This is a genomic window from Methylobacterium planeticum (assembly GCF_008806345.1).
Classification (GTDB): domain Bacteria; phylum Pseudomonadota; class Alphaproteobacteria; order Rhizobiales; family Beijerinckiaceae; genus Methylobacterium; species Methylobacterium planeticum.
In genome coordinates this window covers 1-378,581 of the sequence record NZ_VZZJ01000004.1, presented here as the reverse complement: position 1 = coordinate 378,581, position 378,581 = coordinate 1, and the positions used below count along the sequence as shown (strand labels likewise).

At 71.0% G+C, this 378,581-nt stretch carries 356 protein-coding genes, 2 tRNA genes and 2 pseudogenes; 166 read left to right on the top strand and 194 right to left on the bottom strand.

Annotated elements, in window-relative coordinates; translation table 11 throughout:
• Window positions 1-137: 137 nt before the first annotated feature.
• The gene (locus tag F6X51_RS07340) at window positions 138-2,006 is read right to left on the bottom strand and encodes a chloride channel protein (protein WP_150962592.1); all 1,869 of its coding nucleotides are present in this window, start codon (window positions 2,004-2,006) and stop codon (window positions 138-140) included.
• A gap of 189 nt (window positions 2,007-2,195) precedes the next feature.
• Here F6X51_RS07340 and F6X51_RS07335 point away from each other — a divergent pair.
• From F6X51_RS07335 to F6X51_RS07300, 8 genes are all read left to right on the top strand, one after another.
• Window positions 2,196-2,272, top strand: a tRNA-His gene (locus F6X51_RS07335).
• Window positions 2,273-2,443: 171 nt separating this feature from the next.
• Complete coding sequence (locus tag F6X51_RS07330; RefSeq protein WP_150962558.1) at window positions 2,444-3,496, top strand: hypothetical protein; 1,053 nt, start codon at window positions 2,444-2,446, stop codon at window positions 3,494-3,496.
• 249 nt (window positions 3,497-3,745) lie between these two features.
• The gene (locus F6X51_RS07325; RefSeq protein ID WP_150962557.1) at window positions 3,746-3,952 is read left to right on the top strand and encodes a hypothetical protein; all 207 of its coding nucleotides are present in this window, start codon (window positions 3,746-3,748) and stop codon (window positions 3,950-3,952) included.
• Window positions 3,953-4,242: 290 nt separating this feature from the next.
• On the top strand, window positions 4,243-5,385 hold the full coding sequence (locus tag F6X51_RS07320; protein WP_150962556.1) for a transglycosylase SLT domain-containing protein: 1,143 nt from the start codon (window positions 4,243-4,245) through the stop codon (window positions 5,383-5,385).
• A gap of 307 nt (window positions 5,386-5,692) precedes the next feature.
• A complete protein-coding gene (locus tag F6X51_RS07315; protein ID WP_150962591.1) occupies window positions 5,693-6,235 on the top strand; it encodes a response regulator in 543 nt (180 codons plus the stop codon).
• 268 nt (window positions 6,236-6,503) lie between these two features.
• Window positions 6,504-7,424 carry a transglutaminase family protein gene (locus F6X51_RS07310; protein WP_150962555.1) on the top strand — a complete coding sequence of 307 codons (921 nt, stop codon included), beginning with the start codon at window positions 6,504-6,506 and terminating at the stop codon, window positions 7,422-7,424.
• Between the two features lie 145 nt (window positions 7,425-7,569).
• Complete coding sequence (locus F6X51_RS07305) at window positions 7,570-8,388, top strand: transglutaminase-like domain-containing protein (protein WP_150962554.1); 819 nt, start codon at window positions 7,570-7,572, stop codon at window positions 8,386-8,388.
• A gap of 210 nt (window positions 8,389-8,598) precedes the next feature.
• The gene (locus F6X51_RS07300; RefSeq protein ID WP_150962553.1) at window positions 8,599-9,264 is read left to right on the top strand and encodes a L,D-transpeptidase; all 666 of its coding nucleotides are present in this window, start codon (window positions 8,599-8,601) and stop codon (window positions 9,262-9,264) included.
• A gap of 112 nt (window positions 9,265-9,376) precedes the next feature.
• Here F6X51_RS07300 and F6X51_RS07295 read toward each other — a convergent pair whose 3' ends face one another.
• Both F6X51_RS07295 and F6X51_RS07290 read right to left on the bottom strand, forming a co-directional pair.
• The gene (locus F6X51_RS07295; RefSeq protein ID WP_150962552.1) at window positions 9,377-9,694 is read right to left on the bottom strand and encodes a hypothetical protein; all 318 of its coding nucleotides are present in this window, start codon (window positions 9,692-9,694) and stop codon (window positions 9,377-9,379) included.
• A 159-nt stretch (window positions 9,695-9,853) separates the two neighbouring features.
• On the bottom strand, window positions 9,854-10,342 hold the full coding sequence (locus tag F6X51_RS07290; protein WP_150962551.1) for a phasin: 489 nt from the start codon (window positions 10,340-10,342) through the stop codon (window positions 9,854-9,856).
• Window positions 10,343-10,548: 206 nt separating this feature from the next.
• Here F6X51_RS07290 and F6X51_RS07285 point away from each other — a divergent pair, with 206 nt between their 5' ends.
• From F6X51_RS07285 to F6X51_RS07265, 5 genes are all read left to right on the top strand, one after another.
• Window positions 10,549-13,413, top strand: a complete 2,865-nt coding sequence (locus F6X51_RS07285) for an ATP-binding protein (protein WP_191970032.1) — start codon at window positions 10,549-10,551, stop codon at window positions 13,411-13,413.
• A 610-nt stretch (window positions 13,414-14,023) separates the two neighbouring features.
• A complete protein-coding gene (gene acs, locus F6X51_RS07280) occupies window positions 14,024-15,970 on the top strand; it encodes an acetate--CoA ligase (RefSeq protein ID WP_150962549.1) in 1,947 nt (648 codons plus the stop codon).
• A gap of 128 nt (window positions 15,971-16,098) precedes the next feature.
• Window positions 16,099-16,491 carry a DUF485 domain-containing protein gene (locus F6X51_RS07275; RefSeq protein WP_150962548.1) on the top strand — a complete coding sequence of 131 codons (393 nt, stop codon included), beginning with the start codon at window positions 16,099-16,101 and terminating at the stop codon, window positions 16,489-16,491.
• The gene (locus tag F6X51_RS07270; RefSeq protein ID WP_150962547.1) at window positions 16,488-18,182 is read left to right on the top strand and encodes a cation acetate symporter; all 1,695 of its coding nucleotides are present in this window, start codon (window positions 16,488-16,490) and stop codon (window positions 18,180-18,182) included. The genes F6X51_RS07275 and F6X51_RS07270 overlap by 4 nt, the downstream gene beginning before the upstream one ends.
• Before the next feature lie 540 nt (window positions 18,183-18,722).
• The gene (locus F6X51_RS07265; protein ID WP_150962546.1) at window positions 18,723-20,477 is read left to right on the top strand and encodes an MFS transporter; all 1,755 of its coding nucleotides are present in this window, start codon (window positions 18,723-18,725) and stop codon (window positions 20,475-20,477) included.
• Window positions 20,478-20,567: 90 nt separating this feature from the next.
• On the opposite strand, the gene purH is transcribed toward F6X51_RS07265, so the two are convergent.
• Window positions 20,568-22,166 carry a bifunctional phosphoribosylaminoimidazolecarboxamide formyltransferase/IMP cyclohydrolase gene (purH, locus tag F6X51_RS07260; RefSeq protein WP_150962545.1) on the bottom strand — a complete coding sequence of 533 codons (1,599 nt, stop codon included), beginning with the start codon at window positions 22,164-22,166 and terminating at the stop codon, window positions 20,568-20,570.
• A gap of 125 nt (window positions 22,167-22,291) precedes the next feature.
• Window positions 22,292-24,070: a heparinase II/III family protein gene (locus tag F6X51_RS07255; protein ID WP_407658464.1), complete on the bottom strand. Its 1,779-nt coding sequence runs from the start codon at window positions 24,068-24,070 to the stop codon at window positions 22,292-22,294.
• Between the two features lie 281 nt (window positions 24,071-24,351).
• Between F6X51_RS07255 and F6X51_RS07250 the strand changes: the two genes are divergently transcribed.
• Window positions 24,352-24,579, top strand: coding sequence for a hypothetical protein (locus tag F6X51_RS07250; RefSeq protein ID WP_150962543.1), 228 nt, complete (start codon window positions 24,352-24,354; stop codon window positions 24,577-24,579).
• On the opposite strand, the gene F6X51_RS07245 is transcribed toward F6X51_RS07250, so the two are convergent.
• Window positions 24,576-25,949, bottom strand: coding sequence for an RsmB/NOP family class I SAM-dependent RNA methyltransferase (locus F6X51_RS07245; RefSeq protein ID WP_150962542.1), 1,374 nt, complete (start codon window positions 25,947-25,949; stop codon window positions 24,576-24,578). The two genes, F6X51_RS07250 and F6X51_RS07245, sit on opposite strands and share 4 nt — an antisense overlap.
• A gap of 72 nt (window positions 25,950-26,021) precedes the next feature.
• Here F6X51_RS07245 and F6X51_RS07240 point away from each other — a divergent pair, with 72 nt between their 5' ends.
• Both F6X51_RS07240 and F6X51_RS07235 read left to right on the top strand, forming a co-directional pair.
• Window positions 26,022-26,252, top strand: a complete 231-nt coding sequence (locus F6X51_RS07240; RefSeq protein WP_150962541.1) for a DUF1674 domain-containing protein — start codon at window positions 26,022-26,024, stop codon at window positions 26,250-26,252.
• An 84-nt stretch (window positions 26,253-26,336) separates the two neighbouring features.
• On the top strand, window positions 26,337-26,645 hold the full coding sequence (locus F6X51_RS07235) for a cupin domain-containing protein (protein ID WP_150962540.1): 309 nt from the start codon (window positions 26,337-26,339) through the stop codon (window positions 26,643-26,645).
• A gap of 93 nt (window positions 26,646-26,738) precedes the next feature.
• Here the strand turns inward: F6X51_RS07235 and F6X51_RS07230 are convergent, their stop codons facing one another.
• Both F6X51_RS07230 and bluB read right to left on the bottom strand, forming a co-directional pair.
• Complete coding sequence (locus F6X51_RS07230; RefSeq protein ID WP_150962539.1) at window positions 26,739-27,272, bottom strand: L,D-transpeptidase; 534 nt, start codon at window positions 27,270-27,272, stop codon at window positions 26,739-26,741.
• Between the two features lie 185 nt (window positions 27,273-27,457).
• Window positions 27,458-28,090, bottom strand: a complete 633-nt coding sequence (bluB, locus tag F6X51_RS07225; RefSeq protein WP_246696660.1) for a 5,6-dimethylbenzimidazole synthase — start codon at window positions 28,088-28,090, stop codon at window positions 27,458-27,460.
• Between the two features lie 369 nt (window positions 28,091-28,459).
• Between bluB and F6X51_RS07220 the strand changes: the two genes are divergently transcribed.
• Window positions 28,460-28,834 carry a DUF2794 domain-containing protein gene (locus F6X51_RS07220; RefSeq protein ID WP_150962537.1) on the top strand — a complete coding sequence of 125 codons (375 nt, stop codon included), beginning with the start codon at window positions 28,460-28,462 and terminating at the stop codon, window positions 28,832-28,834.
• Window positions 28,835-28,962: 128 nt separating this feature from the next.
• Here F6X51_RS07220 and F6X51_RS07215 read toward each other — a convergent pair whose 3' ends face one another.
• The 3 genes from F6X51_RS07215 to F6X51_RS07205 all read right to left on the bottom strand — a co-directional run bounded on the left by F6X51_RS07215 (window position 28,963) and on the right by F6X51_RS07205 (window position 33,333).
• On the bottom strand, window positions 28,963-29,730 hold the full coding sequence (locus F6X51_RS07215; RefSeq protein WP_150962536.1) for a Bax inhibitor-1/YccA family protein: 768 nt from the start codon (window positions 29,728-29,730) through the stop codon (window positions 28,963-28,965).
• Window positions 29,731-30,016: 286 nt separating this feature from the next.
• Window positions 30,017-32,608: an ABC transporter permease gene (locus F6X51_RS07210; protein ID WP_150962535.1), complete on the bottom strand. Its 2,592-nt coding sequence runs from the start codon at window positions 32,606-32,608 to the stop codon at window positions 30,017-30,019.
• Window positions 32,609-32,649: 41 nt separating this feature from the next.
• Window positions 32,650-33,333, bottom strand: a complete 684-nt coding sequence (locus F6X51_RS07205) for an ABC transporter ATP-binding protein (RefSeq protein WP_150962534.1) — start codon at window positions 33,331-33,333, stop codon at window positions 32,650-32,652.
• A gap of 127 nt (window positions 33,334-33,460) precedes the next feature.
• On the opposite strand from F6X51_RS07205, the gene F6X51_RS07200 reads away from it, so the two are divergent.
• Together F6X51_RS07200 and thpR are read left to right on the top strand one after the other, a co-directional pair.
• The gene (locus F6X51_RS07200; RefSeq protein WP_246696659.1) at window positions 33,461-34,144 is read left to right on the top strand and encodes an arylesterase; all 684 of its coding nucleotides are present in this window, start codon (window positions 33,461-33,463) and stop codon (window positions 34,142-34,144) included.
• Between the two features lie 23 nt (window positions 34,145-34,167).
• The gene (thpR, locus tag F6X51_RS07195; protein WP_150962533.1) at window positions 34,168-34,707 is read left to right on the top strand and encodes an RNA 2',3'-cyclic phosphodiesterase; all 540 of its coding nucleotides are present in this window, start codon (window positions 34,168-34,170) and stop codon (window positions 34,705-34,707) included.
• Window positions 34,708-34,710: 3 nt separating this feature from the next.
• Here thpR and coaA read toward each other — a convergent pair whose 3' ends face one another.
• The 13 genes from coaA to F6X51_RS07130 all read right to left on the bottom strand — a co-directional run bounded on the left by coaA (window position 34,711) and on the right by F6X51_RS07130 (window position 47,271).
• Window positions 34,711-35,667, bottom strand: a complete 957-nt coding sequence (gene coaA, locus F6X51_RS07190; RefSeq protein WP_150962589.1) for a type I pantothenate kinase — start codon at window positions 35,665-35,667, stop codon at window positions 34,711-34,713.
• Window positions 35,668-35,729: 62 nt separating this feature from the next.
• Window positions 35,730-36,053, bottom strand: coding sequence for a phosphoribosyl-ATP diphosphatase (locus F6X51_RS07185; protein WP_150962532.1), 324 nt, complete (start codon window positions 36,051-36,053; stop codon window positions 35,730-35,732).
• Between the two features lie 178 nt (window positions 36,054-36,231).
• Entirely contained in the window at window positions 36,232-37,008 is a 777-nt protein-coding gene (hisF, locus tag F6X51_RS07180) for an imidazole glycerol phosphate synthase subunit HisF (protein WP_150962531.1), read from the bottom strand.
• Window positions 37,009-37,031: 23 nt separating this feature from the next.
• A complete protein-coding gene (hisA, locus tag F6X51_RS07175; RefSeq protein WP_150962530.1) occupies window positions 37,032-37,775 on the bottom strand; it encodes a 1-(5-phosphoribosyl)-5-[(5-phosphoribosylamino)methylideneamino]imidazole-4-carboxamide isomerase in 744 nt (247 codons plus the stop codon).
• A 42-nt stretch (window positions 37,776-37,817) separates the two neighbouring features.
• Entirely contained in the window at window positions 37,818-38,480 is a 663-nt protein-coding gene (gene hisH / locus F6X51_RS07170; RefSeq protein ID WP_150962529.1) for an imidazole glycerol phosphate synthase subunit HisH, read from the bottom strand.
• Between the two features lie 46 nt (window positions 38,481-38,526).
• Window positions 38,527-39,015, bottom strand: a complete 489-nt coding sequence (locus tag F6X51_RS07165) for a DUF2628 domain-containing protein (protein WP_150962528.1) — start codon at window positions 39,013-39,015, stop codon at window positions 38,527-38,529.
• Window positions 39,016-39,118: 103 nt separating this feature from the next.
• Window positions 39,119-39,706, bottom strand: a complete 588-nt coding sequence (gene hisB / locus F6X51_RS07160) for an imidazoleglycerol-phosphate dehydratase HisB (RefSeq protein WP_150962527.1) — start codon at window positions 39,704-39,706, stop codon at window positions 39,119-39,121.
• Window positions 39,707-39,826: 120 nt separating this feature from the next.
• Window positions 39,827-40,702 carry an S-methyl-5'-thioadenosine phosphorylase gene (locus tag F6X51_RS07155; RefSeq protein ID WP_150962526.1) on the bottom strand — a complete coding sequence of 292 codons (876 nt, stop codon included), beginning with the start codon at window positions 40,700-40,702 and terminating at the stop codon, window positions 39,827-39,829.
• 147 nt (window positions 40,703-40,849) lie between these two features.
• Window positions 40,850-41,749, bottom strand: coding sequence for a cytochrome c1 (locus F6X51_RS07150; RefSeq protein WP_150962525.1), 900 nt, complete (start codon window positions 41,747-41,749; stop codon window positions 40,850-40,852).
• A 20-nt stretch (window positions 41,750-41,769) separates the two neighbouring features.
• Window positions 41,770-43,056 carry a cytochrome b gene (locus tag F6X51_RS07145; RefSeq protein WP_150962524.1) on the bottom strand — a complete coding sequence of 429 codons (1,287 nt, stop codon included), beginning with the start codon at window positions 43,054-43,056 and terminating at the stop codon, window positions 41,770-41,772.
• A 25-nt stretch (window positions 43,057-43,081) separates the two neighbouring features.
• A complete protein-coding gene (gene petA / locus F6X51_RS07140) occupies window positions 43,082-43,657 on the bottom strand; it encodes a ubiquinol-cytochrome c reductase iron-sulfur subunit (protein WP_150962523.1) in 576 nt (191 codons plus the stop codon).
• 208 nt (window positions 43,658-43,865) lie between these two features.
• Window positions 43,866-45,281 (bottom strand): MATE family efflux transporter, encoded by a 1,416-nt coding sequence (locus F6X51_RS07135; protein WP_150962522.1) that lies wholly within the window; start codon window positions 45,279-45,281, stop codon window positions 43,866-43,868.
• A 106-nt stretch (window positions 45,282-45,387) separates the two neighbouring features.
• Window positions 45,388-47,271, bottom strand: a complete 1,884-nt coding sequence (locus F6X51_RS07130; protein ID WP_150962521.1) for an ABC transporter ATP-binding protein — start codon at window positions 47,269-47,271, stop codon at window positions 45,388-45,390.
• 151 nt (window positions 47,272-47,422) lie between these two features.
• Between F6X51_RS07130 and F6X51_RS07125 the strand changes: the two genes are divergently transcribed.
• The 6 genes from F6X51_RS07125 (at window position 47,423) to hslU (ending at window position 53,995) form a co-directional block, all read left to right on the top strand.
• Window positions 47,423-47,896, top strand: a complete 474-nt coding sequence (locus F6X51_RS07125; RefSeq protein ID WP_150962520.1) for a tRNA (cytidine(34)-2'-O)-methyltransferase — start codon at window positions 47,423-47,425, stop codon at window positions 47,894-47,896.
• An 82-nt stretch (window positions 47,897-47,978) separates the two neighbouring features.
• The gene (gene hemF, locus F6X51_RS07120) at window positions 47,979-48,902 is read left to right on the top strand and encodes an oxygen-dependent coproporphyrinogen oxidase (protein WP_150962519.1); all 924 of its coding nucleotides are present in this window, start codon (window positions 47,979-47,981) and stop codon (window positions 48,900-48,902) included.
• Complete coding sequence (locus F6X51_RS07115; RefSeq protein WP_150962518.1) at window positions 48,899-50,017, top strand: ATP-dependent DNA helicase; 1,119 nt, start codon at window positions 48,899-48,901, stop codon at window positions 50,015-50,017. Before hemF ends, F6X51_RS07115 begins: the two co-directional genes overlap by 4 nt.
• Window positions 50,018-50,111: 94 nt before the next feature.
• On the top strand, window positions 50,112-50,654 hold the full coding sequence (hslV, locus tag F6X51_RS07110; protein WP_150962588.1) for an ATP-dependent protease subunit HslV: 543 nt from the start codon (window positions 50,112-50,114) through the stop codon (window positions 50,652-50,654).
• 72 nt (window positions 50,655-50,726) lie between these two features.
• Window positions 50,727-52,397: a methyl-accepting chemotaxis protein gene (locus tag F6X51_RS07105; RefSeq protein ID WP_150962517.1), complete on the top strand. Its 1,671-nt coding sequence runs from the start codon at window positions 50,727-50,729 to the stop codon at window positions 52,395-52,397.
• 284 nt (window positions 52,398-52,681) lie between these two features.
• Window positions 52,682-53,995, top strand: coding sequence for an ATP-dependent protease ATPase subunit HslU (gene hslU / locus F6X51_RS07100; protein ID WP_150962516.1), 1,314 nt, complete (start codon window positions 52,682-52,684; stop codon window positions 53,993-53,995).
• Window positions 53,996-54,181: 186 nt separating this feature from the next.
• Here the strand turns inward: hslU and F6X51_RS07095 are convergent, their stop codons facing one another.
• The gene (locus F6X51_RS07095) at window positions 54,182-55,453 is read right to left on the bottom strand and encodes an FAD-dependent monooxygenase (protein ID WP_246696658.1); all 1,272 of its coding nucleotides are present in this window, start codon (window positions 55,451-55,453) and stop codon (window positions 54,182-54,184) included.
• Window positions 55,454-55,660: 207 nt separating this feature from the next.
• Here F6X51_RS07095 and tesB point away from each other — a divergent pair, with 207 nt between their 5' ends.
• From tesB to F6X51_RS07065, 6 genes are all read left to right on the top strand, one after another.
• Window positions 55,661-56,530 carry an acyl-CoA thioesterase II gene (tesB, locus tag F6X51_RS07090; protein ID WP_150962514.1) on the top strand — a complete coding sequence of 290 codons (870 nt, stop codon included), beginning with the start codon at window positions 55,661-55,663 and terminating at the stop codon, window positions 56,528-56,530.
• Between the two features lie 346 nt (window positions 56,531-56,876).
• Window positions 56,877-57,215: a P-II family nitrogen regulator gene (locus F6X51_RS07085; RefSeq protein WP_150962513.1), complete on the top strand. Its 339-nt coding sequence runs from the start codon at window positions 56,877-56,879 to the stop codon at window positions 57,213-57,215.
• Between the two features lie 89 nt (window positions 57,216-57,304).
• On the top strand, window positions 57,305-58,807 hold the full coding sequence (locus tag F6X51_RS07080; protein WP_150962512.1) for an ammonium transporter: 1,503 nt from the start codon (window positions 57,305-57,307) through the stop codon (window positions 58,805-58,807).
• A 315-nt stretch (window positions 58,808-59,122) separates the two neighbouring features.
• Complete coding sequence (locus F6X51_RS07075) at window positions 59,123-60,103, top strand: TorF family putative porin (RefSeq protein WP_246696657.1); 981 nt, start codon at window positions 59,123-59,125, stop codon at window positions 60,101-60,103.
• 548 nt (window positions 60,104-60,651) lie between these two features.
• A complete protein-coding gene (locus F6X51_RS07070) occupies window positions 60,652-60,912 on the top strand; it encodes a DUF6894 family protein (RefSeq protein WP_150962511.1) in 261 nt (86 codons plus the stop codon).
• A 2,175-nt stretch (window positions 60,913-63,087) separates the two neighbouring features.
• Window positions 63,088-63,852: a formyl transferase gene (locus tag F6X51_RS07065; protein WP_150962510.1), complete on the top strand. Its 765-nt coding sequence runs from the start codon at window positions 63,088-63,090 to the stop codon at window positions 63,850-63,852.
• A 34-nt stretch (window positions 63,853-63,886) separates the two neighbouring features.
• Here the strand turns inward: F6X51_RS07065 and F6X51_RS28505 are convergent.
• From F6X51_RS28505 to trmD, 4 genes and pseudogenes are all read right to left on the bottom strand, one after another.
• Window positions 63,887-64,084, bottom strand: a pseudogene (locus F6X51_RS28505) (IS5/IS1182 family transposase); the annotation flags it as partial.
• Between the two features lie 196 nt (window positions 64,085-64,280).
• Window positions 64,281-65,873: a phosphoglycerate dehydrogenase gene (serA, locus tag F6X51_RS07060; protein WP_150962509.1), complete on the bottom strand. Its 1,593-nt coding sequence runs from the start codon at window positions 65,871-65,873 to the stop codon at window positions 64,281-64,283.
• 252 nt (window positions 65,874-66,125) lie between these two features.
• The gene (locus tag F6X51_RS07055) at window positions 66,126-67,295 is read right to left on the bottom strand and encodes a phosphoserine transaminase (protein WP_150962508.1); all 1,170 of its coding nucleotides are present in this window, start codon (window positions 67,293-67,295) and stop codon (window positions 66,126-66,128) included.
• 163 nt (window positions 67,296-67,458) lie between these two features.
• Window positions 67,459-68,184, bottom strand: a complete 726-nt coding sequence (gene trmD / locus F6X51_RS07050; RefSeq protein WP_150962507.1) for a tRNA (guanosine(37)-N1)-methyltransferase TrmD — start codon at window positions 68,182-68,184, stop codon at window positions 67,459-67,461.
• 91 nt (window positions 68,185-68,275) lie between these two features.
• Between trmD and F6X51_RS07045 the strand changes: the two genes are divergently transcribed.
• On the top strand, window positions 68,276-69,025 hold the full coding sequence (locus F6X51_RS07045) for a class I SAM-dependent methyltransferase (RefSeq protein WP_150962586.1): 750 nt from the start codon (window positions 68,276-68,278) through the stop codon (window positions 69,023-69,025).
• Window positions 69,026-69,033: 8 nt separating this feature from the next.
• Here F6X51_RS07045 and rimM read toward each other — a convergent pair whose 3' ends face one another.
• Genes rimM through F6X51_RS07025 form a run of 4 tightly spaced genes read right to left on the bottom strand, consistent with a single transcriptional unit; the run spans window position 69,034 to window position 72,024 of the window.
• Entirely contained in the window at window positions 69,034-69,729 is a 696-nt protein-coding gene (gene rimM, locus F6X51_RS07040; RefSeq protein WP_150962506.1) for a ribosome maturation factor RimM, read from the bottom strand.
• Window positions 69,730-69,741: 12 nt separating this feature from the next.
• Window positions 69,742-70,104: a 30S ribosomal protein S16 gene (gene rpsP, locus F6X51_RS07035; protein WP_150962505.1), complete on the bottom strand. Its 363-nt coding sequence runs from the start codon at window positions 70,102-70,104 to the stop codon at window positions 69,742-69,744.
• A gap of 56 nt (window positions 70,105-70,160) precedes the next feature.
• Window positions 70,161-71,744 (bottom strand): signal recognition particle protein, encoded by a 1,584-nt coding sequence (gene ffh, locus F6X51_RS07030; RefSeq protein WP_150962504.1) that lies wholly within the window; start codon window positions 71,742-71,744, stop codon window positions 70,161-70,163.
• A gap of 22 nt (window positions 71,745-71,766) precedes the next feature.
• Window positions 71,767-72,024, bottom strand: a complete 258-nt coding sequence (locus tag F6X51_RS07025) for a glutathione S-transferase (protein WP_150962503.1) — start codon at window positions 72,022-72,024, stop codon at window positions 71,767-71,769.
• A gap of 491 nt (window positions 72,025-72,515) precedes the next feature.
• Here F6X51_RS07025 and F6X51_RS07020 point away from each other — a divergent pair, with 491 nt between their 5' ends.
• From F6X51_RS07020 to F6X51_RS07005, 4 genes are all read left to right on the top strand, one after another.
• The gene (locus tag F6X51_RS07020; protein WP_150962502.1) at window positions 72,516-72,959 is read left to right on the top strand and encodes a hypothetical protein; all 444 of its coding nucleotides are present in this window, start codon (window positions 72,516-72,518) and stop codon (window positions 72,957-72,959) included.
• 732 nt (window positions 72,960-73,691) lie between these two features.
• Window positions 73,692-74,744 carry an aromatic ring-hydroxylating oxygenase subunit alpha gene (locus tag F6X51_RS07015; protein WP_246696671.1) on the top strand — a complete coding sequence of 351 codons (1,053 nt, stop codon included), beginning with the start codon at window positions 73,692-73,694 and terminating at the stop codon, window positions 74,742-74,744.
• 70 nt (window positions 74,745-74,814) lie between these two features.
• Window positions 74,815-75,876 carry an MBL fold metallo-hydrolase gene (locus tag F6X51_RS07010; protein WP_150962500.1) on the top strand — a complete coding sequence of 354 codons (1,062 nt, stop codon included), beginning with the start codon at window positions 74,815-74,817 and terminating at the stop codon, window positions 75,874-75,876.
• A gap of 105 nt (window positions 75,877-75,981) precedes the next feature.
• Entirely contained in the window at window positions 75,982-77,682 is a 1,701-nt protein-coding gene (locus F6X51_RS07005) for a methyl-accepting chemotaxis protein (RefSeq protein ID WP_150962499.1), read from the top strand.
• 100 nt (window positions 77,683-77,782) lie between these two features.
• Here the strand turns inward: F6X51_RS07005 and ppa are convergent, their stop codons facing one another.
• The gene (gene ppa / locus F6X51_RS07000) at window positions 77,783-78,319 is read right to left on the bottom strand and encodes an inorganic diphosphatase (RefSeq protein ID WP_150962498.1); all 537 of its coding nucleotides are present in this window, start codon (window positions 78,317-78,319) and stop codon (window positions 77,783-77,785) included.
• Window positions 78,320-78,441: 122 nt separating this feature from the next.
• Window positions 78,442-78,951 (bottom strand): GNAT family N-acetyltransferase, encoded by a 510-nt coding sequence (locus F6X51_RS06995; protein WP_150962497.1) that lies wholly within the window; start codon window positions 78,949-78,951, stop codon window positions 78,442-78,444.
• Window positions 78,952-79,166: 215 nt separating this feature from the next.
• Between F6X51_RS06995 and F6X51_RS06990 the strand changes: the two genes are divergently transcribed.
• Window positions 79,167-79,892 carry a tyrosine-protein phosphatase gene (locus F6X51_RS06990; protein ID WP_150962496.1) on the top strand — a complete coding sequence of 242 codons (726 nt, stop codon included), beginning with the start codon at window positions 79,167-79,169 and terminating at the stop codon, window positions 79,890-79,892.
• 240 nt (window positions 79,893-80,132) lie between these two features.
• Here F6X51_RS06990 and F6X51_RS06985 read toward each other — a convergent pair whose 3' ends face one another.
• Entirely contained in the window at window positions 80,133-80,990 is an 858-nt protein-coding gene (locus F6X51_RS06985) for a prephenate dehydratase (protein WP_150962495.1), read from the bottom strand.
• 25 nt (window positions 80,991-81,015) lie between these two features.
• Window positions 81,016-81,759 carry a 3-deoxy-manno-octulosonate cytidylyltransferase gene (locus F6X51_RS06980; RefSeq protein ID WP_150962585.1) on the bottom strand — a complete coding sequence of 248 codons (744 nt, stop codon included), beginning with the start codon at window positions 81,757-81,759 and terminating at the stop codon, window positions 81,016-81,018.
• Window positions 81,760-82,098: 339 nt separating this feature from the next.
• Here F6X51_RS06980 and F6X51_RS06975 point away from each other — a divergent pair, with 339 nt between their 5' ends.
• From F6X51_RS06975 to F6X51_RS06945, 7 genes are all read left to right on the top strand, one after another.
• On the top strand, window positions 82,099-83,076 hold the full coding sequence (locus F6X51_RS06975; protein ID WP_150962494.1) for a c-type cytochrome: 978 nt from the start codon (window positions 82,099-82,101) through the stop codon (window positions 83,074-83,076).
• A gap of 156 nt (window positions 83,077-83,232) precedes the next feature.
• Window positions 83,233-83,424, top strand: a complete 192-nt coding sequence (locus F6X51_RS06970) for a hypothetical protein (RefSeq protein WP_150962493.1) — start codon at window positions 83,233-83,235, stop codon at window positions 83,422-83,424.
• Window positions 83,425-83,595: 171 nt separating this feature from the next.
• Window positions 83,596-85,512 carry an extracellular solute-binding protein gene (locus tag F6X51_RS06965; protein WP_150962492.1) on the top strand — a complete coding sequence of 639 codons (1,917 nt, stop codon included), beginning with the start codon at window positions 83,596-83,598 and terminating at the stop codon, window positions 85,510-85,512.
• Window positions 85,509-87,386, top strand: a complete 1,878-nt coding sequence (locus F6X51_RS06960; protein WP_150962491.1) for an extracellular solute-binding protein — start codon at window positions 85,509-85,511, stop codon at window positions 87,384-87,386. The genes F6X51_RS06965 and F6X51_RS06960 overlap by 4 nt, the downstream gene beginning before the upstream one ends.
• A 9-nt stretch (window positions 87,387-87,395) precedes the next feature.
• Window positions 87,396-88,502 carry a microcin C ABC transporter permease YejB gene (locus F6X51_RS06955; RefSeq protein WP_150962490.1) on the top strand — a complete coding sequence of 369 codons (1,107 nt, stop codon included), beginning with the start codon at window positions 87,396-87,398 and terminating at the stop codon, window positions 88,500-88,502.
• A gap of 122 nt (window positions 88,503-88,624) precedes the next feature.
• Window positions 88,625-89,131 (top strand): GNAT family N-acetyltransferase, encoded by a 507-nt coding sequence (locus F6X51_RS06950; RefSeq protein WP_150962489.1) that lies wholly within the window; start codon window positions 88,625-88,627, stop codon window positions 89,129-89,131.
• 33 nt (window positions 89,132-89,164) lie between these two features.
• Entirely contained in the window at window positions 89,165-90,064 is a 900-nt protein-coding gene (locus F6X51_RS06945) for an alpha/beta fold hydrolase (RefSeq protein WP_150962488.1), read from the top strand.
• Window positions 90,065-90,120: 56 nt separating this feature from the next.
• Here the strand turns inward: F6X51_RS06945 and F6X51_RS06940 are convergent, their stop codons facing one another.
• From F6X51_RS06940 to F6X51_RS06925, 4 genes are read right to left on the bottom strand one after another with little or no spacing between them, the layout of a single operon-like run.
• Entirely contained in the window at window positions 90,121-92,202 is a 2,082-nt protein-coding gene (locus F6X51_RS06940; RefSeq protein WP_150962487.1) for a hypothetical protein, read from the bottom strand.
• A gap of 31 nt (window positions 92,203-92,233) precedes the next feature.
• A complete protein-coding gene (locus tag F6X51_RS06935; RefSeq protein ID WP_150962486.1) occupies window positions 92,234-95,077 on the bottom strand; it encodes a DUF4159 domain-containing protein in 2,844 nt (947 codons plus the stop codon).
• Window positions 95,078-95,086: 9 nt separating this feature from the next.
• Window positions 95,087-96,001 (bottom strand): DUF58 domain-containing protein, encoded by a 915-nt coding sequence (locus F6X51_RS06930; RefSeq protein ID WP_150962485.1) that lies wholly within the window; start codon window positions 95,999-96,001, stop codon window positions 95,087-95,089.
• A gap of 3 nt (window positions 96,002-96,004) precedes the next feature.
• On the bottom strand, window positions 96,005-97,009 hold the full coding sequence (locus tag F6X51_RS06925; protein ID WP_150962484.1) for an AAA family ATPase: 1,005 nt from the start codon (window positions 97,007-97,009) through the stop codon (window positions 96,005-96,007).
• A gap of 217 nt (window positions 97,010-97,226) precedes the next feature.
• On the opposite strand from F6X51_RS06925, the gene F6X51_RS06920 reads away from it, so the two are divergent.
• Genes F6X51_RS06920 through F6X51_RS06900 form a run of 5 tightly spaced genes read left to right on the top strand, consistent with a single transcriptional unit; the run spans window position 97,227 to window position 100,599 of the window.
• Entirely contained in the window at window positions 97,227-97,688 is a 462-nt protein-coding gene (locus F6X51_RS06920; protein WP_150962483.1) for a PaaI family thioesterase, read from the top strand.
• A 58-nt stretch (window positions 97,689-97,746) separates the two neighbouring features.
• On the top strand, window positions 97,747-98,331 hold the full coding sequence (locus F6X51_RS06915; RefSeq protein ID WP_150962482.1) for a DUF1285 domain-containing protein: 585 nt from the start codon (window positions 97,747-97,749) through the stop codon (window positions 98,329-98,331).
• Window positions 98,332-98,345: 14 nt separating this feature from the next.
• Window positions 98,346-99,014, top strand: coding sequence for a CoA pyrophosphatase (locus F6X51_RS06910; RefSeq protein ID WP_150962584.1), 669 nt, complete (start codon window positions 98,346-98,348; stop codon window positions 99,012-99,014).
• 38 nt (window positions 99,015-99,052) lie between these two features.
• A complete protein-coding gene (locus tag F6X51_RS06905; RefSeq protein ID WP_150962481.1) occupies window positions 99,053-99,310 on the top strand; it encodes a DUF6111 family protein in 258 nt (85 codons plus the stop codon).
• Window positions 99,307-100,599: a CCA tRNA nucleotidyltransferase gene (locus F6X51_RS06900; protein ID WP_191970030.1), complete on the top strand. Its 1,293-nt coding sequence runs from the start codon at window positions 99,307-99,309 to the stop codon at window positions 100,597-100,599. Before F6X51_RS06905 ends, F6X51_RS06900 begins: the two co-directional genes overlap by 4 nt.
• 56 nt (window positions 100,600-100,655) lie before the next feature.
• On the opposite strand, the gene F6X51_RS06895 is transcribed toward F6X51_RS06900, so the two are convergent.
• The 7 genes from F6X51_RS06895 to F6X51_RS06865 all read right to left on the bottom strand — a co-directional run bounded on the left by F6X51_RS06895 (window position 100,656) and on the right by F6X51_RS06865 (window position 107,565).
• Entirely contained in the window at window positions 100,656-101,057 is a 402-nt protein-coding gene (locus F6X51_RS06895; RefSeq protein WP_150962480.1) for a F0F1 ATP synthase subunit epsilon, read from the bottom strand.
• A 160-nt stretch (window positions 101,058-101,217) separates the two neighbouring features.
• Window positions 101,218-102,678, bottom strand: coding sequence for a F0F1 ATP synthase subunit beta (gene atpD / locus F6X51_RS06890; RefSeq protein WP_150962479.1), 1,461 nt, complete (start codon window positions 102,676-102,678; stop codon window positions 101,218-101,220).
• A gap of 45 nt (window positions 102,679-102,723) precedes the next feature.
• The gene (locus F6X51_RS06885; RefSeq protein WP_150962478.1) at window positions 102,724-103,611 is read right to left on the bottom strand and encodes a F0F1 ATP synthase subunit gamma; all 888 of its coding nucleotides are present in this window, start codon (window positions 103,609-103,611) and stop codon (window positions 102,724-102,726) included.
• Window positions 103,612-103,706: 95 nt separating this feature from the next.
• The gene (atpA, locus tag F6X51_RS06880) at window positions 103,707-105,236 is read right to left on the bottom strand and encodes a F0F1 ATP synthase subunit alpha (RefSeq protein ID WP_150962477.1); all 1,530 of its coding nucleotides are present in this window, start codon (window positions 105,234-105,236) and stop codon (window positions 103,707-103,709) included.
• Between the two features lie 65 nt (window positions 105,237-105,301).
• Window positions 105,302-105,874: a F0F1 ATP synthase subunit delta gene (locus tag F6X51_RS06875; protein WP_150962476.1), complete on the bottom strand. Its 573-nt coding sequence runs from the start codon at window positions 105,872-105,874 to the stop codon at window positions 105,302-105,304.
• A 277-nt stretch (window positions 105,875-106,151) separates the two neighbouring features.
• A complete protein-coding gene (locus F6X51_RS06870; protein ID WP_150962475.1) occupies window positions 106,152-106,847 on the bottom strand; it encodes a DsbA family protein in 696 nt (231 codons plus the stop codon).
• A gap of 91 nt (window positions 106,848-106,938) precedes the next feature.
• Entirely contained in the window at window positions 106,939-107,565 is a 627-nt protein-coding gene (locus F6X51_RS06865) for a 2-hydroxychromene-2-carboxylate isomerase (protein WP_150962474.1), read from the bottom strand.
• A 166-nt stretch (window positions 107,566-107,731) separates the two neighbouring features.
• On the opposite strand from F6X51_RS06865, the gene F6X51_RS06860 reads away from it, so the two are divergent.
• A complete protein-coding gene (locus tag F6X51_RS06860; protein WP_150962473.1) occupies window positions 107,732-108,973 on the top strand; it encodes an argininosuccinate synthase in 1,242 nt (413 codons plus the stop codon).
• Between the two features lie 15 nt (window positions 108,974-108,988).
• On the opposite strand, the gene F6X51_RS06855 is transcribed toward F6X51_RS06860, so the two are convergent.
• A complete protein-coding gene (locus F6X51_RS06855; protein WP_150962472.1) occupies window positions 108,989-109,585 on the bottom strand; it encodes a hypothetical protein in 597 nt (198 codons plus the stop codon).
• A 121-nt stretch (window positions 109,586-109,706) separates the two neighbouring features.
• The gene (gene mtgA / locus F6X51_RS06850) at window positions 109,707-110,405 is read right to left on the bottom strand and encodes a monofunctional biosynthetic peptidoglycan transglycosylase (protein WP_407658469.1); all 699 of its coding nucleotides are present in this window, start codon (window positions 110,403-110,405) and stop codon (window positions 109,707-109,709) included.
• Between the two features lie 120 nt (window positions 110,406-110,525).
• Between mtgA and F6X51_RS06845 the strand changes: the two genes are divergently transcribed.
• The gene (locus tag F6X51_RS06845; protein ID WP_150962470.1) at window positions 110,526-111,488 is read left to right on the top strand and encodes a polyprenyl synthetase family protein; all 963 of its coding nucleotides are present in this window, start codon (window positions 110,526-110,528) and stop codon (window positions 111,486-111,488) included.
• Window positions 111,489-111,568: 80 nt separating this feature from the next.
• Window positions 111,569-112,678, top strand: a complete 1,110-nt coding sequence (gene leuB / locus F6X51_RS06840) for a 3-isopropylmalate dehydrogenase (RefSeq protein WP_150962469.1) — start codon at window positions 111,569-111,571, stop codon at window positions 112,676-112,678.
• A gap of 56 nt (window positions 112,679-112,734) precedes the next feature.
• Here the strand turns inward: leuB and F6X51_RS06835 are convergent, their stop codons facing one another.
• Together F6X51_RS06835 and F6X51_RS06830 are read right to left on the bottom strand one after the other, a co-directional pair.
• Window positions 112,735-113,151: a hypothetical protein gene (locus F6X51_RS06835; RefSeq protein WP_150962468.1), complete on the bottom strand. Its 417-nt coding sequence runs from the start codon at window positions 113,149-113,151 to the stop codon at window positions 112,735-112,737.
• 146 nt (window positions 113,152-113,297) lie between these two features.
• Entirely contained in the window at window positions 113,298-114,185 is an 888-nt protein-coding gene (locus F6X51_RS06830; RefSeq protein WP_150962467.1) for a hypothetical protein, read from the bottom strand.
• A 400-nt stretch (window positions 114,186-114,585) separates the two neighbouring features.
• Here F6X51_RS06830 and F6X51_RS06825 point away from each other — a divergent pair, with 400 nt between their 5' ends.
• From F6X51_RS06825 to truB, 8 genes are all read left to right on the top strand, one after another.
• A complete protein-coding gene (locus tag F6X51_RS06825) occupies window positions 114,586-115,620 on the top strand; it encodes an aspartate-semialdehyde dehydrogenase (RefSeq protein WP_150962466.1) in 1,035 nt (344 codons plus the stop codon).
• A 429-nt stretch (window positions 115,621-116,049) separates the two neighbouring features.
• Complete coding sequence (locus tag F6X51_RS06815; protein WP_150962464.1) at window positions 116,050-116,232, top strand: hypothetical protein; 183 nt, start codon at window positions 116,050-116,052, stop codon at window positions 116,230-116,232.
• A 219-nt stretch (window positions 116,233-116,451) separates the two neighbouring features.
• Window positions 116,452-117,291: a ribosome maturation factor RimP gene (gene rimP, locus F6X51_RS06810; protein ID WP_150962463.1), complete on the top strand. Its 840-nt coding sequence runs from the start codon at window positions 116,452-116,454 to the stop codon at window positions 117,289-117,291.
• 110 nt (window positions 117,292-117,401) lie between these two features.
• Window positions 117,402-119,024 carry a transcription termination factor NusA gene (gene nusA, locus F6X51_RS06805; protein ID WP_150962462.1) on the top strand — a complete coding sequence of 541 codons (1,623 nt, stop codon included), beginning with the start codon at window positions 117,402-117,404 and terminating at the stop codon, window positions 119,022-119,024.
• Between the two features lie 20 nt (window positions 119,025-119,044).
• Window positions 119,045-119,854, top strand: a complete 810-nt coding sequence (locus F6X51_RS06800) for an RNA-binding protein (protein WP_150962461.1) — start codon at window positions 119,045-119,047, stop codon at window positions 119,852-119,854.
• Window positions 119,855-122,857 carry a translation initiation factor IF-2 gene (gene infB, locus F6X51_RS06795; protein WP_150962460.1) on the top strand — a complete coding sequence of 1,001 codons (3,003 nt, stop codon included), beginning with the start codon at window positions 119,855-119,857 and terminating at the stop codon, window positions 122,855-122,857. It abuts the gene before it with no gap.
• A 162-nt stretch (window positions 122,858-123,019) separates the two neighbouring features.
• Window positions 123,020-123,445: a 30S ribosome-binding factor RbfA gene (gene rbfA, locus F6X51_RS06790; protein WP_150962459.1), complete on the top strand. Its 426-nt coding sequence runs from the start codon at window positions 123,020-123,022 to the stop codon at window positions 123,443-123,445.
• 110 nt (window positions 123,446-123,555) lie between these two features.
• Entirely contained in the window at window positions 123,556-124,584 is a 1,029-nt protein-coding gene (gene truB / locus F6X51_RS06785; RefSeq protein ID WP_150962458.1) for a tRNA pseudouridine(55) synthase TruB, read from the top strand.
• Here truB and F6X51_RS27735 read toward each other — a convergent pair.
• The 21 genes from F6X51_RS27735 to bchF all read right to left on the bottom strand — a co-directional run bounded on the left by F6X51_RS27735 (window position 124,575) and on the right by bchF (window position 147,153).
• Entirely contained in the window at window positions 124,575-124,715 is a 141-nt protein-coding gene (locus F6X51_RS27735; RefSeq protein ID WP_191970029.1) for a hypothetical protein, read from the bottom strand. The genes truB and F6X51_RS27735 overlap by 10 nt on opposite strands.
• On the bottom strand, window positions 124,712-124,864 hold the full coding sequence (locus tag F6X51_RS27730; protein ID WP_191970028.1) for a hypothetical protein: 153 nt from the start codon (window positions 124,862-124,864) through the stop codon (window positions 124,712-124,714). Before F6X51_RS27730 ends, F6X51_RS27735 begins: the two co-directional genes overlap by 4 nt.
• Window positions 124,861-125,940, bottom strand: a complete 1,080-nt coding sequence (locus F6X51_RS06780; protein WP_246696667.1) for a phytoene/squalene synthase family protein — start codon at window positions 125,938-125,940, stop codon at window positions 124,861-124,863. Before F6X51_RS06780 ends, F6X51_RS27730 begins: the two co-directional genes overlap by 4 nt.
• 25 nt (window positions 125,941-125,965) lie before the next feature.
• The gene (locus F6X51_RS06775; protein WP_150962456.1) at window positions 125,966-127,504 is read right to left on the bottom strand and encodes a phytoene desaturase; all 1,539 of its coding nucleotides are present in this window, start codon (window positions 127,502-127,504) and stop codon (window positions 125,966-125,968) included.
• A 61-nt stretch (window positions 127,505-127,565) separates the two neighbouring features.
• Entirely contained in the window at window positions 127,566-128,483 is a 918-nt protein-coding gene (gene bchO, locus F6X51_RS06770) for an alpha/beta fold hydrolase BchO (RefSeq protein WP_150962455.1), read from the bottom strand.
• Window positions 128,484-128,496: 13 nt separating this feature from the next.
• Complete coding sequence (locus F6X51_RS06765; RefSeq protein WP_150962454.1) at window positions 128,497-130,326, bottom strand: magnesium chelatase subunit D; 1,830 nt, start codon at window positions 130,324-130,326, stop codon at window positions 128,497-128,499.
• Window positions 130,323-131,447, bottom strand: coding sequence for a magnesium chelatase ATPase subunit I (gene bchI, locus F6X51_RS06760; RefSeq protein WP_150962453.1), 1,125 nt, complete (start codon window positions 131,445-131,447; stop codon window positions 130,323-130,325). The genes F6X51_RS06765 and bchI overlap by 4 nt, the downstream gene beginning before the upstream one ends.
• Before the next feature lie 5 nt (window positions 131,448-131,452).
• Window positions 131,453-132,670 carry a 5-aminolevulinate synthase gene (gene hemA, locus F6X51_RS06755; RefSeq protein WP_150962452.1) on the bottom strand — a complete coding sequence of 406 codons (1,218 nt, stop codon included), beginning with the start codon at window positions 132,668-132,670 and terminating at the stop codon, window positions 131,453-131,455.
• A 51-nt stretch (window positions 132,671-132,721) separates the two neighbouring features.
• On the bottom strand, window positions 132,722-133,549 hold the full coding sequence (puhE, locus tag F6X51_RS06750; RefSeq protein ID WP_150962451.1) for a putative photosynthetic complex assembly protein PuhE: 828 nt from the start codon (window positions 133,547-133,549) through the stop codon (window positions 132,722-132,724).
• Window positions 133,550-133,558: 9 nt separating this feature from the next.
• Window positions 133,559-134,647 (bottom strand): magnesium-protoporphyrin IX monomethyl ester (oxidative) cyclase, encoded by a 1,089-nt coding sequence (acsF, locus tag F6X51_RS06745; protein ID WP_150962450.1) that lies wholly within the window; start codon window positions 134,645-134,647, stop codon window positions 133,559-133,561.
• A complete protein-coding gene (locus F6X51_RS06740) occupies window positions 134,644-134,949 on the bottom strand; it encodes a hypothetical protein (RefSeq protein ID WP_150962449.1) in 306 nt (101 codons plus the stop codon). The genes acsF and F6X51_RS06740 overlap by 4 nt, the downstream gene beginning before the upstream one ends.
• Window positions 134,946-135,431, bottom strand: coding sequence for a photosynthetic complex assembly protein PuhC (gene puhC / locus F6X51_RS06735; protein WP_150962448.1), 486 nt, complete (start codon window positions 135,429-135,431; stop codon window positions 134,946-134,948). The genes F6X51_RS06740 and puhC overlap by 4 nt, the downstream gene beginning before the upstream one ends.
• 16 nt (window positions 135,432-135,447) lie before the next feature.
• Entirely contained in the window at window positions 135,448-136,161 is a 714-nt protein-coding gene (gene puhB, locus F6X51_RS06730) for a photosynthetic complex putative assembly protein PuhB (protein ID WP_150962447.1), read from the bottom strand.
• Entirely contained in the window at window positions 136,158-136,931 is a 774-nt protein-coding gene (gene puhA / locus F6X51_RS06725) for a photosynthetic reaction center subunit H (protein ID WP_150962446.1), read from the bottom strand. Before puhA ends, puhB begins: the two co-directional genes overlap by 4 nt.
• A gap of 17 nt (window positions 136,932-136,948) precedes the next feature.
• Window positions 136,949-138,415: a BCD family MFS transporter gene (locus tag F6X51_RS06720; RefSeq protein ID WP_150962445.1), complete on the bottom strand. Its 1,467-nt coding sequence runs from the start codon at window positions 138,413-138,415 to the stop codon at window positions 136,949-136,951.
• Window positions 138,412-139,149 carry a magnesium protoporphyrin IX methyltransferase gene (bchM, locus tag F6X51_RS06715; protein ID WP_150962582.1) on the bottom strand — a complete coding sequence of 246 codons (738 nt, stop codon included), beginning with the start codon at window positions 139,147-139,149 and terminating at the stop codon, window positions 138,412-138,414. The genes F6X51_RS06720 and bchM overlap by 4 nt, the downstream gene beginning before the upstream one ends.
• A gap of 53 nt (window positions 139,150-139,202) precedes the next feature.
• On the bottom strand, window positions 139,203-140,096 hold the full coding sequence (gene bchL, locus F6X51_RS06710) for a ferredoxin:protochlorophyllide reductase (ATP-dependent) iron-sulfur ATP-binding protein (RefSeq protein ID WP_150962444.1): 894 nt from the start codon (window positions 140,094-140,096) through the stop codon (window positions 139,203-139,205).
• A complete protein-coding gene (locus F6X51_RS06705; protein WP_150962443.1) occupies window positions 140,093-143,803 on the bottom strand; it encodes a magnesium chelatase subunit H in 3,711 nt (1,236 codons plus the stop codon). The genes bchL and F6X51_RS06705 overlap by 4 nt, the downstream gene beginning before the upstream one ends.
• Window positions 143,778-145,349, bottom strand: a complete 1,572-nt coding sequence (gene bchB, locus F6X51_RS06700; protein WP_150962442.1) for a ferredoxin:protochlorophyllide reductase (ATP-dependent) subunit B — start codon at window positions 145,347-145,349, stop codon at window positions 143,778-143,780. The genes F6X51_RS06705 and bchB overlap by 26 nt, the downstream gene beginning before the upstream one ends.
• Before the next feature lie 2 nt (window positions 145,350-145,351).
• Window positions 145,352-146,650 carry a ferredoxin:protochlorophyllide reductase (ATP-dependent) subunit N gene (locus tag F6X51_RS06695; RefSeq protein WP_150962441.1) on the bottom strand — a complete coding sequence of 433 codons (1,299 nt, stop codon included), beginning with the start codon at window positions 146,648-146,650 and terminating at the stop codon, window positions 145,352-145,354.
• Window positions 146,647-147,153 (bottom strand): 2-vinyl bacteriochlorophyllide hydratase, encoded by a 507-nt coding sequence (bchF, locus tag F6X51_RS06690; protein WP_150962440.1) that lies wholly within the window; start codon window positions 147,151-147,153, stop codon window positions 146,647-146,649. The genes F6X51_RS06695 and bchF overlap by 4 nt, the downstream gene beginning before the upstream one ends.
• A gap of 275 nt (window positions 147,154-147,428) precedes the next feature.
• On the opposite strand from bchF, the gene F6X51_RS06685 reads away from it, so the two are divergent.
• The 12 genes from F6X51_RS06685 (at window position 147,429) to F6X51_RS06630 (ending at window position 161,595) form a co-directional block, all read left to right on the top strand.
• A complete protein-coding gene (locus F6X51_RS06685) occupies window positions 147,429-148,319 on the top strand; it encodes a cobalamin B12-binding domain-containing protein (RefSeq protein WP_150962439.1) in 891 nt (296 codons plus the stop codon).
• Between the two features lie 35 nt (window positions 148,320-148,354).
• The gene (ppsR, locus tag F6X51_RS06680; protein ID WP_150962438.1) at window positions 148,355-149,797 is read left to right on the top strand and encodes a transcriptional regulator PpsR; all 1,443 of its coding nucleotides are present in this window, start codon (window positions 148,355-148,357) and stop codon (window positions 149,795-149,797) included.
• Between the two features lie 160 nt (window positions 149,798-149,957).
• Window positions 149,958-150,842, top strand: coding sequence for a chlorophyll synthase ChlG (gene chlG, locus F6X51_RS06675; protein WP_150962437.1), 885 nt, complete (start codon window positions 149,958-149,960; stop codon window positions 150,840-150,842).
• Window positions 150,842-152,182 carry a BCD family MFS transporter gene (locus tag F6X51_RS06670; protein ID WP_150962436.1) on the top strand — a complete coding sequence of 447 codons (1,341 nt, stop codon included), beginning with the start codon at window positions 150,842-150,844 and terminating at the stop codon, window positions 152,180-152,182. The genes chlG and F6X51_RS06670 overlap by 1 nt, the downstream gene beginning before the upstream one ends.
• 5 nt (window positions 152,183-152,187) lie before the next feature.
• Complete coding sequence (locus F6X51_RS06665) at window positions 152,188-153,378, top strand: geranylgeranyl diphosphate reductase (RefSeq protein ID WP_150962435.1); 1,191 nt, start codon at window positions 152,188-152,190, stop codon at window positions 153,376-153,378.
• A complete protein-coding gene (locus F6X51_RS06660; RefSeq protein ID WP_150962434.1) occupies window positions 153,375-153,869 on the top strand; it encodes a TspO/MBR family protein in 495 nt (164 codons plus the stop codon). The genes F6X51_RS06665 and F6X51_RS06660 overlap by 4 nt, the downstream gene beginning before the upstream one ends.
• Before the next feature lie 3 nt (window positions 153,870-153,872).
• On the top strand, window positions 153,873-154,178 hold the full coding sequence (locus tag F6X51_RS06655; protein ID WP_150962433.1) for a hypothetical protein: 306 nt from the start codon (window positions 153,873-153,875) through the stop codon (window positions 154,176-154,178).
• A 93-nt stretch (window positions 154,179-154,271) separates the two neighbouring features.
• Window positions 154,272-155,855: a c-type cytochrome gene (locus F6X51_RS06650; protein ID WP_150962432.1), complete on the top strand. Its 1,584-nt coding sequence runs from the start codon at window positions 154,272-154,274 to the stop codon at window positions 155,853-155,855.
• 217 nt (window positions 155,856-156,072) lie between these two features.
• On the top strand, window positions 156,073-156,879 hold the full coding sequence (locus tag F6X51_RS06645; RefSeq protein ID WP_150962431.1) for an SDR family NAD(P)-dependent oxidoreductase: 807 nt from the start codon (window positions 156,073-156,075) through the stop codon (window positions 156,877-156,879).
• Window positions 156,880-156,913: 34 nt separating this feature from the next.
• Window positions 156,914-158,311, top strand: coding sequence for a dihydrolipoyl dehydrogenase (locus F6X51_RS06640; protein ID WP_150962430.1), 1,398 nt, complete (start codon window positions 156,914-156,916; stop codon window positions 158,309-158,311).
• Between the two features lie 123 nt (window positions 158,312-158,434).
• Window positions 158,435-161,026 (top strand): histidine kinase dimerization/phosphoacceptor domain -containing protein, encoded by a 2,592-nt coding sequence (locus F6X51_RS06635; protein ID WP_246696656.1) that lies wholly within the window; start codon window positions 158,435-158,437, stop codon window positions 161,024-161,026.
• Complete coding sequence (locus F6X51_RS06630) at window positions 161,023-161,595, top strand: biliverdin-producing heme oxygenase (RefSeq protein ID WP_150962428.1); 573 nt, start codon at window positions 161,023-161,025, stop codon at window positions 161,593-161,595. The genes F6X51_RS06635 and F6X51_RS06630 overlap by 4 nt, the downstream gene beginning before the upstream one ends.
• A gap of 20 nt (window positions 161,596-161,615) precedes the next feature.
• Here the strand turns inward: F6X51_RS06630 and gmk are convergent, their stop codons facing one another.
• The 4 genes from gmk to mutM form a co-directional block, all read right to left on the bottom strand.
• Window positions 161,616-162,287: a guanylate kinase gene (gene gmk, locus F6X51_RS06625; RefSeq protein WP_150962427.1), complete on the bottom strand. Its 672-nt coding sequence runs from the start codon at window positions 162,285-162,287 to the stop codon at window positions 161,616-161,618.
• A gap of 63 nt (window positions 162,288-162,350) precedes the next feature.
• Window positions 162,351-163,214 (bottom strand): YicC/YloC family endoribonuclease, encoded by an 864-nt coding sequence (locus F6X51_RS06620; protein ID WP_246696655.1) that lies wholly within the window; start codon window positions 163,212-163,214, stop codon window positions 162,351-162,353.
• An 82-nt stretch (window positions 163,215-163,296) separates the two neighbouring features.
• Window positions 163,297-164,670, bottom strand: coding sequence for an endolytic transglycosylase MltG (gene mltG, locus F6X51_RS06615; protein ID WP_150962425.1), 1,374 nt, complete (start codon window positions 164,668-164,670; stop codon window positions 163,297-163,299).
• Between the two features lie 181 nt (window positions 164,671-164,851).
• Window positions 164,852-165,763, bottom strand: a complete 912-nt coding sequence (mutM, locus tag F6X51_RS06610; protein WP_150962424.1) for a bifunctional DNA-formamidopyrimidine glycosylase/DNA-(apurinic or apyrimidinic site) lyase — start codon at window positions 165,761-165,763, stop codon at window positions 164,852-164,854.
• Window positions 165,764-165,966: 203 nt separating this feature from the next.
• On the opposite strand from mutM, the gene ubiE reads away from it, so the two are divergent.
• From ubiE to F6X51_RS06595, 3 genes are read left to right on the top strand one after another with little or no spacing between them, the layout of a single operon-like run.
• Window positions 165,967-166,740, top strand: a complete 774-nt coding sequence (ubiE, locus tag F6X51_RS06605) for a bifunctional demethylmenaquinone methyltransferase/2-methoxy-6-polyprenyl-1,4-benzoquinol methylase UbiE (RefSeq protein WP_150962581.1) — start codon at window positions 165,967-165,969, stop codon at window positions 166,738-166,740.
• A 27-nt stretch (window positions 166,741-166,767) separates the two neighbouring features.
• On the top strand, window positions 166,768-168,324 hold the full coding sequence (ubiB, locus tag F6X51_RS06600; protein ID WP_150962423.1) for a 2-polyprenylphenol 6-hydroxylase: 1,557 nt from the start codon (window positions 166,768-166,770) through the stop codon (window positions 168,322-168,324).
• A gap of 28 nt (window positions 168,325-168,352) precedes the next feature.
• Window positions 168,353-169,624, top strand: a complete 1,272-nt coding sequence (locus F6X51_RS06595; RefSeq protein ID WP_150962422.1) for a bifunctional phosphopantothenoylcysteine decarboxylase/phosphopantothenate synthase — start codon at window positions 168,353-168,355, stop codon at window positions 169,622-169,624.
• 21 nt (window positions 169,625-169,645) lie between these two features.
• On the opposite strand, the gene F6X51_RS06590 is transcribed toward F6X51_RS06595, so the two are convergent.
• Window positions 169,646-170,284, bottom strand: coding sequence for a glutathione S-transferase family protein (locus F6X51_RS06590; RefSeq protein WP_150962421.1), 639 nt, complete (start codon window positions 170,282-170,284; stop codon window positions 169,646-169,648).
• A 64-nt stretch (window positions 170,285-170,348) separates the two neighbouring features.
• A complete protein-coding gene (speB, locus tag F6X51_RS06585; protein WP_246696664.1) occupies window positions 170,349-171,287 on the bottom strand; it encodes an agmatinase in 939 nt (312 codons plus the stop codon).
• A 315-nt stretch (window positions 171,288-171,602) separates the two neighbouring features.
• Here speB and rpsT point away from each other — a divergent pair, with 315 nt between their 5' ends.
• The 12 genes from rpsT to F6X51_RS06525 all read left to right on the top strand — a co-directional run bounded on the left by rpsT (window position 171,603) and on the right by F6X51_RS06525 (window position 185,793).
• Entirely contained in the window at window positions 171,603-171,878 is a 276-nt protein-coding gene (rpsT, locus tag F6X51_RS06580) for a 30S ribosomal protein S20 (RefSeq protein WP_150962420.1), read from the top strand.
• Window positions 171,879-172,480: 602 nt separating this feature from the next.
• On the top strand, window positions 172,481-173,974 hold the full coding sequence (gene dnaA / locus F6X51_RS06575) for a chromosomal replication initiator protein DnaA (RefSeq protein ID WP_150962419.1): 1,494 nt from the start codon (window positions 172,481-172,483) through the stop codon (window positions 173,972-173,974).
• A gap of 217 nt (window positions 173,975-174,191) precedes the next feature.
• Window positions 174,192-175,313 (top strand): DNA polymerase III subunit beta, encoded by a 1,122-nt coding sequence (gene dnaN, locus F6X51_RS06570; protein ID WP_150962418.1) that lies wholly within the window; start codon window positions 174,192-174,194, stop codon window positions 175,311-175,313.
• A gap of 20 nt (window positions 175,314-175,333) precedes the next feature.
• The gene (recF, locus tag F6X51_RS06565) at window positions 175,334-176,512 is read left to right on the top strand and encodes a DNA replication/repair protein RecF (RefSeq protein ID WP_150962579.1); all 1,179 of its coding nucleotides are present in this window, start codon (window positions 175,334-175,336) and stop codon (window positions 176,510-176,512) included.
• A 279-nt stretch (window positions 176,513-176,791) separates the two neighbouring features.
• A complete protein-coding gene (gene recQ / locus F6X51_RS06560; RefSeq protein WP_150962417.1) occupies window positions 176,792-178,651 on the top strand; it encodes a DNA helicase RecQ in 1,860 nt (619 codons plus the stop codon).
• A 142-nt stretch (window positions 178,652-178,793) separates the two neighbouring features.
• The gene (locus F6X51_RS06555) at window positions 178,794-179,963 is read left to right on the top strand and encodes a hydrolase (RefSeq protein WP_150962416.1); all 1,170 of its coding nucleotides are present in this window, start codon (window positions 178,794-178,796) and stop codon (window positions 179,961-179,963) included.
• Between the two features lie 174 nt (window positions 179,964-180,137).
• The gene (purL, locus tag F6X51_RS06550) at window positions 180,138-182,363 is read left to right on the top strand and encodes a phosphoribosylformylglycinamidine synthase subunit PurL (RefSeq protein WP_150962415.1); all 2,226 of its coding nucleotides are present in this window, start codon (window positions 180,138-180,140) and stop codon (window positions 182,361-182,363) included.
• 37 nt (window positions 182,364-182,400) lie between these two features.
• Window positions 182,401-182,637 carry a BolA family protein gene (locus tag F6X51_RS06545; RefSeq protein ID WP_150962414.1) on the top strand — a complete coding sequence of 79 codons (237 nt, stop codon included), beginning with the start codon at window positions 182,401-182,403 and terminating at the stop codon, window positions 182,635-182,637.
• A gap of 298 nt (window positions 182,638-182,935) precedes the next feature.
• Window positions 182,936-183,274 carry a Grx4 family monothiol glutaredoxin gene (gene grxD, locus F6X51_RS06540; protein ID WP_150962413.1) on the top strand — a complete coding sequence of 113 codons (339 nt, stop codon included), beginning with the start codon at window positions 182,936-182,938 and terminating at the stop codon, window positions 183,272-183,274.
• Between the two features lie 121 nt (window positions 183,275-183,395).
• Window positions 183,396-184,301: an NAD(P)/FAD-dependent oxidoreductase gene (locus tag F6X51_RS06535; RefSeq protein ID WP_150962412.1), complete on the top strand. Its 906-nt coding sequence runs from the start codon at window positions 183,396-183,398 to the stop codon at window positions 184,299-184,301.
• Between the two features lie 118 nt (window positions 184,302-184,419).
• Window positions 184,420-185,328 (top strand): SMP-30/gluconolactonase/LRE family protein, encoded by a 909-nt coding sequence (locus F6X51_RS06530; protein WP_150962411.1) that lies wholly within the window; start codon window positions 184,420-184,422, stop codon window positions 185,326-185,328.
• Window positions 185,329-185,574: 246 nt separating this feature from the next.
• On the top strand, window positions 185,575-185,793 hold the full coding sequence (locus F6X51_RS06525; RefSeq protein WP_150962410.1) for a hypothetical protein: 219 nt from the start codon (window positions 185,575-185,577) through the stop codon (window positions 185,791-185,793).
• A gap of 27 nt (window positions 185,794-185,820) precedes the next feature.
• Here F6X51_RS06525 and F6X51_RS06520 read toward each other — a convergent pair whose 3' ends face one another.
• The 3 genes from F6X51_RS06520 to F6X51_RS06510 all read right to left on the bottom strand — a co-directional run bounded on the left by F6X51_RS06520 (window position 185,821) and on the right by F6X51_RS06510 (window position 189,249).
• Entirely contained in the window at window positions 185,821-186,696 is an 876-nt protein-coding gene (locus F6X51_RS06520) for a hypothetical protein (RefSeq protein WP_150962409.1), read from the bottom strand.
• Window positions 186,697-186,820: 124 nt separating this feature from the next.
• On the bottom strand, window positions 186,821-188,902 hold the full coding sequence (locus F6X51_RS06515) for a M3 family metallopeptidase (RefSeq protein ID WP_150962408.1): 2,082 nt from the start codon (window positions 188,900-188,902) through the stop codon (window positions 186,821-186,823).
• 80 nt (window positions 188,903-188,982) lie between these two features.
• Complete coding sequence (locus F6X51_RS06510; protein ID WP_150962407.1) at window positions 188,983-189,249, bottom strand: hypothetical protein; 267 nt, start codon at window positions 189,247-189,249, stop codon at window positions 188,983-188,985.
• Here F6X51_RS06510 and F6X51_RS06505 point away from each other — a divergent pair.
• From F6X51_RS06505 to F6X51_RS06495, 3 genes are all read left to right on the top strand, one after another.
• Window positions 189,248-190,192 (top strand): extensin family protein, encoded by a 945-nt coding sequence (locus F6X51_RS06505; RefSeq protein ID WP_150962406.1) that lies wholly within the window; start codon window positions 189,248-189,250, stop codon window positions 190,190-190,192. The genes F6X51_RS06510 and F6X51_RS06505 overlap by 2 nt on opposite strands.
• An 85-nt stretch (window positions 190,193-190,277) precedes the next feature.
• Entirely contained in the window at window positions 190,278-191,414 is a 1,137-nt protein-coding gene (locus F6X51_RS06500; protein WP_407658468.1) for a L,D-transpeptidase family protein, read from the top strand.
• Window positions 191,415-191,525: 111 nt separating this feature from the next.
• Window positions 191,526-191,780, top strand: coding sequence for a DUF6894 family protein (locus F6X51_RS06495; RefSeq protein ID WP_150962405.1), 255 nt, complete (start codon window positions 191,526-191,528; stop codon window positions 191,778-191,780).
• Here F6X51_RS06495 and F6X51_RS28500 read toward each other — a convergent pair.
• The 3 genes from F6X51_RS28500 to F6X51_RS06485 form a co-directional block, all read right to left on the bottom strand.
• The gene (locus F6X51_RS28500; protein ID WP_246696652.1) at window positions 191,767-192,489 is read right to left on the bottom strand and encodes an ABC transporter permease subunit; all 723 of its coding nucleotides are present in this window, start codon (window positions 192,487-192,489) and stop codon (window positions 191,767-191,769) included. The two genes, F6X51_RS06495 and F6X51_RS28500, sit on opposite strands and share 14 nt — an antisense overlap.
• Window positions 192,486-193,673 (bottom strand): ABC transporter permease subunit, encoded by a 1,188-nt coding sequence (locus F6X51_RS28495; protein WP_246696651.1) that lies wholly within the window; start codon window positions 193,671-193,673, stop codon window positions 192,486-192,488. The genes F6X51_RS28500 and F6X51_RS28495 overlap by 4 nt, the downstream gene beginning before the upstream one ends.
• 255 nt (window positions 193,674-193,928) lie before the next feature.
• The gene (locus F6X51_RS06485) at window positions 193,929-194,861 is read right to left on the bottom strand and encodes a glycine betaine ABC transporter substrate-binding protein (RefSeq protein WP_150962404.1); all 933 of its coding nucleotides are present in this window, start codon (window positions 194,859-194,861) and stop codon (window positions 193,929-193,931) included.
• Window positions 194,862-195,164: 303 nt separating this feature from the next.
• Here F6X51_RS06485 and F6X51_RS06480 point away from each other — a divergent pair, with 303 nt between their 5' ends.
• The gene (locus F6X51_RS06480; protein ID WP_150962403.1) at window positions 195,165-195,554 is read left to right on the top strand and encodes a response regulator; all 390 of its coding nucleotides are present in this window, start codon (window positions 195,165-195,167) and stop codon (window positions 195,552-195,554) included.
• A gap of 5 nt (window positions 195,555-195,559) precedes the next feature.
• Here F6X51_RS06480 and F6X51_RS06475 read toward each other — a convergent pair whose 3' ends face one another.
• Window positions 195,560-195,952 (bottom strand): YraN family protein, encoded by a 393-nt coding sequence (locus F6X51_RS06475; RefSeq protein ID WP_246696650.1) that lies wholly within the window; start codon window positions 195,950-195,952, stop codon window positions 195,560-195,562.
• Window positions 195,939-196,901, bottom strand: a complete 963-nt coding sequence (gene rsmI, locus F6X51_RS06470) for a 16S rRNA (cytidine(1402)-2'-O)-methyltransferase (RefSeq protein ID WP_150962401.1) — start codon at window positions 196,899-196,901, stop codon at window positions 195,939-195,941. The genes F6X51_RS06475 and rsmI overlap by 14 nt, the downstream gene beginning before the upstream one ends.
• 143 nt (window positions 196,902-197,044) lie before the next feature.
• Here rsmI and F6X51_RS06465 point away from each other — a divergent pair, with 143 nt between their 5' ends.
• The gene (locus F6X51_RS06465; protein ID WP_246696649.1) at window positions 197,045-198,274 is read left to right on the top strand and encodes a penicillin-binding protein activator; all 1,230 of its coding nucleotides are present in this window, start codon (window positions 197,045-197,047) and stop codon (window positions 198,272-198,274) included.
• 21 nt (window positions 198,275-198,295) lie between these two features.
• On the opposite strand, the gene hemW is transcribed toward F6X51_RS06465, so the two are convergent.
• The 4 genes from hemW to F6X51_RS06445 all read right to left on the bottom strand — a co-directional run bounded on the left by hemW (window position 198,296) and on the right by F6X51_RS06445 (window position 201,284).
• The gene (hemW, locus tag F6X51_RS06460) at window positions 198,296-199,474 is read right to left on the bottom strand and encodes a radical SAM family heme chaperone HemW (protein WP_150962400.1); all 1,179 of its coding nucleotides are present in this window, start codon (window positions 199,472-199,474) and stop codon (window positions 198,296-198,298) included.
• A 65-nt stretch (window positions 199,475-199,539) separates the two neighbouring features.
• On the bottom strand, window positions 199,540-200,172 hold the full coding sequence (gene rdgB / locus F6X51_RS06455) for an RdgB/HAM1 family non-canonical purine NTP pyrophosphatase (RefSeq protein ID WP_150962399.1): 633 nt from the start codon (window positions 200,170-200,172) through the stop codon (window positions 199,540-199,542).
• Complete coding sequence (rph, locus tag F6X51_RS06450; protein ID WP_150962398.1) at window positions 200,169-200,882, bottom strand: ribonuclease PH; 714 nt, start codon at window positions 200,880-200,882, stop codon at window positions 200,169-200,171. Before rph ends, rdgB begins: the two co-directional genes overlap by 4 nt.
• A gap of 126 nt (window positions 200,883-201,008) precedes the next feature.
• Window positions 201,009-201,284, bottom strand: coding sequence for a hypothetical protein (locus tag F6X51_RS06445; protein ID WP_150962397.1), 276 nt, complete (start codon window positions 201,282-201,284; stop codon window positions 201,009-201,011).
• 296 nt (window positions 201,285-201,580) lie between these two features.
• Between F6X51_RS06445 and hrcA the strand changes: the two genes are divergently transcribed.
• Window positions 201,581-202,678, top strand: coding sequence for a heat-inducible transcriptional repressor HrcA (gene hrcA, locus F6X51_RS06440; protein ID WP_150962396.1), 1,098 nt, complete (start codon window positions 201,581-201,583; stop codon window positions 202,676-202,678).
• A 58-nt stretch (window positions 202,679-202,736) separates the two neighbouring features.
• On the opposite strand, the gene F6X51_RS28490 is transcribed toward hrcA, so the two are convergent.
• Window positions 202,737-202,949, bottom strand: a complete 213-nt coding sequence (locus F6X51_RS28490) for a DUF1236 domain-containing protein (RefSeq protein ID WP_246696648.1) — start codon at window positions 202,947-202,949, stop codon at window positions 202,737-202,739.
• Complete coding sequence (locus F6X51_RS28485; protein WP_246696647.1) at window positions 202,946-203,509, bottom strand: hypothetical protein; 564 nt, start codon at window positions 203,507-203,509, stop codon at window positions 202,946-202,948. Before F6X51_RS28485 ends, F6X51_RS28490 begins: the two co-directional genes overlap by 4 nt.
• Before the next feature lie 324 nt (window positions 203,510-203,833).
• Between F6X51_RS28485 and F6X51_RS06430 the strand changes: the two genes are divergently transcribed.
• Window positions 203,834-204,724, top strand: coding sequence for an alpha/beta fold hydrolase (locus F6X51_RS06430; RefSeq protein WP_150962394.1), 891 nt, complete (start codon window positions 203,834-203,836; stop codon window positions 204,722-204,724).
• Window positions 204,725-204,846: 122 nt separating this feature from the next.
• A complete protein-coding gene (locus tag F6X51_RS06425) occupies window positions 204,847-206,202 on the top strand; it encodes an MFS family transporter (protein WP_150962393.1) in 1,356 nt (451 codons plus the stop codon).
• A gap of 104 nt (window positions 206,203-206,306) precedes the next feature.
• On the opposite strand, the gene F6X51_RS06420 is transcribed toward F6X51_RS06425, so the two are convergent.
• The gene (locus tag F6X51_RS06420) at window positions 206,307-206,855 is read right to left on the bottom strand and encodes a superoxide dismutase family protein (protein ID WP_150962392.1); all 549 of its coding nucleotides are present in this window, start codon (window positions 206,853-206,855) and stop codon (window positions 206,307-206,309) included.
• Window positions 206,856-206,967: 112 nt separating this feature from the next.
• On the opposite strand from F6X51_RS06420, the gene F6X51_RS06415 reads away from it, so the two are divergent.
• The 3 genes from F6X51_RS06415 (at window position 206,968) to F6X51_RS06405 (ending at window position 209,326) form a co-directional block, all read left to right on the top strand.
• The gene (locus F6X51_RS06415; RefSeq protein ID WP_150962391.1) at window positions 206,968-207,738 is read left to right on the top strand and encodes a TlyA family RNA methyltransferase; all 771 of its coding nucleotides are present in this window, start codon (window positions 206,968-206,970) and stop codon (window positions 207,736-207,738) included.
• Entirely contained in the window at window positions 207,731-208,978 is a 1,248-nt protein-coding gene (locus F6X51_RS06410; protein ID WP_150962390.1) for a class I SAM-dependent RNA methyltransferase, read from the top strand. Before F6X51_RS06415 ends, F6X51_RS06410 begins: the two co-directional genes overlap by 8 nt.
• 72 nt (window positions 208,979-209,050) lie before the next feature.
• The gene (locus F6X51_RS06405; RefSeq protein ID WP_150962389.1) at window positions 209,051-209,326 is read left to right on the top strand and encodes a hypothetical protein; all 276 of its coding nucleotides are present in this window, start codon (window positions 209,051-209,053) and stop codon (window positions 209,324-209,326) included.
• Window positions 209,327-209,331: 5 nt separating this feature from the next.
• Here F6X51_RS06405 and F6X51_RS06400 read toward each other — a convergent pair whose 3' ends face one another.
• From F6X51_RS06400 to F6X51_RS06365, 8 genes are all read right to left on the bottom strand, one after another.
• A complete protein-coding gene (locus F6X51_RS06400; protein ID WP_150962388.1) occupies window positions 209,332-210,093 on the bottom strand; it encodes an SOS response-associated peptidase in 762 nt (253 codons plus the stop codon).
• Window positions 210,094-210,123: 30 nt separating this feature from the next.
• Window positions 210,124-211,212 (bottom strand): HWE histidine kinase domain-containing protein, encoded by a 1,089-nt coding sequence (locus F6X51_RS06395; protein WP_150962387.1) that lies wholly within the window; start codon window positions 211,210-211,212, stop codon window positions 210,124-210,126.
• Window positions 211,209-212,720 (bottom strand): ATPase domain-containing protein, encoded by a 1,512-nt coding sequence (locus tag F6X51_RS06390; RefSeq protein ID WP_150962386.1) that lies wholly within the window; start codon window positions 212,718-212,720, stop codon window positions 211,209-211,211. Before F6X51_RS06390 ends, F6X51_RS06395 begins: the two co-directional genes overlap by 4 nt.
• A gap of 182 nt (window positions 212,721-212,902) precedes the next feature.
• Complete coding sequence (locus F6X51_RS06385) at window positions 212,903-213,907, bottom strand: magnesium transporter CorA family protein (RefSeq protein ID WP_150962385.1); 1,005 nt, start codon at window positions 213,905-213,907, stop codon at window positions 212,903-212,905.
• A 10-nt stretch (window positions 213,908-213,917) separates the two neighbouring features.
• The gene (locus F6X51_RS06380; protein WP_150962384.1) at window positions 213,918-214,778 is read right to left on the bottom strand and encodes an SDR family oxidoreductase; all 861 of its coding nucleotides are present in this window, start codon (window positions 214,776-214,778) and stop codon (window positions 213,918-213,920) included.
• A gap of 10 nt (window positions 214,779-214,788) precedes the next feature.
• Window positions 214,789-215,598, bottom strand: coding sequence for an SDR family NAD(P)-dependent oxidoreductase (locus tag F6X51_RS06375; RefSeq protein WP_150962575.1), 810 nt, complete (start codon window positions 215,596-215,598; stop codon window positions 214,789-214,791).
• A gap of 35 nt (window positions 215,599-215,633) precedes the next feature.
• Window positions 215,634-216,407, bottom strand: a complete 774-nt coding sequence (locus F6X51_RS06370; protein WP_150962383.1) for an enoyl-CoA hydratase-related protein — start codon at window positions 216,405-216,407, stop codon at window positions 215,634-215,636.
• Window positions 216,408-216,450: 43 nt separating this feature from the next.
• Window positions 216,451-218,217 carry an acyl-CoA dehydrogenase gene (locus tag F6X51_RS06365; protein ID WP_150962382.1) on the bottom strand — a complete coding sequence of 589 codons (1,767 nt, stop codon included), beginning with the start codon at window positions 218,215-218,217 and terminating at the stop codon, window positions 216,451-216,453.
• Window positions 218,218-218,388: 171 nt separating this feature from the next.
• Between F6X51_RS06365 and F6X51_RS06360 the strand changes: the two genes are divergently transcribed.
• The gene (locus F6X51_RS06360) at window positions 218,389-219,393 is read left to right on the top strand and encodes an L-threonylcarbamoyladenylate synthase (protein ID WP_150962574.1); all 1,005 of its coding nucleotides are present in this window, start codon (window positions 218,389-218,391) and stop codon (window positions 219,391-219,393) included.
• 130 nt (window positions 219,394-219,523) lie between these two features.
• Here the strand turns inward: F6X51_RS06360 and wrbA are convergent, their stop codons facing one another.
• A complete protein-coding gene (wrbA, locus tag F6X51_RS06355; protein WP_150962381.1) occupies window positions 219,524-220,123 on the bottom strand; it encodes an NAD(P)H:quinone oxidoreductase in 600 nt (199 codons plus the stop codon).
• Window positions 220,124-220,273: 150 nt separating this feature from the next.
• On the opposite strand from wrbA, the gene F6X51_RS06350 reads away from it, so the two are divergent.
• A complete protein-coding gene (locus F6X51_RS06350; RefSeq protein WP_150962380.1) occupies window positions 220,274-221,161 on the top strand; it encodes a LysR family transcriptional regulator in 888 nt (295 codons plus the stop codon).
• On the opposite strand, the gene greA is transcribed toward F6X51_RS06350, so the two are convergent.
• The 5 genes from greA to F6X51_RS06325 all read right to left on the bottom strand — a co-directional run bounded on the left by greA (window position 221,154) and on the right by F6X51_RS06325 (window position 225,633).
• Window positions 221,154-221,615 (bottom strand): transcription elongation factor GreA, encoded by a 462-nt coding sequence (gene greA / locus F6X51_RS06345; RefSeq protein ID WP_150962379.1) that lies wholly within the window; start codon window positions 221,613-221,615, stop codon window positions 221,154-221,156. The two genes, F6X51_RS06350 and greA, sit on opposite strands and share 8 nt — an antisense overlap.
• 50 nt (window positions 221,616-221,665) lie before the next feature.
• Window positions 221,666-222,652 (bottom strand): acrylyl-CoA reductase (NADPH), encoded by a 987-nt coding sequence (acuI, locus tag F6X51_RS06340; RefSeq protein ID WP_150962378.1) that lies wholly within the window; start codon window positions 222,650-222,652, stop codon window positions 221,666-221,668.
• Between the two features lie 95 nt (window positions 222,653-222,747).
• A complete protein-coding gene (locus tag F6X51_RS06335) occupies window positions 222,748-223,341 on the bottom strand; it encodes a hypothetical protein (RefSeq protein WP_150962377.1) in 594 nt (197 codons plus the stop codon).
• A 358-nt stretch (window positions 223,342-223,699) separates the two neighbouring features.
• Complete coding sequence (locus tag F6X51_RS06330) at window positions 223,700-224,866, bottom strand: cell wall hydrolase (protein WP_246696663.1); 1,167 nt, start codon at window positions 224,864-224,866, stop codon at window positions 223,700-223,702.
• A gap of 230 nt (window positions 224,867-225,096) precedes the next feature.
• Window positions 225,097-225,633 carry a hypothetical protein gene (locus F6X51_RS06325; protein ID WP_150962572.1) on the bottom strand — a complete coding sequence of 179 codons (537 nt, stop codon included), beginning with the start codon at window positions 225,631-225,633 and terminating at the stop codon, window positions 225,097-225,099.
• A gap of 124 nt (window positions 225,634-225,757) precedes the next feature.
• On the opposite strand from F6X51_RS06325, the gene F6X51_RS06320 reads away from it, so the two are divergent.
• The 5 genes from F6X51_RS06320 (at window position 225,758) to F6X51_RS06300 (ending at window position 229,759) form a co-directional block, all read left to right on the top strand.
• Window positions 225,758-227,155 carry an aminotransferase gene (locus F6X51_RS06320; protein WP_150962376.1) on the top strand — a complete coding sequence of 466 codons (1,398 nt, stop codon included), beginning with the start codon at window positions 225,758-225,760 and terminating at the stop codon, window positions 227,153-227,155.
• Window positions 227,156-227,401: 246 nt separating this feature from the next.
• The gene (locus F6X51_RS06315) at window positions 227,402-227,617 is read left to right on the top strand and encodes a hypothetical protein (protein WP_150962375.1); all 216 of its coding nucleotides are present in this window, start codon (window positions 227,402-227,404) and stop codon (window positions 227,615-227,617) included.
• Window positions 227,618-227,778: 161 nt separating this feature from the next.
• Complete coding sequence (locus F6X51_RS06310) at window positions 227,779-228,714, top strand: metallophosphoesterase (RefSeq protein ID WP_150962374.1); 936 nt, start codon at window positions 227,779-227,781, stop codon at window positions 228,712-228,714.
• A 71-nt stretch (window positions 228,715-228,785) separates the two neighbouring features.
• Window positions 228,786-229,226: an ABC transporter ATPase gene (locus tag F6X51_RS06305; RefSeq protein WP_150962373.1), complete on the top strand. Its 441-nt coding sequence runs from the start codon at window positions 228,786-228,788 to the stop codon at window positions 229,224-229,226.
• A gap of 209 nt (window positions 229,227-229,435) precedes the next feature.
• Entirely contained in the window at window positions 229,436-229,759 is a 324-nt protein-coding gene (locus F6X51_RS06300; RefSeq protein WP_150962372.1) for a hypothetical protein, read from the top strand.
• Window positions 229,760-229,829: 70 nt separating this feature from the next.
• On the opposite strand, the gene F6X51_RS06295 is transcribed toward F6X51_RS06300, so the two are convergent.
• The 7 genes from F6X51_RS06295 to F6X51_RS06265 form a co-directional block, all read right to left on the bottom strand.
• Window positions 229,830-231,362, bottom strand: a complete 1,533-nt coding sequence (locus tag F6X51_RS06295) for an acyl-CoA carboxylase subunit beta (protein ID WP_150962371.1) — start codon at window positions 231,360-231,362, stop codon at window positions 229,830-229,832.
• Window positions 231,363-231,492: 130 nt separating this feature from the next.
• Window positions 231,493-232,287, bottom strand: a complete 795-nt coding sequence (locus tag F6X51_RS06290) for an ATP12 family chaperone protein (RefSeq protein WP_150962571.1) — start codon at window positions 232,285-232,287, stop codon at window positions 231,493-231,495.
• Window positions 232,288-232,332: 45 nt separating this feature from the next.
• Entirely contained in the window at window positions 232,333-233,031 is a 699-nt protein-coding gene (locus tag F6X51_RS06285; RefSeq protein ID WP_150962370.1) for an HAD-IA family hydrolase, read from the bottom strand.
• Window positions 233,032-233,053: 22 nt separating this feature from the next.
• Entirely contained in the window at window positions 233,054-233,503 is a 450-nt protein-coding gene (locus tag F6X51_RS06280; protein ID WP_246696645.1) for a hypothetical protein, read from the bottom strand.
• Window positions 233,504-233,622: 119 nt separating this feature from the next.
• Window positions 233,623-235,059, bottom strand: coding sequence for an RluA family pseudouridine synthase (locus F6X51_RS06275; protein ID WP_150962369.1), 1,437 nt, complete (start codon window positions 235,057-235,059; stop codon window positions 233,623-233,625).
• A gap of 72 nt (window positions 235,060-235,131) precedes the next feature.
• Complete coding sequence (locus tag F6X51_RS06270; RefSeq protein ID WP_150962368.1) at window positions 235,132-236,379, bottom strand: Hsp70 family protein; 1,248 nt, start codon at window positions 236,377-236,379, stop codon at window positions 235,132-235,134.
• A gap of 292 nt (window positions 236,380-236,671) precedes the next feature.
• Complete coding sequence (locus tag F6X51_RS06265; RefSeq protein ID WP_150962367.1) at window positions 236,672-237,985, bottom strand: replication-associated recombination protein A; 1,314 nt, start codon at window positions 237,983-237,985, stop codon at window positions 236,672-236,674.
• A gap of 138 nt (window positions 237,986-238,123) precedes the next feature.
• On the opposite strand from F6X51_RS06265, the gene htpX reads away from it, so the two are divergent.
• Window positions 238,124-239,032 carry a zinc metalloprotease HtpX gene (htpX, locus tag F6X51_RS06260; protein ID WP_150962366.1) on the top strand — a complete coding sequence of 303 codons (909 nt, stop codon included), beginning with the start codon at window positions 238,124-238,126 and terminating at the stop codon, window positions 239,030-239,032.
• A 10-nt stretch (window positions 239,033-239,042) separates the two neighbouring features.
• Here htpX and F6X51_RS06255 read toward each other — a convergent pair whose 3' ends face one another.
• From F6X51_RS06255 to F6X51_RS06240, 4 genes are all read right to left on the bottom strand, one after another.
• Window positions 239,043-240,506: a Do family serine endopeptidase gene (locus F6X51_RS06255; RefSeq protein ID WP_150962365.1), complete on the bottom strand. Its 1,464-nt coding sequence runs from the start codon at window positions 240,504-240,506 to the stop codon at window positions 239,043-239,045.
• Window positions 240,507-240,650: 144 nt separating this feature from the next.
• Entirely contained in the window at window positions 240,651-241,460 is an 810-nt protein-coding gene (locus tag F6X51_RS27725; RefSeq protein WP_191970027.1) for a phasin family protein, read from the bottom strand.
• Between the two features lie 181 nt (window positions 241,461-241,641).
• Window positions 241,642-241,995: a phasin gene (locus tag F6X51_RS06245; protein WP_150962364.1), complete on the bottom strand. Its 354-nt coding sequence runs from the start codon at window positions 241,993-241,995 to the stop codon at window positions 241,642-241,644.
• Between the two features lie 314 nt (window positions 241,996-242,309).
• Window positions 242,310-243,587, bottom strand: coding sequence for a glycosyltransferase family 4 protein (locus F6X51_RS06240; RefSeq protein WP_150962569.1), 1,278 nt, complete (start codon window positions 243,585-243,587; stop codon window positions 242,310-242,312).
• A gap of 140 nt (window positions 243,588-243,727) precedes the next feature.
• Between F6X51_RS06240 and F6X51_RS06235 the strand changes: the two genes are divergently transcribed.
• Both F6X51_RS06235 and F6X51_RS06230 read left to right on the top strand, forming a co-directional pair.
• On the top strand, window positions 243,728-244,999 hold the full coding sequence (locus F6X51_RS06235) for a glycosyltransferase family 4 protein (RefSeq protein WP_150962363.1): 1,272 nt from the start codon (window positions 243,728-243,730) through the stop codon (window positions 244,997-244,999).
• Between the two features lie 91 nt (window positions 245,000-245,090).
• Window positions 245,091-245,276 (top strand): hypothetical protein, encoded by a 186-nt coding sequence (locus F6X51_RS06230; protein ID WP_150962362.1) that lies wholly within the window; start codon window positions 245,091-245,093, stop codon window positions 245,274-245,276.
• Between the two features lie 49 nt (window positions 245,277-245,325).
• Here the strand turns inward: F6X51_RS06230 and F6X51_RS06225 are convergent, their stop codons facing one another.
• Together F6X51_RS06225 and F6X51_RS06220 are read right to left on the bottom strand one after the other, a co-directional pair.
• Complete coding sequence (locus F6X51_RS06225) at window positions 245,326-247,008, bottom strand: acyl-CoA dehydrogenase family protein (RefSeq protein ID WP_150962361.1); 1,683 nt, start codon at window positions 247,006-247,008, stop codon at window positions 245,326-245,328.
• Window positions 247,009-247,127: 119 nt separating this feature from the next.
• A complete protein-coding gene (locus tag F6X51_RS06220; RefSeq protein ID WP_150962360.1) occupies window positions 247,128-248,015 on the bottom strand; it encodes a DMT family transporter in 888 nt (295 codons plus the stop codon).
• Between the two features lie 207 nt (window positions 248,016-248,222).
• On the opposite strand from F6X51_RS06220, the gene F6X51_RS06215 reads away from it, so the two are divergent.
• Window positions 248,223-249,107 (top strand): YihY/virulence factor BrkB family protein, encoded by an 885-nt coding sequence (locus F6X51_RS06215; RefSeq protein ID WP_150962359.1) that lies wholly within the window; start codon window positions 248,223-248,225, stop codon window positions 249,105-249,107.
• A 160-nt stretch (window positions 249,108-249,267) separates the two neighbouring features.
• Here F6X51_RS06215 and F6X51_RS06210 read toward each other — a convergent pair whose 3' ends face one another.
• The gene (locus F6X51_RS06210) at window positions 249,268-251,040 is read right to left on the bottom strand and encodes a glucan ABC transporter ATP-binding protein/ permease (protein ID WP_150962358.1); all 1,773 of its coding nucleotides are present in this window, start codon (window positions 251,038-251,040) and stop codon (window positions 249,268-249,270) included.
• A 273-nt stretch (window positions 251,041-251,313) separates the two neighbouring features.
• Between F6X51_RS06210 and F6X51_RS06205 the strand changes: the two genes are divergently transcribed.
• Together F6X51_RS06205 and F6X51_RS06200 are read left to right on the top strand one after the other, a co-directional pair.
• A complete protein-coding gene (locus tag F6X51_RS06205) occupies window positions 251,314-252,087 on the top strand; it encodes a motility protein A (RefSeq protein WP_150962357.1) in 774 nt (257 codons plus the stop codon).
• Between the two features lie 25 nt (window positions 252,088-252,112).
• Window positions 252,113-252,943: an OmpA/MotB family protein gene (locus tag F6X51_RS06200; protein ID WP_150962356.1), complete on the top strand. Its 831-nt coding sequence runs from the start codon at window positions 252,113-252,115 to the stop codon at window positions 252,941-252,943.
• Window positions 252,944-252,945: 2 nt separating this feature from the next.
• On the opposite strand, the gene F6X51_RS06195 is transcribed toward F6X51_RS06200, so the two are convergent.
• Window positions 252,946-253,470 (bottom strand): CAP domain-containing protein, encoded by a 525-nt coding sequence (locus F6X51_RS06195; protein WP_407658458.1) that lies wholly within the window; start codon window positions 253,468-253,470, stop codon window positions 252,946-252,948.
• Window positions 253,471-253,504: 34 nt separating this feature from the next.
• Window positions 253,505-256,249 (bottom strand): DUF3772 domain-containing protein, encoded by a 2,745-nt coding sequence (locus tag F6X51_RS06190; RefSeq protein WP_407658457.1) that lies wholly within the window; start codon window positions 256,247-256,249, stop codon window positions 253,505-253,507.
• A gap of 693 nt (window positions 256,250-256,942) precedes the next feature.
• On the opposite strand from F6X51_RS06190, the gene F6X51_RS06185 reads away from it, so the two are divergent.
• On the top strand, window positions 256,943-257,491 hold the full coding sequence (locus F6X51_RS06185) for an HNH endonuclease (protein ID WP_150962355.1): 549 nt from the start codon (window positions 256,943-256,945) through the stop codon (window positions 257,489-257,491).
• A gap of 17 nt (window positions 257,492-257,508) precedes the next feature.
• Here F6X51_RS06185 and F6X51_RS06180 read toward each other — a convergent pair whose 3' ends face one another.
• The 4 genes from F6X51_RS06180 to F6X51_RS06165 form a co-directional block, all read right to left on the bottom strand.
• The gene (locus tag F6X51_RS06180; protein WP_150962354.1) at window positions 257,509-257,784 is read right to left on the bottom strand and encodes a hypothetical protein; all 276 of its coding nucleotides are present in this window, start codon (window positions 257,782-257,784) and stop codon (window positions 257,509-257,511) included.
• A 56-nt stretch (window positions 257,785-257,840) separates the two neighbouring features.
• Window positions 257,841-258,752, bottom strand: a complete 912-nt coding sequence (locus F6X51_RS06175) for an outer membrane protein (RefSeq protein ID WP_150962353.1) — start codon at window positions 258,750-258,752, stop codon at window positions 257,841-257,843.
• 236 nt (window positions 258,753-258,988) lie between these two features.
• Entirely contained in the window at window positions 258,989-259,837 is an 849-nt protein-coding gene (locus F6X51_RS06170) for an outer membrane protein (RefSeq protein ID WP_150962352.1), read from the bottom strand.
• A 183-nt stretch (window positions 259,838-260,020) separates the two neighbouring features.
• The gene (locus tag F6X51_RS06165; protein ID WP_150962351.1) at window positions 260,021-260,968 is read right to left on the bottom strand and encodes an outer membrane protein; all 948 of its coding nucleotides are present in this window, start codon (window positions 260,966-260,968) and stop codon (window positions 260,021-260,023) included.
• A gap of 265 nt (window positions 260,969-261,233) precedes the next feature.
• Here F6X51_RS06165 and F6X51_RS06160 point away from each other — a divergent pair, with 265 nt between their 5' ends.
• The 4 genes from F6X51_RS06160 to F6X51_RS06145 all read left to right on the top strand — a co-directional run bounded on the left by F6X51_RS06160 (window position 261,234) and on the right by F6X51_RS06145 (window position 262,586).
• Window positions 261,234-261,476 carry a hypothetical protein gene (locus tag F6X51_RS06160; protein WP_150962350.1) on the top strand — a complete coding sequence of 81 codons (243 nt, stop codon included), beginning with the start codon at window positions 261,234-261,236 and terminating at the stop codon, window positions 261,474-261,476.
• An 11-nt stretch (window positions 261,477-261,487) separates the two neighbouring features.
• Entirely contained in the window at window positions 261,488-261,826 is a 339-nt protein-coding gene (locus F6X51_RS06155; protein ID WP_150962349.1) for an MmcQ/YjbR family DNA-binding protein, read from the top strand.
• Between the two features lie 111 nt (window positions 261,827-261,937).
• A complete protein-coding gene (locus F6X51_RS06150; RefSeq protein WP_150962348.1) occupies window positions 261,938-262,210 on the top strand; it encodes a hypothetical protein in 273 nt (90 codons plus the stop codon).
• A 52-nt stretch (window positions 262,211-262,262) separates the two neighbouring features.
• Window positions 262,263-262,586, top strand: a complete 324-nt coding sequence (locus tag F6X51_RS06145) for a YnfA family protein (protein WP_150962347.1) — start codon at window positions 262,263-262,265, stop codon at window positions 262,584-262,586.
• 14 nt (window positions 262,587-262,600) lie between these two features.
• Here F6X51_RS06145 and glmM read toward each other — a convergent pair whose 3' ends face one another.
• From glmM to F6X51_RS06115, 6 genes are all read right to left on the bottom strand, one after another.
• On the bottom strand, window positions 262,601-263,941 hold the full coding sequence (gene glmM, locus F6X51_RS06140) for a phosphoglucosamine mutase (RefSeq protein ID WP_150962346.1): 1,341 nt from the start codon (window positions 263,939-263,941) through the stop codon (window positions 262,601-262,603).
• Window positions 263,942-264,257: 316 nt separating this feature from the next.
• Window positions 264,258-266,180: an ATP-dependent zinc metalloprotease FtsH gene (ftsH, locus tag F6X51_RS06135; protein WP_150962345.1), complete on the bottom strand. Its 1,923-nt coding sequence runs from the start codon at window positions 266,178-266,180 to the stop codon at window positions 264,258-264,260.
• Window positions 266,177-267,388, bottom strand: coding sequence for a tRNA lysidine(34) synthetase TilS (gene tilS, locus F6X51_RS06130; RefSeq protein WP_407658456.1), 1,212 nt, complete (start codon window positions 267,386-267,388; stop codon window positions 266,177-266,179). The genes ftsH and tilS overlap by 4 nt, the downstream gene beginning before the upstream one ends.
• Entirely contained in the window at window positions 267,385-268,362 is a 978-nt protein-coding gene (gene ybgF, locus F6X51_RS06125; RefSeq protein WP_150962344.1) for a tol-pal system protein YbgF, read from the bottom strand. Before ybgF ends, tilS begins: the two co-directional genes overlap by 4 nt.
• A 128-nt stretch (window positions 268,363-268,490) precedes the next feature.
• Window positions 268,491-268,994: a peptidoglycan-associated lipoprotein Pal gene (gene pal, locus F6X51_RS06120; protein WP_150962343.1), complete on the bottom strand. Its 504-nt coding sequence runs from the start codon at window positions 268,992-268,994 to the stop codon at window positions 268,491-268,493.
• 317 nt (window positions 268,995-269,311) lie between these two features.
• The gene (locus F6X51_RS06115; RefSeq protein ID WP_150962342.1) at window positions 269,312-269,716 is read right to left on the bottom strand and encodes an Hpt domain-containing protein; all 405 of its coding nucleotides are present in this window, start codon (window positions 269,714-269,716) and stop codon (window positions 269,312-269,314) included.
• 72 nt (window positions 269,717-269,788) lie between these two features.
• Here F6X51_RS06115 and F6X51_RS06110 point away from each other — a divergent pair, with 72 nt between their 5' ends.
• A complete protein-coding gene (locus F6X51_RS06110; protein WP_150962341.1) occupies window positions 269,789-270,181 on the top strand; it encodes a response regulator in 393 nt (130 codons plus the stop codon).
• 29 nt (window positions 270,182-270,210) lie between these two features.
• Here F6X51_RS06110 and F6X51_RS06105 read toward each other — a convergent pair whose 3' ends face one another.
• Complete coding sequence (locus F6X51_RS06105) at window positions 270,211-271,275, bottom strand: WcbI family polysaccharide biosynthesis putative acetyltransferase (RefSeq protein WP_246696644.1); 1,065 nt, start codon at window positions 271,273-271,275, stop codon at window positions 270,211-270,213.
• Window positions 271,276-271,402: 127 nt separating this feature from the next.
• Here F6X51_RS06105 and F6X51_RS06100 point away from each other — a divergent pair, with 127 nt between their 5' ends.
• Complete coding sequence (locus tag F6X51_RS06100) at window positions 271,403-272,470, top strand: GSCFA domain-containing protein (RefSeq protein ID WP_150962340.1); 1,068 nt, start codon at window positions 271,403-271,405, stop codon at window positions 272,468-272,470.
• Between the two features lie 61 nt (window positions 272,471-272,531).
• Here F6X51_RS06100 and hemC read toward each other — a convergent pair whose 3' ends face one another.
• The 4 genes from hemC to F6X51_RS06080 form a co-directional block, all read right to left on the bottom strand.
• On the bottom strand, window positions 272,532-273,455 hold the full coding sequence (gene hemC, locus F6X51_RS06095; RefSeq protein WP_150962339.1) for a hydroxymethylbilane synthase: 924 nt from the start codon (window positions 273,453-273,455) through the stop codon (window positions 272,532-272,534).
• A 113-nt stretch (window positions 273,456-273,568) separates the two neighbouring features.
• The gene (locus tag F6X51_RS06090; protein WP_150962338.1) at window positions 273,569-273,949 is read right to left on the bottom strand and encodes a nuclear transport factor 2 family protein; all 381 of its coding nucleotides are present in this window, start codon (window positions 273,947-273,949) and stop codon (window positions 273,569-273,571) included.
• Between the two features lie 154 nt (window positions 273,950-274,103).
• Entirely contained in the window at window positions 274,104-274,403 is a 300-nt protein-coding gene (locus F6X51_RS06085; protein WP_150962337.1) for an antibiotic biosynthesis monooxygenase family protein, read from the bottom strand.
• Window positions 274,404-274,433: 30 nt separating this feature from the next.
• Window positions 274,434-275,300 carry a Kdo hydroxylase family protein gene (locus tag F6X51_RS06080; RefSeq protein ID WP_150962336.1) on the bottom strand — a complete coding sequence of 289 codons (867 nt, stop codon included), beginning with the start codon at window positions 275,298-275,300 and terminating at the stop codon, window positions 274,434-274,436.
• A 269-nt stretch (window positions 275,301-275,569) separates the two neighbouring features.
• On the opposite strand from F6X51_RS06080, the gene F6X51_RS06075 reads away from it, so the two are divergent.
• Both F6X51_RS06075 and F6X51_RS06070 read left to right on the top strand, forming a co-directional pair.
• Window positions 275,570-276,019 carry an RNA polymerase subunit sigma-70 gene (locus tag F6X51_RS06075; protein WP_150962335.1) on the top strand — a complete coding sequence of 150 codons (450 nt, stop codon included), beginning with the start codon at window positions 275,570-275,572 and terminating at the stop codon, window positions 276,017-276,019.
• 70 nt (window positions 276,020-276,089) lie between these two features.
• The gene (locus tag F6X51_RS06070; protein WP_150962334.1) at window positions 276,090-276,386 is read left to right on the top strand and encodes a hypothetical protein; all 297 of its coding nucleotides are present in this window, start codon (window positions 276,090-276,092) and stop codon (window positions 276,384-276,386) included.
• A 62-nt stretch (window positions 276,387-276,448) separates the two neighbouring features.
• On the opposite strand, the gene F6X51_RS06065 is transcribed toward F6X51_RS06070, so the two are convergent.
• A complete protein-coding gene (locus F6X51_RS06065; RefSeq protein ID WP_150962333.1) occupies window positions 276,449-276,922 on the bottom strand; it encodes an Hsp20 family protein in 474 nt (157 codons plus the stop codon).
• A 180-nt stretch (window positions 276,923-277,102) separates the two neighbouring features.
• Between F6X51_RS06065 and F6X51_RS06060 the strand changes: the two genes are divergently transcribed.
• A complete protein-coding gene (locus F6X51_RS06060; RefSeq protein WP_150962332.1) occupies window positions 277,103-278,095 on the top strand; it encodes an alpha/beta fold hydrolase in 993 nt (330 codons plus the stop codon).
• 4 nt (window positions 278,096-278,099) lie between these two features.
• Here the strand turns inward: F6X51_RS06060 and F6X51_RS06055 are convergent, their stop codons facing one another.
• The 4 genes from F6X51_RS06055 to F6X51_RS06040 form a co-directional block, all read right to left on the bottom strand.
• Complete coding sequence (locus F6X51_RS06055) at window positions 278,100-278,669, bottom strand: SixA phosphatase family protein (protein WP_150962331.1); 570 nt, start codon at window positions 278,667-278,669, stop codon at window positions 278,100-278,102.
• Window positions 278,670-278,738: 69 nt separating this feature from the next.
• Window positions 278,739-279,590: an AAA family ATPase gene (locus F6X51_RS06050; RefSeq protein WP_150962330.1), complete on the bottom strand. Its 852-nt coding sequence runs from the start codon at window positions 279,588-279,590 to the stop codon at window positions 278,739-278,741.
• Window positions 279,591-279,705: 115 nt separating this feature from the next.
• On the bottom strand, window positions 279,706-280,356 hold the full coding sequence (locus F6X51_RS06045) for a hypothetical protein (RefSeq protein ID WP_150962329.1): 651 nt from the start codon (window positions 280,354-280,356) through the stop codon (window positions 279,706-279,708).
• Window positions 280,353-281,555 carry an ATPase gene (locus tag F6X51_RS06040; RefSeq protein ID WP_150962328.1) on the bottom strand — a complete coding sequence of 401 codons (1,203 nt, stop codon included), beginning with the start codon at window positions 281,553-281,555 and terminating at the stop codon, window positions 280,353-280,355. The genes F6X51_RS06045 and F6X51_RS06040 overlap by 4 nt, the downstream gene beginning before the upstream one ends.
• Before the next feature lie 320 nt (window positions 281,556-281,875).
• On the opposite strand from F6X51_RS06040, the gene F6X51_RS06035 reads away from it, so the two are divergent.
• The gene (locus F6X51_RS06035) at window positions 281,876-283,720 is read left to right on the top strand and encodes a cation:proton antiporter domain-containing protein (protein WP_150962327.1); all 1,845 of its coding nucleotides are present in this window, start codon (window positions 281,876-281,878) and stop codon (window positions 283,718-283,720) included.
• 5 nt (window positions 283,721-283,725) lie between these two features.
• On the opposite strand, the gene F6X51_RS06030 is transcribed toward F6X51_RS06035, so the two are convergent.
• Window positions 283,726-284,157: a hypothetical protein gene (locus F6X51_RS06030; protein WP_150962326.1), complete on the bottom strand. Its 432-nt coding sequence runs from the start codon at window positions 284,155-284,157 to the stop codon at window positions 283,726-283,728.
• 310 nt (window positions 284,158-284,467) lie between these two features.
• On the opposite strand from F6X51_RS06030, the gene F6X51_RS06025 reads away from it, so the two are divergent.
• Window positions 284,468-285,643: a vWA domain-containing protein gene (locus tag F6X51_RS06025; protein WP_150962325.1), complete on the top strand. Its 1,176-nt coding sequence runs from the start codon at window positions 284,468-284,470 to the stop codon at window positions 285,641-285,643.
• A 3-nt stretch (window positions 285,644-285,646) separates the two neighbouring features.
• On the opposite strand, the gene F6X51_RS06020 is transcribed toward F6X51_RS06025, so the two are convergent.
• Together F6X51_RS06020 and F6X51_RS06015 are read right to left on the bottom strand one after the other, a co-directional pair.
• On the bottom strand, window positions 285,647-285,967 hold the full coding sequence (locus tag F6X51_RS06020) for a 2Fe-2S iron-sulfur cluster-binding protein (RefSeq protein WP_150962324.1): 321 nt from the start codon (window positions 285,965-285,967) through the stop codon (window positions 285,647-285,649).
• 267 nt (window positions 285,968-286,234) lie between these two features.
• Entirely contained in the window at window positions 286,235-286,555 is a 321-nt protein-coding gene (locus tag F6X51_RS06015) for an Hpt domain-containing protein (protein WP_150962323.1), read from the bottom strand.
• A gap of 267 nt (window positions 286,556-286,822) precedes the next feature.
• On the opposite strand from F6X51_RS06015, the gene F6X51_RS06010 reads away from it, so the two are divergent.
• Window positions 286,823-293,989, top strand: coding sequence for an apolipoprotein A-IV repeat region-like domain-containing protein (locus F6X51_RS06010; protein WP_150962322.1), 7,167 nt, complete (start codon window positions 286,823-286,825; stop codon window positions 293,987-293,989).
• Between the two features lie 35 nt (window positions 293,990-294,024).
• On the opposite strand, the gene F6X51_RS06005 is transcribed toward F6X51_RS06010, so the two are convergent.
• Together F6X51_RS06005 and F6X51_RS06000 are read right to left on the bottom strand one after the other, a co-directional pair.
• Entirely contained in the window at window positions 294,025-294,465 is a 441-nt protein-coding gene (locus tag F6X51_RS06005; protein ID WP_150962321.1) for a DUF1489 family protein, read from the bottom strand.
• Window positions 294,466-294,598: 133 nt separating this feature from the next.
• A complete protein-coding gene (locus F6X51_RS06000; RefSeq protein WP_150962320.1) occupies window positions 294,599-295,684 on the bottom strand; it encodes a hypothetical protein in 1,086 nt (361 codons plus the stop codon).
• A gap of 142 nt (window positions 295,685-295,826) precedes the next feature.
• On the opposite strand from F6X51_RS06000, the gene F6X51_RS05995 reads away from it, so the two are divergent.
• The 5 genes from F6X51_RS05995 to F6X51_RS05975 all read left to right on the top strand — a co-directional run bounded on the left by F6X51_RS05995 (window position 295,827) and on the right by F6X51_RS05975 (window position 300,905).
• On the top strand, window positions 295,827-297,011 hold the full coding sequence (locus F6X51_RS05995) for an MFS transporter (RefSeq protein WP_150962564.1): 1,185 nt from the start codon (window positions 295,827-295,829) through the stop codon (window positions 297,009-297,011).
• A gap of 117 nt (window positions 297,012-297,128) precedes the next feature.
• Window positions 297,129-298,205 carry an ABC transporter permease gene (locus F6X51_RS05990; protein WP_150962319.1) on the top strand — a complete coding sequence of 359 codons (1,077 nt, stop codon included), beginning with the start codon at window positions 297,129-297,131 and terminating at the stop codon, window positions 298,203-298,205.
• Window positions 298,206-298,210: 5 nt separating this feature from the next.
• On the top strand, window positions 298,211-299,023 hold the full coding sequence (locus F6X51_RS05985; RefSeq protein WP_246696643.1) for an ABC transporter ATP-binding protein: 813 nt from the start codon (window positions 298,211-298,213) through the stop codon (window positions 299,021-299,023).
• Window positions 299,024-299,124: 101 nt separating this feature from the next.
• Window positions 299,125-300,207, top strand: a complete 1,083-nt coding sequence (locus tag F6X51_RS05980; RefSeq protein ID WP_150962318.1) for an MlaD family protein — start codon at window positions 299,125-299,127, stop codon at window positions 300,205-300,207.
• A 110-nt stretch (window positions 300,208-300,317) separates the two neighbouring features.
• Window positions 300,318-300,905 carry an ABC-type transport auxiliary lipoprotein family protein gene (locus tag F6X51_RS05975; RefSeq protein WP_150962562.1) on the top strand — a complete coding sequence of 196 codons (588 nt, stop codon included), beginning with the start codon at window positions 300,318-300,320 and terminating at the stop codon, window positions 300,903-300,905.
• Between the two features lie 6 nt (window positions 300,906-300,911).
• Here F6X51_RS05975 and F6X51_RS05970 read toward each other — a convergent pair whose 3' ends face one another.
• The 3 genes from F6X51_RS05970 to thiE form a co-directional block, all read right to left on the bottom strand.
• Window positions 300,912-301,541, bottom strand: coding sequence for a helix-turn-helix domain-containing protein (locus tag F6X51_RS05970; RefSeq protein WP_150962317.1), 630 nt, complete (start codon window positions 301,539-301,541; stop codon window positions 300,912-300,914).
• Window positions 301,542-301,685: 144 nt separating this feature from the next.
• Complete coding sequence (gene thiD / locus F6X51_RS05965) at window positions 301,686-302,495, bottom strand: bifunctional hydroxymethylpyrimidine kinase/phosphomethylpyrimidine kinase (RefSeq protein ID WP_150962316.1); 810 nt, start codon at window positions 302,493-302,495, stop codon at window positions 301,686-301,688.
• On the bottom strand, window positions 302,492-303,202 hold the full coding sequence (thiE, locus tag F6X51_RS05960) for a thiamine phosphate synthase (protein WP_150962315.1): 711 nt from the start codon (window positions 303,200-303,202) through the stop codon (window positions 302,492-302,494). The genes thiD and thiE overlap by 4 nt, the downstream gene beginning before the upstream one ends.
• Before the next feature lie 353 nt (window positions 303,203-303,555).
• On the opposite strand from thiE, the gene F6X51_RS05955 reads away from it, so the two are divergent.
• Window positions 303,556-304,545, top strand: a complete 990-nt coding sequence (locus F6X51_RS05955; protein ID WP_150962314.1) for an NUDIX hydrolase — start codon at window positions 303,556-303,558, stop codon at window positions 304,543-304,545.
• 17 nt (window positions 304,546-304,562) lie between these two features.
• On the opposite strand, the gene F6X51_RS05950 is transcribed toward F6X51_RS05955, so the two are convergent.
• The 3 genes from F6X51_RS05950 to F6X51_RS05940 all read right to left on the bottom strand — a co-directional run bounded on the left by F6X51_RS05950 (window position 304,563) and on the right by F6X51_RS05940 (window position 307,581).
• On the bottom strand, window positions 304,563-306,779 hold the full coding sequence (locus tag F6X51_RS05950) for a sensor histidine kinase (protein WP_150962313.1): 2,217 nt from the start codon (window positions 306,777-306,779) through the stop codon (window positions 304,563-304,565).
• A 67-nt stretch (window positions 306,780-306,846) separates the two neighbouring features.
• The gene (locus F6X51_RS05945; protein WP_150962312.1) at window positions 306,847-307,149 is read right to left on the bottom strand and encodes a SelT/SelW/SelH family protein; all 303 of its coding nucleotides are present in this window, start codon (window positions 307,147-307,149) and stop codon (window positions 306,847-306,849) included.
• A gap of 81 nt (window positions 307,150-307,230) precedes the next feature.
• The gene (locus F6X51_RS05940) at window positions 307,231-307,581 is read right to left on the bottom strand and encodes a hypothetical protein (RefSeq protein WP_150962311.1); all 351 of its coding nucleotides are present in this window, start codon (window positions 307,579-307,581) and stop codon (window positions 307,231-307,233) included.
• 111 nt (window positions 307,582-307,692) lie between these two features.
• Here F6X51_RS05940 and F6X51_RS05935 point away from each other — a divergent pair, with 111 nt between their 5' ends.
• The 3 genes from F6X51_RS05935 to F6X51_RS05925 are packed head-to-tail and all read left to right on the top strand — an operon-like array spanning window position 307,693 to window position 309,751.
• On the top strand, window positions 307,693-308,328 hold the full coding sequence (locus tag F6X51_RS05935; RefSeq protein WP_150962310.1) for a LemA family protein: 636 nt from the start codon (window positions 307,693-307,695) through the stop codon (window positions 308,326-308,328).
• Between the two features lie 9 nt (window positions 308,329-308,337).
• Window positions 308,338-309,129 carry a TPM domain-containing protein gene (locus F6X51_RS05930; RefSeq protein ID WP_150962309.1) on the top strand — a complete coding sequence of 264 codons (792 nt, stop codon included), beginning with the start codon at window positions 308,338-308,340 and terminating at the stop codon, window positions 309,127-309,129.
• Window positions 309,119-309,751 carry a TPM domain-containing protein gene (locus tag F6X51_RS05925; protein WP_150962308.1) on the top strand — a complete coding sequence of 211 codons (633 nt, stop codon included), beginning with the start codon at window positions 309,119-309,121 and terminating at the stop codon, window positions 309,749-309,751. Before F6X51_RS05930 ends, F6X51_RS05925 begins: the two co-directional genes overlap by 11 nt.
• A 5-nt stretch (window positions 309,752-309,756) precedes the next feature.
• Here F6X51_RS05925 and moaA read toward each other — a convergent pair whose 3' ends face one another.
• Entirely contained in the window at window positions 309,757-310,794 is a 1,038-nt protein-coding gene (moaA, locus tag F6X51_RS05920) for a GTP 3',8-cyclase MoaA (RefSeq protein ID WP_150962307.1), read from the bottom strand.
• A gap of 179 nt (window positions 310,795-310,973) precedes the next feature.
• On the opposite strand from moaA, the gene F6X51_RS05915 reads away from it, so the two are divergent.
• Entirely contained in the window at window positions 310,974-311,399 is a 426-nt protein-coding gene (locus F6X51_RS05915) for a gamma-butyrobetaine hydroxylase-like domain-containing protein (RefSeq protein ID WP_150962306.1), read from the top strand.
• A 93-nt stretch (window positions 311,400-311,492) separates the two neighbouring features.
• Here F6X51_RS05915 and F6X51_RS05910 read toward each other — a convergent pair whose 3' ends face one another.
• The 5 genes from F6X51_RS05910 to F6X51_RS05890 form a co-directional block, all read right to left on the bottom strand.
• Entirely contained in the window at window positions 311,493-312,149 is a 657-nt protein-coding gene (locus F6X51_RS05910; RefSeq protein WP_150962305.1) for a L,D-transpeptidase, read from the bottom strand.
• Window positions 312,150-312,597: 448 nt separating this feature from the next.
• Window positions 312,598-313,500: a carboxylating nicotinate-nucleotide diphosphorylase gene (gene nadC / locus F6X51_RS05905; RefSeq protein WP_150962304.1), complete on the bottom strand. Its 903-nt coding sequence runs from the start codon at window positions 313,498-313,500 to the stop codon at window positions 312,598-312,600.
• Window positions 313,497-315,038, bottom strand: coding sequence for an L-aspartate oxidase (locus tag F6X51_RS05900; RefSeq protein WP_150962303.1), 1,542 nt, complete (start codon window positions 315,036-315,038; stop codon window positions 313,497-313,499). Before F6X51_RS05900 ends, nadC begins: the two co-directional genes overlap by 4 nt.
• Window positions 315,035-316,036, bottom strand: coding sequence for a quinolinate synthase NadA (gene nadA / locus F6X51_RS05895; protein ID WP_150962561.1), 1,002 nt, complete (start codon window positions 316,034-316,036; stop codon window positions 315,035-315,037). The genes F6X51_RS05900 and nadA overlap by 4 nt, the downstream gene beginning before the upstream one ends.
• An 835-nt stretch (window positions 316,037-316,871) precedes the next feature.
• Window positions 316,872-317,702, bottom strand: a complete 831-nt coding sequence (locus F6X51_RS05890; RefSeq protein ID WP_150962302.1) for an aldo/keto reductase — start codon at window positions 317,700-317,702, stop codon at window positions 316,872-316,874.
• A gap of 309 nt (window positions 317,703-318,011) precedes the next feature.
• On the opposite strand from F6X51_RS05890, the gene F6X51_RS05885 reads away from it, so the two are divergent.
• Together F6X51_RS05885 and F6X51_RS05880 are read left to right on the top strand one after the other, a co-directional pair.
• Window positions 318,012-318,758 (top strand): sigma-70 family RNA polymerase sigma factor, encoded by a 747-nt coding sequence (locus tag F6X51_RS05885; protein ID WP_150962301.1) that lies wholly within the window; start codon window positions 318,012-318,014, stop codon window positions 318,756-318,758.
• A 330-nt stretch (window positions 318,759-319,088) separates the two neighbouring features.
• Window positions 319,089-320,624, top strand: a complete 1,536-nt coding sequence (locus tag F6X51_RS05880) for an acyl-CoA synthetase (protein WP_150962300.1) — start codon at window positions 319,089-319,091, stop codon at window positions 320,622-320,624.
• Window positions 320,625-320,667: 43 nt separating this feature from the next.
• On the opposite strand, the gene F6X51_RS05875 is transcribed toward F6X51_RS05880, so the two are convergent.
• Window positions 320,668-321,927 (bottom strand): GGDEF domain-containing protein, encoded by a 1,260-nt coding sequence (locus F6X51_RS05875; protein ID WP_191970026.1) that lies wholly within the window; start codon window positions 321,925-321,927, stop codon window positions 320,668-320,670.
• Window positions 321,928-322,164: 237 nt separating this feature from the next.
• Between F6X51_RS05875 and F6X51_RS05870 the strand changes: the two genes are divergently transcribed.
• Window positions 322,165-322,998, top strand: coding sequence for a glycosyltransferase family 2 protein (locus tag F6X51_RS05870; protein WP_150962298.1), 834 nt, complete (start codon window positions 322,165-322,167; stop codon window positions 322,996-322,998).
• Window positions 322,999-323,010: 12 nt separating this feature from the next.
• A tRNA-Ser gene (locus F6X51_RS05865) sits at window positions 323,011-323,102 on the top strand.
• Window positions 323,103-323,485: 383 nt separating this feature from the next.
• On the opposite strand, the gene F6X51_RS05860 is transcribed toward F6X51_RS05865, so the two are convergent.
• Window positions 323,486-324,214 (bottom strand): transporter substrate-binding domain-containing protein, encoded by a 729-nt coding sequence (locus F6X51_RS05860; protein WP_150962297.1) that lies wholly within the window; start codon window positions 324,212-324,214, stop codon window positions 323,486-323,488.
• Window positions 324,215-324,739: 525 nt separating this feature from the next.
• On the opposite strand from F6X51_RS05860, the gene F6X51_RS05855 reads away from it, so the two are divergent.
• Window positions 324,740-326,014, top strand: coding sequence for an NAD(P)/FAD-dependent oxidoreductase (locus tag F6X51_RS05855; RefSeq protein ID WP_150962296.1), 1,275 nt, complete (start codon window positions 324,740-324,742; stop codon window positions 326,012-326,014).
• A gap of 90 nt (window positions 326,015-326,104) precedes the next feature.
• Complete coding sequence (locus tag F6X51_RS05850; protein ID WP_246696641.1) at window positions 326,105-326,653, top strand: transporter substrate-binding domain-containing protein; 549 nt, start codon at window positions 326,105-326,107, stop codon at window positions 326,651-326,653.
• Window positions 326,654-326,948: 295 nt separating this feature from the next.
• Here F6X51_RS05850 and F6X51_RS05845 read toward each other — a convergent pair whose 3' ends face one another.
• Window positions 326,949-328,082, bottom strand: coding sequence for a branched-chain amino acid ABC transporter substrate-binding protein (locus F6X51_RS05845; protein WP_150962294.1), 1,134 nt, complete (start codon window positions 328,080-328,082; stop codon window positions 326,949-326,951).
• Between the two features lie 369 nt (window positions 328,083-328,451).
• On the opposite strand from F6X51_RS05845, the gene F6X51_RS05840 reads away from it, so the two are divergent.
• From F6X51_RS05840 to F6X51_RS05800, 9 genes are all read left to right on the top strand, one after another.
• The gene (locus F6X51_RS05840) at window positions 328,452-329,369 is read left to right on the top strand and encodes a branched-chain amino acid ABC transporter permease (protein ID WP_150962293.1); all 918 of its coding nucleotides are present in this window, start codon (window positions 328,452-328,454) and stop codon (window positions 329,367-329,369) included.
• 4 nt (window positions 329,370-329,373) lie between these two features.
• Window positions 329,374-330,546 carry a branched-chain amino acid ABC transporter permease gene (locus F6X51_RS05835; protein ID WP_150962292.1) on the top strand — a complete coding sequence of 391 codons (1,173 nt, stop codon included), beginning with the start codon at window positions 329,374-329,376 and terminating at the stop codon, window positions 330,544-330,546.
• Window positions 330,547-330,548: 2 nt separating this feature from the next.
• Window positions 330,549-331,361 carry an ABC transporter ATP-binding protein gene (locus F6X51_RS05830; protein WP_150962291.1) on the top strand — a complete coding sequence of 271 codons (813 nt, stop codon included), beginning with the start codon at window positions 330,549-330,551 and terminating at the stop codon, window positions 331,359-331,361.
• Window positions 331,348-332,046 carry an ABC transporter ATP-binding protein gene (locus F6X51_RS05825; RefSeq protein ID WP_150962290.1) on the top strand — a complete coding sequence of 233 codons (699 nt, stop codon included), beginning with the start codon at window positions 331,348-331,350 and terminating at the stop codon, window positions 332,044-332,046. Before F6X51_RS05830 ends, F6X51_RS05825 begins: the two co-directional genes overlap by 14 nt.
• 38 nt (window positions 332,047-332,084) lie before the next feature.
• Window positions 332,085-333,248, top strand: coding sequence for an acetylornithine deacetylase (gene argE, locus F6X51_RS05820; protein ID WP_150962289.1), 1,164 nt, complete (start codon window positions 332,085-332,087; stop codon window positions 333,246-333,248).
• 154 nt (window positions 333,249-333,402) lie between these two features.
• Window positions 333,403-334,674: a flavin-containing monooxygenase gene (locus F6X51_RS05815; RefSeq protein ID WP_150962288.1), complete on the top strand. Its 1,272-nt coding sequence runs from the start codon at window positions 333,403-333,405 to the stop codon at window positions 334,672-334,674.
• Window positions 334,675-334,740: 66 nt separating this feature from the next.
• Window positions 334,741-335,166 carry a RidA family protein gene (locus F6X51_RS05810; protein WP_150962287.1) on the top strand — a complete coding sequence of 142 codons (426 nt, stop codon included), beginning with the start codon at window positions 334,741-334,743 and terminating at the stop codon, window positions 335,164-335,166.
• Complete coding sequence (locus tag F6X51_RS05805) at window positions 335,163-335,837, top strand: DUF1028 domain-containing protein (protein WP_150962286.1); 675 nt, start codon at window positions 335,163-335,165, stop codon at window positions 335,835-335,837. The genes F6X51_RS05810 and F6X51_RS05805 overlap by 4 nt, the downstream gene beginning before the upstream one ends.
• A 54-nt stretch (window positions 335,838-335,891) precedes the next feature.
• The gene (locus F6X51_RS05800; RefSeq protein ID WP_150962285.1) at window positions 335,892-336,842 is read left to right on the top strand and encodes a LysR family transcriptional regulator; all 951 of its coding nucleotides are present in this window, start codon (window positions 335,892-335,894) and stop codon (window positions 336,840-336,842) included.
• A 232-nt stretch (window positions 336,843-337,074) separates the two neighbouring features.
• On the opposite strand, the gene F6X51_RS05795 is transcribed toward F6X51_RS05800, so the two are convergent.
• The 4 genes from F6X51_RS05795 to F6X51_RS05780 all read right to left on the bottom strand — a co-directional run bounded on the left by F6X51_RS05795 (window position 337,075) and on the right by F6X51_RS05780 (window position 341,247).
• Window positions 337,075-338,880, bottom strand: a complete 1,806-nt coding sequence (locus F6X51_RS05795; RefSeq protein ID WP_150962284.1) for an IlvD/Edd family dehydratase — start codon at window positions 338,878-338,880, stop codon at window positions 337,075-337,077.
• A gap of 23 nt (window positions 338,881-338,903) precedes the next feature.
• Window positions 338,904-339,638, bottom strand: coding sequence for an SDR family oxidoreductase (locus tag F6X51_RS05790; protein WP_150962283.1), 735 nt, complete (start codon window positions 339,636-339,638; stop codon window positions 338,904-338,906).
• 125 nt (window positions 339,639-339,763) lie between these two features.
• A complete protein-coding gene (locus tag F6X51_RS05785; protein ID WP_150962282.1) occupies window positions 339,764-340,531 on the bottom strand; it encodes an SDR family oxidoreductase in 768 nt (255 codons plus the stop codon).
• Between the two features lie 14 nt (window positions 340,532-340,545).
• On the bottom strand, window positions 340,546-341,247 hold the full coding sequence (locus F6X51_RS05780; RefSeq protein WP_150962281.1) for a GntR family transcriptional regulator: 702 nt from the start codon (window positions 341,245-341,247) through the stop codon (window positions 340,546-340,548).
• A gap of 119 nt (window positions 341,248-341,366) precedes the next feature.
• Between F6X51_RS05780 and F6X51_RS05775 the strand changes: the two genes are divergently transcribed.
• The 5 genes from F6X51_RS05775 (at window position 341,367) to F6X51_RS05755 (ending at window position 348,071) form a co-directional block, all read left to right on the top strand.
• The gene (locus F6X51_RS05775; RefSeq protein ID WP_150962280.1) at window positions 341,367-342,626 is read left to right on the top strand and encodes an ABC transporter substrate-binding protein; all 1,260 of its coding nucleotides are present in this window, start codon (window positions 341,367-341,369) and stop codon (window positions 342,624-342,626) included.
• Between the two features lie 7 nt (window positions 342,627-342,633).
• Window positions 342,634-343,509, top strand: coding sequence for a branched-chain amino acid ABC transporter permease (locus F6X51_RS05770; protein ID WP_150962279.1), 876 nt, complete (start codon window positions 342,634-342,636; stop codon window positions 343,507-343,509).
• A 14-nt stretch (window positions 343,510-343,523) separates the two neighbouring features.
• The gene (locus F6X51_RS05765; protein ID WP_150962278.1) at window positions 343,524-346,082 is read left to right on the top strand and encodes a branched-chain amino acid ABC transporter ATP-binding protein/permease; all 2,559 of its coding nucleotides are present in this window, start codon (window positions 343,524-343,526) and stop codon (window positions 346,080-346,082) included.
• A 133-nt stretch (window positions 346,083-346,215) separates the two neighbouring features.
• Entirely contained in the window at window positions 346,216-347,139 is a 924-nt protein-coding gene (locus F6X51_RS05760) for a 3-hydroxyacyl-CoA dehydrogenase (RefSeq protein ID WP_150962277.1), read from the top strand.
• 2 nt (window positions 347,140-347,141) lie between these two features.
• On the top strand, window positions 347,142-348,071 hold the full coding sequence (locus F6X51_RS05755; RefSeq protein WP_150962276.1) for a BKACE family enzyme: 930 nt from the start codon (window positions 347,142-347,144) through the stop codon (window positions 348,069-348,071).
• Window positions 348,072-348,160: 89 nt separating this feature from the next.
• On the opposite strand, the gene F6X51_RS05750 is transcribed toward F6X51_RS05755, so the two are convergent.
• Window positions 348,161-349,546, bottom strand: a complete 1,386-nt coding sequence (locus F6X51_RS05750; RefSeq protein ID WP_150962275.1) for an FAD-binding oxidoreductase — start codon at window positions 349,544-349,546, stop codon at window positions 348,161-348,163.
• A gap of 10 nt (window positions 349,547-349,556) precedes the next feature.
• Window positions 349,557-350,483, bottom strand: coding sequence for a dihydrodipicolinate synthase family protein (locus F6X51_RS05745; RefSeq protein WP_150962274.1), 927 nt, complete (start codon window positions 350,481-350,483; stop codon window positions 349,557-349,559).
• 264 nt (window positions 350,484-350,747) lie between these two features.
• On the opposite strand from F6X51_RS05745, the gene F6X51_RS05740 reads away from it, so the two are divergent.
• From F6X51_RS05740 to F6X51_RS05720, 5 genes are all read left to right on the top strand, one after another.
• A complete protein-coding gene (locus F6X51_RS05740; RefSeq protein ID WP_150962273.1) occupies window positions 350,748-351,821 on the top strand; it encodes an ABC transporter ATP-binding protein in 1,074 nt (357 codons plus the stop codon).
• 73 nt (window positions 351,822-351,894) lie between these two features.
• The gene (locus tag F6X51_RS05735) at window positions 351,895-353,205 is read left to right on the top strand and encodes an ABC transporter substrate-binding protein (protein WP_150962272.1); all 1,311 of its coding nucleotides are present in this window, start codon (window positions 351,895-351,897) and stop codon (window positions 353,203-353,205) included.
• A gap of 62 nt (window positions 353,206-353,267) precedes the next feature.
• Window positions 353,268-354,224: a carbohydrate ABC transporter permease gene (locus tag F6X51_RS05730; RefSeq protein ID WP_150962271.1), complete on the top strand. Its 957-nt coding sequence runs from the start codon at window positions 353,268-353,270 to the stop codon at window positions 354,222-354,224.
• Entirely contained in the window at window positions 354,221-355,141 is a 921-nt protein-coding gene (locus tag F6X51_RS05725) for a carbohydrate ABC transporter permease (RefSeq protein ID WP_150962270.1), read from the top strand. The genes F6X51_RS05730 and F6X51_RS05725 overlap by 4 nt, the downstream gene beginning before the upstream one ends.
• A 155-nt stretch (window positions 355,142-355,296) precedes the next feature.
• Window positions 355,297-355,500, top strand: coding sequence for a hypothetical protein (locus tag F6X51_RS05720; RefSeq protein ID WP_150962269.1), 204 nt, complete (start codon window positions 355,297-355,299; stop codon window positions 355,498-355,500).
• Window positions 355,501-355,560: 60 nt separating this feature from the next.
• Here F6X51_RS05720 and F6X51_RS05715 read toward each other — a convergent pair whose 3' ends face one another.
• The 13 genes and pseudogenes from F6X51_RS05715 to F6X51_RS05675 all read right to left on the bottom strand — a co-directional run bounded on the left by F6X51_RS05715 (window position 355,561) and on the right by F6X51_RS05675 (window position 363,771).
• On the bottom strand, window positions 355,561-356,271 hold the full coding sequence (locus F6X51_RS05715; protein ID WP_150962268.1) for a class I SAM-dependent methyltransferase: 711 nt from the start codon (window positions 356,269-356,271) through the stop codon (window positions 355,561-355,563).
• A gap of 65 nt (window positions 356,272-356,336) precedes the next feature.
• Window positions 356,337-357,200, bottom strand: coding sequence for an FAS1-like dehydratase domain-containing protein (locus tag F6X51_RS05710; RefSeq protein WP_150962267.1), 864 nt, complete (start codon window positions 357,198-357,200; stop codon window positions 356,337-356,339).
• Between the two features lie 166 nt (window positions 357,201-357,366).
• Complete coding sequence (locus F6X51_RS05705) at window positions 357,367-358,482, bottom strand: CaiB/BaiF CoA transferase family protein (protein ID WP_150962266.1); 1,116 nt, start codon at window positions 358,480-358,482, stop codon at window positions 357,367-357,369.
• Window positions 358,482-359,600, bottom strand: coding sequence for an acyl-CoA dehydrogenase family protein (locus tag F6X51_RS05700; RefSeq protein WP_407658467.1), 1,119 nt, complete (start codon window positions 359,598-359,600; stop codon window positions 358,482-358,484). The genes F6X51_RS05705 and F6X51_RS05700 overlap by 1 nt, the downstream gene beginning before the upstream one ends.
• Window positions 359,510-359,698, bottom strand: a complete 189-nt coding sequence (locus F6X51_RS28480; RefSeq protein WP_246696640.1) for a hypothetical protein — start codon at window positions 359,696-359,698, stop codon at window positions 359,510-359,512. Before F6X51_RS28480 ends, F6X51_RS05700 begins: the two co-directional genes overlap by 91 nt.
• Before the next feature lie 19 nt (window positions 359,699-359,717).
• Window positions 359,718-360,314, bottom strand: coding sequence for a thiamine pyrophosphate-dependent enzyme (locus F6X51_RS05695; RefSeq protein ID WP_150962264.1), 597 nt, complete (start codon window positions 360,312-360,314; stop codon window positions 359,718-359,720).
• Entirely contained in the window at window positions 360,302-360,844 is a 543-nt protein-coding gene (locus tag F6X51_RS05690) for a thiamine pyrophosphate-binding protein (RefSeq protein ID WP_150962263.1), read from the bottom strand. Before F6X51_RS05690 ends, F6X51_RS05695 begins: the two co-directional genes overlap by 13 nt.
• A gap of 99 nt (window positions 360,845-360,943) precedes the next feature.
• Window positions 360,944-361,252, bottom strand: coding sequence for a hypothetical protein (locus F6X51_RS05685; RefSeq protein ID WP_150962262.1), 309 nt, complete (start codon window positions 361,250-361,252; stop codon window positions 360,944-360,946).
• Between the two features lie 18 nt (window positions 361,253-361,270).
• Window positions 361,271-361,606: a LysR substrate-binding domain-containing protein gene (locus F6X51_RS29020; protein ID WP_407658448.1), complete on the bottom strand. Its 336-nt coding sequence runs from the start codon at window positions 361,604-361,606 to the stop codon at window positions 361,271-361,273.
• A complete protein-coding gene (locus F6X51_RS29015; protein WP_407658465.1) occupies window positions 361,498-361,863 on the bottom strand; it encodes a LysR substrate-binding domain-containing protein in 366 nt (121 codons plus the stop codon). Before F6X51_RS29015 ends, F6X51_RS29020 begins: the two co-directional genes overlap by 109 nt.
• Window positions 361,842-362,150: pseudogene (locus F6X51_RS28475) on the bottom strand (LysR family transcriptional regulator). The gene F6X51_RS29015 and the pseudogene F6X51_RS28475 overlap by 22 nt, the downstream one beginning before the upstream one ends.
• A gap of 335 nt (window positions 362,151-362,485) precedes the next feature.
• Complete coding sequence (locus F6X51_RS27720; RefSeq protein ID WP_191970025.1) at window positions 362,486-362,662, bottom strand: hypothetical protein; 177 nt, start codon at window positions 362,660-362,662, stop codon at window positions 362,486-362,488.
• 80 nt (window positions 362,663-362,742) lie between these two features.
• Window positions 362,743-363,771 (bottom strand): HWE histidine kinase domain-containing protein, encoded by a 1,029-nt coding sequence (locus F6X51_RS05675; protein ID WP_246696639.1) that lies wholly within the window; start codon window positions 363,769-363,771, stop codon window positions 362,743-362,745.
• A 284-nt stretch (window positions 363,772-364,055) separates the two neighbouring features.
• Between F6X51_RS05675 and F6X51_RS05670 the strand changes: the two genes are divergently transcribed.
• Complete coding sequence (locus F6X51_RS05670; protein ID WP_150962261.1) at window positions 364,056-365,501, top strand: acetamidase/formamidase family protein; 1,446 nt, start codon at window positions 364,056-364,058, stop codon at window positions 365,499-365,501.
• A 1,114-nt stretch (window positions 365,502-366,615) separates the two neighbouring features.
• On the opposite strand, the gene F6X51_RS05660 is transcribed toward F6X51_RS05670, so the two are convergent.
• The 3 genes from F6X51_RS05660 to F6X51_RS05650 are packed head-to-tail and all read right to left on the bottom strand — an operon-like array spanning window position 366,616 to window position 367,919.
• On the bottom strand, window positions 366,616-366,873 hold the full coding sequence (locus F6X51_RS05660; protein WP_150962259.1) for a hypothetical protein: 258 nt from the start codon (window positions 366,871-366,873) through the stop codon (window positions 366,616-366,618).
• Between the two features lie 30 nt (window positions 366,874-366,903).
• Entirely contained in the window at window positions 366,904-367,575 is a 672-nt protein-coding gene (locus F6X51_RS05655; RefSeq protein ID WP_150962258.1) for a hypothetical protein, read from the bottom strand.
• A gap of 59 nt (window positions 367,576-367,634) precedes the next feature.
• A complete protein-coding gene (locus F6X51_RS05650) occupies window positions 367,635-367,919 on the bottom strand; it encodes a hypothetical protein (protein WP_150962257.1) in 285 nt (94 codons plus the stop codon).
• Window positions 367,920-368,256: 337 nt separating this feature from the next.
• Here F6X51_RS05650 and F6X51_RS05645 point away from each other — a divergent pair, with 337 nt between their 5' ends.
• From F6X51_RS05645 to F6X51_RS05635, 3 genes are all read left to right on the top strand, one after another.
• On the top strand, window positions 368,257-369,135 hold the full coding sequence (locus F6X51_RS05645) for a transporter (protein ID WP_150962256.1): 879 nt from the start codon (window positions 368,257-368,259) through the stop codon (window positions 369,133-369,135).
• Between the two features lie 446 nt (window positions 369,136-369,581).
• The gene (locus F6X51_RS05640; RefSeq protein WP_150962255.1) at window positions 369,582-369,815 is read left to right on the top strand and encodes a hypothetical protein; all 234 of its coding nucleotides are present in this window, start codon (window positions 369,582-369,584) and stop codon (window positions 369,813-369,815) included.
• A gap of 168 nt (window positions 369,816-369,983) precedes the next feature.
• Window positions 369,984-370,223, top strand: a complete 240-nt coding sequence (locus tag F6X51_RS05635; RefSeq protein ID WP_150962254.1) for a hypothetical protein — start codon at window positions 369,984-369,986, stop codon at window positions 370,221-370,223.
• Window positions 370,224-370,280: 57 nt separating this feature from the next.
• Here F6X51_RS05635 and pcaD read toward each other — a convergent pair whose 3' ends face one another.
• From pcaD to F6X51_RS05605, 6 genes are all read right to left on the bottom strand, one after another.
• Complete coding sequence (gene pcaD / locus F6X51_RS05630; protein ID WP_150962253.1) at window positions 370,281-371,063, bottom strand: 3-oxoadipate enol-lactonase; 783 nt, start codon at window positions 371,061-371,063, stop codon at window positions 370,281-370,283.
• Between the two features lie 92 nt (window positions 371,064-371,155).
• Window positions 371,156-372,004, bottom strand: coding sequence for a BKACE family enzyme (locus tag F6X51_RS05625; RefSeq protein WP_150962252.1), 849 nt, complete (start codon window positions 372,002-372,004; stop codon window positions 371,156-371,158).
• An 89-nt stretch (window positions 372,005-372,093) separates the two neighbouring features.
• Complete coding sequence (locus F6X51_RS05620) at window positions 372,094-372,522, bottom strand: peptidase associated/transthyretin-like domain-containing protein (RefSeq protein WP_150962251.1); 429 nt, start codon at window positions 372,520-372,522, stop codon at window positions 372,094-372,096.
• A gap of 184 nt (window positions 372,523-372,706) precedes the next feature.
• The gene (locus F6X51_RS05615) at window positions 372,707-372,949 is read right to left on the bottom strand and encodes a hypothetical protein (protein WP_407658447.1); all 243 of its coding nucleotides are present in this window, start codon (window positions 372,947-372,949) and stop codon (window positions 372,707-372,709) included.
• A gap of 106 nt (window positions 372,950-373,055) precedes the next feature.
• Window positions 373,056-373,892, bottom strand: coding sequence for an alpha/beta fold hydrolase (locus F6X51_RS05610; RefSeq protein ID WP_150962250.1), 837 nt, complete (start codon window positions 373,890-373,892; stop codon window positions 373,056-373,058).
• A 40-nt stretch (window positions 373,893-373,932) separates the two neighbouring features.
• A complete protein-coding gene (locus F6X51_RS05605) occupies window positions 373,933-374,571 on the bottom strand; it encodes a DUF1348 family protein (RefSeq protein ID WP_246696661.1) in 639 nt (212 codons plus the stop codon).
• Here F6X51_RS05605 and F6X51_RS05600 point away from each other — a divergent pair.
• The 3 genes from F6X51_RS05600 to F6X51_RS05590 all read left to right on the top strand — a co-directional run bounded on the left by F6X51_RS05600 (window position 374,552) and on the right by F6X51_RS05590 (window position 376,986).
• On the top strand, window positions 374,552-375,160 hold the full coding sequence (locus F6X51_RS05600; RefSeq protein ID WP_150962248.1) for a PRC-barrel domain-containing protein: 609 nt from the start codon (window positions 374,552-374,554) through the stop codon (window positions 375,158-375,160). The two genes, F6X51_RS05605 and F6X51_RS05600, sit on opposite strands and share 20 nt — an antisense overlap.
• A 240-nt stretch (window positions 375,161-375,400) precedes the next feature.
• A complete protein-coding gene (locus F6X51_RS05595; protein WP_150962247.1) occupies window positions 375,401-376,048 on the top strand; it encodes a DedA family protein in 648 nt (215 codons plus the stop codon).
• Between the two features lie 722 nt (window positions 376,049-376,770).
• Complete coding sequence (locus F6X51_RS05590; RefSeq protein ID WP_150962246.1) at window positions 376,771-376,986, top strand: hypothetical protein; 216 nt, start codon at window positions 376,771-376,773, stop codon at window positions 376,984-376,986.
• Window positions 376,987-377,115: 129 nt separating this feature from the next.
• Here F6X51_RS05590 and F6X51_RS05585 read toward each other — a convergent pair whose 3' ends face one another.
• A complete protein-coding gene (locus tag F6X51_RS05585) occupies window positions 377,116-377,328 on the bottom strand; it encodes a hypothetical protein (RefSeq protein WP_150962245.1) in 213 nt (70 codons plus the stop codon).
• A 413-nt stretch (window positions 377,329-377,741) separates the two neighbouring features.
• Complete coding sequence (locus F6X51_RS05580) at window positions 377,742-378,002, bottom strand: DUF6894 family protein (RefSeq protein WP_150962244.1); 261 nt, start codon at window positions 378,000-378,002, stop codon at window positions 377,742-377,744.
• Between the last annotated feature and the right edge of the window lie 579 nt (window positions 378,003-378,581).

The following is a 378,581-nucleotide window of genomic DNA, read 5'->3' as shown; positions in this document are numbered from 1 at the left end:
CGCCCAGGCCGGCCTCGACGCCCCCGCCATCGTCCGCCTCGTCCAGGACACCCTGCCCGGGCGTCAGGCGCGCGAGGTCAACGTCGTTAGCGTCGGGCGCCGCCCGCGCTGAAGGCCGGGCTCCCGGCAGGGTCGGCTCAGGCCGAATCTCCCAGCACGGACTGGCGCTGACGGTCGAGTTCCTCGCTGTAGCGCTTGAGCGTGTGGCTCTCGGTCAGGAGGCCGATGACGCGCCGCTCGCGTTCGCCGTCGACGACCGCGAGCGCCTCGCTCTCGGCCCGGTCGAAGGCGGCGGAGGCCTGCTTGGCGTTCATCCCGGCGGTGAGGAAGTCCCCGGGGTAGCGCAGGACGTCGGCGAGCGTCGGTTCCGCCCCGCTCGTCGCCTCCCGGGTCGCCGCGTGGGCCTCCGGCACCATCACGATGCCGGCGTAGCGGTCCTGCCCGTCGACGACGATCACCCGCGAGGGCGAGCCGAGGGGGTGGGCCCGCAGGAAGGTCGCCATCGGGGTGTCGAGGGGCACGGGCCGCACGTCCTTGCGCATCAGCCGGCCCACCGTGAGGTTGCGGATCCAGCCGACGTCGTGGGCGGAGCGGATGCTCTCCCCGCGCAGGTGGAAGCGCCAGGTCGCGAAGGAATAGCCGAAGGTCTTGCGCACGGTGAGCGAGGAGGCGATCACCGCGACGAGGACGAGCCCCGTCACCGGGAAGCTCCCGGTCAGCTCCAGCGCCAGGAACGTCATGGTGAGCGGGCCGCCGATGACCGCGACCGCGAGGGCGCTCATGCCGATCACCGCGTAGGCGAGCGGCGTCAGCCCGAACACCGCGATGCCGGGCACGATCTGCGGCGCGAGCGCGGCGAAGAGCTTGCCGGCGATCGCCCCGAGGAAGAGCGAGGCGAAGAACAGCCCGCCGCGGAAGCCCGATCCGATCGAGATCGCGGAGGCGGCGGCCTTGGCGGCGAACAGCACCGCCAGCGCCCCGGCCCCGAGGGGCGCCCCGTGCTCGGCGAAGAGGAGGTGCAGGGCGCCGTGCCCGCCCGAGAGGACCTGGGGCGAGGCCGCGAGCGCCAGCGCGCCGACGCAGAGCCCGCCGAGGGCCGGGCCCGCCACCCGCGGCAGCCCGCTCGCCGCCACGCCATGCTCCACCAGGGTGACGCCGCGCATGATCAGGATGCCGAGGCCGGCGCAGACGAGGCCGAGGACGAGGCTCGGCAGGGTATCGGCGCTCGTCAGCGTCGAGGTGGTGATGGCCCGGATCCCCTCGATCTCGACCAGGGGCGGCGTCGGCAGCAGGGCGCGGGCCACCACGCTGCCGCAGAGCGCCGCCGCCACCACGGGGGTCAGGGTGGCGATCGTGTAGGTGCCGATGATCAGCTCGAAGGCGTAGAAGGCCCCGGTCAGCGGGGCCCCGAAGGCCGCCGCGATGGCGGCGGCCGAGCCGCAGCCCACGAGGGTGCGCAGGTCGCCCCGCCGCATCTCGAAGGCGATGCCGAGGCGCGAGGCGATCCCGGCCGAGATCTGGGTGTAGCCGGCCTCCAGCCCCACCGAGGCGCCGCTGCCGTTCGAGATCACGTTCTGGACCGAGACGTAGACGGAATCGCGCAGCGACATGCGCCCGCCATGCAGCGCGTTCGCCTCGATCGGGTCGATCACCGGGCGCTTGCGGCGCCCGCGCCAGCGCCCGACCCCGAAGAACAGCAGCCCGAGCAGCACGCCCCCGAAGGCCGGCCCGACCAGGAGCGCCAGCGGCGCCACGGTCTCGGACGCGCTGAGGCGCGCGCCCGGGGGCAGGCGGTAGATCGCCTCGCGCAGGCTCTGGGTCAGGACGCCCATGCCGGCGACCGCGGCCCCGGCGATGCAGCCCGTGAGCGCGGCGAGCGCCACGAGGCCGCCCTCGCTCGCGCGCACCAGCGACCGGAGCCGGCCCGGCGCCTGGATCCAGGTCCTCCCGCGCACGAGGAACCGTCCCGCACGCGAGGAGCGCGGCCGCGCGGGGGGCGGCGTCATCGGCGACGTCATCGCGACGTCATCGGCGCGGCACCCGGCACGCGCGGGCCCGTGCGGGCGGACGGGACGGCGGAAACGCACTCACCCGCCCTCTTTACGGCCCCGCGCGCCGGGCCGTCCACAGCGCCGAGGCCGGTCGCGAGACGACGCTTGAAAAGCCCGCGGCCCCGCGATAAACCCCGCCCCAGTGCCGCCGTAGCTCAGTTGGTTAGAGCACCAGATTGTGGATCTGGGGGTCCCCCGTTCGAGCCGGGGCGGTGGTACCATCGAATTTCTCCGAACGGCACGAAGGGGTTGGCGGATCGCCGGCCCCTTTTTTCGTGCGCGCGGCCCCCGGGGCGATGCGGGCGCCGCGGCGGGGGCGCCCCCATTCGGCTTGCCTTCCGCGCGGCGCGCGGGGCGGCTATAGGCCTTGCGCGGCACATGGCGATCAGGACATGCGGTTCTTCATCAACTTCGATCATGGCGGCGCGATCGGCGGCTCGGTGATCCCCGACAACGCGCAGGCCCCCGGCCGCGTGGCCGTCTCGGTCGACGGGATTCGCATCGCCGAGGTCACGGCCCAGATCGTCGATGCCGGCTACGTCAGCGCCGGCTGGCACTCCACCGGGCAATGCACCTTCTGGGTGACCGAGGACCATATCCCGACGCTGGCGGAGATCCCGCGCCTCGAACTCTACGACGTCGACACCAACCTGCTGATCTACCGGCGCGTGCCCAAGGACGCCCTGGTCGAGAAGCGGGTGCTCCTCATCAACACGGGCATCCACCCCGAGAGCGCGGTCCAGGGCCACCTGTTCGGGCATTTCCGGCAGAGCTACTTCGGCATTCAGAAGCTCAGCGAGGAGATGATGCACTCCGTCTGCGGGCAGAATCACGAGATGCTGAACTCGTGCCTGTTCTCCGGGGCGCTGACGGTGCCGCGCTTCGAGCACTTCTTTCAGGGTGAGAACGACCTCACGGTCGCGCTCGTCCACGATCCGCATGTCGAGATGGCGACGCGGCTGCTCTGGCTGCGGGACCGGGCCGCGATGGCGGCCGATCCGGCCTGGAGCTGGCGCCTCGGCCCGCTGGCGGAGGCCGCGACCTTCGTGAGCGCCTGCGACCTCGGCGACCTGAAGGGCCTGAAGCGCTTGTTCCGGATGATGCCGCTGCCGGCCTACAACCTGCTCTACAATCCGCTGACCCGGCAGTTCGGCACCCGGATGCCCGACGACCGCGTCCACCCGGGCAACTCGATCGTGGCGATCGAGATCCTGGCCCGCGTCGGCATCGTCGGGCACCGGGCGTTCTTCGGCGCCTTCATGGACACGCTGCAGGACCGGCTCGGCCTCGACCTGCCGGTCCCCGTCCCCGCCCCGGTCCCCGAGGAGGCCCGCGACCTGGCGCAGCGCCTGCGCCAGGTGAAGGCCGTCGAGGACATGCTGGTCTTCGACGTGGCGATGTCCGACGCCGTGCGCTCGGCGGTCTCGAAGGGCTGGTCGGCCTGAGGAGCGGCCTCCCGCGAGGACATGCCGGTCTTCGCCGTGGCGATGTCCGACGCCGTGCGCCCGGCGGTCTCGAAGGGCTGGTCGGCCTGAGGAGCGGTCCCCCGCACCGGGCTCCGCGGCGGATCGTCCCCGCGCCGGAATGCCCGTCCGGGAGCGTGCGGTTTCGGCTTGTCGCATTGCGGGATCGAAATGCTGTGCTGCGGAGTTCAAGTGATGCCGGTTAACATGTCCGGCGCCGAGGACCGTCGCATGTCGGTGTCGCTTGAGATTTCGGTGATTGAGGTCGAGGCGATGGCACGGGCGGCGCGGGACGCGATCGACGCGCGCCTGGCCCGGCTGCCCGAGGGCCAGCGGCCGGACTTCTGGCGCATCGCCTCCATCATCTATGCCCGCGGGATCGAGTTCGTGGAGCCGAAGGCCGAGCCCCCCGAGCCGATCGTCGAACTCGCCGCCTGAGCGGCCCGTCGGGCCGGCGCGGACGCAGCTCTCGCGAGGGGGCCGGCGGTCCCCGGAGGCTCGGCGGCGACCGGCCCCCCCGGGCGTGCCGCGGCGCGATCCCGGCCGTCGCGCCACGCCGCGGCGACACCCGGACGCGACAGGTCGGGGGCGCCGGAGCGGGCGCCGCATTTTGCCCACAACCGTGATGCGGAGGCCACAACCTCGGCCGTGTTGTCGCCACATCTGTCAAGGTACAACGGGGTCGTCGGCGTCGTTAACGGCGCGTGAAGGGGCTTCGGGTCACACACATGCAGGGTCGCACCGTCGGGTCGCCTCGGAACGTTTCCCCCGCCGCGCGCTTCGGTGCTGGACCGGCGGTCCGCAACGACGCCATCACGGTGAGTCCGAAGGTCGGGCGCCAGCACGGCAGCCGGCCCGCCCTCACCCGCTCGATCCTGTCGATGTCGCTGCTCGCCGGCGGCCTCAGCGCGGTGCTGCTCGGATCGGGCGTCGAGCTCGGCAAGATCGGCCTCGAGCAGGCGGTGCCCTCGGCCCAGGCCGCCACCGAGCTGGTGATGCCGCGTCCCCGGGTCCAGACCAGCGCCGTGCCGATCCTCGACCCGCCGCCCGCCGTGCTCACCGCCTCCGCCGCCTTCGCGCCGGTCCACGACCTCGACACCGAGCTCGGCTCGAACGCGGTCGACCGGGTCTCCTACGACTTCCTCCTGTCCGAGAGCGCGGTCGGCGACCCGAACGACATCCTCGAATTCGGGCCGATGCGGATCCGCCGCCACCTCGTCCAGACCATCGTGCGGGCCGCCCAGGCGGTGCAGACCGACCCGGTGCTGCTGATGGCGGTGGCCGACAAGGAATCGAGCTTCATCACCGCCGTGCAGGCCAAGACCTCCTCGGCCACCGGCCTGTACCAGTTCATCGAGCGCACCTGGCTCGGCGTGGTGCGCGATTTCGGCCCCCGCTACGGCCTCGCCCAGGAGGCGGCCCTCATCGTCAACGACGCCAACGACAGGCCCTCGATCACCGACCAGACCGAGCGCGCCCGCATCCTGGAGCTGCGCCGCGACCCCTACCTGTCGGCCCTGATGGCCGGCGAGATGCTGAAGCGCGACGCCGCCCGCATCGCCCTGCGGATCGGCCGCGAGCTGTCCCTCGGCGAGGTCTACCTCGCCCACTTCCTCGGCCCGGACGATGCCGAGTCCTTCCTGGCCAAGGTCGTCGACAAGCCGAAGGCCGCCGCCGCGCAGCTGCTGCCCGGCCCGGCCCGGGCCAACCGCTCCATCTTCTTCGCCGCCGGCCGCAGCCGCCGCAAGGCCGCTAGCCTCTCGGTAGCCCAGGTCCACGAGAAGTTCGAGGCGATGATGAGCGCCCGCGGCGCGCGCTACCGCGACGTGCGGGCGGTGTCCGGCGTCATGGCCTACGCGGCGGCCGACTGAGCGGCCGCCTGGCCGCGCTTGGCGTAATGACCGAGCGGCCGCCTGGCCGCGCTTGGCGTAATGACCGAGCGGCCGCCTGGCCGCGATTGGCTAACTGGGCGGCCGCATCCGGGCCGGGAGCCGAAACGGCACCGTTTCTGCCCGACATCGCAACTGACGGCCGGTTGCCGACTTTTCTCCACGGGCGATCGCGCATCCGCGAATGGCCGGGTGATCAGTTCGGGGGCAGCTCTTGATGACCGCAAAGCATGACGGGTCCGGAACCGGCGGCCGCGGCAGGCGGGCGTCCGAGACGCTGTCGCCCGGCATCCCCCTCGACCAGATCGGCCAGACCCTGGCCTCCTTCTACGACACCCTGGTGGCCGAGGGCATTCCCGAGCACCTCGCCGTCCTCGTGCGTCAGGTCCGGCAATCGGAGAGCGACCACGCGGCCGGCGCCGCGGCGTCGGAGCCGGAGGCCGCGGCCGAGCGCGGCGAGCGCCTCGCCCTCGTGGTCGAGGACGATCCCGAGGTGCGGGCGCTGGCCGAGGCGCTCCTCGAGGAGACCGAGCTCGGCGTCATCGGCTGCGACAGCGCCGAGGCGGCCCTGAACGTCCTGCAGGCCCGCGGCGGCGAGGTCGCCCTCGTCTTCGCCGACGTGCGGCTCGCCGGGGAGATGGACGGGCTGCAGCTGGCCCGCGCCGTCGCGACCCTGTGGCCGCGGGCGCGCCTCGTCATCACCTCCGGGGGGACGGTGGCCCGGCCCGACGTGCCGGCCGAGGCCGTGTTCATCCCCAAGCCCTGGCGCGCCCTCGAGCTGCTCGTCGAGGCCGAGCGCGCCGCCTGCGAACCGAAGCCGCCGCTGGGGTGAGGCCGGGCCCGGACGGCGCCGACGGGACGTCCCGTCCGCGAACCGCCAAGCCCTTTCCTGCGACAGCCCTGCCTGCGACAGCCCTGCCTGGGACAGCCCTGTCCGGGAATCGCAAGATCCCGCCCGCGGATCGTCCGGGGCCGGCCGCGCGGGTCCGTTCGCTGACCCGGTCCGGCACGCCCGGGACCGGATCGTCGCCCCGGCGGGCGGGCCTGCCTCTTGCATCGCGGCTGGGATGCGGCGCTCGGCCGCGGCGGAGCCTTGCGCGTTGCCGATCCTCTCCGTCCGCCACGTCACGACCTACCGCTACCGGCAGCCCGTCGCCTTCGGCGAGCACCGCATCATGTTCCGGCCGCGCGACAGCTACGACCAGCGCCTGATCGACACCAGCCTCGAGATCGAGCCGGCGCCGAAATCCCTGCGCTGGCTCTTCGACGTCTTTGGCAATTGCGTCGCGGTGGCGACCTTCGGGGGCCGGGCCACCACCCTGCGCTTCACCTGCGGCATCACCCTCGACCACACGCCCGAGCACATCCCGGTCTTCCCCCTGGCGCCCCACGCCACGCATTACCCCTTCGGCTACGGCGCCGAGGACATGCCGGACCTCCTGCGCACCATTGAGCGCCAGTATCCGGACCCCCGCCACGAGGTCGATGCCTGGGCCCGCAGCTTCATCCCGGCCGCGGGGCGCATCCCGACCCAGGACCTCCTGGCGGCCATGACCCGCAGCGTGCGCCAGAACTTCACCTATCTGGCCCGCGGCGAGAAGGGCGTGCAGGACCCGGTCACCACCCTGCGGGTCAAGCGCGGCAGCTGCCGCGACTTCGCGGTGCTGATGATCGAGGGGGTGCGGGCGCTCGGCATGGCGGCCCGCTTCGTCTCCGGCTACCTCTACAACCCCCGCGGCGACCGCGAGCGACACGTGGGCGGCGGCTCGACCCATGCCTGGCTGCAGGTCTACCTGCCGGGGGCGGGCTGGATCGAGTTCGACCCCACCAACGGGATCGTGGGCAACCGCGACCTGATCCGTGTCGCCGTGGCGCGGGACCCGCGCCAGGCCGTGCCGCTGCACGGCTCCTTCTTCGGCTTCCCGGCCGACGACCTCGGCATGAGCGTCGAGGTCGAGGTGGTCGAGCTCGATCCGGCGGAGCCCCGGGCCCGGATGCCCGAGTTGCTGCCGACCCGTTGACGCGCCAGTCTGGGACGGGCGCCGGACCGGCCGCCGGGCTCGGGCCCCGAACCGGGCCCCGAAACCCCCTTCGTCAAACCCTGCCCCGAGGCCCCGGGCGATCCCCCGGCGGCCGGTCCTCCCGCCAGAAGAGGCGTTGCCCGCGATGAAGATCAGGACCGGATTCGATATCGCCTTCGAGGCGCCGCAGCCGACGCCGATGATCCTGGCGCTGAGCCTCCATCCCTCGCGCCTGCCGGACCTGCTCACGCCCCAGACGATCCGGTTCGACCCGCCGGTCGCGTGCGCCGAGTTCCGCGACGGCTTCGACAACATCTGCACCCGCATCGTCGCCCCGCCCGGGCTCCTGACGATCTCGGCCGATTTCGTGGTGCAGGACAGCGGCCTGCCCGACCCGGTGGTGCTGGATGCCCGCCAGATCCCCGTCCAGGCGCTGCCCGACGACGTGCTCGTCTTCCTCCTCGGCTCGCGCTACTGCGACACCGACAAGCTCTCCGAGACCGCCTGGTCCCTCTTCGGCACTACGCCCGAGGGCTGGGCCCGGGTCCAGGCCGTCGTGGACTACGTCCACGAGCGCATCCGCTTCGACTACCAGCGGGCCGATGCCACCCGCACCGCCTGGGACGGCTTCATGCAGCGCCACGGCGTCTGCCGTGACTTCGCGCATCTGGCGGTCACGTTCTGCCGTTGCATGAACATCCCGGCTCGCTACTGCACCGGGTATCTCGGCGATATCGGCATTCCGCCGGTGCCGGACCCGATGGATTTCTCGGCCTGGTTCGAGGTCTATCTCGACGGCCCGGACGGCCCGCGCTGGTACACGTTCGACGCCCGCCACAACAAACCCCGGATCGGCCGCATCGTGATGGCCCGCGGACGCGACGCGACCGACGTCGCGATCACCACGAATTTCGGGTTCACGAACCTCGCCCGGTTCGACGTGCACACCGACGAGGTCGCGTGAGCCGGATCCGCGGAATCGCTCATGATTTGTTCCATGCGCGGAGCCTGTCCGAGCGCGCTGCCCGGGCCGGGCGAGCGGTACGATTTCGCACTGCACCGCGGCGTTCGGCGCCGCATCCCGGCTCGTGATCCAAAATCGTCACGCGCCGTGGAACCGCCGGCCTATGCTTACGCTTGTATAGCAAAGGTTACTGCACAGGTAGGCTCCACCATGAAGACCCTTGCTAGCGCATTCGCGGGCATCCTCGGTGTCTGTGTTCTTGCTGCGTCCCCGGCGACGGCGGCCTCGTCCTACGATCCCTTCGGTGCCAGCAGCGCCGACGACTATTACGCCGGTGCCGACCCGTCCTACGGCTACCAGGGCGCGCCGAGCCAGGGTTACTATCCGCAGGGCTACGGGCAAGGTGTCCAGGCCGCGCCGCAAGCTCAGGTCCAGCCGATCCCGCGGGAGCTCGTGCGCTTCGAGGGGAACTACAGGCCCGGCACCGTGGTGGTTTCCACCGCCGAGCGCCGGCTCTACTTCGTGCTCCCGAACAACGAGGCTATCCGCTATGGCGTCGGCGTCGGCCGTCCCGGATTTACTTGGTCCGGCGTCAAGACCGTGACCGCCAAGCGCGAGTGGCCGTCCTGGACGCCCCCCGCCGCCATGATCGCCCGCCGCCCCGACCTGCCGCGCTACATGGCCGGCGGCATCGAGAACCCCCTCGGCGCCCGCGCCATGTATATCGGCAACACCGAGTACCGCATCCACGGCTCCAACGAGCCGGACACGATCGGTCAGGCGGTCTCCTCGGGCTGCATCCGGATGACCAACGACGACGTCACGGACCTCTACGAGCGCGTGAAGGTCGGCGCCAAGGTCGTTGTCCTGAACTGAGTTTCTGGGATCGAAGACTGACGGTCTTCGGTGTCTGCCTGACACGAAGAAGCCGCGCCATCGTGTTGATGGCGCGGCTTTTTCGTCGGTCGGGTGCCGGGACGGCCGCGGTTCAGGGCACGACCCGGCCGACCGCGGTCTGCGGCGTGCTGAACGAGGCGATCGGCATGTTGCAGAAGCAGCGCGCGCCGAGCGGCCGCGGCCCGGGCAGCGGGCAGGAATAGGGCTGCGGTCCGCTCAAACCCTGCTGAACCGCGTCGCAGTTGAGCCCGCTCGCGCGGCGGGGCGCCGGACGCCGCTCTTCGTAGGCACCCCGGCGCGGCGGCGGCCGGTCGTACCCCTCGTCGTAGTACTGCGCGCTCGCAATCTGCGATCCGAACGCGCCGGCGAGGATCGCGGCGGCAAAGCCGATTCGGTAGGCGGGTCGCATGGCGGTTCGTCCTCTCGGGTGCCTGTGTCCCGCTCCGGCGCGGGCCAAGCCCTGCCATTTCTCGCAATGCGGGCAAAAACGAGACGGCCCGCCCCGCGCTTGCGCGGGGCGGGCCGTCCGATCCGTCGCGTCCGGCCGGCGAGACGCCGGCGGTCCCTATCAGGAGTTGACGTTGCGGGCGGTCTGCTCGGCATCGTGCGCGGTCTGGCGCGCCGCGTCGGTGCCCTGGTCCATGGCCTTGCGGGCCTGGTCGGCGCTCTCCTGCATCACGGTCTTCGCCTTCTCGGCGCCCTGCTGGATCGCCGTCTGGGCGAGGCCGCCGAACTCCTTGGCCTGGGCCTGGATCGCCGCGAACTGGGTGCGGACGAACTCGGCCTGATGCTGCATCGCCTCCTGCACGTCGCGGGAGCGCACGAGCTTCTGGGCAAGATCGAAGGCGGCGTTCACGTTCTGCTCGGCGTACTCGAACCCGCGGGAGGAGATGTCCTGAGCGTTGGTACGGGCGACCTCGGCCGAACCCTGAACCGTATCGGCGGTGCGGCGCGCCGCACCGATGAAGCTGTCGAACGCCTTGCGGGCCTGATCGACGCTCTTCTCGGCGAAGTCCCGCATCTCGCCCGGCACTTCATAATTCGGGGTGTTGCTCATGATCGTCTCCTCTCGTTCTTCGGTGTTGATGCATCGTTGTGCGTTGCACAATAACACACCAGCCGCCCTATGCCACCCGGGGCGGGGGCATTAAGGTTGACATGACGTAAACGTGTGACGCGGCCTTGAAGTGTCCAGCGTCCCGAGGCAGTCCGCACTACATTATGGGCGCGGAGACGACGATTTTTCCAACCATACAGGTCCGAATGACCGACGGCGGGGCTGAGGCTGCAATTTTTCGGGAGGACGAGGCAGTTCATGCCGCATTGCGGTTGTGGGCGCGCGAGCCACGCCTGGAGTGTCTCGTGTCCGAGCCTCCTGCCGCCTACCTGATTCTCGACGCCGCCGGGAAGCGGTTGATCCATGCCGCGCCGGGCGCCCGGATCCTCGTTGACGCCCTCGCGCCCGACCCAACCCATCGTGCCCTGCCACCGTCGCTGACGGCACAGATCGAAGGGCTCGGCGAGATCGGATCGCTGCTCCGCCTCGCGCGCCTGCGCTTCGATCCCCGCCGGATCGGTGTCCCGACCACATGCCTGCTGGCGCGCCGCATGATCGGCGCGGACCGGGCGGTGCTGCTCGTGGTGCTGATGGAGAAGGCGCCGATTCTGCGCGCGCGTGTTCCTCAGGACGCTCCGCCCGCATCGGCACCCGAGGCGCTGCCCCGTGCTGGGACGAAGGACGACGCGTCCCCCTCCCCTCCGTTCGCGCAGCCGCCGGCGGCCGGGGCCACGGTCGGAGATCGGTTCATCTGGCGCACCGATGCCGCGGGTGTGTTCACGGACATCGTCGGTCAAAACGCCGAGGTTCTGCGGCCGGTCCTGTCCGGCCGAAGCTGGGATCAGCTCGTGGCGAGCGGACACCTCACGGGGGCCGAGCCGATCATCGCCGCGCTCGCCCGTGACGGCACCTTTCGGGCGATTTCCATCGTGCTCTCGACGGACGCGACGGCACGGCGGTTCGAACTCGACGTGTCGGGCGCGCCGCGCGCACGGGCGGGCCGGCCCTTCACCGGATATGCGGGCTTCGGCCTCGTCCGTTCAGTCTCCGTACCAAGCGAGACACGCGCATTGCCGGAGGGGCGCGCGCTCCTCATCTCTCCCGGCATGGCAACGCTCGACGAGCCGGCGCCCGCTGCGAGGGTGCCCGCCCCTCACCCTGTCGGCAACGATGCGCAGGCGCGGGTCGGGAGCCTCGCGCCGGCGGCGCTGACCCTCGCGGCCCTGTCCCTGGCGGCCCTCGTGCCCGCAGCCCGCTTCGGGTTGACCTGGACATCCGGAAGCCGAACTGCGTCGGCAACGCGTCGCCGCGCACCGGACGAGGCCCTGCCCGAGGAGGCGCCGGCCGGATCCGTCTCGCATCCCGCAACGCCCGGGAATGTGGTCGGGCGGCCTTCAGAGGGACAGACGGCGCTCAGCGTGAACGAGCATGCTGCCTTCCGGGAGATCGCGCGCGCACTCGGGGCGCGCTTCGAAGGGGACGAGCCTCTTCACGCCGATCAGGAGAGCGCGACCGTCCGAGGCGCAGGCGGATCGGTGACGCCCTTTCCTGGCACGCGGTCGGGTGACGCGCGGAGCCCCGAGCCGGACCAGACCGACGCCGTCGGCCTCCTCGCCGGCATACCCCTTGCGCTCCTGATCCATCGGGGTGACGCGGTTCTCTACGCCAATCGTCGGTTTCTCGACCTCGCGGGTTTCGACGACCTCGCTGCGCTGCAGGCGAGGGGCGGCATGGCCGATCTGTTCAGGGGAATGCCGCGCGCCCTGGACGAACAGCCTGCGCTGGAGACGCCGTCACGGTCGAACGGTCCTGTCGCGCTGATGACACGAGATGGAAGTCGCCGCGAGGCCGAGGTGACCCCATTCGCCGTGGCCTGGGACGATGCCCCGGCGCACGGGCTGATCCTGCGTGAGGGCCGCGGCAGCGGTCCGGACCGCTCTCCGTCCGAACGCACGGTCCGGAAGGCCGACCGAACCGACGCCGTGGCGGCTCGGACCGCGCTCGACGCGCTCGACGACGGCGTCGTGACCCTCGACGCGGCTGGGCATGTCTTGAGCCTCAACCGAGCCGCCGCCGCCTTCTTCGGCAGCGCGATTCCCGAGGTGGTCGGACGCAGCTTCGTCGGGTTGTTCGATCCGGTCAGCACCATCGCGGTGCGTTCCAGCCTTCAAACCGTCGCGGGGATGCCTCGGACGGTGACGGTGCCCGGTGCGGCCGGAGCTCTATCGCTCGTATTGCGCGTCCTGCCCGGCGACGGAGAGGGGCGCCGCGTCGCGATCCTCCGCGACACCGATGCCCCGGATCGCTGGAGCAGCACGAGCGACCAGGTCCATGCAACCGCCGACGCCGCGGCGGCGGCCCCGGGGACGTGGAAGACGGATTTCCTCGCCAAGGTCAGCCACGAGATCCGAACGCCGATGAACGCCATCCTGGGGTTCACCGACGTGATGCTGAAGGAGCAGTTCGGCGCGGTCGGCACTGATCGCTACCGAGATTATCTGCGCGATATCCGCACCTCGGGTGAGCACGTTCTCGGCCTCGTCAACGACCTCGTGGATCTTGCGCGGATCGAGGCAGGACGGTTCGATCTGGCCTTCGGCCCCGTCTCCCTGAACGATCTCGTCGCGAGCTGCGTGACGTTGCTCCAGCCGCAGGCTGCGCGCGACAGGATCGTGGTCCGGACAAGCTTCGCTGCCGACTCGACGAACCTGTTGGCGGACGAGCGATCGATGCGCCAGGCGGCCCTCAACATCATCGCAAACGCCATCAAGTACACCGAGGCCGGCGGTCAGGTGATCGTCTCCACGACGACCGCGGAGCGCGGCGAGATCGCGCTCCGGGTGCGCGACACGGGCATCGGCATGAGCACGGAGGAGATCGAGGCTGTCCTCCAGCCCTTCCGTCAGGTCTCCGCATCCGGGCCACGCAAGGGGGGCGGCACCGGCCTCGGACTGCCGCTGACGAAGGCCATCATCGAAGCGAATCACGGGCGATTCCGGATCACCAGCCGCAAGGATGAGGGCACGCTGGTCGAGATGCTGTTCCCGGCCCGGCAAGCGAAGATCGCCTAGCGTTCTGTCGGCCCCGGCGGTCGGGCCGGCCCTTCCTGCGCCGATACAACCGCCCCGAGCCACAGGAACACCGTTCGAGGGCGGCCGCGCCCCCCGGTCTATCGCCGATTTGAGACAAAGAACTGCCTTTGTCAGAGCGTCCTTCACCTGTCCGCGAGCAAAAAAGGGTTTCGTGGCCTCTGATCCATTCTGCAAGTCAAAGGCTGTCAATTGACAGAGCTCGGCTCCGGGCCATCATGTGCGGCTGCATCCGACCGCCGATTTCCGAAGTTTCGGCTATGTCGCAAGCACGGCAGCGGTCCTGTTGATTGAGACGCAATTCGAGCTTGTCCGGGATGGTCATTCGATCATGGTCCGGGAACGTTTTTTCGCGTCGCCAGTAGGCTGGCTCTGCCACCAAAGCCTTTGGCTGGAAGCGAAAAACCGGATCCCAACTTCTCTTGACATGGGCCGTGCCAGGCGCCTAGCACAGTTCCATTGCGCTCAACCTATGTCTGCATCGGACGAGCGCTTGCCGCCGGTCTCCGGCTGCGATTAAGAAAAGTCTCGGAAGTCTCGGCTGCGCGGACAAACCGCGATACGATCGGGCACCACTCAGGGAAGAAGCGTGATGGACGAGAAGGTAGTCGAGGTCCGTGATGCCTGGCGTCAAGGGGCACATGTCGACAATGCCCGATACCTTGAGATGTACAAGGCTTCGGTGGACGACCCGGCGGCGTTCTGGGCAGAGCACGGCAAGCGCATCGACTGGATGACGCCCTTCACGACGGTGAAGAATACGAGCTTCGAGCCTGGCAATATCTCGATCAAGTGGTTCGAGGACGGTCGGACCAACGTCGCCTACAATTGTGTCGATCGCCACCTCGAAACCCGCGGCGATCAGACCGCGATCATCTGGGAAGGCGACGACCCGAACGAATCCAAGCACATCACCTATCGCGAGTTGCACGCGCAGGTCTGCCGGATGGCGAACGTGCTGCGCAACCGCGGCGTCTCGAAGGGCGACCGGGTCACGATCTACCTTCCGATGATTCCGGAGGCGGCCTACGCGATGCTCGCCTGTGCGCGTCTCGGTGCGATCCACTCCATCGTGTTTGGCGGGTTTTCACCGGATTCCCTCGCCGGTCGTATCGAGGGTTGTGCTTCCAAGGTCGTGATCACATCCGACGAGGGCCTTCGCGGTGGCCGCAAGGTGCCGCTCAAGGCTAATGTCGATGCGGCGATCCAGCGTCTCGGCAAGGACGTCGTCGATCATGTCATCGTCGTCCGCCGCACCGGCTCGGACGTGGCCATGGAGGCCGGCCGCGACGTCTACTATCACGAGGCCGCCGAGCAGGTGACCGACGAATGCCCGGCGGAGGCGGTGGAGGCGGAGCACCCGCTCTTCATCCTCTACACGTCCGGCTCCACCGGACAGCCGAAGGGCGTCGTGCACACCACGGGCGGCTATCTCGTCTACGCGTCGATGACCCATCAATACGTCTTCGATTACCGCGAAGGCGAGGTCTACTGGTGCACGGCCGATGTCGGCTGGGTCACGGGGCACAGCTACATCGTGTACGGGCCGCTCGCGAACGGCGCCACGACCCTGATGTTCGAGGGCATCCCGACCTATCCGTCCAATTCGAGGTTCTGGGAGGTCGTCGACAAGCACAAGGTCAACATCTTCTACACGGCTCCGACGGCGATCCGCTCCCTCATGGGAGGCGGCGAGGGTCCGGTGGCGAAGACCTCGCGCGCCTCCCTGCGCGTGCTCGGCTCCGTCGGCGAGCCGATCAATCCCGAAGCCTGGGAATGGTACTTTAAGGTCGTCGGCGACCGGCGCTGCCCCATCGTCGATACTTGGTGGCAAACCGAGACCGGTGGCATCCTGATCACGCCATTGCCGGGAGCCACGAACCTGAAGCCCGGCTCCGCGACGCGGCCGTTCTTCGGTGTCCAGCCCATCGTCGTCGACGCCGAGGGCAAGACCCTCGAGGGGCCGTGCGAGGGCAACCTCTGCATCAAGGATTCCTGGCCCGGACAGATGCGCACGGTCTACGGTGATCATGAGCGCTTCGAGCAGACCTACTTCTCGACCTATGCGGGCAACTACTTCACCGGCGATGGGTGCCGCCGGGACGCGGACGGGTACTACTGGATCACCGGCCGCGTGGACGACGTGATCAACGTCTCGGGCCACCGAATGGGTACGGCGGAGGTCGAATCCTCTCTCGTCGCGCATCCGAAGGTCGCCGAGGCCGCGGTGGTCGGCTATCCGCACGATCTCAAGGGTCAGGGCATCTATGCCTACGTCACCCTGAACGAGGGCGAGGAAGGGTCCGACGCCCTGCGCAAGGAGCTCGTGTCCTGGGTCCGCAAGGACATCGGTCCGATCGCCTCGCCGGATCTGATCCAGTTCGCGCCGGGACTTCCCAAGACGCGGTCCGGCAAGATCATGCGCCGCATCCTGCGCAAGATCGCCGAGAACGAGTTCTCGTCGCTCGGGGACACCTCGACGCTTGCCGAGCCCGCGGTCGTCGACGACCTGATCGAGAACCGGCAGAACCGCCGCTGATCCGATCGGGTCCGAAGACCGGGCGCTCCGATCGGGCGCCCGGTCCTGCATCATCACAACGCGCGCTTGAACGGATTCTGGAAGCCGGCCTCGCCCAGCAAGGTCCGATTTCCGCGGAGGGCTTTGCCATGAGCGGATCACGATACGGAACACCGCCGAACGACCCGCGTCGTTCCCCTCCCGGCACCGGAGCTGCCACGGGGCCGGCCGCGACGGGCGAGCCTCCCTACCAGGCGATCGTCCGGAATCCCAACTTCCAGGCGCTCGTGCATGAGCGGACGCGCTTCGGCTGGATCCTGACGATCCTGATGCTGATCGTGTATTTCGGGTTCATCGGCCTCATCGCCTTCGACAAGGCGCTCCTTGCCGTGAAGGTCGGCGGCGGCACGGCCTCGCTCGGGCTCTTCCTCGGCGTCGGCGTGATCGTGTTCGCCTTCATCCTCACCGGCATCTACGTGGCGCGCGCCAATTCCCGCTTCGACGATCTCACGGCCGAGCTGAACCGGAGTGTCGGACGATGACCCGCCTAGCCCGGCTCCCGCTCGCCCTCGCCCTCACCACCGCGTCCCTCGTCCCGCCGGCCTTCGCGGCTGGCCCCGATCTCGGCGCCGTCCAGCAATCGTCGACGAACTGGCCGGCGATCGGAATGTTCTTCTTCTTCGTGCTGGCAACCCTCGGCATCACGATCCGGGCCGCCCGCTCGACCAAGTCCGCCGCCGACTTCTACGCTGCCGGCGGCGGCATCTCGGCCGGCACGAACTCGCTGGCGATCGCGGGCGACTACATGTCGGCCGCGTCGTTCCTCGGAATCTCGGGCCTCGTCTACACCTCGGGCTTCGACGGGCTGATCTACTCCACCGGCTTCCTCGTCGGCTGGCCGATCGTGCTCTTCCTGATTGCCGAGCGCCTGCGCAATCTCGGGAAATTCACCTTCGCGGACGTCGCCTCGTTCCGCCTCGACCAGACCTCGATCCGGATCATCTCGGCGACCGGGACCCTGGTGGTCGTGGCCTTCTACCTGATCGCCCAGATGGTCGGCGCGGGAAAGTTGATCCAGCTCCTGTTCGGCCTGCCCTACCTCTACGCCGTCATCATCGTGGGCGTGCTGATGATCGTCTACGTGGCGTTCGGAGGCATGAAGGCCACGACCTGGGTCCAGGTCATCAAGGCCTGCCTGCTCCTCGGCGGCGCGAGCTTCATGGCGGGTGCCGTGCTGTTCAAGTACGGCTTCAACCCGGAATCCCTGTTCGCCGCGGCGGTCCAGACCCATCCGAAGGGGGACGCGATCATGGCGCCCGGCGGCCTCGTGAACAATCCGATCGAGGCCATCTCCCTCGGCGTCGGCCTGATGTTCGGGACCGCCGGCCTGCCGCATATCCTGATGCGCTTCTTCACGGTGTCGGATGCGCAGGCCGCCCGGAAGTCGGTGTTCTACGCCACCGGGCTGATCGGCTACTTCTATATCCTCACCTTCATTATCGGGTTCGGCGGCATCGCCCTGCTGATGTCGGATCCGACCTACTTCAAGCTTGGCCCGGCCGGCGCCTTCGACAAGCTGAAGGACATGATCGGCGGCACCAACATGGTGGCGGTCAACCTCGCCAACGCCGTCGGCGGCCCGTATTTCCTGGGATTCATCTCGGCGGTCGCTTTCGCGACGATCCTCGCCGTGGTCGCAGGGCTGACGCTCGCGGGCGCCAGCGCCGTGAGCCACGACCTCTACGCCCAGGTCATCGCCCGCGGGCGCACGACCGAAGCGCACGAGGTGAACCTGTCGAAGATCGCGGCGGTCGTGATCGGCATCGTGGCGATCGTGCTCGGATACATCTTCGAGAACCAGAACGTCGCGTTCATGGTCGGGCTGGCGTTCTCGGTGGCGGCGAGCTGCAACTTCCCGGTGCTCGCGATGTCGATCCTCTGGCGCGATACGACGACCTGGGGGGCCTTGATCGGCGGTCTCGTGGGGCTCATCGCGGCGGTGATGATGGTGGTCCTGTCGAAGGCGGTCTGGGTTGCGACCCTCGGCAACCCGACGGCGATCTTCCCCTACGACAATCCCGCCCTGTTCTCGATGCCGCTCGCCTTCGCGACGATCGTCATCGTGTCGAAGCTGGATCGGTCGCAACGGGCACGGCGTGAGCGCGCGGCATTCGATGCCCAGTACGTCCGCTCGGAAACCGGGATTGGTGCATCGACTGCCCACGCACACTGACCAACCTGAGGGCGCGGCATCGGACCAGCCGCGCCCTTCGGCCGCGATCGGCGATCCTGGGCTTTCGCACACGCTTCGCGCTGCTCACCGCGGCTCGACGGACTGGTCGTCAGGGTTTCCAGTCGTAGCAGGTGAGCCGACCTTCAAACATAGACAGCATCGGCTCTGCTCGCGACGACGCTGAAATTTCAGCATTGCTGCATGCCTGCAGCGTCTCGCGTCCACCTGACGAGGCGTCGGAGCTGAAGTTCCCAAGACGTGTGAGGGCACCCGTCTTCAGGGACGAGCACTCGGTTACCGATCCGGAACACAAAGCTTGTTAATATTAACATCTACGTCGTTTTTGCTCCTTGGCGGCACTTGGGCGCAGGCCAGACTTGCGCTAGCGTCATATGTCCAACCGAGCTTGGCGACGACCCGCACGGTCGTTCCGGTTCGGCCGAGGAAGTGAACAAGAACGGGTCGGGCCGCATCCAAGCGCTGTCCGCAACCGGTGCCGGGATGCCCGGTGGCCGGTCATAATCGTGTGGAGGGACTGTTATGGCAGTGGGAACCGCGGTGCCGCGGGCGGATGAAGCGGCAAGACCGATGAGCTCCAGCGAGAAGCGGGTCATTCTCGCATCGTCGCTCGGCACCGTCTTCGAGTGGTATGATTTCTATCTCTACGGGTCTCTCGCTGCCATCATCGGCGCGCAATTCTTCTCGGCCTACCCGGAGGCGACGCGCAACATCTTCGCGCTTCTGGCGTTCGCGGCCGGCTTCCTCGTGCGGCCCTTCGGCGCCCTCGTGTTCGGCCGGCTCGGCGACATGGTCGGACGCAAGTACACCTTCCTGATCACGATCCTGATCATGGGCATCTCCACTTTCTGCGTCGGCCTGCTGCCTTCCTACACGACGCTCAATGCCTACGGGATCGGATGGGTCGCACCCGTGACGCTGCTCGGCCTGCGCATGCTGCAGGGCCTCGCACTCGGTGGCGAGTACGGCGGAGCCGCAGTCTACGTCGCCGAGCACGCGCCCCGCGGACGGCGTGGGTTCTACACCGCCTTCATCCAGACGACGGCGACGCTCGGGCTGCTGCTCTCGCTGATCATCATCCTCTCGACTCAAGGGTACGTGAACAGCGCCTACGCGCCGACCGTCGTGACGAATGCGGACGGCACCAGCACCACGCTCACGGCCTTCCAGGTCTGGGGCTGGAGGATCCCGTTCCTCGTCTCCGTCGCGCTCCTCGCCATCTCGGTCTGGATCCGCCTGCAGATGCATGAGAGCCCTGCCTTCCAGAAGATGAAGGCCGAGGGAACCCAATCGAAGGCCCCGCTCTCCGAGGCGTTCGGTCAGTGGCGCAATGCCAAGTGGGCCCTGCTCGCCCTGCTCGGCCTCACCGCGGGTCAGGCCGTCGTCTGGTACACGGGCCAGTTCTACGCCCTGTTCTTCCTCCAGAGCATTCTGAAGGTCGACCAGTTCACCGCCAACGTGATGATCGCCTGGTCGCTGATCCTCGGCACCGGAGGCTTCCTGTTCTTCGGCAGCCTCTCTGACCGGATCGGCCGCAAGCCGATCATCCTCGGCGGCTGCCTGATCGCCGCCCTGACCTACTTCCCGCTGTTCAACCTCCTGACCGCGAACGCCAATCCGGCGCTCCACGCGGCCCAGGCGAACGTCGCGGTCGTGGTGAAGACCAATCCGGCCGAATGCTCGTTCCAGTTCAATCCGGTCGGAACGGCCAAGTTCACCAAGGAGTGCGACATCGCCAAGGCGCTTCTCGCCCGCAGCGCCGTGTCCTATCGGACCGAGCCGCTTCCGGCGGGTTCGCCGACGGTGGTGAGCGTCGCCGGCAAGGACTTTCCGGTGGCCGACCCGACCTTCAGCAAGTCCGTGACCGGGGCGCTGACGGAGGCCGGGTACCCGGCGGCGAGCAATCCGTCCATCATCAAGGTCGCAAACCCCCTCGATGTCTTCACCGGCCAGAAGCTCGTGGTGATCGGCATCCTGACGATCCTCGTCATCTACGTGACGATGGTCTACGGCCCGATCGCGGCCGCGCTCGTGGAACTCTTCCCGACGCGGATCCGCTACACCTCGATGTCGCTGCCCTATCACATCGGCAATGGCTGGTTCGGCGGTCTGCTGCCGGCGACAGCCTTCGCGATGGTGGCCCAGACCGGCGATATCTACTTCGGCCTCTGGTACCCGATCGTGATCGCCCTGTTCACCTTCGTGGTCGGGCTGATCTTCATCCCGGAGACCAAGGATCGCGACATCTTCACCTTCGACGATCAGCCCACGCGCTGACCGTCACGGCCGTTGCGAGACGAGAGGGCCCCGCCGATCGGCGGGGCCTTTTTCGTCGGGGCATGCGGAACGGGTGCAGCCCGTCCGCCCTCAATGCCGGAAGTGGCGATGCCCGGTGAACACCATGGCGAGGCCCGCTTCGTCGGCGGCGCGGATCACCTCGTCGTCGCGCATCGAACCGCCCGGTTGGATCACGGCGGTGGCCCCCGCCTCGGCGGCTGCCAGAAGGCCGTCCGCGAAGGGGAAGAACGCGTCGGAGGCGACGACCGAGCCCTTGGCGAGGCTCTCCGCGAGGCCGAGGCGCTTGGCGCCCTCGGCGGCCTTCCAGGCTGCGATGCGCGCGGAGTCGACCCGCGACATCTGCCCGGCACCGATCCCCACGGTGGCACCGCCCCGGGCGTAGATGATCGCGTTCGACTTCACGTGCTTGGCGACCCGGTAGGCGAACCGGAGATCGGCGTATTCCAGCTCCGTCGGCGCACGCCGGGTGACGACGTTGAGCGGCATGTCGTCGACCACCGCATTGTCGCGGCCCTGCACCAGCAGGCCTCCCGAGAGGCTGCGGACGGTCTCACCCGGCGCGCGCGGGTCCGGCAAGCCGCCCGCGATGAGGAGGCGGAGATTCTTCTTCGCTCCGATGATGGCCCTCGCCTCCCCGGAGGCTTCGGGCGCGATGATGACCTCCGTGAAGATCTCGACGATCTTGCGAGCGGCATCGGCATCGAGGCTGCGATTGAGCGCGACTATCCCCCCGAAGGCCGAGGTCGGGTCGCAGGCGAGTGCCCGCTCATAGGCCTCGAGCAGGTCGTTGCCCTCCGCGACGCCGCAGGGGTTCGCGTGCTTGATGATCGCCACGGCCGCCGTGCGGGACGGGTCGAACTCCGCGACGCACTCGTAGGCCGCGTCCGTATCGTTGAAGTTATTGTAGGACAGCTCCTTGCCCTGAAGCTGACGGGCGCTCGCAACCCCCTTCCTTACGATGCCCGGGGACTTGTAGAAGGCCGCCGATTGATGCGGGTTCTCGCCGTAGCGCAGGCCCTGCGCGAGTTGACCCCCGAAGGCCCGGAAGGCCGGTGTGCCCTCCCCCCCGATCTCCCCGGCGAGCCAGTTCGCGATCGCGGCGTCGTAGGCGGCGGTACGGGCATAGGCCTTCTGGGCGAGGCGCCGCCGCGTCTCGCCGCAGAGCATTCCGGCGCCGCTCTCGAGTTCCGAGAGCAGGGCCGCGTAATCGGAGACATCCGTCACGACCGCGACGTCGGCGTGGTTCTTGGCGGCGGCGCGGATCATCGCGGGGCCGCCGACATCGATGTTCTCGATGCATTCCGCGTAGGGCTTGCCCGCCGCGATGGTCGCCTCGAACGGGTAGAGATTGACCACCAGGAGATCGATGGCACCGATCCCGTGCGCCGCGAGCGCGGCCTGATGCTCGGGGTTGTCCCGGACCGCGAGGAGGCCGCCATGCACCGCCGGATGCAGGGTCTTCACGCGACCGTCCATCATCTCGGGGAAGCCCGTCAGGTCCGCGACCTCGGTGACGGGCAGACCGGCCTCGCTGAGGGACCGGTGCGTGCCGCCGGTCGAGACGAGGTCGATGGCGCGGGCATTCAGGGCGCGAGCGAAGTCGACGAGGCCCGTCTTGTCCGAAACGGAAAGGAGCGCGCGGGTCACCCGCACTTGGTCGTGGGACATCGATCGTTCGTCCTGGCAGTCGCGAGGTTTCGCCGGCGCGGTAACACGAATCCGGGCGAGCGGGCCAGGGTAGGCCGGATGACGATGCGACCGCCGCCGCGGGCCGTTCGGGTCTGCGAAGCGGATCAGCCGGACGGGTTCATCCGGCGCGCGAAGGACCAGCTCACCTGCGTCGTGTCCTCGACGCGCAGGTGCAGGACGATCTGATCGGTGCGGCGTGCGCCCGAGAGGCCCGCGAAATACACGCTCTCCTCGATCGCGATCGCGATCGCCGCGCCCTCGGCCCGGAACGCCCAGACCTCGCCGAGCGGCGAGGACAGCGTCAGGTCATCGGTCGTCTCGCCGCAGACCACGATGGCGGGATGGAGATGGAAGCGGATCGCGACGTCCTGCGGCTTGTGACGCCCCTTGCCCGTGCGCACGAAGGCGTCCTGGCCATCGAGGCGTCCGGTGCTGCCGACGAGTTGCCATCTCCGCTCGTGCACGATGCCGAAATCCTCGGCGTAACCGTCATGGCGTGCGGCGACCACGAGGGCATCGGCCGTTTCGGTGCGCTCCGCCTTCACGTCGCTGGGGCCGCGCAGGACGACCGGGCCCAGGTGACGCGACAACCAATCCGCTGCGAGCCGCTCGCCCCACCAGCCCCCTCCCCCGAGGAGCCGGCAGGAGGAAGTGTTGGCGACCGTGGCCGTCGAGTGGGCTGCGGTGCTGCGGGCGAGGCGCCGCAACTCCGCGCCACTTGCCGGCAATCCGCAATTGACGACGATCCGCTGCGGACCGCTCGACATCTCGAACGAGAGGCAGCCGGCCCCGGCATTGCGGGAGAAGGGCAGTGGCGGCGGAGCGCCGACATCCGCGACGACGACGATCCGCCCGCTCTCCAGCCGCTCGTAGCCCGAGTTCGGCGCATGCGACATGGGCTGCGCCATGGCGCCGTCATAGATGAGGAGCGTCGCCAGGTGGTCGGCGGCGGTCGCGCCCATGCCGTTGAAGTGGCTCAATGAAGCGTCGGCGTGGCGCAGGAGCCGCAGGAGCGGCAGCATCCGGTCGATCGCGCGCAGCAGGGCTTCCGGCGGGTCGACGCTGCGGCTGAGATAGCTCTGCCGGAGGGGAAGCAGATCGAGCATCAGCTCCATGGCGAAGCGCGGATCGCGGCTGCGATGGCCGCCATCGGCCATGATCTGGCGATCGAGTTCGCGGGACAGGATCCGCGTCGCGCGCCGGAGGATCGGTTCGATCCCCTCGCAGCACAGGCCGGCATAGCAGAGGGCGACCGCCGCGCTGAGCCGCCACTGGGGCGGCAAGCCCCAGCGAAGGTCCCGCTCCAGCTCGCGCGCCGACTTTGCGAGGATCTTTAGGAACCCCTGGTAGAAGTTGCGATCGGCCCCTTCCAGCACCAGTGGCGATTGGCTGAGGAAGGAGATCAGGCGCCGCGCGGCCACCGGCGTCGGGCGCGCAAGGGTCGGATCGCCCCGGCCGGCCATGAAATCGGCCACGAAGGCACGCGCATTCGCGCGCGCCAAGGCGGTGTCGGCGGCGCGCAGGTGCCGGAGCCAGCCGAAGCCGTAGAGGACCTCGGCCCATTCCGGCGAGGGTGGCGTGTAGTCGAAGGGAGAGCGGCCGCTCACCGCCAGCGAGCGTCCGGCGAAGACGAACAGGCCGGAATAGATGTCGTCCGCGAAGGTCGCGTCGCTGGTGCGCAGGTCCTGAGGCGCGATCACGAGGCCCGTCACGCGAACCCGTGCCAGGATGTCGGGCGAGGATGTCAGTCGCGCCGATGCTCCGCGCATCGTCCGCGCGACCTCGCGCCCGACGAGCCGATACAAGCGCCAGCGATCAGGCCCCCAACGCACGCGATCTCCCCGCCGGGCGGATGCGCGAGAATGCGCCCGGCCCGTTCTCATGGCGAACGAAGCTAGAGTGGGCCTCTTAACCAGTGGTTAAGCATATGCCCAGTGCGCCGACCGGATTCGGGGCTCCGGTCGGGTGACCATCGTGGTGATTCGATGACCGGCGCCCTCGAGCCCCGGGCACCGTTCGCTTGTGGAGAACGGTGATTGCGGGGACAACGATCCCATACGGGCGCTTCGTAGCCGGCAATCTCTTGATCTTGCTAAGACATTTACCCGTCGAGACTTTTTCTCGGGTATCGTCTGACTGTCCGATACCAGGACACGGAACAGCCATGCGTTTCGACCTCACCGAAGACCCGACGGGCCTGTGGTTCTGGACCCTGTCCGATGATCGCTCCGGCGCGGTGGTCTGCTCACCGTCGCGCTTTCGCACGCAGGTCCAGGCTTTCGCGGACATCGCCGCCTTCAAGGCATCCGTCTCGATCGCGGGCGTCCTCATCGGCGACCGGCCCAAGCGGCGCGAGCGGGATGACGGCAGCGGCCAGCTCGGCCTGCTCTAAGCCGGACGCCGCTGAAGCCGGCTCGCGAAGAAGCCGTCGATTCCTCCACGCAGGGTTGTCCCGGTGCCGTCGAGATGGGCGGGGAGCGTGCGCAGATCTCCGTTCCGATCGATCAGGTCGCCAAGCCCTCCGACATCCTCGGGCGTGACCGGGACGCGCTCGTAGTCGCCGTTGCGGGCCAGGAAGGCCGCAACCTGCTGCTCACCCTCCTCCGGCTCGAGGGAGCAGGTGCAGAAGACGAGGCGCCCCCCCGAGTTCACGAGGGTCGCGGCCCGGTCGAGCAGCCGGGATTGCAGCGCCGCGAGCCGGCCGATATCGGCATCGCCCTTGATCCAGGCGACGTCCGGGTGGCGACGGATGGTGCCGGTGGCCGAGCAGGGGGCGTCGAGGAGGACGGCGTCGAACGTGCCCTCCTGCGGCAGGGTCAGCGCGTCCCCGACGCGGATCTCCGCGTTCAGCCCGAGCCGGGCGAGGTTCTGCCGCAGGCGTTCGAGCCGGGGAGCGGAGCGATCGACGGCCGTGACCAGCGCGCCGGCCGCTGCGAGCTGGGCGGTCTTGCCGCCAGGGGCGGCGCAGAGATCCGCGACCCTGGCGCCGGGCGCGACGCCGAGAAGGCGCGCCGGAATTGCCGCAGCGGCGTCCTGCACCCACCACTCCCCCTCGGCATAGCCAGGCAGGTCCGCGACCGGTGTCTTGGCGTCGCGCAAGCGCAGGGAGCCGAGAGGCAGCAGGTCCGCGTCGAGGCGTTCGGCCCAGGCCTGCGCCTCGCCCCGCACCGTCAGGTCGATGGCGGCCCCGTGGAGGTGCGCCCGCGCGATTGCCTGAGCCAGGTCCGGTCCATAGGCCGCGCGCCAGCGGGCCGCGAGCCACGGGGGCGTGTTGTGCTCGAGGGGATCGATCGCATCGGCCTGAATGGCCGCTCTCTCCCGCACGATCCGGCGCAGGACGGCGTTGACGAGGCCGGCAAGGTGCTGGGCCTGCGGGTCGGCCTTGGCGAGGCGCACCGAGAGGTCGACGGCGGCGTGATCGGGAACGTGCAGATCGAGGATCTGGGCCGCCCCCGTTGCCAGGAGCGCGAGAAGGCGCGGTTCGTTCTCGGGCAGCCCCTGCGCCATCCGTGCCGCCAGGGCCCGCTTCAGGAAGCCGAAACGGCGGAACGTCACGGTCGCGATCGCGCGCGCCAGCGCGGCGTCGGCCGGGTCGAGGCCGGCCGTCCGCCCGGCTTGCGCCAGGGCGTCCTCCAGGGCGAAGGCGCGGTCCTGCCCGATCAGGTCGGCGACCGCGTTGCGCGCCACGAGGCGGGCCCCGAGGCCTGCCACGTTCCCCTCGATGGCCGCACCCTGGCCGCCCACGTTGCGGCTTGTCGCCATCAAACTTACTTTCCTGTGATCGCCGGCGGACGCGCCGGATCCGATGCATGCCCTTTCACCTGAGCGTACGCGATGCAAGACCCGAAGAAGACCGCCCCCGCCGACGAGAGCGAGACCGGGCTGCCGACGCGCGTTCTCTCGCCCGCGGCGGAGCGGGCTCTGGCCGAAGCCGCCGAACGCCGTGCCGCCATCGACGCACATGCGGCCGGGATCGCCGCGCGTGGTGAGCGCCGCGGGCGCGGCGGGCTGGAGCCCGTGCGCTACGATGATTGGGAGGTCAAGGGGATCGCCGTCGACTTCTGATTGCGGACGCAGGCCTGCCGTCTGCGGAACGTCCGCCGACGATTGCTGTTGGGCCCTCAGTTGATCCGATGAGGGAGACACGCCATGGCGACGAAGATCTCGAGCAGAACCGCCTCCGCCGGCGCCCACGGCGAGGTCAGCCTCGCAGGCGGCGAGACGCTGGCCATGCGGATGTGGCGCGATGAGCCGCCGACCGACCAGAAGCCCAGTGCCAGCCGTCCCTACGAGACGGTCGGTTACGTGATTTCGGGCCGGGCCGAGCTGACGCTCAGTGGGGAGACCGTCACGCTGGAACCCGGTGATTCCTGGCTGGTGCCGGCCGGGGCCGAGCACAGCTACAGGATCCTGGAGACCTTCACGGCCGTCGAGGCGACCGCGCCGCCGGCCTCCTAGCGCGGTCGGCCCATTCGTCGTCGAGGCCGCCGGAGAACCGCCCTTCATTCGCAGACGGCGATTCTCGCTGCGCGGCGAGGCCGGGCCGACGGGTCAGCGAACCATGTAGACCTGTGTCCCGACCGAGACGCGGCCGTAGAGATCGACGATGTCCTGGTTGTACATGCGCACGCACCCGTAGGATGCGTAGGTGCCCACCGAGTTCGGTCGGTTGGTGCCGTGGATCGCATACTCGCCGCCCGCGAGCGTCATCGCCGCCACTCCCATGGGATTGCGCGGAGAGCCGCCGGCAATGAGGTTCGGCAGGCGCGGGTTGTCGCGCTTCACCTCACGCGGGGGCGCCCAGGCCGGCTGCACGTATTTCCCGTCGATCTGCGTGGCGCCGACCCACTGCTTCCCCGGTTTGCCCACCGCGACCGGATACCGGATCGCCGTCCCGTCGCCGTTGACGAGGTAGAGCCGTCGTTCGGAGATGCGGATCACGACCGATCCCGGCGAGATTGATCCCTCGTGGAACGGCACCATCTCGCGGGCGTGAGCGGGGCTTGCCGATCCCGACACTGCCGCTCCCAAGCCTGCCAGCACCGCACCGGCGGCCACCGCGCTGCATCCCTTCTGCCCGAACATCGGATCGTCCTCGAAAGCGTGACCTTACGCAGGACGACAATTCACCGCCAAGGTTGCTGTTCCGCGGGCGGAAAAACCTCCTGTGGACATTACGCACCGCGATCACTCGTCTCGGTAAAAACTGCGCAGAGCTTTCGGCGCAAAGTCACGCCTCGGCGGAAAGCAAGTCCTAACCTTGATGGCCGTCAGCGCTCGAGCAGGCGCTTGGCGTCATCGCTGCGCCCCTGCCAACCGTGCCGCTCGAGCTCGGGATCGAGATGCTCCTCGACCGGATAGCCGACGCAGAGATACGCGACGAGACGCCAGGCCTCCGGGACATCGAGGAGTTCCGTGACGACGCCTGGTTCCAGGATCGAGACCCACCCGACGCCGAGACCGTGGGCCCGCGCGGCGAGCCAGAAGCTCTGGATCGCCCCGACCACGGAGAAGCGCAGCATCTCCGGCATCGTCGCGCGCCCGAGACCGTGCCCGGCATCCGTCGCCTCGTCGCAGAAGACCGCGAGGTGAACCGGCGCCTCCCGCAGCCCTTCGAGCTTCAGGCGCCGGTAGAGGTCGCGCCGCGAATCCGGGTAGGCCGCGCCCGCGCTGACGTTGCAATGCTCGAAGCTCGCCAGCACACCGGCCCGCCTCTCCTGGCTCGAGACCCTCACGAAACGCCAGGGCTGGCTGTTGCCGACCGACGGGCTCAGGTTCGCGAGGTCCAGGCAGGTGCGCAGCGCCGCCTCATCGACCGCGTCCCGGTGGAAGCGGCGCACGTCCCGGCGCCACGCGAACAGGTCGCCGAGCGTCTCGCGGAACCGGTCGTCGAAGGTGGGCACGCGGACGGGATCCAGACACAGGGGCTCGTCTCATAGCCCGTTCCGACGGGCGGCGCGCAGAAAAAAGGCCGCTCCGAAGAGGCGGCCTGAAGTCCTTGGGTCTCGAAACCTCTGGAATGTCGGTCGGTGGATCCGGCTCGGCGCCCGAGGGCTGGGGAGCTCGGGTTTCGGGCGTGAGCCGGGCACAGGCCAACGAGGTTCGGGAAACGTTGTGCGGGCGCAACAAGGCTCGCGAAAGGCGCGAAAGCGGCAAAACCGTGATGCTTTGTTTCTGGAGCGTGGCCTTGACGCCCTAGACAGCGCCCTTGCGGGTCGAAGCGGCGGAGCCCATCATTCGGCTAACCGAAGCTGTCCGACGATGGAGTGACGATGAGCGAGAGGACGAGTGCCGAGCCCCGCCCGAACGAAACCGCGGCCCATGTGGTCCCATTCCCGGCCTCTTCGCCCGCCCCCCAGATCTCCTTCAATCGCGACGAACTCCGAACGATCTTCAACCTGTACGGACGGATGGTGTCGGACGGGGAATGGCGCGACTACGCCCTCGATTTCCGCCGGGACAAGGCCGTGTTCTCGATCTATCGCCGCGCGTCCGAGATGCCGCTCTACCGGATCGAGAAGGACCCGAAGCTCGCTCGGCGACAGGGAGCCTACGCGGTCGTCGCGGCAAGCGGCCTGATCCTGAAGCGGGGGGCCGATCTCGGACGCGTGCTCGCCGTCCTGGAGAAGCCGTTGCGCGTCGTCTGAGGATTTGGCGCGCTCCCGACCCTGGATCCGTCGCGACACCCGGGAGATGCCGCCCCGGGATACGCCACACAGAAAAAAGCCCCGGCGCCTGGCGCCGGGGCTTTCTCCGTTCCGGGGTTCGCCCCTGCCTAGCGACGGTCGCCCATCAGCGAGAGCATGAACTGGAACATGTTGATGAAGTCGAGATACAACGTCAGAGCGCCGTTCACCGACATCTTCGCCGCGACCTCGCCGTCGCCGCCGCCGTAGAGGTACATCTCCTTCAGCTTCTGCGTGTCATAGGCGGTCAGGCCCGCGAAGATGCCGACGCCCAGGAACGAGATCGCCCATTGCAGGCCGGAGGACTGCAGGAAGATGTTGACCAGGGACGCGATGATCAGGCCGATCAGGCCCATGATCAGGAACGAGCCCATGCCCGAGAGGCTGCGCTTGGTGGTGTAGCCGTAGAGGCTGAGTCCGCCGAACGTGGCCGCGGTGATGAAGAACACCCGTACGACGCTGGCGCCCGTGAACACGAGGAGCAGCGTCGACATCGAGGCACCCATGACCGCAGCGAAGGCGAAGAACGTCAGGCGTGCCGAGGCGGCCGACATCCGGTCCATCCGCATCGAGAAGACGAAGATGAACGCCAGCGGAGCGAGCATCAGCACCCACTTGATGGGGCTGTTGTAGAGCATCTGGCCGAAGGGCGTCAGCGCGAGCCGACCCGTCTCGGTCTGGGCGGTGGCGGCCATGTTCAGGCCGAGCGCCACGAGGCCCGAGATGCCGAGACCCACCACCATGTTGTTGTAGACGCCGAGCATGAAGGCTCGCAGCCCCTGGTCGACCTCGACCTGGGTGCCAGCGTAGCCGGGGGCTTGCGCGCCGTACCGGAAGGGAGAGTTGTCGAATGCCATGGGAGTTTCCTTTGGAAGCTCTCTCAGCGTGCTGTTGGGAACGAGGCTCACGCACAACCTCTGGCGCCCGCGCAGGCGCCTCGGTCCCAAATATGTTGCGTTGCGCGTCCAGGCACAAGAGGCCGGTCCAGCTTGTGAGAGCGGTTTTTCGAGCCGGATCTGCGGTATTTTTCTTCGATAAATCAGGGATTAAATTGGCATAACGCTACATTGCCGCCGGAATCGACTGCGCCATTACGGCCGCGCCACGCTTTCGTGCGGAACGGCACGGCCGCCCGCCTGCGCCCTAGAACTCCCGCAGATAGGGCGCCGGCTTCTGTCCGAGGATGCGCCAGGTTCCGGCCAAGCCCAGGATCACGGAGAGAACGACGGCGAGCCCGGCGGCCACGAGGGCACCCGAAAGGTCCAGGGTGAATTCCAGGCGCATCACCTTCGTGACGATCACCCAACCCGACAGGGTGCCGGCGAGAAGCCCGAACAGGGCGGTGGCGCACCCGAGTGACCCGTATTCGAGGCTGTAGGCCGCGAGCAGCCGGCCGCGGCTCGCGCCCAGAACCTTCAGCACGACGGCGTCGTAGAGGCGGGCCCGGTGTCCGGCCGCGACGGCGCCGGCGAGCACGAACAGGCTCGCGATCACGGCGATGCCGCTCGCGCCGCGAATCGCCAGGACGAGCTTGCCCACCAGGTCGTTCACCGCTTCGAGCGCATCCTTCACACGCACGCTCGTGACCGACGGGAAGCTGCGTGCCACGTCGCGCAGGATCGCATTCTCAGACTTCGCGTCGGTCCCGCCGGGGAGGGTCAGGGTCGCGAGGTCCGAGTGCGGTGCGCCCCGGAAGGTGCCGGGCGAGAACACCATCACGAAGTTGATGCCGAGGGATCGCCACTCGACCTTGCGCAGGTTGGCGATCTTCGCGGTGAGATTGCGCCCGAGAACGTTGACCGTGACCGTGCTCCCGACCGTGAGACCGAGGCTGCGTCCGAGCTCTGCGTCGAACGAGACGAGCGGCGTCCGGGCCTCCTCGGCGTTCCACCATTTGCCCGACACCAGGGTCGAGCCTTCCGGCACGTCCTCCGCGTAGGTGATGCCCCGGTCGCCGTCGAGCACCCAGGCCGCGTCCTCCGGCGGCTTGATCGACTCCGCCGGCACGCCGTTCAGCGCCACGATGCGACCGCGCATCATCGGCACGCGCTCGATCTTGCCGCCGGGCGCGGCCTTGCCGAGGAACGCGTGGAAGGCCTCCGCGTCGGCGACCGGGATGTCGAGGAAGAACAGGTTCGGCGCGTGGGCCGGAAGGGTGCTGGTGAGGGTTCGCCGCACGTTGGCGTCGATCAGGCTCAGCGTGACGAGGAGGGTCACGCCGAGGCCGAGGGAGAGGACGATCGCGGGGGTCAGCGCCCCCGGCCGGTGCAGGTTGGCCAGGGCCATCCGGGGTGCGGCGCGCTTCGGCCGCCGGATTCGGCGCGCTCCCGCCATGAGCCCGAGCCCGACGAGACGCAGGAGGCCGAAGGCGATCCCCGCCGCCGCCATGAAGACGAGCGCGACCCGCCGGTCGAAGGCGGTGGCGAGGCCGAGGCCGATGAGGGCCGCGAGGGCGCAGGCCAGAATGACCCGGTAGCGCAGGCGGACCCTCTCCCCGGAGGGGTCCACCGTGTCCCGGAACAGGCCCGAGACCGGGATATCGTGCGCGCGGCCGAGTGGCGTGATTGCGAAGGCAAGGGCCGTGAGAAGGCCGTAGGCCGCGGCCAGGGCGAGTTCGCCCGGGACGAGGGCGGGGTTGAGGGGCAGCGGCAGGTCGTTCCGGAACAAACCATCCAGGACGAAGGGCAGGCTCGCCCCGATGGCGAGCCCGATCGCGGTCCCCAGCCCCGCGATCAGCATCACCTGCGTCAGATAGAGGATCACCACCTGCGATCCCGGAGCGCCGACGCTCTTCAGCGTGGCGATCGCACCGCGCTTGCGCTCGACGAAGGCGTGGACCGCGTTCGCGACGCCGACCCCGCCGACGATGAGGGCGGTGAGGCCGACCAGCGTCAGAAACTGGGTGAAGCGCTCGATGCTCTTGGCGAAGCGGGGATCGGCGTTGGCGCGCGAGCGCATCTCCCAGCCCGCGTCGGGCGCGGCCTCGGAGACACGCTGCGCCATGGCGGTGAGGTCCGCATCGCTCGCCCCGGGCACCTGGAGCCGGTAGCTCCAGCGGTTGAGGCTGCCCGGCTGGATCAGCCCCGTCGCGCGCAACGCCTCCTGGGAGATGATCAGCCGCGGCCCGAAGCCGATGCCGTTGGCGATGCGGTCGGGCTCGGACACGAGGGTGGCGCGGATCGAGAAGCGCCTGCCCGCGATGGTGACCGGGTCGCCGACCTTCAGGTCGAGGCGGGTGAGGAGAGCGGGGTCGGCGACCGCCCCGTGAGCCCCGTCGTGCTCGGCCAGCAGCGTCGCGAGGGGCGCTTGCGGATCGGTGACGAGATCGCCCGCTGCCGGATACCGGCCGTCGACGGCCTTCAGCTCGACGAGGGCCGCTCCCTTGTCGCCCGCGAGCGCCATGGCCCGCAGGGTCGCGACCACGTCGACCCGGCCCTGAGCGTCGAGGGCGGATCGTTCGGCCGGGCTCGCCTCCCGGTTGATAAGGCTGTAGCTCAGATCGGCCCCGAGGATGCGTCGGCCCTCGCGCCCGAGCCCGTCCGAGAGGGAGCGCGAAATCGACGCGACGCCTGCGATCGCCGCGACGCCGAGGGCGATGCAGGCGAGGAAGACGGTGAAGCCCGAGAGGCCGCCGCGCAGGTCCCGCAGTGCGAGGCGCAACGTCAGCGGCAAGGCGGAGAAGGTCACCGGTGCGCGTCGCCCGGGCTCCGCAGCCTGTGGGAGCGTGCCGTGCATTCAGACACCCATCGTCAGCGGGAGCGCGGCAGGTCCTGTCGTCATGCGGGCACCGCCGTCTCGATGCGTCCAGAGCGCAGCCGGACGGTGCGGTCGCAGAGCTTGGCGAGGCCCGGATCGTGGGTCACGAGGACCAGGGTGACGCCGCGGTCCCGCTTCAGCGCGAACAGCAGATCGACGATCTGCCGGCCCGTCGCCTCGTCGAGATTGCCGGTCGGCTCGTCCGCCACGAGGATCGCGGGGTCCGGCGCCACGGCGCGCGCGATGGCGACGCGCTGCTGCTCGCCGCCGGAGAGCTGGGCCGGATAATGGTGGAGGCGATGGCCGAGGCCGACCGCACGCAACTCGGTTTCCGCGCGCACATGCGCGTCGGGCTTGTCGGCGAGCTCGAGCGGGAGCGCCACGTTCTCCAGCGCCGTCATGGTCGGCACGAGGTGAAAGGCCTGGAACACGATCCCGATGCGCCGGCCGCGGAACCGCGCGAGCGCATCCTCGTCCAGTTTCCCGAGATCCGTGCCCTCGACGGCAACCGCACCCGAATCCGGCCGCTCCAGCCCTGCCATCACCATGAGCAGCGTCGACTTGCCGGAGCCCGAGGGGCCGACGAGACCGACGGCCTCGCCGCCCTCGACCTCGAGGGAGATACCGCGCAGGACATGGACGCGGGCAGCCCCACGGCCGAGGCTGAGATCGACCTCGGAGAGCGCAATGGCCTTGCCGGACATCAAGGAGAAACCGATCTGTGCACAGAGACGGGCATCGAACGAGGGTCGGGGTTGGTGGCGAATGGTTCAGTGCGCATTGGCACCTTTCACGCGACGTGTCGCGCGCTCCGGCCATATGGTCGGCCGGATGCTGCAACGCCATGATGGCCGACGCGCGGCGCTCATCCTGGTGCTCTTTGCCGCACTCCTGATGCACGGAACTCCAGCCCGGGCGGCGCCGGCCGAGCGCGTGCTCAATCTCGTGGCCCTGGGCGACAGCCTCACGGCGGGGTACCGGCTGCCCGCCGATGCGGCGTTCCCGGCGGTTCTGGAGCGCGCCCTCAAGGCGAAGGGACATGCCGTCACGGTGGCCAATGCGGGGGTCTCCGGCGACACGACGACGGGAGGGCTCGACCGGCTCGACTGGTCGGTTCCGGACGGGACGGACGGCGTCATCCTGGAACTCGGTGCCAACGACATGCTGCGGGGCACCGACCCCGCCGTCACCAAGAAGGCCCTCGACACCATCGTGGCCCGCCTCAAGGCCCGCGGGATTCCGGTTCTGATGGCGGGGATGCGCGCGTCGCTCAACCTCGGCCCGGATTTCGTCAGCCGTTTCGACGCGATCTATCCGAGCCTCTCGGAGCAATACGGCCTCGTGCTGTATCCGTTCTTCCTCGAGGGCATCGCCGGGGACCGCGCCTTCAACCTCGATGATGGGTTGCACCCGAACCTCAAGGGCGTCGAGACGATCGTCGCCGGCATCCTGCCGACGGTCGAGACCTTCCTGAGTCGGCTCCAGGGCGCGCCGCGCTATGGCAGCATCCCCTGACGCCGAACCGTTTGCGGAGCGCCATGCCACGCCTTTTCACCGGATTGGACATTCCGCCCGAGATCGGCGCGGCGCTGGCGCGCTTCCGCGGAGGCATCCCGGGCGCCCGCTGGGTCGAGCCCGCCGACTACCACCTGACCTTGCGTTTCTTCGGCGACGTGCCGGACGATCTCGCTGCCGATCTCTGCCAAGCACTGGCGGAGATCCGGGCCCGCGAGCCGTTGCCGATCACCCTGGACGGTCTTGCGAGCTTCGGCGGGGACAGGCCGCGGGCGTTGCTGGCGAGGGTCGCCGGCAATCCGCTCCTCAACGATCTCCAGGCGGAGCAGGAGCGCATCTGCCGGCGCGTCGGCGCGGAGCCGGAACGGCGCAAGTTCACGCCGCACGTGACCCTCGCGCGCCTGCGCCGGGACGCGACCCCGGAGGCCGTCGCCATGTACCTGTCTCAGGCCGAGCGCTTCGAGCCGCTCCGCTTCATCGCCACGCGCGTCGCGCTGTTCTCCGCGCGCGTCTCGGTCGGCGGCGGTCCCTACGTCATGGAAGCCGCCTTCCCGTTCGCCTGAGTCCTAGAGCCGGCGCAGCGCCACGCTCTCGATGCGGTGGCTCGCGCCCTTGGCGAGGATCAGGCTCGCCCGCTGGCGGGTCGGCAGGATGTTCTCGCGCAGGTTCGGCAGGTTGATAGTCGTCCACAGGTGATCGGCGATCCTGAGGGCCTCCGCCTCCGGGACCTCGGCGTATTTCGCGAAGTAGGAGCGCGGATCGCGGAAGGCCGTCTGGCGCAGCTTCATGAAGCGCGTGACGTACCAGCGATGCAGGTCGTCCTCGTGACCGTCGAGGTAGATCGAGAAATCGAAGAAATCCGAGACGAAGGGGATCGCGGTGCCGTCCCGGGGAAGCCGGGCGGGCTGCAGGACGTTCAGCCCCTCCACGATGAGGATGTCGGGCGATTCCACCACCCGCTCCTCGCCCGCGACCCGGTCGTAGACGAGGTGGGAGTAGAGCGGGGCCGTCACGCGCTTCTGACCCGCCTTGATGTCGTGCAGGAACTGCAGGAGAGCTGCGGTGTCGTAGCTCTCCGGGAAGCCCTTGCGCTCCATCGCGCCGTGGCGCGCGAGTTCGGCGTTCGGCAGCAGGAAGCCGTCGGTGGTGACGAGATCGACCTTCGGCGTGTTCGGCCAGCGGGCGAGAAGGGCTTTGAGAACCCGCGCAGTCGTCGATTTGCCGACCGCGACCGACCCGGCGAGGCCGATGATGTACGGGACCTTGGTCTCGCGCTCCGCCATCAGGAACCGTTGCGTCGCCTTGAACAGGCCCTGCGTGGCGGCGACGTACAGCGACAGCAGGCGCGACAGCGGCAGATAGATCGCGACCACCTCCTCGACCGAGATCGGGTCGTTCAGGGATTGCAGCCGCTCGATGTCCTCGATGGTCAGCGTGAGGGGCGTGTCGGCGCGCAGCTGAGCCCATTCCTCGCGGCGGAAGAGCCGGTAGGGCGATAGGTTTACCGGCCCCTGCCCCGTCACGGGGTCCTGACCCGGACCGGGGTCGGGCTCGGGGAGCGGCGTCGGATTGCTCGTCGCGCCGTTCACGTCTCGCGCCTCGCGGCCTTCTCGGCGAGGCCGCTCTGGGATGTGCGGCGCGCCAGCTCCGCCATCACCTCATCGAGTTCGACGCCGCCGGCGCGAAGCAGAACCACGAGATGGTAGAGGACGTCGGCGGCCTCGGAGACCAGGCCGGCCCGGTCCCCCTGCACCGCCGCGATCGCGGCCTCGACCGCCTCCTCGCCGAGCTTCTTCGCAGGCTTGGCCGGACCGCCGGCGAGAAGCTTTGCCGTGTAGGATTGGTCGGGTGGCGCCTCGGCGCGGGCGGCGACCAGATCGACGAGGTCGCTGAGCGTGAAATCGATCATGCGGTTTCAGGACCCTTTCCGGCGAAACGGTCCCATCCTCCTGATTTATCGCCTCGTCCGAGCGCCGGCCGGGCGACGAGGCCCAAGACATTCCGCGACGCCCCACGCGCCTCTTCGACCGTGAAACTGCGTCAATGCCGACTAACGAGCAAGTCGGGCACCTGACAATCGCTGTCCTTTACACATCGAGCCGCATGGAAAGACCTGCGGCCGCCATGTGAGCCTTCGCCTCGGCGATACTGGCCTCTCCGAAATGGAAGATGGAGGCGGCGAGGACGGCGCTGGCGCGCCCCTGGGCGACCCCCGCCACGAGGTCGTCGAGACCACCGACACCGCCTGATGCGATCACCGGGACCGTCACGGCGTCCGTGATCGCGCGGGTAAGCGCGAGGTCGTAGCCGGAGCGCGTGCCGTCCCGGTCCATCGAGGTGACGAGGAGCTCGCCGGCCCCCTTGGCCGTCACCGCGCGGGCAAATGCGATCGCGTCGATCCCGGTCGGCGTGCGGCCCCCGTGCGTGAAGATCTGCCATTCGTCAGGCGCGCCGGGGGCAGAGGTGCGCTTGGCGTCGATCGCCACGACGATGCACTGGTTGCCGAACTTCTCGGCCGCGCGGGCCACGAAATCCGGGTCCTTCACGGCGGCGGTGTTGATCGAGACCTTGTCGGCGCCTGCAAGCAGGAGAGTCCGGATATCCTCGACGGTGCGGACGCCGCCGCCGACCGTCAGCGGCATGAAGCAGGCTTCGGCCGTGCGGCTCACGACGTCGAGCAAGGTGCCCCGGGCCTCGTGGCTCGCCGTGATGTCGAGGAAGCAAAGCTCGTCGGCGCCGGCCGCGTCGTAGGCCTTCGCCGATTCCACGGGATCGCCCGCGTCGCGCAGTTCGAGGAACTGCACGCCCTTGACAACGCGACCGTCCTTGACGTCGAGGCAGGGAATGATGCGGGTCTTGAGCAAGGACCGGTCCTTTCCGATCTGGATCAGGCCGTCGCCGGCCTGGCCTGACGGATCGCCGCGAGGGCCGCCGCCGGGTCGATCCGGCCGTCATACAGGGCGCGGCCGGTGATGGCGCCGGCGAGCAGCGCGCAGTCGGGCTGCAGGATCCGGTGCACGTCCTCGATCGAGGCGAGCCCGCCGGAGGCGATCACCGGGATGCTCACGGCCTTGGCCAGGGCCAGCGTCATCTCGATGTTGAGGCCCTTGAGGATGCCGTCGCGGGCGATATCCGTGTAGATGATGGCGGAGACGCCGGCATCTTCGAAGCGGCGACCGAGCTCCTCGGCGGTCATGCTGGAGGTCTGCGCCCAACCTTCGACGGCGACGCGCCCATCCTTGGCGTCGATCCCGACGGCGATCTTGCCGGGATGCAGGCGAGCCGCCTCGCGCACGAAGGCGGGATCCCGCACGGCGGCGGTGCCGATGATGACGCGGCTGACGCCCTTGGCGAGCCAGGCCTCCACGGTCTTCATCTCGCGGATGCCGCCGCCGAGCTGCACCGGAAGCTTGACCCGCGCGAGGATCGCGTCGACCGCGGCCGCGTTCATCGGTGCGCCCGCGAAGGCGCCGTCGAGATCGACCACGTGCAACCAGGAGAAGCCCTGCGCCGCGAAGGTCGCGGCTTGCGCGGCCGGATCGTCGTTGAACACGACGGCCTGCGCCATGTCCCCCTGTACGAGGCGGACGCAGCGTCCTTCCTTGAGATCGATGGCCGGAAACAGGATCACACGAAATGCTCGCTTGGAGGGACGGGAAGCCGAACCGACGGCTCAGGGGCGCCAGCGCAGGAAGTTCGCGAGCAGCGCCAGGCCGAGGCGCTGGCTCTTCTCCGGATGGAACTGCGTGCCCACGAGGTTGTCCCGCCCGACGATGGCCGTGACTGTTCCGCCGTAATCACTGTGCGCGACGACATCGGTCGGGTGATCCGCCTTGAGCGCGTAGCTGTGCACGAAATACGCATGCAGACCGTTCTCCCCCGTCGGGATTCCGTCAAGGAGAGCGTGCGGCTGGTCCGGTTCCAACGTGTTCCAGCCCATATGCGGAACCTTGAGGGCCGGATCCGCGGGATGGATCGGCCCGACATCGCCGGGAATCCAGTTGAGGCCCGCGGTCACCTCGTATTCGAGGCCGCGGCTCGCCATCAGCTGCATGCCGACGCAGATGCCCAGGAACGGGCGTCCACCCCCGTGAACCGCCATGGTCATGGCCTCGACCATGCCGGGCACCGCGTCGAGACCGCGCCGGCAATCCGCGTAGGCACCGACACCGGGCAGCACGACCCGATCCGCGCCCCGCACGGTGTCGGGGTCGCTCGTCACGAGGATCCGCGTACCGTCGAGTCCGGCTTCGCGGGCCGCCCGCTCGAAGGCCTTGGCCGCCGAGTGGAGGTTCCCGGAGCCGTAATCGATGATCGCGACCGTCTCGCCCGTCATGACCGACCTGCCTCATGCAACTGCACGCCGACCACTCCCGATAGCCTCACCGCCGGCCCTCGTTGAACGGAAACAATCCGATGACCGGCTCGCTCGGACGGTTCGCCACCGCAGCAAAGGGGGCGGCCGCCAGGGCGCGCGGGACCGATGCGGGGTCGAGCCAGCGCGTCATGGCCTTGGCCTCTGCCTCCGCGGCATCGCGGGCAACCAGCACATCGCGCACCGGGCGGCCGTTCCGGACGAGGGTCCATCGGCGAAGGCTCGAGGCTTCGAGGCCGATCAGGACGGAGAGCAGGAACGTCACGACGAAGCCCGCGACGGCCGAGAGGCCGAGGAGATGGCCGACGAAGGCCGTCGCCATCAGGCCGGTCAGCACGGCGAGGCCCGCGACCCAGAGGCGATGATAGAGAAACCACAGGACAGTGAAGGCGAACGCCGCCCAGGAAAATCCGTCCGGAACGAGCTGTGCCCGGTCGAGGTCATGCGACTCGCCCGCGCGGGCATCCCGCGGCAGATGGAGCGTGTAGCTTCGCATCCTGGTCACTCCCTAACCTAGGCCTCTGCGGCCGCTGATCGGATGACGCGGCCCGAACCCCGATCGGTGCCTCGACGGCCCGCGCGCCGGCTCGGTCCGCTTCTCAGAGCGAGCCCTTCGTCGAGGGCACCCGCCCATCCTCCCGCGGATCGATCGACACCGCCTTCCGCAAGGCACGGGCCAGGCCCTTGAAGCAGCTCTCCGCAATGTGGTGGGCATTGTCGCCGTACAAGGTCTCCACGTGCAGGGTGATGCCTGCATTCATCGCGAAGGCCTGAAACCACTCGCGCACGAGCTCGGTGTCGAACTGCCCGATCTTCTCGACGCGGAACGCGGTGCGGAAGACGAGAAACGGGCGCCCGGAAATATCGATGGCGATGCGCGTCAACGCTTCGTCCATGGGCAGGTGGAGATCGGCGTAGCGCCCGATGCCGCGCTTGTCGCCGAGCGCCTTCGCGACGGCTTGGCCGAGCGCGATGCCCGCATCCTCGGTGGTGTGGTGCTGATCGACGTGAAGGTCGCCGTCCACCTTCACCTCGAGGTCGAACAGGCCGTGGCGCGCGAACAGCTCGAGCATGTGATCGAGGAAGCCGACGCCCGTGGCGATCGTGGCCTTGCCGGTTCCGTCGAGATCGATCGAGACATGAACGTCGGTCTCTGCCGTCCGACGGCTGATACTGGCCGCGCGCATCGCTCTGCTCGCTTCTCATTCGGGCCAGAGGCGGCCGAAACCGCCTTCTAGTGCGGATTTCGCCGCCGGGGGAAGAGTTTCGGGCAAGAAAACGTGCCGAAGCCCCGGCCCCGGGGGCTATCAGCCGCGTAGGACGCGCCCGGCCACCGCATCGAGCTTGGCGATGAGGGCCGGATCGCGGTGCTGAGGCGCCGTCATGATGGCACCGTCCAGCGCCCGGTCCGATCCCGCCGGGCAGGCCTCGCGGTCGCGGGGGAAGTCGCGGGCGATGCGGGCGACGAGGCGCGCCGCCTTGTCGGCGTTCGCCCGGGCCACCGCCACGACGGCAGCGACGTCGACGGCATCGTGGCCCGGGTGCCAGCAATCGTAATCCGTCACCATGGCGATCGTCGCGTAGGTGATCTCGGCCTCGCGGGCGAGCTTGGCCTCCGGCATGTTCGTCATGCCGATCACGTCGTAGCCAAGGCCCCTGTAGGTCCGCGATTCGGCGAGCGTCGAGAATTGCGGCCCCTCCATGCAGACATAGGTCCCGCCGCGATGGACCGGGATGTCCTCGGCCTCCGCGGCCGCCGCGATCCGCCTCTGCAGCCCCGGGCCGACCGGATGGGCGAGCGATACGTGAGCGACGCAGCCATTCCCGAAGAACGAGGAGGGGCGCCCGTGTGTGCGGTCGACGAACTGGTCGACGAGGACGAAGAGGCCGGGATGCAACTCGTCGCGGAAGGAGCCGCAGGCGGAGAGCGAGATCAGATCGGTGACGCCCGCGCGCTTCAGCGCATCGATATTGGCGCGGTAGTCGATGCCGGAGGGCGACAGGCGATGGCCGCGGCCGTGGCGGGCCAGGAAGACGACCTTCGTCTCACCGATCCGGCCGATACGCAGCGCATCCGAAGGTTCCCCCCAGGGCGAGCCGATGCGTTCCTCGCGCACGTCCTCCAATCCCGGCAGGTCGTAGACGCCGGAACCGCCCATCACACCGAGCACGGCTGCCGCCATGGGACACTCCTTCGGTTTCAACGTTGAAGCCCCGCTTCACCCGGGGGCAGCGGTAGCACGATCGAGCCCGATCGTCGGCGGTTCGCAGACGAAAACGGGCCCCGCGAAAGGGGCCCGCTCACATCGCGACACCGGTGGGTCGCCGAGTCAGTAGGTCTTGTGGAGCTCCGGCTGGAGGCCGTGAACCTCGCCGCCGACATCCGCCCAGACGCGCTTCTTCACGTAGTAGAGCAGGCCGGAGAGCAGGATGAGGAACAGGATCACCCGGAAGCCCAGGGCCTTGCGCGCCTCGAGATGCGGCTCGGCAGCCCAGGCCATGAAGGCGCCGACGTCCTTGGAGTACTGGTCGATGGTCTCCGGGACGACGGGCTCGCCCTTGTCGTCCTTGGCATAGGTCACCTGGCCGTCGCTCAGGGGCTTCGGCATGGCGATGAGGTGGCCGGGATAAAAGGTGTTGTAGTAGGTCCCGGCCGGGATCTCCTTGCCGTCCGGCGCGTCCTCGTAGCCGTTCAGGAGCGCGTGGATGTAGTCCACGCCCTGCTCGGAATAGCCCATGAAGGGCAGCGCGTCGAAGACGAACCAGGGGAAGCCGCGCTCGAAGGTGCGCGCCTTGGCAAGCACCGAGAAGTCGGGCGGAGCCTTGCCGCCATTCGCGGCAGCCGCCGCCTGGTCGTTCGGGAAGGGCGGCGGGAAGGTGTCGGCCGGGCGGCCCGCACGCTCGAACATATCGCCCGCGTCGTTCGGGCCGTCCTTGACCTGATACGTCGCGGCGAGGGCCTTGACCTGTCCCGCCGAGTAGTCCGGCCCGCCGGGCTCGGCGAGGTTGCGGAAGCTGACGAGCTTCATACTGTGGCAGCTCGAGCAGACCTCCTTGTAGACCTGGAAGCCGCGCTGGAGCTGGGCCTGATCGAACTTGCCGAAAACGCCCGCGAAGCTCCACTTCACCCGCGGGGGCTGTGGACTGCCGTGGGCGTCCTCGGCGGAGGCCGCCGCGGTGCCGAGCAGGGCCGCGACGAGGGAGGCGGCGAGGAGTCGTGTGGCTTTCATGTTCCTAGAGACCCTTGCCCTCAGCCCTTGGTCGTCGGTGACGCGGCTGCGCCGGTCGGTAGCCCGGATCCGCTCACCTGCTTGCCCGGTCCGGTGACGCTCTCCAGGATCGAGCCCGGCAGCGCCTTCGGCGTCTCGAACAGCCCGACGAGGGGCATCACGATGAGGAAGTGGGCGAAGTAGTAGGCGGTGCAGATCCGGGCCGCGAGCACGTAGCCGCCTTCCGGAGGCTTGGCGCCGAGCCACCCGAGCACCACGCAGACGACCACAAACACCCAGAAGAACTGACGGTAGATCGGCCGGTAGTTGCAGGAGCGGACCCGCGAGGTGTCGAGCCAGGGGGCGAAGGCCAGGATCAGCACCGCGCCGAACATCAGCACGACGCCGCCGAGCTTGTCCGGCACCGCGCGCAGGATCGCGTAGAACGGCAGGAAGTACCATTCGGGCACGATGTGGGCCGGGGTCACGGCGGGGTTTGCCGGGACGTAGTTGTCGGCGTGGCCGAGGTAGTTCGGCTGATAGAAGATGAACCAGGCGAACAGGATCATGAACACGACCGTGGCGAACACGTCCTTGATGGTCGCATAGGGCGTGAACGGAACCGCATCCTTGCCGGACTTGATCGGGATGCCGGTCGGGTTGTTCTGGCCGGTGACGTGCAGCGCCCAGACGTGGAGCACGACGACGCCCGCGATCATGAACGGCAGCAGGTAATGCAGCGAGAAGAAGCGGTTGATGGTCGGGTTGCCGACCGAGTAGCCGCCCCAGAGCAGGCTCTGGATGGTATCGCCGACGATCGGGATCGCCGCCAGGATGTTGGTGATGACGGTGGCGCCCCAGAAGCTCATCTGCCCCCACGGCAGGGTGTAGCCCAGGAAGGCGGTGGCCATCATCAGGAGGTAGATGACGACGCCCAGGATGTAGAGCACCTCGCGTGGGGCCTTGTACGACCCGTAGTAGAGGTTGCGGAAGATATGGACATACACGGCCACGAAGAACATCGAGGCGCCGTTGGCGTGCGCGTAGCGCAGAAGCCAGCCGTAATTCACGTCGCGCATGATGTGCTCGACGGAGTTGAAGGCCTGGCTCGCCGAGGGCTCGTAATGCATCGCCAGCCAGACGCCGGTGATGATCTGGGAGGCCAGCATCGCGATCAGGATCGCGCCGAAGGTCCAGAAGTAGTTCAGGTTGCGCGGTACCGGGAAGGCGACGAACGACGAGTGGACGAGGCCGACGATCGGCAGGCGTGACTCGAACCACTTCGCGAGGCGGCTCTTCGGCACATAGGTCGTGGCGTGTGCGCTCATGGGGCTAAACCCGCTTCTCGAGTGATCAGGCCGCGGCCTTGCCGCCCTCTTCGCCGATCCGGATCTTGGTGTCCGACTGGAAGGCGTAAGGGGGAACGGGCAGGTTCGTCGGGGCGGGGCCGCGACGGACGCGACCGGAGGTGTCGTAGAGCGAGCCGTGGCAAGGGCAGGACCAGCCCTCGTACTGCCCCTGGTGGCCGATCGGCACGCAGCCGAGATGGGTGCAGTTGCCGTAGACGACGAGCCACTTGGCGTGGCCGTCCTTGACGCGGGCAGAATCCGGCTGGGGATCGATCAGCTCGGACAGCTTCACGTCCTGGGCTTCCTTGATCTCCTTCTCCGACCGGTTGCGGACGAAGATCAGCTTGCCGCGCCAGAACACGTTGATGATCTGGCCGTCCTGGATCGGGGCGAGATCGACCTCGATCGGCGCGCCGGCCGCGATCACGGCCGCGTCCGGTGCCATCGAGGCGACGAAAGGCCACGCCACGGCGCCGGCGCCGACCGCAAGGCCCGCGCCGGTGGCGAGGAACAGGAAATCGCGACGGGTGCCGTCAGCCCCATGTGGGGTGGCATCGCCGGTGGCCACGGTGTTCGCCAAGGCTCAAACTCCAAGCATGCGGACATCGGTCCCCATCGTGGCCGACGCTGGCCGAGGGACCTCAGGAGCTGTCGAGGGAATGCCAGCCCACGCAGGAGCGAAGCATTATCGTTCTAAGGTGTGCAATGCGACCGCGCGTCACCCGAAGTCAAGCTGAGCGCTGCAGCCGCATTGCACAAACCCGGTGATTGTCTCCCGGCCGCCCCGCTCAGCGGTGCACCGTCAACCCGCCCTCGACGAGGCGGCGCCAGCGCGCGACCAGCAGGACGGAAACCACGAACAGGCCGGCGCAGAAGCCGATCCAGATACCGTAGCCCTCGACCCCGAATCCCCAGGCGAGAGCGATGCCCGACGGCACCCCGATGCCCCAGTAGCCGAAGAGGGCGATCAGCATCGGCACCCGCGTGTCCTGGAGGCCGCGCAGCATGCCGAGGGCCACCGACTGGACGCCGTCCGCGATCGCGAAGAGCGCCGCGAGCCCGAGGAACCCGGTCGCGTAGGGAAGAACGCTGGCGTTCTGCGCATTCGAGAGATCGAGGAACAGTCCGATCAGGGTCTGCGGCACGCTCAGCTGGGTCACGGCGCAAAGGGCCATGAAGCCGAAGCCGAGGCCGAGCGCGACCTTGCCCGCGCGGCGCGAGGCTTCGCCGTCCCGCGCGCCGTAGGCGAGGCCGACCCGCACCGTGGCTGCCTGCGCGACCCCATTCGGGACCATGAAGCAGAACGCGGCGATCTGGATGACCACGGCGTGGGCGGCGAGCTGTGCCGTGCCGAACAGCCCCATGCCGAGCACGGCGGCCTCGAACAGGCCGGCCTCAGCGAGGCCCGTCGCAGCCATCGGGAGGCCGAGGCGGAAGAGGGAGGCGAGCCGGCCCGCGTCGAAATGCCAGAGGCGCGCGAACGCGCGATAGGGGCGGAGGTGCCGGTCACAGAGAACGATCGCCACCAGGGCGCCGAGGCTGAAGAGGGATGCGAGCGTCGTCGCGAGCCCGACGCCCACGGGACCGAGCCCGATCCGGCCCGGTCCTTCGAAGGCGAGCCACAAGGCGAGGCCGACATTGACCGGCAGCGTCGCAACGCTGACGAGGAGGGGCCAGACCGGCCGCTGAAGGGCCGAGAGGCTCGCACGCAACACCATGAACAGGAGCGCTGGCGCCATGGACCATTGCAACGCCCGCATATAGGTGCCCGCTGCCGAGGCGAGTTCGGCCGGCTCGCCGATCGCGGCGAGGATCCTGCCCGTGTGCCAGAGGAGCAGCATCAGGGGGGCAGTGACGAGGCCCACCGCCCAGACGCCTGAGCGCACGATGCGGCGAACCTCGTCCGTGGCGTTCCGGTCGCGGCCGAGCGCGCCCGCGATCAGGGGCGACACGGCCGCGGTGAGACCGATGCCGCAGATGAACAGCACGAAGTAGAGGCTCGTCGCGAGGGCCCCGGCCGCGACCTCCGGCGCCCCGAGGCGTCCGAGGAGGACGACGTCCGTCGCCATCAGGGCATGCTGGGCGAGGTTCGTCAGGACGAGGGGAGCGGCGAGTGACAGGGTGGCGCCGAGCTCACCCATCCATGGGCCGCCAAAGGGAGCCCGTCCCCGCGCGGCCGACGCCGCGAGGCCGAGTGCCGTCATGATGATCTGGATCCTGGTTGTGAGTGGCAGCAGCGGCCCGCGGCTCGGCGCTTATCGCTCCGATCCGTTGCTCGGACGCCGCCGGTGACCCCGATGCGGGCGCGGACTACCGGGCGAGCGTGTCGGAAATTCGGCTCAGGGAGTTATCCGGGCTCGCATCGCCGAGGAAGCCGCCCGATTGACGGGCCCAGAGCCGCGCGTAGAGGCCGCCCCTCCGTACCAGCTCGGCATGGGTGCCCTCCTCCACGATGCGGCCCTCGTCGATGACGATCAGCCGGTCGAGGGCGGCGATGGTCGAGAGGCGGTGCGCGATCGCCAGGACGGTCTTGCGCTGCATCAGCGTGTCGAGGGATTCCTGGATGGCCGCCTCGACCTGGCTGTCGAGGGCCGAGGTCGCCTCGTCGAGGATGAGGATCGGGGCATCCTTCAGGATCACCCGGGCGATCGCGACGCGCTGGCGCTGGCCGCCCGAGAGCTTGACGCCGCGCTCACCGACCTGCGCCTCGTAGCCGCGCCGGCCCTTGTGATCGACGAGATCGCGGATGAACCCGTCGGCATGCGCCAGTGTGGCGGCCCGCTCGATCTCGGCCTCGGTGGCATCGGGGCGGCCGTAGGCGATGTTGTCGCGGATCGAGCGGTGCAGCAGCGAGGTGTCCTGCGTCACCATCGCGACGGCGTTGCGCAGGGATTCCTGGGTGATGCGCGCGATGTCCTGCCCGTCGATCAGGATGCGCCCGCCCTCGAGGTCATGCAGGCGCAGCAGCAGGGCCGTGATCGTGGTCTTGCCGGCCCCGCTCACCCCGACGAGGCCGACCCGCTCGCCCGCCCGGATCGTCAGGTTCAGATCCTCGATGACGTTGGCGTCGCCGCGGCCGTAGTGGAAGCTGACATGCTCGAAGCGGATCTCTCCCCCGCGCACCGCCAGGGTGCCGGCATCAAGGGCATCCGTGATGGCGTGCGGCCGCGCAATCGTCTGCATGCTCTCCTGGATCACGCCGACATTCTCGAAGACGCCGCGGACCGTCTGCATGACCCAGCCCGACATCGCGATCAGGCGCAGCACCAGCGCGAGCCCGGCCGCCGCCTCGCCGGTGGTCATGCCGGCACGCTGCCACAGGAGGAAGCTGACGCCGCCCGTGGCGATCAGGAGCAGGCTGTTCATCACCCCGAGAACGGTCGTGGTGAGGGTGACCAGGCGGAACTGGTGCAGGTAGGCGCGGGTATGGACGTCGACCGCCTCGCGCACCGCGGCGCGCTCCTCGCGATCGCGGGCGAAGAGCTTGACGGTCAGGATGTTGGTGTAGCTGTCCACCACTCGGCCGATCAGGGTCGAGCGGGTATCGGCGGTTGCATGCGAACGCTTGCGGGCCCGCGGCACGAACCAGCGCGTGAGCAGGGTGTAAGCCGCGACCCAGACGACGACGGGCAGGGCCAGCCAGGGCGAGATCGAGCCGAACAGCGCGACCGCGGTGACCGCGTAGATCGCCACGTACAGGAGCGTGTCGATGAAGACCACGGCCAGTTCCCGCACCGCGGGGCCGACCTGGACCACGCGATTCGCGAGGCGCCCGGCGAAATCCGCCTGGAAGTACGAGAGCGAGTGACCGAGCGTGTAGAGATGCGTCCGCCAGCGGATCTGGTTCGTGGATTGCGGCACGACGAGCTGGTTGGAAAGAACCTCATGCAGCCAGATCGAGACCGGGCGGACGACGAGCACCAGGACGACGGCGAGCCCGATGGCGCCGGCGTGCTCCTGCAGCACGGTCGCGCGGTCGGCGGTGTTCATCAGGTCGATGAACCAGCGCATCAGAAGGTAGAGCGACGCCTCGATCGTGCCGGCGACGACAGAGATCAGAAGGAGAACGACGAGCGCGGCCCGGATCGGGCGCAGGTAGAAGTTGGCGAAGCCGAGGACCGTCTTCGGCGGCATCCTCCCCTCGTCGAAAGGCGCGAACGGATCGATGCGGCGCTCGAGCCAATCGAGGAACATGGGTCATTCCGAAAATCTGAGCAGGTCCGGGATGTAGGTGTCCCTGACGCGCCGCCAACCGGGGAGCGATGCCGCAGGCTCGATCCCGTTCCCGAAACTTGACCGCCCGAAACTTGACCGCCCGAAACTTGACCGCCCGAGACCAGACCGGATGCTCCGCCTCGCCCTCTACCAACCCGACATCCCGCAGAATACCGGGACCATGCTGCGCATGGCGGCCTGCCTCGGGGTCCCGGTCGAGATCGTCGAGCCGGCGGGCTTCGACGTCTCGGACCGCCACCTGCGGCGCTCGGGCCTCGATTACCTCGACCACGTGACGATCTCCCGCCACCGCTCGTGGGCCGCCTTCGAGGCGTGGCGGCGCGAGGCCGAGGCCCGCCTCGTCCTGGCGACGACCGCGGGCGCCCTCCCCTACACGGACTTCGCATTCCAGGCGGGCGATTGCATCCTGATGGGCCGGGAATCCGCGGGGGTGCCGGAGGTCGTGCACGCGGCGGCGGATGCCCGGGTGGTGGTGCCGATCCGGGCCGGGATGCGCTCGCTCAACGTGGCGATCGCCGCCGCCATGATCCTCGGCGAGGGCCTCCGGCAGGTCGGGTCCGGCGATACCGTCCGGGCCGGCTGACGGGCAGGCGGCCCGAGCCGGCGCCGGCTCGGGCCGCTTCGCGAATTGACGTCTCCGCCGCCCGGTGGGAAAGCCTTCGGGCATGACGAGCCCGAACCCCAGCCCCCTGCCCTCCGAGAGTGACCTCGCCGCGCTGAAGAGCGAGGCCGGCGCCTGGTTCGCGACCCTGCGCGACCGGATCGTCTCCGCGCTCGAAGCGATCGAGGACGCGGCGACGGGGCCGTTCCACCCGGATGCGCCGCGCGAGCCGGGCCGCTTCGAGAAGACGCCCTGGACCCGCACCGACCATACCGGGGGCCATGGCGGCGGCGGGACCATGGCGATGATCAAGGGGCGCGTGTTCGAGAAGGCGGGCGTCCACATCTCGACCGTGCACGGCGAATTCGCGCCGGAGTTCCGTGCCCAGATGCCGGGGGCCGCCGAGGACCCGCGCTTCTTCGCCACCGGCATCTCGCTGATCGCGCATCCCTGGAACCCGCACGCGCCCACCGTGCACATGAACACGCGCTTCGTCGTCACCACCAAGGCGTGGTTCGGTGGCGGCGCCGACCTGACCCCGGTGCTGGAGCGCCGGCGCACGCAGGACGATCCGGATTCACAGTCCTTCCACGCCGCATTGCGGAGAGCCTGCGAGGCGCACGCGCCAGCCGCCGACTACGCCCGCTACAAGGCCTGGTGCGACGAGTACTTCCACCTGAAGCACCGCAACGAGCCCCGCGGCATCGGCGGCATCTTCTACGATTATCACTGGACGGGAGACCCGCAGGCGGACCTCGCCTTCACCCGGGACGTCGGCGGGGCCTTCCTCGAGGCGTATCCGGCGATCGTGCGCGCCAATCTCGGGACGCCCTGGACGGAGGCGGACCGGCTGGAGCAGCAGGTCCGGCGCGGGCGCTACGTGGAGTTCAACCTGCTCTACGACCGCGGTACCATCTTCGGCCTGAAGACCGGCGGCAACGTCGCCTCGATCCTGTCGTCCCTGCCGCCGACCGTCCGCTGGCCGTGAGCGAGACGCTGCCGACCCGGTTCGCGCCGCAGCAGGACGCGGCGCTGAAGGCGATCAGCGCGTGGCGCAAGGGCGGTGGCGATCAGGTCTTCCGCCTGTTCGGCTATGCCGGCACGGGCAAGACCACCCTGGCGCGGCGCATCGCGGACGATGTCGACGGCGCGGTGGTGTTCGGCGCGTTCACCGGCAAGGCCGCCTCGGTGATGCGCCAGAAGGGCTGCCATGACGCGGCGACGATCCACAGCCTGATCTACCGCACCAAGGAGACGGAGGAAGGCGGCCCGGCCTTCACGCTCAACCGCTCGGGCGCCGCCGCGAAGGCGGAGCTGATCATCATCGACGAGTGCTCGATGGTGGACTCGGACCTCGGCAACGACCTCCTGTCCTTCGACAAGCCCGTCCTCGTGCTCGGGGATCCGGCCCAGCTCCCGCCCGTGCGGGGCGGCGGCTTCTTCACCGAGGCCGAGCCCGACGTGATGCTGACCGAGGTGCACCGGCAGGCCGCCGACGACCCCATCGTCCGCATGGCGATGACCATCCGTGAGGGTGGGCGCCTCGCCCTCGGCGCGTACGGGCAGAGCCGCGTCGTCCCGCGACGGGCCATCGACCCCGCGATGGTGCTCGAATCCGACCAGGTGCTCGTCGGCCTCAACAAGACCCGCCGGCTCTACAACAACCGCATCCGCGAACTCGCCGGCCAGACCGACCCGATGCCGGCGGTGGGCGAGAAGCTGGTCTGCCTGCGCAACGACCGCACCAAGGGCCTCCTCAACGGATCGACCTGGACCGTGCAGGCCCTGCGGGCGCCGCCGCGCCCCGACACGATCCGCCTCGACGTGGTGCCCGAGGACGACCCCGCCCTGCGGCGCCGGGCGACCGACATCAAGGTGTTGCGCGCGGTGATGGAGGGTTCGGAGGAGGAGATCCCGGCCTTCCTGCGCCGTGAGACGGACGAGTTCACCTACGGGTACGCGCTCACCGTCCACAAGGCGCAGGGCTCGCAATGGGACAAGGTCGTGCTCTTCGACGAGTCCTACGCCTTCCGCGAGCATCGGGCGCGCTGGCTCTATACCGGGCTGACCCGGGCCGCCCAGGCGATCACGGTGGTGGTGTAGCCGTGGCCGAGCCCCTACCTGAGGGCGAAGCGGGGTTTCTCGAGAGCGGCGGAGAGTATCGTTGGCCAAGGACGAAGCGGGCGGTTTGCCCTCGATGCACGCGACGACCATCCTGATGGTGCGCAAGGGCGGCCGGGTCGTGATCGGCGGCGACGGGCAGGTCAGCCTCGGCCAGACCATCGTGAAGGGCAATGCCCGCAAGGTGCGGCGCCTCGCCAAGGGCACGGTGATCGGCGGGTTCGCGGGCGCCACCGCGGACGCGTTCACGCTGTTCGAGCGCCTCGAGGCGAAGCTCGAGCAATATCCCGGGCAGCTCACGCGCGCCTGCGTCGAGCTGACCAAGGACTGGCGCACCGACCGCTACCTGCGCCGGCTCGAGGCGATGATGCTCGTCGCCGACAAGGAGGTCGGCCTGCTCCTGTCGGGAGCCGGCGACGTGCTGGAGCCCGAGGGCGGCGTCATGGCGATCGGCTCCGGCGGCAATTATGCGCTGGCGGCGGCGCGGGCCCTGGAGGACAGCGCGCACGACGCTGAGACGATCGTGCGCAAGGCGATGCGGATCGCGGCGGAGATCTGCGTCTACACGAACGAAAACCTCGTGATCGAATCCCTCGAAGCGACGCCTGAGCAAGTTTGATGCAGCCGTTAACCCCGTTTTGAGCAGAATCCTGCAATTTCGCCCGCGAACTTACCGACCGCAGGTTGCAAGATGCAGATCAGAACCAAGATCCTCGGCTTCATCGGGGCTTGCAGCCTCGTGACGCTCGTCGTGGCGGGCGTGAGTATCCGAACGCTGCACACCTTCAACGAGGCGATCAGCGAGGTGAAGCTCGCCTCGACCCGGGCGCTGAACGGGGCGAACCTCAACCGGCTCGTGACCGAGGTCGTGGTGGAATCCCGCGGGATCTACGCGGCGGCCGACACGGCGGATGCGAAGAAATATGCCGACGGGGTGATGAAGGGCCTCGCGGCGATGAACACCCTCCTGACCGATTGGGCGCCCGTGGTGGCGCCGGCCGAGCGCGCGACCTTCGCGCAAACGTTGAAGGATGCGCAGGCCTTCACGATTCTGCGGACCGAGCTCGCGCGGCGGGGTGTGGAGGTGTCGCCGAAGGCGGCCGCCGATCTCGGGTTCAACGAGGAGAACCGCACCAACCGCCGCGCCTTCCAGACCGGCATCGACGCGCTGGTTGCAGGCAGCCGGGCCGAAGTCGAGGTCATCGACCGGGCGACCGACGCCCTCTACGCCGAGCGGCTGGCGCTGCTCCTCGCCCTGGCGCTCGGCGGCGCGCTCGCCTGCGGGCTGATCGGCGGCCTCGTCGGGCACCGCCAGATCGCCCGGCCCCTCGGGGCGGTGTCGGGGGCGATCCGGCGGCTCGCCGAGGGGGACCACGACCTGCCGGCGGTGAAGCCGAGCCGCGACGAGATCGGGGCGATCTGGCAGAGCATGCGGGTCTTCGCGGCCTCGATGCGGGAAACCCAGGAGTTGCGCCGGAGCCAGGAGCAGGCCGGCCTCGCGGCGAGCGCCCGCAAGCGCGCCGAGATGGGGGAACTCGCCGACCGCTTCCAGGGCAGCGTCGGCGGCCTCGTGCAGGATCTCTCGGGGGCGGCGGCCGAGATGGAGCTGACCGCCCGCAGCATGGCGGCCAATGCCGAGCAGACGAACCAGCAATCGAGCGCCGTGATGGCGGCCGCGAACGAGACCGCGATGAACGTCCAGGCGGTCGCCGCCGCGACGGAGGAACTGGCCGCCACCGCCAACGAGATCGGCGCGCAGGTCTCCCAGACCTCGGCCGCGGCGGCCGGGGCCGTCGAGAGCGCGCGGCGCACCAACGCGCGCGTGCAGTTGCTCGCCCGCAGCGCCTCGAGCATCGGCGAGGTCGTGGCCCTGATCTCGAACATCGCGGGGCAGACGAACCTGCTGGCGCTCAACGCCACCATCGAGGCGGCCCGGGCCGGCGAGGCGGGGCGGGGCTTCGCCGTGGTGGCGAGCGAGGTGAAGGAGCTCGCCTCCCAGACCGCCCGGGCCACCGACGAGATCACCGCCCAGATCGCCACGATCCAGCAGGCGACGCGGGAGACGGTGGGCGCCATCGGGGAGATCAGCGACACCATCGGCACCGTCCACCAGATCGCCCTCGGGGTGGCGGCGGCGGTGGAGGAGCAGCAGGTCGCGACCCAGGAGATCGCCCGCAGCGTGAACGACGCGGCGCGGGGGACCCAGAGCGTCACCGAGACCATGGCGCAGGTCCAGCGCGCCGCCCTCCAGGCGGGGGCCGGCGCCTCGCAGGTGCTGGCGGCGGCGGGCGGCCTCGCCCGGCAATCGGCGAGCCTCGGCCACGAGGTCGAGGGCTTCCTCGGGGGCGTCCGGGCCGCCTGAGCCGGCGCGCGCCTGCAATCACGCGTTGAGAGCCCCGGCCCCCGCCGGGGCTTTTCGCGGCGCCGGAGCCTGGAAGAAATCATGAACGATCCGGCGGGTTCGGGTCCCCGGGCCGGCGTGGATATGTTCCGCGCCGCGATGGCCCGCCGGCCCCCGGATGCAATCCTGGATTGACTCCCGGAATCACCCCCGCGCGCCCCGCCGCGGCCCCGCCCCTTGCGTCCGGGCCCGCGCGACACCATTCCGAGCCTTCATCGGAATGCCAGAAGCCAGCCGGGAGCGCGATGACCACCTTTTCCCCCCGCGAGATCGTCTCCGAACTCGACCGCTTCATCGTGGGCCAGCACGAGGCCAAGCGCGCGGTCGCGATCGCGCTGCGCAATCGCTGGCGCCGCCAGCAGCTGACGGGGCCGCTCCGGGAGGAGGTGGCGCCGAAGAACATCCTGATGATCGGCCCGACCGGCTGCGGCAAGACCGAGATCGCCCGGCGCCTGGCGCGCCTCGCCGGCGCCCCCTTCCTCAAGGTCGAGGCCACGAAGTTCACCGAGGTCGGCTATGTCGGGCGCGACGTCGAGCAGATCGTGCGCGACCTCGTCGAGGTGGCGATCGGCCTGACCCGCGAGGAGAAGCGCCGTGCCGTGCGGGCCAGGGCCGAGGCCGCGGCCGAGAACCGCATCCTCGACGCCCTGGTGGGCCCGACCGCGAGCCCGGCGACCCGCGACAGCTTCCGCCGGAAGCTGCGGGCCAGCGAACTCGACGACAAGGAGGTCGAGATCGAGCTCGCGGGGGCGGCCTCCGGCGGCCTGCCGATGTTCGAGATCCCGGGCATGCCCGGCGCCGCCATGGGGGCGATCAACCTCGGCGACATGCTGGGCAAGGCCTTCGGCGGCCCCAAGGGCAAGCCGCGCCGCATCACCGTCAAGGACGCCTACGCGCCCCTGCTCGCCGAGGAATCCGACAAGCTCGTGGACGCCGACGCCCTGATCCAGGAGGCGATCCGCGAGGTCGAGGACAACGGCATCGTCTTCCTCGACGAGATCGACAAGATCTGCGCCAAGGAGGGCCGCTCCTCGGCCGACGTCTCCCGCGAGGGCGTGCAGCGCGACCTGCTGCCGCTGATCGAGGGCACCACGGTGGCGACGAAGCACGGGCCGGTGAAGACCGACCACGTGCTGTTCATCGCCTCCGGCGCCTTCCACGTCGCCAAGCCCGCCGACCTCCTGCCCGAATTGCAGGGCCGGCTGCCGATCCGGGTCGAGCTGAATCCCCTCACGGTGGAGGATTTCAAGCAGATCCTGACCGCGACCGAGGCGAGCCTCCTCAAGCAGACGGTCGCCCTGATGGAGACCGAGGGCGTCACCCTCGCGTTCACCCCGGACGCGGTCGACGCGCTGGCCCGCGTCGCCGTCGAGGTGAACGGCTCGGTGGAGAATATCGGCGCCCGCCGCCTCCAGACCGTGCTGGAGCGCGTCATCGACGAGATCTCCTTCACGGCCACCGACCGCTCCGGCGACACCGTGACGATCGACGCCGCCTACGTGCGCGACCGGGTGGAGAGTTTGGCGGCGAACGCGGACCTGAGCCGGTTCATTCTCTAGCACGCGTGCATCCGGCCGCGGGCTGAGTTTCATCGATCCGTCGATGTCTTTTCGATTTACGTATAAGGTGAGATTCGAAACTGTAATGATTCAAGCATCGCCTCGACACGAATAAATCAAGTCGATATTGGTCGATTATTATCGGATAATCTGGATCGCAACGTCAATCGGCATGGTTGTGCGGCTCTACAGCGCCTCGCCCCGCATCAGCCGCGGCGGCGTGCCCCGCAGGCCCGCCGCCTCGTCGATGAAGAAGCGCTTCAGGCCCGGCATCCGGTCGACGAGGCCGAGGCCGAGGTCGCGGGCGAGGCGCAGCGGGAGCGCGTCGTTCGAGAACAGGCGGTTGAGCCCGTCGGTGGCCGCCGCCATCGCCAGGGTGTCGAAGCGGCGGGCGCGCTCGTAGGCCCGCAGCACGTCGGGGCCGCCCGGGTCCAGGCCGAGGCGCAGGGCCTCGGTCACCGCCTCGGCGAGCGCCGCCGCGCTGGTGAGGCCGAGATTGAGGCCCTGGCCGGCCAGCGGGTGGATGACGTGGGCGGCATCCCCGAGGAGCGCCAGGCGCTCGGCCCGGAAGCTGCGGGCGATGCCGAAGGCGAGGGGGTGGGCGCTCGGGCCGGATTCGAGGGCGATCTCGCCGCGATTGGGGGTGAAGCGCCGCTCGATCTCGGCCAGCACCTCGCCGGGGCCGCCGCCCAGCAGCGCCGGCACGTCCGCCTCCCGCTCGGTCCAGACGATCGAGGCGCGGTGCCCGAGGGCGCCGCCGGGGGGCAGCGGCAGGATCGCGAAGGGGCCGCTCGGCAGGAAATGCTCGTAGGCGCGGCCGCCATGGTCGCGGGCATGCGCGATCGTCGCGACGATCCCCGCCTGCGGGTAGCGCCAGCCGACCCAGCCGATCCGGGCGGCCTCGCGCAGGCGAGAGGCCGCCCCGTCCGCCGCGACGACGAGGGAGGCCCGCAGCGCCCGTCCGTCGCCGAGATGGGCGCGGATCGCCCCCCGCTCCGGCTCGGCCCGCAGGAGGCCGGTGGGCGCGAGGCCGACGCCCGCCGCCCGGGCCGCCGTGATCAGCGCGTCGAGCAGGGGCTCGGCCTCGACCATGTGGGCGAAGGGCTCGGGGGCGTCCGCCTCCGGGTCGCCCGGGGCAGGCGCGAAGGTGAGGAAGACCGGGCGCACCGGGTCGGCGAGGCGGCTGTCGCTCACCACCATGTCGGTGATGGGCTGGCGCGCCGGCCCGATCCGGTCCCAGATCCCGAGCCGCTCGAACAGGTGCCGGCCCCCCGCCGCCACCGCGTAGGCGCGGCCGCGCTGGCGCGCCCCGCCCGCCGGCAGGCCGGGATCGCAGACCGTGACGCCGAGCGCCTCGCCATGCGCCCGCTTCAGGGCGAGCGCCAGGGCGAGGCCCGGGATGCCCCCGCCCGCCACCACGAGGCTGCGGGCGCCCGCGCGCGCTGTCGAACCCACCAAGCCTGCGCCTCCCGCCAACGTCCCGGCGCCCCGCCGGGCGCCGCCGCAGGATAGGGCGCCGCCCGCCCCGGCGCCAGGGTGGCGCAAGGACCTCGGGGCACGGGGATGGGGCGCGGCAGGCATGGCCGAGGCGGCGAAGCCTGCTATGTGCTGGCCCGCAGGCCGCCCTGGCGCCGGGCCGCGGCGCCTCGGAGCAAGCGTGAGCGCATGACCGGAATCGTCGCCGAACTCCTCGACATCCTCGACCTCGAGCGCCTCGAGGTCGACCTCTTCCGGGGGGTGAGCCCGAATCTCGGCTGGCCCCGGGTGTTCGGCGGGCAGGTGGTGGCGCAGGCCCTCGTCGCCGCGACCCGGACGGTGCCGAGCACCCGGCCGCCGCACTCGCTCCACGCCTACTTCCTGCTCGGCGGCGACCCCAAGGTGCCGATCGTCTACGAGGTCGAGCGCATCCGCGACGGGCGCAGCTTCACCACGCGGCGCGTCAAGGCGATCCAGCACGGGCGGGCGATCTTCGCCATGTCGATCTCCTACCAGGACCACGAGGGAGGCCACGCCCACCAGGCCTCGATGCCGGACGCCCCCGACCCCGACACCCTGCCGGACACCCGCGCCCTCCTGGCGGCGGGGGGCCCGGGCATCCCGGCGGCGGTGGCGGCCTACTTCGCCCGCGAGCGCCCGATCGAGCTGAAGCCCGCCTCGATCAAGCGCTACCTCGTGCGCGAGCCGCGGGAGCCCCGCTGCCAGGTCTGGCTGCGCGCCGCCTCGCCCCTGCCGGACGATCCGGCAATCCACCAGGCGGTGCTCGCCTACGCCTCCGACATGACGCTCCTCGACGCGACGCTCATCGCGCATGGCCGCACCGTGTTCGATCCCGAGATCCAGTCCGCGAGCCTCGACCACGCCCTCTGGTTCCACCGCCCCTTCCGGGCCGACGACTGGCTGCTCTACGCCCAGGACAGCCCGAACGCGGCGGGCGCCCGGGGCTTCGCCCGCGGCCAGATCTTCAACCGCGCCGGCGAGCTCGTCGCCTCCGTGGCCCAGGAGGGGCTGATTCGCCCCCGCTCCGGCGACGCCTGAGCCGCGCCGATTCCCGCGGCTCGGCTGCGGGCGAACCTGCGACGATCCGGCCGAAAACCCTGATTTTTGTCCGGATTGACTGGATTTTGCCGTTCATGGCGGCGCTTTGCGTATTATTTAGGCAATTTCTGGCCGGGTCCGGCCCGTTCCGGCGGCAAGGGCAGACCAATCCGTGGGCAGAAGCGCGAGGCGCCAAAAGGTTCCGGCCCCCCGGGGCCCTGGCATAGTCCTTGAATGAGGGCGGGCGAACGCGGGCCCATTCCGGGCCAGCGGACAACCCGGACCGAGACGTCGCGATCAAGACGGCTCCGGCACCCGGCTCTCATTCCACAAGGGGGCGCCGCCCATGAAAATCGTGATGGCCATCATCAAGCCGTTCAAGCTGGAAGAGGTGCGCGACGCCTTGACCGGGATCGGCGTGCACGGCCTGACCGTGACCGAGGTCAAGGGTTACGGCCGCCAGAAGGGCCACACCGAGATCTATCGTGGCGCCGAGTACGCCGTGAGCTTCCTGCCCAAGCTCAAGATCGAGGTCGCGGTCGCGGCGGACCTGACGAGCAGCGTCATCGACGCCATCGCGGGCGCCGCCCGCACCGGCCAGATCGGCGACGGCAAGATCTTCGTGATGCCCCTCGAGAAGGCGGTCCGCATCCGCACCGGCGAGACCGACGCCGACGCCCTCTGAGCGACCGGAGCGGGCCGCGCCGCCGCCCGGATCCCCAGCCGACCGATTTCCACAACCAGAATCGCATCGCGATCAGGAGTCTCGTGTCCATGAAACTTCGCAACGTCCTTGCGCTCGGCTTGGGAGGCGCAGTGCTCGCCCTCCTGCTCGCCGAGCCGTCCCTCGCGCAGTCGCCGACGCCTGAGGCCGCCGCCGTCCCCGCCGCCGCGCCGGTCCCGGCCAAGGGCGACACCGCCTGGATGCTCACAGCCAGCGCCCTGGTGCTGCTGATGACCGTGCCGGGCCTCGCCCTGTTCTACGGCGGCCTCGTGCGCACCAAGAACATGCTCTCGGTGCTGACCCAGGTCTTCGCCATCGCCTGCATCGTGTGCCTGATCTGGGTGTTCTACGGCTACAGCCTCGCCTTCACCAACGGCGGCGGCCTCAACGACTTCGTGGGCGGCTTCTCGAAGGCCTTCCTCAAGGGCGTCGACCCGAACTCGACGGCCGCGACTTTCTCGAACGGCGTCGTGATCCCCGAATACGTCTACATCTGCTTCCAGATGACGTTCGCGATGATCACCCCGGCCCTCATCGTCGGCGCCTTCGCGGAGCGGATGAAGTTCTCGGCCCTGATCGTGTTCACGATCCTCTGGGTCACGCTGATCTACTTCCCGATGGCCCACATGGTCTGGTACTGGGGCGGCCCGGACGTGGTCGGCAACGCCGCCAAGGCGCTCGCCGCGGCCACCGACGACGCCGCCAAGAAGGCCGCTCAGGACGCCCTCGACGCCGTCAACGCCGATGCGGGCCTGCTCTTCAAGATGGGCGCCCTCGACTTCGCGGGCGGCACCGTGGTGCACATCAACGCGGGCATCGCGGGCTTCGTCGGCTGCCTGATGATGGGCAAGCGCATCGGCTACGGCCGCGACCTCCTGGCCCCCCACTCCCTGACCATGACCGCCATCGGCGCCTCGCTCCTCTGGGTCGGCTGGTTCGGCTTCAACGCCGGCTCCAACCTCGAGGCCAACGGCACCACGGCGCTCGCCATGATCAACACCTTCGTGGCGACCGCCGCGGCGGCGGTGTCCTGGCTGTTCGTCGAGTGGGCCCTCAAGGGCAAGCCCTCGCTGCTCGGCATGCTCTCGGGCGCGGTCGCGGGCCTCGTGGCCGTCACCCCGGCCTCGGGCTTCGCGGGCCCGATGGGCTCGATCGTCCTCGGCCTCGTGGCCGGCGCGGTCTGCTTCATCATGTGCTCGACGGTGAAGAACGCTCTGGGCTACGACGACAGCCTCGACGTCTTCGGCGTCCACTGCATCGGCGGCATCCTGGGGGCGCTGGCCACCGGCATCCTGGTCAGCCCGGCGCTCGGCGGCGTCGGCATCCCCGACTACACCACGAAGCCGGGCGAGCTCGTGGTCGGCGCCTACGACATGACGGCCCAGCTCATCGTCCAGGCCAAGGCGGTCGGCGTCACCCTGCTCCTGTCGGGCATCGGCTCGGCCATCCTGTTCAAGCTCGTGGACCTGACGATCGGCCTGCGGGTGACCCAGGAGGAGGAGCGCGAGGGCCTCGACATCGCCGATCACGGCGAGCGCGCCTACAACTACTGATCGTAGTCGATCGCGGCGGGGCCTCCGGGCCCCGCCCCTCGGGGCCCCGGTTCAGCCGAACCGGGGCCCTTCTGATTCGGGCCGGTCCGATGGCGAGATCGCGGGGCGGCCCCCCGAAAGGCGGCGGCGGGGACGCCCCAAGGCCGCCTCGCTTCGGCACTGCGGCAACAATGTGGTGTCGATGCAACAACCCTGGGGCATCGCAACGGCCAAGCCTGAAATGCCTCAAAACTAGGCAAATGCCCGAAAGATGGTTTTGCGGTGACCGGGCATTTTCGGCACCTTCTTCCCATCAAGAAAAAGGGGCTGATCTCCATGATTTCGAAGCTGTTCAAGCAGGGCGCCGCGGCGTCTCTCGCCACGTTCCTCTGCCTCGGACAGGTCCAGGCTGCGGACATGCCGGCCCCGAAGACGATGCCGCCCGAGGCCAAGGCACCGGATCCGCTGATCGGCTTCGCGTTCTACTCGCAATACGCTTCCGACTACAACTTCCGCGGTGTCTCGCAGTCGAACCTGCAGGGCAGCTACCAGACCTTCTTCGAGGCGCAGTTCTTCAACAACTTCGCCTATGCGGGCCTCTACACCTGGCAGACCCGCCTGCCGACCCGGCCCGATTTCGAGTTCGATCTCGTCGCCGGTATCCGGCCGACCTTCGACAAGCTCTCCTTCGACCTCGGGGTGATCTACTACTACTACCCGAACGAGCAGCGCCTGCTGAATCCCTTCAACGGCGCCTTCCTGACGACGGCCAACACCGACTTCATCGAGTACGCCGGCAAGGCGCTCTATCAGGCGACCCCCGAGCTCGCGATCGGCGCCAACGTGTTCTACGCGCCGAACTATCTCGGCCAGCACACCAACGGCACCTACACCTCGGGCACCATCGCCTACACCCTGCCCGCGACCCTGTTCCCGTTCCTGCCGGAGGCCTATGCGGGCGGCTTCTCGATCTCGGGCGAGGGCGGCCACTACTTCCTCGGCGCGGCCAAGACCTCGGTCACCGGCTTCATCGGCGGCCCGAACAAGTTCGCCGCCTTCGACCTGCCGAGCTACAATTACGGCAACGTCGGCATCTCCTACACCTACAAGAACCTGCTCCTCGACTTCCGCTTCCACACCACCGATCTGACGCCGACCCAGTGCTTCGCGCTGACCGGCGACTTCCGCGGCAACATCAACGGCGGCACCTCGCGCTGGTGCGGCGACGCCTTCATCGGCTCGATCCGCTGGCAGGCCTCCACCGCCAGCCCCGGCGTCTACGCCGAGCCCGGCGGCTTCCTGAACCTCTTCAAGTAAGAGCCCAGGCCCCCGGCACCCGCCCTGCCCAGGAGCCCCGGATCCGTCCGGGGCTTCTTCCGTTTCGGGGGCCGCGCAGGAGGGCGGTTCACCATTCCGGCGAGGCCGCACCCCTCACCCCGGCCCACCCCCCGCACGGGAGGGGGTATCGTGATGGAGGCTGCGTGAGGCCCATCCCGACCGCGCCCAGGTGAGCAGGAGGTTGAGGCGTAAAGCCTCGCCGATGATCTCCGCGCCGGGATCGATCCTGGCTCAGACCCGACACGACCACGCCGTTCGAAGCCTCGGAGCGGAGCTCGCGCCGAGGGTTTAGCGGAGCTGATCGCGCCCGCGTGAGCGGATTTCTGGAGCCCGCCTTGCTGCGGCGCGCTTTTCGCATGGGTTCGCGCCGGGACAGGCGGACAGCTAACCCCTTTGCGCCGAACGGTCATCCGCAAGCTACCAAAGAACGCGTTTACAGCAGCGCCCACACGACTGCTTGATACGAGCAGCCAGGGGCGTCCGCCCTGCCCTTCCCATAGACCTGTAGATCACGGGATGGCCGGGTCATGCCGCTGCGCTTTCACTTCAGGCTGGTCAGCGCCAGGGAAGTGATCGAGGATCCCATCGGGGCCGGTGCCTCGGATCTTGAGGAAGCGCAGGCTGAGGTGATGGCGGCCATCGAGGAACTGCGCACGCAGGGTGAACTGTCAGAGGACGCCAGCGAGTGGCATCTCGAAATCCGAAGTCCGTCAGGAGTGTTGCTGCGATCAATCGAGCTTCCGCCGAGGGATCGTCCGCAGGATCTTTCGGACATGAGTGTGGATTGAGCGTTCCTCTCTCCCGGCGGATTCGTCCGGCGGTGCGCGTGCTGGCTCGATAGGAGGCCGACGGTCACGGCCCTGGTCGAAGTCCCGGTGCATCATCGCACTGACCTCCGCAAGATGTGCATCTTAAAAACTTATTAATTTCAAAATGAGTGGTGCGCAATCTGCATGCCGATGTTCCGGCCGTACTGATCACCCTAGGTCGGTGCGGTCCGTTGCTTCAGGAAACAATCTGCTCTGCCTGATGCGTGCGGCCGCCCGTCCAGCTTGAGTCTCCCCCGGCGAGACAGCGATACGAGGCCCTTTCCGCGTCTCGTCAGGACCGGTTTCGACCATCCGAGCCGCTCCACGCAGAGGGTCTGGGCCCGCACGACACATCCGGCGCGTTCAGGCGAGATGGGAACGGTTGGGCTCGTTCCGAGCGCCCAATGCATTGTACAGCCGAGGCCCTGCCCCGGCCGTCGCCCTGCGCACCCGCGGTCCGGGCAAGTCGGGATCCCGCTACCGTCCGCCTCCGAGAGGCGACCCGGCGCAGGTGCTGCAATGCCGAGCGAGCCCATGCTCGTATCCATCTGCCCCCGTGAGTTGACCGCGCCCGAATTGGTGGACACACCGAGATCACCGGCATGGCCGATCACACCGTTGGTGACGCGCAACTCAACCTCGTGTGGGGCGCAGGTGCCGTCCTCGGGGATGAACGTGACTGCCCGGCGCCCATCATAGAGGTGGGCCGTCTCAGCCGTCGCCGATCGGGGAGGTGAGATGAGAGCCAGACCCGGCAGGAGACACAGCATCAGCAACCGCGGTTCACGACCCATCATCGCATGCCTTCCCACTCCGCGAGCCTATCCGTACGGTCAGGCATGACCGAGAAACTGGGCGAACACGGATCGTCAGCTTCAGAGCCTGAATCGAGAGTTTATAATTGGTAGCAATATCTTACGAGCAGTCGTGACATCACCGCAGGACGCTCGTATCAGCTTTCGGGCGACGATCTGCGATCTGCGCAAGACCCCCTATCTCAATAACCGTGAAAACTGCAGCGTCAGTTCAAGACCGCCTCTCAAATCAGACACCCTAGATCGCCTCAGTCCTTTGCAAGAAAGTGTCAGCGAACCCAACCCTCGCAAATGCGTGAGTAAATACAGTACAAATTCCGCATAGAATGCACTTTTCTGGTGACTGCCATCTCCGAACTTGATAGGTGGTGATTTCGCGGCGATAGCGCGCTATTTTGTGCAGTGCGATAAGTCCTCGTTATCGAACTCATCTTTGTTCTCTGGCATCGATAGCCCTCTGCCTCTAACCCGACGCCGACAATGGAGACGGGTATGCTAAGAGATGCTTCTGCGTTCGTTGTTTTTATTGACTTCACGCTTATGTGAGGAGCGGGATCGCCTCATAGTGGAGCAGTATGTCAATAAAAATTTCGGAGCGAGACGAGCAAGTCTCAGAGTGCTGGGGCTGTTCGAAAGGTATAGGATTCGAGCAACCTGGACGACAGAGGGTCTCCTGTTTTGCGTGTCTAGAGAGGAAATGCTCGACACGCTGCTGATGTGCTGTCCTGAATATCTTGAATAGAGTCTCTCAAGCACTGCTTGCTGAGGCGGCGTCGGCAGAAATGGGAGAGTTGGCTTTTGTTGCCCGCATTATGCTTTTCAAAATGATAGGCAGTTATCCAGTGTCAGGAAGTCGCTTTGCGTCCATTCTCGCACTCTTGTTGCCTGGAATCCTGCCGGGAAATTGAAGAATTGCGCATCTGTCTTCATAGTGTGAACAGAGTATCACATATAAAAATTCCGCCAGTATCTCATCAGGCTTTGCTGATAAGGGGGGTCTACTGAGGAGGAGGCTCGCGTCGCGGACCAATTTCCTAATCTCGCGGGTAATCACGCGTGCTCTGCAGTTGAGCAACACGGAATTGTGCACGTATGTGCAAGCAGATGACGTCAGCCGTTGTCACATGCCCTGAAGCTTGACGACCAGCTGAGGCTTGCGAGGATGACGCGTGCGATGGACTTCGCCGCGAAGGAAAGGCGGAGACTTCACCGTTGGCGGCACCCTCGCTACTTGGGGTACAAACTCATGAGAGCATGTATTTTTGGGAGGTTATAATCCAGCACTTCGCGAGGCTCCGAGACGAAAGGGGGTTCAATCGCTTTCGATGGGAGACTTCACATGAACAAAGACATATTGCTTGTCGCGAGTGAAGGCTTGACGACCAACGTCGTATACCATCGACTGGTTTCGAAGTTCGGCACCTTTCGTGTGATCATAGAGGCACCTGTTCCCAAAAAACTGGCAATACGCAGAAAACTGAGAAATGTAGGACCGTTCAGAACGTCCTCGCAACTTGCTTTCCTTTCAATCGTCCGGCCTATGTTGAGCAGGCGGGGCCGCGCCCGGATCAGTGACATACTTGCTGAAGCAAATTTGGACTGTACGCCAGTACCGGAGAGTGTCATCGATCATGTTCCGTCGATCAATTCGCAAGCATCTGCGGAACTGGTAAAAGCCATCAAACCCAAGGTGGTCGTGGTAAATGGAACAAGTATAATTTCTCCCACGATCCTCGAATGTATGTCGTGCAGCGTTCTGAATACGCATACGGGAATTACGCCAAGATATCGCGGTTCTCACGGAGGCTACTGGGCCTTGCGAAATGGAGAGCCTCAGTACTTTGGCGCTACCGTGCATTTAGTGGATGCTGGCATAGATACCGGCCCGATCGTGGGGCAGACTACAAGCGCGCCAACAGAAAAGGACAACTTTGCGACCTACCCTCTTCTGCAAATCGCAGCCGCCATTCCTATACTTGAGCGAGCCGTCGAGGATGCGCTGAGTGGGAATCTGAAGCATCATCCGGCCTTAGGTACATCGCGGTTGTGGCACCATCCTGGTATTGTCGAGTATTTAACTGGATTAGCGTCAGGAATTATGTAGCTGCCATGGATCTTCGAGAGCCGGACTCGGCAGGTCATGCTGTATGGTAGTCCCTTGCGAGCCGCCGTGACATCATCTTTATGCTGGCGGCGAGCGCCCTGGCGGTGGAACTCGTGGTGGTCTTCTCCTGATCCTTGGCGAGACGCCCGCGGGGGCCAAGCCAGGAGAGAGTTCGTTCAACCACTCACCCGCGGGGGAGAAGCTCGAAGCCTTGGCCAGGGTCGGATCGCTTGCTGATCTCGAGGATGAGGGCTCGACCCGTCACGCCACATGCCGGGACCGAACACCGACATAACCGGCGATCTCCATGCCCGCCCCCGCACCGGAGGGGGCCGCGTCGCGCCTTCCCCCCGCGGATTGCGGAAAACAGGCCGGGGGCCGGTTCCGCGGAACCGGCCCCCGGGCCGTGTCGCCCCGGTCGGGGCGGGTCAGAAGCTCACGGCGCGGACGCGCTTGACCTGGGGGATCGCGGCGATCTGCTCGAGCACCGGTGCGGAGACCGGGCCGTCCACCGCCACGAACGCGATGGCGTTGCCGCCCTCGGTCTCGCGGCCGAGGTTGAACGTCGCCACGTTGACGCCGGCCTCGCCGAGGACCGAGCCGAAGCGGCCGATGAAGCCCGGCTTGTCGTGGTTGCGCACGTAGAGCATGTGCGGCGCGAAGGCCGCGTCGATCTCGATGCTGCGGATCTCGATCACCCGCGGCTTGCCGTCGTGGAAGACCGTGCCGGCGGCGTCGCGCGGCATGTCCTCGGCATCCACCGTGATGCGCACCACCGATTCGTAGTCGCTCTCGCCCCCCGCCCGCGTGATCTCGTCGATGACGATGCCGCGCTCGCGGGCGATGGCCGGGGCCGAGACCATGTTGATCTCGGCCAGGAAGGGCCGCAGCACGCCGGTGACGGCGGCCGAGGTCAGGGCCCGGGTGTTCATCCCCGCGACCGCGCCCTCGTAGGTGATGCGGATGCCCTTGATCGGCGCGTCGGTGAGCTGGCCGAGGAACGAGCCGAGCTTGTCGGCGAGCGCCACGAACGGCTTCAGGCGGGGCGCCTCCTCGGCCGAGATCGACGGGAAATTGATCGCGTTGGTGATGGCGCCGCTGAGGAGGTAGTCGGCCATCTGCTCGGCCACCTGCAGGGCGACGTTCTCCTGCGCCTCGTTGGTCGAGGCGCCGAGATGGGGCGTGCAGATCACGTTCGGATGGCCGAAGAGCGGGTTCCGCGTGGCGGGCTCCTCGACGAAGACGTCGAAGGCCGCCCCGGCGACGTGGCCGGTCTCGAGGGCCGCCCGGAGCGCCACCTCGTCCACGAGCCCGCCGCGGGCGCAGTTGATGATGCGCACGCCCGGCTTCGTCCGCGCCAGCGCCTCGGCCGACAGGATGTTGCGGGTCTTGTCCGTCATCGGCACGTGCAGGGTGATGATGTCGGCCCGCGCCAGCAGCTGGTCGAGCTCGACCTTCTCGACGCCGATCTCCCGGGCGCGCTCGGGCGACAGGAAGGGATCGTAGGCCGCGACCTTGAGCTTGAGGCCGATGGCCCGGTCGGCCACGATCGCCCCGATATTGCCGCAGCCGATGACGCCGAGGGTCTTGCCCGTCAGCTCGACCCCCATGAAGCGGTTCTTCTCCCACTTGCCGCCCTGCGTCGAGGCGTCGGCCTGGGGGATCTGGCGGGCCAGCGCGAACATCAGCGCGATGGCGTGCTCGGCGGTGGTGATCGAGTTGCCGAAGGGGGTGTTCATCACGATCACGCCCCTGGCGGTCGCGGCCGGCACGTCGACGTTGTCGACGCCGATGCCGGCCCGGCCGATCACCCGCAGGCGGCTGCCCTGGGCCAGGATCTTCGGGGTGACCTTGGTGGCGGAGCGGATGGCGAGGCCGTCATACCCGCCGATGATGGCGGCGAGGGCCTCCTTGTCCTTGCCGAGTTCGGGACGGAAATCGACGTCGATGCCGCGGTCGCGGAAGATCTGGACGGCGGCCTCCGAAAGGGCGTCGGAGATGAGAACCTTGGGAGCGGGCATGGGAGCCTCCGGCTCGTGAGGACGGGGATGGATGGGGGGCGACCGCGCGGGGGCGGTGCGGCACGCCGCGAGGTCGGCAGGTCTGGTCAGGCTCGGGTCGCACGCCGCGCCCCCCTGTCCCGTCCGGGAGAGGTTTGCCCGCGGAGCGGGCCGGGGTGAGGGATCCGCGCCGACCGGAGAGGTCGCACCCCTCACCCGGTCCGCTGTCGCGGCCTCGACCGCTCCCGAAGGCGAGAGGTGGGCCGTGCGGCCCTACGCGGCCTGGGCGAGCTTCGCCTTGGCCTCGGCGAAGGCCCAGTCCAGCCAGGGCGTCAGGGCCTCGAGGTCGGACCGCTCCACCGTGCCGCCGCACCAGATGCGCAGGCCCGCCGGGGCGTCCCGATAGGCGCCGATATCGAGGGCGACGTTCTCGCGCTCGAGCATCTCGACGATGTCCTTGGCCAAAGCCGCCACCGCGGCGTCGCCGCGGGCGAGCACGTCCGGGTCGGCGATGACGAGGCAGATGCCGGTGTTCGAGTAGGTGGCGGGGTCGACCGCGAGGTGGCCGATCCAGGGGGTGCGCGCCACCCAGTCGTGGATCACCCGGGCGTTGGCGTCGGCGCGCGCGTGGAGGGCGTCGAGCCCGCCGATGCCCTCGGCCCAGCGCAGGGTGTCGAGGTAATCCTCGACCGCGAGCATCGAGGGCGTGTTGATGGTGTCGCCCTTGAAGATGCCCTCGATCAGCTTGCCGCCCTTGGCGAGGCGGAACACCTTCGGGATCGGCCAGGCCGGCCTGTGGCTCTCGATCCGCGCCACCGCCCGGGGGGAGAGGATCAGCATGCCGTGCGCGGCCTCGCCGCCCATCACCTTCTGCCAGGAGAAGGTGACGACGTCGAGCTTGTCCCAGTCCATCGGCTGCGCGAAGGCGGCCGAGGTGGCGTCGCAGATGACGATGCCCTCGCGGTCGGCCGCGATCCAGTCGCCGTTCGGCACCTTCACGCCGGCGGCGGTGCCGTTCCAGGTGAAGATCACGTCGTTGTGCCGGGTGTCGATCGCCGAGAGGTCGGGCAGCACGCCATAGGGCGTCTGGTGCACGATCGGGCTGATCTTGAGTTCCTTGAGGGCGTCCGTGACCCATTCGGCCCCGAAGGCCTCCCAGGCCGCGACCTCGACGGTCTTCGGCCCGAGCATGGTCCACATCGCCATCTCGACGGCGCCGGTGTCGGAGGCCGGCACGATGCCGATGCGGTAATCGGCCGGCACGCGCAGGAGCGTGCGCGTCAGGTCGATCGCTTCCTTGAGCTTGCCCTTGCCGAGGGGGGAGCGGTGCGAGCGACCGAGGGCGGCGCCCGAGAGGGCATCGAGGCGCCAGCCGGGGCGCTTCGTGCAGGGGCCGGACGAGAAATAAGGCACGCGCGGGCGCGTGGTGGGCCGGTTCATCATCTGATCCATCCTTACAGATGGGCGCTCCTCGTTGGGGAGGAGTGTCCCGCCGCTGGGAATGCTCGCACGCGGCCGGGAAAGCAAGAGCCAAAACTGTCAAAGTCTTGGGTTTCTCTCGCCGGATCACACATCCCAAAGTTGTTATGTGTTGCAGATCACACGGTTACGGACTTGTCCTCGCGTCCGGTCCGAGAAGGTCCGGCCGCCGCTCGCGGGTCAGGCGCAGGGATTCGGCGGCGCGCCAGCGGGCGATGGCGGCGTGGTTGCCCCCGGTCAGCACCTCCGGGATGGCCTGCCCCTCCCACGCCCGGGGGCGGGTGTAGTGCGGGTATTCGAGGCGCCCGCCCTCGAAGCTCTCCTCGACGCCGGAGGCCTCCTTGCCCATCACGCCGGGCAGCAGGCGCACGCAGGCATCGACCAGCACCATCGCGGCGATCTCGCCCCCCGACAGCACGTAGTCGCCGATCGAGACCTCCTCGAGGTCCCGCCCCGCGATGACGCGCTCGTCCACCCCCTCGAACCGGCCGCAGACCACGAGGAGGCCGGGCCCCCGCGCCAGGGCGCGAACCCGCGCCTGGGTCAGCGGGCGGCCGCGCGGCGACATCAGCAGGCGCGGGCGCGGGTCGCCGGCGGGGGCGGCCGCGTCGATGGCCGCCCCCAGCACGTCGCAGCGCAGCACCATCCCGGCGCCGCCCCCCGCCGGGGTGTCGTCGACGCTGCGGTGGCGCCCGAGCCCGTGCTCGCGGATGTTGCGGGCCTCGAGTCCCCAGGCGCCCCGTGCCAGGGCTTCGCCCGACAGGGACAGGCCGAGGGGCCCGGGGAACATCTCGGGGTAGAGGGTGAGGATCGTGGCCCGCCAGGGCGCGCTCGCGGGGATGGCCGTCGTCATGGCGCTTGATGGCGCGCGCCGGGGGGCGGGGTCAATCGCCGGGGGCACCATCCCGGCCGGCACCATCCGGGCGGTCGCCCGTTGTCAGGCCATGCGCCGCACCGCCCTCGCCGTCCTCTCGGCTCTCCTCCTCGCCGCCCCGGCCCGCGCGGCGGGCCCGCTCGGGCCCCCCGGCGCGCGGGCCTCGGCCTTTCCGAAGCCCGACCGGCCGGTGGCCGAGATCGTGGCGGCGCAGTGGGCGCTGGAGAAGGACCGCGAGAAGGCCGACGAGTTCGGGCAGGTGGCGCGGCTGATGCGCTTCGCGCCGGGCGAGACCGTGGCGGATATCGGGGCGGGGAGCGGCTACTACGCCCTGCGCCTGTCGCGCAGCGTCGGGCCGCAGGGCCGGGTGCTCGCCGAGGACGTGACGCCCCGCTACCTCGCCGACCTCGAGGCGCGCGTCCGCCGGGCGGGGCTCGCCAACGTCACGGTGGTGCGGGGCGAGCCGCACGACCCGCGCCTCAAGCCGGCCTCGGTCGACGCCGCGATCCTGATCCACATGTACCACGAGATCAGCCAGCCCTACGGGCTGCTGCACAACCTCGCGGCGGCGATAAGGCCCGGGGGCCGGGTCGGGATCGTGGATGCCGACGACATCCCGTCGCGCCACGGCACGCCGCCGGCTCTGCTGCGCTGCGAGCTCTCCGCCGCGGGCTACCGCGAGACCGGGTTCAGCACCCTGGAGGGCGGGGTCGGCTACCTCGCCCTGTTCGAGGCGCCCGCCCCCGAGCGCCGGCCGGACCCGGCCGCGATCCGGCCCTGCCGCGACGAGGCCAGCCGGACCGCCCCCGCGGCGCGCTGAGCGGGGGGCTAGCCCGGCTCGTCGGGGGGCTTCGGGCCGGCGGGCGCGAACAGGTCGTCCGGCGGATCGACGACGACGCGGCCCCCGGCCACGTCGAGGACCGGCACGAAGGCCTTGGTGAAGGGCAGGAGCGCGGTCGGGCCGCCGGCCGCGGGCCGGATCTCCAGGAGATCGCCCCCGCCGTAATTCGGCACCGCCGCGATCGTGCCGAGGGACCGGCCGGCGCCGTCGACGACGCTCAAGCCGACGAGGTCGGCGGTGAAGAACTCGTCCTCCTCGGCGGCCTCGCCGAGGCGGGCGCGGGGGACGTAGAGCACGAGGCGGTTCAGGGCCTCGGCCCCGTCGCGGTTCTGGACGCCCCGCACCCGCACGACGAGGAGGTCGGGGGCGGAGCCCGGCGCCGGCCGCGCGTCGGTGATCTCGATGGAGCGGCCGTCGAGGGCGAGGAGCGGGCTGTAGCCCGCGATCCCGACGGGGTCGGCGGTGTAGGATTTCAGCCGGACCTCGCCGTTGAGCCCGTGCGCCCGCCCGAACTCGCCCATCAGGACGAGGTCGGGATCGGGCGAGGCCGGCCGCGGCTTCGGGCCGGGCGCGGGCTTCGGCTCGGGCCGCGGCGAGGTCTCGGCCGCCGGCGAGAGGCGGCCGGGCCGGGCGCGGCGCGCGCCGTCCTGGCGGGGCGGATGTCCTCCGGGACGGCGCGCCATGCTCGCTGATCCTCAGGCCGCGGCGTCCTCGGCCGGGGCGGCGGCCGCCTCGGCGCGCTTGGCGGCCCGCTCCTTGGCCTTCTCGCCGGGCTCGGCCTTCTGCGGGTTGTTGCGGGCCGGGCGCTTGGCGAGACCGGCGGCGTCGAGGAAGCGGAGCACCCGGTCGGTCGGCTGCGCGCCCTTGGCGAGCCAGGCGCTGATCTTGTCGGTCTCGAGCTGCACGCGGGCCGGGTCGTCCTTGGACTTCATCGGGTCGTAGACGCCGACCTTCTCGATGAAGCGGCCGTCGCGCGGGGCGCGGGCGTCGGCCACGACGATGCGGTAATAGGGGCGCTTCTTGGCGCCGCCGCGGGTCAGACGGATCTTGAGGGACATCGGTTTCTCCTGAGGCTGTCAGTGTGGTGTCGTCGGAGCGGCGCGCCGGGGCCCGCTCACTTCTTCTTCCCGAACGGGAACCCGCCGAGGCCGGGCAAGCCCGGGCCCTTCGGTCCGCCTAAGCCCGGAAGGCTCGGCATCTTTCCGCCGCCCGGCCCCCCGAGGCCCGGCGGCATCGGCGGCAGCTTGCCGCCGAATTGCTTCTCGATCTGCGCGATCTGCTCGGGCGTCGGCTCCGGCATCCCGGGCGGCAGGCCCGGCATCCCGCCGGGCATTCCCCCCATGCCCCCGCCTCCGCCGAGGCCGAACATCGAGCCGAGGGCCTGCCCGATCCCGCGCTTCCCCGAGCCCATCGCCTTCATCATGTCGGCCATGGTCCGGTGCATCTTGAGGAGCTTGTTGATCTCCTCGACCTTGACGCCGGCGCCCGCGGCGATGCGCTTCTTGCGGGAATTCTTGAGGAGGTCGGGGGTCCTGCGCTCCTGCGGCGTCATCGACGAGATGATGGCGCGCTGGCGCCGGAACATCTTCTCGTCGAGGTTGGCGCCCTCGACCTGCTTCTTGATCTGGCCCATGCCCGGCAGCATGCCCATCAGGCCGCCGATGCCGCCCATCTTCTCCATCTGGCCGAGCTGCATCGACAGGTCGTCGAGATCGAACTTGCCCTTGCGCATCTTCTCCGCGGTGCGGAGCGCCTGCTCGTGGTCGATGGTCTCGGCGGCCTTCTCCACGAGGGAGACGATGTCGCCCATGCCGAGGATGCGGTTGGCGACGCGGGCCGGGTGGAACTCCTCCAGCGCGTCGACCTTCTCGCCGGTGCCCACGAGCTTGATCGGCTTGCCGGTGACGGCGCGCATGGAGAGCGCCGCGCCGCCGCGGGAATCGCCGTCCATCCGGGTCAGCACGATGCCGGTGACGCCGAGGCGCTCGTCGAAGGCCCGCGCGGTGTTCACCGCGTCCTGGCCGGTCAGCGCGTCGGCGACGAGGAGGACCTCGTGGGGCTTCGTGGCCGCCTTGACCTCGGCGGCCTCCGCCATCAGGGCCTCGTCGAGGGTGGTGCGGCCGGCGGTGTCCAGCATCACCACGTCGAAGCCGCCGAGGCGGGCCGCGTCCATGGCGCGCTTGGCGATCTGCACCGCCGACTGGCCGGCGACGATCGGCAGGCTCTCGACCTCGACCTGGGCGGCCAGCACCGCGAGCTGCTCCATCGCGGCCGGACGGCGGGTGTCGAGGGAGGCCAGCAGCACGCGCCGCTTGTCGCGGCTCGACAGGCGTCGGGCGATCTTGGCGGTGGTGGTGGTCTTGCCCGAGCCCTGGAGCCCGACCATCAGGATGGCGACGGGGGCCGGCGCGTTCAGGTCGATGATCTCGGCCTCGGCGCCGAGCATCGCCACGAGCTCGTCGTTGACGACCTTGACGACCATCTGGCCGGGGGTGACCGACTTGAGGACGACGGCGCCGACCGCCTTCTCGCGCACCCGGTCGGTGAAGCCGCGCACCACCTCGAGGGCGACGTCGGCCTCGAGCAGCGCCCGGCGGACCTCCCGCATCGCGGCCGTGACGTCGGCCTCGGTCAGGGCGCCGCGGCGGGTCAGTCCCGAGAGAATGCCGGAGAGGCGGTCGGACAGGCCTTCGAACATGGTCAGGCGATCTCGCGCGTCGTCACTGGTGGAGCCCGGCCTTCTCGACGCGGCGGGCCTGGAGCGCGTTCTCGAAGGCCTGCACGGCGCGGGCGAACTTGTCCCGGCATTCCGGGTTGCAGAAGCCCACCACGGCGCCGTTGTAGAGCGTCAGCGCGTCGGCCGCGATCGGCTTGCCAGACCATGGGCAGGTGTCGTTGACCGCATCCTCGATGCGGAGCGCCGGTGTCCTGTGGCCCGGCCGGGTCTCGTCTGCAGACGTGGTGTCTGGCGGCGTCATGGCGTCTCTCAGCCGGTCGGACCGGTTCCGGGACGCGATGCCAACGCCGAGCACGCCCGAGGGCGCGAACGCGCTGTCGGGCGTTGACCTCCGGCCTCAGCGGGCCGGGCGGCTTCCAGGTTGACGTCATCGCGTCGGGTAGGGAGGGCGGGCCTTAGGCGCGCCCGCACCAAAAGTCAAATTCCCAGCGCCTTGGTCCCGGCGCCGCGCCCGCCACGGAACCACGCCTCACTCCGGACGACGGATCGCCCCACCTCTCCCGTCCGGGAGAGGTCGAGAGCGCGGCAGCGCACCGGGTGAGGGGTGCGACGCGTCCGGAGAGGTCGCCTCCCTCACCACAACCCTCTCCCGCACGGGAGAGGAGGCGCGTCGAGGCTCCAGCGCCCTCGGCGCGGGACGCCCCGCCGGCGCGGCAAAATCCGTTAAGATTTACGCTTCGTTAAGCCTAACCTGATCGGATCGGCCTTGAGATCGCAAGGACGCCCGCCGCCATGTCGGAACCCGCCCGTCATTACCCGCCGCAGGAGAGCGGCAGCCGCACGTCCCCGGGGCCGCTCCGGGACTGGCTCGCCGCCATGAAGGCGCATGCCCCCGTGGCGCCCGACGCCAAGGCGCCGCGCGCCGACGCCCCCCGCGCCGCCGATCCGGGCCAGGCCTGGGCGCCCCGCGTGGTGCAGGCCGCCGAGGCGGCCGTCGCCGGCGCCGAGGCCGAGGACGTGTCCGAGCTGATGGCCGAGAACCTGATGCTCAAGGCCAAGCTCCGCCAGGAGACCGACCGTTACGCCGAGCTCCAGGCGATCCTGGCCCAGGAGATCCGCGACCTGCGCAAGCACGTCCAGGACGAGATGAGCGACCTCCAGGCGATCCGCGAGGAGCGCGACCTCTGGCAGGCCCGCTGCGAGGCCCTGGCCCAGCCCCTGTTCCAGAAGCGCTGAGACGCCGCGTCACACGGGCGCCGGACGGCGAGGCGGGCGCCGCGATCCCTCGCCGTCCGGTCCCGGAACGACGAAGGGCCGCCCCGTGAGGGGCGGCCCTTCCATTGCCGAACCGCGGTCCGGCCGGACCTGTCTCGCGCGACCCGAGCGCTTAGACGAAAGCGCCGGAGGCGACGGTCCAGGTCCGGTGAGCCGACGACCGCGGCTGATGACAATGAGACACTGGATCACCTCCTTTCGTTTGTTGCTGGGACCCCGAAGGTAGGGAACCGGACGCGGGATGGAAAGGCCCCCGCCTGCGCCCTCTCGCCGCTGTCCGCACCCTATCGTCCTTCCGCGGCGCCGCATGCGATCCCTGAACCGGGCCTCACCGCGCGCTGCGCCGGCGCAGCGGGCCGCCATCGGGGCGAGCGTGCACCCGCGCCCTGCCGCGCCTGCCCGGATGATGTGCCCTGCGGGAAACGCCGCGGGAAAGCGCTCCGCCGTGGCGGCGCGGGCGCAGGCGGACGGGCGCAGGCGGACGGGCGCAGGCGGACGGGCGGAGGCGGACGGGCGGAGGCGGGCTGATGCGCCCGGGGGAGCCCCGTCTGGCCAGGGCCGGCGCGCGGGCGTATGGAGGGCGCCTGCCGCCTGCCCCGCTCCAGATCGCCGGTTCAGCCCGTGTCCCACGCCCCCCTGCCGACCCCGCGCGACCCGGCGCCCGCGGACGAGGACGTCCTCGACCCCGAGGCCATGCGCCAGCCGCTGGCCAATGCCTGGTACTGCGTCGGCCGGAGCGCGGCCTTCGCCGGCGGGAAGGCGGGCGCCCGGAAGGGCGGCGGGCTCGGGGCGATCGAGCTCAACGGCGAGCAGATCGTGGTGGGGCGCGACGCGGCCGGCGCGCTGTTCGCGCTGCGCGACCGCTGCCCGCACCGGGGCATGGCCCTGTCGAAGGGGCGCTTCGACGGCGAGGCCCTGACCTGCCCGTTCCACGGCTGGCGCTTCGGCACGGACGGGCGCTGCCGCGACGTGCCGACCCTGTCCTCCGCCGACGCGGCGGATTTCTCGCGCATCGCGGTCCAGCGCTTTCCCGTGCGCGAGAGCGCCGGCTTCGTCTGGGTGAACCCCTTCCTCGGCCCGCCCGGCCGCGCCGACGTGCCGGCCCTGCCCGCCCTCGACTTCGAGGCGGCGGGCGCCTGCGTGGTCGCGCTCGTGGTCGAGGCCTCCTTCGACCTGACGACGCTGAGCCTCGTCGATCCCGGCCACGTCGCCTTCGTGCACGATTCCTGGTGGTTCCGGCCCTCGAAGGAGCTGCGCGAGAAGGTCAAGCGCTTCGCCCCGACGCCGCACGGCTTCACCATGACGAGCCACGCCACGACGACGAGCGCGCCGGTCTACCGCCTGCTCGGCGGCGCGCCGGCGGTGGAGATCGAGTTCCGGCTGCCGGGCGTGCGGCTCGAGCGCATCGCCGCGGGGGCGAAGCGGGTCGCGAACTACACCTTCGCGACGCCGATGAGCCACAACCGCACCCTGCTGACGAACGCGCTCTACTGGAACATGCCGGCCCTCAACCTCCTGAAGCCGGTCGCCCGGCCGCTGATGCGCCAGTTCCTGACCCAGGACCAGCAGGTGCTGCAGCACGCCCAGAAGGGGCTCGACCGCAAGCCCACCATGGTGCTGTTCGGCCAGGGCGACCTGCCTTCCCAATGGTATTTCCGCCTCAAGCGCGAGGCGCTCCAGGCCGCGCGCGAGGCCCGCGCCTTCCGCAACCCGCTGCAGCCCCAGGAGTTGCGCTGGCGCTCGTGAGCGCCGCGCCCTCCTGCGGCACCGTGGCCGTGCGGCTTGACGGCAGGCCCGCACCCGCCATCTCAGCCGGATGAAACGGCGAAGCCTTCTCACGGCCGTCAGCGCGGCCACGGTGATGACGCTGGGCGGGGTCGGCTACGCCGCGCACCGGCGGGGCAGGAACCCCTATTACGCGGGGCCGAAGAGCGACCATTTCGACGGGGTCCGCTTCCACAGCCCCGAGCAGGCCGCCGACAAGGACCTGCGCGACGTCGTCCGCTGGCAGCTCTCCCGCAAGGGCGAGGCCTGGCCGAAGGCGTTCCCGAGCCCGTTCCCGGCCGACAAGCCGCCCGAGCGGGTCGCCGGCCTGCGGGTGGTGCTGATCGGGCATGCCAGCTACCTGATCCAGATCGCGGGCCGCAACATCCTGGTGGACCCCGTCTTCGCCAGCCGCGCCAGCCCGGTCCGCTTCGCCGGGCCCAAGCGCGTGAACCGCCCCGGCATCGCCTTCTCGGACCTGCCGCCGATCGACGCGGTGCTGATCACCCACAACCATTACGACCATCTCGACGGCCCGGCGCTGGCCCGGCTCTGGCAGGCGCACCAGCCCCTGATCGTCGCGCCCCTGGGCAACGACACGATCCTGCGCGGCTACGACGAGACCATGCATGTCGAGAGCCGCGACTGGGGCGAGGCGGTCGACCTCGGCGACGGGCTCACGATCCACCTCGTGCCGGCGAACCACTGGTCGGCGCGGGGGCTGAACGACCGGCGCATGGCGCTCTGGTGCGCCTACGTGATCACCTCGCCCGCCGGCGTGCACTACCATGTCGGCGATACCGGCCTCGGCGACGGGTCGATCTTCCGCGCCGTGCGCGAGCGCTTCGGGGTGCCCCGCCTCGCCACCCTGCCGATCGGCGCCTACGAGCCGCGCTGGTTCATGAAGCCGCAGCACATGAACCCGGAGGATGCCGTCGCGGCGCTCGGCCTCCTCGGCAACCCGCAGGCGCTCGGGCATCATTGGGGCACGTTCCGCCTCACGGACGAGGGCGTCGAGCGCCCGGCCGAGGCGCTCGCCGTCGCGCTCGCGGCCGCGGGCCGGCCGTCCGAGAGCTTCCTCGCCCTGCGGCCGGGCCAGGTCTGGGAGGGCTGAGGCGGCCGCGGATCGTTACCACCACCGCGTGCAATTAAAGGAAGCGTAAGGCATCCGGCGCCATTCTGGGGGGACGTTTCCCGAATTGTCCCAGTGGTTTGTCCTATGCAGCGGCTTCGCAGCCTAACAACCAAGACTATCCTCCTTGCCGGTGCAGCGATCGTCCTGACGGTCGCGATCCTTCTGGCGGCGACGAGCCGCGAGATCTGGTCGCAGATCGAGGCGAAGCAGCGTGCCGAGGCCGAGACCCATATCCGGACCCTCTCCCTCGTGTTCGCCGCCAAGGTACCCGGGGCGCGCCTCGACCTCGACGGCGGACGGGTCGCCCGCGTCGCGGCCCCCGACCTCGGCAGCCTCGGCGACCTCTCGCTGGTCGACGACGTGACCGCCTATATCGGAGGCAACGCCACGGTCTTCGCCTACGAGGCCGGCGGCGACCGCTTCCTGCGCCGCATCACCAACGTGCGGACGGAGACGGGCGCGCGGGCGGTCGGCACCGCGCTCGCCCCGGACAGCCCCGCCAACGCCGCGGTGCGCCGGGGCGAGGCCTTTTCGGGGGCCGTGACCCTGTTCGGGCGGCCGTTCTGGACCGTCTACCACCCGACCCTCGACGCCGCCGGCAAGGTCAACGGCATCCTGTATGTCGGCATCCCGCTGGAGCGGTACTATGCGGATTACCGGGCCACGATGGGCACGATGGCGCTGACGAGCCTCGTCGTGGCCCTCCTCGCCTGCCTGGTGCTGGCGCCGGTCGGCCTGCGCCTGTTCCGGCCCCTCCAGGCGATCGCCGACCGCACGACCCGGCTCGCCGAGGGCGACCTCGACGGCCCGATCCCCTCGCAGGGGCGCCGCGACGAGATCGGCGCCGTGGCGAGGGCGCTCGACGCCCTGCGCGACACCAGCCGCCGCGCCCGCAGCCTCGAGGCCGACCAGCGCGAGACCGGCGCGGGCGAGCGCGCCCGCCGGCAGCACCTCGACGCCGAGGTGGCGCAGTTCCGCGTCGCGGTGCAGCGCTCGGTCGCGGAGTTCAACGCCCGTACCGGCGAGATGCGCGCGCGGGCCGGCGCGATGTCGGCCCTCTCGGCCGAGGCGACGACCGCCATCGCCGGGGCCTCGACGGGCTCGCGCGAGACCTCCGCCAACGTCCAGACCGTCGCCAGCGCCGCCGACGAGCTCGCGGCCTCCGTCGCCGAGATCCACGGCCGGATCGACCGGGCCCGCGCCGACGTCGAGGGGGCCTTCGGCGAGGCCGCGGCCATGAACGCGCAGGTCGGCGACCTCGCGGCCTCGGCCCAGCGCATCGGCGACGTCGTCGGCCTGATCCGGGCGGTGGCCGAGCAGACCAACCTCCTGGCGCTGAACGCCACCATCGAGGCCGCCCGCGCCGGCGAGGCCGGCCGGGGCTTCGCGGTGGTGGCCGCCGAGGTCAAGGCCCTGGCGGGCCAGACCGCCAACGCCACCGACGAGATCGCCAGCCAGGTCGCCCGGGTCCAGACGGCCACCCGCGTCGCCGTCGAGGCGATCGGCCGGATGACCGGGCGCATGGGCCTGATCAGCACCAACACGGCCGACCTCTCGGGCGCCGTCGCGGCCCAGGGCGCGGCCACCGACGAGATCTCCCGCAACGTCAACGAAACCGCCGGGACGAGCGTCGCCATCGCGCGCGACCTCGCCACCGTGGCGGAGGCGGCGCAGCGCACCGCCGGGATGGCGGCGAGCGTCGAGGCCGCCGCCACCTCGGTCGAGGCCGTGGCGGCCGGCCTCGAGGCCGAGATCGGCCGCTTCCTGCGGGCGGTCGCCGCCTGAACCCGTCGCCGCGCGCACAGGCAGGATCCCGGGCCGCCCGAGCGGTCCGGGATTGGTTCGGTCCCGATCGCGGCCGCCCGCTGCCGGGGCGGCCGGGGGCTCAGGCCTTCTGGTTCTTGGCGCGCTCGACGCCCTCGAGGATCAGGCGATGCGCCTCGGCCTTGTCGCCCCAGCGCACGACCTTGACCCACTTGCCGGGCTCCAGGTCCTTGTAATGCTCGAAGAAGTGCTGGATCTGGCTCAGGGTGATGTCGGGGAGATCGGTGTAGTTCTCGACCCGGTCGTAGCGCATCGTCAGGTGGCGCGAGGGGACCGCGATGATCTTCTCGTCCTCGCCCGCATTGTCCTCCATCACCAGGACGCCGACCGGCCGCACGCTCATGACGGCGCCCGGCGCCACCGCGCGGGTGTTGGCCACGAGGACGTCGCAGGGGTCGCCGTCGCCCGACAGGGTGTGGGGGATGAAGCCGTAATTGCCCGGGTAGTGCATCGCCGTGTAGAGGAAGCGGTCGACCACGAGGGCGCCCGCGTCCTTGTCCATCTCGTACTTGATCGGCTCGCCGCCGAGGGGAACCTCGATGATCACGTTGACGTCGTGGGGCGGGGTCTTGCCGATCGAGATGGCGTCGATGCGCATGTGTCTGTCTCCCGGACATCGGGGCTGAAAAGCCCCGTTATCCGGGTCTCTTAGAGGTGTTGCGACGCAAAGAAAATCACGACCGCCCCCGGCTCGCGACGTTTGCGGGGAAACGTCGCAAATCAGCCGAAGCGGTAGCCGATCTTGGTCAGCGGCACCCCGGCGATCCGGTCGAGGGTGCGGGGTCCGGCCAGCCCCCCGAGGCTCTCGTAGAAGCCGGCGGCCCGCGCGTTGTCCTCCAGCGTCCAGACGCCGACCCGGGTTAGGCCGTGATCCGCAAGGTCGTTGCGCACGGCCCGGAACAGGCGGCGGCCGAAGCCGAGGCCCTGGTATTCCGGGATCAGGTAGAGCTCGTCGACCTCGCCATCGGCCTTGAGCAGGTTGCTGCGGGCCCGCCCGTAGGCGGCGTAGCCCACCACCGCACCCGCGGTCTCCACCACGGCGATCGGCCGCCCCCGCCGCAGGGCGCCGCGCCACCAGCGGGCGTGGCGCTGCGTGATCAGCCGCTCCAGCGCCACCCCCGGGATCACCCCGCGATAGGCCTCGCGCCAGGCCGCATCGAACACCCCCGAGAGCGCCGGCGCGTCGGCGTCCCGGGCCCGGCGGATGCTGGTGGTGCTGCGCGTGCTCATGGGCCCGGATCCTCTCGTGGGGACGTGTCTCGCGTCGTCGCCGATCGTCTAACGGGGTCGAGGGGGCTCAGGTTCTCCCGCGATCCCGGCAAAGAAAAGGCAAGTGTGATGCCGGGATCCGGACGCGTCCGCTGCGCCCCGCGCCGAATTGCCCGTGCGGTGCGGGGCTGTTAGAGCCTCGGACCCCGCCGCCCGAGCCCCGGCCCGCCCAACCCGTGTTCAACCGCTTCCTCAAGCCCGAGACCCGCTATGCCCGCCGGATGGCGCGCATCGCCCGGTTCGAGAAGCCGATCGCGGGGCGCCGCGCCCGGCTGATGGCCTGGGCCAACATGCTGCTGGTGGATCACGGGGTGTTCCGCCTCGCCTATCTCAACCGGCACCGGGTCGGCGCGGGCGCGCTCTGGCGTTCGGCCCAGCCGAGCCCGAACGACCTCGCCCGGTTCCACCGCGACGGCGTGCGCACCATCGTGTCCCTGCGCGGCGGGCGCGAGCACGGGTCCTGGCCGCTGCAGCGGGAGGCCTGCGAGCGGCACGGGCTCCGGCTCGTCGAGTTCGTGCTGCGCTCGCGCGAGGCCCCCTCGCGGGAGACGATCCTCGCCGCCAAGGATTTCTTCGCCGGGATCGAGTACCCGGCCGTGATGCACTGCAAGTCGGGGGCGGACCGGGCGGGCCTCGCCGCCGCCCTCTACCTGATCCTGCACGAGGGCCGCCCGGTGGCGGAGGCCGCCCGGCAGCTCTCGGCCCGCTATGGCCATTTCCGCTTCGCCAAGACCGGCATCCTCGACGCCTTCTTCGCACTCTACCTGCGCGAGGGCGCGCCGAAGGGCCTCGATTTCCTCACCTGGGTCGAGACCGTCTACGACGCCGAGGCGCTCAAGCGCAGCTTCCGCCCGGGCTTCTGGTCCGACCTCGTGGTCGATCGGGTGATCCGGCGCGAGTAGGCGCGGCGGTTTTTCGCGCGATGGCGCATCGCGCGGCCTCCGACGCTCCGGACCAGCACAATGCGCCCACCTCTCCCGTGCGGGAGAGGTCGAGTCCGCGACAGCGGACCGGGTGAGGGGTGCGACCTTTCCGGAGAGGTCGCCTCCCTCACCCCAACCCTCTCCCGCACGGGAGAGGGGGCGCGGCGTGCTTCCCGTGCCGGTTGCGGCACCCGGGCGGACGGGAAAAAAGCCGGTCGCTCACTCCGCCGCGAGGCGGGTGGTCTCGCGGAAGGGGTGGGCCGGGTAGGTGCCGATGATCTTCAGCTCCCGCGAGAAGTAGCGCAGCTCGTCGAGCGCCCGGGCGAGGCCCGGATCCTCCGGGTGGCCGTCGACCTCGGCGTAGAACTGCGTTGCGGTGAACTGGCCCTCGACCATGTAGCTCTCGAGCTTCGACATGTTGACGCCGTTGGTGGCGAAGCCCCCGAGCGCCTTGTAGAGCGCCGCCGGGATGTTGCGCACCCGGAAGATGAAGCTCGTCACCATCGGGCCCGAGTCGGGGCTTGCCGGCACGGGATCGGGGGAGAACACCACGAAGCGCGTGGTGTTGTGGGCCTCGTCCTCGACGTCGCGGGCGAGGATCTCGAGGCCGTAGACCTCGGCCGCGAGGGCCGGCGCGAGGGCGCCCCGGCTCGGATCGCTCCCCTCGGCCACCTCCCGGGCGGCGCCCGCGGTGTCGCCCGCCACCACGGCCCGGAGGCCGAGGCGCCGGATGATGCGGCGGCACTGGCCCAGCGCGTGGATGTGGCTGTGCACGCTCGTCAGCGCCGCCACCGGCGTGCCGGGCAGCGCCATCAGCTGGAAGTGGATCTGCAGGAAGTGCTCGGCCACGATGTGCAGCGAGGAGGTCGGGATCAGATGGTGGATGTCCGCGACCCGGCCCGCGATCGAGTTCTCGATCGGGATCATCGCCCGGGAGGCCCGCCCCTCCGTCACCGCCGCGAAGGCGTCCTCGAAGGTCGCGCAGGGCAGGGGCGTCCAGTCCGGATAGGCCTGGGCGCAGATGATGTGCGAGTTGGCGCCGGGCTCGCCCTGGTAGGAGATGGTGCGTTCGGTCATCGCTTCTTCGATTCGGCCGCGGGCTTCAGTTCAGGCGCCGGGCCGCGAGCACGGCGCGGGCGCGTTCGAGGTCGGCGGGGGTGTCGACGCCGAGCGGCAGGTCGTCGACCACGATCGCGTCGATGCGCATGCCGGCCTCGAGGGCGCGGAGCTGCTCCAGCTTCTCGCGGGTCTCGAGAGCCCCGGGCGGCAGGGCCATGAAGCGGGTGAGCGCGGTGCGCCGGTAGGCGTAGAGCCCGATATGGTGGAACAGGGGCCCCTCCCCCCAGGGGGCCCGGGCCCGGGTGAAGTAGAGCGCCCGCAGGCGGTTCGGGCCGACCGGGTGGCCCACGAGCTTGACCACGTTCGGGTCCGCCGCCTCCGCGTCCCGGGTGATCTCGGCGCAGAGGGTCGCGATGTCGACGGCCCGGTCGGCCAGCGGGGTGACGGCGGCCCCGATGATGCCCGGATGGATCGTCGGCAGGTCGCCCTGGACGTTCACCACCACGTCGTGGCGCCCCTCCGGATCGACGATCTCCAGGGCCTCGGCGAGGCGGTCGGAGCCGGAGGGATGGTCGGCCCGCGTCATCACGGCGACGCCGCCGACCGCCTCGATCGCCCGCGCGATCGCGTCCGTGTCGGTCGCCACCACGACGGGACCGATGCCCGCCTCGACGGCGCGGCGCCAGACATGCACGATCATCGGCTCGCCCGCGATGTCGGCGAGCGGCTTGTTCGGGAGCCGCGTCGCGGCGAGGCGCGCGGGGATCAGGACGAGGGGATCGGACATGATCTCGGTGGACTTCGTCTCGCGGGCCGGGTGCTTAACAGGCGCGAGCCGCGTTGTCATGGCGCGCCGTCCTGGCGCGTCGTCCTGGCGCGCCGTCACCACGTGACGGGGGGCGGTTCTGGGCATGGTCCGCCTGGCGGACCGGTCCCGAACCCCGTCGACGGGTTTCACCGGGGGGCTCTGCGACTACGCGGACGCCACGTCCGCCATTGTCAAGATCGGGGCAGAGCGGCTAAGGCACCCTCGAATATTTCCAAGGTCCGGCGCTTCGCTCCGCCGGTCGCTGCCTTGCGCGGCCGGGGACCCTCGCCCCGGGCACGCGCGCCGGAGTTGTCGAGAATGGACTCGTTCGAGCTGAACAAGGTTGCCGGTGCCGTGCTCGGAACCTTGCTGTTCGCCCTTGGATCTGGATTCGTGGCCGAGCTCATCTACCACTCGAAGCCCGCCGGCAATGCCGGCTACGAGCTGCCCGAGCCGCAGGCCGAGGCCGCCGGCGGCGCGCCGGCCGCCAAGGCGGAGCCGATCGCGGTGCGCCTCGCCAGCGCCAATGCGGGCAAGGGCGAGGGCGGCACCAAGGCCTGCCACGCCTGCCACAGCTTCGACAAGGGCGGCCCGAACAAGGTCGGCCCCGGTCTCTGGGACGTGGTCGAGCGCAAGAAGGCCGGCCACGAGGCCTACGACTACTCGGCGGCCATGAAGGAGAAGGGCGGGTCCTGGACCTACGAGGACCTCGACCACTTCCTCGAGGCGCCGAAGACCTACGTGAAGGGCACCAAGATGGCCTATGCGGGCATCTCCTCGCCACAGGAGCGCGCCAACGTCATCGCCTACCTGCACAGCCTCTCGGACAGCCCGAAGCCGCTGCCGGCCGCCGAGAAGGCCGAGGCCAAGCCGGCTGATGCCAAGCCGGCGGACGCCAAGCCGGCTGAGGCCAAGCCCGCGGAGGCCAAGCCCGCGGAGGCCAAGCCCGCGGAGGCCAAGCCCGCCGCCGAGAAGCCCGCGGATTCCAAGCCGTCCGCCGAGCATCCGGCCACCGGAAAGCCCTCCGAGGGCAAGGACAGCCCGGCCAAGCCCGCCGACACCGAGACGGCCAAGCCCGTCGGCCCCAAGCCCGCCGGCAGCGTCGAGAGCCACAACGAAGTCGACCCGAAGCAGGCGCCCGAGGCAAGCGGCCCGACCCCGAACGCCACCGCCAAGCCCGACCCGAGCGCGCCGCCGGAGGCCGCCACCAAGGCGGCGCCGGCACAGGGCGATCCGGAGGCCGAGCAGAAGGCCAAGAGCCTGGAGATGAACAAGGACAAGCCGGCCCAGCAATAGCCCGGGCTCTCCCCGCCGAAATCGTCGAGGCCGGGCCGCCGCGCCCGGCCTCTTCGTGTCGAAGCCCCGGCTCCCGCCCGCCGGGGCTTCGCGCGCGGCGTTCACGCCGGCGACTGCGCAACCCCGGTGGCCAGCGGCAGACAATGCCGGATGCGCATGCCCGAGCCGGCGCGGATCCCTCTCGCCTTCCGGGCTCGCACCGACCGCTCGATCGCCCTGGCGCAGCGCGCCGTGGCGACGAGCCGGGCGCGGATCGAGGCCTCGCTCGAACCCCTGACCCGCGTCGACCTGCGCCAGCGCGGATGCATCCAGCCCCCCGGCGCACCCCGCCATACCGTCACCACCTGATCCCGGCGGGTCCGCCCTGCGCACGGGCCGCGGCGCTCTGCGCGGACGCGCCGACACTCGCTGCGCGGACGCGCCGACTTGGCGTGCGCGCCCGGTCCGTCCTAGAACGACCCTCGTCGCGGGCCGCCCGGCCGCGGCGCCGCGCGACGGGATACGGGAGATCGCCACACCGTGAGAGCCAAAGCCGTGATCGGACGCCTCCTCGCCGCGACGCTCGGCGTCGCCCTCCTCGGGCTCCCGGCAGGCGCCGCGCCCGAGGCGTCCCCGGCGGAGCCCGTCACGGCCGCCGCCCTGACCGCCCCGACCGGCGACTGGGTCCACGCCATCACGCTGATGGGCGAGCCGAAATACCCGGCCGGCTTCCCGCATTTCGACTACGCCAACCCGCAGGCGCCGAAGGGCGGCCTCGTCCGCCTCGGGGCGCAGGGCGGCTACGACAACTTCAACCTCGTCGTGTCGGGCCTGAAAGGCGATCTCGAGGGCGGGATCCTGTCGATCTACGACACGCTGATGACCGAATCCCTCGACGAGCCCTTCACCTCCTACGGGCTCCTCGCCGAGGCCGTGCGGGTCGCCCCCGACCTGTCCTCGGTCTCCTACCGCCTGCGCGAGAACGCCCGCTGGCACGACGGGCAGCCGGTGACGCCGGACGACGTGATCTGGTCCTTCCAGATCCTCAAGGACAACAGCCCCTTCTACGCCGCCTATTACCAGACCGTCTCGAAGGCGGAGGCCACGGGCCCGCGCGAGGTCACCTTCAGCTTCTCCGAGACCGGCAACCGCGAGCTGCCGCAGGTGCTCGGCCAGCTGCGCGTGCTGCCCAGGCACTGGTGGACCGGCAAGGACGCCGCGGGCAAGAGCCGCAACCCGACCGAGACGACCCTGGAGATCCCCCTCGGCTCCGGCCCCTACCGGCTGGCGAAGTTCGATCCCGGCCGCTCGGCGACTTACGAGCGCGTGGCGGATTACTGGGGCAAGGACCTGCCGGTGAATGCCGGCCGCAACAACATCGGCACCCTGCGCAACGAGTACTTCCGCGATTCGACGGTGCTCGTCGAGGCGCTGAAGGGCGACCTCTACGACTTCCGGTCCGAGAACATCGCCCGCAACTGGGCCACCGCCTACGACGACTTCCCGGCCGTCAAGGAGGGCCGCCTCGTCAAGGAGGCCTTCCCGGACCGGGGCACCGGCATCATGCAGGCCTTCGTGTTCAACCTGCGCCGGGACAAGTTCAAGGACGAGCGGGTGCGGCGCGCCTTCAACCTCGCGATGAATTTCGAGGAGATGAACCGGGCCCTTTTCTACGGCCTCTACAAGCGGATCGATTCCTACTATTTCGGCTCGGAGCTCGCCGCCTCCGGCCTGCCCCAGGGCGAGGAGAAGGCGATCCTCGAGAGCCTGAAGGACAAGGTTCCGGCCTCCGTCTTCGCCGAGCCCTACCGGAACCCCGTCAACGACACCCCCGAGGCGGTGCGGGCGAACCTGCGCGAGGCGGTGAAGCTCCTGCGCGCGGCCGGCTACGAGCTGCGCGGCGGCAAGATGGTGGACGCCAGGACCGGCGAGCCCCTGACCGTCGAGTTCCTGGAGTTCCAGAACGTGTTCGAGCGGGTGATCCTGCCCTTCGCGGCGCAGCTGCGCCTGATCGGCATCGACTCGACCCTGCGGGTGATCGACCAGGCCCAGTACCAGAACCGCCTGCGCGGCTTCGACTTCGACATCACCACGAGCTCCTGGCCCGAATCGCTCTCGCCCGGCAACGAGCAGCGCGAGTTCTGGGGCTCGGCCGCCGCCGACAAGCCGGGCGCCCGCAACATCGCGGGCATCAAGGACCCGGCCATCGACGCGCTGATCGAGAAGGTGATCTTCGCCAAGGACAGGCCCGGCGTGCTCGCAGCGACCCACGCCCTCGACCGGGTGCTCCTCGCCCACAACTTCGTGGTGCCGCAATGGGCCTCCGGCGTCGCCCGCACCCTGCGCTGGAACCGCTTCAGCCACCCGCCCGTGCTGCCGCAATACGGCAGCTCCGGCTTCCCGACGACGTGGTGGTACGACGAGGCGCTCGCCGCCCGGACCGGAGCCCCCCGTTGAGCGGCGCTCCGACCCGCCGCACCCTCGTGCTGGGGGCCGGGGCCCTGGGCGCGGGGGCGCTCGCGGGCGCCGCCGGCCTGCCCGGGTCCGGGGGCGCGCAGGCGGCGCGCATTGCCCACGGCCTGTCGAGCTTCGGCGAGCTGAAATATCCGGCGGGCTTCCAGAACTTCGACTACGTGAACCCGGCCGCGCCGAAGGGCGGGCGCTTCGCCTCGCAGCTCGCCGCGACTTTCGGCAACCAGGCCTCCGACACCTTCAACACGCTGAACGTCTTCGTCCTGCGCGGCGAGGGCGCGGCGGGGATGAACCTCACCTTCGACAGCCTGATGGTGCGGGCCCTCGACGAGCCGGACGCCCTCTACGGCCTGATCGCCCGTGCGGTCGAGATCAGCGCCGACGGCCTCGCCTACACCTTCCGGCTCAGGCCGCAGGCCCGCTTCCACGACGGCACCCGCCTGACGGCGCGGGACGTCGCCTTCTCGCTGAAGCTCCTCAAGGAGAAGGGCCACCCCGAGATCTCGCAGGTGATCCGTGACATGACGGACGCGGTGGCCGCCGACGACGAGACCGTCGCGGTCACCTTCGCGCCCGGCCGCAGCCGCGACCTGCCCCTCATCGTCGCGACCCTGCCGGTCTTCTCCGCCGCCTATTACGCGACCCGCGACTTCGAGGCCTCGACGCTGGAGCCGCCCCTCGGCTCGGGCCCCTACCAGGTCGGGCGCCTCGATGTCGGCCGCTTCATCGAGCTGGAGCGGGTGCGCGACTACTGGGCGGCGGACCTGCCGGTGAATGTCGGCCAGCACAATTTCGATGCGATCCGGTACGAGTATTTCCGCGATCGCCAGGTCGCCTTCGAGGCCTTCAAGAGCGGCGCCTTCACCTTCCGGGAAGAGTTCACCGCCCGGGTCTGGGCCACGGGCTACGACTTCCCGGCGGTGGCGGAGGGCCGCGTCGTCCGCTCCACCATCGCGGACGCGACGCCGTCCGGCACGCAGGGCTGGTGGATCAACACCCGCCGCGAGGCCTTCCGGGATCCCCGGGTGCGCGAGGCCATCGGCCTCTGCTTCGACTTCGAGTGGACGAACCGCAACCTGATGTTCGGGGCCTATACCCGCACGGCCTCGTTCTTCGAGAATTCCGACCTCAAGGCCACCGGCCGGCCCTCGGCGGAGGAGCTCGCCCTCCTCGATCCCCTGCGGGCGGACCTGCCCGCGGAGGTGTTCGACGACGCCTGGACGCCTCCGATCTCGGACGGCTCGGGCCAGGACCGGGCGCTCCTCAGCCGCGCCGTGGCGCTCCTGCGCGAGGCCGGCTGCACCCGCGACGGCGGCATCATCCGGCTCCCCGGCGGCAAGCCGCTGGAGATCGAGTTCCTCGATTCCGACCCGGCGCTCGAGCCCCACACCCACCCGTTCATCCGCAACCTCGGGCTGATCGGGATCAAGGGCCGGATCCGCAACGTCGACCCGTCGCAGTACCAGTCCCGCCTGAAGGATTTCGACTTCGACCTCACCTCGCGCCGCTTCTCGAACGGGATGACCCCGGGGGCTGAGCTGCGCGAGGCCTACGGCTCGGGCTCGGCCCGGACGGCGGGCTCGAACAACCTCGCGGGGGTGGCGAGCCCGGCCATCGACGCGCTTCTCGACCGGATCGCCGACGCCGCCTCGCGCGCCGACCTCGTCACCGCCTGCCGGGCCCTCGACCGCTGCCTGCGCGCCGGCCGCCACTGGGTGCCGATGTGGTACTCGGGCACGCACCGGATCGCGATCTGGGATGTCTACGGGCGCCCGGCGCTCGGCCCGAAATACGGCCTCGGCGCGCCGGCGGTCTGGTGGTACGACGCCGACCAGGCCCGCAGGATCGGCCGGAACTGAAGGGCCCCCATGCTCAGCTACGTCCTGCGCCGCATCGCCCTGATGATCCCGACCCTGTTCGGGATCATGCTGATCACCTTCGCGATCGTGCAGTTCGCCCCCGGCGGCCCCGTCGAGCGGGTGCTGGCGCAGCTGCAGGGCCAGGGCGACGGCGCGCTCTCCCGGGTCACCGGCGGCGCGGGGGATCTCGGCGGCGGCGGGCCCGGGGCGAATCGCGGCGGCGAGGCCAATGCCAAGTATCGCGGCGCGCAGGGCCTGAGCCCGCAATTCATCGCCAAGCTCGAGCAGCAATTCGGCTTCGACAAGCCGGCGCCCGAGCGCTTCGCCAAGATGCTCTGGGACTACGCCCGGTTCGATTTCGGCCGCAGCTACTTCCGCGACGTGAGCGTGCTGCAGCTGATCCGCGAGCGCCTGCCGGTCTCGGTCTCGCTCGGCCTGTGGATGACGCTCCTGTCCTACGCGATCTCGATCCCGCTGGGCATCCGCAAGGCCGTGAAGGACGGCTCGCGCTTCGACCTCTGGACCTCCTTCGTCGTCATCATCGGCTACGCGATCCCCGGATTCCTGTTCGGCCTGATGCTGATCATCCTGTTCGCGGGCGGCTCGTTCTTCCAGCTCTTCCCCCTGCGCGGCCTGACCAGCGAGGGCTGGGAGAGCTTCAGCCTCGGCCAGAAGATCCTCGACTACGCCTGGCACATGGTGCTGCCGCTCACCGCCCTGGTGATCGGCGCCTTCGCGACCTCGACGCTGCTGACGAAGAACTCCTTCCTCGACGAGATCCGCAAGCAATACGTCATGACCGCCCGGATGAAGGGCCTGAGCGAGCGCCGCGTCCTCTACGGCCATGTCTTCCGCAACGCCATGCTGATCGTGGTGGCGGGCTTCCCCGGGGCCTTCATCTCGGCCTTCTTCACCGGATCGCTGCTGATCGAGACGATCTTCAGCCTGGACGGGCTCGGCCTGCTCTCGTTCCAGTCGATCGTCGGCCGCGACTACCCGGTGGTGTTCGCCACGCTGTACATCTTCTCGCTGATGGGGCTCGCGGTGAACCTCCTCTCGGACATGATCTACGTCTGGATCGACCCGCGCATCGACTTCTCGGCGCGGGCGACCTGAGCGCCGCGCGGCCGCGCCGTGCCGTGAACCCCCACGGGCGGCCCGCGCCGGGCCCGCATGCCCGATTGCGGCCCATCGTCCCCGCTGATATCCGGCCCGCCTGACCCTCTCGGAAGTCGCGCGTGTCTGCCCTCTCCCTCGTCATCCGGCCCGAGCATCCCGACGACGGACCGGCCATCGAGCGCCTTCATGCCCGCGCCTTCGGGCCCGGCCGCTTCGCCCGCACCGCCTACCGCCTGCGCGAGGGCGCCGGGCCCCTGCCCGCCCTGAGCTTCACCGCGCTCGTCGGCACCTACCTCGTCGGCTCGGTCCGGATCGGGCCGGCGCGGGCCGGGGCCGAGCCGCTCCTCGTGCTCGGACCGCTGACCGTCGATCCGAGCTTCGACGGGCGCGGCATCGGCGCGGGCCTGATGCGCACGAGCCTCGAGGCGGCGCGCGCCGGCGGCCACGCCCTCGTGATCCTGGTGGGCGACGCCCCCTATTACGGCCGCTTCGGCTTCACGCCGGTGCCGCCCGGCCACCTCGTCCTGCCGGGCCCGGTCGATCCCGCGCGCTTTCTCTGGCTCGAGCTGAGCGAGGGAGCCCGCGCCCGCGCGCGCGGGAACGTCTCGGCGCCCCTCGCGCGTTGAGTCCCGGCGCCCGACGCGCCCGGGAGATCATGGATGGCAGATGACGCGCGGACGATCCGGCACGATGGGATCGCGGCGAACGGGGTCGGCCTGCACGTCGCCCGCGCGGGCCACGGGGCGCCCCTGGTGTTCCTCCACGGCTGGCCGGAATTCTGGCTCACCTGGGAACCCGTGATGCATCGCCTCGCCGACCGCTTCACCTGCATCGCCCCGGATTTCCGCGGCTTCGGCCGCAGCGACAAGCCGGACCCGGCGCCCTCCGACCGGGTCGGCCCCGACGTGCACGCGGCCGACATGGTGGCGCTCCTCGACGGGCTCGGCCTGACGCAGGCGGGGTTCGTCGCGCACGATGTCGGGGCCTCGGTCGCCCAATCCCTCGGGCGCATGGCGCCGGACCGGATCACCGGCCTGTTCCTCTTCAACTGCCCCTATCCGGGGATCGGGCCGCGGCTCGCCGCGCCCGAGATGCTGAAGGAGATCTGGTACCAGTCCTTCCACCAGAAGCCCTTCGCGGCCGCGATGGTCGGATCCTCGCGCGAGGCCTGCCGGCTCTATATCGCGCACTTCCTGCGCCATTGGGCCGGCGGCAACCCGGCCGCCTTCGACGCCGTGCTGGACGCGTTCGTCGACAACTTCCTCGAGCCCGGCAACCTGCAGGGCGGCTTCAACTGGTATCTCAGCCAGAATGCCGGGCGCCTCGCGATGGTCCGGGGGGAGGCCCCGTCCCTGCCCCCGATCACCCGGCCGGCCTGCGTGCGCTGGGGCGTGCGGGACCCGCTCTTCCCCTATGCCTGGACCGATCGCCTCGGGGAGACCTTCGCGGACCTCGACCTCGCCCCGTTCGAGGGCGTCGGCCATTTCCCGCACCGGGAGGATCCGGACGCCGCCGCGGCCGAGATCGCGCGCTTCTTCGGGAAGCTGAAGCGGATCTGAGGCGGGCGGGTCGGCACCGCACATCACGGGATCCGCGCGCGCCGCGCGGTATCCGTCTATGCCGCCCGGCCCCGGCGGCCCTCCACCAGCCACATCGCCAGCACGGCGGCCGCGAGGGCCGCGAGCGCCGCGAGGCCGAGGGCGAGCGGGTAGACCTCGACGCCGCGGATATTGGCGCTGTCGCTCGGGCGGAAGCCGATCCAGTCGGCGCCGCTGAGGCGTCCGCTGCGCACGCTCTGGAGGCGGGGCACGACCGTGCCCCCCGCATCGGCGACGCGGCGGATCGAGCCGCCGCTCGCCTCGCTCAGGGCCTTCATGCGCTCGGCGTCGCTGAACACGTCCGAGAGCTCGCGCGGGTTCGCCGGCCCGACGCTGACGAAGGCCACGAGGCTCCCCGAACGCAGGGTGTGGAGACCGAGCTCGCTCGCCTCGAAGGTGGCCGAGAACTGCCCCGGCGCCGCCTGACTGAGGGTCAGGGTCCGGGTGCCGCCGGTGGGCTCCGTCACGGTCACGGGCTCGGCGGTCTCCGCCATGGTCTGGCGCTCGACCCGGACCTCGCGGCCGTGGCCCGTCATCTGGGCGCGGAGCGCCTCCTCCTCCAGCGCCGGCTCCTTCATCAGCCAGTGCGCCAGGCGGCGCAGCAGGTCGAGATAGGGGCCGCCCTCCTGGTAGCCGCGGGCCCAGAGCCAGGTGTGGTCGGACAGGAGCAGGGCGACCCGGCCCTTCTGCTCGCGCGAGAGCGCCAGCAGCGGCAGGTTGTCGGCGCCGGACAGGATCGGCTGGATGCCGGGCCGGGTCTGGGCCGAGACGATGCGCAGCCAGTCGCCCCAGGCCGGGGGCTGGGCCTCGGAGCCCGGCAGGGCGCGGGTGACGGGATGGCGCGTCCCGGTGCCCGTGAGCGCCGCCTTGTAGGGCCGCTCCACCACGCGCCCGTTCGGATCGCCGGGCAGGATCGTGGAGAGGCGCGTGCGCGCGAGGCTCGACGAGGAGGCGAATTCCGGCCCCGCCGCGATCAGGAGCGCGCCGCCATCCTGAACGTAGCGGACGATGTTGTCGAAATAGGCCGAGGGCAGCACGCTCTGGTTGGCGTAGCGGTCGAAGATGATGAGGTCGAAATCCTTGATCTTCTGGACGAACAGCTCGCGCGTCGGGAAAGCGATCAGGGAGAGTTCGGAGATCGGCGTGCCGTCCTGTTTCTCGGGCGGGCGCAGGATGGTGAAGTGCACGAGGTCGACGTTGGCGTCGGATTTCAGGAGGTTGCGCCAGGTGCGCTCGCCCTGGTGCGGCTCGCCCGAGACGAGGAGCACCCGGAGCTTCTCGCGGATTCCCTCGATGGGCAGCACGGCGCGGTTGTTGATGGTGGTCAGCTCGCCGGGCAGCGGCTCGACCTCGATCTCGACGACGTTCGGGCCGCCATGCTCGATCTTGGTGGTGAGGCTGAAGGGCTGGCCGGTGGGGAAGCTGCGCCGTCCGATCTGCTCGCCGTCGCGGCGCACGGTGACGACCGCGTTGCCGGTGCCGCCGCGCTCCATCACCTCGGCGCGGATCGTCAGGTCGCGGCCGACGATGCCGAAGCGGGGGGCCTCGAGGAGCTTGATCTGCCGGTCGCGCTCGTCGGCATGGCCGGTGACGAGGACGTGGAGCGGCGCCTTGATGCCGAGGGCCGCCAGCGCGGGCGGGATGTCGTGCACGACGCCGTCCGTCAGCATCACGACGCCCGCGAGCCGCTCCGGCGGGACGTCGGCCAGGGCCTGCGAGAGGGCCGTGAACAGCTTGGTGCCGTCGTCCCCGTCGCGGGAATCCGGCACGTCGATGAAGCGCGGCTCGATGTTGGTCAGCGCGCCGAAGCGGCGCTGCAGCTCCGCCCGCACCTGATCGGTCATGGCCGGGCGGTCGCCCAGCGCCTGCGAGCCGGACCGGTCCACCACCACGGCGGCGATGTCCCTCACGGGCTCGCGGTCCTCGCGCACCAGCGAGGGGTTGGCGATGGCCGCGAGCACCAGCGCCAGGACGAGGGCGCGCAGGATCGCGGTGCGCCCCCGCGCCACGAAGGCGAGGACGCAGAACAGCCCCACGAGGACGCCGAAGGCCGCGATAACCGGCCAGGGCACCAGCGGGGTGAAGCTGAGGCTCAGCATGGGCGCTCGGCCTCGCTCTGTCCGCGGCCCGTCATTGGCCGAGCCGCTCGAGCAGGGCGGGCACGTGGACCTGATCCGCCTTGTAGTTGCCGGTCAGGGTGTACATCACGATGTTGATGCCGCCCCGGAAGGCCATCTCGCGCTGGCGCTGGTCGCCGCCGACCACCGGGTAGAGCGCCTCGCCCCGACGCCCGACCGCCCAGGCGGCGGCGAGGTCGTTGCCCGTGATGACGATCGGGCTGACGCCGTCGCCCGCCCGCGCCGGGCGCCGCTCCGCGCCCTCGGCCGCGGGCGGCAGGGCCTCGACCCAGGTCTGCCCGGTGGCGTAGCGGCCCGGGAAGGTGTCGACGAGGTAGAAGGCCTTCGTCAGCACGTGATCGATCGGCACCGGCTCCAGCTCGGGCACCTCGAGGGTGCTCAGCATCTTGCGCAGGTACGCGGACTCCGGCGTCGGGGCCGCGCCGGGGCGGGCCGTGAGCCCGTCGCGCGTGTCGAACAGGACGGTGCCGCCGTTGCGCATGAAGGCGTCGATGCGCCGGATCGCGGCCTCGCCCGGCTGCGGCCGGCCCGGCGCGATCGGCCAGTAGATCAGCGGGTAGAAGGCGAGCTCGTCCTTGGTGGGGTCGAGGCCGGCCGGCTCGCCGGGCTCGAGGGCGGTGCGGGTGGCGAGCATCTGGGTCAGGCCGGTGAGCCCGGCCCGGCTCGCCTCGTCGATCGCGGCGTCCCCGGTGATGACGTAGGCGAGCCGGGTCACGAGGGCCGATTCGAAGCCGTTCGAGCGATTGGCCGGCGGTTCCTGCGCCCGCGCCGCGCCGGGGCCGAGCACGGCCGCCAGGGTGGCCAGCAGGGTGGCCAGGGCGAGGGCGATACCCGCCGCGCGGCTGCCGAGCCGCCCGAACAGGCCGCCGGTGGACCGGCTGAGGAAGCCGCCGAGCCAGAGGCCGGCCAGCGTGTCGAGGATGAGGAGCATCAGGGCCAGGGTGAAGAGGAAGGCGCGCAGGTCAAGGGTCTCGGCACCGGCCAGGGACCCGACCCGAGCGCCCGCGAGGCTCGCGAGGTCGAGGCCGCCGAGGCGGTCGTCGGGCTTCAGCGCGTTGACGGCGATGCCGCCATCCGCCGGCCCGTAGAAGCCCGGCGGGTGGTCGTGCGTCGCCCGGTCGCCGTAATCGGCCGAGACCGCGGTGGCCCCCGCCGGCGGGCTGCCCAGCGCCCCGAACCCGTCGAGGGTGAGGCGCGGGGCGAGGATCGCGGCGGCGGGCCGCGGACCGCCCTCTCCCGCCGGCGCCGCGGCGTTCCCCGCGAGGCCGACGACCCGGCGCAGCATGTCGATGAAGAGCCCCGAGAGCGGCAGGTTCGACCAGGTGGTGTCGGCGGTGACGTGGAACAGCACCACGAGCCCCTGCCCGCGCTTCTCGGCGGTGACGATCGGGGTGCCGTCCTGCAGCGAGGCCCAGGTGCGGCTCGGCAGGTCGCCGTCGGGCTCGGCCAGGATCTGGCGGCGCACGCCGATATCGGCCGGCGGCGTCAGGCCCGCGAACGGGCTCTCGGGGGCGAAGGCCGCCAGGGTCTTGGGGCTGTCCCAGGACAGGGTGCCGCCGAGCGTGCGTCCGCCCCGCCGCAGGCGCACCGGCACCAGCGGGTCGTTGCCGGCGGCGAGGCGCGCGCCGGCGAAGCGCAGGAGCAGCCCGCCCGCATCGATGAACTTCGTCACCCGCGCGAGGGTCTGCTCGTCGAGGGCCCCGACATCGGCGAGGACCAGCACCGAGACCTGGTTGTCGAGGAGCTGCGCGATCGATTCCGCCGTGCCCTTGGCCCCGCGCGGCTCCTGCACGTCGGCGAAGGGCGTGAGCGCCTTGGCGAGGTAGTAGGTCGGCGCCAGGAGCGGCTGGGCCTGGTCGCTGGTGCCGCCGAAGACGAGGCCGACGCGGCGTCGCTTGCCGCGCTCGTCCATCAGGGTCACGGCCCCGGCCGAGCGCTCGTTGGCGATCTCCAGGCGCGCGATGCTGTTGCGGAGCTCCACCGGCAGATCGAAGCCGATCTCGACATCGGTGGCGCCGTTCGCGAAGCGGAAGTCATGCTCGGCCAGCGGCAATCCCTTCTGGTCGAGGGCCCGCACGAGGCCGGCATCGCGGCCGTTCGGGCCGGCGCGCAGGACGTGGGCGGTGAGGCGCCCGCCCGATTCCGCCCCCGTGATCGCGAGGGCGGGGGGCTGGTCCGCCTTCAGGATCGTGAGCGCCGCGCCCTGCTTCGTCACCAGCGCCTCGAGGTCCCGGGTGAACCCGCCCTCCCCCGTGCCGGCGACCCCGTCGCTGATCCAGACCAGCGCTGCGCCGGGATTGCGCTCGAGGAAGCTACCGATGCCCGGCAGGTGCACGTCGCGGTCCCCGAGATGGGGGCGCGGCGCGACGGCGCGCAGGCGTTCCAGGGCCGCGGCCGGGCTCTTGGCATCGAAGGCGGCGGCGGGCTCGGCGGTCGGCAGGATCGCCACCGGGCGGCCGTCGCGGGCCGCGCCCTCGACCGCGTCCACCGCGACCCGTATGCGCTCGCGCCAGTCGTGGGCCGCCGCGAAGCCGTTGTCGATCATCACGAGGAGCGGCGTGCGTCCCCCCGAGGCGCCGATCCCGGCGGGGTTCCAGACCGGGCCCGACACCGCCAGGATCAGGGCGGCGGCGGCGAGCATGCGCAGGATCAGGAGCCAGGGCGGCGTGCGCGCCGGGGTCTCGCGCTGCGGCAGCAGGTCCGCCACGAGCTTCAACGGCGGGAAGTCGATCCGGCGCGGGCGCGGCGGGGTCACCCGCAGAAGGAACCACAGGGCCGGCAGCGCGATGAGGGCGGCGAGCGCGAAGGGGGCGGCGAAGGTCAGCGGTCCGAGCACGTTCGCTCCTCAGCCGGTGCCGCGGGCGGCGGAGACGAGGGTGAGGAGGCGCAGCGCCGCCTCGCTCGCGGGCCGGTCGGTGCGGTGCACGGTCAGGGTCCAGCCCCGGCCGCGGGTGATCTCGGCGAGGCCGGCCCGGTGGGCGGCGATCCGGGTGCGATAGGCCTCGCCCCAGGCGGCGGCGTCGCCGACATCGAGGCTGAGGCGCGATTCGAGGTCGTGCAGCACGGCCTGTCCGGCGAACGGAAAGGTCTCCTCCACCGGGTCGACGATCACCGCGAGATGGCCCCGCGTGCCCTGGCCGGCGAGGTTGCGCACGGCACCCTCCACTGCCGCCAGCGGCGTCAGGAAATCGCTGATCAGGATCGCCTCGTCGAAGCGGCCGGGCGCCGCGCGGGGCGGCAGGTCGGATTCGAGGCCGGCCGCGTCGCCGATCAGGGCCTGCGCCATCGTCTCGACGATCCGGCGCGAGGCCGTCGGGCGGGTCAGCCCGAGGAGCCCGGTGCGCTCGCCGCCCTCGACCAGCGTGTCGGCCAGCGCCAGCCCGAGGACGAGGGCGCGCTCGACCTTCGGGGCCTGCGCGAGGTCGGAGGCGAAGCCCATCGAGGCCGACCGGTCGATCCAGAACCAGATGTTGTGGGCGGCCTCCCATTCGCGTTCCCGCACGTAGAGCCGGTCGTCCCGGGCGGAGCGGCGCCAGTCGATGCGGGCGGCGGCCTCGCCGGTGACGAAGGGCCGGAACTGCCAGAAGCTCTCGCCGGGCCCGGCCCGACGGCGGCCGTGCAGGCCGTGCGCCAGGGTCGTGGAGACGCGGCGCGCCTCGAGGACGAGGCGCGGCATCCGCTCGGCAAGCGACAGGGCGCTCTCGGTGTCGCGCCGCCCGGGGGCGCGCTCGGTGGGTGCGGAGATCCGCGCGGCGACCATCCGCTAGAGCTTGCCCGCGAGCTGCTCGATCAGCCCCGGCACGGTCTCGCCATCCGCCCGCGCCGCGAAGCTGAGCGCCATGCGGTGCTTCAGGATCGGCTCGGCAAGCGCCTTCACGTCGGCGATGGAGGGGGCGACGCGGCCCTCGATCAGGGCGCGCGCCCGGACCGCGAGCGTCAGCGCCTGGCTGGCGCGGGGGCCGGGTCCCCAGAGCAGCTTGCCCTTCACCAGCGGGTTGCCGCCGTCGGGCCGCGCCGAGCGCACGAGATCGAGGATCGCGTCGACCACCGCCTCGCCGACCGGCAGCCGCCGCACCAGACGCTGCGCCGTGAGAAGCTCGTCGGTCGTCATGACGGCCTTGGCGCGGCTCTCCTCGACGCCGGTCGTCTCGATCAGGATGCGGCGCTCCGCGGCCCGGTCGGGATACCCGACGTCGATCTCGAGGAGGAAGCGGTCGAGCTGCGCCTCGGGCAGCGGGTAGGTGCCCTCCTGCTCGATCGGGTTCTGGGTCGCCAGCACGTGAAAGGGGCGCGGCAGGTCGTGGCGCTCGCCCGCCACCGAGACGAAGTGCTCCTGCATCGCCTGCAGCAGCGCCGACTGGGTGCGGGGGCTCGCCCGGTTGATCTCGTCGGCCATCAGCAGCTGCGTGAAGACCGGCCCCTTCACGAAGCGGAAGGAGCGGCGGCGCTCGGCATCCTCGTCGAGGATCTCGGTGCCAAGGATGTCCGAGGGCATCAGGTCCGGGGTGAACTGCACCCGGCGCGCATCGAGGCCGAGCACGGTGCCGAGGGTCTCGACGAGCTTGGTCTTGGCAAGGCCCGGCAGGCCGACGAGGAGCCCGTGGCCGCCGGCCAGGATGGTCACCAGGGCGAGATCGACCACCTGTTCCTGGCCGAAGATCACCCCGTGGATCGCCTCGCGGGCCCTGCCCACCGAGGCGAGGCAGGATTCTGCGGCCGCGACGATGCCGTCGTCGAGGCTGGTGGCCGGCGCGGAGCCCTGCGTCATGCGTGTCGTATCCCGTGTCTCGCGGTCAGGATGGGCCGCGCTCGAGGCCCGTTCCGGCCGGGCGCCGGAGCGGCGGCAGGGGGCGGAGTGTGGCGTCCTTTGAGGCGGGCTGGCAAGGTCAGTGTCGCCGCAGGCCCGTCCCGCCCGCGGCAGCCGCTCACGGATGATCGCCGCCGCCGGCGTTGATCGAGGCCCGGCGCCTCCTTAACGAGGGCCTATGCCCGCTGCCGAAACGCCCGATGCTCCCGGTTCCGACCCCGCGACGCCGCCCGAGGATCCCGCCGGCGCGGGCTGGGAGATCGTCGCCGACCGGGGCTTCGTCGACCTCGTCGGGCCGCTCTACCGGCGCCCGCGCGACGGCGCCTACGCCTTCGCGGCGGCAGCGAAGCACGCGAACCTGATCGGCGTGGTCCAGGGCGGGATGATGATGACCTTCGCCGACCGGGCCCTCGGCGTCACCGCCATGGCGGCGGCGGAGGGGGCGAACTGCGTCACCATCGAGATGCAGATGCACTTCATCGGCGTGGGCCGGATCGGTGACTGGATCGTGGCGCATCCGCGGGTGACCCAGCGGACCGGGTCGCTGGTCTTCATGCGGGCCGAGGTGACGGCGGGGGACCGCCTCGTTGCGACCGCCACGGGCATCTGGAAGATCCTGCGGCGGAAGCCCGCCGCGTGAGGCGGCCGCACCCATCCGGGCGTTTGCAAGCCGGCCGGCGGCGCTATCTGATGCGACCATGACGGAACCCGACGCCCCCGACCCCACCCTGAATCGCCTGAGCGCGGCGCTCGGCGATCGGCCGAAACGCGGCCTGCCGCCCGTCGAGGCCTGGAACCCGCCCTATTGCGGCGAGATCGACATGCGGATCGCCGCCGACGGTACCTGGTTCCACAACGGCTCGCCGATCCGCCGGCCGGCACTGGTGCGGCTGTTCTCGACGATCCTGCGCCGCGAGCCCGACGGCCGCATCGTCCTCGTCACCCCGGTCGAGAGCGTCGGGATCACCGTCGAGGATGCGCCCTTCGTGGCCGTCGAGATGGCGGTCGAGGGCGCAGGGGAGGCCCGCCGCATCGCCTTCCGGACCAATGTCGACGACCTCGTGCCCCTCGACGCGGAGCACGCGCTGCGCTTCGAGGAGGATTCCGAGGGGGGCTTCCGGCCCTACATCCACGTGCGCCGGGGCCTCTGGGCGCTGCTGACGCGGGCGCTCGCCTACGATCTCGTCGAACTCGGCGAGGAGCGCGAGGTCGACGGGGCGCGCTGGTTCGGCCTCGCGGCGGCCGGGACCTTCCATCGCATCGCGCCGGCGGAGCCCGCGTGAGCGCGGCGCAAGCCGTGAGGCCGACGCCTGCGGGCGCGCCGGCCGAGGCCGCCGCCTTCCCGGCGGCCTTCCTGGCGCGCGCGGCCGAGCGCCTCGCCGCCGACCCGCCCGGACCCGGCGACCCGCTCTCGAATCCCGGCGGCGACCACAGCCTCGACCCGGACGGGAGCGCCGTCGCCCCGCCCGGACCGCACCGGCAGGCGGCGGTGCTGGTGCCGATCGTCGCGCGTGGGGACGGCCTGTCCGTGCTCCTGACGAAGCGCGCCCTGCACCTGCGCGACCATTCGGGCCAGATCGCCTTCCCGGGCGGCAAGATCGACCCGGCCGATCCCTCGCCCCTTGCCGCGGCCCTGCGCGAGGCCGAGGAGGAGATCGGTCTGCGGCCCTCGGCCGTCCGCCTCCTCGGCTATCTCGACCCCTACCTGTCCGCCACCGGCTTCCTGGTGACGCCGGTGATCGGGCTCGTCGAGGGCGCGCCCGCCCTCGCGCCGAACCCCGATGAGGTCGCGGAGATCTTCGAGGTGCCGCTCGCCTTCCTGATGGACCCGGCGCGCTACGCGCTGAAGTCCCGCCCCTGGCAGGGGCGGATCCGCTACTTCTACGCCGTGCCCTTCGGCGAGAAGCTGATCTGGGGCGTCACCGCGGGCATCCTGCACAATCTCTCTGAACGCTTATCTGAGTGAGCGGCGGATCCACTGCCCTGACGGATGAATCGGGTCTCATGCTGCGTCGTGTTCTGGAGGAGTTCGCCCTCTTCCTCGTGCCGTTCCTGCTGTTCTTCGGCTATCTCCTGCTCGTCGGCCGCAACCCGCTGCAGCGGGCCCACTGGGACGCGCAGCTGTTCCGCCTCGTCCTGGCGGGGCTCGGCGTCGTGATCGCCTCCCTGGTGCTCACCGGCCTGTTCTCCGAGCGCCACGCCGACGGCTACGTGCCGGCGCATATGGAGAACGGTCGCCTCGTGCCGGGCCAGTTCCGGTGACGGGGCCGGCGCCCGAACCGGATGCGCCCGGGGCGGCCGGCCTCGACCGGGACGGGCTGGCGCGGCTGCGCCGCCGGCCGGAGGTCGTCACGATCCTCGCCGCCCTCGACGTGCCGGGCGAGGAGACGCGCCTCGTCGGCGGCTGCGTGCGCGATGTCCTCCTCGGCCGGGCGGTCTCCGACATCGACCTCGCCACGACCCTGCCGCCGCAGGCGACCCGGGACCGGGCGACGGATGCTGGCCTGCGGGCGATCCCCACGGGGATCGCGCACGGCACCGTCACGGTCCTGGTCGCGGGCGAGACCTTCGAGGTGACGACCCTGCGGGAGGATATCGAGACGGACGGGCGGCACGCGGTGGTGCGCTTCGGCCGCGACTTCGCGCGGGACGCGGAACGGCGCGACTTCACCATCAACGCCCTCTCGGCCGGCGCGGACGGACGTCTCCACGACACGACAGGGGGGCTCGCAGACCTCGCGGCGCGGCGCGTGCGCTTCATCGGCGAGCCGGCGACGCGGATCCGCGAGGATGCCCTGCGGATCCTGCGCTTCTTCCGCTTCCACGCCCGCTACGGGTCGGGCGAGCCGGACCGGGCGGGCCTCGCCGCCTGCATCGCGGCGCGCGACGCCCTCGACGGGCTCTCGCGGGAGCGGGTGAGGGGCGAGGTCCTGAAGCTGCTGATGGCGCCCGGCGCCCTCGCGGCGGCCGGGATCCTGAGCCGGACCGGCCTGCTGCCGCGCCTCACCGGGGGGATCGGCGATCTCGGCCGCCTCGGGCGCGGCATCGCCGCGGAGGCCACCGCGATCGAGCGGCTCGCGGCCCTCAGCGTCGCCAGCGCCGCCGATGCCGACCGGCTGCGCGACGCCCTGCGGCTCTCGAACCCGGAGCATGCGCGCCTCCTGGCGCATGCCCGCGCGGTGGCGGCGCTCCGCGATCCCGCGACGATCGGCGCGCAGGCCCTGCGCGGCCTCGCGGCCGAGCACGGCGCCCCGATCCTCGCCGCCACGATCGCGATCCTCGCGGGGGAGCCGCGCCCGCACCTGACCCCCGAGGCCGGCGCGATGCTCGAGAATCTGCTCCGTCCCGACGCCGTGGCGCCGGTCTTTCCCCTGGCGGGCGCGGATCTCGTCGCGCGGGGCGTGAGCCCCGGCCCCCGGATCGGCCGGGCCCTGGCGGCCGCACGCGCGGGCTGGCTGGCGCTCGGCTGCCCGATGGATGCCGACGCCCGGAAGACCCTCCTGGCCCTCGCGCTCGACGCCGCCAACGAAGAACCCGCCGGCTCCGCCTGAGGCGGGACCGACGGGTCTGACGGCGAGAGCAGGCCGGGCGGGGCCGACCGCGAAGCCTAGAAGTTCAGCGTCGCCTTGGTTTCCTGAAGCTGCGTGATCTGCCCGTTCAGCTCCTCGCGCTTCTGCAGGTCCTCGGTGGCGTCGCGCTGGAGCTCGACGGCCTCGATATCCTTGTCGATCGAGGCGGGCGTGACCTCCTCGATCGGCGCGGCGCGCTCGGCGATCACCGTGACGCCGGTCGGCCCGATATCGGCGAAACCGCCACGCACCAGAATGCGCTTGCCGCTGTTCTGGCGCTCGGTGACGACGATCACCCCGACCTTGAGGGAGGTCAGGACCGGGGCGTGGCCCGGCAGGACGGTCATCTCGCCCTCGGTGCCCGGAAGCTGCACGGCCTCGACCTGGCCGGAATACAGCGTCCGCTCGGGACCGACGAAATCGAACTGGAAGGTGGCCATCGGATCGGGATCTCTTCGGGAGCCCTCCTCCCCGTTGCGGGGAGGAGCGGGAGACGGGGGTGGATCGGCCGGCTCCGCCGGGCGGGACGCGGCATCATCCCCACGCGGGATCTACGATCCCTCGAGGCCCCTCCCCCGCGCGGGGGAGGGAAGACGACCGTCAGGCGGCGGCCGAGAGCTTCTTGGCCTTCTCCTTGGCCTCCTCGATGGTGCCGACCATGTAGAAGGCGGCCTCCGGCAGGTCGTCGAACTCGCCGTTCACCAGGCCCTTGAAGCCCTTGATGGTGTCCTTGAGGGCGACGAGCTTGCCGGGCGAGCCCGTGAACACCTCGGCCACGTGGAAGGGCTGGCTCAGGAAGCGCTCGATCTTGCGGGCGCGGGCCACCGACAGCTTGTCCTCTTCCGAGAGCTCGTCCATGCCCAGGATCGCGATGATGTCCTGGAGCGCCTTGTAGCGCTGCAGGGTCTGCTGGACGCGGCGGGCGACCTCGTAATGCTCATCGCCGAGGATGGCGGGGGAGAGCATGCGCGAGGTGGAGTCGAGGGGGTCGACCGCCGGGTAGATGCCCTTCTCGGCGATCGAGCGCGACAGCACGGTCGTGGCGTCGAGGTGGGCGAACGAGGCGGCGGGCGCCGGGTCGGTCAGATCGTCGGCCGGCACGTAGATGGCCTGCACCGAGGTGATCGAGCCCTTGTTCGTCGTGGTGATGCGCTCCTGCAGGGCGCCCATGTCGGTGGCGAGCGTCGGCTGGTAGCCCACCGCCGAGGGGATGCGGCCGAGGAGCGCCGACACCTCGGAGCCCGCCTGGGTGAAGCGGAAGATGTTGTCGACGAAGAACAGCACGTCCTGGCCCTGGTCGCGGAAATCCTCCGCGATGGTCAGGCCGGTGAGCGCGACGCGCGAGCGGGCGCCGGGGGACTCGTTCATCTGGCCGTAGACGAGGGCGCATTTCGAACCCTCGGCGGAGCCGTTATGCTCCTTCGGGTCCATGTTCACCTTGGACTCGATCATCTCGTGGTAGAGATCGTTGCCCTCGCGGGTGCGCTCGCCGACGCCGGCGAAGACCGAGTAGCCCGAGTGGGCCTTCGCGATGTTGTTGATCAGCTCCATGATCAGCACGGTCTTGCCGACGCCCGCGCCGCCGAACAGGCCGATCTTGCCGCCCTTGGCGTAGGGGGCCAGGAGGTCGACGACCTTGATGCCCGTGACGAGGATCTGCGCCTCGGTCGACTGGTCGGCGTAGGAGGGGGCCGGCTGGTGGATGGCCCGGTAGCTCTGGGCCTCGATCGGGCCGGCCTCGTCGATCGGCTCGCCGATGACGTTCATGATCCGGCCGAGGGTGTTGGGGCCGACCGGCACCTTGATCGGCTCACCCGTGTCCGAGACGGTCTGGCCGCGGACGAGGCCTTCCGAGGTGTCCATGGCGACGCAGCGGACGGTGTTCTCGCCGAGCTGCTGGGCCACCTCGAGCACCAGGCGGGCGCCGTTGTTCTTGGTCTCGAGGGCGTTGAGGATCTCCGGCAGGTGGCCGTCGAACTGCACGTCGACGACGGGACCGATGACCTGCGTGATGCGGCCGACCGAGTTGGCGGCGGTGGAGGGGGAAGCGGTGTTCGCCATGATCTTGCGTCCTTCGAAGGTTTGCGGTCAGAGCGCCCGGAGACTTTAGAGGGCCTCGGCGCCCGAAATGATCTCGATCAGTTCCTTGGTGATCATGGCCTGACGCGTGCGGTTGTAGATCAGCGTCTGCTTCTTGATCATCTCACCCGCGTTGCGGGTGGCGGAATCCATCGCGCCCATCCGCGAGCCCTGCTCGGAGGCCGCGTTCTCCAGGAGGGCCCGGAACACCTGCACGGTGAGGTTGCGCGGCAGCAGGGTCGCGAGGATCGCCTCCTCGCTCGGCTCGAATTCCAGCGCGGAATCGGCCGGGGCGCCCGTCGTGCTCTCGCCGCCCTCCGGCAGCTCGGCCGGGATGAGCTTCTGGGCGGTCGGGATCTGCGAGATCACGGAGCGGAACTCCGAGTAGAACAGGGTCGCGACGTCGAACTCGCCCGCGTCGAAGCGCACGAGGATCTTCTCGGCGATCTCGGAGGCGAACTCGTAATCCACCGGCTTGTTGCCGCGCAGGTCCATGTTCTCGATGATCTGCTGGCGGAACTGGCGCCGGAGGATGTCGTAGCCCTTCTTGCCGACGGTCATCATCTTCACCGTCTTGCCCTCCGCCATCAGGCGGTTGGCGTGTTCGCGGGCGAGGCGCGCGATCGAGGAGTTGAAGGCGCCGCAGAGGCCGCGGTCGGCGGTGCAGACCACCAGGAGGTGGGTGCGGTCCTCGCCGGTGCCGGAGAGGAGCTTCGGCGCGCCGACGCCGCCCACGAGGTTGCCCGCGAGATTGCCGAGCACCGAGGCCATCTTCTCGGCATAGGGCCGCGCGCTCTCGGCGGCGTTCTGGGCGCGCCGCAGCTTCGCGGCGGCGACCATCTGCATCGCCTTGGTGATCTTCTGCGTCGCCTTCACCGAGGTGATGCGGTTGCGCAGATCCTTCAAACTCGCCATCGGGGGACTTCCAACTGGGGCGCGGGCCGCTCAAGGGCGGGCGCCCGCGTGGCGGGCGCCCGTGCTCGATGATCGATCAGGCTCAGGCGACCGGCTCAGGCGACGGACTTCGCCACGCTCTCGACGACGCTCTTCAGCTTGCCGGCGTTCTCGTCGGACAGGTCCTTCGAGTCGCGGATCGCGGTCAGCAGGTCTTGGTGCTTCGAGCGCAGCGTCGAGAGGAGCTGGTCCTCGAAGGGCCGGACCTTGGCGAGCGGCAGCTTGTCGAGGTAGCCGTTGACGCCGGCGTAGATCACCGCGACCTGCTCCTCCATCTTCAGCGGCGAGAATTGCGGCTGCTTCAGGAGCTCGGTGAGGCGCGAGCCGCGGTTCAGCAGCTGCTGGGTCGAGGCGTCGAGGTCCGAGCCGAACTGCGCGAAGGCGGCCATCTCGCGGTACTGCGCGAGCTCGCCCTTGATCTTGCCGGCGACTTTCTTCATCGCCTTGGTCTGCGCGGCCGAGCCCACGCGGGACACCGAGAGGCCGACATTCACCGCCGGACGGATGCCCTGGTAGAACAGGTCGGTCTCGAGGAAGATCTGGCCGTCGGTGATCGAGATGACGTTCGTCGGGATGTAGGCCGACACGTCGTTCGCCTGCGTCTCGATGACCGGGAGCGCGGTGAGCGAACCGTTGCCGGCCGCGTCGCCCATCTTGGCGGCGCGCTCGAGCAGGCGGCTGTGGAGGTAGAACACGTCGCCGGGATAGGCCTCGCGGCCCGGCGGGCGGCGCAGCAGCAGCGACATCTGGCGGTAGGCCACGGCCTGCTTGGAGAGATCGTCGTACACGATCACGGCATGCATGCCGTTGTCGCGGAAATACTCGCCCATGGCGCAGCCGGCGAAGGGTGCGATGAACTGCATCGGGGCGGCGTCGGAGGCGGTCGCCGCGATGACGATCGAGTATTCCAGGGCGCCTTGGTCCTCGAGGACCTTCACGAACTGGGCGACGGTGGAGCGCTTCTGGCCGATCGCGACGTAGACGCAGTAGAGCTTCGCCTTCTCGTCGGTGCCCTGGTGGGCGGCCTTCTGGTTGAGGATCGTGTCGAGGGCGATGGCGGTCTTGCCGGTCTGGCGGTCGCCGATGATCAGCTCGCGCTGGCCGCGGCCGACGGGGATCAGGGCGTCGATCGCCTTGAGGCCGGTGGCCATCGGCTCGTGCACGGACTTGCGCGGGATGATGCCCGGCGCCTTCACGTCCACGCGGCGGCGCTCCTCGGTCACGATCGGGCCCTTGCCGTCGATCGGGTTGCCGAGGCCGTCCACGACGCGGCCGAGCAGACCCTTGCCGACCGGCACGTCCACGATGGAGCCGGTGCGCTTGACGGTCTGGCCTTCCTTGATCTCGCGGTCGGAGCCGAAGATCACGATGCCGACGTTGTCCTGCTCGAGGTTGAGCGCCATGCCGCGCACGCCCGACTCGAACTCGACCATCTCGCCGGCCTGGACGTTGTCGAGGCCATAGGCGCGGGCGATGCCGTCACCGACGGACAGGACCTGGCCGACCTCGGTGACCTCGGCCTCTTCGCCGAAGTTCTTGATCTGCTCTTTCAGGATCGCGGAAATCTCGGCGGCGCGGATGTCCATCGTCGGGCCTCTTCAATGCAAACGAGTGTTGTCGGGAACGGGAGCGGCGTCAGCGCCTGCGGCGCTTACCGGGCTTCCCGCATCGCAAGGCGGATTCCGTTGAGCTTGGTGCGCAGGCTCGCATCGACCATGCGGCTGCCCATCTTCACGACCAGGCCGCCGATCAGGCTCGGGTCGACCTGCAGGTCGACCTCGACCTCGGACTTGGCGACGTCGCGCAGGGAGGCCCGGATCTCCTCCAGCACCGCGTCGGAGGGCTTCTCGGCGACGCGCACCTCGGCACGGACGATGCCCTTCGATTCCCGCACCAGGATGCGGAAGGCGCGGATCATGTCGGGGAGCGCGAACAGGCGGCGGTTGGCCGCCGAGAGCCGGATGAAGTTGGCGGCGAGGCCCTGGATGCCGGCCTTCTCGAGAACGGCGCCGATGGCGGCGGCCTGCTCCTCGCCGGTGAAGACGGGGCTGCGCACGAGGCGGTTCAGGTCGGGGCTCTCCTTGAGGAGCGCATCGAAGCGATCGAGGTTCTCGGCGACACCGTCGACCTGGCGCTCGTCGCGGGCCAGCTCGAACAATGCGGATGCGTAGCGGCCCGCTACGCCTGCGACCAGGGGACCCGCTTCGGAACCGTTCTGCGCCACCCGTCGCTCTCTCTTATGTCCTTGCCCGGTGGTTCCGGCCGTTTCCGCACCCGTTCTCGGCGCTCGGCACTGGGACCGTGGGTATTGGGAATGTGACGGCGCTCCGGGGCGCGTAGATCCCCTTTGCCGACGCGGCGACCGCCTAGCATGGCAACCCGGGGCGCGCAAGGCGATGCGGCCGACGCCGTGTTGCGGCGCGGGGCGGCTGATCGAGCCGCGATGCCTGATGCCGAACGGTGGCGAAGGTGAGGCGCCGCGCTCCCGCCGGAGGGGCCGCTCAACAGGCGATCCGGTCGCAGCGGCGCAGGGCCGCGATCATCCGCGCGAGCGAAGCGGCGCCCGGATGGCCGAGGATCCCGGTGTTGCCGAGCACGTAGGACGGCGTGGCGTGGAGGCCCAGATCGGCCGCCACCCGCATGTGGCTCTTCAGGGCGATGCGGACCTCCTCGCTGTCGGCGATCGCCTCGATTTCGGCGGCCGGGACGCCGAGGCTGCCGGCCGCCGCGAGGGCGCCCTGCCCGTCGATCCGGCCGGGCTTGCCGAGGAGCTGGCCGTAGAGGGTCCAGGCGGCGGCCGAGCCGAGTTTGCGCTGCACCGCGAGCGCGACCTTGGCGGCCTGGGCCGACTGCACCGAGAGGATCGGGTTGTGGACGAGGCCGACGCGCAGCGCGGCGTCGCTTGCCGTCAGCGACGCCATGTCGGCCGCGGCCTTCCGGCAATAGGGGCAGTTGAAGTCGAAGAACTCGTAGAGCGTCGTCTCGGCCTCGCGGGGACCGACATAGGTGACGCCGCGCAGGGCCTGGATCTCCCCGGTGATCTCGCCGGGCAGCCGCATGTTCGCGACCGGCCGGCCCTCGTCGCTCGTCACCGCGAAGGCCTGGCCGTAGCCCTGCGCCGCCGCGGGGCCCGCCGCCGCGAGGCTCGAGGCGAGGCCCGCCGAGACGGCGAGGAAGCGGCGACGGTCGAGGGGCATCGGCATTCGGTCCTGTGGGCGGGCTGTCCGGCGGGCGGCGCGGTGTTCTAGAGCCGAACCGGACGCGACGGAACAGGCTTCGGGGCCGGGCTCAACGAAGGGAGCCGGGCCGCTCGCCCGCGGCCCAGGCCAGCGCCTGCTCCAGCCGGTCGTTGCCCCAGAACAGCTCGCCGTCATCGGTCAGGAAGGTCGGCGCCCCGAAGATGCCGCGGGAGCGCGCTTCCTCGCCGTTGACCCGGAGCTTCGTCTTGTTGGCTTCGTTCGAGGCCGCCTTGAGGATCTGCACCCCGTCGAGGCCGAGGCGATCGAGCAGGGCGCAGACGGCGTTCGGCTCGGCGATGGACTGGCCCCTGGCGAAGGAGGCCTCGAACACGGCCTTCGAGAACGGGATCAGCCAGTCCTGGTCCACCCCGTAGCTGGCGGCCCGGGTGGCGCTGAGGCTGTTCTGCGGGAACGAGGCCGGGCGGGTGACCGCCGGCAGGCCGAGGCGGGCCGCCTCGCGCTCGAGGTCGCGCCACATGTTGCGGCCCTTGGCCGGGAAGAGGTTGAAGGGCGACGAGGTCCAGCCCTGCGCCGCGAAGATCGGCCCGAGCAGGAAGGGGCGCCAGCGGATCTCGACCCCGGCCGCCTCCGCCAGGGTCTCGATCCGCATCGCGGCGAGGTAGGAATAGGTGGAGGCGAACTCGTACCAGAACTCGAGGGTCGGCCGACGTGCCATGTCGTGCAATCTCCGGTACGCGTGTGGGTACGCTCTCTGGCGCCGCACCATGTCGGCGATGTGGCGACCGGCTCTCGGCGAACGCCCGATGCGGCACGCCGGTTGCAGGCGAAGGGCCGCCACGATAAGCCGCCGCGATCCCTCCGAAGTGAAGTCCCGGAATCCGATGTCCGACTCGAACAAGAAGCCCGTTCAGAAGGTGGTGCTCGCCTATTCGGGCGGCCTCGACACCTCGATCATCCTGAAGTGGCTCCAGACCACCTACGGCTGCGAGGTCGTCACATTCACGGCCGATCTCGGCCAGGGCGAGGAACTGGAGCCGGCCCGGCGCAAGGCCGAGCTTCTCGGCATCAAGCCCGAGAACATCTTCATCGAGGATCTGCGCGAGGAATTCGTGCGGGACTACGTCTTCCCGATGTTCCGGGCGAACGCCCAGTACGAGGGCGTCTACCTCCTCGGCACCTCGATCGCCCGGCCGCTCATCGCCAAGAAGCAGATCGAGATCGCCGAGCGGGTCGGGGCTGACGCCGTCTGTCACGGCGCCACCGGCAAGGGCAACGATCAGGTCCGGTTCGAGCTCGGCTACTACGCCCTCAAGCCCGACGTCACCGTGATCGCGCCCTGGCGCGAGTGGGACTTCCGCTCCCGCGAGTCGCTGATCGCCTTCGCGGAGCAGCACCAGATCCCCATCGCCAAGGACAAGCGCGGCGAGAGCCCGTTCTCGGTGGACGCGAACCTCCTGCATGCCTCCTCCGAGGGCAAGGTGCTGGAGGACCCCGCCGACGAGGTGCCGGATTACGTCTACTCGCGGACCCTCTCCCCCGAGGAGGCGCCGGACACCCCCACCGTCATCACCATCGGCTTCGAGCGGGGCGACGCGGTCTCGATCGACGGCGAGGCGTTGTCGCCCGCGGCGCTGCTGGCCAAGCTCAACCAGCTCGGCCACGACAACGGCGTCGGCCGCCTCGACCTCGTCGAGAATCGCTTCGTCGGCATGAAGAGCCGCGGCATGTACGAGACGCCGGGCGGCACGATCCTGCTGCCGGCTCACCGGGCGATCGAGTCGATCACCCTCGACCGCGGCGCCGCGCACCTGAAGGACGCGCTGATGCCGCAATATGCCGAGCTGATCTACAACGGCTTCTGGTTCTCGCCCGAGCGCGAGATGCTGCAGGCGCTGATCGACAAGAGCCAGGAGATGGTCACCGGCACGGTGCGGCTGAAGCTCTACAAGGGCGGCGTCCACGTGATCGGCCGCGAGAGCCCCAACTCCCTCTACGACCAGGACCTCGTCACCTTCGAGGAAGGCGCCGTGGCCTACGACCACCGCGACGCGGCGGGCTTCATCAAGCTCAACGCCCTGCGCCTGCGCACCCTCGCCCAGCGCCGGAAGAAGCTCGGCGCCTGAGCGCTGACGACCGCGCTAGCGATAGGGGCCGGGGGCGATGTCGGCGTAGCGCAGGAAGATCTGCAGGGCCGGCTGCATCTCGTGGTGCAGCCGGTCGAGGCGGCCCTCCGCCCCCGCCGCCGGGATGCCGAGCCGTGCCGCCATCGCGTCCGCGAGGCCGGCTCCCGCGCCGTAGGGCTCGGCCGCCTCGACCGCCGGGACGGCCCGCTCAGCATCCCAGATCACCGCGAGGTGCGGGATCAGCGCCAGATGCTCGGCCGTCACGTCGAAGGTGATCTGCGCCGGCGAGCGACCGGTCGCGGCATCCCGGAACACGTCCTCGAACTCCGAGAGATCGAGCTTCTCCAAGGGGTTGTGGTAGGTGAAGCGGCCGGGCTTCAGGGTCGCATGGCGCACGAAGGCCTTCAGGGCCTCGCCGACCGCCCGGTGCTCCTCCTCGGCGCCCTCGTCGTCGCCCGTGACGTTGGCGATGTCCTCGTCCCAGGCGGTGCTGCCGTAGGGGGCGTCCGGATGGACGATCGGGGCGCCGTGCCCCTCCCCGTTCCACGCCACCACGAGGCGGCGGATCAGGGCGATCCGCTCCAGCGTGACGTCAATCTCCTGCCCGTTCATGAACTCTGTCCCGCGCTCCGATGGGGCTCCCTAGCCGATTTCGGCGCCTCGGAAACCCGCCCCGGCCGCCGCAGCGCCCGAAAACCGACGCGGACGCAGCGCGAGGGGTCGGCGGAGGGTATCAGCGCCTGAGGCAGCCGAGCAGGCCCTCGACCTGCCCGATGCGGTTCTGGATCCGGCCCGCCGCGGCCCGGACGCCGCGCGAGGGCTTGCCCGCGCTGCGGGCGATGGGGTTCGGCAGGGTGGCGGCCAGGAGCGCCGCCTCGCCGCGGCTGAGATCGCGCGCGTCCTTGCGGAACCAGTGGCGGGCGGCGGCCTGGGCACCGTAGATGCCGTCGCCCCACTCGGCCACGTTGAGGTAGATCTCCAGGGTGCGGCGCTTGCCCCAGATCGCATCGGCGAGAAGCGCCAGCGGGATCTCCAGGGCCTTGCGGATGTAGGACCGACCGGGCCACAGGAAGACGTTCTTGGCCGTCTGCATGGTGATCGTCGAGGCGCCGCGGCTCGGCCCCTCCTCGTCGTCGACCACGGTTCGGAGCGCCGTCCAGTCGACGCCGTCATGGGCGCAGAAGCGCTGGTCCTCGGAGGCGATCACCGACTGGACGAGGTAGGGCGAGATCGCGTCGAGGCCGACGGCGCTGCGCTGGACGGGCTGCAGCGTCAACCATCGTCCGAGCATCAGGGTTGAGGGCGGCGTCACCGCGCTATAGACGAGCGCGAGCATGAGCGTCAGGACAACGACCACGATGGGGAGGAGCAGGAGCAGGCTGGCGAGCCGCCGCGGCCGCCAGTGCCGGCCCGTCCGCGTCACCCGCTTCAGCGGGCGCTCGCCGCGGTCGCCCGCGCGTGGCTCGGCGCCGTCCGGCTCTCGGCTGAGATCGTCCCCCCGCACCGCGTCGCTTCCATTCCCGACCAAGGCCACGTTTCGATGAGCCCCACGATGACCTCAACGCAAGCTTCCCACGCTTCGGTCAAGGCAGATGCCCCGGTGGACGCCTTTACCCGCAAGCTTGCCTCAGTGGCGGACGCGGTGGAAGCGTTCCTGGCCGATCGTCTCGCGCCCGATACGCAGAGCGGAGAGATCACCCGGCCCGCGCGCCTGATGGAGGCGATGCGTCACGCCGTCCTCGGCGGCGGCAAGCGGCTGCGCCCCTTCCTCGCCGTCGAGACCGCCCGCATGCTCGGCGGCTCGGAGGCGGGTGCCCTCGCGGCGGGATCGGCGATCGAGCTCGTCCACTGCTACTCCCTGGTCCACGACGACATGCCCGCCATGGACAACGACGACATGCGCCGCGGCAAGCCCACGGTGCACAAGGCCTATGACGAGGCCACCGCGATCCTGGTCGGCGACGCGCTGCAGACGCTGGCCTTCGAGATCCTGGCCGATTCGGCCTGGCAGCCCGACGCGGCGATCCGGGCCGACCTCGTCCTCGGCCTCGCCAAGGCCTCGGGGCTCGGCGGCATGGTGGGCGGGCAGCTCCTCGACCTCGGGGCCGAGGGCCGCTTCGGCCCCGTCTCCCTCGGGGTCGACGACACGCTTCAGCTCCAGGCGATGAAGACCGGCGCGATCCTGGCCTTCTCGGTCGATGCCGGCGCGATCGTCGGCGGCGCCGATGCGGATGCGCGGGCCGCCCTCCTGCGCTACGGCCTCGCGCTCGGCCAGGCCTTCCAGATCGCCGACGACATCCTCGACCGCGAGGCCTCGCCCGAGGCGATGGGCAAGGCCACCGGCAAGGACAAGGATGCCGGCAAGGCGACCCTCGTCGACCGGCTCGGCCTCGACGGCGCGCGCGCCGAGTGCGACCGCCTCGTCGGCGTCTGCGAGGAGGCGGTCTCGCGCTGGGGCGCGAAGGCCGCGACCCTCCGGGAGGCGGCGCGCTTCACGGTGGCCCGCAAGGTCTGATCCCTCCGCGGGATCCCCGATTGCCAACACCCCGAGGCCGCCGATAGAGCGGCGCGTTCCAACCCTCAGCGAGTTCCGCCATGACCACCTACAAGCTCCTGCTTCTCCCCGGCGACGGGATCGGCCCCGAGGTGATGGATCAGGTGCAGACGGTGATCGGCGCGCTCGCCGAGACCGGGATCGCGACCTTCGAGACCGAGACCGACCTCGTCGGCGGCGCGGCGATCGACGTGCACGGCAAGCCGCTCAGCGACGACGCCCTGGCGCGGGCGGATGCGGCCGACGCGATCCTGCTCGGCGCGGTTGGCGGGCCGAAATGGAACGGCGTCGCCTACGACATCCGCCCCGAGGCGGGCCTCCTGCGCCTGCGCAAGGATCTCGGGCTGTTCGCCAACCTCCGGCCGGCGATCTGCTACCCGGCCCTCGCCGAGGCCTCGGCCCTCAAGCGTGAGCTCGTCGAGGGGCTCGACATCATGATCGTGCGGGAGCTCACCGGCGGCGTCTATTTCGGTGAGCCGAAGGAGATCACCACGCTCCCCGACGGCACCAAGCGCGCCGTCGACACCCAGGTCTACACCACGGGGGAGATCGAGCGGATCGCCCACGTCGCCTTCGACCTCGCGCGCAAGCGCTCAGGCCGCGTGGCCTCGGCCGAGAAGCACAACGTGATGAAGTCGGGCGTCCTCTGGAAGGAGGTCGTCACGCAGGTCCATGCCGAGCATTACGCGGACCTCGCGCTCGAGCACGTTCTGGCCGACAACTGCGCCATGCAACTCGTGCGCAAGCCGAAGCAGTTCGACGTCCTCGTGACCGACAACCTGTTCGGCGACGTGCTCTCCGACGTTGCCGCGATGCTCACCGGCTCCCTCGGGATGCTGCCCTCGGCCTCCCTCGGGGCCGTCGATGCCCGCGGCACCCGCAAGGCGCTCTACGAGCCCGTCCACGGCTCGGCCCCCGACATCGCGGGCCAGGACCTCGCCAATCCGCTGGCGATGATCGGCTCGCTGGCGATGGCGCTGCGCTACTCGTTCGGGCTCGGCGAGGCGGCGGACCTCCTCGACGGCGCCATCACGGACGCCCTCGCGGGCGGCGCCCGCACCAGGGACATCGCCGCCGACGGAGCCAACGTTATGGGTACCGCCGGCATGGGCGAGGCGGTGGTCTCGGCCTTGAGGGCGCGCCTGCGCTGAACGAGAAGAGGGGCGCCGGACGGCGCCCCTCTGTGTGTCCCCGGTGGTGCGTGGTCTCAGTATGGGTTGCCGTAGCGCGACACGTAGGAGGTCGGGTCGATCGCGTCAAAGCCCGAGAGGTCGACGTTGCGGATCGCCGAGGAGCGCGCGCCGATGAACGGACCGTTGGTGATCGGGTCGGGCAGGATGCCGCTGCCGAAGCGGTCGTTGCGGCCGTAGGGCGGATTCAGCAGGCCGGAGGCCGCGATCAGCTGCGGGTTCGTGGCGGGGTTGCCGAGGCCGCCCGTGGTGCTGCCCGGCTCGACGACGTTGCCGGCATCGAGCCAGCTGCGGGGCCGGATCCGGATCGGCAGCGGGCCGCTGACGCGGTAATACCCGCCCGGCGCGTAGCGTCCCTGGGCATCGGCGGCGGTGCTGAGGCCGAACCCGGCCAGAGCGATGGCACCCATCAGGGCAATCTTGAGCGAGCGCATGAGGCACCTTGTTGAAAGCGGGGATGAAACTGGCACCGACTGATTAAGATTGTTCGGTATCCCGGGCGTGTCTTCGGAGTAGACGTGCCAGCTGGGCCGTGGTTCCCCTTTACGGCAAAGCTTGTACGTTTTGCCGCAATTGTGCCTCATTTTTTCGCCTGTGCCCGCCGGCCGGCGCCGATCGAACCGGTCTGGGCGGCCGTATCCGGCCCCGCGGCTTGCCTGGCGGAAGGTCGGCAGGCGGGATCGCGGCGCGCCTGCGCCTCGCGGAACACCGCCTCGGTGGCGGGGTCCGCCGGCCCGTCGAGGCCGAGGCCGTCGAGGGCGCAGACGAGGGCGCGGGGCTCGGGCGGCAGCCCGAGCGGCGCGCAGAGCCAGCCCTCGATCCGAATCGGCGCGGCCACGAGGCTCGAGAAGCCCGTGCAGATGCGGGTTCCGGCACCCACGAGGGTCGCCTCGAGGGTCTCGAAGGCGCCGAACTTGGTGTCGATCCGGCCGCGCTCGCCGGTGCGGGTGACGGAGAGTCCCGGCCCGTCCGCGGCACGCCGGGCGATCGCCACGAACAGGCTCGGGTTCGGCTCCGCGCCGACACCCTCGGTGATCGTGAGGCGCAGGTGCGGCGCCGCGATCGCGGAGAAATCCCCCCGGCTGAGCGCGTCCTCGCGCAGGCCCGTCACGGCGTTGAAGCGGGCGGGCTCGGCCCGGACTGGGTCGCCGGATCCGGCCTCGCCGAGACGATAGCGTGGGCCGATGGCGGTGCCGGGCACGGCCGGCCGCACCGGCAGCGCCGAGGCCGGCACGAAGGCCACGGCGAGCGGCGCCTCGGGGGCCGGGGCGGGGGATGGCGACCGCATGGTCTCGCGCGCGAGCAGGCTGAGGCCGGCGATGATCGCGGCGGCGCAGGCCGCGCGGCGGACCGCCGGCCCCAAGCGGAATCCGCCGAGGCGCGGCGGCATCGCGTCCGGGTCGTCCTCGCCCGGCGCGTCGATCGGGGCGGGGAAATCGAAGCGCGGTTCTCTGCGGTCTCGCTGCATCGGTCCTGCTGGGCTGAGGGGACGGGATGACCCTTCGCGACGCCGGTCAGGATGGTGCGGTGCCACTGCCCAACCGGTTTAGGCGATGGCGCCGGGCCGGGCTTTCTGCGATCTCGGTGAATCGAATCTTGATCCGCTGCGGTCCTCACCAGGGCTCCGGCGGCCCTTGACAGGCGGGAAGACGGGGCGTCTTGCTCTCGCCTTCCGAAGCACCCACCTGCGTGACGCGGGTTCCGGGTCCGGAGGTCGCCCCCGGTTCGGGGCATCGAGATGCCTTCGGCGGCAGGCTCCTCTCACCCGCACGGGGTCGGGGGTCGGGCCGAAAGGCCCCGGGACGCCGGCCGAGAGGCGCACGCGCGCAGGGGCCGCCCGGGCATGGGGTTCAAGCGGAGTTGGAGAGATGGGTTACAAGGTCGCCGTCGTCGGTGCCACGGGCAATGTGGGCCGCGAGATTCTGGACATTCTGGCCGAGCGCGCCTTCCCGGCCGACGAGGTCGTGGCGCTCGCCTCGCGTCGCTCGCAGGGCCAGGACGTCTCCTTCGGCGACAAGATCCTGAAGGTCAAAGCCCTCGACACCTACGATTTCTCGGACACGGACATCTGCCTGATGTCGGCCGGCGGCGAGACCTCCAAGGAGTGGTCGCCCCGCATCGGCAGCCAGGGCTGCGTCGTGATCGATAATTCCTCGGCCTTCCGCTACGACCCGGACGTGCCGCTGATCGTGCCCGAGGTGAACGCCGACGCGGTGGTGGGGTTCTCCAGGAAGAACATCATCGCCAACCCCAATTGCTCGACCGCGCAGCTCGTCGTGGCGCTGAAGCCGCTCCACGATGCGGCGACGATCAAGCGCGTCGTGGTGGCGACCTACCAATCCGTCTCCGGCGCCGGCAAGGACGCCATGGACGAGCTGTTCAACCAGACACGCTCCGTCTTCACGGCGGGCGAGGTGAAGGTCGAGAAGTTCACCAAGCGCATCGCCTTCAACGTCATCCCCCACATCGACGTGTTCATGGAGGATGGCTACACGAAGGAAGAGTGGAAGATGGTCGCCGAGACCAAGAAGATGCTCGACCCGAAGATCAAGCTCACGGCCACCGCCGTGCGGGTGCCGGTCTTCATCGGCCATGCCGAGGCGGTCAATGTCGAGTTCGAGCGTCCGATCTCGCCCGAGGAGGCCACCGCGATCCTGCGCTCGGCGCCGGGCGTGATGGTGGTCGATAAGCGCGAGAACGGCGGCTACATCACGCCCCACGAGGCGGCAGGCGAGGACGCCACCTACGTGTCCCGGATCCGGGCCGACTCGACGATCGACAACGGCCTCTCGTTCTGGTGCGTCTCGGACAACCTGCGCAAGGGCGCGGCGCTCAATGCCGTGCAGATCGCAGAGGTGCTGATCAACCGCAAGCTCCTCAACAAGGCGAAGCGGGCGGCCTGAGCCGCGGGGCGTCCCGCCCCCGACGCGGCCGATCGCTGCGAGCGCCGTCCCGCCGATGCGGGGCGGCGCTTTTTTTCGTGGCCGCGCCGCTTGGTCACGCGCGGGTGATGAGACGGGAGGCCCGGGAACCTGGACCGATGAATGGAACAAATCATGAACTGAGAGGCGCCCAATGGCGAGGCGCACGCCGCCGGCGACCGGGACCGGCCCGATCCGCCGCTCAACGCGCGGGTCTCGCGCTCGAGACTTTGCTGGTGCGGCTCTCGGGCGGATCCTCCGCCGGTGGGAGGGCGAGAACGCGGTCGGCAGGGTGGCCGGCCCCTTCCGGCTCGAAATCGCCGCGCGAATTGAGTGGGTAAATTTCCCACATTTTTGGGAAACAATCGGCCGGCACAAGGCACCCTCCCCGCTCGAAACGGAGACGCCGCCATGCCCGAGCCCAAGCCCAAGCCCAAGCCGGAGCCCGAGCCCAAGCCGCCCCGCCTCAGCCTGCGCGAGAGCGCGTTCCTCGCCCTCGTGACGGCCTGGATCCTCGCCGTGATCCTCACCGACCGCGCCGCGCCGCCGACGCCCCCGCTCGTGTCCTACGCCGCCGCCCTGCCCCCGCGCTGAGGCGCCGGCGCCCGGGTCCGGATCCCGACATCCGGTCTCCGCGCGGCGGAATCCGCTTGAATTCGCGGCGTTTCGGCGTATATGCGGGTTCAACAGTTCTGGTTGCAGTCGCGAGGCTGCGGTTCGGGAGTGGGCCCCACCGGGTCCGCTCTTTTTTATTGCCGCGACGCCCGACCGCCGGAACCGACCGAACCCACATGTCGGACCCTTGAGCGCAGCATGGCGGAGCCCATCGAGAAACGTCTGGTCACCGAGAACGGCGTCGCGGCGCGCGTCGTGCGCGTCGTCGAGGACCCGATCGAGGGGCTCGGCTACCAGCTCGTGCGGGTCAAGGTCTCCAGCGCCAACGGCTGCACGGTGCAGATCATGGCCGAGCGGCCGGACGGCACCATGACGGTGGAGGATTGCGAGGCGGTGAGCCGGGCGATCTCGCCGATCCTCGACCTCGACGATCCGGTGGGCATCGCCTACCACCTCGAGGTCTCCTCGCCCGGCATCGACCGGCCCCTGGTGCGGGTCTCCGACTTCGCCCGCTGGGCCGGATACGAGGCCAAGGTCGAGCTGGCCGTCCCGATGGAGGGGCGCAAGCGCTTCCGCGGCATCATCGGCGTGCCGAGCCCCGACGGCGCCACGGTGCCGGTGGACCTGCCCGACGTGAAGGCCGGGCTGCCGAGCCGCATCGACGTGCCCCTGCGCGACCTCGCGGAGGCGCATCTCGTCCTGACCGACGAGCTCGTGCGCGAATCGCTCCGGCGCGGGTCCGCCCCGCCGCAGGACGAGGACGAGGCCGAGGACGACGCGGAGCGCGACGCGGATGAGGCCGGCTCGGGGGCGTCCGAATCCGTCGGCCTCGCGCCGCCGCCGCGACCGAAGCCGGGCAAGCCCGGCACGAAGCTGAAGGCCAAGGACAAGCCCGGCAAGGACAAGCCGGGCAAGGACAAGCCCGGCAAGGACAAGCCGGCCAAGGACAGGCCGGCCAGGGACAAGGCTCCCCGGGACCCGGACAGGCCGGTCGTCACCAAGGCCGCCCGGCTCAAGGCCGCCGGGAAGCTGCACTAGCACCCGCGCCGCGCCCCGATCCGGGCGCCGCGCGATCGAACCGGATGATTCACTCCCTGCCCTCGCGAGACCGACACCCCCTTGCGAGACGAAGAGAAGGACCGAAACCGATGGCCGTCGTCAGTGCCAACAGGCTCGAACTCCTGCAGATCGCCGACGCGGTGGCCCGCGAGAAGGTGATCGACCGTTCCATCGTGATCGACGCGATGGAGGAGGCGATCGCCAAGGCCGCCCGTTCGCGCTACGGCGCCGAGACCGACGTGCACGCGGAGATCGATTCCAAGACCGGGGCCCTGCGCCTGTCGCGCCACCTGCTGGTGGTCGACCTCGTGGAGAACGACGCCCGCGAGATCACCCTCGACCAGGCCCGGCGCTACAACCCGGCGGCCCAGGTCGGCGACGTCATCTCCGACACGCTGCCGCCCTTCGATTTCGGCCGCGTCGCCGCCCAGTCGGCCAAGCAGGTCATCGTCCAGAAGGTCCGGGACGCCGAGCGCGACCGCCAGTACGACGAGTACAAGGACCGCATCGGCGAGGTCGTGAACGGGCTCGTCAAGCGCGTCGAGTACGGCAACGTCATCGTCGATCTCGGGCGCGGCGAGGGCATCGTGCGCCGCGACGAGATGATCCCGCGCGAGACCTTCCGCCCCGGCGACCGCATCCGCTCCTACCTGTTCGACGTGCGCCGCGAGGTGCGGGGCCCGCAGATCTTCCTGTCGCGCTCGCACCCGCAATTCATGGCCAAGCTGTTCGGCCAGGAGGTGCCCGAGATCTACGACGGCATCGTCGAGGTGAAGGCGGTCGCCCGCGATCCGGGCTCGCGCGCCAAGATCGCGGTGATCTCCCGCGACGGCAGCATCGACCCGGTCGGGGCCTGCGTCGGCATGCGCGGCTCGCGCGTCCAGGCGGTGGTGGGCGAGCTGCAGGGCGAGAAGATCGACATCATCCCCTGGTCCGAGGACCAGGCGACCTTCATCGTCAACGCGCTCCAGCCGGCCGAGGTCGTCAAGGTGGTGCTCGACGAGGAGGCCGACCGCATCGAGGTCGTGGTCCCCGACGACCAGCTCTCGCTGGCCATCGGCCGGCGCGGCCAGAACGTGCGCCTCGCCTCGCAGCTCACGGGCTGGGACATCGACATCCTGACGGAGGCCGAGGAATCGGAGCGCCGCCAGAAGGAGTTCGCCGAGCGCACCCAGGTCTTCATGGAGGCGCTCGACGTCGACGAGACCGTGGGCCAGCTCCTCGCGGCCGAGGGCTTCCGCTCCGTCGAGGAGATCGCCTTCGTGGAGACGCAGGAGCTCTCCGGCATCCAGGGCCTCGACGAGGAGACCGGCGCCGAGATCCAGGCCCGCGCCCAGGACCATCTCGCCCGCGTCGAGCAGGAATACGATTCCCGCCGCCTCGAGCTCGGCGTCGCCGACGAGCTGCGCGAGATCGAGGGCATCACCACCCCGATGCTGGTGGCGCTCGGCGAGAACGAGGTGAAGTCGATCGAGGACCTCGCCGGCTGCGCCACCGACGACCTCGTCGGCTACACCGAGGGCCGCGGCCCCGACGCCGTGCGCCACGCCGGCTACCTCGACGGGTTCGACCTCTCCCGCGCCGAGGCCGAGGCCATGATCATGGCCGCCCGCCTCAAGGCCGGCTGGATCGAGGCCCTGCCCGAGCCCGAGGCGGCCGAGGAGGAGCCCGAGGCCGAGGCGGCCGGCGAGACCGAGGCCCGGGCGAGCTGAGCGCCCGGACCCGCGCCGCGATGAGCCAGCCAGGAACCGACGCGGCCGACGGGCCGGCCGAGGGCGTCGCCCTCGATGCCGGCCCCCTGACCGGACGCCACGGGGCGGAGCGCACCTGCATCGTCACCCGGGTGGCGCAGCCGCCGGCCGGCATGGTCCGCTTCGTGCTCGGGCCCGAGGGCCGGGTGGTGCCGGACCTCCGGGCCCGGCTCCCCGGCCGCGGCGCCTGGATCTCGGCGCGGCGCGAGGCGGTGGCCGAGGCCGTGCGGAAGCGGCTGTTCCAGCGCGCCTTCAAGACCAGGGACGCGGGCGCCGATGCCGACCTCGCCGACCGGGTCGCCGCGGGCCTGCGCGACGACCTGCGCCAGGGTCTGGCGCTCGCCAACAAGGCCGGCTGCGTCGTCGCGGGCTTCGCCAAGGTGGAGGCCGCGATCGGCGACCGCGCGGGCGTCGCCGCGGTGATCCAGGCGGCGGACGGAAGCCCCGACGGACGCCGAAAGATCGTCGCGGCATTGCACCGCCGGCATGGGAATGCCATATCTCGCGTACCGATCATCGACGACCTGTCCAATGAAGAATTGGACATGGCCTTGGGTCGGGATCATGTGATACACGCTGCGCTCGTCGCAGGAGTCGGAGCTGCCGGCTGCCTGTCGCGTTGGCGTCGGTACCGCTCCTTCCAGGGTGTTGCCACGACGACTGAGGAGCCCGGCTCCGCCCGTGACGGCGAGGCTGGCTCCCCTCTGCTTGACGACGATGTGACGGATCTGGCCGGCACCCCGCAGGTTGCCGGTTCTTGGGACGATGGAAACCCTCAGGGTTTGGGCTGAATGAGCGATACGAACAATCCGGGCGACAAGACTCTGGCGAAGGGACCCTCGAAGCCGCTTTCCTTGAAGCGTCCGATCGAGCAGGGGACCGTGCGCCAGAGCTTCTCCCATGGCCGCTCCAAGCAGGTCGTGGTCGAGACGGTCAAGCGCCGTGTCATCGGTGCCACGCCCGGCACGACGGCTCCCCGTGAAGCGGCGCCCGCCGCGGCCCGGCCCGCCCCGGCGGCGCCCGCGGCGCCCGCCCGGCCCGCCCCGTCGCAGCGCTCGTCCTCCGGCGTCGTGCTGCGCACCTTGAGCGAGCAGGAGCAGGGCGCCCGCGCCGCGGCCCTCGCGGACGCCCAGCGCCGCGAGCAGGAGATCCGCCGCCAGGCCGAGGACGAGGCCCGCCAGCGCCGCGAGCGCGAGGCCGCCGAGCAGCGCGAGCGCGAGGCCGCCGAGGCCCGCAAGCGCGAGGAGGAGAGCCGCCGCCGCCAGGAGGACGAGCACCGCCGCCACGCGGCCGAGGAGGCTCGCCGCCGCGCCGAGGCCGAGCGCGCCGAGGCGGCCGCCCCGGCGCCTGCCGCGGCCGAGCCCGCCGCCGCGCAGCCCGCCGCGGCCCCCGCTCAGGCCGAGGGTCCCGCCCAGGCCGCACCCGCCCAGGCCGCACCCGTACCCGCCCAGGCCGCGGCTTCCGCCCCGGCCCGCCCTGCCGCCGCGTCTCCCGCGGCGCCCCGTCCTGCCGCTGCGGCCCCGGCGCGTCCCGCTGCCGCCGCCCGTCCGACGGCGTCGGCCGCCCGGCCGGCCACCGGCGCGCCCGTGCCGCGTACCCCCCTCACCCCGCGCCCGCCCGCCGGCGAGCCGCGCAAGACCATCACGGCGGACGTGCGCAAGCCGCGCGACCTGAGTTTCATGGCCAAGCCCGCTCCGGCCCCCGAGCCCGAGAAGGCCCCGAGCCCGGCGACGGCCGCCCGCCCCGCCGGCGCCGCCGCCGCGGCGCGCCCGGCCGGCCGCTCCACCGCCACCGCGGCCGAGGAGGAGAGCGAGACCAAGCGCGTGATCCGGCGCCCGGGCATGCCGCTCAAGATCATCACGCCGCCCAAGACCCCGAAGCAGCCGGGCGGCGACCGCAGCCGCGGCCGTCTCACCATCGCGAACGCCACCTCGGGCGAGGACGAGCGCACCCGCTCCGTCGCCTCCTTCCGCCGCCGGCAGCAGCGCATGAGCGGGCACCGCCAGGCGGAGCAGAAAGAGAAATTGTCCCGCGAGGTCACGATCCCCGAGACGATCACCATCCAGGAACTCGCCAACCGCATGTCGGAGCGGGCGGTGGACGTGATCCGCCTGCTGATGAAGCAGGGCCAGATCCACAAGATCACGGACGTGATCGACTCGGATTCGGCGCAGCTCATCGCCGAGGAGATGGGGCACACCGTCCGCCGCGTCGCCGAGTCCGACGTCGAGGAGGGCCTCACCTCCGACGAGCCGGACCTGGAGGAGGATCTCGATCCGCGTCCGCCGGTCGTGACCATCATGGGCCACGTCGACCACGGCAAGACCTCGCTCCTCGACGCCATCCGCAAGGCGAACGTCGTCTCGGGCGAGGCCGGCGGCATCACCCAGCATATCGGCGCCTATCAGGTGGCGTCGCCGTCCGGCGACCTGATCACCTTCATCGACACCCCCGGCCACGCGGCCTTCACCTCCATGCGCGCCCGCGGCGCCAAGGTGACGGACATCGTGGTGATCGTGGTGGCGGCCGATGACGGCGTCATGCCCCAGACCGTCGAGGCGATTCAGCACGCCAAGGCGGCCCACGTGCCGATGATCATCGCCATCAACAAGATCGACAAGCCGGACGCGAACCCGCAGCGGGTCCGCACCGAGCTGCTGCAGCACGACATCCAGGTCGAGTCGATGGGCGGCGAGACCCTGGAATTCGAGGTCTCGGCCAAGACCGGCGACGGCCTGCCGGACCTGCTCGAGGGCCTGCAGCTCCAGGCCGAGATCATGAACCTGCGCGCCAACGAGAAGCGCGACGGCGAGGGCACGGTCATCGAGGCCAAGCTCGATCGCGGCCGCGGCCCCGTGGCCACGGTCCTGGTCCAGCGCGGCACGCTCTTCACCGGCGACATCGTGGTGGCGGGCGCCGAATGGGGTCGCGTGCGCGCCCTCATCGACGACCAGGGCGAGAACATCCAGTATGCCGGCCCCTCGGTGCCGGTGGAGATCCTCGGCTTCAACGGCACCCCGGATGCGGGCGACCGCGTCATCGTGGTTCCGAACGAGGCCCGGGCCCGCGAGGTCACGGAGTACCGCGCCCGCACCAAGCGCGAGCGCCTGAATGCCCGCACGGGCGGTGCCAACCGCTCGCTCGTGGACATGATGCGCGACCTCAAGGAAGGCGCCGGCCGCAAGGAACTGCCCGTCATCATCAAGGGCGACGTGCAGGGCTCGGTCGAGGCCATCTCGGGGGCGCTGGAGAAGCTCGGCAACGACGAGGTCTCGGCCCGCATCCTGCTCGCGGGCGTCGGCGGCATCACCGAGTCGGACATCACCCTGGCGCAGGCCTCGAAGGCCGTCGTCATCGGCTTCAACGTGCGGGCCCACAAGGAAGCGCGCGAGGCGGCCGAGCGGGCCGGCATCGAGATCCGCTACTACAACATCATCTACGACCTCGTGGATGACATCAAAGCGACCATGTCGGGCATGCTGCCGCCGACGCTCCGCGAGGAGCGCCTGGGCGAGGCCCTGATCCAGGAGGTCTTCGAGGTCTCCAAGGTCGGCAAGGTCGCGGGTTGCCGCGTCACCGACGGCATCGTCGAGCGCGGGGCGCATGTCCGCCTGATCCGCGAGAACGTCGTGATCCACGAGGGTAAGCTGAAGACGCTGAAGCGCTTCAAGGACGACGCCAAGGAGGTCACCTCCGGCCAGGAATGCGGCATGGCCTTCGAGCATTTCGAGAACATGCGCGCCGGCGACGTGATCGAGTGCTACCGGGTCGAGGAGATCCGCCGCACGCTGTAGGGCGCGGCCGGTCGGGCGAATCGGGGGCGCGGTTCAGGCCGCGCCCCTTTCGCGTTTCGCGCGCGCCCGAATCGCCCGCCCGCCGCGTTTCCCTCCCGACGCGCCCGGCGGTCCCGCTCCGCCGGACGGATCGCCGCCCGAACCGTCAGACCGTACCGGACCATGGCTCAGAAGCAGACCCCCCAAGGCCCCTCGCAGCGCCAGCAGCGCGTCGCGGAACTCATCCGCCACGCCCTCGCCGAGGTGCTGCAGCGGGGCGACATCCAGGATCCCGTGCTCGGCACCCACGTGGTGACCGTGCCGGAGGTGCGGATGTCCCCGGACCTCAAGCTCGCCACCGCCTACGTGATGCCCCTCGGCGGCCAGGACGAGGCGCCGGTGATCGCGGCGCTCGAGCGCAACCGCAAGGCGCTGCGCCAGGAGGTGGCCCGCCGGGTGAACCTCAAATACGCCCCCGAGCTGCGCTTCCGCCGGGACGAGACCTTCGACGAGGCCGCCCGGATCGACGCGCTCCTGCGCAGCGAGCGGGTGCAGCGCGACCTCGACAGCGCCCCCGACGCCGAACCCGAGGGCGAGCCCGGGCATTGATCCCGGGACATCGGGCAAACCACACCCCTGACCTGCCGGGCGGGCGGATGCGGGACGGCGGCGGCGAGCCCCGGTCGCGCGCCCCCGACCCGTCATCGACCGAGGATTCCATGAACGACCTTCCGCCGATCGAGCGCCCCCAGCCCGCGGTCGAGATGCCCCGCAGCGGCGAGCGCAGGGCGCCGGACGCCCGGCGCCAGCCGCGCGGGGGGCCCCGCCCCGACCGGCCGAAGAAGCGCGACGTGAGCGGCTGGGTCATCCTCGACAAGGGCGTCGGCATGACCTCGACCCACGCGGTCGCGGTGGTGAAGCGCGCCTTCAACGCCAAGAAGGCGGGCCATGCCGGCACCCTCGACCCGCTCGCCTCCGGCATCCTGCCGATCGCCCTCGGGGAGGCGACCAAGACCGTCCCCTTCGTGATGGACGGCCGCAAGGCCTACCTGTTCACCGTCGCCTGGGGCATCGAGACCGACACCGACGACGCCGAGGGACGCCCGGTCGCCACGAGCCAGGACCGCCCGACCCGCGAGGCGGTGGAGGCCGCGCTGCCGCGCTTCATCGGGGCGATCGAGCAGGTGCCGCCGCGCTTCTCCGCCATCAAGATCGCGGGCGAGCGCGCCTACGACCTCGCCCGCGACGGCGAGGTGGTCGAGCTGCAGGCCCGCCAGGTCCAGATCGACCATCTCTCGCTGGTGGAGCACGGCCCCGACCGCACGGTGATCGCGGCGGAATGCGGCAAGGGCACCTACGTGCGGGCCCTCGCCCGCGACCTCGGCCGCAGGCTCGGCTGCTACGGCCACGTCTCGGCCCTGCGGCGCACCCGCGTCGGGCCCTTCGTGGAGGCCGATTCGTGCAACGTCGCCACCCTCGAGGCGGCGGGCCCGGAGGGCAGCCTGCCGCATCTGCGCGCGGTCGAGACCGCCCTCGACGCGATCCCCTCGGTGGCGATCTCCCGCGACATGGCCCTGCGCCTGATGCGCGGCCAGCCCGTGATCCTGCGCGGGCGCGACGCCCCCCTGGAGGGCAAGATCTTCGCGACCTGCGGCGGCATCCTGGTCGCGGTCGGCGACGTCGAGCGGGGCGAGCTCGTGCCCCACCGGGTGTTCCACCTCGGCGGCACCGCCGGCCGTCAGGCCTGAGGCTCGCGGGCGCGGGCCTCCCGCTCGCGCTCGGCCTTCTCCCGGTCCGCCCGGATGGCGCGCCGGACCACCACGAGCTGCCAGGCCGCGAGGCCGATCAGCAGGAGCTCGAGGGCGGTCGAGGCGATCACGAGGGATCGCGCTCCCGCTCCGCGAGCCGGGCCGCCTCGCGGTCCCGGCGGAGGCCGCGCTTGAGCACCACGAGCTGCCAGACGGCGAGGCCGAGGGCGAGGGCGAAGACGAGCCCGATATCGACGAATGCGAAGAGCGGGTCGGTCACGTGGCCTCGTGCGCGAGGGGGTCGCGCACCAGCGAGGTCCGGTCCAGGCTCTCGCGCTCGCGCAGGACCTCGATCATGTCGAGCACCCGCACGATCTGCCCGTTGACGTCCCACCAGGCCGCGCGCCAGCTCGGCCCGGGCTCCGGCACGGCCTCGACGAGGAAGCGGGTCTCGCGCAGGCAGGGCGCCGGCGGCTCGGCCCGGGCGAGGCGGGGCAGGCCGGCGCGCAGGAGCAGCAGCGCCTTGCGCGGGCCGGCGACGCGGGCGCGGCTGCGCACCGGGTCGAGCCCGCCCCGCTCCACCTCCCGGCCGATCTCGGCGTAGATCAGGCGCGCCGCCCGGATCGCCGGCCGGCAGGCCGGGGGCAGCGCCGCGATCCCCGCCTCCGAGCGGGCATAGAGCCCGTCCGCGACGGCGAGGAGCCGCGCGACGAGGCCGGCGAGGGCGGGCGTCGCCCCGGGCTCGGCCACGAAGGCGTCCGGATCGATGCCGGCCTCCCGCAGCCAGGCGAGCGGCAGGTAGAGCCGGCCCGCCCGGGCATCCTCGCCGACGTCCCGGGCGATGTTGGTGAGCTGCATCGCCACGCCGAGGTCGCAGGCCCGGGCCAGCACGCTCGCGTCGCGCACCCCCATGATCAGCGTCATCATGGCGCCGACCGAGGCGGCGACGCGGGCCGCGTAGGCGCAGAGGTCGGACAGGGTCTCGTAGCGCCGCCCCTGCGCGTCCCAGGCGAGGCCCTCCAGCAGGGCCCCGGGGAGCGCGCGGGGGATCGCGTGGGCCGCCACGATGTCGGCCAGCGCCCGGTCGGGGGGGAAATCCGCGGGGTCTCCCGCATAGGCCCGGGCGAGGCGCGCCTCCAGCCGGGCCACCGTCCCGGCCCGGGTGTGGGCCGCCGCATCGTCCACCGCGTCGTCCGAGAAGCGGCAGAAGGCGTAGAGGCCGTAGGCCGCCCGCCGCACCGTCGGGGGCAGCAGCAGCGAGGCGGCGTGGAAGCTGCGCGAGCCGGCGCGGATCGCCTCCCGGCAGGCGGCGTGGTCGGCCGGGGAGGCGTGCGGGGCCGGGGTGGCGGGGCTCAGGGCGGCATAGAGCCCGGAGGGGGCGTCAGGACCTTCTGGCGACAACGCGTGCATCCGGCACCACCCGATCGAGGACCCTGGCCGAGGAGAGGACGCCGGGCAGCCCGGCGCCCGGATGCGTGCCCGCCCCCACGAGGAAGAGGTTGCGCACGTCCTCCGAGGCGTTGTGCGGCCGGAACCATGCGGATTGCGTCAGCACCGGCTCCAGCCCGAAGCCCGAGCCGCGGTAGCTCAGGAAGTCCTCGGCGAAATCCTGCGGCGTCGTCACCCGGGAGGTGACGAGGCTCTCCCCCAATCCCGGCAGCACGCTCCCGGAGAGGGCGCCCTCGATCGCCTGCCGGTAGGGCTCGGCGCAGGCCGCCCAATCCTGCCCGCCCGCGAGGTTCGGCACCGGCGACAGCACGTAGAAGGCGTCGCAGCCCGGAGGCGCCAGCATCGGGTCGGTCTCGGTCGGCCGGTGCAGATAGAGGCTGAAATCGGGGCTGAGCCGCTTCGTCCGGAAGATGTCGTCGATCAGCCCGCGGTAGCGCGGCCCCATCAGGATCGTGTGGTGGGCGACGTCGGGGTATTTCCGGTTCGTGCCGAAATACCAGACGAACAGCCCCATCGAGGAACTGGCCCGCGCGACCCGGCGCGCGCTCCAGCGGCGCCGGCCGGTGCCGGGCAGGAGCTGCGTGTAGGTGTGGGCCGAATCCGCGTTCGAGACCACGATGTCGGCGGCGACGCGCTCGCCGCCCCGCAGCAGGACGCCGGTGGCCGCGCCGCCCTCGACCAGGATGCGCTCGACCTCGGCGCCGCAGCGCAGGCTGCCCCCCTGCCCCCGGATCAGGTCGACGAGGCCGTCCACCAGCCGCCCGGTCCCGCCCATCGCGAAGTGCACGCCCCAGCGCCGCTCCAGGAAGGCGATCAGGCAGTAGATGGCGCTCGCCCGGAAGGGGCTGCCGCCGATCAGCAGCGGGTGGAAGCTGAAGATGGTGCGCAGGCGCTCGTCCCGGATATGGGCGGCGACCACGTCGTAGACGCTGCGGTGCCCGCCGAGGCGCACGAGGTCGGGCAGGATCCGCAGCATGTCCGAGAGGGAGGAGAACGGCACGTGGCCGAGCTTCTCGAAGCCGACCCGGAAGATCGCCTCGCTGCGCGCCATGAAACGCTCGTAGCCCTCGACGTCGCCCGGGGAGAAGCGGGCGACCTCCGCCCGCATCGCGGCCTCGTCGCCGCTGTAGTCGAAGGTGGCGCCGTCGGCGAAGCGGATGCGGTAATAGGGCCGCATCGGCACGAGGTGCACGTCGTCCTCGATCCGGCGCCCGCAGAGCCGCCACAGCTCCTCGAACAGGAAGGGCGCCGTCACGATGGTGGGGCCGGCGTCGAAGGTGAAGCCGTCCTGGCGGTGGACCCGGGCCCGGCCCCCCGGCTGGTCCAGACGCTCCAGCACGGTGACGCGGTAGCCGCGCGCACCGAGGCGGATCGCCGCCGCGAGGCCGCCGAAGCCGCTGCCGATGACGACCGCGTGCGGTCGCGCCGCGACCGGACTGTCCTCGGAAATTGACGCATCGAGTGTCAACATTATTTGACATTATGAACGAGCTTGGCGTCGAGGCAAGGCGGATTTCGCCTGTGCCGCCGGTTCAGGGCGCGGAATCTCCGCGATCGACGGCGCCGGCCGCCTCGGCCTCGTCGAGGATCAGCCCGGCGACGCGCTCCGGTGCCTCCTCGTGGGCAAGGTGGCCGAGGCCGCGCATTCGCTCCACCCGCGCATCGGGCAGCCGGTCGCGCACCGCGAAGGCGGTGTCGGGCAGGATCGCCTTGTCGTTGGCGCCGACGATCAGGAGCGTCCGGGTCCGGAGCCCGGGCAGGTCGCGGTCGAGGGCGTCGAGGTTCCAGTTCGCCATCATGCCGAGGGCGCCGGTGATGTGGCCGGTCCGGCGGAACAGGCGGCGGTAGAGGTCGAGCCCGGTCCGGTCGAGGCTCGAGCCGGTGCCGGCGATCAGGCGCTCCACCGAGGTCCTGTCCGCGGACCAGGCGAACAGGCGCGGCGTCACCGGGTTCAGGAACAGCACCCGGGCCATGCTGGGGAAGAGGATGCCGGCCATCCCCGGGAAGGGCTTGAGCGCGCCGTTCAGGGCGACGAGGAGGCGCGGCTCGATGCCGCCGTCGAGGCTCAGCCGGGCGAGGATCGCGGCGCCGGCCGAGTGGCCGGTGGCGACCTGCGGCGCGCATCCGAGATGGCGCAGCAGGTCGCCGAGCGCCGCCGCCATGCCGGGCAGGGAGAGGCGCCGCTCGGGCAGCGGATCGGTGAAGCCGTGGCCCGGCAGGTCCGGCGCGACGACGCGGAAGCGCTCGGCGAGGCGCGGCATCAGCCCGCGCCAGGAATGGGTCGCCGCCCCGGTGCCGTGGACGAGGACCAGGGCCGGCGCGTCGGAGGCGCCCATCACCTGGACGTGCCAGCGCAGGCCCGACGCCTCGACGAAGCGGCTCGCGGCGCGGTTCGGCCAGTCGCTGCCCTCGCGCTCCCAGAGCGGGCGGTCCTCGGCTCGGCTGAACATCGTGAATGTCCCGTCAGGCCGCTTGGCCGGCACCGCGGATCGCGGTGCTGAGCATGCCCGCATCGGCATAGGGGAGAGGCAGGTAGCGCGCCGCCATGGCGGCGGCGAGGCGTCGGGCCGTGTCCTGCGGGCGCGCCGCGGTGTCGATCAGGATGGCGCGCTGCCCCGCCGCCCGGAAGGCCCGGGCGGCGGCGAGCGCGTCCTCGCCCGCTCGGGCGCGGCCGGCCGCGCCCGAGCGGGCGATGTTGGCGCGCCCATCCGTGAGCAGGACGACGACCGGGGTGCCGCCGCCCCGCCGCACCGCCTCGGCGAGGGCGAGGGCGGCGTCGAGGCCCGCGGCGAGCGGCGTGCCGCCGCCGCCGGGCAGGCTTGCGAGGCCGCGCTTCGCCCGCACCAGGGAGCGGGTCGGCGCGAGCACCAGATCCGCGCCGGGGCCCCGGAAGGCCACGAGGGCGACCCGGTCGCGGCGGACATAGGATTCGGCGAGCAGAATCTCGACCGCGCCCTTCGCCTCGGCGAGGCGCTCGTGGGCGGCGGAGCCCGAGGCGTCGACCGCGAAGATCGTGGTGGTCTCGGTGCGCTGCCGGTAGCGCGCGATGCGGATGTCGTCCGGACGGACGCGGATGCGCCCGGGCGTCGCGCCGCCCTCCCCCGCCCGGCGCAGGCGCTGCCAGGGTGCCGCCGCCCGCAGGGTCTCGACCAGGGCGAGACGCCCCCGGCGCGGATCGCCGGGCCGGCTGCCCGCCGGGCGGCCGGACGACGCCGAGGCGGCCGCCGCCCCCGCCCGCCCGGCCTGGGGGGCGATGCGCGGCCGCAGCGGCCCGCCGGCGAGGAGCGCCAGGAGCCCCGGGGGAATCGCCGCGCGGGCGGCCTCGAGGACGATCGCGTCGAGGTCTCGGGTCCGCCCCTCCGGGGCGTCCGCCTCCGGGGCCTGCGCATCGTCCGCCTCGCCCGGGGGCTGCGGCTCCGGCGGGGCTTGCGGCTCCTGCGCGGATCGGGGCTCCCGCGGATCCGCCTCCGGGGCCGCATCGCCCTGCGGTAGGCGGGTGGCGCGCGGGGCGAGGACGAGGCGGGCGGCCTCGACGATGTCCGCCTCCCCGGGCGCCTCGCGCCCGGCGCGCCGGGCGGCCAGGCGGGCGACCCGAAGGGCGAGGATCGGGGCCCGGATCGCCGCGATGCCGAGGGCCTCGGCCGTGCCGCAGAGGGCGGCGACCGCCTCGGGGCCGGCCTCCGGCGCAGCCTCCTCCGCGGCGGCCGGCGCGTCCGGGCTCGGCGCGCCGGCCAGGTCGCGGGGGCCGAGCCCCGTGAGGTCGAGGTGGAAGGCGAGCCGCTCGGTGAGGGCGCGGGGCGCGGCCTCCGCGTCCACGCCCTCGTCGAGGAGGACCAGCCCGAACCGGGCCGGGAGCTGCGCCGCGAGCCCCTCGCGCGCCACCGCGACCGCGCCGGTATCGAGGGCGGCGGCGAGGCGGGCGGCGGTGCCGGCACCGAGGCGCTCGGCCATGGGCACCACCACGAGGCCGCGATCGGCCTCCGCCATCAGGCCCGGCTGGATCACCGGGCGGCCGGCGGCGAGCGTCGCGGCGAGGTCGAGCCCGCCGAGGAGGCGTTCATCCGCGATCCCGACCGGCATCCGTCGCGCGCGCGCGCCGGGCGGCAGGGCCGCCCGCAGCGCGTCGAGCCAGGCCTCGCGCACCGGGCCGGGGCCCGCCTTGAGCCAGACGCCGCCGCAGCCATGCGGGTCCGCGCCGGCAAGCGCGGCGATCCGCAGGGCATCGGTCCAGAGGGCATCGGCCCAGAGGGCATCGGCCCGGAGGGCGCGGCCGGGCTCCGGGTCGGGTGTCACGCCAGCACCTCGGCGACGGCCCGGGCGACGCGGGCGGTGGAGCCCGCCTCGTCGAGGGGGTTCCGCCGCAGGCGGTGGCGCAGGGCCGCCGGGGCGATCCGGCGCAGGTGGTCGAGACCCGCCGCATCGGCCCCGTCGAGGGCCGCGAGGGCCCGGGCGGTGCGCATCAGGGTCAGCTCGCCGCGAAGGCCGTCCGTGCCGAGGGCGAGGCAGAGGCGGGCGGCGGCCTCCAGCACCGCGTCCGGCACCGCGACCCGGGGCAGGCGGTCGCGGGCGGCGAGGATCCGCTTCTGCAGCCGGCGCTCGGCCGCCGCATGGGCGGCCACGAAGGCCGCCGGGTCGCGCTCGAAGGCGTCGCGGCCGCGCACCACCGCGATGCGGGTGGCGATCTCGGTGGGCGTCGTCACCTCCACGGCGAGGCCGAAGCGGTCGAGGAGCTGGGGCCGCAGCTCCCCCTCCTCCGGGTTGCCGCTGCCGACGAGGACGAAGCGGGCGGGGTGGCGCAGGCTCAGGCCCTCGCGCTCGACGGTGTTGACCCCCGAGGCCGCCACGTCGAGGAGGAGGTCGACGAGGTGGTCCTCCAGGAGATTGACCTCGTCGATGTAGAGGAAGCCCCGGTTCGCCCGCGCCAGCAGCCCCGGCTCGAAGGCCTTCACCCCCGCGGTGAGCGCGCGCTCGAGGTCGAGGGCGCCGACGACCCGGTCCTCGGTGGCGCCGAGGGGCAGGTCGACCACCGGCACGGGCACGCGCCGGCTGCGCCGCGCCCCCGCCTGCGCGGCGCAATGCGGGCAGGCCTCGGCGGAGGCCGCCGGATCGCAGGCATAGGGACAGCCCTCCACCGCCTTCATCGGCGGCAGGAGCGCTGCGAGGGCGCGGATCGCCGTGGACTTGCCGGTGCCCCGGTCTCCGAAGACCAGCACGCCGCCGACGCTCGGATCAACCGCCGCGATCAGGAGCGCGCGCTTCATCTCGTCCTGGCCGACGATGGCCGAGAACGGGAAGACGCCGCTCGCCACCGGCTCCGCCGGGCGCGGCGCGCGCCGGGCGATCGGCGCGCCGGCCTCGCCCGCCTCCGGCGGAAGGGGCCGGTGCGGATCCGGGTGGTGATCGTCGAAGGTCATGCGCCCTACTCCGCCGCGACCTTCTCGAGCCCGATGCGCCGCCAGATCGTCGCGAGGGCCCCGACGAGGTGCGCGGTGTCGGCATCGCTGTGCAGCGGCGAGGGCGTGATGCGCAGGCGCTCGGTGCCGCGCGGCACGGTCGGGTAGTTGATCGGCTGCACGTAGATGCCGAACTCGTCGAGCAGCGTGTCGCTGATCGCCTTGCAGAGCACGGGGTCGCCGACCATCACGGGGACGATGTGGCTGTCGTTCGACAGGGTGGGGATGCCGGCCGCGTCGAGCTGGGCGCGGACCTTCGCGACGCGTTCCTGGTGGCGGGCCCGCTCCGTGCCGCTGGCCTTGAGGTGGCGGATGCTGGCCGCCGCGCCCGCCGCCACCGAGGGGGGCAGCGAGGTGGTGAAGATGAAGCCCGAGGCGAAGCTGCGCACGAAGTCGCAGAGCCGCGCCGAGCCCGTGATGTAGCCGCCATGGACCGCGAAGGCCTTGCCGAGGGTGCCCTCGATCACGTCGAGGCGGTGGGCGAGGCCCTCGCGCTCCGCGATGCCGCCGCCGCGCGGGCCGTAGAGGCCGACCGCGTGGACCTCGTCGAGGTAGGTCAGGGCCCCGTGCGCCTCGGCGACGTCGCAGATCTCGGCGATCGGCGCGATGTCCCCGTCCATCGAGTAGACGCTCTCGAAGGCCACGAGCTTGGGCCGCCCCGGCTCCACCATCGCGAGCTTGCGATCGAGGTCGGCCGGGTCGTTGTGGCGGAAGATGTGGCGCTCGGCCCGGCTCGCCCGGATGCCCTCGATCATCGAGGCGTGGTTGCCCTCGTCCGAGAGCACGACGCAGCCGGGGAGCTTCGCCGCGAGGGTGCCGAGGGCGGCCCAGTTCGAGACGTAGCCGGAGGTGAACAGGAGGGCCGCCTCCTTGCCGTGCAGGTCGGCGAGCTCGCGCTCCAGCAGCACGTGGTAATGGTTCGTGCCCGAGATGTTGCGGGTGCCCCCGGCGCCGGCGCCGCAGCGGTCGAGGGCCTCGTGCATGGCCGCGAGCACCTCGGGGTGCTGGCCCATCCCCAGGTAATCGTTCGAGCACCAGACCGTGACGGGCCGCTCCCCGTCCGGCCGGTGGTGCACCGCGTGCGGGAAGCGCCCGGCCTGGCGCTCGAGATCCGTGAACACGCGGTAGCGGCCCTCGCGATGGAGGCCGTCGAGCTCGGCACCGAAGTACGCTTCGTAATCCATCGCTGGCTCCCCTTCTGCGTGTCGCGCGCGGTGTCGCGTCGCGCGCAAATCCTAGGCTGCGTCCCGGGTCGGGCCGATCTCGGCCGGCTCGGGCTTCGTGAGGGTGACGGGCGCGGGCGCGCCGCGCCCCGGCAGGCTCCACTGCCACAGGGCCGCCGAGGGCAGCGGCAGCATCAGGAACCAGTGCTCCAGGGTGGCGAGCGCCATCAGGGTGGTGAGGATGGTGAAGCCCACCACCTCGAAGGCCAGGCTCTCCTCCGCCAGGGCGGCGCGGCCGAGGAGCGCCACGATGACGGTGGCGATGCTGACCGAGAACGGGAACAGCAGGTTCATCGGCTTCTTGGTGAGGTAGCAGCCGAGATAGCCGAGATGGTCGGGCAGGAACTCGGCGTTCAGGTTGCGCACGCCGAGGAACATGTTGAGCCGGGCCGAGAGGTTCATCCCCCAGAGGACGAGGTAGGTCCAGAGGGCGAACCGGTTCGGCTCGTCCCAGGTCAGGCCGAGGATCGCGGCGGCCCCGGCGATGATCGCCGCCTCGTGCCAGAGGCTCGTCGCCGCCGCCGCCCGGAACCGCTCGAACCCCCGCGTCCCGGGCGGGCAGGCCCGGGGCCGCGGGCCGGAGACGAAGCCCATGTAGTAGCCGATCTCCTGCCAGCCCCAGACGAGGAGCGCCGCCGTGAAGGCGGTGAACACCCCCGTCTCGCTCGCATCCCCGGCGCTCGCGCCGATCCCCCAGAGGGCGAGGCCGAGGACGAGCGTCGCCCCCCCCATGCTCCACGGGAAGGTCCGGCGCGGCAGGTGGTCGAGCAGGATGATCACGCCGGTGGAGAACCACCAGATCGCGACCGCGTAGAGGGCTGGCACGGCGTAGGGCGACATCGCGGGGCGCTACCAGACCGGCTCGAGCCGGATCTCGGCCGGCATGGGGTTGTCGAGGGCGGGCAGCAGCAGGAGCCGCCCGAAGGTGACGGCCGCGTGCGCGGCGTGCAGCCCGTGCTTCAGCCGCCCGACGAGGCCGCCCTGCGCCCGCGCATCCGCGATGCCCTCCGATGAGCGCAGCAGCGTGTCGAGGAGCGCCTTGAAGCGCGGATTGTCGAGGTCGAGGGTCAGCGGAAAGGTCTGGCGCGAGATCTCCGAGGTGATGCGGAAGACCTTGAAGTCGTAATCCGTCGGGTCGACCCCGAGCGCCTTGTGGAAGGCTGGGCGGCAATGGTCGCGCACGTACATCGTGGCGAAGACGGCGAGCAGGAAGAACTTGATCCAGTAGCGGTTGAGCCCGCTCGTCAGCTTCGGGTTCGCCCGCATCAGGAGGGCGAAGGCCTCCCCGTGGCGGAACTCGTCGTTGCACCACTTCTCGAACCACTTGAAGATCGGGTGGAAGCGCCGGTCCGGGTTGCGCTCGAGCTCGCGGAAGATGGTGATGTAGCGGGCGTAGCCGATCTTCTCCGACAGGTAGGTGGCGTAGAAGATGAACTTCGGCCGGAAGAAGGTGTACTTCTTCGACTTCGTCAGGAAGCCGAGATCGACGCCGATGCCGAAATCCTTGAGCACGTCGTTGATGAAGCCGGCGTGGCGGGCCTCGTCGCGGCTCATGAAGCCGAACAGCTCCTTGATGTCCGGGTTCTTGGCGCGCTTGCGCATCTCCGCGTAGAGCACGCAGCCCGAGAACTCGGCGGTGATCGAGGAGACCAGGAAGTCGAGGAATTCCTTGCGCAGTTCCGGGTCGAGGCCCGACAGGTCGATGTCGAACTCGGCGTTGCGGGTGAAGTGGCGCTTGTTCGGATCGGCCCGCAACTCGTCGATCAGCACGGTCCATTCGGCCCGGACGGGCTCGACATCGGTGCGGTCGAGCTCGTCGAAATCCGTGGTGTAGAAGCGCGGGCTGAGAAACGTCGTCTCCTGCGCGGCCTTGGTCGATTCGTTGACCGGAACCTTGGGGACGGGCTGGGAGGGCGGATGCTTGACGGGAGCGTTCACAGTCTCCTCCTCTCGGTAAAGCTGACTTCGTAGAGTTCGGTCAGTTCGAGGTGTCCGGCGAGCTTTGTCCAGAGGCGTTCGAGGCGTCCCGCCCGCGTCACGGTCGCGGTGCGCTGCACGACGAGGCGCTCGCCGTAGGGCACGGAGGTCGGAGCATCGTGCACCTGCACCGCGTCGCCCGGGCCGATCTGGAAGGGCGCGTCGAGGCTGACATGGGCGTGCAGGCTCTCGGGCGTCTGCTCGATCTCGACCGTGCAGGGCACATCGACGGTTTCGCGTCCGTTGAGCCAGGCGATGATCATCGGGTGGTGCTCCCCTCGGGCAGAAGCTTGGCGAAGGCCACGGCATTCGAGGCGCCGAAGGCCTCGAGGTTGGTGCTGCGCCCGGTGGCGGTGTCGGCGAGCGTCAGCGTGCCGTCGGCGTGGCGGGTCAGCCGGAAGGGCTGCTCCGGGGTGTAGCCCGCCCGCAGCCGCGCCTGCCCGAAGCTGCGCAGGGTCGCCCGGAGGAAGCCGTCGCGGCCGGGCTCCACGGTGGCGACGAGGCGGCCGGTGCCGGCCTCGTGCAGGAGCACGGCGCCGTCGCTGCGGTCCTGCACGGTGAGCGCCAGGCTGGCGACGGCCGGCGCTTCCGGGCCGTGGGTGAGGCCGACGCCGCCGGTGCGGCCGATGCCGACGGCGAGGAGCGTGAAGGCGACGAGCGCGCCCGCGGCGATCAGGGCGGGGGTCGCGACCTTCACCTCGTCTTCGGGATCGGCGGGGACCGGGGTGATGCGGGTGGGGCTCATGCGATCGACCTCCGGATCAACCGGCTTCCGCCACCGCGAGGCGCGGCGGCCGGCCTTGATTCTGCGGGCCCGGGCCCTGCAGGCCCGGGTTCTGAGCGGCGTGGACCTGCGCGCTCGCCGGCGGGCGCTCCACCACCATCGGCAGGGCGCTCTCCTCGGGGGTGCGCTCGGCCGCGATGGCGGCGGCCAGGATCCCCGCCACGGTCCGGGCGTCGGGCACCGCGCGCAGCATCGGCTGGGGTTCGGCCACGTGCCAGGGCCGGGCGTGGGGCCAGAGATGCAGGTAGGCGATGCGGGTGCCGGGGCGCAGGCGCACAGGCAGATCGCCGCTGCCGTCCCGGAAGACCCGAAGGCCCGCATCCGCGACCATCGTGAAGGGCAGGTTGAGGGTCATCGGCAGGGCGATCCCGACATGCAGGACGAAGCGCCGGTTGGTGATCGTGTAGGTGGTGGTCCGGGCCGAGAGCCAGCCGAGGAACGCCACCAGGGCGAGCGCCGCGCAGGCGGCGCCGAGGGTGGGGCCGAGGGCGCGCGCGGCCGCCGCGGGGCCGTCCGCGAGGGCGGCGGGCACGCCGGACCAGAGGGCGAGCCCGAGGAACCACAGGCCGACGAGGCGGATGTGCAGAACCCGGACCGCGATGCCGGCGGTCTCGGGCCGGCCCTGCCAGAGGATGCGCTCGCCCGGGGGCAGCGGTCCGGGCAGGCCCTGCGGGACCTCGGCGGCGCTCACAGGATGGCCTCCGCGCGCGCCGGCGTGGCGTAGAGGGTGCCGGCGCCGAAATAGGCCACGATCTTCTCCTCCTCGAGGAACGTCACCGCGTCCGCATCCTTGGTGCCGGGGATGTCGGCGAACTGGTGCGCGAGCAGCGCCTGGGTCTTGACGGTGCGCGAGAAGCGGCCGGTGCGGCAGAAGGTGACGGGCATCAGCACGCGGCGCCCGCCCGCTCCGAGCTCGACCTCGTAGTAGCGCACGAAGCACTCGCCGCGGTCGATCCAGAGGTCCGTCACGGTGCCGGCCACCTGCCGGTCGGCCCCGAACACCGTCATGCCGATCGGGTTCGGGCCGTCCTCGTGGACGACGAAGTGGGTGGCCACGCGCAGGGGCACGATGCGCTTCTGCCCGTCGAAGGTGTGGTCGTGCTCGTCGTCGCGATGCACCCAGGAGCCGGGGCCGATATGGTCCTGCATCGGCGCGCCGCCGGGCTCGAGGGGGGCGCCCGGCCAGGGCTCGCGCTTGTGCCCGACGAAGTTGCGGTCGGGCTTCTGGTCGGCCTGCGGCGCGGACTTCACCTTGCCGTCCGACAGGTGGAACAGCTTCGGCGTCGGGATCAGGATCGGGTCCGGCCGCTTGAGCCGTCCCGTCACCTCGGCCTCGAGCGGGTAGCCCTCGCGCCGGTCCTCGCGGCGGATCCAGAAGATCAGCCCCGCGAAGAAGATCCAGAACGCGTAGAGGACCACCTGCGCGACGTCGATGTAGCCTGTGATTTCACCCCTGGGCATGGCGGATCTCCCGGGCCTCAGCTGAGGCGGTTGGCGAGGGCGGTGGGCGCGAGCGCGGCCGGCGGGAGGCCGTGGCCCCTCTCCGGATCGCGGGCGCGTTCGGGCCGGGCGTGCTCGCGCACGAGGGGGCCGATGGCGACGAGGGTCGCGAACAGGAGCGCGATCTCGATGTGGTAGACGATGAGGTAGCCGATCGAGGCGTCGTTCAGGGCCTCGCCCAGCGCCCCCGAGACGGCGAGCGCCGAGCCGACGTCGCGCACGATGCCGCTCGCCGCGATGGCGAGGCCCGCGGCACTCGCCTGCACGGCCCCCCAGGCGCCGAGCGCCAGGCCCGTATCCTCGGGGCCGGCCTTGGCCATCGAGGCCGTGAGCGTGCCGTGGGCGAACAGGCCTCCGCCGAGGCCGATCAGGGTGACGCCGCTGGCGAAGAGCTGCGGCGAGGCGAGCGGAGCGGCGAAGACCACGGCCGAGAACGCCATGATGCCGACGATCACCCCCGCGGCCGCGACCCGGAAGGGGTCGCCGCCCCGGTTCAGCCAGCGCGCGGCGAGGAGGAGGCCGAGGCCGCCGCCGGCCGCCAGCATGGCGGTCAGCGCCGTGGTGGCGGCCACCGAGAGGTGCAGGATCTGCCCGCCATAGGGCTCGAGCAGGATGTCCTGCATCGAGAAGGCGGCGGTGCCGAGGCCGGTGGCGACGAGGCGGCGGCGGGCGAGGCCGCTGCCCGCATAGGCCGCCCAGGATTGGGCGAAGCTCGGCCGGGGCGCCGCATTCCCGGTGCGGCCGGGGTTGCGCGGCTCCTGCTTCCACAGGGCGAGGCCGTTCAGCACGATGGTGACGAGGGCGGCGCCCTGGATCACCTGGATCAGCCGGACCGCCGAGAAATCCGCCAGCAGGAGCCCGAAGGCCAGCGCGCTCACCACCATGCCGACGAGGAGCATCACGCAGAGGAGCGCCACCACCTTCGGCCGCGCATGGGCGGGGGCGAGGTCGGTCGCGAGCGCGAGGCCGACGGTCTGGGTGGTGTGCAGCCCCGCCCCGACGAGGACGAAGGCCAGGGCGGCGGCGAGCTGCCCGGCCCAGAGCGGCCCCGTGGTGTCGCCGGAGAGCAGCAGCAGGGCGAAGGGCATGATGGCGAGCCCGCCGAACTGCAGCAGCGTGCCGAACCAGATATAGGGGACGCGCCGCCAGCCGAGGACCGAGCGGTGCGTGTCCGAGCGGAAGCCCACCAGCGCCCGCAGGGGCGCGAAGATCAGCGGCAGCGACAGCATCACGGCCACGATCCAGGCCGGGACCTCGAGCTCGACGATCATCACCCGGTTCAGGGTGCCGATGAGCAGCACCGCCGCCATCCCGACCGTGACCTGGAACAGGGCGAGCCGCATCAGCCGGCCGAGGGGCAATTCCGCCGTCGCGGCATCCGCGAAGGGCAGGATCGCCGGGCCGAGGCGCATGAGCGCGCCGGTGATGCGTGCGCCGGGCCTCATCGGGTGCCGCCCGCGGGACAGAGGGGCGCGAGGCCCGTCCGGGTCAGCGCCACCGCGTTCGAGAGGTAGAAGCCGCAATTGACCCGGTGGGTGCGGGCGACGGCGAACGCCGCGAGGTCCGGCTCGCGGGCGATGCGCCGGCTCAGGCCGCCGAGGGTGATCGGCACGATCGCGGGCGCGCGGTCGGCCTTCGGGAACAGCTTTCCGGCGACGTGCATCAGGGTCAGCAGCGCCGTGCGGGGCGCCACCGTGAACAGCACCGAGGCCTCGGTGCGGCGGCCGAGGGCGGCGAGCGCCCGGGCGATGTCGGCCGGCGCGTAGTGGATCAGGCTGTCCATCGCCACGACGTGGTCGAAGCGGCCGAGGCCGGGGTCCAGCATGTCGCCGACCCGGAACTCGACGGAGCCCGGGCCCGGGACCGGCCCGGTGCGCTCGCGGGCGAGGCCGACCAGGGTCGGGGAGACGTCGATGGCCACGACCGTGGCGCCGCGCCGGGCCGCCTCCAGGCTCAGGGCGCCGGTTCCGCAGCCGGCATCGAGGATGCGCCGCCCCGACAGGTCCTCGGGCAGCCAGGACAGGAGCGTGCCCCGCATGGCGTCGCGGCCGGCCCGCACGGTGGCGCGGATGCGGCTCACCGGCGCGTCCGAGGTCAGGCGCGACCAGGCCTCGACCGCGGTGCGGTCGAAGTAGGTCTCGAGCTGGCCGCGGCGGGCGGCGTAGGTGGGGCTCGTCATGCTGGGGCGCGCCATGCTGGAACTCGTCATGCTGGTGCTCGACACGCGCGGCCTCAATCGAAGCCGAGGAACTCGAAGAGGTCGCGGTCCTTCATGGGGATCGCGTCGAGGGGCCTGCCCCCGGCCCAGAGGTGGGCGGCGAGGCGCATGTACTCGGCCTGCACCGCGAGGAGCTCGGGGGTCGGCTCCATCTCGAACAGCGTCGACTTCTTCAGGCGCGAGCGCCGCACCACGTCGAGGTCGGGGAAGTGGGCGACCCGTTCCAGCCCGACGGCGGCGTTGAAGCGGTCGATCTCGTCGGTCCTGGCCGAGCGGTTGGCGATGACGCCGCCGAGGCGCACGTTGTAGTTCTTCGCCTTGGCGTGGATCGCCGCGACGATGCGGTTCATGGCGAAGATCGAGTCGAAGTCGTTCGCCGTGACGATCAGCGCCTGGTCGGCGTGCTGGAGGGGCGAGGCGAAGCCGCCGCAGACCACGTCGCCGAGGACGTCGAAGATGACGACGTCGGTATCCTCGAGGAGGTGATGCTCCTTGAGGAGCTTCACGGTCTGGCCGACGACGTAGCCGCCGCAACCGGTGCCGGCGGGGGGACCCCCGGCCTCGACGCACATCACGCCGTTGTAGCCCTCGGCCACGAAATCCTCGATGCGCAGCTCCTCCGAGTGGAACTGCACCGCCTCGAGCGCATCGATCACCGTGGGGGCGAGGCGCTTCGTCAGGGTGAAGGTCGAATCGTGCTTCGGGTCGCAGCCGATCTGCAGCACGCGCTTTCCGAGCTTCGAGAAGGCCACCGACAGGTTCGAGGAGGTCGTCGACTTGCCGATGCCGCCCTTGCCGTAGATGGCGAAGACCTTGGCGGTCCCGATCTTGACGTTGGGGTCGAGCTCGACCTGGACGCTGCCTTCCGGCTGCCGGGCGAGGACGGGATTGCGGATGGCGATGTTCATGCGGCGACCTCGGCGGTGATGCCTTCGAGACGGTCCTCCAGCTCCTCCTCGGCCCGGTCGAGCGCTTCGCGCGTCGCCGCGTCGGGAGTCCAGAAGCCGCGCTGGTGCGCCTCGATCAGCCGGTTGGCGACCTTGGCGGAGGCGGTGGGGTTGAGGGCCGCCATGCGCTCGCGCATGGCGGGGTCGAGGACGTAGGTCTCGGTGATGCGCTGGTAGATCCAGGGCGCCACCTGGTTGGTCGTCGCCGACCAGCCGACCGTGTTGGTCAGGTGCGCCTCGATCTGGCGGACGCCCTCGTAGCCGTGGCCGAGCATGCCCTCGACCCATTTCGGGTTGAGCATGCGGGTGCGGGTCTCCAGGGCCACCTGCTCGGAGAGGGAGCGCACGCGCCCCTCCCCTCGGGTCTGGTCGCTGATGTAGATCGGCACGCTCTCGCCCTTGGCGCGGGCGACCGCCCGGCCCATCCCGCCGAGGCCGTCGAAGTAGTGGTCGACCGAGGTGACGCCGACCTCGACCGAGTCGAGGTTCTGGTAGGCGAGGTCGACCGAGGCCAGCACGCTGCGCATCAGCTCCCGCTGGGGCGCCGCCTTGCCGGTGCGGCCGTAGGCGAAGGATTTCCGCCGCGAGAAGGTCTCGCAGAGCTCCGCCTCGTCGTCCCAGCGGCCCGACTCGACGAGGTGGTTGACGTTGGCCCCGTAGGCGCCCTCCGCGTTCGAGAACACCCGCAGCGCGGCGGTCTCGAGGTCGATGCCGTGCTCGGCCTGGATCGCCAGGGCGTGCTTGCGCACGAAGTTGCGCTCGCAGGGCTCGTCCGCCGCGGCGGCGAGGTAGGACGCCTCCGCCAGGAGCTTGGTCTGCAGCGGCAGGAGATCGCGGAAGATGCCCGAGAGCGTCACCACGACGTCGATGCGCGGGCGCCCGAGGGCGTCGAGGGGGATCAGGCTGGCGCCGCTGAGGCGGCCGTAGCCGTCGAAGCGGGGCTCGGCGCCCATCAGGGCGAGGGCCTGGGCGATCGGGCCGCCCTCGCTCTTGAGGTTGTCGGTGCCCCACAGGACCAGCGCGATGCTCTCGGGAAGCGGCCGGCCCTCCTCGGCGTAGCGGGCGAGGATGCGGGCGACCTGGCGGGTGGCGTCGGCCACCGCGAAGGCCGAGGGCAGGCGGTAGGGGTCGAAGCCGTGCAGGTTGCGCCCCGTGGGCAGCACCGCCGGGTTGCGCAGGAGGTCGCCCCCCGCCACCGGCGGGATGAAGCGCCCGTCGAGGGCCCGCAGCAGGGCCGGCATCTCGTGGTCCTGCGCCAGCAGCCGGTCGGTGGCCTGCAGGCCCGCGAAGGCGGCGCGATGCGTTTCGTCGAGGGGCAGGCCGGCCTCGCGCAGCGCGTCGTCGACCGTGCCGCCCGCGGCCAGCAGCGCCATCGATTCCCGCGAGGGCGCGAGCCCGGCCGAGGCTTCGGCGAGGGCCACCAGGAGGTCGACCCGTTCCTCGGGCGGGGTGCCGGCGCCGACGACGTGCAGCCCGTGCGGGATCAGGGTGTGCTCCAGTTCGCTCACGGCCTGGCCGAGGGCCAGGATCGCGGGGCCGAGATCCTGGCTCCAGGCGGGCTCGGCCGGCACGAGGTCGAGGGCCGCCGCCTGGCTCTGGATCAGGGCCGCGAGGTCGCGCCGCTCCCCGGTCGCCTCGGGGGCGAGGCCGCGCCAGCGCTCGATCGAGGCCTTCAGCTCGACGAGGCCGCGATAGAGCCCGGCCTGGGCGAGGCTCGGGGTGAGGTAGCTCACGAGGGTCGCGGCGGAGCGGCGCTTGGCCAGCGTCCCCTCGGAGGGGTTGTTGGCGGCGTAGAGGTAGAGGTTGGGCAGGTCGCCGATCAGGCGCTCGGGCCAGCAGGCGCCCGAGAGGCCGGTCTGCTTGCCGGGCATGAACTCGAGCGCCCCGTGGGTGCCGAAATGCAGCACGGCGTCGGCGGCGAAATCCTCCCGCAGGTAGCGGTAGAAGGCCGAGAAGGCATGGGTCGGCGCGAAGCCCTTCTCGAACAGGAGCCGCATCGGGTCGCCCTCGTAGCCGAAGGCGGGCTGGACCCCGACGAAGACGTTGCCGAACTGCGCGCCGAGCACGAACAGGACGGCGCCGTCGCTCTGGTGTCGGCCGGGGGCCGGGCCCCATTGCGCCTCGATCTCGGCCAGATGCGGCTCGCGGCGCACATGCGCGTCGGCGGGGATGCGGGCCTGCACGTTGGCGTGCGTGCCGTAGCGCGCCGCGTTGCCGGCGAGGATCCGGTTGCGCAGGTCGTCGACCGTCTCGGGCACCTCGACGGCGTAGCCGTCCGCGGCGAGGCCCTTCAGGACGTTGTGCAGGGAGGCGTAGACCGACAGGAAGGCGGCCGTCCCGGTGCTGCCCGCGTTCGGCGGAAAGTTGAAGAGCACCACCGCGATCCGGCGCTCGGCCCGGGGGCGGCGGCGCAGCGCGACGAGGCGCTCGACCCGGGCGGCCAGGAGGTCCGCGCGGGCGGGGTGCACGCTCATGTCGCGGGCCCGGTCCGCCCCCGAGCGGGCGGAGCGGCCGCCGAACACCATCGAGCCGGTCGCCCCGTCGAGCTCGGGGATCGCCACCATCATGGTGGCCTCGACCGGCGAGAGCCCGCGGTCGGAGGATTCCCACTGCTCGATCGTCTGGAACTCGACCGCCTGGGCGGCGAGGTAGGGCACGTCGAGGTCGCGCAGCATCGCCTCGGCGGCGGCCGCGTCGTTGTAGGCCGGGCCGCCGACGAGGGAGAAGCCGGTGAGCGAGACCAGGGCGTCGATGCGGGGCTGGCCGGCCTGCCGGAAGAAGGCCTCGACGGCGGGGCGGTTGTCGAGGCCGCTCGCGAAGGCCGGCACCACCGCGAGGCCGCGGGCCTCGAGCGCCGCGATCACGCCGTCGTAATGCGCCGTGTTGCCGGCGAGCACGTAGGAGCGCATCAGCAGGAGGCCGACGCGGCCCCTGACCGGTCCGGCCGGGACCGGCAGGCGGGCCACCGCCTCGCCGACGCGGCCGGGCATGCGGGGGTGGTAGAGCCCGGTCTCGGGATAGGTCAGGGGCGCAGGCGCCGCCGCGATCTCGCGCCAGGCGGCGCGGGGGCCCGCCGCGTAGCGGCCGACGAGGAAGCGCACCAGGCTCGTCACGTTCTGGTCGGAGCCCGAGAGCCAGTATTGCAGGGTGAGGAAGTAGGCCCGCAGGTCCTGCGCCGATCCCGGGATGAAGCGCAGGATCTTCGGAAGCTTGCGGATCAGCGCCATCTGGCGGGCGGCGTTGCCCTGGGCCGGGCCCTTGCCCCGCAGGCGCTTGAAGAAATCGAGGGCGCTGCGCTGCGACCCGTCCATGTTGAAGCGGTTGAGGCGGGTGGTCTTCACCACCTCTCCGGCCGAGAGGCAGCCGATCATCGCGTCGCAATGCGGACGGCGTGCGAGGAGGTCCGGCAGGATCGCCCGGACATGCTCGTCCATGAACAGCATGGCGCAGAGCACGATGTCGGCCCGGGCGATCTCGGCCCGGCAGGCCGCGAGGGTGGCGGGGTCGGAATCCCACTCGGCGGCGGCGTGGAAGCTGAGGATGAGACCCGGCATCTCGGCGGCGAGGCCGGTCCGCGCGCGCTCGACGGCGCTCGCCAGATGGTTGTCGAGCGTCACGACGACGACGCGGATGTCGGGTCGCTCAGCGACCGAAATGCGCTTTGGCATCGTACAATGTCTCGATGGTGATGAGCGGCAGCGCCCGCTCACGCGCGAAGCGCTCGGTGTTCGTGCGGGCCTTGCCCCGCACGAAGAAGGGGATCTTCCTGAGTTCCTTCTCGGCCTCGGCGGCCCAGGCGACGGCGAGGCCTGGCGCGAGGGTGACGGTGGTGACGGGTTCGGGGGTCGGTGCGGGGGCCTCCGCCTCGGCGCGGGGCTTGCCGCCGAGATGCGAGGGCGCGGCATCGCTGAACTCGCGGTCCTCGCGGAACATCCCGAGAAGATGCTCCTCCAGGCCCATCATCAGCGGGTGCACCCAGGTGTCGAACAGGACGTTGGCGCCCTCGAAGCCCATCTGCGGCGAGGTCCGGGCCGGGAAGTCCTGGACGTGGACCGGCGCCGAGATCACCGCGCAGGGCAGGCCCAGGCGCTTGGCGACGTGGCGCTCCATCTGGGTGCCGAGGACGAGTTCGGGCTGCGCCGCCTGGATCGCCGCCTCGACATCGAGGTAATCGTCGGTGACCAGGGCCTCGATGCCGTGCAGGGCCGCCTCGGCCCGGATCTCTCGGGCGAATTCCCGGCTGTAGGTGCCGAGGCCGACCACCCGGAAGCCGAGTTCCGTCGCGGCGATGCGAGCCGCCGCGAGGGCGTGGGTGGCGTCGCCGAAGATGAAGACGCGCTTGCCGGTGAGGTAGGTCGAGTCGACCGAGCGCGAGTACCAGGGCAGGCGCGACGGGGCGCCGGCCAGGACCGGGCCCGGATCGATTCCGGCGAGGCCCGCCACCTCCTCGATGAACCGGGTGGTGGCGCCGACGCCGATCGGCACCGTCTCGACCATCGGCTGGCCGAAGGCCTTCTGCAGGTATTGCGCCGCGGCCCGCGCGATCTCCGGGTAGAGCACGACGTTGAAATCGGCCTCACCCAGCCGGCCGAGATCGGCCGGCGAGGCCCCGAGCGGCGCCGTGACGTTGACGTCGATGCCGAGCCGGCCGAGCAGGCCCGTGATCTCGGACAGATCGTCCCGGTGGCGGAAGCCGAGGGCCGTCGGGCCCAGGATGTTGCAGAGGGGGCGCCGGCCCTCGGGGCGGGGCCGCGGGGTTCCGGGCGCGGGCGCCGGCCCGGCGAGCGCGCGCACCAGCCGGTAGAAGGTCTCCGAGGCGCCCCAGTTCTCCTTCTTCTGGTAGGCGGGCAGCTCGAGGGGCACCACCGGGATCGGCAGGTCGAGGGCACGGGCGAGGCCGCCCGGATCGTCCTGGATCAGCTCGGCCGTGCAGGAGGCACCGACGATCATGGCCTGCGGCCGGAAGCGCGCGTAGGCCTCGGCCGCCGCGCGCTTGAAGATCTCGGCGGTGTCCGACCCGAGGTCGCGGGCCTGGAAGGTGGTGTAGGTGACGGGCGGGCGCTTGGCGCGCCGCTCGATCATGGTGAACAGGAGATCCGCGTAGGTGTCGCCCTGGGGGGCGTGCAGCACGTAATGCAGGCTCTCCATCGCGGTGGCGATCCGCATGGCGCCGATATGGGGCGGTCCCTCGTAGGTCCAGACGGTGAGCTGCATCGCTACACCTCCAGCCGGGTGCGGCGCAGCAGGGGACGGGCGAACAGCTCCGCGAGGTCCCCCGCCTGGTCGTAGCCCTGGATCGGCGTGAACAGCAGCTCGATCGACCACTTGGTCGCGAGGCCCTCCGCCTCCAGCGGGTTGGCGAGGCCGAGGCCGCAGACCGAGAGGTCGGGCTGGGCGGCCCGGGCCCGGTCCATCTGGTCGTCGAGACTCTGGCCCTCGACCACCTGCGTGCCGGCGGGCAGCAGCGCCAGCTCCTCGGCGAGATGGCCGCGGTGCAGGTAGGGCGTGCCCACCTCGGTGAGCCCCATGCCGAGCTCCCGGGCGAGGAAGCGGGCGAGCGGCACCTCGAGCTGCGAATCGGGGAAGAAGAAGACCCGCTTGCCCGAGAGCCGCTCGCGGTGCGGCCCGAGCGCCTGCTCGGCCCGGCGCAGGCCCGGGGCGGTCACGGCCGCGAAGCGGGCCGGATCGACGTGCCAGGCCTCGGCCGCGGCCTGGAGCCAGCGCGTCGTACCCTCGGCGCCGAGCGGGAACGGGGCCGGCAGGCGCGTGGCGCCCCGGGCCTCGAGGGCCCGGGCGGTGTCCGCCAGGAAGGGCTGGGCGAGGAGGTAGCGGGTGTTCGGGCCGATCTCCGGCAGCGCCCCGGCCCGGCGCGCGGGCAGGAAGCGCACCGGCGCGATCCCGAGCTCGGCGAAGAGGCGGGCGAACTGGTCCTCGACCACGTCCGCCAGCGCGCCGGCCACGAGCAGGGCGGGCGGGGCGTCGGCGGCCGCGCGCGGCATCTCGGGCACGAGGGCGGCGAGGCAGGCATCCTCGCCCTGCGTGAAGGTGGTCTCGATGCCGCTGCCGGAATAGCTCAGCACGCGCACCGCGGGGGCGAGGTTGCGCGACAGGCGCGCGGCCGCCCGGCCGAGATCGAGCTTGATCACCTCGGAGGGGCAGGAGCCGACGAGGAACAGGAGCCGGATGTCGGGCCGGCGCTCGATCAGGCGGCCGACCACCCGGTCGAGCTCGTCGTTCATGTCGGCGAGGCCCGCGAGGTCGCGCTCGTCGATGATCGCGGTGGCGAAGCGCGGCTCGGCGAAGATCATCACGCCGGCGGCCGACTGGATCAGGTGCGCGCAGGTGCGCGAGCCGACGACGAGGAAGAACGCGTCCTGGATCTTGCGGTGCAGCCAGACGATACCGGTGAGCCCGCAGAACACGGCGCGCTGCCCGCGCTCCTGGCGGATCGCGACCTCGCCGCAGCCGGCGGTCGACGGCGTGGCCGCACTCGGGACGGGCGCGTGGGCGTTCATCGGGCCGCCTCCGCCCGGAGCGGCATGCGCGCCGGCGCCTGGAGCCGGGCCGCCCGCAGCTTCAGCACGAACTGCGTCGCGTTGACCGCGTAGGTGAGGTAGGCGGCGAGCGCCAGCCACATCAGGCCGGCGGTGTCGAGGAGGCCGAGGCCGAGGGCCGCGAGGTAGGCCGTGTGGAGCGCCAGCACCGCCATGCTGACCACGTCCTCCCAGAAGAAGGCCGGGGCGAAGAGGTAGCGCCCGAAGACCGCCTTCTCCCAGATCGAGCCCGTGATCATGATGGCGTAGAGCACCACGGTCTTGGCCACCACCGAGAGGTTGGCGGCCGCCGCGCCGTCCCCAGTTGCAAGCGTACGCATCACCAGGACGAGGCTGATCAGGAACACCAGGAACTGCAGGGGGGCGAGGATGCCCTGGACCAGCGTCCAGCGGGTGGCGTCGCGGCGCGCACGCTCGGCGGTCGTGTAGAGCGGCGGTCGTGTCGGTTGGCCCATCGGACCCATCGCGTACGCCCCATTCCTGCCCGTCGGCCTGCCTCTCGACGGGCCGGCTCGACAGGAAGCCTAGGAAGCTCCCGGCCGAGTGTCAACCAAGCTTTACGTCAAGCAACAATGACAATTGTTGCGACGTCCGCGGCGGAAGCATTGCCAAAGGCGGGGGAATGCGTATCGTCAGGGTTCAAGCTGCTCCGCCAATGAGTGCAGCGGGATGCGAATCGCCGTTCTCGACAATTGATCGACCCGAAGCGAGAAGCCGTCAGTAACATTGGGAGGAACCAATGGACGACGTGAGCCCGATCGGCGGACACTTTGCCCGTGGTTCGAGCACGCGTGAGCGCGGTGACACTTGCCCGCCCGCTGCGGGTGATGCTCACGAGGCGCACGCGTCCGCGGAGCGGCCGGTCTGCTGGCACGGGAACCTCGCCCGGGTCGTGGAGGCCGAGATCATCCCCCGGCTGATGCTGGTCCACCGCGCCCGCGCCTATCCCGGCGCGCCGCGCAAGCCCAGCGCGGAGGAGATCGCGATCTTCTCGGGTCTCGTCCTGGCGCCCTTCGGGCATGACGTGGAGACCCAGATCGCCGCCCTCGTCGATGGCGGGCTCTCCCTGAACAGCCTCCTCCTCGACCTCCTCGCCCCGACGGCGCGCCACCTCGGCGCCCTCTGGGAAGAGGACATGTGCGACTTCACCGAGCTGACCATCGCCATGGGGCGGCTCCAGCGCATCATGCACGACCTCTCCCTGCGCTACGGCGACGATCCGGAGACGGTCCCCCAGGGCCGCAGCATCCTGCTCGGCCCCTGCCCCGGCGAGACGCACCTGTTCGGCCTGTCGATGCTGGAGCGCTTCTTCGGCGACGCGGGCTGGGAGGTGACGAGCGCCGTCCTCGACCCCGAGATCCCGCTCCGCGACCGGGTGCGCGCCAACTGGTTCGACGTGATCGGCCTGTCGCTCGGCTGCGAGGTTCTGCTGCCGGTCCTCGCCGAGACCGTGACCAGCCTGCGCCGCGCCTCGCGCAATCCCAGCCTGCGCATTCTCGTCGGCGGGTCGATCTTTGTGGAAAACCCGGGCTATGCCAACCTCGTCGGCGCCGATGCCACGGCCGTGGATGCCCGCCGCGCGGTTCTCTCCGCGGAATGCTTGCTTGATCTGCGGGCCAGAGCCTGCTGAAAGACCCGTCCGACGACATCACAACGTGGTGATCATTGACCAGTCTGGCGAGCCCAGCCGCGCATAGACCGCTCGCGGCATTTCACGAATCTCTCGGTGCCCTCGGAGGAGAGGCGGCGGGCCTCCTCGTTGCGGCCGCGACGGACCTCTCCCTGGTGATCGATGCCGACGGCATCATCCGCGACGCCTCCTTCAACGGGACGGACCTGTCGGAGGAGGGCTGCGAGAGCTGGCTCGGCCGGCGCTGGATCGACACCGTCACGGTGGAGAGCCGCCCGAAGATCGACGCCCTCCTCAAGGATGCGGCGCCGGGCCTCGTCACCCGCTGGCGGCAGGTGAACCACCCCTCGGCCAGCGGCTCCGACCTGCCGGTCCGCTACGCCTCGATGCGGCTCGGCGCGGGCGGCCCGATCATCGCGATCGGCCGCAACCTGCGGGCGACCGCGGCGCTCCAGCGCAAGCTCGCCGAGACGCAGCAGGCCCTCGAGCGCGACTACCTGCGCCTGCGCGGCGCCGAGACCCGCTACCGCATGCTGTTCCAGATCGCCGGGGAGCCGGTTCTGGTGGTCGATGCGGCGACCCGCCGTGTCAGCGAGGCGAACCCCGCCGCGGCCCGCCTGATCGGCCGGCCGGAGAAGCGCATCGTCGGCCAGGACGTCGTCGACCTGTTCGATGCGCGCAGCACCCGCGACCTCGAGATGCTGTTCGCCGGCCTGCGCGTCACCGGGCAGGCCGAGGATCTGGTGGCCTATCTCGGCAATGCCCGCGGGCAGACCCGGGTCGCGGCCTCGCTCTTTCGCCAGGACAACGCCGCGAGCGCGCTGCTGCGCCTCTCGAGCCTGACCGAGAGCGAGTCGGAGCCGGACCGGGCCGCCGCCTCGATCCTCGACGTGATCGAGGCGATGCCCGAGGGCTTCGTCGTCACCGACCCCTCGCGCCGGATCCTCGCGGCCAACGGCGCCTTCCTCGACCTGGCCCAGCTCGCCACCGCCGAGCAGGCCCGGGGCGAGCCCCTCGAGCGCTGGCTCGGGCGCGAGGAGACCGAGGCCGCCGCCCTCTTCGCCACGCTCACCGAGCACGGCGCCGTGCGCCACTTCAGCACCAGCCTGCGCGGGCAGCTCGGCTCGATCGAGGCGGTCGAGGTCGCGGCGGTGTCCGTCGATCAGGGCGACCAGCCCTGCCTCGGCTTCACCATCCGGGGCGCTCCGCGCCGCCCCGCCTCCGCCCTGGCGAGCGGGCACGAACTCCCCCGCTCCGTCGAGCAGATGACCGAGCTCGTCGGCCGCGTCTCGATGAAGAACCTCGTGCGCGAGACGACCGACCTGATCGAGCGGCTCTGCATCGAGGCGGCCCTGCGCATCACCCGCGACAACCGGGCGTCGGCGGCCGAGATGCTGGGCCTGAGCCGGCAGGGCCTCTACGCCAAGCTGCGCCGCTACGGCATCGGCGAGCTCGACGGGCCCGACGCCGAGGCCTGAACCCCGCAGGGACCGGCATCGAATCGGTCGCCCCTCCGTTCGGTGTCGACCGCACCGACGATCCGCAGGGCTGTTTCGCCGGCGGTGTGTCAATTGAAATGAACACGACATTTGTCATTTCAACTTGACACATGTGGCCCTGAAAAATTAGCGTTCCGGCATGGCAACGCCGGCTCCCAGCGCACTTGTCGAGCTTCTGAAGCCGATCACTTGGTTCGCGCCGATGTGGGCCTTCACCTGCGGCGTGGTCTCGTCCGGCCAATCCCCGCACGGGCAATGGGCCGTGATCGCGGCCGGCGTCGTGCTCGCGGGACCGCTCGTCTGCGCCACCAGCCAGGCGGTCAACGACTGGTACGACCGCCACGTCGACGCCATCAACGAGCCGAACCGGCCGATCCCCTCGGGCCGGATGCCGGGGCGCTGGGGCTTCTACGTGGCGTCGGCCTGGACGCTCCTGTCCCTCGCGGTCGCGGCGGCGCTCGGGCCCTGGATCCTCGGGGCCGCCCTGTTCGGCCTCGTCCTCGCCTGGCTCTACAGCGCCCCGCCGCTCCGGCTGAAGCGGAACGGCTGGTGGGGCAACAGCGCGGTCGCGCTCTGCTACGAAGGGCTGCCCTGGTTCACCGGAGCGGCCGTGATGGCCGCCGCCATGCCCGACCGGCGGGTGCTCGCCGTGGCCTTCCTCTACTCCGTCGGCGCCCACGGCATCATGACGCTCAACGACTTCAAGTCGGTGGAGGGCGATCGCCGCACCGGCATCCGCTCCCTGCCGGTCCAGCTCGGCACCGACCGGGCCGCCCGCTTCGCCTGCCTGGTGATGGCGCTGCCCCAGGCCGTGGTGATCGCCTGCCTGCTCGCCTGGGAACGGCCCTGGCACGCGGGCCTCGTGGCCGCCCTCCTCCTCGGCCAGATCCTGCTGATGGGTCGCCTTCTCGCGGCGCCCCGCGCCCGGGCCGCCTGGTACAACGGGACCGGCACCACCCTCTACGTGCTCGGCATGCTGGTCGCCGCCTTCGCGCTGCGTCCCCTGGTTCAGGCGGGCCTCTGATGCCGAGCTTCTCCTGGGCCCAGATCGTCCGTCTCGGCCTGGTGCAGACGGCGCTCGGCGCCGTCGTGGTGCTGATGACCTCGACGATCAACCGCGTGATGGTGGTCGAACTCGCGCTGCCGGCGGTCGTGCCCGGGGGGCTGGTCGCCCTGCACTACGCCGTGCAGGTCCTGCGGCCGCGCTGGGGCTACGGGTCGGATGTGGGCGGGCGCCGCACGCCCTGGATCGTCGGCGGCATGGCGGCGCTCGCCCTCGGGGGCTTCGGCGCGGCGGTGGCGACCGCCCTGACCGAGATCGACCGGACGGCCGGCCTCGCCCTCGCGGTCCTGTCCTTCCTCACCGTCGGGATCGGCGCGGGCGCCGCCGGAACCTCGCTCCTCGTCCTCCTGGCGACCGGCGTCGACGAGCGCCGCCGGGGCGCCGCCGCGACGATCGTCTGGGTGATGATGATCGCGGGCTTCGCCGTCACGGCCCCGCTGGCCGGGCATTTCCTCGATCCGTTCTCCGGCCTGCGGCTCGTCGCCGTCTCGGGCTGCGTCTCGGCCATCGCCTTCGCGGTGGCGCTCCTCGCCGTCCTCGGCGTCGAACCCGCCCGCGCCGCCGACGCCGCCGGGACGGGACGGGAGGTGAAGCCGCCCTTCCTTACCGTCCTCGCCCGGGTCTGGGCGGAGCCGGCCTCCCGCCGCTTCACGATCTTCATCTTCGTGGCGATGCTCGCCTACAGCGCGCAGGAACTGATCCTCGAACCCTTTGCCGGCCTCGTCTTCGCGATGACCCCCGGGGTCACCACCAAGCTCGCGGGGCTGCAGCACGGGGGCGTCCTCGCCGGGATGCTGCTCGTCGCCGGCCTCACCATGGGGATCGGCGGTCCGAGGCTCGGCTCGCTCAAGCTCTGGACGGCAGTCGGCTGCGCGGGCTCCGGCGTCGCCCTCGTGGGCATCGCCGGGGGCGGCCTGATCGGGCCCGACTTCCCCCTGCGCGTCCTCGTCTTCGCCCTCGGCCTGTTCAACGGCATCTTCGCCGTCGCGGCGATCGGCTCGATGATGGGGCTCGCGGGCGCCGGCGGCGAGGCCGAGCGGGGAACCCGCATGGGGGTCTGGGGCGCGGCGCAGGGCGTGGCGTTCGGGGCCGGCGGGTTCCTCGGCACGGTGGCGGTCGATCTCGCCCGCCTCGTCGCGCCGGCGCCGGTCCACGCCTACGCGGCGGTGTTCACCGGCGAGGCCCTGCTCTTCGTGCTGGCCACGATCATCGCCCTGCGCATCGAGCACGCGGGGGCGACCCGCATCCGCCGGGCGCGACGCCCCGCCCCGCTCCGCTTCGAACCCCGATTCGAGAGGTAGATGCCATGTCCGATCCGGCCGCGCCTGACACCTTCGATGTGGTCGTGGTCGGCGGTGGGCCGGCCGGCGCCACGGCGGCGACCGACCTCGCCCGGGCGGGGCGCCGGGTGCTCCTCCTCGACAGGGCCGGGCGGATCAAGCCCTGTGGCGGCGCGGTCCCGCCTCGCCTGATCCGCGACTTCGCGATCCCCGACGACCTGATCGTCGCCCGGATCAAGTCGGCACGCATGATCTCCCCGGCGGAGAAGCGCGTCGACATGCCGGTGGGCGACGGCTTCGTCGGCATGGTCGACCGCGAGCATTTCGATCCCTGGCTGCGCAACCGCGCAGTCCTGGCGGGCGCCGAGCACCGGGCCGGCACCTTCGAGCGCATCAGCCGCGACGAGGGCGACCTCGCCCGCGTGCATTACCGCGGCGCGGACGGCGACGTGCAGGTGCGCGCGCGCCTCGTCATCGGGGCTGACGGGGCGACCTCCCCGGTCGGCCGGGCGGAGATCAAGGGCCATGCCGCGATGCGACAGGTCTTCGCCTACCACGAGATCGTGGAGGCGCCGCGCACCAGGGCCGATTTCGACGAGACGCGCTGCGACGTCTTCTACCAGGGCAAGCTCTCGCCGGATTTCTACGCCTGGATCTTCCCGCACGGGAACACGATCAGCATCGGCACCGGCTCGGCCCGCAAGGGCTTCTCCCTGCGCGGCGCGATCCGGGACCTGCGCGCCGCGACCGGCCTCGATGCCGGCCGCACGATGCGGCGCGAGGGCGCGCCGATTCCCCTGAAGCCCCTGCGCCGGTGGGACAACGGCCGGGATGTCCTGCTCACCGGGGATGCCGCCGGCATCGTCGCGCCGGCCTCCGGCGAGGGCATCTACTACGCGATGCTCGGCGGACGGCTCGCGGCGGAGGCCGCCGACGCCTTCCTGGCGACCGGCCGCGCCGCTGCCCTCGCCCAGGCGCGCCGCCGCTTCATGAAGCTGCACGGGCGCGTCTTCCTGATCCTGCGGATCATGCAGGCGGTCTGGTACCGCAACGACGCCCTGCGGGAGCGCTTCGTCTCGATCTGCCGCGACAAGGACGTGCAGCAGCTCACCTGGGATTCCTACATGAACAAGGAGCTGGTCCGCGCCAAGCCCGCCGCGCATGCGCGCATCTTCTTCAAGGATCTGGCGCACCTGTTCCGCTGGGTCTCGCCGTGATCGGGCTCGATCCCGACTGGCTGCCCGCCCTCGTTGCCGTCGCGGCCTGCCTCGTGGTCGGCGTCGCCGGCGGCCTGCTCACCGTCACCGGCCCCTGGTACCACGCCCTCCGGCGCCCGGGCTGGAAGCCGCCGGACTGGGCCTTCGGGCCGATCTGGACCACGATCTTCGCCCTGACGGCGGTCTCCGGCGTCATGGCCTGGCACGCGAGCCCGGACGCGCCGTCCCGCTCCGTCCTGATCGGCGCCTACGCGGTGAATGCCGTCCTCAACATCGCCTGGAGCGGCCTGTTCTTCCGGGCCGAGCGGCCGGACTGGGCCCTCGTCGAGGTCGTCTTCCTCTGGCTCTCGATCCTCGCCCTGATCCTCGTCACCGTGCGGGTCTCGGCGTTCGCGGCCGTCCTGCTGCTGCCCTACCTGATCTGGGTCGGCGTCGCGGCCGTCCTCAACCGGGCCATCGTGCGCCTCAACGGCCCGTTCCGGAGGGCGTGAGGCGTGGAAGCGCTGTTCGCGAGCGGACGGATCATCGAGATCATCCTCGGGCTCGTGCTGTTCGAGGCGGTGGCGCTCCTCGCATGGCGCGCCCGCACGGGCCGCGGGCCGAGGGCGCGCCCCCTCCTCCTCAACCTCACCTCCGGCGCCTCCCTGATGCTGGCGTTGCGCGCGAGTCTCGTCGGCGCGGGCTGGACGGTGATCGCCGGCTGGCTCGCCCTGTCCTTCGCGGCGCATCTCGGCGAACTCGTGCTGCGGTTCCGGGAACGGCGGCACGATGCCGTTTGGCCGCACCCAACGATTTCGTGAGCCAGGAACTTCGCGTTCAGACGATGCGTTCAACGCGCGATCCCACAGCTGAATTCGTCTTCCGCTCCACCGCATGATCGGAGATTTGGCACCATGCGTCGACTTCGCGCCCTCGCTGCCACCTCCGGTTTTGTGTCGATCTTGACAGTCGCGGCCGTGCCGGGCGCGCGTGCGGCGGATCAAGATTTGATCAAGCGCGGCGAATACTTGGTGACGGCCGGCGATTGCGTCGCCTGCCACACCGCTCCGGGCGGCAAGAGGCTCGCCGGCAACTACGTGCTCAACACGCCGATCGGCAAGATCCGCACCCCGAACCTGACGCCCGACAAGGAGACCGGTCTCGGCAACTGGAGCGAGGAGGACTTCTACCGGGCCTTCCACGACGGCATCAGCAAGGACGGGTCCTACCTCTACCCGGCCTTTCCGTTCGGCTGGTACACGAAGGTCACCAAGGACGACGTGAAGGCGATCTGGGCCTACCTGCAGTCGCTCGAGCCCGTGAACGAGCCCCGCAAGGACAACGAGATCCCCTTCCCCTTCAACATCCGCACCGCGCTGATCACGTGGCGCACCGCCTTCTTCTCCGCGGGCGAGTTCCAGCCGGACCCGAACGCGAGTGCCGAGGTCAATCGCGGCGGGTATCTGGTCGAGGGGCTGGGGCATTGCGGCATGTGCCACAACGAGCGCAAGCTCGTCGGCAACAGCGGGCTCGCGGGCAAGCTCGGCGGCGGCGTCATCGACGGTTGGTACGCGCCCAACATCACGCCGAACGACCACCAGGGCATCGGCTCCTGGACCGACGAGCAGGTGATCACCTATCTCAAGGCCGGCACCGCGCCCGGAAACGCCCCCGGGGTCGCCGCCGGCCCGATGCGCCAGACCATCGAGGAATCCCTCAGCAAGATGACGGATGCCGATCTCAAGGCGATGGTCGCCTACCTGCGCACCCAGAAGGCGCGCGAGACCTACAAGGTCAAGGATCTGGAGGCCTTCAACCAGCCGAACGCCCCGGGTTCCGCGACCTATCTCAGCTACTGCTCCTCCTGCCACAAGCCGGACGGTCGCGGCGTCGAGGGTGCGATCCCGGCGCTCGCCGGCAATACGTCGGTGCAGTCGCAGGGCCCCGAGACGGTGATCAACGTCATCCTGGGCGGCCTCGGCGCCCAGAGCGGATACGCGCCCATGCTGGCGGTCGGCCAGGGGATGACCGACCAGGAGGTCGCCGACGTCACCGACTACATCCGCAATTCCTGGGGCAACAAGGCCCCGGTCATCGCCGACCGCGGGGTGGTCTCGCAGGCGCGGGGGCAGATCAAGACGATGCTCGCGGGCAACGCCCCCTGCGCCGAGATCGAGCAGCCGGCGATCGCCAAGGCCCTGGATGAGGCCGGCCTCGCCGACGCGCTGAAGGACATCAGGCAGGAAGACTTCATCCCGCGCCTCGACGGTCTCCTGCCCAAGATCAAGGCGGCAGCCCCCGGCGCCAAGGACGACGACATCGTCAACGGCCTCACCACCGCCTTCTGCAAGGTCGCCAAGGACAACGAGTTCTACCGGAACGCGCCCTGGCACGCGGTCATCGGCAGCTTCAGCAACGTCGTCTACAGCCAGCTGAAGAACCCGGAGAAGCGGGCCGAGATCCGCTCCGTCCCGGGCGCGGCGCCTCCCAGGAACTGACCGGCCGGGCGGCCCCACGTCCGAGGCAAATCCGCCGATCCCTGCCCCGTCGCCGCAGGGGGCCCGGCCGGAGGAACGATCGGCCCGAGCCCGGGTTGGACCGCGACTGCTCGATCGGGGGAGAGGTTCGGGACCAGCCGCTGCGCCGGCCCGGAACGGCCATGCGAGGCCCCGTTGCACAGCGGTCGCCGGTCTTTTCCGAGCGGGAGCGCCACGTATGGAACTCGGTATCAGCGGACGGGTCGCCGTCGTCACGGGCGGTGATTCCGGCATGGGTTACGCCAGCGCCGAGTCCCTTCTGCGCGAGGACGTGAAGATCGTCCTCACCGATATCGACGCGGAGGCCCTGCAGGCGGCCGCCAAGGCGTTGGGCAAGCTCGGCGACGTGCGGGCGGTGGCGGCCGATCTCAGCGGCATGGCGGGCGTCGAGACGCTGAAGGCCTTCGCCGACAAGGCCTTCGGTGAGAAGCCGACGATCCTCGTCAACGCCGCCGGCATCACCGGCCCGACCGGCGATTTCCTCGAACTCAGCGACGACGACTGGCTGGAGACGATCCAGGCCGACCTCATGGTCGCCGTGCGGGTCGCGCGCGCCTTCATCCCGGCGATGCGGGACGCCAAGTGGGGCCGGGTGGTGCTGTTCACCTCCGAGGATGCGGTCCAGCCCTATGTCGAGGAACTGCCCTATTGCGCCGCCAAGGCCGGCGTGATGAACCTCGCCAAGGGCCTCTCGAAGGCCTACGGACCGGACGGCGTGATGGTGAATTCCGTCGCCCCCGCCTTCATCGCAACGCCGATGACCGACGCCATGATGCAGAAGCGTGCCGAGGAGAAGGGCGTCTCCTTCGACGAGGCGATCGAGACGTTCCTCGACGAGAAGCGGCCCGGCATGGTGCGCAAGCGCCGCGGGCGGGCCGACGAGGTGGCGGCGGCCGTCGCCTTCCTGTGCTCCGAGCAGGCGAGCTTCGTCACCGGCGCGAACCTGCGCGTCGACGGCGGCGCCGTCCTGACGACGGGCAGCTGATCGGCGCAGCGGCGCGATGGGGAGCGGGGCTCGGATGCGTGAAGTGCGTTGCGACGTCGCCGTCATCGGCGCCGGCACGGCGGGAATCGCCGCCCACAAGGCGGCGCGCGAGGCGGGCGCCCGGGCCGTGCTGATCGAGGCGGGCCCGGGCGGCACCACCTGCGCGCGGGTCGGCTGCATGCCCTCGAAGCTCCTTGCCGTGGCGGGGCACGCGGCGCACGACGCGCGGGCGGCGCACCGCTTCGGCGTGCGGGTGCCCCACGTCGAGATCGACGGGCCCGCGGTGCTCGGCCGGCTGCGCGCGGAGCGCGACCGCTTCGTCCGCCTCGTCTTCGAAGGGCTCGAGGCGCTGCCGGGCGAGGAGCGGCTCTCCGGCCGTGCCCGCTTCCTCGACGGCGAGACCCTCGCGGTCGGCGACGCGACCCGCCTGCGCTTTCGCGCCGCTGTCGTCGCGACCGGATCGAGCCCGAGCCTGCCGAAGCCGCTGGAGGGGCTCGGGACGCGGGTGCTCACCACCGACACCGTGTTCGAGATCCCCGATCTCCCCGCCTCCCTGGCGGTGCTCGGGGGCGGCCCGGTCGGCATCGAGATCGCGCAGGCCATGGCCCGGCTCGGCGTCGCGGTCAGCCTGTTCGATGTCGGCCACACCCTCGCGGGCCTCTCCCACCCCGACCTCACCCGCGCGGCCGCCGAAATCTTCGGCGCCGAGATCGACCTGCATCTCGGCACCGAGGTTTCGGGCGCCGAGGCGGAGGGCGACGGCGTGCGCCTCTTCTTCAAGGGGCCCGATGGTGCGGGCTCGGTCCGGGTCGAGCGCGTGCTGGCGGCGGCCGGCCGGCCTCCGAACGTGACGGGGCTCGCCCTCGGCGCCGCCGGGCTTCGCCTCGGCGAGCACGGCATGCCGGAATTCGATGCGCGCAGCCTCCGCTGCGACGGGGCTCGGGTCTTCATCGCGGGCGATGCCAACGGCCTGCGCCCGGTTCTGCACGAGGCCGCGCGCCAGGGCCGGATCGCGGGGCGGAACGCGGCGGCGCTCGCGGTCTCGGACGCGGCGTCGGCGCCCGAGCCCTGGACGGCGCTCGCGATGGTCTTCACGCGACCCGGGACGGCGAAGGTCGGCGCCTCCTACGATGCGGAAGCGGGGAACGCGCGCGTGACCGGCGCGGCGAGCTTCCGCGACCAGGGCCGTGCCCGAGTGGAAGCCCGCAACAGCGGCGGATTGCGGATCTGGGCCGATCGGCGCGGCGTCCTGCTCGGGGCCGAGATGATCGGCCCCGATGTCGAGCACCTCGGGCATCTCCTCGCCTTCGCGATCGAGGACGGGCTCACGGCGGAGCGGCTGCGCGACCGGCCCTATTACCATCCGACCCTGGAAGAGGGGTTCGAATCGGCGCTCGCCGAGATCACGCGCAATTGCGGCGCGGGCGGCTGAGATCCGCCGCGGGCGCCGCCCGGGCGGGCTCACCGAGCCAGGTCGGCGCATTGCACTTCCGGTCCCGGCCAGCCATACCGGACGGCGCATGATCACCGATCGCTCCTGATGTCGCCGACTCCCTTGTCCAGCTCACTGCACGATGGCATCGTCGATCTCGAAGCGCTCTCGCCGGACACGATCGACGACATCGAGGTGGCAATCCTCGGTCTCGACGCGGCCGGGACGATCCGCGCCTGCAACGAGGCGGCGAGCGCCCTGACGGGCCTGTCGGCGAGCGCCATGATCGGGCGCCACTACTTTCGCGAGATCGCGCCGAGCACCAACGTCCCGGGCTTTCACGGGCGGTTCCTCGCGGGGATCCGCAAGGGGCGCCTCGACGAGGCCTTCGAGTTCGTCTTCGGCCGCGTCCCGCAGCCTCTGCGCGCGCGCATCCGCCTCGCCCAGGGCCGCGATGGCTACTGGCTCGCCATCGTCCCGCTCGGGATGCTGGCGCAGGGCCAGTCCCGCGAGGCCGTGAGGGCGGCGATCGGCCGGCGGGCGCGGGCGGAGCCCGTCGATCCGATGCTCTGCGAGCGCGAGCCGATCCACATCCCGGGGGCGCTGCAGCCGAACGCCGTGATGGTGGCGGCCGATCCGGTCAGCCTCGTGATCCAGGCCCACAGCGCCAACGTCCTCGACGTGCTCGTCGACGACGGCGTGCCGCTCGCCGGCCGCGCGCTGGAGGACGTGCTGCCGACGGCCTTCGTCGGGCAGATCCGGGCGCGCCTGGCCAGCCAGACCCTGGACGGGGGCCGCAGCATCCGGCGGGTCCTGCGCCTGCCGGGCCGCGACGGCCTGAGCTATTACGCGGTCGCCCACGCGCATGCGAGCCGGGTGATCGTCGAGATGGAGCTCGCGCCGGAGCTGCCGGAGGATTTCGGCGGCGCGAGTCAGATCGACACCGAGCTCGCGGTGACGCGCCTGCGCGCGGCCGAGACCCTGAACGGCGCGGCCCGGATCGCGGCCCTGGAGATCCGGGCGCTGACGGGGTTCGAGTGCATCCTCGTCTACCGCTTCGATGCTGACTGGAACGGCGAGGCCCTTGCCGAGGACAAGGTGCCGGACTGGTCGCGGGCGCTGCTCGGCCTGCGCTTCCCGGCCTCCGACATCCCGGCCCAGGCGCGCGCCCTCTACACCAAGGCCCGGAGCCGCTTCGTCATCGACCGCGACTGCGTGCCGGTGCCGATCGTGGCGGCCCCGGAGGCCGGCAACGCGCCGATCGACCTGACCTTCGCGCAGCACCGCACGCTCTCGCCGATCCATCTCGAGTATCAGCGCAATCTCGGGGTGAACGGATCGATGTCGATCTCCATCATGGTGGAGGGCAAGCTCTGGGGGCTAATGATCGGGCATCATCGCCAGCCCCACTACGTCGCTCCGGAGACCCGGGCGGCCGCCACCGTCCTCACCGACGCCTTCGCCATGCGGGTGCAGGAGATCGAGGGGCGCCGCCTCTGGGCCGAGCGGCAGGCGCATCTCGACACCGAGGGCCGGCTCGTGCGCGAGCTGACGCGCTCCGAGAATTTCGTGACCTCGCTCACCGCGGGCTCCGTCACCCTCCTCGACCTGTTCGGCGCGACGGGCGCGGGCATCGTCTCGGGGCGAACGGTCACGCTGCTCGGGCGGGCGCCGTCCGAGGTCGAGGTCCGGGCGATCGCGGACTGGCTGAGGCAGACGCTGCCCGCCGGCACGATGTCCTACGCGACGCACGCCTTCGCGGCGGTTTACCCCGAAGCGGCGGCCTACCAGGGGCCCGCCAGCGGCCTCCTCGGGACCTTCGTCGACGCCTCGCGGGAGCACCTGCTCCTCTGGTTCAGGCCGGAGGTGCCGAGCACCGTCACCTGGGGCGGCGATCCCCGCAAGCCCGTCCTCGCGGGATGCGGCCCGGTGGCCGTCCTGCCGCGCCGCTCCTTCGAGCGCTGGGTCGAGGAGCGCACGGGCTTCGCCGCGCCCTGGCCGGAATGGCAGGTCTCCCTCGCCACCGCCCTGGCGCAGGCGGTGGAGGGCGTGGTGCTGCGCCAGCGCCGCAAGATCGACGAACTCACCGGGCTCCTCGCCGACAAGGAGAAGCTGCTGATCCAGAAGGATCTGCTGACGCGCGAGATCGACCATCGGGTCAAGAACTCGCTGCAGATCGTCTCCGCCTTCCTGCAGATGCAGCGCCGCCAGATCTCGGATCCGGACGCGCGCCAGGCCTTCGCCGAAACCTCGGCGCGGGTGATGAGCGTCGCCCGGGTGCATGACAGCCTCTACCAGGCCGAGAGCGTCGAGGAGGTCGATCTCGGCCAGACCATCGAGAACCTGTGCAGCGATCTCGCGGGCATGGCGGGTGACGGCCACGCCGTCGACCTCGTGGCCGAGCCCGGGCTGATGGTGCCGTACCGGAAGGCGGTGGCGCTCTCGCTGATCGCCACCGAGCTCGTCACGAACGCCTTCAAGTATGCCGGAAGCCCCGATGGTGGCCGCGTCGCGGTCACGGTCTCGGCCGGGGGGGCCGGCGTCGTGCGCATGCGCATCTGCGACGACGGACAGGGCCTGCCGGAGGGATGGGCCGACGCGAAGCCGCAGGGCACCGGCCTCGGCATGAAGCTGATCCGGGCGATGCTCGACCAGATCAACGCCCGCATCGAGGTCGCCAACGCGCCCGGCGCCTGCTTCACGATCACCGCGTGAGCCTGCATCAGCACCTGCGCGCGGCGACCGCCGCGGCGCATCAGGACCTGGAGCGGAGCCTCGACTGGGAGGCGCGCGTCGCCACCCTGGCGGGTTACCGCGATCTCCTGGCGCGCTTCCGCGGCTTTCACGGCGTCTACGAGCCGGCGATCGGCGCGGCGCTCGCGGACGAGGCCTTCTTCGCGCCCCGCCGGCGGCTGGCGCGCCTCGATGCCGACCTGAGCGACCTCGGGCTCGACGCGCGCCTTGATCTACCCGGCCCTCCGGCGCCGCGGCTCGACGGTCCGGACGCGGCGATCGGCGCGCTCTACGTCCTCGAGGGCTCGACGCTCGGCGGGCAGATGATCGGCCGCCGCATCGCCGCCCTCCACGGCTTCGACGCCGCGACGGGCTGCCGCTACTACCTCGCCCATGGCAACCGGACCGGGGCCATGTGGTCGGCCTTTCGGACCCATCTCGATTCCCTGGCGGCCGGGCCCGACGCGGAGGCTGCGGCGGTCGCGGCCGCCAACGCGACGTTCGAAGCCCTGCGGCTCTGGCTCTGCCGGGACCTCCCGGCTCCGGCCTGAGGGAACCGCGCGCGGCCGCGCTACGGGCGACCCGCCGCTTCGTCGAGCAATCCCTCCACGAAGGTGCCGAGGCCGGTCCGGCGCGTGCGCTTCAGGCGCTCGGCCGTCAGGATGCCCTGGAGCGACGTGAAGGCGTTCTGGAGGTCGTTGTTGACGATGACGTAATCGTACTCGCTCCAGCGCTGGATCTCGACGCGGGCATTGGCGAGCCGCTTCTCGATGGTGGCCGGCGAATCCTCGGCGCGGCGCTCCAGGCGCTGGCGCAGCTCCGCCATGCTGGGGGGCAGGATGAAGACGGTGACGACGTCGTCCGCGAGCTTCGAGCGCACCTGCCGGGTGCCCTGGTAGTCGATGTCGAAGATCATGTCGCGGCCCGTCGACAGCACCTTCTCCACCGGGCACCGCGGCGTGCCGTAGAAGTTGCCGTGGACCTCCGCCCATTCGAGGAGGTCGTCGCGGGCCCGCAGGTCCTCGAAGGCCTCGCGGTCGATGAAGTGGTAGTGCCGCCCGTCGATCTCGGAAGGGCGGCGCGCCCGCGTCGTCACCGAGATCGACAGCTCGAGGCCCCAGCCGCCATCCTCCGCGATGGCGCGGGTGAGCGTCGTCTTGCCCGCCCCCGAGGGCGAGGACAGGATCAGGACCAAGCCGCGCCGGCCGATCGGATCGCGGGGCGCCGCGTTCGCGCCGGTCATCGGCGTGCCGTCCGGTTGGGCGTCGCGTCCCCGACCTGTGCGCGCATCATCTTGTCCACGAGCCTACTCGACGTTCTGAACCTGCTCGCGGAATTGCTCCACGACGGCCTTCAAGTCGAGTCCGATCCGTGACAGGCTGACGTCGTTGGCCTTCGCGCACAGGGTATTGGCCTCCCGGCCGAGCTCCTGGGCCAGGAAGTCGAGGCGTCGTCCGATGGCGCCGCCGGCCGCGATCAGCTCGCGCGCGGCGGCGAGATGCGCCCGCAGGCGGTCGAGCTCCTCGCGCACATCCGCCTTGGCGGCGAGCATCACCGCCTCCTGGTGCAGCCGGTCCTGGTCGAAGCTGCCGACCTCCATCAGCGTCGCCACCGTGGCGGCGAGGCGGGCGCGCACCGCCTCCGGCTTGCGGGCGGGGCAATCCTCGGCCGCGTGCGTCAGCTCCGCCATCGCCCGGAGTTGGCCCGCGATGATCTCCTGCAGCTGCCGCCCCTCGGCGCGGCGGACCTCCACGAGGTCGGTGACGAGGCGCACGACCCCCTCGGCGAGGTCGCGGGCGAGGGAATCGGTCGCGGCGGACTCGTCCTCCTCGGATTCGATCACGCCCCGCACGCCGAGGAGGCCGTCCATCGTGGCGGGGGCGAGGCCGTCCGGCCGGGGCACACGCGCCACCGCCTCGGCGAGGGACGCGAGGAGCGCCTCGTTGACCCGGATGCGCGCGGTGGTCTCGGGCTTCGTCAGGTTGAGGGACACCTGGCACTGGCCGCGGCTGAGGGTCTTCTGGAGCGCGGTGCGGGCGACCTCGCCCGCCGCGTCGTTGCCGGCCGGCACGCGGACGCGCACGTCGAGCCCGCGTCCGTTGACGCTGCGGACCTCCCAGGCCCATTGCACCGGGCCGGTGGTGCCGGCCGCCCGGGCGAACCCGGTCATGCTCGCGATCATGGTCAGATAAGCGCTCCCGCCCCGCACCGTCTCGATCGATTCCGCGCGCGCCCTGAGGCGCGCGCGGCCCTCAGGGCTGCTTCAGCACCGGCACGGTCTTGGCCGAGTTGAGGTCGAAGGTCTTGTTCTTCAGGGGATCGAGCTTGGTGCCCTCCGAGGCGTCGAAGGCCCGCGACTTGCCCCCGGGCTGGCCGGTGCCGTCGAGGGCGAAGGCCGCGTTGGAGCCCGGCGCGTAGGCCGAGGCGCGACCCGGCGTGGCGCCCGCATCCGCCGGTTCGACCTTGTCGACGCCGTTCCCGTCCGGGGCCGGGCTCTGGCGCGAGCGCTCGACCTGGCGCCAGCGCGCGACGTTCTTCTGATGCCCTTCGAGGGAATCCGCGAAGGCGTGGCCGCCCGTGCCGTCGGCCACGAAGAAGAGGTCCTTGGTGCGCGACGGGTTGGCGACCGCCTCGAGGGCGGCGCGGCCCGGATTGGCGATCGGGCCCGGGGGCAGGCCCTCAATCACGTAGGTGTTGTAGGGGGTGGGGCGCTCGATCTCGGAGCGCTGGATGCCGCGGCCGAGGGTGCCGCGGCCGCCGACGAGCCCGTACACGATGGTCGGGTCGGATTGCAGCCGCATGCGCTTGTTGAGGCGGTTCACGAAGACGCCGGCGACCCGCGGGCGCTCGTCGGCGCGGCCGGTCTCCTTCTCGACGATGGAGGCGAGGGTGACCATCTCGGCCGGGGTCCTGACCGGCACCTCGGCGCTCCGGCGCAGCCAGATCTGGTTCAGCACCTCGCGCTGCTTGGCCCGCATCAGGTTGACGATCTGCTGGCGGGTGGCGCCGCGCTCGAACTTGTAGGTGTCGGGCAGGAGCGAGCCCTCGGGCGGGATCTCGCCGATCTCGCCGGTGAGAATGTCGTTCTCGTTGAGGCGGCCGATGATCTGCTCGCTGGTCAGGCCCTCCGGGAAGGTGATCGCGTGCTGGACCTGCCGCCCCGTCGTCACCGTGTCGATGGCCTCGCTGATGCTCGCATGGGCCTTGAAACTGTACTCGCCGGCCTTGAGGGGCGGCTTGCCGCCGAAGCGCGCGGCGAGTTCGAACAGGCCCGTATGGGCGATCACGCCTTCGCGCTGCAGGATCTCGGCGATCTCGCCGGTGCCGCTGCGGGTCGGGATGACCACGACCTTGTCGGCGGCGAGGGGGCCCGGCTCCTGCACCTGCCGCTGGAACAGGGTCAGGCCGATCATGGCGCCGATGGCGAGGACCACCGCGAAGGTGAGGAGGCCGCTGATCGTGGCAAGGAGGCCGCCGCGCTCGCGCACCGGCTCCTCGGGGGGCGGCAGGGCGGCGGTGGGCTTGATCGCCTCGCCGGGGGAGCGCGGCGAGAGGCGGTTCGGGAGGGCCGGCTCGTCCGAGTTGATCGGCGTCGGCGCGGGCGTCTTGCGTCTGCGGAAGAACATCGAATTCCTGCTCGGCTCGCGCTCCCTGACCCAGGCCCGTTCGCCGGCCCTTCGTCGCGTAGCCGGACGCGGCGCCAGGACGGTCGGGCCAGGATGGCACGGTTGCCTGCGCGTGTCAGGAGACCGCGCGGAGGGCCGACCTTAGCGGAATTTGTGGCGAAAATGCCGTCCGGTGCGGTCGTCAGCGCGCCGGGATCCGCCCGGCTCCGGGTTGGCAGGCGGCGCAGTAGAAGGTGGACCGTCCCGATTGCACGATGCGCGCGACGGTGCCGCCGCAGCCCGGCCGGGTGCAGGCGGCCCCGGTCCGGTCGTAGACCCGGAAGGCGTGCTGGAAGGCGCCCGCTGTCCCGTCCGTGTGGGTGTAGTCGCGCAGGGTCGAGCCCCCCGCCGCCACGGCCTCGGTGAGCACCTGCCCGATGACCCTGGCGAGCAGCTTCGCCTTCGGGGTCGGCCGTCCGTCGGTCCGCGCCAGGACCCCGGCGGGCGTCTCGGGGTGCAGGCCCGCCCGGTGCAGCGCCTCGCAGACGTAGATGTTGCCGAGCCCCGCGATCAGGCGCTGATCGAGGAGCGCGCTCTTCAGCGGCGTGATCTTGTGCCGGAACAGCCGCGCGATCGCCTCGCCGGTGAGCGCCGCGCTGAGGGGCTCGATCCCCATGCCGGCGAAGTGGCGGCAGGCGGCGAGGTCCCCCGTCGGAACGAGGTCCATGAAGCCGAAGCGGCGCACGTCGTTGTAGGTCACGGTGGCGCCCGTCCCCATCGCCATCACGACGTGGTCGTGCTTGGGCACGCCGAGCGCCCCTTCGAGGTAGAAATCCCCCGGGGACAGGTTGCGCCCGTCGGGCAACGCCACGTCGAAACGCCCGCTCATGCCGAGATGCATGATCAGGGTCTCGCCGGAATCGAGGCCCGCCGTCAGGTACTTGGCGCGCCGCGACAGGTCCGTGACCGTTCGGCCCTCCAGGCGCTCGGCGAAACGCTCCGGGAAGGGGAAGCGCAGGTTCGGGCGCCGGAGCGTGACGCGGGCGAAGCGCGCGCCGACGAGGGCGGGCTCCAGGCCGCGCCGCACGGTCTCGACCTCGGGAAGTTCGGGCATCGTCACCGGTTCGCAGGGATGGCTCGGGCCCCGATATCGGGGCGGATCCGGCCCGGGGCAATCCGGGCGCGTCGTCGCGCCGATCGGGAACACGCCGCCGGACGGCGCCCGCCCGGCCGGTGGACCTCCGCGCCCTTGCGGGTTCGACGCATAGCGGATTGTCCCCGCCTTCGCTATGGAAGCCGGGCAAAAGGTGGATGAGCATGAGCGCTGGCGAGCGGGCTTCGAACGACGACACGACGAATTTCGGCTTCGAGCGCGTGGCGCTCGACGAGAAGCAGGGGCGGGTCGACGACGTGTTCCGGTCGGTCGCGAAGCGCTACGACCTGATGAACGACCTGATGTCGGCGGGCCTGCACCGGGCCTGGAAGGCGCAGCTCATCGCCATGCTGCGCCCGCCGCAAGGGCGCGCCTTCCGCCACCTCGACGTGGCGGGCGGCACCGGCGACATCGCGTTCCGGTCCCTCGCGGCGGGCGGGCCCGGCACCCATGTCACCGTCCTCGACATCAACGAGGCGATGCTGCGGGTCGGCGCCGAGCGGGCCGGACACCGCTTCGACGGCCGGATCGACTTCGTCACCGGCAATGCCGAGACCCTGCCGCTGCCCGCCGAATCCTTCGACGCCTACACGATTGCCTTCGGCATCCGGAACGTGCCGCGCATCGACGCCGCCCTGAAGGAGGCCCACCGCGTGCTGAAGCCCGGCGGGCGCTTCCTCTGCCTCGAATTCTCGAAAGTGGACCTGCCCGTCCTCGATAGGATCTACGACGCCTATTCCTTCCACATGATCCCGCGCCTCGGGGCCCGGGTGGCGGGCGACGCCGATTCCTACCGCTACCTCGTGGAGTCGATCCGGCAGTTCCCGACCCCGGGCGCCTTCGCGGGGATGATCGAGGCGGCGGGCTTCCGCCACGTCACGCACCGGCTGCTCTCGGGTGGGATCGTGGCGATCCATTCCGGCTGGAAGATCTCCTGATGGCCCCGGCCGGGGAGGCGTGACGGGGTGTTCGGCGCGATCATCCACCTCATCCGGGGCGTCCATGTCGGCTTCGTGCTCGCCCGCGAGGGCGGACTCGCCTTCGTGGACCCGTCGCAATTGCCCCCGCACCTGCGCCTCGCCCTGCGGATCGGCCGCATGCTGGAGCGTCCCGGCCTCGGGGACGGCGCGGCGCGGCTCTCGAAGGCGCTCACCCGGCTCGGACCGTCCTACGTCAAGTTCGGGCAGTTCCTCGCGACCCGCCCCGACCTCGTCGGGATGGCGGCGGCGATCGATCTCGAGATGCTGCAGGACCGGGTGCCGCCCTTTCCGCAGGGGCAGGCGATCCGCGTGGTCGAGACCGCCTTCGGCCACCCGATCCGCAGCCTGTTCGCCTCCTTCAGCGAGCCGATCGCCGCCGCCTCGATCGCTCAGGTCCACCGCGCCACCGTGATCGACCCGGACGGGACGCAGCGCACGCTCGCCGTGAAGATCATGCGGCCGGGCGTGCGCGAGCGCTTTCAGCGCGACCTCCAGGCCATGCGCTTCATGGCGCGGGTGGTCCACGCGCTCTCGCCGCAGGCGGAGCGCCTGCGCCCGCGGGAGGTGGTCGAGATCCTCGCCCGCTCGGTGATGATGGAGATGGATTTCCGGCTCGAGGCGGCCGCGATGTCCGAGCTGGCCCAGAACACCCGGGACGACACCGATTTCCGGGTGCCCCGCCCCGAATGGGAGCTGACCGCCCGGGACGTGCTCTCGAGCGAGTGGATCGACGGCATCCGCCTGTCGGACCGCGCCGCCATCGTGTCGGCCGGCCACGATTCCCGCCTCCTCGGGCGGACCGTGATCCAATCCTTCCTGCGCCAGGCGATCCGGGACGGCTTCTTCCACGCCGACATGCATCCCGGGAACCTATTCGTGGACGCGGATGGGCGCCTCGTCGCGGTCGATTTCGGCATCATGGGACGGCTCGGGGTGAAGGAGCGCCGCTTCCTCGCCGAGATCCTGCTCGGCTTCATCCTGCGCGACTACAAGCGGGTGGCGCAGGTGCATTTCGAGGCCGGCTACGTGCCCCGGCACCATTCGGTCGACGATTTCGCGCAGGCGATCCGGGCGATCGGCGAGCCGATCCACCAGCGCCGTGCCGACGAGATCTCGATGGCGAAGGTGCTGACCCTGCTCTTCGACGTCACCGCCCTGTTCGACATGAGCACCCGCACCGAGCTCGTGATGCTGCAGAAGACCATGGTGGTCGTCGAGGGCGTCGCGCGCTCGCTCGATCCCCAACTCGACATGTGGACCGGCGCCGAGCCCGTGGTGCGCAGCTGGATCACCCGCAATCTCGGGCCGATCGGCCGGATCGAGGGCGCCGGCCGGGCGGCCCTCACCATCGCGGACGTCGTCTCCGACATCCCCGACCTCGCCGTGCGGCTGAAGCGCATCATGATCCGCCTCGACGAGGCGGGGACCGGCGACGCGCACCGCCTCGAGAACTTCGCCCGCCAGGAGCGCCGCCGGGCGATCTGGTCGACCCTGGCGCTCTGGGCCATCGCCATCGGTGCGCTCGTGATGGCGTTCCGCTAGGATACCCGCCAGTCTTCAGGATGACGGCATGGATCGTCCCCTCGCCCACCGCCGCATCCTCCTCGTCATCGGCGGAGGCATCGCGGCCTACAAGTCCCTCGACCTGATCCGCCGCCTGCGCGAGCGCGGCGCCGCGGTGCGCCCGCTCCTGACCAAGGGCGCCCAGGAATTCGTGACGCCCCTCGCCGCCGCGGCGCTCGCGGGCGAGCGGGCCCACACGGACCTGTTCGACCGGGAGGACGAGGCCGATATCGGCCACATCAAGCTCGCGCGGGACGCCGACGCCGTGGTGGTGGCCCCCGCGACCGCGAACCTGATGGGCCGCATGGCCGGCGGCCTCGCCCCTGACCTCGCCTCGACGGTGCTCCTGGCGACAACCCTCCCGATCCTGATCGCGCCGGCCATGAACGTGCGGATGTGGCACCACCCCGCCACCCGGCGGAACCTCGCGACCCTTCAGGGCGACGGGGTGCGGGTCGTCGGCCCGAACGAGGGCGCGATGGCCGAGGCCGAGTTCGGCCCCGGCCGCATGGCCGAGCCCGCCGAGATCGCCGACGCCGTCGCGGCGATGCTGGCCGAGACGGACGCGCAGGCCGCGCACGCCCCCGCCGGCTTCGGGTTCCTGGCCGGGCGCTCCTCCGCCGGTGCGCTCGCGGGACGGCGCGTGCTCGTCACCTCGGGACCGACCCACGAGCCCATCGATCCCGTGCGCTACATCGCCAACCGCTCCTCCGGGCGGCAGGGCCACGCCATCGCGGCAGCGGCCGCCGCGGCGGGCGCCGCCGTGACGCTGGTCTCGGGGCCGGTCGCGATCCCGGACCCGCCCGGCGTGACGGTGGTGCGGGTCGAGACCGCGCGCGAGATGCTGGCGGCGGTGAGGGCGGCCCTGCCCGCCGACGTCGCGGTCTTCACCGCGGCCGTCGCGGATTTCCGCCCCGCGGAGGCGCGCGGCTCGAAGATCAAGAAGGACGGGGCGGCGCCCGCGCCCCTCGGCCTCGTCGAGAACCCCGACATCCTGGCGACGATCGCCGGGCTCGCGTCCGGGCGCCCCGGGCTCGTCGTCGGCTTCGCCGCCGAGACCGACAGGGTGGTCGACTACGCCCGGGCCAAGATCGCCCGGAAGGGCTGCGATCTCCTCGTCGCCAACGACGTCTCGCTCGCGGGCGGCGTGATGGGCGGGGTGCGCAACACGGTCCATCTCGTGTCCCGCGACGGATCGGTCGAGACCTGGCCGACCCTCGACAAGGACGAGGTCGGCCGCCGCCTGGTCGAGCGCTTCGCACGCCTCCTCGGCGCCTGAGACCCGGGCGGCGGGTGCAGCTTACCCGGCCGCGGCGGCCTCGTGCTCGGCGGCGAGGCGCGCATCCGCCTCCGCGACCCGCCGAACCGCCGGACGCTCCCGGAAGCGCGCGACGTAGGCCATGATGGCGGGGTCCTCGGGGATCAGCTTGAACCCGGTAGTCCAGCTCAGCGCCGAGCCCCACAGCACGTCGGCCGCCGAGAAGCGCTCGCCCAGGATGTAGGGGCCGGGCTTCAGCGCTCCGATCACCTGCGCCAGCACCGCGTCGAATTCCCCGTAGGCCGACATCGCGCGGGGACCGGGTTCACGCTCGAGCGCCCGGTCGATCACGGCCGGCTCGAAGCATGAGCCGTAGAACACCATCCAGCGCAGGTACGGCCCCCGCAGCGGATCGCCCGTCGGCGGCGCGAGGCCGGCCTCGGGGAAGAGGTCGGCCAGGTAGAGGTACACCGCGGCCTGCTCCGTCACGAGGGCGTCGCCGTGCCGGATCGCCGGCACCTTCCCCATCGGGTTGACGGCGAGATACGGCGCTTGCCGGTGCGCGCCGGCCTTCATGTTGAGCACTTGCATCCGGTGCGGCGCCCCGAGCTCCTCCAGCAGGGTGCGCACCCCCGTCGAGCGGGTGTTCGGGGCGTGGTAGAAGGTGATCTCGGGCTGCATCTCGATCCTCGCGCTTCGCCGGCGGCGCAGGCTCATCGCCGCCCGCACCCGGGTCAAGCGGCCTTCAACGCGTCCGGCGCTCGGCCACCGCATCGGCGAGGAGGCACAGGATCTCGAAGGCGAGGGCGCCGCCGGCCAGGGCGGTGACGCCGGAGGGATCGAGGGGCGGCGCCACCTCGACGAGATCCGCTCCGACGAGGTCGAGACCCCGCATGGAGCGCAGGAGGTGGAGTGCCTCCCGAGAGGTGAAGCCTCCGATCTCCGGCGTGCCGGTGCCGGGGGCGTAGGCCGGATCGAGGGCGTCGATGTCGAAGCTCAGATAGGTCGGTCCCGCGCCCACGATGGCGCGGGCCTCCGCCGCGATCTCCGGCAGGCCGCGCACGAGCGCCTCCTCCATGGTGATGATGCGGATGCCTTGAGCGCAGGCCCAATCCCGCTCGTCCGCCGCATCCACGCTGCCGCGGATGCCGATCTGGACGCTGCGATGCGGATCGAGGACGCCGTCCTCGACCGCCCGGCGGAACGGCGTGCCGTGGGTCAGCCGCGTACCCTCGTACTGGCTGTCGTCCGTGTCGCTGTGGGCGTCGATATGGATGAGGCCGAGGGGCCGCCCCTGCCCCAGCGCCCGCAGGACAGGGTAGGTCACCAGGTGGTCGCCCCCGATCGAGAGCGGGACCACGCCCTCGGCCCTCAGCCCCGCGTGGAAGGCCTCGATCCGCCGGCAGGTCTCGGCGGCGTCGATCGGGTTCACCGCCACGTCCCCGAGATCGGCGCAGGCCGCGAGCGCGTAGGGCGCGATGCCGGTGGCGGGGTTGAGCATCCGGGTGCCGGTCGAGGCCTCGCGGACCCCCCGGGGGCCGAGCCGGGCTCCGGGCCGGTTCGTGGTCGCGCCGTCGAAGGGAATGCCCACGAGGCCGATCTCGATCGCGCCGGCCGCCTCCGCCGGCGTCAGGACCGGCAGGCGCATGAAGCTCGGCACGCCGGAGAAGCGCGGGCTGAGCATCCCCGATGCCGGGCGATAGCGGGCGATGCGCGCCGCGTCCGTCTCGCTGACCCTGTGCGTCACGGTCCGGCCTCCCTGCATGCGGTGCGTTCCCCCGATCATCCGAGGGGCTTCGGGGCAGATCAAGCGGGTCGGCCGTGCGCCCGCCGGGCCTGCGTTGACGACTGACGGCCGCCCGACTATAGAACCCGCTCCGCCGAGGGCTCGCGCTTCATCGCGAACCCTCGGCTTCGCCATTGCCTGATAACCTGCACGCGTTGACCGAGCCCGGCTTCGAGAAGCCCATCGGTATCGCCCGACGAGACGAGGATGCCCATGGCCAACACCGTGTCGGCCAAGAAAATGACCCGCAAGATCGCCAAGCGTACCGCGATCAACCGCTCGCGCCGCTCGCGGATGCGTACCTTTGTCCGCAAGGTCGAGGAGGCGATCGCCACCGGCGATCAGGCGAACGCGCTGACGGCGCTCCGCGCCGCCGAGCCCGAGATCATGCGGGCCGCCCAGCACGGCATCGTGCACAAGAACAACGCGTCCCGGAAGGTCTCGCGCCTCGCCGCGCGCGTGAAGTCGCTCGGCGCCGCTGCCGCCTGAGCCGACTGCCCGAGGGGCTTCGGGCGCGCAAGCCTCCCGGTCTCAGGAACGTCGATGAAAAAGCCCGGCCTGCGTGCCGGGCTTTTTCGCGTCCGCGGTGCCGGCGCCCGCCTCCGCCCATGCCCGCCTCCGCCCATGCCCGGTCCGTCGATGCGCCCCTCCGCCAGCCCGGGCCCGACGAGGGCGTCCCGGGCCGGATCCGCGGATACGACCCGGGCATGCACCCGGCGTTAACGCTGTTCCAGAATCTGCACCGTTGCGGAGTCTAGGGGCCGAGTGTAGCTTAACAAAACATAACCAAATTCCAGCAACGACGCGGTTTGCGGCAGGCGATGCGAATCGTTTGCTAGTTCAGTGGTGTGCCTCGACTCGCGTTTTAGATTCCTCGCTCGGTTAGGCGTCTATTTCGGCTATCCCCACAAGTCCCACTGTTAGGAGAACCGTAGCGAATTGTTGATAGGGTCGCTTGATCGGCGAAAGACCGCTGTTGATGGGTTGACTCTGCCGAAGATTCGCGTCTCGCAAATTCCTGCGGGGCCGCAAGCGTAGTGTGCGTACGCTCCGATCGGCGGAACTCCGTCCTCGGCGCGAGGAGAGCCAGAATGCAAGTCGACGGAAGCTTGGCGGACGGCGGCGGGAACAACGGCAACGGCACGAACGCCGCCGAGACGGCGGCGGCCTGGGCGCGGGTGAAGCGCCGGCTGCGCGCGGAACTCGGCGAGGACGTGTTCGCGAGCTGGTTCGCCCGTCTCGAACTCGAGGATGTCTCCGCCGGAATCGCCCGCCTCACGGTTCCGACCCGCTTCCTGAAGAGCTGGATCGAGTCCCATTATCTCGACCGCGTCCTGAACACCTTCCGCAGCGAGATCGAGGCGGTGTCCCGCATCGAGGTCGGCGTGCGCGGACCGGCGGCCCCGCCCCGGCCCGTGGCGAGCCCCGTGAAGGCGCACCCCGCGAGCGGCCCCCTCGCCCGGCTGCACGCGGCGCAGACCCCCGTTCCCACGGCCATGGCCGAGCCGGAGACCGCGTCCCGCGGCGAGGGCCCGGGCGGCGACCTCAACGGCGCCCCGCTCGACGCGCGGCTCAGCTTCACGAGCTTCGTGGTCGGCCGCTCGAACGCGTTGGCCCATGCGGCCGCCGAGCGCGTCGCCCGGCACGACGGCGAGGGCGCGCTCTACAACCCGCTCTACTTCCACGCGGGCGTGGGCCTCGGCAAGACGCACCTGCTGCACGGGATCGGCCACGCCGCCCGCGATGCCGGGCGCCGGGTCATCTACCTCACGGCCGACCGCTTCATGTACGGCTTCGTCAACGCCCTGAAGACCCAGAACGCCCTGGCCTTCAAGGAGCGCCTCCGGGCCATCGATCTCCTGATCCTCGACGACGTCCAGTTCATCCAGGGCAAGTCGATCCAGGCCGAGTTCGGCCACACCATCAACGCGCTGATCGATGCCGGCCGCCAGGTCGTGGTCGCGTCCGACCGGCCGCCGACGGAGCTGGAAGCCCTCGACGAGCGCGTGCGCTCGCGCCTCGCGGGCGGCCTCGTCGTCGAGATCGGCAACCTCGACGAGCAATTGCGCGCCTCCATCCTCTCGGCGCGCCTCGCGGCGGTGCGGGCCTCGCACCCGAACTTCGAGGTGTCGCCGACGGTGGCGGCCTACGTCGCCAAGGCGATCACGGCCAACGGCCGCGACCTCGAGGGCGCCGTCAACCGCCTCCTCGCGCACGCGACCCTGACGGGCACCACCGTGACCATGGAGACCGCCGAGACCGCGATCCGCGACCTCGTGAAGAACCGCGAGCCGAAGCGCATCAAGATCGAGGACATCCAGAAGCTGGTGGCCTCGCGCTACAACGTCTCGCGCTCCGACATCCTCTCCGAGCGGCGCACCGCCGCCGTCGTCAAGCCGCGCCAGATCGCCATGTACCTCTCGAAGGTGCTGACCCTGCGATCCCTGCCCGAGATCGGCCGCCGCTTCGGCGGGCGCGACCACACCACCGTGCTGCACGCGGTCCGCAAGATCGAGAAGCAGATCGGCGAGGATGCGGTGCTGGGCGACGAGGTCGAGCTCCTGAAGCGCATGCTGCAGGATTGAAGCGCGGGGGCTCCCGTGCCCCCGTCGCGGCGGGGCCTTCGCGCCGCGAGGGCTCCGGTCGCGCATCGGGAACGGCTCGGGTGCCAGGGCGCCCGGGATAGCACGGGAGCCCGCGAATCGGCCGCTTGCCATCCTGGCGGCCCTTCGCCAAGCTGTCCGGCCCTGATCCCAGGCTGCCGGCCGCGGCAGGATTTTTCGAAGACCAGAGTATTTTGCGATGAGAGTCACTGTCGAGCGCGCGGCCCTCCTTCGGTCGCTCGGCCACGTGCACCGCGTCGTCGAGCGGCGCAACACGATCCCGATCCTCTCGAACGTGCTCCTGCGCGCGGGCGAGGGCGGCCTCCAGCTCAAGGCGACCGATCTCGACATCGAGGTGACCGAGACGATCCCCGCCGACGTCGCCGATGCGGGCGCCACCACCGTGCCGGCCCACGTGATCTACGACATCGTGCGCAAGCTCCCGGACGGGGCCCAGGTCTCGCTGGAGACCGGCTCCGATTCCGGCCAGATGATCATCCGCTCCGGCCGCTCGCGCTTCTCCCTCGGTGCGCTGCCCGAGGGCGACTTCCCGGATCTCGCCGCGGGCGAGCTGCCGCACGGCTTCGCGCTGCCGGCCGCCGACCTGAAGCGCCTGATCGACAAGACCCAGTTCGCGATCTCGACCGAGGAGACGCGCTACTACCTGAACGGCATCTACCTGCACACGATCGAGTCCGAGGGCAGCCTCAAGATGCGGGCCGTCGCCACCGACGGGCACCGCCTCGCCCGCGTCGAGATGGAGGCGCCCGACGGCAGCAGCGGCATGCCGGGCATCATCGTGCCGCGCAAGGCCGTCGCCGAGATCCAGAAGCTCGTGGACGACGCCGGCGAGAGCGTCGCGATCGAGCTGTCGCCGGCCAAGATCCGCCTGCAATTCGCCAGCGGCGTGACGCTGATCTCGAAGCTGATCGACGGCACCTTCCCGGATTACCAGCGCGTCATCCCGACCGGCAACGACAAGCGCCTGACGGTCGAGCGCGATCCCTTCGCCAAGGCCGTCGACCGCGTCTCCACGATCTCGTCGGAGCGCGGCCGCGCGGTGAAGCTCGGGCTGCAGGAGGGGCGTCTCGCCCTCTCGGTGAACAACCCGGATTCGGGCAGCGCCACCGAGGAGCTCGACGTCGATTACGAGGCCGCCAACCTCGATATCGGCTTCAACGCCCGCTACCTCCTCGACATCACGAGCCAGCTCGAGGGCGACACCGCCCTGTTCAAGCTCGCCGACCCGGGTTCGCCCACCGTGATCCAGGACCGCGAGGGTGCCTCCGCCCTCTACGTCCTGATGCCGATGCGGGTGTGACCGGGGCCGAGGCTGCGCCGATCTCCTCCGACACGGATCCCGGGACGCGCGCTCCGGCGGGCGAGCGCCTGAGCCGGTTGATCGCCCGCGACTTCCGCAACCACGCGGATCTCGACCTCCCGGTCGCACGGCGCTTCGTCGCCCTGGTCGGGGAGAACGGCGCCGGCAAGACGAACCTGCTCGAGGCGATCTCCCTGTTCTCGCCGGGCCGGGGCCTGCGCCGCGCCGAGTTCGCCACCATGGCGCGCGTCGGCGGCCCGGGGGGCTTCGCCGTGTCGCTGACCCTCGACCGGGAGGAATCCGAGCATCGGCTCGGCACCGGCTACGAGCCTCCGGCCTACGAGGCGCGCGGCAGCCGCCTCTGCCGGATCGACGGCGCCACCGTCCCCTCGCCGGTCGCCTTCGCGGAGTTCCTGCGGATCGTCTGGCTCACCCCCGACCTTGACGGGCTGTTCCGAGGAGCGGCCGGCGACCGCCGCCGCTTCCTCGACCGGCTCGTTCTCGCGGTCGACGCCGCCCATGGCAGCCGCGTCAGCGCGATGGAGCGGGCTCTGCGCTCGCGCAACCGCCTCCTCGAGGAGCGCCCGGGCGAGACCCGGTGGCTCGATGCGATCGAGCGGGAGGCGGCCGAACTCGGCGTCGCCGTGGCGCTGGCGCGCCGCGAGACGGTGGAGCGCCTCGACCGCCTCATCGCCGAGACCCGCGACGACGCCCAGCCCTTCCCGTGGGCGAGCGTGCGCCTCGAGGGCGATCTCGACGACCTCGTGGCGGTCTGGCCCGCCATCGAGGCGGAGGACCGCTTCCGCCTCGCCCTGCGCCAGGGCCGGCACCGCGACCGCGCCGCCGGGCGGACCCTGACGGGGCCGCAGACCACCGACCTCGTGGTGCGCCACGGGCCCAAGGACGTGCCGGCCGCCACGGCTTCCACCGGCGAGCAGAAGGCCCTGCTGATCGGGCTGGTGCTGGCCCATGCCCGCCTCGTCCAGGCGATGAGCGGCATCGCGCCCGTGATCCTCCTCGACGAGGTCGCGGCCCATCTCGACCCGCGCCGCCGGACCGGCCTGTTCGAGGCCCTGGAGGCGTTGCCCGGACAGGTCTGGATGACCGGTGCGGACCCGGCCCTGTTCGCGGAACTCGTCGGGCGCGCGGACGTGGTGCGGATCGCGGATGGGCGGGTTCTCCGCGAGGCGGCGTCCTGAGGCGAGCGCGGTCGGACGCCACGTCGAAGCGGTCGCGGAAGCGACACGCGTCAGCGGCGATCCGCGTGGTTGCGGCGTGTGGGCCAGGGCCCTAGGACTGCGCGTGGCCTTGCCGTTTGGCAACGCCGATGCCAGCTTCGGGGCACGCGCAATCTCCGGCGCCTGAGGGCTGCCCCGAACGGTGGCCTCACCGCGAAGCTCCCCGCCTGTCCGTCCATCATGTCTCGCGGCGACGGCTTCGCCCCCGAGGCGATCGTTGAACATCTGCGAAGAAGTCCGATGACCTCACGCCTCGACGAGGCCCGCGCCGCGCTCCGAAGAACCTTCGGCTACGACGATTTCCGGCCGGGCCAGGCCGAGGTGATCGGCAGCGTCCTCGACGGCGCCGACGTGTTCGCCGTGATGCCGACGGGCTCGGGCAAGTCGATGACCTACCAGCTGCCGGCTCTGGTCGAGGATTCGCTGACCGTCGTCGTGTCGCCGCTCATCGCCCTGATGCACGATCAGGTGCAGCAGATGCTCGGCTTCGGGGTCGCGGCCGCGACCCTGAACTCGACGGTGCCCGAGGCCGCCTCGCGGGAGACCTGGCGGCGCATTCGCTCCGGCGACCTGCGGCTGCTCTTCGTCTCCCCCGAGCGTCTGCTGATGGACGGCTGCATGGATGCCCTGCGCAGTGCCGGCGTGCGGCGCCTGGCCGTCGACGAGGCGCACTGCGTCTCGCAATGGGGCCACGACTTCCGTCCCGAGTACCGGGACATCGCCCGGGCCCGGGAAGCCCTCGGCAACGTGCAGGTGCTGGCCCTGACGGCGACCGCCGACAAGGCGACGCGGGCCGACATCGCCGAGCGCCTGTTCCCGCCGGGTCGCGAGACGCGGACCTTCGTCCACTCCTTCGACCGGCCGAACATCCGCCTGACCTTCGTGCCGAAGGACAACCCGACGCGCCAGATCGAGCGTTTCCTGAAGCACCGCCGCTCCGAGAGCGGGATCATCTACTGCTCGTCGCGCAAGCGCACCGAGCAGCTGGCCGAGAGCCTCGCGCGCGACGGCTTCAATGCCCTGCCCTACCATGCCGGCCTCGACCAGGGCACGCGCATGAGAAACCAGGACACCTTCCTGCAGGAGGACGGCGTCGTGATGACCGCGACGGTCGCCTTCGGCATGGGCATCAACAAACCGGACGTGCGCTTCGTCTGCCACGCCGACATGCCCTCGAACGTCGAGGGCTATTACCAGGAGATCGGTCGCGCCGGCCGCGACGGGCTGCCCGCCGACACGCTGACGATCTACGGCCTCGACGACATGGCCCTGCGCCGCCGCCAGATCGACGAGAAGGAGGTGCCCGACGAGCGCCGCCGCGTCGAGCGGCGCAAGCTCGAGGCGATGATCGCCCTCTGCGAGGGCGCCACCTGCCGGCGCCAGTCCCTCCTCGGCTATTTCGGCGAGGCGAGCGAGGCCTGCGGCCGCTGCGACCTCTGCCGCGGTGGCGTCTCGCTCGTCGACGGCACGGTCTCGGCCCAGAAGGTGCTCTCGGCGATCGTCCGCACCGGCCAGCGCTTCGGCGCCGCCTATATCTGCGACGTGGTCGGCGGCAAGGAATCCGAGCAGATCCGCCGCAACGGGCATGCGAGCCTGAAGACCTTCGGGGTCGGCGCCGACAAGCCGGTGGCCGCCTGGCGCGCGATCCTGCGTCAGCTCTTCGCCGCCGGCGCCGTGGCGGAGAACAACGACGGCTACGGCGGCCTCTCGATGACCGGGAAGGGCGAGGCCATCCTGTTCGGGCGCGAGCCGATCCAGTTCCGGCCGGACCCCAAGCCGCGCGCCGCCGAACCGCGGGAGCGGCGCCGCGCGTCCGCCCGCGACGACGAGGCGCTGGCACTCAACGAGACCGACGAGGCCCTGTTCCAACACCTGCGCGGCCTGCGCGCCACGATCGCGCGGGCCGAGGGCATCGCGGCCTTCATGGTCTTCCCCGACCGGACGCTGATCGAGATGGCCCGGTCGAAGCCCGTCGACCTCTGGGCGCTGCGGACCGTGCACGGGGTCGGCGAGCGCAAGCGCGAGGCCTACGGCGAACGCTTCGTCGCCGCGATCGCGGATTTCCTGTCGCAGGCCCCGGAGGCGCAGGTCACCCGCTGAACGTTTTTCCCTCGTCTGCGCGGGGCGGGGTCGTGTACGGACGCTTCCAAGTTCCGAATCAGCCCGAAGCCCCGAACCGCACGGCTCCGTCATCTCGAACGCAAGCGACTCCCGCCAGGGCCACGGCCGGCAGGTCTTCTACATGCCGGGTTTCGATCCGCGCCCGCCCGAGACCTACTGGGGCCTGTTCCGCCGGGAGAGCCGGATCACCGCCGCGCGCCGCGGCCACGCCATCGCGGTCAGCGATCCGGTGCGGTCCGAGGACGGACTCAGCCTGGATTGGACCATCGATTTCGACGCTGCGCGCACGCGCTACAGCCTGCTGCGCTGGGACGACATCGTGGGCGCGCGCTTCCCGCGCTCGAACTGGCGCCGCCTGCGCGACGTCCCGGCCCTGTGGTGGCGGCTCCGGCGCGTCGGCTACATCCGCAGGTTCCAGCAGGAGGCCCGGCGCTTCGCCACCGTCATCCTCGGGGTTCACTGGATCTTTCTCGCCCTCGCGCTGCTGAGCCTCGCCCTCGCGAGCGTCGCGATGGCGGCGCTGCCCGGGGCGACCCGCCCCTGGTCGCTCCTGGCGATCCCCGTCGTGGCCTACGCGATCCTCGGCGTGATCATGGCGGTGACGCGCGGCAAGCCGCTCTACGTCGCGCATCTCGTCGACGACACCACCTTCACGCATGACCATGCCAGCGGGGCCGAGATGCGCATGCACGCGCGTCTCGACGCCTTCGCGGAGCGGATCCGGGCCGCGGAGGCGACCGCCTCCGAGCTGGTGCTGATCGGGCATTCCTCGTCGAGCTTCCTCGCCATCGAGGCCCTCGACCGGATCCTCGCCCTCGATCCCGGCTTCGGCCGGCGCGGTACGCCCGTCTCCCTCGTGACGATCGGCAGCGTCATCCCCTGGATCGCCCTCGACCCGCAGGCCGAGCAGGTCCGGCGCGCCCTGGCGCGGGTGGCGCAGGCGGAGGCGATCGGCTGGCTCGACGTGCGGGCGGACTGGGACTGGCTGTCGATCCACCTGCGCGACCCGCTGAGCGCCTGCGGCATCCCCTCGCCGGGGCCCGACCGCCCGGCCGTGATCCGCGTGCGCATCGAGGACCTGATCGACGCCGAGCTTCTGGCCCGGCGGCGCTGGAACCTGTTCCAGATGCATTTCCAGCTGCTGATGTCGAGCCGCGACCCGGAGGCCTTCGACTACATCGTCTTCGTTGCCGGTCCTGAGCCAGTCGACGCGATGATCGCCAGGAATTGCCGGCCGAAATTCGCCGAGGACGCGCGAAAGCGGAACGCCGTTGCATCGACCGTGAGCTGAGCCGTCGCGATCCGTTCCCGATCCGCGATCCACGCCGGATCCGGCGCGATCCAATGTTGCCAGCACGGGCGCTTCCGCACTAGAGCCGTCGCAACGGCGGCCGTCGATGTCGGGGCGGACGCCGCGTGCCCCGTCCCGCGTCAGGCAGGCCCGACTATCCGGCGAGAGCGCTGCATGTTCCGAAACGATGTGCCGATCACCCCCGAACTCGTGCGCCAGCACGGATTGACGCCGGACGAGTACGCGCGCTTTCGCGGGCTGATCGGGCGCGATCCGACGCTGACCGAGCTCGGGATCGTCTCGGCCATGTGGAACGAGCACTGCTCCTACAAGTCCTCGCGCAAGCACCTGCGCGGCCTGCCCACCTCCGCGCCTTGGGTGATCCAGGGCCCAGGCGAGAATGCCGGCGTGATCGACATCGGCGACGGGCTCGCCTGCGTCTTCAAGATGGAGAGCCACAACCACCCGAGCTTCATCGAGCCCTACCAGGGCGCGGCGACGGGGGTTGGCGGCATTCTCCGCGACGTCTTCACCATGGGGGCCCGGCCGATCGCGGCGCTCAACGCGCTTCGCTTCGGCTCGCCGGATCATCCCCGCACCCGCCACCTCGTCTCGGGAGTCGTCGCCGGCATCGGCGGCTACGGCAATTCCTTCGGGGTGCCCACGGTCGGCGGCGCCGTCGGGTTCCATTCCCGCTACGACGGCAACATCCTGGTCAACGCCATGGCGGTGGGCCTCGCCAGGACCGACGCGATCTTCTACGCGGCGGCCACCGGCGTCGGAAACCCGATCGTCTATCTCGGCTCGAAGACAGGCCGCGACGGCATCCACGGCGCCACCATGGCGTCGGCCGAGTTCGACGAGGCCTCCGAGTCGAAGCGCCCGACCGTCCAGGTCGGCGACCCCTTCGCGGAGAAGCTCCTCCTTGAGGCCTGCCTCGAACTGATGGCCTCCGGCGCCGTCATCGCGATCCAGGACATGGGCGCGGCCGGCCTGACCTGCTCGGCGGTCGAGATGGGCGCCAAGGGCGATCTCGGCGTCGAGCTGCACATCGAGAAGGTGCCGGCCCGCGAGGAGGGCATGACGCCCTACGAGATGATGCTGTCGGAGAGCCAGGAGCGCATGCTCATGGTGCTGAAGCCCGGCATGGAGCGGGAGGCCGAGGCCATCTTCGTGAAATGGGGCCTCGATTTCGCGATCATCGGGCACACCACCGACACCCTGCGCTTCGTCATCAAGCATCACGGCGAGACCGTCGCCGACCTGCCGATCAAGGAGCTCGGCGACGAGGCGCCCCTCTACGACCGGCCGCATCGCTCCAACACCCACCTCCCCGTGCTGAGCGCCGCGGACGTGCCGGCGCCGGCCTCCCTGACGGAGGCGCTGAAGCGCCTCGTCGGCTCGCCGGACCTCGCCTCGAAGCGCTGGGTCTACGAGCAGTACGACCACTTCATCCTCGGCAACACCGTGCAGAAGCCGGGGGGCGACGCCGCCCTGGTGCGCGTCGAGGACGGCCCGAAGGGTCTCGCCATGACCGCCGACGTGACGCCGCGCTACTGCGAGGCGGACCCCGTCGAGGGCGGCCGCCAGGCGGTGGCCGAGGCCTGGCGCAACATCACGGCGGTGGGCGGCCGGCCGCTCGCCGTCACGGACAACCTGAACTTCGGCAACCCGGAGAAGCCCGAGGTGATGGGACAGCTCGTCGGCTGCCTGCAGGGCATCGGCGAGGCCTGCAAGGCCCTCGACTTCCCGGTCGTCTCCGGAAACGTCTCCCTCTACAACGAGACGAACGGCATCGGCATCCTGCCGACTCCGACGATCGGCGGCGTCGGCGTCCTCGACGACGTCGAGCGCCACGCCACCATCGCGCTGAAGCGGGAGGGTGACGCGCTGGTGCTGATCGGCGCGACGGATGGCTGGCTCGGGCAGTCGGTCTATCTCGCGGTCATCGCGGGCCGCGAGGAGGGGGCGCCCCCGCCGGTGGATCTCGGGATCGAGCGGCGCAACGGCGATTTCGTGCGCGGCCTCATCACCTCCGGCCTCGTCGACACCGTGCACGACCTCTCCGACGGCGGCCTCGCGGTGGCGCTCGCCGAGATGGCCATGGCCGGCGGGATCGGCGCGGCGCTCCCCGAGGTCCCGGTCGACCTGCCGCCCCACGCCTACCTGTTCGGTGAGGACCAGGGCCGCTACCTGCTGGCGGTCGATTCAGAGACCGTGACGGACCTCCTCTACAGCGCCTCGGCGCAGGGTATCGACGCGGCCGTCGTCGGCGTCACCGGCACCGATCATTTGACCCTGCCGGGCGCCCAGACCATATCGGTCGAGGAGCTTCGCCGGGCGCACGAGGACTGGTTCCCGAACTACATGGCGAGCCAGCCGGCCGGCGTGGCAGCCTGAGCCGGCGCTTCCCCCAGGTTCCTCAAGGAGTGACACGATGCCGATGGATGCGCGCGAGATCGAGTCGATGATCCGCGAGGCGCTGCCCGACGCGCAGGTCGAGATCAAGGATCTCGCGGGCGACGGCGACCATTACGCCGCCACCGTTATCTCGTCGGCCTTCCGGGGCAAGACGCGGGTGGCCCAGCACCAGATGGTCTACGGCGCGCTCCAGGGGCGGATGGGGGGTGTGCTCCACGCGCTTGCCCTGACGACGGGCGTCCCGCAGGATTAGGATCCGGGACCGCGGGAGCCTCCGACAGATGGACCAGCCGACCCCCGAGACCGATCACAGCGCGCCCTCGATCGAGCCGCCGGCCGGTCGTCCACGCGCGACGCGCCAAACGATCGAGCCGGATGGGCTCGGGGTAGCGACGATCCCCGCGGCCCGGCTCTGGCGGGGGCAGCGAGCCTCCATCTCGCACGCGGCGGTCCCGATTTCAGTTCATGTGAAGCCGTCGAACGCCGCGCCGTGGTGTTGAAAAAGCCGGGCGACCATCATTAGATCAAGCGCATCGAGCAAGGACGCAGACATGACCGACGTCAACGCAACCATCGAGAACGAGATCAAGTCCGAGGACGTGGTCGTGTTCATGAAGGGCACGCCGCAGTTTCCGATGTGCGGCTTCTCGGGCCAGGTGGTCCAGATCCTCAACTACCTCGGCGTGCCGTTCAAGGGCGTGAACGTCCTCGACGACATGGCGATCCGCGACGGCATCAAGGCCTACTCGAACTGGCCGACGATCCCGCAGATCTACGTGAAGGGCGAGTTCGTCGGCGGCTGCGACATCACCCGCGAGATGTTCCAGTCGGGCGAATTGCAGCAGTTCTTGTCCGAGAAGGGCGTGCCGGTGAAGACCGCTGCGGCCTGACCGTCCGTCGGCCGGAGCGAGGGAGGGCGCCGCGGGCGCCCTTTTTCATGCACGCTGCACGCAACGATTGTGCCTCCGGGCGCTTGCCCCGTGACTGAAACCGGTCACGGGAGCCGTGAGCATGCGCGACGTCATCATCGTGGGCGGCGGTCCGGCCGGTCTCAACGCGGCCCTGATTCTCGGCCGCTGCCGGCGCGACGTGCTCCTCTGCGACAAGGGCGAGCCGCGCAACGCCGTCACGCCCCGCACCTGGGGCGTCTTCACCCGTGACGGCACGCCGCCCTTCGAGCTGCGGGCGCAGGCCCAGGCGGACCTCGAGCGCTACGATACGGTGGAGCGGCGCGAGGTGGAGGCTGTCGGCGCACGGCGGATCGACGACCGGTTCGAGGTCCGCTTCGCCGATGGATCCGTCGAGCGCGCCCGGCGCCTGATCCTGGCGACGGGGCTGCACCAGGACCTGCCGCAGGTCGAGGGCTTCGACCGCTACTGGGGGACAGGCGTCCATTCCTGCCCCTATTGCGACGGCTACGAGGCCCGGGACGCCTCCATCGTCGCCTACGCGCACGGGCCTGCGGCCAAGGGGCTCGCCCTGGAGCTCACCGCCTGGAGCCGCGACGTCACGCTCTGCACCGACGGCCATCCGACGGAGCTGTCGACGGAGGATCGCGCGCGCCTCGACCGGTGCGGCGTCCGCATCGTCGAGACGCCGCTCAGCCGCCTCGAGGGCGAAGGCGAGGATGCACGCCCCGCGCGCCTCGTCCTCGCGGACGGGTCCGCCATGCCCTGCCGCGCCGTCTTCCTGATGCCGGCCGCGTGCCGGCCCTCCGACCTGATCCGCGAACTCGGCTGCGATCTGACCCGCAAGGGCATTGTGCCGACGGGCGAGTACGAGCACACCAACGTGCCCGGCCTCTTCGTCGCGGGCGACGCGTCGCGGCGGGTCCAGTTCGCGGTCGTCGCCGCCGCCGAGGGGGCGATGGCGGCCTTTGCGGTCAACACCGAGCTTCTTCGTGAGGATACCTGCTGAATCCGGCCGAGGGATCTGACGCATTCCCGTGGCGAGGGCGGGGACGATGCACGGCGGCGCACGTTGAGAGGTGGACCCTTCGCCCCGCCCTCCTCTCGATCCTGGAGTTCCGCGCCGCATGAATCCGCTGGTCCACCCGCAGACTCCCCGCGTCGCCGTGCCGTCCGGCTGCGCGCTCGGGGAGGAAATCATGTGGGACACGCGCTCCGGCTCGCTGATCTGGGTCGATATCGAGGCTCCCTCGGTGTGGCGCCACTGGCCCGCGACGGACGAGACCCGGCGTCTCGCCGTCGGCGAGACGATCAGCTTCGCGCTGTTCACCCCGGATCCGGACGTGGTGGTCGCGGGTTTGAAGTCCGGCGTCGCGCTCCTGAACCTCGAGACCGGGGCCCGCGACCCCCTGGTGCGGCCCGATCCCCATCCGCCGAACAACCGGCTCAACAGCGGCTCGGTCGGACCGGACGGTGCCCTCTGGTTCAGCAGCATGGACGATGCCGAGACGCGGCCGAGCGGCGGCTTCCACCGCTGGGACGGCGCAACCCTCACGGATTTCGGCGGATCGGCCGCGGTGACGAACGGCCCGATCCTCAGCCCCGACGGACGCCTCGTCTACACCACCGACACGGCCAGCAACGTCGTGCGGGTGCACGATTACGACGGCACCCGGATCAGCGAGCCGCGCCCGCTGATCGTGTTCGAGGCGGGCTGGGGCAAGCCCGACGGGCTGACCGTGGATGCCGAGGGACATCTCTGGATCTGCCACTATGCGGGCTCGCGCATCACCCGCTTCACGCCGGACGGTGAGATCGAGCGCATCCTGCCGGTGCCGACAGCGCTCGTGACGAAGTGCGCCTTCGGCGGACCCGACCTGACCACGCTCTACATCACCACCTGCCTGCGCGGGCGAGACCCGGCGATCGACCCGATGGCGGGCCATGTCTTCGTGGTCGAGACCGACATTCGCGGCTTCGCGGGGCGCATCTTTCACGGTGGAGGGCCGGGCCGAGAACATGATCCCGGCTCGTGACGGATGAGCGCCCGGCGCGCCGCTCACGAAGACTGATTCGATCGTCGAGACCCTGCGGCGAATGCCGCGCAAGGCAAGTCGGCGTGCGGTTTCGCACCGCCGCCCCGGACCATCAGAGTAATCATTGATTATCGATGAACGGACGACGACTTCTGGAACTTGTTCAGGTTGTCCCCGTTATTCGCATACGGCCGAGGTTGCCCGGCCGTTCCGAACTCTCTCGTCACCGCAGGTGCGAGGCCGTCCATGCCCGTGTTCGACGCCAAGAACCTGGATTGCGAGTTCGAGGGTCAGGCCCTCCTCGCAGCCATTCTCCATCCGACCCGCGCCGAGCAGGTGCGCGCGCGGATCAACGGGCGTCGCCGCGCCGTTCGCCCCGCCGCGATGACGGATGCCGACACGATCGATCCCCGCTTCCCCGTTCGGGCCGACGAGTTCGCCTCGACGCCGGTACCCACGAGCTGAACCCCGGTCGGGTTCAGATCCGCGTACTCACCAGGATTGCGGCGTGATGACGCCCTGACGGGTGACCACGACCCACTGACGGCCACGGCGCTCGACGGCCTCGACGCGACCGATGCCCGGCACCGTATCGCCCGGTCCCACTTCGACGAGGCGGCGCCGGCGATCCTCGAGGATCGCTGTGCCGTCGTAGACGTCGCGCACGGCCCAGTTCTCGACCGCCGGCGGCTTGGCCTTGGCATCCGTGATGCTGCCGGTCTGGCTCGGCTCGGGCTTCGCGCCCGCTGCGGCGACCGGCGCCGGAGCGGCAACGGCCGCGACGGGCGGCTGAACCGGAGCCGGCGGCGCCGCTGCGGCGACGGTCGTGCGCTTCTCGATCTGCGCCGTGAGGGCGGCGAGGCGGGCACTCTGTTCCCGTTCCGCCTGGTCCGCGCGCTCACCGAAGCTCGTCAGCTTGGCGATCAGGGTCTGTTCCAGCTTCGCCAGGCGCTCGGTGACGCCGGTGGTGCTGGACTTGAGGTCGTTGCGCCGGCCTTCGCCGGCATCGCGCAGGGCCGCCAGCGTCTTGCCCAGGCGTTCGATCTCGGTGTTGAGGCGCGAGGCCTCGACGCGATTCGCCTCGAGCCCCGCCTGCACCTCGGTGAAGGCGGCCACGGAGCGGTCGCCGCGCGGTCCCGTCAGCGTCGTCGCACCGGCTCCGAGCATCAGGCCGAGACCGAGGGCGGCTCCGGTGACGCCGGCAAGGCGCGGGTCGAGGGTGAAGACGGGCTTTGCCGGGGCCGGCGCCGGCGCGGGCGTCTCCGGCTCGCGGCCACCGCTGACCGCTGCCTTCAGCAGCGCCTCGGGAGAGGGTGAGGTCTGCGTCGGGGCCTTGGTTTCGGCGCCGGTCTCGATGCCCTTCGTCATGGCTGTCGTCCTGGCCAATGCTCGCGTGAGACGTTCTCGAAAGCATTGGTTAAGGAGGTTTGTTTACCGAAAGGTTACCGCGGCCGCGGACGTGCCTCCGGTTGCGCGTGTCGGTGCCTCGGCCTCATGCGGCGAGCCCGCGCTTGCGCAGAAGCGGGTCGATGCTCGGCAGCCGTCCGCGGAAGCCCGTATAGGCCTCGCGCGGGTCCCGCAGGTTGCCGGCGCCGTAGACGAACTTGCGCAGGCGCGATGCGGTCTCCGGATCGAAGATGTCGCCGGCTTCCCGGAAGGCATCGAAGGCGTCCGCGTCGAGGACTTCCGACCAGAGATAGCTGTAGTAGCCCGCCGCGTACCCGTCCCCCGAGAAGATGTGGGCGAAATGGGGCGAGCGGTGCCGCATGTTGATCTCGGCCGGCATCGCGATGCGCCGGAGCGCGTCCGCCTCGAAGGCCGGCACATCGAGCCCCTCCTCCCCCGCGGCCGAGAGGTGCAACGTCATGTCGACGATCGCCGAGGCCGTGTACTCGACCGTCGAGAAGCCCTGGTTGAAGGTCCGGGCCGCGAGGAGCTTGCTCAGGAGCGCCTCCGGCATCGGCTCGCCGGTCCGGTGATGGCGCGCGTGACGGCGCAGCACCTCCGGCTGCTCCAGCCAGTGCTCGTAGAGCTGCGAGGGCAGCTCGACGAAATCCCCCGACACCGCGGTGCCGGCGAGGAGCGGGTAGGTCACGTCCGACAGGAGGCCGTGCAGGGCGTGGCCGAACTCGTGGAACAGCGTGCGGGCATCGTCGAAGGAGAGCAGCGAAACCTCCCCCTCCGGCGCGCGGGCGAAATTCATGACGTTGACGATGATCGGCGTGACGGCGCCGTTCAGGCGCTCCTGCGAGCGGAAGGCGCTCATCCAGGCGCCGCTGCGCTTCGAGGGTCTGGCGAAGTAGTCGCCGAGGAACAGGCCGACCTCGGAGCCGTCGGCGTTGCCAACCCGCCAGGCGCGCACGTCCGAATGGTAGCGCGGCACATCGGGAAGTTCCTCGAAGCGGAGGCCGAACAGGCGGCTCGCCGTGTCGAAGGCGGCCGCGATGACCCCCTCGAGGGGCAGGTAGGCCTTGACCTCGCTCTCGTCGAGATCGTGCTCGGCGCGGCGCAGCTTCTCGGCGTAGTGGCGCCAATCATGGGCCTGGAGGGCGAAATTGCCGCCCTCGGCCTGCACGATCGCCTGGAGGCGGTCGCGCTCGGCGCCGGCCTGGTGCTGCGCCGGGGTCCAGACATTGCGCAGGAGGTCCATCGCGGCGTCGGGCGAGCCCGCCATGGTGTCGGCGAGCTTGAAATGCGCGAAGCTCTCGAAGCCGAGGAGCCGCGCCCGCTCGGCGCGCAGGGCCACGATCTCGGCGATGATGCCGCGATTGTCCGTGGCTCCCCCTCCTTCGCCGCGGCGGATCCAGGCCTCGTAGGCCCGCTCCCGCAGGTCGCGCCGGGTCGAGAACACCAGGAAGGGCTCGATCAGCGAGCGCGACAGGGTGATGACGTGGCCGTGCTCGCCGCCCCGCTCCTTGGCGGCGCTCGCGGCGGCGGCGATGAGGAAGGGCGGCAGGCCGGCGAGGTCCGCCTCTCCCGTCAGCGGCAGGACGAAGCCGCTCTCATCGGCGAGCAGGTTCTGGCTGAACTGGGTGCCGAGCTCGGCCATCCGCGCCGCGATCTCGGCGACGCGCGCCTTGGCGGCCTCGCCGAGATCGGCGCCGGCCCGCCGGAACCGGGTGCGGTACCGGTCGAGCACCCGGTGCTCCTCCTCGCTCAGGCTCTCCCGCGTCGGATCGACCGCGGAGATGCGGGCCCAGAGCGCCGGGTTGAGGTAGACCGCGCTGCCGTGCCGGGCGAGCCGGGGCGCGATGGTGCGCTCGATCGCCTGAAGCTCGGGGTTCGTGTGGCTGCCGGTCAGGTTGTAGAAGACCGAGGCGACCCGATCGAGGGCAAGCCCCGCCCGCTCGAGGGCCGCCACCGTGTTGGCGAAGGTCGGCGTCGTCGTCGCGTTCGCGATCCCGGCAATCTCGGCCTCATGGGCTGCCAGGGCCGCCTCGAAGGCCGGCAGGTAGTGCTCGGGCCGGATCCGCTCGAAGGGCGGCAGGCCGTGCGGCGTGTCCCAGACCGGTTCCGAGAACGGGTTGTCAGCCTCGAGGCCCGGGGTCTCGGCTGCGGCTTGTCCTGCGGTCATACCTGTCCTCGAAGTCCGGTGCGCTGACGGCGTGTCGTGAAGATAGGGCTGGTGCCGGGTGGGCGCAAAGCGATCCTGGCTCAAGCGGGCGAGCGCATCGCGGCCCAGGCGCTGGCCGGCGCGACCATGTGCTCAGGCAAGGTCACCCGGAAGCCCGCGGCCGGTTGCTGCGCGGCCTCGGTCCGGACCGGCCCGTCCGCCCCGACGCCGTGGGCTTCGTGCGGAAGAATGATCGTCGGCGTTGTATCCCGGTCCTTGCCCGGACCTGCGAACACCTCGATCGTCAGCGCGTGTCCGGCGCAGGAAACCGTCTCGCGCGTGCCGGCCGGGTGGGGTGAGGTCAGCATGCGCGCGCGTCGGGCTCCGTGGATTGCAGGTCGCTGGCCGGCCCTCGCCGGCGCGCTTCTCCTTGCCGCGGCGGGCCTGCCCGGCGCGCGGGCGCAATCGATCCACGCCGAGAAGCCGGCCGCGCATCCGGTGCCGCCGCCGTTGCCGCCCCAGCGCCCCGAGGACCTGAAGGCCGTCCCCGAAAGGCCCGCCTCCGAGAAACCCGCTAACGAGATGCCGCTGCCGCCGGAACGGCCGGCGGAGCTGAAGCCGGCCGCGCCGGAGCCGAGCAAGACGCCCGAGCAGCGGGCGCAGGATCCGAAGACCGGAGCGGCTTCGCCGGAGCCCCTGCCCACCCCGCCCCTGCCGCCGGCCCGTCCGCCGGAACTGTCCGGCGAGGCGGCCCTCGCCCTCAAGGTCGCGGCCGCCGACGACACCGCCTGCCGTCGCCGCCTGACGCGCCTCGGCGCCACCTTCGAGGCCCTGCCGGCGCTCGAGAACGGCCAGTGCGGGGCGGCCCGGCCCCTGCGCCTGACGGCGCTGGACGGCGTCGCCCTGCCCCAATCCGTGACGCTGGTCTGCGGTGCGGCCGAGGCCCTGGCGCGCTGGACGACGGAGGTGCAGGTCGCGGCCGAGCGGGACCTCGGTCAGCCGCTGAAGGCGCTGACCATCGGCACCTCCTACGAGTGCCGCGGCCAGAACCATGATCCGGACGCGAAGCTGAGCGAGCACGCCTTCGCCAACGGCGTCGACGTCATGAGCTTCAGTGCCGGAGATCGCCCGCCGATCGGCGTCGGGCCCCTGCCGGCCGGGACGAACGAGGCACGCTTCCTGGCAGGCGTCCGTGCCCGGGCCTGCGATTTCTTCCGCACGGTCCTGGGCCCCGGATCCGACGCGGCCCATGCCAATCACCTGCATCTCGACGAGCGAGAGCGCAATGCCGGCCACCGCTTATGCCAATAGGTGAGCAATTCACCGGAACGCTCTGAGGCTTCTGACACTTAATCGGCCGGAGCGCTCCTGCTCCCGGAGCGTTCGGCTGGTCATGATGCGTCGCGTCTCGGTGCGGATGGGGCTCGCCCTGGTCCTCCTGGCCGGCTTGGCCGGGCCCTGTCTCGCCCAGAAGGCCAAGCCCGAGGGGAGCAAGGCTCAGGAGTCCAAGGCTCAGGAGACCAAGTCGAAGGACGCCAAGCCGGACGACAAGGCCGAGGCGGCCGGCCTCACCCGCGACGCCGTCAACGCGGCGGCCTTCTCGGGGGGCGATCCGAAGGGCGCGGGCAAGAAGGCGCGCGCCAAGGACGACGACAAGCCCGACCCACTGACCGTCAAGGTACAGGTTCTGCTCGACCGGGCGCGGTTCTCGCCCGGTGCCATCGACGGGCGCGACGGCGAGAACCTCCAGGGTGCCCTCTCGGCCTTCGCGGTGGCGCAGGGCCTGCCCGAGGCGAAGAGCCTGACGCCGGAGCTCTTCGACAAGCTCCAGGCGACGAGCGCCGATCCGGTCGCGGCCGAGTACACGATCACCGAAGACGACGTGAAGGGCCCCTACGTCGAGAAGATCCCGCCGAAATTGGAGGAGCAGGCCGATCTCAAGGCGATGGACTACACCAATCCCCGCGAGATGCTGGCGGAGCGCTTCCACATGAGCCGCGATCTGCTGAGCGCCCTCAATCCCGGCAAGGCCCTCGACACGGCCGGCACGGTGATCACCGTCGCGGCCGTGCCCGCGATGGAGCGCGGCAAGGTCAAGGACCTTCCCAAGAGCCCGAGGGTGTCGCGCATCGAGGTCGACAAGGCGAGCCGCGACGTGCGCGCCTTCGACAAGTCCGGCAAGCTCCTCGCCTATTACCCAGCCTCGATCGGCAGCGAGGAGAAGCCGGCGCCGGACGGATCCGCCAAGGTCAAGGGCGTCGCCTTCGAGCCGTCCTACACCTACAACCCGAAGTACAAATTCGCCGGGGTGAAATCGAAGTCGAAATTCTCGATCCACCCGGGGCCGAACAACCCGGTCGGCGTCGTCTGGATCGATCTCTCGATCCCCTCCTACGGGATCCACGGCACCCCGGAGCCGGAGAAGGTCGGCAAGACCGAGTCGCACGGTTGCATCCGCCTGACCAACTGGGACGCCCGCGACCTCGCGCTCCACGTGGAGCGCGGCGCGACCGTGGCGTTCAAGGCGGAATGATTCCTTGGCTCCCCAGCGGAATCGATCGTCCGGCGGTCGCCGGACGACGATTTCGGCCAGACCGTAACCTGCGTTAATGCAGGAAACCCGGCGGCGGCGAAGCTCGCGCGCATGCCGCGATACTTTTTCGACATGCTCATCTGCGGAAATCCCTCTCAGGATCTCGAGGGGCTTGTCCTGGAGGATGACGGCGCCGCCCGGATCGCCGCCGGCGAGATCCTGCACGACCTCGCGACCGCGAGCCTGCCGAGCGGCCGGTCGCAGGTGTTCGTCGCCACCGTGCGCGAGCACCGGCGCGGCCCCGTCTTCCGCACGACGATGACGCTGGAGACCGAAACGATCGGCGCTGTGCTCAGCGGCGTGTGAGGGCCGCGAGACCGAGCATCGCGGCGTCGCACAGGAAAGCGAGCGCGGCCGTGGCCGCAGCACCCTGCAGCATCGGCACGAGGTTCTGGTTCTGGAGGCCGGCGACGATCGGCGTTCCGAGCGTCGCCGCGCCCGCGAGCGCCCCGACCGCAGCCGTGGCCACGGCGAGGACGAGGGCCGTCCTCAGGGTCTCGATGATGGCCGGCGCGGCGAGCGGCAGCTCGACCCGGGAGAGGATCTGCGGCCGGGTCATCCCCATCGCGGTCGCGGCCTCGCGCGCCTCCCGGGGCACGCCTTCGAGGGCCCCGACGGTGCCGCGCAACACCGGCATGATACCGTAGCAGGCCAGGGCCAGGAGGGTCGGCGGGCCGCCGAAGCCGAGGATCGGCAGCGCAAGCGCCACGACGACGACCGGCGGCACGGCCTGCGCCGCCGCCGCCACCGTGTCGATCCCGCCGCGCAGGCGTGCGCCCCGCTCCCGGGTCGCCACGACCCCGAGCCCGACCCCGGCTGACGCCACGAGGATCAGGCCGCTCCCGGCAAGCAGCAGATGGTTCAGGGCGAGGGCGGACAGGTAGGCGGGGTCGAGGGCCCGGCGCGGCGCCTCCCCGAGCCAGCCGACGATCGTCCGCGCGACGCGCGGGTGGCTGACGATCACCAGGAAGATGCCCGCGAGGGCTGGCCCGAGGACCGGGCGCAGACGGCTCACGCGGACCACCGGCGTGCCGCAGCCTCGGCCCGTGCGAGGCCGCTCTCGACGGCCAGCGACAGGGCGATCACCGGGATCGCTCCGAGGAGGATCAGGTCGGGGGCGAACTGCGCCATGCCCTCGAACACGATCTGGCCGAGCCCGCCCGCACCCACGAGGGCGCCGAGGGTCGCGAGCCCGATGCTCTGGACCGCGGCCACCCGCAGGGCGCCGATCAGGACCGGCGCGCCAAGGGGCAACCGGACCTGAGCCAGGATCTGGCGCGGCCGGAGCCCGAGCGCCGTCGCCGCATCGAGGGTCGCCGCGTCGGGCGCCCGCAGAGCGAGCGTCACGCCGCGCCAGAGCGGCAGCAGCAGGTAGGCGGCGATGCCGATCAGCGCCGGAACGGGGCCGAGGGCGCTCAGGCCCAGGCCGCGCAGCTGCGGCCATGCGTGCAAGGCTCCGGACGCCAGGGTCACCAGGACCCCGAGCAGGGCCACGGCCGGAACCACCTGGATGCCGCCGACCAGGATCTCGACGAGCCCCTGCGCCCGCCGCCACGCGGCGAGAAGCCCGGCGCCGAGCGCCCCCAGGAGCAGCGCCCCACCCGAGAGCAGCCCGTGCTGCAGGATCGCCGTCAGGACGGCTTCGCGGCGGGCGCGCAGTTCCACCGCGAGCGACAATCCGTCGAGGGCGCCCGACCGGCCCGCGACGACGAGGATCAACACCGCTCCGCCGGCCGCGAGGGCGCCGAGCCAGGGACGGCTCGCGCGCCCGACCGCGATCGCCAGTGCGACCGCGAGGCACGCGAAGGCGAGCCACGCGCCGGAGGCCAGGCTCGCCCGAGCGGCCGGCGGCTCGCCGGACAGGAGGTCCGCCGCCGTCGATCCGAGGCCGAGGGTGAGGAGCGCGAAGGCGGAGAGGAGGAGCGTCACCGCGCCGGCGCCGCCGATCTCCGAACGGCTCCCGCCGAAGATCAGCGTCGCCGCTACCGTGAGGCCGGCCGCTGCGTGGATCTCCGCGCCGAAGCTCTCACCCGCGAAGACCGGATCGCCGACGACGAGGCGGTTGGCGGCAAGCCGCAGCAAGGGCAGCCCGTAGAGCGCGCCGATCACGGCGATCGCCGCCAGGATCGCCGCGACCCGGCCCGGATCGGTCCCGCGCAGGATCCGCATCGGGGCTAGAAACGACAGGTTCTCCGCCAAGCGGACCTCACCTCACTCTGGGCCGATGCGGTCGACACCGCGCTCGCGGGCACGGGGTTCGTGTCGTCGCTCGCTCCTACGTCGCCTCTCACAGGCGGGTTGCGGATTCGGCCGCGAACCCTCGGCGCAGGAACGCCGCGTGGGTGCCGACGGCCAAGATCGTTCCGCAGGATCGTTCCGCAAGATCGTGCCGCGCGCAGAAAGTGCCGCAAGGATGATGCCGCCTTCCAATTCCGGGGCAAGCCGGCGGTCGCCTCACCCGAGATGGCCCTCGGTGCGCAGATAATCCCGTGCCACGGCCTCGGCGACTTGGCCATCCACCGAGATGCGGGCGTTCAGGCGCCGCAGCGTCGCGGCGTCGAGCCCGGCGAAGACCGGGCCGAGCTTGTCCCGGATCGCCGGAAAGCGCGCGAGCGCATCGGCTCGGATCACCGGCGCGACCTCGTAGACGATCTGCGCCGCCTTCGGATCGCTCATCACCGTCAGGTCGAGGACGTCGAGCGCGCCGTCGGTGCCGTAGACCATGCCGGCATTGACGCCGCTGATGCCCTGAGCCGCCGCGCGGGCCGTGACGGCGGTATCGCCGCCGGGCAGGCTGATGATGCGGCTCATCGGCAGGGCGAATTCGTAGGCCGCCTCGAAGGACGGGAGGGCTGCGGGGCTCTCCACGAATTCCGTCGACGCCGCGAGGAGGATGAGGCCGCGCCGCACGGCCTCGGCGAAATCCGCCATGCTCCTCATGCCTTCGCGCCGGGCGAGCGCCCCCTGGACCGCGATCAGCCAGGTGTTGTTGGCCGGCGCACGCGGCAGCCAGACGAGCCCGAGCCCGGCATCCGCCCGCCGGATCGTCTCGTAGGCGCGCTCCGGCACCTTCCAGGCCGGATCGGTCTCGGTGCCGGTGAAGAAGGCGCCGTTGCCGGTATATTCCGGATAGACGTCGATATCACCCGCGAGCAGCGCCGAGCGCACGATCAGGGTCGGCCCGAGGCCGAGGCGGCGCTCGACCGGAATGCCGAGATCCTCGAGGCAGAGCGCGATCATGCTGCCGGTGAGCGCCCCCTCGGTGTCGCTCTTCGAGGCCACCACCAGCGGCCGGGCGCCCGGCTGGGCCCGTGCCGGGACCGGCCCGGCGACGGCGGCAAGGGTCGCAAGCGCGTGCCTGCGCGTCAATCCGGATCGCGTTGCCATGCGGTCAATCGTCGGTTGAGGTCGCTGCACGGGATGCAAGCATGCCGCACTTCGGCGGGAAAATGTATCACGGAGTAACATCGCTGCCGGAAGCTGTGCATGCGAGCGCCGCACGGCGCTTGACACGCTCCCTTTTACGGGCGACGGCTCGCATGTCCTGGCGCGGTCGCAAGGCCGGGCCGGGGTGGCGTCTCTGGTGCCGCCCGGACCGCTCGCCCGTTGGGCGCGGCGATCCTCCACAAGACTGATCCTCCAAAGGCAGCGTTCCAGCACCGGAACGGATCCAAGGGAAGACCACCCGGCGTGAGTGCGGAAGCAAACGACGAACTGCTCAACGGGGCTCGGGTTCTCGTCGTCGAGGACGAGGCGGCGATCTCGATGCTGCTCGAGGACATGCTGCTCGATTTCGGCTGCACCGTCGTCGGTCCCGCGGCACGCCTGTCCACGGCCCTCGAGATGGCGCAGGCCGAGACCTTCGAAGTCGCGATCCTCGACGTGAACGTCGCGGGTGAGCCGATCTACCCGGTGGCCGAGGCCATCGCGAAGCGCGACCTGCCGCTCGTGTTCTCCACGGGCTATGGCGGCGCCGGCATCCGCGAGCCGTTCCGCGACCGGCCCGTCGTCCAGAAGCCCTTCAGCCAGGCCGACCTGAAGCGGACCCTGATCTCCGCGATCAGCGCCGCCCGCGGCTGAGGCCACTACAGGTCCTCGATCGGGAAGGCGTCCGTGAGGTGGACCGGCCAGGTGCGCCCCGCGACGAACACCGCGTCCGCCCGAAGGGTGAGGCCCGCATGCGCCGGGTTTCGACCGAGCCAGGCCCGCACGGCCCGTGAGAAGCGCCGCCGCTTGACCGCGCCGATCGCCTCCTGCGCGGCGATCAGCGTGGGCCTCGCCTTCACCTCCACGAACGCGATGGTCGAGCCCCTCCGGACGATCAGGTCGATCTCCCCGCCGCTTGCCGCGAAGCGCAGGGCCAGGGGCCGGTAGCCCTTGAGCATCAGCGCGGCGAGGGCGAGCCACTCGCTGCGGCGCCCATGGCCGTAGGTGGCCCGTCGGCGCGCCTCCGGGTCGGCGAGCTTACGATTCGGCATCGCCGCGCCGGGCGAGCGCGAGGGCGCGGGCATAGACCACGCGGCGCGGCTGGCCGGTCTCGTCCGCGACGAGGCTCGCCGCATCCTTGATCGAATGGCGCGCCAGGGCCGCCTCGATCGCCGCGTCGAGGTCGGCATCCTGCGCCTCGCCGACGGTCTCGTCCGGGGGGCTCGTCCCGATGACGACCACCACCTCCCCCTTCGGTGCCCCCTCCTCCGCGAAGGTCTCGGCGAGGCTGCCGAGTGTGCCGCGTCGGATCGTCTCGTAGAGCTTGGTCAGTTCGCGCGCCACGGCGGCCGGGCGCGCGGCCCCAAGCACGGCGGCGGCGTCGGCCAGCATCTCGGGAAGGCGGTGCGGTGATTCGAACAGTACCAGGGTGCCCGGCACGGTGGCGAGCGCCGAAAGGCGGGTGCGGCGCGCGCCGCTTTTCTGCGCCAGGAAGCCCTCGAAGAAGAAGCGGTCCGTCGGCAGGCCGGCCGCGACGATCGCGGTCATCACCGCCGAGGGGCCGGGGATCGGCGTCACCGGGATCCCGGCCTCGATGGCAGCCTGGACGAGCTTGAAGCCCGGATCCGAGACCAGCGGCGTGCCGGCATCGGAGACCAGTGCCAGGGCCTCCCCGGCCTGCATCCGCGCCACCATCCGCTCGCGTACGGCGGCGTTCGAGTGGTCGTGGTAGGCGACCAGCGGCGTCGTGATCCCGTAATGCATCAGGAGCGTGCGGGTGACGCGCGTGTCCTCCGCCAGCACCGCGTCGGCGGCGGCCAGGGTGGCGAGCGCCCGGAACGAGACGTCGCGCAGGTTGCCGATCGGGGTCGCCACCACGTGCAGTCCGGCGGTGAGGGGCTCCGCCTCCGCCGCGAGCCCGAAGGCCGTGAAGGTGGCGGTCGGCCTCGTCCTGCTCGGATCGGGGCGGCGCCTGGAGTGTCTGTCGATTCGCTGCGTCATCGCGGGGGACATTCGCACGCCGCGGCGGCTGGCGGAATTTGGCAACGGTCATCCACGACTTCGTCCACGCCTTGTTTCCGCGCGTTTACTTTTCGGGCTCAGACTTTATCCCTTCCTGAACGGGGTCGGGACGGAGATCGGGGATGGCGCGGACACGCTCGTGGCACGCACGCGTCGCGCGTGGCGGTGCGGCCCTGATGCTGATGGCGAGCCTCGGGGCCTGCATCGGCGGTCCGGACGGGCCGCGCACGACCCGGTCGGCACCGGTGCCGCAGGCGGATCTCGGGCCGGCCGGCGATGCGCCGTCCGCCGGTGCCTCCGGGACACGGATCGGCACCGGCACCGTGAAGGTCGCGCTGGTCGTGCCCCTCACCGGCCAGGGCGCGGCGCTCGGCTCGGCGATGCGCAACGCGGTCGAGCTCGCCATGCAGGAATTCCAGCAGCCGGACCTGCAGATCCTGGTCAAGGACGACCGCGGGTCGCCGGACGGCGCGCGCGAGGCGGCGCAGGCCGGTCTCGCGGAAGGCGCGGAACTGGTCCTCGGCCCGCTCTTCGCCGCCAACGTTCAGGCCGCCTCGCTCCCGGCCCGCAACGCCGGAAAGCCCGTCATCGCCTTCTCGACCGATGCGAACGTGGCGGGCCGGGGCGTCTACCTCCTGAGCTTCCTGCCGCAGGCGGAGGTCGACCGCATCGTCGACGAAGCCGTCGCCTCGGGCCGGCGCTCCTTCGCGGCGCTGATCCCGGAGAATTCCTACGGCAATGCCGTCGAGGCGCAGTTCCGCGAGGCGGTGGTGCGCAAGGGCGCGCGGCTCGCCGCCATCGAGCGCTACGCGCCCGGCGCGCCGGCGCCGGCAATTCAGCGCATGGCGAGCGTGATCACCGGACCGACGCCGCAGGCCGATGCCCTGTTCCTGCCCGAGACGCCGGACGGGCTCACGGTCGTGGCCGCCGCGCTGACCAGGGCCGGGTTCTCGCCCGGCCGGGTCCGTCCCCTCGGCACGGCGGTCTGGAACGAGCCGCGGGTCTTCGCCCTCCCGGCTCTGCAGGGCGCGTGGTTCGCGGCGGCCGATGCCGGGGGCTTCGGAAACTTCGCGGGCCGCTACCAGGCGCGCTTCGGAACGAACCCGCCGCGCGTCGCCTCCCTGGCCTACGATGCCGTCTCGCTCACCGCGGCGCTCAGCCGGCAATACGGCACCCAGCGCTTCGCCGAGGCGACGCTCACGAACCCCGCCGGCTTCTCGGGCATCGACGGCACCTTCCGGTTCCGGCCGGAGGGGCTGAGCGACCGCTCGCTCGCGGTCTACGAGATCCGCAGCAACGCCGCGGCCGTGGTCAGCCCGGCGCCGCGGACCCTCGCCAAATCCGGCACCTGACGGGGTCGGGCGAAGGGGGCGTCAGGCCGCGAGTTCGGCCACCACCGCGTTGAGCACCGGCGCCCCCCGGGGCGTCGCCGCGAGGCGCCCATCCGGCAGCCGCGCCAGCAAGCCGTCGCCCAGGAGGGCGGCGAGCCGGGCAGGATCGAGGGGGCGGCCCTTCAGGGCGGCGTAGCGGTCCGGGTCGATGCCCTCGGCGAGGCGAAGCCCCATCATCAGGAACTCGTCGCCCTGGTCCGCGGCGCTCAGGCCCTCCGTCTCGACGATGCCGTGGCCGTCGGCCTCCACCTGTGCGAGCCAGGCCTCGGGGGCGCGCTCGGTGACCGTTCCGAGGCGGCCGGTCGCCGTCACGAGCCGGCCATGGGCCCCGGGGCCGATTCCCGCATACTCGCCGTAGCGCCAGTAGAGCAGGTTGTGCCGCGACTGCGCGCCGGGGCGCGCGTGGTTCGAGATCTCGTAGGCCGGCAGCCCGGCCCGGGCGCAGGTCTCCTGTGTCACTTCGTAGAGGGCGCGCGCCGTCTCCTCGTCGGGGGGCACGAGCTTGCCCGCGGCGGCGAGGCCGTGGAAGGGCGTGCCCGGCTCGATGGTGAGCTGGTACAGCGACAGGTGCTCGGCCGCCCGCGCGATGGCCTCGGCGAGCTCCGCCCCCCAGGCCGCGGGGGTCTGCTGGGGCCGGGCATAAATCAGGTCGAAGGAATAGCGCTCGAAATGGGCCGCCGCCGTGCGCACGGCCGTCATCGCCTCCTCGGCGGTGTGGAGGCGGCCGAGACTCCTCAGCGAAGCGTCGTCGAGGGCCTGCACCCCGAGGGAGACCCGGTTGACCCCGGCCGCCCGGTAGCCGCGGAAGCGGCCCGCCTCGACGCTCGTCGGGTTCGCCTCGAGGGTGATCTCGACATCCGGCGCCGTGCCCCATGCCCCCGCGATCGCGTCGAGGAGGCCCGCCACGGTGGCGGGCTGCATCAGCGAGGGCGTGCCGCCCCCGAGGAACACGCTCGACACGGTGCGGCCGGGCGTGCGCGCGGCCACGTGCCGGATCTCGGTCCGGAACGCCCTCAGGAAGCGGGCCTCGTCCACGGGCGCGCGGCGCACGTGGCTGTTGAAGTCGCAATAGGGGCACTTCGAGGCGCAGAAGGGCCAATGCACGTAGACCCCGAAGCCCGCATCGCGGGTCGGATGGTCCGGGCCGGAGGGTTCGCTCATGGGGCGGATGTGCGCGCGGATCCCCGGTTTGGCAATGCCGAACCGTGTTGACCCGGCCTGAACGCTCAGGCCGGGCGCCGCAGGCAGGCCGCCGCCAGGCTCACGAAGGCGCGGGCCCGGTGCGAGAGGGCGTTGCCGCTCTGCCAATCGACCCCGTGCTTCTCCTCGGAGGAGATCTCCCCGAAGGTGCGGTCGAAGCCGTCCGGCCGGAACATCGGGTCGTAACCGAACCCGGCCACGCCCCGCGGCTGCACGAGGTCTCCGAAGACCCGGCCCTCGAACAACTCCGTGTGGCCGTCGGGCCAGGCGATGACGAGGGCGGAGACGAAATGGGCGCGCCGGTTCGTGGCGCCGCGCCGGTCGAGTTCCTCCGCGATCCGCGCCATGGCGCCGGAGAAGTCCTTCCCGGGGCCGGCCCAGCGGGCCGAGAACAGGCCCGGCGCCCCGTCGAGGGCGTCGACGCAGAGGCCGGAATCGTCCGCGAAGGCCGGAAGCCCCGAGGCCGTCGCGGCCGCGAGCGCCTTGATCGCCGCGTTCTCGGCGAACATCGTGCCGGTCTCCTCGGGCTCGGGCAGGTTCAGCTCGCCCGCCGACACCGCCTCGACGCCGAAGGGCGCGAGGAGTTCGCGAATCTCCACGAGCTTGCCCGCGTTGTGGGTCGCGATCACGACCCGGCCGGTGAGGAGACGGTGGCTCACGCGACGACCTGCTTCTGGAGAGTGACGAGCTCCGCGACGCCGCCCCTGGCGAGGCGCAGAAGCTCGAGGAGCTCGGCCTCGGAGAACGGTGCGCCCTCGGCGGTGCCCTGCACCTCGACGAGCCCGCCCGACCCCGTGATCACGAAGTTGGCGTCGGTCTCCGCCGCGGAATCCTCCGAGTATTCGAGGTCGAGCACCGGGACGCCCTTGACGATGCCGCAGGAGATCGCCGCGACGTGCTCGCGCAGGGGATCGACCGAGATGATCGAGCGGCTCCGCATCCAGGCGAAGCAATCGTGGAGGGCCACCCAGGCCCCCGTGATGGCGGCCGTGCGGGTGCCGCCGTCGGCCTGGATCACGTCGCAATCCACCGTGATCTGGCGCTCGCCGATCGCCGGCAGGTTGGTGACCGCGCGGAGCGAGCGGCCGATCAGGCGCTGGATCTCCTGCGTGCGTCCCGAGGGCTTGCCGGAATTGACCTCGCGGCGGGTGCGCTCGTGGGTGGCGCGGGGCAGCATCGAATATTCCGCCGTGACCCAGCCCTTGCCGGAGCCGCGCAGCCAGGACGGGCCCCGCTCCTCGAGGGAGGCCGTGCAGAGGACCTTCGTCTCGCCGAAGCTGACGAGGCAGGAGCCTTCGGCGTAGCGCGAGACCGCCCGCTCGAGCGTGACCTTGCGCAACTCGTCGGGTGCGCGCTTCGAGGGCCGCATCGCCACTCTCCCTGTCGGAAACCAGGGTGGGCTCTTAGGCCGGGCCGGCCGGGGCGGCAACCCGCGCCGAGGGCCTTCGCGCGCCGGGGACCGCCGCCCTGCAACGGCGATCCCCGGTCGTTGCGATCAGCGGAAGTGACGATGCATGCGGTGGTGATGGCCGCGATGCGAGTGCCGGCCGTGATGGTAGTGCCGATGATGCATGCGGTGATGGCCGCGCAGATGGCGGCGATGGTGGCCGACGAAGCGGCCATGGCCCGAGCCGTAGGCGACCTCGGTGGCGCCGGCATCCGGAGAGGCGACCTGCCTGGAGACCGCGAGCGGTGCGGCTTCGGCGGTCCGCGGCGCCGCGGTGAGGGCCAGTCCCGCGACCGCGAGAGCCGTTGCGAAAACTTTCGGCATGATCATCTTGAAAACAGAACGCATCGAAACCGGCCCCTGAAAAGGTGGGGTTATCGTCCCACCGCGCGACGGATAATCCGCGCGCTTCACAGACTGACAACGCACCTGTGCTGGGATTATTCCGACCTGTTTGCGATTGTCCTTGGATAATTTCGTCCTGGAGCGGGGTTTCTGTTCAGCAAGTGTTGGGCCGGAATTTATTTTACTGACGCGGGCATCGACGGCGATTTGCGAGCGCGCAGCCGATTGATCCCGGCGCGCCGGGCGCACACAATCGCCCGGCAGGAACAGAGATCGTGACAGAACCCCCCCGTACCCTCTCCTCGCCGCATCAGTTCCAGGCGCTGGCCGCGCTCAACGACCGGGCGCGGGAGATCTTTCGCCAGATCGTCGAGAGCTACCTCTCGACCGGCGAACCCGTGGGCTCGCGCAACCTCGCGCGGATCCTGCCGATGGCGCTGTCCCCGGCCTCGATCCGCAACGTGATGTCGGATCTCGAGCATTCCGGCCTCATCTACGCTCCGCATACCTCGGCGGGCCGGCTTCCGACGGAGCAGGGCCTGCGCTTCTTCGTGGACGCGATGCTGGAACTCGGCGATGTCGGCCGCGAGGAGCAGGCGCGGATCGAGGCGCAGATGCGTGCCGCCGCCTCGCGCCATACCTTCGATTCCGCCCTCGCCGAGGCTTCCACGATGCTCTCGGGCATCTCCCGGGGGGCGGGCGTCGTCGTCACCACCAAGATGAACGTCCAGCTCAAGCACATCGAGTTCGTGCGTCTCGACGTGAGCCGCGCGCTCGTCGTGCTCGTGTCGGACGACGGCTCGGTCGAGAACCGCATCCTCGACCTGCCTGCGGGCCTTCCGGCGAGCGCGCTCCAGGAGGCGTCGAACTACCTGAACGCCCGCCTGCAGCAGGGACGGACCCTCGGGACCCTGCGGGCCGAGATCGAGGCCGGGCGTCAGGCGATGAAGCGGGAGCTCGACGTCATCACGGAGCGCCTCGTCGATGCGGGCCTCGCCACCACGGTGGGACCCTCGGATGCGCGCCAGCTCATCGTGCGCGGCCAGGCGAACCTCCTCGACGACCTGCGCGCCGTCGAGGATCTTGAGCGCATCCGCCTACTCTTCAACGACCTCGAGACCCAGAAGGACGTGATCGAGCTGCTCGCGCGTGCCGAGGGCGGCGAGGGCGTGCGCATCTTCATCGGCTCGGAGAACAAGCTGTTCTCGCTCTCGGGCTCCTCGATGATCGCCGCGCCCTTCCGCGACGGGTCCCAGCAGATCGTCGGCGTCGTCGGGGTGATCGGCCCGACGCGCCTGAACTACGCGCGCATCGTGCCCATGGTGGACTACACCGCGCGCGTCGTCTCGAAGCTTCTCGACGGCAGCCGGTGACGGTGACACGGGCGAGGCGCGGCGCCTCGCCCGTTCCGGATGCCCGGAGCCGGCCCGGTCAGGCCGGGATGACGTCAACGATCTCGAAGGTGTCCGGGTCGATGATGACGATGTCGTCCTCGACCAGGATGAACTGGAGGCCGCGATAGGCCGGCACCAGGGTCAGGATCGACGGCGGCAGCGCGTGCAGCGTCACCGAACGCGGGATCGCCGTGCCGACATTCACCCGGAAGTTGACGTTGCGCACCGGCGAGACGCCGATCCGGGTCACCGACTGACGGAATTCCGTGCGCTGGCGCGTATCGAGGCGTGTCGCCGCCCCGCGAGCCTCGGAACGATTCGCGCCGCCCCGCTCAGCACCCTCGCGCCCGCCCCGGTCATTGCGGTCTCCGCGATCACCACGGTCTCCGCGATCACCACGGTCGCCCCGATCGCCGCGGTCGCCGCGGTCGCCCCGCTCGGCGGCGCCGTCGCGCCCGCCGCGCTCACCCGCGCCCCGCGGCTCGCCCGGCTGCGTACCGCGCTGCTCGCCGGGCTGAGCCCCCCGCTGGGCCGGTCCACCCTCCTCGCGTCCGCCGCGCTGGCCCGCCGCACCACCGTCTCGCCCGCCCTCGGGCGCGGTGCCCTGGGTTGCCGGGCCGCCAGCTCCGCCGCGCGGGCCCGCGCCTCCGGCACCGCCGGCTCCTCCAGCCTCGCCGCCGCGCATCCCGGCTCCACCACCGGCGCCCGCACCTCCGCCGCCGCCCGCTCCGGACCCGCCACCCGCGCCGCCGGCTCCGCCTCCGGCGCCCATGCCCGCACCGCCTCCGGCCCCGCCGCCAGCCCCGCCACCGGCTCCACCGCCAGCCCCGCCGCCCTGGGCGAAGGCCGTTGCCGCACTGGCTACCAAGAGGGCAGCCGTCATCGTGCTCCGAAAGAGCTTGCTCATGGCGTGATTCCACTTCCCGTTGCGTGGCGGGACCTGATGGTCCCGACTGCAGCCCGCAACGAGGATCCGCTCGAAACCGTTCCGTGCTGGAGGCAACCCCGATGCAACCGTGACTTTCGCTTGGCTGCGAGGTCTCGCGGGATCGGCCGGGACCTCGCCCGGGACCCCGCCCGGGTACGCGGCGTTGGCACCGGACGCCGCCCGAGACCACGCAACGGATCCCCAGGATGGACGCGAGCCGCATCACCACCCGCACGATCGAGGCCAACGGCCTCCGCTTCGCCGTCGACGAGGCCGGATCGGGGCCGGACATCGCGCTCTGTCTGCACGGCTTCCCGGAGAGCCGCTTCTCCTGGCGCCATCAACTGCCTGTCCTCGCCGAGCTCGGCTGGCACGCCGTGGCGCCGGACATGAGGGGATACGGCGGCAGCGATCGCCCGGGGGGCCTCGCGGCGTACCGGATGGAGCATCTGGTTGCGGACACCGCCGGGCTGTTCGAGGCGTTCGGGGCCCGCCGCCGCCTCCTCGTCGGGCACGATTGGGGCGCCTTCGTCGCCTGGAACGTCGCGATCGGGCGGCGCCTGCCCCTCGACGGTCTCGTGGTGATGAACGTGCCCCATCCCACGATCTTCCGCAGGGTCCTGCGCCGATCCTGGCGTCAGCGGGTCCGGTCCCTCTACGTCGCCTTCTTCCAGATCCCGCGTCTGCCCGAATGGGTCCTGACCCGCGACGCCGCCGCGGCGGTGGGACGCGCCTTCACCGGGATGGCGGTCGACAAGAGCGCATTTCCGGACAGCGTCCTCGATCACTACCGCGACAACGCCGTGAAGCCCGGCGCCATGACGGCGATGTTGAATTACTACCGCGCGAACCTGCGCGGCCTCGCGGAGACCGGCGCGGGGCCGCCGATCGACATCCCGGTCCTGATGGTCTGGGGCGAGGAGGACACCGCGCTCGGCCTCGAACTCACCGAGGGCTACGGCCCGCTCGTGCGGGATTTCACGCTCAGACGCCTTCCCGGCGTCTCCCATTGGGTGCAGCAGGAGGCGCCCGGCCGGGTCAACGCCGTGTTGGCGGAATGGCTCGCGGAGCGCGGCCTCACGCGCGCGGCGGGGTGACAGATCGTCGGGGCATCCCCGTCTCAAGCCGCCCCCGGCCTTGTTGAATTCGCGCGCGGACGTCTAACCTCCGGGACCAAGAAGATCGGCCGCAGGCCGCCCACAGGCTCAAGGAACACGCCATGTCCGACTCGATCGGGATTGCACCCTCCGCCGAGAACGACGCGGCGGACCGACGCCGGCGCATCATGGCGATCGTCGGATCTTCGTCCGGCAACCTGGTCGAGTGGTACGACTTCTACTGCTACGCCTTCTTCGCCCTCTACTTCGCCCCGGCCTTCTTCCCCAAGGGCGACACCACGAGCCAGCTCCTGCAGACGGCCGGCATCTTCGCGGTGGGCTTCTTCATGCGCCCGATCGGCGGCTGGCTGTTCGGGCGCATCGCCGACCGGCTCGGGCGCCGCACCTCGATGGTGATCTCGGTGCTGATGATGTGCGCGGGCTCCCTCGCCATCGGCATCCTGCCGACCTACGAGACCGTCGGCACGGCGGCGCCGATCCTGCTCCTCCTCGCCCGCATGGTGCAGGGCATCTCGGTGGGCGGCGAGTACGGCACCAGCGCCACCTACATGAGCGAGGTGGCGTTGAAGGGGAAGCGCGGGTTCTACGCCTCATTCCAGTACGTCACCCTGATCGGCGGGCAACTCCTGGCCTCCCTGGTGCTCGTGACGCTGCAGGCGGTGATGACCGCCGACCAGCTCCGGGCCTATGGCTGGCGCATCCCGTTCTTCATCGGGGCGCTCGCGGCGGTGGTCGCGCTCTATCTCCGGCGCTCGCTTGCGGAGACGATGGAGAAGGGCGGCGACCGCGAGGAGGCCGGGACCTTCCGCGAGCTGTTCAAGCACTGGCGCGCCTTCTGCGTCGTGCTCGCCTACACGGCCGGCGGTTCGCTGAGCTTCTATACCTTCACGACCTACATGCAGAAGTACCTGGTCAACACCGCGCAGATGGAGAAGACCACCGCCTCCCAGACGATGACCATGGTGCTTCTCGTCTACATGGCGATCCAGCCGATCTTCGGGGCCCTCTCGGACAGGATCGGCCGCAAGGCGAACATGCTGCTCTACAGCGGCCTCGGCACCCTGATGGTGGTGCCCCTGATGAGCGCGCTCGGCACCAACAAGGATCCGCTTGTCGCCTTCGCGCTGATCACCCTCGGCCTCGTCGTCATCAGCTTCTACACGGGCATCAGCGGTATTGTGAAGGCGGAGCTGTTCCCCACCAACGTGCGGGCCCTCGGGGTCGGGCTCTCCTACGCGCTGGCCAACGCCACCTTCGGCGGCACCGCCGAGTACGTCGCCCTCTGGTTCAAGGATGCGGGCAGCGAGAGCACCTTCTTCTGGTACGTAACCGTCCTGCTCGCCGTCGCCTTCGTGGCCTCGGTGATCATGCCGAACCCGAAGCGGCATGGCTATCTCGACGGCGACGGCACCGTCGAGGAGGCGCTCGGCGCCAAGCCCAAGCTCGCGCATGCGTAAAGGCCTCGCGCATGCGTAAAGGCCTCGCGCACGCGTGAAGCCCCGGACCCTCGCGCCCTCCGCTTTCCCACCCACCCGGGCGGGAAAGCGGACGCGCCTCGATGCTACTTGATGACCGCGCAGGCGATGCGGGCGCCGGCGCCGCCGATCGGCTGGGTGGCGTGGTCGTCCTGGTTGGCGTGGATGATCAGCGCCGAGCCGTCGCCGTCCTTAAGGCCGCCCTCCCCGGTCAGCGGCGTCTCGCTCGAGACCTCGGCATTCACCGAGCCGTCGGCATTGGCGTAGACGTTCGGCAGGTCGCCCTCGTCCGGCCCGTCCGGGTTCAGGAGCCCGTGCTTGCTCTGGTCGTGGTTCACGTGTGCCTTCGACTTCTCGAACTTCTCGACGTCCGAGCAATCCCCCACCGCGTGGAAGTGGATGCCGTGCCAGCCGGGCGGCAGGCCGCCGGCCTGGATCGCGAGGCGCATCACCAGGGAGTTCGCGCCGTCCCGGATCATGATCTTGCCGATCGGCTCGTTCTTGTTGTTCCGAATCTCGCTCTCGAAGGTCTGGGGCGCGGCAGGCGCCGCGGGCGCGGCGGGCGCCTCGGCCTTCTGGGCCAGGGCGGGGGTCACGCTCGCGAGGACCGCGAGAAACGGCAATAGGCGTGTCATGTGATGGCTCTCCTCTCCACGCTGAGCTAGTTAGGCGCCGCCCCGGTTCTTCGACAGGGCTTGACCGTACACGATCGCGCCCCGGGCGCACGCACAGGGATATCCGAGCGACATGACGCGGGAGCGGCTCAGGGCCGATCGCCTCCTGGTGGAGCGGGGCTTCTACGAGAGCCGGGCGCGGGCGCAAGCCGCCATCGCGGCGGGCCTCGTCCGTGCGGATGGCCGCCCCGTGGCGCGCGCCTCCGACGCCCTCGCGCCCGATGCCGCCATCGCGGCGGGGCAGCCGCATCCCTACGTGTCGCGCGGCGGCGTGAAGCTGAGCGCCGCCCTCGACGCCTTCGGCTTCGACCCCGCCGGCCGCGCCTGCCTCGATGTCGGAGCCTCGACGGGCGGCTTCACCGACGTCCTGCTGCGGCGCGGCGCCGCCCATGTCTACGCCGTCGATGTCGGGCGCGGTCAGCTCCACGCCTCGCTGGCGGCCGACCCGCGGGTGACGAGCCTCGAGGGCACGGATGTGCGCCGTCTCAAGCCGGGAACCCTCGGGGACGCACCGAGCTTGGTGTCGGTCGACGTCAGCTTCATCGCGCTGCGCCTCGTCCTGCCGGCGGTGGCGCCCCTTCTGGCGCCGGGCGCGGCCCTCGCGGCGCTGATCAAGCCGCAATTCGAGGCCGGCCGCGCGCGTATCGGGCGCGGCGGCATCGTGCGGGACGAGGCCGTCCATGCCGAGGTCTGCGCGTCCGTGGCCGGCTGCCTCGGCGACCTCGGCTTCTCCGTGCTGGCCACCCTGCCCTCGCCGGTCGCGGGCGGCGACGGCAACCGCGAATTCCTGATCGGCGCGACGGCGCCCCTCGCGCGCGGACAACCTGGACTCCAGAATGCCTGAACCCGAGACCGTCACGATCCGCCGCCTCGGTGCCCGCGGCGATGGCCTGACCGCGGATGGCCTCGCGGTCGCCTACGCGCTGCCGGGGGAGCGCGTCAGCATCCTGCGTGAGGGACAACGCGGCGATCTCCTGGCGGTCGAGGAGGCCTCGCCCGACCGGATCGCGCCGTTCTGCCCCTACTTCACCCGCTGCGGCGGCTGCGCGGTGCAGCACCTCGCGCCCGAGCCCTACGCGGCCTGGAAGCAGGGGCTCCTGGCCCAGGCCCTGTCGCAGGCCGGCCTCCCGGTGACGTCCGGACCGGTGCGCGATGCCCGCGGCGCGGGCCGGCGGCGGATCACCCTGCACGTCCGCGCCGTCGAGGGCCGTGCCGAGGCCGGCCTGATGGAAGCCCGCAGCCACGCCCTCGTGGCGATCGACCATTGCCCGATCACCGTGCCGGCCCTGCACCAAGCTCCCGCGATCGCCCGGGCCCTGAGCGCCCCCCTCGGCCACGGCCGCAAGCCCCTCGACGTCGCCGTGACGGCGAGCGAGGCGGGGCTCGACGTCGACCTGCGCGGGCACGGCCCCGTCGGCGAGGGCGTGCGGGCGGCGCTGGTGCGCCTCGCGGGCGAACTCGACCTCGTCCGCCTCGCGCTCCATGGCGACGTCGTCGTGGAGCGCCGCCCGGTGCAGATCCCCTCGGGCGAGGGGCATCTGTTGCCGCCGCCCGGCGGTTTCCTGCAGGCGACGGCGGCCGGGGAGGCCGCGCTCACCGAGCTCGTGCTCACGGCCTTCGACCGGCGGGTGAAGCGGGTCGCCGACCTCTTCGCCGGCTGTGGGCCCTTCACCCTGGCGCTCGCCCGGGCCCACGAGGTCCACGCCGTCGAGGGCGATGACGCCTCGCTCGCCGGACTCGATCGCGCCGTGCGCGGCCGGCCCGGCTTGCGCCGCGTCACCACCGAGCGCCGCGACCTGTTCCGCCGGCCGCTCCTCGCGCACGACCTCAATGCGTTTGACGCCGTGGTGTTCGATCCGCCGCGGGCCGGCGCTCAGGCGCAGGCCAGGCAGCTCGCCGAATCGAAGGTGCCGCTCGTCGTCGGCGTCGCCTGCGATACCGGCACCTTCGCGCGCGATGCCGCGACCCTGATCGCCGGGGGCTACCGCCTGGAGAGGGTCACCCCGGTCGACCAGTTCGCCTACTCGGCCCATGTCGAGGTCGTGGGCGTGTTCCGGCGCGAGCCGGTGCGCAAGCGGCGCTGATCAGCGGAAGCGTACGGCTTCGCACTAGAACTTCCGGGCCGCTGCCGCGTTAGGCGGGCGTCGGAGGGCACCATGTCAGCATCTCGTCTCCTGTCGGCGGTTGTCCTCGCCGGCCTGTTCGCGCCGCTTCCGGTCCTCTCGCAGCAGGATCTCCGCGGGGCACCCGACCAGACTGGAACGGGCGGCGGCCCGACCTCGACGGTGACCGCCCCCTACACGAACTCCCTCGGCGTGACGAAGCCTCCGGGCACGTCCCTCGGCCCGGGCGAGGTTCCCTCGTCCGCCGTCGAGCGGCGCGAGCGCAACGCCGCCGACAGTATCGAGGGCAGCATCTGCCGCGGCTGCTGAGGCCGCTAGAACAGCGAGCCCTGCGCGTCTTCGTCGCTCGATCGCGGCCGATCCTCGGGCGGCAGCGCGCGCGTCGCCGCGGCTTGCGGCCGGCCAACCGGCACGATCAGCGACGCATCGTCGTTGCGCGCATCGTTGACCCGGGCGCTCACGGGTTCGAGCCGCAGCCACGCGTCCGGGCAGGGTCGGCACAGGCCGGCCGCCTCGCGGGCATCGACCGTGCGGGTATCGAGCCACGGCCCGATCGTCTCCGGGGCCAGGATCGCCGGCATCCGGTCGTGGACCGCCGCCATGGTGCCGTTGGCGCCCGTGGTGACGATCGCTGCTGTATCGATCTCGGACCCGTCCGCGCCGATCCAGTTCTCCCACAAGCCCGCCAGCGCCATCGGGGCCCCGTCCTGGCGGCTGATCTTGAACGGCGTCTTCACGGCATTGCGCCCGGTCCCCTCGCGCCGCCACTCGTAGAAGCCGTCCGCCAGGACGATGCAGCGGCGGTGGCGGAGTGCACCCCGGAAGGTCGGCTTCTCCTGCACGGTCTCGACCCGCGCGTTGATCACCAGGGGAAAATCCTTCGGGTCCTTGAGCCATCCTGGCCAGAAGCCCCAGCGCATCAGCCGGAAGCGACGCTCCCCGGCCTCGGCCAGGACCACCGCCACCGGCTGCGTCGGTGCCACGTTGTAGCGGCCCGGGAAGTTCGGACGCTCCGGATACCCGTAGAACTCGCGAAAGATCTCGGGCGCCTGCGCGATGAAGAAGCGTCCGCACATGCTCCGATCCCTCCCGGCCGGCCCGCGCCCTCAGCTCAGGGGCGCGTCCACGGTGCAGACCACGCCGCTCGGCGCGAAGGTGATCTCGACGGACCCGTCGAGGTCGCGGGCGAGGTTGCGCTCGATTAGGCGCGATCCGAAGCCCCGGCGCTTCGGCGCCCGGACGATCGGGCCGCCCTCCTCGCACCAGCGGAAGGCAAGCCGCGGCGGCGTGACCCCGTTCTTCACGCTCCAATCGATGACGACGCCGCCCTCGGCATTGGACAGCGCCCCGTACTTCACCGCGTTCGTGGCAAGCTCCTGGATCGCCATGGCGATGGCGAGCGACATCCGCGGACACAGGCGGACCTCCGGTCCGTCGATGCGGAAGCGCTCGCCGCCGCGGCCGCGATAGGGGGCGATGGCCTGGGTCACGACCTCGATCAGGTCGGCGCCCTCCCAGTTCTCGCGGGTGAGCACGTCGTGCGCGCGCGAGAGGGCGAGGAGCCGGGTCTCGAGGGACGCGTAGGCCTCGTCGTTGGAATCGGCGTTGCGCAGGGTCTGCGTCGCGATCGACTGCACGGTCGCCAGCGTGTTCTTCACCCGGTGGTTCAACTCGTCGATGAGCAGGCGCTGATGCTGGGCGCCCCGTTGCTCGGCCTGCAGTGCCGCCTTGAGGCGGCTCTCGCCCTCGCGCAACGCCTCCAGCCGCGCGCGCGCCTCGTACTGGCGGCGTCGCCCGCGCAACGCCGTGCGCGCCACGCTGATCAGCGTGGTCGGGTGGAACGGGCGCTCCAGGAAGATGACGTTTCCGAGGATCTCCGACAGCCGGGAGGCGGCCGGGTTCTGCTCGGGTCCGCCGCCCCGCCCGGTGAGAAGGATGAAGGGCATGTCGGACCAGGGCGGCTGGCTCGCGATCCACTGGCTCAGACGGCTGAGATCGGCGGTGCGGATCGCCTCCTCGGTGAGTAGCGCCATCCCGGCGCCCTCGACCAGCCCCCGATGCAGGTGATGCAGGTCGCAGCAGATGATTGTGGGGATCTGCGCCTCGCCGAGGAGGGAGGCCGCGATCACGGCGTCGCGCCCGTGCGGCGTCAGGATCAGGATCCGTTCCGAATGCGGGTTATGGGGTGCCGTCACGGGGCCGGCTCGTGCGCGCCGTTCACGTCGAGCTCGGTCTCGTCGCCGACGAAGGTCGGGATGCCGCGCAGAACGCCCTGGAAGCCCACGAGCGGCGACCCGATGCTGAGGCCGGATCTGCCGATCCGATATTCGCGGATCGTGTCCTCGTGGACGCCCGCGCGCTTCTTCACCACCGAGATCGCCCGGCGCACCCGGCCGGCCGCCTCGAAGTAGCGGAGCAGGATCACGGTGTCGGCGAGGTAGGTCACGTCGACCGGCGTCTGCGTGTCGCCGACGAGGCCGTGCTGGGCGACCGTCAGGAAGCTCGTGGCACCCTGGCGGTTCAGGTATTGCAGCAGTTCGTGCACGTGCAGGACGAGGGAGTTCTCCTGCGGCATGGCGGCCTGGTAGCCGTTGAGGCTGTCGATCACCACGGTCTTCACCGCGTGCTCGTCGACGAGGGCCCGGACCTTGTGGGCGAATTCGCCGGGCGACAGCTCCGCCGCGTCGATCTGCTCGATCAGCAGCTGGCCGGAGGCCCGCAGACCCCCGAGGTCGAAGCCGAGCTGCCGCGTGCGCTCGAACAGCAGCCCGAGTTCCTCGTCGAACACGAACACCGCCGCGCTCTCGCCGCGGGCGGCCGCCGCCAGGACGTATTGGAGGGTGAAAATCGACTTCCCGGTCCCGGCCGGTCCGAGGACCAGCGTGCTGGAGCCCTTCTCGATCCCGCCGCCGAGGAGCGTGTCCAATTGCTCGATGCCGCTGACGAGGCGCTCGCGGTGGAAGCCGGTCTTGTGCTCGAGGGAAACGAGGCGCGGAAAGACTTGCACGCCGCCGCGCTCGATCGTGTAGTCGTGATGCCCGCCGCGGAAATGCTGACCGCGGTACTTGATCACCCGCAGGCGGCGGCGCTGGGCGCCGTAATCGGGGGCGAGCTCCTCCAGGCGGATGACCCCGTGCGCGACGCTGTGCACGGTCTTGTCGAGGGAGTCGGCCGTGAGGTCGTCGAGCATCAGCACGGTGGTGGCGTGCCGCGCGAAGTAGTGCTTCAGCGCGAGGATCTGGCGCCGGTAGCGCAGGGACGAGCCTGCGAGAAGGCGGATCTCCGACAGGCTGTCGAGGACGATGCGGGTCGGCTTCACCCGGTCCACAGCGTCGAAGATCTGCCGGGTGGTCTCGCCGAGTTCCAGGTCCGAGGAGTACAGCAGGGTCTGCTGCTGGTTCGCGTCGAGCAGGCTCTCGGGCGGGATCACCTCGAAGATCGTGATGCTGTCATCGAGCTCCCAGCCATGCGAGGCGGCGCCGTCGCGCAGCTCCTCGTCGGTCTCCGACAGGGTGATGTAGAGGGTCCGCTCGCCCAGGCGCGCGCCGTCGAGCAGGAATTGCAGCGCGACCGTGGTCTTGCCGGTCCCGGGGCTGCCCTCCAGCAGGTAGAGACGGTTGCGCACGAGGCCGCCGACGAGCACGTTGTCGAGCCCGACGATTCCGGTCTTCGCCTTGTTCGAAACACCGGAGGTCGCTGTCATGAACGTCGGTCTCGATCGAGGGCTGGATGGCTGCGGTCTGGGCTGTCCGGGGACCGGACCGGTGGGGCCCGACGCGCCACGGGCGAGCACGGAGCGGGAACAACGTCTGTACCCGCAGGCTCAGGACGTGCCAAGCGGCCGGGGTGCCCGCGCGGGCCGGCGGGGCGCGCGCATTCCGATGCTCACAGCCATTTCTTCCAGCGGAAGAAAGCGTAGGGCAGCACGGCGGCGACGATCATCATCAGGACCGCCATCGGGTAGCCGACGGGCCAGTCGAGCTCGGGCATGGCCTTGAAGTTCATGCCGTAGATCGAGGCGATCAGGGTCGGCGGCATGAACACCACGGCCATGACCGAGAACAGCTTGATGATGTTGTTCTGCTCGAGATTCACGAGGCCGAGGGTCGCATCGAGGAGGAACTGGATCTTGGTCGACAGGAAGGTCGCGTGCTCCTCCAGCGACTGGAGGTCGCGCAGGGTCGAGCGCACGTCCTCGCGCAGCTCCCGGGGAGCCTTGTTGGTCCGGTAGGTCGCCGAGAGCGAGAGCAGGATGCGCTCCATCGAGACCAGGCTCTCGCGCTGCTTCGAGATCAGGTCGCCGTGGCGGCCGAGGGCCCGGAGCGTGTCCTGCAGGGCGGTGTTGCGGGCGGAGGGGTCATCCTGCACCTCGAAGATCTTGCCCGAGAGCCGGTCGATGCGCTCGCCCTGGAGCTGGAGCACGTCGGCGGCGCGGTCGATCACCGTCTCGATCAGCCCGGCCAGGATGGTCTCGCCGGAATGGAAGCTCGCCGGGCCGTTGCCGGTCGAGCGGCCCGCGCGCTGCGTGTACATCCGGAAAGCCTGCGGCTCCTCGTAGCGAACGGTGACGAGGCGGTTCTCGCGCAGGATGAAGGTGATGCCCGCGAGCCCCGGATCCTCCGAGTCGCTGACCTTCGAGAGCACCCGGCCGGTCATGTAGCGGGCCCCGTCCTCCACGTAGAGGAGTTCCGAGGGCTCGATGTCCTTCATGTCCTCGCGGGTCGGCACCTGGATGCCCATGAAGGCCTCGACCTTCAGGTCCTCCTCCCGGCTCGGCCGGATCATGTCGAGCCAGACCGTGTCGTCGGGGATGGCGTCCTGGAGTTCGAGGGGGCGGCGCTCGAGGAGCGAGTGCCCGGCGCCGGCGACCGGCTGGTGGATGAAGATCACAAAAGCTCACTCAGGCAAGGGCGTCAGGCGGCGGTACGCTCCCATCCGGCACGAAGAAGTCCGGCGCAAGCGGGATGCCGGGTGTGACGCGGTATTTTGAAAAGTCCGTGACACCGTTCTCGTGCAGGAACGTGTCGTCGATGAGGAAGCGGCCCGTGACCTCGCGGGACGGTTTCAGGAACAGCGCGTGGGCGGCATCCGCCATGATCTCGGGCTTGCGGCTCGCCTGCATCAGGGCCTCGCCGCCGAGCAGGTTGTTGACGGCCGCCGTCGCGATGGTGGTGCGGGGCCAGAGCGCGTTCACCGCGATGCCCTGGCGGCGCAGCTCCCCGGCGAGCCCAAGCACGCAGAGCGACATGCCGAACTTCGCCATCGTGTAGGCGAGATGGGGGGCGAACCACTTCTCCTGCATGTCGAGGGGCGGCGACAGCATCAGGATGTGCGGGTTCTCGGCCTTGGCGAGGTACGGGATCGCGTATTTCGAGACCATGTAGGTGCCGCGCGTGTTGATCTGGTGCATCAGATCGAAGCGCTTCATCTCGGTCTGCGGCGTGCGCGTGAGGGAGATCGCGCTGGCGTTGTTCACCACGATGTCGATGCCCCCGAAGGTCTCGGCGGTCTGGGTCATCGCGGCCGCGACGCTCTCCTCCTCGCGGACATCGACGACGAGGGGCAGCGCCCGGCCGCCGGCCGCCTCGATCGCGGCCGCGGCCGTGTGGATCGTGCCCTCGAGCTTCGGGTGCGGCGTCGCGGTCTTGGCCGCGATGGCGACGTTCGCCCCCTCGCGCGCCGCCCGCAGGCCGATGGCGAGGCCGATGCCGCGAGAGGCGCCGGTGATGAAGAGGGTCTTGCCCCTCAATGATGTGCTCATGCTGCTCTCCTCAGGGGCCGACCCGGAAGCGCGGGGGCTGGCTGCCGTCCGCGTCGGTGAAGCCGTAGTCGCGGGCGAGGTCGCCCGGATGAAGGATCTGCCCGGCGCGCGTCGCCACCGCCGTGTCGGCGGCCAGCGCCGCGACGGCGCGGCCGGCATAGAGCGGGCTCTCGGTGGCGAGCTCCGTCTGTCCGAGGTCGCGCACCCGCTCAGTGCGGACGTAGCCGGGCGACAGGCCGAGGGCCGTCACCCCGTGGGCCCCCAGCTCCGCGCTGCAGGCGAGGGCCAGGCGGTTCGTCGTCGCCTTGGCGAGGTCGTAGAAGACGTCGCCGAGATAGCCCTCCTCCGTGCCGAACGAGACCAGCACCAGGAGGCCGCCGCGGGCCGAGACCATGGCGGGCGCGACCGCGCGGGCGAGGAGCAGGCCCGCGTAGGGACCGGCGCCGAGGAAGCGCCCGAAGGGCTCTGCCGAGCGGCGCCAGAACGGAGTGCCCCAGGCCGCTCCGTCGGGATAGCGCTCCCCGTCATAGCCCTCGTTGCCGCCCCAGACGCTCGACACCGCCACGTCGATGCGTCCGAACCGGCGCAGGATCCAGTGCACCAATTCGTCGACGGCGCGCTCGCTGGTGTGGTCGCAGAGGTAGTGATGCCCCTCGCCCCCAGCGGCGTCGACCTCGCGGGCGGTGTCCTCGATCGCCTCGGGGCGCATCTCGGTGCGGGGTCCGGTCTCGCTCGATCGGGCCGTCACGATCACGGTGGCGCCCGCCTCGCCGAGGCCCCGGGCGATGCCGCGGCCGACCCCCCGGGAGGCGCCGGCCACCAGGCAGATCCGGCCGGAGAGGTCGGGCTTTGGATTCACGCCGGGACGCCCGGCTTGGCGCTGCGGGCGAAGAAGGCCCGGAAGGCGGCCTGCGCCTCCTCGGATCGCAGCTGCGCGTCGAAGGCCTTCGCCTCGTCCTCGATGGCGGCCTCGACGGTGGCCTGATCGCCGCGCATGAGCCGGCGCGTCGCCGCGACGGCGTTGCGCGGCAGCGCCGCGAGACGCCCGGCCTGGGCGAGGGCGTGCTCGAGCAGCATGTCGGCGGGGATCACCGCGTTGGCGAGGCCGAGCTCCACCGCCGAATCCCCCGTGAAGGCTTCCGAGAGCAGTAGCATCTCGGTCGCCCTCGGGAGCCCGATGCGCCGGGGCAGGAGGTAGCTCGAGGCGGCCTCCGGCACGAGGCCGAGCTCCACGAAGGGCATCCGGAAGCGCGCGGCCGGGCTGACATAGACGAGGTCGCAATGCAGCGTCAGGGTGGTGCCGACACCGACGCCGATCCCGTCGACGGCGGCCACCATCGGGGTTCGGGTCCGGGCGAGCTGCCGGATGAAGCGCAGGGCCGGCGCCTCCGTGAAGGGTTTGCCGGCCCCCGCCATGAAGTCCGCGAGGTCGTTGCCCGCCGAGAAGATCCCGGGCACGCCGGCGAAGACCACAGCGCCGACGCCGGAGGCCTCGGCGTCCGCCGCCTCGAGGGCCGCCCGCATGGCGTCGTACATGGCGCCGGTGAGCGCGTTCTTCTTCTCCGGCCGGTTCATCCGGATCAACCGGACGCCTCCGGCCAGATCCTCGACCGTGACGTGCTCGCTCATGGTGGGTCCTTGGTGGCGCGACGCCGGCTGCGTCGGCGTGGGGTCAGCTCGCGAGGGCGAGCCGCGCGTCCTGGGTGAAGGCGGCCCCGTCGAGCACCGTCTGCTCGAGCCCGGGGGCCGCGGTGGCGAGGTTCTCGGCGAAGAAGCGCGCGAGCGCGATCCGGGCGGCATGCGCCGGGTCGGTCTCGCCGACCTTCAGCGCCGCGCTCGACGCGAGCCCGGCCTTGGCGAGGCACGCCCCGCCCTGCGCCAGCCCGAAAAGGCGCAGATAGGGGGTCGCGCCGGCGAGCGCCTCCTCGGGGCGGTTCGAGGCCAGGGCCTTCAGCTGGTGGCTCGTCGCCCGGTCGAGGCTCTCGACCGCGGCGCGCAGGCGCGCGGCCGTGTGCCCGAAGGCCGGGCTCGCATCCTTGAGGACGCCCTCGACGACGCCCCGCATCCAGGCGATCTGGGCCCGCACCGTGGCGCCGCCCGCCAGGGGCAGCTTGCGGGCGACCAGATCGATCGCCTGGATGCCGTTGGTGCCCTCGTAGATCGCCAGGATGCGCGCGTCGCGCATCAGCTGGGCCGCGCCGGTCTCCTCGACGAAGCCCATGCCGCCATGGACCTGCACGCCGAGGGAGGTCACCTCGTTGGCGATGTCGGTCGAGAAGGCCTTGGCGACGGGCGTGAGCAGGGAGGCGCGGTCATGGGCCGCCTTCCCGTCCGGGCCCTCGGCCGCGTCGATGGCGGCGGCGGTGAGGTAGCAGATGCCGCGGGCGGCCGCCGTGCAGGCCTTCATGGTCAGCAGCATGCGCTGCACGTCGGCGTGCTCGATGATCGGGCTCATCGCCTCGGTCGCGCCCGGCGCCTTGCCCTGCCGGCGCTCGCGGGCGTAGTCGAGGGCCTTCTGGGTCGCGGCCTCCGCCACGGCGACGCCCTGCAGCCCGACATTGAGCCGGGCATTGTTCATCATCGTGAACATGCAGGCGAGGCCCCGGTTCTCCTCGCCGATGAGCCAGCCCGTGGCCCCGCCGCCGTCGCCGAAGGCCATCGAGCAGGTGGGTGAGGCGTGGATGCCGAGCTTGTGCTCGATCCCGGAGCAGCGCAGGTCGTTGCGGCTCCCGTCCGGCAGCACCTTCGGCACGAGGAACAGCGAGATGCCGCGCGTGCCCGCCGGCGCGTCCTTGAGGCGGGCAAGGACGAGGTGGACGATGTTGTCCGTGAGGTCGTGCTCGCCGTAGGTGATGTAGATCTTGGCTCCCGTGATCCGGTAGGTGCCGTCGCCGTTCGGCTCGGCGCGGCTGCGCAGCGCCGCGAGATCGGACCCCGCCTGCGGCTCGGTCAGGTTCATGGTGGCGGTCCACTCGCCCGAGACGAGCTTGTCGAGGTAGCGCGCCTTGAGATCCTCGGAGCCGTGCTTGTCGAGCGCCTCGATGCCCCCCGCGGTGAGGAGCGGGCACAGGCCGAAGGCGAGGCTGCCGGCGTTCCACATCTCGCTGCAGGCGGCGTTGAGGAGGAGCGGCAGGTCCTGTCCGCCATAGGCGGCCGGGGCGCTGAGGCCGTTCCAGCCGCCCTCGACGAAGGCCCGGTAGGCGGCCTTCCAGCCCGGCGGCGTCGTGATGGCGCCGTCCGTGAGCGGCGTCCCGTGGCGGTCGCCCGCCCGGTTCAGGGGCGCGATCACGGTGTCGGCCAGCCGCGCCGCCTCGTCGAGGATCGCCCGCGCATCGTCCAAGGTGAGGTCGCCCGCGGTGCCGCCCGCGATGGCGGCATCGAGCCCGGCCACGTGGCGCATGGTGAAGGCCATTTCGGCGACGGGCGCGCGATAGCTCATAGGTTCCTCCCGCGTCGTCTTCGGCGACGCTGCACTGACCGGGCCGGGTTCGGCGTTTGACGCGCTGCCCGCCCCGACGCTAGGGCGGCCCGCATCCCGCTGCCGACATACGCCCGAAGGGCGCGTCCCGTCACGATCGGAGATAGTTTATATATGAACGATCCCGGGTCAATGCCCGCGGCGCCGGCGTCCGCGCCTGGGCCTGAGGCGACGCGGCGCCTGCGCGCCGATCCGGCCGGCATCGCGGAGGCCGCGGGCCTCCTCGCCGCCGGGCGCCTCGTCGCGTTCCCGACCGAGACGGTCTACGGGCTCGGGGCGGACGCCACCGATGCGGCCGCCGTGGCGCGCATCTTCGCCGCCAAGGAGCGCCCGAGCTTCAATCCCCTGATCGCGCACCTGCCCGACCGCGCCTCCGCCCGGCGCCAGGGGGCCTTCGACGCGGCGGCGGAGCGGCTTGCCGAAGCGTTCTGGCCCGGTCCCCTCACCCTGGTGGTGCCGGCGACCGCCGAGACGCGCGTCTGCGACCTCGCCCGCGCCGGTCTGCCGAGCCTCGCCCTGCGGGTGCCCGCGAGCCCCCTCGCCCAGGACCTCCTGCGGCGCGTCGGCCGGCCGGTGGCCGGCCCCTCCGCGAATCGGTCCGGGCGCGTCAGCCCCACCCTGCCCGAGCATGTCCTCGCCGACCTCGACGGGCGCATCGCCGCGATCCTCGACGGCGGGCCGACTTCGGTCGGCGTCGAATCGACGGTGGTGGCCTGCATCCAGGGCGTACCGCGCCTGCTGCGTCCGGGCGGGGTCACGCGCGAGGATCTGTGCCGGGTACTCGGGACACTCTTGGCCGAGGCCGGTGCGGAGGATGCGGCGCAGCCGGTCGGTCCCGGGCTCCTCGCCTCACATTACGCGCCCCGGGCCCGAGTGCGCCTCGAAGCCCGCCGGATCGAGCCGGGCGAGGCAGCACTGCTGTTCGGCGGCGACCGGCCCGAGGGCGCGGCAACCGCGGCAGCCGTGATCGATCTCAGTCCGGGCGCGGATCTCGCCGAGGCGGCGGCAGGTTTGTTCGCGGCCCTGCGCCGTCTCGATGCGTCGGGCGCAGCCGTGATCGCCGTGGGACCGATCCCGGATGTCGGGCTCGGCGAGGCGATCAACGACCGCCTGCGGCGGGCCGCGGCGCCGCGCTGAACTTTTTTCGCCGCGCGCCGGAACCGATCCGGAGAGTGGCTTGTTGATGGTTCACGAAGGCCAGTTCAGCCCCCAATGGCCTTTTCCCTTCCAAGGCTCGGAGTGATCCGAGCCTTTTTTCTTGTTCGCCTCAGCCGGCGAGCTTCGCGGCGATCTCGGCGACGTGGCGGCCCTGGAAGCGGGCACCCTCCAACTCGACCGGCGAGGGCTGGCGGCTCCCGTCGCCATCCGCGATCGTCGTGGCGCCGTAGGGCGTGCCGCCCTTGACGGCCTCGACGCCGTTCTGGCCCGGGAAGGAGTAGGGCAGGCCGACGATCACCATGCCGTGATGGAGCATCACCGTGTGGAAGCTCGTCAGGGTGGTCTCCTGCCCGCCGTGCTGGGATGCCGTCGAGGTGAAGGCCGAGCCGACCTTGCCGACGAGCTTGCCCTGGGCCCAGAGCCCGCCGGTCTGGTCGAGGAACTGCTTCATCTGCGCCGCCATGTTGCCGTAGCGGGTCGGCGTGCCGAAGATGATCGCGTCGTACTCCCCGAGTTCGCCCGGATCCGCGATCGGCGCGGACTGGTCGAGCTTGTAGTGGAACTGCTTGGCCACTTCCTCCGGCACCAGTTCCGGCACCCGTTTCACGCTGACCTCGGCACCGGCCTCGCGTGCGCCGTCAGCCACCGCCCGCGCCATCTGCTCCACATGGCCCCAGGACGAGTAGTAGAGCACCAGAACCTTCGCCATCGTCCAAACTCCTCGCCGGGTGGCCGGGCTTTCCGCCCGACCGTGGTTGCCTCGCCGCGATATCGTGCATCGCGGGCTTTGCTGAAATGCCCTGGTGTGCAAGAGCGTCCTTGCGCATCTGCAAGGTTTGATGGGCGCAGAGCAGGTTCGATGGCGCTCGTCTGGGATGACTTCCGTCTGGTCAAGGCCATTGCGGATCGCGGCGGCCTGACCGCCGCGGCCGAGCATCTCGGCATCAACCATTCGACCGCCTTCCGCCGCCTCGCCGCCATCGAGGCGGGGCTCGATGCCCGCCTGTTCGAGCGCCACCGGTCCGGCTACGTGCCGACGTCTGCCGGCACCGCCATGCTGGCGGCGGCCAGCCGCATGGACGAAGACGTGGCGCGCTTCACGCGCGAGGTGGCGGGCCAGGCCCAGACCCCGGCGGGGGAACTGCGCATCACCACGGCGGCGAGCTTCGTCTCGGGCGTGCTGGTGCCGATGCTCGGCCGCTTCGCGCAAGCCTATCCGCTCATCCGCCTCGACGTGATCGTCTCCGAGGAGGCGCTGAACCTGTCACGGCGCGACGCCGACGTGGCGATCCGTGCGAGCGACAACCCGCCCCCGACCCTGATCGGGCGCCGCCTCGCCCGGATCGCCTGGGCGGTCTACGGGCGCGAGGCGGACGGCCCGGGGCTCGAGAACAGGCTGTGGGTCTCGCCGAGCGAGGCGGTGGCGGGCGGCGCGCATGCCCGGTTCGTGCGCATGCGCGCCGGGCGCGACCGGATCGTCCTGCAGCTGAACACGGTGCTTGGCTTGGCCGAAGCGATCGAGGCCGGCATCGGTATCGGGCCGCTGCCCTGCCTGCAGGGCGACCTCAGCCCGGCGCTGATGCGCCTGACCGAGCCCGCACCGGACCTGGCGAGCACCCTGTGGCTCCTGACGCATCCGGACCTGCGCCACGCCCCGCGGGTGCGGGCGTTCATGGACTTCATCGGCGGCGAGATGAGTGCGCGCCGGGCGCTCTTCGAGGGACGGAGCGCGCGCGCGGCTACCTGATGTCGGTGATCTCGGCCTCGTGGCCGTTCACCTCGACGACATCGCCGATGCTCTTGCCGGTGAGAGCCCGGGCGAGCGGCGCCACGTAGGAGATCGACCCCTTGGCGGGGTCCGCCTCGTCCTCGCCAACGATGCGGAAGGTCTGGCGCGACGCCTCCTCGCGCAGGATCGTGACGGTCGAGCCGAAATGCACGGTGTCGCCCTCGACCCGCTCCACGAGCTGCGCGGTGCCGAGCCGGGCGGTCCAGTAGTGGAGGTCACGGGCGATGCGGGCGCTGTCGGCCTTGCGGTCGTGGTCGACCGCGCTGGCCTCGGCCTGGAGCCGCTTCACCTCCGCCTCGATCTGCGCGAAGCCCTCCGGCGTCACGAAGTTGGGATGGGGCGAAATCGGGCGATCGGGCAAGTCCTCGAAGGCTTCTCCGCCTTCGCGCTCGCGAACGAATGCAATGCTCATAAAAAACGCAATGCGGCGGAACCGTTCAGGTTCCGCGCCGCAGCGGAGCCTCAGGCTATTTCCACCACGACGCGCCCGCGAACCCGTCCCGCGAGGATTTCCTCCGCGAGATCCCGGACGTCCTCCAGCCGCACCCGCGTGGTCATCGCCGTGAGCTGCGCGCCGTCGAGGCTCCCCGCGAGCCGCTTCCAGGCTTCGCGGCGCTTCGGCCGGGGTGTGGTGACGCTGTTGATCCCGAGGAGCGAGACACCGCGCAGGATGAAGGGGGCGACGGAGGTCGGCAGGTCCATCCCCTGCACGAGGCCGCAGGCCGCAATGGCGCCGTCCGCCCGCGTCATCGCCAGGAGATTCGCGAGGGTCGTGGAGCCGACCGCGTCGATCCCGGCGGCCCAGCGCTCCCGGGCAAGCGGCCGCGCCGGTCCGGACAGCTCGGACCGGTCGATGATCTCGGCCGCGCCGAGGCCGCGCAGGTAGGCGGTTTCCGCCGCCCGGCCCGTTGCCGCGACGACGCGCCATCCGGTCCGTGCCAGGAGCGCCACCGCCACCGAGCCGACGCCGCCCGAGGCACCGGTGACGACGGCCGGCCCGGCCTCCGGGCTGAGCCCGTGATGGTCGAGGGCCATGAGGCCCAGCATGGCGGTGAAGCCGGCGGTGCCGATCGCCATGCACTCCTCCGCGCTGAGCCCGGCGGGCAGCGGCACCAGCCAGTCACCCGGTACGCGGGCCTTCTCCGCATAGGCACCGAGATGCGTCTCCCCGACACCCCAGCCGGTGAGGATCACCGCGTCGCCGACCGCGTAGTCGGGATGCCCGGAGGTCTCGACGATCCCGGCGAAATCGATCCCCGGGATCATCGGGAAGCGGCGCACGATCGGGGCGCGGCCGGTCAGTGCGAGGCCGTCCTTGTAGTTCAGCGTCGAGTGCGTGATCCGCACCGTGACGTCGCCCGGCATCAGGCCGGATTCGTCGAAATCCCGGAAGGCGAGGCGCTGCCCGCCCTCCTCCTGGTCGATCACCCAGGCCTTGAACGTCGCCATGCCCGCCTCCCGCCGCAGATCGCCCGTGAGGCGACCTGTGGCGGCGGCGGGCCGGATCAAGCCTTGCGCCGGTCGGACCGGCCGCCGGAGCGCTCTCAGTAGCCGTCGTAGATGCTGCCGCGCGAGAAGCCGAGGCCGACGCCGATATCGGCCGAGCTGGCCCCGGTGATGCCGAACGCGTCGGGGATCGAGCCAACGAGCGGGCCGCCCGGGCCCGGGCTGGGGCCGTAGCCGGGGCCGCCGTAGCCCACCGGCACCCAGCCGGAGCGCGCGGGCTGCACCAGCACGCGGCGGCTCACGCTCGCGTATTCCGGCGGCAGGGTCTCGGGGATGGTCTGGCCGGGCTGCACCAGGACACGGCGCGCCTGCATCGCGTAGCGCGGCGGCGTCGTGACCCAGCAGCCGATCAGCTCGCCGTAGGGCCCGCGCCGCGTCTGCCAGAAGCGGCCGCCCGGTGACACGAGCACGCGCTCCGACACCGTGTCGTAGATCGGCGGCGTGGTGCGGTAGATCGTGCGGGGGGGGCGCACCAGCACGTTCTCCGAGACCGTGTCGAAGACCGGCGGGGTGGAGACGCGGCGGTAGCATTCCGCGCCGTAGCAGCCGCCGGCCTGCGCGGCGGGGGCGAGGGCGGCGGCGCCGGCGAGCGCGGCGAGCAGGAGCGTGAGACGGGTGACCGGCGCGGTCATGACGGTTCCTCGGGCTGAAGTAGCAGGACGACGTGATGTGGCGCGGGGGCTGCGCACATCTCGACGTACTAGAGGCCGTCAAGTTGCAGTCTGAGCAAGATCATTTGCCCAGCAGGGTAAAATTAACCCATGATTAGGACTACGCAGCGACTGCGGTACTTAAGCAGAGCTGTGGATGAGTGCGGCAACGTTGTTAGGGTTAACTGCGGAGTCGCGCGAACGGTCGGCGCGAGAGTGGTGGATGCTGGCCGTTTGTGCCCGTGCGCAGGCGATCCGGCGGGCGCCTGGATCAGGGATCCGAGGCGCGGGGCGGGAAGTCGGCGATATTCTGGATGAGGACGGCCGGGACCGCTCGGGCTCAGGTCTGGCCGCGCTTCAGCTGGTAGAAGATGTGCCGTCCGATCACGTCCATCTTCTTCAGCCGGCGCGACCAGGTCGGGCGCACGTAGTCGGCGTGATAGTGGGTCGCGTTGCCGACCTCGCTCAGGTAGGTGCGGCCCTCGATCACGGAGCTGGCGATGCGGGTGGCGGTCTGCCAGGACCCCGCATCGGTGATCCGCAGCGACTTGCCCTCGCAGGCGAAGGAGAACTGGCAGCCCATGTAGCGGTGCCGGTTCTGGTAGACGACGCCGCAGACATTGGCCGGATAGAGGCCGCTCTTCACGCGGTTGAGCACCACCTGGGCGACGGCCGCCTGGCCGTCCTCGGGCTCGCTGCGGGCCTCGAAATAGACGGCCTCCGCGAGGCAGCGCTGCTCGCGATCCATCGCGTCGGGCTCGATCAGGTCGGCGTAGCGGTGGCGCGCGCTCTCGACGGTTGTCTCGGGGGCCGTCTCGGGGGCGGCCGGCTCGGCGCGGTCGCCGCGCAGGGAGAAGCCCGGCAGGGCGAGGCTCGCGGCCGCGACCTCGATCGGGATCGCGTCGGCGGGCGCCGGGGTCGTCGAGGACAGGGCCACGGCGCGGGGGATCGCGGGCGTCGAGCCGTCATGGCGCTCCTCGGGGGTGCGGTCGGCGACCGCCTCACCGGTGGAGGGGGCGCTGCCCGGCCCCGTGGTCAGGCCGAGATCGGGAACGGGCACGAAGCCGAGATCCGGCTCGAGCTCGGGGTTCCAGGTCGCGGCGCCGGGCGTCAGGACGCCGCTGACCGAGTTCGTGAGGTTGGCGAAGACCAGGGCCGTTCCGCTCTCGCGGAGCGTGCCGGCGCTGCGCGCGAAGCTCGGGCCGGGCGAGAGGGCGGCGCCCCCCTTGCCAGCCCGCTGCACCACCGGGAAGACGCGGGCCTGGGGCTTGAGCTCGGCGCGGAGCGGCTCCTCGCCGATGCGCGTCGCCGCGACGGGCCCGTCGGCCCGGCCGATGGCCAGCAGCGTCGCGGCGCCGTCATGCAGGCCGGTGCTACCGATGAGCGCGGTGCCGGGCGGAAGCGCCGGGACGATCCGGGCGTCGCGCTCGGGCATGATGCTCGACCCGATGGCGCTCTCGGTGCCGGCCGTCGCCGTGAAGGAGACGAGAAGCCCCATTCCGGCCACCCAGGGGGTGAAGGCGGTGCCGAGCCAGTGCAGGCTCGATCCGCGTCGAACTCGTCTCGTACCCACGCCGAACCGACCCGTACCCGAATGCCACGCCCGGTCACCGTCGCCGCGCATTGCGGAGGCGACGGGGCCGGTTCCTGGTTATCGCTCGGTATGGTTGCGGGCTGGTTAAGCTGTGCGGTTCGGCACCTGTCACAGGTTGTGCCAACCGGTGGTCCGACCGGGGCTCAGGCGGCCCGTACCTTCTCGACGTCGATGACCGGACCCGTCAGCGTCATCCGCTCCCGGGCGACGAGGCGGTCGCCCGGCTCGAATACCCCGAGGGGCACGTCGCGGTCCGGCAGGACGACGGTGGTCGCGGTATTGAGGTAGACGAGGACGTGGCGCTTCTGCGGCAGGGAGGCCACGGCCCAGCGCTTCAGCTGGCCGTAATAGGGCTCGCGGCGCCACGCGTTCGGCTGGCCGGGATCGACCTGCACGTTCATGTGGCGCGAGACCGGATCGAGGCTGAGCACCATCTTGGCCCGCTCGGGCTTCCATTCCGGCCCGAGCCACGCCTCCGTCATCCAGAGGCAGTGGAAGGCGCGGCAATGGTCGGGCCGGGTCGCGTGGATGGCGCAGCCGCGGCCCTGCCGGGTGTGGCGACACCACTGACCCGCGACGCTCTCCACCGCCGGCACGTCGTAGACCTTGCAGCACAGGGTGCAGGTTCCGCAGGACCGGCCCGGCGCCGGGTGGGCCACGATGGTTGCAGGATCGAGCATCGCGAGGCTGAACTTCACCGAGGTTTGCAACGGGGCGTCGGGTCGCCGCGCGTCGGCCGGGTTTCTAGGGCGGCATCGCGCCGGTAGTGTGGCGGACCTCCCCGCTCCGACCCCGGAAGGCTTCATGCTCTCGAACCTCGCGGCCCGCGACGTCGAAACCCTCGTGCATCCCTACACCAACCTCGCGACGTTCCGCGAGACCGGCCCGCTCGTGCTGGAGCGCGGCCACGGCGTCTGGGTCTACGATACGGATGGACGGCCCTATCTCGAGGGCATGGCGGGCCTGTGGTGCACGGCCCTCGGCTACTCGAACGAGGAACTCGTCGCGGCTGCCACCGAGCAGCTCTCGCGCCTGCCCTTCGCGCACCTGTTCTCGGGCCGCAGCCACGATCCGGCGATCGAGCTCGCCGAGGCCCTGAAGGAGCTGATGCCGGTGCCGACCTCGAAGGTGTTCTTCACCTCCTCGGGCTCAGAGGCGAACGACACCCAGGTCAAGCTCGCCTGGTACATGAACAACGCGCTGGGCCGCCCCCGCAAGAAGAAGATCATCGCCCGCCAGCGGGGCTATCACGGCGTGACCGTCGTCACCGCCTCGATGACGGGCCTGCCGGCCAACCACGCCGACTGGGATTTGCCGCTGCCGGGGTTCCTGCACACCGCCTGCCCGCACCATTACCGGTTCGCCGAGCCGGGAGAGACCGAGGAGGCCTTCTCGAGCCGCCTCGCCGACGAGCTCGAGGCGCTGATCCTGCGGGAGGATCCCGAGACGGTGGCGGCCTTCGTGGCCGAGCCCGTGATGGGTGCAGGCGGCGCCATCACCCCGCCGGCCGGCTATTTCGCGAAGGTCCAGGCGGTGCTCGACCGCTACGACATCCGCTTCATCGCCGACGAGGTGATCTGCGGCTTCGGCCGCCTCGGCACCTGGTTCGGCAGCGAGGCGCTCGACATGCGCCCGGACACGATCTCCTTCGCCAAGGCCGTCACCTCGGGCTACATGCCCCTCGGCGGCGTCTCGATCGACGAGCCCCTCTACGAGGCGCTGCTCGCCGAGAGTCGGAAGCTCGGCACGTTCGGCCACGGGACCACCTATTCCGGCCATCCCGTCGCCTGCGCGGTGGCCCTCAAGACCCTGGAGATCTACCGGCGCGACCGCATCGTCGAGGGCGTCGCCGGGAAGGCCCCGCTTTTCCAGGCCCGCCTCGCGCAGCTGCGCGGGCATCCCCTCGTCGGCGAGGCGCGGGGCCTCGGCCTGATCGGCGGCATCGAGATCGTGGCCGACAGGGCGAGCAAGGCCCAGTTCGATCCGAAGGCCGGCGTCGCCGCGCGCTGCGTCGCCTTCGCCCAGGCGGAGGGGCTGATCGTGCGCTTCCTCGCGGGCGACCGGATCGCGGTCTGCCCACCGCTCGTGATCCAGCCGGACGAGATCGACACCCTGTTCGACCGTCTCGCGCGGGCGCTCGACCGCACCGCGGCCTGGATCGCCGCGGAGGGTCTCGAGGCCGTGCCGGTGCCGGCCCGGTAGATCGCGCCGGGCGGATCGCCCGGCCGCGAAATGCAGTCGAGCGGTTTCCGACACTTCGCGGCAAAATAGTAAGCTTTGCCGATTTCTTAATCCGGCGTTCAGCTTGATCGACCGCAAATATGGGACGGGCGGACGGGACTTTGTGCTCTGAGGTCCCGCTCTCCCGCGGGCCGCATCGTGATCGCGGCTGGACATTCCCTCAGGCCGAGCTCCGGCCGTCCCAGGTCATCAGACAGGACACCTCCCATGTACCCCTCCAGCGAGACCCCGGCCGCGGCGACCGACACCGGACGCCGTCACACGGATCTGGGTCAGGATCGCGAGCATTTCCGCCCCGTCGCCCTGCCGGCGCTCGCCGCCGCAGTCCGGATGAAGGCCCCCGCCATCCAGAAGCGCGAGACCCGGGCGGGCGAGCGGCGCGGCATCCTGGAATTGCTGCACGAGGACGCGCCCGTCCTCTGACGCGCATCCTCCCGCTCGCGATCCCGCCGCACCGGTTCAAGGATCGGCTGAGGCATCGTGCCTAAGCTCCGGGCGGAGCCACCCCGCAGGCGCGCCGTCAAACCGTCATACTCGGCGGTCACGGCATGCATCTCCGATCCGGCGCCCAGGGGGACCATCGCATGCTGATTCTGCCGAGCCGTCGGCAGTTCCTGGCCGGGCTCGGCGGTGCGGGGGCGCTCGCAGTCTCGACGGGCGTCTACGCCTTCGACATCGAGCCGCTGCACCGCCTCGTGGTGACGCGCTACGCCCCTGCGCTGCCCGGTTGGACGCCCGGCCTCTCGCTGCGCGTGGCCGTGCTCGCCGATTTCCATGTCGGCGAGCCCTACATGCCCCTCGACCGCATCGCCGAGATCGTCGACACCACGAACGCGCTCCGGCCCGACCTGATCCTGATGCTCGGGGACTATCCCGGGGGGCCGAGCGTCGTGCGCCGGCGCGTGCCCCTCTCGGACTTCGCCCGGGTGGTGCGGCCCCTCAAGGCTCCGCTCGGCGTGCACGCGATCCTCGGCAACCACGATTGGTGGGACGACCGGGTAGCCCAGCGCACCCGCAGCGGCCCCTGCGAGGCGCAGCGCGAGCTCGAAGCCGTCGGCATCCCGGTGATGGAGAACGACGTCCTGCGGCTGACCAAGGACGGGTTGCCGTTCTGGGTCGCTGGCCTGGGCGACCAGGAGCCCTTCGTCCTCTGGGGCGACCACCGGGGCCGCGACGACCTGCCCGGCACCCTCGCCAAGGTCGCGGACGACGCCCCCGTGCTGCTCATGGTGCACGAGCCCGACATCTTCCTGCGGGTGCCGGACCGCGTCAGCCTGACGCTGGCGGGCCACACCCACGGAGGGCAGATCCGCATCTTCGGGTACTCGCCGGTGATCCCCTCGCGACGCGCCAACGACTTCGCCTATGGGCATATCGTCAAGGACGGGCGCCATATGATCGTGTCCGGCGGCTTCGGCGTCAGCCGGGTGCCGGTGCGCTTCGGTGTCCCCCCCGAGATCGTGCTGCTGGAGCTCGGCGCGCCGCCGCGACTGGCCGCGGGCCCCGATCGCCCGGCCTGAGGCGCCCGGCGCGGCGCGATGTCCGCCCGCGTGCGCATGGTCCTTGCCGCGAGGCGCGCTAGCTTGCCGGCATGCGCACGATCCTGACGGCCATCCTCCTGACGACAGCCACGCCGGCGCTCGCGGATCCCTGCGGCGACCTGATCGACCGGGTCGCGGCCGAGACCCGGGCGGAGGTCGGCAACCGCAGCCTCGACTTCGCGAACTTCTCCCTCGCATCCGACACCTCGCTGACCCTCGCCTGCGGCGAGCCCTCCTCGGTCGGCGCGCAGTTCCGCGGCGAGACGCCGCCGGATTCCTACTACCGGCTGTTCGGCCGGGCCGGCCACGTCGTGACGGGGATCGACGCGGCGACGATCGAGAAGGCCGCCCACGCCGCCCGGGATGCGGCCGCACGCCTGCGCCACAGCAACGTCGATGCGGGCGGCGCCCGCATCACCTGCTCGGTCACGAATTCGGGGAAAGGGCCCCTCACCCTATGCGCGGTCTCAGAGCACAGCGAGAAGAGCTGATTCCGCCGTCGCCCGCCGTCTCGCCGCTCGCGCGGCTCAAGACGGCGCTGCTCCCGGCAACCTTGCTCCTGGCACTCCTGTCAGTGGCGCTCGGCCCGGTGTCCGGGGAGGCCCGGGAGACCACCGCACAAAGCAGTCCCGGCGGGGAGCCGCAGAAGCCCGAGACGGCGCCGGCCGCGGCGCGGAGCCCCATCAACAATTGGGCGGAGATGCGCAAGGCCCTGGCCGCGTGCTGGCAGGTTCCGGCGGGCACCGAGGGCTCGACCATCGCGTTCCGGTTCGGACTGACGAAGACGGGGGCGCTGCGCGGCAAGCCGCTCGTCACCGCCCGCAGCCTCGAAGGGGACCGGGACGCCCGCGAGGCCTACGAGCGGGCGGCCGTCGACGCCCTCGACCGCTGCTTCCCGATCGCCGTGACGCCGAGCTTCGGCGCGGCCCTCGGCGAGAGCCCGGTGCGCCTGCGCTTCGTCAACACGGAGCCGGCCGCCGCCTACCAGATCAACTCCAACATCACGATCTTCGCGCCCCGGTAGGAAGGCCGCGCCGAGTCGGGCCGCGCAAGACCATGCGCGGCCTCTCGCCGATGCCGGCGTCGCGTCCCGCTCAGAGCGGGATGTTGTCGTGCTTTTTCCAGGGCTGCTCCATCTCCTTGGTGCGCAGCATGCCGAGCGCCCGCGCGATCCGCTTGCGGGTCGAGTGGGGCATGATCACCTCGTCGATGTAGCCGCGCTCGGCGGCCACGAAGGGCGAGAGGAAGCGGTCCTCGTACTCGCTCGTGCGCGCCGCGATCTTCTCCGCATCGCCGATCTCGGAACGGAAGATGATCTCGACCGCGCCCTTGGCACCCATCACGGCGATCTGGGCCGTCGGCCAGGCGTAGTTGAGGTCGGCGCCGACATGCTTGGAGGCCATCACGTCGTAGGCGCCGCCGAACGCCTTGCGGGTGATGATGGTGACGAGGGGAACCGTCGCCTGGCTGTAGGCGAACAGGAGCTTGGCGCCGTGCTTGATCAGGCCGCCATATTCCTGCGCGGTCCCGGGCAGGAAGCCCGGCACGTCCACGAAGGTGACGATCGGGATCGAGAAGGCATCGCAGAAGCGCACGAAGCGGGCGGCCTTCCGGGACGCGTCCGAATCGAGCACGCCGGCGAGCACCAGGGGCTGGTTCGCCACGAAGCCGACGGTCCGGCCCTCGATCCGGCCGAAGCCCGTGATGATGTTGCGGGCGTAGGCCGCCTGGATCTCGAAGAAGTCGCCCTCGTCCGTCACCCGGCGGATCAACTCGCCCATGTCGTAGGGCTTGTTCGGGTTGTCGGGAATCAGGGTGTCGAGGCCCTTGTCGAGCCGGTTGACGTCGTCGAAGCTCTCGATCTCCGGCACGCCGTCGATGTTGTTGGCGGGCAGGAAGTCGAGGAGGCGGCGGATCTGCAGGATCGCCTCGACGTCGTTCTCGAAGGAGCCGTCGGCGATCGAGGATTTCGAGGTGTGGACCTTGGCGCCGCCGAGTTCCTCCGCGGTGACCACCTCGTTGGTGACGGTCTTCACCACGTCGGGCCCGGTCACGAACATGTAGCTCGTGTCGCGCACCATGAAGATGAAGTCGGTCATCGCCGGCGAGTAGACGTCGCCGCCCGCGCACGGCCCCATGATCACGGAGATCTGCGGAATGACGCCGGACGCCGCGACGTTGCGCTTGAACACCTCGCCGTAGCCGCCGAGCGCCGCCACGCCCTCCTGGATCCGGGCCCCGCCGGCATCGAAGATGCCGATGATCGGCGCGCGCATCTTCAGCGCCATGTCCTGGACCTTGACGATCTTCTGCGCGTGCGCCTCGGAGAGCGAGCCGCCGAACACCGTGAAGTCCTTCGAGAACAGGAAGACGGTGCGCCCGTTGATGGTGCCCCAGCCCGTGACGACGCCGTCGCCCGGGATCTTCTGCTTCTCCATCCCGAAATCGCTTGAGCGGTGCTGCACGAACATGTCGAATTCCTCAAACGACCCGTGGTCGAGCAGGAGTTCGATGCGCTCGCGCGCCGTGAGCTTGCCGCGCTTGTGCTGGGCGACGACGCGGTTCTCGCCGCCGCCGAGACGGGCCTGCGCGCGCCGATCCTCGAGCTTTTCGAGAATATCCTTCATGAAGTCACGGCCTCGGACTGAATTGAATACAGAATTTCCGCAAACCGCGGGCTTGGCGGTTGCCGGGATCAGGCCCCTTAGCACGAGAGTTTCGTCGGCGAAAACGCTGTTCGCGCCCCGCCCCCGCACCTTATCCGGCGAGCGCCGCCACGCGTGCGGCGGCCTCGAACTCGGCCTTGCGCAGGGCGAGGCGCGCCTCGGCCTCGGCATCCCGGCCCCAGACGCTCGCCTGGTAGGTCTCGTCCACGTGCGCGGCGGCCCAGGCCGCCTCCGGGTCGAGGCGCCCGTGCAGTACCGCCAGCGCGATCAGGAGCGAGCCCGTCAGCGTTGTCATGGTGTGGAGGGCGGCCAGCCGGAACGGCCCCTCGGCCGCCGCGATGGCGTCGCGCAGGGCCCGCACGGTCTCCTCGGGCTGGGTCACGTGCATCACGCCCTCGCTGAGGATCAGGCGGGCACGGAAGGACTCGCGGGCCCAGTCGAGCACGGGGTCCCAGGCCTCGCCCTGCGCGGCGACGAGGCGCTCGGGCGAGGCGGCCCGGTAGGCGACGAGGTCGGTGCCCGCGTAGGCCGCGAGATCCTCCACCACCGCCTCGCGGCGGGGGGCGACGCCGTCGATCGCGGTGTTGACGAGGCGGGTCACCGGCATCTGCGCGGGATCGATCGCCGCGCCCTGCGCCCCCCATTCGGCTGCCAGGATTCCGGCGAGGCCGCGGGTCGGAACCGCCAGGGGGTTGCGGGCCGGCGTGTTGGCCTGGCGGCCGTCGAGGGTGAGGCGGAAGCCCTCCGTCCCTTCGGCGAAGCCGGCCTCCTTGTAGAAGCGCTTCGGCAGGACCGGCTTGCCGTGGCTGCGCGCGGCCCGGAGGGGGTCGGGCTTTTGGGCTTCGGAGGGCTCGCCGAGCCAGTCCTTGGTAACGTCGTCGCTCATGGCGCCGAGATAATGCATCCCGGCCCATCCTGCGAGGGCGGCGCGTCAGCCTTGCCTTAGGTCGTCGGCGAGGGGCGCGGCCTCGGGCTTAGCGAGCGGCCCGGAGAACAGGTCGCCGAGGGCCGCGGCCGTCTCCACCACCGTGACGGCGCCCGCGCCGAACAGGGCGCCGGGCGGATGATAGCCCCAGGCGACCCCGATCGCCGCCGCGCCTGCGCTCACCGCCATCGCCATGTCGAAGCTGGTATCGCCGATCATCACGGTGCGGTCGGGGCCGATCCCGGTCTCCGCCATGGCCTGCAGCAGCATCGCCGGGTCCGGCTTCGAGGGCGCGTCGTCGGCGGTCTGCGTGGTGGAGAACCAGCCCTCCCAGCCGTTGGCGGCGATCAGGTGGTCGACGCCGCGCCGCGACTTGCCCGTGGCGATCCCGAGGCGGATGTCGTCGCGCGCGTGAAGCCGCACGATGAGATCGGACATGCCCGGGAACAGGGGCTCCTCGTAGTTCGGGTCGAGGCGGAGCGCGTTGAAGGCGCGCTTGTAGCTCTCCGAGAGCGTCGCGATCGGCCCGTCCTCGCCGACGAGGCGCCGGAACGCCTGCGGCAGCGACAGGCCGACGACCGAGAGCGCCACCGTACGGCTCGGCGGCGCGAGCCCGTGCTCGGCGAAGGCCGTGCCCTGCGCGGCCACGATGAGGTGCTGGCTGTCGACGAGGGTCCCATCGACGTCGAAGACAACGAGCTTCACGGCCGCGCGCGGCGGAGCCGCCTCACGGTCGGCGCGCCGGCGGCGCAGCGGCGGGCTGCTGCGTCGGGGGCTGGCCGGGATTCGGGGCTGCGCTGCCCTGCGGAGCCGCCCCCTGCGGCGGCGGCGTCTGCTGCTGGGCGGGCTGGGTCGCCGAGGGCGCCCGGTTGCGCTCGTAGCCGAGGCGGCAGCGAATCAGGAAGCGCCGCCGGGCCCCGCCGCGCAGGCCCCGCTGCTGCGAGTTGCGATTGCAATACGCGTACGAGTTGCGTCGGCGACGCTCCCCGGCCCGCGGGGCCTGGGCGGGCTTGGCGGCATTCTGGGCCGCCGGCTGCGGTGCTGGGGTCTGCTGGGGGGCGGACCGCGCGGGCGCCGCCGACGGCTGCAGGGTCGGCTGCGCGGCCACGGCGACCCGTGGCGCCGCCGATCCGACGAGGCTCAGGACGGTGAGGCAGGCCAGCGTCGCAAGCTTCATGGGATCGGGTCTCGCTGAATCACGGTCTGTCGCGCCGGGCGCCACGCGCGCCGGGCTGAGAATAAGGCGTGCGCCCGTCTTGCCAAGGCGCCGCGCGGTCACGCGTGCGGCATGCGTCGTCAGGCTTCCGGCGCGTCGACGATCGGGTCGTAGCGGGTGGCGTCGAAGCCGAGGAGGTTCCAGCTCTGCGCCATGTGGGGCGGCAGAGGCGCCGTCACGTCGATGGGCTGGCCCGTGCGCGGATGCGGGATCACGATCCGGCGGGCGAGGAGGTGCAGCCGGTTCTGGATGCCGCCGGGCAATTCCCAGTTCTCCACCGAGAAGTATTTGGGGTCGCCGACGATCGGGTGGCCGATATGGGCCGCGTGGGCGCGGAGCTGGTGCGTCCGGCCCGTCACGGGCTTGAACGAGAGCCAGGACAGCTTCTGCGCCACCTGGTCGACCATGGCGTAATAGGTCAGCGCGTGGCTCGCGCCCTCCTCGCCGTGCTTGGCGACGCGCATCCGCGCATCCGCATCCGTCGGCTCCTCCTTGGCGAGGTAGGTCGAGACGCGGCCCTGGCGCACCCGCGGCACGCCGGCCGTCAGCGCCCAGTAGATCTTGCGCGCGGCGCGCGAACGGAAGCTCTTGGCCAGGGTCGCGGCGGCGAGCCGGGTCTTGGCCACGATCAGGCAGCCGGCCGTATCCTTGTCGAGGCGGTGGACGAGGCGCGGCTTCTGGCCGTCCGGCCCGGTCAGGGCCTCGAGCAGGCCGTCCACGTGGCGCACCGTGCCGGAGCCCCCCTGGACGGCGAGGCCGAAGGGCTTGTTCAGCACCATCATGTCGGCGTCCTCGTAAAGGATCAGCGCGCGCAGGAACTCGGCATCGCCCGCCTCCCGGGCGGTGTTCCGGGGGCGCTCCGTCGGCTGGTCGAGCTTGAGCGGGGGGACCCGCACGTTCATGCCGGGCTCGAGCCGGTCGTTCGGCTTGGCGCGCTTGCCGTCGACGCGCAGCTCCCCCTTGCGCACGATGCTCTGCACCCGGGCGAAGGGCAGCTGCGGGAAGCGGGCGGTGAGGAAGCGGTCGATGCGCATGCCGGCTTCGTCCGCCTCGACCGTCAGGGTCTGCACTCCGCTGGCGAGGGTGGCGGAGGCTGCCGCGCGCTGCTGGCGCCGGGTCGGGCCCTCGGTCGGCGCCGGCTCCCGCGAGGGGGCCCGGCGGGCACCGCCCTCCTCCGCGCGCCGGCTCGCGGGCCTCGACCCCGAGGGTCCGGCGGCCGGGGGCTTCGCCGTGCGGCTGCGCGGGGGACGGGCCGGCGGAGCGTCCGCGGCCGTGTCGCCGCGCTCCCAGGGCGCGCGCTCGGCGCCGTCGTCGCCGCGGATCCGCGCCGCGCGCTGCGCCGCCTCGAGGGCGCTGGTACGCGGCCCGGTGCGGGCGCGCTCCGGGCGGGCTCCCGAGCCGAACCTGGGCTTGCCCGCCCCGCCCGGCCGCGCGCCGCGGCCCCCAGGCTTCCCGCCCGGGCCGGGCGGCCGGGATCCGCCCTTCGATCCGCCGCGATGTGGAGGCTTGCTGGTCATGGCTCGCTGCTAGCACCCGCCCGCCCCGGCGACAATTCGCCCGGGGCGGATGGCTGCCCGGCATGCGCGGGCTCAGGCCGCCCGGCGCGCCGCCTCGAGGGTCAGGCCGGTGCCGACGGAGCCGAAGGTGTCGCCCTCGACGACGCGCGCCCCCGGCACGCAGGCGGTGAGCGCGGCGCGCACGTGCGGCAGGCCCGTCGAGCCGCCGGTGAGGAACAGGGCGTCGATGTCCCCGGCCCCGATCCCCGCCTGCGCCAGGCAGCGCCCGATCCGCGCGGCCACGCGCCGGGCGAGGTCGCCGGTCTGCGCGACGAGGCGGGGCCGGTCGATCTCGGCGGCGAGGTCCGGCTCCATCCAGCCGAGATCGATCCGCGCCGTGCCCGATTCGGAGGTTTCGATCTTGGCGCCCTCCACCGCCATGGCGAGGCTGTGGCCGCGCTCGGCCTCCACCACCCTGTAGAGCCGGTCGATCAGATCGGGGCGGCTCGCGTCGCGGCGGGTCTCCTCGATCTCCCGCAGGGTCTTCGGATTGTACAGGCGGTTGATGCTCGACCACGTGGCGAGGTCGTGGAAATAGGCGTTGGGCACCGCGAGGTCGGCCCGCCTCATCGGGCTGCCGAGACCGAGCAGCGGCATCACCGTGCCGAGGCTGAGCATCCGGTCGAAATCGGTGCCGCCGATGCGCACGCCGTCATTGGCCAGGATGTCGCCGGCCCGGTCCGCGCGGGCGTGCCCCTCGGGCGAGAGCCGCACGATCGAGAAGTCCGAGGTGCCGCCGCCGATATCGGCGATGAGGGCGATCTCCTCGGTGCGCACGCGCTGCTCGTAATCGAGGGCCGCCGCGATGGGCTCGTACTGGAACGAGACGTGGCGGAAACCGATGCCGCGCGCGATCTCGGCGAGTGCCGCCTCGGCCTTGCGGTCGCCGTCCGGATCGCCGTCGACGAAATGGACCGGGCGCCCGTGCACCACCGTGTCGAAATGCGCGCCGGCCTCCGTCTCCGCCCGCGCCTTCACGGCGGCGAGGTAGCGGGCGATGACGTCCCGGAAGCGGATGCGTTCGCGCCCGACCGGAGTGGTCTCCTCGAGGAGGCTCGAGCCGAGCACGGATTTCAGGCTGCGCATCAGACGCCCCGGCACGCCCTCGACATAGGCCGACATCGCCGCGCGCCCCACCTCCGGCGTCCGGCCCGGCGCGAAGAAGATCGCGCTCGGGATCGTCACGTCGGCGCCCTCCAGGGCGACGAGGTCCGGGCGCCCGTGCCGGATCCGGCCGAGGGTCGTGTTCGAGGTGCCGAAATCGAGGCCGCAGGCCGCCATCGGGTCCGTGTCTCCGGGGAGGTCGTCAACAGGGGTCGGGGGGCGGCTCCCCTACCGGCTCCGCGCCCCGCGGTCCAGTGACAAACGCGGCAGCAAGGCCCGGGCCGGATCGCGAGCCAGCAGCGCGGCCCGAGGACGAGCGCGAGGGCCGCCACGGGCCGCGAGGCCGCCGAGGCTCGCCGGGCGGTAAGCGAGGCTGTGGCCGAGCCACCAGCTCACGCCGAGGAGGACGAGGCAGGCCCGGACGGTGCGGACGCCCGCGAGGCCCCTCCGGAGGATGTCCCGGGCCGGTTCACGCCTCGCCGCGCCGCTCGCGCCGCAGCCGCTCCCAATGGGCGAGGCGGTCGGCGTAGCGGGTCTCCATGCCCCGGTCGGTCGGCGCGTAGAAGTGCTGGCGGCCGAGGCGCTCCGGCCAGTAATCCTGGCCCGAGAACGCGTCCGGCTCGTCGTGGTCGTAGCGGTAGCCCTCGCCGTAGCCCATGCGCTTCATCAGCTTCGTGGGGGCGTTGAGGATGGTGCGCGGGGGCGCCAGAGAGCCGTGCTCCTTGGCGATCCGGGTGGCGGCCTTGTAGGCGTTGTAGGCCGCGTTCGATTTCGGCGCGCAGGCGAGGTAGATCGTCGCCTGCGCGAGTGCCAGCTCGCCCTCGGGGCTGCCCAGGAAATCGAAGGCGTCCTTGGCGGCGTTGGCGATCACGAGCGCCTGCGGGTCGGCGAGCCCGATATCCTCCACCGCCATCCTGACGAGCCGGCGCGCGATGAAGAGCCGGTCCTCGCCGCCGTCGAGCATGCGGCAGAGATAGTAGAGGGCCGCGTCGGGGTCCGAGCCGCGCACGGTCTTGTGCAGGGCGCTGATGAGGTTGTAGTGGCCCTCCTGCGCCTTGTCGTAGATCGGGGCGCGGCGCTGGATGATCGCCTGCAGGGTCTCGGCCCCGATGGTCTCGCCGGGACCGGCCGAGCGCCAGACCTCCTCGGCGAGGGTCAGGGCGGCGCGCCCGTCCCCGTCCGCCATCCGCACCAGCACGCCGCGGGCCTCCTCGTCGAGGGGGAGCGGCTGCTCGGTCAGGGCCTCGGCCCGCACCAGGAGCTTGGCGATGGCCGCGTCGTCGAGGGCGCGGAACAGGAGCACTCGGGCGCGCGAGAGGAGCGCCGCGTTGAGCTCGAAGGAAGGGTTCTCGGTGGTCGCCCCGACGAGCGTGACCGTGCCGTCCTCCATCACGGGCAGGAAGGCATCGAGCTGGGCCCGGTTGAAGCGGTGGATCTCGTCCACGAACAGCAGGGTCCCCTGCCCCGTGGCGCGTCGCTTGCGGGCGGCATCGAACACTTTCCGCAGGTCCGGGATGCCGGAGAAGATCGCCGAGATCTGCTCGAAATGCAGGCTGGTCTCGTTGGCGAGGAGGCGCGCCACCGTGGTCTTGCCGGTGCCGGGCGGCCCCCAGAACACCAGGGAGCCGAGGGATTTCGAGCGGAGCAGGCGGGTCAGCGCCCCGTCCGGCCCGGTGAGGTGCTCCTGGCCGACGATTTCCGCGAGATTCTGCGGGCGCAGCCGGTCGGCGAGCGGGCGCGGCGCCTCGGCATCGAGCCGGGCTGAGGCGAAGAGGTCAGACATCCCGCCATCAACACCGCGCCCCGCCCGCTCCGCAAGCCCGGTGCGCGGCGATCCAGAGGTTCCGGCGCGTCCCACTTCACGGCATCACGGCCGCCCCCCATCTTCCGGGTCTCGCCCGTCCCGTTCCGAGCGTTGCCGATGAATGTCCTGAAGACCGCCCTGCTGCTCGCGGGGCTCACCGCCCTGTTCGGCGCCGTCGGGCTCGTCCTCGGCGGCCCGCGCGGGATGGCGGTCGCCCTCGGGATCGCGGCGCTCACGAACCTCTACGCCTATTGGCGCTCGGATCGCCTCGCGCTCGCGGCGCACGATGCTCGGGAGGTCGACCTGCGCAGCGCCCCCGAGCTCGTCGGCATGGTGCGGGACCTCGCCCACCGCGCCGGCCTGCCGATGCCGCGCGTCTACCTGATCGACAGCCCGCAGCCGAACGCCTTCGCGACCGGGCGCAACCCGCGGAACGCCGCGGTGGCGGCGACCACGGGGCTCCTGGCGCATCTGGGCCGGGCCGAGGTGGCGGGCGTGATGGCGCACGAGCTCGCCCACATCAAGAACCGGGACACCCTGACCATGACGGTCTCGGCTACCCTCGCGGGCGCCATCGCGACCCTGGCGCAGTTCGGCTTCGTCTTCGGCGGCCGGGGCGACGCGCGCCCGAACCCCCTGGTCGCGATCGCGACCGCGATGCTCGCTCCCATCGCGGCGATGATCGTGCAATTCGCCGTCAGCCGCTCGCGGGAATACGCGGCGGACCGGGAGGGCGGCCTGATCAGCGGCGATCCGCTGGCCCTCGCGGGGGCGCTGGCGCGGATCGAATCTGCGGTGCGTCAGGTCCCGAGCCCGGCGGCCGAGGGCCACCCGGCCACCGCGCCCCTCTTCATCGTCAACCCGCTCTCGGGGCGGGGCATCGACGCGCTGTTCTCGACCCACCCGGCCACGCGCAACCGCATCGCGGCCCTGCAGCAACTCGCGGCCGAGATGGGCGTGGGAGCCCGCCGCGGAGGCTTCACGGATGCGCGCTCTCCGGGGCCCCGCCCCGGGCCGTGGGGCTGAGCGACGTCCCTCAGCCGCCGAAGACCGAGGTCAGCACCTCGCCGCCGCGGTTGATCGAGACCTCCCACATGTTCAGCGTGTTGCGGGTGACCTTCTCGAGATCCTTGGTGGTGCTGATCGGCACGCCGTTGATGGCGACGATCAGATCTCCCTTCTGCAGGCCGGCGCGGTTGGCGATGGAACCCTCCTCCACCGCCTGCACGGCGACGCCCTCGCTCGGGAAATCCACCTGCATCTCCTCGGCCACCGCCGGGGAGGTGTTGATCAGGGTGGCGCCGAGGAAGGGGGAGCGGGTGCGCACCTTCAGGACGTCGCGCGGGCGCGTCTCGGGGGCGGGCCCGAGCTTGACCGCGACGGTGGAGCGGCCGGTGCCGCGCAGGATGCCGAACTTGGTCTGGCCGGCGATGCCCTTGAGGGCGAAGCGGTAGCCGAAGGCCTCCGGGTCATCGACGCTCTGCCCGTCGACGCTGAGGATCAGGTCGCCGCGCTTCAGCCCCGCCTCCTCGGCCGGGCTCTTGGCCTGAAGGCTCGCCACCAGGACGCCGGTCGGCCGGTCGAGGCCCATGCTCTCGGCGATGTCGGGCGTGACGCTCTGCACCCGGGCGCCGAGCCAGGGGCGGCGCACCGTGGTGGCGCCGTTCTTGGCGGTCTCGACCACGGCCTTGACCATGCTGGCCGGGACCGCGAAGCCGATGCCGTGGCTGCCGCCGGACTGCGAGTAGATCGCCGTGTTGATGCCCACGAGGTTGCCCTGCAGGTCGACGAGCGCCCCGCCGGAATTGCCCGGGTTGATGGCCGCGTCGGTCTGGATGAAGAACTGGTAATCGGAAGAGCCGACCTGCGTGCGCGCCAGGGCCGAGACGATGCCCTGCGTCACCGTCTGGCCGACCCCGAAGGGGTTGCCGATCGCCATCACGAAGTCGCCGACCTCGAGATGGTCCGAATCCCCGAACGGCATCGGCACGATGCCGGCATTGGGGGTCTTGATCTTGATCACCGCGAGATCCGTGCGGGGATCGCGCAGGACGATGCTGGCCTCGAACTCGCGCCGGTCGGCCAGGGCGACCCGGACCTCGTTCATGTTGTCGATGACGTGATTGTTCGTGATGACGAGCCCGCTCTCGTCGACGATGACGCCGGAGCCGAGGGATTTCTGCGCCCGCTCGCCCGGCATGCCGCCGGGGCCGCCGCGCCCGCGCCCGTCCTCGCCGAAGAAGCGGCGCATGAACTCCTCCATGGCGCTGGTCCGGGCGTTCGGGCGCTTGTCGACATGCGAGGCGTAGACGTTGACCACGGAGGGCGCCGCCCGCTTCACGACGGGCGCGAAGGAGAGCTGCACCTCGCTCCGGCCCTGCGGCACCGCCTTGGAGGGCGCGGCATCGGGCGACTTCATCATCTGCGCCGGCGCGGGGCCGGCGGCGAGAAGGAACGCGGCCGCGGCGCTCAGGGCGAGCGGATAGGGCGAACGTGGCATGCAGGGCTCCCGGAAGATCAGTCTCGCCCGGGGCACGGCTCGTCCGGCCGCGCGCGGCGGCCGGGGCCAGGCGCCGGACTGTCCGACGCTATGTAGCGCCGCAAAATGCGGCGCGCGAGAGTCCAAAGGCCGGCGCGGTCCGGCTCAGTGGCGCCGGATCTCGACCACGCGGCTCGCCTTGCGGGCGAGGTCGTTCCAGCAGGTCAGCGAGGCGTCGGCCGCCCGCTGCAACTCGCCCACCTGCAGGCGGATCAGGTCGGCCGGGGATTTCGCCGACGACAGCGCCTGGATATGGGCGAGCGCCGCCGCGCTCTCGTTGCGCAGGAAGGCGAACAGCGTCGCGTTGATGCCGCCGATGTCGAGAGGCTGGGCCTTGAGGCCGATGCTCAGCCGACGGAAGCCGGAGGTGGCGGCGCGCATGGTCTCGGTCGCGGCGGCCACGGGCGTCTCGGCCAGGGCCGGAACGGCCGAGAAGGCCGGCTCCGGGAATGTCTGCGCGAGGGCGGATTCGGAGCTCGCCTCGACGTCGGGCTCGGGCTCCGGCGCCGCGGGCTCCTCGATCGCGGGCTCCTCGATCGCGGCCTCGGGGCTCTCGGCCATCGGTTCCGCGGCGGCGGGAGCGGCGGCCTGAAAAGCCGGCTCCGGCTCGGGCTCGGCGACGGGCTCCGGATCCGCTTCGGACTCGGGCTCCGGTGCCTCGGGATGGGCCTGCAGCGCCTCCGGGGACACGCTCTCCAGCAGTTGCTCGTGCAGCGGCTCCTCCGCGGCGGCGGGCTCGATCGGCAGACCCTCCGGCAGGTCAGCCGAAACCTCGTTCGCCGAAACCTCTGCCGCGCCGATTTCCGGGAGGGCGTCGGCGGCGAGCGCTTCGGGCTGCGATTCGGGGGCCGGGGCTGCCTTCGAGGCGCCGCGCTGTCCGCTTCGGGGGGTCCGCGATGTCCGACGCTGCACCATCGATACGATCTCCTCACGCGTCTCGGTCAGGCCACCGCAGGGCGGGGCTCAGAACCGAGGTCAGCCTCTGGTTGGCCGGGCTTGGAGCCGCCAACGAGGCGATGGTCGGGCCGCCCGCGCCGGCATGGGCTGCGGGAGGCCGCTTGAGGTCAGGCCCGCCGGATGGCGGGCCGGGCCGTCTTCAGCGCGCAGCGTTCTGCGCGAGGCTGCCGAGATCCTTGGCCTGGGCCTGCATCGCGGCGATCTGGCTGCGGACGAACTCGGTCTGCAGCTCGAAGGCCTCGCGGAGGTCCTTGGTGCGCACGAGCTTCTGGGCGAAGTCGAAGGTGGCGTTGGCGTTCGTCTGGGCGTGATCGAAGCCCTTGGCAACGGCAGCCTGCAGGGTCGACTGGAACGTCTGGCCGGTGGTCTGCACCTGCTCGGCGGCCTTGAGGGCATTGCTCATCAGCGTGCCGACAGCGTTGCGGGCCTGGTCGACGCTCTTCTCGGCGAAGTCGCGCACCTCGGTCGGGATCTCGAAGGTCTGGGTGGTCATGTCGTCTCCTCGGACGTCTTGCGTCGGGCGCGGCAGGTTCGGCCGCGGGCAACGAGTGGACTTATGTTGCAATGCAACATCGAAGTCAAGGCGGAATAACGCGGCCCGGAACAAAGCTCGGACGGGCCTGAAAGCCACCGGATCGGGACTGACAACACGCCGAATCAGCGTATGCCATCCCACCCCTAGACGTCAATTTCACGACAATTTTCCTGATATTCGGTCAGGTCCGTCCTGCAACCGGATCGCGGCGTTCGGTTTCGCACGGAATGGTCGGCATCTCGAACGCGTTCGCGACGGTCAAGCTCAGCCGATCACGGGCGCGCCGCCTCGATCGTCGAATCGGACGCGCGCGCGGCCGTTTCTTGCTGCATTGCACACGAACGATTGTGCACGATTTCCTCGTACAAGGCGGAAAGATCGCGCGCGTGCGCAGCCATCGTCATGGGCCGCGCCCAGTAGGCCGCGTGGGCGGCGCGCCCCATCGCGGTCGCGCGCGCTGGGTCCGCCAGGGCCCCGAAGGCCGCCGCGAGATCGTCCACCGCCGGCGGCACGACGAAGCCCGTCGCGCCATCCCGCACTTTCTCGGCCGCGCCCGACCGCTCCGATGCGACGACCGGAATGCCGGCGGCCAGCGCCTCGTAGACGGTGAGCGGGCCGGTCTCGTACCAGCGCGACGGCGCCGCGAGCGCGCGGGCGCGCCGGCGCAGGATTGCCTGCACCGCCTCGGGGCACTGCCAGCCGGCGAGCTCCACGCCGGGCCGCTGCCGCAACTCGTCCGCGAGGGGGCCGGTGCCGACGAACAGGGCGGTCAGCCCCGCCCGCCGGGCCGCCTCGGCCACGAGGTCGGCGCCCTTCTCGCGGGTCAGGCGCCCGACATAGACGATCGCGTCCCCCTGCCCCGGCGCGGCGGTCGCCCGCTCGGCGACCCAGACCGGGTTGTCGACGCGGTGATGCGTGAGCGCGTAGGCGCCGAGCATCGCCCCCATCCGCGCCCGGCTCGCGTCGCAGACATGGACGACGTGGAGCGGCCGGCGCCCGATCGCCTGCCGCAGGGCCGCGGTCCGGGCGACGCGCACCATCTTGTGCAGGCGGCTCCTCGAATCGCAGGGCGCGGCGATGCAGGCGGCCGACATCGGGCGCAGGGCGCAGGGCTCGGCCCGGTCGAACCGGTAGGCGACGCCGTTCGGGCAGGCCAGGAAGTAATCGTGCAGCGTCAGGAGCACCGGCGCGCCGGTCCGGAACAGGACCGGGAAGACGCTCGGCGACAGGCTGCGGGTCCATTGGTGCAGGTGGATGCAGTCGGGCCGCCGCTTCAGGCCCGCGAGCGCGCCGGCGAGGCGCAGCGCCGCCTCGCTGCTCCAGATGCCGGCGAGCGCCGCCGCGACGGCCGGGCGGCTCCAGGCGTCGGCGAGACCGAGGCAGATCCGGGACAGGCGCGGATGGTCGAGGAGCGGGTCGGCCTCGCCCGCGACCGCCTGGATGTAGGTGACGTGGTGCCCGGCCTCGGCGAGGCCGCGGGCGGATTCCACCGCGACCTTCTCGGCACCCCCGCTCGGCACCGCGAACTCCGCCAGGATGACGACGTGCATGGTGCCCCCGGGACCGGCGCGCGCCCCGAAGGCCGGGGTGGCTTCGCGCGGCACGTGAGGGGTTTACGGGGAATCAACTGCCGTCCGGTAAACGGGACCGACCGCGTGGGGCGGGACGCCTGGGGACGGGACGCTCGGCAATGCATGTCTTCATCGTCACCGACCACGCCCACATCAATGGCGGGCAGGCCAAGGTCGCCCTCGATTCCGCCCTCGGGCTCGCCGGGCGCGGGCACCGGGTCACGCTCTTCGCCGCGGTGGGGCCGGCCGATCCGCGGCTCCAGGCGGCGGGAATCCGGGTCGTCTGCCTGAACCAGGACGACGTCACCACGGCGCGGAGCAAGCTCGCCTTCGCGGTCCAGGCGATCTGGAACCGGTCGGCCGCGCGGGCGCTGGCGGAGGAATTGGCGCGCCTCGACCCGCGGGAGGCGATCGTCCACGTCCACGCCTTCGCCAAGGCCCTCTCGCCCTCGATCGGCCAGGTGCTCAGGGCGTCGCGCCTCGCCTGCCTCTACACCATGCACGAGTTCTTCCTGGTCTGCCCGAACGGCGGCTTCTACGAGTACCCGGCCGCCCGCATCTGCCACCGCACGCCGATGTCGGCCGCCTGCCTGACCACGGATTGCGACGCGCAATCCTACCCGCGCAAGCTCGCCCGGGTGGTGCGCCACGCCGCCCTCGATCACGTCGCCCGCCTGCCCGACCTCTTCCGCCACGTCATCACGATCAGCGACCTTCAGGAGCGCGTCGTCGCCCCGCTCCTGCCGCCGGGCACGCAGTTCCATCGGATCGACAACCCCATCGCGGTGGCGGAGCTGCCGCCGCGCGCCGGCCCGCCGGGGGATTTCCTGTTCGTCGGCCGCATCTCCACCGAGAAGGGCGCGCCGATCTTCGCCGAGGCCGCGCGCCGCGCCGGGATCCGCCCCGTCTTCGTCGGCGACGGCGAGCAGGCGGCGTCGCTGCGCGCGCGCTACCCCGAGGCCGTGATGCTCGGCTGGCGCGATCCGGCCGGGGTCCAGGCGCTGATGCGGCAGGCCCGCGCCCTCGTCTTCCCGAGCGTCTGGTACGAGGGCCAGCCCCTCACGGTCTACGAGGCCCTGGCCTGCGGCACTCCGGTGATCGTCAGCGATGCCTGCGCGGGCCGCGAGGCGGTGGAGGACGGCGAGACCGGGTTCTGGTTCCGCTCGGGCGATCCCGATGCGCTCGCGGCGCATCTGCGGCGCCTGCAGGACGACGCCACCGCCGACCGCATGGGGCGCGCCGCCCACGACCGCTACTGGGCGGCCCCCTTGAGCCCCGACGCGCATCTCGACCGGCTCACGGTCGTGTACGAGACGGTGATGCGCGAGGCCGCCCTCGATCGGGGCCGGACCGGCGAGGCTCCCCGCAGCCGCAGCGTCGTTCCGGCCTGAGACGCGATGGCGACGGAAACACCCTCACCCGGGGCGCGTTGACGAGCATCGGCACGGCGACAGCGTGCACCCGTGACACGAGGAGAGCCAGATGGCCGACGACGCCAAGAAGACCCCGGACGACGCGACCAAGCCCGGCTTCCAGCAGGGCAGCGCCAAGCCGGGCGACGCGCAGCATCCCGAGAACAGCCAGAGCAAGCTGAAGGAGCGCCTCGACGAGGCGCTGGAGGAGACCTTCCCGTCGAGCGATCCGGTCTCGGTGAAGATCACCAAGTAGGATTGAGGCCGGCCGGAGCGGCGCCGGCCCGCGGGCCGGCGCCGCGATCTCAGGCGGCCTCGAGCAGGCGGCGGGCGATGACCTGCGCCTGGATCTCCGCCGCGCCCTCGAAGATCGAGAGGATGCGGGCGTCGCAGAGCAGGCGGCTGACCGCGTATTCCAGCGCGAAGCCGTTGCCGCCGTGGATCTGCAGGGCGTTGTCGGCCGCCGCCCAGGCGACGCGGGCGCCGAGGAGCTTGGCCATGCCGGCCTCGAGGTCGCAGCGCTTGCCCTCGTCCTTCTCGCGGGCCGAGAAGTAGGTGAGCTGGCGGGCGATGTTGATCTCGACCGCCATCATGGCGAGCTTGTCGGCGACGCGCGGGAAATTCACCAGCGCCTTGCCGAACTGCACCCGCTCCTCGGCGTAGCGCAGGCCGACATCGAGGGCCGACTGGGCCACGCCGATGGCGCGCGCCGCGGTCTGGATCCGGGCCGATTCGAAGGTCTGCATCAGCTGGGCGAAGCCCTTGCCCTCGACCTCGCCCAGCAGGTTGGCGGCCGGCACCTCGAAGGCCTCGAAGGCGAGCTCGTACTCCTTCATGCCGCGGTAGCCGAGCACCTCGATCTCGCCGCCCGAGAGGCCGGCCACCGGGAAGGGCTCGGCGTCGGTTCCGCGGGGCTTCTCAGCGATCAGCATCGAGAGGCCCCTGTGGCCCTTCTCCTCGGGCTTCGTGCGAACGAGCACGGTCATGATGTCGGCGCGGACCGGATGCGTGATCCAGGTCTTGTTGCCCGAGATCTTCCAGACGTCGCCGTCCTTCACCGCCTTGGTGCGCAGGGAGGCGAGGTCCGAGCCGGTGTTCGGCTCGGTGAAGACCGCGGTCGGCAGGATCTCGCCCGAGGCGATCTTCGGCAGGAAGCGGCTCTTCTGCTCCTCGGTGCCGCCGCACAGGATCAGCTCGGCCGCGATCTCCGAGCGGGTGCCGAGCGAGCCGACCCCGATATAGGCGCGCGACAATTCCTCCGAGACCACGCACATCGAGATCTTCGGCAGGCCCATGCCGCCGTATTCCTCGGGGATGGTCAGGCCGAAGACGCCGAGCTCGGCCATCTTCTCGACGATCGCCATCGGGATGTAGTCGTTCTTCAGGTGCCACTCATGCGCCTGAGCCGCCACCTCGGCCTTGCCGAAGCGCCGCATCTCGGAGCGGATCGCCTCCATGTCCTCGTCGAGGCCGGAATCGCCGATCGTGGCCGAGCCGCCGTTGTCGCGGATCCGGGCCACCAGCGCGGCGCGGTTCTCGGCGGTGTTGCCGTAGGCGATCAGGGCCTCGACGGCGTCGGAGCGGAACTGCGCGACCTCGCGGGCCGACAGGCCGAGGGACCCCGTCGGGCGCACCATCTCGCCCTGGCTCATCGGGATGCCGCCGAACATCTGGTCGAGGTACTCGCCCGCGCCGATCTTCACGAGAAGCGTCTCGGTCTCCCCGAGCTTGCCGGCCTCCCGCAGGGTGGCGGCGTAGCTCGCGAGCTCGCGCACGGCCTCGCCGTAGGTCGCGATCCAGGCGAGGCCGTGGGCCGCGTGCTGCTCGGCCTCGAGCTTGGCCGGGTCGACCTTGCCGTCCGGGCCCATCACCCGGGTGCGGACGCGGCGGGTGGCCTCGGCGACGAGCGTCTTGGCGGAGGCCGCCGCGTCGCGCGTCAGCGCGACGAGATCCTGCGGCTCCTGCGAGACGGCGGGGGAAGCGGACATATGTCAAACTCTCAAGATTGTTACGTGCTGAGGCTCATTATAGGCGGGTTCGCCGGCACAGTAGAGGTTTCTCGCATTTCTCCGCCGATCATCTCCCTCGAATTCATTATACTTTTCGGTCAGCCCCGGTTCGCGATGGCGACGCCGGCCGTCGCCACGGCCATCCCGGCGATCTGAATCGGGGTCAGCGCCTCGCCGAACAGGAGGTAGGCCATCGCGGCCGAGACCGGCGGGACCAGGAACAGCAGGGAGGCGACGCCCGCCACCGCGCCGCGCCGGATCAGCCAGAGCAGGAGCAGGATCCCCGCCACCGAGTTGACGAAGACCGACCACGCCATGCCGAAGGCGAGCGGCAGCGCCGGCGTGACGCGGCCCTCCTCGGCGAGGAGCGCCAGGGGGACGGCGAGCGCGGCCGCGCCGACGAACTGCACCGTCGCGTTGGTGAGGAGATCGGCGGCCGCGCTCGTGCGCTTCTGCCACAGGGTGCCGAGCGTCATCGCCGCCATGGCGCCGAGGCAGGCCGCCAGGGCGAGCGGCGGGATGCCGGAGGTGTCGGCCGCCCCGATCTTCGGGGCGAGCACGAGGCCGGCGCCGACGAAGCCGATCCCGATGCCGAGCCAGCGGCGCCGGCTCACGAACTCGCCGAGCAGCGGCCGGGCCAGCATCGCGGTCAGCAGCGGCTGCAGGCTGCCGACGAGGGCCGCGATCCCGGCGGGCAACCCGCGATGCACCGACCAGAACACGCCGAGCACGTAGAGGCCCTGCATCAGCACGCCCGCCACGAGGGCGTTGCGCCAGCCGAGGGCGTCCCGCGGCCATCGCGCTCCGGCGATCCACGCGATGACGGCGAGCACCGCCGCGACGCTGACGACGCGGGCCGCCACGAAGGTCAGCGGCTCCGAGTAGGGGGCGACGAGCCGGGCGGCGATGAAGCCCGTCGCCCAGATCACGACGAACAGGCTCGGCACGAGGCTGGCGATGGCGGGCGGGCGCGGGGCGGTGGACATGGCCCCGCGCAGGCATCACGCTCCCGGAGCCTTGGCAACCGCGATCTGGGCTCGCCGGCGGGCGGGCCGCTTCGTTTCACCGCAGCGTTGCGCGGATCCTTCACTGCCGGCCCGAACGGCGCGCCGGTCGGCCCGATGCGTTGACGAACGGGTCCCCGCGCCCTCGTATCCCGGCCGCAGCTGCCGCGACGCCCGAGTAGCCCTTTCGTGAGACGCCTCCGCACCAGCCTCGAAGTCGCAGGGATCGCCGCGCAGCGCTTCGTGTCCCACGACGGCTGGGCCATCGCGAGCCACATCGCGCTCTCGATCCTGACCTCGCTGTTCCCGTTCCTGATCCTGCTCGCGGCGCTGGCCGGCCTGTTCGGCACCAAGTCCCTGGCCGACGAGGCGGGCGTCCTGATCTTCGACGCCTGGCCCCGGGAGGTCGCCAAGCCCATCGTCAACGAGATGCACCGGGTGCTGACGGAGCAGCGCGGCGGCGTGCTGACGCTCGGCGCCGTGCTCGCCCTCTACTTCTCGTCCTCCGGCGTCGAGAGCCTGCGGGTCGGGCTCAACCGCGCCTACGGCCTGCGCGAGATGCGGCCCTGGTGGCTGACGCGGCTCGAATCGATCGGCTACGTCGTCTGCGGCGCCTTCGCGATGCTCGCCTTCGCGTTCCTGGTGGTGCTCGGGCCCCTGATCTGGCGCAACCTCCTCAACGTGGCACCGGGCCTCGAGCCCCTGAGCCTCACCGTCGCGATCGGGCGCATCGGCATCACGGCCTTCCTGATCGCGAGCGTGCTGATCATCGCCCACAAGTTCGTCGCCGCCGGCCGGCGCACGTTCTGGTCCGTGCTGCCCGGCGTCGCCGTCACCCTGCTGCTCTGGTTCCTGGCGGGGCTCGGCTTCGGCTACTACCTCGACCGCTTCTCGAACGCCTACGCGTCGACCTACGGGGGCCTCGCCACCGCGATGGTGTTCCTGGTCTTCCTCTACTGGCTCGCCGCGATGTTCCTGTTCGGCGGCGAGATCAACGGCACGGTCATCGCCGCGAGACGGCGCCGGCTGCAGGCGCAGATGCAGGCCAAGCACGAGCGCGCCCGCCTGCTCTGACGCAGGGCCTCGCCCCCGCGAGGGTAGGGTCCGTGCGCCGATCCCGGAACCGAACGCCGCTTCGGCGACTTTGCCTCATGCTCCATGCGATGTTTCCACCTCGCGCGGCCCGCCTCCCGAAGGAAGCGGGCCGTTTTGTTGTGGTCTCGCAGGACGCCGCTCAGGCGGCCAGGGGCATGTCCTCGGCCTCGGCCGCCATGAACTGGGCCCGGGCGAGCTCGGCGAACCGGCCGTTCTCGGCGACGAGCCCGTCGAAGGTGCCGGCCTCGACGATGCGGCCCTCGTGGAAGACCAGGATGCGGTCCGCGTTGCGGATCGTGGCGAGGCGGTGCGCGATCACGAAGGTGGTGCGCCCCTCCATCACCGCCTCGAGCGCGCCCTGGAGCTTGCGCTCGGTGGCGGCGTCGAGGGCGCTCGTGGCCTCGTCGAGGATCAGGACCGGCGGGTTCTTCAGGAGCGCGCGGGCGATCGAGAGGCGCTGGCGCTCGCCCCCCGAGAGCGAGCGACCGCGCTCGCCGATGACGGTGTCGAGGCCGTCGGGCTGGCGGGCCATGAAGGCGCTCGCCTGGGCGCGGTCGAGGGCGTCGAGCATCTCGGCATCGGTGGCGTCGGGTCGGCCGACCTGAAGGTTCTCGCGGATCGAGCGGGCGAACAGCATCGGCTCCTGGAACACCACGCCGATGTTGTGGCGCAGGCTCGAAAGGCCGATGTCGCGGATGTCGGTGCCGTCGATGCGGATCGCGCCGCTCTGCGGGTCGAAGGTCCGGTGCAGCAGGCCGACGGTCGTCGACTTGCCCGAGCCCGTGGTGCCGACGAGGGCCACGGTCTCGCCGGGCCGCGCCGTGAAGGACACCCCGTCGAGGGCCTTGCGGCGGCCGTCGTAGGAGAACGCGACGCCCTCGAAGCTGACCTCGCCCTCGAAGCGGGCGACCATCTTGGCGGCCGGACGGTCGCGCACCGCCGGGACCGTGTCGACGATCTCGAAGAACTCGGCCATCTTGGGCGCCTGCTGGAACAGGCCGTTGACGAAGCTGACCACGTGGTCGAGGCGCGACACCAGCATGGTGGCGAGGCTCATGAAGGCCACGACCTCGCCGACCGTGGTGGCGCCGGACTGGTAGAGCACGATGCCGGTGATGAAGATCGCCGTCATGGTCAGGGTCGCGGCGGCCTTGGTGGCCACGGCCGCGAGCGCCCACCAGGACAGGACCGGGATCTGGGCGGCGAGCAGGTTGCGGATGATCCCGTGCATCGCCTCCTTCTCGGCCTTGGCGCGGGTGAAGGACTGGATCACCGCGACGTTGCCGAGGGCGTCCGAGGCGTGGGCGGCGAGGCCCGAATGGTAGTGCTCGACCTCGCCCTGGAGGGTCTCGGTCCGGCGCATCACGAAGGTCGTGAGCGCCGTGAAGATCACGACGAGGACCACCAGGATCGTGCCGAGCTGCCAGTTCACGAACAGGGTCAGGGGCAGCAGCACGCCGAGGGAGACGAGGGCGGCGAAATGGTCGCGGAAGAAGCCGAGCCAGAGCCAGGCCATGCCGTTCGTGCCCTCGAGCATCGCCTTGAGGACGCGGCCCGAATGGTTCGAGGCATGGAAGGCGATCGGCAGGTCGAGGACGTGCTCGAAGTAGTTCGCCATGGTGGTCAGCCGGCTGCGATGGGCGAGCCGGTCGGAGTGCAGCGCGATGGCGACGCCCGCCGCGATGGTGAAGAAGCCGAAGGCGACCCAGGCGAGGATCAGCGGCACCATGGTGGGCAGGGCGTTCGTGCCGCTCTTCAGGTGGGTGAGCTGGTCGATGATGCGGCCCATCAGCAGCGGCTCGGCGAAGGCCGCGACCGCCAGCGCCACGTTGGCGAGCGCCAGGCCGCAGGCGAGGCGCTTGTCGGGCCCGAGGAGACCCATGACCCGCGCGTAGAGTCGAACCAGCGACATGAGGAGCTCCGATGACCTGCCCAGGGCGCGGCCCGTGTTTCCGGGTCCTTCGCCGTCGTTCCGCCGCCTCGCGGGGCACGAGCCCGCTGCGGGCCCTCAACCTCCTGAGGCTGAAAGGCTTATGCGGGTTCCTGCCTGAACGCAGCATGACGGTGTCCGCAAGGGCTCCGGCCGATTTTTACGGTTCGTTCAGCGAGATTCCGTATCGATCGAGACGGAGCCGTCCTCCCGGGGCCGTTCGCGGCATCCAGCCCACCGCCAGGCATCGTCATCATGGATCTCGCAACCGGTGTCGGTCTGATCGGCGGCTTCGCCGTGGTGTTCATCCTGATCATGATCGACGGGGGCAATTTCGCCGCCTATTTCGACAAGCACGCGGTGATCGTGATCTTCGGCGGCGCCACCGCCGCCACCATGATGCGCTTCCCCTTCACCACCATCATGCACGGCCTGCCGATGGGCCTGCGCTTCGCCTTCAGCATGCGCTCGGTGAAGCCGCGCGAGCTGATCGAGGAGATCACCAAGATCGCCGACGTGGTGCGCAAGAGCGGCCCGATGGCGCTCGAGAACATGGAGATCTCCGACCCGTTCCTGGCCCAGGGCGCCCGCTACATCGCCGACGGCTACGACCGCGAGTTCATCCGCGACACGATGGAGCGCGACCGGGACAACTTCCTGATGCATCTCGACGAGGGCTCGAAGATCTACCGCGCCTTCGGGGATTGCGCCCCGGCCTGGGGCATGATCGGCACGATCCTCGGCATGGTGACGATGTTCGCCAACATGTCCGACCCCTCGAAGCTCGGCCCGGCCATGGCGACCGCCCTGCTCGCCACCCTGTACGGCGCGCTCATCGCCAACATGATCACCCTGCCGCTGGCCGACAAGCTGCACGTCAAGCTCGAGGAGGAGGACGTCTCGCGCTCGCTCATCATCGACGGCATCCTGCTGATCCGCGACCAGAAGAGCTCCTCCCTCGTCCGGGAGATGCTGATCGCCTACCTGCCCCACAACCACCGCGACGAGCTCACGGCCGAGGCCGCCTGAGACCCCGCGACAGGAGGACCGGCCTGTGGCGAGGAAGAAGCGCGGCGGCGCGCATGGCGGGCACGGCTGGTTCGTCACCTTCGCCGACCTGATGGCGCTCCTGATGAGCTTCTTCGTGATGATCGCCGCCTACTCGACGCAGGATCAGAAGAAGATGCAGGTGGTGGCGGGCTCGATGCGCGACGCCTTCGGCACCAACAAGGACTCGAAGTTCGCCGGCATCATCGAGTCGATGGGCCTGCCGACGGCCGACCACGTCAAGTACCTGCGCGAGGTGCCCCCCGAGCGCGCGAGCGACCGCACCACCCCGCCCGCCCTCGACCAGAGCAGCGAGATCGGCCTGACCGACCGCGGCGAGGCGGAGAATTTCGGGCTCGCCGCCGCCTCCCTGCGGCAGGCGCTGCAGGACATGCCCGAGGTCTCGGAGCTGTCGAAGAACATCATCATCACGCCGACCCCGAAGGGACTCGACCTGACCATCGTCGACCAGGACGGGCGCTCGATGTTCCCCGAGGGCTCGAGCCGCCCGAACGACCGCACCCGCCGCCTCCTCGAGCGCCTCGCGCCGGCGATCCGCCAGCTCCCGAACCGCGTCACCGTGACGGGCTTCACGGCGAGCGACCGGCCCGGCACCCGGCCCCCGGCCCCGCCCTGGGAATTGTCGGCGAGCCGCGCCATCAGCGTGCGGGAGATCCTGGCGGGCGCGGGCGTGCCCGACGACCGCTTCGCCTCCGTGACCGGCAAGGCCGACACCGAGCCGCTGTTTCCCGACAACCCCTACCTCGCGGCCAACCGCCGGGTGACGGTGACGCTCCTCAAGGAAGCGCCCCCGACCCCGCTCAAGGGCCTGCGCTGAGGCTACCGGGCGACCAGGAGCGCCCAGTAGACCTTGTACTTGGAGTTCGGCGCGTAGGCGGTGGCGATGCCCATGCGGGCGGCCGCTGGGTCGAGCATCACGGCGTTGTTCGGCGGGCTGTCGCGCCAGCCCGAGAAGGCCTCCGCGAGGGTGTGGTAGCCCGCCGACAGGTTGGCGTTGGCCGACTTGTAGCCGAGATGCTCCACCGCGGCCTTCACGGTCTGGGCCTTGCTCGGCCGGTCGGCCAGCGCCATCGCGGCGGCCTCGGCCTCGGCGAGGCGCTGGAGCTCCGGATCGAGGGCGAGGTCGGTGCCGCCGCGGCCCCGGCGATAGGCCGAGATCATGTCCCGGGCCGCCGCCGTGTCGAGCTGCGCCGCGTTCGTGGTCATCGGCCAGTACAGGCTCGGCAGGGCGGAGGTGGTCTGCGGGCCGCCCGCGCAGGCGCTCAGGAGCCCTGCGGCCGCGAGGCCGAGAAGGGAGACGCGCAGCGCCGTCGCCCGGAGAGTCGCCACCACACTGACACGCACGATCCGCCGTCCCACCCTGTCCTCGCCGACCGCCTCAGCTCCCGGCGCTCCGCCGGTTGAGGTCCCGCGGGACCGCCGACCGCACGGGCTCCGCCTCCTCGAGCGCGGGCGCCGCCGCGGCGGGGCTGTCCCCGCTTGCGCGCCGTCCCTCGTCCCCGCCGCGGCCGGGCCCGACCCCGAACTTGCCGGCGATCTCGCCGAGAGCGGACTGCATCCCGTCGAGCCCCTGCACCGTGACGATGCTGGCGCCGGGCCCCATCGGGGGGATCAGCCCGGCGTCAGATAAGGTCTTGAACACGGCAAAGTTCAAGTCCGTCTGCACCTTCAGGCCGAGGCCGACATCGACGATCATGGCGATCAGCTCGAAATCGAGATAGGTGTCGCCGATCTTGCGGAACACCACCCGGGGGGCGGGCTCCTTCAGCACGTCCGGGTGCGACGTGGCGCAGCGCGCGATCAGCTCGGCGGCCAGCACCGGGTCCTGGTTGCGCAGGACCCCCACGGTGATCGTGACCCGGCCGGTGCGGTCGCCCCGGACCCGGTTCTTCACCACCCCCGAGATCAGGTTCGAGTTCGGCACGATCACGGCCGAGCGGTCGAAGGTCTGGATCTCGGTGGAGCGCACCGAGATGCGCTTCACGATGCCCTCGCTGTCGCCGATCAGCACCTGATCGCCGACGCGGATCGGGCGCTCCCACAGGAGCAGCAGGCCCGACACGAAGTTGTTGACGATCGATTGCAGGCCGAAACCGATACCGACCGAGAGGGCGCCGGCGACGATCGTGAGCTTCTCCAGGCTGAGGCCGAGATACGAGAAGGCCAGCGCGAGGGCGAGCAGGAAGCCGACATAGCCGCTCACCGTCGAGATCGAGTTGCGCAGGCCCGCGTCGAGGTCGGTCGCCGGCAGGTAGGTGTATTCCAGCCAGCGCTGGATCGCCCGCGTGATGGCGATGCCGAGGATCAGGATGCCGATCCCGAGGGCGATGCTCGAGAGCGAGATCGTGACGTCCCCGACCTTGAAGCCGAAGAAGGCCGTGCGGACCGACGAGTAGATGTCGGTGGAATCGAGGCCCCAGGGCGCGAGCACGAGGAGCGCCACGATCAGGAACAGGATCAGCCGCGCGGCCCCGGTCGAGAGCACGGCGATCTGGTTGAGCGAGCGCTTGCGCAGGCCGGTATTGGCCTGGAGCGCCGTGGCGATGCGGGTGTTGTCGCTGAGCGACCCGCCCACGAAGGTGTCGGCGCTCTGGATCAGGAGATAGAGCAGGACGAGGAGGCTCGCGCTCCAGACGAGCTGGTCGATCAGGAAGGCCGCGAAGGCGACGTAGCCGATCACCGCCGCGGTGCCGATGATTCCGACCGCGGCCCAGCCGATCAGGCGGGCCGGGCCGCCGATGCCCGTGGTGGTCTGCGTCGGCACGTAGGGGCCGAGGCAGGCTTCCTCCTCCTCCTCACGGTCGGCGAAGCGGTGCAGGCCGATGGCGAGGATCAGCGCCGTGGCGAGCGCCCCGATGCCGCGGGTCGCGATCGAGATCGGAAGTGCCGCCGAGATCCCGGAATTCAGCGCCTCGATCGACTTCACCACGGTGATCACCGTGGCGATGCCGACGGCGAGCCGGGTCACCCGCGAGGCGCCCGCATCGCTCACCGGCGCCGGGCGCCAGGCGGGCTTGTCCGGCGAGAGCAGGCCGTCGCACAGGGCCTCCACGAAGGCGATGAAGGCGAGGCCGCCCAGGATGGCCCCGGCCACCGGCAGCAGGCGCGAGGGCAGGAGGTCGGTGGCGTCGAGGGCATAGTAGACCGCGTAGCTGCCGACCACCGCCGGCACGGTGCCGAGGAGGATCACCCGCCAGGCGCCGAGGAGCTTCTGGCGCCGGGTCGGGTCGACCTTGCCGGCCTCCCGGCGCCCGAGGCGCGGGGCGATGTTGCGGCGGCCGAAATAGAGCGCGACCGAGATCCCGAAGGCGAGGCCGAGCAGGAGCAGGTTGCCGACCGTGCCGTTGCGGCCGAACAGGAGCCCGATATCGGAGAGCGCGCTCTGCAGCGCCTTCAGGTCGCGCGGCATGTCGGCCCCGACCTTGCTCCACAGGGCCGGGGTCAGGAGGCCCTGCGAGCGCTCGAACAGGCCCCGGGTGAAGGATTCACGCCTCCGGTTCGAGACCCGGTCGACGATCTGGTCGGTCTGGACCAGGAGCGACTTGGCGAGGCGCTGTGTCTCGTCGATCCGGGCGACGGCCGCCTCGCGCTCGGCGCGCTCCTGGACGACCTCGGGGCTCTCCTCGACATCCTTCGGCTTCGGGCCGAGCTGGGTCAGGCGCTCGCGCGCCGCCTCGAGGGGCGCCTCGGTGCGGTCCACGATGGTGCGCAGCTGGTCCGCCACCGGGCCGATGCCGTCGCGGATGCGGGTCAGGTCGACTGGGGTCAGGTCCGGGCGCCCGAGGTCCTTCTCGCGCTGGGCGAGATCCGACTTGGCGGCGTCGAGCTTGGCGCGCACCGCCTTCATCGCCTCGGACATCTCGACCTTCGGCGGCGCGGGCTTGGCCTCCGCGGGCTTGGCCTCCGGCGTCCCCTGCCCGGCCGCGGGCTTCTTCGCCTCGCCGCCTGCCGCCGGCTTGGCCGTGTCGCCTGCCGGCGGCTTGGTCGTGTCGCCTGCCGGCGGCTTGGCCGGGTCCGCGCCTGGCTGGCCGGCCGCCCCGAGGGGGGCGAGCAGGAGCGCGCTCAGGGCCGCGGCGGCAAGCGCCGCGAGGCGCGGGCTGCGCATGAGCAAGCTGCGACTCATGAAGTTCCTTTCGTCGGACGCCGCCTCGGGCCCGGGCGCGGGCCCGGGGGCCCGGTACGCGAAGGTCCGGGCTCCGGCGGCGCTCAGTTGGATGTTCCGGCGGCCGGCCGTGCCGGCACCCTCCCCGCGCGTGCGAGGATTCGCCCCATGTGGAGGCGGTTTGGCGGATCAATAGGGCGAAAGGTTGCCGCTGCCCACCCGTCATGGGCGATACCGGCGCCGCGTCGCCTGCGCGGGCGCCCGTCCCGGAGCCGGTCCCGGAGCCGGTCCGGGGGCGATCGCGGTGCGCCGCGGGCAGGGCCGCGCGGGGGCGTCACGCCGTCAGCTGTGGGTGCGTCGCCGCGCCTGCGCGCGAAACCTTCACAAGCATGTCACGCTGATATTAGACTAAGCCCCGATGGACAGGGCCTTTTCGTCTTCATGCGAGGAGGTGGCGCTGATCGAGGCCGTCGGTCAGTCCCGCCACGAGCCGGGCGTCTTTGCCCGCATCGGTCGCGCCGGGCGACCGGTCCGCCCGTCTTTCGCACGCCGCGCCGTCCATCGGGCCGCCGACACCGCCCCTCCTCCGCCGGGCCCGCGACGCCCGGACCGGGCCGGGCCAGCGAGGGCGCTCGTGTTTCACCGTCACGGGATAGCGCGCAGGCCGATCCCCGCGCGTTGTCCCCCGTACAGCCGTTTCCGAGAGTTGCGCCGATGATGGACCTTCAGACCCTCGTCCTGAACGCGGATTACCGGCCGCTCTCCTACAATCCGCTCTCCCTCTGGTCCTGGAAGGACGCCTTCACCGCCCTGTTTCTCGACCGCGTCACCCTGGTGGCGAGCTACGACGTCGAGGCCCGCTCCCCGAGCCGGGCCCTGAAGGTGCCGAGCGTGGTGGCCCTCAAGAACTACGTCACCCTGGCCCGGTCCCCGGCCTTCACGCGCTACAACATCTACCTGCGCGACACGTTCTCCTGCCAGTATTGCGGCCTGCGCCTGCCCTCGGGCGGCCTGACCTTCGACCACGTGGTGCCCCGCTCGCGCGGCGGCCTGTCGACCTGGGAGAACGTCGTGGCGGCCTGCTCGCCCTGCAACCTGCGCAAGGCGAACCGCACGCCGCACGAGGCCGATATGCCGCTGCTCAACGCGCCGCGCCGGCCGACGCGCTACGAACTGCACCACCGCCAGCCGGAATTCGACCACCGCCAGTACCACCACACCTGGCTCGACTACCTGTACTGGGACAGCGAGCTCGACAGCTGAGGCGGGACGGGACCGGCCTATCGCGTCGGGAAGCGCGGCGGCGGCTCGTTGTACATCGGCACCGCGTCGTTGCGCGGCAGGTAGCCCCGGACGATGCGCGGCGGGGGCCCGAGCTCGCGCGGGTCCCGATAGGCGATCCCGGGCGGCAGCGCCCGCCGGACATGGTGGTGGTGCGGCCGCCCGCCCCGATGATGCGGGCCGTGCGCCAGCGCGGGGGGCGCCGCGAGGGCGCTCACCGCGAGGGCGCAGGCGAGGCACAGGGCCGCGCGGGTGGTCTTGACCGGAGGGTTCATGGCAATCGCGGGCTCGCTCGCATCGGCTTCGAGGATCGGACGGCCTCGGGCGCAGGTCAGAACTTCACCGCCGCGCCGCCCCGCACGGTGTTGATGTTGGCCTTGTGCCCGTCGAAATCGTTGAACAGCACGTACTGGTACTCGCCGCGCAGGACGATGTTCTGGGTCAGCTCGAACTCGAGGCCGCCGCCGAGCGTGATGCCGCCGACCACCTTCGTCCGCGTGCGCGAGTAGAGATACGGGGCGGCCGGGATGCCGCTGCCGGGGGCGTTCTGGTTGAACGACGAGTAGCCGTAGCGTCCGACATAGGCCGGCGCCGACCCGTCGGTGATCGCCTGGTTCGCCTTGTAGGTCGCCTGATCGTAGGCGTAGCTCTGGACCGTCACCTTGTCGTAGACCTGCGCGCGGCCGATGGCGAAGCCGCCCGTCACGAAGGGCAGGAAGCTGCCGATCGCGTAGCCGGCGCGGGCCCGGATCGTGCCGTAATCCTCGATCTTGGTCGAGGCGGCGCTCGTCAGGCTCACCGTGCTGAAATAGCCGTCGCTCGTCACCTTGGTCCGGGCGATCCCGTCCACCGCGAGGTTGCCGATGCCGGCATGGGTGTAATCCGCCTCGATACCCAGGACGGTCTCGTCGAACTGGAAGTTGATGCCCGCATACGCCCCGAAGCTCGTCCCGTCCGCGCGACGGGATTGCGGCGCGAGCAGCGTGGACGCCTGCATCTCGGCCTCGATGATGGTGGCGCGCATGTAGCTCGCGACGATCGGCTGCGCCGTGTTCGTGAAACCGAAGCTCGCCGACGTGTACCCGCCATGGGCGCCGAAATAGAGGCCGCTCCAATCCACCACCGGCACCGCCGGCTCGTAATCGGGGCCGCGCAGCACGCCGTAATCGAGATCGGCGGCCTGCGCCGCGGTGACGGCGCAGAGGCTCAGGCCGGCCAGGGCAAGGAAGGTGACGGTACGCATCGGGATCGTCCTCGGGGCGGCGGCACGACTTGCCATCGCCTAACCCGGGGACAGTGATACCCTGGTAACCTTAATGTTCCGTTGCGTACCATCGGCGGGCGCAAGCACTCGTCCAGCACAGGGCCGTGTTCCGCAAGGAAGCGTAGGAGGGGATGCCTGGGAAGATCGGATGATTGCATGGCGGACCGCCCGCTCGGCAAATATTGCCGGGCGGCTGGTCTCGCGCTGCGGGCGGCTCAGTTGCCGTAGGGGGTCTGGCCGACGCCGAGGAGGCTCGGGACTCCCGGCAGGCCCGCGAGCTCGTAGCGCAGGCCGAGGCGGAACTCGCTGGCGGCGAGGTCCTTCAGCCGGGTGCTGCCGCCGTAGGGGTCGGTGCCGCTCTTCGCCTTGCCAAGGTCGACGTAGCGGTAGCTCGCGTCGAGGCTGAAGCCGCCGCCGAGCGCGTAGGACACGCCCCCGGTGAGCGCCCAGGCCAGGGAGGCGACCGAGCGGTTCGGCCGGGCGACGGCGAGGCGCGGTCCGGTGCCGGGCGCGCCGTCGCAGGCCTCCACGTAGCAGGTGGTCTGGGTGTAGCCGCGGCTGACCCCGACATCCGAGACGCCGATGCCCGCGCCGAGATAGGGCGTCAGGCCCCACCAGGAGCCGAGGTCGGCGTAGACGGTGACGAGGCCCGTCAGCGCGTCGATGCGGCCGGCCTCGACATTGGCGCCGGTCACGAAGTTCGTGCGCGAGGAATAGGCCCGGAAGGCGCCGGCGCCGCGCTGGTCCACCGTGGCGTCGATGCGCAGCCACGGGGTGATGCGGTAGCCGATGCCGCCGCCGTAGCCGCTGGTGTCGCTCAGGCGCAGGCCGACGAGGGGCGGCAGGCCCGGGTCGTTCGGGTCCGGCCGGGTGTTGTCGTGCGGCCGGGCGTAGCTGCTCTCGGTGAAGTCCGCCCGCAGGTACCAGCCCGAGCCGATCGCGACGGGCGCGGGATCCACCAGCGCCGGGCGCAGGAGGTCGGCCGCGCGGGCGGGGCCGGCCGAAAGCCCCCCGCCCGCGAGAACCAGTGCCGCCGTGGCGACGCGAAGCCTGTACGCGATCATGAACCCGTCCCGACGCAGAACTCAACACGAACAGGCCGCCGAACTCTCGAGGCCAGGAGAACTATGCGGCCTAAAGATTAGGATCAGCTTAATCGCAGAAGTTGTTGGAACGATGAGCGATCAACAAGAAAACGGCGCGGATCGGATCCGCGCCGTTCCAGTCCGTTGAAGGAATTCGTGAAATCAGTACTTGCGGACCAGTGGGCCCGGGGCCGGCTGATAATCGGCCATCAGCGGCGGCAGCGGCGCGGCGTAGCCGCCCATCAGGTAGCGCAGGCCGATCTTCACGTCGTGCGCCTCGATGGTCTTCTCCTTGTAGAAGCCGATCGTCTGGGTGCAGCAGGGCTCGTAGCCCGCGCCGGTCTTGGCGCTGCCGAGGTTGAGGTAGCGGTAGGCCAGCTCGACCTTGAAGTTCGGGGTCACGTCGTAGGCGAGACCGGCATGCAGCGCCCAGGCGAGGCTGTTGCTGGTCTTGGCCTGGTAATAGGCGCCGACGGTCTTGTTGTAGAAGCCCTTGCAGCCGCAGGGGTCGGCGGTCACGAAGGTCGGCTCGCTGACGGTGCCGGTGGTCTGGGTGCTGGAGATGTGGTTGAAGGCCACGCCGACGCCGCCGCCCACGAAGGGCGTCACGCCGTACCAGGTGCCGAGATCGAAATACGCGTTGGCGAGGACCACGGCGGCGTCGAAATTGCCCTTGGTGGTCTCGTTGATGCGCCCGCGCAGCTCGTTCCCGTTGAGGTAGCCGGCGGTGTACTCGTAGGTGCGGCTGCCGCCGATGCCGTTCGAGAAGCGGTACTCGCCGGTGATGTCGCCGCGCAGGAACGGGTTGAACTGGTAGCCGATGCCGACGCCCGCGAAGCCGCCGCTGGCCGAGCCGCCGTTCTGGTAGTAGCGCTCGTTGTAGTGGCCGCCGGCATCCGTCTCGCCGTAGGCGGTGAAGCTCGACCGCTCGTAGAGGCTCGCGCCCACGTCGCCGCGCAGGTACCAGCCGCCGCCGACCTCGATCGGGGGGGCCATCGGCGGCGGCGGCGGGGGCGGCAGGAGATCCGCGGCCTGTGCGAGGCAGGGCGCGCCGACGCTCGCGACGAGCGTCAGGGAGCGCGCCAAAGCGTAGAGCTTGGAGCGGGCCATAAGGTTTCCTTCGATGGAACGGTGCCGGAAGCTTGATGCCGGCTCTGAAGACGGGGTGAGATTCCAACAAAGGTCTTAAATCCCACTTAACGTTAAAACTTATCCATGCCGGGAGGGGCCCGCCCCCTTCGCCCGATGCGCCCCTCCCCTCCGCCGCCGCGCGCCGGGACGAAACCCGCGCTGGCGCGTTGCCGGTCAGGCGCGGCGGACGGGCCCTCACCCGGGCCCGCACTCCGATCGCCGCATTCGATCGCGGGAGGCAGGATTGACGCAGCTCTTCATCGCGCAGGTTCGCTCGGCCGCGGGGCCGCGGCCCCTCGTGACCGTGCGGACGGCCTCCGAGGGCGAGGCCCGGCTCTTCGTCGAGGCGCAGTACCCGGAGGATACGGTCGAGGCGGTGGTCGAGCCCGGCGACTGGGTCTCGGACGAGGATACCGGCTCGGAGCCGGGCGACGTCCGCGAGCATCCGGGCGTCACCTGGCAGCCGCCCGCCGGCGGCGCGGCCTGATTCGGGTCCCGATGCTGCCGGAGGACGTGCGGGCGCTGGCCCTGATGCTGCCCGAGGTGATCGAGGGCGCCCACATGGGCAACGCCGATTTCCGCGTCGGCGGGCGCATCTTCGCGACCCTGTGGAGCGAGGAGGAGCGCACCGTGCTCAAGCTCACGCCCGGGCACCAGGCCGTGCTGATCGAGGCGGAGCCCGCCCTGTTCGCCCCCCTGCCGGGGGCCTGGGGCCGGCGCGGCTGGACCAATCTCGATCTGCCTGAGGCCGACGAGGAGGTTCTGCGGGGCGCCCTCCTGAACGCCTGGCGGGCGACCGCGCCGCCGGCCCTGGTGGCGGCCTACGATCCGGCCTGACCGCGCCGCGCCACCCCGTCCGTCCGGCAGGGGACAGAGGGCCGCGCGGTCATACTTAATGAACGCCTCCATGCGAGGCTCCCCCGGCGATCACATCATCGGGAGGCGGCCGTGGGCGAAGAGACCGAATCCGTGGCGACGCGCCTGTGGCGCGACCGGGTGCAGGTCCGCGAGCAGGAGCGCAACGAGGCCCTGGCCCGCGCCCGCATCGCCGAGGAGAAGGTGGCTCTCCTGGTTGCGGAGAACGATGCCCTGGCGGACGAGGTGGCGCGCCTGCGCGCCCGGCTGCAGCCCGACGAGACCCGGGCGCGGGCGGAGACCGAGGCGCAGATGGAGGCCCTGAAGGGAGCGCTCCTGCCCCTGCTTACGCGGAGCGCCGCCTGACGGGCGCCGCCCGGGCTGGCCCGACCGCGCCGGGCATGCGATGGCAGCCGGGATGCCGACCCTCCTGGCCTATGCGGGCGCCGCCCTGGCGGAGATCGCCGGATGCTTCGCGTTCTGGGCGTGGCTGCGCCTCGACCGCTCCCCCTGCTGGGCGGCCCCGGGTCTCGCCTCCCTGGCGCTCTTCGCCTACCTGCTGACCTTCGTGGAGAGCGAGGCCGCCGGGCGCGCCTACGCGGCCTATGGCGGCGTCTACGTCGCCGCCTCGATCCTCTGGCTCTGGGCCGCGGAGGGCCACCCGCCGGACCGCTGGGACATCGCCGGCGGGGCCGTCTGCCTCGCCGGGATGGCGATCATTCTGTACGGGCCGCGCGCGTAGAACCGCGCGCGCCTTCAGGCGGCGACGCGGGTGACGGCGTCCACCACCTCGTCCACGACCTCGTTGACGAGGCTGCGGTCGTCGCCCTCGGCCATCACCCGGATCACCGGCTCGGTGCCGGAGGGGCGGATCACGAGGCGCCCGCCATTGCCGAGGCGCTCGCGCGCATGCTCGATCGCCGTGACCACCGCCGCCTGCCGCAAGGGTTCGCCCGAGCCGTAGCGCACGTTCTTCAGGATCTGCGGCAGCGGCTCGAAGCAGTGGCAGACCGCGCTCACCGGCCGCTCCTGGCGCTTGACCACGCTGAGAAGCTGCAGCGCTGCCACCAGCCCGTCGCCCGTCGTGGCGTAGTCCGACATGATGATGTGGCCCGATTGCTCGCCGCCGAGATTGTAGCCGTGCTCGCGCATGTGCTCGAGGACGTAGCGGTCGCCCACCGCCGTCCGGGCGAGGCTGAGCCCGAGCCCGCCGAGATAGCGCTCGAGGCCGAGATTGGACATGATCGTGGCCACCAGCCCCGGCTGGGTCAGGCGGTCGTCCTCCTTCCAGGAGCGGGCCACCACCCCCATCAGCTGGTCGCCGTCGACCACCTGCCCCTTCTCGTCGACGATCAGCACCCGATCGGCGTCGCCGTCGAGGGCGATGCCGATGTCGGCGCGCAATTCGCGGACCTTGTGCACGAGGGCGCTCGGCGCGGTCGAGCCGACGTCCCGGTTGATGTTGAAGCCGTCCGGATCGACCCCGATGGCGATGACCTCGGCGCCGAGCTCCCACAGGGTCTCGGGCGCGACCCGGTAGGCGGCGCCGTTGGCGCAATCGACCACGACGCGCAGGCCGTCGAGGGTGACGTGGCGCGGCAGCGTGCGCTTGGCGAACTCGATGTAGCGGGCATGCACGCTCTCGATCCGCTTGGCCCGGCCGAGATCGCGCGAGCCGGCGAGCTTCTTGTGCAGCTCCCCGTCGATCAGCGCCTCGATCTCGCGCTCGACCTCGTCGTTGAGCTTGAACCCATCGGGCCCGAACAGCTTGATGCCGTTGTCCTCGTAGGGGTTGTGGGAGGCCGAGATCATCACCCCGATATCGGCGCGCATGGAGCGGGTGAGCATGGCGACGGCGGGCGTCGGCATCGGGCCGAGCTGGAGCACGTCCATGCCCACCGAGGTGAAGCCGGCGATCAGCGCGGTCTCGATCATGTAGCCGGACAGGCGGGTGTCCTTGCCGATCACGACCCGGTGGCGGTGGTCGCCGCGCTGGAACACGAGGCCGGCCGCCTGCCCGACCTTGAGGGCCAGCTCCGGCGTGATCACCCCGTTGGCCCGGCCCCGGATGCCGTCCGTCCCGAAATACTTGCGCACCTGCGTCTCCGCGTCGTCGGCCGAATGGTTTCTTGGGCACCAGCCTAGCAGACTTCGGGGAACCTCGCCGTGCGCGATTCGGAATTAGTGAATCGTGCCTCTCGGATGCGGGCCGTCCGGCGGGCCGCTGCGAACCCCCGGTGCCCCGATCCTCCGGCAGGAGGGGCGCCGGGGCGGAGGGGCCGCGCCGGTCGCGCGCCCCGGGCGAGCGGGCTCCTTCCCGGCCAGAGGCGGTCGACATGCGGCCAAAAGAAAGGGCGCCTGACGGCGCCCTCTCCGGGTCGTTGCTTCGGCGCCCGGGCCCGGGGTTCGGTCCTCAGGCCTGGGGCTGGGGCTCCAGGCTGCCGTCGTTCTCCCGGGGCCGGCCGCGGCCGGCGGTGGGGACCGGGGAGCCGCGGGCCGGGGTCGGCGGCACGTCGCCGCCGTCGCGGACCGGCGGGCGGCCGCCCAGCAGGTTGCGGATCTCCTCGCCCGAGAGCGTCTCGTACTCGAGCAGCCCCTGGGCCAGGGCCTCGAGGTCGTCCTTGCGCTCGCCGAGGATGCGGCGGGCCTCTTCCAGGCCCTGCTCGACGAGGCGGCGAACCTCCGCGTCGATCTTCTGGGCGGTCGATTCCGAGATCGTCTGCTGACGCCCCATCGACATGCCGAGGAAGACCTCGTCGTTGTTGTCGCCGTACGCGACGGTGCCGAGCTCGGGCGAGAAGCCCCAGCGGGTCACCATCATCTTGGCCAGCCGCGTCGCCTGCTCGATGTCCGACTGCGCGCCCGACGTCACCTTGTCGGGGCCGAAGGTCATCTCCTCGGCGATGCGTCCGCCCATCATGATGGCCAGCCGCGAGGTCATCTGCTCGTAGCTCATCGAGAGCTTGTCGCGCTCGGGCAGCTGCATGACCATGCCGAGGGCCCGGCCCCGCGGGATGATCGTCGCCTTGTGGACGGGATCGGTCGCCGGCACGTTGAGGGCCACGATGGCGTGGCCGCCCTCGTGATAGGCGGTCAGGCGCTTCTCGTCCTCGGTCATCACCAGGGTGCGCCGCTCGGCGCCCATCATGACCTTGTCCTTGGCGTCCTCGAACTCGTGCATCGTGACGATGCGCTTGCCGCGCCGCGCCGCGAGCAGCGCCGATTCGTTGACGAGGTTCATCAGGTCCGCGCCGGAGAAGCCGGGGGTGCCGCGGGCGATCGTCTTCAGGTCGACGTCGGGGGCCAGCGGCACCTTGCGGACATGGACCCGCAGGATGCGCTCGCGGCCGGTCACGTCCGGGTTCGGCACCATGATCTGGCGGTCGAAGCGGCCGGGACGCAGCAGCGCCGGGTCGAGCACGTCGGGGCGGTTCGTGGCCGCGATGATGATCACGCCCTCGTTCGCCTCGAAGCCGTCCATCTCCACGAGGAGCTGATTCAGGGTCTGCTCGCGCTCGTCGTTGCCGCCGCCGAGGCCGGCGCCGCGATGGCGGCCGACCGCGTCGATCTCGTCGATGAAGATGATGCAGGGCGCGTTCTTCTTGGCCTGCTCGAACATGTCGCGGACGCGGGAGGCACCGACGCCGACGAACATCTCGACGAAGTCCGAGCCCGAGATGGTGAAGAACGGCACGTTGGCCTCGCCCGCCACCGCGCGGGCGATCAGGGTCTTGCCCGTGCCGGGCGGGCCGACGAGGAGCACGCCGCGCGGGATGCGGCCGCCGAGCCGCTGGAACTTCTGCGGGTCGCGCAGGAACTCGACGATCTCCTGCAGGTCCTCCTTGGCTTCCTCGACGCCGGCCACGTCCTCGAAGCTGACGCGGCCGTGGGCCTCGTTCAGGAGCTTCGCCTTCGACTTGCCGAAGCCCATGGCGCGCCCGGCCCCGGACTGCATCTGGCGCGACAGGAAGATCCAGGCGCCGATGAAGACCAGGATGGGCAGCCAGCTCACCAGAAGCTGGATGAACCAGGGGGTGTTGTCCGACGGGGGCCGCGCGGTGATCTGTACGCCCTTGCCCTGGAGCTTCGTCACGAGGCCCGGGTCGTTCGGCGCGTAGGAGGTGAAGTTGCCGCCGCCCACGTAGGTGCCGCTGACGTCCTGGCCCGAGATGACCACGGACTGGATCTTGCCGGCATCGGCGTCATTGAGGAGCTGACTGTAGGCGATCTCGCTCCCGCCGCCGCGATGACCCGGGTTCTGGAACAGGGTCACGAGCGCGAGGACGAGGAGGAAGATGACGACCCACAAAGCAAAATTGCGAAAATTCGGGTTCATCGATCCATCCTTGGCGAGTGCGCGAGCCCGGCCCCGGGCCCCTTGCCCGCCGCCGTGGGATCATCATCGCACTCCGGCCCAATGTAGGTTGTGGGCTCCCCCTTGCCAAGTAAGCCGGCGTCGCCTGCGCCATGGCGCCCATGCGGATCGCTGCCGGGACGCGGCCCCCCGCGCCGCGGGGCCGGCCGGAGGCTCAGGCCGCCGTCGGGGCGCGCCTCGATCAGGAGCCCGCGCAGGGTCCGGCGCAGCGGCCGGCCCGCCCGCAGGGCGGGCAGGAGCGCCTCGAGGGCGAGCCGCTCCAGCCGCTCGAGGCGGCGCGGCCCCGCCCCCCCCGCCCGGTCGAGGGCGCGGTCGAGGAGGCGCAGGGCCACCGCGTCCGGCAGGGCCGCGACCTCGGCGCCGTCGAGCCCGAGCCGGCCCGGCGCCTCCTCGCGCAGCGCCGCCGCGAGGGCCTGCGCGGCGGCGGCCCCGAGGGCGGCCTCGTCCCGGGCGGCGCGCTCGGCGAGGCGCACGAGCCGGGCGGCGCTGAGCCCCTCGCGGGCGAGGGCCGGCATCAGGGCGCGCAGCCGGGCGCGGCCGAAGCGCGGGTCGGCATTCGAGGGGTCGCGCAGGGTCGCGAGCCCGCGGGCCCGGCACCACGCCACCAGGGCGGCCTTGGGCAGGCCGAGGAACGGCCGGGCCAGGATCAGGCCGGGCCCGAGGGGCCGCTCCGCCCGCATCCCGGCGAGCCCCGCCGGGCCGCTGCCGGCCAGCAGGCGCATCAGCACCGTCTCGGCTTGGTCGTCGCGGGTATGGCCGGTGAGGAGGAGCCCGGCGTCGATCCCGCCGGCGCAGGCCGCGAGGAGCCGGTAGCGGGCCTCGCGCGCCGCCGCCTGCAGGCCGGTCGCGGGGTGCGGGCCCTCCCAGCGGAGCCGGTGATGCGGCAGGCCGAGGCCGGCCGCGCCGCGCGCCACCGCCTCCGCCTCGGCGGCGGAGTCCGGGCGCAGGCCGTGATCGACGGTGGCGACGTGGAGCGCCGGGCCGGCGCGGCCGGCGCCCGCCGCGGCCGCGTGCATCAGGGCCGTCGAATCGGGGCCGCCGGAGACCGCGAGCAGGATGGGGCCGCCGCGCGCGAGCCAGGGCGCCAATGCACCCTCGACGGCACCCTCGACGGCACCCTCGCCGGCGAGGCCGGGAGCCGCGTCGCGGTCCCGGCCCGTCCCGCTCAAGCGGCGCAGCGCGCGCGCTTCTGCTCGCGCGCCACGCCCTGGCGCACGCTCGGCGACGCGCTCGGGAACTTGCGCTCGAGCTCGGCCAGGGTGGCGCAGGCCTGCTCGCGGGCGCCGAGCGCGTTGAGGGAGGCGCCGAGCTTGAGCATCGCCTCGGGGGCCTGGGGCGAGCGGGCGTAGTCGGTCGAGACCTTGAGGAACTGCTCGGCCGCCTCGCGGTTGCGGTTGCGCTGCAGGTAGCTCTCGCCGAGCCAGTAGGTCGCCGCCGCCACGTGGCCGTCGCGGGGATGGGACTGGATGAACTGGCGCAGGCCCATCTCGGCCTGCTCGTACTGACGCTGCTGCACCAGCGCGTAGGCGGCCTCGTAATCGGCCCTGGCGTCGCCGGTGCCGGTGGCCGCCACGCTCGGCGGGCGGGCCGGGAGCGCGCCGGTGGTGCCGATCCGGGGCGGCGGGGTCAGGTCGACGGGGCCGCCGAGACCCGGGGGGACCTCCTCCTCCGCCTCCTCGGCCTCGTCGATGGCGGGGGCGGGCAGGCGCTGGAGAGGCGCGGGCTGGGGCTGGGCTTGGGGCTGGGCCTGGGCCACCGGCGCCGGGGGCGTCGTGCCGCCGAGGGGCAGGGGCGCGCCGGGGGAGCCCGGGCTCTGGCTCGGGTCGAAGGCGTCGCCGCGCTTCTGGGGCTTGGCCGCGCCGGGATTGGCGCCGTTCACGGGGGCCGCGGGCTTGGCGCTGCCGCCGCCCTTGCCCTCCTGGAAGCGGAAATCGACGTCCTCCTGGAACTTGCGAAGCTGCTCCTTGAGCTGGCGGTTCTCGTACTGGAGGGTCTCGATCTGCCCCGCCATCATCCGCGACTGGTTCTCCAGCCGGTTGAGGCGCACCACGAATTCCGAGGCGTCCTGGGCGGAGGCCGGCAGGATCGGGAGCGCTGCCGGCGGCAGGACCAGGCAGGTGGCGAGGAGGAGGCGGCGGAGCATGTCAGTCGGCACCGGTCGTTGGGGCGATTGTGCGCCGCAAACCCAACGCGGCGCGCCGCCGATAGCAGATGCTCCGCCTCACGGCAAAAGTGCGGCGCCGGCCGCGATCGGCCGCGCGCCGGTCCGGGTTACGAGCCGGCGCCGCCGCGGTCGAGCACGGTGACGGCCCGGCGGTTCTGCGACCAGCATGAGATGTCGTTGCAGACCGCGACCGGCCGCTCCTTGCCGTAGGACACGGTCCGCATCCGGCCCGACGCGATGCCCCGGGAGGCGAGGTAGTCGAACGCGGTCTGGGCGCGGCGGGCCCCGAGGGAGAAGTTGTACTCGCGGGTGCCGCGCTCGTCGGCATGGCCCTCGACGATGAAGGTGTAGCGGGGGTAGCGCTGCAGCCAGGCGGCCTGCTTGTCGAGGGTGCTGGTGGCGGTGGGCGTCAGGTCGGTCGAATCCGATTCGAAGAAGACGCGGTCGCCGACATTGACCACGAAATCCTGGGCGCTGCCCGGCGTCGAGGCGCCCGCCCCGAAGGCGGAGGCGTCGGCGAGGTCCTTGTCGTTGCTGCAGGCGGCGACGCTGAGCGCGGCGACGAGCGCCGCGGCGAGCGGGAGCACGCGGAAGCGCGCGGTCTTGGACATGATCTCAATTCTCCTCGGGCGGTGCCGAAGGCCGGCTGCGGGACTTCGAGGCCGTTTCCGCGTGGTGTCTCTGGCCTTGTTTCTAGGCGCGCCAGGTTAAGCGAAGGTTCCGTCAACCTTGACGGGAGGTATCGAGCACCGCGCGAGCGCCGCCGATGTGCCGTCGCGCACCTGAAACCGGCCGGACGGCCCGGGCTCATCGCGCGCCAATTGGGGCAGGGCCGGGGCACGCGCCGAACGGCCGGGGATTTGCGCCCCGTTGTGGCCGGGCCGCCACAGGCTCCGGCGGGTCGAGCCGGTGCCCGCGGGGCGCCGCCTCAGGCGGCCCGCACCCGCAGCCGGTCGATCGCGTCGGAGGCCGCCTCCGCCGAGCGCCGCGCCGCGGCGAGGGCCGGTCCGACCCCGGTGCCGGCGTGGCAGGCCTGCTCCAGCGCCGCGCAGGCCCGGGACAGGGCGCTGAAGCCGAGGGTGCCGCTCGCCGAGACGAGGGCGTGGGCGTCCCGCGCGAGGGCGTCCCGCTGCGCCTCGGGATCCCGCAGGCGCCGGTCGATCTCGATCCCGAGGCCGGCCAGGAGGTTCAGCAGGCGGGCCCGGCCGAACACCGCCTCGAGCTCGGCCACCACCTCCGGGTCGTAGGCCGGGGCCGGCCCGGCGTCCCGCGGGGGGGCGAAACCGGCATCCTGCTGCGCGGGCGCACCGCCCTTGGGGGGCTGGTCGGGCATCCGAATCAACTCTTTGAAGGAATATTAACCACGATACCGTCCAGTGGCCGGGCCGACAACCGGATCACGCCCATGTCCCCTCACCCCACCGTGCTGATCGTGGAGGACAGCTTCCTGCTCCTCGAGATGCTCACGACCCTGTGCGAGCAGGAGGGCATCCGCGTGGTCGAGGCTTCGAGCGGCGAGGCCGCCCTGACGATCCTGCGCCGGCGCGGGGCGGAGATCGACTGGCTCTTCACCGATATCCGCCTCCCCGGCCTGATCGACGGCTGGACGGTGGCGGATGCCTACCGGGCGATCCACCCGGACCGGCCCGTGATCTACGCCTCCACCGCCGCCCTGCGCGAGCGCCGGACGGTCTCGGGCAGCCTGTTCGTGCAGAAGCCCTACGGGGTGCGCGAGATCGTCGCCCTCGCCCGCATGATGACCGGGGCGCTGGCCGAGCCGCGCCGCCACGCCGGCTGAGGACGGCGCCCGATCCCGTCGGCCCGGCCTCAACCCGCCCGCGCGGCGTCGAAGATCCCGGCGGTCGCCGGGTCGGCGAGCCAGGACTCCACCCGCTGGCAGGCGACGGCCTCGCGCGTCAGCCCGTCATAGACCGCGAAGCTTTCGGCGACGAAGCCCGGCAGGTCGTAGAGGCGCGGGAAGGCATTGCCCCGGGGCTTCGCCTTGAACAGGTAGGAGCCCGTCAGGCCGAAGCTCTCGGCGATCGGCGGGTAGACCGGCCAGACCACGTCGCGGGCGAGCTCGTCCCCGATATAGGCCTCGATCTCGACGGGCTCCGGCCGCAGGCCGCTCTCCTCGAGGAGGCGCCGGGCGATATCGCCGATCACGAAGGCCTTGGGGTGGTTGAGGACGTACATGAAGTCCCCGCGCCGGGCCCAGCGCGCCATCTCGCGGTCGAGCCCGAACCCGACCTGGGCGGCGCTGCCGAGGAGGTCGCGCACCGAGGAATCCCACAATCCGAGATAGCCGAGCCGCGCGAACACGTCCTCGCGGTAGAGCGCCACCGTCCGGTCGACGCTGAGGCCGACCCGGTGGGCCGCGAGCGCGATGGCGGAATGGTACTGCCCCATCGGCGAGGGCGCGAGCTTGAGGGCCGCGAGGTCCTGGATCCGGCCCGCATAGACCATGTCCGGGTGAAAGGCCGGGAACACGATGGTGGGGAAGAGCCGCAGGCGCGGCTCCAGGACCCGCAGGGCATCGACGTCGCCCCCCGGGATCAGCCCGGAGGGGAAGTGCTGCGAGAACACGTGGTCGAAGCCGTGCAGCGTGCGGGCGAGGCCCTCGACGTGGCCGTGCTCGCGCTTCAGCCACGCCATCTGGATGAAGCGCACGGGGCTGTTGGGTGCGAGCAGCCGCATCGCCTGGGCGGCGCCCCGGGCCTGGCAATTGCCGATCACGGCGATCGACGGCCCCGTGCGCGGGGCCTCGGGCGCCCGGCGCCGGCGCCACGGTGTTGCCCAGGATGGCGCCGACAAGGACAGGGCGGCGCGTGCGCGCTGCGGAAGGGCGTTGAAGGCCAAGGTCAGGGCCGGGTGCCGGGCCAGGCGACGCACCGGGTGTTGCGGTGCGAGGTCTTGTGGTTCGGAGTCTTGTGGTTCGGAGTCTTGTGGTTCGGGGGCGATCCGGTCCACGGCATGCACGGTTGCGGGCCTCGCGAAACGGTGTGGAGAAGGGTCGGAAATGGCGTTGAATCCCTACAGCGATCTACCGGCCGGGCAGTTCTGGCGCAAGGCGGTGACGAACGTGCCCCCCTTCGCCCTCGACCCGAGCCCGCGCGACACCTTCGCGATCAGCCGGGCGGACCGGGTCGCCACCGCGGGCTCCTGCTTCGCCCAGCGCGTCGCCGAGGCCCTGCGGGAGGCGGGCTACAATTACTACGTCACCGAGGCGGCGCCGGCCGGCACCGGCCCGGCGGAGGCGCAGGGGCGGCAGTTCGGCACCTTCTCGGCCCGCTACGGCAATCTCTACTACGCCCGGCAGTTCATCCAGCTCTTCGACCGGGCCTATGGCCGCTTCACCCCGGAGCTGACCGCCTGGGAGCGGCCGGACGGCCGCCTCGTCGACCCGTTCCGCCCGACGATCGAGCCGGAGGGCTTCGACAGCGTCGCGGCGATCGAGGCGGCCCGCGCGGCCCATTTCGCCGAGGTGCGGCGCCTGTTCGAGACCCTCGACGTCTTCGTCATCACCCTCGGCCTCACCGAGGGTTTCCGCTGGCGCGCCGACGGCGCCGCCCTCCCCCTGGCCCCGGGGGTGGCGGGGGGCACCTACGACCCCGCGCAGTACGACTTCGTCAACGCCGGCGCGGGCGAGGTCGCGGCGGACCTGCGCGGCTTCCTCGACCGGCTCTGGGGGGTGAACCCGGGGGCGCGCGTCATCCTGACGGTCTCGCCGGTGCCGATGATCGCGACCTATCTCGACCGGCACGTGATGGTCTCGAACAGCTACTCGAAATCCGTGCTGCGGGCCGCGGCCGGCGAGGTCTGCGGCATCGACGACCCGCGCCTCGTCTATTTCCCGTCCTACGACCTCGTGACCACGAACGTGAATGCCGGGCGCTACTACAACGAGGACCAGCGCACGGTGACGGATGCGGGCGTCCGCCACGTCATGCGCGCCTTCCTCAACACCTTCTCGCGGGACGCCGCGGGCCCCGCCCCGGCACGGGCGGCCGCCGACATCTCCGCCGAGTTCGAGGGCACCGCCGGCGTGATCTGCGACGAGGAGCAGATCGAGCGCAGCCTGGCCTGAGGCCGGGCCGCCGGCGCGGGGTCCGGCGGGATCCCGCCCGGCGCCGGGCGGCGTCGCGCCCCTATTGGAGGTGGCGGGCGTAGGTGTCGCCCGCCGCGCGCTTCAGCTCGGCGCCGGCCTCGCGGCCGAGGGCCTCGGCGTCGCGCGCCGCGCCGCCGCGGGAGGCGGCCCAGTGGGCGCTGCCGTCGGGCAGGAAGAGCAGGCCGTCGAGGTGCAGGCTGTCCCCCTCGATCCGCGCCAGGGCGGCGATCGGGGTGCGGCAGGAGCCGTCGAGCTCGGCCAGAAGCGCCCGCTCGGCCGCGATCGCCGTGGTGGTGCGGGCGCAGGCGATCGGGGCGAGGAGCGCGCGCACATCCGCGTCGGCCTCGCGGCACTCGATCCCGAGGGCGCCCTGCGCCACCGCGGGCAGCATCTCGTCGACGGAGAGCACGCTCTTGGCCATGGCGGTCAGGCCGAGGCGCTCGAGCCCCGCGAGCGCCAGCAGGGTGGCGTCGCAGGCGCCCTCCTCGAGCTTGCGCATCCGGGTGTTGGCGTTGCCGCGCAGGGGCACGATGCGCAGGTCGGGCCGGCGCATCAGCACCTGCGCGCCGCGCCGGAGCGAGGAGGTGCCGACCCGGGCCCCCGCCGGAAGGTCCGCGAAGCCCCGGGCCTCCATCGCCAGGAAGGCGTCGCGGGGATCGTCCCGCTCCAGGATGCAGGCGATCACGAGCCCGTCCGGCAGCCAGGTCTCGACGTCCTTCATCGAGTGGACCGCCACGTCGATCTGGTCGGCGTAGAGGGCCTGCTCCAGCTCCTTGGTGAACAGGCCCTTGCCGCCGATCTCGGAGAGCGGCCGGTCGAGGATCTTGTCCGCCACCGTGGTGATCACCACGATCTCGGTCTCGAGCCCGGGATTGGCCGCGACGATCTTGTCCCGGACCATGCCGGTCTGCGCGAGAGCCATCGGGCTGCCGCGGGTTCCGATGCGGAGGGGGCGCTGGATCATGGGAGGCGGCGGCGTCCTGCAGGGGGGACTGCCCTCCTAGCCGACCCCCGCGCGCCTGTCACTCGACCGGGGCGAGCCCGTGCCGGTGCCCGCGCGGGCCGGGCGGTCCGGCCTCAGGCGATCGGCTCGACCCATTGCGCCCGCGAGGGGCCCGGCTCGAACGGGTCGCCGAAATACTGGGTCTCGCGGGCGACCTGCCCGTCGCGGAACTCCATGATGCTGACCGTGTAGGACGGCCGGCCGTCATAGGTCAGGACGTATTCGGTGACCCAGAGATCGCCCGCGCCGGTGATCCGCCGCACCGCGAAGCGCTTCCGGTTCGGCTGCGCGGCGCGGGACCACTGGATCCCCCGCCGGCCCCGGATGCGCTCGCCCGATTGCGGGTATTCGAGCACCGCGTCCTCCCGGTAGATCCGGTGCTCCGCCTCGAGGTCGTTCGCGTCGGAGGCCGCCCAGTGCCGGTCGAGGGCCGCCCGAATCGCCTGATCGCCCATCGCGCGCCTCCCCGCCCCGCCGAGGCCGGGCTCCGGCCCGCGCGGGCCCGGACCGGGGCCGTCCCGGACGCCGCGGGACCGGCATCACAGCACGGGGCCGGGGCGCCGGGAAGGCCCGCGGCCCGCCGAGGACCGGAAGCGTCCGGGCCCGGACCTAGAAGGCCCGGAGGGTCAGCTCGGTGTGCTCGACGCTCGGGGGCGCCTCGAAATAGGGGGAGACCATGGCGCGGTAATCCTGCCAGGCCTGGGACCCGGTGAAGTCCCGGGTATGCGCCTCCAGGGTCTCCCACTCGATCAGCAGGCGGTAGCGCTGCGGCTTCTCGACGGAGCGGCGCAGGGCGAAGGAGCGGCAGCCCTCGGCGGCCTGGAAGATCGGTGCCGCCTTGGCGATCCCGGCCTCGAACGCGGCCTCGGAGCCGGGCTTGACGTCGATCTGTGCGATTTCGAGGATCATCGGATTGTCCTTCACCGGAATCTGAGGGGGCTACTGCAGGGGGCGGCCGAGCTTGGCCGCGAGGATGCGCTGCGGGCTCTTGCGGGGGTCGGCCTGGCTCTCGACCGGAAGGTAGGCGGTCTGCTCCAGCATGTAGCGGCCGCCCATGGCGCCGTGCATGACGAGGTCGGAGAAGGTCACCCAGGTCTGGCCCGGCGCGAAACGCACGTCGGCCTGGGGGGCGCTCTGCTGGTAGGCCGTGTCCTGCTTCAGGGCGTCGTGGAGGTGCAGCATCAGGTGGTCGTACTCGGAGCGGCGCGCCTTGGTGATGCGCAGGGCCGCCAGGAGCCTCGCCGAGAGCGGCGAGTAGCCGGGCAGCCGCCCCAGGAACCTGTCGGCCATCGAGCCGAAATCCTCGCCGACCCGCCAGTGGCGCGGCTGGCCGTCCGGGTTGATGTTGCGGAACACCCGCAGGATGCGCTTCTCGCCGATCGGGTTCGACGGGAAGGCGTCGACGTGCAGCCGGGTGTCGTCGCGCCGCCAGCTGAGCTTGCGCCGGTCGACGTCGAAGGGCCGGTAGGAGGTGCCGGCGAGCGCGATCTTGCCCGTATAGGCCGGCAGGTGCCGGTCGATCAGGTCCTGCGCGAAGGTGCGGTAGCGGATCAGCAGCTGGCGCAGGGCCTCCCGCTCCTCGGGCGTGCCCGCCGCGCCCCGGATCTCGGCGCCCGCGCCCCGGATGTTCACGTTCTTGGCCTTGCCGTCCGCGAAGGGGCGCTCGACGAAGCGCTCCTCGAAGGGGCTGAAGGGGAAGTCGAGATCGGGGAACATCAGCACGGCGCCGCCTTCCAGCGCCTCCACCAGGGAGGACGCGCCGGGCGCGGGGCCCGCGCGGGGGACGGTGACGATCGGGCTGATCATGCGGCGGCATCCTCGAGCCGAGGTTCGGCGCGCGGGTGTAGCCGAGGGGCCGGGGCCCTGCCAAGCGCGTCCGGCAAGCGCGTCCGGCAAGCGCGTCCGGATTGAGAAGCGCGTCCGGATTTAGCGGTGGACGGGGCGGGCGGCGGGTTGTCAGGGGCGAGGCCCAGGATCCACCATCGCGCTGCGCCCCGGCGCAACCCGCGAGCGTCGGGATCGTTCATGACTTGTTCCGGGCTTCGGGTCCGGTCCCCGCGCGAGGACATACGCCGATGGCGACGCTGAAGGAATTCGAGGAGGCCCTGCGCGAGCACGGCATGAACATGGCGCTCGCTCTCCTGGAGCGCCTGCGCGAGCGCGACCGCGCCACCCGCACGGTTAAGCCCGCCCGCCGCCTCACGGGCCAGAAGATGACCCCCGAACTCGCGCGCGCCATCCTCGACCTGCACGCCTCGACCGGCATGACCCAGCAGGAGATCGCCTTCAAGGTCGGGGTGAACCAGGGCCGGGTGAACGAGGTGATCAAGCGCGGCAAGTGGCTGAGCGACGATCCGCACGCCCCCGAAGCGGTCGCGCGCGACAGGGCGCTGGCGCGGCTGCGCGGCGACCCGAAGCCGCGCAAGACCGCGCGTGCCGCCAAGCCGGCCGCCAGGAAGGACAAGGCAGCCGCGACCCCGCGGCGCCAGGGCAGCCAGGGCCAGCTCGTCTTCGGCGATCTCTAGGACATCGCGGGGGGACCCGTGGCGCCCGTCAAGGCGTTGTCCGGTCGTGATTTTCCGACTGGATCCGCCGATGAAGCCCGCCGCCCTCGCCCTTCTGACCGTGCTCGCCGCCCAGCCCGCGCAGGCCCAGCGCCCGTCGACGCCCGACCTCACCTGCCAGCAGGCCCGGAGCCTCGTGGTCCGCGCCGGCGCGATCGTGCTCGGCACCGGCGGGCCGACCTACGACCGCTTCGTACGCGACCGGAATTTCTGCGAGCCGACCGAGTTCACCCGCGCGGCCTTCGCGCCGACCCGCACGGATCCGCGCTGCTTCATCGGCTACACCTGCTACGAGCCGAGCGCCGACGACTGGCTCGGCGACAATTGATCGCGCAAAAACGCCCCGGTCGTGGACCGGGGCGCGCGCGCTCTCGCCGTGACGGCCTCGGCTTACGCCGCCTGCTGCACCGAACCCTCGATCGCGGGCGCCTCGGCGGCGCGGCCATGCGCGATCTGGATCTGGCGCGGCTTCTTGGCCTCCGGAATCTCGCGCACGAGATCGATGTGGAGGAGGCCGTTCTCCAGCACCGCACCCGTCACCTGGACGTAGTCGGCGAGCTGGAACCGGCGCTCGAAGCTGCGGGCCGCGATGCCCTGGTGCAGGAACTCGACGCGCTTGGCCGCTTCCGCCTTGCGCTCGCCCTTCAGGGTCAGCGCATTCTCCTTGACCTCGATCGAGAGATCGGCGTCCGTGAAGCCGGCGACCGCGACCGTGATCCGGTAGGCGTTCTCGCCGGTGCGCTCGATGTTGTAGGGCGGGTAGCTCGGGACCGTGTCGGCGCTCACGTACTGGTCGAGTGCCGAGAACAGGCGGTCGAACCCGACAGTGGACCGATAGAGGGGAGCAAGATCGAACTGACGCATGACATATTCTCCGCAAGAAGCAACATGCTTTGTTACAAGGTCCGCCGCGAGGCCGGACCAGTCTCGTGCCGCCTGATGGCCGGCACAGTCTGGATATCGGTGCGGCTCCGCGGGCTCGCAAGACCTCGAATGCTGCCGAATCCGCGAAATTTTTGATGTCCTCTTGAGCTCATCCTGCCGATGCTGACCCTGCGCTCCACACCGGACAACCCCGTGCCGCCCGGCGGCATCCTGATGCCGGTCCGCACCGCCGACGGCTGCGACCTGCGCGCCGCGCATTGGCGGCCGACGACCCGCACGATCAAGGGCACGGTCTGCCTGGTCCAGGGGCGGGCCGAGTTCATCGAGAAGTACTACGAGACCATCGCGGACCTGCGGAAGCGCGGCTTCTGCGTCGTCGCCTTCGACTGGCGCGGCCAGGGCGAATCCGCGCGGCAGGTCGAGGACCCGCACAAGGGCCACGTCGCGCGCTTCGACGATTACCGCCTCGACCTGAAGGCGATCGAGGAGGCGATCCTGCTGCCGCTGCTGCCGCGGCCCCATCTCTGCCTCGCGCATTCGATGGGCGGCTGCGTCGCCTTCACGGGGGCCCTCGAGGGATGGCTGCCGTTCGAGCGCCTCGTCACGGTCGCCCCCATGCTGTCGATCCGGATGGTGCGGTGGCCGGCGGCCGTCTCCGCCCTGTCGCGCGTGCTGCACCGGCTGGGACTGGGCGGCCGCTACGTGCCCTTCGGCAGCCCGGTCTCGATCGCGACGAAGCCCTATCCGGGGAACCGGCTCTCGCGCGATCCCGCCCGCTACGCCCGCAACGCGGCGGCGGCGGCGGCGGTCGGCGCCGGCGCGGTCGGCGACCCGACCGTGGCGTGGCTCGCCGGCGCCTTCCGGGCGATGGCGCGCCTGCGCGACCCCCGGGTCCCGCCCCGGATCGACCTCCCGATCCTGATCGTCGGGGCCGGCAACGACCCGGTCTGCGGAACGCCCGCGACCGAGCGCTTCGCGGCCCGCCTCAAGGCCGGCCACATCCTGGTGATCCCGGACGCGCGCCACGAGATCCTGTCGGAGCGCGACGCCATCCGGGAGGATTTCTGGGCCGCCTTCGACGCGTTCATGCCCGGCAGCCCCGTCCTCGACCAGCCGCCCGAGCGCGCCGAGTCCGACCTGACCGCGGCCTGAGGCCTCAGGTCGCGTCGTCGCCTCCGGAATCCTGGCCCCCGGAATCCTGGCCCCCGGAATCCCTGTCCCCGAGGTCCTTCGGCGTCACGAAGCGCTCGAGGCGGCCCTCGCCCCAGCCGATCTCCGACCAGGCCGCCGCCTCGAAATCGATCACCGCCAGGGCTGCGGTCGGGAACCCCGTCCGCAAACGCGCCATCGCCTCGCGCGGGCCGCTGCGCACCAGCTTCAGGGCGAGGTCCTGCAGGCCGGGATTGTGCCCGACGAGGAGCAGGCTCCGGGCCTCCGCCGGCGTCTCGCGCAGGACGCGGTGCAGCGCCGAGGCGGGCGCCTCGTAGACGGCATCGACGCTCGCGTGCGGGATCGCCCCGAGCGCGCCCTCGACGAGGTCCCAGGTCTCCCGGGTCCGGCGCGCGGGCGACACCACGACGTGATCGGGCACGAGGCCCTCCGCCGCCAGGTAGGCGCCCATGCGCGGCGCGGCCTCCCGGCCCCGCGGGTTCAGCGGCCGCTCGAGATCCGCCACGCCGGCGGGCCGGTCGGATTTCGCGTGCCGCAGCAGGATCAGGCGTCGCATGGGCAGACCTCGGCGGGGGCGGCTCGGGTGTCGTGGCGTCGCGCCTTCGCGGGGCTCCGGCCCGCGGGGTCAGCCGCCGCGGGTCTCCCGCCGCATCATGAAGGCGAGCTTCTCGAACAGGCTGACGTCCTGCTCGTTCTTCAGGAGCGCGCCGTGCAGCGGCGGGATGAGCTTGCGGGGATCGCGCTCGCGCAATTCATCGGGCCCGATATCCTCGGAGACGAGGAGCTTGAGCCAGTCGAGCAGCTCGGAGGTCGAGGGCTTCTTCCTGATCCCCGGGGCCTCGCGGATCTCGAGGAAGATGCGCAGGGCCTCCTCGACGAGGCGGTGCTTGATGCCCGGGTAGTGGACGTCGACGATCGCCCTCAGCGTCTCGGCGTCGGGGAACCTGATGTAGTGGAAGAAGCAGCGGCGCAGGAAGGCGTCGGGCAGCTCCTTCTCGTTGTTCGAGGTGATGATCATCACCGGCCGGCGCTCGGCCCTGATCGTCTCGCCGGTCTCGTAGACGTGGAACTCCATCCGGTCGAGTTCGGTCAGGAGGTCGTTCGGGAACTCGATGTCGGCCTTGTCGATCTCGTCGATCAGCAGCACCGGGCGCTGCGGGGCCGTGAACGCCTCCCAGAGCTTGCCGCGGCGGATGTAGTTCCGGATGTCCGAGACCCGCGGGTCGCCGAGCTGCGAATCCCGCAGCCGCGAGACCGCGTCGTACTCGTAGAGGCCCTGCTGCGCCTTGGTGGTCGACTTGACGTTCCAGGTCAGGAGCGGCGCCCCGAGCCCCCTGGCGATTTCCTCGGCCAGCACGGTCTTGCCGGTCCCGGGCTCGCCCTTCACCAGCAGCGGGCGCTCGAGCACGATCGCGGCGTTGACCGCGACCGTGAGGTCGGGGGTCGCGACGTAGGAATCGGTTCCGGAAAAGCGCATCGGCCTCTCGATGTGGTCGGTCAAGCCGCCGGGTTACGCGGCACCGGCCCCGCCCGCAAGGCGGTGCCGGCCACCCGAGGGCGGTGCCGGCGCGCCCGACGGGCACCGGAGCGCCTCAGAGCGCCTTGCCTTCGAACCAGACGCAGTTGCTGGCCAGGATCCCGAGATTCACGTCGGACTTCACGGGCTGCGGCAGGACCTTGCCGTCCATCGCGAGGTCGATCTTGATCTCGACCTGCCCCTTCGGCTCGTTCGAGCGCCGGGAGAAGTAGCAGTACTGCTGGAAGGGCTTCTCCTCGTTCGCCCGGAAATTCCAGCCCGAGACGATCTGCCCGTCCATGTAGGGGACCTGCTTGAACACCGTGAAGGTGGTGTTCACCGGCGCCTTCGAGGCCGGGACCGCATCCTGGCCGAGCTGCGCCTGCGTCGGCGAGGGCACGCCGCCGCCGGCCTTGGGCAGGCCTTCGAGCTTCAGGGTGTTGTCCGTCAGGGTCACCTCGCCCTTCGTCTTCAGGGTCACGTCGGAGAGGGCCGCCTGCATCGCGCTCGCGATGCGCTCCGCCGCCGAGTCGAACTGGTTCATGTAGGCGTAGCCGTAGGCCGCCGCCCCGATCCCGATCCCCGCGAGCGCCGCGAAGGCGCCCGCCCCGATGGCGCGGAACAGGAAGGCCCGGGCCGCGACGATGCGCGATTCCGCCCGCAACCGGCCGTTCACGTGCTGGGCGAGGGCGACGTTCTCGGGCGAACCCGGTGCGAGGTAGCTCATGCGCCCGCTCCCGCGCCACCCGCGGCTGTCTGGTTCTGGGCCGTCGCGGGGCGCCGCTCGAGGGGGATGGCGGCCCCCGAGGCCACGGCATCCCGGACGGATTTCTGAAGCGAGGTGTTGACCTCGCGCACGATCCCCTCGGCGAAGGGCGCGAGCATGTAGGTCGAGGCCTCGGGATCCACCGCGGCCCCGAACTCGTCCTCATCCATGAAGGTCTTGCGCACCGAGACGGCGCAGAGCGCCAGGATCGTCGACGCGAAGGCGGCGCAGAGCGCGGGCACGAACACGAAGATGCGCAGGAAGGCGTGGACCTGGGCGTCGGTGACGTCGATCGGATCGACGCCGTAGACCATCGCGGTGAAGGAGTGGAGCTGCGAGCGGTTCACCGCCTGCCGGTACTTCTGCTCGGCATCGGCGACCCGGCGGTCGGTGGCGCCCCGGTCGAGGCCGGCCCGGGCGGTGCGGGCCTCCTCGAGGAGCTTCGTGACGCCGGCACGGTCGTTGGAGGCCTTGCTCACGCTCGCCGCGATGGTGGCGGTGCGCGGGTCGGTGACGCATTTGAGGTTCTGGTAGCGCACGCCCTTGCTGTTCGTGCCGTAGACGCGCTCGCAGCGCTGGGCCGGAAGCCCCGCGAGCTGCGCCGCGTTCTCGGCCGAGCGCTTCTCGATCTGGTCGAGCTCGGTCGTGTACTGCGCGACGCGGGAATCGGCGGTCGCGATGCGGGTGTCGAGGCTCGAGCGGTCGGCCTGGGCGTCCTTGAGGGCGGTCCTGGTCTTGGCGGCCTCCATCAGGCGCGGGTGGAACATCATCTCGCCGAGCTGCGACACCGACTTGGTGGTGACGCCCGCCGCGAAGATGATGCCCAGGATCGCCAGGGCCCTGACCAGGTAGGAGCGCTGCGTCCGGGCCAGGATGCCGAGCGGCACCCGGCAGAGCTCGACGGCGGCGTAGACCAGCGGGGCCAGCAGCATGAAGTAGAAGCTGTGGCTGTCGCCGTCGCTGTAGACGCCGGCGAACAGCCAGGCGCCGGCGAGCGATGCCCCGATCACCATCGCCTCGACGAGGTAGGCGATGCCGACATAGCCCCACTTGATCCGGTAGCCCTTCTCGACGTGGCGCTCGTGTTTCCACTTGTCGGATTCGAGGATCCAGGCGCGGCGCTCGCGCTGGACCTCTCGGCTCGGGGGCGTGTTTCGCATCGTGCTCTCGGGTTCCGTTACGCCACGAAGGGTTGAGCTTAACACTTCGCTAACCTGTGCGCTTAGGCGTGCATTGTGCCGATTTTGCGCCGCGTCACGCCTGTCCACGGCAAACCGTACGCTGGCGACGCCAATGCCGAGCCGCGCGCGGGTCCTGCGTCTTGCGCGCGCGGCCCCCTCGGCCGCATAGCCTCGTGCCGGACGGGCCGATCGTGCATTTGCGGTTGCTCGTGCAAGCCCGGGACCACATGATCGCGGCCTCGGTCCTGCTTGCGGGCTGTCAGACGGTCACCCGCCGGAAAGGCTTAGAGCACCCGCCGATGCCAGAGGTCCACGCCGGCTCCTACAAGGAAGCCATCCTCTTCCTCGTCACCGCGGGGATCGTGGTGCCGCTGTTCCATCGCCTGCGCATCAGCCCGGTGCTCGGGTTCATCGGCGCCGGCGCGCTGCTCGGGCCCTTCGGCCTCGGGCGCCTCGCCGACAGCTATCGCTGGGTCTCGCTGTTCACGATCTCGAACCGGACCGAGATCTCGCACCTCGCCGAGTTCGGCGTGATCTTCCTGATGTTCATGATCGGGGTGGAGCTGTCCTGGGAGCGGCTGCGGACGCTGCGGCGCCTCGTCTTCGGGCTCGGCTCCATCCAGGTCCTGGCCTCGGCCCTCGTGCTCGGCACGATCCTGTACGGGCTGCGCGTGCCGCTCGCCGCCTCGATCATCGTCGGGCTCGCGCTGGCCCTGTCCTCGACGGCGGTGGTGCTGCCGGTGCTGGCCGAGCAGAAGCGGCTGAACACGCCGGCGGGCCGGGCGAGCTTCGCCGTGCTGCTGTTCCAGGATCTCGCGGTCGCCCCGATCCTGTTCGCCATCGCGGTGCTCGGGCGCTCCGACGGGACCAACGCGGGCGCCGCCCTCGCGCTGGCCCTCGGCCAGGCCGCCGTCGCCCTGGTGCTGATCGTGGTCGCGGGCCGCCTCGCCCTGCGCCCCCTGTTCCAGCTGGTGGCGCGGACGAAATCCCCCGAGCTGTTCATGGCGGCCTGCCTTCTCGTCATCGTGGCGACGGCCCTGACCGCCGCCGCGAGCGGGCTCTCGATGACGCTCGGCGCCTTCGTGGCCGGCCTCCTGCTCGCCGAGACCGAGTATCGCCGGGCGATCGAGGCGACGATCGACCCGTTCAAGGGGCTGCTCCTCGGCGTCTTCTTCGTGTCGGTGGGCATGAACCTCGACCCGGCCCAGCTCGTCGCGACGCCCGGCACCATCCTGGGGCTCGCCCTCGCCCTGATGGTGATCAAGGCCGCGATGGTGCTCCTCGCCGCCCCGGTCATGAAGATCACCCGCCCGGTGGCGCTCGAGGCCGCGCTCCTCCTCGGGCCCGGCGGCGAGTTCGCCTTCGTGCTGATCGGCGGCGCGGTGGCGACCGGGCTGGTGCCGGAGCCGGTCGGCGGCGCGGCCCTCATCGTCACCACCGTCACCATGGTGGCGATCCCCGGCCTCGCGGTGCTGGGGCGCCGCGCGAGCCGGCGCATCTCGAACGCGAATCTCGGCCGGGCCCGGGCCGAGCCGCCGCCGGACAGGCAGCAGAACCGGGTCATCATCGCGGGCTACGGCCGGGTCGGGCGCCTCGTCGGCGAGATGCTGGCCCGGCACAAGATCCCGTACCTCGCCCTCGACTCGGACGCCGCGCGGGTGACCGAGCAGCGCCGCCTCGGCAACCCGGTCTATTTCGGGGATTCCGCCAATGCCGAGCTGCTGCGCCGCTGCGACATCGCCAGCGCGCGGGCACTGGTCGTGACCCTCGACAACCCGAGGGCGGTCGAGGCCGTGGTCGAGGCCGCCCGCGCGGAGCGGCGCGACCTCACGATCGTCGCCCGGGCCCGCGACGCGCGCCACGCCACCGCCCTCTACGAGCTCGGGGTCGACGACGCCGTCCCGGAGACCATCGAGGCCTCGTTGCAGCTCTCGGAGGCGGTTCTGGTCGATGTCGGGGTGCCGATGGGCCTCGTCATCGCCTCGATTCACGAGCGGCGCGACGAGTACCGGGTCATGCTCAAGGGCCGGGAGGCCGAGGCGCGCCCCGCCTTCCAGGCCCGGCGGACGGTCGGCAAGGCGGTGGCGGCCCGCGAGCCCGCCGCCGGCACCGAGCCCGCCGCCCCCGTGAGCAAGCAGGCCTGACGGGCTCAGGGCGGGGGCGTGACGCCCTCGTCGGCGCCGGCGCGGGCGCGCTCGCGCGCCGCCCGGGCCCGGCGGGCGGCCTTGCGCTCGGCCGGCTCCCAGCCCTCCGCGAAGCTGCAGCGGTAGATGATCTCGTCGGGCGGCCCGAGGGCGGTCTCGAGGGGGACCGCGACCGTGTCGCCGGAGAAGCGCCAGCGGCGCACGCCCTTGTCCCAGTAGAGCCAGACCGTGGTCGGGTGCCCCTTCACCGAGAACACCGCGGCCTTCCGGGACAGCGCCTGCACGGTGCGGGGCTCGTACATGCCCTTGGCCCGGTAGGCTTCCTGGCCGGCCGGGGATTGCCGGTCCATGAAGGTGTTCTGGACGATCTGGATCACCGCTCCCGGGGTCGCCAGGAAACGCTTGAAATCGCTCAACGAGCGCAAAACGACCGCCATCGGATGTCTCCCTGACCTCAGTCGGAGAACGTCTTTCCAGACCCTTCAAGCATTTGCGCCCGCCCTGCTTGATTTCGATGACAGTGCGGACCTGTCTACGAGGGCATTCAGGCCAGCTATCAACAGATCCCGACTCTTATGCACAGATATTCCGGCTCTTCCTCATGGTTAAGGTCGCGCCGGCATCCGGCCAAGCTGCGCCGACGCGCCGCCCGGCCGGCTGGCCGGGCCGGGACGGGCCCCGGCCGCCGAGGCCGCGGCGCGGAGGCTCCGGCTTGACCTCGCGGCGGCCATGGCGCGTTGTCCCGGCATGCTTCTGCAGTTCTTCACCGCGCTCCGCGATGCCAAGGTCCCCGTCACGCTGCGCGAGTACCTCACCCTGCTCGGCGCCCTGGAGCGCGACCTCGCGGAGAAGCGGGTCGAGGATTTCTACCTCCTGGCCCGCACGGTGCTGGTCAAGGACGAGCGCAACCTCGACCGCTTCGACCGCGTCTTCGGCTCGGTTTTCAGGGGCCTCGACACGATGGGCGAGGCCGTCGCGCCCGCCGCCATCCCGGAGGCGTGGCTGCGCCGCCTCGCGGACAAGTACCTGACCGATGCCGAGAAGGCCGAGATGGAGGCGCTCGGCTGGGACAGCCTGTTCGAGACCCTGAAGCGGCGCCTCGCCGAGCAGACGGAGCGCCATCAGGGCGGCTCGAAATGGATCGGCACGGGGGGCACCTCCCCGTTCGGCGCCTACGGCTACAACCCCGAGGGCATCCGCATCGGGCAGGACGGCAACCGGAACTTCCGGGCCGTGAAGGTCTGGGACAAGCGGGAGTTCCGCGACCTCGACGACGGCGTCGAGCTCGGCACCCGCAACATGCGGCTCGCGCTGCGGCGGCTCCGCCGCTTCGCCCGCAGCGGCGCCGCCGAGGAACTCGACCTCGATGGGACGATCCGCGAGAGCGCGCGCCAGGGCTACCTCGACGTGAAGCTCCGGCCGGAGCGGCGCAACGCCGTGAAGGTGCTGCTCTTCCTCGATGTCGGCGGCTCGATGGACTGGCACATCGAGCGTGCCGAGGAGCTGTTCTCGGCGGCGCGCTCGGAGTTCAAGCACTTCGCGCACTTCTATTTCCACAACTGCCCCTACGAGGCCGTCTGGACCGAGAACCGGCGGCGCCACGACGCGCGCACGCCCCTCCTCGACGTGATCCGCACCTACCCGTCCGATTACCGCGTGGTCTTCGTCGGCGACGCCTCGATGAGCCCCTACGAGATCGCGATGCCGGGCGGCTCGGTGGAGCACTGGAACGAGGAGGCGGGCGCGGTCGCGTTGCAGCGGGTGCTCGACCATTTCCCCAAGGCCGTCTGGCTCAACCCGGTGGCGCGGGACCATTGGGCCTACACGCAATCCATCGGCATGGTGCGGCAGATCTTCGGCGGCCGGATGTACCCCCTCACCCTCGAGGGACTGGACGAGGCGATGCGGGCCCTTGTGCGCTGAGCCTCAGCCCTGGCGCGCCGGGGTCGTGACGGTCAGACCGTCGAGTTCCGGCGTGATCCGGATCTGGCAGCAGAGCCGCGAATTCGCCCGCACGTCCGAGGCGAAGTCGAGCATGTCCTGCTCCATGTCGACCGCCGGCCCCACCGCCTCGGCCCAGGCCTCGTCCACGTAGACGTGGCAGGTCGCGCAGGCGCAGGCGCCGCCGCATTCCGCATCGATGCCCGGGACGTTGTTGCGGAGCGCCGTCTCCATCACGGTCGCACCGACCGCGCCCTCGACCGCCCTGGCCGTGCCGGCATGGTCGATGTAGGTGATCTTCGGCATCGCTCGCTCCGGGCTCGTGCAACGGGTGAGATCTGTTGCGCGGCGCGCGCCTGATTGGAGGGGCTGGCCCCGGATTGCAAGCGCCATGGCGCCGCGCGTCCGGATTCTTGGGCTCCGGGCTCCCGGCTTGGGCTCCGGGCTCCCGGCTTGGGCTCCGGACTCCCGGCTTCCGATTTCCCCGGCATCACGCGCCAGGGCCGGGCCGGTTCCGCCCGGTCAGCGCGCGACCCGATTTGCCGCAGGCGCGGGAGCGGGCCCGGATCCGGCCTAATCGTTCATGATTTCTTCCAGGGCCGCGGCGACCCGCGCCTCCAGGATCCGGACCGGATCGGCGCTGTCCCGGCCCTGCCGCAGGGCCTCCTCGACGATGGTGCTGGCACCCGCCACCCCGAGGGCGCCGACCCCGAGCGCGCTCCCCTTCAGGGTGTGGGCGAGGTCGGCCCGGGTCGGCGCATCGAGCCCGGCATCGGCGATCCCGGGGAGAAGGTCCCGGCATTGCCGCGCGAACAGCCCGAGGACCTCCCGCGCGAGGTCGCTGTCGCCGCAGGTCTGGGCCGCCAGATGGGTTCGGTCGATGGCCGGATCCACGCGTGCATTTCCTCGGTGCTCGATGCTATCCACAGCCGGGCCGCGCCGGGTTGGCAACCGTTTAAACCATGCTCCGCCATGGGATACAGCTGCGGCGGGAGCAGGCCCCGTGGCTTGGTAACCATTCCGTTAAGGTTTTTTGGGCGCGCTCGACGGCTCGGGTATCCGGGGCCGGCAGCGAGGTCTAAACTTCCTTGGTAAACGGCAATTTGTGTCTCCCCACCGGGCGCGGCCGGCCGGGTGAGACTGCGCGTAACGAGGCGTTGCATGGCCACCGAGAAGAAGCTGAAGGATCCGGCGGAGGCGGCGCTGTCTGCGATCGAGCAGGCGCTGAACCTCGACATCCTGACGCCGAACGAGGCCGAGAAGCGCTCGGAACCGCGCCTGCCCGACGTCGGCGACAACGACCCGCTGAACGAGCCCCCGGGTCGCCAGATGCCCCGCCTCGACATGGACGAGCGCCTCGCCTCGGACGTTCCGCCGCCGGACCGCAACCGCCCCCACCGCGAGGGCGGCCTCCTTCCCCCCGACCGCTCGCTCGTGGCCAACGACGACCGCCGCAACATCGGAATCCTGCAGCAGACCCTGCGGGTGCGGCCCTCTCGCACGCCCTACCTCATCGCCGCAATCGCTGGCTTCGTCTGGCTCAATAGCCTGATCGCCCTCGCCTGGAGCCAGTCCGGCGGCGATCTCAAGGGCTTCCTGCTCGGCCTCACGGCGATCCAGGGGGCGGTCGGCGCCGCCGCGGTCGCCGGCCCGATCATGCTGTTCCTGATCACCGCCATGCTGGCGGTCCGCGCGCAGGAGATGCGGCTCGTCGCCCGCGCGGTCGGCGAGGTCGCGATCCGTCTCGCCGAGCCGGAGAGCTTCTCGACCGACGCCGTGCTCACCATGTCCCAGACCGTCCGCCGCGAGGTCGCGGCGGTCGGCGACGGCGTCGAGCGCGCCCTCGCCCGCGCGGGTGAACTGGAGACGCTGGTCCGCGGGGAGATCGCGACCCTCGAGCGGGCCTACTCGGACAACGAGATCCGGATCCGGTCGCTGGTCGACGAGCTCGTCGCGCAGCGCGAGTCGATCGTGGCGAATGCCGAGCGCGTGCGCGGCGCGATCACGGGCTCGCATCAGAGCCTGACCCAGGAACTCGAAGGAGCGGCCGAGCGCATCGTGACGGCGATGACGGGTGCCGGCGACCGCGTCACCTCCGCCCTCGACGTGCGTGGCGACGCGATCACGAGCGCCCTCGGCACCCGGGGCGATGCCATCACGGCCGCCCTCGGCGAAGCCGGCGACCGCGTGGTCGAGGTGATGTCGGGCCGCGGCGACGACCTGATCCAACGCCTCGTCACGACGAGCGAGGGGGTGCGCGGAAGCCTGACGGAAGTCGGCGACGCGCTGACCCAATCCCTCGAGAATCGTGCCGCGGAGGTTACCCGCTCGTTCGAGCGCACCGGCGGCATCCTGACCACGACGCTGGCCGACAATGCCGGGCAGGTGGCGCGCACCCTCGCGGAGACCGGGGCAGGCGTGATCGATGCCCTCAACCGCCAGGGCACCGACGTGCGCGAGAGCTTCGAGCGCTCGGCTAGCGCCCTGGAGACGGCCTTCCTGTCGCGCGGCGGCGAGTTGACCGAGCGCTTCACCAGCACCGGCGGCGAGATCACGGCGCGCTTCGCCGAGATCGGCGACAACCTGCGGACCCACTTCGCCACGACCGGCGCGGCCCTGACCGATGACATCGCCCATCGCGGCGCGAGCCTGCGGTCCGAGATCGAGACCGCCGGGACCGGCGTCGCCGACATGATCGAGGCGCGCGGTCGCGAGACCCAGGCGGGCCTCGCCCTCACGGCGAGCGGCATCATCGAGAGCTTTACCGCGCGGACGGGCCAGGTCCGCGACGAACTGGTCGGTTCGGCTGAGCGCATCGCCGAGACCGTGGGCAGCCGCGGTGGCGAGCTCAGCGACCGGATCGAGGCGGTGGCCGGGCGCCTGCACGAGACCATCACGGTGCATGGCGGCGGACTGGAATCGAGCCTCAACGCGACGGGGGAGCGCGTTGGCGACCTCTTCGCCCAACGTGCCAGGGAGGCGGCCGCGACCCTCGAGACAGCCTTCGCCGACCTCGGTCGCACCTTCGAGTCGAATGCGAGCGAGGCCGTCGCATCCCTGCGCGGCTCGGTCGAGACGCTCGGGTCCGAGATCGGGAGCCGGACCGCTGAGGTCGCCGACATCTTCCGGCGCAGCGCCGAGGAGACGACGGTGGCGGTGGGCGCGAGCAGCGCCGAGGCCGCCCAGGCCCTGCGCCGCTCGGCCGCCGGCGCCACCGGCGAACTCGAGGCGCGCACCGTCGAGGCCGTGCAGATCTTCGAGCGCCGGCTCTCGGCGACGGCGAGCGAACTCGCCGACCGCACCGCGCAGGCCGCCGACATGCTTCAGCGGGCCACGGAGAGTGCGACGGGAACCGCCGCGCGACACAGCGCGGATCTCGCCAGCCGCTTCACCGAAGTGACGAACGCGCTGCGGGAGGTTTCGGAGCATACGGCCGGTGCCCTCGAGACGCACACCTCCGGGGTCCTGGCGCGGTTCCGCGAGACGGCTGAGGGCGTGCACGGCGAGGTAGGCGGGCGCGTCGAGACCGCCGTCACGGGGCTGCGCCAGGCCATGCGCGAGCTTCAGGAGGAGCTGTCGCAGCGGGCCGAGGAGGCGAGCGGTGTGTTCGCGCGCGCCGCGAAGGGCTTCGGCACGGAGCTGGCGACGCGCATCTCCGACGTCGAATCCGCCTTCGGCACGCACAGCCGCAGCATGACGGACCTGATCGCGAACCATACGGACGAGGCCCATACCCGCCTCGCCAGCACCGGCCGCGACATCGTGCTGGCCGTCGCGAGCCAGGGCGCGCGCGTGGCCGATGCCCTGACGCAGACCGGCGCCACCTTCGCGGAGACCGCGGAGAGCCGTGCCAAGGCCATGGACGACGTCCTGGGCAACCGCCTCGCGGCGCTTCAGGAGACGATTGCCCGCGGCGACATCCTGGCGGACCGGATCTCCCGCGACACCACGGCGCTGAGCGAGGTCGTGACCGGCCGGCTCGAGGAGATGGACCGGGTCATCACCGTCCAGGGCAAGGCGGTCGCCGAGAGCATCGCCGAGCGCGCGCGGGAAGCCCGCGAGGTCGTCGAGACGCATCTCGGAGCCCTCGAAGATCGCTCGACCAAGCGGTCGGCCGAGATCGGCGAGACCTTCGCGAGCCTCGTCAGCCACATCGACGGGCATCTTGGCGCGCGCGCGACGGCGCTCAACGAGGCCCTGATCGTGCGCACCGGCGAGATGGCCCGGATCATGGCGGAGGGCGGACGCGACCTCGTCCAGGCCCTCGACACGCGCGCCGAAGGGATGGCGCAGGACATCGCGACCCGCTCCGCGAGTCTCGGCGACGTCCTCGGCGCCCGCAGCGCGGAGATCGGCGATCGTCTCGACCGGCAGACGCAGGAACTCGCGCGCCAGCTCGAAGAGGGCGCCGGGCGCTTCGACACGGGTGTCATCGCGCGCCTCGACGCCATCAGCGCCGCCCTGGAAGAGCGCAGCCGCCTGATCGACGAGACCTTCGGCTCCCAGGCCTTCGAGGCGATCCGCCTGATCGAGACGCGCACTCGGGCAGTCGATGAAGACTTGGCGGCGCGCACCCGCGAGCTCGTCAGTCTGATCGAGACCCGCACGACCGATGTCGATACCTCCCTCGCCGAGCGCGCCCGCGCGCTCGTCGCCGCGGTCGAGCAGCAAGCCCACAGCGCCGATGTGGCCTTGGCCGCGCAGGCCGAGACGATCCGCACCGCGTTCTCGGAACGCGCCGATCAGCTCGGCCATCTCATCGACCAGCGGACGGCCGCGATGGCGACCGAACTCGACGAGAAGGGCCGCATGGTCTTCGGCGCGATCGGTGGCCGCGTGACCGAACTGGCGCGCCTCTTCGACACCGGCGGAAACTCGCTCGGCGAGCTGATCGAGCGCCGCGGTGAGAGCGTCCTGGCGAAGCTTCGCGAGACGATCGCGGAGGCGGACCGGATGCTCGGCGACGGCGAGGGCCGCCTCGGGCGCACCCTCGACACGCGCACCTCCGACATCAGCGCGCTGCTCGACGAGGGCGTGCGCACGGTCCATGGCCTGCTCGACGACCGCACCAACCAGATCCGCGTTCTCCTCGACTCCCACGCGACGACGCTCAGCTCGAACCTCGACGGCCATATGGGCCCGCTGCACGAGGCGCTCAGCGATCGGGGCCGCGAGCTCGTCGACACCATCGAGACGACGCTCGGCAAGGCCGCCGGGACGCTCGACGCCCGCACCCGGGAGATCGGCAGCCTGTTCGACGAGCGCCTGGAAGCGCTCGACCATCTGGTCGAGGGCCGCGGCACGCATCTCGCCGAGACGATGGATAGCCGGACACAGGGCCTGCGGTCCCTCTTCGATGAGGTGGTCCATGTGCTCGACGGCCTCGTCGACAGCCGGGCCGCGGCCCTGACGGGCCATGTCGAGTCCCGCGCCCAGGCGATCGGGACGGTGTTCGACCGGCGCATCGCCGAGCTCGAGAGCCTGGTGGAGGGCCGCGGCACGCAGCTCGCCGCCACGATGGATCACAGCATGCAGGGTCTGCGCTCCCTGTTCGACGAGGTTCTCGGTGGGCTCGATCAGCTGGTCGAGAGTCGTGGCGCGGCGCTCACGGGACAGGCCGAGGCTCGTACGCGGGCGTTGACCGCCCTCTTCGACGAGCGCCTGCGCGCCCTCGACGAGCTTGTCCAAGGCCGCGGCAGCCACATCGCCGAGACCATGGACCAGCGCACGCAGAGCCTGCGCGGCCTGCTCGACGAGGTGATCGGCGCCTTCGACGGTCTCGTGGAGAGCCGCACGGCGGCCCTGACGGACCGGGTCGAAGCCCGGACGGAGAACCTCGCGAGCGTGTTCGACGAGCGCCTGCGCGCCTTCGATGGTTTCGTTGAGAGCCGCACCGCTGCCCTGACCGACCGGGTCGAGGCCCGTACGGAGACGTTGGCGAGCGTCTTCGACGAACGCTTGCGCGCCCTCGACGGCCTGGTGGAGGGACGCACCGCGGCCTTCGCCCGCCTGGTCGAGGAGCGGGGCTCCGCACTGACCGAATCCGTCGATACGCGCAGCGAGGCCTTCACGGCGCGCATCGACAGCCGCATGAAGACCTTCGCGACCCTCGTCGCCGCCCGTGGCGACGCCTTGGCGACGGCGTTCGACGACCGCCACGATGCCTACGCGGTTCTGGTCGACGAACGCATGGCCAGCATGATCGCGATCCTCGACGAGCGCGCGAACAGCCATGCCGCCCTCGCGGACGCTCACACGGCCGCCCTCGCGTCCGTCCTGGACGAGCGCAACGCGGCCGTCGATGCGATCATCGACGAGCGGAATCAGCAGATGACCACGGGCTTCGAACGGCGCGCGAACGCCCTCGGCACCCTCGTGGATTCCCGCGGTGACGCCCTCGCCCGGCGCCTCGCCGAGAGCGCCGAGCGCATCATCCGCGCGATCGAGGAGCGCGGCGGCGCGTTGGTCGAGACCGTCGATGGCCGCGGGCAGGCGGTCGCCGAGACGATGGGCACCAATATCGAGCGCCTCCGCGCGGTAATCGACGGGCCCGCGCTTCAGCTGGCGGACGCACTCGCCGAGCGCGGCCAAGCGATCGAGCGGGCGCTCTCGGAGACCGGCGCTCCGCTGGTCGAGACCCTTCGGCAGCGGACGGAGGAATTGGCCGCACAGTCGAGCGAGTCGGCCCGCCTCCTTCGCACCGCGATCGACGATGGCGCCGCCAAGAGCATCGCCGGTCTCTCGGAGACCAACGACCGGCTGCGACGCGACCTCCACAGCGTGCTCGTGCGGATCGAAACCGCGAACGAGGCGCTTCGCGATCTCGTCTCGAGTGCGGCCGACAATCTCGGTTCGATCGAGGGTGGGCTTGCCGGCCGCGTTCACCAGATCGAGTCGGCCCTGTCCGAGATCGCCGCGGAGACGAGCCGCGCCACCGAAGGCGTCTCGGCCCAGGTCGCGACGCTGCAAGATGTCGCCCAGGGCGCGCTCCGGGAGGCGAGGGAACTCGCGGCGGTGCTCGACGGTCACGGCCGCACGCTCACGGATCAGGCCGGTGCACATGTTCGCGCCCTGACCGGGGCGGCCAGCTCGCTTCAGACGGTGGAAGGGCGCTTGTCGGAGACGCTTTCCGGCCGGCAGGAGGCGATCGCTTCGGCTCTCTCCGGCATCGAGGCGCGCTCCTCCGATCTCGAGGCCCAGTCCGCGCGCTTTGGCGAGATGATCGAGGGAACCCTGCAGGCGGCCGAGGAGCGTGCCCGCGATGTCGGCGCACGGCTGTCCGAGAGCGCCAAGCAGGCGAGCGCCGCGGTGTCCGGTGAGTTCGAGCGTCTGCGCAACGGCGCGGGCTCCGAGAGCGATCGGACCACGGAGCAGGTGCGCGCCACCATCGAGGCAGCCTCACAGCAGATGCGCGCGGTCTTCGAGGAGGCCCAGGACCAGTTCGGCAAGTCGGTTTCCGGCATGCGCGAGATGGCGAGCACGATCCGGTCGGAACTCGGTGCCACGCGCGCCGACCTCCAGCGCGGTGTACTGGAGATCCCGCGCGAGACGCAGGATGCCACTAGTGAGATGCGCCGCGTGGTCTCGGACCAGATCAAGGCGCTGAACGAGCTGTCTGCTCTGGTGTCGCGCTCGAACCGCGCGGTCGACGTGGCGCAGCCGCAAGCCGCCGAGCAACGCCGGGTCGCGGAGGCGGGCCGGTCGGCTCCCGCCCCGGTGCGCCCGGCCGTGGCTGCGCCGGCTCCGGCGGCCAAGGTCACGCCTCCGGCGGCAGCGCCGAGCAGCGCGCCGCGTCCGGCCCAGGCGCAGGCACGGGTGGAGGCTCCCGCCCCGCGCGCGACCGCGCAGCCGCGCGCGGCGCAAGGCGGCGACAAGCGCGGTTGGCTCTCGGATCTCCTGACCCGCGCCTCCCTCGACGACGAGGAGGTCTCCCCCGCGCGCGACGTGAAGGCCGAGGGCGGCAAGGGCGAGAGCGCCGGCAGCCGCACGACGCTCGATACGATCTCGACCGACATCGCCTGGATGATCGAGCACCGGACGGCGGTGGATCTGTGGGAGCGCTATCGCCGCGGCGAGCCGAACCTGTTCACCCCGCGCATCTATACGGCGCAGGGACGCCAGACCTTCGAGGAGATTCAGCGTCGCTATCGCGGCGAGGCCGAGTTCCGCCGCACGGTGGATCGCTACGTGAACGAGTTCGAGAGGCTGCTCGGCGACGTCTCGAAGAACGATACGGACTCGAAGCGGGCCGACGCCTATCTCACCTCGGAGACGGGCAAGGTCTACACCATGCTGGCGCATGCGAGCGGTCGCTTCGAAGGCGCCTGACCGATAGCCGCCGCGCCCTCAGGGGCGCGGCGCACTCAGAGCAAACCCAGGCTGACGAGTTCCCGGCGCAGCGCCTCCGGCATCCGCGCCAGGTCCCCGACCGCAGCCTGATCCAGATCCGTCGGTGCGTCCTCGGCCGCGAGATAGCGCCATCCCTGGAAGGGACGGTACGAGCGCGGCGCGACGGGTACGATGGTCTGGTCGAGGACGATGCGGCAGCGCGCGATGCCGTCGGTTCCGGTGAAGGGCTCGATGGCCGTGATGCCTTGGCGGCACGAGAGCGTGCCCTTGATCACCCAGTAGATCGATCCGGCCCCGACGATCTCGCCGTGACGCTTCGGCAGCATCCGGGTCGCGTGGAAGGGGGCCGGATCGCGTCCGGCGTTCAGGGCCTCGCTCCGCTGTCGAGCCTGCCGGGCCGCGAGGTCCTCGATGGAGGCGGGGCCGACGCTCAGCTTGATCAGATGGAGGACCATGGACAATCTTGGGCGGCCTGACGCTGCACGTCGAGTTTCGGGGCGACGCCCCGCGGTCCAGGCGGACAGGCTTGGGCGAGGCTCTATACCACCCCGCTTCCGCGTCCGGCGCGACCAATCGTCTGTCCGGTGATCAGGAGAACAGCGCGAGCTTCTCCTCGATGCTGAGCGCATCGATATCCGCAAAATCGAGAGCCTCGGCCTCACCCGGGACGAGAGCTGTCGCCGAGAGGACCGGGCCGGGGTGCGGCCTGGCATCGTCGCCAGCCCCCGCCTCGACGACCTGCGAAACCTCCTCGCTCTGCGGCGGAAGAAGCTCGAGTTCGGGCTCCAGCTCGAAATCCTCGGCCGGCATGTCCGGCTCGGCTGCCGCCTCGGCGAGGTCGAACATGGCGTCGTTGGCGACCGCGGCCTCGGGGCCTACGGTCTCCGTCGCCTGCGACGGCATGAAAGTCAGGTCTTCGTGGAGCGGCACGACGGTCGCCATCGGCGTCCGCACGACCGCCATCTCGGTGGCCGCATCCATGTCGATGAAGCGGTCGACATCGCTCTGACAGAGATCGTCGAGCGTCGATTCGGTGCTGGGTCGGCTGCGGGCACCCTCCTCCCCGGGTGCGGGCGGGATCTGGTCGTCGTCGCTGCCCCAGATCGCGATCATCGCGACGAGGCGCTCTTCGAGGTACCGCAGGGTGTGGACGATGCGGCTCGTGCGCTGGGCCGTCAGATCCTGGAAGGAGCAGGCCGTGTAGATCTGCGTGGCGTGCCGGTCGAGCCCGTCGCAGATGCTGGCATCGGCGCCGTGCTCGCGGAGCGTCCAGGCGGCTTCCTGCACTTCCTCGGCCGCGCCGAGGATGTCCGTGGTCGCGCGCTCCGTTGCCCGCACGATGGCATCGAGTGCCTCCGAGGCGACGCTGAGGCGGGTCTGATCCTGCTCGGGCGCGCTGATCGCGGCGATCTCGGCCTTCGTGCGTGCGATCGCGTTCGCCATCTCCATCAGGTCGCCGCGCAGGCGGCCGACGCCCTCGGTGGGCCCACGCTCGCTCGTCACGACGGATTCGAGACGATGGATCGCCCCGAGCAGCATGTCCGTGTCCGCGCTGCGGTTGCGGCGCGCATATTCCGTGAGGAACCAGCGCCCTCGGGCGCTCTCGCTCATCGCCGACTCGATCAGATCATACTCTGATGGTTCGATCGCGGTCAGCGAGTGGGAACCGGACATCCAACACGTCCTTGGCTATGCAGGTCGTACGGGCCTGCTGCGCATCCAAGCTGACGCAATTTGACAGGTCGGGTTTAACGCCCGCTTACGTTCGGGCGATTGCCCCTCCATCGCTGTGGTCCCGTTGTCCGCTCCCGCGCCCCTGCCCGTCGATTCCGGCGCCTTCCGCCTGTCGCTGCTCTACGCGGTGATCTTCGTCGAGATCGGCATCGCGATGCCGTTCATGCCGGTCTGGCTGAACGCCCTCGGCCTCGATGCGGGCCTGATCGGCTTTCTCCTCGCGCTCCCGATCGCGACCCGGATCGTCGCCGCGGCGCCGCTGCTGAGCCTGATCGATCGCGGCGTCGGTGCCCGCACGCTCCTCCTGGTCGGGAGCCTCGTCCTCGCCGCCACCTACGCGGCCATGCCCGCGGGCGCCGCGATCGGCTGGCCGCTGCTCGCTGCGCTGATCGTCGTCAATGCCGTCGCGGGCGCACCGCTCGTGCCCAGCATCGACTACCTCACGCTCGCCGCCGTCCGGCGCGATGCGCGCCTCGATTACGCGCGCATCCGCCTTTCCGGCTCGATCGCCTTCCTGTCGGCCAACCTCGTCGGCGGCGCGCTGCTCGGCGCGCTGCCCGATGCGATCGCGGTGCCGCTCCTGCTCACCGGGCTTGCTTTGCTCGCGAGCCTCGTCGCCTATGCGAGCCGCGGCGTGGCGGCGATCCCGTCAACGCCACGGCCAGCCGGACCCGTCCGCCTGCCGCGCATGCTCTGGCTCTCGATCGCGGCGGCCGCGGTGGTCCAGTCGAGCCACGCGGCCATCTACGCCTTCGGCAGCATCTACTGGATGACGCACGGCATCTCGGCAGGCTGGGTCGGGCTGCTGTGGGCCATCGGCGTCGGTTCGGAGATCTGCCTCTTCGCCACGGTGGGCCAGCTGCCGGCGCGATGGCGCACCCCCTTCCGGCTCCTCGGCCTCGGCGCCGGCGCGGCACTGGTGCGGGCGATCGGGATGAGCTTCGTCGGAGACCAGATCGGACCAATGATCCCGCTTCAGCTGCTCCACGGGCTGACATTCGGCGCGACGCAACTCGGGGCGATGGCGGCGGTCTCGGCCTTCGCTCCGGAGGGGGCACGAGGCCGGGCACAGGGTTCGCTCAGCGCCGTGAACGCGCTCGCGGCGGCGAGCGCGACGCTGATGACGGGGGCCGCCTATCGGGTCGAGGCTCCCCTCGCCTTCGCCCTGATGACACCCCTCGCGCTGATCGGTCTCTGCCTCGTCGGCGCGGCATGGCGGTCGGCCGAAGCGCAGGCGTTTGCCGCCCGCGCTTCGGAGACGGTATAGTAACCCTGCTCAACTCATAACGGCTGGAAGCAGGAGGCGCGGTTCGTGCGGACCGGGGACGTCACGTTGGCGAAGGAATCCGCATCCGCGACCCTGGATGATGGGAGCGGCCGTGCGATGCTCGGCGGACGCTGGACCGCCGATCAGGCGGCGGCCGTCGAGGCGGCCGCCGCGCGCATCGCGGCCTTCGCGCAAGCGAGGCCCGTGCTGGTCGATCTGAGCCGCGTGCTTCGGCTGGATACCCTGGGAGCTTGGGTCCTCGAGCGGACCCGCAGCGAGATCGAGGCGGCCGGCGGTCGCCTGGCCTATGCGGGCGCGTCACCGGAGCACCGCATTCTGCTCGGCGAGATGGCGCTCAAGAATCCCGAGGCGCCGCCCTCGCGGCGACGCGGGCGCATTCTCGGTTTCCTGGAGGATTTCGGCCGCCGGGTGGTCGGGGCCAAGGCGGATCTGGTCACCGGGCTGGCCTTCTTCGGCGAAGTCGTCGCGGCCTGCATCCGTGTGGCCGGCCGGCCAAGCACCTTCCGCGGCACGGCCCTCGTCAATCAGATCGAGCAGGTCGCCCTGCGGGGCGTGCCGATCATCGTCCTGATCTCGTTCCTGGTGGGCGGCATCGTCGCGCAGCAGGGCATCTTCCAGCTCCAACGGTTCGGCGCTCAGACCTTCGTGGTCAACCTGATCGGGCTGCTGATCCTGCGGGAACTCGGCGTGCTGCTCACCTCGATCATGGTCGCCGGCAGGTCGGGGTCCGCCTTCACGGCAGAGATCGGGTCGATGCGGATGCGTGAGGAGGTCGACGCCCTCCGGGTGATGGGGCTCGATCCGATCGAGATCCTGATCGTCCCCCGCATTCTCGCCCTGGTGATCGGATTGCCGATCCTGGCCTTCATCGCCTCGCTCGCGGCGCTGGCCGGCGGCGGGCTGACCGCCATGCTCTACGGCGGCATGACCATCGAGGGCTTCCTCTCGCGCCTTCAGGCCGCGATCTCGCTCCACCATGTCGCCGTGGGATTGATCAAGGCTCCCTTCATGGCGCTCATCATCGGGATCATCGCGACGATCGAGGGGTTCGAGGTGGAGGGATCGGCGGAGTCGCTCGGGCGCCACGTCACCGCCTCAGTCGTCAAGTCTATCTTCATGGTCATCGTGCTTGATGGACTCTTCGCTGTGTTCTTCGCGGCTATCGATTTTTAAACCACGTGTCAGATCTCGCGCCCCTCTCCGACGGCAGCCGCCGCGACGCGATCATCCGCGTGCGCGATCTCGTCGTGGGCTTCCGCGACCGCACCATCCTGAAGGGGCTGAACCTCGATATCCGGCGCGGCGAGATCCTCGGCTTCGTCGGTCCCTCGGGCCAGGGCAAGTCGGTGCTGACCCGGACGATCCTGGGGCTGGTTCCGAAGCGCTCAGGCCAGATCGAGGTGTTCGGCGAGGATATGGATGGCCTCACCATCGCGCGCCGGCGGCAGATCGAGCAACGCTGGGGCGTGCTGTTTCAGCAGGGTGCGCTGTTCTCGGCGCTGACCGTGAAGCAGAACATCCAGATGCCGATGCGCGAGCACCTCAACCTGTCCGAGCGCCTGCTGGACGAGTTCGCCCGCCTCAAGATCGAGATGGTCGGGCTGAAGCCGGATGCGGCCGACAAGCTGCCTTCGGAGCTGTCCGGCGGCATGATCAAGCGCGCGGCCCTCGCCCGCTCCCTCGCGCTCGACCCGGAGATCCTGTTCCTCGACGAGCCGACCTCCGGCCTCGATCCGATCGGCGCGGGCGAGTTCGACGAGCTCGTCGCGACGCTCAAGCAGACGCTCGGACTGACCGTCTTCATGGTCACGCACGACCTCGACAGCCTCTACACGGCCTGCGACCGCATCGCGGCGCTCGGGGATGGCCAGATCATCGCCGAAGGTCCGATCGAGACCATGCTGGCCTCGAACCACCCTTGGGTGCGCTCGTACTTCCACGGCAAGCGCGGTCGCGCGGTCGTCACGGCGCCGCGGCATGCTCATGCGTGATCACGCCCGCGTCAGACACAGGCCCTGCGCGGCGATGACGGCTGACCCGCGTGTGCTGCCGCACAGCCTCGCTTCGGCCGATCCGGGACAGCGATGATCTGATGGAAACGCGTGCAAACTATGCGCTGATCGGCGCCTTCACGCTGGCGGTGATCGTTGCTGGCTTCGTTTTCGTGTTCTGGCTGCAGGGCGGATCCTCCCGGCAGGTGTCCCAGGCGGTGCGCATCGTCTTCTCGGGCAGCGTCGGCGGCTTGGCCAAGGGCTCGAGCGTCACCTTCAACGGCATCAAGGTCGGCGAGGTGACGGATGTCCGCCTCCTGCCGCAGGACCCGCGCCGCGTCATCGCCGTCGTCAACGTCGCGCCCTCGACGCCCTTGCGGGCCGATACGCGCGCCCGGCTCGACTCGGCCCTGCTCACCGGCGTCTCCGTCATCGCGCTGAGCGGCGGAAATGCCGATGCGCCGCCTCTCGCGCCGGGGTCCGGCGATCAGATGCCGACGATCTTCGCCGATTCCTCCGACATCCAGGACATGCTGGCCGCCGCCAAGCAGATCGCCCAGCGGGCGGACGACGTGCTGCAGCGCCTCGACAAGGTGGTCGCCGGCAATGAGGGCGCGATCAACCGGACGCTCGCGAATGTCGAGGCCTTCTCGAAGACCCTCGCGGATGCCGGCCCATCGGTCAGTTCCCTGGTTCAGGCGATCGATGGGCAGAAGCTGAACCGCGTCGTCGACAATGCCGACCGGTTCTCCGCAGCCCTCAGTTCCGCGAGCCCGGATATCGAGGCCGGCCTGCACGATGCCCGGACCCTCGCGGCCAAGCTCAATGCTTCCGCCGACCGCATCGACGGCGTCCTGAAGGGCGCCGAGGGCTTCCTCGGATCCGCTTCCGGGCAGGCCGGGTCGAGTACCTTCTCGGAAGTCCGCGACGCCGCCATCTCTGTTCGTGATGCCGGAAAGGCCTTCCGGACCCTGTCCGAGAACCTCGACAAGCGCACCGCCAACATCGCCACGAGCTTCAACCGCCTGAGCGGCACCGGGCGTCGCGAGGTCGAGGCCCTGTCGACAGACGGCCAGCGGACGCTCAACACGCTGAACCGGACCGTGAAGAGCCTGGAACGCGATCCATCGCAGGTGATCTTCGGCGGGAAGCCGTCGTTGCCGGAATACAACGGTGGGCGGTGATCGGCGCCAAGGCCTCCCGGGAGTGTCCGTGCGCACGGCACCTTTCTAGCTTTGCCGTAGTTTTCGTGTCGCCGTCCGCTCGCGCGACGGGAGACTTTCAGGTTCCCTCGATGCCTTCTCGCCTGCTTCTTCCGGCGCTCGTCGCCCTGCTGGCCGTGACCGCGCTCGGCGGTTGTGGGGGCGGCAGCGCGCCGCTGACGTTCGACCTCGCGGCGCTCCCCGTCTCCGGCCGCTCCGTGGCGGCGGCGCGCTCGATCGTGGTGGCTGAGCCGGTCGGCATCCAGCCTCTCGAAGCCGACCGCATCATCGTGCGCGAGCCGGGCGGCGGGCTGTCCTTCCTAGGCGGCGGCCAATGGGCCGACCGCCTGCCGCGGCTTATCCAGACACGGATCATCCAGAGTCTGGAGAATACGGGCCGCCTTCGCTCCGTGAGCCGGCCGGGTGATAAGATCGTCTCCGATTATCAGCTGATCAGCGAGATCCGCGCCTTCGATATCGCGGCAGGCTCGGGTGAGGCCGTGGTCGACATCTCGGCCAAGCTGATTGCCGAGGGGACGGGCCGTGTCGTCGCGGCCCGCGTGTTCCAGGCCCGGGTGCCGGTGCAGAAGGTCGACGCGCCGAACGCCGCCGCCGGCCTCGATGCGGCTTTGGCCAATGTCCTCGGTGAGATCGTGCGCTGGGCGAATTCAGGGCGCTGAGTGCCCCTACTCCATCACGGCCGCCTTCATGATCACGACCATGATCGCCCGGGCCGGACCTTCGCTGACGCAGCGCACCGCGTGCGGCCGGTCGCAGCGGTAGCGCAGCGTTTCCCCGGCACGCGCGCGCTGGACCACCCCCGCGACGTCCACCTCGAAGACGCCCTCGCTCACCGAGAGCGACTCCACCGATCCGCGCTGATGCGGGTCGGAGTCGAGGACGCCGCCGGGATCGGCGGAGACCTCGTACCATTGCAGCCACTCCACCGTCTTGATCCAGCCGATGATCGCGAGCCGCACCTTGCCATCCTCGGAGACGAGGATCGGCGTATCGGCGCGTGAGGACTTCTCGATGAAGGGTTCCTCGTCGCCGGTGGCGAGAACCCGTTCGATCGAGACGTCGAGAGCCTGGCTCAAGCGCCAGATCGTCGCGAGGGTCGGATTGGTCTCGTTGCGCTCGATCTGGCTGATGATCGACTTCGCCACGCCGGACTGCTCGGCGAGTTCCGACAAGGACAGATTGTAGGCCTTGCGCAGGCGCTGGATGGTCTTGCCGAGTTGACCCGACAGGACCTGGGCGCCCGTCAATAGATCGCGCGTCCGCCCACGCTCGACACGTTCCGCCTGATCCTGCATCGCCTCGTTGCCCGATGACTCGTTCCATTATCCGAACGATCGTACGCTACTTCAAACGCAATCGAGCCCCGGATGCAAGGCGGACACATGCGTGATCCTCCCGGAGATCACACCTTGCGGGCGGTGGAATCGGCGTCCGACGACCTACCGCCACAGGGCGTGAAAGTGCTGAACGGGCCCATGTCCCCGCCCGACCTGCAGCGTGTCAGACGCGCCGATCGCCGCCGTCACGTAGTGCTTCGCCGCATCGACGGCGTCACGCAGCGAAAGCCTGCGCGCGAGGCCTGCCGCCACGGCGGACGAGAGAGTGCAGCCGGTCCCATGCGTGTTCCGCGTGTCGATGCGGCGCGACGTCAGGCGCTGCGGACGCCCGTCCGCCGTGATGAGGTGATCGACGCTCTCCTCACCCTGGGCATGGCCGCCCTTGATCAGGACCGCCCTCGCCCCGAGGGCGAGCAGGCGCTGCCCTTGCGCAAGGGCCACCGTTTCGTCGGTGGCAACAGGCTCGTCGAGCAGCGTCGCGGCTTCCGGCAGATTCGGGGTGATCAGGTCCGCCAGGGGCATCAGGTGCCGGCGCAGGGCGTCGACGGCCTCATCGGAGATCAGGCGGTCGCCGCTCGTGGCCACCATGACCGGATCGAGAACGATCGGCAGGTTGGCGGCGTAGCGGGTCAGCGCGTCCGCCACGATCGTGATCACCCCCGTCTGGGAGAGCATTCCGATCTTCACGGCCGTTACGGCGAGATCGGAGAACACGCTCTCCATCTGCGCCGCGATGAAGGCGGGCGGCACGTCGTGAATGGCCTGGACGCCGATCGTGTTCTGCGCCGTCAGGGCGGTCACGACGCTCGCCCCGTAGACCTGAAGCGCCGAGAAGGTCTTGAGATCTGCCTGGATGCCGGCGCCTCCGCCGGAATCCGAGCCCGCGATCGTGACGGCGATCGGCGTGCTCATCGGACCGATCCCCGATGCTTCAGGGCGACCTCGACCCGGTCGCGCAGGTCGCGGGCGCGCGCCTCGACGTCGCCGGCGCCGAAGAGCGCCGAGATCACCGCGATCCCGTCCGAGCCGGCCGCGATCACCGCGGCCGCATTGCTGGAATCGATGCCCGCAATCGCGCCGATCGGCAGGCCGCCCCCGCGCGCGAGGCGGGCGCGGAAGGCGATGCGGGTGAAACCATCCAGCCCGACCGGCGGGTCCGGATTGTCCTTGCTCTTCGTCGCGAAGACGCCGCCGATGCAGGCGTAATCAACGGGCAGCCGGTAGAGTTCGTCCGCGTGGGTTCCGGACTTGAGCGTGAGCCCGATGATGGCATCCCGCCCGAGCAAGCGGCGCGCATCGGCGGGGTGAAGGTCGGATTGCCCCAGATGCACGCCCTCGGCGCCCGCAGCGAGCGCGAGATCGACGCGGTCATTCACCAGCAGCGGAACCCGACCGTCGATCGCATCGTGAATTGCCCGGATGCGCGCAAGGGCGGCGCGCGCGTCCTCGATCGTCTTCTCGCGATACTGGAGGAGCGTGCAGCCGCCGGCGATCGCCTCCGATGCCATCGCGGCCAGCCGGGCGCCGTCGCACCCCGAGACACCGGCATCGAGGATCCCGTAGAGCCGCAAATCGACCGGCCTCACCGCCTCGGGGTGGGGAATGGGGGAGCCGCTCACAGGAAATCCTCTGTGGATGACGCCAGATGTCCGCGCATGATCGAGTCTCACACAGGCCCGCGCTGCCGCTTCAGCGAGGGGTTAGGCGCCGACCGGGATACTTGGCAAGAGCCGGTGCCCGATCAGCGCGGACGGGCACACGCGAGCGTCTCCGGATTCGTCGCGGACCCGACGTCGGGGAATGAGCATCCCTTGTTCCGCCAAGCCGGGAATCCACGCCGCGCTGACATGTCCGCGTTGACGGGGGGATGAAATCTGCGGCTAAAGCAGAACGGATCCCGAGGAGGCATGGTTCTTCGGGAAGGCTCGACACGCGGTCGGAGCCTCGACGGATCGGGAGGCATTCGGCACAGATGACCGAAGCGAAAGCGTGTCCGAGCGGAGGTGGCCTCGCGGTCTTGAACCCCTCCTCCGTGGGACTCGTTGCGGTCATCGTTGCGGCAACCGACGGGGAGCCCCGGGCGCTGACCGTGCAAGTGCCGGGTCAGGCCGCCGGGCGCCAGGACGGTCTCCCGGCCGGGCCCCTCGTCCCGGAACATGCCACGCTGGAGCGCGGCCTACGGGCTTGGGTCGAGCGCCAGACCGATCAGCGCCTCGGCTATGTCGAGCAGCTCTACACCTTCGGGGACCGCGATCGAGAAGGCGGTGCCCAGGGCCTGCATTCGCTCTCGGTGGCCTATCTCGCCCTCGCGCGGGAAGCACGCACCGGCGGACTCTCGGAAGCCTCGTGGCGGAACTGGTACCGGTACCTTCCCTACGAGGATTTCCGGCAGGGGCGCCCGGCTGCTCTCGATGCGATCGAGCCGAAGCTTCTCGCCTGGGCGGCCGCGCCGACGGATGCCAAGCTCCGCCGCCTGCGGGCGGACCGTCTCGGCCTGACCTTCGGTCTCGGCGGCGGAACCTGGAACGAGGAGCGAGTCCTCGAGCGCTATGAATTGCTGTTCGAGGCCGGTCTGATCCCGGAGGCGCGGGGCAATGCCGGGGCCGCCGTGCCGGGCGACCCGACCGGCGTGCCGATGGCCTTCGACCATCGGCGCGTGCTTGCGACGGCGATCGGGCGGCTGCGCGGGAAGATCAAGTACCGCCCCGTCGTCTTCGAGCTGATGCCACCGACCTTCACCCTGTTTCAGCTGCAGCGCACCGTCGAAGCGCTGGCGGGGTCGGAACTGCATAAGCAGAACTTCCGGCGCCTCGTGGCGCAACAGGGGCTCGTCGAGGAGACGGACTGGGTCACCAGCGGCACGGCGGGGCGTCCGGCCAGACTCGTGCGCTTCCGCCGGGAGGTGCTCCTCGAGAGGCCGGCGCCGGGCCTGCGCCTCACGCCGTCGAGACGCCCTTCCTGAACCCTCCCGCCGGGAACTCAATCCGGGATGGCGGCCGGCTGTCGTGCGGCGGTGGTCGTGCTGCGTCGCTCGAGAAGTCCCGGCGGCGGGACAGGCGCCTCGATCGTGCAGACGACACCTGTCGGCACGAAGAGGAGCTGGACCTCGCCCGCAAGCTCCCGGGCGAGGCTCCGCTCGATCAGCCGCGAGCCGAAGCCCGTCCGGGTCGGTGGGGTCACGGGCGGACCGCCGGTCTCCGTCCAGCGGAGGAACAGGCGGAGATCTTCCTCTCGCCGTACCGACCACGCGATGGAGACGGTACCACCTTCCCGCGAGAGCGCCCCGTACTTCACCGCATTGGTGCCGAGCTCGTGCAGCGCCATCGCGATCGAGAGCGCCAGCCGCGGCGGAAGCCGCAGGGGCGGGCCGGCCACCGTGAAGCGCGAGCGCTGACCCTCGGTTGCGTCGAGGGGACGGATCGCGTCCGCCACGACCGTCCCGAGTTCCGCGCCTTCCCAGCTCTCCCGCGTGAGCACGTCGTGCACGCGCGCGAGCGCCAGGAGCCGTGCCTCGAAGGCGGCCCGAGCCGCGCTCGCCTCCTCTCCTTCGAGCCTGCGGAGCGATTGGCCCGCGATCGATTGCACGGTCGCGAGCGTGTTCTTCACCCGGTGATTCAGCTCATGAATGAGCAGGATCAGGTGTTCCTCGGCCTGCTTGGCGTCCGTGATGTCGACGTTGCAGCCGGTGTAGCCGAGGAACGTGCCCGCATCGTTCAGGCGCGGCACGCCCTCGCAGCGAAGCCAGCGCACATTGCCCTCGCAATCCACGACCCGGACCTCGGTCCGGAAGGCCGAGCGTGCCGCGAAGGCCTCGTTGAACGTCGCCGAGAACCCCTCGAGGTCCGGCGGATAGACGATGCGGCGCCAGCCCTCGTTCGCGAGTTCCGCAGCCGCCATCCCGAACATGTGCTCGAAATGCATGTTGGCAAAGCTCACGCTCGCGTTCTCATCGGTCATCCAGATCAGGGCGGGCGCGGAATCGGCCATGTGTCGGAACCGAGCTTCGCTCTCGCGCAGGGCCGACAGGCCGTGGCGGGTCTCGGCGAGCGCCCGGTCGCGTTCCTCCTCTCGGGTCCGCAGGCGCAGGGAGGCGTCGGCCAGCACATCCGCGAGGCGACGGATCTCGTGGACGGGCGACGTGATGCGCGGGATCGCCTCCCCCCGCGCCAGGGCAGGTCCGGAGGCCGCGAGTTGGCGCAGGGGTCGCGACACGCGGGACCAGAGATTGACCGCGAGGGCGGAGGAGGTGGCGAGCACGAGGAGGCCGAAGCCGCCGAAGGCCCAGATCCAGCGGCGCAGCCGTGCGTCGACGAGGGTCTGGGGGATGCTGGCCGCGACCGTCCAGCCGGTGAGGCGGGAGCGGGCCTCGACCACGACGACGGGGCGTCGCAGGCGATCCTTGCCCTCCCACACGCCGGGCGTGTCGGTCTGGTTCTGCCGAAGCGTGACGAGGCGCTGGCGGCCGACCACGGCGGCGGGATCGGGCAATCGCCCGAGAATCGTCCCCTCCCGGTCGGAGATGCCGGTGGTCCAGCCTTCGACCACCTCGCGGGCCAGGATCGACTGCAGGCGGGCGACCGGCGCATTGAAGCTGAGGATGTAGGTGACCTCACCCTCGACCTGGACCGGCACTGCGACCGCGTAGGTGGATTGCTCCGGGGTTGGGGCCGCGATCAGGCCCGACACCATCGCGCGCTGTGTGCCTGCCGCGATCTCGCGGTCGAAGGGCAGCGTTGATATCGGTAGCGGCGCGCCGTGCTTGATGCCGGTATTCACGACCTGCTGCCCGTCGGGCTTGCGCAGGACGATCTCGAGGTCGATCGCGTCGCGAACGAGGCGCGCCTGGGCGTCGAATGCGTCGAACTCGCCCTCCCTCAGGCGCGGCGAGGTCGCGAGTGTTTGCAGCACGGAGACGAGGCCTGCCGTGTCGCGATCGATCGACAGGGCGATCCCCCGCACGTTCTCGCGCGCGTCCTGCTCAAAGCGTGCGCGCTCCGCGGCGGCGTAGCGCATCAGCAGGATGGCGGTGAAGAGAAGGCCCGGGCCGATCAGGGCCACCACGAGCGCGACGAGGTAGACCTGCGTCGAGAACCCGCGCTGCGCTAGGCGGTCGAGGCGGCGTCGGAGCCCGGAGCTTCGCAGCGGCTCCGAAGGTCGCGAAGCGGTTCCGCGCTCCAGCTCCCGCCTCACGGCCATATCGAAATCCGGCTGACACAGCGCAGGAATCGGGCCCCAACCGGGCGAATCGTCGGGCGGGAACGGGTCATGGCCGGTCGATATGGCCGAGATCACGCGTCGGGTCGAGGCGATCCCGCACGCGCTGCTTCAAGGTCTTGATATCGGGAAAACCGCCGTCGCGCTTGCGTTCCCAGATCACATCGTCGTCGAGTTCGATCGCGAAATGGCCTCCGGTGCCCGGTCGCAACGCGACCTCGCCGAGATCGTCGCGAAAGGTGGAGAGGAGTTCCTGAGCCATCCAGGCCGCCCGCAGAAGCCAGTTGCACTGCGTGCAATATGTTATCGCAACCCGCGGTCTCGCTGCCGCGGCGTCCGGCGTTCCGTCCATGCCTTGCAAAGCGCACTCCGGCTGACCGGTTGTCAACCATCCGGCGGAGCGTGACAGCGGCCGAAGGGCCATTACGCGCTGTCACACCCCGCTTCTAGATGCGCAAGGGCTGCGTGCTGGTGTCGCGCCCGGCGCAAGTCGCCGGTCATGACGCGCCGCGAAGCGGATGTCGACAGCGAAGCCGCCATGCGCCAGCACCCAGGCGATGAAGTCGTCGCTCCTCGCGCTCCACTGCCGGCCGCTGTGCTTTCCGAAGGTCACCCGAGGCCGGAGCGCGGGCGTCCGGGTCGAGGCGATCAGGGTCCCGAGATCGGTCGTGGTCTCCAGATCGGTCGCGCGGACGATCAGTGCGGGCTCGCTCTCCACTACGCCGATATGGCGCGGCGACAGAATCGGGGGAGTGGTCCGGCCTTTTCGTGCGCCACGCGGCACCTATCTGTCGCAGGGAGGTGGAAAGGCCAAGCTCCACCGCGCGTCACATCGTCAGGACCTCGTCGCGTGCCGGCCGCTTGAGCGACCAGAACGGGGATCAGGAGGAACTTCATGCCGTCCGGCTCCAGCCAAAGCACCCTGCCCCGTACGCCTGTGCTCGCACGGATCCTCGGTGCTCTCGCGGCGATCGTCTTCGCCTCCTGCCTCTCCGGCTGCGGCGCCATCAACCGGGTGCCCACTCTGGAGGAACAGGCGAAATCGGCCTGGAGCGAGGTGCAGAACCAGTATCAGCGCCGCGCCGACCTCATTCCCAATCTCGTCGAGACCGTGAAGGGTTACGCGCAACAGGAGAAGGATGTGCTGACCGGCGTCGTCGAGGCCCGGGCCAAGGCGACCAGCGTCAAGGTCGATGCCGGCACGATCAGCGATCCGCAGAAGTTCAAGGAATTCCAGGACGCGCAGAATCAGCTCTCGGGCGCGCTCGGGCGCCTTCTCGTCACCGTCGAGCGCTACCCGGACCTGAAGTCGAACCAGAATTTCCTGGCTCTCCAATCCCAGCTTGAGGGCACCGAGAACCGGATCGCGGTCTCGCGGCGCGACTACATCCAGGCCGTTCAGGCCTACAACACCGAGGTGCGCACCATCCCGGGCCGCTGGATCGCGGCGTGGTTCTATCCGGAGGCAAAGCCGATGGAGACTTTCACAGCGACACCGAACGCGGAGCGTCCGCCGAACGTGAAGTTCTAGGCGTTGCCGATGTGGCCGGGTCCGGCGCGGAGCACCGGTCCCCGCGCGATCCTCGCGGTCCTGCTGATCGTCCTCTTCGGACTGAGCTCCGCGGGGGTGGCCGCAGAGCCGACCTTCCCCGCGCTCACCGGCCGTGTCGTCGACGCGGCCGGCATCCTTCAACCCGAGGAGAGGGCTGGACTCGAGGCCAAACTCAAGGCGTACGAGGACAAGACCTCGGACCAGGTCGTCGTCGCGACCGTGCCGAGCCTTCAGGGCACGAGCATCGAGGATTTCGGCAACCGCCTCTTCCGGGCCTGGCAGCTCGGGCAGAAGAATGCGAACAATGGTGCCCTGCTGGTCGTGGCGCCGAATGAGCGCAAGGTCCGGATCGAGGTCGGCTACGGCCTGGAGGGTGCCCTCACGGACGCCCTCTCCAAGGTCATCATCACCACGGCCATCACGCCCCGTTTCAAAGCGGGTGACTTTGCCGGAGGGATCAATGCCGGCGTCGATGCGATGCTCTCGATCCTCTCCGGGGATGCCGACGAATGGCACCGTCGCGCCAAGGTGCGGGGCGACGAGGCCGACCCGCTGCAGGGCCTGGTCTTCCTCGTCATCCTCATCGTCATCATCTTCGTATTCTGGCGTATGAGCCGCGCTCAGCGCGGGGCCGGTCGCCGAGGCGGCGGCTTCATCATCGTGCCCGGACCGCCCTCGGGCGGATGGAGCGGGGGCGTTTCCGGCGGCTTCGGCGACGGCGGCGGGTTCTCGGGAGGGGGCGGCTCCTCGGGCGGCGGGGGTGCATCCGGTGACTGGTAGGCGAATGAGCATCCTCGCCCCGGACGCGCGCGACAGGATCTCCGAGGCGGTCCGGAGCGCCGAGGCGGGCACCTCCGGCGAGATCGTCGTGATGGTCAGCGCCCGGGCGGGCACCTATCGCTCGGTCGCGCTCCTCGTCGCCCTGCTGTGCGGCCTCGTTCTCCCCTGGCCGATGATCTGGATGACGAATCTCAGTGCCGCGGCGATCGCGCTGGCGCAGGCCGGGCTCGTGCTCGCGCTGCTGGCGGCGGGGCTGAGCGAGCCCCTGCGCCTCGCCCTCGTTCCGCAGCACCTGCGCCGCACCCGGGCCGGCGACGCGGCCCGGCTCGCCTTCTGGACACGGGGCCTGAGCCGGACCCGCAAGCGCACCGGCGTACTGATCTACCTCGCGATGGCGGAGCGGCACGCCGAGATCGTGGCCGATGCCGGTATCCTGGCGCGCATCGCGCCGGAGCGGTGGACCGGCACGATCGGTAGGCTGCTGGGCGCTCTGCGCCAGGGCGAGATCGAGGCCGGGCTGGTCGGAGCCGTCCATGAGGTCGGCGCGATCCTGGCTGCGGAGTTCCCGCCGGAGCCGGGTGACCGGGACGAGTTGCCAAACCGGGTGATCGTCGCCGACTAGGCGGATCAGCCGCCCGTCACGCTCATGTGGCGGGGGACGGCTGCGGGGCGGGCCCGCTCGATCACGAAATCATGGCCCTTGGGCTTGCGGGTGATCGCCTCGAGGATGGCGTCGGTGACGAGGGCGTTGTCCGGGGACGCACGGAGCGCGGCGCGGAGGTCGGCCGCGTCCTCCTGCCCCAGGCACATGTAGAGCTTGCCCGTGCAGGTGAGGCGGACGCGGTTGCAACTCTCGCAAAAGTTGTGTGTCAGCGGGGTGATGAAGCCGAGCCGGCCGCCGGTCTCGGCGATGCGCACGTAGCGTGCGGGGCCGCCGGTGCGGTCGGGCAGCGGGGTCATGGTGTAGCGGCTCTCGAGCCGTGCGCGCGCCACCGAGAGCGGCAGGAACTGATCCGTGCGGTCGCCCTCGACTTCGCCGAGCGGCATGACCTCGATCAGCGTCATGTCCATCCCGTCGCCGTGCGCCCAGGCGATCATGTCGGCGATCTCGTCCTCGTTGACGCCCTTGAGCGCCACCGCGTTGATCTTGACCCTAAGGCCGGCCCTGCGCGCGGTCTCGATCCCGTCGAGCACGAGCTTGAGGTCGCCCCGCCGGGTGACCGCGCGGAACTTGTCCGGGTCGAGGGTGTCGAGGGAGACGTTGATGCGCCTGACCCCGAGATCCGCGAGTTCGGAGGCGAAGCGGCCGAGCTGGGTCCCGTTCGTGGTGAGCGTGAGCTCGTCGAGGGCACCGGTGCCGAGATGCCGCGAGAGGCGGCGGAACAGATGCAGGATGTCGCGCCGGACCAGCGGCTCGCCGCCGGTGATGCGCAGCTTTCGCACGCCCCGCTCGATGAACACGCCGCAGACGCGGTCGAGTTCCTCCAGGCTGAGGAGGTCGCGCTTGGGCAGGAAGCTCATCTCCTCCGACATGCAATAGACGCAGCGAAGGTCGCAGCGATCCGTCACGGAGATGCGCAGGTAGGTGATCGCCCTCTGGAACGGGTCGATCAGCGGCACGGTGCTCCGAGCCGCGGGGGGCTCATCGGTACGGGGACCCCACATGCGGGACTCTGAACTCTGCTGCGGCCGAGAATTTAGGATACCGTCTCGTGACGAACCTAGCATGCGTTGGCATATGAGGTCTTCTCGGCGCCGGAGCAAGCGCGCCGGCCGGATGGCTGGGTTACGGGCTCGTCGGGCTCGCGACGCCGCGGGGGCTTCCGGAGAGTTGGGATTTGTCCATGAGCGAGGAACGCTGGCCCACCGAGATCCGGCTGTCGGCCGATAAGCGCAGTCTGATCGTGGCCTTCGAGGACGGCGGGCGCTTCTCCCTGCCGGCCGAGTACCTGCGGGTCTCGAGCCCGTCGGCGGAGGTGCAGGGCCACTCGCCGGCCGAGCGCAAGGTGATCGGCGGCAAGCGCCACGTGATGATCCTGGCGGTGGAGCCGATCGGCAACTACGCGGTGAAGCTGCGCTTCGACGACATGCACGATACCGGGATCTTCGGCTGGGACTACCTGCACGACCTCGGCCGCGGCTTCGACGCGCGCTGGGCGACCTACCTGTCCGAGCTGGGGGAGCGCGGCCTGAGCCGGGACCCGGTCAGGGCGCCGGCCAAGGGTGAGGCGACGGGGGGCTCCTGCGGCAGCGGGTGCGGCTGTCACTAGGCGCGTGCGGCGTCTCGCAAGGCCTTGATCGTCAAAGAGAAAGGGCCGGCGCTTCCGCCGGCCCCGCCACGTTGGTTCCTCGCGGAGCCGGCCTCAGCGCTGGACGATCACCTTCGTGCCGACCTTGGCGCGGGTGTAGAGGTCGCTGACATCCTCGTTGGTCATGCGGATGCAGCCCGAGGAGACGGCGGTGCCGATCGTCTCCGGCTCGTTCGAGCCGTGGATGCGGTAGATCGAGCCGCCGAGATACATGGCGCGGGCGCCGAGCGGGTTCTCGAGGCCGCCCTTCATGTAGCGCGGCAGGTCGGGACGACGGCGCAGCATCTGGGCCGGCGGACGCCAATCCGGCCACTCGCGCTTCATCGTGATGGTCTGCACGCCGCCCCAGGTGAAGCCCGGGCGGCCGACGCCGACGCCGTAGCGCAGGGCCTGGCCGCTGCCGAGCACGTAGTACAGGCGGCGCTCGGCGGTGGAGACCACGATCGTGCCGGCGCCGTAGGGGCCGTTATAGGCGACCTGCTCGCGGGCGATCGCCGACATCTGCGGCACCGCGGAGGCGGCGAGCGGGTCGGCGGTGTTCAGGGAGGCGTTCGCGGTCGGGACCGCGACGGCCTGCGAGCGGACGCGCACCGAGAGGGCGTTGTCGAGGGGCTGCCGGGTCAGCGGGTCGATCTCGTAGGCGAGCGCGGGCGACGCCCACGCGGCAGCCGCGCAGGCGAACCCGGTGAGGGCGGGGGCGAAACGACGCATCAAAGCCTCTCGTGGGCAGGCGAAGGTTTGTGGAAACTCAGGGGAACACTGGAGCACGATGCCGTGCCGCGCGTCGCCAAGGGGTAAACGCTGCCGCCCTAAAGTGAAGCTCAAATCCCGATACGGCCACGCTTCCGCCCGTCCCGTGACACCGTGGCAACACTGTGGCCGCCGGGCCGGCCGATGCCGGACGAGCCCGCCCCGGATCGACCGCGGAACCGGAACAAATCATGAGCGGACCCGCGCCTCTCGCGGTTTCGGGGCCGATGGATTTGTTCCGGACGACATCGGCCCGGAACCGTCAACGGATCGGCCGGCCGAGCCGGTGCCGGCGCCTGCCCGGTTCGCTAGGGTCCGGCCAGCCCATAGCCTGAGACCGTGGGCCCCCTTCCCAAGCGCGCCCTCGACCGGGGCGCGCTTTTTCGTGGCCGCGAGCCGCGGCCACGGGTCAGGCCGCGTCGAGCCCGAGGTCGATGATCGCGGCGCTGTGGGTGATCCAGCCGCAGGAGATCAGGTCGACCCCCGAGGCCGCCACCGCCCCGACGGTGTCGCGGGTGATGCGGCCCGAGGCCTCGCTGAGGGCGCGCCCGTCGATCATCGCCACCGCCCGGGTCAGCGCGGCCGGGCTCATGTTGTCGAGGAGCACGGCGTCGGCGCCGACCGAGAGGGCCTCCTCGAGCTGGGCCAGGGTGTCGACCTCGACCTCGATCTTGACGAGGTGGCCGGTCCGGGCGCGGGCCCGCGCGATCGCCGGGATGATGCCGCCCGCGACCGCCACGTGGTTGTCCTTGATCAGGACCGCGTCGTCGAGGCCGAAGCGGTGGTTCGAGCCGCCGCCGGCCCGCACCGCGTGCTTCTCGAGGGAGCGCAGGCCCGGCGTGGTCTTGCGGGTGCAGACGATCCGGGCCTTGCCGTGCGGCCGGGCCGCCTCGACGAGGGAGGCGGTGGCGGTGGCCACCCCGGACATCCGGCACAGGAGGTTGAGGGCGACCCGCTCGGCGGTGAGGATCGCCCGGGCGGGCCCGGAGAGGCGGATCACCACGTCGCCGGGCGCGACCGCGGCGCCGTCGCCCCGCACCACCTCGACCGCGACGGCCGGGTCGATCAGCCCGAAGGCGATGGCGGCGGCGTCGGTGCCGGCGATCACGCCGGCCTGGCGCGCCGCGATGACGCCGTCGAGGCGGGCCGAGGCCGGCACGATCGCGTCGGTGGTGATGTCGCCGGCCCGGCCGAGATCCTCCACCAGTGCCGCCCGGACGATCGGCTCGACGAGGAGGCGCGGCAGGGGTGGGAGGGGGTCGGGCGACGCTGCGCCGGGCGGCAGGGCGTCGGGTGCCTGGGTCTCGGTCATGGGGTCAGGGCCTCCTCGGCGGTCGGGCGGGTCTCGGTCGCGGCGAGCAGGTCCGACAGGCGCGTCGCGCTGTGGCGCGCCGGCTCGGCGCCCGGGAAGTCGCCGCGCCAGTGGGCGCCGCGGCTCTCCTGCCGGCCGAGCGCCGCGTGCGCGATCATCAGGCCCGTGAGGGCGGCCGCGCTGCCGGCCCGCGCCAGGGGGGCGAGGCGGGCGACGGCCCGGCCGAGCCCGGCGGCCTCCCGCACCACCCCGACCTCGCGCTCCATGATGCCCCGGATCGGCGACAGGTCGGCGGGTCCGGCCGCGGACCCGGCCGCCGATCCGGGGCGCCCGGGCAGGATCCGCCCGGGGGCCGGCACCTCGAGGTCGTCCGCGATCCAGGCCGCCGTGGCCAGGGCCTCGAGGAGCGAGTTGCTGGCGAGGCGGTTCGCCCCGTGCAGCCCCGTCGAGGCGACCTCGCCGCAGGCGTAGAGGCCCGGCACCGTGCTGGCGCCCCGGGCATCCACCAGGACGCCGCCCATGTGGTAGTGGGCGGCCGGGCGCACGGGGATCGCCTGCACGGCCGGGTCGATCCCGGCGCCGGCGCAGAGGGCCGCCACGGTGGGGAACCGGGTCGGCATCCGGGCGCCGAGGGCGCCGCGGGCGTCGAGGGCGACGCTGTCGCCGCGGGCGAGGGTCTGGAAGATCGCCCGCGCCACCACGTCGCGGGGGGCGAGGTCGCCCCCGGCGATGCCGGCCATCACGGGGTTGCCGTGCCCGTCGATCAGGCGCGCGCCCTCCCCCCGCAGGGCCTCGGTGGCGAGCGGCATCGGGTCGGCGCCGGCCGCGATCGCGGTCGGGTGGAACTGCACGAATTCGAGGTCGCGCAGGATGGCGCCGGCCCGGGCCGCCAGCGCCAGGCCGAGGCCGGTGGCGCCGGCGGGGTTGGTGGTCGAGGCGTAGAGGCCGCCGACGCCGCCGGTGGCGAGCACCACGGCCCGGCCGAGCAGGCGGAAGCGCGCCCCGTCGGCCTCGCAGACGACGCCCGCCACCGCCCCGCGCGCGTCGTGCAGGAGGTCGCGCACCGTCGCCACCACGGTCTCGATCGAGGGCGTGCGGGCGACTGCCCGCACCAGCCCCTCGAGCACCATGCGGCCGGTCGAGTCGCCGCCCGAGCGCACGATCCGGCGGCGGCCATGCGCCGCCTCGAGCCCGAGGGCGAGGGCCCCGTCGGCCTCGCGGTCGAAGGGCACGCCCTGCGCCACCAGCCACCCGATCAGTCCGGGGCCGGCCGCCGCCACGCGGGCGGCGACGTCCGGCTCGGTCAGGCCGGCGCCGGCGGCCTCGGTGTCGGCGGCGTGCAGAGCCGGCGCGTCGTCGGGGCCGATCGCGGCCGCGATGCCGCCCTGCGCCCATCCCGTGGCGGTGCCGAGGCCGAGCGCCTTGGCGGTGACGAGGGTGACGGGCCGCGGTGCCAGGCGGAGCGCCACGGCAAGGCCCGCCACGCCGGCCCCGACCACGATGACCCGGTCGGCGGGGTTGCGCGAGAGGGCGTTCATCGCGGCTTGACCGCGAGCATGCGCTCGACCGCCGCCCGGGCCCGGTCCGCGAACTCGGGCGCCACCGTCACCTCGTGGGTCATGGTCTCGAGGGCGTGCCGGATGTTGGCGAGGCTCATGCGCTTCATGTGCGGGCACATGTTGCAGGGCTTGATGAACTCGATGTCGGGGTTGGCCGCCGCGATGTTGTCGGCCATCGAGCACTCGGTCACGAGGACGACCTGGGCGGGGCGCTTCTCGATCACGAAGTTCATCATCATGGCGGTGGAGCCCGAGAAGTCGGACTCGGCGACCACGTCCGGCGGGCATTCCGGGTGGGCGATCACGGTGACGCCGGGGTAGCTGTCGCGCACTTCCCGGATGTCGGCGGGGGTGAAGCGCTCGTGCACCTCGCAATGCCCGGCCCAGGTCAGGATCTCGATCTCGGGGAGCGCCGCCTGGGTGTTCTGGGCCAGGAACTCGTCCGGGATCATCAGGACCCGGGGCGCGTTCAGGGAGCGGATCACCTCGACCGCGTTGCCGGAGGTGCAGCACAGGTCCGATTCCGCCTTCACGGCCGCCGAGGTGTTGACGTAGGTGACGATCGGCACGCCCGGGTAGCGGGCGCGCAGGCCCCGCACGTCCTCGGCGGTGATCGAGTCGGCGAGCGAGCAGCCGGCCCGCATGTCCGGGATCAGCACGGTCTTGGCCGGGTTCAGGAGCTTGGCCGTCTCCGCCATGAAGTGGACGCCCGCGAGCACGATCACGTCGGCATCGACCTTCACGGCCTCGCGGGCGAGCGCCAGGCTGTCGCCGACGATGTCCGCCACCGTATGGAAGATCTCGGGGGCCTGGTAGTTGTGCGCCAGGACGACGGCGTTGCGCTCCCGCTTCAGACGCAGGATCGCCTCGATGTCCGGGGCCAGCGCCGGCCACTCGATGGCCGGCACGTGCCGGCTCACCCGGGCGTAGAGCTCCGGCAGGGGCATCCCGTGGCCGGACGCGCCGGGCTGCACCATCGGCCGGTTGCGGGCTTGAGCGATCGGGGAACTGGTCGCCGCCATCGCGTCCTCCATTATGCTCACTTTGAGCATTGTGCCGCCTAAACTAGGCGCGCCGGAGGCGTCTGTCCAGATATGCTGAGACTGAGCATAACAATTTTGCGGCGCATCGTTTGGGTGCGGTGCGGTGGGAAGCGCCGACGCGGGGTCGGGGTGCTCCGCGCGCACTCGGGGTCGCGGGTGGCCCGCTGCGCCCCAACTCGCGTGCGGGAGAGGTTTCCCCGCGCAGCGGGCCGGGGTGAGGGATGCGACTTGTCCGGATAACGCGCACCCCTCACCCGGTCGGCTGGCGCCGACTCGACCTCTCCCGGACGGGAGAGGTGGGGCGGGCCGCTGTCCGGAGTGAATCGTGGTCCCGGGGTGGGCGCGGGTGGCGCGACGGGCCCCCTCTCCCGAGCGGGAGAGGGTCGGGGTCAGGGATGCGCGTTGTCCGGAGAGGCCGCACCCCTCACCCGGTCGGCTGGCGCCGACTCCACCTCTCCCGGACGGGAGAGGTGGAGCGCCGCGGTTCCCCTAGGACTGATCGGCAGGCTCGGGCAGCGCGACGCGCCCCCTCTCCCGTGCGGGAGAGGGTTGGGGTGAGGGATCTGACCTCTCCGGAGAGGGCGCACCCCTCACCCGGTCGGCTGGCGCCGACTCGACCTCTCCCGGACGGGAGAGGTGGGGCGGGCCGCGGTTCCCGGAGGACTGATCGGCAGGCTCGGGCGGCGCGACGCGCCCCCCTGCCGGACGGGAGAGGTGGGGCGCTCCGCTGGCCGGGGGACGCCCGGCGCCCCCGCCGGGCCCCGGCGCCTCAGCCGAAGCTGTCCGGGTCCGGGCCGAGGCGGGCGTCGGGGCGGTCGAGGGTGGCGATCCGGGCCATCTCGTCGGGGCTGAGGGTGAAGTCGAAGAGCGCGACGTTCTCGGCGATGCGGGCGGGGGTGGCGGTCTTAGGGATCGCCACGAAGCCGTTCTGGACGTGCCAGCGCAGGGCGACCTGGGCCGGGCTGCGGCCGTGGGCGCGGGCGATCCCGGCGAGAACCGGGTCGGCGAGCTCCCTGCCCTGGCCGAGGGGGCTCCAGGATTCCGTCACGATGCCGTGGCGGGCATGGGCGTCCCGCAGGGCCGCCTGCTGGAAATGCGGGTGCAGCTCGATCTGGTTGACCACCGGCACCACGCCGGTCTCGCTGATCAGGCGCTGGAGATGGGCCGGCGTGAAGTTCGAGACGCCGATCGAGCTGGCGCGGCCCTCCTCGCGGAAGCGGATCAGCTCCTTCCAGGTCTCGACGAACAGGCCCCGGTCCGGGCAGGGCCAGTGGATCAGGTAGAGGTCGACCCGGTCGAGGCCGAGGCGCGTCAGGCTGGCGTCGAAGGCCCGGCGCGTGCCGTCGAGGCCCTGGTCGTCGTTCCAGAGCTTCGTGGTGACGAACAGGTCATCGCGCGGGATCCCGGCCTCGCGGATCGCCCGGCCGACGCCGGCCTCGTTGCCGTAGATCGCCGCGGTGTCGATCGCGCGGTACCCGGCCGCGATGGCGCGCCCGACGATGTCGGGGGTGCGCGCCTCCTCCAGCTGGTAGACGCCGAGGCCGAGCTGCGGCATCGGGCGGCCGTCGTTCAGGGTCAGGGTCGGGATGCGGACGGGCATCGGACGGTCTCCGGATCTGGGATGGGGGCGCGGCGCGACGCGGGCCCGCGCGGGCGCCGGCCCGCGGGGCGGGGCCGGCAGGCCTGGCGGGCTGTCGGGAATCCTCCGCCTCACCTGTGTCGCGCCGCCCCGTCCGTCGAGTGCGGCGCCGCACCTGCCCGGCGCCGGCCGCCCGAATCGCCGTTGCGGCGGGGAACAGGCCCGGACCGTAACCTATGTGGAAGCGCCGGTCGGCGCACCTTGCGAGAACGTCGGTCTGCGCGCCGCGCAGCGCGCGCCCACGTCGAGGCGCCAGCCGATCGGGGACCGATGTCGCAGACCAAGGCTCGCCGCATCGCTGCCGCCCCGCCCGAGACCATCCCGATCCTGCCCGCGCTGATCCGCGCCCATCTCGGGCAGAGCCTGAAGGCCGCCTACGCGGCGTTGCGCGAGCCCGCCCCGCCCGACCGCTTCGCCGAGCTGATCGCCCGGCTCGAGGACGCGCTCGCCGCGCAGGGGGACCGCGACGCCCATGCCTTCCGCGAGGGCCTGCTCCAGGCGCTGCCGAGCCTGCAGAGCTTCGCCGTCTCGCTGACCCGCAACCCCACGGCCGCCGACGACCTCGTGCAGGACACGCTGCTGCGCGCCTGGCGCAGCCGGGCCCGGTTCCAGGCCGGCACCAATCTCGGCGCCTGGCTCTTCACCATCATGCGCAACGCCCTCTACAGCGAGCACCGGCGCTACGCCCGCGAGGTCGCCGACAGCGACGGCGACCATGCCCGGCGCCTCGCCACGGTGCCGTCGCAGGGGGGGCACCTCGATCTGCAGGACGTCCAGTCCGCCCTCGCCCGCCTGCCCCCCGCGATGCGCGAGGCGCTGATCCTCGTCGCCATCGAGGACATGACCTACGAGGAGGCCGCCGCGGTGATGAAGTGCTGCATCGGCACGGTGAAGAGCCGGGTCTGGCGCGCCCGCGACCAGCTCGCCGGCCTCCTCGGCTACACCGCCGCCGAGATCGGCGCCGACCACCTCACCCTCTCGGCCCTCGGCGCCGACCGCCTGGGCATCGAGGCCTGACGCCGCCGACGGTCCGGAGCCGCGGGCGCGGGCGGCCGAGGACCCACCTCTCCCGTCCGGGCGTGGTCGAATCCGCGTGAGCGGAACGGTGAGGGGTGCGACGTATCCGGACAACGCGCATCCCTCGCCCGGCCCGCTTCGCGGGCAAACCTCTCCCGGACGGGAGAGGGGCCCGTCGCGCTTCCCGCGCCGGTTGCGGAGGGCGGTGCGCCCCACCTCTCCCGCACGCTCGGCACCGACCCCGACCGCGAGGGTCTCGCGGCGGTTGACGCGGGGGCGCCCGGCGGGGGAGACCGGGGACGCCCCGGAACCCGCAGAGCAGGGCCCGCCTTGTCCGACGACCGCCAGCCCCCGGCCCGCTTCAACGCCGCCCGCTACTGCCTCGCCGGGAACGCGCGGGCCCGCCCCGACAAGAGCGCCCTGATCCTGGCGGGCGAGGACGGGCCGCGGGCGCGCCTGAGCTTCGGCGAGGTCGACCGCGCCGTGCGGGGCATCGCGGCGGGGCTGCTCGGCCTCGGCCTCGCGCCGGGCGCGCGGGTGATGATCCGCATGGGCAACGAGGCGGATTACGTCCTCGTCTATTTCGGCGCCCTCGCGGCGGGGCTCGTCGCCCTGCCCGCCTCGCCGCAGCTGACGCCCGCCGAGGCCGGGTTCCTGATGGAGAATTCGGGCGCCGCGATCGTGGTCGCGGGCGCGGGCTGCCCGATCGACCCGGCGGGCCTCGGCGGGCGCATCCTGCTCGGACCGGCGGAGATTGCCGCCATGAAGGCCGGCCCGCCGCTCGCCGGCTACGCCGACACCGCCGCCGACGATCCCGCGACCCTCGTCTACACCTCCGGCACCACCAGCCGGCCGAAGGGCGTGCTGCACGCCCACCGGGCCATCTACGGGCGCCGGCCGATGCACGCGCACTGGCTCGGCCTCCGGGCCGACGACGTGATGCTGCATGCCGGCACCATGAACTGGACCTACACCCTCGGGGTCGGCCTCAGCGACCCCTGGGCGGTCGGGGCCGGGACGGTGCTGTACGATGGCCCGCGCGACCCCGCGATCTGGCCCCGCCTGATCGCCCGGTACCGCGCCACCCTGTTCGCCGCGGTGCCGAGCCTCTACCGCCAGATCCTGAAATACGCCGACCTCGCGGCCGCCGACCTGTCGAGCCTGCGCCACGGCTGCACCGCGGGCGAGGCCCTGCCGGTCGATCTCCTCGAGGCCTGGCAGGCGGCGACGGGCAAGCCCCTCTACGAGGCCCTCGGGATGAGCGAGATCTCCACCTACGTCTCGAGCGGCCCGACCATCCCGGTGCGGCCGGGCTCCCCGGGCCGGCCCCAGCCCGGGCGTCGCGTCGCGATCCTGCCCGTCGACGGGCCGCCCGAGCCCCTGCCCCCGGGGGAGACCGGGCTCCTCGCAATCCACCGCTCCGAGCCCGGCCTGATGCTCGGCTACTGGAACCGGCCGGAGGAGGAGGCCGCGGTGATGCGCGGCGACTGGTTCGTCGGCGGCGACCTCGCGGCCCTCGATCCCGATGGCTACCTCTGGTTCGCGGGCCGCAACGACGACCTGATGAACGCCATGGGCTACCGGGTCTCGCCGAACGAGGTCGAGGGAGTGCTCGGCGCCCACCCGGACGTCGTCGAGGTCGGGGTGGCGGAACGCGCGGTCCGGGCGGACGTGCGGGTGATCTGCGGCTTCGTGGTGCTGCGCGCCGGGGCCGAGCCGGATGCCGACGCCCTCCTGGCCTGGTGCCGGGCGCGTTTGGCCGCCTACAAGTGCCCGCGCGAGATCCGGTTCCTGGCCGGGCTGCCCCGCACCCCGAACGGCAAGGTGCAGCGCAAGCGCCTCGACGAGGCCGCGGGCGCCGCCTGAGGCGGGGCTCGCCCCCACCGCACGGCCCGACAGGGGGCCCGTCTCAGGCCGCCGAGGGCATCCGCTCGCGGACCGGATCGGCGACGGCGACGCGGTCGCGGCCGGCCAGCTTCGCGCGGTAGAGCGCCGCGTCCGCTGCCGCGATCCGCTGCGCCAGGCTGGTGCCGGGCTGCGCCGGCCCGATCGCCGCCCCGACGCTGACGCTGACCCGGTCGAGGCCGTCCGGTCGGGCGCCGTGCGGGATGGCGAGCCCCGCGACGGCCCGGTGCAGCCGCTCGGCCGCCTCCGCCGCCGCCTCGGCCGACAGGCCGATCAGCAGAACGAGGAATTCCTCGCCGCCGGCGCGCACCACGAGGTCGCGGGGCCGCACGGCGCCCCGCAGCGCCCGCGCCACCGCGACGAGGCAGGCATCGCCCGCGGTGTGCCCGTGCCGGTCGTTGAAGAGCTTGAAGTGATCGACGTCGATCATCACGACGCCGATCCGCGAGGCCGGGATGCTGCGCGCCTCGAGCCGGCGCCGCACCTCGTCGAGGCGGCGCCGGTTGGCGAGGCCCGTCAGGGGATCGGTGAGCGCGTGGGTGCGCAGCTCGGCATTCGCCCGGTTCAGCCGCGCCGCCAGCGCGGTCTGCTCCGCCAGCAGGCTTTGCGCCCGCGCGTGGGCGAGGAAGCGGGCGCGCCGGTTGAACTCGACCCGGTAGACGCCGAGGAGCGTGAGCACGGCCGTCACCACCAGGCTCAAGGTCGCGTCGAGCTTGACGGCGGGCTGGGTCACCGTGACCTGCATGATCCCGAAGGCGAAGAGCAGGCAGGCGAGGCACGTCGTCCAGAAGTGGATCTTGAATCCGCCGTACCCCAGGCAGTTGAAGTACACGATCACGACGTGGCAGCCGATGAAGTAATCGGCCGCGGTGCGACTCTCGGTCCGGGCGTGCAGGACGAGCAGGAACGCGAAACTCAGGAGGTAGAGGGCAGAGGCGTAGAGCGCGTGGAGCGCGCTCGCCGGGTCCCGCCGGATCGCCCAGCTCCGCAGCGGCAGGTACAGGACGAAGAGCGGCGTCATGATGCCGATGCGCAGCACGACGGCGAGGTCGAACACGTCCGGGATCAGGTCCTTGTCGGTGAGCAGGAAGGCGTTGAGGGCGACGACCGCCGCCGTGATGGTCACGACGTCCGACCGGGCCTGGACGGCGTTCTCGGCGATCCGGAAGGACCGCTCCAACTCGGGCGGAAACGCGAGGCGTCCGATCCGACGCCCGACGCCGTCCTTCCGCGCCGTCGCCTCGACGTGACTGGTTGTTTTCATTGCTCGCTTTACAAGGATCGAGATACGAGGTGCGCTGCCGTCGATCCGGGATCTCACCACGCCGACCATGAAGCGCCGGTTCGCGGACGCGGGCGTTTTGCCGCGAAACCCCGGACGTTGAGCGCAGATTCTGTTCAGTCGGGCCCGGCCCGCCCGGCCCGGGCCGCGCTTGTCCGTCGCCCGGCCTCCCTATAGAGCGGTCCCTCCCGCCTCCCGGGCCCGCCAGCCTCCGCGCCGATGACCGCCCTGCCCCTCTCCGTCTTCATCATCGCCAAGAACGAGGCGGACCGGATCGGCGCCACGATCCGGGCGGTCCGCGATCTGACGGACGACCTCGTGGTCGTCGATTCGGGCTCGACCGACGGCACGCAGGACGTGGCCGCCGCGCTCGGCGCCCGGGTGATCCACAACGACTGGCCGGGCTACGGCCCGCAGAAGCGCTTCGCCGAGGAGCGGTGCCGCCACGACTGGCTCCTCAACGTCGACGCCGACGAGGTGGTCCCCCCCGATCTCGCGGCCGCGATCCGGGCGCTGTTCGCCGCGGGCGAGCCGGAGCGCCCGGCCTGGCGCATCGGCATCGCGGAGATCTTCCCCGGCGAGCGCCGGCCCCACCCCTGGGCCTACACGCTGACGCCGGTGCGCCTCTACCGGCGCGACCGCGGCCGCTACGCCCCCTCCCCGGTCCACGACCGGGTCGAGCTGCAGCCGGGCATCGAGCCGGGCCGCATCAGGGGCGTGATCCACCACTTCTCGGTGCGCTCCCTCGGCGACCAGCTCGACAAGCTCAACCGGTATTCCGACCAGCAGGCCGACGACCTCGCGGCCCGCGGCGTCGCGATCCCGAGCTGGCGCGTCTTCGTCGAGCTGCCGGGCAATTTCCTCAAGGCCTATCTCGGCCGCCGCCACTTCGTGCGCGGGGTCTACGGCTTCCTCACGGCGATGAACTACGCGATCTCCCGCCACCTGCGCGTGGCCAAGCACTACGAGCGCCGCAAGGCCCTCCCGCCCGCCCGCGAATTGCCGGCACCCCCCGAGGCGAAGCGGGTTGACCCGCCCAACGCGAAATTCTAATCCCAGGGGCGTGGAGACGTGGCCGAGCGGCTGAAGGCACTCGTTTGCTAAATGAGCAAGCCCGGAAACGGGCTTCGAGGGTTCGAATCCCTCCGTCTCCGCCACTCTCTGCCTGACGCCGTCGAATTCGGAAAAGCCTTCTCAGCGCAGCGCCTTGCTGGCCATCGGGTGGTCCCCGGACGGTTCTCGCGCCCCCATGTCCCCAGCGGCATCTCGGGACCGGCCTTTCCGGGTTCCGTCGCGGCTGCTCGTTGGAACCGAGGCGCCGGCTCGAAGGGGGCTCGGGACGGCGTCGCTCGGGACGGAGGACGCAGCTCAGCGCCCGTCGTGGAAGCGAGGCGACGGCCGCGACGACGGACGGACAATCAGGCGGACGTCCCCGCGCATGGCGGCGCGAGTTCATGCGTTCGCCGATCGAGCCGCTCCGGTCACGGGCCGGCCGAGACCGCACGGGTCGAAGATATCCCGAGCGGCTGCCTCGCGAAGCTCAGCAGCGCGCGAGGCTTGCGAGCGCGTTGTCGCGCATGCGGTCGATCTGACCTTGGGTCTCGAGGCTCGCGATGGCTTGATTGAGGACGTCGAGGAGGCTGCGATCCCCTTTCCTGACGGCCATGCCGAAGGGCTTCGGCTCGAACCGGTCCCCGATGTCGATGATCGCGTAGCGTTCCGGATCGGACGAACCGGCCCGCAACATGGTCAGGTTGATCATGTCGTTCGATGCCGCGTCCGCTTCGCCCGCGTCGACCGCAACGAGGTTTCCGGCGCTGAGGGGGGTGATGACGAGGGTGGCGCCGGGGAGACAGGGAAGCGCCGCCCGCATCCTGCGCAGCGAAATCGAGCCGCCCGTCACCGCAATGCGCTTGCCTCTCAGGTCCTCGAAACCAGCAATGGAACTGCCTGCCGGAACGAGAAGCCCCTCCCGCGTCACGCAGTAGGGCACGGAGAAATCCACCTGCTCGGCGCGATCCGGCGTGATCGTCATCTGGGACGCGACGAAATCGACGCGGCCCTCCTGCAGATCCTGGATGCGTTCCGCGTCCGTGACCGGGAAGAAGTCGACGCGGTCCGCGCAGCCGAAGATCCTCTCGCCGACGGCCCTCGCGAGATCCGTCTCGAATCCCGTGACGGCGCCGGTCTGAGGGTTCCGGTAGCCCATGCCGGGGATATCGAAGGAAACGCCCGCGATCAGTCGGCCGTCCGATTGAAACCGGTCCATAACACCTTGCACCGCCTGAGCAAGCCCGCACGATTTCTGAGAAGAAGATGCTGATGATCGAAGTCCGAGGATTGGCCTGTCGATCCCGACAGGCCTCGATCCGCCGGCAAGATCAGGAATGGCGCCCGGGTCATGCTGCGACCTGCCGGATCGAGAACCCGTCGAGGGCGGCCGTGAGCCAGCGCATGCTCATCGAGCCCGGGGCAATCGGATGGTGGAAGGCAATTCTCGCCTAAGACCGCGTGCATGCAGCGCGATAGAACTCAATCCGTGAAACCCGTGCAATGCTTTGGAAACAACCCGTACGGAAGACGACCGTCCTCTCTCCACGCGGACGCTCGCCGGACCTCGAGCGGCGCGGGACAGGATCGCGCGGCTTTTAAGGGGCATCCTGCCGATTGCCGGACCTGCGGATCGAACCCGGGGCGGCGCGCAGGACCGAACGTTCGCGCCGAACCGTGCTAGGGCTCCGGGGCGGTCCGGCAGAGCCGCCGAGCGCTCGACGGCGCCCATTGAGGAAGACGGATGCCCGCAGGTTCAAGCCGCCATGTCGTCATCATCGGCTCCGGCGCGGTCGGGACGGTGAGCGCCATCGAGTGTCTGCGGGCCGCGCACCGGGTCACGGTGGTCGACCCGGGCCAGCCGGGCGGCGAGCACGCGTCGAGCTACGGCAATGCCGGCTGGCTCTCCTCGCATTCCGTCATCCCGCCAGCCGAGCCCGGGATGTGGAAGAAGGTCCCGTCGTTCCTCCTCGATCCGCTCGGCCCCCTCTCGATCCGGTGGACCTACCTGCCGGTGATCCTGCCCTGGCTGATCCGCTTCCTCCTGGAAGCCAGGAGCGCAGCCCAGGTGGAGCAGACGGCAGAAGCCCTGAGGACGCTCCTGGTCGACGCGCCGAAATTCCACGCGAGCCTCGCCGCCGAGGCCGGCGTGGCAGGGCTGATCGAGCGGCGCGGCGTCCTGCACGTCTATCCCGATCGCGCAGCGTTCGAGGACGACGCCCGATCCTGGGCCATCCGGCGCAAGGTTGGCGTCGCGTGGCTCGAACTCTCCGCCGAAGAACTTCGGCAGCGGGAGCCCGATCTGCATCCACGCTATACCTTCGGACTCGTGGTCGAAGAGGCGGGGCATTGCCGCGATCCCGGCAACTACGTGGCCGCCCTGGCCAGGCTCGCCTGCGAGCGCGGCGCCAGATACGTTGCGACCCGCGCAACGGGCTTCCGTCACGCGCAGGGACGCCTCACGGCCGTGACGACGGAACAGGGGGACATCGCCTGCGACTGCGCCGTGGTGGCGGCCGGAGCGCGCTCGCGGGCGCTGGCCGCATCGCTCGGCGACCCGCTCCCCCTCGAGAGCGAGCGCGGCTACCACGTGATGATCCCGGACGCCGAAGTCGGTCCACGCACGCCCGTGATGGCGTCCGACGCCAAGATGATCGCCAATTTCATGGACGGTGGCCTGCGGGCCGCCGGGCAGGTCGAGTTCGCGGGCTTGGCGGCGGCGCCCAACTGGAAACGGGCCGACATCCTTCGCGACCATCTGATCTCGATGTTTCCGAAGCTGGCCGGGAGCGTGCCGGCGGACAGCCCGCGCGTCTGGCTCGGGCATCGTCCGAGCATGCCGGACGGGCGGCCCTGCATCGGACCTGCGCGAAAGACCGCCGACGTGATCTACGCCTTCGGACACGGCCATGTCGGCCTGGTGGGCTCGGCTCGGACGGGTCGAATTGTCGCCCAGCTCGTCAGCCGCGCCGCGCCCGAGATCCCCTTGAGCCCCTTCGATCCTCGACGTTTCCTGTAAGTCCGATGCGGGCCCTGGGGGAGCGGGTCGGGCGGCGCTCCGACATGCGCGCCTTGGAGACCGAAGGGCAGAGAGCTGCCGAGCCGATGCGTGCGGTCCGGCCCGGACGCCCCCTCGTCAGCCGCACTCAGGTCGAAGAACCAGATCGGGCCGGGCGGCGGCATCGCGTCGCCGGACGATCTCAAGGGAAGGACGGTGGCGGTGACGGCCGGGACCAACACCGCTCAGTTCATCAACAAGCTCAACCAGGATCAGGGGCTGAAGCTGAACATCATCCACGGCAAGGACCACGCTGAATCGTTCCTGCTCGTCGAGACGGGCCGCGCGTCTGCATTCATGGAAGACGACATCCTGCTCGCCGGCGTGCGAGCGAATGCCAAGGACCCATCCAAACTGTCGATCCTCGACACATCGTACTCGGCCGACCCCGACGCCCTGATGTTCCGCAAGGACGATCCGGCCTTCAAGGCGCTCGTCGACGGGACGCTCGTCGGCCTGATGACATCGGGCGCGTTCGCAGACCTGTACAGGAGGTGGTTCGAAGCCCCGGTGCCGCCGCGCGGGCTGAACCTCGAATTTCCGATGTCCGATCAGCTCAAGGCGCTGATCAGGACCCCATCCGACAAGGCGAGTTCCTGATCCGACGCAACGGGCGCCGGACCCTCCGTCCCAGCCAGCATCGGTGATGCGCGAGCGGACTCCGGCTGTTCTCCGGCCGAAGACACGCGCTCGCAGAAGGCTCAGGCATCGACGTCCGCCTGCGCCCCCGTCCCGCGCGCGCCGGTCCGAGCCAAGCCTCGCAAGCTGTCGCCGCGCGGCGGACAGCGGGTCGACCGGTCCGGGTCGGGCGACGGACCGCCTTCCGCGGCGCGTGCCGCACCGTCACCCGGACGCCCGGGGCGCCGTCGCCGAGGCACTGCACGAAGGCAGGCTGCTAACGCGTCGCCCAGGCCCCGTTCTTCACGGTCCGCAATTCGAGCTCGACCGGGAGCTTCGTCTGGCCATTGTCGTCGAAGCTCGTATGGCCCATCGCGCCGTCGTACTGCGTCTCGCGGATCGCCTTCGCGATCGCGGCCTTGTCCTTCGTGCCCGCTTTTCGGATCGCCGCCACGATGATGTTCGTCGCGTCGTAGGCGTTCTTCGTGTAGGTGCTCGCGGGCTCCGCGAACGCGGCGGCCTGATAATCCTGCGTCAGCTTCGCGAGCTGCGGATTGCCCTTCTCCTTGACGATGCCGGCGATCGTGCCCTCGGCCGCCGGCCCCGCGATCTTGATGAAATCGGGATCGTGGAACCCGTCGACGCCGATCATCGGGGCAGTCATCCCCAACTCGGCCATCTGCTGGCGCACGAGCCCGGCCTCCGTGACGACGCCGCCGAAATAGACGGCATCCGGAGACAGGGCCTTGATCTTGGTCAGGAGGGCACGGAAATCGGTTGTGCCGACCGGTGCCGCCTCCGTGGCGACGATCCTGCCGCCGGCCGCGGTGTAGAACTTCTCGAAGTTCCTGGTGTTGGCGGCCCCGTAATCGCTCGTATCGGACACGATGGCAATCGACTTGCCGATCGTCTGGGCCGCCCAGGCGGCCAGGGGCTCGTTGGTGTTGACGAGAGTCGTGACCACCCGGGAGACCATCGGGTTGTTGCGCTCGGTGATCTTCGGCGAGATCGCGCCCCAGACGATGAACGGGAGGCCGGCCCGCTGGAAGACCGGGATGGTCGCGAGCGCGACGCCGCTGTTCCAGTGCCCCGTCGCCGCGACGACCCGGCTGTCGTTTGTCAGCTTCAGGGCGGCGGAAACGCCCGTCTGCGGATTCGCGGCGTCGTCGAGGATGACGGGCTCGATCCTGAAGGGCAGGCCCGACGCGTTGGCTTGGTCGATGGCGAGCTGGAAGCCGTTCCGCGCGGACAGACCCTGCTGGGCATTGCCGCCGCTCAGTGGACCGATGAAGCCGATCTTCACGGTCTCCTGCGCCAGGGCGACCGTGACGCCTCCGGCGAGGATCGCGGTGGCCATCAGGGCGCGGACGGCCCCGAACGCGCGGCCTGGAATCCCCGAACCAAAACGCATTGTCCCCTCCTCGCAGGCGCCCGCGGCGGACCCATCGGTTCCGGGCGCGCCGTCCCGTGTGCTCGATACTCAAGCATCCGTCCTTCGAAAACCGAGGCAAATCGAATCTTCGGAAGCGGAGACGCTCTTTTTCCGAAGCAGCGGAGCCGCTCTTTCCGATCCGGCGAAGCCCGGGTTCTGAAAATACGACCACTCCCCGGCCTCGCCCCGGTCTACCGTCCGTGTCAGAGCCTCTCGCGAAACGCTCGCCGTGCCGTCGTGCCAGGATGTGGCGCCGCGGGTATGACCTCCCGGAGAGCGGGAGCTTCGCGAATTGCTCCGAGGGCCCGGTCGCGTCCTGAGCCGGCCGAACGTTCGTATGAGGCAGACATGGCCGCGCAGATCGCACAGCAGCTTCTCAACCTCATCACGCTCGGCTCGATCTACGCCCTCATCGCCGTCGGCTTCAGCCTGCTGTTCGGGGTCCTCAACATCATCCACTTCTCCCACGCCGACGTCGCGCTGACCGCGCCGTTCCTGGCCCTGGCGCTGATGCCGGCCCTGGCCGGCACTCTCGGAGGCGCCTCCTCCCCGGCCGGGTTCGCCCTCGCGGCGCTGCTGGCCGTCGCGGCGACGGGCCTGATCGGGAGCGTCCTCTACGCCACCGTGATCAAGCGCTTCCGGAACGCGCCCGCCATGATGGCGCTCGTGGCGACGGTGGCCCTCGGGATCGTTCTGCGGGAACTCATCCGGCACCTTTTCCCGAACGGCTCGAACCCCCACGCCATCCCGCGCCTCGTGTCGGGCAACCTCGCGCTGTTCGGCACGTCGGTGCCGCTGTTCAACCTCGTGGCGATCGCCGTGTCCGTCCTGTGCGTCGGGGCGCTGTTCTTCATCCTCGGCAACACCCGCCTCGGCCTGCACATCAAGGCGGTCTCGCAGGATCGCGACGCGGCGCGCCTCATGGCGATCTCGCCGGAGCGCATCTTCCGGCTCACCTTCTTCATCGCCTCCGCCATCGGCGCGGTCGGGGGCCTCTTCTTCTCGGGATATGCCGGGATCGTCCGCTTCGACTTCAGCGTCGATGTCGGGCTCATCGGCTTCTCGGCGGCGGTCGCGGGGGGCCTCGGCTCGATGCCGGGCGCCATCATCGGCAGCCTGCTGATCGCCGGCATCGACACGCTGGTGCAGGCCACGATCCCGAACGGCGCGTCCTATCGGCTGGTCTTCGTCTTCCTCCTCGTGATCGCCGTGCTGGTCTTCCGCCCGAGCGGTCTCCTGGGCCGCACGGTCGTCGAGAAGGTTTGAGACGATGTCTGCATCGAAGCTGCGCCATCCTGCCGTCGCGGCGCCCCGGGCCATCGCGCTCGTCGCGGCGATCGAGGCTGCGGGCGCGTTGTTCCTGAGGCAGTTCCTGCTCGCCGAGGATGGGCGCCTCGTCGTCGCGCTGCTGGCCCTGTTCGGCGCCGCGCTCGTCACGATGCAGCGCAGGCCCGCCCTCGAGGCACGGATCGAGGCGGCCTTCGCCGATCAGGCCCGCTTCGCCACCGGCCTCGGCCTCGTCCTCGTCCTCCTGTTCCCGTTCGTCCTCGAGAAGAGCACCTACGCGCTGCACCTGCTCGTCATCGGGCAGCTCTACGCCGTGCTCGCGCTGGCGCTGAATTTCCAGCTCGGCAGCGCGAACATCCCGAACTTCGCGACAGGCGCCTCCTACGGGATCGGGGCTTATGCCTCCGCGCTGCTGGCCCTGAACTGGGACGTCAGCTTCTGGCTCGCGCTGCCCGCCGCGGCGATCGTCGCCACGATCTTCGGCTTCCTCCTCGGCGTGCCCTCGATGCGCACGCGCGACAGCTACCTCGCCCTCGTGACGATCGCCTTCGGCGTCGTCATCCACCAGTTGCTCAACAACCTCGAATTCACCGGCGGCCCGAACGGCCTCGTCGGGATCCCGGCGCCGGAGCTGTTCGGGCATTCCTTCGCCGCGCCTCTGGTGATCCTCGGCCACGACCTGCCGTCCCAGGCGAATTTCTACTACCTCTCGGCGGTGCTCGTCGGCATCGCGATCCTGTTCGCCCGGCGCGTGCACGATTCGCGGGTCGGCCTGGCGTGGAACGCGCTGCGGGCGGACGAGCTCGCGGCGCGCTGCCAGGGCATCAACGCGACGTGGTACAAGGTCCTGGCCTTCGCGGTCGATGCGTTCCTGGCCGGTTTCGCCGGCACCATCTACGCCTTCTACGTCGGCTTCATCTCGCCGGACAACTTCACCTTCCTGGTCTCGGTGACCATCATGACCATGGTCATCGCCGGCGGGATGGACAACACGCTCGGCGTCATCGTCGGAGCCTTCCTGCTCACGCTGTTGCCGGAAAAGCTGCGGGCCTTTTCCGACTACCGGATCCTGTTCTTCGGCGTGACGGTGATCGCCTTCCTGATGATCCGCCCGCAGGGCCTCTTCCCGCAGCGCCTGCGCCGGTATGGGGCCTGACGATGCGCGCAGCTGTCGACGCACCCGTGATCCTGGAGGGCCGCGGCCTCACCATGCGCTTCGGCGGCCTCGTGGCGATGGCCGAGGTCGACTTCACCCTGCGAAAGGGCGAGATCCTCGGCATCATCGGGCCGAACGGGGCCGGGAAGTCGACGCTCCTGAACATCGTCACCGGCCTCTACAGGCCGTCCTCCGGCGAGGTCCGCCTCGAGGGCGAGCGGATCAACGGCCTCCCGGCCCATCGGATCGTCGCCAAGGGGATCGCCCGGACTTTCCAGTCGAGCCGCCTGTTCGGCGATCTCTCGGTGCTCGACAACGTCGTCATCGGCCGGCACGTGCACATGAGATGCGGCCTGCTCGACGCGATCCTGCGCCGCGGGCGTGCGGAGGCCGAACTGCGCGAGGCGGCCAGGCGCGCCGCCGAGCTGCTCGAGGCGGTGTCGCGCACTCTCTATGCGCAGCGCCACCGCCCCGCCGCCGAGCTGCCGCAGGCCGACCGGCGGCGCCTCGAGATCGCGCGTGCGCTGGCGAGCGAGCCGAAGGTGCTGCTCCTCGACGAGCCCTCGTCCGGCATGGACGACGCCGACACCGATGCGCTGATGGCCGATATCCGCGCGATCCGCGCCGCGCGCCCCGAGCTCGCTCTGATGATCATCGAGCATGACATGCGCCTCGTCGCATCCCTGCCGAACCGGGTGCTGGTGCTCGATTACGGCCAGAAGCTCGCCGACGGCCTCTACGAGGAGGTGCGCCTCATCCCGCGCGTGCAGGAGGCCTATCTCGGCAGAAAGGCGGCCCAGCATGCTCGTCCTTGAGAGCGTCGATACGAATTACGGCGCCGTCCCGATGCTGCGCGACGTTTCCTTCCGGGTGGCGGAGGGCGAGCTCGTCTGCATCCTGGGGCCCAACGGCGCGGGCAAGACGACGACCTTCCGGGCCCTGTCGGGCCTCCTGCCCCTGGCGCGCGGCCGCCTGACGCTCATGGGGCAGGACATCGCGACGCTGCGCACCGAGGCGCTGAGCGGCCTCGGCATCGGCTTCGTCCCGGAGGGGCGGCGGCTCTTCGCCGACATGTCGGTGCGCGACAACATCCGCCTGGGCTTCGAGGCGCAGCGCGGCGGCGGCGATTTCGCGGGCCGGCTCGAGGCGATGCTGGAGCTGTTCCCGCGCGTGCGCGAGCGCATCGGGCAGCGGGCCGGCACGCTCTCGGGGGGCGAGCAGGCGATGGTCGCTCTGGCCCGCGCGCTCATCGGCGACCCCAAGCTCATCGTCATGGACGAGCCGTCCCTCGGCCTCTCGCCGAAGCTCATCGACGAATATTTCGACACGGTCGCGGAGGTCAACCGGCGGGGAACGACCGTTCTGCTGATCGAGCAGAACGCGGAGACCGCGCTCTCGATCGCGCATCGCGGCGTCATGCTGGTGAAGGGCCGCGTCGTCGCGACGGGCACGGCGCGCGAACTCCTCGACAACGACGCCGTCCGGCATCTCTACCTCTGACGCCGGATCGACCACAGACCAACCGGGAGAGCGGGCCGATGGACACGCTGACATTGCTCGACAGACTGGTGGCGTTCGAGACGGTGAGCCGAGATCCGAACCGGCCCCTGATCGACTTCGTGCGCGATTTCCTCGCGGGGCACGGCATCGCCAGCGAACTCGTCGAGGCCGAAGGCGGACGCAAGGCCAACCTCTTCGCCACCATCGGACCGGCCGATCGTCCCGGCATCATGCTGTCGGGTCACACCGACGTCGTGCCCGCCACCGGGCAGGCCTGGACGACCGATCCCTTCCGGCTGCGCGTCGAGGCGGATCGCGCCTACGGCCGCGGCACGGCCGACATGAAGGGCTTCGTCGCCGCCGCGCTCGCGCTCGCGGCGCGGGCCTCCGGCCGAGACCTCGCCGTCCCGCTGCACCTCGCCTTCAGCCACGACGAGGAGATCGGCTGCGTCGGCGTCCGCTCCCTGATCGACCGGCTCGCCGCGCGCGGGATCAGGCCGCGCCTGACCATCGTGGGCGAGCCGACCGGGATGGGGATCGCCACGGGCCACAAGGGCAAGCTCGCCGCGCGGGCGACCTGCTGCGGCGTCGCCGGCCATTCCGCGCTCGCGCCGAACGCCCTCAACGCGATCCACCTCGCCTGCGACTTCGTCGGGGCCCTGCGGGCCGGGCAGGACGCGCTGACCGAGGAAGGGGCGCGCGACCCGGACTACGCGGTGCCCTACACGACGCTCCATGTCGGGCGGATCGACGGCGGGACGGCGCTGAACATCGTTCCGAGCCGCTGCACGGTCGATTTCGAGATCCGGAATGTGGCGGCGGACGATCCCGAGGCAATCCTCGGGCGGATGATCGACGCCGGAGAGGCGATCGCCGCCGCGCGGCGCACGGACTTCCCGGAGGCCCGCATCGTCGTCGAGCCGACGAACGCCTATCCGGGCCTGGCGACGCCGGTCGATTCCGAGGCCGTCGCCTTCCTGGCCGCGCTCGTGGGACCCGGGCCGACACACGGGGTGAAGACCCACAAGGTGGCGTTCGGGACGGAGGGCGGGCTGTTCGCCAGCCGCCTCGGAACGCCGACCCTCGTCTGCGGTCCGGGCTCGATGGACCAGGGTCACAGGCCCGACGAGTTCATCACCCTCGCACAGCTCGCAGCCTGCGACGCCATGATGGATCGCCTCCTCGACCGGCTGGCGGCCTGAGCGCGGGTCCTCCGGACGCCTGGACCACGCGGACGTGCCGCAGCATTCGGGAAAACCGAATCACTGCCAACCCGAAACGTAATGGTCGCTCCGCCGTCCGAACGATAACCTGACGCTCAAAGCTGCTCCGCGTCCAATATTGGAAGGGCCCACGATGCCGGTCGAGACAATGGATACGCTGGTCGTCGGTGCCGGCCAGGCGGGCGTGGCGATGAGCGAGCATCTGAGCCGGTGCGGCATCGCGCATCTCGTTCTCGAACGGCACCGGATCGCCGAGCGCTGGCGCTCCGAGCGCTGGGACTCGCTGGTGGCCAACGGCCCCGCCTGGCACGACCGCTTCCCGGGACTGGAATTTCCCGACACCCGTCCCGACGCCTTCGTCGCGAAGGAGAAGGTGGCGGATTACTTCGAGGCCTACGCGGAGCGGATCAAGGCGCCGATCCGCTGCGGCGTGGCGGTGCGCAAGGTGCGCAAGCTCGCCCGCCGCCCGGGCTTCGAGGTCGAGACCTCCGACGGCGTGATCGAGGCGCTGAGCGTGGTGGCGGCGACGGGCCCCTTCCAGAACCCGGTCATCCCGGCCCTCGTGCCGGAGCTGCCGGGGCTGACCCAGATCCATTCCAGCGCCTACCGCAATCCGGCCGGGCTGGCCGAGGGCGCCGTCCTCGTCGTCGGCGCGGGCTCCTCGGGCAGCCAGATCGCGGACGAGCTCCTGCGCGCGGGCAGGACGGTCTACCTCTCGGTCGGGCCGCACGATCGTCCGCCGCGGTCCTACCGGGACCGCGACTTCTGCTGGTGGCTCGGCGTGCTGGGCAAATGGGATGCCGCGACACCCGGTCCCGGCGCGGAGCATGTCACCATCGCGGTCAGCGGCGCGCGCGGCGGCGAGACCGTCGACTTCCGGCGCTTAGCGGCGGAGGGGATGATCCTCGTCGGGCGCACCCAATCCTACGGCGATGGGACGCTGACCTTCGCGCCGGATCTCCCGGACAATCTCGCGCGCGGCGACGCGAACTACCTGTCGGTCCTCGACGAGGCCGACGCCTACGTCGCCCGCAACGGCCTCGACCTTCGGGAAGACCCCGAAGCCCGCGCGACCGTGCCCGATGCTCCCTGCGTGACCGACCCGATCCGCAGCCTCGACCTGGCCCGGGCCGGGATCACCACGATCCTCTGGGCAACCGGCTTCACCGCGGATTACGGCTGGCTTTCCGTCGACGCGTTCGACGACGCGGGCAGGCCGACGCACCAGCGCGGCGTCTCGGCCGAGCCGGGCATCTACTTCCTGGGCCTGCCCTGGCAGTCACGACGGGGCTCGAGCTTCATCTGGGGCGTCTGGCACGATGCGGCCTACGTGGCGGACCACATCGCCACGCAGCGCCGGTATCTCGCCTACCACGCGGCCGCGGGGCGCGAGGAGGCCGCCTGACATTGCCGGGTGCGAGCCCGACTCAGGCTCGCCCGGAACCCGCTTCCCTCTTTCCTGGAGACACAGATGCTGCACACGCGGATTCGCCCGTTCAACACCCGGGATACCTACCCGGAGCAGACGCTCGACAACGACCTCTGCCAGGCGGTCGTCACGCGCGGCGGACGGACCGTCTACCTGCGCGGGCAATGTCCGCAGGATCTCGACACGGCGCGAAACATCGCCAGCCACGATCCCGTCGAGCAGACCCACAAGGTCATGCAGAACATCCGCCAGCTCATCGAGGAGTGCGGCGGCAGGATGGAGCACCTCGTCAAGGTCGTGGTTTACATCACCGATGTGCGCCACCGCGAAGCCGTCTACCGGACCATGGGTGAGTACATCCGGGGCGTGCATCCGGTGTCGACGGGGCTCGTCGTGCAGGCCCTGGCGCGGCCCGAATGGCTGGTCGAGATCGACGGCACAGCCGTCATTCCGGATGATGCGGCATGACGTTCTCGATCGCGGCGCGCTGCGCTGAAACCGGGATGTTCGGCGTGGCGGTGTCCTCCTCGTCCCCCGCCGTCGCGGCGCGCTGCGCCCATGCCCGCGCCGGTGTCGGCGCCGTCGCCAGCCAGAACGTGACCGACCCGGCGCTCGGCGTCCGCGCCCTGGATCTGCTCCAGCTCGGCGCCGGCGCCGAACAGGTGATCGGGGTGCTGCGCGGCGCGGCCCCCCACATGGCATTCCGTCAGGTGCTGGTGGTCGACGCGCTGGGCGGATCGGCCATCCATTCCGGGCCGCGCGCGCTCGGCATCTGGGCCGAGGCACGCGCCGAGAACGTGGCCTGCGGCGGCAACCTCCTGGCCGATCCGGGCGTGCCCCAGGCGATGGTCGACGCCTTCGGGCGCTCGCAGGGCCATCTCGGCGACCGCCTGATCCAGGCGATGCAGGCCGCGCTCGAGGCCGGCGGCGAGGCCGGTCCGGTGCACTCGGCCGGCATGATGATCGTGCGCGACGTGTCGTGGCCCGTGGCGGATCTCAGGATCGATTGGACCGAGGACTGCCCGGTCGCGGGCCTGGCCGCGCTCTGGACCCGCTACAAGCCGCTCTTGGAGGATTACGTGACCCGCGCCCGCGACCCCTCCCTGGCGCCGAGCTACGGCGTGCCGGGAGACCTGTAGGCGCGTCTCGGCGCGTCGCTACCTCGCAGCTGGGCCGCATGATATGAGCCGACCATGCGGTTCACCTTGCGCCAGCTCGAATATTTCATCGCTGCCGGCGAGACGGGAAGCATCACGCTCGCGTCGGAGCGGATTCACATTTCCCCGCCCTCCATCTCCACGGCGATCTCGCATCTGGAGAAGGAGCTGAACGCGCAGCTCTTCGTGCGCCACCACGCCCAGGGCCTGTCGCTCACCTCGGCCGGCCGGACGCTGCTCGCCGAGGCGAAGCGCGTCGTCGCGCAGGCGGAGGGCCTGTACACGGTCGCTTCGCAGACCAGCCTGACGGTGCGCGGCTCGCTGTCTGTGGGCTGCATGGTCACGCTCGCCCCGATGCTGGTGCCGGAACTCAGCCAGTCGTTCATGACGGCCTTCCCGGCTGTGCAGGTGAGCCACGTCGAGGGGCATCAGGAGGATTTGCTCGAGGGCCTGCGCCGGTGCGAGACCGACATCGCCCTGATCTACGATCTACGGCTGGCGGACGACATCGACTTCCACCCCCTCGTCAGCCTGCCGCCCTACGCGGTCGTCTCCGACAAGCACCCGCTCGCCGGGCAGGCGGCGGTCACCCTGCAGGAGCTGGCGGAGGAGGCCCTGGTCCTGCTAGACCTGCCTCTGAGCCGCGAATATTTCATGGCTCTCTTCCTGAACGAGGGGCTCGTTCCGCGCGTCGCCGCGCGGTCGGCCCATCAGGACGTCGTCCGGACGATGGTCGCCAACGGATTCGGATACGCGCTGTTCAACGCGCGACCGAAATCGAGTCAGGCCCTCGACGGGCGGGGGCTGACATCCGTCCGCATCGCCGGCGAGCATCGCCCCATGACCGTCGGCGTCGCCACGCTCCGCGCGTTGCAGACCTCGCGGCTCGTCGAGGCCTTTCATACCCATTGCCAGGCTCACATCTCGCGCTCCTACATTCCCGGCATGATCGCGCCGGTCGATGCCGAGAGGGTCCGAATCGAGTGATCGGGGCGCTCGACCTGACCCTTGAGCCCCTCGCTCCGACGGTCGCGGTTCGGCACGGCACCGCGTTCGTTCCGGGGGCAGGACTCGGTCGCAGCGGCCTTCAATCCGTGTCGCGTGCCAATCCCGTCCGGTCGGCATCGTCCGATGCCCGCGCCTTCGAAAGGCGGCAGGTGCCGCCGGTGCGGCGGCAGGCGGGCTTCCCGGGCCACGACATCCGAGGCTCAGGTGGCGCTCAATGGTTGTCGCGCGGCACGCCCGAGATCTGCGCCACCCGCTGGAACTTGGCCGCACCCTCGAGGACCATGCCCTGGTCGAGCTGGGATACCGCCGCGCGATAGATCTCCTGCCAGGGCGTCTGTGTAGCGGGATAGGGATGGCCGCCCCGGGCGGCGAGGTCGGCGCGGCGTCGCGCGATCTCGTCGGGCGGCAGCAGGATGTCGGCGCTGCGCCTGTTGAGGTCGATGCGGATCCGGTCGCCGGTCTGCAGCAGCGCCAAGCCGCCACCGGCGGCGGCCTCCGGCGAGGCGTTGAGGATCGCCGGCGTGCCGGAGGTGCCGGACTGGCGGCCATCGCCGATGCAGGGCAGCGCGGTCACGCCGCGCCGGATCAGCGCGCCCGGCGGCTGCATGTTCACCACCTCGGCCGCACCCGGATAGCCGATCGGGCCCGCGCCACGCATGACCAGGATCGTGTGGGCGTCGATGTCGAGGTCCGGGTCGTCGATGCGCCGATGGTAGTCCTCCGGGCCCTCGAAGACGACGACGCGCCCCTCGAAGGCCATCGGGTCGGCGGGGTTGCGCAGGTAGCGCGCGGCGAACTCCTCGGAGATCACGCAGGTCTTCATGATCGCCGAGTCGAACAGGGTCCCCTTGAGATTGAGGAAGCCCGCCCGCGGCATCAGCGGGGCGTCGTAGGCCCGGATCACCGTGCGGTCCCAGCTGTGCTTCCCGCGATAATTCTCGCCGATCGTGCGGCCGTTGCAGGCGAGCGCGTCCGCATGCACCTTCCCCGCCTCGATCAGCTCGGCGAACACCGCCGGAAGCCCGCCCGCCCGGAAATATTCCTCGCCGAGCCAGCGCCCTGCCGGCTGCATGTCGACGAGGAGCGGGATGTCGAAGCCGACCTGCTCCCAGTCGTCGTTGGTGAGGGGCACACCGATATGTCTGGCGATGGCGTTGATGTGGATCGGGGCGTTGGTGGAGCCGCCGATGGCGGCGTTGGCCACGATGGCGTTCTCGAAGGCCTCGCGCGTCAGGATGTCGGAGGGCTTGAGGTCGTCCCAGACCATGTCGACGATGCGCAGGCCGGTCGCGTAGGCCGCCTGTCCGCGCTCGCGATAGGGAGCGGGAATCGCGGCCGTGCCGGGCAGGGCGAGGCCGAGGGCCTCGGCGAGGGCGTTCATCGTCGAGGCGGTGCCCATGGTGTTGCAGTGGCCGGTGGACGGCGCCGACGAGCCGACGATGTCCATGAACTGCTGGAAATCGATGTCGCCGGCCGCGTGGCGCTCGCGGGCCTTCCACACCACCGTGCCGGAGCCGGTCAGGTCCTTGCGGAAATAGCCGTTGAGCATCGGGCCGACGTTCAGCGAGATCGCCGGGATGTTCACGGTGGCGGCGGCCATCAGGCAGGCCGGCATGGTCTTGTCGCAGCCGGTGAGTAGCACGACGCCGTCGAGGGGATAGCCGTAGAGGACCTCGACGAGGGAGAGGTAGGCGAGGTTGCGGTCGAGGGAGGCGGTCGGGCGCTTGCCGGTCTCCTGGATCGGGTGGCAGGGAAATTCGAAGGCGACCCCGCCCGCGGCATGGATGCCGTCGCGCACGCGCTTGGCCAGCTCGAGATGATGGCGGTTGCACGGGGACAGGTCGGACCCGGTCTGGGCGATGCCGATGAGCGGCCTGCCCGAGCGCAACTCCTCCGGGGTCAGCCCGAAATTGAGGTAGCGTTCCAGGTAGAGCGCGGTCATGCCCGGGTTGTGCGGATTGTCGAACCACGCCCTGGAACGCAGGTCGGCGGGTGCCATGCGGCGGGTCTCGCTCATCATCCTCTCCCGGACAGGTCGCCTCAGATCGTCATGCCGCCGTCGATCGAGTAGCTCTGGCCCGTGACGAAGGCGGATTCGTCGCTTGCCAGGAACACCACCAGGGGTGCGATCTCGTCGGCCTGCGCCAGCCGACCCATGGGCTGGCGGGCGATGAACGCCTTGCGCGCCGCCGCCGGGTCGTCGAAGGCGTTGATGCGGTCCGCGAGGGAGGGGGTGTCGACGGTGCCGGGGCAGATGCAGTTGCACCGGATGCCGCGGCCGACGAAATCGGCGGCGACGGATTTCGTCAGGCCGACCACCGCCGCCTTGGTCAGGCCGTAGACGAACCGGCTCGGCAGGCCGCGGACCGAACTCGCCACGCTCGCCATGTTGACGATGCTCCCGGAGCCGTTCTCCAGCATCCGCGGCAGTGCCGCGCGGATCGTCCAGAACTGGGAGCGCACGTTGAGGCGGACGGCGAGGTCGAAATCCGCGTCGCTCGCCTCCAGCACCGTGCCGGAATGGACGTAGCCCGCGCAGTTGAACAGCACGTCGATGCGGGGGAGGCCGCCGATCACGGCCTCGATCTGCGCGGGTTCGAGGACGTCGAGCGGGGCGGTGCTGATGTTGCGCACCCCGTCGAAGCCGCGGAGCGCCTCCGCCCGCACGTCGGTCGCCAGCACGGTCGCGCCCTCGCGCGCCATCGCGAGGGCGCTCGCCCTGCCGATCCCCTGCCCCGCCGCGGTGACGAGCGCGACCTTGCCCGAAAGACGCATGCCTGATCCCTCCTCGATCTGCGGAAGACCCGCATCCCCCGATTCCGGTCCCCTCCGGCGTTCAGCCCTCGCCGCCGATCGGCACGACGCGCACCGGCGATCCGGCTCCCGCCGCCTGGTCGCGACTACGACAGCATGCGGGTGTCGCCGTCGATCGCGATGGCCTGCCCCGAGATCGTCCCGCCGCGGGGCGAGCAGAGCAGCAGGATCTGGTCGGCGATCTGGCGCGCGGTCACGTAGGTCTTGATCGAGACGAACGAGAAGGCCCGCTGCTCCATCTCGCCGAAGCTCGTCCCCTGCTGCTGCGCCTTGGCCTCCAGCACCCGGCGCTGTCGGTCGCCGGCGACGAGGCCCGGCAGGATCGCGTTGACCCGGATACCCGCCTCGCCGAGCTCGATCGCGAGCGACTTGGTGAAGCCGATCACGCCCCACTTCGCGGCCGCGTAGGGACTGCGCAGGCCGAAGCCGAACTTGCCCGCGGCCGAGGACAGGTTGACGATGGAGGCGTTGCGGCTGTCGCGCAGGTGCGGCACCGCGAGGCGGGCGCAATTGTACTGACTCGTCAGGCAGACGCTCAGGCAGCGGTCCCACTCCTCCGGGGCGATCTCCTCGACGCGGCCCGTGGGACCGGCGATGCCGGCATTGTTCACGAGCACGTCGAGGCCCCCCAGGTGGTCGAGGGCGGCCGTGATCATGGCGGCGACCGCGTCGCGGTCCGCGACATCCGTCCGGCTTCGTCCGACCTCCGCCGGCAGGTCCGCGAGCGCCTGCGCGTCGACATCGCAGGCGAAGACCCGCGCGCCCTCCTCGAGGAACGCCTCGACCACCGCGCGCCCGATTCCGGCCGCGCCCGCCGTCACCAGCACGCGAAGTCCCGTGATTCCGAGATCCATCCTGCTCCCTCCCTCTAGCCGTCCCGCAACCCGCCGCGCGACATGATGAACTCGGCAGCCTCCCCGATATCCGCCGCGATGGCCGCCGCCGCACCGGCCCCGTCGCGGGCCTCGATCGCCCGGAGCGCCTCCGCGTGGCGGCGCAGCGCGAAGCCCTGGAGCAGGCGCTCGGGATGCGCACGCAGATCGAGGTTGATGACCGGGCCGGCCTTCAGCCAAAGGCGGGCGATGATCTCCCGAAGGGGGGGCAGGCCGCAGGCCGCGTAGATCGCGAAGTGGAGATCGCGATTGAGGGCGACCGCCATCGCGCTGTCGGGATCGGCGCGTTCCGCGGTCCTCCGGAACGCGGCCTCGGTCCGGTGGATCTCCGCCAGATGCTCTTCGCTGCGCTGCTCGGCCGCCCGGGCGGCGGCGATCCCCTCCACCGCCATCCGCGTCTCGGCGAGCGCCCGAAATTCGACCCGGGTCATCGTCGGCACGCGGATCGCGCGATTCGGGGAGACCTCGAGCGCGCCCTCGGCCACGAGGCGACTCACGGCCTCGCGCACCGGCATCACCGACACGCCGAGCACCGCCGCGCTCCGGCGCAACGACAGGCGGTCGCCCGGAGCGAGGCGGCCCGCGGCGAGCAGGTCCGACAGCGCCTCGTAGGTCGTGTCGCCGAGGGTGCGCCGATCGAGCTGCGGCAGTTCGGCAAGCGCCGATGATGAACTCATGTGCCGAACACTAGACGAGGTCGGCACTATCGCGCTAGTGATCTGTGATCACAGCCTGGGCGGGGCCGCCAGAGCCCGCCGCGAAAGCCCGGCTGGAGGACACGCACGGGAGCGAGGCCATGACCGATCGAATCGGCGATTCTCTCTCGCGCCGCGACTGGCTGCGGGCCGGCGGCGCGGCGCTCATCGTCCCGGCGCTCGCGCGGCCGGCCCTGTCGCAAGGGCAGCCCGACGTCATCCGGATCGGTCACCTCACCCCGCGCACGGGCTTTCTCGGCCCCCTCGGCGAGTTCGCGGTGCAGGCGGCTCAACTCGCGGTCGAGGAGATCAACGCGGCGGGCGGCATCAACGGCCGCAGGATCGAACTTCTCGCCGAGGACAGCGTCAATCCGCAGACGGCCTCGGCCAAGGCCGAGCGCATGATCCAGCGTGACCGCGTCGCCTGCATCGTCGGCGAGATCAACTCCGCCTCGGCGCTGGCGATCAGCCAGGTGGCCCAGCGCGAGAAGGTGCTGTTCGTCAACACCGGCGCCAACTCGGACGCCCTGCGCGGCTCGGATTGCAAGCGCTTCATGTTCCACGTCGAGGCGCAGAACACCATGATGGTGCGCGCCGCCGGCCGCGCCCTGCTCGAACAGGGTCTGATCAAGGGCAAGAAGGTCTACGCCCTGACCGCCGACTACGCCTTCGGACACGACCTGCTGAAGCAGGCGAAGAAGTTCATGAGCGCCAACGAGGCGACCATCGCGGGCGAGGACCTGATTCCCACGGAACTCACCGATTTCTCGCCGTTCCTGCTCAAGATCCGCCAGGGACGGCCGGACCTCGTCATCTGCAATCTCGCGGGCGCCCAGATCACCAATTTCCTGAAGCAATACAGCGAGTTCGGGTTGCCGTACCCGGTCGCCGGCTTCGGCTTCGACACGGCGCTCGCCTGGGGCGCGGGCCAGGGCAACTTCCTGGGCACGTGGCCGGTGATCTGGCACCACCTGATCGACGCGCCGTCCGCGCAGCGCTTCGTCGCGGCCTTCCGGGCCAAGTACAAGCGCCCGCCCGAGAACCAGGGCTGGGGCGACTACACGGCGATGAAGGTCGTCGCGCAATCCATGATTGAACTGAAGGCGACCGAATCGATCAAGGTGGTCGAGCACCTCGAGAAGGGCGCCAAGTTCAACATCTCGAAGGGCCGCGAGGGCTATTTCCGCTCCTGGGACCACGAGTTGATGCAGGAGATGTACGCGATCACCGCCCTGCCGGCGGACGCGATCAAGAACCCGTACGACATCTTCAAGTCGACCGGTGCCATTCCGGGCGCGAACGAGAGCCTGGAGGTCGTGGCCACGACCCGCGACGAGAACGCCTGCACCTTCCCGGCGTGAGGCACCCGTGCAGCTCGCCTTCATCCTGGAACAGGTGCTCAACGGCCTGTTGATCGGCGTGCAATATCTGCTGATCGCGCTCGGCCTGTCGCTGATCTTCAGCCTCGGCGGGATCGTCAACCTCGCGCACGGCGCCTTCTACGCCATCGGCGCCTACCTGGCGGTCGCGCTGACGCCGCGGATCGGTTTCGGCGGGGCTCTCATCGCCTCGCCCCTCGCGGTCGCGCTGCTCGGCCTCGTCATCGAGCGGTTCCTGCTCCGGCGCTTCTACCGCGACGACCCGACGCTCGGTCTGCTCCTGACCTTCGGCCTCGCGATGGTCGCGGAGCAGGGGCTGCGCATGGCCTTCGGGGCGGCGCCGCTGCCCTTCGCGATTCCGAGCTGGCTGCGCGGACAGGTCTTCGTCGGCGACCTGATCTACTCGCGCTACAGGCTCGCGATCCTCGTCGTGGCGCTGGCCTGCGTCGGCGGTCTCTGGCTGCTCCTGACCCGAACGAGCTTCGGCCGCGTCGTCCGCGCGGGCGTGCAGAACCCCGACATGGTGGCGGCACTCGGCATCTCGCTGCGGCCCTACATGGCCGCGGTCGTCACCATCGCGGTCGGGCTCGCGGCGCTCGCCGGGACCATGATGGCGCCGGTCACCGGCGTGCAGCCGGCCATGGGAGCCGAGATCCTGACCTTCGCCTTCGTGGTGGTGGTGATCGGCGGGCTCGGCTCGTTCTGGGGCGTCGTGCTCGCCGCCCTCATCGTCGGCGTCCTCCGGGGTCTCACGGCCTACGCCTACCCGCCGGCGACCGAGGCCGCCGTCTACGCGCTGATGGTGCTGGTGCTGCTCGCCCGCCCCCGCGGGCTCTTCGGCGAGCACATCGCCAGGTTCGAGTGAGCGGAGAGGGGCCCATGTCCGGAACCGCCGAGACGCTTCCGCTCGTCGCGCCGCAGCGCCGCCTGATCCTGCGCGAGGTGCGCCAGCTCTGGGCGGCCCTCGCGGCCCTCGTCGTGCTGCCCTTCGGCCTCGACGCGATCGGCCTCACCATGATCACCGCCACGGATGTGGTGATCTTCGGCCTCGCGGTGCTCGGCCTCAACATCCTCGTCGGCTGGGCGGGGCTCGTCTCGTTCGGCCACGGGGCCTGGTTCGGCATCGGGGCCTACGCGGTGGCGATCCTCCAGACGCGGCTGCTGCCCGGCGACATGGCCCTGCCGCTGCTCGGCGCCCTCGTCCTCACGGGGCTCGCGGCGCTCGTCGCCGGAAGCCTGATCCTGCGGCGACGCGGCGTCTACTTCTCGCTGCTCACCCTGGCCTTCACCGCGATGCTCTACGCCATCGCGTTTCGCTGGACGGACCTGACGGGCGGCGAGAACGGCATCGGCGGCATCCACCGCTGGGCCGTCCTCGACGATCCGGTCGCGCTCTACGCGGCGGTGTCGGCCATCGCCGTCCTGGTCCTGCTCGCCCTGTGGCGCCTCCGCCGTTCGCCGATGGGCACGGTGCTGGTGGCGATCCGCGAGAACGAGCAGCGCGCCGGCTTCCTCGGCTACGCGACGAACCGATACAAGCTCGCGGCCTTCGTGCTCTCGGCGACCATCACGGGGCTCGCGGGTGCGCTGGCCGCCTTCAACCACCGATTCACCTCGGCCGATCCAATCTCCATCGCCTTCTCGGGCGAATTGCTCGCCATGACGGTGATCGGCGGCATGCGGTCGTTCCTGGGACCGGCGATCGGCGCCCTGTTCTACATCCTCTTCCGCGAATTCCTGTCGATCTATACCGGCGACTGGCTGCTCTGGTTCGGCCTTCTCTTCGTTGCCTTCATCGTGTTCTCGCCCGACGGCCTCGTCGGGATCGGGGCGCGGCTGACGCGGCCGTTCCGCCGCGTCCCCACCGAGGCGGCCGCGATGGCGGCCCGCCGCGTCGGCGCTTCCGGCCGGGTCCCGGCCCGCTTCATCGCCGAAGCGCGCAGCGCGGGACCCGTCCTCGTGGCGCAGGACATCCGCAAGGCCTTCGGAGCCGTGGCGGCGGTGCGCGGCGTCTCGTTCGCGGTGGCCGACCGAACGCTGCACGCGCTGATCGGTCCGAACGGGGCCGGCAAGACCACGGCCTTCAACCTGCTCTCGGGCATGTTCCGCCCGGATTCCGGCCAGATTCTCCTCGACGGCCGCGCGATCGGCGGCCTGGAGCCGCATGCGATCACCCGGGCCGGCCTCGGACGCTCGTTCCAGATCACCAACCTGTTCCCGGGTCTTTCGGTGGCGGAGAACGTGCGGCTTGCCGTGCAGGCCCGCCACCCCGGCCATTTCAGTCCGTGGCGGGACGCCCTCGCGATCCGCGAGATCACCGACGATACCGCCGAGCTGCTGCGCTGGACCGGCCTTGCCGGCATCGAGCGGGCGGAGGCCGGCAGCCTCTCCTACGGCGGCCAGCGGCTCCTCGACATGGGGCTCGCCCTCGCCACGCGTCCCCGCGTCCTCCTCCTCGACGAACCCCTCGCCGGCCTCGCCGCAGCCGAGCGCGAGCGCGTGGGCGACCTGATAAAGGCGCTCTCCGCCGATATCCCGGTGCTCCTCGTGGAACACGATATCGACCGCGTCTTCCGCCTCGCCGACCGCGTCACCGTGATGGCCGACGGCGCGGTGCTGGTCGACGGATCCGTGGCGGATGCCCGCGACGACGCCAAGGTGCAGGCGGTCTATCTCGGCTCCGGGACGGCGGCGATCGCGGCCAAGCCCCGCGCGAGCGCGGTCGCGGCGAACGACCTGCTGACCATGAGCGCGGTCGACACCTATTACGGTAAATCGCACATCCTCAACGCCGTCGACCTGACCCTGCGCGGCGGCGAGGTGGTGGCGCTGCTCGGGCGCAACGGCGCCGGCAAGTCGACGCTCCTCAAAACCCTGATCGGCACCGCACCGCCCGCGAGCGGCCGCATCGTGCTGGAAGGCCAGGACATCGCGGGGCTGACGCCCGACCGGATCGCAAGGCTCGGGATCGGCTACGTTCCCCAGGGGCGCGCGCTGTTCTCCGGCATGAGCGTCGCCGAGAACCTCGGCCTCGGCCGTCTGCGTCGCCTGACCGGTGCGGGCGTGCACTGGGACGAGGAGAGGGTCCTCGAATTCTTCCCCCGCCTGAAGCAGCGATGGAGCGTCGACGCCGCACGGCTCTCGGGCGGAGAGCAGCAGATGGTGGCAGTGGCCCGCGCGCTGTCGGGCGATACCCGCCTCCTCCTCCTCGACGAGCCGTTCGAGGGCCTGTCGCCGGCCGTCACGGAGGAGTTGTTCGAGGCCTTCGACCGCCTGCGCCGCGAGATCGCGATCATCATCGTCGACCATCACCTCGATCTCGCCCTGGCGCTGTCGGACCGGACCGTCGCGCTCGAGCGCGGGGCGGTGCAATGGACCGGAGAATCGCGGCTGCTGCGCGAGGATCGGGCGCTGCGTCAGAAGGTGCTCTGGCTGTGAGGCGATCCGAGCAACGATTCTCAGGGTTTTCGATCCGCCCGCCTCGCCGCGACACGCCCCTGCATCCGCGCCGCGCGGCGACGCGCGGTGAGATCGCGGACCGGACGCGCGCCTCCCGCAGCATGAGGCCATCGTGAGCGAATCCGTCGCCATCGTCGGTGCGGGCCTGATCGGTCGGGCCTGGGCCATGATCTTCGCCCGCGCGGGCTGGAACGTGCGCCTCTGCGACGCGGCATCCGGCATCGCGCGGGCCGCGGTGCCGCTCTGCGCGGAGGGTCTGGACAACCTCGCCGCGCACGGCCTCTGCCCGGATCCGGCCGGTGCGGCGGGTCGGATCCGGGCCGTCGACGACCTCGTCGCCTGTCTCGACGGCGCCGCCTTCGTGCAGGAGAACGGGCCGGAGCGGCTCGATATCAAGCGCGCCCTCTTCGACGAGCTCGATGCGCTGACGCCCGATGGCGTCGTGATCGCCTCCTCCTCCTCGGCGATCCGCTGCTCGCTGTTCACGCAGGACCTGCCCGGCCGGGGGCGCTGCCTGATCGGCCACCCGGTGAACCCGCCGCACCTGATCCCTCTGGTCGAGATCTCTGGCGCGCCCTGGACGGCGGCCGAGGCGCTGGCCCGGGCGCGGACGGTCTACGAGCAGATCGGGCAGGTTCCGATCACGGTGATCAAGGAGATCGAGGGCTTCATCCTGAACCGGCTGCAGGGGGCACTTCTGGCGGAGGCCTTCCGCCTCGCCTCCGAGGGCTACGTAACCCCGCAGGATCTCGACAGGACGGTCGCGGACGGGCTCGGCCTGCGCTGGAGCTTCATGGGCCCGTTCGAGACCATCGAACTGAACGCGCCGGGCGGCATCGCCGATTACTGCGCGCGCTACACCGGCTTCTACAAGCGGCTCGCGGCCGATCCGGCTTCGCCGGCGGTCTACGAGGCGCCCGCCACCGAGGCGATCCTCGCCCAGTGGCGAGCCCCCGCCGATCTCCCCGCCCGCATGCGCCGCCGGGACGCACGGCTCGCGGCGCTTCGCGCGCACAAGGACACGCAAAGGGACTGAGCATGGCAGCACAGCCGAAGGTCATCATCACCTGCGCGGTGACGGGAGCGATCCACACGCCCAGCATGTCGCCCTACCTTCCGGTGACGCCGGAAGAGATCGCCGACGCGGCGATCGGAGCGGCCGAGGCCGGGGCGGCCATCGTCCATCTCCACGCCCGGGACCCCGAGACCGGCCAACCGGACCAGACCCCGGAGGCCTTCGCGCGGTTCCTGCCGATCATCAAGCAGCGCTCTGGCTGCGTCGTGAACCTCACCACCGGCGGCGCGCCCACCATGTCGATCGAGGAGCGGGTTCGCCCGGCCGCGACCTTCCAGCCGGAAGTCGCCTCCCTCAATCTCGGCTCGATGAACTTCGGGTTGTTCGGCATGCTCGATCGCTTCAAGGATCTGAAGCATCAATGGGAGCGCGATTACCTCGGCAACAAGGACATCATCTTCCGCAACTCCTTCGGCCAGATCGAGCACATCCTCGCGACCTGCGGCCCCAACGGAACGCGCTTCGAGTTCGAATGCTACGACACGGCGCATCTCTACAATCTCAAGTACTTTTTCGACCGCGGCCTCGTGAAGGCGCCGCTGTTCATCCAGACCGTGTTCGGCCTGCAGGGCGGCATCGGGGCGCATCCCGACGACGTGATGCACATGAAGCGCACGGCCGACCGGCTTTTCGGCGATCAGTATCGCTGGTCGGTCCTCGGCGCGGGCCGCAACCAGATGAACATCGCCGCGATGGCGGCCGCGATGGGGGGCAACGTCCGGGTCGGGCTCGAGGACAGCCTGTGGGACGGTCCGGGCAAATTCGCCGAGAGCAACGCCGCGCAGGTGCGGCGGGTGCGGGCCATCATCGAGGGGCTCGGACTGTCCGTGGCGACGCCCGACGAGGCGCGCGAGATCCTGGACCTGAAAGGCGGCGACAACGTCGCGTTCTGAGGCCTCCCCGGAGCGGGTCGGCTCCGGTCGGGGGCCGCCCGATCTGCGCCGCACCTCTCGATACGAACCCGCCCCGGGCGGGCGATCCCTCAGAAGATCTTGCCCGGGTTCAGACGGTTCTGGGGATCGAGGGCGCGCTTGACGAGGCGCATCGTGGCGATCTCCTCCGCCGAGCGCGACAGCGCGAGTTTGGCGCGCTTCTCGAGGCCGATGCCGTGCTCGGCCGAGACGGAGCCCGAGAGCGCCGCGAGAGGCTCGTAGATCGCCGCGTCGATGGCGGCGTTGGCGTTCGCGTCAAGACGGGTCGTGTTCCAGTGCAGGTTGTTGTCGCCGATGTGGCCGTACACGACCGCGCGACAGCCCGGGATCGCCGACATCCGCTCCAGCGCCCCGCGCACGTAGCTATCCATCGCCGCGAGCGGCAGGCTGACGTCGAAGGCGCGATGCAGCCCGTCCGCGTTCAGGTGCTCGACCTGATCGCGGATGCGCCACATCGCCCGGCGCTGCTCCTCGGATGCGGCGACCGCCGCGTCGAGCACCGTGCCCGCACCCATGAGGTCGTCGAGCAGAGCGAGGAAGCGGTCGGATTCCGCCGGCACGCACTCGACCTCGACGAGTGCGTAGAAGGGGGAGCCGTGCGGGAGCGGAGGGCTCGTGCGGCCGGGCGCCGTCATCAGGCGGTAGAAGTCCGGCCACAGGCCCTCGAACGACGAGACCCGTCCCTGGAAGGCGCTCTGGGCGGCGCGCAGCACCCGCGCCCCGTCATCGGGCCCCGGGCAGGCGATCAGGGCCGTGACGTGGCCGGCGGGCTCCGGCCGAAGGCGCAGCACCGCGCGCGTGACGAGGCCGAGCGTGCCCTCCGTGCCGACGAAGAGCTGCTTCAGGTCGAGCCCGGTGTTGTTCTTGATCAGCGGGCGCATCGAGGAGACGACGCTGCCGTCGGCGAGCACGGCTTCGAGGCCCAGCACCATGTCGCGCATCATGCCGTAGCGCAGGACGCGCAGGCCGCCGGCATTGGTCGAGATCGTCCCGCCGACCGTCGCTGAACCGCGCGCGCCGAGATCGAGGGGGAAGAACAGGTTGCATTCCGCCGCGGCGTGCTGGACGGCCGCGATGGTCGCGCCGGCGCCCGCGATCACGGTCATCCCGAGCGCATCCACCGGTTCGATGCCCGTCATCCGCTCGGTCGAGAGGGTGATATCCTCGGGCGTGGCCAGGGTGCCGTCGACGAGGCCTGTGGCGCCACCGCGGGGGATCACCGAGCGGCCCGCGGCGGCGCAGGCCGCCATGACCGCCCGCGTCTCGGCGGTGTCGCGGGGGCGGACCAGCGCCAGCGCCGTGCAGGGCTCCGCCGGACGTGTCCAGCTCGCCGGCCTGGCGCGCAGCTCGTCGCCGGTCACGAGGCCGGAGGGTCCGACGATCGCGGCGAGGCGTTCGAGGAGGAGATCGGCGGCAATCGGATCGGTCGATGACATCTCGGGCTCCTCATCGGCTCCAGCTCAGGACGAGCGGGTCGAGCCGACGCGCGATCTCGATGAGGCCGGCGCGGGTCTCGGGATCCATGGGCTGGACCGGCAGCCGCGCAGTCTCGTGCGCGATGACGCCGCCCGCCCGCATCAGGGCCTTGCAGGCCAGGAGCCCGCATTGCCGGTTCTCGTAGTTGATCAGCGGCAGCCAGCGCGCGTAGGCGTCCATCGCGTCCTCGCGGCGGCCGGCCGCGTAGGCGTCGGTGATCTGCCGGATGCCGTCCGGATAGGCTCCGCCGGTCATCGAGCCGGTGGCGCCCGCATCGAGGTCGGCCATCAGCGTGATGGCCTCCTCCCCGTCCCAGGGCCCCTCGACCGCCGCCCCGCCGAGGGCGATCAGCGCGCGCAGCTTCCCGGCGGCCCCCGCGGTCTCGATCTTGAAGTAGGCGACGTTCTCGATCTCCCGCGCCATGCGGGCGAGCAGGGCCGGCGACAGGGGCGTGCCGGCCACCGGCGCGTCCTGGATCATGATCGGGATCGCGATTGCGTCGGAGACGGCGCGGAAGAAGTCGTAGATGCCGAGATCGGGGACGCGGATCGTGGCGCCGTGATAGGGCGGCATCACCATCACCATGGCCGCGCCGGCCGCCTGCGCCCGTCGCGAGCGCTCGGCACAGATGCGCGTCGCGAAATGCGTCGTCGTGACGATCACGGGCACGCGGCCCGCCACGTGGTCCAGCACGGTGTCCATCACCGTGTCGCGCTCGACGTCCGATAGGGCGAACTGCTCGGAGAAGTTCGCGAGGATGCACAGGCCCTCGGCGCCGGCATCGATCATGAAGTCGATCGCCCTGCGCTGACCATGAAGGTCCAGCGCGCCGGCCGCGTCGAAGACGGTGGGCGCCACGGGGAAGACGCCGCGATAGGGGCGTTGGGCGGTGGTCATCGCCGGATCCTCCCTCGGTTCTGCTCCGCATCGGCGTCGAGGCCGAGCGGCACCGAGCTTAGCATCGTCGACGCCGAAGGGGAGGCGTGACCGCTCAAGCCGCGCGCGTCCCCACGGCGGCGGCCGCGACGCGTCGTGACAAGCCGCGTGATCCTTTCGACCGAGGCGGGAAACGGTATCCGCTTCGACTTGCTTTCCCCCGCGCGCTCGATTGTACTGCTCGGGTTGGAGCGGCCGCCAGAGCTGCCCGGTTCAGGAGGAAGCATGGCCTCGGTGGGAATCCGCGAGGTTCGCAAGGCTTTCGGCACGACCAACGTCTTGCACGGCGTGTCCGTGGACATCCGCGACGGCGAATTCGTGATCCTGGTCGGGCCCTCGGGGTGCGGGAAGTCGACTCTGCTCCGCATGATCGCCGGCCTCGAGAACATCTCCGGCGGCGAGATCAGCATCGGCGAACGGGTCGTCAACGATGTCCCGCCGAAGGAGCGGGACATCGCCATGGTGTTCCAGAACTACGCGCTCTACCCGCATCTGACGGTGCGGAACAACATGGCGTTCTCGATGAGGATCCGGAAGGCGAAGGCCGCCGAGATCGACGAGCGCGTGAACAGGGCGGCGCAGATCCTCGGCCTCGGCGCCCTGCTCGATCGTTACCCGCGCCAGCTCTCCGGCGGCCAGCGCCAGCGGGTCGCCATGGGCCGGGCGATCGTGCGCGATCCGCAGGTCTTCCTGTTCGACGAGCCGCTGTCGAACCTCGACGCCAAGCTGCGTGTGGCGATGCGCACCGAGATCAAGGAACTGCATCAGCGGCTGCGCACGACGACGATCTACGTCACCCACGACCAGATCGAGGCCATGACCATGGCCGACAAGATCGTGGTCATGCATGACGGCGTGATCGAGCAGATCGGCCCGCCGCTCCAGCTCTACGACCGGCCCGACAACCTGTTCGTGGCGGGCTTCATCGGCTCGCCGGCGATGAACTTCGTGCCCGGAACGGTGCGGGCGGACGGGCGCCTCGCCTTCGTCGCCGAATCCGGCTTGACCATTCCGCTCGACGACGCGCCGGAAGGCGCGGCGGGCCGAAGGCTGATCCTCGGGGTGAGACCCGAGCATTTCGACCTCGCCGCGGACGGGCTCGCCGCCACGGTCGTGGTCGTCGAGCCGACCGGCTCCGAAACCCTGCTGGCGGTGCGCGCCGGCGCCCAGGACCTCACCTGCGTGCTGCGGGAGCGCGTGCGCCAGAAGCCCGGCGAGACCGTGTCCCTGCGCCCGAACCTCGTCCACTTCTTCGATGCCGAGACCGGTCGTCGCCTGCCGACCGGATCACGCGCCTAACGAACCGGTTCGCCCGGAAACGGGACACCCGAAGTCCCTGTCACGAGGAAACAGCCCTAGGAGTCCTCACACGATGCCCGTCCTCGATCGTCGTTCCCTCCTCGCGGGTGCTGCCGCGACCAGCCTCGCCGCCTGCGGCGACCTTGCCGGCTTCGCCAAGGCCTGGGCGCAGAGTGCCGCGTGGAAGCCGGAGCCCGGTGCCAGCCTCGCGCTGCTGCGGTGGAAGCGCTTCGTGCCGGCCGAGGACGAGGCCTTCATGAGGCTCGTCGATGCCTTCACGCAGGCCACCGGCGTGAAGATGACGATCACCAACGAATCCTACGACGACATCCAGCCCAAAGCTTCGGTGGCGGCCAATACCGGCCAGGGCCCCGACATGGTCTGGGGCCTGTTCTCCTTCCCGGCCCTGTTTCCCGACAAATGCCTCCCGGTCGAGGACGTGGCCGAGGCGGTCGCCAAGAAGTACGGGCCCTGGTTTCCGTCGGCGGAGGCCTACGGCAAGGTTAAGGGCAAGTGGATCGCGCTTCCCGTCGCCTTCAATGGCGGATACCTCAACTACCGCATTTCGGCGCTGAAGAAGGCCGGCTTCGACGCGTTTCCCACCGACACGGCCGGCTTTCTCGAGCTGTGCCGGGGCTTGAAGAAGAACAATACCCCGGCGGGCTTCGCCCTCGGCCACGCCACGGGCGACGGCAACACCTGGTGCCACTGGGCGCTGTGGTCGCATGGCGGCAACCTCGTCGACGCCAACGAGAAGATCGTCATCAACTCCCCGGAGACGGCCAAGGCGCTGGAATACGTGAAGTCGCTCTACGAGACCTTCGTGCCGGGCACGGTGTCCTGGAACGATTCCTCGAACAACAAGGCCTTCCTCTCTGGCGACCTGTACCTGACCAACAACGGCATCTCGATCTACGCTGCGGCCAAGAAGGACAACCCGCAGATCGCGGCCGACATGGACCACGCGGTCTGGCCGATCGGGCCCGTCGGCAAGCCGACCGAGTTCCAGCTCGCCTTCCCGATCCTGGCCTACAAGTACACCAAGGCTCCGAACGCCTGTAAGGCCTTCATGGCCTTCATGATGGAGGCCGCGAACTACAATCCCTGGCTCGAGGCGGCGCAGGGCTACCTCGCCGCGCCGCTGGCGAACTATCCGGCGAACCCGATCTGGACGAACGACCCGAAGAACGCCGTCTTCGCGCAGGCGGGACAGCGGTCCCTGGCGGCCGGCGGCCTCGCGCCGGTGAGCGAGCGCATCGCCGCGGTTCTCGCCGATTTCGTCGTGGTGGACATGTTCGCGAGCCACTGCACGGGTCGCGAGGATGTAAAGGGCGCGATTCGCAACGCCGAGCGCGCCGCCCAGCGCATCTTCCGGAACTCCTGACGCGAACGGCCGCGGGCTCGCGAAGCCGGCGGCCCCGCGGTCCCTTGCCTGGAACCGACCCGATGGCGGATACGGCCCTCACCCAACCGGCACCCGCCGCTTTCGCGAGCCGCTCGGCCTGGGCGCGCCTGCGGGCGAGCCGCGGCTGGAGCGGCTTCTGGTTCATGCTGCCGACCAGCCTGATCCTCGGCCTGTTCTTGGCCTACCCGCTGCTCAAGGGGATCTGGCTGTCCTTCACCAACGCCCGGATCGGGCGGGACGGCCAGTTCATCGGGCTCGAGAACTATGCCTGGCTCTGGGATGACGACGTGTTCTGGCTCGCGGTGTTCAACACCTGCCTGTATACGCTGGTCGCCTCGGTGGTGAAGTTCGCCGTCGGCCTCTACGTGGCCCTGCTGCTGAACAAGCACATCCCCTTCAAGTCCCTCGTCCGCTCGGTGGTGCTCATCCCCTTCGTCGTTCCGACGGTTCTGTCGGCGATCGCGTTCTGGTGGATCTTCGACAGCCAATTCTCGATCATCTCCTGGTCGCTGCGCCATCTCGGCGTGATCGACGGCAACATCGATTTCCTGGGCGATCCGAACCTCGCGCGGGCCTGCGTGATCTTCGCCAACATCTGGCGCGGCGTGCCCTTCATCGCGATCACGCTGCTGGCCGGCCTGCAGACGGTCTCACCCTCCCTCTACGAGGCGGCGACCATCGACGGTGCCTCGAACTGGCAGATCTTCTCGCGCATCACGCTGCCGCTGCTCACGCCGATCATCGCCGTGGTGATGACCTTCTCGGTGCTGTTCACCTTCACCGACTTCCAGCTGATCTGGGCGATGACCCGCGGCGGTCCGGTCAATGCCACGCACCTGATGGCGACCTTGTCCTACCAGCGCGGCATCCTCTCGGGCACCCTCGGCGAGGGCGCCGCGATCGCCACCGCGATGGTCCCGTTCCTTCTGGTGGCGATCGGCATTTCGTGGTTCGGGCTTCAACGCCGGGCCTGGCAGAGCGGAGGGACCGACCGATGAGCGCTCCCGTGTCCCCCGTCGCGCCCATCGTCGCTCCGCGCCCCGCCGGGCTCACCGACGACACGGAGGGCATGGCCTATCTCGACAAGCTGCCGCGCCGGCTGGTGACCACCTACCTGCCGCTCCTCGTCATTCTCGTGGTGCTGTTGTTTCCGTTCTACTGGATGGTGCTGACGGCCATCAAACCCGACGAGCAGTTGATCGACATGGAGCGGTACAATCCGTTCCTGGTGGTATCACCCACCTTGAAGCACATCAACAAGTTGTTGTTCGAGACGCAGTATCCGCGCTGGCTCTGGAACACGATGTACGTCTCGGTTGCGGCCACCGCCCTGTCGCTGTTCGCCAGCGTGCTCGCAGCCTATGCCTGCGTGCGCATCCGCTATCGCGGGGCGAGCTGGGTCGGGGCCGCGATCTTCCTCGCCTACCTCGTGCCGCCCTCGATCCTGTTCATCCCGCTCGCCACCATCGTCCAGGCCTACGGGCTGTTCGACTCGCCACTGGCCTTGATCCTCGTCTACCCGACCGTCCTGATCCCGTTCTCGACCTGGCTCCTCATGGGATATTTCAAGACGATTCCCTACGAGCTGGAGGAATGCGCGCTCATGGACGGCGCGAGCCGCTGGCAGATCCTCGTCAAGATCATCCTGCCCCTCGCCCTTCCGGGCCTCATCTCGGCGGGAATCTTCTCCCTGACCCTGTGCTGGAACGAGTTCATCTACGCGCTGACCTTCCTGTCCTCGACCCAGAACAAGACCGTGCCGATCGCGGTGGTCAGCGAATTCGTGGATGGCGACATCTATCGCTGGGGCTCGCTGATGGCGGGCGCCCTCCTCGGCTCGCTGCCGCTGGTGATCCTGTATTCCTTCTTCGTCGAGTACTACGTCTCGGCTCTGACGGGCGCCGTGAAGGAATGATCGTGCCATCGCCGCCTTGCCGCTTCCGGTCCTCCGAGGCGATGTTTCCCCGACGCCTGAGGTGACCGCGATACGAGGGGGCGAGCTATGCGGTTCATCGCCGACCCGTCCCCGACGGTGAACCCACCCACGGTCAGGACACACGAAGTTGTTCCGTGATCGCCAACAAGGTTTCAGACCTGATCGGCAACACACCGATGCTGCGGATCGCCGTTCCGCACCGAGAGACGAGCGTGCTCGACAAGATGGAGACGATGACTCCGGGTGGGAGCACGAAGGATCGGATGGCGCACGGCACGGTGCTCGCGCCGATCGGGCGCCGCCTGCAAACGAGCCGGGTCGTGGTTGTATCCACCTAAGGCAGCACCGGCATCCGGCTCGCGATCGCCGCCGTCGCGTTCGTCGGGTCTGGCCGTCCGCTAACGCGCGCGAACCGACCGCGCCGCATCCGCAGCCCGTTCCGGTCCTACCACGAGAACCTGCGCGCGCAGCGGCTGCGTGAGGGCGAAGCGCCCCTCCGCGTCGCGCTCGGCGACATCGGAGAAGATCGCCCCGATCTCCGTGCGCCGGCGCCGGACGGCGTCGGCCCGCGCCGGATCGACGGCGAGAACGCGATCGAGGAAATGCTCGAGGGTCGCGAAGCTCTCCCGGCGCGCGAAGGTGAGGTCGCGCCGGCAGGCGAATTGGCCGGAGGCGATGGCGGCCGCCAGAGCCGCCTGCGCGGCGTGCCGGACCGCGGTCTCGTCCTCCACGGGCCGGAGCGCCGTGAAGAAGCTTCCCTCCGCCAGCGGCTCGATCACGAGGATCGCGGCGCCCGGCCGGACGACGCGCGCCGCCTCCCAGAGGGCCGCGAGGGCATCCGGCACATGATGCAGGGCATTCAGGAAGACGGCGCCATCGAGGCTGGCGCTCGGGAAGGGGAGCGCATTGGCGCCCGCCACCTCGAAGCGCCCGGCCGGGACCGCGGCGGCCGCGGCAGCGATCGCCTCGGGATTCGGGTCGATGCCCGTGACGGTCGCGCCGCGGGCGGCGAGGGCCTTTGCGAGGGTTCCGGACCCGCAGCCGATGTCGAGGAGGCGTCGGCCCGCGAGGGGCTCGAAGGTGTCGAGGATGAGCGAGAGCGTATCCATATCCGGTCTCCGGCGCGTCGATCGAGGGCGGCCGGCGACGGCCGCGATGGGGTCGGTCCGCGCCGTCAGACGGTGCTCGCCCGCATGCAGACCCGGTCGGCCGCATCGAGGGTCACCCCGGTGAAGCGGCCGTCCGGGTCGCGGCGCCCGCAGACGCGAAAGACCTGGTTGGCCGTCAACGGCGTGAGGCCCCGATAGGTGAATCGCGCCGGCGCACGGCCGAGGAGAACGGTCGCGAGGTTGAGGAGCAGGCTGGCCTGCAGCGGACCGTGCACGACGAGGTCGGCATAGCCCTCAATCTCGGTGGCGTAGGGTTGATCGTAGTGGAAGCGGTGGCCGTTGAAGGTCATGGCTGAGTAGCGGAAGAGCAGCGTCGGTGTCGCGCGGATCGACCACACCGTCCCGTAATCCGCCGCGTCGCCACGCGTCGGATCGGGGCCGGCGCCGTCGCGGTTCGCCGCCTCGCGGTAGACGATGTCCTGACGCTCGCGGATGGCAAGGCCCCGGCCTGTCGTGATCACATGGTCGACCGTCACGAAGCAGAGGCGGCCGCTGCGTCCCGCCTTCAGCGCGACGTCCCGCACCGTTTCCTCGCGCCGAACCGCGTCGCCCGCGCGCAGGGCATCGATCGTCTCGATCTCGCCGCCGGCCCACATCCGTCGCGGCAGGGGCACCGGCGGAAGGAAGTCGCCCTTGCCGGCGTGACCATCGGGCCCGAGCGCATCGGCCGGCGGCGTCTCCGGAGCCAGGCACCAGTGGAGTGCCGGCGGCGCCAGCCCCCGACCGGTCGGCGCGAGGTGCGGCGCGAAGGTCGCGCTGAACTCGGCCAGGATCCGACGCGTGACAAGGTCCTCGCCCGCGCGCGTCCGACCGATCCACGACCTGAGATGCGGGACCTCGGCGTCACTGCCGTCCCCTGAACGCGTCATCGCGACGGCCTCCCTTGCGGGTGATGGTCCTGACAGGGCGCGCCGCAACCGTCACGTTGCGGCGACGCCGGGCTCCGGGGCGTCTCGCCGAACCTCGATGGCGCCCGGGAAGCGGAGCGGGCGGCCGGCCCGGATGCGGGGCGGAACGGGCGGCCGCAAGCCCCGGTCACGTCTCATCTCCCCGGCACGCCCCGAGGCCCGGAACCGGTCCGTAGCCGCGCGGCACGCCCCGCACGATGGCGGCGGGTGCCGGGAAGGCGACCGGCCCGCCCGGCGTTTCGACGCTGATCCGGCGCAGGTGCGGGTGGTTGGCGAGTGCCGCCATGTCGTTCACCGACGCGAAGGCGACGTCGGCCTGCGTCAAACGAGCGACCGCCTCCTCCCCGGAGAGATCGGCGAAGACCCGTCCCACGCGTGCGTCGGTCTCGGCCCGGTTCCTGGTGCGGGCGACATTCGTGGCGAAGCGCGGGTCCTGGGCCGCCGCCGCATCGCGCAGGAACACGGCGCAGAACTTCGCCCATTCCCGGTCCCTCTGGATCGAGATCAGGATGCGCCCGCCGTCGCGCGTGCCGAACACGCCGTAGGGCGCGATCGACGGATGGGCGAGGCCGACCCGGTTCGGGGGGCGCCCGCCCTCCTGGTGCAGCAGCGGCACGGTGAGCCAATCGGCCATCACGTCGAACATCGAGACCCGGATGTCGGCGCCCTGCCCCGTCAGGCCGCGGGCGATCAGCGCTTCGAGGATCGCCGCATGCGCGGTCGCCCCCGTGGCGATGTCCACGACCGAGATGCCGACGCGGGCCGGCTCATCGGGGCCGCCGGTGACCGAGGCGAGGCCGGACTCGGCCTGGATCAGGAGATCGTAGGCCTTGCGGCTCGCGAGCGGGCCGGTCTCGCCGTAGGCGCTGATCGAGCAGGCAATCAGGCGCGGATGCGCGCGGCAGAAATCCTCGACCCCGAGGCCGAGGCGCGCGAGGACGCCGGGCTTGAGGTTCTGGATCAGGATGTCGGCCCGCGCGATCAGGGCGCGGAGGCGGTCCCTGCCCCCTTGCGCGGACAGGTCGACGACCATCGATTCCTTTCCGCAGTTGAGCCAGACGAAGTAGCTGCTCTGGCCGCCGGCGGCGACATCGTCGTAGCCGCGGGCGAAGTCGCCCTCGGGCCGCTCGACCTTGATGACGCGGGCGCCCGCATCCGCGAGCCGCGAGGAGCAGAACGGGGCCGCGACCGCCTGCTCGATGGCGACGACGACGAGGCCGTCGAGGGGAAGCCCGGTCCGCATCAGAACGACCTCGGCAGGCCGAGCATGTGCTCGGCGACGTAGGACAGGATCAGGTTCGTGGAGATCGGCGCCACCTGGTACAGGCGGGTCTCGCGGAACTTGCGCTCGACGTCGTACTCGGCCGCGAAGCCGAATCCGCCGTGGAACTGGATGCAGGCATTGGCCGCCTCCCAGGAGGCCTTGGCGGCGAGGTTTTTGGCCATGTTGGCCTGGCCCCCGCAGGGCTCGCCCGCGTCGTAGAGGCGGCAGGCCTCGTAGCGCATCAGGTTGGCCGCCTCGACCTCGATGAAGCTCTCGGCAATGGGGAACTGCACGCCCTGGGTCTGGCCGATCGGCCGGCCGAACACCGTGCGCTCCCTGGTATAGGCCGTCACCTTGTCGATGAACCGGTAGCCGTCGCCGATGCACTCGGCCGCGATCAGGACGCGCTCGGCATTGAGCCCGGTGAGGATGTACTTGAAGCCTTGGCCCTCCTCGCCGATGAGGTTCTCGGCCGGGATCTCGAGGTCGTCGAAGAACACCTCGTTGGTCTCGTGGTTGACCATGTTGAGGATCGGCCGGACGCTCATGCCCTTTCTCTGTGCCTCGTGCAGGTCGACGATGAAGATCGACATGCCCTCGGACTTCCTGCTGACCTGATCGAAGGGCGTGGTGCGCGCGAGCAGGATCATCAGGTCGGAATGCTGGATGCGCGAGATCCACACCTTCTGGCCGTTGATGACGTAGCGGTCGCCGCTGCCGATGGCCGTGGTCTTGATCCGCGTCGTGTCGGTGCCGGCGGTCGGCTCGGTCACGCCCATCGATTGCAGGCGCAGCTCGCCGGCCGCGATCCGCGGCAGGTATTTGCGCCGCTGCGCCTCCGAGCCGTGCCGGACGAGCGTGTTCATGCTGTACATCTGCCCGTGGCAGGCGCCGGAATTGCCGCCTGAGCGGTTGATCTCGTCCATGATCACGGAGGCTTCCGTGAGGCCGAGCCCGGAGCTGCCGTATTCCTCGGGGATCAGGGCCGCCATCCAGCCGGCCTTCGTCAGGGCGTCGACGAAGGCCTCCGGGTAGCCGCGCGCCTCGTCGACGCGGCGGCGGCATCCTCCGAGCCGCAGCGCGGGACCTCGGCCCAGTCGCGTCCGTCGAAGGGGTTCGCCGTGGTCAGCCAGCGGCCGGTCGTGCTCGCGCAGGCCCGGCCGGCGACGACGTTCGAGAAGCGTTCCAGTGCCATCCTGCCTGTCCTCCCTCGATCAGATCGGCGCGTGACCGAGCGCCATCCGGAAGGGGTTCTTGATATGGACGCCGTCCCGGGGGGGCAGCACGCGGGGCGCGTTCTCGGCCACGACCTTGATGGTCGCGAGCTTCAGGCCTCGGCGCGGGCCGAGGCGGGCGCGCAGGTCGTCGACCGCCTCCATCTCGCGGATCTCCGCCGTCCAGGGGAAGCCGCAGCTCGCGGCGATACGGTCGAGGGCGATGCCGCGTCCCGCGTGGCTGAGCTGCATGCCGGTCTCGCCGAAATGCCCGTTGTCGAGGACGGCGATGGTCAGGTTCGGCGGATTCTGGACGGCGATCGTCGCGAGCGCGCCGAGCCCCATCAGCATCTCGCCGTCGCCGGTGACGACCAGCACCGCGCGGTCCGGCTGCGCCTTGGCTAGGCCGAGCCCCACCGTCGCGGCGCTGCCCATGGCGGCCCAGAGATAATAGTTGTTGTCGTGATCGCCCGCCGCCATCACGTCGTAGGAGGGCGACCCGAGGCCGGTGACGACCAACAGGTCCTCGCGGTCCGCCAGGAGCCGCGCGACGACCGCGCGGCGGTCGAGGGGGCCGCCCGCATTCACTTCACCCATTGCTTTTCTCCGATCAGGCGCTGTCCGAGAATGAGCGCGCAGGCAGAATCACCGTTGAACGCCATGGTGGCCGCGCCGTGCAGCAGCGGGGCGACCTCCTTCGGATCGTCCGCACGCCAGGTCATCACGCCCATCAGCCTGAGGGCGGCCTCGGTGGCCTGGCCCATCGGGTTCTGCCACGCGTTGAACTCGGCCCAGTCGCCCCGCAGGGTGACGACCATCAGCAGCGGGAAGCGGGCGCAGGCCTGCAGGGCCAGGGTGTTGATGCAGTTGCCGACACCGCTGGATTGCAGCAGGAGCGCGCCCTTCTCGCCGCCGAGCCAAGCTCCGGCGAGGTAGCCGATGCCCTCCTCTTCCGTCGTCAGGACGATCGCCTGGATCGCGTCGTCCGCCTCCGCGAGCTTGAGGGCCGTCGCGTGCCCGGCATCCGGCACGTAGACGATGTGCTTGACGCCGCTGGCCTTGAGCACGCGGAAGACATCGGTCTTCCAATCGTGCCTGTTGTCGGGGTCCTGGTCCGCATCGGTCACAATGTTCTCCGTTCTCTTGAGGAATGTTCGCGAGAGCAATAGGAGGCCGGAACAGATCGGCCCAATACCCTTTTGAGAAAGGAGAGATGCCGAATCTCTCTAGCTCGGGGACGCGCCGCGACGGCGGCGCTCAGGCAGCCCGGTGCCCGGTCCGGAAGGTCTCCTCGCCTCGATTTCGCCGTCACCCTCGAGGTAGCCGTGCCGGTCGAGACGCGGCATCGCGATGGAGGCGAGCAGCACCATCCCGTTGATGACGGCCACGTAGACGAAGAAGTACGTCTCGACCTGCGCGGAGCGCAACGACAGTGCGACGTATTCCGCCGTGCTCCCGAAGAGGGCGTTGGCCACCGCGTAGGGCAATCCGACGCCGAGCGCGCGGACCTCCGCGGGAAACAGCCCGACTTTCACCAGGCCGGCGATCGGCGTCTACAAGGTGCCACGCCTGGCCAGATCCCGCGCGATCTCGACGATCATGTCGCCGATGAAGCGGGCGGCGAGGCTGACGGGCCGGTCCGCCGCGTAGGCCACGACGAGTTCGCGGGTCGGCGCCGGATCGGTGAGCCGGGCAACCGAGAGGTGCCCGGCCTCGACCATCGCGTAGATGGGCGCCAGGGGCAGAACGGTCGAGCCGATGCCGGTCCGGACGAGGTTGATCAGGGTCTGAAAGGAATCCGCCTCGATGACGCTCCGGATCCGGATCCCCGCGCGGCTGGCGCATTCGTCGACGATGTCGCGCAGCATATGGCCGGGGCTCGGGAGCACGAGGTCTTCCGTCGCCAGCCGCGCGAACGGCACCGACCGCCCGGCCGGCTGCCGCCGGCGCTGACGAGAAGCAGGCTCTCCAGCATGATCGGGATGATGCGCAGCGTGTGCAGGCGGCTCGGATTGTAGGACACCGCGAAATCGATCTGTCCTCTCTGCAGCCAGTCGAGGATGTGTCCGCTATAGGCGGAGGACAGGCGCAGCGACAGATTCGGATGCAGCTCCCGCAGGCGGGTCACCATGGGGACGGTGACGATCTCGGCGACCGTCGGTGTGGTTCCGATGGAAATCGAGCCGCGGAACGAGGTGCGTCCCTCCGAAACCGTATCGCGGATGGCGTCATCTCGGCCATGATGCGGACGGCGTGGGCGAGCACCTCCCGGCCCATCTCGGTGATGACCATGCCGCGGCCATGCCGCTCGAACAGATAGGTGCCGAGTTCCTGTTCCAGCAGGCGGATCTGTCGGCTCAGCGCCGGCTAGGCGATGTTCAGACGATCGGCGGCCTTGCTGACGCTCCCGAGCTCCGCGATGTGGACAAGCATCCTGAGCTGGGCGATGTCCATCTAGGTCCCTTTCCAGCCGGACCTTTCGAGGACGCCGCCCGGCCGCCCGCACCGCGCCGGCGTGGCCTCCCCGCGGAACACGCCCGCTCCCCGATCCTCCCGCGCGGCACGCATCACAATGGCATCCTCCCAGAGGCGCCGGCACGAGCCCGACGATCAGCGCCTCGGCCCGCGAGCCTACTCCGCGGAGATGTGCCGGGCCGCACATCCGCGTCGTCGCGTCCGGCGCATGACGGGGGCGGCCGTCATCGCCCCCTCGGCGGCCGAACGCAGCGGCGCAGTGGCCCAACAGCCCTGCGCCGTTGTCGTTTGGGTCAGACCCTGACCGCCTCGGCCACGAGGCCGCCGGCACGGATATGGTCCGGCAGGTCCGAGAAGTCGTAGTAGCCCGCCTCGTGCGCCATGGCGTCGAGGGCGGCGACCTCGTTGTGCGCCGTCCCCGTCCAGAGGATGGCGCCCGTCGCACGCTGCCGAATCTGAAACACCTTCATCACCACCTCCGCGGACCTCAGCCGTGGAGAGAAGCCTCGGCGCGCCGAGGCGTTCCGTGCGGCCGGAGGGCGCAAGAGAGCTACCTGAGGGGAACGTCGACCGTCACCCGCAGGCCGTCCGGATCGTACGCGATATCGACCGCGGCGCCGATCTGAGCGGTCAGGACCCGGTTGAGCACGCGCGAGCCGAAGCCGTCCCGGGTCGGCAGTGCGACCGGGGGGCCGTCGTGCTCGTTCCAGACCCAGCGCAGCTGCCGGCCGGCGGGTCCCCGCTCCAGGGACCACGTCACCGCGATGCGGCCGTCCGGGTGAGCCAGCGCCCCGTGCTTGATCGCGTTGATGGTCAGCTCGTGCAGGGCCATGCCGATCGGCACGGCGAGGTCCGAGGGCAGCACCACCTGCGGGCCTTCGAGGGAGAGACGGTCGCCCCTCCCGTTCTCGAAGCCCTGGAGTTCCGAGGCGACGAGCTGGCGGAACAGCACCGCCTGTCCCAGATCCTCGGTGATCATCGCGTGGGTCTTGGCGAGGGACGTGATCCGCCCGGTGAGCATCCTGGCGAAATCCGGGATGCTGGCGGACGAGCGCATGGTCGCGTTCAGCACCGCCTGGACGGTCGCGAGAGTGTTCTTCACCCGGTGATGCAGCTCCCGGACCATGAGGAGCTGGCGGTCCTCCGCGGCGCGCCGCTCGGTGATGTCGCGCTGTGCCGAGATCCAGTGCGAGATGCGGCCGTCAGCGCCGTGCACCGGCGTGATCAGCCACTCGACGAAGTAGGGCGTGCCATCCTTGCGGTAGTTCGTGGCCTCGCCCTGATACGCCTCGCCCGCAACGAGTGCGGCCCGCATCCGGTCGAGCATCGCGCGCTCCGTCTGCGGCCCCTGCAGCAGGCGCGGCGATCGCCCGGCCACCTCCTGCAGCGCGTACCCGGTCATGCGCGTGAAGGCCGGGTTGGCGTAGGCGATCCGGGGACCCGGCTCGTCGAGCTCGGCCGAGGTGATCAGGATGGCCTCGTTCGTGGCCTCGACGGCCGCGCGCAGCAGCGCGAGGTCGACAGTGGAGGATGGATCGACCTCCGCCGGAGGGACAATCGCACCGTCGCCATCGTACAAGGACGCTTCCTCCCGATCCCATCCCTGCCGGCAGCCGGTCTCGACGGGTGTGTCCAGCCTGAACCAGCGCGGCGGCGGGCCTCCCGATTAACAGGTGACGCTCGCTCTGGTTGCACGTCGAGGCGTCGCAGGGGGCGGACGATCACGTGTTGCGTGTGTGTGCCTTTCAGGCGCGACGCTTGGCCGGGTTTGGGTCATCTTAGGGGCACCGGGGAGAACCGCCGAGCTTGGCCGGCGGCTTGCATGCTTTGCTCGTAACGCTGGCCAGTGCGGAGGACATTGCGATGTGCTTGGGGGATGATCCGACCTGTGCCGCCTTCGCCGAGCACCGGATGCGCTACCGACGCGACATGGAGCCGGAGCGCCGTGCCTTCCTGAAGAGCAGCTTCGTGGCCACCGGGGGCGCCGCGGCGCTCGCGGCAGGGGGCCTCTCGCTGGTGACGCCCGCCCTGGCGCAGGCGAGCCGGGCCAAGTCCGTGGAGCGCTGCCGTCACTATCACCTGCCCGCCACCGCCGAGACGGTCCATTGGGGGTATTTCAGCCGGAGCCTGAAGCCGCAGGTCGAGATCGAGTCCGGTGATTTCGTCACCATCGAGACGCTGACGCACCATGCCAACGACGATGCCGAGCGCATGGTCGCGGGCGATCCCGGCGCCGAGAGCGTCTTCCTCTGGACCAAGGGGACGAAGGGCGTCGCCCGCCGCGGCGCGGGGCCGGAGGATGCCAAGCTCGGGCCGGGCGGCGGCCTCGGCGTTCACATCTGCACCGGCCCGGTGGCGATCCGCGGCGCGGAGCCCGGCGACGTCCTCGAGGTGCGCATCCTCGACGTGGCGCCGCGCCCCTCGGCCAACCCGAAGTTCAAGGGTTCGACCTTCGGCAGCAATGCGGCCGCGTGGTGGGGCTACCATTACAAGGACCTCCTCACGGGCGATAAGCCCCGCGAGGTCATCACCATCTACGAGGTCGACGCGAGCGGCGGGCGCGACTGGGCCAAGGCGGTCTACAGCTTCCGCTGGCCCGGCGTGACCGATCCGGACGGGGTGCTGCACCCGACGATCGACTATCCGGGCATCCCCGTCGACCACACCAAGACGACGCGCACCTACGACGTGCTGAAGGGCATCCGGGTGCCGATCCGCCCGCATTTCGGCGTGATGGGCGTCGCCCCGGCCGAGGCCGAGATGGTCAACTCGATCCCGCCGAGCTACACGGGCGGTAACATCGACAATTGGCGCATCGGCAAGGGCGCCACGCTGTACTACCCCGTGGCGGTGGCGGGCGCCCTCTTCTCCGCCGGCGACCCGCATGCGAGCCAGGGCGATTCCGAGCTCTGCGGCACCGCGATCGAGTGCTCGCTGACCGGCACCTTCCAGTTCGTGCTGCACAAGAAGGCGGATCTCGCCGGCACCGCGCTCGAGTCCCTCGACTTCCCGATGATCGAGACGCGGGAGGATTGGGTGCTCTCCGGCTTCAGCTACCCGAACTACCTGAAGGATCTCGGCCCCGACGCGCAGAGCGCGATCTTTGCCAAGTCCTCCCTCGACCTCGCCATGCAGGACGCCTTCCGCAAGATGCGCCAGTTCCTGATGCACGCGAAGGGCCTGACCGAGGACGAGGCGATCTCGCTGATGTCGGTCGCGGTCGATTTCGGCGTGACCCAGGTCGTCGACGGCAACTGGGGCGTGCACGCCATCGTCAAGAAGGCGATCTTCGCCGAACGGACCGCGTGATCCTGAGGAGATCGGAAGATCGACGGCGGGGCGCGAGCCGCGGTCGCGCGGTGCTCCCGCGAGATCGCCGCCCCGACGCCGTGGCGACAGGGTCGTCCGCCCCGTCCTAGCGCACGGACGGAGAGGGATTGCCCGGTCTGACGCGCCCAGTCCGCTGATCATGGACGGGTCCCCGGATCTGATCGCTCACCGCACCAGCCGAGCCGAAGCCGCCGAGGGCGCGCGGCGCATCGCGGAGGGATCCCTGTGGGTTGGCATACTCGGTCGCGAAACCATCGTAGGTCGTTCTCGGGCGTGTCTGCCCCCCAGCGGCAAGGGATGAGCCGGAAGTCATCACGACGATCGTGGCGACAGCGACGGCGCGTCGGGTGAAATTGGACAATTCGGCCTCCGGGTTTATGCCTAATTCATAGATATAAACGCTAGTAAAAGCGCAATAAATCCCTGATATTTGGGCAATTGCGCGGGATTGCAAACGTATGTGCCGCTGGGCACATCGTCGATTTATTTTCGGATTAAAGGGGAGAGTTGCGTATGAACGCTGCTGCCGACGCGGATGTCGATGGCGGTCGATCACGGAGGCGGCCAGACCATCTCCGGGGCATGGAGGCTGCTGCTGCCGCGCGGGCGCCCGGTCGGCAGCCCATGGGCTGCAGATGCGCGAAAGGCCGCCCGCGTGCAGCGCGCGGGCTTTGCCCGAGGGCCTCGTGAAAGTTCAGAAGTCCTGGGAAGTCCAGTCGCGCATCGGCCCGCTGCCCGGCGCGGCATGCCGGATCGAACTCGCGGCTGCGGCGTCGGAAGGGCTCAGGACACGTTCGGTCGAGACCGCGATCGCGCCATCACTCCGTCCTGTCGCGGGTGCCGTCTGGTCATCGACATTGGGGCATGCCAATCATCTCGCACCACGTCTGGCCTGACGGCGCGCGCCGATCGCCGCTCGCGACAACCCGATGTTTCGCGGGATTCCGGCCGAGGAGGCCTCGTCCAGGCGGCGCGGATCGCTGATGTCCGGCTCGCGATCGCAATCGGTCGCGAGCCGGGTTGCTCAAGCGGGCATCTGGGATCCGCTACCCGAAGGCCGATGCGCGCATATGGGGAATGCGCGCCGGCACCCTCAGCATCCGGCGCACACCCCGTTCAGAACGGCATCGAGGTTCCGTTGCCTGCTGGTGCGCTCCCGCGGGTCGAGGAGGGGCGCGTCGGCGGTGCCCGTGGGCATCGTGCGGCCCACCGACGAGGTGTTCGGGGCCGTGATCGTCGTCTCGGGGCCGCCGCCCGTCCCCGTCACGGCGGTCTGGGCAAAGCTGGCCGTCGAGCCCGCGTGCAGGGCAAGACTGATCACGAGGAACGTGACGGGGATCATGCGGGGCATGTCAAACCTCCTCGGCATTGACGATCGGGATCAGGCGGGTGAGCCCGGTCGCCGGGCCGCGCCCAGGGCGGCACGGCCCACCGGGGTGATCGCCCAGCGGCTTCGATCGCCCTCCTCAAGAACCGGTTGCGGCTCGATCAGGCCGCGCCGGTAGAGAGCCTGGATCTGGGGATCCGCCGGACTGTAGGCGCGCGGGCCTCGGGTGAGGATTTCGAGCCGATAGCGCGCCATCGGGGCGAGCGTGGCGCGCGATGCCGGGTCGTCCTGCTCGACCCGGACCCACGCCAGGAACTCCCGCCAGGGGCGCAGCTCGCCTCGCAGGCTCTCGCAGGCAAGCTGCTCCTCGTCCGCGAGGTGCCGCTCCACGTCGCGCACGATGTCGGCACGGGTCTGCTTCGCGAGGCCGAGCCAGTTGCTCCGCAACCAGCTCGTGCACAGGCACGGTGCGTTCCTGGGACGCCCCAGGCAGTAGCGGACGGCCGCATGCACGATGAAGCCCGCGCTGGGCTCCTCCGTGTCGCCGAGCCGGGCTTGCGGCCTGGCGCCGGCCTCGTCGCACAGGGCGACCTCCACCGCCTGCCATTGGCGCATCGTCAGGGCCACCGCGGGCCGGACTTCTTCCATCATCCGTCGCCTGCGGCAGGATGCGAGCTGCCGCTCGATCTCCTCCAGGAGGCCCGCTCGTTCAACGCTGCTCTTCATGGGTTCCTGTGCGAGAGAGAGGCGGCGGTCGACGACCGCCGCAGCTGCGGGAGTATCGCTCAGCGGCGACGCGGCGCCCGGCCGACGGCCCAGCTCGAGCGCTCGGCGGCGCGGCGGTCCAGGTTGGACGGACCCTGGTCCGTCAGCATCGGGGCTCCGAGGATCTGCCCCGTTCCGCGCCGCTGCGCGTAGACGGAGCGGGGGTCGTGATAGGGGTGGTTCACGTAGGAACTCATATGCGCACCGCCGGCCTGCTGGCGGCTGCCCTCGCCGCCTTCGGCGCGCGCCGCCGTCGCAGCTCCGAGCGAGACGATGAACGTCGCGAGTATGATTGTATTACGCATGCAATTCACCTTTGCTTCCGGGATGGTTCGTGCCAAAACACCATGTATAGACTTGATTTCTAAAGCAAAGTGTGAAACGACACAGTATTATTTCGATGCGTTTAATCCATCGCTGCGACTCGCGCCGGTGCGCCCACACACACCGAGGGACAAATTCTCGGAAACTTGATGGATTATATTTTGATGTGGTCCAAGTCTGACGCCATTGGTGCGTCTAACTGACACTAGTGATCGATTTGATTAGCTTTTATTTCGATGGATCCGAGTTCTCGTTCGTCAGCATGAGGAAAGGCGTCGTGGCGACTGGCCGCCGCGGCCATGCAGGAGCGTTGACACGGTGCATCGTCGAACATTGGCTGCCGCCCGCCTCGGGCTTCTCGCGACCTGCGTCCTCGGGCTCGCCTCCGGAGCCGCGTCTGCGGGCTCCGCCGCCCAGCCGGGCCAGACGGTCGGATTGCCGACCGGCTCGCAACTGCCGGTCGGCCTGTATTTCGTGAACCTGTCGAGCTTCGGCGTCCGCGATACGGCGCCCCTCGGCTCCGAGACGAACGTCAACCTGCCGACCTTCGCCTGGTCGACGCCCTGGAGCGTCGCCGATGCGCGCCTGCAGTTCTTCGTGACCCAGCCCGTGGCCGCCGCGAGCGCCCGGGGGGCGCCCTACCAGAGCGGGATCGGGCAGCCTCTGCTCGCCGCCCAGCTGGCCTGGGACCTCGGGAACGATTTCGGGGTCAGCTACCTGTTCGGCGGATACCTGCCCATCGACACGCGGTTCCTGACGCAATCCGCGTCGCTGACCCACCGCTTCGCCGCAAGCTATACCGGGAATGACTGGAATCTGACGGCGAACCTCCTCTACGGCGTCTTCCTCGACAGCCGCTCGCCCCTGGGGCCGCTCTATCCGGACTACCTCAACCTCGACCTCACGGCGGCGCGCAAATTCGGCAACTGGCAGGTCGGCGCGGTGGCCTTCGGCTCCACCGACCTGCCGACCGGTGTCGCGAACTATCGGCCGCAGGGGCAGATCGCGGTCGGCGGCCTCGTCGGCTACAATTTCGGCCCGGTGACCCTGCAGGCCTACGTCACGCGCGATGTGGTGCAGCGCAATTACGGAGGTCACGAAACCCGCGGCTGGCTCCGTGCCGTCGTCCCGCTCTACCAGGACAAGAGCGAGGTCGAGCCCGGCCGCACCCTGGTCACACGCCGCCAGGCGGAATGATCCTGCGGCCGGGCCGCGTCCTGAACGGGACCGGGCTCGCCGATCGGGAACGCGCCGATCGCGCGATCCCGCAGGCTCTAAGGTCGACAGCATGGCCTCGTCAGTCCCGTCCCAGGATGGACGAGGCCTGCACTCACCGGTCTCGACCGACGCCAGGGCCGGCATCAGCCGCATGGATGTCCAGGGCAGCCAGGATAAGGCCGCGCACCTCGGCCCAGGCCAAGAGCCAATCCGTATTAATGCTCTTTCATGTCTGTCCCGGAATGATCTGAATTCGTTACATTCTGCAACTGAATCACGGAATGGCGGAAACGGAGCGGTACTGGCATAGATCTTGTGATCTCCGTCACGGTGTTCTTGGTTTGGGACACGCATAGTCGAGCAATCGACCTGTGTTCAGATCTCTGCGCGGCTCGTCTGCGCAGCGTGCCGATTGAGAGATATCGATGACGAAGATCCAGTTCTACGTTCCGAATGATGCCTTCGGAATTCTGGTGAGCGGCCTCAAGCAGCAGTTCGGTGAGGCGCGGGCGGTGGTCGACCTCGATTACGCGAGCCTGCGCCATGAGAACTACACGCTGTCCTACGCGACCGATCACGGTGACAAGATCCTGGCGTTGTTGGACGTCACGCCCTCGTGGCAGATCCCCGACCAGCTGCAGGCCTATCGCCGCGCGTGACCGGCCCGCCCCGGGCGGCCCCTCGGCCTTCATCCTCAGCGCCGGTACGGAATGTCCCATGGCGTACCGCCCGACCACGCGTAGGCACTTCGCTGTATCTGCGCCGTTGACCTCGACACGGCCGAACCGGCTCGGGCGAGAGGGGTCGGGCGGCCAAGGAGGATGGCCATGGCCACGGAAGCTGCGCGGGCCGCGCTCGCTCGGAAGGCTCTCGAACTCTACCTGCAGGAGCATTGCGGCGAGCGGCGCTGGCGCTACCCCGCCGCGGGCAACGACGTCGCCGAATGCGATATCGTCGACCTCATGACCGACCTGCTCCTGCTGGCGAGCCGGAGCGGACACGATCCCTGCACCGTCCTGCGCAAGACGCAGGTCCACCTCGATGCCGAGATCGGGCAGCGCTGCTGAGCGGCCGACCGGGTCCGGCTTCGCCGCACCGGGCGGGGCCGAACCGTCCGGAGACCGTCAGGCGGCGGCGTCGAGGAAGCCCAGGAGATGACGGTTCACGCGGGCGGCCGCCTCGATGTTCAGGAGGTGGGCCGCCCCCGGCAGCACCACGAATTCCGCGCCCGCGATGCCGGCGCGCAGTTCCTCGCCGCGGGCCGGCGGGGTCGAGGGATCGTCCGCGCCCGAGATGATCAGGGTCGGCGCGCCGATCCGGCCGAGGCGGGGCCGCAGGTCCATGCCGGCGATCACGCCGCAGGCCGCGGCGTAGCCGGCCGGATCGGTGGCCATGAGCTGGCGCCGCACCGCGCCGACCTGCGGTGCGTCGTGGAAGGCCGGCGTGAACCAGCGGGCGATCACGGCATCGACCAGCGCGCCCATGCCGTCCCGGCGCGCCGTCGCGGCGCGCTCGGTCCAGAGCGTGGCCGGCGGCAGGTGCGGCGCCGTCGCCATCAGGACGAGCCGGTCGACGCGCTCCGGAGAGGTCGCCGCGAAGGCCTGCGCGGTCATGCCCCCGAGGGACAATCCGACGATGTGCGCGCGGGCGATCCCGAGGTGATCGAGCAGGCCACGCAGGTCGCCCGCCAGATCCTCGATCGTGGCGGGTCGATCGAGCGTCGCGGAGCGCCCGTGCCCGCGGGTGTCGTAGCGCAGGCAGCGGAAGCGGCCGGTGAGCGCCGCGGCCTGCGCCTCCCACATCGCCAGGCTGGTGCCGAGCGAGTTCGAGAACGCCACCACCGGCCCGACCTCCGGGCCGGTCAGGTCGTAGAACAGGTCGATGCCGTGGACGGTAGCGATGGGCATGCGGGCAGCCTTCGGAACGGATAGGGAGGGCGACGCCTCAAGGAGAATCCGGCGCGGCGCGAAGGGCGGCGAGGCTCATGACGGCGTGAGCCTCAGGCCGCGAGCCCGAGGGCGGCGCGGGCCTCGGCGCAGGTCGCCACGCGCCGGCCGTGGCGGGCGACGGCCTCGACCGCGATCCCGACGAGCTCGGCGTTGCTGGCGGCCAGGCGCGTCTTGGCGATGCGGATGTTGTCCTCGAGGCCGGTGCGCACCGCGTCCGCCCCGCGCGCCAGAGCCCAGTCCATCACCGGCGACTGATGCCGGCCGATGCCGGCCGCCGTCCACGTCGCCTCGGGCAGGATCCGGGTCTTCTCGGTGAGCAGGATGTCCAGGAGGTGCTCGTCCGCCGGCAACGCGTTCTCAACGCCCATCACGAACTGCACGTGCGGGCGCGCATCGATCAGCCCCGCCTCGACGAGGCGCCTGGCGCCGTGCAGGTGCGAGAGGTCGAAGATCTCGATCTCGGGCCGCACCCCGTGCTCGCGCATCTGGCCCGCGAGGTCGGTGACGAGGGTGGCGTGGTTCTCGTAGACGATCGTCGGGAAGTTCACCGAGCCCGTCGAGAGCGAGGCCATATCGGGCCGGTGCTTCAGGGAGAGCCCGCGGCTCGCCGGGTCGCGCCCGCGCCCGCCGGTGGAGAATTGCACGATCAGGCCCGGGCAATGCCGGCGCAGGCCCTCCTGCACGGCGGCGAAGCGGTCGGGATCGGAGGACGGGGTCTCGTCGTCGTTGCGCACGTGAATATGGGCAAGGCTCGCGCCGGCCTCGAAGGCCTGGTGGGTCGACTCGATCTGCTCGGCGACGGTGACGGGCAGGGCCGGGTTGTCCCGCTTGCGCGGCACCGAGCCGGTGATCGCGACGGCGATGACGACGGAATTGCGCGCGGGGCTGGACGCTGGCATGGGCGGGTCCTCTCAGATGTCGAAGAAGACGGTCTCGTCCGCAGCGTCGAGCCGATAGGGCGGGGGCGCCGCGGCGGTGCGGGCGGCGATCAGAGTCGGGCGACGTGCCCGGGAACCGGGGCGAGGATCGGATCGTCCGCGAGGCCGTCCCCGTCCGGCGGCTCGAACCGGGTCGCTAGCCGCTTCAGCAGGCCGCGGCCGAAGACGGCGCGCGCGATATCCGGCGCCTCCACCGGGCCGCTCCCCGCTCGGAGGGGCACCCGGCCCGAGACGACGATGCGCTGGCCGACGGCCTCGCCGGGGCCGCGCTCATGGCGCGTCAGGTCGGCGAGCGCCGGCCCCGTCAGGACGTCCCAGGTTCCGGCCGGGCCGGTGATCTCGGTGAGCGTATGGGGCAGGCGCACCAGAACCTCCCGGGGGCTGCGCAGGACGGTCGAGCAACAGGGCTCGACGCGCGAGGGCGGCTGCCCGGCATCCCCGCGGCGATAGGCGAACGCGCCTTCGGCGCGATCGTTCATCGGATTCTCCCTGGTCCGGGTCGTCACCGCGACACCGCGCCGACCGGTCGGGCCCGCAGGCCCTCAAGCCTGCGAGCGCCTCCGGCGCCCCCCTGCCCGGTGCATCGATCCGGCCGCCGGCGCCTCTCCGGTCGGGCCGGGCGCCGAACCTGACCGGACGGTGGTCCTCGACAGGCAGAGCCGATCACCATCCCCCGCCTCTCTGGCGGCAATAGCCCGGCGCGACGTTGCGGTAGCCGGCCGGGCAGCGGCGCACGCAGGCGCCGGCGGCATATTTGAGCGGGGGACGGCAGGCGTTCCGGAATCGCCTCTGCCCGTATTCGTAGGATTGCGCCGGGCCCTGCGCCGCAGCCGGCGCCGGGGGCATCCCGACGCCGACGAGGATGAGGAGGACGCAGGCAAAGCGTGCGGACAGGGGCGTAGCCATCGGGGTGCTCTCGTTTCAGGACGCGGTCGCGGAGGCTCGGCGCAGGATGACCACCGGAGGCAGACCCGCTGGGCGACGTCGCTCGGCGGGCCCCCTCCTTCCGTCGTCAGCTCTCCACGAACGCGAGGAGATCCGGGTTGATCACGTCCGGGTGGACGGTCAGCATGCCGTGCGGGTAGTCCGGATAGGTCTTCAGCCTGCCGTTCTGCACGAGCTTGACCGAGAGGCGGCCGGCCGCGTCGATCGGAACGACCTGATCGTCCTCCCCATGCAGGACGAGAACCGGCACGGAGATCGCCCGCAAATCCTCGGTCTGGTCCGTCTCGGAGAAGGCCTTGATGCCCTCGTAATGGGCCTTGGCGCTGCCGATCATGCCCTGGCGCCACCAATTCTGGATCACGCCCTGCGAGGGCTGCGCGCCCGGACGGTTGAAGCCGTAGAACGGGCCGGAGGCGACGTCGAGGTAGAACTGCGCCCGATTGGCCGCGAGCGCGGTGCGGAAGCCGTCGAACACCGCCATCGGCGTGCCGCCGGGATTGGCCTCGGTCTTCAGCATCAGCGGCGGCACGGCGCTGACCAGAACCGCCTTGGCGACGCGGCCCTGCGGCTCCCCGTACCTGGCCACGTAGCGCGCGACCTCGCCGCCGCCGGTGGAATGCCCGATATGGACGGTGTCGCGCAGGTCGAGATGCTCGGCGACCGCGAGGGCGTCGGCCGCGTAGTGGTCCATGTCGTGGCCGTCGCTCACCTGGGCCGAGCGCCCGTGGCCGCGGCGGTCATGGGCGACGACGCGGTAGCCCTTCTGCAGGAAGAACAGCATCTGCGCGTCCCAATCATCGGCGCAGAGCGGCCAGCCGTGATGGAACATAATCGGCCGGGCGTCCTTCGGGCCCCAATCCTTGTAGAAGATCTCGACGCCGTCCCTGGTCGTGACGAATGCCATCTTGCGGCTCCTGTTGTGAATGGATTGGACTCTGTCGCGGTCAGAAACCGGGAGGGTCGGCAGGGCGCGGCCCGAAACGATCCCTTGGGAATTTCCGGCTGCGCACCGTGATCGGCAATTGGTCGATGCAGGCGGGGCACTGCCGCATCAGCCCTTTGGCGGCGAACGCCCGGTTCTCGTTCCATTCGGTGCGGACCCCGTAGCCGGAATCGTCGTGCCACTCGAAGTTGAGCCGAACCGCGATCTGCGTTCGGGTCAAGGCCCGGAGCGCCTTGAGCAGGCGATCGTCGGGCTCCGCCTGCCGTTTGCGGCTCAGGAGGGCGACGAACTCCGCCCGGCCGCTCAGGCATTCGGACCGGTTCCGCCCTATCGATCCCCGACACGGTTTCGGGGCGGTCGCAAACGGACGAAGCCCGGACCGACCCGACCCTCCGCATCGTGCGTTTGGCCGTGACGGATGATCACCGCCGGTCCGCCTGCACCCACATCGGCGTGGCGGGCGCGGCGTTGCCCGCGGACGGTCCGGGCCCCTCGAGGCACCCGGCCTCGACGCGCGGGGGTTGACGTGTCGTGCCGGGAGCCGAGTTGAGCGGTTTCCCACCCCCGGTCCGCCGTCCAGACCCGGATCGAGCGGCGACGCAACGAGGATTCCCGTGGCTATGCCGAAGCAGACCCGCATCATGCTGCCCCTCCTCTTCGCCGTCCTGACGACACAGGCGCTGGCGCAGGCGGAGCCCGGCGCGGCGTCGGGGTTCCTGACCCACCGTCCGCTCGGCAGCTTCAAGACCTCGAAGCTGATCGGGCTCGGCGTCGTCGGGCAGGACCACGTCAGGGTCGGAAAGATCGAGGATGTGCTGATCGACCGGAGCGGACGCATTCACGCCGTGGTCCTTGATATCGGCGGCTTCCTCGGCATCGGGACGAAGCGGGTGGCCGTCCCCTTCGACAGGTTCGCCTGGAACACCGACGCCCGGGCGGGCAAGGGCACGGACCCGTCCATCGTCAAGGCGGAGAATGCGCCCTCGAAGGAGGCCGCCGCCACGGCGGGACCGGAGACCATGCCGGGCGCCAAGACCCGCGACGCCGCCCTCAATGCCGAGAACGCCAGCGAGACCGGCGAGAACACGGGATCGGCCGAACGGGCGGACGCGTCGCGCGGGCGGGCGACCATCGAGGTCGGGGAGCCGGTCGAGGGCGAGATCCGCATGACCAAGGCGGAACTCGAAGCGGCGCCGACCTTCAGCTTCGAGACGAGCGCGAAGCCGTAGGCGGTCCGGCGCGGCGGCTGGCCTCCGTTATGAATCGGCTCCTCGGTCCGCGCCTCGGCCGCGCTCGGGGGGATCGGTCTGCCGGTCACGATTGACGGCGCCTCGACTTCGGCGAGATCGTGGGCGGATGGTCGGCGGCGCCCCGAAGGGCCCGCCCGCGGCGATCGGCGGGGAGACCACAAGGCCACGGCGCCGGACCGGCTTCCGGCGAGCGTCGAACGCGCACGGGGTGGCGGCGGCATGTTCGAGTCCGTTCTCGGTGACCTCTCCGCCCTGATCGCCGCGCACGGCCTGTGGATCGTCGCCCTCATCGTCGGCCTCGAGAGCATGGGCGTGCCGCTCCCGGGCGAGACGATCCTGGTGACCGCCGCGGTCTATGCCGGGGCGACGGGGGAGCTTTCCCTGTCCGGCGTCATCGCGGCCGCGGTCGCGGGCGCCGTGGTCGGCGACAGCATCGCGTTCTGGATCGGGCGCAGCGTCGGACCACGCCTGCTGATCCGCTACGGGCCACGGCTGGGCCTGACGCCGCAGAAGATCAAGCTCGGGCAATACCTGTTCCTGCGCTACGGGGGCATGGTCGTGTTCTTCGGCCGGTTCGTCGCGGTGCTGCGGGTGCTCGCGGCCCTGCTGGCGGGCGCGAACCGGATGCCCTGGCCGAAATTCCTGCTGTTCAACGCGGCGGGCGGTCTGACCTGGGCGACGGCGTTCGGCTGCGCCGCCTACCTCCTGGGCGCGCGCATCCACGCCGTCACGGGGCCCGCCGGGCTCGTCGTCCTGGTGGTCGCGGTCGGATGCCTCGCCTGGCTGTCGATGCTCCTTCGCCGACATGCGGCGCAGCTTCAGAGCGAGGCGGAGGCCGCCCTGCCGGGACCCGTCGCGCCGATGTGAGCTGGTCGGTTCCGAGCGCTCGCCCCTCGGGATCGCCGCATTCCGAGGCGACGAGCGCCGAGATCCTGTCGTCCGCGACCAAGGGGTGCTCGCGATTCGGCGGCGTGCCGGGCCTCACGCACTGGCCCTCATTCGCGCAGCTCGCCAGCAAGACGATCGACATCCGTCGGATCGGTCCTCGAACAGGTCTGAACGCGGCGTCGGCACCGCGAACCACCGGATCGCCCGAGACCGATTCGCCACATCACGCCGATGAGAAGCCCCGCGAGCCGGAGTCTGCGGGGCTGCGATTCGGTCGAGACGCAAGGGCGTCGGCCTCGTGCGAGCGGATCGGCCGGGCGCGACCGCGTCACGGATCCGGTGCGGAGATCCTGCATCCGCGGCCGCGCCCGAGTGTGATGCAGATCACAGATCGTCCTCGGGAATGCCCGCATCGAGGGGGCGTCGGCGCCCTGCCGATCGAGGGTGGTCCCGCCGGTCGTTTGAGGGGGAGCAGGGCGACCGGCGGGACCGTGCCGGGGATCGGATCCGACGATGGCACGATCGAAAAGCGCACAATATTATTCCTTCGCAATTGTGAAGTGCGAAGCGCACGCCCGGCGGCGCCGAGATACTACGTAGTCCGACGCTGTGAGAAGCGAGCTACGAGTTACATTTGTACTTCTGGGCGGTCCTCAATCATGCATTGGTGCGATTACTGACAAAACGCGAAGGGGTCGTTCATGAACGCCGATATGAGGAAGTTCCTGGGTGCGCTGGCGGGTCATGATGGTCCCATCGCGGTGCGGTCTCTCGGCATTGGCTGCACGGTCCGGCAGGGCATCGCCCGGCAGGACGCCCGTCGCCTCGGCTACGCGGTCTTCGAGTCGGGCTGCTGGAGCATCACGCTGCTGGGACGGATGGCGCTCCTGAGGATCGTCGGCCGGCGCGCGGCCTGAGGATCCGCTGCGAACCGCGTGGGCCGACATTGCCGGGGTGACCCCCGCGCGGGTCTGCGAGGATCACGGAGCCGATGCCGGATCATCGCGAGGGAGACCGCGAGGTTCGACCTGTCGGTCGTTCGCGTCCTAGCCGAGTTCGCGGGCGATCCGTTCACCCTCAGGCGTCAGGCGCCACTCCATGACACCGCGCCTGTACCGGTTGCTGAGTTGCACGACCAGCTTCGCGGTGTAGAGCTGGAGCATCGCGAGCTGCTCGTCCGGGGTTTCGAAACCGGAAAAGATTGTCACGCCCTTCCGCATACGCCGTAGAAGTCTGCATTGATCCTCGCTCAGATCCATGCTGGCCATCTGGAGCGTGGTCGCAAGACTTCAATGGTAATTACGACGACAGTCGCTACATTATACTTTTTCTATTTCTGATCTTCGACACTGAGTCGCGAGAATGCCGGTTCACGAAGACCTGATCGGGGGCGCGACGGGGCGCTACAGCGTCGATCCTGCGTTGGCGCGTCGGTGCCCGTCCATCGGCATGGCTCGACCGCGCACGGATTGGTGCTGCGGTCTTGGAGCGCGATCCCGGCGAATCCGGATGCGGTCCGGCTGTTCTGGAACCCTGCCCCCTGCCCTCGCTCCGCTTGCTCGAGAGCGTGCGCACCGGCGCCCGGACATTGCGCCTCAACCCTTTGCGGCAAATCGCATTCAGCGTGCCGGGAGCCGCGGGTGACCGCGTGCCGACCGGAGACTTGTCCGGCTCAGGCCGCCTCGCGGGCCGTGCGCGCCGTCGTGAATGCGCCGGCAAGGCACAGCTTCGCCGCGTAGACCTCGCGGTTGCTCTCGTCCCGGATGCTGACGGCGAAGTCCTGCCGGTCCGCCTTGGCGAGCAGCCCGCTCGCGATCTCGCCGAGACTCGACAGAGCCTCGCGGCGCGCCTGCGCGAGACTGGCGAATCTCCGCCCCGCATCGTCGCAGTAGAGATGACCGCGGCACGATAGATCGATGAAATACAGTGGCATCGCTCACCCCCCCCGGCGCGGATTTGGCATAGCGAAAGATGCTTAACGTTTGGTTAATCCACCCGGCCCAGACAGTTAACCCGCCGAGCTCTCAGGAAGTCGCGGGCTCAGGACCGGCCGAATTTCCGGCGCGCCGCATCCGGGCACCCCAGTATGCGCAATCGCGGCAGAATATGCGCCGTCCCGGTGCTGCGGAGCCTGGTCTCGGCCGGATCCGTCCCCGGCGGCGCAACGCCTGGGTCGACCCGTCCGTCGCGGCGAGCGTCAGCGAGGCCGCTTGCCGCGACGGACCCGTGCCGAGGGGGCCGCGCCGGGGCCGGATTCCGGCGGGATCGGGGCCCCGCGGCCGGCCGGATCCACGCCGGCAGGTCGAACCGGTCAAGCTCGGTTACACAATCGAGTGCTGAGTTTCCCAGACTAATCCGGAAGTCTGATGGATTTTTGGACTAATGCGTGAATAGAACTGACGGCAGCGAGGGAGCGCGGCATGTCGGGACATCGGGGCAGTCTGGAGATCTCTGCGGCGTTGGCCCCGTGCCGTGTTGCGTTTTTGGGCGTTGCGGCGATGAGCGGTCTGGT

Excerpts from the sequence above, each read along its gene's own strand:
- puhC (WP_150962448.1), bottom strand. The coding sequence starts at position 135,431 with ATGAGCCCCACCCGCATCACCCCGGTCCCCGCCGATCCCGAAGACGAG.
- F6X51_RS06265 (WP_150962367.1), bottom strand. The coding sequence starts at position 237,985 with ATGTCTGACCTCTTCGCCTCAGCCCGGCTCGATGCCGAGGCGCCGCGC.
- F6X51_RS06650 (WP_150962432.1), top strand. The coding sequence starts at position 154,272 with ATGCGTCGACTTCGCGCCCTCGCTGCCACCTCCGGTTTTGTGTCGATC.
- F6X51_RS06415 (WP_150962391.1), top strand. The coding sequence starts at position 206,968 with ATGACGCGGGAGCGGCTCAGGGCCGATCGCCTCCTGGTGGAGCGGGGC.
- F6X51_RS06060 (WP_150962332.1), top strand. The coding sequence starts at position 277,103 with ATGCTGACCCTGCGCTCCACACCGGACAACCCCGTGCCGCCCGGCGGC.
- F6X51_RS07205 (WP_150962534.1), bottom strand. The coding sequence starts at position 33,333 with ATGTCCGGCAAGGCCATTGCGCTCTCCGAGGTCGATCTCAGCCTCGGC.
- bchL (WP_150962444.1), bottom strand. The coding sequence starts at position 140,096 with ATGAACATCGCCATCCGCAATCCCGTCCTCGCCCGGCAGCCGGAAGGC.
- F6X51_RS05980 (WP_150962318.1), top strand. The coding sequence starts at position 299,125 with ATGGAAACGCGTGCAAACTATGCGCTGATCGGCGCCTTCACGCTGGCG.
- F6X51_RS07290 (WP_150962551.1), bottom strand. The coding sequence starts at position 10,342 with ATGAGCAACACCCCGAATTATGAAGTGCCGGGCGAGATGCGGGACTTC.
- pal (WP_150962343.1), bottom strand. The coding sequence starts at position 268,994 with ATGTCCAAGACCGCGCGCTTCCGCGTGCTCCCGCTCGCCGCGGCGCTC.
- F6X51_RS07215 (WP_150962536.1), bottom strand. The coding sequence starts at position 29,730 with ATGGCATTCGACAACTCTCCCTTCCGGTACGGCGCGCAAGCCCCCGGC.
- F6X51_RS05930 (WP_150962309.1), top strand. The coding sequence starts at position 308,338 with ATGTGGCCGGGTCCGGCGCGGAGCACCGGTCCCCGCGCGATCCTCGCG.
- F6X51_RS06510 (WP_150962407.1), bottom strand. The coding sequence starts at position 189,249 with ATGCTGACCTCACCCCACCCGGCCGGCACGCGCGAGACGGTTTCCTGC.
- F6X51_RS07210 (WP_150962535.1), bottom strand. The coding sequence starts at position 32,608 with ATGCACGGCACGCTCCCACAGGCTGCGGAGCCCGGGCGACGCGCACCG.
- F6X51_RS06045 (WP_150962329.1), bottom strand. The coding sequence starts at position 280,356 with ATGAGCTACCTCGCACCGGGTTCGCCCGAGAACGTCGCCCTCGCCCAG.
- F6X51_RS06870 (WP_150962475.1), bottom strand. The coding sequence starts at position 106,847 with ATGCCCCTCGACCGTCGCCGCTTCCTCGCCGTCTCGGCGGGCCTCGCC.
- F6X51_RS07320 (WP_150962556.1), top strand. The coding sequence starts at position 4,243 with ATGCAGGGTCGCACCGTCGGGTCGCCTCGGAACGTTTCCCCCGCCGCG.
- F6X51_RS06845 (WP_150962470.1), top strand. The coding sequence starts at position 110,526 with ATGACCTCAACGCAAGCTTCCCACGCTTCGGTCAAGGCAGATGCCCCG.
- F6X51_RS07130 (WP_150962521.1), bottom strand. The coding sequence starts at position 47,271 with ATGTTCCTCGATTGGCTCGAGCGCCGCATCGATCCGTTCGCGCCTTTC.
- F6X51_RS06720 (WP_150962445.1), bottom strand. The coding sequence starts at position 138,415 with ATGAGGCCCGGCGCACGCATCACCGGCGCGCTCATGCGCCTCGGCCCG.
- hslV (WP_150962588.1), top strand. The coding sequence starts at position 50,112 with ATGCACGCGACGACCATCCTGATGGTGCGCAAGGGCGGCCGGGTCGTG.
- F6X51_RS06555 (WP_150962416.1), top strand. The coding sequence starts at position 178,794 with ATGCCGGGTTTCGATCCGCGCCCGCCCGAGACCTACTGGGGCCTGTTC.
- F6X51_RS05855 (WP_150962296.1), top strand. The coding sequence starts at position 324,740 with ATGCCCGCAGGTTCAAGCCGCCATGTCGTCATCATCGGCTCCGGCGCG.
- F6X51_RS06325 (WP_150962572.1), bottom strand. The coding sequence starts at position 225,633 with ATGCTCGATCCTGCAACCATCGTGGCCCACCCGGCGCCGGGCCGGTCC.
- F6X51_RS06040 (WP_150962328.1), bottom strand. The coding sequence starts at position 281,555 with ATGCGAAACACGCCCCCGAGCCGAGAGGTCCAGCGCGAGCGCCGCGCC.
- puhE (WP_150962451.1), bottom strand. The coding sequence starts at position 133,549 with ATGTCGCCCTACGCCGTGCCAGCCCTCTACGCGGTCGCGATCTGGTGG.
- F6X51_RS06620 (WP_246696655.1), bottom strand. The coding sequence starts at position 163,214 with ATGACCGGGTTCGCCCGGGCGGCCGGCACCACCGGCCCGGTGCAATGG.
- F6X51_RS06210 (WP_150962358.1), bottom strand. The coding sequence starts at position 251,040 with ATGTCGCTGGTTCGACTCTACGCGCGGGTCATGGGTCTCCTCGGGCCC.
- bchO (WP_150962455.1), bottom strand. The coding sequence starts at position 128,483 with ATGTTCAGCCGAGCCGAGGACCGCCCGCTCTGGGAGCGCGAGGGCAGC.
- F6X51_RS06645 (WP_150962431.1), top strand. The coding sequence starts at position 156,073 with ATGGAACTCGGTATCAGCGGACGGGTCGCCGTCGTCACGGGCGGTGAT.
- F6X51_RS07245 (WP_150962542.1), bottom strand. The coding sequence starts at position 25,949 with ATGGCGACAAGCCGCAACGTGGGCGGCCAGGGTGCGGCCATCGAGGGG.
- F6X51_RS05860 (WP_150962297.1), bottom strand. The coding sequence starts at position 324,214 with ATGGACCGGTTTCAATCGGACGGCCGACTGATCGCGGGCGTTTCCTTC.
- F6X51_RS06530 (WP_150962411.1), top strand. The coding sequence starts at position 184,420 with ATGAATCCGCTGGTCCACCCGCAGACTCCCCGCGTCGCCGTGCCGTCC.
- rpsP (WP_150962505.1), bottom strand. The coding sequence starts at position 70,104 with ATGTCCCTCAAGATCCGTCTGACCCGCGGCGGCGCCAAGAAGCGCCCC.
- F6X51_RS07165 (WP_150962528.1), bottom strand. The coding sequence starts at position 39,015 with ATGCGAAGCTACACGCTCCATCTGCCGCGGGATGCCCGCGCGGGCGAG.
- F6X51_RS07270 (WP_150962547.1), top strand. The coding sequence starts at position 16,488 with ATGACCCGCCTAGCCCGGCTCCCGCTCGCCCTCGCCCTCACCACCGCG.
- mltG (WP_150962425.1), bottom strand. The coding sequence starts at position 164,670 with ATGTTCTTCCGCAGACGCAAGACGCCCGCGCCGACGCCGATCAACTCG.
- F6X51_RS06225 (WP_150962361.1), bottom strand. The coding sequence starts at position 247,008 with ATGTCCGCTTCCCCCGCCGTCTCGCAGGAGCCGCAGGATCTCGTCGCG.
- hemA (WP_150962452.1), bottom strand. The coding sequence starts at position 132,670 with ATGGATTACGAAGCGTACTTCGGTGCCGAGCTCGACGGCCTCCATCGC.
- F6X51_RS06520 (WP_150962409.1), bottom strand. The coding sequence starts at position 186,696 with ATGACGAAGGGCATCGAGACCGGCGCCGAAACCAAGGCCCCGACGCAG.
- F6X51_RS06980 (WP_150962585.1), bottom strand. The coding sequence starts at position 81,759 with ATGTCCGATCCCCTCGTCCTGATCCCCGCGCGCCTCGCCGCGACGCGG.
- F6X51_RS06270 (WP_150962368.1), bottom strand. The coding sequence starts at position 236,379 with ATGGCGGCCTGCGGCCTCGATTTCGGCACCTCGAACACGACCCTCGGC.
- F6X51_RS07125 (WP_150962520.1), top strand. The coding sequence starts at position 47,423 with ATGCTCCGCCTCGCCCTCTACCAACCCGACATCCCGCAGAATACCGGG.
- acuI (WP_150962378.1), bottom strand. The coding sequence starts at position 222,652 with ATGGCGACGTTCAAGGCCTGGGTGATCGACCAGGAGGAGGGCGGGCAG.
- F6X51_RS06100 (WP_150962340.1), top strand. The coding sequence starts at position 271,403 with ATGGCGTTGAATCCCTACAGCGATCTACCGGCCGGGCAGTTCTGGCGC.
- F6X51_RS07285 (WP_191970032.1), top strand. The coding sequence starts at position 10,549 with ATGACCGACGGCGGGGCTGAGGCTGCAATTTTTCGGGAGGACGAGGCA.
- F6X51_RS06080 (WP_150962336.1), bottom strand. The coding sequence starts at position 275,300 with ATGATCAGCCCGATCGTCACCGTCCCCCGCGCGGGCCCCGCGCCCGGC.
- F6X51_RS07330 (WP_150962558.1), top strand. The coding sequence starts at position 2,444 with ATGCGGTTCTTCATCAACTTCGATCATGGCGGCGCGATCGGCGGCTCG.
- F6X51_RS06930 (WP_150962485.1), bottom strand. The coding sequence starts at position 96,001 with ATGGTCGCCGCGCGGATCTCCGCACCCACCGAGCGCGCCCCCGGGCGG.
- F6X51_RS07265 (WP_150962546.1), top strand. The coding sequence starts at position 18,723 with ATGGCAGTGGGAACCGCGGTGCCGCGGGCGGATGAAGCGGCAAGACCG.
- F6X51_RS06425 (WP_150962393.1), top strand. The coding sequence starts at position 204,847 with ATGTCCGACTCGATCGGGATTGCACCCTCCGCCGAGAACGACGCGGCG.
- F6X51_RS07145 (WP_150962524.1), bottom strand. The coding sequence starts at position 43,056 with ATGAGCGCACACGCCACGACCTATGTGCCGAAGAGCCGCCTCGCGAAG.
- dnaN (WP_150962418.1), top strand. The coding sequence starts at position 174,192 with ATGAGAGTCACTGTCGAGCGCGCGGCCCTCCTTCGGTCGCTCGGCCAC.
- F6X51_RS07240 (WP_150962541.1), top strand. The coding sequence starts at position 26,022 with ATGCAAGACCCGAAGAAGACCGCCCCCGCCGACGAGAGCGAGACCGGG.
- F6X51_RS06310 (WP_150962374.1), top strand. The coding sequence starts at position 227,779 with ATGCTGATTCTGCCGAGCCGTCGGCAGTTCCTGGCCGGGCTCGGCGGT.
- F6X51_RS06365 (WP_150962382.1), bottom strand. The coding sequence starts at position 218,217 with ATGAGCTATCGCGCGCCCGTCGCCGAAATGGCCTTCACCATGCGCCAC.
- F6X51_RS05620 (WP_150962251.1), bottom strand. The coding sequence starts at position 372,522 with ATGAACGATCGCGCCGAAGGCGCGTTCGCCTATCGCCGCGGGGATGCC.
- F6X51_RS06775 (WP_150962456.1), bottom strand. The coding sequence starts at position 127,504 with ATGTTGACACTCGATGCGTCAATTTCCGAGGACAGTCCGGTCGCGGCG.
- F6X51_RS06025 (WP_150962325.1), top strand. The coding sequence starts at position 284,468 with ATGCTTCTGCAGTTCTTCACCGCGCTCCGCGATGCCAAGGTCCCCGTC.
- F6X51_RS07010 (WP_150962500.1), top strand. The coding sequence starts at position 74,815 with ATGAAACGGCGAAGCCTTCTCACGGCCGTCAGCGCGGCCACGGTGATG.
- hemW (WP_150962400.1), bottom strand. The coding sequence starts at position 199,474 with ATGAGCGAACCCTCCGGCCCGGACCATCCGACCCGCGATGCGGGCTTC.
- F6X51_RS05950 (WP_150962313.1), bottom strand. The coding sequence starts at position 306,779 with ATGGCCGTGAGGCGGGAGCTGGAGCGCGGAACCGCTTCGCGACCTTCG.
- F6X51_RS06305 (WP_150962373.1), top strand. The coding sequence starts at position 228,786 with ATGCGCACGATCCTGACGGCCATCCTCCTGACGACAGCCACGCCGGCG.
- rbfA (WP_150962459.1), top strand. The coding sequence starts at position 123,020 with ATGGCTCAGAAGCAGACCCCCCAAGGCCCCTCGCAGCGCCAGCAGCGC.
- F6X51_RS27725 (WP_191970027.1), bottom strand. The coding sequence starts at position 241,460 with ATGGTGCAGCGTCGGACATCGCGGACCCCCCGAAGCGGACAGCGCGGC.
- F6X51_RS06800 (WP_150962461.1), top strand. The coding sequence starts at position 119,045 with ATGAGCCAGCCAGGAACCGACGCGGCCGACGGGCCGGCCGAGGGCGTC.
- greA (WP_150962379.1), bottom strand. The coding sequence starts at position 221,615 with ATGAGCATTGCATTCGTTCGCGAGCGCGAAGGCGGAGAAGCCTTCGAG.
- F6X51_RS07015 (WP_246696671.1), top strand. The coding sequence starts at position 73,692 with ATGCGCCAGCCGCTGGCCAATGCCTGGTACTGCGTCGGCCGGAGCGCG.
- F6X51_RS05625 (WP_150962252.1), bottom strand. The coding sequence starts at position 372,004 with ATGCCAGCGTCCAGCCCCGCGCGCAATTCCGTCGTCATCGCCGTCGCG.
- F6X51_RS06055 (WP_150962331.1), bottom strand. The coding sequence starts at position 278,669 with ATGCGACGCCTGATCCTGCTGCGGCACGCGAAATCCGACCGGCCCGCC.
- F6X51_RS06860 (WP_150962473.1), top strand. The coding sequence starts at position 107,732 with ATGTCCGACTCGAACAAGAAGCCCGTTCAGAAGGTGGTGCTCGCCTAT.
- F6X51_RS05890 (WP_150962302.1), bottom strand. The coding sequence starts at position 317,702 with ATGCCCGTCCGCATCCCGACCCTGACCCTGAACGACGGCCGCCCGATG.
- F6X51_RS06945 (WP_150962488.1), top strand. The coding sequence starts at position 89,165 with ATGGCAGATGACGCGCGGACGATCCGGCACGATGGGATCGCGGCGAAC.
- F6X51_RS05835 (WP_150962292.1), top strand. The coding sequence starts at position 329,374 with ATGTCTGCATCGAAGCTGCGCCATCCTGCCGTCGCGGCGCCCCGGGCC.
- F6X51_RS06175 (WP_150962353.1), bottom strand. The coding sequence starts at position 258,752 with ATGCGTACCGTCACCTTCCTTGCCCTGGCCGGCCTGAGCCTCTGCGCC.
- F6X51_RS06075 (WP_150962335.1), top strand. The coding sequence starts at position 275,570 with ATGGCGACGCTGAAGGAATTCGAGGAGGCCCTGCGCGAGCACGGCATG.
- F6X51_RS07200 (WP_246696659.1), top strand. The coding sequence starts at position 33,461 with ATGCTGCAACGCCATGATGGCCGACGCGCGGCGCTCATCCTGGTGCTC.
- F6X51_RS06865 (WP_150962474.1), bottom strand. The coding sequence starts at position 107,565 with ATGGCACGTCGGCCGACCCTCGAGTTCTGGTACGAGTTCGCCTCCACC.
- F6X51_RS06335 (WP_150962377.1), bottom strand. The coding sequence starts at position 223,341 with ATGACCGCGCCGGTCACCCGTCTCACGCTCCTGCTCGCCGCGCTCGCC.
- F6X51_RS05800 (WP_150962285.1), top strand. The coding sequence starts at position 335,892 with ATGCGGTTCACCTTGCGCCAGCTCGAATATTTCATCGCTGCCGGCGAG.
- F6X51_RS07070 (WP_150962511.1), top strand. The coding sequence starts at position 60,652 with ATGCCGCTGCGCTTTCACTTCAGGCTGGTCAGCGCCAGGGAAGTGATC.
- F6X51_RS07275 (WP_150962548.1), top strand. The coding sequence starts at position 16,099 with ATGAGCGGATCACGATACGGAACACCGCCGAACGACCCGCGTCGTTCC.
- thiD (WP_150962316.1), bottom strand. The coding sequence starts at position 302,495 with ATGAGCACGCCGATCGCCGTCACGATCGCGGGCTCGGATTCCGGCGGA.
- chlG (WP_150962437.1), top strand. The coding sequence starts at position 149,958 with ATGGCAACGCCGGCTCCCAGCGCACTTGTCGAGCTTCTGAAGCCGATC.
- bchM (WP_150962582.1), bottom strand. The coding sequence starts at position 139,149 with ATGACGAGCCCCACCTACGCCGCCCGCCGCGGCCAGCTCGAGACCTAC.
- rimP (WP_150962463.1), top strand. The coding sequence starts at position 116,452 with ATGGCGGAGCCCATCGAGAAACGTCTGGTCACCGAGAACGGCGTCGCG.
- F6X51_RS05935 (WP_150962310.1), top strand. The coding sequence starts at position 307,693 with ATGCCGTCCGGCTCCAGCCAAAGCACCCTGCCCCGTACGCCTGTGCTC.
- F6X51_RS05715 (WP_150962268.1), bottom strand. The coding sequence starts at position 356,271 with ATGGATACGCTCTCGCTCATCCTCGACACCTTCGAGCCCCTCGCGGGC.
- F6X51_RS06955 (WP_150962490.1), top strand. The coding sequence starts at position 87,396 with ATGCTCAGCTACGTCCTGCGCCGCATCGCCCTGATGATCCCGACCCTG.
- infB (WP_150962460.1), top strand. The coding sequence starts at position 119,855 with ATGAGCGATACGAACAATCCGGGCGACAAGACTCTGGCGAAGGGACCC.
- F6X51_RS07250 (WP_150962543.1), top strand. The coding sequence starts at position 24,352 with ATGCGTTTCGACCTCACCGAAGACCCGACGGGCCTGTGGTTCTGGACC.
- F6X51_RS05705 (WP_150962266.1), bottom strand. The coding sequence starts at position 358,482 with ATGCGGACCGGGCTTCCCCTCGACGGCCTCGTCGTCGTCGCCATCGAG.
- acs (WP_150962549.1), top strand. The coding sequence starts at position 14,024 with ATGGACGAGAAGGTAGTCGAGGTCCGTGATGCCTGGCGTCAAGGGGCA.
- F6X51_RS06320 (WP_150962376.1), top strand. The coding sequence starts at position 225,758 with ATGCTCTCGAACCTCGCGGCCCGCGACGTCGAAACCCTCGTGCATCCC.
- F6X51_RS06240 (WP_150962569.1), bottom strand. The coding sequence starts at position 243,587 with ATGCACGTCGTCATCCTGGCGGAGTTCGCGGTGCCGAGCGGGGGTGCC.
- F6X51_RS06235 (WP_150962363.1), top strand. The coding sequence starts at position 243,728 with ATGCATGTCTTCATCGTCACCGACCACGCCCACATCAATGGCGGGCAG.
- hisB (WP_150962527.1), bottom strand. The coding sequence starts at position 39,706 with ATGCGCGCGGCCAGTATCAGCCGTCGGACGGCAGAGACCGACGTTCAT.
- F6X51_RS07325 (WP_150962557.1), top strand. The coding sequence starts at position 3,746 with ATGTCGGTGTCGCTTGAGATTTCGGTGATTGAGGTCGAGGCGATGGCA.
- wrbA (WP_150962381.1), bottom strand. The coding sequence starts at position 220,123 with ATGGCGAAGGTTCTGGTGCTCTACTACTCGTCCTGGGGCCATGTGGAG.
- F6X51_RS06885 (WP_150962478.1), bottom strand. The coding sequence starts at position 103,611 with ATGGCGAGTTTGAAGGATCTGCGCAACCGCATCACCTCGGTGAAGGCG.
- F6X51_RS05730 (WP_150962271.1), top strand. The coding sequence starts at position 353,268 with ATGGCGGATACGGCCCTCACCCAACCGGCACCCGCCGCTTTCGCGAGC.
- htpX (WP_150962366.1), top strand. The coding sequence starts at position 238,124 with ATGAATGTCCTGAAGACCGCCCTGCTGCTCGCGGGGCTCACCGCCCTG.
- F6X51_RS06370 (WP_150962383.1), bottom strand. The coding sequence starts at position 216,407 with ATGAGCGAGCACGTCACGGTCGAGGATCTGGCCGGAGGCGTCCGGTTG.
- truB (WP_150962458.1), top strand. The coding sequence starts at position 123,556 with ATGAACGACCTTCCGCCGATCGAGCGCCCCCAGCCCGCGGTCGAGATG.
- F6X51_RS05765 (WP_150962278.1), top strand. The coding sequence starts at position 343,524 with ATGTCCGGAACCGCCGAGACGCTTCCGCTCGTCGCGCCGCAGCGCCGC.
- F6X51_RS06255 (WP_150962365.1), bottom strand. The coding sequence starts at position 240,506 with ATGCCACGTTCGCCCTATCCGCTCGCCCTGAGCGCCGCGGCCGCGTTC.
- F6X51_RS06145 (WP_150962347.1), top strand. The coding sequence starts at position 262,263 with ATGCCGACCCTCCTGGCCTATGCGGGCGCCGCCCTGGCGGAGATCGCC.
- recQ (WP_150962417.1), top strand. The coding sequence starts at position 176,792 with ATGACCTCACGCCTCGACGAGGCCCGCGCCGCGCTCCGAAGAACCTTC.
- tesB (WP_150962514.1), top strand. The coding sequence starts at position 55,661 with ATGACCGGAATCGTCGCCGAACTCCTCGACATCCTCGACCTCGAGCGC.
- atpA (WP_150962477.1), bottom strand. The coding sequence starts at position 105,236 with ATGGACATCCGCGCCGCCGAGATTTCCGCGATCCTGAAAGAGCAGATC.
- F6X51_RS05660 (WP_150962259.1), bottom strand. The coding sequence starts at position 366,873 with ATGCCCCGCATGATCCCCGTCACGTTCCTCGTGATCAGTCTTGCCCTG.
- ftsH (WP_150962345.1), bottom strand. The coding sequence starts at position 266,180 with ATGAACCCGAATTTTCGCAATTTTGCTTTGTGGGTCGTCATCTTCCTC.
- F6X51_RS06640 (WP_150962430.1), top strand. The coding sequence starts at position 156,914 with ATGCGTGAAGTGCGTTGCGACGTCGCCGTCATCGGCGCCGGCACGGCG.
- F6X51_RS06905 (WP_150962481.1), top strand. The coding sequence starts at position 99,053 with ATGCTGCGTCGTGTTCTGGAGGAGTTCGCCCTCTTCCTCGTGCCGTTC.
- F6X51_RS05655 (WP_150962258.1), bottom strand. The coding sequence starts at position 367,575 with ATGAAGAGCAGCGTTGAACGAGCGGGCCTCCTGGAGGAGATCGAGCGG.
- F6X51_RS06005 (WP_150962321.1), bottom strand. The coding sequence starts at position 294,465 with ATGGTCCTCCATCTGATCAAGCTGAGCGTCGGCCCCGCCTCCATCGAG.
- F6X51_RS06315 (WP_150962375.1), top strand. The coding sequence starts at position 227,402 with ATGTACCCCTCCAGCGAGACCCCGGCCGCGGCGACCGACACCGGACGC.
- F6X51_RS05750 (WP_150962275.1), bottom strand. The coding sequence starts at position 349,546 with ATGTCATCGACCGATCCGATTGCCGCCGATCTCCTCCTCGAACGCCTC.
- F6X51_RS05595 (WP_150962247.1), top strand. The coding sequence starts at position 375,401 with ATGTTCGAGTCCGTTCTCGGTGACCTCTCCGCCCTGATCGCCGCGCAC.
- F6X51_RS06010 (WP_150962322.1), top strand. The coding sequence starts at position 286,823 with ATGGCCACCGAGAAGAAGCTGAAGGATCCGGCGGAGGCGGCGCTGTCT.
- F6X51_RS07080 (WP_150962512.1), top strand. The coding sequence starts at position 57,305 with ATGAAACTTCGCAACGTCCTTGCGCTCGGCTTGGGAGGCGCAGTGCTC.
- F6X51_RS06205 (WP_150962357.1), top strand. The coding sequence starts at position 251,314 with ATGGATCTCGCAACCGGTGTCGGTCTGATCGGCGGCTTCGCCGTGGTG.
- F6X51_RS05795 (WP_150962284.1), bottom strand. The coding sequence starts at position 338,880 with ATGAGCGAGACCCGCCGCATGGCACCCGCCGACCTGCGTTCCAGGGCG.
- F6X51_RS06020 (WP_150962324.1), bottom strand. The coding sequence starts at position 285,967 with ATGCCGAAGATCACCTACATCGACCATGCCGGCACGGCCAGGGCGGTC.
- F6X51_RS06070 (WP_150962334.1), top strand. The coding sequence starts at position 276,090 with ATGAAGCCCGCCGCCCTCGCCCTTCTGACCGTGCTCGCCGCCCAGCCC.
- rpsT (WP_150962420.1), top strand. The coding sequence starts at position 171,603 with ATGGCCAACACCGTGTCGGCCAAGAAAATGACCCGCAAGATCGCCAAG.
- F6X51_RS07235 (WP_150962540.1), top strand. The coding sequence starts at position 26,337 with ATGGCGACGAAGATCTCGAGCAGAACCGCCTCCGCCGGCGCCCACGGC.
- dnaA (WP_150962419.1), top strand. The coding sequence starts at position 172,481 with ATGCAAGTCGACGGAAGCTTGGCGGACGGCGGCGGGAACAACGGCAAC.
- F6X51_RS06670 (WP_150962436.1), top strand. The coding sequence starts at position 150,842 with ATGCCGAGCTTCTCCTGGGCCCAGATCGTCCGTCTCGGCCTGGTGCAG.
- F6X51_RS05605 (WP_246696661.1), bottom strand. The coding sequence starts at position 374,571 with ATGCGGGTCTGCTTCGGCATAGCCACGGGAATCCTCGTTGCGTCGCCG.
- F6X51_RS06405 (WP_150962389.1), top strand. The coding sequence starts at position 209,051 with ATGTCAGCATCTCGTCTCCTGTCGGCGGTTGTCCTCGCCGGCCTGTTC.
- F6X51_RS06090 (WP_150962338.1), bottom strand. The coding sequence starts at position 273,949 with ATGGGCGATCAGGCGATTCGGGCGGCCCTCGACCGGCACTGGGCGGCC.
- F6X51_RS06485 (WP_150962404.1), bottom strand. The coding sequence starts at position 194,861 with ATGGCAACGCGATCCGGATTGACGCGCAGGCACGCGCTTGCGACCCTT.
- F6X51_RS07045 (WP_150962586.1), top strand. The coding sequence starts at position 68,276 with ATGCGCCGCACCGCCCTCGCCGTCCTCTCGGCTCTCCTCCTCGCCGCC.
- F6X51_RS05735 (WP_150962272.1), top strand. The coding sequence starts at position 351,895 with ATGCCCGTCCTCGATCGTCGTTCCCTCCTCGCGGGTGCTGCCGCGACC.
- F6X51_RS06525 (WP_150962410.1), top strand. The coding sequence starts at position 185,575 with ATGCCCGTGTTCGACGCCAAGAACCTGGATTGCGAGTTCGAGGGTCAG.
- grxD (WP_150962413.1), top strand. The coding sequence starts at position 182,936 with ATGACCGACGTCAACGCAACCATCGAGAACGAGATCAAGTCCGAGGAC.
- F6X51_RS06050 (WP_150962330.1), bottom strand. The coding sequence starts at position 279,590 with ATGCGCTTTTCCGGAACCGATTCCTACGTCGCGACCCCCGACCTCACG.
- F6X51_RS07075 (WP_246696657.1), top strand. The coding sequence starts at position 59,123 with ATGATTTCGAAGCTGTTCAAGCAGGGCGCCGCGGCGTCTCTCGCCACG.
- F6X51_RS06940 (WP_150962487.1), bottom strand. The coding sequence starts at position 92,202 with ATGCTGAGCCTCAGCTTCACCCCGCTGGTGCCCTGGCCGGTTATCGCG.
- F6X51_RS07055 (WP_150962508.1), bottom strand. The coding sequence starts at position 67,295 with ATGATGAACCGGCCCACCACGCGCCCGCGCGTGCCTTATTTCTCGTCC.
- F6X51_RS06495 (WP_150962405.1), top strand. The coding sequence starts at position 191,526 with ATGCCGCGATACTTTTTCGACATGCTCATCTGCGGAAATCCCTCTCAG.
- F6X51_RS05900 (WP_150962303.1), bottom strand. The coding sequence starts at position 315,038 with ATGAACGCCCTCTCGCGCAACCCCGCCGACCGGGTCATCGTGGTCGGG.
- F6X51_RS06180 (WP_150962354.1), bottom strand. The coding sequence starts at position 257,784 with ATGAACCCTCCGGTCAAGACCACCCGCGCGGCCCTGTGCCTCGCCTGC.
- F6X51_RS06545 (WP_150962414.1), top strand. The coding sequence starts at position 182,401 with ATGCCGATGGATGCGCGCGAGATCGAGTCGATGATCCGCGAGGCGCTG.
- F6X51_RS06830 (WP_150962467.1), bottom strand. The coding sequence starts at position 114,185 with ATGCAGCGAGACCGCAGAGAACCGCGCTTCGATTTCCCCGCCCCGATC.
- F6X51_RS06290 (WP_150962571.1), bottom strand. The coding sequence starts at position 232,287 with ATGAGCGACGACGTTACCAAGGACTGGCTCGGCGAGCCCTCCGAAGCC.
- F6X51_RS06475 (WP_246696650.1), bottom strand. The coding sequence starts at position 195,952 with ATGCCGAATCGTAAGCTCGCCGACCCGGAGGCGCGCCGACGGGCCACC.
- F6X51_RS05635 (WP_150962254.1), top strand. The coding sequence starts at position 369,984 with ATGGCCACGGAAGCTGCGCGGGCCGCGCTCGCTCGGAAGGCTCTCGAA.
- F6X51_RS06825 (WP_150962466.1), top strand. The coding sequence starts at position 114,586 with ATGGGTTACAAGGTCGCCGTCGTCGGTGCCACGGGCAATGTGGGCCGC.
- F6X51_RS05870 (WP_150962298.1), top strand. The coding sequence starts at position 322,165 with ATGACCGCCCTGCCCCTCTCCGTCTTCATCATCGCCAAGAACGAGGCG.
- F6X51_RS06230 (WP_150962362.1), top strand. The coding sequence starts at position 245,091 with ATGGCCGACGACGCCAAGAAGACCCCGGACGACGCGACCAAGCCCGGC.
- F6X51_RS05915 (WP_150962306.1), top strand. The coding sequence starts at position 310,974 with ATGAGCGAGGAACGCTGGCCCACCGAGATCCGGCTGTCGGCCGATAAG.
- F6X51_RS06995 (WP_150962497.1), bottom strand. The coding sequence starts at position 78,951 with ATGAGCACGCGCAGCACCACCAGCATCCGCCGGGCCCGGGACGCCGAC.
- F6X51_RS06410 (WP_150962390.1), top strand. The coding sequence starts at position 207,731 with ATGCCTGAACCCGAGACCGTCACGATCCGCCGCCTCGGTGCCCGCGGC.
- F6X51_RS05695 (WP_150962264.1), bottom strand. The coding sequence starts at position 360,314 with ATGGGTGAAGTGAATGCGGGCGGCCCCCTCGACCGCCGCGCGGTCGTC.
- F6X51_RS07105 (WP_150962517.1), top strand. The coding sequence starts at position 50,727 with ATGCAGATCAGAACCAAGATCCTCGGCTTCATCGGGGCTTGCAGCCTC.
- F6X51_RS05745 (WP_150962274.1), bottom strand. The coding sequence starts at position 350,483 with ATGACCACCGCCCAACGCCCCTATCGCGGCGTCTTCCCCGTGGCGCCC.
- F6X51_RS07295 (WP_150962552.1), bottom strand. The coding sequence starts at position 9,694 with ATGCGACCCGCCTACCGAATCGGCTTTGCCGCCGCGATCCTCGCCGGC.
- F6X51_RS05640 (WP_150962255.1), top strand. The coding sequence starts at position 369,582 with ATGACGAAGATCCAGTTCTACGTTCCGAATGATGCCTTCGGAATTCTG.
- F6X51_RS05805 (WP_150962286.1), top strand. The coding sequence starts at position 335,163 with ATGACGTTCTCGATCGCGGCGCGCTGCGCTGAAACCGGGATGTTCGGC.
- F6X51_RS06430 (WP_150962394.1), top strand. The coding sequence starts at position 203,834 with ATGGACGCGAGCCGCATCACCACCCGCACGATCGAGGCCAACGGCCTC.
- F6X51_RS07300 (WP_150962553.1), top strand. The coding sequence starts at position 8,599 with ATGAAGACCCTTGCTAGCGCATTCGCGGGCATCCTCGGTGTCTGTGTT.
- mutM (WP_150962424.1), bottom strand. The coding sequence starts at position 165,763 with ATGCCCGAACTTCCCGAGGTCGAGACCGTGCGGCGCGGCCTGGAGCCC.
- F6X51_RS06350 (WP_150962380.1), top strand. The coding sequence starts at position 220,274 with ATGGCGCTCGTCTGGGATGACTTCCGTCTGGTCAAGGCCATTGCGGAT.
- F6X51_RS06245 (WP_150962364.1), bottom strand. The coding sequence starts at position 241,995 with ATGACCACCCAGACCTTCGAGATCCCGACCGAGGTGCGCGACTTCGCC.
- hisH (WP_150962529.1), bottom strand. The coding sequence starts at position 38,480 with ATGACGGGCGAGACGGTCGCGATCATCGATTACGGCTCCGGGAACCTC.
- F6X51_RS06065 (WP_150962333.1), bottom strand. The coding sequence starts at position 276,922 with ATGCGTCAGTTCGATCTTGCTCCCCTCTATCGGTCCACTGTCGGGTTC.
- F6X51_RS05580 (WP_150962244.1), bottom strand. The coding sequence starts at position 378,002 with ATGCCACTGTATTTCATCGATCTATCGTGCCGCGGTCATCTCTACTGC.
- F6X51_RS06920 (WP_150962483.1), top strand. The coding sequence starts at position 97,227 with ATGCCCGCTGCCGAAACGCCCGATGCTCCCGGTTCCGACCCCGCGACG.
- thpR (WP_150962533.1), top strand. The coding sequence starts at position 34,168 with ATGCCACGCCTTTTCACCGGATTGGACATTCCGCCCGAGATCGGCGCG.
- F6X51_RS06505 (WP_150962406.1), top strand. The coding sequence starts at position 189,248 with ATGCGCGCGCGTCGGGCTCCGTGGATTGCAGGTCGCTGGCCGGCCCTC.
- F6X51_RS06465 (WP_246696649.1), top strand. The coding sequence starts at position 197,045 with ATGGCGCGGACACGCTCGTGGCACGCACGCGTCGCGCGTGGCGGTGCG.
- F6X51_RS05780 (WP_150962281.1), bottom strand. The coding sequence starts at position 341,247 with ATGAGTTCATCATCGGCGCTTGCCGAACTGCCGCAGCTCGATCGGCGC.
- atpD (WP_150962479.1), bottom strand. The coding sequence starts at position 102,678 with ATGGCGAACACCGCTTCCCCCTCCACCGCCGCCAACTCGGTCGGCCGC.
- F6X51_RS07065 (WP_150962510.1), top strand. The coding sequence starts at position 63,088 with ATGAACAAAGACATATTGCTTGTCGCGAGTGAAGGCTTGACGACCAAC.
- F6X51_RS05830 (WP_150962291.1), top strand. The coding sequence starts at position 330,549 with ATGCGCGCAGCTGTCGACGCACCCGTGATCCTGGAGGGCCGCGGCCTC.
- F6X51_RS05710 (WP_150962267.1), bottom strand. The coding sequence starts at position 357,200 with ATGACGCGTTCAGGGGACGGCAGTGACGCCGAGGTCCCGCATCTCAGG.
- F6X51_RS06925 (WP_150962484.1), bottom strand. The coding sequence starts at position 97,009 with ATGACGCAGGGCTCCGCGCCGGCCACCAGCCTCGACGACGGCATCGTC.
- nusA (WP_150962462.1), top strand. The coding sequence starts at position 117,402 with ATGGCCGTCGTCAGTGCCAACAGGCTCGAACTCCTGCAGATCGCCGAC.
- gmk (WP_150962427.1), bottom strand. The coding sequence starts at position 162,287 with ATGACCGGCGCGAACGCGGCGCCCCGCGATCCGATCGGCCGGCGCGGC.
- nadA (WP_150962561.1), bottom strand. The coding sequence starts at position 316,036 with ATGGTGCAGCCCGGCGCGTCCGGCCACGGGATGCCCCTGCCGGAGCTC.
- bchI (WP_150962453.1), bottom strand. The coding sequence starts at position 131,447 with ATGACCTTCGACGATCACCACCCGGATCCGCACCGGCCCCTTCCGCCG.
- moaA (WP_150962307.1), bottom strand. The coding sequence starts at position 310,794 with ATGTGGGGTCCCCGTACCGATGAGCCCCCCGCGGCTCGGAGCACCGTG.
- trmD (WP_150962507.1), bottom strand. The coding sequence starts at position 68,184 with ATGACGACGGCCATCCCCGCGAGCGCGCCCTGGCGGGCCACGATCCTC.
- F6X51_RS06295 (WP_150962371.1), bottom strand. The coding sequence starts at position 231,362 with ATGAAGGATATTCTCGAAAAGCTCGAGGATCGGCGCGCGCAGGCCCGT.
- F6X51_RS05755 (WP_150962276.1), top strand. The coding sequence starts at position 347,142 with ATGGCAGCACAGCCGAAGGTCATCATCACCTGCGCGGTGACGGGAGCG.
- F6X51_RS05740 (WP_150962273.1), top strand. The coding sequence starts at position 350,748 with ATGGCCTCGGTGGGAATCCGCGAGGTTCGCAAGGCTTTCGGCACGACC.
- F6X51_RS05910 (WP_150962305.1), bottom strand. The coding sequence starts at position 312,149 with ATGCGTCGTTTCGCCCCCGCCCTCACCGGGTTCGCCTGCGCGGCTGCC.
- F6X51_RS05815 (WP_150962288.1), top strand. The coding sequence starts at position 333,403 with ATGCCGGTCGAGACAATGGATACGCTGGTCGTCGGTGCCGGCCAGGCG.
- F6X51_RS07255 (WP_407658464.1), bottom strand. The coding sequence starts at position 24,070 with ATGAGAACGGGCCGGGCGCATTCTCGCGCATCCGCCCGGCGGGGAGAT.
- F6X51_RS05615 (WP_407658447.1), bottom strand. The coding sequence starts at position 372,949 with ATGGCTACGCCCCTGTCCGCACGCTTTGCCTGCGTCCTCCTCATCCTC.
- F6X51_RS06390 (WP_150962386.1), bottom strand. The coding sequence starts at position 212,720 with ATGACAGCGACCTCCGGTGTTTCGAACAAGGCGAAGACCGGAATCGTC.
- F6X51_RS05670 (WP_150962261.1), top strand. The coding sequence starts at position 364,056 with ATGTGCTTGGGGGATGATCCGACCTGTGCCGCCTTCGCCGAGCACCGG.
- purH (WP_150962545.1), bottom strand. The coding sequence starts at position 22,166 with ATGTCCCACGACCAAGTGCGGGTGACCCGCGCGCTCCTTTCCGTTTCG.
- F6X51_RS06445 (WP_150962397.1), bottom strand. The coding sequence starts at position 201,284 with ATGCCGAAAGTTTTCGCAACGGCTCTCGCGGTCGCGGGACTGGCCCTC.
- F6X51_RS05585 (WP_150962245.1), bottom strand. The coding sequence starts at position 377,328 with ATGGATCTGAGCGAGGATCAATGCAGACTTCTACGGCGTATGCGGAAG.
- F6X51_RS06030 (WP_150962326.1), bottom strand. The coding sequence starts at position 284,157 with ATGGCGGTCGTTTTGCGCTCGTTGAGCGATTTCAAGCGTTTCCTGGCG.
- F6X51_RS06165 (WP_150962351.1), bottom strand. The coding sequence starts at position 260,968 with ATGGCCCGCTCCAAGCTCTACGCTTTGGCGCGCTCCCTGACGCTCGTC.
- F6X51_RS06595 (WP_150962422.1), top strand. The coding sequence starts at position 168,353 with ATGGATCGTCCCCTCGCCCACCGCCGCATCCTCCTCGTCATCGGCGGA.
- F6X51_RS05875 (WP_191970026.1), bottom strand. The coding sequence starts at position 321,927 with ATGAAAACAACCAGTCACGTCGAGGCGACGGCGCGGAAGGACGGCGTC.
- F6X51_RS07025 (WP_150962503.1), bottom strand. The coding sequence starts at position 72,024 with ATGACGCCGCCAGACACCACGTCTGCAGACGAGACCCGGCCGGGCCAC.
- ybgF (WP_150962344.1), bottom strand. The coding sequence starts at position 268,362 with ATGCTCCGCCGCCTCCTCCTCGCCACCTGCCTGGTCCTGCCGCCGGCA.
- F6X51_RS05955 (WP_150962314.1), top strand. The coding sequence starts at position 303,556 with ATGACCGAAGCGAAAGCGTGTCCGAGCGGAGGTGGCCTCGCGGTCTTG.
- F6X51_RS05840 (WP_150962293.1), top strand. The coding sequence starts at position 328,452 with ATGGCCGCGCAGATCGCACAGCAGCTTCTCAACCTCATCACGCTCGGC.
- F6X51_RS06590 (WP_150962421.1), bottom strand. The coding sequence starts at position 170,284 with ATGCAGCCCGAGATCACCTTCTACCACGCCCCGAACACCCGCTCGACG.
- F6X51_RS06155 (WP_150962349.1), top strand. The coding sequence starts at position 261,488 with ATGCTGCCGGAGGACGTGCGGGCGCTGGCCCTGATGCTGCCCGAGGTG.
- F6X51_RS07085 (WP_150962513.1), top strand. The coding sequence starts at position 56,877 with ATGAAAATCGTGATGGCCATCATCAAGCCGTTCAAGCTGGAAGAGGTG.
- F6X51_RS05885 (WP_150962301.1), top strand. The coding sequence starts at position 318,012 with ATGTCGCAGACCAAGGCTCGCCGCATCGCTGCCGCCCCGCCCGAGACC.
- F6X51_RS06115 (WP_150962342.1), bottom strand. The coding sequence starts at position 269,716 with ATGCCCGACCAGCCCCCCAAGGGCGGTGCGCCCGCGCAGCAGGATGCC.
- puhA (WP_150962446.1), bottom strand. The coding sequence starts at position 136,931 with ATGCCCAGGGGTGAAATCACAGGCTACATCGACGTCGCGCAGGTGGTC.
- F6X51_RS06535 (WP_150962412.1), top strand. The coding sequence starts at position 183,396 with ATGCGCGACGTCATCATCGTGGGCGGCGGTCCGGCCGGTCTCAACGCG.
- rsmI (WP_150962401.1), bottom strand. The coding sequence starts at position 196,901 with ATGACGCAGCGAATCGACAGACACTCCAGGCGCCGCCCCGATCCGAGC.
- F6X51_RS06985 (WP_150962495.1), bottom strand. The coding sequence starts at position 80,990 with ATGACCGAACGCACCATCTCCTACCAGGGCGAGCCCGGCGCCAACTCG.
- F6X51_RS05790 (WP_150962283.1), bottom strand. The coding sequence starts at position 339,638 with ATGCGTCTTTCGGGCAAGGTCGCGCTCGTCACCGCGGCGGGGCAGGGG.
- F6X51_RS06740 (WP_150962449.1), bottom strand. The coding sequence starts at position 134,949 with ATGATCATCGCCTGGCTCAACGGACGCGAAACCGTCGATGTGCCCTGC.
- F6X51_RS06685 (WP_150962439.1), top strand. The coding sequence starts at position 147,429 with ATGGACGACGTGAGCCCGATCGGCGGACACTTTGCCCGTGGTTCGAGC.
- F6X51_RS07340 (WP_150962592.1), bottom strand. The coding sequence starts at position 2,006 with ATGACGCCGCCCCCCGCGCGGCCGCGCTCCTCGCGTGCGGGACGGTTC.
- ubiE (WP_150962581.1), top strand. The coding sequence starts at position 165,967 with ATGAGCGCTGGCGAGCGGGCTTCGAACGACGACACGACGAATTTCGGC.
- ppa (WP_150962498.1), bottom strand. The coding sequence starts at position 78,319 with ATGCGCATCGACGCCATCTCGATCGGCAAGACCCCGCCCCACGACGTC.
- F6X51_RS07230 (WP_150962539.1), bottom strand. The coding sequence starts at position 27,272 with ATGTTCGGGCAGAAGGGATGCAGCGCGGTGGCCGCCGGTGCGGTGCTG.
- F6X51_RS05610 (WP_150962250.1), bottom strand. The coding sequence starts at position 373,892 with ATGGCATTCGTCACGACCAGGGACGGCGTCGAGATCTTCTACAAGGAT.
- argE (WP_150962289.1), top strand. The coding sequence starts at position 332,085 with ATGGACACGCTGACATTGCTCGACAGACTGGTGGCGTTCGAGACGGTG.
- F6X51_RS27720 (WP_191970025.1), bottom strand. The coding sequence starts at position 362,662 with ATGAAGGTGTTTCAGATTCGGCAGCGTGCGACGGGCGCCATCCTCTGG.
- purL (WP_150962415.1), top strand. The coding sequence starts at position 180,138 with ATGTTCCGAAACGATGTGCCGATCACCCCCGAACTCGTGCGCCAGCAC.
- F6X51_RS06170 (WP_150962352.1), bottom strand. The coding sequence starts at position 259,837 with ATGATCGCGTACAGGCTTCGCGTCGCCACGGCGGCACTGGTTCTCGCG.
- F6X51_RS05970 (WP_150962317.1), bottom strand. The coding sequence starts at position 301,541 with ATGCAGGATCAGGCGGAACGTGTCGAGCGTGGGCGGACGCGCGATCTA.
- F6X51_RS28480 (WP_246696640.1), bottom strand. The coding sequence starts at position 359,698 with ATGGCACTGGAACGCTTCTCGAACGTCGTCGCCGGCCGGGCCTGCGCG.
- pcaD (WP_150962253.1), bottom strand. The coding sequence starts at position 371,063 with ATGCCCATCGCTACCGTCCACGGCATCGACCTGTTCTACGACCTGACC.
- rimM (WP_150962506.1), bottom strand. The coding sequence starts at position 69,729 with ATGGCGCGCCGTCCCGGAGGACATCCGCCCCGCCAGGACGGCGCGCGC.
- F6X51_RS05785 (WP_150962282.1), bottom strand. The coding sequence starts at position 340,531 with ATGGATCTCGGAATCACGGGACTTCGCGTGCTGGTGACGGCGGGCGCG.
- F6X51_RS07150 (WP_150962525.1), bottom strand. The coding sequence starts at position 41,749 with ATGAAAGCCACACGACTCCTCGCCGCCTCCCTCGTCGCGGCCCTGCTC.
- F6X51_RS06110 (WP_150962341.1), top strand. The coding sequence starts at position 269,789 with ATGTCCCCTCACCCCACCGTGCTGATCGTGGAGGACAGCTTCCTGCTC.
- F6X51_RS07185 (WP_150962532.1), bottom strand. The coding sequence starts at position 36,053 with ATGATCGATTTCACGCTCAGCGACCTCGTCGATCTGGTCGCCGCCCGC.
- F6X51_RS05945 (WP_150962312.1), bottom strand. The coding sequence starts at position 307,149 with ATGGACGGAACGCCGGACGCCGCGGCAGCGAGACCGCGGGTTGCGATA.
- F6X51_RS07135 (WP_150962522.1), bottom strand. The coding sequence starts at position 45,281 with ATGACGGCACTCGGCCTCGCGGCGTCGGCCGCGCGGGGACGGGCTCCC.
- F6X51_RS06970 (WP_150962493.1), top strand. The coding sequence starts at position 83,233 with ATGCCCGAGCCGGCGCGGATCCCTCTCGCCTTCCGGGCTCGCACCGAC.
- F6X51_RS07155 (WP_150962526.1), bottom strand. The coding sequence starts at position 40,702 with ATGGCGGCAGCCGTGCTCGGTGTGATGGGCGGTTCCGGCGTCTACGAC.
- F6X51_RS07220 (WP_150962537.1), top strand. The coding sequence starts at position 28,460 with ATGAGCGAGAGGACGAGTGCCGAGCCCCGCCCGAACGAAACCGCGGCC.
- F6X51_RS06035 (WP_150962327.1), top strand. The coding sequence starts at position 281,876 with ATGCCAGAGGTCCACGCCGGCTCCTACAAGGAAGCCATCCTCTTCCTC.
- F6X51_RS06515 (WP_150962408.1), bottom strand. The coding sequence starts at position 188,902 with ATGACCGCAGGACAAGCCGCAGCCGAGACCCCGGGCCTCGAGGCTGAC.
- F6X51_RS06815 (WP_150962464.1), top strand. The coding sequence starts at position 116,050 with ATGCCCGAGCCCAAGCCCAAGCCCAAGCCGGAGCCCGAGCCCAAGCCG.
- F6X51_RS05810 (WP_150962287.1), top strand. The coding sequence starts at position 334,741 with ATGCTGCACACGCGGATTCGCCCGTTCAACACCCGGGATACCTACCCG.
- F6X51_RS05990 (WP_150962319.1), top strand. The coding sequence starts at position 297,129 with ATGCTCGGCGGACGCTGGACCGCCGATCAGGCGGCGGCCGTCGAGGCG.
- F6X51_RS06975 (WP_150962494.1), top strand. The coding sequence starts at position 82,099 with ATGGACTCGTTCGAGCTGAACAAGGTTGCCGGTGCCGTGCTCGGAACC.
- F6X51_RS06220 (WP_150962360.1), bottom strand. The coding sequence starts at position 248,015 with ATGTCCACCGCCCCGCGCCCGCCCGCCATCGCCAGCCTCGTGCCGAGC.
- ffh (WP_150962504.1), bottom strand. The coding sequence starts at position 71,744 with ATGTTCGAAGGCCTGTCCGACCGCCTCTCCGGCATTCTCTCGGGACTG.
- F6X51_RS05845 (WP_150962294.1), bottom strand. The coding sequence starts at position 328,082 with ATGCGTTTTGGTTCGGGGATTCCAGGCCGCGCGTTCGGGGCCGTCCGC.
- F6X51_RS05775 (WP_150962280.1), top strand. The coding sequence starts at position 341,367 with ATGACCGATCGAATCGGCGATTCTCTCTCGCGCCGCGACTGGCTGCGG.
- F6X51_RS06185 (WP_150962355.1), top strand. The coding sequence starts at position 256,943 with ATGATGGACCTTCAGACCCTCGTCCTGAACGCGGATTACCGGCCGCTC.
- F6X51_RS06000 (WP_150962320.1), bottom strand. The coding sequence starts at position 295,684 with ATGTCCGGTTCCCACTCGCTGACCGCGATCGAACCATCAGAGTATGAT.
- F6X51_RS06835 (WP_150962468.1), bottom strand. The coding sequence starts at position 113,151 with ATGCGCTCGCTCAAGATTGCCCTGATGGGTGCCATCGCTCTGGCCGGG.
- F6X51_RS05975 (WP_150962562.1), top strand. The coding sequence starts at position 300,318 with ATGCCTTCTCGCCTGCTTCTTCCGGCGCTCGTCGCCCTGCTGGCCGTG.
- F6X51_RS06705 (WP_150962443.1), bottom strand. The coding sequence starts at position 143,803 with ATGCCAAAGCGCATTTCGGTCGCTGAGCGACCCGACATCCGCGTCGTC.
- F6X51_RS06360 (WP_150962574.1), top strand. The coding sequence starts at position 218,389 with ATGCCCGCGGCGCCGGCGTCCGCGCCTGGGCCTGAGGCGACGCGGCGC.
- F6X51_RS06500 (WP_407658468.1), top strand. The coding sequence starts at position 190,278 with ATGCGTCGCGTCTCGGTGCGGATGGGGCTCGCCCTGGTCCTCCTGGCC.
- hemC (WP_150962339.1), bottom strand. The coding sequence starts at position 273,455 with ATGATCCAGCGCCCCCTCCGCATCGGAACCCGCGGCAGCCCGATGGCT.
- F6X51_RS05725 (WP_150962270.1), top strand. The coding sequence starts at position 354,221 with ATGAGCGCTCCCGTGTCCCCCGTCGCGCCCATCGTCGCTCCGCGCCCC.
- F6X51_RS07020 (WP_150962502.1), top strand. The coding sequence starts at position 72,516 with ATGTCGGAACCCGCCCGTCATTACCCGCCGCAGGAGAGCGGCAGCCGC.
- F6X51_RS05590 (WP_150962246.1), top strand. The coding sequence starts at position 376,771 with ATGAACGCCGATATGAGGAAGTTCCTGGGTGCGCTGGCGGGTCATGAT.
- hemF (WP_150962519.1), top strand. The coding sequence starts at position 47,979 with ATGACGAGCCCGAACCCCAGCCCCCTGCCCTCCGAGAGTGACCTCGCC.
- F6X51_RS06895 (WP_150962480.1), bottom strand. The coding sequence starts at position 101,057 with ATGGCCACCTTCCAGTTCGATTTCGTCGGTCCCGAGCGGACGCTGTAT.
- F6X51_RS06855 (WP_150962472.1), bottom strand. The coding sequence starts at position 109,585 with ATGAACGGGCAGGAGATTGACGTCACGCTGGAGCGGATCGCCCTGATC.
- F6X51_RS06665 (WP_150962435.1), top strand. The coding sequence starts at position 152,188 with ATGTCCGATCCGGCCGCGCCTGACACCTTCGATGTGGTCGTGGTCGGC.
- F6X51_RS06085 (WP_150962337.1), bottom strand. The coding sequence starts at position 274,403 with ATGATCCTCGAAATCGCACAGATCGACGTCAAGCCCGGCTCCGAGGCC.
- speB (WP_246696664.1), bottom strand. The coding sequence starts at position 171,287 with ATGCTCAGCCCGCGCTTCTCCGGCGTGCCGAGCTTCATGCGCCTGCCG.
- F6X51_RS05600 (WP_150962248.1), top strand. The coding sequence starts at position 374,552 with ATGCCGAAGCAGACCCGCATCATGCTGCCCCTCCTCTTCGCCGTCCTG.
- F6X51_RS05825 (WP_150962290.1), top strand. The coding sequence starts at position 331,348 with ATGCTCGTCCTTGAGAGCGTCGATACGAATTACGGCGCCGTCCCGATG.
- F6X51_RS06420 (WP_150962392.1), bottom strand. The coding sequence starts at position 206,855 with ATGACACGCCTATTGCCGTTTCTCGCGGTCCTCGCGAGCGTGACCCCC.
- F6X51_RS06280 (WP_246696645.1), bottom strand. The coding sequence starts at position 233,503 with ATGAAGCTTGCGACGCTGGCCTGCCTCACCGTCCTGAGCCTCGTCGGA.
- bchF (WP_150962440.1), bottom strand. The coding sequence starts at position 147,153 with ATGGGTCCGATGGGCCAACCGACACGACCGCCGCTCTACACGACCGCC.
- rph (WP_150962398.1), bottom strand. The coding sequence starts at position 200,882 with ATGCGGCCCTCGAAGCGCGCACCCGACGAGTTGCGCAAGGTCACGCTC.
- F6X51_RS06695 (WP_150962441.1), bottom strand. The coding sequence starts at position 146,650 with ATGAACGCCCACGCGCCCGTCCCGAGTGCGGCCACGCCGTCGACCGCC.
- F6X51_RS06190 (WP_407658457.1), bottom strand. The coding sequence starts at position 256,249 with ATGAGTCGCAGCTTGCTCATGCGCAGCCCGCGCCTCGCGGCGCTTGCC.
- F6X51_RS07005 (WP_150962499.1), top strand. The coding sequence starts at position 75,982 with ATGCAGCGGCTTCGCAGCCTAACAACCAAGACTATCCTCCTTGCCGGT.
- F6X51_RS06380 (WP_150962384.1), bottom strand. The coding sequence starts at position 214,778 with ATGAGCACATCATTGAGGGGCAAGACCCTCTTCATCACCGGCGCCTCT.
- serA (WP_150962509.1), bottom strand. The coding sequence starts at position 65,873 with ATGCCCGCTCCCAAGGTTCTCATCTCCGACGCCCTTTCGGAGGCCGCC.
- hslU (WP_150962516.1), top strand. The coding sequence starts at position 52,682 with ATGACCACCTTTTCCCCCCGCGAGATCGTCTCCGAACTCGACCGCTTC.
- F6X51_RS06300 (WP_150962372.1), top strand. The coding sequence starts at position 229,436 with ATGCGCAAGGCCCTGGCCGCGTGCTGGCAGGTTCCGGCGGGCACCGAG.
- F6X51_RS06915 (WP_150962482.1), top strand. The coding sequence starts at position 97,747 with ATGACGGAACCCGACGCCCCCGACCCCACCCTGAATCGCCTGAGCGCG.
- bchB (WP_150962442.1), bottom strand. The coding sequence starts at position 145,349 with ATGCAGCTCACCGTCTGGACCTACGAGGGACCGCCCCATATCGGCGCC.
- F6X51_RS05650 (WP_150962257.1), bottom strand. The coding sequence starts at position 367,919 with ATGCGTAATACAATCATACTCGCGACGTTCATCGTCTCGCTCGGAGCT.
- F6X51_RS06400 (WP_150962388.1), bottom strand. The coding sequence starts at position 210,093 with ATGTGCGGACGCTTCTTCATCGCGCAGGCGCCCGAGATCTTTCGCGAG.
- F6X51_RS06275 (WP_150962369.1), bottom strand. The coding sequence starts at position 235,059 with ATGACCAGCAAGCCTCCACATCGCGGCGGATCGAAGGGCGGATCCCGG.
- nadC (WP_150962304.1), bottom strand. The coding sequence starts at position 313,500 with ATGACCGAGACCCAGGCACCCGACGCCCTGCCGCCCGGCGCAGCGTCG.
- F6X51_RS07305 (WP_150962554.1), top strand. The coding sequence starts at position 7,570 with ATGAAGATCAGGACCGGATTCGATATCGCCTTCGAGGCGCCGCAGCCG.
- leuB (WP_150962469.1), top strand. The coding sequence starts at position 111,569 with ATGACCACCTACAAGCTCCTGCTTCTCCCCGGCGACGGGATCGGCCCC.